This window comes from Caulobacter segnis (assembly GCF_019931575.1).
Taxonomy (GTDB): domain Bacteria; phylum Pseudomonadota; class Alphaproteobacteria; order Caulobacterales; family Caulobacteraceae; genus Caulobacter; species Caulobacter segnis_C.
The window spans coordinates 1-453985 of record NZ_CP082923.1; the positions used below are offsets into that span (position 1 = coordinate 1).

Sequence of the window (453985 nt, forward strand, 5' to 3'; positions counted from 1 at the left end):
CTGAGCGGTTGGCTTTACTATTCCCTTGCGGGGCGAGGGGCTCTCGCGAGTCAACAGAAATATCCGCGATCGGACGCAAGTTTTCCGTTTGACCGGCCCCCTGCGCTGGCTAGTTTAAGCGTCTCAGCGCTTCTCCAGTCTTGGAAAAAACAAGGCGGCGGCGGACCGAACGTGTTCGCCGGGTAAGAACCTGTGTGCGTTGAGAAGACCGGCCGTACGCCATGGGGGGCGGGCGGCTGAGAATGGTTGCGGCGGTTGTTTTTGTGCGAGGCGGTGGACGAATGACGATGAAGGGTGGGGTGGCCAGCCAGGACTTCTCGGCGGCGATCGCGACGGCTTGCGAGCCGGCGGCGGGCGTGTGGTCGAAGGTGACCGTGGCCCTGAAACGCGAATTGGGCGACGCGGCGTTCGGCTCCTGGATCGCCCCGGCGATGCTGCGCGAGGCCGCGACCGGCGATGTCGTGCTGGTCACGCCGACGGGCATCGCCCGCGACTGGATCCGTCGCAGCGCCTGGCGCCGCATCGGCGAGCTGTGGGCCGCCAACGACGCCACCGGTCGCCGTATCGACCTGAAGTCGCGCCTGGAATTCGAGGCTTCGGCCGGCGCCTATGTCGAGGCCGCCCCGAAGGCCGTGTCGGCCGAGCCGATCGAGATCGTCCTGCCCGTGTCGACCGACGCGCCGGCCGTCGTGGCCCCGAGCGCGAAGTCGCCCCGCACCCAAGGGCTGCAGGAACGCTTCACCTTCGAGACCTTCGTCCCGGGTCCGGCCAACGAGTTCGCCCACGCCGTGGCGCGCCGGATCGCCAACTGGGCCGACGGCCACTTCAATCCCGTGCTGTTCCACGGCCCCTACGGTTTCGGCAAGACGCACCTGCTGAACGCCCTGGCCTGGGAAGCCATGCGCAACGCGCCGGAAAAGCGCGTGGTCTACCTGACCGCCGAGCGCTTCCTGTCGACCTTCGTGCGCGCCCTGATGGATCGCCAGACGGCGGCCTTCAAGGAAGAGCTGCGCGCGGCCGACCTCTTGATCATCGACGACGTCCACTTCATCGCGGGCAAGCAGTCGACCCAGGAAGAGCTGTTCCACACCCTGACCGCCCTCGTGGGCGAAGGCGGCCGCGTGGTGTTCTCGGCGGACCGTCCGCCGTCGGCCATGACCGAGATGGACCCGCACCTGCGCTCGCACCTGTCGGCGGGCCTGGTCTGCGGCCTGGAGCCGGCCGACCGCTCGCTGCGCTTGGGCATCCTGGAGCGCAAGATCCAGACCCTGTCGGGCGCCCAGGGCTTCGACCCGACCATGCGTCCGGACGTTCTGCAGTTCCTGGCCGACCGCTTCACCGACAGCGTCCGCGAGCTGGAAGGCGCGCTGAACACCCTGTCGGCCCGCGCCGGCGAGGGCCTGTCGCGCCTGACTCTGGACGAGGTGCAGGCGATCCTGCGCCCGCACCTGCGGACGGGCGAGAAGCGCATCACCATCGACGACATCCAGAAGGCCACCGCCGACCACTACGGCATGAAACAGGCCGACCTGCTCAGCGAGCGCCGCAACCGCGCCATCGCCCGTCCGCGCCAGGCCGCCATGTGGCTGGCCAAGCAGCTGACCACCCGGTCGCTGCCGGATATCGGCCGTCGCTTCGGGGGCCGCGACCACACCACCGTCTTGCACGCCGTGCGCCGCATCGAGGCCCTGCGCGCCGAGGACAACGCCCTGAGCCACGACCTGGAGACCATCACGCGCAAGCTGCGCGGCTGATCCGGGCGGGACCGGGACACCGGTTTCCTCAAGGCTTCAAGAAGAAGGGCCGTTCCGGAAGGGGCGGCCCTTTTTCATTGGACGGTCATGAGCCGTTTCCGGCCCTCAGCCGGGCTAAACCGCAAGATCGGTCGAGCGCGACCCGGCGGCGAGCGCCTAACTGGGCCCCGCCACGGAAAAGGGTGACGATGAAGGCGGCGCTTCCCAACTACCAGGCCCGGATGCAGCGGGTGCTGGACTATGTCGACCAGCATCTGGACGGTGACCTGGACCTGGAAACGGTGAGCCGCGTGGCCGCCTTCTCCAAGTTCCATTTCCACCGCCAGTTCGCGGCGACCTTCGGGCTGTCCGTGCATCGCTATGTCCAGCTGTCCCGCCTGAAGCGCGCGTCGCAGCGGCTGGCTTCCAAGGACGCCCAGAGCGTCACGGAGATCGCGATGGAGGCCGGTTATGACGCGCCGGACGCCTTCGCCCGCGCCTTTCGGCGCCGGTTCGGACAGTCGCCTTCGTCTTTCCGGAAATCGCCCGACTGGGCGCCGTGGCTCGCGGCCTTCGGGCCTCTCGACAATGCGAGGAGCAAGCTGATGCGCATAACCTACGAACCCGCCGACGTGACGATCCGTGACGTCCCCCCGACGCCGGTGGCGATCATGGAGCACCGGGGCGACCGGGCGACCCTGCCCGCCACGATCGAGCGGTTCATCGCCTGGCGCAAGGCCGCCGGCCTGTCGCCCGAGACGAGTTCGACCTTCAACATCTTCCGGTCGGAGCGGATGCCCGAAGACCCGGCCGACTACAGCATGGACCTGTGCGTCGGGACCGACCGGCCGATCGCGCCCGATGACGAGCGGATGAAGGCCGGCGTGATCCCTGGCGGCCGTTGCGCGGTGCTGCGTGTCGTCCACGACACCCACAATCTGGAGCCGGCCGCGCTCTACCTCTACCGCGACTGGCTTCCCGCCAGCGGCGAGGAGGCGCGGGACTTCCCGATCTACTGCCAGCGGCGCTTTTCGGCGCCCCCGGCCGCGCCGGTCCACCCGGTGGTCGTCGAGCTGTTCCTGCCGCTCAAATAGGGGCGTCAGGCGCCGGCCGCGCGCGCCGCAGCGTCAGATTGATCCGCCCGCCGTCCGGGACCAGGCTCGAAGAGCCCGGCAGGATCCGGTCCACGCCGTGGAAGGCCAGCCGGGCCGGCCCGGACAGGCGACACACATCTCCGGAGCTCAGTTTCAGGCTGCGCGTCGGGTCCTTGCGCGAGGTCCCGCCGATGCGGAACACCGCCGTGTCGCCCAGCGAGATCGACAGCACCGGAAAGCGCGGGTCGGCCTCGTCGCGGTCCTGGTGCAGGCCCATGCGGGCGCCGTCGCGATAGAGGTTGACCAGACACGAGTCCGGCGGCGTCTCCGCGTCGCCCAGCCGGGTCCACAGGTTCAGCAGCGCCGAGGGCATGGCGGGCCAGATCTGGTCCGTGCCCGGATGACGTTCGGCGTAGCGGTATCCCGCCGCGTCGCTGGTCCAGCCCAGCGGGCCGAACGCGGTCATCGCTACGCTCATCGGCTTACCATAAGCCGCCTCGTACTGGGCGAAGGGCGCGCTCTCGGCGGCCGCCATCACCGCCGCGATCAGATCCCGCTGGGCGGCGAGGTCCAGCAGGCCCGGCCAAAGGTCGAAACCCGGAATGACGGTCAGGGGCTGAAACATTACTGAAACTTAACGCGCGCCTTAGGAGCGGAAGGTGTTGGTTTGCGCCGCCGGCTGAGGGGGCCGGATGAATTTTCCATACTAGGGTCGAACATGCGTCGTCTTATGTCCTCTGCGGCCGTGGCCGTGATGTTGTTCGCCGCCGGGAGCGTTTCCGCCGCCCCGGCCGCCAAGGCCAAACCGAAGCCCGTTGCGGCGGCGGCTTCGGCGGGCTCCAAGGGCGCGACCTTCGCGACCGTGACGACCCAGCTGCCCCGCAACGTCCGTCCCTCGCACTATGATGTGGCCTTCACGCCGGACGCCGACAAGCTGACCTTCGACGCCAAGGTCAAGATCGCCATCGAGGTGGTCGAGCCGACCGCCACGGTGACCCTGCAGGCCGCCGACCTGACGTTCTCGAAGGCGGAGATCGCCGGGATCGGCGCGGCCAGCATCAAGGTCGACGACGAGGCCCAGACCGCCGCCTTCACGTTCGGCAAGGTGCTGCCGAAGGGCAAGTACGTCCTGTCGATCGACTACGCCGGCAAGATCTACAAGCAGGCCGCCGGCCTGTTCGCCCTCGACTACGAGACCGAGGCGGGCAAGAAGCGGGCGATCTACACCCAGTTCGAGAACTCCGACGCCCGCCGCTTCATCCCCTCGTGGGACGAGCCGTTCTACAAGGCCACCTACAGCGTCGAGGCGACGATCCCGACCGGCCAGATGGCCCTGGGCAACATGCCGATCGCCTCGTCCAAGGACCTGGGGAACGGCAAGACCCTGGTGAAGTTCGCCACTTCGCCGAAGATGTCGACCTACCTGCTGTTCTTCGGCCTGGGCGAGTTCGACCGCGCCTCGGTCAAGTCGGCCGGCGCCGACGTCGGCGTGGTCACCAAGAAGGGCGACACCGCCAAGGCCGATTTCGCCCTGAAGGCGGCCGCCGACATCCTGCCCTGGTACAACGACTATTTCGGCACGCCCTATCCGCTGCCGGTTCTGGACAACATCGCCGCCCCGGGCCGCAGCCAGTTCTTCAGCGCCATGGAGAACTGGGGCGCGATCTTCTATTTCGAATACGCCCTGCTGCTGGACCCGAAGATCTCGACCGAGACCGACAAGCAGAACGTCTTCACGACCGTGGCCCACGAGATGGCCCACCAGTGGTTCGGCGACCTGGTCACCATGGCCTGGTGGGACGACCTGTGGCTGAACGAGGGCTTCGCCTCATGGATGGAGGGCCGGGCGACCGAGCACTTCCACCCCGAGTGGAACGCGGCGCTCAACGCCGTGGGCGGCCGTGAATACGCGATGAGCCTGGACGCGCTCTCGACCACGCACCCCGTGGTGCAGCACGTCGAGACCGTGGAACAGGCCAGCCAGGCCTTCGACGCCATCACCTATCAGAAGGGCGAGGCCGTGATCCGCATGCTGGAAAGCTATGTCGGCCACGACGCCTGGCGCGACGGCGTGCGCGCCTACATGAAGCAGCACGCCCACGGCAACACGGTTAGCGACGACCTGTGGAGCGCCGTCGAGACGGCGGCGGGCAAGCCGATCAAGGCCATCGCCCACGACTTCACCCTGCAGCCGGGCGTGCCGCTGATCACGGTCGACAGCGCGACCTGCGCGGCCGGCAAGACCACCCTGGCCTTGACCCAGACCGAGTTCAGCAAGGACGCGCCGGGCAAGACGCCGCTGACCTGGCGCACGCCCGTCACCGTCCAGGCCCTGGGCGGCGGGACGGCCAAGACCCTGGTTACGGGCGGCAAGGGTTCGGTCACGGTCGACGGCTGCGGTCCGGTCGTGGTCAACGCCGGCCAGAACGGCTATTTCCGCGTCCAGTATGGTCCCGAGCGCTTCGCGGGCGTCGTCCAGAACTTCGCCAAGCTGCCGGCCATCGACCAGCTGGGCGTGATCAGCGACGCCTGGTCTATGGGTCTGGCCGGCTACCAGCCCGCCACCGACTTCCTCGAGCTGGCCAAGGCCACGCCCGCCGACACCGATCCGCAGGTGCTGTCGAAGGTGGCCAGCACCTTCTCGGCCATCGACGGCTACTACGAAGGCATGCCGACCGAGCGCGCCGCGTTCCGCAAGCTGGCGATCGCCCAGCTGCGGCCGCTGCTGGCCAAGGTGGGCTGGACCGCCAAGCCGGGCGAGGCCGACAATGTCGCCATCCTGCGCGCCGACCTGATCGGGGCCCTGGGCGGCCTGGGCGACGCCGAGGTCGTGGCCGAGGCCACGCGCCGGTTCGCCGCCGACAAGACCGACCCGTCGGCCATCCCCGGCCCGCTGCGCAAGACCGTCCTGGGCGTCGTGGCCAAGCACGCCGACCAGGCGACCTGGGACGCCATCCACGCCCAGGCCCAGGCCGAGAAGACCCCGCTGGTCCGCAACCAGCTCTACACCCTGCTGGCGGGAGCCGAAGACGAGGCCCTGGCCCGCAAGGCCCTGGCCCTGGCCCTGACCCCCGAGCCGGGCGAGACCCTGTCCAGCACCATGATCTCCAGGGTCGCCGGACTGCATCCGGACCTGACCTTCGACTGGGCCGTGGCCAACAAGGACGCGGTCAACGACAAGGTCGACTCCAGCTCGCGCACCCGGTTCATCCCGGGCCTGGGCCAGGCCTCGTCGAACCCGGCCACGGCCGAGAAGATCAAGGCCTACGCCGCGGCCAATCTGGCCGAAGGGTCGCGCAAGGAAGCCGACAAGGCCGCCGCCGCCGTGCTGAACCGCGCCCAGATCCGCCAGCAGCGCCTCCCGGCGATCACGGCCTGGGTGGCCAAGGCCGGCTAGTTCTCAAATAGTCCAGTCCTTTCAATGGCCGCGCTCCCAGGGGGTGCGGCCATTTTTCTGGGTCGCGACGCCAGATTCCCCCTTCCTCCGAGGGGTTATGGCCTTGCGCCCAGATCGCTATCCCCCATATCCGGCTTCGAAGCGGGGTTGACGGGCTCGTCAACTTCGCACAACGCATTTTGCCCGCTCGACTTTCGTCGGCGGAACAGGATGTGGAACGTAAACCCGAGAGAGTGCGAACCACGGGGACGGTACGAGAAAAACCGGGGCGCTTCCGAGAAGGCCCTTGTCACCGCCGTCCGCCTAAAGGAGCGACAGGTACGAAGATGAGCAAGATTATCGGCATCGACCTTGGCACCACGAATTCGTGCGTGGCCATCATGGACGGCAAGAACCCGAAGGTGATCGAGAACGCCGAGGGCGCTCGGACCACGCCATCGGTCGTGGCCTTCCTGGAAGACGGCGAGCGCCTGGTCGGCCAACCCGCCAAGCGTCAGGCCGTGACCAACCCGACCAACACCCTCTTCGCGATCAAGCGCCTGATCGGCCGCAACGCGAGCGATCCGGTGGTCGAGAAGGACAAGGGCATGGTGCCCTACGAGATCGTCAAGGGCCCGACCGGCGACGCCTGGGTCAAGGCCCACGGCAAGGACTACAGCCCGCAGGAAGTCTCGGCCTTCATCCTGCAGAAGATGAAGGAAGCCGCCGAAGCCCACCTGGGCGAGCCCGTGACCAAGGCGGTCATCACCGTTCCGGCCTACTTCAACGACGCCCAGCGTCAGGCGACCAAGGACGCCGGCAAGATCGCCGGCCTGGAAGTCCTGCGCATCATCAACGAGCCGACCGCGGCGGCCCTGGCCTACGGCCTGGACAAGAACGACGGCAAGAAGATCGCGGTCTATGACCTGGGCGGCGGCACGTTCGACGTCTCGATCCTGGAAATCGGCGACGGCGTCTTCGAGGTGAAGTCGACCAACGGCGACACCTTCCTGGGCGGCGAGGACTTCGACCTTCGGATCGTCGACTACCTGGCCGACGAGTTCAAGAAGGAGCAGGGCGTCGACCTGCGCAAGGACAAGCTGGCCCTGCAGCGCCTTCGTGAAGAGGCCGAAAAGGCCAAGAAGGAACTGTCGAGCACGGCCCAGTACGAAGTGAACCTGCCGTTCATCAGCATGAACGCCTCGGGTCCGCTGCACCTGAACATCAAGCTGTCGCGCGCCAAGCTGGAAGCCCTGGTCGACGACCTGATCGCCCGCACCATCGGTCCGTGCGAACAGGCCCTCAAGGACGCCGGCCTGAAGAAGAGCGACATCGACGAAGTGATCCTGGTCGGCGGCATGAGCCGCATGCCCAAGGTCCAGCAGGCGGTGCAGGACTTCTTCGGTCGCGAGCCCCACAAGGGCGTGAACCCCGATGAAGTCGTGGCGCTGGGCGCGGCTGTCCAGGCCGGCGTGCTGCAAGGCGACGTCAAGGACGTGCTGCTGCTGGACGTGACCCCGCTGACCCTGGGCATCGAGACCCTGGGCGGTGTGTTCACCCCGCTGATCGAACGCAACACCACCATCCCGACCAAGCGCTCGCAGACCTTCTCGACCGCCGACGACAACCAGTCGGCCGTGACGATCCGCGTGTTCCAGGGCGAACGCCCGATGGCGGTCGACAACAAGATCCTGGGTCAGTTCGACCTGGTCGGCATCCCGCCGGCGCCGCGCGGCGTGCCGCAGATCGAGGTCACCTTCGACATCGACGCCAACGGCATCGTCCAGGTCCACGCCAAGGACAAGGCGACCAACAAGGAGCACTCGATCCGCATCCAGGCCAATGGCGGCCTTTCGGACAGCGACATTGAGCGCATGGTCAAGGAAGCCGAGGCCAACAAGGCCGCGGACGAGAAGAAGAAGCAGCTGGTCGAGGCCAAGAACCAGGGCGAGGCGATCCTGCACTCGACCGAGAAGGCCCTGGCCGAGCACGGCGACAAGGTCGGCGCGGCCGAGAAGGGCGCGATCGAAACCGGGATCACCGAGCTGAAGACCGCCCTGGAAGGCGAGGACGTCGAGGCTATCCAGGCCAAGACCCAAGCCCTGATCCAGGCTTCGATGAAGCTGGGCGAGGCCATGTACGCCGCTCAGCAAGGCTCGGCCGAAGGCGCTGACGGCGCCGAGGCCGCGGACGACGGCGTCGTCGACGCCGAGTTCGAAGAAGTCGACGACAACAAGCCGGCGGCCTAAGCACCGCCATGCGCGCGCCGCGGAACCTTCGCCATAAGATCGTTCCGCGGCCGCGACCTCTTGTCTCGCCGCCCGAGGACGCCTTGCGCCGGGCCGCGTGCTATCCCACCTCTTCTCCTATCAACGCCACTTTCGTGGGCCTTTTGGGCGCCAGACGCTGACGATGCGCGACTATTACGAAATTCTCGGCGTGACCCGGACCATCGACGAGGCTGGTCTGAAGTCCGCGTTCCGCAAACTGGCGATGGAACACCACCCCGACCGCAACGGCGGCTGCGAGAACGCGACCGGTCGGTTCAAGGAAATCAACGAGGCCTATTCGGTCCTCTCCGATCCGCAGAAGCGCGCGGCCTATGACCGTTTCGGTCACGCGGGCGTCAACGGTCCGCAAGGCGGCGCCGGCGGCTTCGGCGGCCAGGGCTTCGACGCCAGCGACATCTTCAACGACGTCTTTGGCGACGTGTTCGGGGAAATGTTCGGCGGCGGTCGTCGCCAGTCGAACGGCCCCCAACGCGGCCAGGACCTGCGCTACGACCTGGAGATCTCCCTCGAGCAGGCCTATGCGGGCGCCGAGGTCGAGATCAAGGTGCCGGCCGCCATGACCTGCGAGGTCTGCGAGGGCTCGGGCGCCAAGCCGGGCACCAGCCCCACCGTCTGCGGCACCTGCGGCGGCGCCGGCCGGGTCCGCGCCACGCAAGGCTTCTTCGCGGTCGAGCGCGGCTGCCCGCGCTGCGGCGGCTCGGGCCGTCTGGTCCTCGATCCCTGCCAGAACTGCAACGGCCACGGCCAGGTGCGCCGCGAGCGCATCCTGTCGGTGCGCATCCCGGCCGGCGTCGACGACGGCGCCCGCATCCGCCTGGCGGGCGAGGGCGACGCGGGCGCGCGCGGCGGTCCGCGCGGCGACCTCTACATCTTCCTGTCGGTGACCCCGCACGAGCTGTTCGAGCGCGACGGTCTGGACCTGCTCTGCACCGTGCCGGTGCCGATGACCACCGCCGCCCTGGGCGGCGAAATCGAGGCCCCCTGCCTGCTGGGCGGCGAGAACTGCGACGGCAACTGCAAGATCAGCGTCTCGGTGCCCGAAGGCGCTCAGACCGGCAAGACCGTCCGCCTCAAGGGCAAGGGCATGCCGTCCCTGCGCAGCCGCCAGCGCGGCGACCTGGTGGTCGAGCTGTTCGTCGAAACCCCGACCCACCTGTCCGCCCGTCAGAAGGAACTGATGCGCGAACTGGCCGGCCTGTGCGGCGAAAAGCAGAACCCCAAGTCCGCCAACTTCGTCGGCAAGGCCAAGCGCTTCTGGGAAGAGGTCACGGGGAACTAGGGTTCCCGTGACCATCGCTGGGCGGTCAGTCGATAGCGACCCGCCACCATGAGCACGAAAACGAGCAGCAGGCCCCCTCCGACGGCGAGCCTGACACCCAAATTCGCCAGGATTCTGAGCTCGCGCTCGGTTTCGGGTTGAAGGCTCGTCGCCCGATGGGCGGACGCCTTGAACACCAGAGGCACGACCACCTTGGCGGGCCGCGCATTCGGGTCGTCGGGCGGGATCATCCGAAATTTCGGCGCGATCCTGAGGGCCGCTTGCCCGAAGCCCTCGCCGGCCGGCGTCTCGTCCCTGATTTCGCAGCGGTCGAGGCGGCCGTCCGCCCTTACGTCGCAGGCCATCATCGCCCGACCGGAGATGTCGTGGCGCGCGGCGTGGTCGGGATAGTACCGGGACATATCCTCGACCGTCGGCTTCTCCAGCCAGTCCGGCCTGTAGGGCCCCATGACGGCGGGGCGAGGCGTTGGCGTCTGGTCGGCGGCCGTGGTCATGCCGCTAGCTCGACTCTGGCGCGAGCGGGCGTCAAGGGGGCCGAGGTCCGTTCATCCCCGGAATTCCTTAACGCCGCCCCTTAACGCAACCCGCGACGCTCTGTAGTTTCGGGCGTCATGAACGCGCACACGACGCCCACGCCCGCAGCCCAGCTCGACCCCACCGGCGCGACGCCGGTGATGCAGCAGTTCTTCGAGATGAAGGCGCGGCAGCCCGATGCGTTGATCTTCTTCCGCATGGGCGACTTCTACGAGCTGTTCTTCGAGGATGCGTACAAGGCCGCCGCCGCCTTAGGCATCAGCCAGACCTTCCGGGGCACGCATGCGGGCCAGCCGATCCCGATGGCGGGCGTGCCGCAGCACGCGGCGGAAGCCTATCTCTCCAAGCTGATCCGCATGGGCTTCAAGGTCGCCGTCTGCGAGCAGATGGAAGACCCGGCCGAGGCCAAGAAGCGCGGCTCCAAGTCGGTGGTCCGCCGCGACATCGTCCGGGTGGTCACGCCCGGCACCCTGACCGAGGACGGCCTGCTGGATGCGCGCGGGGCCAACCGCCTGGCGGCCGTGGCCATCCGCGCCGGACAGGCCGCCGTGGCCTCGGTCGAGCTCTCCACCGGCGAGGTCGAGGTCTTCGCCCTGGCCAAGGAGGCCGTAGCGCCGATCCTGGCCGCCCTGGCGCCGTCCGAGACCCTGGTCGCCGATCGCCTGCTGTCGGACGAGAGCCTGTCCCAGACCCTGAAGATCTGCGGCGGCCTGGTGCAGCCCATGCCCTCGGCCCTGTCCGAGCCTCAGGCCTCGGAAGCGCGGGTCAAGCGCCTCTACGGTGTCGAGACCCTGGACGGCTTCGGCGGGCTGACGCCGGCCGAGATCGGGGCCCTGGGCCTGATCGCCGCCCACCTGGAGATGACCCAGGCCGGCAAGCTGCCGGCGCTGCGCGCGCCCCGACGGGCGGCGGACGCCGACGTCATGGCCATCGACCCGGCCACGCGCGGCAGCCTGGAGATCGACCGCACCCAGACTGGCGACCGCAACGGCTCGCTCCTCGCCACCATCGACCGCACGGTGACCGCCGGCGGCGCCCGGATGCTGGCCTCGCGCCTGGCCCGGCCGCTGCTGGACGTCGCCGCCATCGACCAGCGCCTGGACGCGGTCGAGTGGTTCGTCGAGCACCGCCAGCTGCGCCAGCGCCTGCGCGAAGTGCTCAAGGGGGCCGGCGACATGGCCCGCGCGCTGTCTCGTCTCGCCCTCGGCCGGGGCGGACCGCGCGACCTGGGCTGCCTGCGCGACACCCTGAAGGTGGGCGAACGCCTGGCCGGCATGGCGGGCGGTTCGCCCGATCCGCTGTCGCCGCCGCCGTTCGAGCTGGAGCACGCCTTCAAGGCCCTGACCCCGTCGCTGCACGAGGGCCTGTCTCAGTTCCTCAACGTGCTGGAACAGGGCCTGGGCCCCGACCTGCCGGCCCTGGCCCGCGACGGCGGCTTCGTCGCCGCCGGCGTCCGGCCGGAGCTGGACCAGGCCCGCGGCCTGCGCGACGACAGCCGCAAGGTCATCATCGCCCTGGAAGCCCAGCTGATGGCGGAAAGCGGCGTGCCGCTGAAGATCCGCCACAACGGCGTGCTCGGCTATTTCGTCGAGTCCACGGCCGGCAAGGCCGATCCGCTGTTCCAGCCGCCGCTGAACGCCACCTTCATCCACCGTCAGACCCTGGCCAACCAGGTGCGCTTCACCACGGTGGAGCTGGCCGACCTGGACGCCCGCATCGCCCAGGCCGCCGAGCGCGCCCTGGCCATGGAGGTCGCCGCCTTCGAGGACTGGCGCGAGCAGGCCCGGATGCTGGCCGACGCCATCCAGATCGCCGCCGAGGCCCTGGCCCGCCTGGACGTCGCCTCCGCCCTGGCCGAATGGGCCGAGGACGCCGGCGCGGTGCGCCCGATCGTCGACACCTCCTACGCCTTCGACGCCAAGGGCGCCCGCCACCCGGTGGTCGAGGCGGCTGTCAAGCGCGCCGGCGACCCCTATACGCCCAACGACTGTTGCCTGGACGCCTCGGGCGAGACCGGGGCCCGGCTGTCGATCGTCACCGGTCCGAACATGGCGGGTAAGTCGACCTTCCTGCGCCAGAACGCCCTGCTGGCGATCCTGGCCCAGTCGGGCTGCTACGTGCCGGCCGCCTCGTTCCGCCTGGGTGTCGTCGACCGCCTGTTCAGCCGCGTCGGGGCCGGCGACGACCTGGCCCGGGGCCGCTCGACCTTCATGATGGAGATGGTCGAGACCGCCGCCATCCTGACCCAGGCCGGCCCGCGCAGCCTGGTGATCCTGGACGAGATCGGCCGGGGCACGGCCACCTATGACGGCCTGGCCATCGCCTGGGCCTGCGCCGAGGCCCTGCACGACACCAACAAGAGCCGCGCTCTGTTCGCCACGCACTATCATGAGCTGGCGACGCTGGAGGAGCGGATGGCCCACGTCTCCAACCTCAGCCTGCGGGCCAAGGAGTGGAACGGCGACCTCGTCTTCCTGCACGAGGCCGCGCCCGGCCCGGCCGACCGCTCGTACGGCGTGCAGGTGGCCAAGCTGGCCGGCGTGCCCGGTCCGGTGGTCGTCCGCGCCCGCGAGGTGCTGGACCGCCTGGAAAGCAAGGACCAGTCGCCGGCCAAGCTGGACGACCTGCCGCTGTTCGCCGTCAGCCAGGCGGCGGTCCAGGCCCAGGCGCCCGCCAAAGCGGCGCCCAGCGCGGTGGAGCACACCCTGGCCGACCTCGACGTTGACGGCATGAGCCCGCGCGAGGCCTTGGAAGCCCTCTATCGTCTTAAGGGTCTGCTGAAGACCTAGAGTCCTTAGTGTCAGCGTGACGGTCGCCAAAACCGGCTTCCACTTTTCGCTGTCACGCTGTGGTACCCATATACTCAACATGCCCCGTCGCCTTCGCCCCACCCGCCTGGAACATGTCGTCGACGGTCACGCCCTGCGCGCCCGCCTTTCGGCCGCCGCCCTCGATTCCATCGGCAACGAGGCCGAGCAGCGCGCGCGCGCCATCGAGATCCTCAAGCAAGCGCTGTTTCGCGGCCGGATGATCGCCAAGGAGCGACTGGAGAACGGGGCCAGCGGCGTCGAGACCGCCCGGCTGATCAGCGGCGTCACCGACGAGGTGATCACCGCCCTCTACGACTTCACGACGGTGCACGTGTTCCGGGCCCGCAACCCGACCGAGGGCGAGCGCCTGTGCCTGCTGGCCGTCGGCGGCTACGGGCGCGGCACCCTGGCGCCCTTCTCGGACATCGATCTGCTGTTCCTGCGGCCCTACAAGCAGACGCCGCACGCCGAAAGCGTGATCGAGTTCATGCTCTATGCGCTGTGGGATCTGGGCTTCAAGGTCGGCCACGCCTCGCGGACCATCGAGGAGTGCGTGCGCCTCTCGAAGGAGGATTTCACGATCCGCACCTCGATCCTGGAGGCCCGCCGCCTGACCGGCGACGAGCGCCTGGCCGAGGACCTGAAGAAGCGCTTCCGCGACGACGTCATGAAGGGCACCGGCGCCCAATTCGTCGCCGCCAAGCTGAAGGAGCGCGACGACCGCCAAGCCCGGGCCGGGACCAGCCGCTACATGGTCGAGCCCAACGTCAAGGAAGGCAAGGGCGGCCTGCGCGACCTCCACACCCTGATGTGGATCGCCGAGTACCTGCACCCGGTCGATCGGCCCGAGGACGTCTTCAAGATGGAGGTGTTCTCCAGCCGCGAGACCAAGGCCTTCATCCGCGCCTTCGACTTCCTGCACGCCGTGCGGGCCCACCTGCACTTCACGACCGGCCGGCCCGAGGAGCGGCTGACCTTCGACCTGCAGCCCGAGATCGCCCGCCGCATGGGCTATGGCGACCGGGGCGACGCGCCGGCGGTCGAGCGGTTCATGCGCCGCTACTTCCTGATCGCCAAGGAGGTCGGGGCCCTGACCCGCGCCTTCTCGGCCAAGCTGGAAGCCGAGCACTTCAAGAACGAGCCCAAGGGCATCTCGCGGTTCCTGCAGGGCGGCCGGCCCAAGCGCAAGGCGCTGGACGTCGAGGGCTTCTACGAGGACGGGGGGCGCCTGAACATCGAGGGCCAGGCGGTCTTCGAGGCCGATCCAGTCAACCTGATCCGCCTTTTCAAGATCGCCGACGAACGCGACCTCGACCTGCACCCGGACGCCTTCACGGCGGTGACCCGGTCGCTTTCCTTGATCACCTCGCGCGTGCGCCGTGACCCCGACGCCTGCCGGACCTTCCTGGACTTGCTGGCCCGCGGCAAGCGCAGCTACCGCACCCTGACCCTGATGAACGACGCCGGGGTGCTGGGCCGCTTCGTGCCGGAGTTCGGCCGGGTCGTGGCCCAAATGCAGTTCAACATGTACCACTCGTACACGGTGGACGAGCACACCCTGCGGGCCGTCGGCGTGATCGGCGACATGGCCGCCGGCCGCCTGAGCGACGACCACCCGCTGGCGGTCTCGATCATGCCGCTGATCGAGGACCGCGAGGCCCTGTTCCTGGCCATGCTGCTGCACGACACCGGCAAGGGCGGGGTGGGCGGTCAGGAGAAGGCCGGAGCCCGCAGCGCCCGCAGCGCCTGCGAGCGCCTGGGCCTGGAGCGCACCAAGGTCGAGCTGGTCGCCTGGCTGGTCGAGAACCATCTCGTCATGAGCGACTTCGCCCAGAAGCGCGACGTCTCCGATCCCGGCACGGTGGCCGCCTTCGCGCGGATCGTCGAGAACCCCGAGCGCCTGCGCCTCCTGCTGGTCATCACCGTCGCCGACATCCGCGCCGTCGGCCCCGGCGTCTGGAACGGCTGGAAGGGCCAGCTGCTGCGTGAGCTCTACAACGCCACCGAGGCGGTGTTCCGGGGCGGGCGCGGCAGCGACGCCGCCGCCAATGTCCTGCGCCACCAGGAGAGCGCCGCCGAGGCCGCCCGCGCGGCGCTGCTGGAGACCGATCCGGCCGCCATGGGCTGGGCCACGGCGATGGAGAACGCCTATTTCAGCGCCTTCAGCCAGGAAGACCTGTTCGAGCACGCCGCCCTGGCGCGCCGGGCGGCCATCCAGGGCGGGGCGGCCGCCGAGGGCCGCGTGCGCTCGGGCCAGAACGCCGCCGAGATCGTGGTCGCCGCCAAGGACCGGCGCGGCCTGTTCGCCGACCTGGCCCTGGCCATCTCGTCGCTGGGCGGCAACGTCGTCGGGGCGCGGGTCTTCACCTCGCGCCAAGGCCAGGCCCTGGACGTCTTCTATGTGCAGGACGTGACCGGCGCGCCTTTGGGCTGCGAGAACCCGCGCGCCCTCCGCCGCCTGGCCGACGCCCTGGAGGCCGCCGGCCGGGGCGAGACCCTGGCGGTCGAGCCGCGCCGGGGCGCCGAGCAGTCGCGCGCCGCCGCCTTCGCGATCGCGCCGACCGTGGTGGTCGACAACGACGCCTCCAACGACGCCACGGTGGTCGAAGCCTCGGGCCGCGACCGTCCGGGCCTGCTGCACGCCCTGGCCAAGACCCTGGCCGAGAGCGGCCTTTCCATCCAGTCGGCCCACATCGACGGCTATGGCGAGCGGGCGGTCGACGCCTTCTACGTCCAGACGTCGCAGGGCGAGAAGGTCACCGACACCCGCAAGGTCAACGCCCTCAAGGCCGACCTGCTGGCCGCCCTGGAGCAGAACGAGGCGACGGCCCCGGCGGCCCGCGCGGGCTTGCGCCGGGCGCGGGCCAGCGTGGCGCGATAGGGGTCTTCGTCACAGTTCCGGTTCAGCCGTCGAGGAAGAAGACATGAAGCCGCCGATCAAGCGCCTGGCCGACCTCAAGCCCGCCGCCGCCAGCGCCACGGCCTATGCGCGGCCCACCCCGAAAGTGGCGCGCCGCAAGACCGCCAAGGTGCTGACCGACGAAGAACGCGCGGCGTTCCTGGCCTCCCGCCCGGACCTCGCGCCCAAATAGCGCGGGCCGAGGCGCTCGGAAGCGAGTGGGCTGAGCGTCTGAGAAGGGTGGGGAGCGGGCCTCTGGCATTAGCCAATCGGCCGACGCCGCAGGCCCCCACCTGACCGCTTCGCGGTCGTCCGCCCCCAGCGGGGGCGGAAGGCGCCCGGCTCCCTTCTTCCCCCTCCGGGGGAGGAGCGCCGCAGGCGCGGAGGGGGCAAGTACGGGTCGAAGCCCGACCTTCTGGGTCGGTGCGATCCTTACTCGCCGTGAGATGTAAGGAAGGCTCCTTCTCCGAGGGAGAGGAATGGCGAACCAATCCGTGTCATCCCGGACGCGCCGAAGGCGTGATCCGGGACCCAGGGGTGCGGTGGCGGCGTGTCGCTTCACCGCCCTTGACGCCCTCCCGCCAAACGCCCAGAAGCCGCGCGTGACCGACGCCGTTCCTCCCGCTTCCGCCGACCAGCCCGCGCCGCCCGCCAAGAAGGGCGGGGGGCTGCTCAAGTCGTCGATGATCTATTCCGGCCTGACCCTGGTCAGCCGGTTCATGGGGTTCGCGCGGGACCTGGCGGTCTCGTACCGGATGGGGGCCAGCGCCACGCCGGCCGCCGACGCCTACAACGCGGCCCTGGCCTTCCCGAACCTGTTCCGCCGGTTCTTCGCCGAGGGCGCCTTCGCCGCGGCCTTCGTGCCGGCCTACGCCAAGTCGCTGCAGCGCGACGGCGAGGAGAAGGCCGACATCCTGGCCGCCGACGCCATGGCGACCCTGGCGGCCTCGACCATCCTGATCACCGTCGTCTGCCAGCTGGCCATGCCCTGGCTGATGATGCTGATCAGCCCAGGCTTCGGCTGGGGCACCGAGAAGTACAAGCTGGCGGTGCTGCTGACCCAGATCACCATGCCGTACCTGCCGTGCATGGCCATCGTCGCGCACCTGTCGGGCGTCTTGAACGCCCGCGACCGCTTCATCCTGTCGGCGGGCGCGCCGATCCTGCTGAACATCTTCACCCTGGCCTTCATCCTGCCCCAGACCAGCGCCGTCGGCGCGGCCACCTGGGGCTCGATCGGCGTGGTGGTCGCGGGCGTCGCCCAGGCGGCCCTGCTGACCTGGGGCGTCAACAAGTCGGGGGCCAAGGTCCACTGGCGGCTGCCGCGCCTGACGCCGGAGGTGCGCGAGCTGATCGGCAAGGCCATCCCCGGCGCCCTGGCGGCCAGCGCCACCCAGGTCAACATCTTCATCTCGGGCAACCTGGCCAGCCACGTTCCGGGCGGCCGCACCTGGCTGGCCACCGCCGACCGCCTCTACCAGCTGCCGCTGGGCCTGGTGGGCGTGGCCATCGGCGTCGCCTTGCTGCCGCGCCTGTCGCGCGCCGTGCACTCGGGCGACCGTGACGACGCTCAGAGCGCCATGGACCAGGGCGTGACCCTGGCCATGGCCCTGACCCTGCCGGCCGCCGCTGCCCTGGTCGCCATGCCGGGCTTCCTGTCGGACGGCCTCTACACGCGCGGCCAGTTCACCGCCTTCGACGCCAGCCAGACGGCGGCGGCGCTGTTCTTCTACGGCCTGGGCACCCCGGCCTTCGTGCTGCAGCAGCTCTACTCGCGGGCCTTCTTCGCGCGCGGCGACACCAAGAGCCCGATGCGCTTTGCTTTGATCTCTGTGGCGGTGAACATCGCCTTCGGCGTGGCCCTGTTCCAGCTGGTGGGGGTCAAGGGCATCGCGGCGGCCACGGCGATCGCCTCGTGGATCAATGTCGGCCAGATGGCCTGGGGCCTGTCGGCCAAGAAGGACTACAGCCCGTCGCTGCAGACCTGGTCGCGCCTGGCCCGGATCCTGGTCGCCAGCCTGGGCATGGGCCTCCTGATGGCCGCCGCCTCGCACTGGCGCGACCTGATCGAGGCCCCGCTGCGCGGCCTCGGCCTGACGGGCCACGCGATCGGGGCCAAGGAGTTCGCCCTGGCGCTCACCTGCCTGGCCGGCGTCGCGGTCTATCCGCCGCTGCTGTTCCTGTTCGGCGGGGTCAAGCCGGCCGAGCTGAAGGCGGCGCTGCGCCGGGGCAAGGCTTGATCCGTGGCGGCGGGGAGGCTAACCAGCGGGCCATGGCTCCGATCGGTCTCCTCGCGCCGCGATGGCGCGGCTCTTTCTGACTTCGATCATCGCGTCTCGACGCGATGGGCGCTTCCGTACGCCCGCCACCAGTCCAAAATTCGACAGCAAGGCTTAAGGCCATGACCGACCAAGCTCCCGTCCCCTATGCGGGCCCCGCCCGCGTGCTCTCGGGCGTCCAGCCCTCGGGCGCCCTGCACCTGGGCAACTATCTCGGCGCGCTGGTGAAGTTCGCCCGCCTGCAGCACGAGATCGACACCTTCATCTTCGTGGCCGACCTTCACGCCATCACCGTCTGGCAGGACCCGGCGGCCCTGGCCCAGCAGACCCGCGAGATCGCGGCGGCCTACATCGCCTCGGGCCTGGACCCGGACAAGGCGACGATCTTTCCGCAATCGGCGGTGCGCGAGCACGCCGAGCTGGCCTGGATCTTCCAGTGCGTCGCCCGCTTGGGCTGGCTGGACCGCATGACCCAGTTCAAGGAGAAGAGCGGCAAGCACAAGGAGCGCAGCTCGGTGGGCCTCTACACCTACCCGGTGCTGCAGGCGGCCGACATCCTGGTCTACAAGGCCACCCACGTGCCGGTCGGTGAGGACCAGAAGCAGCACCTGGAGCTGACCCGCGACATCGCTGGCAAGTTCAACCACGACTTCGGGGTCCAGGGCTTCTTCCCGCAGCCCGAGCCGCTGATCCAGGGGCCGGGCGCGCGGGTCATGTCCCTGCGCGACGGCGCGGCCAAGATGAGCAAGTCCGATCCGTCCGACTATTCGCGCATCAACCTGACCGACACGGCCGATGACATCGCCGCCAAGGTCCGCAAGGCCCGCACCGACCCGGAGCCGCTGCCGGAAACCCTCGAGGAGCTGGCCGGCCGCGCCGAGGCCGACAACCTGGTGGGCATCTTCGCGGCCCTGTCGGGCCGGACCAAGGCCGAGGTGCTGGCCGAGTACGCTGGCAAGGGCTTTGGAACCTTCAAGCCGGCCCTGGCCGAGCTGGCGGTCGAGAAGCTGGCCCCGGTGGGCGAGCGCATGCGCGGCCTGCTGGGCGACCCGGCGGTGCTGGACGCCATCCTGGCCAAGGGCGCGGAAAAGGCCCGCGAGGCCGCCGCCCCGACCCTGGCCGAGGTCAAGAAGCTGGTCGGCTTCTGGGGGGCCTAGAAACGAGGCTTGAGGTTCAGGCTGAAGCGGCGTCATCTCGCGCGATGACCGACGCCGCTTCAACCGCCGCCTCGCAAAGCCGCCGCAAGTTCCTGGTCGTCGCCGACGACACGCCGGAATTCTCGGCGGCGCTCAAATACGCCTGCCGACGGGCCCGCTCGACCGGCGGCCACGTGGCCATGCTGAAGGTGATCTCGCCCGCCGAGTTCGAGCACTGGAGCGGCGTGCGCGAGGAGATCGAGCGCCAGGAGCGCGAGGAGGCCGAGGTCCTGCTGCAGAGCCTGGCCGCCCAGGTCGTGGCCGAGACCGGCCTGCCGCCCGAGTTCATCATCAAGCACGCCGACAGCGTCCGCACGGCCCTGAAGGCGGTGGTCGCCGCCGATCCCAGCATCAAGATCCTGATCCTGGCGACCTCCACGGCGGGGCGGGGCCCGGGCCCCCTGATCTCGGCCATCGCCAAGGAGGGCGTCGGGTTCAGCGGCCGCAAGTTGCCCGTCACCGTGGTGCCGGGCGACCTGACGGATACCGAGATCGAGGAGTTGGCGTAAGGTTCAGCATCTCCCCCCACCTGACCCGCTTCGCGGGTCGTCCGCCCCCAAAGGCGGGCGGAAGGAGATCGCCGTCCTTCTTCCCCCTCCGGGGGAGGAGCGCGAAGCGCGGAGGGGGCGAGTGAGCGTCAGACCCGCTCCGGAATCCGCACCATCATCCGCTCGTAGCCCTTCACGAAGGTCGAGAAGACGCGCTTGGGCTCTTCCAGGACCTCGATCTTCGGGAAGCGCTTGAGCACCTCTTCCCAGACGATCTTCAGCTGCATCTCGGCCAGGCGGTTGCCCACGCAGCGGTGGATGCCGAAGCCGAACGACAGGTGGCGGCGGGCATTGGGCCGGTCGATGATGAAGGCGTCTGCGTCCTCGATCACCGTGTCGTCGCGGTTGCCCGAGACGTACCACATGACGACCTTGTCGCCCTTCTTGATCGTCTTGCCGCCCAGCTCGAAGTCCTCCAGCGCCGTGCGGCGCATGTGGGCCAGCGGGGTCTGCCAGCGGATGATCTCCGAGACCATGTTCGGGATCAGGCTGGGGTCGGCGCGCAGCTTGGCTTCTTCGGCCGGGTTCTTGCTCAGGGCGTAGAGGCCGCCGGTGATCGAGTTGCGTGTCGTGTCGTTGCCGCCGACGATCAGCAGGATGACGTTGCCCAGATACTCCATCGGCGGCATGTCGCGGGTGGCCTCGCCATGGGCCAGCATCGAGATCAGGTCGTTGCCCGGCTCGGTCTGGTTCACCCGCTCGTTCCACAGATTGGTGAAATAGCCCAGGCACTCCAGGAGCTCCGCGCGGCGGGCGTCTTCGCTCTCGACGATGCCGCTCTCCGGAGACGCCGTCGCCACGTCGGACCAGCGGGTCAGCTTGCGGCGCTCCTCCCAGGGGAAGTCGAACAGGGTGGCCAGCATCTGGGTGGTCAGCTCGATCGAGACCTTGTCGACCCAGTCGAACGGCTCGCCGATCGGCAGGGCGTCGAGGATCTCGCAGACCCGTCCGCGGATGACGCCCTCCAACTTGGCCAGGTTCGGCGGCGAGACGATCGGGCTGACCGTCTTGCGCTGGATGTCGTGCTTGGGCGGGTCCATGGCGATGAACATCGGCAGGACGAAGTCCTCGTCGAAGTCGCGGATGGTGATGCCGCCGAGGTGCGCATCCGACGAGAAGACCTGGTGGGTCGTGTCGACGGTCATGATGTCGTTGTAGCGGGTGATCGACCAGTACGGCCCGATCTCCTCGTCGCCCTTCGACCAGTGGACAGGCTCTTCCTTCCGCAGGCGCTCGAAATAGGGCCACATCGCGTCGGCCTGGAACAGGGCCGGGTCGGCGACGTGATAGTCATCGAGAGGGATGGAATAGGCCTTCGCGCGCGCCGCGTCCTTCAGGTCCACCGAACCGTCGCTCATCTTGGATCCTCCCGCGGATCGTTGTTCTGCGACCATACCGCCAGAAAATGACGCCTGTGTCACTTTCAAAATGCGCCAAATGGTCTTTGCACGAGAGCGCCGGCCGGTCTTGCGTCACGGCTTCGCGAGGTCCATTTCAGACGCATGTTCATTCAGACCGAAACCACTCCGAACCCCGAGGTCCTGAAGTTCCTGCCCGGCCGTGAAGTGCTGGGAGAGGGCGCGCGGGAATTCCGTACGTCCGAGGAAGGCGACGCCTCGCCGCTGGCCCGGGCGTTGTTCGATCTGGGCGACGTGACACGGGTGTTCTTCGGTCCCGACTTCCTGACCGTCACCAAGGGCGAGGACGCCCAGTGGCCGCACCTGAAGGCGCCGATCCTGGCGGCCATCATGGACCACTTCACCAGTGGTCGCCCGCTGCTGCTGGACGCGACGCAGGATGGCGGCCACGACGAGGACGGCGTCTATGACGAGGAAGCCAGCCAGATCGTCGCCGAGATCAAGGAACTGCTGGACACCCGCATCCGCCCGGCCGTGGCCCAGGATGGCGGCGACATCGTCTTCTCGCGCTTCGAACCGAAGACGGGCGTCGTGTGGCTGCACATGCGCGGCGCCTGCTCGGGCTGCCCCTCGTCGTCGGCGACCCTGAAGTCCGGCGTCGAGAACATGCTCAAGCACTACGTGCCCGAAGTGACCCGGGTCGAGCAGACGCTCTGATTTTCCGCGATCCGGCCCGCGCGGGTGTTGCCCGTCGCGGTCACGCGGCTATACTGTAACCACAAGAGTTGCGAATAGCCCTTATAAGGATCGCCCATGGCCAAGCTCGAAGACGACACGCTCGCCCAGCTGTTCACCGAAGCCCGCACCCGCAACGGCTGGGATCCGACGCCGCTGCCGGAGAGCGTGCTGCGCGAGCTCTATGACCTGACCAAGTTCGGCCCCACGGCGGCCAATTCGACGCCGGCCCGCTTCTATTTCCTGACCTCGCCGGAGGCCAAGGAGCGCCTGGCCAAGCTGTCGTCGGGCTCGAACGGCGTGAAGATTCGCCAGGCGCCGGTGACGGTGATCGTCGGCTACGACCTGGATTTCCCGCAAACCCTGCCCAAGCTGTTCCCGCACGCTCCGGGCGCCAAGGACTGGTTCCCCGATCCGGTGGCCAAGGAGTGGGGCGCGCTGCGCAACAGCTCGCTGCAGGGCGGCTATTTCATCCTCGCCGCCCGGGCCCTGGGCCTGGACGTCGGCCCGATGTCGGGCTTCGACAACGCCGGCGTCGACGCCGAGTTCTTCGCGGGCACCAACATCAAGAGCAACTTCATCGTCTCGATCGGCCATGGCACCGACGAAGGGCTGTTCCCTCGCAACCCGCGCCTGGACTTCGACGAGGCCGCGAAGATTCTCTGACCCGGTGACGGCGGAGGGGCGTCGGGATACAAAGCGCCCATGACCCTCCGCCATACCCTCATCGCCCTGCCGCTCGTGCTGCTGGCCGCCTGCGGGCCCGCCAAGAAGGCCGAGGCCCCGCCCGAGGCCGCGAGCAAGGGCCCGGTCACCGTCGCCATCGCGCCCTATGCCGGCGGGCCGCTGAAGATCGGCAAGGACGGCGTCGGGCCGATCAACGCCTCGACCGCCTTCGACCTGGCCACGCTGAAGGCCCTGTTCCCCAAGGCCAAGGTCGACAGCGCCTTCCTGCACTTCAGCGAGGGTCCGGCCCAGCCGATCATCACGATCGAGCAGGACAGCGTCCCGCTGGCCGAGATCGGCAAGACCGACGAAGGTGAGATCGCCTATGTCCGCGTCGCCGCCGGCGATGCGCGCGGTCCCAAGGACGAGCGGCTGCTGGCCAAGTGGGCTGACCTCGGCTTCACCGTCGACCAGTGCCGCGCCGGTGAGGGCCGCGAGGTCAACGCCGTGGTCTGCGTGCGTCCCGAGGCGCCGACCGTCTCCTACGTGTTCGGCGTTCCCGGCTGGACCCAGGGCGGCGTGCCGCCCGAGGCGACGCTGAAGGCCAAGGGCCAGCTGAACGAGCTGATCTGGCGCCCCGCCGAGGGCGCGGCGGTCGGTTCGGCCTGAAACCTATGATCCTGTCGATCGACACCTGTCTCGGCGCCAGTTCGGTCGCCGTGCTGGACGGCGAGCGCGTGCTGGCCGCCAGGAGCGAGCCCATGACCCGCGGCCACCAGGAGCGCATCGGCGTCCTGGCCCGCGAGGCAGCCGCCGAGGCGGGCGTGGCCTTCGCCGACCTCACGCGGATCGGCGTCACGGTCGGGCCGGGCTCGTTCACCGGCCTGCGCGTGGGCCTGGCCTTCGCCAAGGGTCTGGCCACGGCGCTGTCGATCCCCTGCGTGGGCGTCAACACGCTGGAGAGCCTGGCGTTCGGCCACAAGGGCTTCGTCGCCGCCGTCATCGATGCGCGGATGAGCCAGGTCTATATCCAGGTCTTCGCCGACGGGGTGTCGCTGATGGCCCCCGACGCCCTGGACCTGGGCGAGGCCGCCGCGCGGCTGGCCGAGCTCTATTCGGGCGGTCCGGCGACCCTGGTCGGCTCGGGCGCGCCGCTGCTGGCCGAGGCGCTGCCGGGCGCGAGCGTCCTGACCCCGGCCGCGCCCGATCCCGTCGCCGTCGCGCGCCTGGCCGCCGCCCGGCCCGCTCCGGCCCATTCGCCCCGGCCGCTGTATCTGCGCGCGCCCTACGCCACCCTGCCCGCCGCCTAGTCCGCCATGAACCTGCGTCCCGTTGGGCCCGAGGCCGCCTTCGATCTCGCCGACATCCACGACAAGGCCTTCGACCGGCCCTGGACGGCGCTGGAATTCGACGACCTGCTGAAATCCCCCGGCGCCTTCGCGATCCTGGGCGAGGCGGGCGAACCCGTTCAGGCCAAGGGCTTCGTCCTGTGCCGCTCGATCGCCGGCGAGGCCGAGATCCTGACCATCGCCGTCGACCCCGCCGCCCGCCGTCGCGGCTGGGGCGCGGCCCTGGTCGAGGTCGCCGCCGGGATCGCCGCCGAGACCGGTTCCGAGGCCCTGTTCCTGGAGGTCGCCGTCGACAATCTGGCGGCCATCGGGCTCTACCAGGCGACCGGTTTCGCCAAGGTCGGCCTGCGCAAGGGCTATTATCCCCATCCGGATGGCGCCAAGGACGCGCTTGTCATGCGCCGGGCGCTTAACACTTAGGGAGCGACCGCCTATCTTGCGGCGACTCAGACGGAGGTTCCGCCGTGGATCGACTCGAAAAGGCCTGTATCGAAAAGGGCATGCGCATGACGGACCAGCGCCGCGTGATCGCGCGCGTGCTGTCGTCGGCCGATGACCATCCGGACGTGGAAGAGCTGCATCGCCGCGCCCACGCCATCGACCCGCATATCTCGATCGCCACGGTCTACCGCACCGTCCGCCTGTTCGAGGAAAGCGGCATCATCGAGCGCCACGACTTCCGCGACGGCCGTTCGCGCTACGAAGAGACGCCTGACCACCACCACGACCACCTGATCGACATGAAGACCGGCAAGGTCGTCGAGTTCGTGGACGAGGAGATCGAGGCCCTGCAGAACGCCATCGCGCGCAAGCTGGGCTACAAGCTGGTGGACCACCGGCTGGAGCTCTACGGGGTGCCGCTGGAGGAGTAGGGGCGGGGGCTGCGACCCCGCCGCCCTTGCGGAATGGGCCTCTCGACCCCATAACCTCGCCGGATGAGCGAGACCCCGCAAAAGCGCCTCTTTATCAAGACCTACGGCTGTCAGATGAACGTCTATGACAGCGAGCGCATGGCCGATGTCCTGCGCCCGCTGGGCTATGGGATGGTCGATGATCCGGAGGGCGCGGACCTGGTGGTGCTGAACACCTGCCACATCCGCGAGAAGGCGACCGAGAAGGTCTATTCCGAGCTCGGCTACATCAAGCAGATGAAGGATCGGAAGGCGCAGGCCGGCGGTCGCATGACCATCGCCGTGGCCGGCTGCGTGGCCCAGGCCGAGGGCAAGGAGATCATGAACCGCCAGAAGGCGGTCGATCTGGTCGTCGGTCCGCAGGCCTATCACCAGCTGCCCGAGCTGATCGCCCGCGCCCACCGGGCCAGCGGCGAGCGCCTGGCCGCCGACTTCGCCGCCGACGAGAAGTTCGACGCCCTGCCGGCCGAGCGCCACGTGACCGGAGTCACCGCGTTCCTGACCGTGCAGGAGGGCTGCGACAAGTTCTGCACCTTCTGCGTGGTGCCCTATACCCGCGGCGGCGAGTGGTCGCGGCCGGTGAATGACATCGTGGAAGAGGCCAAGCGCCTGGCCGACCAGGGCGTGCGCGAGGTCACCCTGCTGGGCCAGAACGTCAACGCCTATGACGGCGACGGCTCCACACTGGCCAAGCTGGTCCGCCAGCTGGCCAGGATCGATGGCCTGGACCGCATCCGCTACACGACCAGTCACCCGCGCGACATGGGCGAGGACCTGATCGAGGCCCATGGCGAGCTGCCCGAGCTGATGCCCTACCTCCACCTGCCGGTGCAGGCGGGGTCGGACAAGATCCTCAAGGCCATGAACCGCGACCACACGGCCGAGAGCTATGTGAAGCTGATCGAGAAGATCCGCGCCGCGCGGCCCGACATCGCCATGAGCGGCGACTTCATCGTCGGCTTCCCCGGCGAGCGCGACGGCGACTTCGAGAAGACCCTGGACCTGGTCCGCGAGGTCGGTTTCGCCTCCGCCTTCTCGTTCAAATACTCGCGGCGTCCTGGGACGCCGGCCTCGGCCATGCCCGGCCAGGTCGACGAGGCGGTCAAGGCCGAGCGCCTGGAGCGCCTGAACCAGCTGCTGGACGACCAGCAGCGCGCCTTCAACGCCAGCCAGGTCGGCAAGGTGCTGCCGGTGCTGTTCGAGAAGGCCGGCCGCCACCCTGGCCAGGTCGTGGGGCGCAGCCCATATCTGCAGGCCGTCCACGCCGAGGGCGGGGAGCATCTGATCGGGAAGATCGTTCCCGTCCGTATAGAGAGCGCCGCCAAGATGAGCCTGGCGGGCGTGCTCGAACCTGTTCTGGAGACCGCTTGAGCCGCACCCCTGAGTTCCTGCCGCTGTCCGACGACGCGGTCCACGCCGTTTCCGGTCCGTCCGGCCGTCACGCCGCGCTGATCGAGGACGCCTTCAAGGTGCTGATCGAGACGCCCGGCGGCGGCGTCACCATCACCGGCGACGCGCGCGGCCGGACCAACGCCAAGCGCGCCCTGAACGCCCTGGCCGCCCGCGCCGACGCCGGCGAGGAGGTGGTCGAGGCCGACGTGCGCATCGCCATCGGCGGCGCCCACGAGACGGGCGGCCAGGCCTCGCCCCGCGCGGTGCGCAAGGGCAGCGTCTCGCCCAAGACCAAGGGCCAGGCGCGCTACATGGAGGCCATGGCCACCCATCCCCTGAGCTTCGGCCTGGGTCCGGCCGGCACCGGCAAGACCTTCCTGGCCGTGGCCCACGGGGCTGGAATGCTCTTGCGTGGCGAGGTCGACCGCCTGATCGTCACCCGTCCCGCCGTCGAGGCCGGCGAGAAGTTGGGCTTCCTGCCGGGCGACCTGAACGAGAAGGTCGATCCCTACATGGCCCCGGTCTGGGAAGCCCTGACCGACATCATGGGCGCCGACCAGCTGCGTCGCCGTCGCGAGAAGCTGGAGATCGAGGTCGCCCCGATCGCCTTCATGCGCGGCCGCACCCTGAGCCACGCCTTCGTCATCGTCGACGAGGCCCAGAACTGCTCGCGCCTGCAGATGAAGATGGTCCTGACCCGCATCGGCGAGGGCGCTCGCATGGTCGTCACCGGCGACCCGACCCAGGTCGATTTGCTCAATCCGCGCGACTCGGGCCTGGCTCATGCCGTCTCGATCCTGGAAGGGGTCGAGGGGGTGGCGGTCTCGCGCTTCACCTCGGCCGACGTCGTGCGCCATCCGCTGGTCGAGCGGATCGTGAAGGCCTATGACGCGGACGCGGCCCAAAGCACGCCCCGCTAAATGAGTACTCCGCGTTAAATGACCATCACCGTAGACATCGAGATCGAGGACGAGGCCTGGACCACGGCGGCCGAGGACGCCGAGGCCCTGGTCTGGCGCGCGGCCCAGGCCGTGCTGGACGCCCATGAGGACATCGAGGGCCAGGGGATCGTGATCCTGCTGACCGACGACGACAGCGTCCAGGCCCTCAATCGCGACTTCCGCCAGAAGGACTACGCGACCAACGTCCTGTCCTTTCCCTCGCCGCAAAATCCCGAGGCGAACCCGGAGGGCCAGATCGGCGACATCGCCCTGGCCTACGGCGTCTGCGCCCGCGAGGCGGCCGAGCAGGGCAAGCCGCTCGCCCACCATCTGCAACATCTGGTGGCGCACGGCGTGCTTCATCTCCTAGGATACGACCACGAGAGCGACGACGAGGCGGAAGCCATGGAGGCGCTCGAACGCGAAATCCTGGCGGGTCTGGACGTTCCCGACCCATACGCCGGCGATCAAGAGGGGCGCTGACACGGGCCATGCCCAGCGACGAGCCTAGTCAACAGCCCGCCGTTCCGGTCCGAAGAAGCCGGGGCGTGCGGGCGTTCCTCCGACGCATGCGCAGGCAGCTGACCGGCGGCGGCGAGGCCGCGCGGCCGCCCGAGCCGCCGCCCGCGACCGGCGCGGTCGACATCGTCGACCAGGCCGAAGCCTTCCAGACCCTGCGGGTCGCCGACGTGATGACCCCGCGCGCCGACATCGTGGCCGTCGAACTTTCCGCGCCGTTCGAGGCGGTGGTGGCCCAGTTCACCGAGGCCGAGCACTCGCGGATGCCGATCTATCGCGAGACGCTGGATGACCCGGTCGGCGTCGTCCACGTCAAGGACATCTTCCGCCTGCTGTCCGACGACGCCAGGCGACCGGCGCCGGGCGACCCGGTGCTGCACAAGCTGCGCCGCGACGCCCTGTACGTACCCGCCTCGATGAAGGCCGCCGACCTCCTGCTGCGCATGCGCACCAGCCGCATCCACATGGCCCTGGTCATCGACGAGTTCGGCGGCACCGACGGCCTGGTCTCGATGGAGGACCTGATCGAGGCGGTGGTCGGCGAGATCGACGACGAGCATGACGACGCCGCCGCCGCCGCCATCGTGGCCCGGCCCGGCGGCGTCTACGACGCCGACGCTCGCGCGCCGCTGGAGGAGCTGGAAGCGGTTCTCGGGCGCGAACTGGCCCCCTCCGACATGGAAGAGGACATCGACACGGTCGCCGGCCTGGTGGTCGCCCTGGCCGGTCGCGTGCCGCAGCGGGGCGAGGTGATCGCCCATCCCGACGGCTACGAGTTCGAGGTGGTCGAGGCCGATCCCCGCCGGGTCCGCCGGGTGCGGGTGCGCGGCGGCCCGTCGCGCGCCGCCTCGCCCGAGGCCGTTCCGCAGGACGCCGCCGCCTCGTGACCGCCTGGACGCGTTTCCGCGAGAAGGTCTGGAGCGGGCCGCTGCTGGCGTTGCTGGCCGGCCTCGCGGCCGCCCTGGCCCATCCGCCATTCGGCGTGCTGCCGGGCCTGCTGGGCTATGCGGGCCTGCTTTTCCTTCTGGACGACGCGAACGCCGAGAAGCCGCTGCGCTCGGCCTTCTGGCGCGGCTGGCTGGCCGGCCTGGGCTATTTCGGTCTCGGCACCTGGTGGATCGGCGAGGCCTTCATGGTCGACGCGGCCAACCAGGGCTGGATGGCCCCGTTCGCCGTGGCCGCCATGGCCGGGGGGCTGGCGCTGTTCTGGGGCCTGGCGGGGCTGCTCTACCGTCTCGCCCGTCCGAGAACGGCCTGGCGCGTGCTGACCTTCGCCGGCGTCTTTGCGGCCCTGGAGTGGGCGCGGGGCCATGTGCTGACCGGCTTTCCCTGGAACCTGCCGGGCGAGACCTGGCGGGCCGGCTCGTGGCCCTCGCAGGCCGCCGCCCTGGTCGGCGCCTACGGCCTGACCTGGATCACCCTGGCCATCGCCGCCGCGCCGGCCGTCTGGCGCGAAGGGAAGGGCGGCCGGATCGCCGTGGGCGCGGCTTGCGCGGGCCTCGTGGCGCTGTACGGCCATGGCGCGCTGGTCCAGTCGCGCCCGCTGGCCAAGGGACCGCCGACCACTGTGCGCATCGTCCAGGCCGACATCCAGCAGGACGCCAAGTGGGACGCCGCCCGCTTCGCCCAGATCGTCCAGGCCTATGTCTCGCTGACCGCCCGGCCCTATGCCGACCGGCCCGCCGACCTGGTGATCTGGCCCGAGGGCGCCCTGCCGGCGGCGATCGACGACTATCTCGCGCCCGGGACCTGGGTGCGACAGGCGATCCTCGACAGCGTCCGGCCCGGCCAGACCCTGCTGATCGGCGGCTATCGCTACGAGGGCCCGATCGACAAGCCGACCTACTACAACAGCCTGATCGCCCTGAAGCGCACCGCGACCGATCTCGAGGTGGTCGGCGTCTACGACAAGCATCGGCTGGTGCCGTTCGGCGAATACCTGCCGGCCGAGAAATTCCTGACCGCGATCGGCTTCAAGAGCCTGGCGCACCTGGGCGACGGCTTCGCCACCGGTCCGCGTCCGGCGCCGCTGCGGGTCGCGCCCGACCTGCTGACCCAGCCGCTGATCTGCTACGAGAGCCTGTTTCCGGGCCTGGCCCGCCGCGACAGGAACGTCCGGATCCTGATCAATGTCTCGAACGACGCCTGGTTCGGCGTCACCTCGGGGCCGCTGCAGCACCTGAACCTGGCCAGCTACCGCGCCATCGAGAGCGCCAAGCCGATCCTACGCGCCACGCCCACCGGTGTCAGCGCTGTCATTGACGCCCGTGGTCGAGTGGTCCCTGGAACGCGTCTGGATCTAGGAAAAAGCGGAGTGATCGATGCGGCTATACCAGGAATGGGTGAGGTTACACCCTTCGACGACTTCGGTGACCTGGCGTTTCTCGCCCTTCTATTGATATCTGCGGTTGCGTCAGCTCGCCCGTTGGCGGGTAAAATCTAATCCTCTATTGCGCGCTTGAAAGACTTGGGCTGAATTAAAACCGCAATTTCAGCTATCAAGCGTTGGCATGAGCGAGTCGTCGGACGCCGAGCGTCACCCCAATCCCGTCGACCTACATGTGGGCGCCCGCATCCGCATGCGTCGCAAGATCCTGGGCGTCAGCCAGGAACGTCTGGCCGAGGACCTGGGCCTGACCTTCCAGCAGATCCAGAAGTACGAGCGTGGCGCCAATCGCGTCAGCGCCAGCAAGCTCTACGAGATCGCCAAGAGCCTGCAGTCGTCGGTGGCCTATTTCTTCGAGGGCCTGGCCGACACCACCCGCGAAGGCGTGGCCGAGGGCGGCGAGCCGTTCGTCCACGACTTCCTGATGACCTCCGAGGGGCTGGAGCTGGCGGCGCTGTTCCCCAGGATCACCCGTCCCAAGGTTCGTCGCCGGATCCTGGAGCTGGTCCGGTCGATGGCCGAGGAAGAGGCGGCCGAGACCGACTAGGCCGCTTTCCGCCCTGCTAAAAGTCGTCGCAGGTTCTCTCGCCTTGCTCGCATAAACATATCTTTATATGGTCCTGGTCTAACTGGACGCCGAACCGGGCGCATGCCCGCCCGCGCGCATCCTCAAGGCCGGAGCTGTCTCTTGAACCGTTCGTCCTACATTTTCACCAGCGAGAGCGTCTCCGAGGGCCATCCCGACAAGGTCGCCGACCGCATCAGCGACACCGTCGTCGACGCCTTCCTGTCGGTCGATCCCGAGGCGCGCGTCGCCTGCGAGACCCTGGTCACGACCAACCGCGTCGTGCTGGCCGGCGAGGTTCGCGCCGGCAAGCCGGACGGCGACAAGAAGGCCAACAAGCAGCTCACCAAGGACATCATCGCCTCGCTGGAGCCCAAGGTTCGCGCGGCGATCAAGGACATCGGCTACGAGCAGAAGGGCTTCCACTGGCAGAAGGCGAAGTACTCGAACTACCTGCACGGCCAGTCGGCGCACATCGCCCAGGGTGTGGACGCCACCGACAAGAAGGACGAGGGCGCCGGCGACCAGGGCATCATGTTCGGCTACGCCAGCACCGAGACCCCGGAACTGATGCCGGCCACCCTGCAGTACAGCCACAACGTCCTGAAGCGCCTGGCCGAGCTGCGCCATTCGGGCGAGCTGTCCGAGCTGGAGCCCGACGCCAAGAGCCAGGTGACCCTGGAATACGACGGTAACGGCCGTCCGGTCCGCGTCGTCTCGATCGTCGTGAGCCACCAGCACAAGAAGAAGATCGACGGCAAGGCCGCGACTTCCAAGCGCGTGCTGGACCTGATCAAGCCGCACATCCTGCCGGTGTTCCCGGACGGCCTGATCACCAAGAAGACCCAGTGGCTGGTCAACCCGACCGGCCGCTTCGAGATCGGCGGCCCGGACGGCGACGCCGGCGTGACCGGCCGCAAGATCATCGTCGACACCTATGGCGGCGCTTCGCCGCACGGCGGCGGCGCGTTCTCGGGCAAGGATCCGACCAAGGTCGACCGCTCGGCCGCCTATGCCTGCCGCTACCTGGCCAAGAACGTCGTGGCCGCGGGCTTGGCCGACCGCTGCACCATCCAGATCGCCTACGCCATCGGCGTGGCCCAGCCGGTCTCGTTCCACGTCGACCTGCACCGTACGGGCAAGGTCGATCCGGCCGTGCTGGAAAAGATCCTGCCGCAGCTGATCGGCGGCGCCACCCCGCGCTCGATCCGCGAGCACCTGCAGCTGAACCGCCCGATCTACGCCCGCACCGCCGCCTACGGCCACTTCGGCCGCACGCCGGACAACGAGGGCGGCTTCTCGTGGGAAAAGACCGACCTGGTCAGCGAGCTGAAGGGCCTGGCGTAAGCTTCACGCCCCGAACTTCGAGGCGGGCTCCGATCCTTGCGGGTCGGAGCCCGTTTTCATTTCCTGCTCGACGCTCTAAGACGCCGCCCCATGACCAACCCGCAACAACCTCACGGGCCGCTGCGCTCGTTCGGCCGTCTGAAGTCGCGCCCGGTGAAGCCGCGCCAGCAGGCCCTGCTCGACACCCTGCTGCCCGAGATCGCGGTTCCCAACGGCCCGTTCCAGCCGCTGGACCTGATGCCCGGGGCCAAGGCCGTGTGGCTGGAGATCGGTTTCGGCGGCGGCGAGCACATGGCCGCCCAGGCTGGCCGCGCGCCCGAGACGTTGGTGATCGGCGCCGAGCCGTTCGTGAACGGCGTCGCCAGCGCCGTCCGCCATGTCGAGGAGCAGGCGCTGAAGAACGTCCGCATCCACGAGGGCGACGCCCGTGACGTCGTCGACTGGCTGCCCGACGCGTGCCTGGACCGGGTGTTCATCATGTTCCCCGACCCCTGGCACAAGGCCCGCCACAACAAGCGACGCCTGATCCAGCCGGTGTTCGTCGCCAGGCTGGCCCGGGTCATGAAGCCGGGCGCGGCCCTGCGCTTCGCCACCGACTGGGCCGACTACGCCGAGTGGACGACCGAGCGGGTGCTGGCCGACCCGAACTTCCGCTTCGCCGACGCGGCCGCCGACCGCAACGCGATCCCGGCCGACCACGTCACCACACGCTATGAGGAAAAGAAGCTGGGCGACTGCGCCCCGGTGTTCCTGGATTTCGTCAGGGCGTAGGCGCGCTGGCGGGCGCCGGGCGCGCCATGGCCGCCAGATGGGGCGCGATGAAGTCGATGAAGGCCCGGATGCGCGGCGTGTTGCGCAGCTCGGCCGTCGTCATCACCCAGACGCCGCCGTTGTGCGGGATCGGCAGGCAGTAGCGCAGTTCGGGATAGCGGCCGCCCAGGGCGTTGGGCAGCGCCGCGACGCCCAGATCGGCCAGGACGGCGCTCAGCACGTTGTGCAGCGTGCTGCACCGGATGGCCGGGGCCGCGTCGGGCCCGGCCTTTTCCCGGAGCCAGGCGGTGGGCGGCAGGTTCTCCATGGCGCCCTCGCTTCCGATGATCGCGTGGCGGCTCAGGTCGCTCTCCCGCGTGGGCGCGCCGTGCGCCTGGGCGTAGGCGTGGCTGCAGTACAGCGCCCAGCTTTCCTCGCGGATCTTGCGGGCGATCAGGTTCGATGACGGCAGGGCGAACGACGCCCGTATCGCCACGTCGGCCTCGCCCTTCTCGAGGTCGAGGAAGGCGTCGGCCAGGGCCAGCTCCACGCGGATCTCCGGATAGAGCCGGCGGAAATCGCCCATGGCAGGGATCACGCCGATCGTGGCCATCAGCTCCGAGCAGGTCAGCCGCACCACGCCCGCCATGCCGCGGTGATGGGCGTTCAGCCGATGCTCCAGGCTTTCCGCGGCCTTCTCCATGGCCTCGGCGTGGGGCAGCAGGTCGGCGCCGAGGGCGGTCAGGCTCGCGCCGTTGCGATCGCGCTCGAACAGCTTGGCCCCGCAGGCCGCCTCCAGGGCGTCGAGCCTCCGGGCCACGGTGCTCTGATTGACGCCCAGGCCGCGCGAGGCGCCCAGCGTGCTGCCGGCTCGAGCCGTGGCCAGGAAATGGCGCAGATCGTTCCAGTCGAACATCCGGCCATTATGCGGTTTCGCATAGCGGCGTTGCAAGAACGCTGATTGCCGAGTTCACGCCCCAGGCTCTATCCGGACGCCCCGTTGCGCGCCGTGATCGGCGTTTCATCAGGCAATCATCGGTTCGGCGTCCTGTCCGTCGGTCGGGCGCGCTGCGATCCAGGCCGCCCATCAACCCCGCCGTCGACGCTCTCAGGCGAGCGCCGAAAGGAGATCCCATGTCTTCCGCTCCGTTCCTCAACCCGGTCGCCGCCCACGACCTGCGGGACCCGGTCTACCGGGACCTGCGCGACGCCCTTTCGCGGCTGATGGCGGGGCATGGCCTGGCGGACGTCGCCCATCAGCGGGGCCTGGCGATCCTGCTGGCCGACCTGCGCGCCCCGATGATCCTGACCCTGGCCCCCGCGGACCTCGCGCCCGGCCGCGACGATGACCTCGACGGCATCTGGGTCGCCAGCCGCCACGGCCAGGTGCGGGTGGCGCTGAACGAGATCGACTGGATCGAGGCGGACCGGGACTATGTCCTGCTGCACACGGCCACGCGCCGACACATCCACCGGGTCACCATGAATGCGCTGGAGCGGGAGCTGAATCCCCGCCGGATGCTGCGCGTGCACCGCTCGGCCTTCGTCAATCCCGACCGGGTCGAGGCGGTCAATCGTCCGGGCCGGGGACTGATCTCGCTGGTGCTGCGCGACGGCGTCGCGGTGCCGGTGGGGCCCAGCTACGTGAAGGCGGTGCAGGCGCGGCTCAGCCTGGGGGCGCGCGACGCGGCTCCGGCCTGCCCGGGCGTCATCGCGGCGTGACGCGGGTCGGCCAGGACGATCCGAAGCGTCGGATCGATCCTGGCCATGAGCGTCGTCTAGTACGTCTCGTTGTAGCGCTTGATCGCCGTACGGATGATGTCGGCGGTCTCCTCGATGTCGGCCCAGCCGCTGATCTTGGTCGACTTGCCCTTTTCCAGGTCCTTGTAGTGCTGGAAGAAGTGGGCGATCTGCTCGGTCAGGATGGTCGGCAGGTCGCGCCAGCTGGACACGCCCGTGTAGAACGGGTGCAGCTTGTCGACCGGCACGGCCAGGATCTTCTCGTCCGAGCCGGCCTCGTCGACCATCATCAGGGTGCCGATCGGGCGGCAGCGGATGATCGCGCCCGGCACCACCGGGGTCGGGCCCACGACCATGATGTCGGCCGGGTCGCCATCGTCGGCCAGGGTGTGCGGGATGAAGCCGTAGTTGGCCGGATAGAACATCGCCGTGTGCAGGAAGCGATCGACCATCAGGGCGCCGCTTTCCTTGTCGATCTCGTATTTCACCGGCTCACCGCCCTGCGGGATCTCGATGATGGCGTTCAGATCGTAGGGCGGGTTCAGGCCGGTCGGGATCTTTGAGAGGTCCATTGTGACTCTTCATCTTATGAGGTCCGCGGGGAGGCGGCCTGCGCGGGCTGGCTTATAGGCCAAAATTGCTGCGGCGCGGAAGCAGGACTTGGGAGATTTCCCGAGTTCGAGTCGACAACCATGGTCCATTCGCCTATAAACCATCCCACATCGTCCGTTAGCGCTAGATGGCGCTTTCGAGCGGCGGCCCGAAAGGCTGCCGCTTTTTGTTTGGCCGAACGGGGAGTCGCCCTGGCTGGCCGCATCGAGTTGAGAAGCACGTGCGCGGTAAGACGCAGGAAGACCGAGACCTGATCGAGATGCTCGATCCCGTCGCCGAGGCCCTCGGCTACGAGATCGTCCGCCTGCGCCTGATGGGCGGCGCCGAGCAGCGTCGCCTGCAGATCATGGCCGAGCATCCGCTGCAGGAAGACGGCAGCGGCGGCGACATGAACGTCGAGGACTGCGCCCGTTTGTCGCGCGGCGTGTCCGAGATCCTGGACGCCGCCGACCCGATCACCGGCGAGTACACGCTGGAAGTCTCCAGCCCCGGCATCGACCGTCCGCTGACCCGCCTGAAGGACTTCGAGGACTATGCGGGTCTCGAGGCCCGCATCGAGCTGGACCGCGTGGCCGAGGGCCGCAAGCGTTTCAAGGGCGAGCTGGCCGGGGTCGAGGACGACCAGGTGGGCCTGAACATCGAGGGCGAGGACGACGTCACCGTCTACTTCCCCTTCGCCTGGATCATCGACGCCAAGCTCGTCATGACCGACACCCTGATGAAGCGGGGCGCCGAACAGCGCGCCGCCCGCATCAAATCCGACAACGAAGACCTGTCCGAAAGTGAAGAGGACTGACCATGGCCATCGGCATCGCCGCCAACCGGCTTGAACTCCTGCAGATCGCCGACGCGGTCGCCCGTGAAAAGGGCATCGAGAAGGAAGTCGTCATCGAGGCCATCGAGGACGCGCTGCAGAAGGCCGCCCGCGCCCGCTACGGCGCCGAGCACGACATTCGCGTCAAGATCGACCCGCGCACCGGCGAGACGACGCAGAAGCGCGTGATCGAGGTCGTTTCGGACGACGCCGAACTGGAAGGCGAGATCGGCAAGGTCCAGCTTTCGATCGCCAAGCGCAGCTGGCGCGACGCCGAGGTCGGCAAGGTCTACGAAGAGGCCCTGCCGCCGTTCGAGATCGGCCGCGTCCAGACCCAGATGGCCCGCCAGGTCGTCATGCATAAGGTCCGCGAGGCCGAGCGCGAGCGTCAGTACGACGAGTACAAGGATCGCGTCGGCGAGATCGTCAACGGCAGCGTCAAGCGCGTCGAATACGGCAACGTCATCGTCGATCTGGGCCGCGGCGAAGGCATCATGCGCCGCGACCAGTCGATCCCGCGCGAGAACTTCAACGTCGGCGACCGCATCCGCGGCTACATCTACGACGTCCGTCGCGAGACCAAGGGCCCGCAGATCATGCTGAGCCGCGCGCACGGCGGCTTCATGGCCAAGCTGTTCGCCCAGGAAGTGCCGGAAGTCTACGACGGCGTCATCGAGATCCGCGCCGTGGCCCGCGACCCGGGTTCGCGCGCCAAGATGGCCGTTATCTCGAACGACAGCTCGATCGATCCCGTCGGCGCCTGCGTCGGCATGCGCGGCTCGCGCGTGCAGGCGGTCGTGGCCGAGCTGCAGGGCGAGAAGATCGACATCATCCAGTGGTCGGAAGACGAAGCCACCTTCATCGTCAACGCCCTGGCCCCGGCCGAAGTCTCCAAGGTCGTCATGGACGAGGAAGACGAGCGCGTCGAAGTCGTGGTGCCGGACGAGCAGCTGTCGCTGGCCATCGGCCGTCGCGGCCAGAACGTCCGCCTGGCCTCGCAGCTGACCGGCTGGCAGATCGACATCATGACCGAAAGCCAGGAGAGCGAGCGCCGTCAGCGCGAGTTCGCCGAGCGCACCACCCTGTTCCAGGAAGCCCTGGACGTCGACGAGGTCATCGCCCAGCTGCTGGTCACCGAAGGCTTCGCCGCGGTGGAAGACGTCGCTTTCGTCGAGCCGCACGAGATCGCCTCGATCGAGGGCTTCGACGAGGAAACCGCCGAGGAACTGCAGGCCCGGGCCCGCGAATTCCTCGACAAGGAAGCCGCCGCCCTGGACGCCAAGCGTCTGGAACTGGGCGTCCAGGACGAAGTCCTCGCCATCGAGGGCGTGACCCTGCCCATGGCCGTCGCCCTGGGCGAAGGCGATGTGAAGACGGTCGAGGACCTGGCCGGTCTGGTGCCCGACGACATGCGCGGCTGGTTCGAGACCAAGAACGGCGAGCGCGTGCGCGAGCCGGGCATCCTGGAAAGCTTCAACCTGTCGCCGGAAGACGCCGAGGCGCTGATCATGCGCGCCCGTGTCGCCATGGGCTGGGTCGAGGCTCCGCCGGAGCCGGAATACGAGCCGGAGGCCGAGTACGAGGCCGAAGGCGAATACGAGGGTGAAGTCGAGGGCGAGACCGAAGGCGAAGTCGTCGCCGACGAGAACGTCCAGGACGAAGCCGCCTCGGAAGAAGAAGCCTAAGGGCCTCTGAGCGACGCGTGACGGCCTCGCGGAGCGATCCGCGGGGCCGTTCGTTCGACTAGACCCAAGCCGAAGAGTTGATGACCGAACCCGCCGAGCCCAAGACCCACGCCGAAGCCAATCGCCTGCGCAAGGACATCGTCCTGGGCGAGGCGATGGACGAGGCGCGCCTGATACGCTTCGTGGCGGGGCCGGACGGGTCGGTGGTTCCGGACCTGGCGCGCAAGCTGCCGGGGCGGGGGATCTGGGTTGGCGCCGATCGGGACTCGGTCGTGACGGCCTCCAAGAAGGGCCTGTTCTCGCGGGCGGCCAAGACCAAGCTGACCGCGCCGCCGGACCTGGCCGACCAGGTCGAGATCCTGCTGGCGCGGCGGGTTCTGGACAGCCTGGGCCTTGCGCGGAAGGCCGGGAGCATTATCTCGGGATACGAAAAGGTGGTCGCCGCCCTGGGGACGGGCAAGGTCGCCTGGCTGATCGAGGCGTCCGATGGCGCCGAGGATGGTCGCCGCAAGATTTTAGCCGCCGCCCGAAAGGCCCCGACAGCGCCCCGTTTGCTGGGCGCATTCAATTCGGACGAATTGGGTTTGGCCTTGGGCGGGGAGAATGTGATACACACCGCTCTCCTCGCCGGGCGCGGCATCGATCGCTGGACACAGGATGTCGAGCGTTTGTCAGGCTTTCGCCCGCTTTTGCCTCCCGAATGGTCGGCGAACGGACGTGAGGAGAGCTAGGGCTTTTGCATCCCACTGGATCCGCTTCAGTGCGATGGAAAAGCTCTAGAATCTTTGAGGTCGGGCGCGGCTATTCGGGTCGCGCTCGTGAGTGAAGGGTCGGGAAACGCGCTTCCTTTTTGGAGGTACGTCCAGGCCCCTTTCTCACATGGAACGACGGTTTTTTAGCCAGGTACCGCCTGGCGGAAGTACAAGCGAGCGCATGAGCGACGAGAACGAAAACGGCCGACCCGGCGGACGAGCTCCGATCACCCTGAAGCCCCGTCAAGGCTCGGTGAGCGCGGGGGTCGTGAAGCAGAGCTTCAGCCACGGCCGGACCAAGACGGTGGTGGTCGAAACCAAGCGCACGCGTCCGCATGCGCCCGCGACCGGCAATCTCGCCGCGCCGTCCTCGGCCGAGCGTCGTCACGACGCCCCGGCGCCCCGTCCGTCGCAGCCGCAAGGCGGCGCGCCGACGGGTGGCGGCGGTTCGGCCGGCGGTCTCTCGCAGGAAGAGCTGCGCGCTCGCCAACGCGTCGTCGACGCCGCGCGCGAAGCCCAGGCTCGCCAGCAGGCCGACCAGGCCGCCGCCGAGTCCCGCGCCCGCGCCGCCCAGGAAGCCGCTCAACGCGACGCGGCCGCCAAGGCCGCCGCCGAGCGCGCCGCCCAGGCGCCGGCCCCCGCGCCGACGCCGGCCGCGCCGGTGACTCCGCCGCCGCCGCCCGTCGCCGCCGCTCCGGTCCAGCCCGTGGCCCAGGCTCCGGTCGCTCCCCGCGTCGAGGCTCCGCGCCACGACGCGCGTCAGGACGCGCCCCGCCAGGACGCCTCGCGCGCCGCGCCGAGCGCGGGCCAGACCCGCACCTACGAGCCCAGCCGCGAGCGCCGCGACGATCGTCCGACCACGACGACCTATCGCCCGGCTCCGCAGGGGGATCGCCCGTTCAACCAGCGTTCGCCGCGTCCCGACGCCGGCGCGAATTTCGGCCAGCGCGCGCCGCGACCGGAAGGCGACCGCCCGCGCGGCCCGCGTCCCGATGGCGACCGTCCGCAGGGCGACCGCGGCGGCTATCGTGGCGACCGTCCGCAGGGTGATCGTCCGCAAGGCGACCGCCCGCAGCAGACCGTCCGCTACTCGGCCCTGGCCCCGCGCCCGGCGCCCGGCGGCCCGCGTGGTCCCGGCGGTCCGCCGCGCGGCCCGCGTCCCGGTGTCCCGGCTTCGGCTCCGGCCACGCCCGAAATCCAGCGCGCCATGCGTTCGGCGCCGCGTCCCGGCGGCGAAGTCAGCCGCCGTCCGGACGAGGACGACGATCGCCGCAAGGCCGCCGCCCCCAACAAGGCCGTGTCGCGCGTCAAGGGCGCGCCGCAACGCCGCGAAGGGCGCCTGACCATCCAGGCCGTGGCCGGCGACGGGGATTCCGCCGACCGCATGCGCTCGCTCGCCTCGGTCCGCCGGGCTCGCGAACGCGAAAAGGAAAAGCGCCGCGGCGGCGTGGCCGAACAGGCCCGTGTCGCACGTGAAGTGGTCATCCCCGACGTCATCACCGTGCAGGAGCTGTCCAACCGGATGGCCGTGCGTGGCGTGGACATCATCAAGTTCCTGATGCGTCAGGGCGTGATGCTGAAGATCAACGACGTCATCGACAACGACACCGCCGAGCTGGTGGCCACCGAGTTCGGCCACACCGTCAAGCGCGTGTCGGAAGCCGACGTCGAAGAAGGCTTCATCGGCGCCGAGGACATCGACGATCACATGGAGCCGCGACCCCCGGTCGTGACGATCATGGGTCACGTCGACCACGGCAAGACCAGCCTGCTCGACGCCCTGCGCTCCACCGACGTGGCGGCGGGCGAAGCCGGCGGCATCACTCAGCACATCGGCGCCTATCAGGTTCGCCTGAAGGACGGCCAGCGCGTGACGTTCCTCGACACGCCCGGCCACGCCGCGTTCTCGTCGATGCGCGCCCGCGGCGCCAACATCACTGACATCGTGGTGCTGGTCGTGGCCGGCGACGACGGCGTGATGCCCCAGACGATCGAGGCGATCAAACACGCCAAGGCCGCCGAGGTGCCGATCATCGTCGCCGTCAACAAGATGGACAAGCCGGGCTCGGACTCGACCCGCGTGGTCAACGAGCTGCTGCAGCACGAGATCGTCGTCGAGAGCCTGGGTGGCGACACCCAGCTGATTGAGGTCTCGGCCAAGGCCCGCACGGGCCTGGACGACCTGCTGGAAGCCATCCTGCTGCAGGCCGAAGTGCTCGACCTGAAGGCCAACCCCGACCGCACCGCCGACGGCGTGGTGATCGAGGCCAAGCTGGACAAGGGTCGCGGCGCCGTCTCGACGGTGCTGGTCAACCGCGGCACGCTGAAGCGCGGCGACATCGTCGTGGCCGGCAGCCAGTGGGGCAAGGTCCGCGCTCTGCTCAATGAGCGAAACGAGCAGCTGACCGAAGCCGGTCCGGCCACCCCGGTCGAGATCCTCGGCCTGGACGGCGTACCCTCGCCGGGCGACGCGATCGCCGTGGTCGAGAGCGAGGCCCGCGCCCGCGAGCTGACCGAGTACCGCATCCGCCTGAAGCGCGAGAAGACGCTGGCCCCGGTGGGCGCCGGCGCTTCGATGGCCGACATGATGGCCAAGCTGCAGGACAAGAAGCTGAAAGAACTGCCGCTGGTCATCAAGGCCGACGTGCAGGGTTCGGCCGAGGCGATCATCGGTTCGCTGGACAAGATGTCGACCGACGAGGTCCGCGCGCGGATCATCCTGTCGGGCGCCGGCGCGATCAGCGAAAGCGACGTCATGCTGGCCAAGGGCGCCGGCGCGCCGGTCATCGGCTTCAACGTCCGGGCCTCGGCCCAGGCGCGAGCCCTGGCCGAACGCGAAGGGGTCGAGATCCGCTACTACGCGATCATCTACGACCTGCTGGACGACATCAAAGGCGTGCTCTCGGGCATGCTGGCCCCGATCCAGCGCGAAACCTTCCTCGGCAACGCCGAGGTCCTGCAGGCCTTCGACATCTCGAAGATCGGCAAGGTCGCCGGCTGTAAGGTCACCGAAGGCGTGGTCCGCAAGGGCGCCAAGGTCCGGATCGTCCGTCAGGACATCGTGGTCCTGGAACTGGGCACCCTGCAGACGCTCAAGCGCTTCAAGGACGAGGTCAACGAAGTCCCTGTCGGCCAGGAATGCGGCATGCTGTTCGCCGGCTTCCAGGACATCAAGGTCGGCGACGTGATCGAGTGCTTCACCGTCGAAGAGATCAAGCGTCAGCTCGACTAAGGGCTGACCTCGCGATCGAAAATGCCAGGGGCGCGGATCGAAAGGTCCGCGCCCTTTGTCTTTCGCGTTACACGACCAGACTGGAAATCGCCCCAATCCGGGGCTACCCATTCGCCATGCGTATCAAGGCCCTTCTCGCTCTGACCGCCGTCGCCGCCAGCTTGAGCGCCTGCGCGACCGCGACCCGCTATGACGCCGCCGGCGACGTGCACGACCTGCTGGTCGCCATCCGCGACAACGACCGGGCGCGGTTCGACGCCCATGTCGACCGTCGGGCGCTGAAGGCGCAGATCGAGGCGCGGCTCGTGGACGAAGCCCGCCAGCGCGGCGGGCAGAACAGTGGCCTCTCGGCCCTGGCCGCCATCGCGGCCGGCCCGATCGCCGATGTCGCGGGAGAGGCCCTGATCCGGCCCGAGACCTTCCACGCCGCCGCCAACTACTACGGCTACACGCCCGACCGGCCGATCCCGGGCCGGGTGGCGATCGCCTCGACCCTGCGGCCCGTGGGCGACGGCCGGGTCTGCGCGGCCAGGAAGGACGGGCCGTGCATGCTGACCTTCACGCAGGAAGGCTCGACCTGGCGCCTGTCGGGCTTCGACCCGCAAGCCGCGAACCTGCACTTCAAGCGATGAAGACGGCCATTGTCGGGGGCGCGGCCCTGGCCCTGCTGGCGGCGAACACCGCCGGGGCCGAGACGCGGATGTTCTCGTACGACCCGATCTCGCCGGACGCCAAGCGGCTGACCGGCGCGGGCGTGACCATCCTGTTCAACCAGGGCATGCTGGGCGCGGGCCGGCCGATCAAGGTGCTGGCCACCGGCGTGCCGGCCGAAGCGCGGCTGATGGACGGCCGCCAGAAGGATCTCGGGCCCGGCGGTCTGGGCGCCATGCAGGGCGTTGACGCCGACGCCATGCTGTTCGAGGTCGACGCCAAGGCCGCCCAGGGCAAGATCTACGCGCGCGCCTTCTGCCCCGGTTCGACGCGCCTGTGGCTGTCGTTCAGCACCATCGTCATCCGCCGCGACCTGCGCATCCAGGCGTTCGGCGACGACCCGAAGAGCGCTGGGAAGGCGCGGCTCTGCGGCACGCTGGACTTTTCGTATCGCGGCGAGTGGCGGCTGCCCAAGAACCGCGCGCCCGACCCGATGGTCGACTGGACCGACAGTCCGCAGCACCCCGACACCTCCAACTGACGCCCTCGTCAGCGGCGCGGGTCCGGTCTAGCGTTGTCGAAACGAGGGGGGCGACCATGGCCGACGGCGACGTTCTGGCGGGGTTTGAGCGTTTCGAATTCGACGACGGGCGCTGGACGCGGGAGGTGTTCCGCATCGGGTCCGGTCCGGCGGTGATCGTCATCCACGAGGTCCCGGGCCTGCATCCAGGCGTCCTGGCCTTCGCCCGCGATCTGGCGGACGCCGGTATGACCGCCTTTTGCCCCAGCCTGTTCGGCCAGCCGGGCAAGCCGGTCGGGCGCGGCTACGCGATCGGCGAGATCTTCAAGAACGTCTGCGTGCGGCGGGAGTTCGTCGCCCTGAAGGACGGCCGTTCCAGCCCGATCGTCGACTGGTTGCGGGCCCTGGCCCGCCAGGCTCACGCCGAGTGCGGCGGCAAGGGCGTGGGGGCGGTGGGCATGTGCTTCACCGGCGGCTTCGCCTTGGCGATGATGACCGAGCCGGCCGTGGTGGCCCCGGTGCTGTCCCAACCCTCGCTGCCGCTGAACAGGCCCGGCGGCCTGGACTGCTCGGCCTCGGAACTGGCCTGCGCCCAGCGGCGGTTCAAGGACGAGGACCTGTCGCTGCTGGCCCTGCGCTTTTCCTCCGACAAGCTGGTGCCCGACGCCCGCATCGCGCGCCTCAAGGCCGAGTTCGGCGACAAGGTCGAGGTGGTGGAACTGGCCGACGAAGACGCCGCCCCGGGCCAGCCGATGGCCCCGCACTCGGTGCTGACCCTGCACCTGCACCGCTCGATCCCCGACAGCGGCAGCATGAGGGCGCGCGACAAGGTGATCGCGTTCTTCAAGGCGAGGGTGGGGGCCTGAGGCTGGACTTCCGCCTCCGACAGGCCTAGAGACCCCGCCTTCCGATTTTCCCCGCGCACCGGCGTTCGATCCGCCGGCCGGGCCGCAAGGACGACCGCGCCATGAAGCGCCATACCGACAACAAGAAGGGCGCCCCGGCGGGCCCCTCGCAACGCCAGCTCCGCGCCGGCGAACTGATCCGCCACGCCCTGGTCGAGATCCTCCGCGAGGAGGAGCTGGCCGACGAAGCGCTGCACAACGTCTCGGTCACGGTCTCCGAGGTGCGGATGAGCCCCGACCTGAAGCACGCCATCTGCTTCGTCGAGCCGCTGGGCGCGGGGCTGACGGGCCAGGACACGACGGACATCATCAAGGGCCTGAACCGGGTCTCGAAGTTCCTGCGCGGCCGTCTGGGACGCTCGATCGACATGAAGTTCACGCCGGACCTGAAGTTCATCCACGACGAGAGCTTCGGGACCGCCGCCTATATGGACAAGCTGTTCCTGGATCCGAAGGTTCAGCAGGACACCCGCCGGCTGTCCGACGTTCTCGACGAAGAAGACGAGGACTAGGCCATGGCCCGCCGCAAGAAGGGCGACGCGGTTTCGGGCTGGCTGTGCCTGGACAAGCCCTACGATCTGACCTCGACCACGGCGGTCTCCCGGGTGCGCCGGGCGTTCAACGCCCAGAAGGGCGGCCATGCCGGCACGCTGGACCCGCTGGCGACCGGGATCCTGCCGATCGCCCTGGGCGAGGCGACCAAGACCGTTCCGTTCCTGATGGACGCCGACAAGGCCTATCGCTTCACCATCGCCTGGGGCCGTGACACCACCACCCTGGACCGCGAGGGCGAGACGACCGGAACCTCGGACGTGCGGCCGACCCGCGAGCAGGTCGAGGCGGCCTTGCCCGCCTTCATCGGCGAGGTCGATCAGGTCCCGCCGAACTTCTCGGCCATCAAGGTCGATGGTGAACGCGCCTATGACCTGGCCCGCGACGGGGTCGAGTTCGAGCTGCCGACCCGCAAGGTCGTCATCCACGACCTGAAGGTCGTGGCGCAGGCCGACGCCGACCACGTCACCCTCGAGATGGAATGCGGCAAGGGCACCTATGTCCGGGCCGTGGTCCGCGACCTGGCCAAGGCGCTGGGAACCTGCGGCCACGTCGCCGAGCTGCGCCGGACGCGGGTGGGCGGGTTTACCGAGGCGACCTCGATATCGCTGGAAACTCTCGAGAATTTGAGCTATGAGGCCCGGCTGTCGGAGGCATTGCTTCCGGTCGAGACCGCGCTGGACGACATCCCGGCGTTGGCCGTGACCGATGAAGACGCCTTCCGGCTTGCACAGGGACGCGCCATCGTCCTGCTTCCGCGTCAGGTGGAAACGTTGAAAGCCGAGCTTCCGCCCGGCGATCGCACCGTTTCCGCCATGTCCGGCGACAGGTTGGTGGCCCTGTGCGAGATGCGCGCCGGGCGGCTCAATCCGGTGCGGGTCTTCCAACTCACCTGAGCGGAGACAACCCGATGTCGATCACCATCGAGCGCAAGGCCGCGCTCATCGCCGAACACGCCCGCACCACTGGCGACACCGGCAGCGCTGAAGTCCAGGTCGCGATCCTCTCGGAACGCATTTCGAACCTGACCGAGCACTTCAAGACGCACAAGAAGGACAACCACAGCCGTCGTGGCCTGCTGAAGCTGGTTTCCCAGCGTCGCCGGCTCCTCGACCACCTGAAGAAGTCCGACGCCGGCCGCTATCAGTCCCTGATCGAAAAGCTGGGTCTGCGTCGCTAAGGCACAATTCGGCCGCCCCGCTTCGGTAGGGCGGCCGAACGTTTTTCCAACCTTCGTTTCGAGACAGGCCGAAACGCGAGGTTGTCGCGGATCCGCTCTAAGCGTGATCCGGACACGTAAGCCGGAGATCACGATCTTCGGGCGCCTGTCGAACTGGATGAGGAAATCTCGGGACCGCCCTTCGGCCGCCCGCCCCTGTCCGTCCTGAAGGAAATGGGTCCTTCGGAACCGAAAGAAGCAAAAATGTTCGATATCAAGCGCAAGACGATCGAGTGGGGCGGCAAGACGCTGGTCCTCGAGACCGGTCGCATCGCCCGTCAAGCCGACGGCGCCGTTCTGGCCACCATGGGCGAAACCGTCGTCCTGGCCACCGCCGTGTTCGCCAAGTCCCAGAAGCCGGGCCAGGACTTCTTCCCGCTGACGGTCAACTATCAGGAAAAGACCTTCGCGGCCGGCAAGATCCCCGGCGGCTTCTTCAAGCGTGAAGGCCGTCCGTCGGAAAAGGAGACCCTGGTCTCCCGCCTGATCGACCGTCCGATCCGCCCGCTATTCGTCAAGGGCTTCAAGAACGAAGTCCAGGTCGTCGTCACCGTGCTGCAGCACGACCTCGAGAACGATCCCGACATCCTGGGCATGGTCGCCGCCTCGGCCGCCCTGACCCTGTCGGGCGCCCCCTTCATGGGCCCCATCGGCGCCGCCCGCGTGGGCTGGGTCGACGGCGCCTACGTGCTGAACCCGACGCTCGACGAGCTGAAGGAAAGCAAGATGGACCTCGTCGTGGCCGGCACCGCCGACGCCGTGATGATGGTTGAATCGGAAATCCAGGAGCTCTCGGAAGAGATCGTGCTGGGCGGCGTCAACTTCGCCCACAAGGAAATGCAGGCCGTGATCGACGCGATCATCGACCTGGCCGAGCACGCCGCCAAGGAGCCCTTCGCGTTCGAGCCGGAAGACACCGACGCGATCAAGGCCGAGATGAAGGGCCTGGTCGGCGCCGACATCGCCGCTGGCTACAAGATCACCAAGAAGCAGGATCGCTACGAAGCGATCGGCGCCGCCAAGAAGAAGGCCATCGCGGCCCTCGGCCTGTCGGACACCAACCCGGCCGGTTACGACCCGCTGAAGCTGGGCGCGATCTTCAAGGAACTGGAAGCCGACGTCGTGCGTCGCGGCATCCTGGACACCGGCCTGCGCATCGACGGCCGCGACGTTCGCACCGTGCGTCCGATCCTGGGTGAAGTCGGCATCCTGCCGCGCACCCACGGCTCGGCCCTGTTCACCCGCGGCGAGACCCAGGCGATCGTGGTCGCCACCCTGGGCACCGGCGACGACGAGCAGTTCATCGACGCCCTGGAAGGCACCTACAAGGAATCCTTCCTGCTGCACTACAACTTCCCTCCCTACAGCGTCGGTGAAACCGGCCGTATGGGCAGCCCGGGCCGCCGCGAAATCGGCCACGGCAAGCTGGCCTGGCGCGCCCTGCGCCCGATGCTGCCGGCCAAGGAAGACTTCCCCTACACGATCCGCCTGGTCTCCGAGATCACCGAGTCGAACGGCTCGTCCTCGATGGCCACGGTCTGCGGTTCGTCGCTGGCCATGATGGACGCCGGCGTGCCGCTGGTCCGTCCGGTCTCGGGCATCGCCATGGGCCTGATCCTGGAAAAGGACGGCTTCGCGGTTCTGTCGGACATCCTGGGTGACGAAGATCACCTGGGCGACATGGACTTCAAGGTCGCCGGCACCAGCGAAGGCCTGACCTCGCTGCAGATGGACATCAAGATCGCCGGCATCACGCCCGCGATCATGGAGCAGGCCCTCGCTCAGGCGAAGGAAGGCCGCGCTCACATCCTCGGCGAAATGAACAAGGCCATGGACGCCCCGCGTGAAGACGTCGGCGACTACGCCCCGAAGATCGAGACCATCACCATCCCGACCGACAAGATCCGCGAAGTGATCGGTTCGGGCGGCAAGGTGATCCGTGAGATCGTCGCCACCACCGGCGCCAAGGTCGACATCAACGACGAAGGCACCGTGAAGGTCTCGGCCTCGGACGGCGCCAAGATCAAGGCCGCGATCGACTGGATCAAGTCGATCACCGACGAAGCCGAAGTGGGCAAGATCTACGACGGCAAGGTCGTGAAGGTCGTCGATTTCGGCGCCTTCGTGAACTTCTTCGGCGCCAAGGACGGCCTCGTCCACGTCAGCCAGATCAGCAACGAACGCGTCGCCAAGCCGTCGGACGTGCTGAAGGAAGGCCAGATCGTCAAGGTGAAGCTCCTGGGCTTCGACGATCGCGGCAAGACCAAGCTGTCGATGAAGGTCGTCGACCAAGAGACCGGCGAAGACCTGTCGAAGAAGGCCGAACTGGCTCCGGAAGACGCCGTCAACACCTGAGGGTGACCGGCTCTCCGAAGTGAGAGGTTAGCGAGCGGGCGGTTCCGAAAGGGACCGCCCGCTTTGCGTTTGCGGAGCCTGCCGCCGCGCCGTCTCAAGGGCAATATTGGAAACAATAGGTTTCAATCATTTCCATATCCGCGACGATCGGTCGCGGGCATCTTCTGGTCATCGGAACAACGGGACGGGCCAGACGGCCTTCCGAACAGGGAATGACGGACATGAGCAGCGGCTTCTTCACCACCAACGACGGCGCCCAGATCTTCTTCAAGGACTGGGGTCCCAAGGACGCTCAGCCGATCGTCTTCCACCATGGCTGGCCGTTGTCGTCGGACGACTGGGACGCCCAGATGATGTTCTTCCTGGGCCGGGGCTATCGCGTCATCGCCCATGACCGTCGTGGCCATGGGCGCTCGAGCCAGACCGACACCGGCAACGAGATGGACACCTACGCCGCCGACGTGATCGCCCTGGCGCGTCACCTGGACCTGAAGAACGCCATCCACATCGGTCACTCGACCGGCGGCGGCGAGGTCGCCCACTACGTGGCCCGCGCCGAGCCCGGCCGCGTCGCCAAGGCCGTGCTGGTCGGCGCCGTGACGCCGCTGATGCTGAAGACCGACGCCAATCCGGGCGGCCTGCCGCTGGAGGTGTTCGACGGCTTCCGCAACGGCACGGCCTTCGACCGGGCCCAGTTCTTCCGCGACGTCGCCGCCGGGCCGTTCTACGGCTTCAACCGCGACGGCGCCAAGGTCAGCCAGGGCGTGATCGACAACTGGTGGCGCCAGGGCATGATGGCCGGCGTCAAGGCGCTCTACGACTGTGTCGCGGCCTTCTCGGAGACCGATTTCACGCAGGACCTGAAGACGATCGACGTCCCCGTGCTGGTGCTGCACGGCGAGGACGACCAGGTCGTGCCGATCGACGCCTCGGCCCGCCAGGCGATCAAGCTGCTGAAGAACGGCAAGCTGATCACCTATCCGGGCTTCCCGCACGGCATGGCCACGACGCAAGCCGAGACGATCAACAAGGACCTGCTGGCCTTCATCGAGGGCTGAGGCTGAACGGGCCGCGTCTCTCGGGACGCGGCCCTAGCTCTTTGGCGTCACCCGCACCACCGCCGCGTCCGGCGCGCCATTCCCGCCGCGGCACGCCGCGGACTTGAACTTCAGGTCCATGCAGACCCAGACCTCGGTCAGCCGGCCATCCTTGACGCGGACGTTCAGGCCCTCGGCCCGGAGGTCGCGATTGCGCTTCAGGAACGCCTGGCGGATCTCGCCGGCCGTCATCGTCTGGTCAGGACCGGGATCCAGGTCGGGGACGTTCAGGCCTTTGCGGATCTTCTGGGCCTTCTTGAAATAGGCCTCGGGCGTGGCCCAGTTACAGGTCCCGTGCGCCTGCCATTCGTGCTGCAGCAGCCAGGGCGAGGGCGTCATGCACAGATTGGCCTTCACCGTCGCCGGGCTCATCGGCGGGCTGGGTCGGCAGTAGCGGGGATGGACCTTGTCCGGACCGTTGGGCCACAGGCCATGTACCGTGAAACCGAAGCTGTTGTTCTGGCACTGGATGACCTTGTCCGACTCCGGGATGCCGGCGCGGCAGGCCTCGGGCGACCAGAACAGGGCCAGCAGATAGGCCGCGATCGGCACGTCGGCGTGGATCTCGCTCACCGGCGGAATCTCGGCCGGGGCCGGGGTGACCACCGGCGGGACCGCGCAGGCCTTCAGGCTGGAGGCCTGGGCGCCGGTCGTCCCGAGACCAAGGGCGGCGAGGGCGGCGAGGGCGGCGAAAGCGGCGGCGCGGGCGGTTTTCATCTCTGGCTCCAGACTGCGGCGCGGATAGGGACCCGCGCCGCGTCCGGCGTCAAGCGAGCCTCAGCGGCGCGCCTCGGTGGCCATGCGCACGGCCAGGCCGCCCAGGACCGTGGCCATCAGCCAGCGCTGGACGATGGCGAAGCTGGGCCGCGTGGCCAGGAAGGTCGCGATCCCGCCGGCCATGAAGCAGATGGTCCCGTTGACGCTCAGCGAGACGGCGATCTGGCTCAGGCCCAGGGCCAGGGACTGGGTGAAAACCCCGCCATGCTCGGGCCTGATGAACTGCGGCAGCAGCGACAGGTACAGCATCGCGGCCTTGGGGTTCAGGATGTTGGTCACGAAGCCCATGGTGATCAGCTTGGCGGGACTGTCCTTGGGCAGTTCGCGCACCTGGAACGGCGAGGCGCCGCCGGGCCGGATCGCCTGCCAGGCCAGCCAGGCCAGGTAGAGAGCCCCGCCGAAGCGCAGGACGTCATAGGCGATCGGGGCGGCCATCAGCAGGGCGGTGATGCCCAGCGCCGCGCATAGCAGGTAGACGACGAAGCCGGCGGCCGTGCCGATCAGCGACACGATCCCGGCCCAGCGGCCCTGGCAGATCGAGCGACTGACCAGGTACAGCATGTTCGGGCCGGGGGTCAGGGCCATCCCCAGGCAGACGAGCGTGAAGGCGATCCAGGTCTTGGCGTCGGGCATGGGCGCGGTCTCCGTCTTCGAAGGTTCAAGCGCCCAGGCGAACGGCATGCATGAGGCCCGCGCTTCCCGAGGGTCGCTTCCCTCCGAACGCCAGTCGCGCGAACGGGTGAAGCTTTAGCATGAGGAAGCCGGAGCGGCGATTGAATCCCTCTCTCTAAGAGAGAGGGGATACACGGCGCTCTATCCTCGGAATTCGCAAGATCGAGTCCCGCGAAATCAATGGCTTGTCGATTTTAGACGCCGCTGAATGATCCGCGTTCAGAACCGCCCCCATACTGCTTCTCACCTGATGGCGCGGAAGGGACGTCCGGCCGGCGATCGTGACGGCTGTCAGGGGTGGTCGAGCGGGAAGCGCTCGCCGGTCTTCCTTCGGGAAGGCGTCTTCGCGACGGCTCCAGCACGGGCTCCCTGAAACATCGGGACGAAAGGCTGGCGGCGAGGATTTCGGCGGCGCGACAGGTCCGGGCTGAAATCGCCCGGGCGTTCCGGGACCGGGGTCGTCGCCCCGGCCCGCCCGTCGGGGGCCTCTCGTGAGAGCGGGTTAAGACCCCGCGCCTCGTGGGCTCATCGGATAACGCGCCACGCGGAGCGTCCTGGCTTCGTCGAAACGGTATCAAACTGCTCATCCTCCGGGCGAGACCCGGCGCTCCGCGTCCCTTTCCATCCCTTCAGCGGTCTCCGCGTGAAGCGGCTCTGCCGCGCCTTTCCGCAACAAAGCGTCGCCTTTTCGCCCCATAAGCCGCGATTGCGAGCGATTATCATTGCGAGTGCATTGCAACAGCGATAAGACGCCCGCGAATTCGAGACGGCGCGCCCTCGACGGCGCCCCTGGGGACAGGACCGACAATGCGTAATCCGAACTCCGCCGCCGCCAACGCGGCCGGCGTCGTCAGCCGGCCTCGCCGCGCGCTGAGCGCCTCCGGCGTCGCCGGCCTGGCCGGCCTGGGCCTGGCCCACGTCGCCGTGGCGGCGGAAGCCGACGCCGCCGCGCCCGTCGCCACCGCGCCCGCGACCGCCGAGACCAACGAGGTCGCCGGCGTCAGCATCAATGCCAAGCGCGTGGCCGATCCGTCGTCGAGCAAGTTCACCGCCCCGCTGGTCGACACGCCCAAGTCGGTGACGGTCATCCCGTCCAAGATCATCGAGCAGACCGCCGCCACCTCGCTGACGGACATCCTGCGCACCTCGCCGGGCATCACCTTCGGCGCCGGCGAAGGCGGCCAGCCGCTGGCCGACCGTCCGTTCATCCGCGGCTCCAGCTCGGGCAACAACATCTTCGTCGACGGCGTCCGCGACAGCGGCGGCCAGACCCGCGAGATCTTCAACCTCGAGCAGGTCGAGGTCGTGAAGGGCCCCGACAGCGCCTACAGCGGCCGCGGCTCGGGCGGCGGCAGCATCAACCTGTCGTCCAAGACCCCGAAGGCCGAGAGCTTCGCGCGCGGCTCGGTGGGGGTGGGCACGGACGAATACATCCGCGCGACGGCCGACCTGAACCACGCCTTCAACGACAATGTCGCGGTGCGGGTGAACGTGCTGGGCACGCAGGGCAATACGCCGGGCCGCAAGGCCGTCGACTTCAGCCGCTGGGGCGTGGCCCCGTCGCTGGCCGTGGGCCTGAACGGCGACACCCAGCTGACGCTCAGCTACTACCATCTCGACACCGACCAGACGCCCGACTACGGCATCCCGCTGACGACCAAGACGACCCAGCCGCGCACCGCCTCGGGCATCCTGGCCGTCGACCGCCGCAGCTTCTACGGCATCGAGTCGCGCGACTACCAGAAGACCAAGTCGGACATCGCCACCTTCGCCATCGACCACGCGATCAGCGACGACCTGAACGTTCGCCAGGTGGTCCGCTATTCGAAATCGCTGAACGACTACATCGTCACCAATCCGGGCGACGGCGGCGCGGCCCAGTTCGTCCAGGGCCAATGGTGGATGAAGCGCGGCACCAAGACCCGCTGGAACCCGACCAAGACCATCGCCGCGGTGTCCGACATCCACGGCAAGAAGACGTTCCTCGGCCTGGAAAACAGCTTCGACGTCGGCATCGAGCTGAGCCGCGAGGAAAACCTCAACGCCACCTACTCGACCTTCACCACCTCGGGCTCGGCCTGCCCGACGGGCTTCACGATCGCCGCCGCGACCCTGACCAGCCTGGGCGCCGGCGACTGCACCCTAGTCTACGCCCCGAACGACAAGGACGCCTGGACGGGCGTCATCAACCGCAGCCCGGCCGCCCGCAACGTGGCCAAGACGGCGGCGATCTACGGCTTCGACACCATCAAGTTCAGCGACAAGCTGCTGCTGAACCTGGGCCTGCGCCACGACAGCTACGACAGCGCGGGCGTCGACGTCGCCACCACCCAGGCCAACGGCGTCTTCACCTCGGTGACCTACACGCCGCGCAAGGGCTCGTGGGAGTTCACCAACTACCAGGCCGGCCTGGTCTACAAGCCGACCGAGAGCTCCAGCCTGTACGTCTCGTACGGCACGTCCTCGACCCCGCCGGGCATCTCGGGCGGCGACCAGAACAGCAACACCTCGACCGGCACGGGCAACCTCGCCACGAGCCAGCTGATCCCCGAGGACAGCGAGAGCTTCGAGGCCGGCGCCAAGGCCAATGTCTTCAACAACACGCTGGCCCTGTCGGGCGCGGTGTTCAAAACCACCCGCCAGAACGCCCAGATCCTGGTCGGCCCGGGCGCCAACGACTACGCCCAGGTCGGCGAGGTCGAGGTGAAGGGCTTCGAGCTCGGCTTCTCGGGCAACCTCACCCCGAAGTGGCAGGTGTTCGGCGGCTACACCTACATGGACAGCGAACTGGTCCGCGGCGCCATCACCATCTCGAACGGGACGGTGGTCGCCAACGTCAACCAGGGCGACCCGCTGGCCAATACGCCCAAGCACAGCTTCTCCAGCTTCTCGACCTATCGCGTCACCCGGGCGATCTCGCTGGGCGGCGGCGCCTACTATGTGTCGAAGAGCTTCGGCGGCAACCAGGGCGGCGCCGGCGGCGGCGCCAACAAGATCTACGCCCCGTCCTACTGGCGCTATGACGCCTTCGCCTCGTGGACCATCAGCCCCAAGGTCGACCTGCAACTGAACGTCCAGAACCTGACGGACGAGCGCTACATCGCCCGGACCAACGGGGTGCACCACGCCGATCCGGCGCCGGGTCGCCAGGCGATCCTGACGTTCAATGTGAAGTACTGATCCGGATCAAGGGCGGAGGCGGCTCGTCGCGCTAAGAGCGAGTCGCAACAAGGAGCGGTCCCGATGATGCTGCAGATCCCGGAAGTGCTGACCAAGGCCCAGGTGGCTGAGTGCCGGGCGATCCTGGACGCCGGCCCCTGGGTCGACGGCAACATCACCTCGGGCTTCCAGGCGGCGCGGGCCAAGACCAACCAGCAGCTGCCGCAGGAGAGCGAGGCGGCCCGCGCGGTCGGGGCGGCGATCCTCAAGGCGCTGGAGGGTAATCCGCTGTTCGTCTCGGCGGCCCTGCCCAACTTCATCCTGCCGCCGATGTTCAACCGCTACGGCGAGGGCATGGGCTTTCGGGACCATGTCGACAACGCCATCCGCCGCGATCCGGTCAGCGGCCGCACCCTGCGCACCGACCTGTCGGCGACCCTCTTCCTGGAGGAGCCCGAGGACTACGACGGCGGGGAGCTGGTCGTGAACGACCTCTATGGCGACCATGTCGTCAAGCTGGCGGCGGGGGACATGATCCTCTACCCCAGCACCAGCCTGCACCACGTCACTCCGGTGACCCGGGGCATGCGCACGGCCAGCTTCTTCTGGATCCAGAGCCTGATCCGCGACGACGCCAAGCGCACCATCCTGCTGGACATGGATGTCGCCATCCAGCACCTGGCCCGCAAGCTGGAGCCGGACGAGCAGGGGATCCTGTCGCTCACGGGCGTCTATCACAACCTGCTGCGGCAATGGTCCGAGGTGTGACGGATTCGGATAGCGCGTTCACGGAACGTCGCTCGCCTGGAACCATAAGTTTACGGTTGTGTCCCACGATCCGCCCAACTTAGCGGAGACCGGATGTCCAAGGCGTCGATCCCCGATGCGACCTCTGACGCGCCCAAGCCGTTCGGCGGGGCCGAGGCGGCGCAATGGTTCTTCGACAACGCCTGCGACCTCTTCGTGGTCGTCTCGGCCAAGGGTCGGTTCGTCACGGTCAACGCCGCCTGGACGGCCGTCACCGGCTGGACGCCCGAGGACCTGGTGGGGCAGGCGACGATCAAGTTCGTCCATCCCGACAGCCAAGCCGAGCTGATCGACATTCCCCGACGTCTCAACGAGACGGGCGCAGCGGCGAGCGAACTCAAGATCCTTCGCAAGGACGGGCACTGGGTCTGGCTGCAGGGCCGGGGACGCCTGGGTCCCAATGGCGAGCTGGTCGGCGTGTTGCACGACGTCTCGGCCGAGGTCGAGGCCCGCGCCGAGCTGGAAGGGGCCCGCCGCACCCGCGAGCTGCTGGCCGAGGCGGCCGGCGTCGGGGTCTGGAGCTACGAGCCCGAGGGCGAGCGCATCGACTGGTCGCCGGACGCGCTGGCGCTGCTGGGCCTGTCGCCGGCCGATGTCGACAGCGGCGCGAAGTTCCTGGCCCGGCTGCCGGACGAGCAACGGCAGAAGGTGAACGACGCCTTCGTCCAGGCCAGCCGGACGGGCGAGGGCGGCACGGTCGAGTTCCGGCTGCGCGCCGACGACGGCCGCTGGCTGACGTTCCGCAGCACCTATCGCGCCGAGGCGCGGCCGGGTCAGCTGTTCGCGCTGAAAGGCATCTCGCAGAACATCACCGAGGTGGCCCGCAGCCGCGACAAGGCCATCTGGAGCGAGCGCCGGGCCCGCCGCCTGATCGAGGACGCGCCGTTCGCCGTGGCGGTCTACGACCTGGACATGCGGCTGCGGCTGGTCAGTCCGCGCTTCCTGGAGATCTTCCGGTCCACCGAGGTCCAGGTGATCGGCAAGACCCTCTCCGAACTGACCCATGGCGGCCGTCGCCGCTTCGTGGCCGCCGTCAGCCGGGCGCTGACGGGCGAGGTCGTCGCCCGCCGCGAGGACCGTCTTCAGGACGCCGACGGCGTCGAACGCTCGTACCGCTGGGAGGCCCGCCCCTGGCGCGACGTCTCCGGCCAGATCGTCGGCGTCATCACCTACATGGACGACGTCACCGCCCTGGCGAAGGCGCGGCGCGAGGCGCGGATCAACGCCCGCCGGCTGAAGGTCGCCCTGGGGGCGGCGCGGGCCGGGGTCTACGAGATCGACCACGAGGGCCAGAGCTTCTGGGGCTCGCCCGAGCTGCACCGGATGCTGGGCCGTCGGGTCGGCTACGAGGACGTCCGCGAGGCCGTCTGGCCCATGATCCACCCCGAGGATCGCGACCAGCTCTACGCCGCCGCCGCCGAATGGCGGGAGACGGGCGAGTGGGGCGCGCATGAATGCGACGTCCGGGTGCTGTCGCCCAGCGGCGAGGCGCGCTGGGTGCGGGTGTTCCACGACGTGCGCCGCGACGCCGCCGGCCGGGCCCGCAAGGCGTTCGGCCTGGTGCTGGACATCGACGAGAAGAAGAAGGCCGAGCTGGCCCTGGTCGCCGCCGAGCGCGCGGCCCAGGCGGCCAACGAGGCCAAGGCCCAGTTCCTGGCCAATATGAGCCACGAGATCCGCACGCCGATGAACGGGGTGCTGGGCGTGATGCACGTGCTCAAGCGTGAGCTGCCCGCCGGCGACAGCGCCGACCTCTTGGGAGAGGCCCTGGCCGCTGGCCAGATGCTGTCGACCCTGCTGGACGACGTCATCGACATCTCGCGCATCGAGGCCGGGCGGCTGGACCTGAACCGCGAGGCCGTCGATCCGCGCGACCTCGTCAGGGGCGTCGCCCGCCTGCTGGCCGGCCAGGCCACGCACAAGGGCTTGCGCCTGGAGCTGGACCTGGCCGACGACCTGGGCTGGATCCAGACCGACCCGACCCGCGTCCGCCAGGCGCTGTTCAACCTGATCGGCAACGCGGTGAAGTTCACCCTGAAGGGCTCGGTGACCGTTAGGCTCCGCAAGGAGCCTGGCGCCCGGAAGCCCCGCCTGGTCTTCGACGTCGTCGACACCGGCGTGGGCGTGCCGCTGGAGGCCCAGGACAAGCTGTTCGAGCGCTTCCAGCAGGCCGACGCCAGCACCACGCGGCGCTTCGGCGGCTCGGGCCTGGGCCTGGCCATCACCCGCAAGCTGGCCCAGATGCTGGGCGGCGAGGTCTCGTTCACCTCGACGCCGGGCCAGGGCTCGACCTTCACCCTGACGATCGCCGCGCCGCCGGCGGCGGCCCCGGACGCGGCGCCGACCCACGCCGAGGATCTGCTGGACGGCCTCAAGGTGCTGGTCGTCGAGGACAATCCCACCAACCAGCTGGTCGCCCGCCGGATCCTGGAGCAGTTGGGCGCGGCCGTCAGCGTGGCCGACGACGGCGTCTCGGGCGTGGCCGCCGCCCGCGACGGGGCCTTCGACCTCATCCTGATGGACGTGCAGATGCCCGGCATGGACGGCCTGGAGGCGGCCCGCCGCATCCGCGCCCTGCCGGGTCCCGCCGCCCGCGCCCCGATCATTGCCCTGACCGCCAACGTCATGGCCCACCAGCGGGCCTCGTATCGCGCCGCCGGCATGGACGGCGTGGCCGCCAAGCCGATTTCCCCGGCCGCCCTGGTCGCCGAGATCGTCCGCCTGTCGCAGGCCGGGCCGGACACGCGCGGCGCCGTCGCCTAACCCCGTTCCAAGAGCCCTCCCCTTGGCTCCTGAACCACGCTAAGCAGGGCTCAAGAACGGGGGAGAAACATGGCCGGCGAACGTCAGCAGAGCGCCTCGATGCGCACCGTGGTCGCGGCCTCGTCGGCCGGCACGGCCTTCGAATGGTACGACTTCTTCATTTTCGGCAGCCTGGCCCAGGTCATCTCCAAGACCTTCTTCACCGGCCTGCCCGACGCCGCCGGCTACATCGCCGCCCTGGCCCTGTTCGGGGTCGGCTTCGCCTTCCGGCCGCTGGGCGCGTTGGTGTTCGGCAAGATCGGCGACCAGGCGGGGCGCAAGGGCGCGTTCCTGGCCACGGTGCTGCTGATGGGCGGGGCGACCTTCGCCATCGCCTTCCTGCCCACCTACCAGCAGGCCGGGATCATCTCGCCGATCCTGCTGATCGTCATGCGCTGCGTGCAGGGCTTCGCCCTGGGCGGCGAGTACGGCGGGGCGGCGATCTATGTCGCCGAGCACTCGCCGGCGAACCGGCGCGGCTGGTCGACCTCGTGGGTGCAGACCTCGGCCGCCTTCGGCCTGTTCGGAGCGCTCATGGTCATCCTGATCACCCGCGCCGCCGTCGGGATCGAGGCCTTCGACGCCTGGGGCTGGCGCATTCCGTTCGCGGTCTCCATCGGCCTCCTGGGCGTCTCGGTCTGGATGCGGATGAAGCTGACCGAGAGTCCCGCCTTCGCCGCCATGAAGGAAGAGGGCCAGGCCTCCAAGGCGCCCTATGCCGAGGCGTTCGGCCAATGGAAGAACCTGAAGCTGGTGATCCTGGCCTTCCTGTCCATGATGTGCGCCCAGGGGGCGGTCTGGTACACGACCTTCTTCTACGTCCAGACCTTCATGGAGAAGTTCCTGAAGGTCGATCCGGTCACCATCAACGAACTCATGATGACCGCGACGGCGATCAGCGCCGTCTTCTACGTCGTCTTCGGCTGGCTGTCGGACCGCATCGGCCGCAAGCCGGTGATGCTGGGCGGCATGACCCTGGCGCTGCTGTTCTACTTCCCCGGCTTCCATCTGCTGGAGAAGGCGGCCAACCCCGCCCTCGCCGAGGCCTCGGCCAAGGCGCCCGTCGTGGTCGTCGCCGATCCCAAGGACTGCTCGCTGCAGTTCGACCCCGTCGGCAAGGCCGCGTTCGTCACCTCGTGCGACATCGTCAAGAGCGCCCTGGCCAACGCCGGCGTCTCCTACGCCAACCAGACGGCGCCGGCCGGGGCGACGGCGGTGATGAAGCTGGGCGGCGTCGAGGTCGTCTCTCGGAGCGCCACCGGCCTGCCCAAGGCCGAGGTCAAGGCCGTGAAGACCGCCGTCGAAGGCGAGATCAAGGCCGCCCTCACCAAGGCCGGCTATCCGGCCAAGGCCGATCCGGCGCGGATGAACAAGCCGCTGATCCTGGGCGTGCTGCTGGTCTTCGTGATCGCCGCGACGGCCCTGTTCGGACCCTTGGCCGCCTGCTTGGTCGAGCTGTTCCCGACCCGGGTGCGCTACACGGCCCTGTCGCTGCCCTATCACATCGGCACGGGCTGGGTGGGCGGCTTCGTGCCGTTCTTCGCCTTCGCCATCGTGACGGCGGTCGGCGATATCTATGCCGGCCTCTGGTACCCGGTGGCCTTCACCCTGATCAGCGTGCTGACCACGGCCTTCCTGCTGCCCGAGACCAAGAACCGGTCGCTGACCTAGCGGGCGATCGGCAAGATCTCGACGGCCACCTGGGCCTCGTTCAGGGCGTCGATCAGGGCCGGGTCCGCTGCTTCCGTGATCAGCCGGACGATCTGGCGGCCCTCGCGAGCCAGCTGGACCAGGCGGTCGGCGTCGATCTGGCCGGCGTCGACATGCTCGACGTCGCGGCGGGCCATCCTCACGACTTCCGGATCGGCGTCGCCGTCCAGGACCAGAACGTCCGCCGCGCCCAGGGCCCGGACGGCGCGCAGGGTCAGCAGGTCGACCGGTCCCTGGCCGGCGACGAAGCGCACGCCCCCCTTGCGGGCCGAGCCCCGGGATAAAGCCTCACGGAACAGCTGGGCGGCGCGGTCCATGTCGCCGGCGCGGGCGGCCTCGGCGGCCTCGCCCGTCACCGCGTCCCGCAGGAAGGCGCGGCGCTCGTGCAGGATCGGCAGGGTCTCGCGCACCTCCGCCTGGAACTTGCGCAGCAGGGCGGCGACGCGACCCGTGCCCTCGGGCACCTGGGCCTCGATGTCGTTGCGCAGCATGGTCGCCAGCACCGGGGCCGAGCCGCCGGTGCCGACGGCCGCCACCACCTCGCCGCGGTCGATCACGGCCGGGGTGTTGAAGTCGCAGAACTCGGGCCGGTCGACGACATTGACCAGCACCCGCGCCGCCCGCGCCGCGCTGGCGGCGGCCCGGACGAAGGTCTCGTCGGGGCTGGCGATGAAGGCCAGGATCGCGCCGGCATAGGCGCTGGGCAGATGGGCCTCGGTGCCGTCCAGCCGGATCACCGTGGCGGGCGAGCCCTGGAACAGACGGGCCTTGGCCTCGGCGGCGTCGCCCGAGCCGGCGATGACCACGACGCGGCCGGTCAGGGGGAAGTAGGCGGGAAAGGAATCCAACGCGTCGTCCTCGAGGCTTACTGTGATCGGCAATCGGCGTAGGGGCCGCCGGGGAAGCCCTTGAGCGTGGCGTCCGCGCCCTTGCTCCAGATCTCGGCGTCGCCGGCCGTGTAGCGGGCCCCGGAGGCCGAGCGGGCCAGCTTCAGCGTGCGTGTCGCCCCGCCGGCGCTGACCACGACGCGCTTGCCGTGCAGGGCGTAGGCGGCGGTGAACCGCTTGCCGGCCTTGCAGGCGTAGCGGATCGGCGCGTCCGTGGAATCCATCGGGGCGACGGTGGCGCAGCCGGCGACGGTCACGGCCAGGACGGCGAGAGGGACGAGGAGGCGGCGCAAGGCGAGGTCTCCGAAGCGATGGCGAATGCAGCATAGCGGGTTTCGCGGACGGCGCCCGCCCCCGCTCGAAATCCTCTGGTCAAGGCCAGTGTGAACGGTGTTAGGTTCGAATATCGGCGGGGCGCGACGCGCCCCTTCTTTCGTTGGGAGGCGAGGGCGCATGGCCGTGACCCTGGACATCAATGGCAAACCGACCTCGGTTCAAGCCGCGCCGGAGACGCCCTTGCTGTGGGTGCTGCGCGACGAGCTGGGCCTGACCGGCACCAAGTTCGGCTGCGGCGTCGCCCAGTGCGGGGCCTGCACGGTCCACCTGGACGGCCAGCCTATCCGCTCGTGCGTCACGCCGATCCAGGCGGTCGGAACCGCCAAGATCACCACCATCGAGGGGCTGGGCGGCCAGCATCCGGTGCAGCAGGCCTGGGTGCGCCATGACGTGCCCCAGTGCGGCTACTGCCAGTCGGGCCAGATCATGTCGGCCTGCGCCCTGCTGGCCCAGAAGGCCAAGCCCTCGGACGAGGACATCGACAGCGCCATGTCCGGAAACATCTGCCGCTGCGGTGCCTATCAGCGCATCCGCGCGGCGATCAAGGAGGCGGCCGAGACCGGTCCGCCTCAGGGTGCGCCGCACGCCGACATCGACGAGGCCATCGTCGCCGCCTCGGGCGCGACGCATCGGGGAGCCGGCCGATGAACGCCCCCTTCAAGCCCGTGGAAGGGCCCAGCCGCCGCGACGTGGTCGTCGCCTCCGCCTTGGTCGGCGGCGCGTTGCTGGTCGGCTGCTCGCCGGCCGACCTGATGAGCGCCGGCTCCAAGGTCGAGGTCGGGGCCTTCGGACCCTTCATCAAGATCGCGCCGGACGGCGCCGTCACAGTGATCTCCAAGCACATCGAGTTCGGCCAGGGCAATCACGCCGGCCTCGCCGCCATCGTCGCCGAGGAGCTGGACGCCGACTGGACCAGGGTCCGGGTCGAGCAGGCCCCGGCCAACGCCAAGCTCTACGCCAATGGCGCGCTGGGCGCGCAGCTGACCGGCGGCTCGTCGGCGATCGCCAACTCGTGGGAGCAGTTGCGCAAGGCCGGCGCCGGGGCGCGCGCCATGTTCGTGCAGACCGCCGCCAACCGGTGGAACGTCCCGGTGGGCGAGATCACGGTCAAGGACAGCGTCCTGACCCATGCGTCCGGCAAGACGGCGACCTTCGGCGAACTGTTGGCCGACGCGGCCAAGGTCCCGCCGCCGACCGACGTCAAGCTGAAGGACCCCAAGACCTTCACCCTGATCGGCACCGACCGGGTGCGTCGCAAGGACGCCCAGGCCAAGAGCGACGGCACGGCCCGCTACACCCAGGACGTCCGCCTGCCCGACATGCTGACGGCGGTGGTCGCCCACCCGCCGCTGTTCGGCGCCAAGGTGAAGAGTTTCGACGCGGCCGAGGCCAAGAAGGTCCCCGGCGTGGTCGACGTCTTCGAGATTCCGACCGGCGTGGCGGTGGTGGCGCAGAATACCTACGCCGCCCGCATGGGCCGAGAGGCGCTGAAGATCGAGTGGAACGAGGACAAGGCCGAGAAACGCGGTTCGGCGGCCATCGCCCAGCTGTTCAAGGACGTCGCCGCCGGCAAGACCACCGAGCCCAAGTGGGAGCCGTTCGACCAGCGCGGCGACGCCACGTCGCTCAACTCGGCCAAGGGCGAGCGCGTGTTCGAGACCACCTACGAGTTCCCCTATCTGGCCCACGCCGCCATGGAGCCGATGAACTGCGTGGCGTCCGTGGACGGCAACAAGGTCAGGATGGTGTTCGGCTCGCAGGGCCAGACCCTGGACCAGCTGAACGCGGCCAAGATCGTCGGTTGCCTGCCGGGTTCGGTCGAGATCGAGACCCTGTTCGCCGGCGGCTCGTTCGGCCGGCGCGCCAACTTCCAGTCGGACTACGCCGCCGAGTGCGTCCACATCGCCAAGAAGGTCGGCAAGGGCCGGCCGGTGAAGCTGGTCTGGACCCGCGAGGACGACATGCGGGCCGGCTATTTCCGGCCGATCGTGATCCACGCCGTGAAGGTCCAGCTGGACAAGGACGGCTATCCGGCCGGCTGGCGCCACCGCATCGTCACCCAGTCGATCATGAAGGGCTCGCCCATGCCGATGGGCAAGGGGCCGGATCAGACGGCGATCGAGGGCGCGGCCGGCTCGCCGTACCTCAAGGCGACGCCGATCGTCGACGCCCAGGTGGCCCTGCCCGACGTCGGGGTTCCGGTCCTGTGGTGGCGCTCGGTGGGCGCGACCCACACCGCCTTCGTTATGGAGCACACGATCGACCAGCTGGCGGCCAAGGCCGGCAAGGATCCCGTCGACTATCGTCGCGCGCTCTACGCCAAGGCCGGCGCCGATCGGCATCTGGCGGCCTTGAACCTGGCCGTCGAGAAGGCCGGGCCCACGGTGACGGCCGGCTGGACGCGCGGCGTGGCGGTGCACGAGAGCTTCGGCTCGGTCGTCGCCCAGGTCGCCGAGGTCAAGCTGGAGAACGGGATCCCGCGCGTCGGCCGGGTGGTCACGGCCGTGGACTGCGGCGTCGCCATCTCGCCTGACCAGATCGCCGCCCAGATGGAAGGCGGGACCTGCTTTGGCTTGTCGGGCGTGTTGTTCGGCGAGGTGACCCTGACCGACGGCAAGGTCGACCAGAGCAACTTCGACCGCTACCGCGTGCTGCGGATCAACGAGGCGCCGAGCGTGGAGACCAACATCGTCCCGTCCGGCAATCCGCCTAGCGGCGTCGGCGAACCCGGCACGCCGGTGATCGGTCCGGCCGTCGCCAACGCCCTGTTCGCCCTGAACAAGACGCCGACCACGCGCCTGCCGTTCGTCCGCTCCGAAACCTGATCGTCAAAAGTTCCGTCCTGCTCGCTAGACGGGAACAAGTTCGCCGATCATCTTAGCGGCATGGTGCAGAGCGTCAGTGCCGCTTTCGACAAGCTTACGCCCCGGGAACGGGAAATCCTCCGGCTGATCGCCGCGCATCTCCAGTCCAAGGAGATCGCGCGGGCCCTGGGCCTGTCGCCCAAGACCGTCGAGATGCACGTGCTCAGCGCGCGCCGCCGCCTGTCCGGCATGAGCCGCCGTGACGCCGCCCTGGCCTTCGTGGCCTGGGAGGGCGAGGACCCCGGTAATGACTACCGTAGGCGACCAGACGGGATGGCGACGCTTGCTGGCCCGTCGCTTCCTGATCGGGAGATTGGAGGCGGCGATGAACGAGCAGCACCCGACTTATCTGGCGGTCCCGCTTCCGCCAGGCATGGCCAAGCCGGTCAGTGGCAAGCCGCACTTCAGGACCTCATCGGGCCGGGTGAGCCGCCGGCCGCCGGCCGGGACTGGCGTCATGACATGAGCAACTTGCAGTGGCTTGGCCTCGTGGCCGGCGTCACGGCGCTGACCGCCATGCTCCTGGCCGTTACCGTGATCGCGGTCCACACATTCATTCTGGCGATCCAGCGGATAACCGGTCTCTGACGGCCCTCGGGGCCGTCGCCATCATCACCAAGATCGTAGCGTCTGGAACGGGCGGCATGCGCCGCGCGATAGGATTTCCTTTGCATGAAACGAGCGTGCGTTAAATCGTCGGGATGGGGCGCGTCTCGACGCATGTCGAGCATGCGATTGTTCTTGTTGGAACCCGGGCTTGGGCGAACTCTTCTCCATCCAGCTGATTGCTTACGCCGCCTATCTGATCGCCATGGCCATCTGCGGCATGGCGATCTGGAAAGGAGATCGACCGGCAAGGTTGGCGGCCCTTGTCCTGATCGCCGGCTGGACGCTGTCGGCGCTGACCGGCCATCGCGACAAGTACGGCATGAACTACCCGGTGACGATCATCGACACCAACTGCGCGCTGGCCTTCGTCTGGATTTCCGTTCGGTGGCGACGGATATGGTGCGCGGTGCTTGCGGCCTTGACGATCGTCGAGGTCATTATTCCGCTGGTGGCCTTCTTCGACCGCGACATCCATCGCTACAATCAGATGGCGTCCAACAACATCGTGGCCGTTCTGCAGCTCATGGTCATGGTCGTGGCCATCCAGCGGGCCTTCCGCGCCCGGAGACGGGCCGATGAAGGAGCTCTTCAGCCCTGACCTCGACGCGATCGCCGACGAGGAGGACATCGCCGAGTTCCGACGCGCTTTCGCGACGATCGGCGAGGATCACCGCCGGATCCTGACGATCCTGCTGCCCAAGCTGGCGGCGCTGCAGGAGCGTGGCGATTCCGCCGCCGCCCTGCGGCTGATCGCCGAGATCAAGCAGGTCATTTTGAAGGAGCACGTACCCCCGCACTGAACACGATCGGCTGGGTGAAGGCCGTCGCCGGGTCCGCCCGGGGCGGGAGGGCTAGGGCTCTTAGCGGCCTTCGACGGCGCGGACGAGATCCTCGGGACGATCCACATCAAGATGGATCCCGGGATCCTCGACGGGAATCCGCGTCAGCTGGGCGCCCGCGCTCTCCAGGAGGGCGCGGGCGCCTTCGTCTCCAGAGAGCTGGCGCAACGCCGGAAACCAGGTCGCGCCGAACAGGACGGGGTGGCCGCGTCGGCCCAGATAGGTCGGGGCGATGAGGTCGAGGGGGCCTCTGAAGGCCAGGGTCAGCCGTTGGAGCGTCGCGGGGTCGATGGCCGGCATGTCGCCCAGCAGCACGAAGACGCCGGCCGCGTCGTTCGGCAGGGCCTGGGCGGCGGTCCGCAGCGAGGCGCCCATGCCCTCGGCCGGGTCCTCGACATGGACCAGGGTCAGGCGATCGGCAGCGGCGATCCGTGAGGCGGTGGCCTCGACCGCCTTGCGCACGGCGGGATCCGGCCCGATCGCCACGAAGACCCGCCGCGCCGGCGACAGGAACGCGGTCAGCAGGGCGCCGGCCACCAGCGGCGCGCCGTTCAGCGGAGCCGTCAGCTTGCCGCCGCCGAAGCGCGCGCCCCGACCGGCGGCCAGGACGATGGCGTCCAGTGACGTCGTATCCCTTTGCGTCATGGGCTCCAGCGCCTATTCTAACAGACGGACATGACGCCCTACGATGACAGCCCCGCGCAAGCGGTCCTTGCCCCGACCCGTCTGATCGACGGTTTCGGACGCGCCGTCACCTATCTGCGTGTCTCCGTCACCGACCGCTGCGACCTGCGCTGCCTCTACTGCATGTCCGAGCACATGACCTTCCTGCCGAAGGCCGAGGTGCTGACGCTGGAGGAACTGGACCGCCTGGCTTCGACCTTCGTGGGCCTGGGCGTGCGCAAGCTGCGGCTGACCGGCGGCGAGCCGCTGGTGCGCAAGGGCTTCATGGACCTGGTCGCCAGCCTGTCGCGCCACCTGCGCTCGGGCGCGTTGGACGAGCTGACCCTGACCACCAACGGCACCCAGCTGGAGCGCTACGCCGCCGACCTGGCCCGGCACGGCGTGCGGCGGATCAACGTCTCGCTCGACACGCTTAAGCCCGATCTCTTCCGCACCCTGACGCGTGGCGGCGATCTGGCGCGCGTGATCGCCGGGATCGACGCGGCCCTGGCGGCGGGGATCCAGGTGAAGATCAACGCCGTGGCCCTGAAGACCGACAACGCCGCCGAACTGCCCGAGCTGATCCAGTGGGCCCACGCGCGCGGCTGCGACATCACCCTGATCGAGACCATGCCCCTGGGCGAGGTCGACCAGGACCGCACGGACCAGTATCTGTCGCTGAAGGACGTCCGCCGCGACCTCGCCTCGTTCTGGACGCTGGAAGACAGCCACTACGCCACCGGCGGCCCGGCGCGTTACACGCGGGTGGTTGAGACGGGCGGGCGGCTGGGATTCATCACCCCGCTGAGCAACCACTTCTGCGACACCTGCAACCGGGTGCGTCTGACCTGCACCGGAACGCTGCACACCTGCCTGGGCCGCGACGACGCCAGCGACCTGCGGGCGGTGATCCGAGGCGGGGCGACCGATATCCAGCTGCACCAGGCGATCTTCGCGGCGATCGGGGCCAAGCCCCAGGGCCACGACTTCCAGATCGCCGCCCCCCGCCCGGCTGTCGCCCGCCACATGTCGACGACAGGCGGATGATGGGGGTCAGCTGAGATGGCCAGGGTGCTGCTGTTCGGACGCTTGGCCGACCAGGCCGGCTGGCGTGATCGCCGAATCGAGGCCGGCGACCTCTCGGCCCTGCGCGCGGCGTTGGCCGCCGACGATCCGGACCTGGGCGAGGCCCTGGCCGGGCCGGGCGTCCAGGTCGCCATCGACAAGGCCATCGTCCGGGGCGAGGCGGCGCTGACCGCCGCGACCGAAGTGGCCTTCCTGCCGCCCATGAGCGGCGGATGACCGTCACGCCCACGGTGACCTTGACCGACCAGCCGTTCGAGCCGGGCGCGCTCGTCACGGCCTTCTGCGCGGGGCGCGAGGAGACGGGCGCGGTGGCGACCTTCGTGGGCCTGGCGCGGGCCGAAAGAGGCGCGGCCGCCGCGCTGGAGCTCGAGGCCTATCCGGGCTTCACCGACACGGCGATCGGCGAGATCGCCCGTGATGCGATCGGCCGGTTCAAGCTGCAGGACGTCCATATCGTCCACCGGACGGGCCGCATCGCGCCGGGCGAGGCGATCGTCTTCGTGGCCACGGCCGCCGGGCATCGCCGCGAGGCGTTCGAGGCCTGCGACTTCCTGATGGACTATCTGAAGAGCCGCGCGCCCTTCTGGAAGAAAGAGCACGGGCCGGACGGCGCGCGCTGGATCGAGCCGACGGACCGCGATAGGACCGACGCCGAACGCTGGGACTGAGGAGAGCGCCATGTCGGAAACGGGCCTGAAGCCGGGCGGCGGGATCAAGTTGGAGCTGCCGTTCAAGCCGGTGCGCATCGCGATCCTCACCGTCTCCGACACCCGTGACGAAAGCACCGACACCTCGGGCCAGCTGCTGATCGACCGTGTCCGCGACGCCGGCCACGAGCTGGCCGGTCGCGCCGTGATCCGTGATGACGTCGAGAAGATCCGCCAACAGGTCCGCGACTGGATCGACAGCAAGGCCGTCGACGCAATCGTCACCACCGGCGGCACCGGTCTGACCGGCCGCGACGTCACGGTCGAGGCGCTGGAGCCGCTGTTCGACAAGAAGATCGACGGCTTCTCGGTGGTCTTCCACTTGGTCTCCTACGCCTCGGTGGGTCTCTCGACCCTGCAGTCGCGGGCGACGGCGGGACTGATCGACGGCGTCTTCGTCTTCTGCCTGCCGGGCAGCAACGGGGCGGTGAAGGATGGCTGGGACAAGGTGATCGCCGCCCAGCTCGACAGCCGCCACAAGCCCTGCAACATGGTCGAGCTGATGCCGAGGCTTCTGGAACGGTGAGCAAGCTCACGCACATCGACGACGAGGGCCGGGCCCGTATGGTCGACGTCTCGGACAAGCCGGCGACGGCCCGCGAGGCGGTCGCCACGGGCTTCGTGCGGATGAGCCCCGACACCCTGGCCCTGGCCGTATCGGGCTCGGGCCGCAAGGGCGACGTCCGCGCCGTGGCGGAACTGGCCGGCGTCATGGCCGCCAAGAAGACGTCCGACCTGATCCCGCTATGCCACCCGCTGGCGCTGTCCAAGGTGGTCGTCGAGGTCGAGCCGGCCGAGGGCGGCCTCGCGGTCACCGCGCGGGTCAAGACAACAGGTCCGACCGGGGTCGAGATGGAGGCGCTGACCGCCGCCTCGGTGGCCTGCCTGACGATCTACGACATGCTCAAGGCCGCCGAGAAGGGCATGGTCATCGAGGCCGTCCGGCTCCTGGAGAAGACCGGCGGCAAGTCGGGGGACTGGAAGGCTTAAGCCGCTCGGCGCTGGGCCTCGCCGCCGATCCGCAGCTCGCCCATCCGCTGGGCCAGGCGCGTGGCCTCCTGGGCCAGGGCGTGGCTGGCGGCGGTGGTCTCCTCGACCATGGCGGCGTTGCGCTGGGTGACCTGATCCATCTGGTTCATGGTCGTGTTGACCTCGGCCAGGCCGCGCGCCTGTTCCTGGGTCGAGGCGGCCATCTCGCCGACCAGGCCGTCGATCTGGTCGACCTCGCTGGCGATGGCGCGCAGGGCCTCGCCGGCCTTGCCGACATATTCGACGCCCTGTCCGACCTCGACCGTGCTGGTGCTGATCAGGGTCTTGATCTCGCGGGCGGCCTCGGCCGAGCGCTGGGCCAGGGCGCGGACTTCCTGGGCGACGACCGCGAAGCCGCGACCCGCTTCACCGGCCCGAGCCGCCTCGACGCCCGCATTAAGAGCCAGGAGGTTGGTCTGGAAGGCGATCTCGTCGATGACGCCGATGATCTGGCCGATCTGGGCCGAGGACTTCTCGATGGCGCCCATGGCCTCGACGGCCTGACTGACGATCGAGCCCGAGGCGTTGGCGGCGCTGCGTGCGCGCTCGACGACCTGGCGGGCGCGGCTGGCGCCCTCGGCGGTGACGCGCACGGTGCTGGTGATCTCGTCGAGGGCGGCCACGGCCTCTTCCAGGCTGGCGGCCTGGCGTTCGGTGCGGCCCGACAGGTCGTCGGCGGCATCGGTGATCTCGGCCGTGCCGCCGTGGATCGCCTTCACGGCCTCCAGCGAGGCGGCGATGACGCCGGACAGCTTCTCGACCGCGACATTGAAGTCGACTCGCAGCTTCTCGTAGCCGGCCGGGAAGGGGCGTTCCAGCCGGTGGGAGAGGTCGCCCTCGGACATCGACTTCAGGGCCTGGGCCAGGCTGTCGACGACGGCCTTCTGGGTGGCCTCGGCCTCGTCGCGGCGCGTCTCGGCCTCGCGGCGTTCGATCTCCAGGGCGTCGCGGACGTCGGCGGCCTCCAGCTCCTTGCGGCGCGCTTCGACCGTCTCATGGAAGGTCCGCAGGGCGTCGGTCATCTGGCCGATCTCGTCCTCGCCGCGCTTCTTGGGCAGCACGACCGAGAGGTCACCGGCCGACAGGCGGCGCAGGGCGCGGGTGATCTCGACCAACGGCGCGACCAGGCCCTTCTGGGCGGCGAACATCAGCACGGCGGCGAAGGCGGCGGCGGTCAGCAGCAGGGCGCCCATCAACACCTGGCCCAGGAGGCCCAGCGACTTGGCGGTGTTGGCGTCGCGGGTGGCGGCGGCCTCGATCTTGACCGAGGCGCCCTCCATCCTGTCCTCGAGCGCCGAGAACTGCTTGGCGAAGTCCGGCAGTTTGCCGCGGGCCCCGGCCGGGTCGGTGTCGGCGATCGCGCCGATATGGCCGGCGGCCGCGATATAGGTGGTCAGCGGCGCTTCGACCTCGGCGAGGGCGGACTTGACCGAGGGGTCTTCGGCCAGCTTGCCGCTGGAGGCGATGTCGTCCTTGAAGGCCTGGGTGTGTTCGGCGAGGTCCGCGCGCACGGTCTTCAGATCGACGCCAAGGGAGGGGTCGGCGGACATGATCGCGCCCATGACGTCGGCGCGCAGGGCGTCGTGCATCATGTCGGCGTGCATGTGCAGGCGAAGGATCTTGGCCGAATCCTCGGCGCGGGTCAGGGCGTTGTCGAGGCTCACCGCCACCCACAAGCCCGTGCCGGCCGTGGCCGCGCACAGCAGCGCCGCGCCAGCGGCCGCTCCCATGACCTTCTGACCCAAGGACGCCATGTCGATCTCTCCCCGCGCGGCCCGCCGCAAATCTCGGGGGGAAGGATGCCGGGGGAGGTGTCTAACGGCTCTTAACCGTGACCGCGTCAGCCGGGCGACATAACGTCGCGCGCCGCCCGGGCCGAGGCTCTAGGCGACGACGATCTGGCCGTCGCGGACCTCGACGGGCCAGGGGAACAGCTTGTCGCCGGGACAGGGGCCGGCGACGCAGGCTCCGTCCTCGATCTTGAACAGGGCCGCGTGGCCGGCGCACAGGATCAGGTCGTTCTCGCGGGTCAGGTAGCGGCCGGCGAACCCGGCCAGCGGCCAGCCGGCGTGCGGGCAGCTGTCCAGATAGCCGACCACCAGTTCGTCCTTGCGGACCACGAACCCGGCGAACATCGCGTCGCCCTCGCGCCAGCGGAAACCCTTCGAGCCGGGCGAGGGGACCTCGTCCAGCGCGCAGAGCACCGTCCCGGGCGCGGGGCGGGCGGGGTTGTCCGGGTCCGTGCGCACGATGCAGCCTTGAGCTCAGCCGTTGATCGAGCCGACGCCGACGCGCCAGCCCTGGATCTCGACGCTCTCGAACAGGCCGGCCAGGGTGTAGGGATCGTTGTCGGCCAGGGCCTGGACGGCGGCCTTGTCCTCGGCCTCGATGATCAGCAGCGAGCCGATCGGGCTTCCGGCCTCGTCCAACAGGGGGCCGGCGGCCTTCACCAGGCCCGAGGCGTTCAGATAGTCCAGGTGAACCGGGCGGGTGGCCAGGCGGGTCTCGAGCGCGCCGGGCTTGTCCTTGCAGACGATGACGAAGAGGGCCATGCGGGGTCCTTGCTGGCTGACTTTCAAACTTCGGACTTCAGGGGGCGCGACAGCAGCCTGGCGATGGCGGCGTCGACCTCGACCTCGCCGGCCAGGATGGCGGCGACGGCCTCGCTGATCGGCGCCTCGACGCCCACCTTGCGGGCCAGGGCGCGGACAGCGGGGGCTGAGGCGACGCCTTCGGCCACCGAGACCTTGCCGGCCAGGGCCTGCTCCAGGGTCAGGCCCTGGCCCAAGGCCAGGCCGACGCTCATGTTGCGCGACTGCGGGCTGGAGCAGGTCAGCACCAGATCGCCGAGGCCGCACAGGCCGACAACGGTCTCGGGCTTGGCGCCCAGGGCGACGGCCAGGCGGGTCAGTTCGGCGAAGCCGCGGGTGATCACCGTGGCGTGGGCGTTGCGGCCCAGGCCCTTGCCCTCGACGATGCCGCAGGCGATGGCCAGGACGTTCTTAACCGCCCCGCCGGCCTCGGCCCCGATCAGGTCGCTGGCCGTGTAGGGCCGGAAGGTCGGGATGGCGATGGCCTCGGCGATGGCGCGGCCCAGGGCCTCGTCCGCGCAGGCCAGGGTGACGGCGGCGGGCAGGTTGCGGGCCACTTCGCCGGCGAAGCTGGGTCCCGACAGCACCGCGATCGGCGCGCCCGGCAGGCTCTCGGCCGCCACCTCGGTCATCAGCTTCAACGAGCCCTGCTCGACGCCTTTCGAGCACAGCACGATCGGCGCGCCGGCCTTGTGGTGCGGGGCGAAGGCGGTCAGGGCCGCCCGCAGGTGCTGGGCCGGGGCGACGGCCAGGATCAGGTCGCAGTCGGCCAGGCCGGCCAGATCCGGAACCGCCTTGATCCCAGGCTCCAGGGCGACGCCGGGCAGGAACAGCGTATTCTCGTGGCCGTCGTTGACCGAGGCCACGACCTCGGGCTCGCGGGCCTGGAGGGTGACCTGGAGACCGGCCCGGGCGCAGACCTGGGCCAGGGCCGTGCCCCAAGCGCCCCCGCCGATCACGCCTGCGTGCTGAAAGCTCATGCCTTGGCTCCCTTGCGGCCGTATGCGTTGGCGGGGTTGGCCAGCGCCGCGGCTTCGTCCAGCGGCCAGCGCGGACGGGCGACGGCGTCGAGGTCGTCGGAAATCCCCAGGGCCAGCCGCTCGGCCCCGGCCAGGGCGATCATGGCGGCGTTGTCGGTGCAATAGGCCAGCGGCGGGGCGGCGAAGGAAAAACCGTTCTTCTCGCAGTCGGCCAGCAGGGCTGCCCGCACCGCGCCATTGGCGGCCACGCCGCCGGCGACGACGAAGCGCAGATCGTCCGAGGCGTGGCTTTCCTTGTAGAGCTTCATCGCCCGATCGACCCGCTCGGAGAGCTGGCGCGCGATGGCGGCCTGGACTCCGGCGGCCAGGTCGCGGCGCTCGTCGTCGGTGGTCAGGGTCTCGGCGATCCGCGCGGCGGCGGTCTTCAGGCCTGAGAACGAGAAGTCGCAGTCCTTGCGGCCTAGGAGGGCGCGCGGCAGCGTGTAGCGGCTCGCGTCGCCGCCGACCGCCAGCTTCTCGAGGGCCGGGCCGCCCGGATAGGGCAGGCCCAGGGACTTGGCGATCTTGTCGAAGGCCTCGCCGGCCGCATCGTCGATCGTGGTGCCCAGGCGCTTGCAGGCGCCGACTCCGGCCACTTCCAGCAACTGGCAATGACCGCCGGAGACCAGCAGCAGCAGGAAGGGATAGGCGATGTCGGCGCCCAGGCGGGCCGAGACCGCGTGGCCTTCCAGATGGTTCACCGCCACTAGCGGCACGCCGCGGGCCAGCGACACGGCCTTGCCGAACGCCAGGCCGACCATCACCCCGCCGACCAGGCCAGGGCCGGCCGTGGCGGCCACGCCATCCAGGCCGTCGAAGCCGACGCCCGAGGCGCGGATGGCTTCGGCGGCGATGGCGTCGATGGATTCCACATGGGCGCGGGCGGCGATCTCGGGCACCACGCCGCCGAACGGGGCATGCTGCTCGAACTGGGTGCCGATGACCGAGGACAGCACCGTGACCGTTCCGTCCCGGTCGCGGCGCACGACCGATGCCGCGGTCTCGTCGCAGCTGGTCTCCAGGCCGAGGACCACCAGGGCGGATTGCGTAGGGCCAAAATACGTAGGGACGGTCATTCGGTTGCGGGCTTCCCGCCGCTCCTGTAGCAGCGAAGACGGAATTTCATCACCGCAGGTAACGTTCCGACCGTGTCCCGGCAACCTCCCATCCGCATTGGCGCGCGCGGCTCCAAGCTCTCCCTGGCGCAATCGGGCCTTATGCAGGCCCGTATCGCCGCCGCCCTGGGGGTTCCGGTCGGGGCCAGCAGGGAAGAAATCGAGGCCGCCGCGCCCCTGATCCCGATCGTCACCAGCGGCGACCGCATCCAGGACCGCCGCCTGATGGAGATCGGCGGCAAGGGCCTCTTCACCAAGGAGATCGAGGAAGCCCTGCTGGACGGCCGCATCGATTGCGCCGTCCACTCGCTGAAGGACATGCCGGCCGAACTGCCGCCGGGCCTGGTGCTGGCCGCCACGCCCGAGCGCGAGGATCCGCGCGACGCCTTCATCAGCCATGTGTGCGAGCGGCTGGAGGACCTGCCCAAGGGCGCGCGCCTGGGCACCGCCAGCCTGCGTCGCCAGGCCCAGGCTCTCCATGTGCGGCCCGACCTCGAGATCGTCATGCTGCGCGGCAATGTCGACACCCGGCTGGCCAAGCTGGAGCGCGGCGAGGCAGACGCCATCCTGCTGGCTCAGTCGGGCCTGAACCGCCTGGGCCTGGGTCATCTGACCAGAAGCTGGCTGGATCCCGACGCTGCGCCGCCGGCGCCAGGTCAGGGCGCGCTGGTCATCGAAACCCGCGCCGAGGACGTGAACGCTCCGTGGCTGGACGCCGTCCGCTGCCGCGAGACCACCATCGCCGTGGCCGCCGAGCGCGGGGCTCTGTTCGCCCTGGAAGGTTCGTGCCGCACGGCCATCGGCGCCCGCGCGGTGCTGGACGGCGCGCGGCTCTCCATGATCGTTGAGGCCCTGACCCCGAACGGTGCGCAGCGCTTCCGCCGTCAGGGCGAGGTGACGCTGACCGGCGCCGACGACGTGACCGAGGCCCGGGCCCTGGGCTTGAAGCTCGGCGCCGAGGTGCGGGCCGAGGGCGGCGACGCGATCCTGTTGCCGGAATAGGGTCATGGACGAGGGCGCGCCGGTCTGGATCACCCGCGCCCGCCCCGGCGCCCTGGCCACGGCCGAGCGCGTCGCGGCCCTGGGCTTCACGCCGATCATCGAGCCGCTGCTGGCGGTCGCGTTCCTGGACGCCGAACTCGACCTCTCCCACGTCGCGGCCCTGGCCTTCACCAGCGCCAATGGCGTCGAGGCCTTCGTGCGACTGTCGGCCGAGCGGAGCCCGCCGGTCTTCGCCGTGGGACGGGCGACGGCCAAGGCGGCCCAGGACGCCGGCTTCGTCAGCGTCTCCAGCGCCGACGGCGACGTCGAGGACCTGTGCGACCTGATCGCCGCCGGAGCCCCGGGGCCGGTGCTCTGGGCCGGGGCCAGGGAGCCTGCGGGCGACCTCGTCGGCATGCTGCGCGGTCGTGGCGTGATGGCGAGGGGCGTGAGCGTCTACGAGACGATCGAGCGGCTCCCTTCGGCCGAGATGCTGGCGCGCCTCGGCGCTCCGCTCACGGTGCTTCTCCACTCGCCGCGCGCCGGCCGAGCCCTGGCGAAGCTCCTGGATGGCAGAAGCACGCCAGGCCTGCGCGTTCTGTGCCTATCCGAGGCGGTCGCCTCGCCCCTGGCCGGTTTCGTCGAACCCGGGTCTGTGGCCTGCGCGCCGCGTCCGGACGAATCCGCGCTGCTGGATCTGCTCAACGGCTAAGCACGGCGTTGCGAAGCGCGGCGGCGTGGGGCACGAATGGACCATGAACGCCGCTCCCGATCCCGCTGAAATCGTCGCGCCCAGCGATCCGGCGCTCTACGCCCGCCGACGAGTGATGGGACCGGGCGTCTGGATCTGGCTGTTGCTCTGCGTGCTGTGCATCGGCCTGGGGGCCGCCGTCGCCCACTACGGCCCGACCCTTTTCGCGCCGAAGGCCCGTCCCGTCGCAGGCGCGATCTCGGCCACGCCCAGCCCGCGTTCGGTCGCCGACCGCGTCGCCACGGGCTCGGCTCTGCCGGTCGAGCGCGGCGAGACCGCCGAAGCCCCGCCGGCCGCCGATGTCGAGCGCCTGGACGGCCGAATCAGCGCGCTGGAAAGCAGCCAGAAGGGCGTGACGGACGCCGCCACCGCCGCCCTGGCCGTGTCGGCCCTGGCCGAGACCGCAGACACCTCGCGTCCGTTCGACCAGGAACTGGCGGGTCTGCAACGCGTCCTGCCGCCCTCGCCGGACCTGCGGGCGCTGGAGACCCTGTCCCAGCGCGGGGCGCCGACGCGAGCGGGCCTGGCCGTGCAGTTCGTCAACCTGGCCGGCCGCGCGGCCAGCGCCGCGCGTGATCCGGGGCCGGAAGCCGACCTGTTTTCGCGAATCCGCTACGCCCTCTCCAGGATCGTCTCGATCCGCCACGTCGGCTCGACTACGGGCTCGACGCCCGACGCCATGCTGGCCCGCGCCCAGGCCCTGCTGGACGACGGCGACGTCGAGGGCGCGGTCCAGGCGCTGGATTCGCTGCCCGACACCGCGCGCGAGGTCCTGGCGCCCTGGTTCAACGCCGCGAACCGGCGCATCGAGATCGACCGCCACGTCGCCGCCATCCGCGCCGACGCCCTGGCCGGCCTGTCGCGCGTCTCGCGCACCGCGCCCCAGGTGGTCGCGCCCCAGGTCGCGCCATGACCCGCGTCGCCTTCGCCCTCTTTCTGGTCGCGGCCGTCGCCGTCAGCGTCCTGGCCCTGACGGGCGAGCCCGGTCGCGCCGCTTTGGAATGGATGGGCTGGCGCATCGAGATGACGGCCGCCGCCGCCGCCCTGCTGACCCTGTTCTCGGCCCTGCTGTTCACCCTGGTCTGGCGGGGCGTGATCTGGATCGTCGAGGCCCCGCGCCGCGCCGCCCGCGCGCGGGCCGAGGCCAAGCGCAAGCAGGCGATCGAGGCCCTGTCGCGCGGCTTCCTGGCGGTCGCCGCCGGCGACGGCTCCGAGGCTCGCCGCCTGGCCCAGAAGTCGGCGGAGCTGGCCGAGGACGCGCCGGCCCTGGTCCGGGTGCTCGCCGCCCAGGCCGCCGAGGCCGCCGGCGATCGGGGCGCGGCTAAGAGCGCCTACAACGCCATGCTGGGCTTTCCGGAGATGCGTCTGGCTGGTCTGCGCGGCCTGATGCAGGCGGCCCAGGCTGAGGGTGACAAGCTCACGGCCGTCCGCCACGCCGAGACCGCCTACGGCCTGGCTCGCACCGCCCGCTGGGCCTGGCGGGCCCTGCTGGAGGCGCGGCTGGAGGTCGGGGACTGGGCCGCCGCCCTGGATCTCGTCCAAGGCGCCCTGGAGCGCAAGATCGTCTCGCCGGTCGTGGCCGAGCGCAGCCGCGCGGCCCTGCTGGCCGCCTCCGCCGCCAGCCTGGAAGAGTCGGCCGATCCCAAGGCCCGCGCCCAGGCGCTGGACTTCGCCACCCAGTCGGTGAAGCTGAAGCCCGACTTCGCCCCCGGCGTAGCCATGGCCGCCCGCCTGCTGGCCGACGACGGCAAGGCCGCCAAGGCCGGTCAGTTGATCGAGAGCGCCTGGAAGGCCGAGCCGCATCCGGCCCTGTGGCTGGCCTATCGCGACCTGAAGACCAACGAGCTGCCCAAGGCCCGCGCTCAGCGCCTGGCCGCCCTGGCCGCGCTGAAGCCCGAGGCGCGGGAGAGCCGCATGCTGCGGGTCGAGAGCGCCCTGATCGGCGGCGACCCCATCGCCGCCCGCGCCGCCGCCCGCCTGCTGGACCAGGACGCCCCGACCGCCCGCTTCGCCGGCCTGATGGCCCGCGTCGCGGCGGCCAATGGCGAGGCCGACGAGGCTCGCGCCTGGATCGCCAGAGGCATCGACGCCCCGCAGGAGCCCGACTGGTCCGATCTCGACCCCGAGGGCCGCGCCTTCGCCTATCAGCGCGAGGACTGGGCCCGGCTGGTGGGCAGCTACGGCGAGACCGGCCAGCTGATCCATCCGCGCCACGAGCGCCGCGAGCGGACGATGAACGACCTGCCCGAGCTGCCCTCGGCCTATTCGGACTATGCGGAGTCGACCCCGTTCATCCGCGCGGCCGAGACCGGCGGCGCCATGATGCCCATTCCGGACGACCCCGGCGTGTTCGACGCGCCGCCGATTCCGGACCCGCCGGAAGGCGGTCCAGCGCCCCGTCGCAATTCAGGTGCAAGACGGCGCTTGGCAAGTGGCTCGCGCGCCGCTAAATAGGCGCTCCCTTCGCCCCGAGGAACTGCTTCGGGGTCCGTGGGCCGCCTTAGCTCAGCCGGTAGAGCGGCGCATTCGTAATGCGTAGGTCAGGTGTTCGAGTCACCTAGGCGGCACCACTTCTCTTCTCTTTCTGAATTCGGAACTTGAAGCGCCAGGGCTCCGTTCGGATCTCGCATGTCTGATCACGCGCCCAGGTCCGTCGACAATGACACCGCCCTCGAGGAGGTCATGACCTTCCTCGACTCGCCGCCCGAGCCGGGCAGCGCTGATGACGATCGGTTCGGGGAGCGGCTGCGACAGGTCATCGCCGCGTCGATCCCGCTGGACGAGGGCGAGGATCCCGAGGACGGGCCGACCTTGCGGCTGGACGATACGTTCCGGCATCGCCTGGAGGCGGTGGTCCGTGATCGGGGCGGCTCCTATTTCGGCGACCATCCCGACGGGATCGGCCCGACCCTGGGCATGAACGTCGGCAAGTCCTAGGGCGAGCGACTAGTCGTCCCAGCCCTTGCGCTTCTTCTTCTTGCCCAGGGCGAAGATGCCCGGATAGGGGCCCTTGCCGACGCGGTAGAGGCACCACTCGTCGTCCTTGGCGCAGTCGCCGTCGAAGAAGGCCTTCTTGTCCGGATCGATGGCCGCGTACATCGGCGCGGTGCGCGAGCGCTGGCCGTCGGCCTCGGCGCAGGCGGCCTTCTGATCGCGGTTCAGGCCCGCCACCTTCTCGTGCCGGCAGCCCAGGCTCTCGCGCAGGCTGTCGCGGGTCTGGTCGCTCTGCTCGACCAGCTTGCGGGCGGTGAAACCGGGCGGGACCACGATGGCTGGCGGGCCCGAAGGCTTGGCGACCGCCGGGGCCGGGATGCTGGCGAGTGGCGGCGAGGGGGCCGCCATGCTGGGGCGGACATGGGTCGGCGTGATCGGCGCGGGCGTCGGCGTGTCGGCGGGGGGCGAAGGCGCGTCCAGAAGCTCGGCCTCAATGACCGGCGGCTCGACCAGCTGGGGCGTCCAGTGCGCGCCCGAGATCAGGCCCAGCAGCACTAGGGCGTGGGCGGCGAGCGCCAGCGCCAGGATCACGAGGTTGCGCCGCAGATCCCGCCGTGAGGTCGGCCGTCGCCAGGTTCCGATGGCGATCGCCGTGCTCATGGTCTCTCCAGGCGCTGCGGCGCCGGACAGGGTTAGGCCGGCGATACGGCGCGAGCGTGGCCGTATGAGACGACAAAAAGGCCCGGCGTCGCCGCCGGGCCTTTCCGTGTTTCAGCGATGAAGGGCGACCGTTAGGCCGCCGCCTTCGCCTTGACGCCGAAGCGGCCGTAGAAGGTCTCACCCTTTTCGGCCATCTCGCGCAGCAGGGCCGGCGGCGCGAAGCGCTTGCCGTACTGCTGGGCCAGGCGGTCGCAGGTCTCGACGAAGGCCTTGGCGCCGACGCCGTCGATCAGGCTGATCGGGCCACCGGTCCAGGGCGCGAAACCCCAGCCCAGGATGGCGCCGACATCGGCCTCGCGCGGGTCGACGATGACGCCTTCCTCGAAGCAGCGGGCGGCTTCGACGGCCTGGCGGTACAGCAGCCGGGTGCGGATCTCCTGGATCAGCGCCTGGTCGGCCTCGGCGATCTTCACCGGGGCCAGGTCCGAGAGGCCCTTCCACAGGGTCTTGGGACCATTCTCCGGATAGTCATAGAAGCCCTTGCCGTTCTTGCGGCCGAAGCGCTGCAGTTCGACCACCATCTTCTCGATGATCGGGGCGAACGGACGGTCCTCGAACTTGTCGCCGAGGTCCTTCTTGGTCTGCTGGGTGACCTTGTAGCCAAGGTCCAGGGCGACGTCGTCGTTCATCTCCAGCGGACCGCGCGGCATGCCGGTGGCGCGACCAACATTGTCGATGATGGCCGGCGCGATGCCGTCGGCCAGCATCTCCAGGCCTTCCTGCACGAAGGTGCCGAAGCAGCGCGAGGTGTAGAAGCCGCGGCTGTCGTTGACGACGATCGGCGTCTTCTTGATCTTCAGGACATAGTCGATCGACTTGGCCAGGGCTTCCTGGCTGGTCTCCGCGCCCATGATGATCTCGACCAGGCCCATCTTGTCGACCGGCGAGAAGAAGTGGATGCCGATGAAGTTCTTCGGACGCACCGAGGCCTTGGCCAGGCCGGTGATCGGCAGGGTCGAGGTATTGGAGCCGAAGATGGCGTCCTCGGCCAGCTGGGCCTCGGCCAGCTTGGTCACGCCGGCCTTGACCTCACGGTTCTCGAACACGGCCTCGATGACGAGGTCGCTGCCCTTGACCTGATCGTAGTCGGCGGTCGGGTGGATGAGCGCCAGGATGGCCTCGCCCTTCTCGGCCGTCAGCTTGCCGCGCGAGACGGCCTTCTTGACCAGGCCTTCGGCATAGCCCTTGCCCTTGTCGGCGGCTTCCTGGGTCTGGTCGATCAGGACGGTCTCGATGCCGGCCATGGCTTGGACGTAGGCGATGCCCGCGCCCATCATGCCGGCGCCCAGCACGGCGACCTTCTTGGCTTCCGACGGCGGCACGTTGGCCGGACGGCCCGAGCCCTTGCCCAGCTCTTGCAAGCTGAGGAACAGGGTGCGGATCATGCCCTTGGCCTGGGGCGACATCATCGTCTTCAGGAAGTAGCGGGTCTCGATGCGGATGGCCGCGTCGAGCGGCACCTGCAGGCCTTCATAGACCGCCTTCAGGATGTTCAGCTGGGCGGGATAGTTGCCGTAGGTCTGCTTGCGCAGCATGGCGTTGCCCATGATGAAGACCTGGCTGCCGGTCGGGCTGTAGGGACCGCCGCCGGGGAGCTTGAAGTCCTTCTTGTCCCAAGGCGCGACCGGGTCGCCCTTGGTCTTGACCCAGGTCTTGGCGGCCTCGACTTCGGTCCCGGCCGGGACGACCTCGTGCACGACCTTGTTGGCCAGGGCCTCGGCCGGCTTCATCGACTTGCCTTCCAGCAGGTACGGCGCGGCGGCCATCACGCCCATCAGGCGCGGCAGGCGCTGGGTGCCGCCGGCCCCCGGCAGCAGGCCGACCTTGGCTTCCGGCAGGGCCAGCTGGATCTTCGGATTGTCAGCGACCACGCGATAGTGGCAGGCCAGGGTGATCTCGAGACCACCGCCCATGGCCAGGCCATTGATCGCGGCGGCGACCGGCTTGCCGCAGGTTTCCAGGGCGCGGAAGGCCTTGTTCAGGGCGAAGCCGGCGTCGAAGGCGGCCTTCAGGCCCGCTTCACCGCCCGCCGCGCCGCCGGCGAGACCGCCGCTGCCGCCCAGTTCGCCCAGGTCGGCGCCGGCGCAGAAGCCGGTCGTCTTGCCCGAGGTGATGACCGCGCCCTTGATGGCCGCGTCCGACTTGATGGTCTCGACCACCTCGCCGATTTCCTTGATGACCGAAGCGGTCAGGGTGTTCATCGAGCGGCCGGGCACGTCGAAGGTGACCAGGGCCACGCCGTCGGAATCGACCTCGATCTTGAAGTTTTCCATAGGAGTCAGGTCCTTAGTCTTAGACGCGTTCGATGACGGTGGCGGTGCCCATGCCGGCGCCGACGCACAGGGTGATCAGGGCGGTTTCCTTGTCCGAGCGCTCCAGCTCGTCGACCATGGTGCCCAGGATCATGGCGCCGGTGGCGCCCAGCGGGTGGCCCATGGCGATGGCGCCGCCGTTCACGTTCATCTTGTCGTGCGGGATATCCAGCGCCTGCATCATGCGCAGGACGACGGCGGCGAAGGCTTCGTTCAGCTCGTAGAGGTCGATGTCGGAGACCTCCATCTTCAACTTCTTGAGCAGCTTCTCGGTGACCAGCGAGGGGCCGGTCAGCATGATCGAGGGCTCCGAGCCGATCGAGGCCGCGCCCTTGATGCGAGCGCGGGCCTTCAGGCCCAGGGCCTCGCCCATTTCCTTGGTGCCGATCAGCACGCCGGCGGCGCCGTCGACGATGCCCGAGCTGTTGCCGGCGTGGTGGACGTGGTTGACCTTCTCCACCTGCGGATAGCGCTGGGTGACGACCGCGTCGAAGGCCATCTCGCCCATGCCCGTGAACGAGGGGTTCAGCGAGGCCAGGGTCTGCATGGTGGTCGAGCCGCGGACGGTCTCGTCGTGGTCGAGGATGGTCAGGCCCAACTGGTCCTTGACGCCCACGACCGACTTCTTGAAGCGACCGTCAGCCCAGGCGGCCGCGGCGCGCTTCTGGCTCTCGACGGCATAGGCGTCGACGTCGTCGCGGCTGAAGCCGTACAGCGAGGCGATCAGGTCGGCCGAGACGCCTTGCGGGGCGAAATAGGTCTTGAAGGCCGAGGACGGGTCGGTGGGCCAGGCGCCGCCGTCGCTGCCCATCGGCACGCGGCTCATGCTCTCGACGCCGCCGCCGATGGCGAGGTTGGCTTCGCCCGAGGCGACCTTGGCGGCGGCCATGTTCACGGCTTCCAGGCCCGAGGCGCAGAAGCGATTGATCTGCACGCCGGCGACGCTCTCGGCGTAGTCGGCGGTCAGGACGGCGGTGCGGGCGATGTCGCTGCCCTGCTCGCCGACGGGGGCGACGCAGCCCAGGACGACGTCGTCGACCTTGGAGGTGTCGAGGTTGTTACGGTCGCGGATGGCTTCCAGGACCTGAGTGGCCAGCGACAGGGCGGTGATCTCGTGCAGAGACCCGTCCTTCTTGCCCTTGCCGCGCGGCGTGCGCACGGCGTCGAAGATGTAAGCGTCAGCCATGGAATGGCTCCTTCCTGCGAAGCGGTGTTCGTGTTGTCGGACGCGCCGTTGGGGTCGGCGGTCGTTATGGTTTCCAGTTGCCGATCGGGTATGTGCCGATCGGTTCGCACGACAGGCCTCGAGCCGAGGCCTTGGCGCGGTAGTAGACGCGCTTGCCGAACTGCGGCGGCGGCAGCGAGCAGGCGGTGAAGCCCGAGGTCGTCACCTCCAGCTTCCACTCGGCGATCTTGGAGCGCAGCAGGGTCTGGCAGATGTCCTTGCCCGCGGGCTGCAGCGGCAGCTTGAAGGCGCCCGGCTGGGGCCGCTTGCCGACCAGCTCGCCGGAATAGGTGAGGGGGCGCGGGCCCTGGACGGCGCGCACGCAGACGACGGCTGAGCGGGCGTCCGCGGGCTGGGCGGCGGCGGGGCCGGCCAGAAGCGCGATGAGCGGCAGGATGATCACAACGTCCTCGCGATCAGGAGTTTCATGATCTCGTTGGTGCCGCCATAGATGCGCTGGATGCGGCTGTCCTTGTACATGCGCGCGATCGGGTACTCGTTCATGAAGCCATAGCCGCCAAACAGCTGCAGGCAGCGGTCGACGATCTTGTTCTCCAGATCCGAGACCCAGTACTTGGCCATCGAGGCGGTGGCCGCATCGAGCTTGCCCTCCAGGTGCTGGCCGATGCAGTGGTTGACGAAGACCTTGGCCACGGTCGCCTCGGTCTTGCACTCGGCCAGGACGAACTGGGTGTTCTGGAAGTCGATGATCGCCTTGCCGAACGCCTTGCGGTCCTTGACGTAGGCGATGGTCAGCTCCAGCGCCCGTTCGATGGTCGCCATGCCCTGCACCGCGATGTTCAGCCGCTCCTGCGGCAGTTGGCCCATCAGCTGGAAGAAGCCCTGGCCCTCGTCGGTCCCCAGCAGGTTCTCGGTCGGGATCTTCACGTCGTTGAAGAACAGCTCGGACGTGTCCTGGGCCTCATGGCCCAGCTTGTCGAGGTTGCGGCCGCGCTCGAAGCCCTCGGCGCCGTCGGTCTCGACGATCATCAGCGACGTGCCGCGGGCGCCGCCCGCTGGGTCGGTCTTGGCGACGACGATGATCAGGTTGGCCGTCTGGCCATTGGTGATGAAGGTCTTCGAGCCGTTGATGACGTAGCCGTTGCCGGCCTTCTTGGCGGTGGTCTTGATGCCTTGCAGGTCGGAACCGGCGCCGGGCTCGGTCATGGCGATGGCGCCGACCAGCTCGCCGGTGGCCAGGCGCGGCAGCCAGCGCTGTTTCTGCTCTTCGGTGCCGTAGTGGAAGATGTACGGCATGACGATGGCGTTGTGCAGGCTGGCGCCGAAGCCGTCGACGCCCTTCAGGCCCAGCTGTTCCATCAGCACGACCTCGTGGCGATAGTCGCCGCCGGCCCCGCCGTACTGGTCGGGCGTTGAGAGGCCGAGCAAGCCGGCCGCTCCCGCCTTGGTCCACATGTCGCGATCGACGCAGTGGTTCTTGCGCCATTTCGCGACGGTCGCCTCGGGGGCGTGCTCGTCGAAGAACTTGCCCACCGCGTCCTCGAAGATCGCGATGTCCTCTTCGGCCATGAAGGCGGGTTTTTCGACGGCGAGCACGCTCATGATCAGAAAGCCTCCGCGGGCAGCGCCATCAGGGTCGCTGAACCGGTCTTGAGCTTGGCCAGATGTGCCCCGGCGTCAGGCAAGATGCGCTCGATGAAATAGCGGCCGGTGGTCAGCTTGGTCGTGAAGAACGGGTCGGACGAGCCGGCCGCGATCTTGGCGTTGGCGGCCTTGGCCATCAGCGCCCACATGTACGCCAGGCCGGTCAGGCCGAAGAGGTGCATGTAGTCGGTCGAGGCCGCGCCGGCGTTGTCGGGGTTCTGCAAGCCGTTCTGCATCAGCCACATGGTGCCGTCCTGCAGCTGGGCCTTCACGCCGGCCAGGGCCTCGATGAACGGCTTCAGCTCGGCGTCGGCGTCGTTCTCGCCGATGAACTGGTCGACTTCCTGGAAGAAGGTCATGACCGCGCGGCCGCCCTTGGCCGCCAGCTTGCGGCCGACCAGGTCCAGAGCCTGCACGCCGTTGGTGCCCTCGTAGATTAGGGCGATACGGCAGTCGCGCATGAACTGGCTAACCGGGAAGTGCTCGGTGAAGCCGCTGCCGCCGTGGACCTGCACCGCGTTCGAGCAGACCTCGAAGCCCTTGTCGGTGAGGTAGCCCTTCAGCACCGGGGTCATCAGGCCCATGTAGTCCGCCGACTTCTCGCGGACCGCGGCGTCCGGGTGGACGTGCGACAGGTCGCCGTGCAGGGCGGTCCAGAACAGGAAGGCGCGGCCGCCTTCGATCAGGGCCTTGCTTTCCAGCAGCATGCGGCGGACGTCCGGATGGACGATGATCGGGTCGGCCGGCCCCTCGGCGTTCTTGGGGCCGGTGAGCGAGCGGCCTTGCAGACGATCCTTGGCGAAGGCGACGGCGGCCTGGTAGGCGGCCTCGCCCTGGGCCACGCCCTGCATGCCGACGCCCAGGCGGGCTTCGTTCATCATGACGAACATGATCTTTAGGCCGGCGTTCTCCTCGCCGATCAGATAGCCCTCGGCGTCGTCGTACTGCATGACGCAGGTGGCGTTGCCGTGGATGCCCATCTTCTCTTCCAGGCCCACGCACTTGACGCCCTGGTTACGCTCGCCGACCGAGCCGTCTGCCTTGGGGAAGAACTTCGGCACGATGAACAGGCTGATGCCCTTCACGCCGGCCGGGGCGCCCTCGATGCGGGCCAGCACCAGGTGGACGATATTATCCGACATGTCGTGCTCGCCGGCCGAGATCCAGATCTTCTGGCCGGTGATGCGGTAGCTGCCGTCGGCCTGCGGGACCGCCTTGGTGCGCAGCAGGCCCAGGTCCGTGCCGCAGTGCGGCTCGGTCAGGTTCATGGTGCCGGTCCATTCGCCGGTGACCATCTTGGGCAGGTAGGTCTGTTTCTGCTCGTCGGTGCCGCCGGTGTGGATAGCCGAATAGGCGCCGTGGGCCAGGCCCGGATACATCGAGAAGGCCATGTTGGCCGAACTCGACATCTCGCTGAAGGCCAGGTTGACGACATGCGGCAGGCCCTGGCCGCCATAGGTCGGGTCCGAACCCAGGCCGGTCCAGCCGCCTTCGCACAGCTGCTTGTAGGCGTCCTTGAAGCCCGGCGGGGTGGTGACGACGTTGGTGACCGGATCCAGCTTGCAGCCGTTCTTGTCGCCGACCGTGTTCAGCGGGGCCAGCACCTCGCCGGTGAACTGGGCGGCGGCGTCCAGGATCTGTTCGACCACGTCGAACGGCGCGTCCGAGAAGCCGGGCAGATCCCCGTGCTGATCGATGTTGAGCACGTCGCGCAGGATGAAAGCGTGATCGCGAACGGGCGGCTGGTAGGTCATGAAACGGTCCTGCCAAGGAAACTAAGAAGAGGGATCGGAGAGGGAACGGATAGGCGAACGCCGTCCCGAGCGTCTTCGGCCCGGGATCGGCGTCGCGAAAGGTCTTACTTGCCCAGCATCGCTTCGGCGTGACCGTCGAGGCGGGCGCGCAGCACCTGCTCGTAGTCGGCCGCGCGCGGCAGCAGGTCGGGACGGATCTCGGCGAGGCGCTTTTCGAGGCGGTTGCAGGCCTCGCGCAGCTCGATCAGGGCGTTGTCGATGTCGTCGCGCTGCTGCTCGAGGGCGGTGGCGCGTTCACGGAACTTCTTCAGCGAGCGGGCCATCTGCGCCGCGCCCTCGTCGTTCTCGTCATAGAGGTCCAGCAGCTCGCGGATCTCCGAGAGCGACAGGCCCACGCGCTTGCCGCGCAGGATCAGCTGCAGGCGGACGCGGTCCTTGTGGGAATAGACGCGGTTCAGGCCCTCGCGGGCCGGATTGAGCAGGCCCTTGTCCTCGTAGAAGCGCAGGGCGCGCGGCGTGGCTTTGAATTCGTTGCAGAGCTGGCGGATCGTGAAGGTCCGCTCTGGGCGTCGCAGGTCGGCCATGGGTTGAAACCTCCCGGAAATTGGGCCCGGCTACTGCGGCCGGGCCGCTTGGTTATCGTCGATCACCCTAAACCCGATATCGGCCGACCGTCAACGCTTACGTAAACGTCAACTTAGCAGTGGTCGATAGGTTTACTTTCCTAGGGCGGGAGGCGTATTTTCATCGATGAAGGCCAGACGCTCAGGAGACGCCGGCATGGCGACGCTTTCTCACGGCGAAATCTGGCGGGCGATCGACGCCCTGGCCGAACGTTTCGACATGACGCCGTCGGCCATGGCCAGGATGGCCGGGCTGGATCCCACCAGCTTCAACCGCTCCAAGCGCGGCTCGACCCAGGCCGACAGCCGCCCACGCTGGCCCTCGACCGAGAGTCTGGCCAAGTTGCTGGAGGCGACGGGGGTCAATTTCTCGGAGTTCGCGGCCTTGACCGAACAGGCGCCGGTGCGCGCGCCGGGGCGGCCGAGCGCGCCGCTGCTGGGTCTGGCCCAGGCAGCGCAGGACGGCTTCTTCGACGAGGCGGGCATGCCGGTCGGAAAGGGCTGGGACGAGGCGCCCGCGCCTGATCTCGGCGAGGGGCTGTTTGCCCTGGAGGTGTCGGGGGACGGGCTGGCGCCGGTCTATCGCGACGGTGACCGCCTGCTGGTCTCGCCCACGGTCGAGCCGCGCAAGGGCGATCGAGTGGTGGCGCGAACGGCGGCCGGCGAGGTGCTGGTGCGCGAAATGGGCCGCGTGACGGCCCGGACCATCGAACTGCTGCCGCTGGACCGATCCGGCGACGATCGTCTGCTGTCGCGGGACGAGGTCGCCTGGATCGCGCGGATCGTCTGGGTCAGCCAGTAGGCCGACCCGGAAGCGGCGCTACGTGCGCGGGCAGTTGGCGTGGGTGTCGAGCAGCCAGGCGATCAGCGGACCGGCCGACGGATCCTCGCACGACACGTCGAGACGGTACGAGCTCCAGGTGTCGTTGTGCGCGGCCTCGACATGAGCGTCGGGGAACTGTTGGACGATGCCGCCCAGCAGGGAATCGAATTCCTGGCGGTCGGTAGGGCGGAGTGTGAACGAAGCCATTGGACTAACCTTGATGACTACTCTGGGTTCTGATGGTCCGACTCTAGACTCCGAAATGTGGTCAGACCCTTAATAGCGAATTCAGGCTTCGTTCATTTGTGGAGACATGGTGTCGCAGGCCGCGAGAACCCGTCCTCGACGGCCGATCGGCGCCGGAAGTGTTCCGCAGACGTGGGAAGGGCCATCGTCATCCCGCGCCCGCGCGGGATGACAGGATCGTCAGGCCAGCTTCTCTTCGATCAGGGCGATCGTGCGGTCGATGCCGAAGATGGCCGCGAACGAGCCGAAGCGCGGGCCTTGGCTCTGGCCCAGCAGGACCTCGTACAGCGCCTGGAACCAGGCGCGCAGCGGGTCGAAGCCATGCGTCTTGCCGACCTCGAACACCTCGTTCTGGATCAGCTCGGCGTCCTGGGTCCCGGCCGGCATCGCCTTCAGCTTGGCCAGCAGGTCCAGCATCGCCGCGCGTTCCTGGTCGGTCGGCGCGCGGAAGGTCTTCGTCGGTTTGACGAAGTCCTCGTAGTAGTTGATCGCGTAGCCGGCCAGGCGGTCCAGCAGCGGCTGGGTCTCGGCGCTGGCGCCGGGGATGTAGCGCGACAGGAAGCCCCAGAGGATCTCCTTGGTCGAGGCGTCGGCGGCCGAGACCAGGTTCAGCATCAGGCTGAAGGACACCGGTGAGCCGTATTGCGGCGGGCGGCCCGAGTGGATGTGCCAGACTGGATTGTCCAGCTGTTTGGCCGGCTCCTGGCGCTGATAGGCGTCCAGCTGCTGCAGATACTCGTCCGTCGCCTTGGGGATGACGTCGAAATAGAGCTTCTTGGCCGACTTTGGGCTCTGGAACATGTAGTACGACAGGCTCTCGGGCGCGCCGTACCGCAGCCAATCCTCCATCGACAGGCCGTTGCCCTTGGACTTGGAGATCTTCTGGTTGTTCTCGTCCAGGAAGAGTTCGTAGTTGAAGCCTTCCGGCGGGACCCCGCCCAGAGCCTTGCAGATCGCGCCCGAGGCCTTGACCGAGTCGATCAGGTCCTTGCCCGACATCTCGTAGTCGACGCCCAGCGCCGTCCAGCGCATGGCCCAGTCGGGCTTCCACTGCATCTTCACGTGGCCGCCGGTGACCGGGACCTCGACCTTCGAGCCGTCCTCGTCCTCGAAGACGATCGTGCCCTTCTCGACGTTGCGCTCCAGGGTCGGGACCTGCAGCACCTTGCCCGTGGTCGGGCTGACCGGCAGGAACGGCGAATAGGTGGCGCGGCGTTCCTCGCCCAGGGTCGGCAGCATGACCTTCTGGATGGCGTCGAAGCGCTCGAGCGCGGTCAGCAGGGTCGCGTCGAACAGGCCGCCCTTGTAGCAGTCGGTCGACGAGACGAACTCGTACTCGAAGCCGAAGCCGTCCAGGAACGCGCGCAGGCGGGCGTTGTTGTGGGCGCCGAAGCTGTCATGGGTGCCGAACGGGTCGCGGACGACCGTCAGCGGCTTACCCAGGTCTTCGATCAGCGGCTGCTTGTTCTCGATGTTGTCGGGAACCTTCCGCAGGCCGTCCATGTCGTCGCTGAAGGCGATCAGGCGGGTCGGGATGGCGTCATCCGTGAGCGCGCGGAAGGCCTGGCGCACCATGGTCGTGCGCGCCACCTCGCCGAAGGTGCCCAGGTGCGGCAGGCCCGACGGGCCATAGCCCGTCTCGAAGATTACGGCCTTGGACAGGGCCGGATAGGCTTTCACCGCCTCGCCCGATTTGCCGGCGTCGATCAGGGCCTTGGCGGCTTCCTGGTCGGCGCGGTCGGGAAGACGCACGCGCAGGACGCGGGCGATGGTGGCGCGCGCCTGCTCGAACGGCCAGGAGCGGGCTTCGCGGGCGAGGGGGGAGAGGCCTTCAAACATGGCGCGGCGTATAGACGCTGTAGCGCCAGAGGGCTAGGGCGCGGCGGCCCTATCCGTCGGTTCGAGGGCCGCCTGTGGCCTCAGGACGCCAGCGCGCCGGCCACGACCTCGCGCGCCTCGGCCTGGACCTGCTTGAGGTGGTCGGGGCCCAGGAACGATTCCGCATAGACCTTGTAGACGTCCTCGGTGCCGGACGGACGCGCGGCGAACCAGGCGTTCTGGGTGCAGACCTTCAGCCCGCCGATCGCCTCGCCGTTGCCTGGGGCGTTGGTCAGGATGTCGGTGATCGGCTCGCCGGCCAGGGTCTTGGCGCTGACGTCGCTGGGGCTGAGCTTGGAGAGGCGGGCCTTCTCCTCGCGGCTGGCCGGGGCGTCGACCCGGGCGTAGGCCGGCGCGTCGTACTGGACGGTCAGGTCGGCATAGAGCTGGCTGGCGCTCTTGCCGGTGCGGCCCTGGATCTCGGCGGCCAGCAGAGCCAGCTGGATGCCGTCCTTGTCGGTGGTCCAGACGCTTCCATCGTGGCGCAGGAAGGCCGCGCCGGCCGATTCCTCGCCGCCGAAGCCGACCGAGCCGTCCAGCAGGCCGGGCACGAAGTACTTGAAGCCGACGGGCACCTCCAGCAGGCGGCGGCCCAGGCCCGCCACCACGCGATCGATCATCGACGACGAGACGAGGGTCTTGCCGACCGCGACGTCCGCGCTCCAGTTCGGGCGGTGGGTAAACAGGTACGAGATGGCCGCGGCCAGGTAGTGGTTCGGGTTCATCAGCCCGCCATCGGGCGTGACGATGCCGTGGCGATCGGCGTCGGCGTCATTGCCGGTGGCCACGTCATAGGCCGCGCCGCCCTTCATGATCTGGATCAGGTTGGCCATGGCCGAGGCGGACGAGCAGTCCATGCGGATCTTGCCGTCGGTATCGAGCGGCATGAACGCCCAGCGCGGGTCGACGGCCTCGTTGACCACGGTCAGGTTCAGCTTGTGGCGCTCGGCGATCGCGCCCCAGTAGGCGACGGCCGCGCCGCCTAGCGGATCGGCGCCGATGCGCACGCCGGCCGCGCGGATGGTCTCCAGGTCGATGACGCTGGGCAGATCGTCGACATAGCGGCCCAGGAAGTCGTAGCGGCCGGCCGCCTTCAAGGCCTCGTCGAAGCCCACGCGCTTCACCCCGGCCAGGTTCTGCGCCAGCAGTTCGTTGGCGCGGGCGGCGATCGCCGAGGTCGCGCCGCCGTCGGCGGGACCGCCGCTGGGCGGATTGTACTTGATGCCGCCGTCGCGCGGCGGATTGTGCGAGGGCGTCAGCAGCAGGCCGTCGGCTTGCGCGGCGTTCTGGCGGTTGTGGCTCAGGATCGCGTGCGAGACCGCCGGAGTCGGGGTGTAGCCGTCCTGGGCGTCGATCAGCGCCTGGACGCCGTTGCCGGCCAGGACCTCAAGCACCGAACGCCAGGCCGGCTCCGAAAGGCCGTGGGTGTCGCGGCCGATGAAGATCGGGCCGGTCACGCCCTGGGCGGCGCGATGCTCCACGACGGCCTGGGTGATGGCCAAGATGTGCTTTTCGTTGAAGCCGCCGTCCAGGCTGGACCCGCGGTGTCCCGAGGTGCCGAACACGACCTTCTGGGCCGGGTTCGAAACGTCGGGAGAGATCTCGTAATAGGCTCCGACCAGCGCATCCAGGTCGATCAGATCTTCGGGAAGAGCGCGAAGGCCGGCACGGCTATGCATCAAGACACCTGGTGAATGTTCGTCGTCGGGAGCGGAATGGGTCACTTCCCTAGTCAGGTTCCGTGTCGATTTCACTAAGTATCTTCGGATCGAGAGCAAGATGCGGACGCCGCCGTTTTCTAGGGCGAGTTTTCGGCGGAACGCGCCCGGTCCGAAATCGAGAATTTTTTGTCGCCCGGGGTGCGGCTGAAGCGCGCGGGTGACGTCTAGTCGACAGTACAACGTGGAATATTCGCCGAGAGATTGTAACCTGAAGGCGAATCTCGGCTGTCGACCGGACGCGAAAGGCGAACGCGAAGTGACCTACGAGACGACCGAAGGACGCCGCACGAGCGCCGTCGACACGCATGTCGGTGGGCGGGTCCGTATGAGGCGCAAGCTGCTCGGCGTCAGCCAGGATCAACTGGCCGACAGCCTGGGCCTGACGTTTCAGCAGGTCCAGAAGTACGAGCGCGGCGCCAACCGGATCAGCGCCAGCAAGCTGTTCCGGATCGCCGAGATCCTGGCCGTCGACGTTTCTTATTTTTTCGATGGCTTGCCTGATCCGATAGAAGGCGGGGCTCCCGACGGCGCGACATCGCATGTCCACCAGGTGATGCAGGCGTTCCTGCAGACCTCGGAGGGCGTGGAGTTGGCCGAGATCTTCCCGCGCATCGCCAGCGGCCGCGTGCGCCGACAGATCCTGGATCTGGTGCGGACGATGGCGGCCGAGGAAAAATAGGCGTGTGATCACCGGCGCTTGGTCGCGACGCGATCGCCACCGCTGATTGTCCGGATCGCCCCCTTATCCGGAAGAACGTTGTTCGGCAGGTTCCCGCCCCCGATAGAGGTGGAGAGAACCCCGTGAAGAAGTATGTGATCGAGCGCGAGATCCCCGGCGTCGACCAACTGGACGCCGAGCAGCTGAAGGGCGCGGCGGCGACGTCCAACGCCGCCCTGGCCAAGCTGGCCCCGCGCGTCCAGTGGGTGGAGTCCTTCGTGACCAAGGACAAGACCTTCTGCGTCTATCTGGCCGAGGACGAGGCGGTGATCCGCGAGCATGCCGATCTCAGCGGCTTTCCGGCGTCGCGCATCACCGAGGTGGCCGGCGTCATCAGCCCGGTGACCGCCAGCTGAGCCGGAGGCGGGGCCTTGGCGAACGAGGCCCCGCCCTCCAGTCTGGACCTCTCGGAGGAGACCGCGATGCTCGATGCGACCGTTGTGGTGCTGGATGACGGTCTGTCGTCGACCGCGATCATGCCGATGGAAATCTTCCACTCCGCCGGCGTGCTATGGAACGACCTGCTGGGCGAGACCGCCCGGCCGGCGTTCCAGGTCCGCACCGTCTCGCCGACGGGACGTCCGGTCCGCAGCCCCTACGGCCTGACCCTGGGGCCGCAGGACTCGATCGACGCCGTCGAGCGCACCGACATCATCATCGTGCCGACCTCGGGGCTCGATCTTGATCTGAAGATGGTCGAGAACAGCGCGCTGCTGCCCTGGCTGCGTCGACATTACGAGCAGGGCGCGCATATCGCCGGCGTCTGCATGGGCGCCGCCTACCTGGCCGAGGCCGGCCTGCTGGATGGCCGGGTGGCGACGTCGCACTGGGCGGTCTGCGACAAGCTGGCCGCGCGCTATCCGAAGGTTCGATGGCGGCCCGAGCTGTTCGTCACCGAGGACAGCCGGCTCCTGTGCAGCGGGGGCGTCTGCGCGTCGATGGACATCAGCCTGTACCTCGTCGAGAAGTTCTGCGGCCGCGAGGTGGCCCTGCAGTGCGCCAAGGCTCTGCTGCTGCCGATGCCGCGCGTTCACCAATCCGGCTATGCGATGCTGCCGGTCTCCCAGGCGCACGCCGACGAGCGCATCCGGGGCGTCGAGGGTTTTCTCCAGGCGAACTTCCGCCACGACCTTTCGGTCAAGGTCCTGGCCGACCAGGCGGGCCTCAGCGACCGGACCTTCGTGCGACGGTTCAAGGCGGCGACGGGCCGGCTGCCCGCCGATTATCTGCGGGCCCTGCGCATCGAGGCGGCCAAGGCGATGCTGGAGCGCGACACCGGACCGGTGCAGTCGATCAGCATGGCGGTCGGCTACGACGACGTCGCCTTCTTCCGCCGGCTGTTCAAGCGCGGCACCGGCATGACGCCCACCGCCTATCGCGCCCACTTCGCGCCGATGTCGGTGCGCGGATACTGAAGCGTGGCGGCGAAGACTAGAAGGCTTCGCTGACGATCGTTCCGTCGAGCAGCAGGGCGGCGCGTTTCAGGCCGCTCGAGGCGAACGGCATGGCGACATGGCCATCGCGATCCACCGACACCAGGCCGCCGTGGCCGCCGAGATCGGCGACGCCCTGGATCGCCGCGCGGGCGGCCTCCTCCAGCGTCTGGCCGCCGAACCGCACCCGGTGGGCGATCTGGGCGGCGACGGCGGTGCGGATGAAGTACTCGCCCTGGCCCGTGCACGAGACCGCCGCATGGCCGTCGGCCCAGGCGCCGGCGCCGATGATTGGCGAATCCCCGACCCGGCCCGGCCGCTTGCCGAACACCCCGGCCGTCGAGGTGGCGGCGGCCAGGCGGCCCTGCGCGTCGCGCACCACGCAGCCGACCGTGCCGGTGGGCAGGGTGTCCGGCGGATGATTGTCCTCGAAGGCGCCCGCGTGGGTGAACCAAGTCCGCGGATCCTCGACCGTCTCCAGGCCCAGTTCGCGCGCGAAATCGATCGCGCCCTGGCCGGCCAGCATCACATGCGGGGTCTGCTCCATCACGGCGCGGGCTGCCAGGATCGGGCTCTTGAAACCCTGCAGCGCCGCGACGGAGCCGGCGCGGAGCGTCGCGCCGTCCATCAGGCTGGCGTCCAGCTCGTACTCGCCCTCGGCGTTGGGCGAGGCGCCCTTGCCGGCGATGTAGAGGCCGCTAGCCTCCAAGCCGACCACGGTCTCGACGGCGACGTCCAGGGCGCTGGCCCCGGCGGCCAGCCGATCGCGGGCCGCTTCGACCAGGCCGCGCATGTGGGCGATCTCGACGGTATAGTCGTGGCCGCGCTTGGCTCCGGCGCCGCCGTGTAGGGCGAGACTAAAACATGTGTTTGACATTCGGCTTTCCCCGCTCCAGCGTCCGCGGCTCATAAAGACAAATCCCGGGAGAGGCGAGATGAAGGCGGTGCTCAGCAAGGAAGTCGGCGGTCCCGAGACCCTGGTGCTGGAGGAGCTGCCCGATCCCGTCGCCGGGCCCGGCCAGGTGCTGATCGACGTCAGGGCCTGCGGTGTGAACTATCCCGACGTCCTGATCATCGAGGACAAGTACCAGTTCAAGCCGCCGCGTCCGTTCGCGCCGGGCGGCGAGGTGTCGGGCGTGATCTCGGCTGTGGGCGAGGGCGTCACCCGCTTCAAGGTCGGCGACCGCGTCCTGGCCTCGACCGGCTGGGGCGGCTACGCCGAGAAGCTGGCTCTGGAAGAGCAGCGCTGCACGCCCATTCCCGACAACATGCCCTTCGACGAGGCGGCCGCCTTCGTCCTGACCTATGGCACCTCGTACTACGCCCTGAAGGATCGCGGCGGCTTGAAGGCCGGCGAGACCTTGCTCGTCCTGGGCGCCGCCGGCGGGGTCGGCCTGGCCGCCGTCGAACTGGGCAAGGCCGCGGGCGCGCGCGTCATCGCCGCCGCCTCGAGCCAGGAGAAGGTCGACCTGGCCATCAAGCACGGCGCCGACAGTGGCGTGGTCTATCCGCGCGGACCATTCGACAAGGAGGGCCAGAAGGCGCTGGCCGACCTGATCAAGGGCGCCTGCGGCCCGAACGGCTGGGATGTGGCCTATGACGCGGTGGGCGGCGACTATTCGGAGGCGACGATCCGCGCGGCGGGCTGGAACGGCCGCTTCCTGGTCATCGGCTTCCCGTCGGGGATTCCGAAGATCCCCTTGAACCTCACGCTGCTCAAGTCCTGCGACATCGTCGGAGTGTTCTGGGGCGCGGCCGTGGCGCGCGATCCCAAGGGGCACGCGCAGAACCTCCGCGAGCTGATGGACCTCTACGCCGCCGGCAAGATTCGGCCATATGTGTCCGAGCGCTTCCCGCTGGCCCGCGCCGGCGAGGCGATCGCCCATCTCTCCAGCCGCAAGGCGATGGGCAAGGTCGTGATCACGGTCGACTAGACTGGCGTCCCGCGTGGTTAAGTCCCGCTAGTCATCCTTCTTAGCAAAGGGAACAGGACCTTCCCCCAGAGTGCCGCCTCATCGGGACGTGACAAGGGCGCTGTCACCCCCGTGGGGGCCGCGTGCGGCGGGGTCGCGAGGTTCGCGATCCGAAACTGGGGCTCGGGACCGACAGGTCCGACGATCGGAGGTTGGCCAGGGACGAAAGCCCCTAGCCAACCTCCGTTTGCTTCGCGAATATGATCATTGATCACTGACCCGCGAGAGGTCGGAGACGCGGAGGAAAATCGATGGTCGGACGTCTGGACGGCAAGGTCGCCGTCGTCACCGGAGGCTGCTCGGGCATCGGGCTGGGCGCGGTCGAACTGTTCGTGGCCGAGGGGGCGTGCGTCGTCGCCGCCGACCTGCAGGCCGAGAAGGGCGAAATGCTGGAGAGGCGTTTCCCCGACAAGGTCCGGTTCTCCCGCTGCGACGTCACTTCGGAAGACGATCTGGCCAAGACCATGGCCTTGGCGCAGAGCGCGTTCGGCGGCCTGGACATCCTGTTCAACAACGCCGGCCACGGCGGCACGCCGGCGGCGGTGTCTGAGCTCACCGTCGAGGGCTGGGACAAGACCTTCGCCCTCTTGGTGCGCGGCCCGGCCGTCGGCATGAAGCACGCCCTGCCGCTGATGCTGAAGCGGGGCGGCGGCTCGATCATCAACACCGCCTCGATCGCCGGCCTGCAGGCGGGCTTCGGCCCCCTGGCCTATTCGGCGGCCAAGTCGGCGGTGATCCACATGAGCCGGTGCGCGGCGGCCGAGCTGTCGCCGCTGAAGATCCGGGTCAACGCCATCTGCCCCGGCCTGATCGCTACCTCGATCTTCGGCGCCTCGATGGGCTTGCCACGCGAGGTCGCCGATCAGATGGCCGCGCAGATCGCTTCGATCGGCCCCAAGATCCAGCCGATCCCCAAGTCCGGCCTGCCCGAGGACATCGCCGCCGCCGCCCTCTACCTGGCCAGCGACGACTCGCGGTTCGTGACCGGCACGCACATCGTCGTCGATGGCGGCATCACGGTTGGCCCGCGCAGCGCCTGGGACAAGAATACGCCCTCGCCGATCCTGGCGGCCATGGGCATCACACCCGAACAGGCCGAGCAGATGCGCGCGCAGCTGGTCGCCGCCGGCGCGGCGGGGTGACCCTCACGCCGAACCTGCGCGGCGCGCTGTGGATGCTGGCCTCGGCAGTCGGGTTCACGGCGATGACCACCCTGATCAAGTTTCTGGGGCCGGGCTATCCGGCCGCCCTGCAGACCTTCTACCGCCAGCTGGCGGGGGTGATCGTGCTCCTGCCGCTGATGGCGCGCGACTGGCGCGGGGCGTTCCGGACGACGCGGCCGGGCATCCTGATCTTCCGCTCCAGCGCGGGAGTCCTGGCGCTGATCATGGGCTTCTACGCCTATCAGAAGCTGCCCCTGGCCGACGCCAACGCCCTGTCGTTCACCCGGACCCTGTGGCTGGTCCCCCTGGCCGCCTTCGTGCTGCGCGAACCGATCGGACCTCTAAGGATCGGCGCGGCCCTCGTCGGCTTTGTCGGCGTGCTGATCATGCTGCGGCCCGGCGCCGGCGGTGTCGGCGCCTGGATCGGCTGGCCCCAGGCCTGCGCCCTGATCTCGGCCTTCCTGTTCGCTCTGACTATCACCGGTATGAAGGTGATGACGCGCGACCACAGCCCGTTCGTCCTGCTGGTCTACGCGGCCGTGCTGGGCCTGGTCTTCGCTATTCCCCCGGCGCTGTTCGTCTGGCGCTGGCCGACCTGGCCGGATCTGGGTCTGCTGGCGGCCATGGGCGTGATCGGCACCTTTACCCAAGGGGCCTACATCAAGGGCATGCAGGCCGGGGAGGCGGCGGTCATGGCGCCGATCGATTACACGCGGCTGGTGTTCGCCGTGGGCGCGGGCTTCCTGCTGTTCCACGAGGTTCCCAAGCCAGCGGTCCTGATCGGCGCGGCGATCGTCGTGGTCTCGACCCTGTTCATTTCTTGGCGCGAGCATCAGGTGGCCCGCCAGGCGGCGGTTCAGCCCGCGTAGCCCCGCCGCCACGCGACAAAGCGCTGCAGGCCCTCAGCCAGTTTGACCTTGGGCTTGTAGCCGCAGAGGGCCTTGAGCTTGTCGATATTGGCGAAGGTGGCGGTGACGTCGCCGGGCTGCATGGGCCGGAAGACCTTGCTCGCCTCAATCCCCAGCGCGGCTTCGAGGGTGGTGATCATGTCCATCAGGCCGACCGGATCGTTGTCGCCGATGTTGTAGACCTCGTGTCCGCCCTGGGCCGGCGGATTGTCGAGCACGCCCAGGACGCCATCGACGATGTCGTCGATATAGGTGAAGTCGCGGGCCATCCTGCCCTCGCCATAGACCTCGATCGTCTCGCCCTTCAGCATCTTCTCGGTGAAGCCGTAATAGGCCATGTCCGGTCGGCCCCAGGGGCCGTAGACGGTGAAGAACCGCAGGCCCGACTGCGGGAAGCCGTAGAGCTTGGCGTAGCTCTGGCTCAAGAGCTCGCACGAGCGCTTGGTGGCGGCGTAGAGCGACACCGGGCTCTCGGCCGGGTCGCTCTCCTTGAAGCCGTCGCCGTTCAGCGGCCGGTCACCGTAGACGCTGGACGAGGAGGCGTAGACCAGGTGCTCGACGCCGGCGTGGCGGCAGGCCTCCAGCACCGACAGGTGGCCGGCCAGGTTGCTGCGCTCATAGGCGAAGGGGTTCTCGATCGAGTAGCGCACGCCCGCCTGGGCGGCCAGGTGGATCACCCGCCTGGCGCCCGAGGTCTTCACCAAGTCGGCGAGGGCCTCGTGGTCAGCGATGTCCATCCGGACCATGCGGAAACCCTCGCGACCCTGCAGTCGTGCCGCGCGAGCTTCCTTTAGGGCCGGATCGTAGTAGGCATTGAAGACGTCAACGCCTACCACCGCCTCGCCACGCTCGAGCAAACGCTCGACCACGTGCATGCCGATGAAGCCCGCCGCCCCGGTGACAATGACCGGAGACGCCATGTCTCAACCCCGACCGATAGAGGCGTAGGTGAAGCCGTGGCGGACCATCTCGGCGGCCTTGTAGACGTTGCGCAGGTCGACCACGACGGGAGCCTTGAGCAGACCCTTGATCCGACCAAGGTCCAGGGCCCGGAACTGGTCCCACTCGGTCAGGATGACCAGGGCGTCGGCGCCCTCGGCCGCCTCGTAGGCCCCGGCCTTGAAGTCGACGCCGGCGAGCATGTGGGCGGCTTCCTTGGCGCCTTCCGGGTCGAAGGCCTGGACCTTGGCGCCCATGGCCTGCAGGGCCGGCAGGATGTCCAGGCTCGGGGCGTCGCGCATGTCGTCGGTGTTGGGCTTGAAGGTCACGCCCAGCACCCCGATCGTCTTGCCCGACAGGTCACTGGAGCCGATGGCGTCGGCCACCTTCTCGGCCATGGCCTTCTTGCGGGTGGTGTTGACCTCGACCGTCGTCTCGATCAGCCGGGTCGGCGCGCCGTACTGCTGGGCCGTGCGCACCAGGGCGATGGTGTCCTTGGGGAAGCAGCTGCCGCCGTAGCCGGGGCCGGCGTTGAGGAACTTCGACCCGATGCGCTTGTCCAGGCCGATGCCCTTGGCCACCTGCTGGACGTCCGCCCCGACCTTTTCGCACAGGTCGGCCATCTCGTTGATGAAGGTGATCTTCATCGCCAGGAAGGCGTTGGCCGCGTACTTGATCAGCTCGCTGGTGCGGCGGCCGGTGAAGATGATCGGCGTCTCGTTCAGGCTCAGCGGACGATAGAGGTCGCGCATCACCGCCTGGGCGCGCTCGTCCTCGGCGCCGACCACCACGCGGTCGGGGCGCTTGAAGTCCTCGATCGCCGCCCCCTCGCGCAGGAACTCGGGGTTGGACACGACCGCGAACTGGGCGTCGGGGCGGACCTTCTTGATGATCGCCTCGACCTCGTCGCCGGTGCCCACCGGCACGGTCGACTTGGTGACCACCACCGTGAAGCCGTCGATCAGGCCGGCGATCTCCTCGGCCGCGGCGTAGACGTACGACAGGTCGGCGTGACCGTCGCCGCGACGCGTCGGCGTGCCCACCGCGATGAACACCGCGTCGGCCTCCTTGATCGCCTGGGCGCCGTCCAGGGTGAAGAACAGCCGCCCCTCGCGCACGTTGCGCGCCACCAGGTCGTCCAGCCCCGGCTCGAAGATCGGGATCTCACCCTTCTCCAGCCGCTCGATCTTGCTCGGGTCCTTGTCGATGCACGTCACCACATGACCGAAGTCGGCGAAACACGCCCCCGACACCAGACCCACATAACCCGTGCCAATCATCGCTACGCGCATCGAAAGATCCTGATCCGGCTGATCGTCAAATCAAAGGGCGCGCCTTGTGCGGCGCTCTGCGCGTCTTCCAGCAATCGCGACGCCGAGGCAAGCCGCGCTCCAAGAAAACGCCAAGAGCTAAACCGCAAAAGGGGGTAAAAGACCAAGAGTCGCGTCAGGCGGTGACCGTGACTTTCAAGCGGCGGTCAGACTCGCTAGCCAGTGGCGGTTTTCGCGCGGGGATCTCGAATGCAGACGGTTCTGGTGACCGGCGGCGCCGGCTATGTCGGTTCGCATACTTGCCTGGCGCTGGCCGAGGCGGGGTTTCGGCCGGTGGTGTTCGACGACCTGTCCAACGGCCATCGCGAGCACGTCCGGTGGGGGCCGCTGGAGGTCGGTGACATCCGCGACGCCGCCCGCCTGGACGTGGTGTTCGCCGCGCACCGCCCCGTGGCCGTGGCGCACTTCGCTGCGCGGATCGAGGTCGGTGAATCGGTCAAGGATCCCGGCGCCTTCTTCGACATCAATGTCGGCGGAACGATCACCCTGATCGAGGCGGCCCGTCGGGCGGGCGTCGACAAGCTGGTCTTCTCCTCGACCTGCGCCACCTTCGGCGAGCCGGTGCAGCTGCCGATGAACGAGCGCCACCCACAGGCGCCGCTGAACCCATACGGCCGCACCAAGCTGATGGTCGAGCAGGCTCTGGCCGATTACGACCGCCATGTCGGCTTCAGAAGCATGGTGATGCGCTATTTCAACGCCGCCGGCGCTGACCCCGAGGGGCGTATCGGCGAGTGGCACGAGCCCGAGACCCACGCCATTCCGCTGGCGATCCAGGCGGCCCTGGGCCAGCGGCCGGCGTTCACGATCTTCGGCGACGACTACGACACCCGAGATGGCACGGCCGAGCGCGACTATGTCCACGTGCTGGACTTGGCCGACGCCCATGTTTCGGCCCTGCGGCGGCTCATCGCCGGCGGGACGTCGGAATCCTACAATTTCGGGGCCGGGGCGGGCACGACGGTGCGCGAGTTGGTCGACGGGGTCGGTCGCGTGGCGGGCGCGCCGATACCAGTCCGGATGGCGCCGCGCCGGCCGGGCGATGCGCCGGCGCTGGTCAGCGACAGCGCCAAGGCCCGCGAGCAACTGGGCTGGAGGCCGAAGCGCGATCTCGACGCCATCCTCTCCAGCGCCTGGCGTTGGCACCAAGCGCTCGCCGATCGAGGGTCGTGAAGGGAAGAATATTCCCGTGAAGGTGGGCGCGGCCGGGCGTTATGTCGCGATCGCGAGCAGTGAAACGGATTATTTGCAACTCTCGCTGTAGCTCCGAGGGGATGTGACCCTTGGGGGCGTGCGTGCTCAAGTTTCTGACCTGCCTGACGACGCAGCATGATCTGCGCCTGGTGCTTGTTGCTGGTCTGGTCTGTATCGCGGGGTGCTTCACCACGTTCCGCCTGTATTCGCGGATGCGCGGCGCCCGGGGCGTCGTGCGCTCCGCCTGGCTGCTGCTGACCGGCCTTGTCGCCGGCTCCAGCGTCTGGGCTACCCACTTCATCGCCATGGTCGCCTACACCCCCGGCCTGAAGACCGGCTACAGCCCGACCGGCACCCTGCTGTCGCTGATGATCGCCGCGCTGTTCATGGCCAGCGGCTTCGCCGTCGCCTCGGCCCAGCGCTCGACCACCAATGACTTCGCCGGCGGCGTGCTTCTGGGCCTGGGCGTGGCGGCCATGCACTACACCGGCATGTCGGCCTTCGTGACCCAGGGCCAGCTGGTCTGGGAGCACGCCACGGTCGGCCTCTCGGCGATCCTCGGCGTCGCCGGCGCCACCGCGGCCCTGGTCGTGGCGGGCTCGGCCCGCACGATGCGCCGGCAGGCGCTGGGCGGCGGTCTGCTGTGCCTGGGCATCGTGGCTCTGCACTTCACCGGCATGTCGGCGATCACCATCGTGCCCGACGCCACCATCGCCGTGCCCGACCAACTGCTGTCGGGCGCCATGCTGACCCTGGCGGTGGTGTCGATCACCGGCATGATCATCCTGGGCGGCCTGGGCGCAGTCGCGATCGAATCCCAGACCTCCCGCTCGGCCCTCGAGCGCATCCGTCGCCTGGCCAACGCCGCCTACGAGGGCCTGGTCGTCGTCCAGTCCGGCAAGATCAACGACGCCAACGCCGCCTTCTGCGAGCTGGCGGGCGCGCCCTTGGCGGAGCTGGTCGGCCGTCCGCTGCTGGGCGCGATCCTGACCTTCGACGACACCAATCCCAATCGCGAGGGCGTCCGTCGCGAGGGCAAGCTGCAGCCGGTCGCTGGAGGCCGCGAGATCCCGGTCGAGGTGTTCTCGCGCCTGATGGACGACGGCGCGCGCATCGAGACCACGGGCCTGACCGTCCTGGCCATCCGCGACCTGCGCGAACGCCGCGCGGCCGAGGAGAAGATCCGCTATCTCGCGGAACACGACGGCCTGACCGGCCTGCCCAACCGCAACTCGCTGCAGTCGCGCCTGGTCGCCGCCGTGGAGCGCGTCGAGGCCTCGGGCGAGAGCCTGTCGGTGATCTGCATCGACCTGGACCACTTCAAGGAAGCCAATGATCAGCACGGCCACCAGGCCGGCGACGCGCTCCTGGTCGAGACGGCCCGTCGCCTGCAGTCGGTGGTCCAGGCTCCGTCCTTCGCCGCGCGCCTGGGCGGCGACGAATTCATCGTCGTGCAGGTGGCCGGCGGCGACCAGCCGACCGCGGCCGCCGAGCTGGCGGGCCGCCTGATCGAGATGCTGTCGGTTCCGGTCCCGTTCGACGGCCAGGAACTGAGCCTCGGCTCCAGCCTCGGCGTCAGCCTCTATCCGGACGATGGACGCACCGCCGAGGCCCTGATGGCCAATGCCGACATGGCGCTGTACCGCGCCAAGGAAAGCGGCCGAGGCGTTTATCGCTTCTTCAAGCGCGAGATGGACGACACCATCCGCGAGCGTCGCAACCTGGCCCGCGACCTGCGCCAGGGCATCGCCGACGGGGAGCTGGTGGTGCACTACCAGCCGCTGGCCCGCGCCACCGACGGCGAGGTCTGCGGCTTCGAGGCCCTGGTCCGCTGGAAGCACCCGACGCGCGGCATGATCCCGCCGCTGGAGTTCATTCCGGTGGCCGAGGAGAACGGCCTGATCGGCGCGCTGGGCGACTGGGTCCTGCGCCGCGCCTGCGCTGACGCCGTCTCGTGGGAGAGGCCGCTGCGCATCGCGGTGAACCTCTCGCCCATCCAGCTGCACAATCCGGCCCTGCCCAGCCTGGTGCACGAGGTGCTGATCACCTCCGGCCTGTCGCCCTCGCGCCTGGAGCTGGAGATCACCGAGAGCGCCCTGTTCAAGGACTATCAGCGCGCGCTGGACAACCTGCGGCGCCTGAAGGCCCTGGGCGTGCGGATCGCCATGGACGACTTCGGCACCGGCTTCTCGTCGCTGTCGACCCTGCAGTCGTTCCCGTTCGACAAGATCAAGATCGACAAGAGCTTCGTCGAGAACATCCATCGTCACGATCGCGCCACCGTCATCGTGCGCGCCGTGCTGGGTCTGGGCCGCAGCCTGGAAATCCCGGTCGTGGCCGAGGGCGTCGAGACCGACGAGCAGATCCTGTTCCTGCGGGGCGAGAACTGCACCGAGCTGCAAGGCTACGCCATCGGCCGCCCGGCGCCGGTGGACGCGCTCGATTCCTGGACCATGACCAACGCCGTTTCGGCGTTCACCGAGGCGCCGAGCCAGTCTCGTCGCAAGGCCAAACGCCCCGCATGACCCCGATCCCGCGCGGGACGGATTGCGTGGGGCTGGAACTCCGTATTGCATGACACGTTAGGCGGAGGCCGAGCGGAGCCATAAGGCTCCGCGGCGTGTCGGTAGGGCGGGGACGTAACGAGCGTGCTGGGACGGACGGCGATCAGGTTCGTAACGGCGGCCGATCGGCGCGAGCTGCGTTACGGGCTGGCGCTGCTGGCCGTCCTCGTGGCCTTGGCCGCGCGCATCGCCGCGGTGCTGGTCACCGACGTGCCGCTGAATTTCCCCACCTTCTTCGTCGCCGTGCTGGTCGCGGCCATGGTCGGCGGCCTAGGGCCGGGATTCCTGGCCCTGGGGCTCAGCGCCGGCATCGCCTGGCGGTTCTGGATGTCGGCCGACGGTTCCTGGCTGCTGCACACGCGCGAGAGCGTGCAGCTGGGCATGTTCGTGCTGTGCGGCGGGCTGATCGTCGTTCTGGTCGAGGCCATGCGGATCGCCGTTCGATCGGGCCTGGCCGCCGAGGAGCGCTTTCGTTCGGCCCAGGAAGTGTCGCTGGACGCCTTCGTGATCCTGGAGCCCGTGCGCGAGGCGGGCGAGGTCATCGACTTCCGCTGGACCTACGCCAACCCGATGGCCGACACGATGCGGCCGCTGGGGACGTCCAGCCTGGTGGGGCGGCGGGTGATGGACGTGTTTCCCGACGAGACGGGCCGGGACATGGTCCAGCGCATGGTGCGTCTGCTCGAGACCGGCGGTCCCGACGACATCGATGTGCGGCGGGTGATCGACGGCGAGGAGCGGTTGATCCGTTCCAGCGGCGTGCGACTGGGCGGCGACCTGGCGGTGACGTTCCGGGACGTGACCCAGGAGCGTCGCGCGGCGGCGGCCTTGCGCAGCAGCGAGGAGCTGTTCCGGGGCGTGGCCAATTCGGCGCCGGTGCTGATCTGGGCGACGTCGGCGCGCGGCCAGGCGGACTGGTTCAACCAGGCCTGGCTCGACTTCCGGGGCCGCACACTGGAGCAGGAGCTGGGCGAGGGCTGGCTCAGCGGCGTGCATCCCGAGGATCGCGAAAGCGGCCTGGAGGCGGCCGATGGAGCCGCGGCCAGGCGCGAGCCTTTCAACGTCGCCTTCCGGCTTCGGCGCGCGGACGGGGCCTGGCGATGGATCAACAGCGTCGGCGCGCCGCGTTTCGACGAGTCCGGGGACTATCGCGGCTATATCGGCAGCTGCTTCGACTTCACCGAGACGGTCGAGGCCCGCAAGGACCTCGAGGATCGGGTCGCCGAGCGCACCGCCGCCCTGCAGGCCAGCATGGCCGAGACCGCCCGCGCCCAGGCGGCGCTGGCCCAGGCCCAGCGGCTGGAGACGGTCGGCCGGCTGACCGGCGGGGTGGCGCACGACTTCAACAATCTGCTGACGGTCATCGTCGGGGGGCTCGACATGATCCTGCGGCGGCCGGACGACACGGCGCGGGTGAAGCGCCTGGCCGAGGCGGCCTTGGCGGCCGGCCAGCGGGGCGAGCGGCTGACCCGCCAGTTGCTGGCCTTCTCGCGAAACCAGGAGCTCAAGCTGGAGGTCGTCGACGTCGGCGCCCTGTTGGACCAGGCCGAGCCGCTGCTGCGGCGCGCGGCCGGCGAGGCCATGACCCTGGCGATCCGGCGCGGAGACGCCGGGGTGCGCTCGCGCGTCGACGCGGCTCAGTTCGAGGCGGCGCTGCTGAACCTGGTGGTCAACGCCAGCGACGCCACCGCCACCGGCGGCGAGATCAGCATCGTGGTCGAGCCGGTGACCCTGGCCGCCGGTCAGGTCCTGGACACCGCGCCGGGCGACTATGTCCGCGTCGCGGTCAGCGACACCGGCGCGGGCATGCCGCCCGAGGTGCTGGCCCGGGTGTTCGAGCCGTTCTTCACGACCAAGGAGGTCGGCAAGGGCACGGGGCTGGGCCTGGCCCAGGTCTACGGCTTTTTGCGTCAGTGCGGCGGCGGGGTCAGCATCGACAGCGTCGAGGGACGCGGCACCTCGGTCGCCCTCTATCTGCCCGCCACCGACGCGCCGGCCACCGTCGTTGCGGCGAACGGCGCCGTCACGCCGCCGCCGGGCCGTCTGGACGGCGTGCGCGTGCTGCTGGTCGAGGACGACGCGGCGGTGCGCGAGATCGCCGGCGGCCTGCTCCGCGACCTCGGTTGCGCGGTGACCACCGCCGAGAACGGCGTCTCCGCCCTCGAGACGCTGGAGCAGGGCGTGGCGTTCGACCTGCTGATGTCGGACATCGTCATGCCCGGCGGCGTCAGTGGGGTGGACCTGGCGCGGTCCGCCTCGGCGCACCGGCCCGACATGGCCGTCCTGCTGACCACCGGCTATGCCGGCGAGCGGATGGACGTCGCGCCGGCCGACCTGCCCTGGCCGGTGCTGCGCAAGCCGTTCCAGGTGGACCAGCTGGCCGAGGTGGCCTCGGCGCTGCTGACTGAACGCGAAGCGGTCGCGCGCGGTCGGCGAGGGGTCAGCGTCGCCGCCGACCGGTGAGGCCCCCCAGCAGGCCGCGCATCAATTCGCGTCCGGCGGTGGAGGCCACCGTGCGGACCAGGGTGACGGCGAAGGCCTCGGTCATGGTCTGGCGGTTGGACGCGCGGGGTCGGGCCTCGCGCGCCGCCTCGCGCTCACGGATCTTGGCCTCTGCGGCCTCCCGCTTGTCCTCCTCGGCCTGTTCGCGGGCCTCGTCGGCCTGGCGTTGGGCCTGCTGGGCCCGGCCCTGCAGGATCTCATAGGCGGAGTCGCGATCCTTGAGCTGGTCGTACTGGCCGGCGACCGGGCTCTTGGCCTGCAGCGCCGCGCGCTCCTCGGGGGTGACGGGGCCCAGGCGCGAGGCCGGCGGGCGGATCAGGGTCTTCTGCACTACGCGAGGCGCGCCCTTTTCGTCGAGAGTCGAGACCAGGGCCTCGCCCACGCCCAGGGCCTGGATGGTCTCGGCGGTGTCGAAGCTGGGATTGACCCGGAAGGACTGGGCGGCCGCCTTCAGGCCCTTCTGGTCGGCGGGGGTGTAGGCGCGCAGGGCGTGCTGCACCCGGGCGCCCAGCTGGCCCAGCACCGCGTCGGGAATGTCGGCCGGGTTCTGGGTGACGAAGTAGACGCCCACGCCCTTGGAGCGGATCAGGCGCACGACCTGCTCGATCTTCTCCAGCAACGCCTTGGGCGCATCGTTGAAGAGCAGGTGGGCCTCGTCGAAGAAGAAGACCAGCTTCGGCTTCTCGGGATCGCCCACCTCGGGCAGCTCCTCGAACAGCTCGGACAGCAGCCAGAGCAGGAAGGTCGAATACAGCTTGGGCGACTGGATCAGGCGGTCGGCGGCCAGCAGGTTGACGTAGCCGCGCCCCGCCGCGTCGGTGCGCATCAGGTCGGCGAGGTCCAGAGCCGGTTCGCCGAAGAAGTGCTCGGCGCCCTGGGTTTGCAGGGTCAGCAGCTTGCGCTGGATCGCGCCGACCGTGGCGGGGGCGACGTTGCCGTATTGCGTGCCGATCTCGTCGGCGTGGTCGGCCACGTATTTCAGCGCCGCCTGCAGATCCTTCAGGTCCAGCAGCAGCAGGCCGTCCTGGTCGGCGACGTGGAAGGCGATGGTCAGCACGCCCTCCTGCACGTCGTTCAGCTCCAGCAGGCGCGACAGCAGCAGCGGGCCCATCTCGGAGATGGTGGTGCGGATCGGGTGGCCCTTCTGGCCGAACAGGTCCCAGAACACCACCGGCGGCGCGGCCGGCGTCAGGGTGATCTGCATCGAATCGGCGCGGGCCAGCATCTTCTCGTTCGGCGTCCCGGGCATGGCGACGCCCGACAGGTCGCCCTTCACGTCGGCGGCGAAGACGGGGACGCCGGCGTCCGAGAAGGCCTGGGCCAGCACCTGCAGGGTCACGGTCTTGCCAGTGCCGGTTGCGCCGGCCACCACGCCGTGGCGGTTGGAGCGGTCGAGCCGCTGCGTCACGGGGCCTTCGCCCAGACCCACTAGGATCTCGTTCTCGCCAATCGACAGCGGCATGGCACAAACTCCGTCAAAGCTCGTTCGACCCTAACCGGGGCCTTGCGTCGCGCCAATCGGCGCGGTCAATGTCGGGTGCGTTTCTGGCGCGCTTCTGGAGAAGTCTTACAAATGCCGGCCCCCGCCCCGCCCCCCATCACCACCCGCAACGCGGTGGTGTTCTTGGCCGTCATCGCGGGGGGCGCGGCGCTCTACTGGGCGCAGGACATCCTGACGCCGCTGGCCCTGGCGGTGTTCCTGGCGGTGATGGTCGACAGCTTCGCCCGGGTGCTGCTGCTGCGCGTGCCGGGCTTTCCCAAGCGCGCGGCCCTGCCGGCGGCGGTGGTGCTCTCGATCCTCCTGTTCGGCATCTCCTTCTGGGTGGTGATCGACAACGGCCGGGGGTTCTTCGACCAGCTGAAGGACTACGCCCCGCGCCTGAACGGGATCATCGCCAAGGTGGCGCACGCGGTCGGCATCAGGATCGCCCCGACGCTGGACGGGCTGATCAACCAGCTCAATCCCAAGGCCTTCATCGGCCAGGCGGCGCAGTCGTTCGGCAACTTCGCCTCCAGCGCTGTCCTGGTGCTGATCTATTTCGGCTTCATCATCGCGTCGCGGCGGGGGTTCGCGCGCAAGATCGTCGCGTTGTTCCCCCATCATCCTGAGCGCGAGCAGAACATGAAGCTGTTCCAGCGCATCCGCGACGGGGTGGAGCAGTATCTGTGGATCCAGACGGTCACTGGCCTGATGATCGCCGCCGCCGCCTGGGTGGTGATGATGCTGGTGCGGCTGGACAACGCCTTCTTCTGGGCCTTCCTGATCTTCCTGGCGGCCTACATCCCGATCCTGGGCGGCGCGATCGGCTGCTTCCTGCCGCCGCTGTTCGCCCTGGTGCAGTTCCCCGACAGCCTGTGGCCCGCGATCATCCTGTTCGCGGCCCTGCAGGGGATCTTCTTCGTGGTCGGCAACGTCATCCTGCCGCGCATGCAGGGCGACAGCCTGAACATGGACCCGACGGTGGTGCTGCTGTCGCTGGCGGTGTGGGGCGCGCTGTGGGGCGTGCCGGGCATGTTCCTGTCCACGCCCCTGACGGTGGCGGTCATGCTGATCCTGGCCCAGTTCGAGGGCTCGCGCTGGATCGCCATCCTGCTGTCCGAGGACGGCGATCCGCAGGGCGAGCGGATGCTCCCCGGCAAGGGCGGCCACGGGCCCGCGCCCGACGAATCTCCGGCGCGAAAGAAGTAGGCGCGAAAGAAATGCAGGCGCCCCTTAAACCGCCGATCTTGGTCCCTATCTATGCTCTGTCCGGCTTCCCCCACCCGGACAAACCGCCGATCCCGGAAGGCCTGGCCGCCGTGATCGAAGCGGAAGACGCCCGCCTTACCCCAAGCGGGCCCGCGCCGCCGGCTCCCCCCCCAGCCGGCGGCGTTTCCGTCTCGCGCGCGTGGTTCGGAGACGGCACGAATTCTTTCAGATTTCCGAGTTAGCGGTTGAAGTAGCGCCCGATGGGGCTAGGTTGCGGCCAAAAATTCGCGAGGAACTCCCATGATCGGTGAAAAAAACGACCTCAAGTCGATTGAGGCTCCGATCGGCCCGTTGGTCGGCGCCTTCGCCCAGGCTCTGGGGATGTCCGTCGAGGCGCTGTCGCCGGCCGCGCGCGGCTTCGCCGCCCAGGCCCAGGACGACTGGTCCGCCGAGGAGCTGCCCGGCCTGGACGTCGCCGACGTGGCCCGCGCCCTGGCCGACTTCTGGCGTTTCGGCGAGAGCGCCAAGGACCTGTCCGAACCCGCCATCCGCGTGCGTCGCGCCGAGGGCGGCGAAACCCCTTCCGACCTCCTCGAGATCGTCCAGCCCGACCGTCCGTTCCTGGTCGACAGCATCATGGGCGAGGTGTCCGAGGCCGGCTTCTCGGTCCGGGCCATGTTCCACCCCGTGGCCGACTGCGGCGGCGTGCGCCGTTCGATGATCCAGATCTGGCTGGCCCCGGTGGGCGAGGACCGCGAGACGGCCCTGGTGACGGGCGTCCGCGAAGCGCTCTCCGACGTGGCCCTGGCCGTGCAGGACTTCGAGCCCATGCGCGCCCTGATGCGCCGCACGATCAGTGAGCTGCAGGCCGCGACGACCCCGGTCTCGACCGAGGAGAAGGCCGAGGACCTCGACTTCCTCGACTGGCTCGAGAGCGACCACTTCGTGTTCCTGGGCGCCCGCGTATACGAATATCCCCGCACCGCCGACGGCGGCTACGCGGCCGAGGAGCCGCTGTATCAGCCCGAGGGCAGCCTGGGCGTGCTGCGCGACCAGGCCCGCACCGTGCTGCGCCGGGGCAGCGAGCCGGCCATTCTGTCGGCGCAGATCCGCACCCACATCGACATCGGCGACCCGATCGTGGTGGCCAAGTCCAACCTGCGCTCGCGCGTCCACCGTCGCGGCTACATGGACTATGTCGGGGTGCGCCGGTACGGCGCCGACGGCAAGGCCTCGGGCGAGGTCCGTTTCGTGGGCCTGTTCACCGCCGAGGCCTACGAAACCCCCGCCCACGAGGTGCCGCTGGTTCGCCGCAAGGTCGTGCACATCCTGGAGCGCGCGGGCAAGGATCCGAACAGCCACAACGGCAAGCGTCTGCGCAACATCCTCGAGACCTGGCCGCGCGACGAGCTGTTCCAGACCGACGAGGCCGAACTGCTGACCACGGCCCTGGGCGTGCTGCATCTCTATGACCGTCCGCGCGTCAAGCTGTTCACCCGCCGCGACCCGTTCGACCGCTTCATCTCGGTGCTGCTGTTCGTGCCGCGCGACCGCTACGACTCGGGCGTCCGGGCCCGGGCCGGCGCTATCCTGGCGCAGGCCTTCCGGGGCCGGGTGTCGGCCTACTATCCCAGCTTCTCCGACGCGCCGCTGGCGCGCGTGCACTACATCTTGGGCGTCACGCCCGGCGATCACGGCGAGCCGGACCTGGCCGCCGTCGAGGCCGCCATCGCCGAGACCGCCCGCACCTGGGACGACCGCTTCGAGGCCGCCGTCCGCGAAGGGCAGACAGGCCGTGTCGTCCAGATCCTGAACCGCTACGCCGGCGCCTTCCCGCCCGGCTATCGCGACCAGTACGACGCCGAAGAAGCCCTGGCCGACATCCAGGTGATCGACGACCTGGCGCAGGGCGAGGCCGTCCGGGTCCGCGCCTTCCGCCGTCCCGGCGACAGCGCCGTGACCTTCCGCTTCAAGCTCTATCGCCCGGGCGCCGCCGCCCCCCTGGCCGACGTGCTGCCGATCCTGGAGCACATGGGCCTGAAGGCCCTGATCGAGGATGGCTTCAAGGTCTCGCCCGACGGGAAGCCGATCTGGGTGCACGAGTTCGTGCTGCGCGACGAGGCCGGCGAGCACCTGGTCTTCGCCGACATCAAGCAGGCCTTCGAGGCCGCCTTCGTCGCCATCTGGACGGGCCGGGCCGAGAGCGACGGCTTCAACCGCATGGTTCTGGAACTGGGCATCGGCTGGCGCGAGGCCGCGCTGATCCGCGCCCTGGCCCGCTATCGCCAGCAGTCGGGCCTGGATCCCAGCCAGGGCGTTCAGGAGCAGGCGCTGGCGGACCATCCGGGCGTCACCCGTCTGATCCTGGATCTGTTCCAGACCAAGTTCGACCCGGCCGTCCGCGCCGACCTCGCCGGCCGCCAGGCCCAGGCCAAGGCCGTCGAGACCAAGATCGTCGAGGCCCTGCAGGCGGTGGAAAGCCTGGACGCCGACCGCGTCCTGCGTCGCCTGGCCGCGCTGGTCGGCGCGATCCAGCGGACCAACTTCTACCAGCCGGCCGCCGACGGCGGGCCCAAGCCCTACATCAGCTTCAAGATCGCCTCGCGCGAGCTGGAAGACCTGCCGGCCCCCAAGCCCTTCCGCGAGATCTACGTCTCGGCCCCGCACGTCGAGGGCGTGCACCTGCGCTTTGGCCCGGTCGCCCGGGGCGGCTTGCGCTGGTCCGACCGCCGCGACGACTTCCGCACCGAGGTGCTGGGCCTGGTGAAGGCGCAGCAGGTCAAGAACGCCGTCATCGTGCCGGTCGGCAGCAAGGGCGGCTTCTATCCCAAGCAGCTGCCGCGCGGCGGCGATCGTGACGCCATCCAGACGGAGGCGATCCGCGCCTACAAGACCTTCCTGTCGGGCCTGTTGGACCTGACCGACAATCTCGACGCCGAGAACAATGTCGTGCCGCCGGCCTCGGTCGTCGTGCATGACGGCGAGGATCCCTATCTGGTCGTCGCCGCCGACAAGGGCACGGCGACCTTCTCCGACATCGCCAACGGCGTGGCCGAGGACTACGGCTTCTGGCTGGGCGACGCCTTCGCCTCCGGCGGCTCGGTCGGCTACGATCACAAGGTCATGGGCATCACCGCCCGCGGCGCCTGGGAAGCGGTCAAGCGTCACTTCCGCGAGCTGGGCAAGGACATCCAGACCGAGACCTTCACCGCCGTCGGCGTGGGCGACATGTCGGGTGACGTGTTCGGCAACGGCATGCTGCTGTCCAAGCAGACCAAGCTCTTGGCCGCCTTCGACCACCGCCACATCTTCCTCGACCCGAACCCGGATCCGGCCGTGTCGTGGGCCGAGCGCGACCGGATGTTCAAGCTGCCGCGTTCGTCTTGGGACGATTACGACAAGACCAAGATCTCGCAGGGCGGCGGCGTCTTCGCCCGCAGCCTGAAGAGCATCCCGCTGTCGCCGGAAGTCCGGACCCTGTTCGAGATCAAGGCCGAGGCCGTCTCGCCGGCCGAGCTGATGACCGCGATCCTGAAATCCAAGGCCGAGCTGCTCTATCTCGGCGGCATCGGCACCTATGTGAAGGCTCGGGGCGAGAGCAACGCCGACGCTGGCGACAAGGCCAACGACGCCATCCGCATCAACGGCGCGGACCTGCGGGTCAAGGTCGTGGGCGAGGGCGCGAACCTGGGTCTGACTCAGGCGGGCCGGATCGAGTTCGCCCAAATGGGCTCGGGAGGGGCGGGCGGTCATCTGAACACCGACGCCATCGACAACTCGGCCGGCGTCGACAGCTCCGACCACGAGGTGAACATCAAGATCCTGACCGGGATCCTGGAGCGTGGCGGCGAGCTGACCCGGCCCGACCGCAACCAGCTGCTGGCCTCGATGACCGACGACGTGGCCCACCATGTGCTGGAGCACAATTACGACCAGACCCTGGCCCTGACCCTGCTGGAGAGCGACGCGGTCTCGGAGGTCGACGCCCAGATCCGCTACATGGTCGACCTGGAACAGCGCGGCCGTCTGGATCGGCGCGTCGAGGGCCTGCCGACCAATACGGCGCTGCTGGAGCGCAAGGCCGCCGGCAAGGGCCTGACCCGTCCGGAGCTGGCGGTGCTGCTGGCCTACGGCAAGCTGGATCTGTTCGACGAGATCGTCGCCAGCCAGGCGCCGGACGATCCGTGGTTCGAGGCCACCCTGCGCGGCTACTTCCCCAAGGGCCTGGGCCGCTACGCCGACGCCATGCAGAAGCACCGGCTGAAGCGCGAGATCATCGCCACGGTGGTCGGCAACCAGATGGTCAACATGTGCGGCCCGACCTTCGCCAGCCGCCTGAAGGCCGCCGCCGGTTCGGACATCGGCGCGGTGGTGGTGGGCTTCACCGCCGCCCGCGAGATCCTCGGGATCGACGGGCTGTGGGACCAGGTGGGAGCGCTCGACAACAAGGCCTCGGCCGATGGTCAGACCGCGCTCTACAAGGCCCTGGCCTACGCCCTGCGCAGCCTCAGCTTCTGGCTGGCCCGCCGGGCCCATCGTGACAAGTCGACGGTCAGGCAGCTGGTCGAGGCCTACGGTCCTTCGGTGAAGACGCTGACCGGCATGGCGCCGGCCATCCTGTCTCCGTTCGAGCAGAAGACCGTCGCCAAGCGGGTGAAGGCCTATGTCGCCGATGGCGCGCCGGAAGCCCTGGCCCAGGCCGTCGCGGCCCTGCAGCCGCTGACCACGGCGGCCGACCTGGTCGACCTGGCCAGCGCCTCCAGCTGGAGCGTCGAGAACGTCGCCCGCCTGTACCATCAGGTCGGCGCGGCCTTCGGCTTCGACCGCCTGCGCGGCGCGGCCGGCTCCTTCGTCGGCGGCGACGGCTTCGAGCGCCTGGCGGTGCGCCGCCTGATCGAGGACATGCTGACCGAGCAGACCGCGATCACCGAGGCGGTGCTCAAATTCGCCGCCAACGCCCAGGCCGGCGAGGACGAGGCCGCGGCCAAGTCCGCCATCTCGTCCTGGGCCGCCCTGCGCGGCGATCGTCCCCGAACGGTCAAGCGCACGATCGAGGACATCGAGCAGGCTGGCGGCGGCTGGACCTTCGCCAAACTGACCATCGCCAACGCGGCGCTGCGCGAGCTCTCGACGGCGGCTTAAAGGCTGGCTCCTTCGCCTCCGCTCCCTTAGGGGTGGAGGCGAAGAGGGAGCGTGAGCGCATGGATCAGGGTGATCGCCGACGCGCGGCTTGGGCGCTCTACGAATGGGCGCAGCAGCCGTACTGGGCGCTGATCGCGACCTTCATCTTCACGCCCTATTTCGCCGCCGGCTTCGTCGGCGACGCGGCCCGGGGGCAGACCCTGCTGGGCTATGCCGGGGCCGTGTCCGGCCTGGCCATCGCGGTTCTATCGCCCCTGGTCGGGGCCAGCGTCGACGCGCGGCGCAATCCCCGAGCCTGGCTGGTCGGCCTGGCCTTTCCGTTCGTGATCGCCAGCGCCGCGCTCTGGCTGGCGGTTCCGGGCGAGACGGGCCGCATCCCGCTGATCCTGGGCTGCCTGGTCGTGGCTGGCGTCGTGACCGAGCTGGGGGGCACGGTGATGAACGCCCTGCTGCCGGTGGTGGCCAAGCCGGGCCAGGTGGGACGCCTGTCCGGCAGCGCTTGGGCGCTAGCGTATGTCGGCGCCCTGTTGACCCTGTTCATCGTCCTCTTCTGCTTCTCGCTGCCCAAGGTCCCGATGCTGGGCCTGTCCAAGGCGCTGCACGAACCGGACCGCATCGTCGGCCCGATGGTGGCCCTATGGTTCCTGGCCTTCGCCTGGCCACTGATGCTGATCGCGCCCCGGCCGCCCGAGAGCGGCGACAAGAGGCCGCTGGCCCAGCTGTGGGAGACGATCCAAGGCCTGCCCAGCCGCCCGCACATGGCGCGCTTCCTGATCGGCCGCATGCTGCTGGGCGATGGCATCTCCAGCTTCATCGCCTTTGGCGGGGTGCTGGCGGCGGGCCTGTTCGGGTGGACGACGACGCAGCTGGGGCTGTACGCGATCCTGCTGTCGGTGGCCGCCGGGATCGGGACCTTCATCGGCGGACGGGTCGACCAGAGGATTGGCTCGAAGGCCACGGTGCTGGTCGCCACGGCCGTCATCCTGTTCGGCGCGGTCGGGGTGGGGCTGGTCGGTAGGGACACGATCTTCTTCCTGATCCCCGTCGATCCCGCCCGGCCCGGCGGGGCGCTGTTCTCGAGCACGCCCGAGCGGATGTTCCTGTTCTTCAGCCTGTTCGTCGGCCTGACCTTCGGGCCGGCCCAGTCGTCGCTGCGCGCCTGGATGGCCGAGCTGGCCCCGGCGGGCGAGACGGGGCGGTGGTTCGGGCTCTACGCCCTGTCGGGCAAGGCCACGGCCTTCATGGCCCCGCTGGTCATCGCCGTCGGCACCCGCCTGGTCGGCGACCAGCGCATCGCCGTGGTCGTCTCGGCCGCCTTCATGGCCCTGGGCGCCCTGGTCCTGACCCGGGCCCCGCGCAAGGCGCCCTAGGCGCAGGCCTTGAGGGCTCCGGCGAAATAGGTCCTGACGCTCTCGAACAGGTCGGGCCGGTAGCGGGCCCGGGGATCGTTGGCCTTGTTGTCGTCGAAGGCGTGGGTGGCGTCGGGATAGAAGACCCGGTCGACCTTCAGCCCGTCGCGGCTCAGCCGGTCCAGGGCCTTGGCCGGCAGCTTGTGGCCGACCACCTGGTCCTTGCCGCCCAGCACCGACCAGACCGGCGGCGCCCACTCTCCCCAGCCCCGGGCCGAGGTCAGGGAGGGGTAGCCGGCATAGGGGTAGACCAGCAGCGCGCCCTTGACCCGCTCGCGCAGCTTGACCGGGTCGGCGTCGGCCACGCCCGTGGCCCGCGCCGCGTTCACGCCCACCGCGTAGCCGTCCATGATCGTCCAGCCCCCGTGGCTCCAGCCGGCCAAGAAGACCTTGCCCGGGTCGGCCCAGCTCTGGCCCTCCAGCCACGCCAGCATGGCGAAGAGGTCGGCCGAGCGCTTCAGCCCGCCCAGGGCCACGCCCGTGCAGACGAACAGCTTGGCGTCCAGGGTCGACATGCCGCGGGGTTTGAGCGAGTCGACCACCACGGCCGCCCAGCCGGCCGCGACGGCCGTCCGGGCGTAGTCCTCGAGGAACGGGGTCTTGCCGCCGCAGCCGTGCAGGATCAGCGCCACCGGGAAAGGCCCCAGGCCCGCCGGCTTGAACACCCGGGAGTGTCGGGCGACCTGTTCGCCCCAGGCGGCGCTGTCCATGGATACCTCTTAAGCGCGACTAGTGCCGGAACACTCGCACGCCGGTGAAGGCCATTGTAAGGCCGAGCTTGTCGGCCGCCTCGATGACCTCCGGATCGCGCATCGAGCCGCCCGGCTGGATGATCGCCGTCGCCCCCGCCTCCGCCGCCTGGATCAGGCCGTCCGCGAACGGGAAGAAGGCTTCCGAGGCGCAGGCGCAGCCCTTGAGGTCCAGGCCGAAGTCGGCGGCGCGCAGCGCCGCGATGCGGGCCGAGTCCTTGCGGTTCATCTGGCCGGCCCCGACGCCGAGGGTCTGGCCGGCGCGGGCATAGACGATGGCGTTGGACTTGACGTGCTTGCCCACCGTGAAGGCGAACAGCATGTCGCGGACTTCCTCGTCGGTCGGCTGGCGCTTGGTGACGATCTTCAGGTCCGAGGCCTTGATACGCGCGTCATCACGGGATTGAACCAGGAAGCCGCCGGCCACGCTCTTGAAGGTGTCGCCGGTCGACAGCGGGTCGGGCAGGCCGCCCGTCACCAGCAGGCGCAGGTTCTTCTTGGCCGCGAATACGGCGACGGCGTCGTCGTCGGCCTCGGGGGCGATGACCACCTCGGTGAAGATCTCGACCATGGCTTCGGCCGCCTCGCGGGTCAGGCGCGAGTTCACCGCCACGATGCCGCCGAAGGCCGAGGTCGGGTCGCAGGCCAGGGCCCGCTCATAGGCCTCGCGCTGGCTGGCGCCGACGGCCACGCCGCACGGGTTGGCGTGCTTGATGATCGCCACGGCCGGGCCGGCCGCGGGGTCGAACTCGGCGATCAGCTCGAAGGCCGCGTCGGTGTCGTTGATGTTGTTGTAGCTGAGCTCCTTGCCCTGCAGCTGGGTGGCCGTGGCCACCCCGGTGCGCGGGTTGGGGAAGGTGTAGAAGGCCGCCTTCTGGTGCGGGTTCTCGCCGTAGCGCATGGTCTGGCGCAGCGCGCCGGCGATCGACTTGCGGGCCGGGAAGTCCTGGCCCAGGGCCTGGGCGAACCAGGCCGAGATGGCGGCGTCATAGGCCGCCGTGCGGGCATAGGCGCGGGCCGCCAGCTGCTGGCGCAAAGCGAGGGTCGTCCCGCCGGCCTTCAGGGCCTCCAGCACTTCGGCGACGTCCGACGGATCGGTGCAGACGGCGACATAGCCGTGGTTCTTGGCCGCGGAGCGGATCATGGCCGGGCCGCCGATGTCGATGTTCTCGACGCACTCGGCGTAGGACCCGCCCTTCGCGACGGTCGCCTCGAACGGATAGAGGTTCACATACAGGATATCGATGCCGCCGATGCCGTGGTCGGCCATGGCTTGCGCATGTTCGGGAGCATCCCGAACGCCGAGAAGCCCGCCGTGCACCACCGGGTGCAGGGTCTTGACCCGGCCGTCCATCATCTCGGGGAAGCCCGTCAGGTCCGAGACGTCCTTGACCGGGATGCCGGCGGCGGCGATCGCGGCCTTGGTGCCGCCGGTCGAGACCAGCTCGACGCCGGCGGCGTGCAGGACCTGGGCGGCTTCGACCAGGCCGGTCTTGTCGGAGACCGACAGCAGGGCGCGCTTGGGAGCGACGAGATCGGGGGCGGACGGATAGTCGGGGGCGGCGGGCACGGCGGACTCCAGGTTTCGTGTTCGGAAAGGAGCCCAGGCGCGCGGCTTATGCGTATCGAGCTCCCCGGTGGTTTCCCACCTTCAACGCCAGTCACTCGAACGGGCCGGAAAATACGGGGGCGAGCGGGGGAGTCAATGCGGCGCGGGCATGCCACCGCCGCTTCACGCGGAGACCGCTGAAGGGATGGAAAGGGACGCGGAGCGCCGGGTCTCGCCCGGAGGATGAGCAGTTTGATACCGTTTCGACGAAGCCAGGACGCTCCGCGTGGCGCGTTATCCGATGAGCCCACGAGGCGCGGGGTCTTAACCCGCTCTCACGAGAGGCCCCCGACGGGCGGGCCGGGGCGACGACCCCGGTCCCGGAACGCCCGGGCGATTTCAGCCCGGACCTGTCGCGCCGCCGAAATCCTCGCCGCCAGCCTTTCGTCCCGATGTTTCAGGGAGCCCGTGCTGGATCCGTCGCGAAGACGCCTTCCCGAAGAAAGACCGGCGAGCGCTACCCGCTCGACCACCCCTGACAGCCGTCTCGATCGCCGGCCGGACGTCCCTTCCGCGCCATCAGGTGCAGTTAGTATGGGGGCGGGATTCAACGCGGATCATTCAGCGGCGCCTAAAATCGACAAGCGATTGATTTTGCGGGAGTCGATCTCGCGAATTCCGAGGACAGAGCGCGCTCAATCCCCGTGAATCCCTCTCTCTTAGAGAGGGGGAGGGGCCCAAGCGAAGCTTGGGAGGGTGAGTGGTTACACCCTCAACCGGCGTGCCGGCACATCGTCCCCAACCGCGCCAAGGTCGTCCAGGGGCTTCGCCTACCCTCTCACCCTCCCACCGCTACGCGGCGGGCCCCTCCCTCTCTCCATGAGAGAGGGATTCAAAGCCCCTGCCCAATCCCCGCGCATCTCGCCGCCGCGCACGCCGCGGGCCCGCTTTTCCCTCCGCGCCGCCACCGGCCGGCTTCATAACAAAGGCCGAACACCACCACGGGGGCGGGGCATGATCGATCGGCGCGGTTTCCTGAACCTGACGGCCGGCGGGGCGGCGACCCTGGCCGCGTCCGCCGCCGGCGCCCAGCCCAAGCCCGGCGCCCCCGACGTCGCCGTGGTCGGGGCGGGGGTGTTCGGGGCGTTCACGGCCCTGTCCCTGCGCGAACGCGGCCTGTCGGTGCTGTCGCTGGACCAGTACGGCCCGGTCAGCCCGCGCGCCTCGTCCTCGGGCGAGACCCGCTCGATCCGGGCCGGCTATGGCGACCAGGGCTTCTATTCGGCGTGGGCGATGAAGGCCCTGGCGATGTGGAAGGCGCGCGAGGCCGAATATGGCCGCACCCTGCTCTATCCCAACGCCCGCATCGAGCTGGCCGACCGCTGGACGCCGGGCCTAACGGCCCAGAAGGCGATCTTCGAGGCCCTCAAGCTGCCCTACGAGGTCGCGCCCCAGGCCGAGCTCAAGCGCCGCTATCCGCAGATGGCCTTCGACGACGTCGACTTCGCCTTCGTCGAGACGACGGCCAGCGCGGCGGTGATCAAGGCGCGCGAGGCGGTGCTGGCGACCATGGAAGCCTTCGCCAAAAAGGGCGGAGCCTTCCGCTTCGCCCGCGCGGTTCCGGGCCAGGCCCAGGGACGGCGCCTGCTGTCGCTGACCCTGGACGGCGGCGAGGCCGTGGCGGCGGGCCAGTTCGTGTTCGCCTGCGGGCCGTGGGCGTCCAAGCTGTTCCCGGCCCTGGCCGCCCCGCGCGTCTCGGTCTGGCGCAGCGAGTACTTCTATTTCGGCACGCCGGCCGGCGACGACCGCTTCTCGTGGCCCAAACAGCCGGCCTGGCACGACCACATCGCCGGCGGCTACGGCTTCGGCAGCCTGGAGCGCGGCCTGAAATACTCGCCCGAGGCGGGCGGCCGCGTCACCCAGGACCCGGACACGGCCGAGCGCCTGCCGACCGACTACCTGCTGAAGAAGGGCCGCGACTACATGGGCCGCCGCTTCCCGCCGATGCGCGACGCGCCGGTGATGGAGGCGCGGGTCTGCCAGGTGGACAATACCGCAAACAGCCACTTCGTGATCGACCGTCACCCCGACTTCGACAACGTCTGGCTGGCCTTCGGCGGCGGCGGGCACGGCTTCAAGCACGGGCCGATGGTCGGCGAGTACGTGGCCGATCGCCTGCTGGGCAAGGCGGGGGACGCCGAGACGGCGCGGCTGTTCAGCCTGGCGGGGCATCCGGCGGCGTAATCCCTCTCCCAGAGGGAGAGGGTGGCCCGCGAAGCGGGTCGGGTGAGGGGTTTCACCGCCGGCCGGCGTGCCGGCACGCCGTCAAACCTCGTAACCACTCACCCTCCCACCGCTTCGCGGCGGGCCCCTCCCTCTCTCTATGAGAGAGGGGTTTGGTACGCTCAGCGCTTCATGACCTTGATGAGACTGGTCAGGGCGACGATCAGCAAAATGACGGGAACGGCGGTGATGAGGTCGGCCATGCGCAGGCCCTTCTGTAACGACCGCAAAAACGCGGCCGTCGCCTAAAAAGACCTATGGCAAGCCCCTGCCTACCATCATTTCGTTGTGTCCAGTGGAAGTCACAACATCCCTTCCGCCCCGGAAGGGAGACACCCCCTTCATCTCACGGCGAGACGATCGCTGGGCTGCCCGGGTTGCTCAAGGACCGCCCGCAGGGCGACCGCGCGGCGGCGGCGCGGAGCGCCGTCCTTGACCAACCCGGTCAGCCCAGCACGCTCCAGCCTTCGAGAGATGTAAGGACGGCTCCGCCAGGATGAGAGAGTTTAGTTTATGCAGAAATTGCTGCAATATTTAAGAATGTAGATAGGAATTTTTCTTCGAATTCTTTGGGATATATCGTTGATTTGTCAATGGTATCGCAGATCATTCTGCAAAGTTCCATTTTTTTATATGATATAGTTCCGCATCTAACATAATCTCCATCAATTGTGATACTTGATGAGTTGATGGAGGTGGTTTTAAAAACCTCTCTAATAGAGGATTCCGGATACATGTACTCTATACCATTTCCGGACCACTTTATTTTATTATTGTCGGGTAGTCCGAGGCGGTTGCAGATTCTATCTAGACCTGCTTGTTCAACTTTGTCGTATATCGCAAATGTGCGTTCCCTATACGGGCTAGTTTGAATATCCCCAATTGATTGAGCCCAGTAATTCAATCTCTGGGCGATATCTCCGCCACAGTCTTGTACTACTGCCCGTGTTTTTGGGAATAAAATTCTGATGACCTTTTCAAGGTACATTTTATCAGTTTCCCCCTCAACAAATATTACCGCGTGAGGAAGAAATAAATCTCCAAGATCATTTCCCAAAAGTCTTAATTGAATATCGTGAAGCTCTGAAAAATCTATACACCGCCGAGCTGATATATTGTTATTTTCTCTGGATACAATCCAATTATTGCTAGGATTTATCTTATCAAGAAATAGATGTGAATGTGTACTTATGATGATATTCGGATTGTGGGGGAAAAGATTTGATGAATATCTTGGTCCCATAATGACTTCAGAAAGTCTGCGCTGCAATATTGGTGATAACCCAAGTTCCGGCTCATCAATGGCGATCGTGCTAAATCTTTCATCCATTATCGCCGCGAGAATTCCTAGAAATAACCTCGTTCCGCTCGACGTTACGCTTAAGCTATCTCCATCAACTGACACGTATCTGTTTGAGAACTCATTATTTGGGTCTTCTGCTTTCACCTCTATTTCGTGACCAAACAATTCTTTGAAGGTTTTAAACAAGGCCTTTCGTCTATGATTGGTAAGTCTTGTTAACGCTGTTGCAGCATTGAAGAACGCGCCTTCGAAATTTTGAAATGGCTGCCGCTTGGTGTGAAACATACTATTGTAAAAATCATCCAATTCATTGTTGTTGCCATTGTAAAATTGAAGATGATGGAATGAGTAAAATCTATTTACACCAATATAAAGCTTATCCTTATTGTCTATAGTTTGTTTTAAGTAGGCGGACTTTCCAGAATTATTCATTCCGGTGAGTATATTTATTGATCCTGTTGTTCCGGGTGGAACAATGCCATCGATGGTTGGGTTAAATATAAGATCGGAGAAATTGGTAGCCACGGCGTATCAACCATGTTGACGGGTGAGGATTAATCGCAGCATGAAAAGGTTGAATCGTGCAAGCCGTAGCTAAGCTTTGCGCTCCAAAACGCTCACCGCTTCCCAACCCTCTCCCGCACCCCCCGAAACACCATCGCCATCTCGATATGCGTGTGCACGTACCCGCGCTCGAACAGGTAGGTCAGCATCCGGTCGTAGGCGTCGTCATAGTCCGCCATCGGCACGCTGCCCGGCTCGCGCGCCTGGCGTTCCAGCACAGCCAGCAGGTCCGGCGCGTCCGCCGTCAGGGCGGCGACGACCTCGGAGATCTCCTCGTCCGTGTACTCGGGAACGTGTCGCGCCCGGCCTGGGTCGATCGGCGGCCTGCGGGTGAAGCCCATGGCCCTACCCCTCCGCCCGCGTCAGCTTCCAGCGGATCTTCGCCCCCACCTCGGGCCGGACCTGGCTCTTGAGCACGATCTGGCCGGCCTTGCGGGCCTGGCCGTGGTCGAAGTGGGCGCTGGGGGCGATCTCGACATCGACGGCGTCGTTGCGCAGCCACCAGCCGATGGTGTTGGGGCCTCGGATCAGCACGCTCTTGCCGTCGCGGGCGATCGAGGCGCGGGCCTCGGGGTGCAGGTGGAAGCGGACGGCGAAGGGCAGGTAGCGCCGGGGACCTTCCGCCGCGCCGGGCTCGGCGGCGATCGGGGTCAGGCTGTCCTCGCCGCGCAGCTCGTCGGCGACGGCGTCCAGGAAGAGGCGGCGGGAATGGGTCAGGCCGACATGGCGCCAGCCGTCGTGGACGATGTCCAGCCAGGTGCCGCCGACGTCGTCGTGGCGCTGGGCCTCCACCTTGGTCGCGCCGTCGACCAGCCAGGGGCCCAGGGCCTTGGCGCGGAAGCCCGACAGGGGGCGGCCGGCCGAGCCGTCGCCGACCGAGACGGTCGAGGCGGCGGCGGACAGGCGGAAGGCGTGGGCGCCGGCGGCCTCGGGGCTCCAGCCGCAGCTGGTGATCAGGCGGTCCTTGGCGCAGACGATCTCGACGGCGGCCGGCTGGGCGCAGGCGTGGACGCTGAGCGGGCCCAGCGGCGGGCGGCCGCAGTCGGCGATCACCTCCAGGCTGCCGCCGGCCATCTTCTGGTAGCCGCTGTGCGGGGCGGCGCTTAAGGGGCGCGGGCCGGCGTCGTCATGGGCCAGGGCGGCGGCGACGCGCTTGGGGCCGATGGCCTCGCCGCCGTGGAAGGCCGCCAGGTGCCCGTCGTCCAGGGTGAAGAACCGCGCGGCGGTCGACAGGCGGTCGATGGCGCGCGAGAGGGCCTCGGGGCTGGGCCGGCCGCGCTGGCCCAGGGCGTCGTCCAGGGTTAAGAGGTCGAACAAGAGCTCGACCCCGGCCTCGGGCGAGCGGGTGGCGTGGCCGCCGTCGGCCAGGACCATGCGGTCGATGTGGCGGGCGACCGCCTTGAGGCCTCGGTCGATCAGCCGCTCGCCGGGCTTGCCGGCCAGGGCGCAGCCGGCGACCGTGGCGGCGGCGGCGCGCTCCAGGACGCGCTCGGGGGCGCGCTTGATCTCCAGCAGGTGGCGGGCCTGGCGGGCCAGGTCGCGGGTCAGGTCGGCGATCTCGGCGTCGCTGGCCTCGGCGGCCAGGGTCTTGGCGACGCAGGCCAGGTGGAAGACCCGGCGCTCGACGCATTCGGGGCTCCAGGAGAAGGCGTTCCACTTGCCGAACACCCGCCGCCAGTCGTCCAGCAGCCGCAGGGCCCGGCGGGCGCCCTCAGGGCCGGCGGCGACCAGGTCGGGCAGCCAGTCGAAGCGGTGCAGGCTGACGGCGAAGCGGCGCGAGGGGCTGGCCGTGTCGAACGGGTCGCCGTCGGGACCCAGCCGCAGGGACCCGCCGTCCAGGGCCAGGGCGCCGGCCAGGATCTTCTTGCCGTGGGCGGGGGCGGTGGGGCGCGGGTCGTGGGGACGGGCGGCCAGGCCCTCGGGCCGGGGCAGGGCCAGCAGCAGGCGGTGGGGGCCCGAGCCGAACCACTCGCGCTCGGCGTGGGCGGCAAGCTCTGCCTTAAGCGCTTTCCATAGGACGCCGCCGCGCGGTCGCGCGGGAAACTTGAAGCCGTTGGCGGAACGCTTGACGGCTGGGCTCAAGGATCAGCCGCCCTTCAGCGCGCGGATGTTGTCGGCATAGGCCGCGGGGCCGCCCTTGAACACCGCCGAGCCGGCCACGAGGGCGGTGGCGCCGGCGTCCACGCACTGCGGGGCGGTGACCGGGGTGACGCCGCCGTCGACCTCGATGATGACGTCGAGGCCCGCCTTGTCGACCAGCTTCCTCAGCGCCTCGACCTTGCGCAGCTGGCCGGGGATGAAGCTCTGGCCGCCGAAGCCGGGATTGACCGACATCACCAGCAGGAGGTCGACGTCCTCCAGGATCCACTCGACGTGGTCGAGGCCGGTCGAAGGGTTGAACACCACGCCGGCCTTGGCCCCCAGCTCGCGGATCCGCTTCAGCGAGCGATGCAGGTGCGGGCCAGCCTCGGGATGGATGCTGATGATGTCCGCGCCCGCGGCGCGGAAGGCTTCGAGGTAGGGGTCCGCCGGGCTGATCATCAGGTGCACGTCGAACGGGATGCTGGCGTGCGGCCGGATGGCTTTGACGATGTCGGGGCCGAGCGTGATGTTGGGAACGAAATGGCCGTCCATCACGTCGACATGCACCCAGTCGGCGCCGGCCGCCTCGATGGCGGCGACCTCCTCGCCCAGGCGGGCGAAGTCGGAGGCGAGGATGGACGGGGCGATGATCGGCGCGGTCATGGTCCTGGGATAACCGCGTCGCGCCCCGCTGTCAGCCCTTTAGCAGCCTGTCCGTTTTCGATGGAACATCGGAAGCGGATAAACAGGCTCGCCCTCTAAACCTTGCGGAATCGGGCCGCGAAGAAGCCGTCCTGGCCGCCGTCGCGGTGATGCGGCAGCAGGCGCAGGGTCCCGCGCGGGGTCAGGCTGGCCTCGGGGAACCCCGCCGACCCGCCTTCGCCGGCCGCGATCGGGTCCAGCGCCATGTCCGCGCGGCGGGCGAGGAAGGCCTCGACCTGGGCCTCGCCCTCCTCGGGCTCCAGCGAGCAGACGCAATAGACCAGCTGGCCGCCGGGCTTCAGGCGGTCGGCGGCGCTGTCGAGGATGCGGGCCTGGACGGTCGCCAGGCTGGCGACGTCGCCGGGGCGGGCGGCCCACAGCACGTCCGGATGGCGGCGGAAGGTGCCGGTGGCGCTGCACGGGGCGTCCAGCAGGATGGCGTCGAAGGTCCGGTCGTCCTCCCAGACGGCGGCGTCGGCGGCGACGATCTCGGCCTCGAGATGGGTGCGGGCCAGGTTCTCGGTCACGCGCTTGAGGCGGGCGGCCGAGCGGTCCAGGGCCACGACCTCGACGCCGGTCGCGGCCAGCTGCAGGGTCTTGCCGCCCGGCGCGGCGCACAGGTCCAGGACCTTGTCGCCGGGCTTGATGGCCAGCAGGCGGGCGGGGACGGCGGCGGCGGCGTCCTGCACCCACCAGGTCCCGTCCTCGAAGCCGGGCCAGGCGGCCACGTCGCCCTTGCGGCGCAGGCGCAAGGATCCGCCGTCCAGGGCCTCGGCCTCGAGCGCCTCGGCCAGGGCGGCGACGTCGGCGCCGGGCTTCAGCGAGAGGTCGGTGGCCGGCTCGATGGCGATCTGGCCGGCGATCTCGCGGGCCGTGGCCTCGCCGAACGCGGCCACCCAGCGGGCGTAGAGCCAGGGCGGGGCCAGCAGGGTCGGGTCGTCACTGGGCGGGCCGTCGCGCAGCAGGCCGCGCAGCACGGCGTTGACCAGGCCCTTGAACGGGCGGCTGGCCTTGTTGGCGCCGGCCAGCTCCACCGAGGTCGCCACGGCGGCGAAGGCCGGGACCTCCAGGTGGAAGGCTTGCGCGGCGCCCAGACGCAGCAGGTGCATCACCCGGTCGGGCGGGGCCTTCTGCAGCTTGGCGGCCAGGGCGCGGTCGATGGGGCCCAGGTGGCGCAGCACGGCCATGGCCAGGGCGCGGGCGAACGCGCGCTCACGCGGCTCCAGGAAGCGGAAACCGTTGGCGGAGGCGGCTTCGTCGATGCCGCCGCGACGCGACAGGGCCGCGTCGATCAGGGTCAAGGCGGCCTCCCGAGCGGGGAGGCCGTCGTTCAATTCTTGAGTCACCGCCTCGCCGTGCCCAAAGGCGACGGCGAGCGCAAGCGATTTGAACGAAATCCGGCGCCGAGATCACACGCCGAAGGTCAGATAGGGGCGACGGGGCCGCGCACGGCCGTGGTGACCGCCGTCAGGCCGAACACGAAGAAGCCAGCGATGACCGAAAGCCCGCCAACGGCCAGCAGCGGGCCGTAGACGGCGGGCGAGCCGGTCTGGCCCAGATACATGAAAAGGCCGCTGATCATGCAGACGACGCCGACGTTCGACAGCACGAAGTTGGTCAGCTTCACCCAGTTGGCGACCCGCTGGCCCAGCAGGGCGTAGAAGGTTCCCATCAGGGCCAGGCTGACCCATCCCAGTAGATTGAGATGCGCGTGCGCCGAATAGGTCTCGTGGTGCTTGCTGATGCTCATGGCCAGGCCCCAGGATACCCCGACCATGGCGTAGAAGGCGGCCATGCCGAAGAAGGCGTACGGCCAACGACTGGTGTTCATGTCTATATCTCCCCGATCGACGAACGCCGATATTCGAAGCCGGGGGTTCAACACTGACACGGTGGCGCGCGCAAGCGCGATGATGTTAAACCTTATTCATGTCGCAGGATCAGCCGTCTTCGTCGCAATCTTCGTCGCAAACCGAGGGGGACGCCTCCCTGGGCGCCCCTTTGGGCGCCGCCCCCGGCAAGGACCTGACCCCCGCCGCCCGGCGCGCGCTGGAAGAGGCCGCCGCCCGCCGCGCGGTCGAGCAGGCCGCGGCCCTGCCGCCCGAAAAGGGCGGCCGCGACGGCCCCGAGCCGACCCGCTTCGGCGACTGGGAGAAGAAGGGCGTCGCCGTCGACTTCTGACGCACGACATTGTTGCTAACTCAAAAATAACAACCCATACTTGAAGTCTCTGTTGGAGGGGGCTTCAATGAAGAGGATCGGGCTGGGGCTATTGCCGGCGGCCGTGTTGCTGGCGGGTTGCATGCACACCGTGCCGGGCTTGCCCGCGCTCGGCGCGAAGACGGGGGCGGACGACACGTCTCCGAGCGTCGACGATGTCCTGAAGCACATCTCCTGCGAGATCAGGCGCGCCTATGACGCCAACCCAGGCGCGCTGGCGAAGAGCGACTATCTGATCGGCGTTGGCGTCGTGTTCGAGATCGAGGACGCCTTCAGCCTCACGCCGTCCGTCGCCTATACCGAACCTTTGAAGCTGGCCGACACGAAGCTGGTGACGAGCTTGTCGGGCGAGATCGCTCGTCAGAGGCGGCGCAACTTCACCTCCGACTATGTCCTGAGCGCCCGGGCGCTTACCGGAACGCCGCCAGGAATTGGCGGCGAGCCGCCGACTCCTCCGGCCATCAGCAATGAGGTCTGCGCGACGGTGAACGCGAACCTGGACGGCGCGCCAAAGGAACGGCCCTATGCGCTGACCGGCAACCTCAGGATCGGAGAGATCGTGGCGAGGGGCCTCGAGGCCGGCGCTCGCGAGGCCGTGGTCAGGGACGACGAGACCCAGCCTTCCTTTGGGAGCGTCGTGGAGTTCATCGTGACCCGCGAGATCGGCGGCGGGCCGTCCTGGACGCTGAAATATTGGGCGCTGCCCTCGGGTTCGGACGGTCTGGCGAGGGTCAAGGACGTCCATACCAACACGATCACGCTCACCTTCACGCCGGCGAAGCCGGAAAAGCCGAAGGCGCCTGACAGGACGGCGAACGTCGAGGCTCAGTTGGTCTCGCTCAACGAGAAGCTCGAACGTCTGATCGGAGAGCAGCGGGCGGCGAGAGAAAAGCTGAAGAGCGGCGCGCCGAAAAGCGCCCAGGGTCTTCTGGAGTTTCAGCTGCAATCCCTCGACGTGAGCCGGGAAATCGGTGAGCTGCAGGGCGAGATCAAGGATGTCGGGCGGAAACTCGACGTCGCGCGCGCGGAAGATCGGAGCGCGGCCGCGGCGGACGCCGTATCGAACGCCGCCGCGGTGCAAAGGCTGCGGACCCTGCAGACCAACCTTCTGCTGCAGAATCTGACTCCGAAGCGCTAGCGCCTGTTCGCTGGGATCGGGCAGGGGGGGCGACTTTCGGCGCCAAACGGGCGACGCTCTTCTCAAACAAAGGGAGGAGCGTGATGGAAAGTCTCGCCGAACGCCGCATGCAGGTGGTGCGTGACCACATGGCCCTGGAGTGCGTGCATGACTGGGACGCGGTGATCGCCACCTTCGACCACCCCCGTTATGAGATGTACGGGAGCGGCGCGGTGTTCGACGGCGAGGCGGCGGTGCGCGGCTACTTCGCCGCCTCGCGCACGCCATTCCCCGACCAGGGCAACGAGATCATCGCCATCGCCCACGCGGGCGACACGGTTCTGGTCGAGTTCTGGCTGACGGGCACGCACCTGGGTCCGCTGAGGCTGGGCGAGCGAACGGTCGAACCGACCGGCAAGCCGTTCCGCATCCGCATGGCCGCCAGCTTCGAGTTCCCGCCCGGCGGCGACCGGATCATCTGCGAGCGACCCTATTACGACCAGTTCGCGGTGCTGCGGGCGCTGGAGCTGGCGTAGACGAACCATCCTCGAAATGCGCCTCAAGTCGGCAGGCCCTGCCGTTCGACGTGAGTTCCGCGCAATAACGACCGCGTAGAGTAGAGTCACGCGGCAAAAGGTGTTGTGCGCCCGACACACCATCATTGCTTTTTCGTCATATAACAGAAGATATCGGCCAGCGGCAATTTCTGAGACAAATCCAACCAGTTCAACCGAACCCTTCGGGATCAACTTGCCGATATGAGCGCCATATAGGGTAATATTGCCCGATATTTCGGTTCATTACGCAAGCGGACCTCGAGACAGCGAAATGTCACACGAGGGGTTCAATGCATTTCTCTCTTTCCCACCGCGCCCTGCGCGGTCGGCTCCTGGCTTCGAGCCTGTTGGCCGGTGTCGCCGCCTTTTCCGCGGGCGCGGCCCTGACGCCGACGGTGGCCTCGGCCCAGGACTTCAGCTCGGGGGCCCTGGTCGGCCGGGTCGTCTCCAGCGCCGGGGCTCCGGTCGGCGGCGCCAAGGTGGTCGTCAAGTCGCTGGCCCAAGGCTTCGAACGGACGCTGACCACGGATACGGACGGGCAGTTCCGCGCCCAGGCCGTGCCGATCGGCGCCTATGCCGTGACTATCACCAAGGACGGCTATCAGCCGGGCGGCGACCAGAACGTCCGCGTCGCCCTGGGCGGGACCAGCAACTACGCCTTCACGCTCTCGGCCGAGGGCGAGGTCGCCGAGCTGGTGGTCACCGCGACCGCCAATCCGCAGCTCGACTTCTCGCAGACCACCAAGGGCCTGACCGTCGATCTGGAAGACCTGGTCAAGCAGGTCCCGGTCGGCCGTGACATCACCTCGGTGGTGTTGCTGACGCCGGGCGCGGTGGCCGGTGACACGGCCTTTGGCAACCAGCCGTCGGTCTCCGGCTCGGGGGTCTCGGAAAACAGCTTCTACATCAACGGCCTGAACGTCACGAACTTCGCGACGGGCATCGGCGGCTCGACGATCCCGTTCGACTTCTACAAGACCGTCGAGGTCAAGACCGGCGGCATCCCGGCCGAGTACGGCCGCGCCACCGGCGGCGTGATCAACGCGGTCACCAAGTCGGGCTCGAACCAGTTCAAGTTCGCCGTCCACCAGAACTTCACGCCGGCGGGCCTGCGCAGCACGTCGCCGGACACCTTCCAGTACGAGAACAGCAAGTACGCCGAGGAGACCAACAGCACGACGTTCGAGGTCAGCGGCCCGATCATCGAGGATCGCTTGTTCTTCTACGTGATGAACCAGCAGCAGCAGAAGACCTCGACCACCTACTCGCTGGTCAACAGCGCCCGCTACAAGGAAAAGCAGAACGATCCGTTCTGGGGCGTGAAGCTTGACGGCTACATCACCGACCGCCAGCGCCTGGAGTTCACCTGGTTCGACACCACGCGAGTCGTCGACCGTACGACGCTGGGCTACAGCAACGGCGTCCTGGGCTCTACGCCGACCCGCACGCGCTACGAGTACGGCGGCGTCAGCTGGGTGGGCAAGTACACCAACACCCTGACCGACTGGCTGACGATCTCGGCGGCCTACGGCAAGAACAGCGACCGCAACTCGATCCTGCCCAGCAACAGCACCACGCCCTACATCTACGACTACAAGACGCTGGGTACGACCAACCAGCGCGTGGGCGCCCAGACCACCGGCAGCGTGACCTATCCCGTGCAGATGGACCGCGAGTTCTGGCGGGCCGACGCCGACGTCTTCTTCAGCCTGCTGGGCGACCACCACGTGCGCCTGGGCTACGAGGACGAGAAGCTCACCTACACCAAGTACTCGCGCCGCACGGGCGGGCACTCGTACTACTACCGCACCGCCGGGGCGACCAACACGCTGGGTCTGGCCACCGGGACCCAGTACGTCCAGGTCCTGACCTACAATTCGGGTGGCATGTTCGAGGGCCGCAACAAGGCCGCCTACATCCAGGACTCGTGGGACGTCACGCCCCGCCTGAACCTGCAACTGGGCGTGCGCTGGGACAACATGGCCCAGAGCAACGGCTCGGGTGACACCTTCGCCCAGTTCGACAAGGAGATCGGTCCGCGCTTCGGCTTCAACTGGGACCCGTTCGGCAACCGCCAGGACAAGCTGTTCGGCTCGTACGGCCGCTACTACCAGCCGATTGCGGCCAACACCGCCTACCGCATGTCGGCGGCCGAGACCTACTTCTCGGAATACTACCTGTTCAACGGCTACAACGCCTCGAGCTACCTGCCGAACCTGTCGACCCAGATCACCACCACGACCAATCCGACGGCGGTGCTGAAGGCCTGTCCGGCCGGCGGCCTGACGGCGGCGGGCACGGTGGGCTGCGCGGTCAGCGCGGACGGCGTCGCCCCGACCTCGGACAACATCGCGGCCCAGAACCTGAAGTCGACCTACGAGGACGAGTTCGTGCTGGGCTACGAGCACCGGTTCAACACCCTGTGGACCGCCAGCGCGGTGCTGACCTACCGCAACCTGGGCCGCACGGCCGAGGACGCCTATCTGGACGACGCGGTGGTCAACTGGTGCAATCGCAACGGCTATTCCGGCTGCGCCAGCCTGTGGCCGGGCGACACCTACTACCTACTGGTCAATCCGGGCAGCTCGGCGGTGGTCAAGCTGAACCAGGCCCTGCCGGGCGAGACCACGGCGCGGACCATCACCCTGACCAGCGAGGATCTGGCCCTGCCCAAGGCCAAGCGCGAGTATATCGGCCTGGAGCTGGCCTTCGAGCGCGCCTTCGACGGCAAGTGGGGCCTGCAGGGCTCGTACGTGGTGTCAGAATCCAAGGGCAACTACGAGGGCGGGGTGAAGTCCGACATCGGCCAGTCCGACACCGGCATCACCCAGGACTACGACTTCGCCTCGGTCATGGAAGGCGCCTATGGCCTGCTGCCTAACCACCACGGGCATCAGTTCAAGCTGACGGGCTCCTACCAGGTGAACGAGCAGCTGCTGATCGGCACGAACATGTCGCTGATCTCGCCGCGTCACTACGGCTGCATCGGCCTGCACCCGACGGACACGCTGCTGAACGCCGACTACGGCGCGGCCGCCTGGTACTGCGGCGGGGACCTGACCGCGCGCGGGACCCAGTTCAAGACCGACTGGACCAAGAAGATCGACGTGTCGTTCCGCTACACGGTTCCGTATACGCGGATCCCGGGCGAGCTGGTGCTGCGCGCCGACATCTTCAACGTCTTCAACTTCAAGGGCGTGAGCGAGGCCTACGAGTACGGCGAGACCGACTCGGGCGAGGTCGACACCGACTACGGCAAGGCGACGGCCTATCAGGCCCCGCGTTCCGTGCGTCTGGGCTTCGACTGGAGCTTCTAGAGGCGTCCATCGGATCGGCCCGGGCGAAAGCTCGGGCCGGACTCCCCTCGGGCGATGGCGCGCTCTAACGTGGCCGTGTCATCGCTCGGAGGACTTTTCTCTTGCGCCTGCTCACCCGGATCGCCGCGAGCCTGTCGGCCGCCCTGCTGCTGGCCGTCCCGCCGGTCCTGGCCGCCCCCGCCAAGTCCAAGGCCGCCGCCGTCCGCGCCCTTGACGCCGGGGCCGTGGCCTCGCCCGACCGCTATGGGGCGCTGGCGGCGCGTGAGATCCTGAAGGCGGGCGGCAACGCGGTCGACGCGGCGGTGGCGACGGGCTTCGCCCTGGCCGTCACCTATCCCGAGGCGGGCAATCTGGGCGGCGGCGGGTTCATGACCCTGTATGTCGACGGCAAGCCCTACTTCCTCGACTACCGCGAGACCGCGCCGGCGGCGGCCACGGCGGACATGTATCTGGGTCCCGACGGCGAGCCCGTCGCCGCGCTCAGCCAGTACGGCAATCTGGCGGTCGGCGTGCCGGGGACGGTGCGCGGCCTGGCCATGGCCCACAAGCGCTTCGGCAAGCTGCCCTGGGCGCGGGTGCTGGCGCCGGCGATCCGCTACGCCCGCGACGGCTTCCTGGTGACGCCGCAGCTGATCGGCATCCTGGACGGCAGCCGCGCGCCGTTCGCCCAAACCAATTTCGAGGCGCATTTCGGCGGGCTGAAGGCCGGAGCGATGTTCCGGCAGCCGGAGCTGGCCGCGACCCTGGAGCGGATCGCCCAGGGCGGCGACAAGGCGTTCTACGAGGGCAGGACCGCCGAGCTTCTGGTCGCCCAGATGGCGCGCGGACCGGTCAAGGGGCTGATCACCAAGGCCGACCTCGCCGGCTACAAGGCCGTGTGGCGCGAACCGCTGAAGGCGACCTGGCGCGGCCACGACGTGATCACCGCCCCGCCGCCCAGCTCGGGCGGGATCGCGCTGATGCAGCTGCTGCTGATGAAGCAGGACCTGGCGCCCCGCTTCCGGGGCGTCGCCCTGAACGACCCGCGGTACGTCCATCTGGTCTCGGAGATCGAAAAGCGGGTGTTCGCCGACCGGGCCGAGTACCTGGGCGATCCGGACTTCTGGAAGGTCCCGGTCTCGGCCCTGATCGATCCGGCCTATGTGGCCCGGCGGGCCAGGGCGGTGGACCCCGACAAACCCTCGCCGACCAAGGCCGTGGTCCCAGGCCTGGAGAAGCCGCAGACCACCCACTTCTCTGTGGTGGATCGGTGGGGCAACGCGGTCTCCAATACCTACACCCTGAACGGCTGGTTCGGCTCGGGCGTGGTGGTCGAGGGGGCTGGCTTCCTGCTGAACGACGAGATGGACGACTTCTCGGCCAAGCCGGGGGCGCCCAACATGTTCGGTGTCGTAGGCGGGGCGGCCAACGCCATCGCGCCGGGCAAGCGGCCGTTGTCCTCGATGACCCCGACCATCCTGGTCAAGGACGGGCGGGCGGCGATGGTGATCGGCACGCCGGGCGGTTCGCGGATCTTCACCTCGGTGTTCCAGGTGCTGGCCGACGTCTACGACTTCGGCCTCAGCCTGCCGGCCGCCCAGAAGGCCCCGCGCTTTCACCACCAGCTGCTGCCCGAGAACACGATCTTCTACGAGCCCTACGCCCCGCCGTCCGACGCCCTGAAGGCGGCCCTGGCGGCGCGCGGCTACAGGACCGTGACCCAGGACTACAACGGCGACATCGAGGCCATCCAGGTGGTCGGCAGGACGCCGGTCCCGGTGGCCGATCCCCGGGCGCGGGGCGTGGCGCTGGTGGTGAAGCCCTAGAGCCCCGCGATCTCGGCCGCCACCTTCAGCGCCGCCTCGCGGGGGTCGTTGGCGGCGGTGATCGGGCGGCCGCAGACGAGGTGGCTGGCGCCGGCGCGAATGGCGGCCTCGGGGGTGGCGGCGCGGGCCTGGTCGTTCTTGGCCGACCAGAAGGGGCGCACGCCGGGGGTGACGATCAGGAAGTCGGGGCGCGCGGCCTCCTTGGCGATCTCGCGGGCCAGGGCGGCCTCGTGCGGGCTGGAGACGATGCCGTCGACGCCGCATTCGATGGCCTGACGCACGCGGCGCTCGACCAGGTCGCGGGCCCCGAAGGCGTAGCCCATCTCCAACAGGTCCGCGTCGGTCAGGCTGGTCAGCACGGTGACGGCCAGGATCTTCAGGCCAGAATCCTTCAGGGACGAGTCGCCGCGCGCCTTCACCGCGGCCCGCATCACCTGCGGCTCGGCGTGGACGGTCAGCAGGTCGCAGCCGCTGGTCGCCAGGACGCGGGCCGAGCGCTCCACGGTCGCGCCGATGTCGTGCAGCTTCCAATCCAGGAAGATCGACTTGCCGCTGGCCTTCAGCTCTCGGGCCAGGGTCATGCCGTCGCTGGCCAAGAGCTCCAGGCCGATCTTGTAGAACGACACCGCGTCGCCCAGGCGCTCGACCATGTCGCGGGCGTCGTCGACGGTGGGCAGGTCCAGCGGCACGATCAGGCGCGGGTCGGCGGTCATGTCTTCCCCCAGGGGTTGGCGCGCGACGTCGTAGCCCCTAGGACATGGGGCGCAGGTTCAGGCGCATCGAAAAGGTAAGGACGTCGAATGACCGAGGCCAAACTCGCCGTCAACTTCTTCGTCGCCCTGTTCGCCCTGATCGACCCGATCGGCAACGTGCCGCTGTTCGCCGCCGCCACCCTGGGCGCGGCCGCGGCGGGGCGGCGGATGGTGGCCGTCTATATCGGCCTGTTCATGACCGCGTTCCTGATCTTCTTCTACTTCACGGGCGTGGGTCTGCTGGCCTTCTTCGGCATCTCGATGCAGGCCTTCCGCATCGCCGGCGGCATCATCCTGTTCATTCTCGGCCTGGACATGGTGCGCGACGACTTCACCACCATGTTCGCCGACGCCGCCGAGGGCGTGGAGGATCAGTCGCCGCGCGCCTATGCCCGCCAGCGGTTCGAGCGGCTGATCGTGCCGTTCGCCATGCCGCTGCTGATTGGGCCGGGGGCGATCTCGACCGTGATCATCTACGCCGCCGAGGCCAAGCCCCTGGGCCTGGCGGGGGCGGGGATCGGGGTGGCGGTGATCGCCGCCGTCTCGGCCGTGGTCGTGGCCGCCTTCTGGGCCGCGCCGCTGATCAGCAAGGTGCTGGGCCGGATCGGCATGAGCATCGTCGTGCGGGTGTTGGGCCTGATCCTGTGCGCCCTGGCGGTGCAGTTCGTGCTGATGGGCGTGGGCGACGCCACGCGCGGCCTGATCCGCAAGGACGCCCAGGCCCCTTACGCGGAATCCAAGTAGCTTCGGCTCTGGACACCGAGCGGCGGCGAGGCCCATATCCGGGCCATGCGCGCACCCGCCTCCACGCACGCCCCCACGTACGGCCACGACGCGGACGTGATCATCGCCGGCGCCGGCATGGCCGGTTCGACGCTGGCCCTGGCCCTCGCCTCGGGCGGTCTCCGGCCGCTCCTGGTCGATCCGCAGCCGTTCGAGGCCCAGCTGGCCCCGACCTTCGACGGCCGCAGCTCGGCCATCGCCTATTCCAGCTTCCGCCAGTGGCGGGCGATCGGCGCGGGCGAGGCCTTGGCCCCGCACGCCCAGCGCATCGAGCAGATCCTGGTCACCGACGGCCGCACGCCCGGCGCGGCGGCCCGCAAGCCCCTCCCGGCCTTCCTGCGCTTCGACTCCAGCGAGATCTCGGGCCGCATCGAGGGCGAGCCCCTCGGCTATCTGGTCGAGAACCGCCAGATCCGCGCGGCGCTCTCCAAGGCGGTGATCGACAAGCAGATCCCGGTCATCGCCCCGATGGCGGCGAAGGCTCTCGAGGTCGATGGCGGCGGCGCCCGGCTGACCCTCTCCGACGGCCGCGTGCTGTCGGCCCCGCTGGCGGTCAGCGCCGAGGGGCGCGGCTCGGTCCTGCGCCGGGCGGCGGGTATCGGCGACATCGGCTGGAGCTACGGCCAGAGCGGCGTGGTGGCGACCGTGCGCCTGCAGCGTCCGCACGAGGGCGTGGCCCACGAATATTTCCTGCCCAGCGGCCCGTTCGCCATCCTGCCGCTGACCGACAATCGCGCCAGCCTAGTCTGGACCGAGAGCACCGCGCGCGGCGAGGCCCTGCGCGACGCCAGCCCGGAGGCCTTCCACGCCCACCTGATGCGCCGGTTCGGCGACTTCCTGGGCGCGGTCTCGATCGAGGGCCCGACCTTCGTCTATCCGCTGTCGCTGTCCCTGGCCGAACGCATGGTCGCGCCGCGCCTGGCCCTGATCGGCGACGCCGCCCACGGGGTGCACCCGATCGCCGGGCAAGGGCTGAACCTGGGCCTCAAGGACGCCGCCGCCCTGGCCGAGGTGCTGGTCGAGGCGTTACGCAACGGCGAGGACATCGGCGCCGAGGCGGTGCTGGAGCGCTACGCCCGCTGGCGGCGGTTCGACACGGTCAGCAACGCCCTGGCCTTCGACGCCTTCGTGCGGATCTTCTCGAACGACAACCCGCTGCTGCGCCTGGCGCGCGGCGCCGGCCTGGCGGTGGTCAACCGCATCGCCCCGGCAAGAAGGTTCTTCATGCACGAGGCCGGCGGCGGCGTGGGGGATCTGCCGAAATTGTTGAGGGGTGTGAACCTGTAAGCGTTTCTCTCTCCTCCCCTTTGGGGGAGGGGGACCGCCGAACGGCGGTGGAGGGGGCTTTGGGGCGAGGCATGCTCGGAACCGCTTGCGCGGACCCCCTCCGTCTCGATGCGTATCCGCATCGATTCACCTCCCCCTCATGGGGAGGAGGGATGGAGTGCTACCCGTCCAGTTCCCGCGCCTCTTCCGGCAGCATGATCGGCACGCCGTCGCGGATCGGGTAGGCCAGCTTGGCCGCGCGGCTGATCAGTTCGCCCTTGGCGCGGTCGTATTCCAGCGGACCCCGGGTCACGGGGCACACCAGTACTTCCAGCAGGCGCGGATCGACATCGACGGGGGGCGGAACGGTTTGCGTCATGGGCCCTCTCTACTGGGCCTCTTTCCTATTGGATAGAGGTCGGTTCGTCATCGTCGCTGGCGGCCGCGTCGATCTCCAGCAGCGCCGTGAGGGTCGCCTTGCGCTCGAAGATCGTCTCGGCCTCCAGCAGGGCCTGCTTTTCAAGGGGATCGAACGGCAGGGCCATGGCCAGGCTGTTGATCAGGGCGTCGGACGGAGCGCTCTCGGCGTCGCCCCAGTCGATGGCCAGGCCCCGATGATCGAGGTAGCGGCGCAGGGCGGCCAGCAGGCGGTCGATGTCGGCGGCGGTGCGTTCGCTGGACCCGTCCTCGCGCAGGTCGGGCTCGAACGGCGTGAAGTCGGCGCGGACCTGGCGATAGGGCGTGCGCACCGGCAGCTCCTCGCCCGCCCGGAAGCGGCAGACCCCGGTCAGGGTGATCAGATAGCGGCCGTCGCTGGTCTCAGCGAAGCTGGTCACCCGCCCCGCGCACCCGACTGGGGCCAGGGCCGGGCGCTGGGTATCGGGGTTCTGGTGCGGCCGGGTCTGGATCATGCCGATGATCCGCTCGCCCGACATCGCGTCGTCCAGCATGTTCAGGTAGCGCGGCTCGAAGATGTTCAACGGCAGCTGGCCGCCGGGCAGCAGCAAGGCCCCGTCGAGCGGAAACACCGGGATCACCAGCGGCAGGTCGCCAAGCTTGCGATAGGTTCCCTGCATCCGTTGCTCCCGTGTTTCGGCCTGTTTGAAGTGGCCTAGCTGAAGAGGATGGTCGACAGCTTTCGCCGGCCCTGCTTGGCCACTTCCGAGGTCGGGCCAGCCGCCTCGAACACCGTCAGCAGCTGCTTGCGGGCGGCCTCGTCGTTCCACGCACGGTCGCGTGCGATGATGGTCAGAAGATGGTCGGCGGCCTCTTGCAGGCGGCCCATGCCGGCGAAGGCCTTCGCCAGTTCGAAGCGGGCCTCGTGGTCGTCGGCGTCGGCGGCCAGGCGCTTTTCGAAGGCGGCGGTCTCGGACGGCGCGTCCTCGGCCAGCGCCAGGGCGGCGCGGGCGGCGTCCAGGTCAGGATCCTTGGCGTCGGCCGGGGCCATGGCCACGACCTCGGCCGCGCCTTCCAGGTCGCCGCCCATCAGATAGGCGCGGGCCATGCCGCCCAGGGCCTTGATGTTGGTCGGGTCGGTCTGCAGGGCCTGGGCGAAGGCCTGGGCCGCGCCGCCGACGTCGCCGATCTCCAGCGATTCCTTGCCGAGCGCGATCAGGTCGTCGATGGCGCTGGGGCCGGCCGGACCGGTCAGCTTCTCGACAAAGGCCTTGACCTGGCTTTCGGGCAGGGCGCCCTGGAACGCGTCCACCGGGCGTCCGTCGACGAAGGCGTAGACGGTCGGGATCGACTGCACGCGCAGCTGGCCGGCGAAGCCGGGATTGGCGTCGACGTCGATCTTGACCAGCTTCACCGCGCCGTTGGCCGCGCCAACGACCTTCTCGAGCGCCGGAGTCAGCTGGCGGCACGGGCCGCACCAGGTGGCCCAGAAATCGACGATGACCGGCTGGGTCTTCGAGGCCTCGATGACGTCCGCCATGAAGCTGGCGTCCGTGCCGTCCTTGATGTGCTCGCTTTTGGTCGGGGCCGCGGGCTTTTCGCCGATCAGGGACATCGGGTCTCTCGTGTACTCAAGGCAGGGAACGCGTCAGGCGCAAGATGGTCTTTCGTGCGGCCACGCGCAACTTTCTGTTCGCGCCGGAGGGGAGGGTCAGCCCACCACTTCCATCGCCGCGAAGTCGACGATCATCGGCTCCACGCCCAGCGCGGCGAGGAACTTGCGGAAATCGGCCTGCGACACCGCCGTCGTGGCGTCGTTGCCCAGCGGGTGAAAGTTGACCGGGTCGCTGTCCGCCAGGGCCTTGTCCAGCACGAAGCGGATCCGCCCTTCAGTGTCGTTGATCAGCCCGAACGCCGTCACCGAACCCGGCGTCACGCCCAGGGTCTCGACCATCATCGCCTCGGGCCCGAACGACAGCCGGCCGGAACCGATCACGGTGTGCAGCTTCTTCAGGTCGATCGTGGTCTCGCCCAGGGCCGAGATCAGCCACAGCTGGCCCTTGGCGTCCTTGAGGAACAGGTTCTTGGTGTGGCCGCCGGGCAGGGCCTTCTTGATTTCGAGGCCTTCCTCGACGCGGAACACCGGCGGGTGGTCGAGGGTCGAGGCTTGAATTCCGTGGGCCTCGAAAAAGGCGAACAGGTCGGCTCTGGTCTTCATGAGGCTCTACTAGACGGGGCGAGGGCGCGAGCGCTAGACCTGAACAACAAGGGCAGGAAGACCAAGCAAAGGACCGGCATGGAACTGGAGTGCTATCCCACCGAGAACCGGCCGCCGGAAATCGTGCCCGGCCGGCCGCAGCGCGCCTGGATGGACCGGTTCGCCGAGCGCCATCCCTATCGCTGCCTGCCGCTGACCATGGCCAACACCACCGGCTGGGACATCATCTGCCCGGTCGGCTTCTCAATGACCTGGGACGGCGGCGCGCACCAGGAGTGCATCAAGTTCCAGCCCGACCACCCGTATCCGGGCTTCACCGACTTCGTGAAGTCGCACTTCACGCGCGGGGTGGTGACGTTCCACACCGGCTATCTCTTCCGCACGCCGCCGGGCTGGTCGCTGATGGCCATGGGGCCGCCCAACCACGTCAAGGACGGCATCCAGCCGCTGGCGGGCGTGATCGAAACCGACTGGCTGCCATTCCCCTTCACGATGAACTGGATGTTCACGCGGCCCGGCACGGTGCGGTTCGAGAAGGGCGAGACCTTCTGCTTCATCATGCCGATCCAGGACAAGCCGATGGAGGCCTTCCAGCCGGTGATCCGCTCGATGAACTCCAACCCGGACCTGCGCCGCCAGTACGACGTCTGGGCCGAGAAGCGCAGCGAGTTCAACGCCCTGATCTTCAAGCGCGACCCCGAGGCCACCAAGGAGGCCTGGCAGCGCTTCTACTTCAAGGGCGAGTACCCGGAAGAGATCAAGGCCGAGGCCCCCAGCCACCACGTCAACAAGCGGCGGATGAAGTCGCCGAAGCTGGGGGTGTGATCCCAGCCCGCGCCCTACCGTGTCATCCCGGCCGAAGCGCATCGTAGAGCCGGGACCCAGGGGGTGACGAAACGCCGTGAACGCCGCCCCTGGGTCCCGGATAGCCTCTGCGAGGCTTCCGGGATGACACTCAACTTCATCGAACGCGGATCACTCTGCTTGACAGAGTTCGCCCATATCGCTTAACTCTGAATCACAGAGTTCTCTGAGCATGGAGGCTGTGATGACGAGCGTATCCAAGTCCGAGGCGCGAAGCGCGCTTTCCGAGATCGACAGCGTCACCCGCCGGGGCATGGCGCTGAAGGGCTACCGGCACGCCGGGCCGTTCCTGATGCTGTGGGGCGTGGTCTGGGGGCTGGGCTATCTGGGCATGGCCAGGCTGGCGCCGGACTACTGGGGCTGGCTGTGGCTGGTGCTGGACACCGCCGGCGCGATCGGGTCGGTGATCCTGGCGCCGAAGGGCGCCAAGGACGGCCTGGCGGTCGTGAAGGCCTGGCGGATGGTCGCGGGCATGGCCGCCTGCGTGGCGTTCATCCTGGCCATCGTGGCGGTGTTCCCCAAGACCGAGCTCCTGCCCTACATCGCCCTGCCGGGCCTGTTCGTCGGTTTCCTCTATACGGTGCTGGGCGTGGTGAACGCCTCGCCGCGCTATGTCTGGATCGGGGCGACGGTGTTCGTGGCCACCCTGGCCGGCTACTACCTGTGGCCCCAGCATCTGGCCGAATGGCTGGCCCTGGTCGGCGGAGGCGGACTGTTCCTCGGCGGCCTGTGGCTGCGGAGCGCGTAAAAATGGCCGAGCTCGACGACCTGATCCACCAGCCGCTGCGGCTGAAGATCATGGCGGCCCTGGCCGCCGAGAAGGGCCAGCCGCTGGACTTCCCACGCCTGAAGACGATCACCCAGGCCACCGATGGCAACCTGGGCAGCCACCTGGCGACGCTGGAGAAGGCCGGCTACGTGGCCATCGAGAAGGACTTCGTCGGCAAGCGCCCGAGGACCCAGGCCAGGCTCACGCCGGAAGGCCGCAAGGCCTTCCGGGCGCATGTCGAGTATCTGCGGAGCGTCGTTGAAGCTCTGGATGAGCTCTAGAGCGCGATAGCCGAAAGTGGATGCCGGTTTCGGCGGCCATCGCGCTCCAGGAAAGAGCTAGAGTACGGCGTGAAACGCCGGGCTCTAGCCGCCCAGCATATTGCCGTAGCCGATCACCACGGTGGCGCCGACCAGCAGGGCCACGCCGCTCCAGACCATGTTGCGCACGGCCGGACGGGCGTCCTTCCACTCCTTGAAGGCGAAGCCCCACAGGGTGCCGAAGATGATGATCGAGGCCATGTGCAGGGTCCAGCTGGAGAAGCCGAACTTGCCCATCTGGCTCTCGCCCATGGTGTAGAAGAAGAACTGGAAGTACCAGGCCGTGCCGGCCAGGGCGCACAGCAGCCAGTTGGCCAGCAGCGGCGGCCTGAGGTCCGCGTCGTCCGTTTGGCCCAGCTCCCCTTGGCCCAGCCATTGGCCGGCGGTGCGGTTCTTGACGATCAGATAGCCGCACCAGATCCCGTTGGTGATCAGGCCGCCGAACATCACCAGGCACAGGGCCGGCAAGCCGGTCCACAGCGGGCCGGTGCCGGCCGCGGCCGACAGGGCCTTGATCGGCTCGCCCGCCGCCAAGCCGAAGGCGAAGCAGGCCGACATGATCCCCGAGAAGACCGCCACGGCGATCCCCTTCTTGAAGTCGAACTCGGCGACGGCCTCGGCTTTCTGGTCGGGCGACAGGTCGGCGTCCTTCCTGGCGCCGGCCAGGGCCACCACGACGATGCCGGCCAAGGTCATCAGAAGGCCCAGCAGGATGATCTTGCCCGAGGTCGAGCCCAGCAGGGTCTGGGCGAAGGTCCCGCGCACGAGGGGCGGGATCAGGGTGCCGAACACCGTGCACAGGCCCAGCACCACGGCCATGCCCAGCGACAGGCCCAGATAGCGCATGGTCAGGCCGTAGGTCAGGCCACCGAAGCCCCACAGGACGCCGAACAGCACGCACAGGCCGACGACGTTCGACGGCACCTGGGCCATGACGCCCAGGAGGTCGTGGGTGCGGATCGAGGCGAACAGCCACGGGGCCAGCAGCCAGGAGAAGATCCCCCCGGTCAGCCAGTAGATCTCCCACGACCAGCGCTTCACGCCGCGATAGGGAACGTAGAAGCTGGCGGAGGCCAGGCCGCCCAGCCAGTGGAAGAGGACGCCCAGAAGCGGATTGGCGATCATCGGCGCGCCTCGCCGCGCGTCATGCCTGCGACCATCTCGGTTTCCTCCGTCACGCGCGTCTCAAAATGTGAGACGGTTTTCTACATGATGGAGTCTTTTCGGAGGAAAGGCAAAGCCCTGAATGGCGAGGGGCGGAGGCGGCCTCAGACCGCCTTCACCGCCGAGACGATCGACTTGACCACCTTCTTGACCAAGGCGGGATCGTCGCCCTCGGCCATGATGCGGATCAGCGGCTCGGTGCCCGAGGCGCGGACCACGATGCGGCCGGCGCCGTTCAACTGGCTCTCGCCGTCGGCGATGGCTTCCTTGACGGTCTTGGCCTCCAGCGGCTTGCCGCCGGCGAAGCGGACGTTTTCCAGGAGCTGCGGCACGGGTTCGAACTGGCGGCCCAGGGCGCTCATCGGCTGGCCGGTCTCGATCATCACCGCCAGCACCTGCAGGGCGGCGATCAGGCCGTCGCCCGTGGTCGAGAAGTCCGACAGGATCAGGTGGCCAGACTGCTCGCCGCCGACATTGAAGCCGCCTTCGCGCATGCGCTGCATGACGTAGCGGTCGCCCACGGCGGTGCGCTCGAGCTTGAGGCCTAGGCCGTGGAGCTGGCGTTCGAGGCCCAGGTTCGACATCACGGTGGCGACGACGCCGCCGCCCTTCAACGCCCCGGCCTTGGCGAAGGCGGCGGCGATGATGGCCATGATCTGGTCGCCGTCGACGACCACGCCCTTCTCGTCGCAGATCACCAGGCGGTCGGCGTCGCCGTCCAGGGCGATGCCGATGTCGGCGCGGTACTCGCGGACCATCTTGGCCATGGCCTCGGGATGGGTCGAGCCGCACTCCTCGTTGATGTTGGTGCCGTCCGGCGTATCGCCCAGGGCGATGACCTCGGCGCCCAGCTCGTAGAGGGCGGTCGGGGCGACCTTGTAGGCCGCACCGTTGGCGCAATCGATGACGATGCGCAGGCCCGACAGGTTGCGATGACGCGGGAAGGTCGCCTTGACGATCTCGACATAGCGGGCCTGGGCGTCGTCGATGCGCTTGACGCGCCCGAGGCCGCGCGGCGGCGCCAGGCCTTCCTGCAGGCCCTCGTCCATCAGGGCCTCGATCTTCAGCTCCTGCTCGTCGGAGAGCTTGTAGCCATCGGGGCCGAACAGCTTGATGCCGTTGTCGGCGAAGTCGTTGTGGCTGGCGCTGATCATCACGCCCAGGTCGGCGCGCATCGAGCGGGTCATCATGGCCACGGCCGGCGTGGGGAGGGGGCCGAACAGGCGCACGTCCATGCCGACGCTGGTGAAGCCGGCGACCAGGGCGGGCTCGATCATGTAGCCCGACAGGCGGGTGTCCTTGCCGATCACCACCAGGTGGCGGCGGTCGTCCTGCGAGCGGAACAGCTTGCCGGCGGCCAGGCCGACGCGCAGGGCCACCTCGGCCGTCATCGGATGCTTGTTGGCCTGGCCCCGGATGCCGTCGGTGCCGAAATAGGCGCGCTTGCTCATGTCTTCGTCTGGTCTCTTTAGGGCCGTGCTTCGGACGCGAAACGATCCGAAATGCAGATTTATGAGAGGCGTCCTTGAGCGAGTGCTAAAGGCCGACCTCGAAATCCTCGCGCGGCTAGGGATAATCCTGTCGGCGCGTTCTACAAGGGATCATGGCCCATGTGCGGCATTATCGGCATCGTCGGCAAGCAACCCGTCGCCGACCGTCTGATCGAGAGCCTCAAGCGCCTGGAGTACCGGGGCTATGATTCCGCCGGGATCGCGGGCGTGGTCGGAGACAGGGTCGAGCGCCGACGGGCCCAGGGCAAGATCAAGGCCCTGGAGGCCGTGGTCGCCGAGCAGCCATTGAACGCCACCACCGGCATTGGCCACACCCGCTGGGCCACTCACGGCGCGCCCAACGTCCAGAACGCCCACCCGCACACCGCTGGCCGCGTCACCCTGGTCCATAACGGCATCATCGAGAACTTCGCCGAGCTGAAGGCCGAGCTGGCCGCCGCCGGCCGCACCTTCTCCAGCGACACCGACACCGAGGTGATCGCCCACCTGATCGACGCCGAGCTGGCCACGGGCCTGGCCCCGCTCGAGGCCTTCAAGGCGACTCTGGACCGCCTGACTGGCGCCTACGCCCTGGCCGTGCTGATCGAGGGTGAGAACGACCTGATCCTGGGCGCCCGGCGCGGCAGCCCGCTGGTCGTAGGCGAGGGCCAGGGCGAGATGTTCCTGGGCTCGGACGCCCTGGCCGTCGGCCCCTTCACCAACCGGGTCGTCTATCTGGACGAGGGCGACTACGTGGCCCTGGACCACGACAGCTACCGGATCTTCGACGCCTCCGGCGCGGCCGTGACCCGTCCCGTGCGGGTGGTCCCGACCTCGGCGGTGATGCTGGAGAAGGGCAACTACCGGCACTTCATGGAAAAGGAGATCCATGACCAGCCCGAGGGCTGCCAGCGGACCATCGCGGCCTATGTCGACACCCTGACCTCGAAGGCCTCGGTCCCCGGCGACATCGACTTCGCCAGGCTCGAGCGCATCCAGATCGTGGCCTGCGGCACCTCCTACATCGCCGGCATGGTCGGCAAGTACCTGATCGAGCAGCTGGCCGACCTGCCGGTCGACGTCGAGATCGCCTCGGAGTTCCGCTACCGCCAGCCGGCCCTGCGGCCGGGCTCGCTGGTCGTGGCCATGTCGCAGTCGGGCGAGACCGCCGACACCCTGGCGGCCCTGCGCTACTGCAAGGCCAAGGGCATGAAGAGCGCGGTGGTCGTCAACGCCACCGAGTCGACCATGGCCCGCGAGGTCGACGTGGTCTGGCCGATCCACTGCGGCCCCGAGATCGGCGTGGCCTCGACCAAGGCCTTCACCGCCCAGGTCAGCGTGATGATCGCCCTGGCCATCGCCGCGGCCAAGGCGCGCGGGACGATCGACGCCGCCGAGGAGCAACGCCTGGTCAAGGTGCTGCTGGAGGCTCCGCGCCTGATCGCCGAGGCCATCGGCCTGGAAGACGCCATCAAGGAGATCGCCACCGACGTCGCCAAGGCGCGGGACGTGCTTTACCTCGGCCGCGGCCCGATGTCGGCCCTGGCCCTGGAAGGCGCGTTGAAGCTGAAGGAGATCAGCTACATCCACGCCGAGGGCTACGCCGCCGGCGAGCTGAAGCACGGCCCGATCGCCCTCGTGGACGACAAGACCCCGATCGTCATCCTGGCCCCGCACGACAGCTATTTCGAGAAATCGGCCTCGAACATGAGCGAGGTCATGGCCCGTGGCGGCCAGGTGATCTTCATCACCGACACCGAGGGCGTGAAGCACGCGCCGGCGGGAGCGAAAGTGGTGGTCACGGCCCCGGCTAGCGACCCGCTGGTCTCGACCCTGGTGATGTCGGCCCCGATCCAGCTCCTGGCCTACCACGTCGCCGTGGTGAAGGGCGCGGACGTCGATCAGCCGCGCAACCTGGCGAAGTCGGTGACGGTGGAGTGATCCACCCTCTCACCAAACAATCGGTGTCATCCCGGCCGCAGCGAAGCGGAGAGCCGGGACGACAAGTGTCTCTATGCGGGTGAATTGAGCCGCGAGTGCTTGCGCGAATACCCGAAATACACTGCGCACGCCCCCGCCACCCAGACCGCGAACAGCAGCCAGGTGTCCAGCGGCAGCCCTACGATCAGGTAGCCACAGAACGCCACGCTGAGCGCCGGCACGACCGGATAGAGCGGGACCCGATAGCCGCGCGGCAGGTCGGGTTGGCTTCGGCGCAGGATGATCACGCCCAGCGAGACGATGGCGAAGGCGATCAGCGTGCCCATGCTGGTCAGGTTGACCAGCACGTCCAGCGGCACGAAGGCCGCCAGCACGCCGATGAAGGCCGCGACGATATAGGTGTTGAGGTCGGGGCTGCGGGTCTTGGGATCCAGGCGCTGGAACAGCTTGGGCAGCAGGCCGTCGCGGCTCATGGCGTAGAGGATCCGCGTCTGGCCGTACATGACCACCAGGGTGATCGAGAAGATCGAGACGATCGCCCCGATGCACAGGATCAGCGACGTCCAGGCCTGGCCGGTCAGGTTGCGCAGGATCACCGCCAGCCCCGCCTCCTGGCCCTTGAAGGCAGTCCAGGGCTGGGCCCCGACGGCGGCGAGGGCGACCAGGATGTAGATGGCCGTGACGATCAGCAGCGAGAGCACGATGCCCAGCGGCAGGGTGCGGCGCGGGTCCTTGACCTCTTCCCCCGCCGTCGAGACCGCGTCGATGCCGATGTACGAGAAGAAGATCGACGAGGCCGCCGCCCCCACGCCCGCCACGCCCATCGGCATGAAGGGCTTGAGGTTGCCGGCGTGGAAGCCGCTGAAGGCTATGACCACGAAGAACAGCAGGACCAGCAGCTTCAGCACCACCAGCACGGCGTTGACCGTGGTCGACTCCTTCACCCCGCGCAGCAGCAGGATCATGCAGGCCCCGACCAGCACCACGGCCGGCAGGTTGAACACGCCGCCGGCGCCGGGGGCCTTGGCGATGGCGTCGGGCATCTTCCAGCCGACCAGGTCGACCAGCATCTCGTTCAGGTACTGGCCCCAGCCCACGGCGATGGCCGAGGCCGAGACGGCGTATTCCAGCAGCAGGCACGCCCCCACGATGAAGGCGACGAACTCACCCAGGGTGGCGTAGGCGTAGGAATAGGACGAGCCTGACACCGGGATGGTCGAGGCCAGCTCGGCGTAGCACAGGGCCGTCAGGGCCGCCGTGATCCCGGCCAGCACGAACGAGACGATCACCGCCGGGCCAGCGGCCGGCACGGCGGTGGTCAGGGCCACGAAGATGCCGGTGCCGATCGTCGCGCCCACGCCCAGCATGGTCAGCTGGAAGAGACCGATCGTGCGGGGCAGGTGCTCGGGCGGATGCTCGCCTTCCACCTGGGCGACGGGCTTGCGGCGCAGGAGGTCGGCCGCGCGGAACGGGGCCATGGCGGCTCCTTCGCGAAAGATCAGGCGGCGCCTATGGACGCCGCCGACCGCTCCGTCAACCGGCCGCCTTCAGCAGGTAGTCGCGCGTCAGTGGAACCGCGTCGCGCTTCTTGGCCAGCTGGATCTGGAAGACCATGTGGCCGCCATGGCGGAAGCCCAGCTCGGCCCCGGCCAGGTAGAATTCCCACATCCGCCGGAAGCGGCCGTCGAACATGGTCGGAATGTCCGGATCGGCCATGAACCGCTCGCGCCAGATGCGGCAGGTCTCGGCATAGTGCAGCCGCAGGATCTCGACGTCGGTGATCCACAGGCCGGCCTGCTCGATCGCCGTGACGATCTCCGACAGGCCCGGGATGTAGCCGCCGGGGAAAATGTACTTCTGGGTGAAGGCGTTGGTCGCGCCCGGTCCGTGCATCTTGCCGATCGAGTGGACCAGGGCCACGCCGTCCTCGTCCAGCAGCCGGGCGATGGTCTCGAAATAGGTCCGGAAGTTCGGCGCGCCGACATGCTCCAGCATGCCGACCGAGACGATGCGGTCGAAGGTCTCGTTCAGGTCGCGATAGTCGGTCAGGCGGAAGTCGGTCCTGTCGGCCAGGCCCGCCTTGGCGGCGCGTTCCTTGGCCAGGGCCAGCTGCTCGGTCGACAGGGTGACCCCGGTCATCCGGGCCCCGAAGTCCTTGGCCAGGGTCATGGAGAGGCCGCCCCAGCCCGAGCCGATGTCCAGGGTCTTCATGCCTGGCTGGATCAGCAGCTTGCGGCCGATCAGGGCCTTCTTGGCTTTCTGGGCCTCTTCCAGCGTCATGTCCGGACGCTCGAAATAGGCGCAAGAGTACTGCATGTCCTCATCGAGGAACCGGCGGTAGAGGTCGTTGGACAGGTCGTAGTGGTGGGCGACGTTGCGGCGCGAGGCCACGCGGCCGTTAACCTGCTGGATGCGCCGCTTCAGCGCCTTGCGGAAGCGGGTCAGGGCCGAGCCGCGCTTGGGCTTGCGCCCGCCGCTCTCGCCGACGATCGCCAGCAGCTGGGGCAGGGTCCCCTGCTCGAAGACGATGTCCTCGTCCATATAGGCCTCGCCCAGGCCCAGGCTGGGATTGGCCAGGCGGCGAAGGCCCCGGCTGTTGACCCGGATCACCACGGGCGGTCCCGTGCCGTCTCCGGCCTTGACGACGCGACCTCCGGGCAGATGCGCCGTGAGGTCGCCGGTCTTGATCATTTTGCTGAGCAGGGCTTCGATCATCCGACCAACTTAAGCGCAAGTTCGGCCGCGACAACCTGTCGCACACGGAGAGTTTTTCGATGTCGATCGACGGCCTCGTCGTCAGCCGCGCCCGCGCCGAGGAGGCGCCGATCATCGGCAACCTGATGCAGTTCTACATCCACGACTTCTCGGCGCTGTGGTTCGACCGCGCCGAAGCCGAGCTGGAAGCCGACGGGCGCTTCTCGGACTATCCGGGGCTGGAGACCTATTGGAGCGATCCGTCGCGCCAGCCGTGGCTGTTCCGGATCGACGGACGGCCCGTGGGCTTCGCCCTTGTCAACGATGTCGCCCACGCCCCGACCCCGGTCGACCGGGCGGTGGCCGAGTTCTTCGTCGTCCGCAAGCACCGCCGGCGCGGCGTGGGCCTCGCCGCCGCCCACGCCCTGTTCGGCTCGACCTGGGGCGTCTGGGAGGCCGCCGTGGTCCGCCGCAACGCCGGAGCGCTCGCGTTCTGGCGCCAGGCCGCCGAGAGCTATCCGGGCGTTCGCGACTTGGTCGAGGAGGACCGCCGCGACGCCCAGTGGGACGGGGCGGTGCTGCGGTTCCGGGTCGGCTAGAGCTTCCTCAGTTCCTCGCAGGCGGTCGGTTCGGCCGTCCAGCTGATGCTGGCGATCTTCCAGGCGCCGTCCTGTTTCGCGAGGGTGAAGACGTCGATCCCGCAGTGCAGGGTCTTGCCGTCGCGGCTGATCTCGTAGGGCGCGGTGACCGTGGCCAGGCCGCCGCGGCGGATGATGACCGGCGACCACATCCACTCCTTGAGGCCGGGATCCACGCGCTTGCCATAGCTGTCCTCGAAGGCGATGCGCCGGACCGTCACGCTTCCGTCGGGCTGGGCGCGGACCCCCATGAACTGGGCGCCGGGCAGGACGGCGGCGCGCATCGCCTCGGTGTCGGCGGCGGCCATGCCGTCGAAGAAGGCCTGGGCCGCGGCCAGCACGGCCTTGTCCTCGGGGTCGGCCGCCGGCGGCGGGGCGGGGACCTGGCCGGCGAGGGCGGCGGCGATCAGCAGGGGCAGCATGGCGGTCTCCGGGTCATCAGCTCAGCATGCCGTGGGTGATGCCGGCCTGGCCGCCCCAGTAGAGGAACCAGACGGCCCACGCGGTCAGGCGCGGCGAGCCAAGCAGCTTGGCGTTCTTGAAGAGGTCGAACGAGAGGATGGCGTCCGAGGCCATGAAGGCCAGGGCTCCAGCGGTGGTCGGCCAGGCGCGAGCCGGCAGCAGCAGGCTGGTGACGACCATGCCGACGATGGCCAGGACGTAGACGACGACGGGGATCCGCAGCTTGCCCAGCGATCCCCACAGCGCTCGCAGCATCAGGCCGGCGGCCGCGCCGACGGCGGCGGCGACCGGCCAGAACCACGCCGGCGGCGCGCCCTCGCGCTCCAGGAACAGCGGGATGTAGACCAGGTGCCCGACCAGGAAGGCGGCCAGGCCGAACGGCAGCCACCGCTTGGGGTCCTGGGCCAGGAAGGCGTCGCCCAGGGCGCAGAAGGTCAGGGCGATGGCCAGCAGCGCCGAGCCGCCGTCCAGATAGGCCAGCACGACCAGGGCGGCGACCGCGCAGGTCTTGACGCCCGTCCGGAGGACGGACACCGGCGACTCAACAAAGAGCAGGCCATAGGCGAGGGCGCTGCCGGCCGCGATCGCCCAGAGCAGCGCCTCAGGCGTCATCGATCCTAGGCCTCGTCGGAGAGGCGTCGCAGGAAGGCCTGGGCGGCCTCCTTGTGGCGCGGCTTGACGGTCTTGCCCAGGATCGCCATCAGCGCCGCGATCACGGCCGCGTCGTCGGTGAAGCCGATCACCGGCAGGATGTCGGGCAGGGCGTCGGTCGGCAGGACGAAATAGGCCAGGGCCGCCAGCATCATGCCCTTGGCCGCCGTCGGGGTCTCGGGATCGCGGGCGCACCACCAGACCGACAGGGCGTCGGCGGCGAACGGCACCTTGGCGGCGACCTTGCGGATCTTGGGCAGGAAGCCCTCGCGCACCCGCTCCTCGTTGACCTGCACGGTGACCGGAGTCAGGGCCTTTTTCGGGTCCAGCACCTCGTTGACGTTGACGTCGGGGGACGGTTTGGCGTCGCGGCTCATCGGTTTACACCCTTGCTCAAAGCCGATCCTAAACGCTGAAAATGCGAACCCAAGGGGAAACGTCCATGAAACTCGACAACACCGTCGCCGCCGTCGTTACCGGGGGCGCCTCGGGCCTCGGCGAGGCCACGGCCCGCGCCCTGGCCGCCCAGGGCGTCAAGGTCGCCCTGTTCGACATGAACGAGGAGCGCGGCCAGCAGGTCGCCAAGGAGATCGGCGGGGTGTTCTGCAAGGTCAATGTGACCAGCGACGCCGACGTCGACGCCGGCTTTACGAAGGCCCGCGCGGCTCATGGCCAGGAGCGGATCCTGGTCAACTGCGCCGGCACCGGCAACGCCGCCAAGACCGCCAGCCGCGACAAGCAGACGGGCGAGACCAAGCACTTCCCGCTCGACGCCTTCGACCGCATCATCCAGATCAACCTGGTCGGCACCTTCCGCTGCATCGCCAAGTCGGCCAAGGGCATGCTGGACCTGGAGCCGCTGGAAGACGGCGAGCGTGGCGCAATCGTCAACACCGCCAGCGTCGCCGCCGAGGACGGCCAGATGGGCCAGGCAGCCTATTCGGCGTCCAAGGGCGGCGTGGTCGGCATGACCCTGCCGATCGCTCGCGACCTGATGGGCGAGGGCATCCGCGTCAACACCATCCTGCCGGGCATCTTCAACACCCCGCTGATGAACGGCGCGCCGGAAGCCGTGAAGGCCGGCCTGGCCGCCTCGGTGCCGTTCCCCAAGCGCCTGGGCAATCCGGAAGAGTATGCCCAACTGGCGATCACCATGATCACCTGCGGCTACTTCAACGGCGAGGACGTACGCCTGGACGGCGGCATCCGCATGGCCCCGCGCTAACCGCGGGGGAAGGCGGCAAAAGGAAAGGGGCCCCGGTCGGGGCCCCTTTTTTGTCGTCTCTACTTCGCCACCGGCCGCTGGATCGTGCTGGCCAGGTTGCTCATGATCTCGCGGGCGTCGTAGGCGCGCGGGTCGCCTTCCGGCTTCTTGCCCTTGTGCATCACGATCTCGGCGCCGGCCTCGAACTTCTCGATCGTGCGGATCTGGGCGCGGTCGGCGAAGAAGGGGTCACCCCAGAACGGGTCCCAGGTGCGCCAGCCATAGCCGCCGCCGAAATAGCGCCAGGACGGGCGCCAGTAGCCATAGGGATAGCCGTAGCCGAAGCCCGGACGGGCGAACGGATCGGGCTCGACATAAGAACGGGCGGTGCGGTCGGTGCGGTGGTCGGCGGTCTCGAACCAGTCGTAGCCCTGCTGCACGGTCAGCTCAGCCGACCGGTAGAGCAGGTAGCGCTCGACGGTCTCGCGCGAGGTCAGGCTGTTGCCGGCGAAGCTGATCCGATAGCGGTCGCCTTCCAGCTTCTGCTCGGAGAACCCGCCAGTGACGGAGCCCGAGGTGACCTTCGGCTGGTAAGGGGTCGGTGTCGCGCAGGCCGATAAGGTCGCGGCGAGCGCCAATGTCGCGGCGATGGCGACCTTCTTCATGGACATGACTTGCTCCTTCAAGCGGAGTCCTCGGTGTTTGGAGTCAACTCTGGCGAGGCTTTGTGGTTTCGCCAAGGCGCAGTTTGCAACGACGCTGCAATCAATCATCTTCGCGACACGATCAATACGGCGGCCGTGATCAGAAGGACGCCGACCAGGATCGCGAAGCCGCGCCGAAAACCCGGCTCGTTCATGCGGGTCGAAAGCGTCGCCCCGCCCAGGCCGTAGCTGGACATGCTGATCAGGTCCATGCCGATGGTGGCGCAGGCGAACATCACCAGCTGCGGGGCCAGCGGCCGCTCGACGTCCAGGAACGGGGGCAGCACGGCCGAGAAGAACAGCAGGATCTTCGGATTGGCGATCTGGACCATGAAACCGTCGAAGAAGGCCGATTTCCCGGCCCGCACGGTGGCCGAGGCGTGGCTCTCGACGTTCCGGACCCCCGCCCACAGCGACTTCAGCCCCAGCCAGACCAGATAGGCCGCGCCGGCCAAGGCCAGGAGGTGGAAGGCCTTGGGGAAGGCCAGGATCAGCGCGCCCAGGCCTAGGGCCGAGCCGCTGAACCAGACCAGGGTGGCGGTGTTCATGCCGACCACGCTGATCAGGGCCGCCCCCTTGCCGCGCTCCATGCCGGTGGCGATGGCGAACAGGTTGGCTGGTCCCGGCGTAATGGCCATCACGAACATGGCGACCAGGAAGGCGCCGTAGCGGGCGGGATCGACGGGCAGGTGGTCCATGGCGCGGATATAAGCCTCCGCGCCATGCGCTCAAAGGTGAAGCTAGTTTCCGATGACGACGAGGACGTAGATCGCCCGGCCCAGGGCGCCGAGCAGCAGGGCGGCGGTGGCCAGGGCCTGGATGACGAAGCCCAGCTCGCGCTTCTTGGGATCGGCGGCGTAGCCCACGGCGTAGATGATCCGGCCGATCATCCAGACCACGCCCAGGGCGGCGGCCACCAGGTCGTTCCAGTAGACGGCGAAGAGCCACAGCGAGGGCAGGTAGATGACCAGCCACTCGACGGTGTTCGCCTGGATGCGCAGATGGCGCTCCAGCTCCGGATGGCCGGTCATGGCCGGGGCGTCGATGCCGGTCCGGTGGCGCGCGCCGCCGATCCGCGCGATCATCCAGACATAGACCAGCAGCGACACCAGGGTGACGATGGCCACGAGCGCGTGGGACTGATGCATCTTTCGTGTTCCTCCCGCGGACTTCAGCCGCTTTGCGGCGAACCCTAGCCGTATTCGCCCGGAATATGCACGCGCGGCGAAAGGCCATACGAGAAAGGCGTTCGCGGCTCTCGGAACGAGCGCCGCCTTGGGAACCGCCGGGGCGCTCGTTCGCTCCTAGGACTGAACGATCCCTTTTGCGGAGGCTTCGTAAAGCCATGCATGTGGAATCCACGGCGATCCGAGAGATCGACTACACCCCCGAACACGGCAAGCTCTTCGTCACGTTCCACGACGGTGACGAGTACGTTTATGTCGGCGTGCCCGAACGCGTCGGCATGGCGTTCTTCCGGGCCCCATCCAAGGGCCGGTTCTTCCAGCGGATGATCCGGGATCGCTATCCGTACAACCGGGTGTGATGGGCGGACCCGAAACGAAAAACGCCCCGACCGTCGGCCGGGGCGCTCTCGTTCGGCGATGCTTGGCGCCTAGCCGCGCTTGTCGCGCTTGGCCAGGACGCGCAGGCGCAGGGCGTTCAGCTTGATGAAGCCGCCGGCGTCGCGGTGATCATAGGCGACCTTGCCTTCCTCGAAGGTGACCAGGTCCTGGTCGTACAGCGAGTAGGGGCTGGTGCGGCCGATGACCGTGACATTGCCCTTGTAGAGCTTCACCCGCACCTGGCCGCTGACCTTGGTCTGGCTGTAGTCGATGGCCGCCTGCAGCATCTCGCGCTCGGGCGAGAACCAGAAGCCATTGTAGACCAGCGATGCGTACTTCGGCATCAGCTCGTCCTTCAGGTGCATGGCGCCGCGATCCAGCGTGATGCTCTCGATGCCGCGGTGGGCGGCCAGCAGGATCGTGCCGCCGGGGGTCTCGTAGACGCCGCGCGACTTCATGCCGACGAAGCGGTTCTCGACCAGGTCCAGGCGACCGATACCATTGTCGCGGCCCAGCTCGTTCAGCTTGGTCAGCAGGGCGGCGGGCGACAGCTTCACGCCGTCGATGGCGACGGGGTCGCCCTTCTCGAAGTCGATGGTGATGATGGTCGGCTTGTCGGGGGCGTCTTCCGGCGCGATCGTACGCATGTGGACGAACTCGGGGGCCTCGACCGCCGGGTCCTCCAGGACCTTACCTTCCGACGAGCTGTGCAGCAGGTTGGCGTCGACGCTGAACGGGGCCTCGCCGCGCTTGTCCTTGGTGATCTGGATCTGGTGCTTCTCGGCGAAGTCCAGCAGGGCCTCGCGGGACTTGAAGTCCCACTCGCGCCAGGGCGCGATCACGGTGATGTCGGGCTCGAGGCCGTAATAGCCCAGCTCGAAGCGGACCTGGTCGTTGCCCTTGCCGGTCGCGCCGTGGCTGACGGCGTCGGCGCCCATCTTGCGGGCGATCTCGATCTGCTTCTTGGCGATCAGCGGACGGGCGATCGAGGTGCCCAGCAGGTACTGGCCCTCATAGACGGTGTTGGCGCGGAACATCGGGAACACGTAGTCGCGGACGAACTCCTCGCGCACGTCCTCGATGAAGATGTTCTCGGGCTTGACGCCGGCGGCCAGCGCTTTGGCGCGCGCCGGTTCGATCTCTTCGCCCTGGCCCAGGTCGGCCGTGAAGGTGATGACCTCAGCGCCGTACTCGGTCTGCAGCCACTTGAGGATGATCGAGGTGTCGAGGCCGCCGGAATAGGCGAGCACGACCTTCTTCACGGACTTGTCGGCCATGAGGGAGTCCTTCCGGAGAGAAACACAAAGTCGCGCGCCTTCAACGGGATCAGGGCGCGCGGGTCAAGCGGTTTAAGCGACCGCTAGAGCTGACCCTCGTCCTGCAACGTCCTGATGACGAACCGCAGGTGGAAAAGCTGGCTCAGCGCCAGGCTGGCGGCGATGGTGGCGCGGACCAGGAAGATGATGGTCGCCCGCATCGGATCGTCGGTGAAGGTCGCCTGGGTCAGGGTGAATGACAGCAGCACGATGATCGACAGGACGGGAATGGTCAGCAGGCCCAGCGCCTTGGGCGCGCGCCAGGTCGGCCTGCCGTCGAAGCCCCACTGCATGGGGATGGCCACGCCCTTGGGGATCCGCTTCCAGGCGCCCTGGGCGGTGGTGGCGATGATGGCCAGGGCGGCGATCGACAGACCGTCGCCCAGCACGCGCAGGGTCGTTTCCATGTGTGGAGCCTAACCCCTAAACCGTCACTTGGGCGCCCAGCTCGACCACGCGGCCAGGCGGGATCTTGAAGAAGTCGGTCGGGTTGGCCGCGTTCTTCATCAGGTAGATGAACAGGCGGTCCTGCCACAGCGGCATGCCCGAATTGGCCGACGGCACGATCGAGCGTCTTCCGAGGAAGAAGCTGGTGGCCATGATGTCGAACTTCAGCCCCTGCTTGCGGCACACGGCCAGCGCCTTGGGGATGTTCGGGCTTTCCATGAAGCCGTAGTTGACGATGACCTTCTTGAAGTCGTCGTTGACCTTCTCGATCTTGACCCGGTCCTCCTCGTTGACGCGCGGCGTCTCGGTGGTGCGGACCGTCAGGATGACGTTGCGCTCGTGCAGAACCTTGTTGTGCTTGAGGTTGTGCATCAGGGCGACCGGGGTCATGTCCGGGTCGGAGGTCAGGAAGATCGCCGTGCCGGGCGCGCGGTGCGGGGCGCGGGCGCGGAGGATCTCCATCAGGTCGACCAGGGGCACGCTGTCGCGGCGGGTCTTGGCGGTCAGGATGTTGGCCCCGCGGGTCCAGGTCCACATGATCAGCACCAGCACCGCGCCGAACACCAGCGGCAGCCAGGCGCCGTCGGGGATCTTCAACATGTTCGAGGCGATGAACACCATGTCCAGCGCCGCGAGCGGAACCAGCAGCAGGGCGGTCTGGCCCAGATTCCACTTCCACACGCGGCGGATGACGACATAGGCCAGCAGGGTGTCGACGAACATCGCGCCGGTGACGGCGATGCCGTAGGCCGAGGCCAGCTTGTGCGAGCTGCGGAACGCGAACAGCAGCACCAGCACGCCGATCAGCAGGAACTGGTTCACGGCCGGCACGAAGATCTGGCCGGCCTGGGTCTCGGACGTGCGCTTGATCTCGATGCGGGGCAGGAGGCCCAGCTGCACGGCCTGCTGGGTCATCGAGAAGGCGCCGGTGATCACGGCCTGGCTGGCGATGACCGTGGCCACGGTGGCCATCAGCAGCACCGGCCAGTAGGCGAAGCCGGGCACCATCTCCCAGAACGGGTTGTGGCGGGCGGCCGGGTGGTCCAGCACCAGGGCGCCCTGGCCCAGATAGTTCAGCGCCAGGCAGGGGAACACCAGGCACAGCCACGAGGCCTGGATCGGGCGCTTCCCGAAGTGGCCCATGTCGGCGTAGAGCGCCTCGGCCCCGGTCACGACCAGGAACACGCTGCCCAGGATCACGAAGCCCAGGAACCCGTTCTCGAACAGGAAGCGGATGCCGTACCAGGGATTGAAGGCGCGGAAGATCGACAGGTCGTCGGCCAGGTGGAAGGCGCCCAGGGCGCCCAGGATCAGGAACCAGACGGCGGTGAACGGCCCGAACAGCGAGGCCATCCGGTGGGTGCCCTTGGCCTGGACGGCGAACAGCAGGATCAGGATGCCGGCCGAGATGGGCAGGATGTAGGGCGTGAAGACGTGGCCCACGCCCGGCGCGTCCTTCAGGCCCTCGACGGCCGAGAGCACCGAGATGGCCGGGGTGATGATCCCGTCGCCGTAGAACAGGGCCGCGCCCACCACGCCGAGGAAGAACACCGCGACCGAGCGCTTGCGGCCGATGCCGCCCAGGGCCTTCTGGGCCAGGGCCATCAGGGCCAGGGTGCCGCCCTCGCCCTTGTTGTCGGCGCGCATGAAGAAGATGACGTACTTGATCGTCACGAACAGCGTCATGGTCCACAGGACCAGCGAGACGACGCCCAGCACCGCGTGCTCGGTCGCCGTCGTGCTGCGCGAATGGGCCAGGGCCTCGCGCAGGGCGTACAGCGGACTGGTGCCGATATCGCCGAAGACGACGCCGATCGAGCCAAGGGCCAGGGCGAAAAAGCCATGACCCTTCGCGTCGCCGTGGCCGTGGCCATTGCCGTTGGAGGGGGCGCCCTCCTGCTGCGGAATGTCGGAAGACGCGGGCGCGCAGTCGTTGCCGGCGGCGCTTGAGGCTTCGGAAGCCATTCAATCCCTCCGGGCCGCCCTCGCAAAATGCTGTCGGCCGACCCATATCGATCAAGCGCGGCGCGATACACCCAATCCGCGACGGGTTCAATCATCCCCCGACGTCGGCCTCGTCTCTTGGAGTGGAGAAAGGCCACCGTTGCGAAGATGAAACAGTTTTCAGTTGAACGCGCGGGCGACAACCTTACGTTCCCAGGCGAGATGTCCGACAGTCAGAAATTCCCCGTAGCGGCCCATGCCCTGGCCTATCTGGCGCACAAGGAGGCGTTTTCCGCCGACCGCGCCGTGGCCAGCGCCGAGCTCGCCGCCTCGGTCCCGACCAATCCGGTCGTGGTGCGCCGGGTCACCGCCATGCTGGGCAAGGCGGGGCTGATCGGCGCGCGCGCCGGCGCCAACGGCGGCGCCTGGCTGCTCAAGCCGGCCGATTCGATCACGCTCGACGTCGTGCTGAAGGCCGTGAACGGCTGCGCCCACCTGGGCGTCGCGCCCAAGGGCGTGAAGGGCTGCCCGGTGGGCGAGAAGATCCCGGACGCCGTGCGCTCGGCCATCCACGCCGCCGACCGCGCCGCCGCCGAGCGGCTGGCTCAGATCACCGTCGCCGACCTGCTGAACGGCGCGCACGCCAGCGTCGAGGGCTGCTGAGGCCTTAGAGCCTATTCGGCCGGCGCCAGCGCCAGGCGCTGCTGACGCGAGTCGATCGCCGCCACCACCCAGATCGCGAAGCCGCCCAGGGCCAGGGCCACGCCGACCCAGCCGGTCGAGGCCCAGCCGTAGCCGGCCGCGATGGCCAGGCCGCCCAGCCAGGGGCCCAGGGCGTTGGCGGTGTTGAAGGCCGAATGGTTCAGGGCCGCGGCCAGGGTCTGGGCCTCGCCGGCCACGTCCATCAACCGGGTCTGCAGCACAGCGCCCAGGCCGCCGCCGCAGCCGATCAGGAAGACGACCGGCATCAGGGTCCACAGCTCGCCGATGGCCAGCGGGTACAGGGCCAGGGCCCCGGCGCTCCACAGCAGGATCGCGCCGATGGCCGGCATCAGGGCGCGGTCGGCCGCCCAGGCGCAGACCAGGGTGCCGACGGTCATGCCGGCGCCGAACACCGCCAGCACCACCGGCAGGGCGGCGGGCGAGGCGTGGGTGACGGCCAGCATGGTGTCGGCGAGGTACGTGTAGACGCAGAACATGCCGCCGAAGCCAATGGCCCCGATCGCCAGGGTCAGCCACACCCGGCCCTTGGCCAGGGCCGACAGCTCGCGCAGCGGGCTGGCCTTGGCGTCGGCCGAGACGCGCGGGGCGTACAGCCAGACCGAGACGGCGGTCAGGCTGGCCAGGGCGGCGACGATCACGAAGCCCCAGCGCCAGCCGATCCATTGGCCCACGACATTGGCCATCGGCACGCCGACGATGGTGGCGATGGTCAGGCCGATCATCACCATGGCCACCGCCCGCGCGCGCTTCTCGGGCGGCGAGACGCTGGCGGCGACCAGGGCCGCGACCCCGAAATAGGCGCCGTGCGGCAGGCCCGAGAAGAAGCGGAAGGCGATCATCCAGCCGAAGCTGGGGGCCAGGGCCGAGAGCAGGTTGCCGACCGCGAACACGGCCATCAGCATCGTCAGGATCACCCGGCGCGGCAGCCGCGCGGCGGCCACGGCGATCACCGGCGCCCCGACCACCACACCCATGGCATAGGCGCTGATCGCATGACCGGCCGTGGGGGCGTCGATCCCCAGGTCCTTGGCGAAATAGGGCAGCAGGCTCATCGAGGCGAACTCGGTCGTGCCGATCGCGAAGCCGCCCAGGGCCAGGGCCAGGAGGACGAGACCCGGATGGATCTTCGGGGTGTCGGTCTTTAGAGCGTCAGGGGTCATGTCGGCGCCTCACACACACAGAGTGGCGCAACACGGACGCGGCCCGCCGGGGGAGCGGCGAGTCCGGGGCGTCATGCTGCATTGCAGAAGTCCCTTATCTATAAGGAATTGACAACGTTGTCGCAAGATGGCGGCGGCATTTCGCCGTTCGCCGAGCCGGCGCTTTGAGCGCCGCTGAAACCGGCCCGCAGAAAAATTGCACTCGATCTTGTTGCTGATCCCCTGGCGGCGCCGCTTCGGCGCATTACGTAATCGCTACCGTTTCAGTTTCGAATTCGAGGGAATTCCAGATGACCACTGTCGCTATCGCCTACCACTCCGGCTACGGCCACACCGAAGTCCTGGCCCAGAAGGTCGCCGAGGGCGTCCGTGACGCTGGCCAGACCCCCGTGCTGCTGAAGATCGAGAGCGCGACCCAGGACTTCGCCCCGTTCATCGAGGAGATCACCAAGGCCGACGCCGTGATCTTCGGCGCGCCCACCTACATGGGCGACGTCTCGGGCGTGTTCAAAGTGTTCGCCGACGCCACCGCCTCGGTGTTCTTCACCAGCGCCTGGAAGGACAAGCTGGCCGCCGGCTTCACCAACTCGCACAGCTTCGCGGGCGACAAGCTGCACGCCCTGAACAGCCTGGCGATCCTCGCGGCCCAGCACGGCATGAACTGGGTGAACCTCGGCATCGCCCCTCCCGGCGTCACGGCCGCCGAGCGTGGCCCGGACACCATCAACCGCGTCGGCTCGTTCATCGGCCTCTCCGCCCAGTCGGACAACGCCTCGCCGGAGATCACCCCGCCGGCCGGCGACCGCGAGACCGCCCGCCTGCTGGGCGAGCGCGTGGCCAAGGCCGCCGTCCGCTGGAGCGTCGGCGCGAGCGCGGCGGCCGGTCTCGGCAAGGCCGCCTAACTAGTCCCCAAGGTCGCGGCGGTCTCCCTCCCAGCCGCGACCCGGAAGGGGCGCGCGTTCCGTACCTGGCGCGCCCCTTCCGCCCCCTTTCTCTCGAGGGTGCTGCTTGAACCGAAGCGCGGGCCGTGCTCGTCTCCGGCGAAGTTTCGTCTTCTTCCGGATCACCCCAGCATGGCCCGCCGCCTCGCCCTGATCACCGGCGCCTCCGCCGGCATCGGGGCCGCTTCCGCCCGCATCTACGCCAGCCACGGCTACGACGTGGTCCTGACCGCGCGCCGGGCCGACCGTCTCGAGGGCCTGGCCGCCGAGATCAAGCTGCGCTCGGGTGTCGAGGCCTACGCCATCCCCGCCGACCTCGCCGATCCCGCCGGCGTCGACGCGGTGCTGGCCGCGATCGCCGATCAGGGCCGCGTCGTCGACGCCCTGGTCAACAACGCCGGCTACGGCCTGCCCGGGACCTATGCGTCGACCAGCTGGGCCGACCAGGCGATGTTCCTGCAGGTGATGCTGACCAGCGTCTGCGAGATGACGCACAAGGTCCTGCCGGGCATGGTCGAGCGCCGGTTCGGCCGCATCGTCAACGTCGCCTCGCTGGCGGGCCTGGTTCCCGGCGCCGCCGGCCACACCCTGTACGCGGCGACCAAGGGCTTTCTCGTGAAGTTCTCCCAGAGCCTGCACCTGGAGAACCAGCAGACCGGCGTCCATGTGTCCGCCCTGTGTCCGGGGTTCACCTATTCGGAGTTCCACGACGTCAACGGCACCCGCGCCCAGGTCAGCCAGGGCGTGCCCGAATGGCTGTGGCTGGGCGCCGACGAGGTGGCCGCCGCCGGCTACGAGGCGGCCGAGGCCAACCGCTCGATCTGCGTGCCGGGCGCTCCGAACAAGGCCATCGCCGCCATCGCCAAGGTCGTGCCGGACGATTGGGCGCTCGCGCTCATGGCCAGCCAGGGAAGCCGCTTCCGGAAGGTGTGACGTCCCGTCCGCCCCGGTCCTTTTGGAAAACCGCCCCGGACCTGCTATATGTCCGCCTCGACCCCGAAGAGCCGGACACCCCCTTGAGCGTCACCCTCGACCTGTCGCGCGTCTCCACCGACGCCGCGCCCGCCCCCGCCGTTCCCAAGCCTCTGATCAACCTGTCGGGCCTCACGCGCCCGCAGCTGGTCGCGGCCCTGGTCGAGAGCGGCGTGGTCGAGCACGGCAAGGCCAAGATGCGCGCCACCCAGATCTTCCGCTGGATGCACCATCGCGGCGTCACCGACTTCGCCAATATGAGCGACGTCGCCAAGGAGACCCGCGCCCGCCTGGCCGAGGTCTTCACGATCGCCCGTCCGGAGATCGTCGAGCGCCAGGTCAGCAAGGACGGCACCCGCAAGTGGCTGATCCGCATGGGGCCGGGCATCGAGGTCGAGAGCGTCTACATCCCCGGCGTGGGTCGCGCTGGCGCCCTGTGCGTCTCCAGCCAGGTCGGCTGCACCCTGAACTGCAGCTTCTGCCACACCGGCACCCAGCCCCTGGTCCGCAACCTGACCGCGGCCGAGATCGTCGCCCAGGTGCAGGTGGCCAAGGACGACCTGGCCGAATGGCCGTCGGACAAGGAAGACCGCGTGCTCTCGAACATCGTGTTCATGGGCATGGGCGAGCCGCTGTACAATCTGGGCCAGGTGGCCGACGCCATCGAGATCATCAGCGACAACGAGGGCATCGGCATCTCGCGTCGCCGGATCACGGTCTCGACCTCGGGCGTCGTGCCGATGCTGGAAAAGCTGGGCGACACGACCCAGGCCATGCTGGCGATCAGCCTGCACGCCACCAACGACGCCCTGCGCGACGTGCTGGTGCCGCTGAACAAGAAGTACCCGATCGCCGAGCTGATGGCCGGTATCCGCGCCTATCCGGGCCTCTCCAACGCCCGTCGCGTGACCTTCGAGTACGTGATGCTGAAGGGCGTCAACGACAGCCCCGACGAGGCCCGCGCCCTGGTCAAGCTGATCAAGGGCATCCCGGCCAAGGTCAACCTGATCCCGTTCAATCCCTGGCCGGGCAGCGACTACCAATGCTCGGACTGGTCGACGATCGAGGCCTTCGCCGCGATCCTCAACAAGGCCGGCTACTCCTCGCCGATCCGCACCCCGCGCGGCCGCGACATCCTCGCCGCCTGCGGCCAGCTGAAGAGCGAGAGCGAGAAGGTCCGGGCGAGCGCGCTGCGCAAGCTGTCGCTGGCGGCGATGGCGGGCGTGCTGTCCGAGGATGACGACGAGGCGGCCTAGGCCTCCGCCTCCACCGCCTTCTTCAGCCGGCTGAGCATCCCCGCCGCATAGGCCGCGTAGGGGCCGATCCAGCGTTCGTGGATGGCGTGCACCGGCAGGGCGTCCAGGTGGTTCCACCGTTCGCGCCCGCGCCGCTCGGCCACGACCAGGCCAGCCTCTTCCAGCACGCCCAGGTGCTGCATCACGGTGCAGCGATCCAGCTCGGCGAACCGCGCGCACAGCATGCCGGTCGTCAGCGACTCGGCCTTCAGCAGATCCAGGATGTGGCGCCGCACCCGGTGACCCAGGGCCTTGAAGATCAGGTCGGCTTCGTCCTCGCTTGACATGTTATAAGAATATAACACATGGTCGCGGCCATCAAGGCCAAACCCGATCAGGGAGATGATCCATGTCCCATGAATTCACCGTCAGTGGTCGCATCGCCAAGCCCGTGGCCGAGGTCTTCGAGGCCGTGGCCGACCCGAAGAAACTATCGGGCTACTTCACGACCGGCGGGGCCCAGGGGCGACTGGAGACTGGCGCGACCGTCACCTGGGACTTCCACGACTTCCCGGGCGCTTTCCCGGTCGAGGTGGTCGAGGTCGTCCGCAACGAGAAGATCGTCCTGCGCTGGGGCTCGGCCGAGCCGGGCGCGACCAACAAGACCACGGTGACCATGACCTTCGCCGACACCGGCGACGGCCGCACCCTCGTTCGGATCCACGAGGCCGGCTGGAGCGACACCCCGGCGGGGGAGAAGGCCGCCTTCGGCAACTGCGAGGGCTGGACCGGCATGCTGTGCGCGATGAAGGTCTTCGTCGAGCACGGCCTGAACCTGCGCCAGGGTTTCTACAAATAGGCGGCATCCACAAGCCGGCGCCGGCGCGGGCGCCCCTACGCAAGACTCATGGACCCGTGTTAGTCAGGGGGCAGCAAGTCTATCGGGGTCATCCGCGTCCATGCCGTCCCAGCTCCAGTCGCCCGAGGTCCAGGCCTTCGCCACCGGCTTCCCGGTCACCCTGCTGCACGCCGGCGTGACCCTGGTGATGCTGATCCTGGGCACGGCGCTGTACGCCCTACTGACCCCGCACAAGGAAATCACCCTGATCCGCGAGGGCAATTCGGCCGCGGCCCTGTCGCTGGGCGGGGTGATGGTCGGCCTGGCCATTCCGCTGGCCGTCTCGCTGACGGCCTCGACCTCGGTGGTCGAGATCATGATCTGGGGCGCGGCGACCATCGCGGTGCAGCTGCTGGTGTTCCGGATCACCGACATGGTGCTGAAGGGCCTGCCCGAACGGATCCACGAGGGCGAGATCTCGGCCGCCGCCCTGCTGGTCGGGGCCAAGCTGGCCACCGCCCTGATCCTCGCCGCCGCCGTGGCGGGCTGATCGGGCGGGGGTCGGGGACGTACCGGTGCATTTCCCCAAGCTTCCCGACTGGCTGGTCTATGCCGCGGCGGTCAGCGCCCTGGTGATCGTCGCCGTCGGCCGGCAGGAGCGCTCGGACGCGCCGCCGCCGCCGCCGCCGGTGCCCGGCGAGGAGGGGCTGCCGCTGGGGCCGTCCTCGCCGTTCGACCCCTCGATCGTGGTCCAGGTGCCCGACCGCCCCGAGCCGGGCTCGGGCACGGCCTTCTCGATCGGCGACGACGGCGCCTGGCTGACCGCGCGCCACGTGGTCGACGGCTGCAAGTCGGCGGCGATCGTCGTGGCCGACGGGCGCGGGGTCGCCGCGAAGATCCATGTCGACCCGACCGCCGACGCGGCCATCCTGACCACCGAGGGCGGGGCGCCGGCCGTGCCGCTGGGCCTGGACCAGCCGCTGCGCCGGGGCGCGCGCGCCTATCATCCGGGCTTCCCGCAAGGCCATCCGGGCGAGGCCGCCTCGCGTCTGCTGGGCCGCGAGAACCTGGTCGTCCACGGCCGCGGCGCCCGCACCGAGCCGGTGCTGGTCTGGGCCGAGGTCGGCCGCACCGACACCCTGAAGGGCACGCTGTCGGGCCTGTCGGGCGCGCCGGCCTTGGACGCCGCCGGACGGGTGATCGGAGTGACCGTCGCCGAGGCTCCGCGTCGCGGCCGCATCTACACGACCGCCCCCGAGACCCTGAAGACCCTGCTGGGCCCGCGCCGCCGGCCCAGCCCTTCGGAATTCGCGCCCGCCGAGCCGATCACGACCGAGAACTACGGCCGCGTGGCCGACGGGCTGCGGCGGGACCTGCGCGTGGCGCAGGTGGTGTGCCTGGCGGTCTAGGCGGCGGCGTCTTCGGTCGGCTTCTGCCGCGCCGCGACCAGGAACGACAGCACGATCGCCACCACGCCGATCAGCGCCGTGTAGATGAAGAACGCCGTGTAGCCGGCGGCCATGGCCTGGGCGCTGACGCCCAGCTTGGCGCCGGCGGCCGTGAAGCTCTCGGGCGGCAGGCGGACGAACAGGTCCTTGAGCAGGCCGATCGGTCCGCCGTGCTCGGCGGCCTGGGCCGAGGCCTCGACGATGCGGCCCGACTGCGAGGCGATGAGCTTGCCGGGCAGGGCGTACAGCGACGAGAACAGGGCGTATTGCGTGGCGGTGAAGCCGGCCGAGGTCAGGCTGGACATGTAGGCGATCAGCGCCGTGCCGGCGATGCCGCCGGCCACATTGTCCAGGCAGATCGACGCGAACAGCATCGGGATGCTGTGGCCGCTCATGGCGAGCAGGGCGAACATCAGGTTGCTGATCGGCTGGGCGAAGGCGCCGATGACCAGGGCCTTCATCAGGCCCAGGCGGGCCACCACGACGCCGCCCAGGAACACGCCGATCATCGAGGCGATGATCCCGAACACCTTCCGGATCTCGGCGATCTCGGTGAGGGAAAAGCCCATGTCCCGGTAGAACGGGTTCATGATGTTCAGCACGAAGTCAGAGACGCGATAGACGCAGATCGCCGCCAGGATCAGGCCGGCCACGCCCTGGAAGCGGGTGAGGAATTCGCCCAGCGGCTCGCCGAACGCCTTGGACATGTAGACGCCGGGCTTGGTGCGAACCTTGGGGATAGGCCAGGCGGCGATGACGACGATGGCCAGGCCCGTGATCACGCCCAGCAGCTGCAGCCAGATTCCGTTGGGCTTGGCGGTCCAGGCGTCGGCCAGGGCTTCGCCGCCGACCAGCTTGGAGAGCAGGGTGGCGTCGCCCGCCAGGCCCGACCCCAGCACCAGAGCGCCCATGACCAGGACGGCCAAGCGCGCCAGCCACTCCAGGACTTCCAGGGCCTTGGGCTGGGCGACGTCGTCGGTCGGGATCGGCCGGATGCTGTGCTCGGCCTCGCGCGGGGCCCACAGGGTGGCCAGGATCCCGATCCCGACGACCACCCCCATCGCCGCGTAGGAGATGTTCCAGCCATAGTGTTCGGCCAGGAGCAGCGGCACGGCGCCGGCCGCGATCATGGCGACCCGGAAGCCCCACTGATAGGCCACAACCATCGGGCCTTGCTCTTCCTTGTCGGCGACCTCGATGCGCCAGGCGTCGATGACGATGTCGTGCGAGGCGGTGGCGAAGCCGACCGCTACGGCCGTCGCCGCCAGGACGCCCAGCTGGTGGGCGGGATTCATGGTCGAGATGGCCCACAGGCCCAGGACCATCGCGCTCTGGAACACTAGCATCCACGCGCGGCGATGTCCGAGCAGAGTGTGCAGGACCGGGACCTTGGCCCGGTCGATCAGCGGGGCCCACAGGAACTTGAACGAGAACGACAGGGTGGCCAGGCTGAAGAAGCCGATCACCGCCAGCGACAGGCCCGCGTCGCGCAGCCACAGCGACAGGGTGTCGAAGATCAGCATGTAGGGCAGGCCCGACGCGAAGCCGAGGCCCAGCATGACCAGGCTGCGCCGCTCGCCGAAGAAGGCCAGGGTCTGGAGAAGGGTCTTCTTCTCCGGCGGCTGGGCGGTGTCGGTCATGGCGATTCCCCTGTCCGGGGACCGCCCGGATTCAGCCGGCGACCTTGGCTCGCGTCGCGGGTTTCGTCCAGCGGCTGGGCATGCCGCCGCCGGCGCTTCCCGACGTCCAGCGCTTGAGGGCGTCGCGCAGGGCTTCCTGCGTCAGGGGTTTCACCAGGAAGTCGTCCATGCCGGCGGCCAGGCAGGCGCGCTTGTCCTCGTCGAAGGCGTCGGCGGTCAGGGCGGTGATCGGGGCGGTGACGCCCTTGGCCCGCAGCGCCCGGGCGGCGTCGACGCCGGACAGGCCGGGCATGCGCACGTCCATCAGGATCAGGTCGTAGGCTCCGGCGACGGCGGCGGCGACCGCCTGCTCGCCGTCAGCGACGCGGTCGACCTTGCAGCCTTCGCGCTCCAGCAGGGTGCGGGCCAGCAAGGCGTTGATCGGATTGTCCTCGGCCAGCAGCACGCGCACGCCATGGGCCACGGCCCCGGCGATGCGGTCGTCATGGGCGGAGGCGTCGGCGGCCGCGCAGCCGTCCTCGCCCTGGGCCGCCTCGGCCTGCAGCACCTGGGCGACCAGAGAGGCCGCGCGCAGCGGCTTGATCAGATAGCCCGAGAAGCCGGCGGCCTTCAGGGGGGCGATGTGGTCGCGCTGCTCGGGGGTCAGCAGCACCACGGCCTTGCGGCCGGGCGGCAGCTTCAGGGCGCCGCGCGGACCGGACAGGGTCTTGTCGATCAGCAGCACGGCGTCGGCCGGCGCGCCCGACAGGGCCGAGGCGATGTCGACGGCGACGAAGGCGCGGCCGCCGGCGGTCTCGATCTGGCGCGCGGTGGCGGCGCGGACGATGGCGTTGGGCGAGGCGATAGCGACGTTGCGACCCGCCAGCGGGGTCTCGCGGACGGGCGGGGCGACGGTCTCGAACGGGGCCTCGAACCAGAACTCGGCGCCCTGGCCCAGCTCGCCGCCGACCCCGACCTCGCCGCCCATGGCGGCGGACAGCCGCGCGACGATGGCCAGACCCAGGCCCGCGCCGCCCAGCTGGGTGGCGTGGGTGATGTCGGTCTGCACGAAGGCCTCGAAGATGCGGACGCGGGCCTCGGGCGCGACGCCCGGCCCGGTGTCGGCCACCGAGAAGCGGATGCGGCCGCCTTCCGTGGCGGTGGCCGTCAGCATGACGCCGCCGGCCTCGGTGAACTTCACGGCGTTGCCGGCGAAGTTCAGCAGGATCTGGCGCAGGCGGCCCTCGTCGGCGCGGATGACGGGCAGGGGCGAGGGCGCGGTCCAGGCGATCTCGACGCCCTTCTCGTGGGCGCGCGGGCTCATCAGCTCGGCGACCTGGCGCAGCAGGCCCTCGACATCCACGGGGGCGAGGCTCAGCTCGATCGAGGCCGCGCCCAGGCGGGCGAAATGCAGCACGTCGTTGACCAGCGACAGCAGGTGGTCGCCGCTCTCGCGCAGGGCGGTGACATAGGACCGCTGCTCGGCCGTCAGCTTGGTGTTCTCGAGCAGCCGCGCCATGCCCAGCACGCCGTTCAGCGGGGTGCGGAACTCGTGGCTCAGGGTGGCCAGCTGCTCGGGCGTGACGCCAGGTTTTTGGTCGCTCATGACCGAAGAGCTTAGCCGACGCGCCTTAACGGGGGGTCAAGCGCCGGACAGTCAGGCGAACGTTGTTTCCTCACCGTGGGTCGGGGTCCGCCGATAGGCCAGGGCCTCGGCGACGTGGACGCGCTGGACGCCGCTCGCGCCTTCAAGGTCGGCGATGGTGCGGGCCAGGCGCAGGGTCCGGGTCCAGCCCCGGGCGCTAAGCCGGCCGGCCTCGGCGGCCTGGGCCAACAGGGCGCGGCCGCGATCGTCCAGGGCGGTGATCGTCTCCAGGAAGGCGCCCTCCGCGCGGCCGTTCAGGCCGTCCGCCGCGCCGTGCTCTTCGGCGCGGCCCAGCTGCAGCGCTCGGGCCCTGGCCACGCGCGCGGCGACCTCGGCCGAGCCCTCGGCCGGCGGCGGCAGGGAGAGGTCGGCGGCGGTGACGGCGGGCATGTCCACGGCCAGGTCGATGCGGTCCATCAGCGGGCCCGACACCCGGCCCTGGTAGTCCTTCTGGCAGCGCGGGGCCTTGCCGCACGCGCCGCGCCCGGCCCCGCCGTGGCCGCAGCGACAGGGGTTCATGGCCGCCACCAACTGCACCCGGGCCGGATAGCGGATGTGGAAGTTGGCGCGGGCCACCATCACCTCGCCGGTCTCCAGCGGCGCGCGGAGGCTGTCCAGCGCCTGGACCCCGAATTCGGGCAGCTCGTCCAGGAACAGGACGCCGTTGTGGGCCAGCGAGACCTCGCCCGGCTTGGCCTTCAGTCCGCCGCCGGTCAGCGCGGCCATGCTGGCGCTGTGATGCGGGCTGCGGAAGGGCCGCGCGCGGGTCAGGGCGCCGCGCGCGATGAGCCCGGCCACCGAATGGACCATCGAGGTCTCGAGGAGCTCCGTCGAGGTCAGGGGCGGCAGCAGGCCCGGCAGCCGCTGGGCCAGCATCGACTTGCCCGAGCCGGGCGGGCCGACGAACAGCAGGTTGTGGCCGCCGGCGGCGGCGATCTCCAGGGCGCGCTTGGCGTGCTCCTGGCCCTTCACGTCGCGCAGGTCCTTGTGGGCCTCGCCCTCGACGATCGGACCGGGTGTCGGGGCCGACAGGATCTGGGCGCCTCGGAAGTGGTTGATCAGCGAGACCAGCGAGCGCGGGGCTAGGATCCGCGTGCCGCCGGCCCAGGCCGCCTCGGGGCCGGAGGCCTCGGGACAGATCAGGCCGAGATCGAGGGCGCCCGCCGCCATCGCCGCCGGCAACGCCCCGGCGGCCGGGACGATGCGGCCGTCCAGGGATAGCTCGCCCATGGCCGCCCAGCCGTCCAGGGCGTCCAGCGGGATGACGCCCAGCGCCGCCATCACCGCCAGGGCGATCGGCAGGTCGAAGTGGGTCCCTTCCTTGGGCATGTCGGCCGGGGCCAGGTTGGCGACGATGCGCTTGCCTGGCAGCGACAGGCCCAGGCCCGCGAAGGCGCCGCGCACCCGCTCGCGGCTCTCGGCCACCGCCTTGTCGGCCAGGCCGACGATGACGAAGGCCGCGTGTCCGGTGGTCAGCTGCACCTCGACGTCGACGCGCCGAGCCTCGACGCCCTCGAACGCGACGGTGACCACCCTGGCGGCCATCGCAAACCCCCGTGGATAATGGATTTTATCCACAACTCACAGCATAGCTTGCGAAATGGAGCAAGAACAAAAAACGAACGTTTTAGGAAATTGGCGTCATTCCGCAGAGTTACCCACCGTTGCGGCGAATGTCCTCGATATGATCCCAGAGTACGGCCGCGGCGTTGACGCCGGTGAAACGCTTGAGCTGTTGCGCGCCCGTTGGCGACGTAACGTTGATTTCCGTAAGATACTCGCCAATGACGTCGATGCCGACAAAGATCAGTCCACGACGCTTTAGTTCGGGCCCGATGATCTTGCACAGTTCCAGGTCGCGGGCCGTCAGGGCGACGGCTTCGGCGCGGCCGCCGACCCGCAGGTTCGAGCGCACCTGACCGTCGGCCGGCACGCGGTTGATGGCCCCGACGGGCTCGCCGCCGACCAGCAGGACGCGCTTGTCGCCCTTGCTGACGGCCGGGACGAACCTCTGGGCGATGACCTGCTCGCGGCCGATCATGGCGTGTAGTTCCAGCAGGGCGTCGAGGTTCGGATCGTCGGCTAGCAGCCGCGCCACGCCCGAGCCGCCGCCGCCGTAGAGGGGCTTCAGCACGATGTCGCCGTGGCGGGCGCGGAAGTCGTAGATCGCCTCGTGGTCCGAGGTGATCAGGGTCGGCGGCTGCACGCCGGGGAAGTCGGTGACGAACAGCTTCTCGGGCGCGTTGCGCACCTCGGCCGGGTTGTTCACCACCAGGGTGTGCGGGTGGATCTTTTCCAGGAAGTGGGTGGCCGTGATGTAGGCCATGTCGAACGGCGGATCCTGGCGCATCAGCACGACGTCGATGTCGTCCTTCATGTCCAGCAGGACCGTCTCGCCCAGCTTGGCGTGCGCGCCCTTCTCGGCGAACACCTCCAGCGGTTGGGCCCGGGCGAACACCCGGCCGTCCTCCAGCGACAGCTTGTCGGGCGTGTAGAACCACAGCTTGTGACCGCGTTCCTGCGCTTCCATCATCATCAGGAAGGTCGTGTCGGTGTCGATGTTGATCCCCAGCACGGGGTCCATCTGGACGGCGACTCGCAGCGACATGGGGGCTCCTGGGCTTTGTCTTCCTGGGCGTCTGGGCGCGACTGCCTAGTTAAGGCGATTTCCAGGGATTGCGAGGGGAAGGTTGTCGCGTGATGTCGCTGCTGGCACGGTCGCGGCATGATCGGCTGGCGGGTCTCCACAATCCTTGTCGCCACGACGCTGGCAGGATGCGCGAGCGCGCCGCCAATCGCCCCTGCCGTCGAGCGCATCGCTTTCGCGCCGACGCCACCGCCCTTCTGTGGGCGCTGCGAGACGGTGAAGTTCGTCGCCAGCGCCGATGGCGTGCTGCGGGTCGAGGCGGGCTACTGGGCGGGGAACTACAGAGACTGGCGGCGTCGGCGCGAGGTTCGCCAGATCACGCCCGAGCAGTTCGCCGACTTCAAGGCTAGGCTCGCGCCCTATAGAGGTCAGCGCGACATCGCCGGTGGTGAGGCCGGGTGCCAAAGCTATCATACCGACGACGCGGGCCTGCGTGTGGAATGGGTGTCAGATTCCGGTCGCCGCGTGCGCGTCTTCGACTTCGGCTGTGAGGACGATCCGGCGATGAACAGAATCGTGTCGGCGGCGCCGACCGCTTTGGGTCTCAAGCCACTCTACTAGTTCAGCCTCAGCCGCATCCGCTCCCGCGCGGCCCGGGCCGCGATGGCCGCGCCGCCGTCCAGGATCTGGGCGCGCGACAGGGCCTGCAGCGCGCCGGCCAGGGCGCCCTGGCCTTCGCGGGCGGCGGCGACGTCCAGCCAGGGGCGGTGGTCGGCCGGGTTGAGCAGGGCGCGGCGCAGGGCCGAGCGCTCGGCGCGGGGCCAGTCCTTGGCCTGCTGGGCGCGGGCGAAGATGTTGTTCTGCAGGCGGATCAGGACGGCGCGGTCCGAGATCGGGGCCATCAGCAGCTCCAGCCGCGAGGCCACGTCAGGCATCAGGCCGGTGCGCAGGGCCCGGCGCGACAGCTCGGACGGCAGCACCACCCGACCCTCGCTGAACGGATCCAGGGCCAGGGGGCCTTCCTCGGTCTCGATGCGCAGCAGGAAGTGGCCGGGGAAGTCGACGCCGTAGAGCTCCAGCCCGACCTGGCGGGCGGCGTGCAGGTAGAAGACGCCCAGCGCCACCGGCAGGCCCTTGCGGCGATCGGCGATGGCGATGACGTCGGCGTTGTCGGGGTGGTCGTAGGTCAGAACGTCGCCGGTCAGCCGCAGGTCGCCGGCCAGGGTCTCGGCCACGGCCTCCTCGGGCGACTCGCTCTCGGCGCGGCGGCGCAGGCGGTCGACGGCGTCGCGGGCCAGGTCGATGGCCGGCGTGGTGTCGCGGCCGGGATCGTCATGGATGGCGCAGGCCAGGGCCGCCTCGAACAGCGGGAAGGTCTCGTCGGGCCCTTCGCCGGCCCGGGTCAGGATCGCCTCGGCCTCTTCGCGCGTCACGTCGGCCCCCCCATCCTCAGGCCGCCCGGCCCGAAGTCCGTTGGCCAGGCGTCGGGCAGGTGGCGCGGCGCGCGGCCGGGCGCCAGGGCGATCAGGTCCAGGCGCACGAAAAGGTCGCGCAACCCGGCGCGGTGCGCGGAAAGGTGGGCGGCGGCGCGACGCAGGCGGTCACGCTGGGTCGGCGTCACGGCGTCCAGGGCGTCCTCGATCGTGGTCCGTTGCTTGACCTCCACAACGGCCAGCACCTTGCCGCGTTGCGCCAGCAGGTCGATTTCGCCCAGCGGCGTCGCCAGGCGGAAGCCCAGGATCCGATAGCCCTTGGCCATCAGCCACAGCGCCGCCAGCACCTCAGCCCGCCGTCCCAGCTTGCGCGCCGCCGCGCCCCGATCCTTGCGAATACGAGCTTGGCGGACACCGGCGACCATCAGGCCTGCTCCTTGGCGTCTTGGTCTTTCAGCGCCAAGGCCTGGCGGTAGAGGTCCTTGCGCGACAGGCCCAGGGCCTTGGCCACCTCGGAGGCGGCCTCGCCCAGCGGCAGGCGGGCCATGGCCTCGCGCAGGGCGGCCTCGGCGTCGTCGGCCGAAGCGACCTTCTCCACGCCCGGACCCACGAGGATGACGATCTCGCCCTTCGGCGCCGTGAAGCGCGGGTCGGCGGCGAGTTCGTCGAGCGGACCGCGCACGCAGGTCTCGTAGAGCTTGGTCAGCTCGCGGCACACGGCCGCCTGGCGCGTCCCGCCGAACACGACGGCCATGTCGGCCAGGCAGTCGGCGACCCGCGAGGCGCCTTCGTAGAAGATCAGGGTGGCGCGGGTGTTGGCGAACTCTTCCAGGAAGGTCCGCCGCGCGGCGCTCTTGGGCGGCGGGAAGCCGGCGAACAGGAAGCGGTCGGTCGGCAGGCCGGCCAGGGTCAGGGCCGCCAGGGCGGCCGAGGCGCCGGGGATCGGGATCACCGGATGGCCGGCCGCGATCGCCTCGCGAGCCAGGCGATAGCCGGGGTCGGAGACCATCGGCGTGCCGGCGTCCGAGACCAGGGCCACGCGCTCGCCGGCCTCCAGCCGGTCCAGGATGCCCGGGATCGCCCGCTCGGCCACGTGCTCGTCGTGACGCTCCAGCCGGGTGCGGATCCCGTAGGCCGCCAGCAGCTTGCCGGTGACGCGGGTGTCCTCGGCCAGCAGGACGTCGCAGCCAGCCAGAATGTCCAGCGCCCGCAGGGTGATGTCGCGCAGGTTGCCGATCGGCGTCGCCACCAGATAGAGGCCCGGCGCCAGCGGCGCGTCGGACAGGGCTGGCGGGGGAAGCTGGCGGCTCAACGTATGGATGTCCCTTATGCTCGCGAAGAAGGCATATCAGGTCGCGAGCGTCCCTGTCAGCCGGTCTAGAACCAGGCGTCCCGCCCGAGTGGCGCGCAATCGATTGGCGTCGTCGGCCAGCAGGCCGGCCGCCACCAGATCGCGGACCTTGGGCAGGTCCGGCGAGAGGCTCAGGGGCGCCATTTCGTCGAAACCGACTCCGTCGTCGATTCGCAGGCCAAGGACCAGGCGCTCCTCGGCGGCCTCCTCGGGCGTGAGGAGCTCGCGCTCGAAGCCGACGCCGGTCTCGGCGACGGCGGCGACATAGTCCTTGATGGCGCGATGGGCGGTGGTCGCCGCGCGGCCCCCTAAACCAGGATTGGCGGGCAGGGTCAGACGCCCGTGCGCGCCGGGGCCGACGCCGACATAGTCGCGGCCGCGCCAGTAGACGAGGTTATGCCGCGAGCGGGCGGCGTCGCCCCGGGCGTGGTTGGAGACCTCGTAGGCGTCGAAGCCGGCGGCCTCCAGGACCTCCTGCGTCGTCTCGAACAGGGTCGCGGCCAGGTCCTCGTCGGGGACGACCAGCGTCCCGCGCCCGACCGCGCGGTCGAAGGCGGTGCCGTGCTCGATGGTCAGTTGGTAGGGCGAGACGTGCTCGGGACCCAGGGCGATGGCTTCGGACAGCTCGGCGCGCCAGGCGGCGTCCGTCTGGCCGGGGCGGGCGTAGATCAGGTCGATGGAAAGGCGCGGAAAGGCCCGCGTCGCCGCCGCTATGGCCCGCCGCGCGGCGCCAGCGTCGTGGTTGCGGCCCAAGGCCTTCAGCGAGGCGTCGTCCAGGGCCTGGACGCCCAGCGACAGGCGCTGGACCCCGGCCTCGGCCAGGGCGGCGAAGCGATCGGCCTCGGCGTCGGTGGGATTGGCCTCCAGGCTGATCTCGAGATCGTCGGCCGGTCGCCACAGGGCCTTGGCGGCGTCGATCACCCGGGCGACCTGGGCCGGGTCCATCAGCGAGGGCGTGCCGCCGCCGAAGAAGATCGACAGCAGGGGCTGGTCGCCGGTCAGGTCGCGCTGGGCGACCAGGTCGGCGACGATGGCGTCGGCCAGGGCCTTCTGCTCGTCGGTCCGGCCCCGGTCGCGGACGACGTTGAAGTCGCAATAGGGGCAGATGCGCGCGCAGTAGGGCCAGTGGACGTAGACGCCCAGGCCCCCGTCCCGTCGCTCAGGGCCACGCGCGCGGTCGGGATCAGTCAAACAGCGCCGCCTTCAGCTTGGCGAAGGCGCGGGCGCGGTGGCTCATGGCGTCCTTGGCGGCGGGTTCCATCTCGCCGAAGGTCAGGTCGTGGCCCGCGGGCACGAAGATCGGGTCATAGCCGAACCCGCGCGCGCCTCGGCCGGGGAACACCAGGGTCCCGTCGACGCGGCCCTCGACCACCACGGCCGGACCGTTCGGCCAGGCCACGGCCAGGGCCGAGGTGAACCAGGCCGAGAGGTCTTCCGAACCGGTCTCCTCGATGCGCTCGGCGACCTTGTCCATGGCCATGGCGAAGTCCTTGCCGGGGCCGGCCCAACGGGCCGAGTAGATCCCCGGCGCGCTGTCCAGCGCCTTGACCGACAGGCCGGAGTCGTCGGCCAGGGCCGGCAGGCCCGAGAGGTCGGCGGCGTGGCGGGCCTTGAGCAGGGCGTTGCCGGCGAAGGTCGTCTCGGTCTCGTCCGGCTCGGGCAGGCCCAGCTGGCCGGCGGTGACGATCTCGAAGCGGCCGTCCAGCAGGGCGGCGATCTCGGGGACCTTGCCCGGATTGTGGGTCGCGGCCACGAGCTTCGCGCCCTTTTCAAGCGTCAGCGGCATCGTTCACTCCGTTGGCAATGCGTGCGTCGAGGCTCCTTTAACGCGATGCGCGGCGTTTGGCGCGAAGCGATCCCGAACAGGCGGTGTGACCTTACGGCAACTGTCGTTTGTCCACAGGCATCATTACCGTAGTTTAATATCGTTTTTCGATAATCGAGATTGGCGGAACGCAAACCGGCCCCTATTTGTTGATCCATGGCGAGGGTCGAATGGCTCGGTCCCCGGCCATGTCTCTCAAACTGGAAAACAAGATGTCCTCCGCCCGCCTGTTCCGCATCGCCGACAAAGTCGTCATGACCGTGATCACCGCCGCGCTCATCGTGGCCGTGCCGGTGTCGGCCGTGGCGTTCGTGGTGCAGACGCTCTAGGCGCGGCAAGGGTTTCCGGGGTCTAAGAGACCGCTGTTTTGACGCCTCCCGCGACGCGGGGCATGTTTGCTAGCGTCGCTGTTGGGGAGCAGCCATGCGCGCCTTGGGGCCCGGCTCCGTTTCGAGTTTCCTGAAGATCATCCTCGACGTGATCTACGTCGGGCTGTGGATCTTCGTCAGCCTGTTGTCGCTGTTCACGCTGGTCGCCCTGCTGTTCAGCTTCAATCCGGAACTGCTGGCCTCGATGTTGCCGATTAGCGACGCCGTCGAGGCCGTCAGCCGCAACGGCGCGCTGTTCGCCGGGGCCCTGGCCGCCTGGGCGCTGCTGCTGGGCGGCTGGATGGTGATCGTCGAGCGCCTGCGCAAGATCTTCGCCACCCTGACCGCCGGCGACCCCTTCCATCCCGACAACGTCGTGCGCCTGCGCCTGATCGGCCTGGTCCTCGCCGGGCTGGAGGTCGGCCGCTACGTCTTCTCGGGGATGGCCCGCTGGCTGGCCCCGAAGGCCAAGGTCATCGACGACAGCTTCACCCTGACCGCCTGGTTCTCGGTGCTGGTCGTCTTCGTCCTGGCCGAGGTCTTCCGCGAGGGCGCGCGCCTTCGCCGCGAAGCCGAACTCACGATCTGACCCGGAGCGACGCCGCATGCCCGTCCGCGTGAACCTCGACCGCGTGCTGCTGGAACGGCGCATGTCGCTGACCGAGCTGTCCGACCGCGTCGGCGTGACCATCGCCAACCTCTCGATCCTCAAGACCGGCAAGGCCCGCGCCGTGCGGTTCTCGACCCTGGACGCCCTGTGCCGCGAACTGCAGTGCCAGCCCGGCGACCTGCTGACCTTCGAATACGGCCCGGCCGACGCCGACGACGAGGAGGACTAGGCCTCGTCCTAGTTCAGCCGCCGCTTCTTCAGCAGGCTGGCGCGGTCCATCGAGCGGACCTCGACCTCGAAGGCGTCACCTTCGCGCAGCACCTTCAGCGGCACGCTGACGCCGGCGTCGCCCAGGCTCCACATCTTCTCGTAGAATTCGGCCAGGTCCGAGACCGGCTCGCCGTCGACGGCCAGGATCAGGTCGCCGGCCTTCAGCTCGGCCCGGGCGGCTGGGCCCTTGGGCGAGATGCCGACGATGACGACGTGGTTCTCCATCTCCTGGGCGAAGACGCCCAGCCACGGACGCGGCGGGTGCGGGGCCTGGCCGCGCGCCAGGTCGTGCAGGATCGGCGGCAGGAGCTCGGCCGGCACGAACATGTTGATCGGCCGGGCGTCGCCGTTCTGGTCGCGGCCTTCCAGGGTCAGGGATCCCAGGCCGACGAGATCGCCCTTGGGGCCGATCAGGGCCGCGCCGCTCCAGTGCGGGTGGGCGGGGCCAGTGATGATCGCGTCGTCCAGCAGGTATTCCCAGTAGCCGGCGAACGGCATGCGGGCCAGGACCTTGCCGGCCACGGCGTGGGCGCGGCCGCCGGCGCCGGCGGCGATCACCGGTGACCCGGCCTCCAGGTCCCTGGCGCTGCCAATGGTCATGACCGGCAGGTCCAGCGGCTCCAGCGCCTGGACGAGACCGAGGCCCGAGCGGACGTCCAGCCCCAGCACGTGGGCCGGCACGCGGCGGCCGTCGTTGCGGGTCAGCACGACCTCTTCGGCCTCGGTGATCAGATAGGCCATGGTCAGGACCAGGCCGCCGGGGCCGACGACCACGCCGTTGCCGACGCGCTCGGTCCCCAGGATGCCGGCCGTATAGGCGTCGGCGGGGACCTGGGCCTCCAGCGCGACCATCGAGGCCAGCGCCTGGTCCAGGTCGAAGCGGTAGGCTTCGGCCGACGGGCGCAGGCGGGCTTCGACTTCATGGCCTTCGAACGGGGTGGGCACGCGAGACTCCTAATCTTCAGACTAGGAATCTGGGACCGTAACCCCGTTCCGGCAAGGGTCGCGGCTGGGTTAGCCGCCGATCGCCGCGCGCTGCATCGCGAACAGCTCGTTGATGCCCTTTTCGGCCAGGCCGAACAGCGACTCGAATTCGGCGCGGGTGAAGCCGCGCTTTTCGCCCGTGGCCTGGATCTCGACGATGTCGCCCACGCCGGTCAGCACGAAGTTGCTGTCGGCCTCGGCGCTGGAGTCTTCCTCGTAGTCGAGGTCGAGGACCGGAACGTTGTTGAAGACGCCGCATGAGACGGCCGCCACCTGGCCCAGGATCGGATCGGTCTTCAGCACGCCTTCGTCCAGCAGGTACTGGGTGGCCAGGCGCAGGGCGACCCAGGCGCCGGTGATGGCGGCGGTGCGGGTGCCGCCGTCGGCCTGGACGACGTCGCAGTCCAGGGTGATCTGGCGTTCGCCCAGGGCCTTGAGGTCGACGACGGCGCGCAGGGAGCGGCCGATCAGGCGCTGGATCTCCTGGGTGCGGCCAGTCTGCTTGCCGGCGGCGGCCTCGCGGCGGCCGCGGGTGTGGGTGGCGCGGGGCAGCATGCCGTACTCGGCCGTGACCCAGCCCTGGCCCTTATTGCGCAGCCAGCCGGGGACGTTCTCCTCGACCGTGGCCGTGACCAGCACCTTGGTGTGGCCGAACGCGATCAGGCAGGAGCCCTCGGCGTAGCGATTGACGCCGGTTTCCAGCGTGACGGCGCGCAGCTGGTCGGGGGCGCGTTCGGACGGACGCATGCGGAAACTCCGGGACATTTGAATACGTGTGACGGGCCGCTTATCCTATTGAGAGCCGAACTTGAATGAGGCCGCCTGCTTTTGTTCGTCGACCGGGTCCCAAACGACACGCCCTCGCGGGCGCTCCCCACGGCCGAGATGGCCAGGGTCGAGATGGCATGACCCATCTCTTCCCGGGCCCGATCGTGCGCACGCCGGGCCTGACCGAGCTGGACGGCCGCGCCCGCGACATCTTCCGTCGCGTCGTCGAGTCGTATCTGGAGACGGGCGAGCCGGTCGGATCGCGCACCATCTCCAAGGGCGGCCTGGCTTTGTCGCCGGCCTCGATCCGCAACACCATGCAGGACCTGGCGCAGCTGGGCCTGCTGGACGCGCCGCACACCAGCGCCGGCCGCATGCCGACCCATGCGGGCCTGCGCATGTTCGTCGACGGCCTGCTGGAGGTCGGCGACGTGGCCGAGGCCGACAAGCAGGCCATCGAGGCGCGGCTGGCGGTGAGGGGCCGCTCGTTCGAGGAAGCCCTGGCCGAAGCCTCGTCGATCCTCTCCGGCCTGGCCGGCGGGGCCGGCATCGTCGTCACGCCCGTCCGCGAGGGTGGGGTCAAGCACGTGGAGTTCGTGCCGCTGGGCGGCGGCCAGGTGCTGGCGGTCATGGTGTTCGAGGACGGCCAGGTCGAGAACCGGCTGATGCGCCAGGCGCCCGGCGTCACCCCCTCGGCCCTGCAGGAGGCCGGCAACTTCCTCAACGCCCGCCTGCGCGGCCGCACCCTGTCGGAGGCCCGCAGCGAGATGGGCGTCGAGCTGGACGCCGCGCGTCGGCAGCTGGACGAGACCGCCGCCCGCCTGGTCGAGGATGGCCTGGCGGCCTGGAGCGGCGGGGAGGGCGACGCCCGCTCGCTGATCGTGCGCGGCCAGGCCAACCTGCTGGCCGACGCCCGGGCCCGCGAGGACATCGACCGCGTCCGCCAGTTGTTCGACGACCTGGAGCAGAAGGGCCAGTTGATCGGGCTGCTGGATGACGTGCGCGACGCCGAGGGCGTTCGCATCTATATCGGGGCCGAGACGCGTCTGTTTTCGCTTTCGGGTTCCTCCGTGATCGCGGCGCCCTATATGACGGGCCGTCAGAAGGTGTTGGGCGCGATCGGCGTGATCGGTCCGGCGCGATTGAACTACGCCCGAGTCATCCCGTTGGTGGACTACACCGCCCGGGTGCTCGGACGGATGATGGATGGATAAGGACTTTACGAGATGACCGACGAGCAAACGCCGGCGGAAGATGTCGCTTTCGAAGCCGACGACGCCGCGCAGGAGATCGAGGCGCTGAAGCTCGAGGTGGCCCAGTTGAAGGAGCAGGCGCTCCGCTACGCCGCCGAGGCCGAGAACACCAAGCGCCGCGCCGAGCGCGAGATGAACGACGCGCGCGCCTACGCGATCCAGAAGTTCGGCCGCGACCTGCTGGGCGTCGCCGACAACCTGGCGCGCGCCACCGCCCACAGCCCGCGCGAATCGACCGACGCGGCGGTGAAGAACTTCATCATCGGCGTCGAGATGACCGAGAAGGAGCTGCAGAGCGCCTTCGAGCGCAACGGCCTGAAGAAGATCGACCCGGCCCAGGGCGAGAAATTCGATCCGCACCTGCACCAGGCGGTGACCGAACAGCCCTCGACCGAGGTCGCCGCCGGCGGCGTGGTCGCCGTGCTGCAGGCCGGTTACGAGCTGATGGGGCGGCTGGTGCGACCGGCCATGGTCGCCGTCGCGGCCAAGGGCTCGACGGGGCCCCAAGGGGGCGCGTCGACCGGCGAGCAGGCCGGCGCGTCCGCCAACCCCTACGCCGGGGCCGGGGCGGACGAGGACAGCTCGGGCGGCTCGTTCGACACGAAAGCCTGACTTTAGGCTCGCGGGGCGCGGAAATGACCGCCGCGCCCCCTTTCCCCCTTCGCGCTTTGCGATAATGTCGGCGGTCCCTTCACCACGGGAGGGCGGGGCGATTCCGAGGATTCTTTCGCACGCCCCCGCTCCCGCGTTCTGGACCGGATTATGAAGCTTACGATCGAACGGGCGGCGCTGCTCAAGGCGCTGGGGCATGTGCAGAGCGTTGTCGAACGGCGCAACACCATTCCGATCCTGTCGAACATCCTGCTGTCGGCCGACGGCGACCGCCTGTCGTTCTCGGCCACCGACCTGGACATGGAGATCATCGACGAGGGCTTCGCCCAGATCGACGTCCCCGGCCAGATCACCGCGCCCGCCCACACCCTGTACGAGATCGTCCGCAAGCTGCCCGACGGCGCCGACGTCTCGCTGACCTTCAGCGGCGACGATCCCCGCCTGGTCATCCAGGCCGGTCGTTCGCGCTTCAACCTGCCGGTGCTGCCGGCCGGCGATTTCCCGGTGATGAGCTCGGACGGCCTGTCGAACCGCATCGCGGTCGACACCAACGAGCTGATCCGCCTGATCGACAAGACCCGCTTCGCGATCTCGACCGAAGAGACCCGCTACTACCTGAACGGCCTCTATCTCCACACGGTCAACGAGGGCGGCGAGACCAAGCTGCGCGCCGTGGCCACCGACGGCCACCGCCTGGCCCTGGCCGAGATGCCGGCGCCCGAGGGCGCGGTCGGCCTGCCGGGCGTGATCGTGCCGCGCAAGACCATCGCGGAGGCCCGCCGCCTGATGGAATCGGCCGGAGAGACGGTCGACGTCCAGCTGTCGCCGCAGAAGGTCCGCTTCGAGTTCGGCCAGGCCGCCCTGACCTCCAAGGTCATCGACGGCGCCTTCCCGGACTATCTGCGCGTCATTCCGCGCGACAACGCCAAGATCCTGACCCTGGACAACGACCTGTTCGCCAAGGCCGTCGACCGCGTCGCCACCATCTCGGCCGAGAAGAGCCGTTCGGTGAAGCTGGCCATCGAGCCGGGCCGCATCACCCTGACCGTCCGCAACATGGAAGCCGGCCAGGCCGTGGAAGAGGTCGAGGTCGACTACGACGGCGAGCCCTTCGAGATCGGCTTCAACGCCCGCTACCTGCTGGACGTCTGTGGTCAGATCGCCGGCCCGCAGGCCGAGTTCCGCTTCGCCGACCCGGCCAGCCCGACCCTGGTGGTCGATCCGGTCGATCCGGGCGTGAAGTATGTGCTGATGCCGCTGCGGGTCTGATCCCGCGCGCTGGTTTCTGAGATCAAATGGGCCGGCGCTTGGAGCGCGATAGCCGAAAGTGTGGGCGGTTTCGGCGGCCATCGCGCTCTAATACTTAGAGATGGAGCCTGCTTAGGCAGGCTCCAGGCGCCCGTTCTGCTTTCGGGGTTCTGTCATGAAGAAGCTGCTCGCCGCCTCGGCCGCCGTCCTGGCCCTCGCCGCCGCCGTTCCCGGACTCGCCCAGCAGGTCGAGCGCCGCGAGATCGGCAATCAGATCCTCGAGAACGTGCCGGTCGCGGCGCCGGCGATCCGCGAGGGCCTGGCAAAGTACCAGAACGCCCGCTCGGCCTATTTCGACGACTGGGCGGCGAATGGCGGCATGGTCGTCACCACGCGCTTCGGCAACACCAATCAGCTGCACCTGGTGGCCGGCCCGGGCGCCGACCGTAGCCAGATCACCTTCTATGACGAGCCCGTCGGCGTGGCCCACACCCTGCCGAACGGCCAGATCCTGTTCTCCAAGGACACCGGCGGCGACGAGTGGTTCCAGCTCTTTCTGCGCGACGCCGACGGCAAGACGGTCCAGCTGACCGAGGCGGGCACGCGCAACCAGTCGCCGGCCTGGTCAAAGGACGGTTCGGTGCTGGTCTGGTCGCGGGCGACCAAGGGCTCGGCCGACTACGACGTGCTGATGCGCGACCCGTCGGGCGCGACCAAGGTGATCTACAAGGGCCAGGGTCAGGTCTCGCCGATCGCGGTGTCGCCCGACGGCAAGACGGTGCTGCTGGGTCGCTACTTCTCGATCAACGAGTCCAAGCGCTGGCTGCTGGACGTGGCGACCGGCGCGCTGACCGAGCTGAACCCGAGCAAGGCCAAGATCGCTTACGACGGCGGCAAGTTCACACCGGACGGCAAGTCAGTGCTGCTGCTGTCGGACGAGGGCTCGGACTTCCTGCGCCTGACGCAGATCGACCTGGCCACGGGCGCGAAGGTCAATGTCTCGGGCGAGCGTCCCTGGGACATCGAGGACTTCGCCCTGTCCGACGACGGCCGGATCCTGGCCTATGTCGTCAACGAGGACGGCTATTCGAAGCTGGTCGTGCGGGACTTCCGCACCCGTCGCGCGCTGCCGCAGCCCGAGCTGCCGGCTGGCGTCGTCTCCGGCATCGCCTTCTCGCCCGACGCCTCGAAGCTGGGCTTCAGCCTGGCCGCGCCGACCGCCGCCAGCGACGCCTGGAGCTGGGGCGTGACCGACGCCAAGCTGGAACGCTGGACGGCCTCGGAGCTGGGCGGGCTGGACGCCAAGGCGCTGGCGACCCCGGAGCTGGTCCGCTACCCCTCGTTCGACAAGCGCTCGATCCCGGCATTTGTCTATCGGCCCAAGCTGGCCGCTGGCCAGCGAGCGCCGGTGATCATCGACATCCATGGCGGGCCGGAGGGCCAGTCGCGCCCGACCTTCAACGCCTTCCACCAGCACACGGTGGCCGAGCTGGGCGCGGCGGTGATCGTCACCAACGTCCGCGGCTCGACCGGCTACGGCAAGACCTACCTGAACCTCGACAACGCCGAGAAGCGCGAGGACTCGGTCAAGGACATCGGCGCGCTGCTGGACTGGATCAAGACGCAGCCAGACCTCGATCCCAACCGGGTGGTGGTCTACGGCCAGTCGTACGGCGGCTACATGTCGCTGGCCGTGATGACCCACTATTCCGACCGCCTGGCCGGCGGGATCGAGCGCTACGGGATCAGCAACTTCGTCTCGTTCCTGCAGAACACCGAGGCCTACCGCCGCGACCTGCGCCGGGCCGAGTACGGCGATGAGCGCGACCCGAAGATGCTGAAGGCCTTCGAGACGATTTCGCCGATGAACAACGTCTCCAGGATCACCAAGCCGATGCTGGTCATGCAGGGCTGGAACGATCCGCGCGTGCCCAAGTCCGAATCCGACCAGGTGGTCGCCAAGTTGCGCGAGAAGGGGATCGAGACCTGGTACGTCCAGTTCAAGGACGAGGGCCACGGCTTCCTGAAGAAGGCCAACAACGACCGCCGCCGCGAGGTGGAAACCCAGTTCCTGCAGAAGGTGCTGGGCGTTTCTCCGGCCCAGTAGGGCTGGACGCCGCATGGACAAGCCCGCCGGAGCGCTCGACGAGGTCTTCCAGGCGCTGGCCGACCCGACCCGGCGGGCGATCCTCGATCGTCTCGCCCAGGGGGCGGCCAGCGTCGGCGAACTGGCCGCGCCGTTCGACATGGCCCTGACCTCGTTCATGAAGCACCTGAAGATTCTGGAGCGGGCCGGCTGGATCGCCACCCGCAAGTCGGGCCGCGTGAGGACCTGCGCCATCGTCACCGACCGCTTCGCCGACGTCGGCGCCTGGGTCTATGGCCACCGCGCGCTCTGGGAGAACCGTCAAGGCTGACGCAAGGGTCATATTGCGCCCGCTCATAAGGGCGCTAAGGTCCGTTTCATATCAAAACGGGAGGCGGCCCATGGCCAAGGTAAACTATGTGACGGTGGGCTCGAACGACCTGGAGAAGGCCAAGACCTTCTACGATGGACTCCTGGGCTCAATCGGCTTCAAGCCGTTGTTCGAGCATCCGTCCGGCGGCCGCCTTTATCGTGGCGACGGCTGCATGTTCGGGGTGCTGGGCCCGTTCGACGGCAACCCGGCCTGCATCGGCAACGGGATGATGGGCGGCTTCGCCTTCGACACCGTCGAGGAGGTCGACGCCTTCCACGCCAAGGCCCTGGAGCTGGGCGGCAAGGACGAGGGCGCGCCCGGCGCGCGGATGCCCAAGGCCTATTTCGCCTATTTCCGCGACCTCGATGGCAACAAGCTCTGCGGCTACAAGATCGGCTAGGTTTCACGGGTCCAACTTTCGCCCCGATCCGGGCCGCTTGCGGTCTCTATCGGGGCGCATCCACGTCGCTCCCGATGTGGAGATGAGCATGCGTATCGCCTGGGAGCGTGTCGGCGCGGTGATGGTGAGCATCGGCCTCTGGACCGTGCTGCTTGTCTTCGGACGGCACGCCCTGCATCTGGCGCGTGGCGAGGTCCACACCCTGGCCCACCTGGCGCTGAGAGGGCGCAGCCGACTGGTCTGAAGTCCGGGGGCTGCGCATCGCCGCCGAAATGCTATTAGGCGCTCATGGCGTCGGCCGCTCTGCTTTCCCTGACCCTGACGGATTTCCGCTCGTACGAGCGCGCCCGCCTCGAGACCGAGGGGCGCAGCGTCTATCTGTTCGGCGCCAACGGGGCCGGAAAGACCAATCTTCTCGAGGCCATCAGCCTTCTGACCCCCGGCAAGGGGCTGCGCGGCGCCAGCATGGCCGAGGTCGGCCGCCGCCTGCCCGGCGAGGCCGTGGGGCGCGCCTGGGCCGTGGCCGCCGAGGTCGAGAGCGGTGAGGACGCGCCCGTCCGCATCGGCACCGGGGTGGAGCAGGGCGGGGCGGCCCGCCGCGCCGTGCGGATCGAGGGCGAAACCGTCTCGCCCGGCCGCCTGGCCGACCATGTCCGCCCGATCTGGCTGACGCCCGCCCAGGACCGCCTGTTCCTGGAGGCCGCCTCCGAACGGCGGCGGTTCTTCGACCGCCTGGTCTTCGCGGGGGAGCCGGCCCACGCGGCCAACGCCAACGCCTATGACAAGGCCCAGCGTGAGCGCATGCGCCTGCTGACCGACGCCGCCGAGGCCGGCGCGCCGCCCGACGCGACCTGGCTGAACGCGCTGGAGGCCCGGCTGGCCGAGTCCGGGGCCCTGATGTCCCAGGCGCGCGCCCGCACGCTGCTGGCCCTGCAGGCTGAGATCGACGGTCGCGGCGACAGGCCCTTTCCACAGGCCCGCCTGACCCTGACCGGCGAGTGGGAGAAGATGGCGCTGGACGGCGTTCCGTTCGCCGAGATCGAAGAGCGGCTGGCCTCCGCCCTGGCGGCGGCGCGGCCGCGCGACGGGGCTGCCGGGCGGGCCCTGACCGGTCCGCATCGCGGCGATCTGGCCATCTTCCACGTCGAGAAGGACCGTCCGGCGGCGGAGTGCTCGACCGGCGAGCAGAAAGCCCTGATTCTGAACCTCGTTCTGGCCCAGGCAGCGCGACTTTCGCGTGCGGAATCCGCGCCGAATCCTGTAATACTACTCGACGAAGTCGCCGCGCATCTCGATCTTACCCGACGAGCCGCGTTGGCTGACGAACTCACGGCGCTCAAGCTCCAGGCCTTCCTCACCGGCACGGACGAGTCGCTGTTCGACCATCTCAAGGGTCGGGCATTAGGCGTTCGCGTGGGCGAGGCCGGCCTGACCGTTCTGGAAGACGAATGACCGAGAACACCGAAGACCAAGTTCCCGAAATGACGACCGAGGAAGCCGCCGCCCAGTATGGCGCCGACTCGATCAAGGTGCTGAAGGGCCTCGACGCGGTCCGCAAGCGTCCGGGCATGTACATCGGCGACACCGACGACGGCTCGGGCCTGCACCACATGGTCTACGAGGTGGTCGATAACGCCATCGACGAGGCCCTCGCCGGGCACGCCACCAAGGTCCAGGTCATCCTCAACGCCGACGGTTCGGTGACGGTCACCGACGACGGCCGCGGCATCCCGGTCGACATGCACGAGGGCGAAGGCGTCTCGGCGGCCGAGGTCATCATGACCCAGCTGCACGCCGGCGGTAAGTTCGACCAGAACAGCTACAAGGTCTCGGGCGGCCTGCACGGCGTCGGCGTCTCGGTCGTCAACGCCCTGTCGGACTGGCTCGAGCTGCTGATCCACCGCAATGGCAAGGTCCACCAGATGCGCTTCGAGCGCGGGGATGCGGTGACCTCGCTGAAGGTCACGGGCGACTCGCCGTTGCGTACGGAAGGCCCCAAGGCCGGCGAGACCCTCTCCGGCACGGAAGTGACCTTCTTCCCGTCGCGCGACACCTTCGCGTTCATCGAGTTCGACCGGAAGACCCTGGAGCACCGCCTGCGCGAGCTGGCGTTCCTGAACTCGGGCGTGACGATCTGGTTCAAGGACAATCGCGACGCCGAGCCGTGGGAAGAAAAGCTGCACTATGACGGCGGCATCGAGGCCTTCGTTCGCCACCTCGACAAGGTCAAGACGCCGCTGCTGAAGGCCCCGATCTCGGTTCGCGGCGTCAAGGACAAGGTCGAGGTCGACCTCGCCCTGTGGTGGAACGACAGCTACCACGAGCAGATGCTGTGCTTCACCAACAACATCCCGCAGCGGGATGGCGGCACGCACCTTTCGGCGTTCCGCGCCGCGCTGACGCGGATCATCACCGGCTACGCCGAGAGTTCGGGCATCCTGAAGAAGGAAAAGGTTTCGTTGGGCGGCGAGGACGCCCGCGAAGGCCTGACGTGCGTGCTGTCGGTCAAGGTTCCGGACCCGAAGTTCAGCTCGCAGACCAAGGACAAGCTGGTCTCGTCCGAAGTGCGCCCGGCCGTCGAAGGTCTGGTGCAGGAAGGCTTGGCGACCTGGTTCGAGGAGCACCCGAACGAGGCCAAGCAGATCGTTTCAAAGATCGCCGAGGCCGCCGCGGCCCGCGAGGCCGCCCGCAAGGCGCGCGAACTGACCCGCCGCAAGAGCGCGCTCGACATCACGAGCCTGCCCGGCAAGCTGGCCGACTGCTCCGAGCGCGATCCGGCCAAGTCCGAGATCTTCATCGTCGAGGGCGACAGCGCCGGCGGCTCGGCCAAGCAGGCCCGCAACCGCGACAACCAGGCCGTCCTGCCCCTGCGCGGCAAGATCCTGAACGTCGAACGGGCGCGGTTCGACAAGATGTTGTCGTCGGATCAGATCGGCACGCTGATCACGGCCTTGGGGGCCGGCATCGGCCGCGACGACTTCAATCCGGACAAGGTGCGCTACCACAAGATCGTGTTGATGACCGACGCCGACGTCGACGGCGCCCACATCCGCACCCTGCTGCTGACCTTCTTCTATCGGCAGATGCCGGAGCTGATCGAGCGCGGCTACATCTACATCGCCCAGCCGCCGCTCTACAAAGCCGCCAAGGGTAAGTCCTCGCGCTATCTGAAGGACGACAGCGAGATGGACGCCTTCTTGATCGACGAGGGTGTCGACGGGGCCGAACTGGACCTGCCGTCGGGCGAACGTCGCACCAGCCAGGACCTGCTGGCTTTGGTGCAGCTGTGCCGCCAGGCCAAGGGCAATATCGATCGCCTGGCCGCCCGCGCGCCATCGTTCGCCATCGAGCAGTCGGCCCTGGCTGGCCTGCTGGGCGAAACGCCCGACATCGCGGCCGCCGCGGCCCGCCTGGACCTCTATGCCGAGGAAGGCGATGGCCCGTGGACGGGCGATCGTGGCGACACGGGCTATGTTTTCAAGCGTGTCCGTCGTGGCGTCACCGAGACCGTGGTGCTGGATGACGGCCTTCTGCATGCCGCCGACGCCCGTCGCCTGGCCGAGCGGGCAGGGGCCCTGGCCGAGATCTTCTCGGGCCGGGCGGTGTTCCGCCGCAAGGACAAGTCGACCACCGTCCGGGGGCCGATGGACCTCGTGGCCGCCGTGATGGACGCCGGCCGCAAGGGCCTTACCATCCAGCGCTACAAGGGGCTGGGTGAGATGAATCCCGACCAGCTGTGGGAGACGACGCTGGACGTCGAGGCTCGCACCCTGCTGCAGGTGCGGGTGAACCATGCCGACGACGCCGACGACATGTTCAGCCGCCTGATGGGCGACCTGGTCGAACCGCGTCGCGAGTTCATTCAGGAAAACGCCCTGGATGCCGAGGTGGACGTCTAGAACGTCGTTCTAAGTGCTTGTCTTCTAAGCGTCGGGCGCCCGCTTCGCGGGCGTTCCGGCGCTTTTTCGCGTTGTGCGGGCCTTCAGGCTTGGGGTGTGACCTTCCGCGTCATCGCGCCGCGATGACGAGGGCGTCATCTTGCGTGGATCGAGTTGATTCGCTCGAAAGTGTTTCGCGTGGGGGCGCACGGATGGAACAAGACGCAAGTCTCCGTCCAGAACGGATTCTTGACCTCTCGGAGCGTCTGTCCAGCGTGGCGGGCGAAAAGATCGGCGAGATCGCCAGGGTCAATCGCGCGGCCAAGATGCTGGCCATCAACGCGCTGATCGTCGCGGCGCGGGCGGGCGAGGCCGGCAAGGGCTTCGCGATCGTCGCCGAGGAATTCAAGAAGATCTCGACCGAGATCGACGCCGTGGCCGCCGCGCTGGACAGTCAGGTGCGCGCCGATCTGGACGAGCTGTCGGCCATCGGCGGGGCGATCCTGGGCCACATGCGCGGTCAGCGCCTGGCCGACCTTGCTCTCAACGCCATCGAGATCGTGGACCGCAACCTCTACGAACGCACCTGCGACGTGCGCTGGTGGGCCACGGACTCGGCGGTGGTGGCGTGCCTGGCCGAAAGCGACGATACCGCCGCGCGCCGCTACGCTAGCGAGCGTCTGGGCGTGATCCTGGACGCCTACACCGTCTATCTCGACCTCTGGATCTGCGACGCCAAGGGGCGGGTGGTCGCCAATGGCCGGCCGGGCCGCTACCCGAACGTCATCGGCCGTTCGGTGGCCGAGGCGCGCTGGTTCCAGGACGGGATGAGCACGGCCAGCGGCGACGACTTCGTGGCCTGCGACATCGAGCGGTCCCACGCGCTGGGCGACGCGCCGGTGGCCACCTACGCCACGGCGATCCGCGCCGGCGGCCAGTCCAAGGGCGAGGTTCTGGGCGTGCTGGGCGTGCATTTCGACTGGCGGCCCCAGGCCCAGGCCGTCGTGGACGGCGTGCGCCTGACGCCCGAGGAGCGTGAACGCTCGCGGGTGATGCTGCTGGATCAAAAGGGACGAGTATTGGCCTCGTCCGACAACCAGGGTGTTCTCAGCGAAGTCTTTCCGCTGGATGTCTCGGCCGGTCCGATGGGAAGCTACGCCGACGGGGAGATCACCGTCGGCTATGCATTGACGCCCGGCTACGAGACTTACGCGGGTCTTGGCTGGTACGGCTGCCTTGTTCAGCGACAACAGGTTCAAACAGCAGCGGTTGCAGCCGCTTAGTTTTAACCAAACTCGCTGCGAACTATTCGAACTATTTGGTCGCCTAAAACGCGCAATCGATCAGATTCGCGGCATTTACCATGGATTCTGCATGTGCGGCGTTGCCATGCGCGGCCGTACATGATTTTTTAGGCCTAACCAAACCGCCGAAAAAACTCTGCGTATCTGCCATGGCGGGGCAAACACGTCACATTCATAGTCTTAAGGTCCGTAAGCGTTCTCTTTCGCGTGAAGATTGCGCCCGTGTGTGATCTTCCGGAGACGGTGTCTCCGAGAAATCGACGAAAAAGTGCATTCCGGGCTAGAGCATTGGTTTACGTTGTCCTAAAGGGACCCCGTTCAATTGGAGGGAGCAATGGCTTCTCATCGCGTTCGCGCTATCGCCATTAGCCTGGCCGTCGCGCTGGCGCCCATCGGCGCTGGCGCCGTCTGGGCCCAAAACACGCCGGCCCCGACGGCCGCCTCGCTGCAGGCGACCATCGCCGCCGCGGCTCAATCGGCCGCGCAACAACCGGGCTTCGCTCAGCGCACCCCGGCGCAAAAGCTCGCCGCCATCCAGGCAGCGATCTCGGCCGCCCTGGCCGCCAGCGGCGCTTCGCCGACGGTGATCGCCGCCGCTCTGATCCAAGCCGTGTCGAGCGGCACGGTCAGCGCCGGCGTCGCCATCCAGGTCGCCGCCGCGGTGGCTCCGGAAATGGCGCAGCAAGTGGCCTCGGCTCCGGCCGTGACCCAACAACTGGCGGCGACCGGCCAATCGGCCACCGTCACTCAAACGGCCGCGACTGACGCCGGTGGCGCGCCTAGCGTGCTGGTCAGCCTGGCCGGCGTTGCTTCGACCTCGACCGGCGGCGACGCCGCGACGGGCGCTGGCGGCGGCACGACGACGGTCACTCCGGCGCCGTACGATCCGTGCGCGGGCGTGATCGCCGCCTACTGCGGCAGCTAAGTTAAGAAACCTCGGGGTGGACCGGCGCGTCACGACGCGCGCCGGCCGCCTCTTACTGGTGGGGATAAGATATGCGAATTCTGACGTGCTCGGCCGCTATGGCCTGTATCGCGTTCACCGCGCCGCAAATTGCTCAGGCGCAAGACCAAACCATTGCCTCCAACTTCAAGCGCGACAAGAACGTCTCCGTTCGTCAGCGCCCGCGCCCGGACTATGAGGCGACCGGTCAAAAGACCGGCGGCTTTACGGTCTATCCGCGCGTGACCGTGGATGTCGAGCATAACGACAACATCTACGCCGTCGCGACGGGCAAGACCGACGACACCATCTGGCGCGTGAAGCCGGAAGTGGCGATCCGTTCGGACTGGTCGCGTCACGCGCTGGGCTTCTTCGCCGGCGCCAACGTGATCCGCTATACCGACAACGACACCGAGAACGCCGAGGAATACACCCTGGCGGGCAACGGCCGGATCGACATCGACCGCGGCTCCAACGTCGCCCTCTCGGCCCAGGCTCAGAAGCTGATCGAACCGCGCACCTCGCCGACCGCTCCCACGGCTTCGGGCGAGCCGGTCGAATACGATCTGAACCAAGGTTCGATCGTGCTGACCAAGGAGTTCAATCGCCTGCGCGTCACCGGTCGCGTGGACGACAAGGACTTCAACTATAAAGACGTTCGCAACATCGCCGGCACCGGCGTCGTTGATCAGGACTTCCGCGACCGCAACGAAATCTACTACGGCGCCAAGGCCGAGTACGCGGTCAGCCCGGACACGGCGGTCTATCTGTCGGCCCTGGGCAACAAGAAGGACTACGACACGAACATCGTCGCTTCCGACCGCTCGTCGGACGGCTATGTCGTCGGCGTTGGCGCCAACTTCGACGTCTCCGAGCTCGTGCGCGGTGACGTCCAAGTGGGCTACATGAAGCAGTCCTACGACAACCCGGCCTTCTCGAAGATCGATGGCTTCAACGCGGCTGGCCGCGTTGAGTGGTTCCCGACCCAACTGACGACCATTGCTCTGAATGGCTCGCGCACCATCGAGGAATCGACGGCCTTGGGTTCGCAAGGCTATATCTCGAACAACATCGGCGCCTCGATCGATCACGAACTCCTGCGGAACGTCCTGGTTTCGGCCGCCTATACCCACGGCAAGGACAACTACAAGGGCGTCGATCGCGACGACAAGCGCGACAACTTCTCGGCGACAGCGACCTATCTGCTGAACCGCCGCGTCGGTCTGTTCCTGACCTATAATTACCTGAAGCAAGACTCGAGCGGCGCGCAGAGCGGCGCCTCGTTCAAGGACAACAAGGTGATCGCCTCGGTCGCCCTGCAGTTCTAAGCCACGCTTCTTAGAACGTCCACAAAACGGCAAGGTTTGCCGATTACTGAGAGTAGTTATGGACGGCTCCGGTTTTGAAACTTCGAACGCTCCGGTGAATGACACCGGAGCGTTGTCTTTTGACCTGAACATCGTGATCGCGACGTTCAGGCGACGCTTCCGGCTCTTCGCGGCCGTGGCGGTGGTGGTGTTCGCGGCGGTGGTGCTGTTCACCCTGCAACAGACGCCCAAATATACGGCGACGGCCCAGGTCATGCTGGACGTGCGCAAGGAACAGGTCACCGACATGAACGCGGTGCTCTCGGGGCTGCCGGCGGATTCGTCCGTCGTCGACACCGAGGTCGAGGTGCTGAAGTCGCGTTCTCTGGCTAGCCGGGTCGTCAAGGACCTGAAACTCGAGCAGGACCCGTATTTCAATCCTTACCTGCCGGACGCCAAGGGCGCGACGGCTTGGCTGTCTTCGCTGAAGAAGGCCGCGGCGCCGACCGCGACCACGGATCCCCTGGAGCTGCAGCGCCAGCGTGAGCGGATCGTCGACAACGTGCTGGACGGCCTGAAGGTTCGTCGCGCGGGTCTGACCTATCTGATCTCGATCGAATACACGCATGTCGATCCTAAGCGAGCCGCCGATCTGGCCAACGCCTTCGCCAACCTCTACCTGACCGAACAGCTCGAGGCGAAGTTCGACGCGACGGCGAAGGCCAACGAGTGGCTGGACACCCGGGTCGCCGAACTGCGCGACCAGGTCCAGCAGGCCGACGCCGCGGTCCAGCAATACAAGATCGCCAACAACCTGCTCAGCGCCGAGGGGGCGACCCTGACCGAGCAGGAAATCTCCGGCTTGAACCAGCAGCTGGCCCTGAGCCGCGCCTCGCAGGCCGAGACGGACGCCCGTCTCTCGATCGCGCGGCAGCAACTGGCGCGCGGCAGCACCGGTGAAGATGTCGGTGAGTCGCTGAACTCGCCGGTCGTGCAGCAGCTGCGCAGCCAGCGCGCCGCCAAGAGCGCTCAGGTCGCCGACCTGGCTGGTCGTTACGGTGATCGCCACCCCGACCTGCTGAAGGCGCGTCGCGAACTGGCCGACATCGACGGTCAGATCCAGGCGGAAATCCGACGCATCATCTCGAGCCTGGAAGCCCAGGCTCAGGTGGCTCGCCAGCGCACCGGTTCGGTGGCGGCCAGCGTCTCGCAATCGAAGGGCACGCTCGCTGGCAACAACCGGGCCGCCATCGGCCTGGCCGAGCTGGAGCGCAAGTCCCAGTCGGTCAAGACGTTGTACGAGACCCTGCTGGCCCGCTTCAAGCAGACCACCACCCAGGACGGCATCGAACAGGCCGACGCCCGCGTGGTGTCGCCCGCCAAGATTCCGACGGGGCCCAGCTATCCCAAGCCTTCGCTGAACTTCGCCCTGGGCCTAGTGCTCGCCCTGGGCGCGGGCGTCGCCGCGGTGGTGCTGGCCGAAATCCTGATGGCCGGCCTGTTCACCGAGGACGAGGTCGAGCGTCGCCTGGGCCTGCCCTATCTGGGCGCGGTGCCGAGCCTCGGCACCACGGTCGACGACGCCAAGACCCTGAAGGGCCTGACGCCGCCGGACTATCTGTTGGCCAAGCCGCTTTCCAGCTTCGCCGAAAGCCTGCGCAAGCTGCGTGCGTCGATCCTGTTCTCCAAGGTCGGCGAGACGGTGAAGGTCATCGCGGTCACCTCGTCCCTGCCGGGCGAAGGCAAGACCACGACCACCTTCTCGCTGGCGCGCACCCTGGCCAGCTCGGGCGCCAAGGTCGTGGTCGTCGACTGCGACCTGCGCCAGAGCGCCATCAGCCAGTTCCTGAAGGAGCCGGCTCCGGTCGGCCTGCTGGAGGTGCTGAACGGCGTGGCCACCCTGGACCAGGCGCTGATCGACGACGAGAGCGGCGCTCAGATCCTGCCGCTGGCCAAGTCGGCCTATACGCCGCGTGACGTGCTCGGCTCGCCGGCCATGCATCGCCTGCTGCAGGAGCTGCGCAACCGCTACGAAATCGTTCTTCTGGACACGGCGCCGCTGCTGGCGATCGCCGACACCCGCATCCTGGCGCCGCACGCCGACGCCGTGGTCATGCTGGTGCGTTGGAAGAAGACGCCGGTGAAGGCGGTGCAGTCGGCCCTGGCCCTGCTGCAAGGCACGCGGGCGTTCATCGCCGGCGTCGCCCTGACCCAGATGGACCTCAAGGCCCAGTCCCGCTACGGCTACGGCGACTCCTACTATTACTACGCCAACTATCGAAAGTACTATGCGGACTAGGACGCGATCGGGCGGGGGCGCGCCGTCGCCCGGAGCTTCCAAGAGTCGAAAACTGCAAGTTTCCGAGAGCGTCGCGATCGGCGCTCTCGTTAGCTTGATCCTGGCCGAGATTATCGCGTTCGGCTCTAGCGATGTGGCCGTGGCCGCGGTGTTTGGCGTCCTCCAGGCCGCGTTCCTGCTGGGCCTGCTGCTTTCCTGCGGATGGGCGCGCAAGGTCTCCAGCGGGCTGACCTCTGTCTGGCCCGGCCTGATGTTCGTGGCCCTGCTGGTCGCCGTCGCCTGGGGCCTGACGCCGTTTGGCCCCGGCGGGGCGCATCCCGTCTGGCGCTATCTGGGCCCGGAAGGCGGGTCGATCACGGTCGATCGCTCATCCCTCGTCATAAACATTCTGCGTCTACTGGGCCTGGCCTGCCTGTTCGTGGCCAGCCAGATCATCGGCGCGTCCGAGACGCGGCGCAGGGCGCTCATCTGGTATTTGCTGCTGGCGCTGGGCGCGTTCGCCGCCCTGGCGATCATGAACCATGTCGGTGTCCGCGCCAGGTCGCGCCTGACGGCCACGCTGCTCAGTCCCAATAGCGCCGCCACGCTGATGGGCGTCGGCGTCATCTTCGCGGTGGCCTTCTTCTCCCAGGCCATCCAGCGCGCCGGCGGCTCGCTTCGGCTCGACAAGCTGGGCCTGGACGCCAGCCTGAGCCTGGGTGTGGCGGCCGTGTTCGGCGTGGCCCTGGCCTTGACGGCTTCGAGGGGCGGCACGTTCGCGACCGTCGTCGGTCTGGCGGTCCTGCTGACGTGGCAAGTCATCGCCCAAGGGCGGAAGGTCCGCGCGGTGGCGATCATCGGCGGCGCCGCGGCGCTGCTGGTCGTGGTCGGCTTGGCCATGCGCAGCGCCGACCTGACGGCCGCGCGCCTGGAGAACCTGGAAGGCGACGCCGCCGCGCGTCAGGCGATCTTCGCCGCTCACTGGGAGGCGTTCAAGTCTTCGCCCTGGTTCGGCTTTGGCCTGGGCTCGTTCCCCGTGGTCAACCAACTGGTCGAGACCACCGAAAATCTCAGCGTGATGTACGACGTCCGCGCCACCCACAACCTCTATCTTCAATGGCTGGAGGAAGGTGGGGTCGTCGGCAGCCTGTTCATGCTGGCCTGGCTGCTGGTCGCGCTGTGGCGCGCGGGCGGCGAGGCGATCAAGCCGGGCATGGCCGGAACGCTGGCGCGGGCGACCCTCGCCGCGACCCTGGTCGTGCTGCTGCATGGCCTTTCCGACTTCGCCGTCCAGGTTCCGGCCCTGCAGGCCCTGTTCGCGGTCGGCCTGGGCGCCGTGACGGCGTCCGCGCCCGCGCCGCGCCGTCGCAATACTCAAGTCGTCACGCCTCGGGGGCCGATCGCCTTCGCGGGCGTGGTGATGGTCGCCTCGCTGCTGGTGGCGATCCCGCTGGCCGCCTCCCGCTTTGGCGGCGACCTTTCGGCCATGCCCACAGCCCCTGCGGAGGTCTTGGCGACCAGCATCGAGGCGGGTCTCGCGCGAAATGCGCCCGACGCGAAGGCCAAGGCCCGTCTGGAAGCCTTGAGCCGTCGTGAGGTGGCGATGCGGCCCGGATCCGGCGCCGCCTGGCTGCGTAAGTCGGCGTTGGATTTCCGGCGCGGAGACGTCGCGGCGGCCAATGCGGCGCTGGAGCATTCCTTGGCCGTGGCGCCGCTGCAGACCAGCCTGTTCGTCAGCAGGACGCGCCTGGCCTATGAGAACTGGCCGTTGCTGAGCCCGGCCGCGCGGCAGCAGGTCATGTATCAGGCGCGGGTCGAATATGGCCGGTCTAACGGCGAACGCCGCCTGAAGGACCTGGCCAACAGTATCCAGAATCCGTCCGGCCGTATCGGCCTGGCCTTCCTGATCGTCGCCGAACGCGCCGCCAAGGCCGAAGCCAAGCTGCCTTAGTCAGTAGGCGTTCTCGGCGACCAACAGGCTGGGGATGGTCAGGAGGACGATCTTGGCGTCCTTCAGGATCGACCAAGTCTGGATATAGTCGATATCCGCCTCGACCCGCCGGCGCATGGCCTCGACCGTGTCCGTGCCGCCGCGCAGGCCCTTGACCTGGGCCCAGCCCGTCAGACCCGGTCGCGCCTGGTAGCGGGCGTAATATTCCGGGATCCGCATGCCGTAATAATCGTCGTGGGCGGCGGCGTGCGGGCGCGGCCCGACCAGGGACATGTCGCCCCGCAGGACGTTCAGCAGCTGCGGCAGTTCGTCGATGCTGGTGGCCCGCAGGATCCGACCGGTCCGGGTGACGCGGTTGTCGCGACGCTGTGCCTGAACGAGCTCGGGCCCGTCCTCGCGGCAGTGCATGGTGCGCAGTTTCAGGATCTGGAAACGCGCGCCGCCCAGGCCGCCACGCGTCTGGCGGAAGAGAGCGGGCCCGGGCGATTCCAGCTTGATTAGCAAGGCGGCCAGCAGGAGCAGGGGCGCGAACAACATAAGCAGCAGGGCGGAGGCGGCGATGTCGAGCGCACGTTTACGCAAGTCCACCGCGACACGCGGGAGCGGCCCGCTCAATCCTGGCGCGAGAAATTCGCTATACGATCCCCCGTCCACCAGATGACCCTCTAACTTCCTCGCCCTATCTCGGACTGTTTTCCAGTTCCGACGTTCACACGCTAGCGCAATTGACTCACAGCGTCGCGGGGAAAAATCCACAACTCGTCGTGCGTATGCTTAACGCGCAATAGACTCTGTTTATTCAGACGTCCTTATTCGTGGTGGAGCTACATCGGTCAGCATCAGGAGTGCTGATCGATGATCGACGCCAAAATGTCATTCGCCCAAGTTGACGCCGCCCAAGTGGACGTGTCGGGGGCCGCGCGCGGCAAGCGCTTGCCGCCGCTGGTGGGGCTGGGTCTTGGCGCCATGGTCTCCCTGGGCCTTTGGGTCGGTCTGGCCCTGACGGTCTCGCACCTGCTCTAGATCGCGCTCTGGACGGCCGGACGGTTCGCCCGCCGGCCGTCTCGAAACGACAGCTTTTCGCGCCCGCTCCGGTTCTCCGGGGCGGGCGCGAACGCATTCCGGACGACCCTCTTCCGGTGGATCGGGCTCGAGGCGGGGCCAAGAAAAAGCCCCGGGCCGGAGGCGCGGGGCTTACTTCGTCAACCGTGTCGGTCGATCAGACGGCGGTGGTCCACAGGGCGGTGCCCGGAACCTGACGCTGGACCCAGTGGTAGTTCAGGTCTTCCCAGGGCGTGGCCCACGGGGTCAGGTTGTCCAGAACCACGTCGCCGCTCTTCAGCGAGATCATCAGCACGGCGTGGCCTTCGCCGCGAGCGGTGACGGCGACGGCCAGCGACAGGGCGCTTTCCGGAACGCCGGCGGCGATCAGGCGGCGGCGCTTTTCAAGGGCGTAGTCCTCGCAGTCGCCGTACAGCTTGCCGTCGATCAGGCGCGGCAGCGACCAGTATTCCGGCATGCCGTAGATATCCAGGTCGCTGGCCTTCTTGACCTCGCGATTGACCGACTGGTTGATCTGGTTCAGCAGCTTCAGCTGGTCGCGCTCGCCGCGCGCCCCCCAGGCCGAGACGGCCGGTTCGGTGACGGCGGCGACGATGGTGGCGGCGACCGGAACCGCCGCGGACAGGGCCTCGCGGGGCTGGCCAGCGTCTTCGACGGCGACGGCCGACGAGGCCTCGACGGGGGTCGGCCGGGCGTCTTCGGCGGCGGTCTTCGGATCGACTTCACGGTGATATTGCGACGCGCCGCCGACCGACGAGGTCGGGACGAGGCTGACGTTGGGGCCGACGCCCAGCAGGGCCAGCTGGCTGTTCGGCAGGCCGCACGTCTCGGTGTCGCGACGGCACAGATCGGCGAAGCCCATCGGGGCGCTGACGCCCTCGCCGCGCGGCATGAACGGCATCGAGCCGGCCTGGGCGCTGGCGCCCGTCATCATCGCGACGGTGGCGGCAATTCCGATAACAGTGTTGCGCGTGTTGAACATGCTGACCCCGCTGTGTTCGTGGGGTCAGTATTCATTCGCGCTCCCAATTCGAGCTGAATTTAGATGGTTTAATTCAAATATAGGCCTGTAGTTATTTTGAAATTAACTACAATAATATCAAAATTTACTCAGTAAATTGGACGTGAATAATTGTCCTAAATTATAGATTAACGCGTCCAAGCCCCGTTGAACCGCGCCGCTGGCTGGGGCAAAATCGGCAAGTAAAGTTCCGGCGGCCTGTCGCCGACCTGGCGAGTGCGATGTTCAAATCCCTGTTCCGTCCCAAGCAGCAGCCCCGCCGCGCCTCCTCCACGGACGGGCGCGTGGTTTACGCCGTGGGCGACGTTCATGGGCGGCTCGACCTGCTGGACGGCCTGGTCGACTTGATGACCCAGGACTACCGGGCCATGGAGCGGCAGGATCCGCCGGTGCTGGTCATGCTGGGCGACTATGTCGACAGGGGCGCTCAGTCGGCGGCGGTGATCGATCGGCTGATCGACTTGAAGCACCAGGCGGTCGCCGAGGGGCGCTTCGAATTCCGCGCCCTGATGGGCAACCACGAGGAGACGCTGTTGCACTTCCTCGACGACTCCCAGGCGGGGCCGTCCTGGGTCGAGTACGGCGGGGGCGAGACCATGGCGTCCTACGGCGTGCAACGACCCGTGGGACGGGCTGACCCGGAAGTCTGGGAGCAGGCCCGGCAGGCCTTTCGCGCGGCTTTTCCGGTGGCGCACGCGACCTTTCTTCGCCAGCTGGAGCTGATGGTGGTCTATGGCGACTACGTCTTCGTCCATGCGGGCGTGCGGCCTGGCCTGCCGCTGGAGCGCCAGGTGGCCGCCGATCTTCTGTGGATCCGCAACGAATTTCTCGACAATCCGCACGGCCTGGGGGCCACCGTCGTTCACGGCCATACGCCAGTGGAGGAGGTGTTCGTCGGCCGCCAGCGGATCAATGTCGACACGGGCGCCTACGCCACTGGCGTACTGACCGCCGTTAGACTTGATGGCGGCGAACCGAAGATCATTCAGTTCAGTAAAGCGCGCGCGGCCTGAGACTTCGCCTTGTTCATCTCGCGGTCACGTGCGATGTGGCATTTCAACCTCCAGACTCGACTAGTTTCCAAGGTGAGAAGCTTCGCCATGATCGATGTTTCGAAACTCTCGCGCGCGCTCGCGATGCTGGCGCTGGCCGTCTGCATGACGTTCGGCGCCCTGGGCGGACCCGCTCATGCCCAGCAGCCGGCGATCGGCGGTACGCCCGTGTCGGCGGCGGCCCAGTCGTTGGACTACCTGCTCGGTCCGGGCGACAAGGTCCGGGTGACCGTCTACGGCGAGGAGTCGCTGTCGGGCGAGTTCTTCGTCACCGGCAGCGGCCTGATGTCCCTGCCGCTGATCGGCGAGCTCAAGGCGGGTGGGCTGACCGTCGGCCAGTTCCAGCAGACCGTGCAGCGGGCGCTCAGCGACGGCTATCTGAAGGACCCGCGCGTCAGCGCCGAGGTCCTGACCTTCCGCCCGTTCTACATCCTGGGTGAAGTCGACAAGCCGGGCACCTATCCCTACACCTCGGGCCTGACCGTGCTGAACGCCGTGGCCACCGCCGGCGGCTTCACCTATCGCGCCGACAAGCGCACCGTCTGGATCAAGCACAACGGCGAAACCGCCGAAGAGAAGAACGAACTGACGCCGTCGACGACGGTGGCGCCGGGCGACACGATCCGCATCGGCGAGCGCTTCTTCTGATCCGCTGACGCGGCGATGCGTGAAAGGGGCCCGGCGGGAAACCGCCGGGCCTTCTTCGTTTCCGGCGACTACTCGGGGGCTTTTCCGCGAACGGCGTCGAGGATGGCGTCGGTGGTCCGGGCCGACGGCTCGGGCGTGGCCTCGCCAGCCGCCGCCAGCAGGTCGACCGCGGCGTCCGACTGGGCCAGCAGCGCTATGGCGGCGTCCCGGTCGGGCCAGGCGTGGATGTCAGGCCCCAGCATTGAGAGGCGTCGCCGGAATTCGGAAAGATCCATGACCACGGAGGCTCTTCTGCCTTTGGATGAGGGTCCGTAAGCTCTGCTTGCCCCGCTTGAGGAGCGAGCGCACGGCCTGTTCGGTGGTGTCCAGGACGCACGCTATTCTAGCGACGTCCAGGTCCTCGAAATAGAACATTGTCAGCGCCTGGCGCTGGCTGTCGGGCAGCTGGGCCAGGCAGTCGCGTAGGGACAGGGCGCTCTCGCGGCGTTCCAGGGCCTGGTGCTGGTTCTCGACCTCGGCGGCTGGCGCGGCCTCGGCCAGGCGGGTGATCGCCTCGTGCGGCTCGGGCGTGGCCCGGCGCGACCGATAGCGGTCGATAGCCTTGTTGACCGCGATCCGGTGCAGCCAGGTGGTGAAGCGCGCCTCGGGCGTCCAGCCTTCCCGCGCCCGCCAGGCGGCGACGAAGGCCTCCTGCGCCACGTCCTCGGCCTCGTGCGCGTCGCCCAGGATGTTGAGCGCCAGTCGTCGGACGACGCCCGCGTGGCGGTCGACGAGGACGCGGAAGGCGCGTTCATCGCCATCGCGCGAGGCCCCGAACAGGGCCTCGTCCGACAAGACCGTCAGGGCCTGAGGTGCGGGCGAGATGCGATCGTTCGAGAGGTGCTTCGACATGAGAGTTTCCGCAGTTCTGTGCGGAACAATCAAAGCAATGCTTGTGCCAGAAATATGTATTCATTGAAGATTTAACTTACAATCTATCGTTATATTTTGAATCTTATCCCTGCGGTGTTTTGTGAAATTCTTTGCAAAGTGGCTGAAGCAATTGGATGGCCAACTCATACGAGTTGGGTACATTTCCTCCTCGATCGCCACCATTCATCAGGTTCAGCAACCTTTGATAGAAGGCGCGGAGCGTGGTTCCGTTTCGGCCGACTGCGGAAAAATTCAAAGTCGCAACAAGGACGGTAAGTATCCGTACAGAGCGTGCGACGTGTTCGCACATGACATCGAGCTTTTTTTGCTCGTGGGCATCTTTTGCCGAGACGATGGCGCGATACAGTTCGGCGTGAACATTCGCCAAAATGTCGCGAGGATTCTGATTCAATTGCTGCGAGGCTTTGTAGGCTCGCAGGGCGCTATTCATCGTCATCGCTTGAGCTCCCGAGGATGGCTTTGATCTGCTGTTGCAGCACCTGGGCGGCGTACAGCTCCTGCTCCATGGCGGAGTATTTCTGGACCAGCTTGGTGCGGTAGGTTTCGGCGTCGTCACGGATCTGGTCGGACTTGTCCGAGAGGGCCGCGTTGGTCTCGTTCAGGCTCTGGATCTGCTTCTGGATCACGCCGGTCGAACTGTCGGCGTAGCTGTTGAGCAGCGTGGTCACCAAGTCGGCGAAGCCCTGCTGGAGACTGACGTCGATCGAGGTGCTCTGGGTGGCGACCAGGGCGAAAGACAGGCCCTCGTAGATCGTGCCGCTGGCGCCGACGATGCGGTTGCCCGAGACGGTGAACAGGCCGCTTTCCCCACCCACGGTGACGTCGGTGATCGCGCCGTCGGTCACCGAGACGTCCAGGGTGAACGACAGCGAGGCCGAGGTGTCGTTCTTCAGCAGCTTCAGGGCGCTGTCGCTGGTGGTGAACTTGGTCTCGAAGAAGCCCTGGAGGCTGTCCAGGTTCTCCAGCAGCAGGTTGTCCAGCGTGGTCTCGTCCGAGAGCTCAAGCTGGTTGTCGGCGTTCAACGTAATGCCCAGCGAGGCCAGCGTGCTGACGGTGTCGTCGGCCGCGGCGACCGACTGGCCCAGAACGCCGGACAGCTGCTTGGTCACGCCGCGCAGGATGGAGTCGGCGAACAGCACCGCGTCGTCGGCCACCGTGCCGTCCGAACCCACCGTCTGGTTGGTGTCGATGAAATCGCGCAGGGCGTTGTAGGCGTCGATGAAGTCGGTGATCGCCGTCTTCACGTCCTCGTAGTTCGGCTCGATGTCGAGAGTGATGGTCTGGCCGGTGGTGGCCTGCAGCAGCGAGATCGACAGGCCCGGAATGGTGTCGGTCAGCTGGTTGCTCGCGCTGGTGACCTCCAGGCCGTCGATGGTGACGATGGCGGGCTGGGCCGCCTGCAGCACGTTGGCGAAGGCGCCGTCGGTGTCCGTCAGGCCGATGGCCTGGGCCGCGCCGCTGTTGTCGGTGACCTGGATGTCGACATCGGTGTCGCTGGCCGACAGCACCAGGCGATAATCGCCGTCGTCGACCTTCAGCAGGGTGGCGTTGACGCCCGTGGTTCCGCTCTGGGCGTTGATCGCCGCCGCCAGGCTGGTGAGCGTCATGTCGCTGGTAATGGCGATCGTCGCGCTGGTCCCGGCCTCGACGCCGATCGTGAAGTCGCCGCTGACACCCAGGGCGGCCGAGGCGTCCTGGGCGGTGGAGGCGACCTTCATCGCCTTGGCCAGCTGGGTGATCGTGATCGCGTAGGAGGCGGCGGTCGCGTCGTCGTCGGCGCTGACGGCGATGACGTCGGTGGCGTCCGAGCCGTCGGACGCCGTCAGATAGGCCGACTTCTCGTCGAACGCGTTGCCGCTGGTCGACAGGCTGCTGTAGGCGACCGACTTCAGCGCCGATAGCGAGTCGGTGATGTCGGTGAGCAGCGACTGCAGCGACTGATAGGCGCTGATCTTGGTGGTGTTGGCCGTGACCTTGGCGTCCAGCGTGTCGGCGCGCGCGGTCTTCTGGGCCACCGCCGCCTCGATCAGCGAGTCGGTGTCCAGGCCCGAGATCGTGCCGGTCAGATAGCTGGTCGACCCGCTGGTCGAGACGGTGCTGGTGGTGGTCATAGGATCGCCGAAGAGACGGCGGGAGGACGCCTGAGCCCTCCCGCCAGAGGTGCCGGGCCGACTACTGCAGCAGCTTCAGAAGCGACTGGCTCATCGAGTTGGCCTGCGAGAGGGCCGAAATCGCGGCGCTGGTCAGCGTCTGATAGTTGGTGAAGTTGGTCTGCTCGGTCGCGATGTCGACGTCCGAAATCGCCGACTCAGCCGACTGCAGGTTCTCCAGCGAGGTGCTGATCACGTCGCCCCGGAACTCGAAACGCGACAGGGTCGCGCCGACATTGGCTCGCATCTCGGACACCTGGGTGATGGCGGTCGAGATGAGGTCCATGTTCGCCGCGGCCGAGGCCGCGTCCGTGATCGAGGTGCCGCTGATCAGCAGGTCCGCCGTGGTGGCGCCGTCCAGCTGCACCGTGATGGTGTCGGTGCTGGCGGTGCCGACCAGGAAGTCCACGCCGGTCGAGTAGTCGCTGGCGCCATCCAACAGAGCCACGCCGTTGAAGTTCGTGGTCGTGGTGATGTCGTCGATTTCCTCGAGCAGCTGCTGATACTCGGCGTCGATGTAGCTGAGGTCGTCGGCGCTGGAGCTGCCCGACTGGGCCTGGGCCGTCAGCGAGTTCATGCGCTGAAGGATGTCGGCCACGTTGGACAGCGCGCCGTCAGCCGTGTTCAGCACCGAGGTGCCGCTGGTGACGTTGGTGGCGGCTTGGTTGAGCACGGTGATGTCGGCGTTCATGGACGTGGCGATGGCGAGGCCGGAGGCGTCGTCCTTCGCGCTCACGATCCGCGAGCCGCTCGACAGCTTGGCCAGGGATTCGCTCTGCGCCGCCGAATTGTTGTTCAGGTAGCGCAGGGCGGTGTTGGCCGCCGTGTTGGTCGAGATAACAGGCATCTTCTAATCCGCTTCTCTTCGGAAGCCGGGCGGGGAGAGTCCCGACCGGGAAGCATCGCCCGCGGTTCTTCGCGGACGGACTTCAGGATCTTGAACGGAGCGCCCCGGGCGGATGGGGCGGTCTTTTTTCAGCGGAATTTTTCGCGAATTTTTTGCGCCCCATCAGGCGGGGAGCCTCCGTTCAACAGGTCATCGGCGCCGGCAAGGCGTCGCGCCTCTCGAACCCCCGAGGTTTCCGATGACCACCGTCACCTCCGCGACCAGCGCCGCGACGACGACCAGCACGACGTCGTCCTCGTCGAGCTCGCTGAAGCTGGGCACGACCGATTTCCTGCAACTGCTGATGACCCAGCTGACCAACCAGAACCCGCTGGATCCGACCGATCCCACCGAGTTCACCAGCCAGCTGGCGACCTATTCCGGGCTCGAGCAGCAGATCAACATGAACGACACGCTGACGACGATGTCGGACACGATGTCGGACCTGCTGACGCAAGTCTCCCTGCTGGCCTCGGGGAGCTAGCGCTCATGTCGCTCTCCGCCGCCCTCTCCACCGCCGTCTCGGGCCTGACCGCCCAGAGCCGCGCGCTCTCTGCCATTTCCGAGAACATCGCCAACTCCTCGACCACGGCCTACAAGACCACGGACGTCTACTTCCAGACCCTGGTCAGCGGCTCCAAGGGCTCTGCGACGTCGACCAGCGCGGTCACGGCCAAATCGTCCCAGGGCATGAGCGTCCAGGGCACGATCTCCTCGACCAGCACCGCCACCAACATCGCCATCCAGGACGCCGGCTTCTTCGTGGTCACCGCCAACCCGAACGGCGCGGCTTCCGAGGACATGTACACCCGCAACGGCAGCTTCGAGAAAGACGCCGACGGCTATCTGGTCAACACCGAGGGTTTCTACCTGATGGGGTGGCCGACCGACGCCGACGGCAACGTCCTGGCGTCGAACACCAACGACCTGACCGGCCTCTCGGCGATCAACCTGTCCTCGATCGGGGGCACGGCCAAGGCCACGTCCACGATCGAGATGACCGCCAACGTCCCCGCCGACGCGGCGACGGGCGCGTCCTACACGACCAGCATGCAGCTGATCGACTCGCTGGGCGTCAGCCACACGGTCGGCCAGACCTGGACCAAGACCGCCACCAACACCTGGGAGCTGACCCTGTCGGACCCGGTGCTGACCTCGGACGGCACGACGACCTCGGGCACCCTGACCGGCGGGCCCTACACGGTGACCTTCAACACCGACGGCTCGTTGGGCTCGGTCACGCCGGCCCTGGACTTCACCGTCACCGGCTTCAACAGCGGCGCGGCCGACAGCACGATCGCGCTCGACATCGGCGACATCGGCGGCACAGACGGGGTCACCCAGTACGCCTCGACCTCGTCGACCCTGGGCCTGGAGAACGTCTCCACCGAGCAGGACGGCGCGCTCTATGGCGAGCTGTCGGGCATCACCATCGACTCCGACGGCCTGGTCACCGCCAATTTCGACAACGGCATCAGCCTGGCGATCTTCCAGATCCCGATCGCCACCTTCAGCAATCCGAACGGCCTGACCCTGGTCTCGGGCACCACCTATGACGAGAACACCGCCGCCGGCCAGGTGCACCTGAACCTGCCGGGCGAGGGCGGGGCGGGCTCGCTGGTGGCTAGCGCGCTGGAAGGCTCCACCACCGATATCGCCAGCGAATTCAACAAGATGATCATCGCTCAGCAGGCCTATTCGGCGGCCTCGCAGGTGGTCAGCACGGCTGGCGACATGTTCGACACCCTGATGCAGGCCGTGCGTTGACCATGGCGACCGTCGAGAAACTCTCCGCCAAGGCTCAGGTCTCGCGACTGGCCCAGGGCGAGGCCCCGATCGTCGAGACGGTGGCGGACGCCATCGCTCTGGCCCGGGCGGTGTCCCAGCGCCTGGAGGGCCTCACCGGCGACGACCGCCTGCTGATGCTGTCGAACCTGGACGAGGTCCGCCGCGCCCTGGACGGCCGCATGGCCCGGCTCGAGACCGACATGGCCGAGCAGAGACAGCGGCTGACCGCCGTCAACAAGGGCCTGCGCGCGGTCGACGGCTACGGCGGTCGCGGGAGGCGCTGACGGCCATGTCCCTGACCTCCATCCTGACCTCGGCCAGCGCCGGCCTGACGACCGCGCAGTACCAGATGGCGGTCTCGCAGACGAACGTCGCCAACGCCGACACCGCCGGCTACAGCCGCAAGACCGTCGCCACGACGGCGACGACCGCGACCCTGGCGGCGTCCACGGCCACCGTCACCCGGGCGGCCGACACCTACCTGGCCAAGACCGTCGACAAGACCGCCGCCGCCAACGGGCGCGACGCGATCATCGACACCTACCTGCAGTCCTACGACGCCAGCCTCGGCTCTGTGGACGGCGGCGACGACGTCTCCAGCCTGCTCACGGCGTTCCAGACCGCCCTGACGAACCTGGCCTCGTCCAGCACCGCCTCGACCAAGGCCGCGGCGGTCTCGGCCGCCTCCAGCCTGGCCTCGTCGATCCGCTCGCTGTCGGGCGAGATCCAGTCGCTGCGCACCCAGGCCAACAGCGAGATCGACGAGACCGTCGACACGATCAATTCGACGCTCTCGACCCTGAAGACGCTGAACGACCAGATCGTGTCCACGCAAGCCTCGGGCGGGGATACGAGCGACTTGGAGGACCAGCGCGCGGCGGCGGTCACCACCCTGTCGTCGCTGATCGGGGTGACGACCTACACGACCTCGGACAACCGGGTGATGGTCTACACCACGGGCGGCCAGCAACTGCTGGGCACGGCGGCGGCCACCCTGTCCTACGACGCCTCCAGCGCCCTGTCGGCCAGCGCGACCTATCCGGGCTCGATCTCGGGCGTCACCGTCAACGGCCAGGACATCACCACCTCGATCACCACCGGCAAGCTGGGCGGGCTGATCACCCTGCGCGACGACACCCTGGTGGGCGAGCAGGCGGCGCTGGACCAACTGGCCGCCAGCCTGATCGAGCAGGTCAACGCCGCAGCCAACACCGGCTCCAGCAGTCCCGCCGCCGCCAGCCTGACCAGCGCGTCGGCAGTGTCGGCGACGGACAGTTTCAGCGCCACCGGCTCGCTGCGCGTGGCGGTCACCGACGCCAATGGCGCGGTCGTCTCGACCCAGGACCTGAACCTCTCGGCCTACGCCACGGTCGGCGACCTGATCGCCGGCCTGAACAGCATCAGCGGCGTCAGCGCCTCGATCACCGACGGCAAGCTGGTGATCGCCGCCGCCGACTCCGCCAACGGCGTGGCCCTCGGGAACATCGACGCCTCAATCGGAGGGCAGGGCTTCTCGGACTATTTCGGCTTCAACGATATCTTCAGCGGGACCTCGGCCAGCGACATCGCCCTGTCGACCAAGCTGGCGGCCGACTCCTCGGTCCTGGCGACCGCCGCCCTGGACGTCTCCGGGACGCTGGCCGTCGGCGCCGTCGCCATCGCCTCGGGCGCCTCGGCGACGGCGGACAAGATCTCGGCGGCGCTGTCGGCCGAGGTCTCGTTCGCCGCGGTCGGCGAGATGGCGGCGGGCAAGTCCAGCCTGGTGAACCGCGCCGCCGGCTTCGTCTCCGCCGCCGCCACCCTGGTCTCGGACGCCGCCACCCAGGCGGACACCTCCAGCGACGCCTACGACGCGGCGACAACCCGGCTGGCCAACCTGACGGCGGTCAATCTCGACGAGGAACTGGCCCAACTGGAGCTGTACCAGCAGGCCTACCAGGCCAACGCCCAGCTGGTGTCCATGGTCCGCGACCTGTTCGACACCCTGGTGAGCATGGTGAACTAGATGATCACCCGCATCGGCTCCTTCGCCCATTCCAGCGCCCTGATCGCCGCCAGCCTGCGCACCCAGGCCAAGCTGGCCGATCAGCAGACCCAGGAGGCGACGGGCCTGAAGTCGTCCTCGTTCGGGGGACTCGGGGCCGACACGGCTTCGCTGCTGCGCCTGTCCAGCCAGTCCACGCGCCTGACCGCCGACAACACCGCCGCCGGCGTCGCGGCCAGCTACGTCCAGTCGGCCTATTCGGCGGTGGGCGACATCGCCGACCTGGCCTCGACCATCAAGACCCAGCTGGCCGCCCAGATCAGCGGCTCGAACCTCGACGCCGCCAGCCTGGCGACCTACGCGCAAGGCTGGCTGGACGACCTGCAGACCCAGCTCAACAGCCAGGTGGGCGGTGTCTACGTGTTCGGCGGCGAGGCCGTCGACACCGCGCCGGTCGACTTCACCGATGCCGACTACGATCCGACGACGGCTGGCGACACGGGCTATTATCAGGGGGCGTCGGCAGGCCGGACCTTCACCAGCGTCGACGGGACCAAGATCGCCCTGTCGACGACCGCCCAGTCCCCCGGCTTCGAGGAACTGGCGCGGGCCCTGTCGATGATCATCGCCAATCCCAGCGACACCACGACCCTGTCCTCGGCCTTCGACCTGGTCGGCGAGGCGGTCACCGACATCGGTACGACCCAGGCGGCCCTGGGCGTCCAGGCCGACCAGCTGTCCAGCCTGATCACGCGCAACGAGACCAAGATCGGCACGCTGGACGACCTGGCCTCGCAGCTTAAGGACGCCGACCTGGCCCAGGCCGCGGTGCTGGTCACCAACTACCAGACCCAGCTGGAGGCCCTGTACTCGACGATCAGCTCGCTGTCGTCGGTCAGCCTGCTGCAGTACTTGCGCTAGGCTCGGCCGCCACCGACGTGGTGGCGGCCAGCCGGGCCGATCAGAACGGGGCGTCGATGTCGACGACGTTGATCAGCTTGTGATTGACGAACTCCTTGATCCCCAGGCCCAGCAGTTCGCGCCCATAGCCCGAGCGGCGGACGCCGCCGAACGGCAGGTCGGCCTTGACCATCGTCGGGTGGTTCACGAACACCATGCCCGTCGAGATCCGGGCGGCCACCTCGGCTCCATGCCGGGTGTCGGCGGTGAAGACCGAGCCGCCCAGGCCGAAGGGGGAGTCGTTGGCGATGCGCACCGCGTCATCCTCGTCCTTGGCGCGGAACAGCATCGAGACGGGACCGAAGAACTCCCAATAGCGCGCGGGGTTGTCCTCGGCGATGTCGGTCAGGATGGTCGGCCGCACGAAGGCGCCGGCGTTGGGCGGCTCGGGGCCGACCTCCTGCGCCTTGGCCCCGAATTCGACCGCTTGCCGGATCTTGTCCTTGAGCTCGTCGGCGGCCTTCTGCGACGAGAGCGGCGCGAGGGTGGTGTCCGGATCCAGCGGGTCGCCCTGACGCAGGCCCGCGACGCCGGCGGCGTAGCCTTCGAGGAACCGGTCATAGACCGCGTCGACGATGATCATCCGCTTGGACGATACGCACACCTGGCCGCCGTTCCAGTGTCGGCCGAACACCGCCCAGCGGATGGTCTTCTCCAGGTCCGCGTCGGCCAAGACGACGAAGGCGTCCGCGCCGCCCAGCTCCATGGTCGACTTCTTCAGCGCCTTGCCGGCCTGGCTGGCCACGATCGCGCCGGCGTCCTCCGAGCCGGTCAGGGCCACGCCGTGGACGCGCGGATCGTTGAGGATCCGTTCGACCTGGCTTCGCGTCGCGTAGAGGTTCTGGAAGGCCCCCTCCGGCAGGCCGGCCTGGCGCATCAGGACCTCGAAGGCGGCCGCGCTCTGGGGCACGTTCGAGGCGTGCTTGAGCAGCATGGTGTTCCCGGCCGACAGCTGCGGGGCGATGATCCGGGCGATCTGATAGTAGGGGAAGTTCCAGGGCTCGATGGCCAGCAGGACCCCGAGCGGCTCGTGCACCAGCCGGGCCTCGCCTTCGGCCGGCGATTTGACCGGTAGCGTCTGCGGCGCGAGCAGGTCTTCGGCGTTGTCGGCGTAGTATTCGAAGATCTCGGCCGACAGCTCGACTTCCGCCTTGGCCTCGGAGAGCAGCTTGCCCATCTCCAGCGTGACGGTCCTGGCGTAGGCCTCGCTCTCGCGCCGCAGGATCGCGGCCGCCGCGCGCATCACCCGGGCGCGTTCGGCGAAGCTGGTCGTTCTCCAGGCCTGGAACGCCGCGTCGGCTGTCTCGATGGCCCTGGCCACCTCCGCGTCGGTGGCGTCGGGAAAGGTCTTCAGGACCTCGCCCGTATAGGGATTGGTGGTCGCGTAGGCCATGGAACGTCCTCCTTGGCGATGCGGCGCCGCTTGGCCGCCCCCAGGCCGACGGGCCCGAGCGCGAGCAAGGTCGCGCCGCGCGCCGGACCTTTCCTTGACCAGGCTCAAAGCGGGACGAGAACATGGCGTCGACCCCGCGCGTGCCGGGGGTCTTCACGTGATGATCAGGAGAAATGGCGCACCCGACACGATTCGAACGTGTGACCTTTGCCTTCGGAGGGCAACGCTCTATCCAGCTGAGCTACGGGTGCGTGTCGCCCTGGCGGACCGGGGCGGAAGCGGGTCTTAGCCGAAAGGCGGCGCCAGGGCAAATGGCTTCGCGAGCCGTCCGGCGCCGTCCCCCGGGTATCAGGCCGCGCCCCCCTTAGGCCGCGCCCATGTAGATGAAGCGGGCGACGAACAGGGCGGCCAGGACGAACAGCAGCCAGTCGCCGGGCTTGGCCTGGCCGCGCAGCAGCTTCAGGCCGGCGAAGGCGGTGATGCCGAACGCCAGGCCATTGGCGATCGAGAAGGTCAGCGGGATGGCGATCACCGTCAGGAAGGCGGGAATGGCCACGCCCGGATCGTCCCAGTCGACGTCGGCCAGGGCGCCGACCATCATCGAGCCGACGATGATCAGGGCCGGGGCCGTGGCGGCGGCCGGGATCGCCTGGACCCAGGGCGCGAAGAACAGGGTGACCAGGAACAGCAGGCCCACGACGACGGCGGTCAGGCCCGTGCGGCCGCCGGCCGCGACGCCCGAGGCGCTCTCGATATAGCTGACGACCGTGGAGGTGCCGGCCAGCGAGCCGCCGATGGTGGCGATGGAGTCGGCCGTGAGGATCCGGTTCAGGCGCGGGATCGTGCCGTCGGGCTGGACCAGGCCCGCCTTCTTGGTCACCGCGACCAGGGTGCCGACATTGTCGAACAGGTCGACGAACAGAAAGACGAAGATCACCTCGGCGATGGCCATGCCGGCCCCGCCGTTCAGGTGCAGGGCGGCCGGGATATCGAGCTTGAAGGCGGTGGCGGTCAGGGCGGAGAGGCCCGACTCCCCAGGGGTGATCTTGGCCAGGCCCAGGGCCCAGCCGGCGACGGCGGCGACCAGGATGCCGATCAGGATCGCGCCTTTCACGCGCCAGACCATAAGCCCGCCCATGATCAGCAGGCCGAGGATGGCCAGGGCGGCGTTCGGCTTGGTCAGGTCGCCCAGGGCCACGGTTGTGGCGGGATCGGCGACGATGATGCCGGCTTCCTTCAGGCCGATGAAGGCGATGAACAGGCCCACGCCCGCGGCGACCGCCGAGAACAGCGGACGCGGAATGGCCCCCACGATCAGCTGGCGGACTCCGGCGACGGTCAGGACCAGGAAGGCCACGCCCGACAGGAAGACGCAGCCCAGGGCGGTCTCCCACGGCAGGCCCATGCCCTTGACGACGGTAAAGGTGAAATAGGCGTTCAGGCCCATGCCCGGCGCCAGGGCGATCGGATAGTTGGCGATCAGCCCCATCAGAATGCTGCCGAACCCGGCCGCCAGGCAGGTGGCGGCGGCGACGGCCGCGATCGGCATGCCGGCCTGGCCCAGGATCGTCGGATTGACGATCACGATATAGGCCATGGTCAGGAAGGTGGTGAAACCGGCCAGCACCTCGGTGCGCACCGAGGTTCCCTGGGCCTTGAGCTTGAAGAACGTCTCGATCATTTCGCCGCCTCCCCCTTGGGCGCGTTGGTCTCGTACCGATCCCAGTGGCCGGCCAGTTCGCGCACCACAACCGAGCCCACACGATAGGCCGAGTCGAAGGCCGCCATCGCCCCCTCGCCGTGGAAGGCGCGGGGGAAGGCCGGAGCCCCCAGCGGCGGACGCGAATAGTTGCTGGCCGTGCGAAGGACGAGGACCCTCTGGAAGTCGACCTTGCCGGCCTTGGCGTAGAGGTCGAGCACGTCGAGGATCCCCTGGTCCTCGCAGTCGGTCATGGTGAAGGTTCCCGCGCCGTCGGTCCAGAGCTTCACCCAGTCCTCCGCCCACTGGGTGCGCTTCTCGCCATGCCAGAAGCGGGTCGCGCCCAGGGCCTCGCCCTTGAGCACGAAGGGCGGCTTCAGGGCGTTGGGCTCGCCGACATAGGCCGCGCGCAGGGCGGCGAGGCCAGTATTGTCGGGGATCGGGGTCCTGGCGGTCAGGCCGTAGGCCCAGTCGACCAACTGCGGGTTCAGGGCCCAGACCATGCCGGAGGAGCCCTTGGCCGAGCCCTTCACGTTCGGGCGGTCGGTGTCCAGCGCATAGAGTCCATAGGGCCAGTCCGCCGGGATCTCGCGATCGTCGACCTCATAGATCGGGTCGGCGTCGACGACGTAGCGGGCCCAGGCGGCGCTGCCCAGCGAGGCGACCTTGGGATCGGCGCCGGCGATGCCGGCCACCAGCCAATAGGTCTTGGAGAAGTCGAACCGCTTGTCGAGGATCAGGGCGGCGACGCTCTCGCGGGCCCGGGCGCGCATGTCGGTCATCACGCCCAGCACGCCGGTCTCGGGCGACCAGCGGGCGGCGTGGCGCAGGCCGGGGACCTCGATGCTCTCCTTCAGCGGCAAGCCCTCGACCCAGGGCTGGAACTCGCCGGGGCGGTCGCCGGTGACTTCGCCGATCTCGAAGGTGGCCAGGACCACGACCTTGACCGGGATCGGCTTGGCGTCCGCCCGGGCTATGGGAGCGAGGCCCAGGCACAAAGCCAGGACCAGCCCCAGAAACCGCATCGTCATCACGCCCCTCCGCGCCGAAAATCGCGGCGAAGCTGGCGTGGCTCGCGGAGGCTGGCAAGCGCCCTTCGTTCCGGATGGCCGAAGGTTCGCGCGGTGATCAGTCCTTGGTCGGATCGGCCGCGTTCGGGTCGCCGTAGGTCAGGGCCAGGAAGACGTCCTCCAGATCCGGGTCTTCTGTGGCGATGTCCTTGATGTGGACGCCGCTGGCGCGCACCGCCGCCAGCACCTGCTCGACGCTGGACTGGCCGGTGCGGTAGCTGACCTGGAAGGCGCCGTTGGCGCGCAGCTTGGTGTCGAAGCCGGCCAGGGCCGGGGCGGTGGTCACCGGGTCATCGGGGGTGACCACGACGTTGCGGCTGTCCATCCGGCGCAGCAGGGTCGCGGTCGGCTCGCAGGCGACGACCTCGCCGCGGTTGACGATGGCGATCTCGTCGCACAGCTCCTGGGCCTCTTCCAGGTAGTGGGTGGTCAGCACGATGGTGACGCCCAGTTCGTTCAGGCCCTTCACATAGTGCCAGAGCTGGCGGCGCAGCTCGACATCGACCCCGGCGGTCGGCTCGTCCAGGATCAGCACCGGCGGCTGGTGGACCATGGCCTTGGCGACCATCAGGCGGCGCTTCATGCCGCCCGACAGCTGGCGGACATAGGCGTTAGCCTTGTCGCCCAGGCCCAGGGCGTTGAGCAGCTCGTCGGTGCGGCGCTCGTTCTTGGGCACGCCGTAGAAGCCGGCCTGCACCTCCAGCGACTCGCGCGGGGTGAAGAAGACGTCGGCGGCTAGCTCCTGCGGCACCACGCCGATCGCGGCGCGGGCGTCGCGCGGGCGCTGGTCGATGTCGCGATCCCAGATCCGCACCGTGCCCGAGGTCTTGCGAACCAGACCCGCCAGGATGTTGATGAAGGTCGACTTGCCCGCGCCGTTGGGACCCAACAGGCCGAAGATCGAGCCGCGCGGGATCCTCAGGTCGATGCCGTTCAGCGCCCGCTTCTCCGGAGAGGTCTTGGTGGCGGCGTAGGTCTTGTACAGGCCTTCGGCTTCGATGGCGTAGGCGGGCAGGTCCATGAATCGTCCAGATAGCAACACGGCCTCATCCATTTGAGGCCGAAACGCCAGATGAGGCGCGCGTTCATTGACGGCGCCTTCCAGCGTCGCATAGGTATGCCTCGTTCGCGGTCGCGCCAAGGCCACGTTCAGATTTCAAGGACTCGCCCGATGGCCAAGACCCCTTCCACCGCCCCGACGGCCATGGATCCCGCCGCGATCGCCGGCCCCGCGCCCGAGACGATCACGGTCCGCTCACACCGCATCGCCTGCGATGGCGTCGGCGGAGCGCTGGGCCATCCGCGCGTGTGGCTGGAGATGGGCGCGGCCGGTTTCGTCGACTGCTCGTACTGCGACCGCCGCTTCGTGGCGTCGACCGGCGAGGGCGACGAGGACGAGCGCCTGGCCCCGGGCGTCTACGAAGGCGCTGGCGGCCACTAGGTGTCCGACGTTCCGACGGCCCAGCGGGCCGAGACCCTCGCCAAGGCCTGGGAAAAGGCCGAGTGGCCACATGAGGCGCCGGTGCTGCGCGCCATCGCCATGCCCTCCGACACCAACCCCGAAGGCGACATCTTCGGCGGCTGGCTGCTGTCGCAGATGGACCTGGCGGCCGCCTCGATCGCCTTTCACCGCGCGGCCGGCCGCTGCGCCACCATCGCCATCGACGGCATGACCTTCATCAGCCCGGTGTTCGTCGGCGACGAGGTCAGCCTGTTCGCCAAGGTCGTCCACACCGGCCGCACCTCGATCAAGGTCGCCGTCGAGGCCTGGCGTCGCCGCCGTGACGGCGAGCAGGCTCACAAGGTCACCGAAGGCGTCTTCACCTTCGTGGCCATCGGCGAGGACCGTAAGCCCAGGCCGCTGCCGGTCTAGGGGCCCATCCGTTCGGCCTTCACGAAGTCCACGAACGCCCGCAGGGGCGCGGGCATGTGTCGACGGCTGGGATAGTACAGATACGGCCCGCTGAACGGCGGCAGCCAGTCCTGCAGCACCGCCTCCAGCCGTCCCGCCGCGATCGACTCCGTCACGAAGTCCTCGAAGGTGGCCAGGAGGCCCACGCCCGCCTCGCAGGCCGCCAGTTCCAGGTCGAGATTGGTCGAGGTCAGGCGGGCCGGCGGATCCAGGCGGATCGTCTGGCCGTCCTTCTCGAACTCCCAGGCATAGGTGACGCCGCTGGGAAAGCGGTGGCGGATGCTGGCGTGGTCCAGCACCTCGCGCGGGTGCGTTGGCCGGCCATGGGCGGCGAAATAGGCCGGCGAGCCGACCAGCATGAACCGCTGCGGACCCGACAGCGGCACGGCGATCATGTCCTTCTCCAGCCGCTCGTCGTAGCGCACCCCGGCGTCGTAGCCGGCGGCCAGCACGTCGATGAAGCTGTCCTCGGCGATGATCTCGACGGCGACGCCGGGATGCTGGGCCAGGAACCTGGGGATCAGCCGCGGCATCACGACCTTGGAGACCACCAGCGGCACGTTGAGGCGCAGGGTGCCGGTCGGGCTGTCGCGGAAGGCGTTGACCTCGTCCAGGGCCAGGGCGACGTCGGCCAGGGCGGGAGACAAGCGCTCCAGCAGCTTCTGGCCGGCCTCGGTCGGGGTGACGCTGCGGGTGGTGCGGTTCAGCAGGCGCACGCCCAGCCGCGCCTCCAGCCGGCGGACCGCCTCGCTCAGCGATGAGGCCGAGACATTGCGCAACGCCGCCGCCGCCCGGAAGCCCCGAGCGTTGGCCACGGCGGTGAAGGCGTCGAGATCGGCGAAGTCGGCGTGCTGCATTGTGCGAAAATCCGAACGGCCCGTGCGGACCTTATTGGATTATCGCACGGCCTCAGGCGGCGCATAACCCTCCTCGCTTCTCAAGGAGAGACCCCCATGAAAACCCGCCAATTGGGCAAGACCGGCCCCGTCGTTTCCGCCTTCGGCCTTGGCTGCATGGGCATGTCGGACATGTACGGCCCCAGCGACCGGGCCGAGAGCCTGGCCACCTTCGACGCCGCCGTGGAGGCCGGGATCACCCTGATCGACACCGGCGACTTCTACGGCATGGGCCACAACGAGATGCTGATCGGCGAGGCGCTGAAGAACCACAAGCGCGACAAGCTGGTGCTCAGCGTCAAGACCGGCGCCCTGCGCGACCCCAACGGCCAGTTCCTCGGCTTCGACAGCCGCCCGGCGGCGATCAAGAACTTCCTGGCCTACAGCCTCAAGCGTCTGGGCGTCGACCATATCGACATCTACCGGCCCTCGCGCCTGGATCCATCCGTGCCGATCGAAGACACTATCGGCGCCATCGCCGAGATGGTCCAGGCCGGCTATGTCCGCCACATCGGCCTGTCGGAGATGGGCTCGGAGACGATCCGCCGGGCCGCCAAGGTCGCGCCGATCGTCGACCTGCAGATCGAATACTCGCTGGTCTCGCGCGGCGTCGAGAAGGACATCCTGCCGACCTTGCGCGAACTGGGCATCGGCATGACCGCCTACGGCGTGCTGTCGCGCGGCCTGATCAGCGGCCACTGGACCAAGGACACCGGCAAGAACGGCAGCGACTTCCGGGCCCACAGCCCGCGCTTCCAGGGCGAGAACCTGGACGCCAACCTGAAGCTGGCCGAGGCCCTGCGCGCGGTGGCCGAGGATAAGGGCGTGACCACGGCCCAGGCCGCCATCGCCTGGGTCGCCTCGCGTGGTGACGATGTCGTGCCGCTGATCGGGGCGCGCCGCCGTGATCGCCTGGCCGAGGCCCTGGGGGCGCTGGAGGTCAGCTTCACGCCCGGGGATCTCGCCGCCATCGAGGCCGCCGTGCCGACCGAGGCGGTGGCGGGTGCGCGCTACGCCGAACAGATGATGCGGTTCCTCGACAGCGAGCGCTGACCTCTTGCATCCGGTCGTGAGACGGGCGTCAGATGTGATCATGAGCACGCCCGTCTTCGATCTCGACCTGTTGCCGTTCGCCGCCCTGATGGGCGTCACGGTGACCAACGCCGCCCCCGACCGTGTCGAGGGGCGGCTCGTCGTGCGGCCCGACCTGTGCACCGCCGGCGGCATCCTGCACGGCGGGGCGGCCATGGCCCTGGCCGACACCCTGGGGGCCATCGGCGCCTTCCTGTCGACGCCCGAGGGCAAGCGCACCACGACCCTGGAGAGCAAGACCAACTTCATCGGCCCGGCCAAGGTCGGGGCGACCGTGGTCGCGACCGCGACGCCGCTGCACATCGGCAAGCGCTCCAGCGTCTGGACCACGCGTATCGAGACCGACGAAGGCAAGCTCGTGGCGGTGGTCACCCAGACCCAGATGACGGTGGAGTAGCGCCCATGTTCGAGTCCCGGCACATCAGCATCCGGATCCACAAGCCGGCGGCGGAGGTCTATGCCTTCACGCGCGCGCCGGAGAGCTTCACGAAGTGGGCGGCGGGCTTGGCCTCGGGCCTCACCCGCGATGGCGACCCCAATGGACTGCAGTGGATCGCCCATGGGCCCGGCGGCGACGTGAAGGTGCGGTTCTCGCCCGAGAATTCCCTCGGCGTGCTGGACCACTGGGTGACCCTGCCGGACGGGACCGAGCTCTATATGCCGCTGCGGGTGGTGGCCAATGGAGAGGGCGCCGAGGTGGGGCTGACCCTCTTTCGACCGGCCACCATGTACGATGACGCCGCTTTCGACCGCGACGCGGCGGCGGTGGCCCGCGACCTGGCCAAGCTGAAGGCGCTGGTCGAGGCCCAGGGGAAGGCATGACGGTCACCCTGCGTCCTACCGGCCCGGGCGACCTGGGCTGGATCATCCAGCGGCATGGCCAGCTCTACGCGGCCGAGGAAGGCTGGGATCATCGCTTCGAGGGCGTGGTGGCCGGCGTGGTGGCTGACTACGTCAAAACCCATGATCCCGCCCGTGAGGCCTGCTGGATCGCCGAGCACGAGGGGCGTCCCGTCGGTTCGATCATGCTGGCCAAGGAGACCGACACGGTGGGTCGCCTGCGCCTGCTATTGGTCGAGCCCTCCGCGCGCGGCCTGGGCGTCGGCGAGGCGCTGGTCGCGGCCTGCCTGGCGCGGGCCCGCGAGGCCGGCTACGCCGAGGTGGTGCTCTGGACCCAGGCCAACCTGCTGCCGGCCCGTCGCCTCTACGCCCGGTTCGGGTTCGAACTGGAGAAGAGCTGGGACTATGACGGCTTCGCCGAGGGGCTGGTGTCGGAGAGCTGGCGGCTGAAGTTCTAGCCGCCCAGGTGGCCCTTCCACGCCTCGCGCAGCACCTTCTTGTCGATCTTGCCGGTCGCGGTCAGGGGCACCGAGGCGAAGACCACGTCGTCGGGCGTCCACCACTTGACGATCCGGGGGGCCAGATAGGCCAGCACCTCGGCCTTGCCGACGACCGAGCCTTCGTGAACCTCGATGACCAGCAGCGGGCGCTCCTCCCACTTGGGATGCGGCACGCCGACCACGGCGGCGATCTTCACGCCCGGGCAGCCGACGGCGACGTTCTCCAAGTCGATCGAGCTGATCCATTCGCCGCCGGACTTGATGACGTCCTTCTGGCGGTCGGTGATGCGCATGAAGCCGTTGGCGTCGAGGGTGGCGATGTCGCCGGTGTCGAACCAGCCGTCGGGGCGGGCGGCGTCGGCCTCCTTGCGGAAGTAGCGGCGCACCACCCAGGGGCCGCGCACCAGCAGGGCGCCGGAGGTCTCGCCGTCCCAGGGCGCGTCCTGGCCGTCCTCGGTCTCGACCCGCAGCTCGATGCCGAATTGCAGGCGGCCCTGGCGAGTCCAGATCGCCTCGTCCATGGCGTCCTCGCCGAGCGCCGCGAGGGCGGGCGTGGGGGTGGCGACGACGCCGATCGGGCAGGTCTCGGTCATGCCCCAGATCTGCAGGGTTTGGACGCCGTAGCGGCGCTTGAAGGTCTCGGCCATGGCGCGCGGCACGGCGCTGCCGCCGATGACGACGCGCTCGAGGCTGTCCGGCCGCTGGCCGGTCTTGTCCAGCCAGTCCAGATACATGGTCCAGATTGTCGGCACCCCGCCGGTGAAGGTGACGCCCTCGCCCTGGATCAGCTCGTGCAGGCTGGCGCCGTCCATCCTGTCGGCGGGCAGCACGATCTTGGCCCCGCACATCGGTGCGCTGAACGGCAGGCCCCAGGCGGTGGCGTGGTAGAGGCTGGAACAGGGCAGGACCACGTCGAAGGCGGTGAAGCCGAACGCGCTGTTCAGGCCGCCGGCCATGGCGTGCAGCACCACGGCCCGGTGCGAATACAGCACGCCCTTGGGATCGCCCGTCGTGCCTGAGGTGTAGCAGAGGAAGGCCCCGGCGTTCTCGTCGAAGACCGGCCAATCGAAGGTCTCGGGCTCGCCGGCGATCAGGGTCTCGTAGCTGATCGCCCCGACCGCGCCGGGGATCGTCCGCTCGGCGTCCGACAGCATGACGAAGGTCTTCACGGTGGTCAGATGCGGTGCGATCCGCTCGACCAGGGCTGCGAAGTTTCGCTCGAAGAACAGGATCGCGCTTTCGGCGTGATTGATCGTGTAGACGATCTGCTCGTCGAACAGGCGCGGATTGGCCGTGTGCAGCACCGCGCCGATGCCGGGGACGGCGTAGAACAGCTCGAGATGCCGGTGGGTGTTCCAGGCCAGGGACGTGACCCGGTCGCCGGACGTGATCCCGAGACGCTTCAGCGCGTGGGCCGCCTGGGCGGCGCGGCGGGACAGGCCGGCATAGTCGTAGCGCCACAGCGGCTCGTCGATCAGGCGCGAGACGATCTCGCGCCCGGCGTGGGCCTGGGCCGCGTAGTTCAGGATGCCGCTGATCATCAGCGGCGTCGTCTGCATGAGCCCAGGGATCATGCGCTCCTCCCAACCTTATCGTTGGGAGGAACCTAGAACGTGATCGCTGTTCAGTGAAAGGTGTTAGGCGGCCCGCGAGCGCTGATGCGCGTCAACCTGCGCCCCGTCGACCTGGAAACGGCCGACCAGAACGGCCAGCTCGCCGGCCTCGCCCTTCAGCGAGTGGGTGGCGGCGGTGGCTTCCTCGACCATGGCGGCGTTCTGCTGGACGACCTGGTCCATCTGGTTCACCGCGACATTGACCTGGTGCAGGCCGGTCGACTGTTCCTGGGCCGAGGCGGCGATCTCCTTGACCAGGGCGTCGATCGAGGCGACCTGGCCGACGATGGCGCGCAGGGCTTCGCCGGTCTGGGCGACCAGGTCGACACCCGCGCCGACCTGCTGGGTCGAGGTCGAGATCAGGGCCTTGATCTCCTTGGCGGCTTCGGCCGAGCGTTGCGCCAGAGCGCGGACTTCCTGGGCGACGACGGCGAAGCCCTTGCCCGCGTCGCCGGCGCGAGCAGCTTCCACCCCGGCGTTCAGGGCCAGCAGGTTGGTCTGGAAGGCGATCTCGTCAATGACCGAGATGATCTGGTTGACCTGGCTGGACGACGTTTCGATCTCGCTCATCGCCGAGACGGCCTGATCGACGATGGCGCCCGAGCGTTCGGCCCCGGCGCGCGCCTGGGCCACCAGGCTGGAGACCTCCATCGCGCCGGCGGCGGTCTTGCGGACCGTGGCGGTGATCTCGTCCAGGGCGGCGGCGGTTTCTTCCAGGCTGGCGGCCTGCTGCTCGGTGCGGCGCGACAGGTCGTCAGAGGCCTGGGCGATCTCTTCGGAGCCGGCGCTGATGCCGCCGGTGGCGCCGTTGATGCCGCGCAGGGCGTCCTGCAGGCGGCCGGCGGCGGCGTTGAAGTCGTTCTTCAGCTGAGCGGTCTTGGGCGCCAGCTGGGCGTTGATGCGGTAGGTCAGGTCGCCGGAAGCCAGGCGATCCAGGGCTTGGCCCAGGGCGTCCATGGCGAAGGCGTCGGCCTCGGCCTCGGCGGCCTTTTCCCTTTCGCGCTCGCCGCGCTCGGCCTCGGCGGCGCTGCGCTGGGCGACGGCCTCGGCCTCCACCCGCAGCTTCTCGATGGCGGCGTCCTTGAAGACGGCGACCGCGTCGGCCATCTCGCCGACCTCGTCCTTGCGGCCGATGGCGGGGATCTCGACGCCGTTGTCGCCCGAGGCGAGGCGGCGCATGACCGTGGTGATCAGGTTGACGGGCGCGCCGATGGTGGCCGACAGCAGCCAGCCCATCAGGCCCGCGATGGCCAGGGAGACCAGGCCGCCCACGATCATCGACGTCTTGGCCATGAAGAGGGCGCTGGCCTGTTCCTTGGTCCGGACCGACACGCGAGCCACGGCGGCCGCGCGCATGTCTTCCTGCAGCGCGCGCAGCTTGGTCAGGGACGGCTTGCCGACGATGCCCGCCGCCTGCTCCCTGCCGGCCGGGTCGTTCATGGCGGCGAGCGTGGGCGCGCCGACGTCACGGCGCCAATCGCTCATGGCGGCGCGAATCGCTTGCGCGCGCTTCTTCTGGGCCGCTTGAGTCGTCTTGGCTTCGAACGCATCCAGGGCGTCGTCGAACTTCTTGCCGACGGCTTCGTAGGTCTGCTTGTGGTTGGGGTCGCCGGCGAGCACGTAGCCGCGCAGGGCGTTCTGCTGCTCTTCGGCGAGGGTCGCCATGGCCTCGGCCTGGGCCGCCAGGACCAGCGAACGCTGGCTGGAGGTCGAGGCCTCCTGGATCTGGTTGAGGCTGATCAGGACGACGACGGCCGACGCCACGAAGGCCAGAATCAAGGTGCCGAAAGCGACCGCCAACTTGGCGGAGATCTTAAGATTCTGGAAGTTCATGCCGGGCCCCAAACGCCTTTGCGATGGGTTCAAGCGTCTAGAGGCCAGGCGTTAAACTTAAGTTTTCCGGGGGGCGGAGCGCCCCCCGTTTTGTGTTCTAGAGGTGCGACAGAACGACGCTGCCCATTTCGGCGGTGGTCAGGGCGCCGCCGAGGTCGCGCGTGCGGGCGCCGCCATCCAGCGCGGCCTTGACCGCCGCCAGCAGTGCGTCGGCGGCCTCGACCTGCTTCAGCGACCAGCGCAGGGCCATCTCGAACGACAGGATGGCGGCCAGCGGATTGGCCAGGCCCTTGCCCGCGATGTCGGGGGCCGAACCGTGGATCGGCTCGTACAGGCCCGGCTTGCCCGGCGCGCCCAGGGCGGCCGAGGGCAGCATGCCCAGCGAGCCGGTCAGCATGGCCGCCGCGTCCGACAGGATGTCGCCGAACAGGTTGTCGGTGACGATGACGTCGAACTGCTTGGGCGCGCGCACCAGCTGCATGGCGCAGTTGTCGGCCAGGATGTGCTCCAGCTGGACGTCCGGATATTCGCGGGCGTGCAGCTCGGTGATCACCTGCTTCCACAGCAGGCCCGATTCCATGACGTTCGACTTCTCGGCCGAGTGGACCTTGTTGGTCCGGCCACGCGCGAGTTCGAAGGCCACGCGGCCGACGCGCTCGATCTCGCTGGTCGTGTAGACGGCGGTGTCGTAGCCCTTCTTCTGGCCGTCCGGCAGGGTGTCGATGCCGCGCGGCTGGCCGAAATAGACGCCGCCGACCAGTTCGCGCACGAACATGATGTCCAGGCCCGAGACCAGCTCGGTCTTCAGGCTGGAGGCGCTGGCCAGGGCCTCGAAGCAGTAGGCCGGGCGCAGGTTGGCATAGACATCCATCGCCTGGCGCAGGTTCAGAAGCCCGGCCTCCGGGCGCAGGTGACGCGGGGCGTTGGCCCACTGCGGGCCGCCGACGGCGCCCATCAGCACCGCGTCGCTGGCGATGGCCTGGTCGCGCACTTCGTCCAGCAGCGGCGTGCCGTGGGCGTCGTAGCTGGAGCCGCCATAGGGCGCTTCCTCGACCTTCAGGTCCGGGGTGAGGGCGGCCGCCACGCGGCGCACTTCCGCGCAGACTTCCGGGCCGATGCCGTCGCCGGGCAGGAGCAGCAGGGTGGACATGAAGGGCTCTCTCTAGATCTTTGCGCTTAGATTTGGCGGTAGGCGGAAACGTCGAAGGACTTCAGGTCGCGGCCGTGGACGCCCAGCTCGGCGCATGCGGCGCGCCACGCGGCCATGTGCGGCGTGGCGCGATGGAATTCCAGCGCCGCCTCGCTCTCGAAGTGCTCGTAGACCCGGATCAGGCCGGGATCCAGCGGGTCCTCAGTCAGGGCGTAGTCCAGGCAGCCTGGCTCGGCGCGGGTGCCCTCGACCTGGGCCCGCAGATGCGGCCGCAGGTCGGCCAGGCGTTCGGGCGCGATGCGGATCGTGCCGGCGAGGATGAGGGTCATGGGTGCTCCTCTCCCCCTCCATCCATCCAAGCGGAGGGGAGGCGGTCTACGCCTCCAGCCAGGGCTGGCTGATCGCGCGCTTGCTTTCATAGACGTCGATGTCGCCGCCGTGCTGCAGGGTCTCGCCGATGGCGTCGAGGCCCTTGAGCATCTTCTCCTTGCGGACGGGGTCGATCTCGAACCTGAAGGTCTTGCCCGACGGCGAGACCACGGTCTGGGTCTCGAGGTCGACGCTGACCATGTGGTTGCCGCCCTTGGCCTCGTCCATCAGGACCGAGAGCTCTTCGGGCTTCACCACCACGGGCAGCAGGCCGTTGTTGAAGCAGTTGTTGTTGAAGATGTCGGCGAAGCTGGTCGAGATCACGCACATGATCCCGAAGTCCATCAGGGCCCAAGGGGCGTGCTCGCGCGAGCTGCCGCAGCCGAAGTTGTCGCCAGCGATCAGTACGGACGCGTTCTTGTACTCCGGCCGGTTCAGCACGAAGTCCTTGATCTCGTTCCCGTCGCCGTCGAAGCGGAAGTCGTAGAACAGGCCCTTGGCCAGCCCCTCGCGCTCCACGGTCTTGAGGAACTGCTTGGGGATGATCTGGTCGGTGTCGATATTGGCCAGCTCCAGCGGAGCCGCGCGGCCGTCGAGGCGGGTGAAGGCCTTCATTGGGCGGTCTCCGTCAGCAGGGTGCGCACGTCGACGAGATGCCCGGCGATCGCCGCCGCCGCCGCCATGGCCGGCGAGACCAGGTGCGTGCGGCCGGCGCGGCCCTGGCGGCCTTCGAAGTTGCGGTTGCTGGTCGAGGCGCAGCGCTCCTGCGGGGCCAGTTTGTCGGGGTTCATGGCCAGGCACATCGAGCAGCCGGGCTCGCGCCAGTCGAAGCCGGCGGCCTTGAAGATGGCGTCCAGGCCCTCTTCCTCGGCCTGTTCCTTCACGAGGCCCGAGCCGGGGACGACCATCGCCTTGACGTGTGGGGCCACCAGGCGGCCGTGCAGGAAGGCTTCCTGCACCACGGCGGCGGCGGCGCGCATGTCCTCGATCCGGCTGTTGGTGCACGAGCCGATGAAGACGCGGTCGATCCTCGCTTCCGAGATCGGCTGGCCGGCGGTCAGGCCCATATAGTCGAGCGCCCGGTGGGCGGCCGCGCGCTTGTCGGGCGTGGCGAAGCTTTCCGGATCCGGGACGTTGCCGGTGACGGGGATCACGTCCTCGGGGCTGGTGCCCCAGGTGACCATCGGGACCAGGGCCGAACCATCGATGACCACGGTGCGGTCGAAGACGGCGTCCTCGTCGGTGAAGAAGGTCTTCCAGTGCGACAGGGCCATGTCCCAGGCGGCGCCCTTGGGGGCGGCGGGCTTGCCCTGGATGTAGGCGAAGGTCTTCTCGTCCGGAGCCACCAGGCCGGCCTTGGCGCCGCCCTCGATGGTCAGGTTGCAGAGGGTCATGCGGCCCTCCATCGACAGCTCGCGCACGGCCTGGCCGGCGAACTCGATGACGTAGCCGGTGCCGCCGGCGGTGCCGATCTCGCCGATCACGGCCAGGGCGATGTCCTTGCCGGTCACGCCGGGGCCCAGCTGGCCGTCGACGCGGACCAGCATGTTCTTGGCCTTCTTCTGGCGCAGGGTCTGGGTGGCCAGGACGTGCTCGACCTCGGACGTGCCGATGCCGTGCGCCAGGGCCCCGAAGGCGCCGTGGGTCGAGGTGTGGCTGTCGCCGCAGACGATGGTCATGCCCGGCTGGGTGCGGCCCTGCTCGGGGCCGACCACGTGGACGATGCCGTTGCGGATGTCGCCCATCGGGAAGAACTGGATGCCGTTGTCGGCGACGTTACGGGCAAGGGTCTTGAGCTGGAGACGCGCTTCCTCGTCCTGCACCGCATCGACGCCCAGGGCCTGGCCCTCGGTCGGGATGTTGTGGTCCGCCACGGCGAGCGTGCGGTCGGGACGGCGCACCTTGCGACCGGCCGCGCGAAGGCCGGCGAAGGCCTGCGGGGTGGTCACCTCGTGGATCAGGTGCAGGTCGATGTAGAGGATCGCTTCGCCGTCCTGTTCGTTGACGACGTGAGCGTCCCAGATCTTGTCGTAGAGCGTCTTGGATGTGCGGGTCATAGCGCCCCGCATCTAGGCCTTCCGAGGGGGCGCGTAAAGCGAGGAAACGCCGAGAATCCTTTGTTCGATCGCCCCGTGGCGGCCGTTCGTGCCCCACCGAGGCGTCGTAAGACTGGTGCTGCGCATGTTTTTTGCCCCGACGGCGCAACTGAACGACGATGAACGTGAACGTGGTCTGCGACACCTGGTCCTGGAGGCCGGATTTTCCAATGCGTGCACCGCCGTCACCAGCGGGGTGATCCTGACCGCCTTCGCTTTGCACCTGGGCGCGTCCAACACCACGATCGGCCTGCTGGCGGCCGTGACCTTCTGGGTGCAGCTGCTGCAGGCGCCCGGCGTGCTGCTGGTCGAGAAGCTCAGGACCCGCAAGCGGATCGCCATCCTGGCCAGCCTGGTCAGTCGTTGCGCCCTGGCCGGCATGGCGTTCCTGGCCATCGCGCCGCGCGCCGGGGCGGCGACCCTGGCCTTGCTGGTCGTCTTGCAGGTCTTCTATTGCGGCATAGCCACCTTCGGCGGCTGCGCCTGGAACGCCTGGGTGCGTGACCTCGCGCCCGAGCAAAGGCTGGGCCAGATCTTCGCCAAGCGGACGATCAACGCCACCGTCGTCGCCCTGGTCGCGAGCCTGGCCGCCGCCTTCGCCCTGGACCGCGCCCCCGAGGGCTCGACCTGGCGGCCGATGGCCTTCGCGGGGCTCTATCTGTTCGGCTTCGTCATGGGCCTGCTCAGCTGTCGCGAGCTGGCCCTGACCCCCGAGCCGCGCATGCCCGCGCCGACCGAGACCATCCGCCTGCTGCCCTTGCTGAAGGCGCCGTTGAAGGACCAGAATTTCCGCCGGCTGATCCTGTTCCTGGCCAGCTGGCAGTTCGCGGTGAACCTGGCCACGCCCTTCTTCACGGTGTTCTTCGTCAAGCAGCTGGGCCTGGACATCACCTTCGTCGTCATTCTGGGCGTGGTCAGCCAGGCGACCAACGTGCTGGCCCTGCGCTCATGGGGCCTGCTGTCGGACCGCTTCGCCAACAAGTCGGTGCTGGCCGTGGCCGCGCCGCTGTTCATCCTGTGCATCGCCGCCATGGTCGGGGCCTCGCAGATCCAGGAGCGGGCCTGGGTGATGGCCTATCTGGTCGGGCTGCACGCCCTGATGGGCCTGGCCACGGCCGGGGTGACCCTGTCGTCGGGCAATATCGCCATGAAGTTGTCGCCGCGCGGCTCGGCCACGGCCTATATCGCCGCCAACGCCCTGATCAGCTCGGCGGCGGCGGGCCTGGCGCCGGTGCTGGGCGGGATCTTCGCCGACTTCTTCGCCGCCCGTCGGCTGGAGATCCTGCTGCGCTGGACCAGTCCCGGCGACGTGCTGACCCTGATGCCGCTGAAGATCTCCAGCTGGGACTTCTATTTCCTGATCGCCTTCGTGCTGGGCCTCTACGCCCTCCACCGCCTGGCCCTGGTCAAGGAGGAGGGCGAGGTCGACAGCAAGGCGATGGTGGGCGAGGTGATCGCCCAGGCCCGTCGCGACGTGCGCAACCTGTCGCCGATCGCGGGCCTCAAGCTGCTGACCGACGTGCCCGCCGCCCTGATCCGCGACGCCCGCGTGCAGCGCCGCCTGCGCCGGGCGCGGGACCGCGCGGCGGAGCGCGAGCGCGAACGAAAGGCGCAGCCGCGACGGAAGCGAAGCGCTTGAAGCGCGGACCTGAAACGACATAGGGCGCGCCATGGGTTTCGGCGCGCCCTAGCATCATTTTCAGCCTTCGGGGGCCGATGGCTCCGCCCGAAGAGGGCCGTCCACTAGAAAGGAGACGGTCTGGAAGCCCGACATTGTCGGGGGTGTCTGACCATCTCATGGAACGAGGTTTTGTCAAGGTGTGTGCGATCACACCTAAGCTTGACCTTTATGGCTGGGACCGGGTCAGCGGCGAGGCGGTGGGCGCCCGCAACGGCGGCATGGCGGCATAGTGGGCGATCAGCGGATCGGCGGCGGCCTGGGCCAGCACCCAGTCGCGGAAGGCGGCGATCTTGCGCACCCGGGCCCGATCGCTGGGATAGGCCAGCCAATAGCCGCCGGTGTAGCGGGCCACCACCTCGAACGGCATGATCAGGCGGCCCTCGGCCAACTCGCGGGCGAAGAAGATCGGCGAGCCCAGGGCCGCGCCGTGGCTGGCCAGGGCGCTGGCCACCTCCAGCGCCTGGGCGTCCGAGGCTAGGCGCGGATCCAGCTTCTGGGGGCTGGCCGTCACCCCTGCGGCCTGGAACCACTCGTCCCACTCGCGGGCGATGCCGATGCGCTGGACCTCCAGCAGGTCTTCCGGCTTCGAAAGGCCGCCGATCCGGGCCAGGAACTCGGGCGAGACCAGCGGCGTCTGCACGGCCGGAATGAGGAAGTGCGCCGTCATGCCCGGCCATTTGCCGTGGCCGCCGCGCAGGGCCATGTCGACCCCCTCGCGCGTGAGATCAATGACCCGGCTGGAGGCCTCCAGCCGCACGGCGATCCGGGGATGGGCGATCTGGAAGCCGCCCAGGCGTGGGGCCAGCCACTGGCCGCCCAGACTCTGGACCGTGGTGATCGACAGCACGCCTTCCTCGGTCTCGACCAGGTCCGAGACCGCCGCCCGCAGCAGCGACATCGCTTCGGTCGCCGCCCGTGACAGGCGCTCGCCGGCCGGGGTCAGGGTCACCTCGCGCGGCAGGCGGTTGAACAGGGGCTGGTCCAGCCGCTGCTCCAGCGCCTTAACCTGCCAGCTGACGGCGGCCTGGGTCACGCCCAGAGCGTCGGCGGCGCGGGTGAAGCTCTTCAGGCGAGCGGCCGCCTCGAAGACGCGGATGGCGCTGAGCGGCAAGCGGGCGAGGACATCAGACACAAAGGAGCTCTGGCATAAGTCAGCCTTATGCATAGCCAAGGAGGCCGCGTTTGTCACCCGGCCGCCGAACAGCGATTTTCCACCTGTCGAGCAGCCAAGGAAGGCGACGATGATGGAAGAAGCGCTCAAGACTCATAAGGAAACCACGTTCGGCTGGGTGCTGGCCGTGCAGCAGCTGTGGGCGCTCCTGCGCGCCCCGAGCCCGCCTCGCAAGCAGCCGCGCGTCCTGGCGCCGCGCTAGGCCGGGCGGCCTATCGACTCCGCCCAGGCCTTGGTGGCCTGGCAGGTATTCATGGCCCGCTTGTAGGCGTCGCGTCCGGTCGTCCGGTCGATATACGCCCATTCCGCCTCGCCGAGGGCGTAGCCGACCGTCCGGTGGGCGAACTCCAGGGCGTAGGTGACCGAGATGTCGGCCGCCGTGAAGGCCTCGCCCGCCATGTAGGGCGCGCGGGCCAGTTGGCGGGTCACCAGGCCCAGCCGGCCCGTGAACATCGCCCGACCCTTGCGGGCGCCCCAGTTGTCGCGCTCAGCCTCGGGCGCGAGGATCTGGCTGACGACGGTGAAGAACATGGGTGTGGCCAGCCCCGCCTCGCCCAGATGCAGGAACTGCTGATAGGCCGCGAAGACGGGATCGCGCGGGTCCGGCGCCAGCGGCGTCGGCCCGTAGCGGCCCATCAGGTACTCCATGATAGCGATGGACTCGACCATGATGTCGTCGCCGTCCTGGATCGCCGGGATGAAGCCGGCGGGGTTGATGGCCAGGAACTCGGGATCGTTCTCGACCCCCGCCAGCATGTCCACCGGCCGCAACCGGTAGGGAAGGCCCATCTCCTCGAGCAGCCAGACGACCCGAAAGCCGCGCCCTTCGCCGAAGACGGTGATCATGTTCGCGGCCTCCCTTTGCGCATCCATTCAATCACGCGACGGGCTCGCCTTCGCAACGGACAAAGAAAAAGGCCCCGGCGTTTCCGCCGGGGCCTCGTTCATTTCGCTGTCGACGAAGATTACTCTTCGGTCGCCGCCGCGGCCTTCGGGCTGCCAGCGCGTTCGGCGATACGGGCCGACTTACCGCGACGGTCGCGCAGGTAGTACAGCTTGGCGCGACGGACGACGCCGCGACGCTTGACTTCGATGCTTTCGATGCTCGGCGAGAGCAGCGGGAACAGACGTTCCACGCCTTCGCCGAACGAGATCTTGCGGACCGTGAAGCTCTCGTGGACGCCCGTGCCGGCGCGGGCGATGCAGACGCCTTCGTAGGCCTGAACGCGCTCGCGCTCGCCTTCCTTGATCTTCACGTTGACGCGCAGGGTGTCGCCGGGACGGAATTCCGGGATCGCGCGGGCGGCCAGCAGACGGGCCGATTCTTCTTGCTCGAGCTGAGCGATGATGTTGATCGCCATGATCATTTCTCCTTGGGCTTACCCGTTTTCGGGCCGCCTTTTGCCTGTTGATTGGCGAGATGCGCTTCCCAGAGATCTGGACGCCGCTCGCGAGTAGTCTCTTCACGCATACTGCGCCGCCATTGGTCGATCCGCTTGTGATCGCCCGACAGCAGCACCTCGGGGATATCCAGTCCTTCGAACGTCCGCGGTCGCGTGTACTGCGGATGCTCGAGGAGACCGTCCTCGAAGCTTTCTTCCAGCGTGCTCTCGATGTTCCCCAGCACACCCGGGGCCAGTCGAACGCACGCCTCGATCACGACCATCGCCGCCGCCTCGCCACCGGCGAGAACCGCGTCTCCGACCGAGACCTCCTCGAACCCGCGGGCGTCGAGCACCCGCTGGTCCACCCCCTCGAAGCGGCCGCACAGCACCACGATACCGGGCGCCTTGGACCACTCTCTTACGCGCGCCTGGGTCAGGGGCCTGCCCCGGGCGCTCATGTACAAAAGCGGCCGACCATCGAGGTCCACGCTGTCCAGCGCAGAGGCGATGACGTCCGCTTTGAGCACGGCTCCCGCGCCGCCACCCGCGGGGGTGTCGTCGAGGAAGCCGCGCTTATCCTTGGAAAAGGCCCGAATGTCCAGCGTTTCCAGACGCCACAGGTCCTGCTCCTTCCAGGCGGTCCCGATCATCGAGACGCCGAGCGGGCCGGGGAAGGCCTCGGGGAACATGGTCAGGACGGTGGCGGTGAACGGCATGGGCGCTCTTTAGCCGCACCCGGCGCGAGAGTCGAAGGGGCCATTCACCAGAGGTGTTTTCGCCTTGTTCACCCTCGTGGGGGAAAGGTCTGGCGCAGAAGTCTCGCCTGGACACGCCCATGCCTACCCTGAGCCGCATCCTCCGACGCCTGGGCGAAGGCGCCGCCCGGCTGCGGCGGGATCAGAGCGGGGCGATCGCGGTCCAGTTCGCGCTTCTGGTCATCCCGCTGGCGGTGATCGTGTTCGCCCTGGTGGACCTGGGCCGCATCAGTCTGCAGCGCCGCCAGATGCAGGACGCCCTGGACGCGGCCACGCTGATCGCGGCGCGCTCGACCGCCACGACCGACGCCGAAATGGAAGCCATCGGCGATCCCGCCTTCCTGGCCGAGGTCTCCAGCCTGAACCTGGGCCTGACCGCCGCGAACGCCACGTTCAAGGCCGGGACCGACAACCATATCATCGGCACGGCCACGGCGACGTTGAAGCCGGTCATCGCCAACCTCTGGACCAGCGCCGACTTTACGGTCAAGGCGACCTCGGACGTGCTGCGGTCGTCCAAGAACCTGGAAGTCGCCCTGGTGCTGGACATCACCGGCTCGATGAAGGGGACGCGGATCGCCGACCTGAAGACCGCCGCCTCCGACCTCGTGGATATCATCGTCAAGGACAACCAGGCGCCGTTCTACTCCAAGGTGGCGCTGGTGCCCTACGCGGCCGGCGTCAACGTGGGAACCTATGCCGACGCCGCGCGCGGCCCCGTACCGGTGCGCGGGGTCAGCGGCGCGGCCTGGCTGGCCTCGGCCAAGTCGATCACGGGGATCAGCAAGGCCAACCCGGCGGTCGTCACCGTGACCGGCCACGGCCTCGCGACCGGCGACAAGGTCTATATTTCTGGGATCAGCGGCAACATGAGCTCGCTGAACAGCAAGACCTACACGATCACCAAGGTGAATGCGGACAGCTTCTCGCTGCAGAACACCAACACCGGCGCCTTCGGCAACTACAGCAACGGCGGCGGGACGGTGCGCAAGTGCCTGACCGGCGCCTGCTCGATCGTGGTCACCACCTCGACCGCGCACGGCTTCATCACCGACGACCAGATCAGCTTCGCTGGCCTGTCGGGCCTGACCACGCTGAACGGCACGACCCGGACGATCACGAATCTGACCGCGACAACCTTCGACACCGGCGTGGTCGGCAACTCGAGCACGGGAACCTATACGAGCGGCGGCGCGGCCACCTGTGAACAGAGCACCAATCCCGGCTGCAACAAGCTAGCCTACACCAGCGCCTCGTGGACGTCGGAGGTCCGCAATCGCAGCACCTGCGTCAGCGAGCGGACGGGGGCGGAGGCCTATACCGACGCCGCGCCCAGCACGGCCTTCGTGGGGACCAACTATCCGAGCACGTCGGCGGACACGAGCTCGCCGAATCCTTGTCCCAGCGCGACGATCACGCCGCTGTCCAGCGACCGGGTGACCCTGAAGAACCAGATCGGCGCCCTGACCGCCGACGGCTCGACGGCCGGCCAGATCGGCCTGGCCTGGGGCTGGTACATGATCGCGCCGAACTTCGGCTACCTGTGGCCCGACCCCGCGCAGAGGCCGGCCCCCTACAAGTCCAAGGATCTTCTGAAGTTCGTCATCCTGATGACAGACGGCGCGTTCAACACGCCCTACTGCAAGGGGGTGATCGCCTCGGACGCCGGCAGCGGCAGCGGCAGTTCCAGCGACCACATCAACTGCGCGGCGACCAACGGCGCCCCCTTCGTCCAGAGTCGGGCGCTGTGCGACGCGATCAAGGCCACGACCACCGGCGTCGTCGTCTACACCGTCGGCTTCGACGTCGGGTCCGATGCGACGGCCAAGTCGTTCCTGACCGCCTGCGCCAGCGACAGCAGCAAGGCCTTCTTCCCCGCCAACGGCTCGGAGCTGAAGACGGCGTTCAAGGCGATCGCCCAGGAGATCTCGGAACTGCGGATCGCCAAATAGCAAAAGGGGGCGGCGGCTCGCGCCGTCGCCCTCTTCGTACTCTTCGATCCAGGCCGTCCTAGGCCAGCTTGATCTCGCGCAGCCGCTGCTGGAGGAACTCGTCCGCCGTGATCGGTTCCGGATAGCGGTCCGGATTGTCGGGCGTGATGCAGTTCGGCAGCGTCTTGATCTCATAGTCCGACGCGAAGTGCAGGAAGAACGGCGTGGAATAGCGCGGGATGTGGCGGCGCTCGGGCGGCGGGTTCTGCACGCGGTGGATGGTCGAGGGCAGGACGTGGTTGGTCAGGCGCTCCAGCATGTCGCCGATGTTGATGACGATGCAGCCAGGCGGCGGGTTGATCGGCAGCCAGTCGCCGTTGCGGTCCAGCAGCTCCAGCCCGCCTTCCTCGGCGCCCATCAGCAGGGTGATGGTGTTGATGTCGCCGTGGGCGCCGGCGCGGACGCCGGTCGCGTCCTGCGGGATCGGCGGATAGTGCAGCAGGCGCAGCACGCTGTTGCCGTTCTCGACGGTCGGCTTGAAGAAGTCGCGGTCCAGCTTCAGGTAGGTGGCGATCGCCTCCAGGACCTTGCCGCCCATGTCGTCGAGCGCGTTGTAGAACCAGCTGACGTCGTGCTTGAAGGCCGGGATTTCGGCCGGCCAGACGTTGTCGGCCATGGTGGCGCGGAAGCGGTGGCCGGGCGGCAGGTCGCGGCCCATGTGCCAGAATTCCTTCAGGTCGTGATGGGTGGCGCCCTTGGCGGTCTCGACGCCGAAGGGGATGTAGCCGCGCGCGCCGCCCTTCACGCCGGCGTACTGCTTCTTGGTTTCCTCGGGCAGGGCGAAGAAGGCCTTGGTGTCGGCGAGGGCCGCGTCGATGCGGTCCTGCGGAATGTCGTACTCGGACAGCACGGCGAAGCCGTAGCGCTCGAACGAGGCGCCCAGCTCCTGGGCGAAGCGCGGGAAGTCCTTGCTGTAGAGAGAGAACGAAACCGGTTCGATGGCTGAGGTGGACACGTCTGCGAGCCTTGGAATGCGAGCCTGGGGAATGAGTAAGTTCCCTCTTACTACACCGAGCGCCGGGCGAAACGAAGGCCGTTCATCGCGGGCGTGGGCGTGAGAATGGAACTTGACCATAAGCCGGGCGTTTGCCCGTCGGACTTTGATCTAACGCAAAACGACGAGGGATGCGATGACGCGCAAGTTCGCTTTGGCCGCCGTCCTGCTGGGCGCCGGCGCCTTGGTCGCCTGCACGACCACCGACCCCTATACCGGCATGCCGGTGCGCAACAACACCGGCACGGGCGCGCTGACTGGCGCTGGGGTCGGCGCGGTGCTGGGCTATCTGACCAACACCAACAAGGGCGAGCAGGGCCGCAAGAACGCCCTGATCGGGGCCGGGATCGGCGCGCTCGCGGGCGGCGCCATCGGCAACTACATGGATCGCCAGCAGGCCGACTTCCGCCGCAGCCTGGAAGGCTCGGGCGTGATGATCCGGCGCAACGGCGACCAGATCGTGCTGGTCATGCCCAGCGACGTGACCTTCGCCGTCGACAAGTCGGACGTCCAGCCGCAGTTCACCCGCGTCCTCGACGACGTGGCCCGCACGCTGAACGCCTATCCGCAGACCACGATCGACGTGGTCGGTCACGCCGACAGCAGTGGTCCGGACGACTACAACCAGACCCTGTCGGAGCGCCGGGCCAGCGCCGTGGCCGGCTACCTGACCGGTCCGGGCCGGGTGCTGCAGGACCGCGTCTTCGTGGCCGGCATGGGCGAGCGCCAGCCGATCGCGGACAATTCCACCCCGGACGGACGCGCCCAGAACCGCCGGGTCGAGATCATCCTGCGGCCGTTGACCTAAATCCGCTTAAGGGCGCGGAATCGTCGCGCCCTTGATCCAAGTTGTTGCTTTTCCCTCGCGCCGTCGCCAATTCGTCACTCTTGTGCGGATCGGTGGGCGGCGTGAGGTGGACGTGAACAAGTTGGCGAGCGAAGGCGTCAGTCTGACCAAGCAGGCCTATGCCCTGGCCGGCGACCTGATGACGCCGAACGCGACGATCTACTGGATCGATCTCGTGATCTCGGCCGCCCTGATGTGGGGCGGCTTCCTCGTGGCGGCGACGACCGCCAGCCTGGCGATCGGCCTGGTCGCGGGTCTGGTCAGCGTGCTGGCCCTCTATCGCGCCCTCTCCTTCATCCACGAGCTGACCCACATCCGCGACGACGAGGCCCCGGGCTTCCGCGTCGGCTGGAACGTTCTGGTCGGCGTGCCGCTGATGACGCCGTCGCTGATGTACGAGGGCGTGCACAACATCCACCACATCAAGGACCGCTTCGGCACGGCGCTGGATCCGGAATACCTGCCGCTGTCGCGCTTCACGCCGCTGAAGCTGGCCGGCTTCCTGTTCGTGGCGCTGCTGGCCCCGCTGGGCGTGGTCATCCGCTCGGCGATCCTGATCCCGCTGTCGTTCGGGATCCCGCCGCTGCGCCGCTACCTGAAGACCAAGCTGTCGGCCCTGATCATCAATCCCGATTTCGTGCGCGAGGACCTGAACCGCTGGCGCCCCGAATGGGTCGTCCAGGACGTGGCCTGCTGGCTGTGGTCGTGGGCGGTGATCGCCGCCACCGTCGCCGGCGTCCTGCCGGTCCGCTTCGTGCTGACGGGTCTGGCGATCTTCTCGGTCGCCACCTTCGTCAATCAGGCCCGCACTCTGGTCGCCCACCACTGGGACAACGACGGCGGCAAGATGACGCTGGACGAGCAGTTCCTGGACTCGGTCAACGTCCCGCCGCCGAACCTGGCGTCCGAGCTCTGGGCGCCGGTGGGCCTGCGCTACCACGCCCTGCACCACCTGCTGCCGCGCCTGCCGTATCACAACCTCGGCAAGGCCCACGCCCGCCTGGCCCAGGCCCTGGGCGCGGACTCGATCTATCACCGCGCCTCGGAGAAGGGTCTGTTCGAGGCCCTGACCGACCTGTTCGTCCGCGTCGGCCGGAAGAAGCTCGCCGCCGAATAAAGAAGCGGCGCGGACCCGGCGGGAGCCCGCGCCGCGGAGGCTATGGAAGTCTTCACGCGGCGGGTCCGGACCATCCAAAAGTTCCCCACCCTGGACAGGCCGGACCGGACCGCTCGGCGCGTGGCCACCGTCCAGGACTGGAAGCGACGACCGCTCGCCGGCCGCTCCGTACGGCCGTGTCGTGGGCGGAGCAACGGGGACCCGAGGGTTTGAGACGGCGGGTCATGAATCTGAGACGCGGCGCCCGAAGCCATTGACGCCGATCGCCTTTCGGGGTCTGGCTCGAAAGGTCGCGTAGCGTTCGTTCGAGTTGCTCATGTCGTCAGAGTCGACGCTTCCCCACTTCCAGGCAGGCACCCGGGTGACGCCCGGCCGCCTCGGCGCCGAGGCCTATGCCGAGGCCATAGCGCCGGTCTTCGACGTCGGACTGCGCGACGTCGGCGACGCCGGGCCGGACCTGGGGATCAACAGCTTCAACATCGGTCCGCTGCTGCTGGGCCAGGCGCATATGAGCCAGGCCGCCTTCACCTACGGCCGCGACGTCCGGAAGATCGCGGCCACGGGGCTCGAACTGATCCTGGTGCAGATCATCGTCGACGGCGAGGACGTGAGGCGCGCCGGACGAGACGAGATCACGGCGCGTCCGGGCGACGTCTGCCTGCTGGACCTGACCCGGACCTTCCAGTCCCAGACGGCGCGCTGCACCAACATCAACCTGGCCCTGCCGCGCGACGCCTTCGACGCCCGCGACATCGACCTGGATCCGCTGCATGGCCTGGTCCTGCGGCGCGACAGCGCCGGGGCCCAGCTTTTGAAGGCGCACGCCGAGAGCCTGATGCGCGTGGCCCCGGATCTGCGTCCCGAGGAGGCCTATGGCGTGGGGCGCGCCACCACCGACCTCCTGGCCGGCTTGACCCTGGGTCAGCGCGGTGACGCAGCGCGACGGGCGGCGGCCGAGACCCAGCGCGCCCGGATGCGCCGGTTCATTGATGCTCATCTGAACGATCCGGACCTGGGCGCCGAGAGGCTGTGCCGCCAGTTCGGGGTGTCGCGCGCCTCGCTCTATCGCCTGTTCGCGCCCTTGGGCGGGGTCAGCGAGCACATCCGCAACCGTCGCCTGCGCCGGGTGTTCGACGCCCTGTCCGATCCCGCCCAGACCCTGGCCATGACCCAGGTCGCCGAGCGCTACGGCTTCACGGTGTGGTCCAGCTTCAGCCGGGCCTTCAAGGCGCGGTTCGGCATGACGCCCGGCGAGGCTCGGGGGCTGGGCGTGGCCGCGGCGGCGCGGGCCAGCGTGCTGCAGGCGGCGAACGGCGGGCTGCCGGATTGGTTGAAGGCGCTGGACGCCGCCTAGTTCGTCCCTTCCTGCTGGGCCCGCTCGCGCAGTTCCTCGTCCAGGCTGGCCGTGTCCCAGGCGCCGCCGGCGTCGCCCGGACGCATGCGGTGCAGGTCGGCGTCCAGCAGGCGGTCCATGGTCTGGGCCGCGTCGCGCGAGGCCAGGATATAGGCTTCCTCCTGGCCCCACATCGGGCGCAGCTCCTCGAACATCCGCCGGTCGTGGCGGCGGAAGAAGGCCGCGGCGCGATGGGCCCGATGAGCGCGGAAGCCCAGCTTCTGCAGCGCCGTGGCGCCTAGCGCCAGGGCCGACTCGAAGGTCTCGCGCTCGACCGCGTCGGCGCCGTTGGACAGCAGGTCGTAGGCGTGGCGACGGTCCCAGGCGCGGGCCAGGATCACCAGGTTCGGGAAGGCCTCGCGGGCGGTCTCGACCAGTTCGACGGCCTTCTCGCGGTCGTCCAGGGCGACGATCAGCATGCGGGCCCGCTCCGCGCCGGCGGCGCGCAGGAGGTCCAGACGCGTGGCGTCGCCATAGTGCACCCGGCGGCCGAAGCGGCGCAGCAGCTCGATCTGCTCGATGTCGCTGTCCAGGATCGTCGACTTGAAGCCGTTGGCCGTCAGCATGCGGCCGGCGATCTGCCCGAAACGTCCGAACCCGGCGATGATGATGTCGGGCTCGCCTTCGTCGAAGTCGCCGGTTTCCGGCACCACGTCGGGGATGGCTGCGTCCATCAGGGCCGCGATGCGCTCGTACAGGATCATGGCCACCGGCGTCAGCGCCATGGAGACGGCGACGGCGGCGGTCAGCAGGGCCGCCAGCTGCACGCCGATCACGCCGGCCCCGACCGTGAAGCTCAGCAACACGAAGGCGAACTCGCCGCCTTGGGCCAGGGCTGTGGCCACCGCCATGGCCCCGCGCTTCTGGGCGCCGAACAGGCGGGCGATGCCGTACATGACCAGGAACTTCAGGACCATCAGGCCGATGACGATCCCGGCCAGGGTCAGGGGCTGGCTGGCCACCAGCGGCAGGTTCACGCCGGCGCCGACGGTGATGAAGAACAGGCCCAGCAACAGGCCGCGGAACGGCTCGATGTCGCTTTCCAGTTCGCGGCGGAACTCGCTTTCGGCCAGCACCACCCCGGCCAGGAACGCGCCGAGGGCGGGCGACAGGCCGACGATCTGCATCAGACTGGCCACGGCCACGACGATCAACAGGGCCGCGGCGACGAAGATCTCGCGCAGGCGGGCCTTGGCGATGAAGCGGAACACCGGGCGCACCAGATAACGGCCGCCGCCGATCACGCCCGCCACGGCCGCGAACACCGACAGGGTCTGGGCCCAGATCGGCAGGTGGGCGACCAGACTGCCGCCGCCATGGCCGCCGCCCGCCTCGGCGTGACCGGGCGCGCCCGTGGCCAGCAAGGGCAGCAGGGCGAACATCGGGATCACCGCCAGGTCCTGCAGCAGCAGCACCCCGAACGCGGCCCGCCCGACGGGACCTTGCCTGAGGCCCTTCTCGTCGAGGGTCTGCAGGACGATGGCGGTCGATGACATGGCCAGCACCAGGCCCACGGCCAGGGCGGTCTGCCAGGGCAGGCCCAGGGCCAGCGACGCGCCGGCGATGGCGCCGGCCGTGCCCAGCACCTGGGCGCCGCCCAGGCCGAAGATCGCCTTGCGCATGTCCCACAGCATCGAGGGCTGCACCTCGAGGCCGATCAGAAACAGCAGGATGACCACGCCGAACTCGGCGAACTTCATGACGTCGGCCTGCTCGCCGACCAGGCCCAGGGCGAACGGGCCGATGACGACGCCGGCAATCAAGTAGCCCAGCACCGAGCCGAGCCCCAGCCGCTTGGCGATCGGCACCGAGATGACGGCCGCGCCCAGATAGACCAGGGTCTGGGTGAGGAAGTTCTCCAACTCTCAAGCCTCCGTGCGGACGATAGGGGAAGGCAGCAGCGAGGCCACGCGCGCCTTGTAGCGCTCGGCCTCGGCCTTCAGGGCCGCGTCGTCTTTCACCGAAGCGCCATGCACCACGAACGGCGTCTCCCATTCCATGCCGCACAGGTGCGCGGTCTGCTCCAGCGGCCGCAGGAACTCGTCCATCGAGAACCGGTTGTAGCCGTGGGCGTGATAGGCCTTGGCGCTGGCGCCGGTGGTGCAGGCCACGAACAGGCGCTTGCCCTTCAGGGCCTCGCCACCCTCGCCATAGGCGAAACCGTGCAGCCAGACCAGGTCCAGCCACTCCTTCATCAGGGCTGGGGTCGCGTACCAGAACAGTGGGAACTGCAAGGCGACGACGTCGTGCGCCACGAGGGTCGCCTGCTCGGTCTCGATGTCGACGACGAAGTCCGGATAGGTCTCGTACAGGTCCTTGAAGGTGACGCCGGAAAGACCTTTCGCCGCCTTGGCCAGGGCTCGATTGGCGCGCGAGCGTTCAAGAGCCGGGTGGGCCAGGACCAGCAGCACACCCGGGGTGGCGGGTGTCACAGAGCCGGTGTTAGCGTCGTTCATCACTGGACCCCTCCGCGTGGCGGAAAAATATTCATCAAGGGTTGAATTCTTTTGCGGCTCGGGCGACACGGTTCGCCGAGAGCCGGACGAAAGCTGACAGGCAGGCTTTTCATCCGTCTTGGATAAAAAGATCCGGCCAGTTCGCGATAGCCCGCGAGTTCGGAATAGGGAGACACCATGGTCGACAAGGTGAAGGCAGACGCCGTCGAGGCCCTGGCCGGGCTGCTGTTCGACGGCATGACCATCATGGCCGGCGGCTTCGGCCTCTGCGGCATTCCGGAGAACCTGATCGCGGCGATCCGAGAGGCGGGGACGAAGGACCTCACGGTCATCTCCAACAATTGCGGCGTCGATGGCTTCGGCCTGGGGATCCTGCTGGAGAACCGCCAGATCAAGAAGATGGTCTCGTCCTATGTGGGCGAGAACAAGCTGTTCGAACAGCTCTACCTCAGCGGTGAACTGGAACTGGAGTTCAATCCGCAGGGCACCCTGGCCGAACGCATCCGTGCGGGCGGCGCGGGCATCCCGGCCTTCTTCACGCGCACCGGTTACGGCACCCTGGTGGCCGAGGGCAAGGAAGTCCGCGAGTTCGACGGCGAGATGTACGTGATGGAGCGCGGCCTGACCGCCGACCTCGCGATCGTTAAGGCCTGGAAGGCCGACGCCGAGGGCAACCTGATCTACCGAAAGACCGCCCGGAACTTCAATCCGATGATGGCCACCGCGGGTCGCAAGACCGTTGTCGAGGTCGAGGAACTGGTCGCGATCGGCGCCCTGGACAAGGACGCCATCCACACCCCCGGCATCTATGTCGACCACCTGATCAAGGGCGCCAAGTTCGAGAAGCGCATCGAGCGGGTCACGACCCGCCAGAAGGAGCAAGCGTGATGGCCTGGACGCGCGACGAGATGGCGGCCCGCGCCGCCAAGGAGCTGCGGGACGGCTTCTACGTGAACCTGGGCATCGGCATCCCGACCCTGGTGGCCAACTACATCCCCGAAGGCATGCACGTGACGCTGCAGAGCGAGAACGGCATGCTGGGCATGGGCCCCTTCCCCTACGAGGGCGAGGAGGACGCCGACCTGATCAACGCCGGCAAGCAGACGATCACCGAGCTGGAGTCCAGCTCGTACTTCTCGTCGGCCGACAGCTTCGCGATGATCCGGGGCGGGCATATCGCCCTGTCGATCCTGGGTGGCATGCAGGTGGCGCAGAACGGCGACCTGGCCAACTGGATGGTGCCCGGCAAGATGGTCAAGGGCATGGGCGGGGCCATGGACCTGGTCGCCGGCGTCAAGCGCGTGGTGGTGGTCATGGACCACTGCGAGAAGTCCGGCGCGCCGAAGCTGCTGAAGGCATGCTCCCTACCGCTGACCGGCGCCGGGGTGGTGGACCTGTTGATCACCGAACTGGGCGTCTTCGAGATCAATCGCGGCAAGACGCCGGTGAAGCTGATCGAACTGGCCCCCGGCGTGACGGTCGACGAGGTCAAGGCCAAGACCGAGGCGGCGTTCGAGGTCGCGCTCTAGAAACGCGCTTCGTGGAAAGACGAAGGGCGGCGGCCCTCGAGGCCGCCGCCCTTTCTCATGGGCGCCTGGGACGCGGCGGCAGGCCGGTGATCGGGTCGCGGGGCAGGGGCGCGAAGCCCTCGGCGACGAACAGGTCGATCCGGCGCGAGCGTTTCCTGTCCAGGCGCACGCGGGCGATCTGCAGGCCGGAATGGGCTTTGAAGTCCTGCTCGATCTCGGGGCGATAGCCGCCTTCCAGGCTGACGATCAGGGCGCGGCGGCCGTAGTGGGCGTCCAGCGGCGCCGAGGTCTCGGCCTGGTTCTGCGGATGGGCCTCGTGCACCCACATGCGCAGCGGCGGCGCGCCGGGCTGGCCGAAATAGTCGCGGCCGTAGTAGGCGGCGGCGTTGTAGACGAAGCGGTCGTCCATGGCGACGGCGCTGAGCTCGCCGCGCAGGGCCTGCTCCTCGCGGGACCGCTCGATGATGGCCTGGACGGTCTGGTCCCAGCCGCGAACGCGCTTGAAGCCGTTCGACAGGCCCGTCGCATCCGCCACCTTGGGGCTGATCATGCAGGCGACGAAGAAGAGGGCGAACAGGGCCTGGAAGGCCAGGCCGCCGATCAGCCAGCGGCGGGCGTTCCAGCGTAGCAGCCAGCCTGCGGCCAGCACCGAGCCGGCCACGAAGGCCGCGCCGGCCCAGTTGGCGTTGGCGCGCGAGACGAAGGCCTCGCCGGCCACGATGATCAGCGGCGGCGCGGCGAAGCACAGCAGCAAGAGGTCGGGCGAGGCCAGCTTCCGCTTCACGCCCAGCCAGATCGACCCGCCCAGCAGCACCGCGAACGGCACGGGGCCGAACACGCCGAACTGCGAGCCGACGAACTCGATCAGCTCACGGAAGTTGAACAGGGTGTGCGCGCCCCAGTTGGCGTTCGAAGCCGTGTGCTTGACCGTCGAGAACTGGTGGCTGGCGTTCCAGGCGAAGTTCGGGGCCAGGGTCAAAACGAAGGCCGTGATGAACAGCACGATGGCGGCGGGGCACCAGCGCTTGCGGGCCTCCTTCGAGATCAGCGCGTGCAGAACGATGCTGCCCAGGGCGTAGATCGCCGCATACTTCGACAGGAAGGCCAAGCCCAGGGCCACGCCCATGCCCAGGGCGACGAAGTAGCGGCGCGGCGCGTACGCGGTGGCCAGGTCGACATAGGCCCAGATCGTCAGGGCCAGGAAGAACAGCAGCGGCGCGTCGGTGGCGACCAGGCCCGACGACAGCACCACGCCCGGCATCAGGCTGTAGATCGCCGCCGCCACCAGTCCGCTCCAGCCGCCGTAGAGGGTTCGGGCGATGCGGTGAATCACCAGGGCCGCGCCGGCGTGCAGGATCAGGGCGGACAGGCGCACCCACGGCTCGGCGTCGCCGCCGATCTTGGTGGTCAGCCAGATCAGCCAGGCGATCATCGGCGGCTTGGAGAAGTAGCCGAACGCCAGCTCGCGCGACCACAGCCAGTACTGCGCCTCGTCCGGGTACAGCTCCAGGGGCGTCGTGAACAGGGCGATCAGCCGTATGATCGTCAGTCCCGCGACCATCAGCAGCGTCAGCCGCCAGGCGCGTTCCTCGACCGAATATTTCAGAGATTCGTGAGCGGCTTGCATGACGCCTAATTAGCCAAGTAAGAAAAAACTGACCAATTGTTCCGCGTTAACGGGCCTTTATGACAGTTTGCGGGCGGGCGTGGCCTTTCCGTCACCAAACCTTCTAAAACTTTCGTTAAACGGCCCCAACGACGCGGAACCATGCCGGTCATACGGCGGGCGTGTCGAAAAAATGAGGGGATCCTTCGAATGCGTATGAGAAATTTCGCCCTGGCTACGACCGCGCTGGTCGGTAGCCTGGTCGCCAGCAGCGCGGCCATGGCCCAATCGTCGGGCACCACCGAAGTCGATAGGGTCGTCGTCACCGCGACCGGCCAGAAGTCGATCGACGGCGCCGTGGTCGCCGAGACCGCGCCGAAGTCGCGCTCGACCATCACCCAGGAATACATCGGCCGTCAGGCCGCCGGTCAGACGATCGTTCAGACGCTGAACAACGTCCCGGGCCTGAACTTCACCAACAACGACCCGTACGGCAACAGCGGCGGCAACATCCGTCTGCGTGGCTTCGACGGTAACCGCATCTCGCTGACCTTCGACGGCATCCCGACGAACGACACCGGCAACTACGCTCTGTATTCGAACCAGCAGCTGGATCCGGAACTGATCGAGCGCGCCAACGTCACCACCGGCCAGACCGACGTCGACACCCCGACCATCTCGGCCACCGGCGGCGTGATCAACTACACCACCCTGAAGCCGACCCAGGACTTCGGCGTGACCGCCGACGCCTCGTACGGCAGCTTCAACTACCGTCGCTTCTTTGGTCTGATCCAGAGCGGCGAATTCGGCCCCTGGGGCACCAAGGCCTGGGCTTCGGCTTCGTACACCAAGTACGACAAGTTCAAGGGCGAGGGCGACCTCGAGAAGAAGCAGTTCAACGCCCGCATCTGGCAGGACATCGGCTCGAAGGGCGACTACATCGCCCTGTCGGCGCACTGGAACCTGAACCGCAACTTCAACTACAACTACGCCCAGCTGGGCACCGCTGACGGCACGATCCTGCCGGAAACCGCGCAGTACGGCTGGGACTGGGACTACCGCAACAACACCACGGCCACGACCGGCATCTACGACTGGATCAAGCCGACCGCCGTCGCCGGCTCGCGTGACGTCGACGCCAATGGCAGCAACTGGTGGGGCGGCCGCATCAACCCGTCGAACACCGGCAACATCCGCCTGAAGTCGCGGTTCACGCTGACCGACAGCCTGATCTTCACGTTCGACCCGTCGTTCCAGTACGTGATGGCCAACGGCGGCACCCAGCAGGTGTCGATCAACGAATACGACGCCAAGCTGGTCGGCACGGCCACCACGTTCGCCAGCTGTAAGGTCGGCACGATCTCGGCCACGAACCGCGGCGTCGACCTGAACGGCGACGGCGACTGCATGGACTCGGTCCGTTACATGTCGCCCTCGAACACCAACACCCGTCGCTACGGCCTGAACACCTCGCTGATCTGGCGCCTGAACGACGACAACACCTTCCGCCTGGCCTACACCTTCGACCGCGGCCGTCACCGTCAGACCTCGGAAGCCGGTTATGTCGATCAGTCGACCGGCTTCATGAAGAACTGGTTCGGCGGCAAGGAAACCTGGGGCGGTGATCGCATCGTCGGCGCCGATGGCGCCCTGCTGCGCTTCCGCGACCGCTTCTCGATCGCCGAGCTGCAGCAGATCGCCGTCGAGTACCGCGGCCGCTTCATGGACGACAAGCTGAACGTCACGATCGGCGTGCAGCACAAGGAGTTCAGCCGCGAGCTGAACCAGTACTGCTACACCTCGAACGGCACCAGCACCGTGCTCTGCACCACCCAGGCGCCGAACGCTCCGCTGGCCAACGGCAACGTGACCTTCGGCACGTCGACGACCCAGTACATCGCGCCGTTCGCCTACAACGCCAAGGTCAAGAAGACCCTGCCGAACGTGGGCGTGTCGTATAACCTCGACAGCCACAACTCGTTCTACGGCAGCTACTCGGAGCAGATCTCGGCTCTGCGTACGGACAGCTACTACACCGTCCAGCGCCAGGCCGACGGCTCGATCGCCTCGCTGAGCGCCAAGCCGGAAGCCACCAAGACCGGTGAAGTGGGCTGGCGCTTCAACGCCCAAGGCTACTACGCCACGGTCAGCGCCTATAAGACGCAGTTCAAGAACCGCGTCGTCAGCACCTATGACCCCGACAGCGACACCTACCGCGAACGCAACGTGGGTTCGGTCGATATCAAGGGTCTGGAAGGTCAAGTCGGCGGCCGCATCACGCCGGAACTGTCGGTGGCCGCCTCGGCGACCTACACCGACGCCAAGTACCAAGACCCGCTCCTGGTCGTGAAGCCGAACGTCTACGCGCCGATCAACGGCAAGCAGCTGGTCGAAACCCCGAAGGTCATGTTCGGCGGCCGGATCAACTACGAAGAAGGTCCGTTCTCGATCGGCATCCAGGGCAAGTACACCGGCAAGCGCTACGCCACCGACATGAACGACCTGGCCGTCGACGGCTACGCCCTGTTCGACCTGGACATGCGCTACAAGCTCGACGCCGTCCTGAAGAACTCCTACGTCCAGCTGAACGTCTGGAACATCTTCGACAAGGAATACTACGGCAGCCTGGGCACCCAGGTGACGGCCGCCTCGGCCGCCACCAAGACCCTGTACGGCATCACCAACCAGCCCTACGGCTACATTGGTGCGCCGCGCACGGCTCAGGTGACGTTCCGCGTCGACTTCTAAGCCACGCAAGCTTCCCGTCAGGGAGAGAGGGGGCGGTCCGGTTTCGGGCCGCCCTTTTTCTTTGTCATTTTCGTTTGCTAACTAGGCGGCGCTTGACCTCGCGCCACCGAGGGGCCATCTGCGCCCCCTTCGTTTTCATTGGGCCTCCAAATGACCGTGATCGTCCCCGCCGAGTGGGCTCCGCACCGCGCCATGTGGGTGGGTTTCCCCAGCCATGCCGAGCTTTGGCAGGAAGACCTGGAGCAGGCGCAAGCTGAAGTGGCCGCCCTGGCCCGCGCCCTGGCTGGCCCGGGCGGCGAGCGTGTGCGTCTGATGGTGGTCGGCGATGAGGCCGAGGCCGCCGCCCGCGCGCTGCTGTCCGACACGAGCGTCGAGATCGTCCGGGGCCAGTTCGGCGACATCTGGCTGCGCGACACCGGCCCGATCTTCGTCGACGCCGACGGGGCCGCCAGCGCCGCTGGTTTCCAGTTCAATGGCTGGGGCGGCAAGTACAGCCTGGAAGGCGATGACATCGTCGCCGAGCAGATCGCCGCCGCCTCGGGCGCGCCGCTGGTCCGCAACGGCTTCATCCTGGAGGGCGGCGCCCTGGACCACGACGGCCTGGGTACGATCCTGACCACCCGCCAGTGCCTGCTGAACGCCAACCGCAACGCCGGCTGGGACGAGGCCTCGGCCACGTCCGCCCTCGCTGACGCCCTGGGCGCCAGGAAGGTGCTGTGGCTGGGCGATGGCTTGCTCAACGACCATACCGATGGCCACGTCGACAACCTGGCCCGCTTCGTCGCGCCGGGCGTCGTCGCCTGCCCGATGGCCTATGGCGCCGACGATCCGAATGCGGAGGTCTACGCTGAGACCGCCAAGCTGCTGGCCGGCATGACCGACGCGCGCGGTTCGCCGCTGCAGGTCGCCCGCATTCCCTCGCCGGGCAAGATCCTGGACGAGGACGGCGAGCCGATCCCGGCCTCGCACATGAACTTCCTGATCGCCAACGAGGCGGTCATCGTGCCGATCTACGCCGAGGAGTCGGGCGCCTTCGCCGTCGAGGTGATCAAGGGTCTGTTCCCCGAGCGCCAGGTCATCGGCCTGCCGTCCACCGCCATCCTGACCGGCGGCGGTTCGTTCCACTGCATCAGCCAGCAAGAGCCGGAGACCGCCTGATGGCCCGCACGCTCAGCGTCGCCGCGATCCAGACCTCGTACGGCATGGATCTGCAGGCCAACATCAAGAAGACCGAGGGCTTCATCCGCGAGGCCGCGTCCAAGGGCGCCCAGGTCATCCTGCCGTCCGAGCTGTTCCAGGGGCCGTACTTCTGCGTCGCCCAGGAGGAGCGCTGGTTCGCCGAGGCCCATCCGTGGCGCGAGCATCCGGTGGTCAAGGCCATCGCGCCGCTGGCCGGCGAACTGGGCGTGGTGATCCCGATCTCGATCTTCGAGCGCGAGGGCCCGCACTACTTCAACAGCCTGGTGATGGCCGACGCCGACGGTTCGCTGCTGGGGCTCTATCGCAAGAGCCACATCCCCGATGGTCCCGGCTACATGGAGAAGTACTACTTCCGGCCCGGCGACACCGGCTTCAAGGTCTGGGACACGCGCTTTGGCCGCCTCGGCGTTGGCATCTGCTGGGACCAGTGGTACCCGGAGGCCGCCCGCGCCATGGCGCTGATGGGCGCCGAGGCGCTGTTCTACCCGACCGCCATCGGCAGCGAGCCGCACGACCCCAGCCTCGACACCGCCCTGCCGTGGCGGCGGGCCATGCAGGGCCACGCCGTCTCGAACGTCATTCCGGTGATCGGCGCCAACCGCATCGGCTTCGAGCCGTGGGACGGCTATCCGAACGGCGGCCAGACCTTCTATGGCTCGAGCTTCATCGCCGACCATCGCGGCGACCTGGTCAGCGAGCTGGGCCGCGCCGACGAGGGTCTGGTCAACGCGACCTTCGACCTGGACTTCCTGACGACGCACCGCGCCGCCTGGGGCTTCTTCCGCGATCGCCGGCCGGAGTTCTACCAGGCCCTGGCCAGCGGCCGGCCTGCATGATCGGAACTGACCGCCTGGTGCTGCGACCGGCGGTCGACGCCGATCGGGACGCCATTGCCCAGCTCAACGCCCATCCCGAGGTGGGCGCCTGGCTGGGCGGCGTGCGAAGCCGCGCCGAGAGCGACGCCTTCGTCGACCGCGTGCAGGCGCACGACCTGGAGCACGGCTTCGGGTTCTGGGTGGTCGAGCGCCAGGCCGACAACCGGGTGATCGGCATGACCGGCGTCTGGTGGGTTCCGCCCGAGATGGACATGCCGAACACGGTCGAGATCGGCTGGCGCTTCCATCCCGACGCCTGGGGCCAGGGCTACGCCACCGAGGCGGCCAAGGCGGCGCTGGCCTACGGCTTCGAGACGCTGAAGCTGCCGGAGATCATCGCCTTCACGGCGCGCACGAACCTGGCCTCGCAGGCGGTGATGCGACGGATCGGCATGGCGCACGAGCCCGCCCGCGATTTCGATCATCCGGGCCTGGCGCAGGATCATCCGCTGCGCCAGCACGTGGTGTTCGTGGCGCGGCCCGCCTAGGCGCCGCAGCCCTCCGGCGCGCCCTTGGCCTTCGAAGCCGCCACCTCCGCCCGCGCCTTGGCCAGATCGCTCAGGAAGCCCGGATCGTCGTGCAGCCGGGTGACCAGGGCCGAGCCCAGATAGCGGCCGGCCTCGACGTCGCTCTGGAAGTGGACGCCGCAGACGATGCGGCTGTCGCCGAACGCCTTGCCGCGCGCCAGGATGGGGCTGGCCTTGTCGGGGACCAGCTCGGCGATCACCGAGGCCCAGGCCCAGCCGATCAGGCCGTGGCCGGACGGGTAGGAGCCGTCGGTGTTGATCCAGTCCTCGCGGGGCACGCAGATCGGCGCGGTGTTGCCGACCGGGGGGCGGGGACGCTGGAAGGCGGCCTTGGCCGGCTGGTAGATCTTGGCCGCGTCGTCGGTCATGCGCAGCAGCATGTTGGCCAGGGTCGGGGTCGCCTCGGCGCTGAGGGTCACGCCGGCCGCGCACGAGAAGCTCTTCAGGCCGTTCTTGCCCGAGAGGTCGGCGTCGGCGATCGCCCGGCTCCAGGCCTCGGTGTTCGCCAGCTTGCGGGTCTCGTCGAACTGGGCGCGCTCGGCCTTGCCCCGCGGCGAGTCCGGGGCGGGCGGCGGGCCGATGATGGTCGTGGCGACGATGCCGCCGTCGCCGCCCAGATAGCCCGGCGGCGGCTTCACCCAGCCGGCCGATGGCGCGGTGGTGGCCACGGCCGCCGGCTTGGCCGGCGGCGCGCGCAGGCCATCGGCCGAGCAGCCGACGAGGACCAGGCCGGAGACAGCGGCGATGAGCACGAAACGGGTCATGGAATGCGTCCCTGAGGTCATCCGCCCACAGAGAGCGGGGAAGTTCATGCGTCAAGAGAAAGCGGATTGACGAATGGATATGTTATTTCATAACACTCCATCACGACCGCTCCCCCGGTCAAGTTTCATCGGTTCCAGAGACCCCCATGCTTCGTCGCGTCGCCTTCTCCGCCGCGAGCCTCCTCGCGCTCGCCGCCGCCGTTTCCGCCCATGCCGCTGACGCGCCCGCCCCGGCGGCGCCCGCGCCGGACAGCGATACGGAAGTCTCCAAGGTCGTCATCACCGCCGCGCCGTACGCGGTGTCGCTGGACACCGTGACCAGCAGCGTCAACGTCATCACCCGTGACCAGCTGGACGTGGCGCCGCCGGCCGGCCTGGGCGACACCCTGAATGGCCAGCCAGGCCTGCGCTCGACCTTCTACGGTCCCGGCGCCAGCCGCCCGGTGATCCGCGGCCTGTCGGGTCCGCGCGTCATGGTGCTGGAGAACGGCGTCGGCCAGGTCGACGCCTCGTCGCTGTCGCCCGACCACGCGGTGGCCTCGGACCCTGGCGAAGCCACGCGCGTCGAGGTGCTGCGCGGTCCCTCGACCCTGGCCTATGGCGGCTCGGGCATCGGCGGGGTGGTCAACATCATCGACGAGCGCGTGCCCTCCAGCCCCGCCGCGAACGGCTTCGAGGGCCGGGTGGCCGGCTCGGTCTCGTCGGTCGACGACGGCAAGGCGATCAACGGCTCGGCCAAGTTCGGCAAGGGCCCGCTGGTCTTCGCCATCGACGCCGATCACCGCGAGAGCAGCGACTACGACGTCCCGACCGCCCCGGTCTCCTCGCGCCTGGCGCGCCGCGATGGCCTGACGCCGGATCCGGACAAGACCGTCAAGAACACCGACGTCGAGATGGACGCCTACGGCGCCGGCGTCAGCTACGTGCATGACAGCGGCTTCTTCGGGGTGTCGGTCAAGAAGACCGACACCACCTACGGCGTCCCCTACCTGCAGGTCCTGGCTCCGATCGACCCGGACGCCGAGGGCCCGGTCTCGATCCACCTGCAGCAGACCCGCTACGACCTGCGCGGCGAGCAGGACGTCGATCTGGGTCCGTTCGCCAAGATCCGCCTGTCGGCGGGCCACGCCAAGTACGAGCATGCTGAGGTCTCGGTCGACAGCGGCGAGGTCGGCACCCGCTTCTTGTCGGACGGCACCGAGGGGCGCCTGGAGCTGGTCCAGAAGGAGCGCGACGGCTGGCAGGGCGCGGTGGGCTTCCAGGCCCTGGAGCGCCATTTCTCGGCCATCGGCGACGAGGCCTTCGTGCCCTCGACCGACATCAAGGAATACGGTGTCTTCACCTTGCAGCGTCTGGACAAGGGCGTGTGGGGCCTGGACGCGGGCCTGCGCTTCGACAGCCGCGAGCTGAAGACCGACTTCACCAAGAAGTCGTTCGACAACGTCTCGGCTTCGCTGGGCCTGTTCTACAAGCCGGCCGACCACCAGTTCGTGGCCCTGACCCTGTCGCGCAACGGCCGCGCCCCGACCGAGTTCGAGCTGTTCGCCGACGGCCCGCACCCGGGCACCGGCGGCTACGAGGTCGGCGACGCGGACCTGAAGTCCGAGAAGGTCACCTCGCTTGAGGCGACCTACCGCTACACCGGCGAGCGCCTGCGGGTGGAGGGCCACCTGTGGGGCGCCCAGTACGACGGCTTCATCGAGGAGGCCCCGACCGGCGCGGTCCAGGACGATCTGCCGGTGTTCCAGTACTTCCAGACCGACGCCAAGTTCCACGGCGCCGAGCTGGAGACCTCGTACGTCGCCTGGCGCGGCGGCGAGAACACCCTGAAACTGGAAGGCGTCTACGACTATGTGCGGGGCAAGACCGACCTGGGCGTGCCCGCCCGCGTGCCCCCGTGGGGTCTGACCGGCCGCGTGGTTTGGAGCGGCCCGCGCCTGGACGTGCAGACCGAGGTGCGCCGCGTGGGCAGCCAGAACCGGGTGGCGGACTTCGAGCTGCCGACCGACGGCTATACCCAGGTCAACGCCATGGTCACCTTCAAACCCGTGGCGGACTCGGCGCTTCGCCTGTTCGTCGACGGCCGCAACCTGACCAACGAGACGATCCGCGAGCACGCCTCGTTCCTGAAGGACTTCGCGCCCTCGCCGGGCCGCTCGGTCCGCGCCGGTTTCGCCTGGCGCTTCTAGCGTCGGACGAGAGCGCGGGACCCCAGCAGCCCCCGGGGTCCCGTCCCGCGCCGGGGCCTGGACGTCCTCCCCCCTTCCAGGCCCCGGACTGCTCGCCCGCCGAGGGCGGCAAGCAAGCTTACCGTTTCGCGTCGGAGATGAATCCGAGACCCGTGGTCTCGCGACGACAGCGGCCCAGATTGCTCGGTCTCGAAGGATCGGCTAGAACGCCGAGCCTTTGCGGTCGTCTTGAAGCGTTCGAGCGTCCGTTTTCTAATTCTGTCGTAGAGCTCTTCATGACCACGTCCCAGTCCGCCGGCGAGATCTCCGGCAACGTCCTGTTCTACAACTCGCCGGAGCCGCTGAACCGCGAGCAGCACGCCAAGCTGGCCCTGGTCCACAAGGACAAGCCGTACGGCTTCGCCGCCGCCGGCACCGCCGTGCCGCTGACGGTCTCGGAATTCGCGCCGGCCGCCCTGACCTTCCCGGTGATCTTCGCCGGCGAGGACAAGGTTCCGCTGGCCGTGATGGGCCTGAACCAGCAGGAAAACCTGTTCATCAACGCCGACGGCTCGGTCGAGGCGAACGTCTACATCCCGGCCTACATCCGCCGCTATCCGTTCGTCCTGGCCAACGATGAGACGCAAGACCGTCTGATCGTCTGCATCGACACCGGTTCCGACCTGCTGACCGAGCAGGGCCAGACCCCGCTGTTCGACGCCAAGGGCGAGCCGACCGAATACACCCAGAACTGCATCAAGTTCTGCGACGACTTCGAGATCGAGCGCCGCCGCACCGACTCGTTCGTCCAGCTCCTGAAGGACCTGGACCTGTTCGAGCTGAAGAAGGCGATCTTCCAGCCGCAGGACGAAACCGGCGCTCCGGCCGGCGAACCGGTCACCGTCGCCGAGTACTTCGGCGTCTCGGAAGAGAAGCTGAACGGCCTGTCGGCCGCCAAGCTGAAGGAACTGCAGGAAAACGGCGCCCTGGCCCAGATCTACGCGCACCTGGTGTCGCTGCTGGGTTGGGACCGCCTGATCAACAAGACCATGCTGAAGCAGGCCGAGGCCGCGAACCTGAACTAGGGTTCGACGTCAGCTGAAGACGAGAGGGCGGCGGGGCTTCGGCTCCGCCGCCTTTTTCTTGGGCCAGGCTATCGGGCGAAGATGCTGCGGGTCAGGCACGAGAAGACCAGGCGGCCGGCCTCGTCCAGGAGGTCGTGCTGGGCGATGACGATGCCCTTGCCCTCGCCGACCGGGTCCTTGCCCATCACCGTCATCCGGCCGCGCAGCAGCTCGCCAACGGGCGGATTGCGCATCCAGCGCAGGGCGTCGACGCCCAGGCGCTTGGTCTGCGGCCAGGCGGCGCTGGCCTCGGCGTCCAGCCGGGTCCAGATGGCGAAGACCATGCCGTCGGGCGCGCCGTTCTCGATCGGCCAGCCCGGCGCGAAGGCGGCGATGAAGGTCTCCAGCGCCTTGCCGTCGACGGCGCGCGTGCCCAGCGAAACGACCTGACCGATCTCGATGTCGTCGAACGCGGCGGGCATGGGCGGCTCCGGATGATTCTGTAATCGACTGTCCGTCGCGACTTGAGCATTGTCGAGAGCAGGCTGGCGGGCCATGTGTTCGTCCGCGTTCTTTTTCCGCCGAGCCCGCCGCCGATGTTCCTGAAGAAAGCCGTCCTCGCCCTGCAAGCCTTGCTGGCGGCGACTCTCCTGGCCGGCGCGGCCATGGCCGCGCCCGTGGTCAATTCCGGGCACATCGAGTCCGAACTGGTCGCCCAGGAGGCGGGGATCGCGCCGGGCGGCACGGTCTATGTCGCCCTGCGCCAGAAGATCATTCCCGGCTGGCACACCTATTGGCGCAACCCGGGCGACGCGGGCGAGGCGACCAAGATCGCCTGGACCCTGCCGGCCGGCTGGAGCGCCGGCGACATGGTCTGGCCGACGCCGCAAAAGGCCAAGCTGGGTCCGCTGCTGGACTATGCCTACGAGGGCGAGGTCTTCATCCCGGTGCCGATCAGCGCCCCGGCCAACGCCCAGGTCGGGACGACGATCAGCCTGAACGCCGACGTCGCCTATCTGGTCTGCGAACAGGTCTGCGTGCCCGAGGACGCCAAGCTGACCCTGCTACTGCCGGTCGTGGCCGGCGCGCCGTCGGCGGATCCGAAATGGGGTCCGGTCGTCGCCGACGTCCTGGCCAAGGCCCCCAAGCCGGCCGGGCTGAAGGCCGTGTTCAAGCTGGACGGCCAGACCCTGAAGCTGGCCGTCATCGGCGGGCCGCTGAAGGGCGCGGACATGGCCGGGGCCTATTTCTTCCCCTATTCGTCCAAGGTCATCGAGCACGCCGCCGAGCAGGTCATCGAGCGCGGCCCCGAGGGCCTGACCTTGTCGCTGAAGCCGGGCTACGATTTCGTCGGCGGCGGGACGCCGCCGGCCGAGCTGCAAGGCGTGCTGGCCACCAAGGCCGGAGCCTGGGAGGTCACCGCCACGGCCGGAGAGCCGCCCGCGACCGCCAGCGGCCTGGGCGCGCCGCCGGCCGAGACCGCGCCCGCCGAGGGCGGCGCCGTTCGGGGCGGCCTGGTCGGGGCCCTGGTCTTCGCCTTCCTGGGCGGGCTGATCCTGAACCTGATGCCGTGCGTCTTCCCCGTGCTGTCGATGAAGGCCGCCAGCCTGGCCGGCCACGCCCACGATGGCGGCAAGGCCCGCCTGCAGGGCCTGGTCTTCCTGTCGGGGGTCGTGACCACCTTCCTGGTCCTGGCCGGCTTGCTGCTGGCCGTGCGGGCCGGCGGCGCGGCGGTGGGCTGGGGCTTCCAGCTGCAGTCGCCGCTGGTCATCGCGGGCCTGGCCCTGCTGATGCTGCTGGTCGCGCTGAACATGTCGGGCGTCTTCGAGATCGGGACCTCGGTGCAGAACGTCGGCTCGGGCGCCTCGGCCCAGGGCGGGGCGAGCGGGGCCTTCTTCACCGGCGCCCTGGCGGTGGTGGTCGCCGCCCCGTGCACCGCGCCGTTCATGGCCGGCGCCCTGGGCTACGCCCTGACCCAGCCGGCCATCGTGGCCCTGGCGGTGTTCCTGGCCCTGGCCCTGGGCTTCGCCGCGCCCTTCGTGGCCGTGGCCTTCATCCCCGGCCTGCTGAAGCTTCTGCCGCGCCCCGGCGCCTGGATGGACGTGCTGAAGAAGGGCCTGGCCTTCCCGATGTACGGCGCGGCCCTGTGGCTGACCTGGGTGTTCGCCCAGCAGGCCGGTCCGATCGCCCTGGGCCAGGTGCTGGGCGCGGGCGTGCTGGCCGCCTTCGGGGCCTGGCTTTACGGCCTGGCCCAGAACCGCCGCGCGGCGGGCGAGGGCTCGACTGTCTCGCTGGTCGTCGGGCTGCTGGCCGTGGTCGCCGCTATCGCCCTGGCCGCCTCGGCCGCCCTCGCGGCCAAGCCGCCGACGACGCCGACGACGTCGGCCGAGGCTCCGGCTGGTCCGGGCCTGGTCGCCGAGACCTGGTCGCCGGAGAAGGTCGCCGAGCTGCGGGCCGCCGGCCGTCCGATCCTGGTCGACTTCACCGCAGCCTGGTGCGTGACCTGCCAGGTCAATGAGAAGGTCGCCCTGTCCGGCGCCAAGGTCGCCGAGGCCTTCAAGGCCAAGGACGCGGTCTATCTGAAGGCCGACTGGACCAATCGCGACCCGGTCATCGCCAAGGCGCTGGCGCAGTTCAACCGCGTCGGCGTGCCGCTGTACGTGGTCTATCCGAAGAACGGCGGGCCGCCGGTCATCCTGCCCCAGCTCCTGACCGAGGGCATGGTCATCGAGGCGATCGAGAAGGCCGGCGCCTAGGGCCTACTTCTTCTTGTCGCCGAACGGCAGCTTGGCCTTCACCTGGTCCAGAGGCGTCTTGGTCACGACCACCGGCGGCGGGGCCACGATCGGGGCGACCTTGACAGGATAGGCGCGCCAGCCGGTCTGGATCAGGGCGCCGAAGCCCTGGCACTTGGGCAGGTAGCGGACCATGCCGGCGCGCGGCTTGGCGAACGGGGCGGGCTGGACGATGTCCTGGCGCTTGGGATCGACGAACCGCCAGTCGGTCGGCAGGCCGTAGCCCTTCTCGCCGCCCAGCCGCACGGCCTGGTAGGCGAGGTTGGCCTGGAAGGGCGTGACCCCGTATTTCAGCATCGCCCGCAGGAAGATCTGGTCGGCCTCTTCGCGCTTGCCCGGCTCGCCGATCGTGTAGAGCCAGTCGTGGACGATGGCCGCCCGCGCCGTCGGGCCCTGCGGGTCGACGAAGCCCTGACCGTACCAGGGCACGCTGGCGAAGTCGGTGACGTACCAGCGCGGCACGACGATCACCTTGCCCGTCTCGACGTCGCAATAGGGGAACTCGGCGTCCAGGGTGAACAGCTTGCGGCCGTCCTTGGTCTGGTTGAACAGCATGATCGGCTGCGGCGTCAGCGAGCTGGGCGGCGTCGGGGCCACGACCGGCACGAAGACGGTGGTGTTGGTCTCGGTGGCGCAGGCCGCCAGGAGCAGGCCGGAACCGACGAGGGCGGCGAAGGACTTGGTGCGGGACATCGAGCGAGAGAGCAGCAGGGGAGGACGAAGGGTCTTCTGGGCGCGAGGGCCCTTTGGATCAAGCAAGAATGGCGAAGTTTCGGCCGTCGTCTCGATTGGCCCTGCGACCGTTTCGCAAATCCGCGATCCGTGAGAAGGTCTTCGGCGGGGGCGCTTTCTGGTCTGGAGAACCGACATGTCGATCACTCGCCGTCTCGTCGCCAGTTTTCCGTTTTGGGCCGGTCTGCCGTTGACCGCGCTTGTCCCGACCTTGGCGCAGGCCAAGCCGGCGCCCGACTTCACCGCCGTCGACGCCGACGGCAAGACCCGCTCGCTGTCGGAATTCCGCGGCAAGACCGTGGTGCTGGAGTGGGTCAACGAGGGCTGCCCCTATGTCCGCAAGCACTATTCGGGGAACATGCAGGGCCTGCAGCAAGCCGCCCGCGCCGACGGGGTGGTGTGGCTGACCATCGCCTCGTCCGCGCCGGGCAAGCAGGGCTACTTCCCGGACGGCGCGGCCGCCAAGACTTGGATGGACGCCAAGGGCGCCAAGCCGACGGCCCTGCTGCTCGATCCCGACAACAAGGTCGCCACGACCTACAAGGCCAAGACCACGCCGCACATGTTCGTCATCGATAAGGCCGGCCAGGTCGTCTACGAGGGCGCCATCGACGACATCCCGACCAGCAAGGTCGAGGACCTGCCCAAGGCCAGAAACCTGGTTGCCGCGGCCCTGGCCGACGTCAAGGCGGGCCGCAAGGTCGCCACGCCGTTCGCGCCGCCCTACGGCTGTTCGGTGAAATACAAGGACGCCTGAGGCGAGGCGCGTCCGGGCCTGCCGAGATCTGCCTCGGCGCGGGGGACATCGGTGGTTTCCGCAAAAAACGTCATTGGTCTGCCATGACGCGGCGGCGCCTGTTTGGTAAGGCCCGTTGCACAAACACCGATTTTCCAAAGGACGTCCCGCATGGCCGATCTCGACACCGCCTGGAACCGCCTGGAAGCCGCCGCCAAGGCCGCGGGCGACAAGCGCATTGTCGAGTTCTTCGATGCGGAGCCGGGGCGCCTGGACGCCCTGACCCTGGACGTCGCCGGCCTGCACCTGGACCTCTCCAAGCAGGCCTGGGACGAGGCTGGCCTCGAGGCCGCCCTGGACCTGGCCCACGCGGCCGGCGTCGAGGCCGCCCGGGCCCGGATGTTCGGCGGCGAGGCGATCAATTCGTCCGAGGGCCGCGCCGTCCTGCACACCGCCCTGCGCGCGCCGGCCGGCGCTGATTTCAAGGCCCAGGGCCAGCCGGTCATGGCCGAGGTCGAGAGCGTCCGCCAGCGGATGAAGGCCTTCGCCGAGGCCGTCCGCTCCGGCGCGATTCTGGGCGCGACCGGCAAGCCGTTCAAGGCCATCCTGCACATCGGCATCGGCGGCAGCGACCTGGGCCCCCGCCTGCTGTGGGACGCCCTGCGCCCAGTGAAGACCCAGATCGACCTGCGCTTCGTGGCCAATGTCGACGGCGCCGAGTTCGCCCTGACCACGGCCGACATGGACCCGGAAGAGACCCTGGTCATCGTCGTCTCCAAGACCTTCACCACCCAGGAGACCCTGGCCAACGCCAACGCCGCCCGCGCCTGGCTGGTCGAAGCCCTGGGCGAGCAGGGCGCCAACCAGCACCTGGCCGCCATCTCGACCGCCCTGGACAAGACCGCCGCCTTCGGCGTGCCGGACGACCGCGTGTTCGGCTTCTGGGACTGGGTCGGCGGCCGCTATTCGCTGTGGTCGTCGGTCAGCCTGTCCGTCGCCGTCGCGGCCGGCTGGGACGCCTTCCAGGGCTTCCTGGACGGCGGCGCGGCCATGGACGAGCACTTCAAGACCGCTTCGCTGGAGAAGAACGCTCCGGTGCTGGTCGCCCTGGCCCAGATCTTCAACCGCAACGGCCTGGACCGCCGGGCCCGCTCGGTCGTGCCCTATTCGCACCGCCTGCGCCGCCTGGCCTCGTTCCTCCAGCAGCTGGAGATGGAGAGCAACGGCAAGTCGGTCGGTCCGGACGGCAAGCCCGCCCAGCGCGGCACCGCCACGGTGGTGTTCGGCGACGAGGGCACCAACGTCCAGCACGCCTATTTCCAGTGCATGCACCAGGGCACGGACATCACGCCGATGGAGCTGATCGGCGTCGCCAAGTCGGACGAGGGCCCGGCCGGCATGCACGAGAAGCTGCTGTCGAACCTGCTGGCCCAGGCCGAGGCCTTCATGGTCGGCCGCACCACCGAGGACGTGGTCGCCGAACTGCAGGCCAAGGGCGTCTCGGAGGCCGAGATCGCCACCCTGGCCCCGCAGCGCACCTTCGCCGGCAACCGCCCGTCGACCCTGGTGGTGCTGGAGCGCCTGACGCCCCGGACCTTCGGCGCCCTGATCGCCCTCTATGAGCACAAGACCTTCGTCGAGGGCGTGATCTGGGGGATCAATTCCTTCGACCAGTGGGGCGTCGAGCTGGGCAAGGTGATGGCGGGCCGCATCCTGCCCGAGCTGGAGAGCGGCGCGGCCGGCCAGCACGACCCGTCGACCACGGCCCTGATCCAGCGGCTGAAGAAATAGGCCCTTCGTCCCGGCTGGACCTCAGTAGCGCCAGCTCTTGAGGTCCGCGCCGGGCGGGGCCGTGTCCTCGATCCGCTTGAGGATCTTGGGCAGGTAGATGGTGTTGTAGCGCAGCCGGCTGATGGCGTTGGGCAGGTCCTTGGCGCCGTTCCAGCAGTGCTCGTCCTTGTCGCCATAGGCGACCTCGCCGCCGTAGGGCGGGTCCTTCAGGCCGTTGAAGACCTCCTCGGCGACGTAGACGGAATTGTTCAGGAAGTAGTTGTCGCCGCGGCCGACATAGACGTGGATCTTGCCCTGGAGCTTCGGCCACAGGGTCTTCCAGTCGCGCTGGATGATGTGGGTCAGGTCGTAGTGTTCGCGCCAGTAGTCGGCGACCGAGCGGTCGATCTGGCCGGTGACCTTGTCGAAGATCGGCTTGGGGTAGCCGTCCGGCCCCTGGGGTCCGTAGACCGCCTGCCAGATGTCGTACTGCTCGCCCGAGCGGCCCCTGTCGCCCAGGGCCAGTTCGTAGGTGTTGACGTCGCGCTGGGTGGCGAAGACCTCGCCCAGATAGTTGCGATAGCCGGCCCGTTCGATCGAGCGGTTGGCGCCCTTCAGGACATAGGCGTTGTCGTCCCTGTAGAGGTCGATCGTCGTGTACTGACGGAAGCTGATCGGGTCGGGGCAGGCGGCGAAGGCGCCGTTGTACATGTCCGGATAGAAGACCTGGGTCGCCAGGGCCTCCCAGCCGCCGGTCGAGCCGCCGTAGGTGAAGCGCGCCCAGCCCTGGCCGATGCCCCGGAACTGCTTCTCGATCGCCGGGATCAGCTCCTTGTTGATGGCGTCGCCATAGGGGCCGAGATTGGCCGAGTTCACCGCGTAGCTGTCGTCGTAATAGGGATTGGCGTGCTCGATCTCGATGGCCAGGAAGCGCGGGAAGTTCGGGCCGGTCCACTGGCGATAGAAGTCGTAGGCCTCCTGCTGCTGGATCCGGTTGTAGCCGGCCAGGTGGAAGCGGTCCGAATAGTCCGGCTTCAGGTCCGGATCGGGCGGGGTGGTGCGGAAGCCGCCGAAGTCGTCCGGATAGTGGCCGTGGAAGACCATGAGCGGATAGCGGGCATTGGGGTGGGTCTCGAAGCCCTCGGGGATCAGCACGTGGGCCCCGAGATACATCGGTCGGCCCCAGAACTTGCTGAGCAGCTCGCTCTTGATGCGGACGTGCTTGATGTAGGGCGTGTCGGCCGGGCGGGCGATCTCGGGGATCTTCTGGTCCAGGCTGACGGCGACCTTGGCTGCGCCGACGAACTCGCCGTTCGCGCCGATCTCGACCTCGACCGGGGTCGAGTAGAGGTTGCCCGGCTTGGTGTTCCAGTGCTGGCCCTCGCCCTGGTCGGGCGGCAGGCTGACCACCGAGCCGTCGCTGCGTTTGAAGGTCTCGTAGCGGTTCAGCACGACCTGCAGCCGGTACTTGCCCGGCTTGACGCCCGAGAGGCTCTTCACCGGCCAGCCGAAGGCCTTGTCGTCGACGGTGACGGCCGCTCCCGGGGCCAGGCCCTGGACGTTCTGGCCGAAGACCATCTGGGTCTTGAGGTCGAACCAGATCTGGGTGCGCGGCTCGGCCGACGGGTCGTTGGACAGCAGCAGCAGCAGCCGGCCGTCCAGCGGCGCGGCGCTCATCGCCTTGGGAAACGAGACCTCGACGGTCGGCGCGGCCAGGGCGGCCAGAGGCAGGACGAGCGCGCCGGCCAGGGCGGTGGCGGCGGTGAGCAGACGACGCATGCGGAAGGGCCCCTCGAAAGAACCCGCCGACCGTGCCGCGCCGCCGCCCTTCCCGCAACCTCTAGAACGTCTTGCGCACCCGCAGCGAGACGAAGGTGCGCGGGTTGATCGCGCGGTCCTCGACGAAGGCCACCGCCCGGTTCGGGGCGCGGTCGGCGAAGACCGTGCGGCGGATGGTGAAGTCGTCCCACAGGTTCAGCTGGGCGCGGATCGCCAGGGTCGGGGTCGGCTTGTATTCGGCGAAGGCCTCGTAATAGCCCGAGCCGCGCCAGACATTGGTCTGGTCGACGTCGTAGGTGCCCTGGCCCAGCAGCGGCAGCCAGTTGACGCCCCACTGGGTCTTCCAGCGCGTCAGGTCCTGCTGGAAGCCGATATTGGCCTGGGTCGGACGAACGCCCGAGATCGGCCGGTCGCGGCCCGTGGTCGGGTCGGTGACGTGGGTCTCGTTCCAGTCGTTCTTGAAGGTGAAGCGGCCGCCCTTGATCCCGAACTTGTCGGTCGGCACCACGATGTTCAGCGACAGCCGGTCCAGGGTGGCGTCGCCGATATTGCCGGTCGCCGACAGGCCGCCCGGCAGGGGCAGGCGGTCGATCACGCCGATGATCTCGTCGTGGCGATAGCCGATCGAGACGATGCCCTCGCCCCAGAAGCGGCGCTCGTAGCTGATCTCGCTGATCCAGCGCTGCTCGGGCTTGAGGTCGACATTGCCGCCATAGACGGTGCTGTCGTCCAGGTCCGACGAGGCGGCGAAGTCCTCGAAGTCCAGCTGGCCCAGCTCGCGCTCGAAGCGGAGGCGGACCTGATTGTTGGCCTTGGGCGTCCAGGTCGCCAGGAACCGGGGCTTGGCGTAGAAGAAGCTCTCCTTGTTCGACGCGTCGCCCGACTGCTTGATCGTCGAGGTCTCCAGCCGCAGGCCGCCCTCCAGGGTCAGCTTCGGGTTCACCCGCCAGGTGGCCTTGGTGAAGGCCTCGCCGCGCAGCTCCTCGACCTTGACCGACGCCGAGGGCAGGGGCACGCCCACGCCGCCGACGCTGTAGGCCTGATGCACGTCCAGCATGTTGTAGGCGAACTCGCCCCCGGCCTCGAGGGTCAGGGCCTTGGAGACCTCGCCGCGCACCAGGCCGCGCAGGATCGACTCCGAGCTGTCGCCGTCGGCCGCGAAGCGCTGTTGGGCGTCCTTGACCCCCGACAGGGTCTGGTCGCCGGTCGAGACGTTGTCGAAGTCCTCGAAGCTGTGGATGGCGCGGGTCTCCAGCTTCCAGCGCGCGCTCAGCGGCCGCGTCCAGGTCAGGCCCAGCTCGCCCGAATGGCTCTCCTCGGCGTAATCGCTGCGGCGGAAGGCGACGTCCGAGCTCAGCTCCTGCCATTCCTTCCAGTCGTTGACGCCGTAGCGGGCCGTGGCCTCCAGCTTGCCGCCGGCGACCGGGCCGTTGAAGTTGCCCCGGATCGAGCGCCCGCCGCCCCAGCCGTCGTTGATGAAGGCCTCGTCGCGGATCAGCTTGCCCGTCCCGTCGTGGCGGACGTTGCGGCCCTTGCCGTTGCTGTCGCTGGACGAGGTGCCGTCGCTGAGCGTCACGCCCCAGCTGCGGTCGCCGTTGGTGGCGGTGAACTGGTAGCTGCCGCCCCAGACGTCGTGGCCGCCGTCGAAGAGCTGGTTGTTCCAGGTCAGCACCGACTGGTGGCTGACGCCCTTCTTGAGCACCACGTTCACGACCACGGCGTAGCCCTGCATGTCGACGCCCGGCGCCCCGCCGCGGATCAGCTCGATGCGCTCGACGCGGTTGGCGGGGGTGCGGGAGAGGACGTTGGAGCCGGTGTCGTTCTTGGAGGCCGGGCGGCTGCCGTTGATCAGGATGTTGCCGACCGCGCCCTCGAAGCCCCGGGCCCCCGAGCCGTCGTCGATGTCGAAGCCGGGCACCCGGTCGACCATGTCCAGGGCCGTGTTCGGGCGCTGGGCGGCGAAGAAGTCGGGCTGGAAGACCAGCACGCCGGTCGGGGCGTTGGCCGGATCCAGCGCCAGCGGCGGCGCGGTGGTCGGCGGCGGCGTTTGGCCCGAAGCGTCTTGGCCTTGGGCGGCCTCGCCGGCGTAAGCCGCGCTGGCGAAGGCCCCATTGGCCAGCAGAAGCGTGGCCGCGGTGGCCAGCCAGATGGTCTTGGTCATACTGTTCCCCTCAGTGAGGAGAGGTCTGACCGCCGCGCCCGCTGATCTCAAGTTACAAGACCGAAAGGTGGGTTACTTCGTCGTCATATTACACGGGGTTCATGTTTCTATACGGCCAGAAATACCGGGAGGCTTGTGGATAAGTCTGGCCTGACTCGGCGAATGACTTAACAATTCGTGTATAGGGCGGTGAAGGTCAGAGGTCGTCCAGCGGATCTTCGAACGACGCGGGCGCCGGCGGCAGCGCGTCCAGCTCGGCCCGCAGCGCCTGGTGGCGCTCCCAGGCGCTTCGCCGCATGATTTCCAGCTGGAGCCGGACGTTCTCTCGAAGGATGTCGAGGGCGGAGCTGTCGGCGGTGATAGGGCGAGCGGTGGCAGGGCCGGCCTTAGCCTTTGGATTGCGCCTGGGCATCGATGTTTCCTTCCGGGTTTGAGGCGTGAGGCGACGGTCTTCCGCCGGGAAAGCCGGCGGGCTGGGGAGGCGGCGGAGCGTCCGGGCCGCGCCCGGAGGTTTGGATGGGAGATACCGTTTCGACGTGACACGGGCGCTCCGCGCGATCGTCGGTGCGGAAGCCCTCGGGGCGCGGGGTATTGATCCGCTCCCGATGAGAGGCCTCCGGCGGGCGGGAGGGAAGCGACCCTCCCGGAACGCGCGGGGGATTTCAGCCCGCGCCTGGCGCGCCGTCGAAGCCGTCGCCGCCAGCCTTTCGTCCCGATGTTTCAGGGAGCCCGTGCTGGATCCGTCGCGACGGCGCCTCTCCCAAGGAAGAGGCCGACGAGCGCTACCCGCTCGACCGCCCCGCACCGCCCGTCAGGTCGCCAGCTGGACGGCCTCCCCTGCGGTGGGGCGAGGACAAGTATGGGGGGCGGTTTGAACGCGGATCATTCAGCGGGGCGTAAAATCGACAAGCCGTTGATTTCGCGGGAGTCGATCTCGCGAATTCCGAGGATAGAGCGCGCTGAACGCCCGTGCTGGCCCCGTGCGGAGCGCCCGTGACTGCCCAGGGCGCGCCGTCCGGGCCTAGGGCGCCTTGACCTGGGGCAGGCCCTGCGCGCGGCGGCAGGCGTTGCGCATGTCGTATTCCTCGGCCACCGACTGCGACAGCGGCTTGCTCCCCTTGGGCTTGCCCAGGCTGGCCAGGGCCCGGTCGGCGAACTTGCCGCCGAAGCAGTCGCAATAGGCGGCCAGCTGCGGCGCGTCCTTGATGTCCGACTCCCCGGCCGGACCCAGCACGTTGACGCCGCCCTGCCGGCACATCTGGCTGTAGGTCTTGACCATCTGCGACCGCGCGTCGGCCGGAACCTGGGCCAGGACCGGCGCGGCTCCCGCCAGCGACAGGACCAGGGCGAGGGGTGTCGCGAACTTCATGCGGATCTCCGGCGGCGATGACGGCGGCGACGCTGGCGCGCGAAGCCGACCAGGATGTGGCCGCTGGGTAACGAAGTGTAATCGCGGGGACGGGGCGGGGCGGGAAAGGCGGTGCGGAAAGGGGCAGGGCGCCTCCTCTCTCCTCCCCCGCATCGCGGGGGAGGTGGCCCAGAGGGCCGGAGGGGGCGCTCGCCGCGCCAAGCCGCTTGCCCCCGTCGCCGCCCGACCGCCCCGGTCGGGCCGAGCCTTACATCTCTTGGAGGCTGCAGCGTGCAGGGCTGATCAGGTCAGTCAAGGACGGCTTCGCCGCCGCGGAGCGGCCGCCCGGAGGGCGGTCCTTGAGTGACCTGATCAGCCCTGCGATCGTCTCGCCGTGAGATTTAAGGGGCCCGGAATGTGTTGTTGGGTCAGATTTGAGTTTCAAGCTCAAATTCTAGAGTGTGCACACTGCGCCAAGGCTTCCATCTGGAAGCTCCTTTGCGAAGCGATACATCCCGTTCTCAACGAAAACTTTCATGGCTTCGCCTGGGCCTAGAGTAATGCCTCTCTCTGTTTCCCAGTTGATTTTGCCTCTTGAGAATTTACGGGCGACAGCGATCGTCTCGAGAGAGCCTACTAGGCCTTCCCATTTTGTCAGCCTCAAGAATTCGACGTGTTCCAGCTCTAGGTGGCTATCAGCAAGGCGAGGCTTAACTGCGACGTTGTCCGCATTGCAGCCCATCGCCATCGTTGGATAGAGCAACCCATAGCCGAACCCACCGTCTAGTTTCATGGTTCGGATAATGGATGCGATAAATGATGAGCATTTATGATTTTCATCATTTGAGTCAGCGCCGAACACTTCAGCGAGCATCTGCTCGCCGATGCGATAGGCATTTTCTTGACTCCATGGTCCTTGGAAGCTGAGGGGAGGGAAGCGCTGCGAGCCATTTCTGGCGAAGATTGATTGATGATGGGCGACTACAATCGCGGTGAGCTTACGTCTAAGCTTCCAGTGGCCCAAAGCGAACGTTTGTCCCTCTTGGATTCTTATTTCGAAAGGAACAGCCGCCCGAGCCGTAGCTGCATAGAAGATGCTCTCACCTTCTTGATTGACGCGTCCCAACTTACAGCGCGAAGGAGGAGGGGCGGATATCTCGCTGATGAGGCTAGGCCTCTGCTCCATTATTCGCCCACGGAAGAAAGTCGCGCCAGCGTCGAAGCGATATGCGCTCTGCACCAGTCCTTTGGATAGGTCTCGAAAAGCCATTTCCAGACTGTGTTTCTCGCTTTCTGGGTTGCGGCGAAATGCTTCGAGCGCAGCGCGGAAGCGCTCGGTCATCTCTATCGTCATTCGCTCATAAGGACCGTTGGGATTGAGTTTTGACAGCGACGAAACCTCGGCGTTCATGGTGTTAAGCCTTTGGAGTGTAACTATTTTCTCCAAAGAAGCTGTCGCAAGGACATACCAACTTTAGCACGATTCTAGATCCTCCCCTTCCCCCACCGCCCCACATCCGCTACACCCCCGCCCGATGACCCGCGCGCCGCACCATCACGGCCACCACCACCATCCGACCTCGCCTCGCGGGATCGGCCGGGTTCGCTCGCTCTAACGCAAGCTCCCAGCCAGAGCCCCGCCTAGCGGATGGGGCTTGGCTAAAGCGCCATCCGTCGAAGCCTTGAAGACTAAGGACCGACGATGACTACCCCCGCAGACGACACCACGCCCCAAGACTTCCGCCCCGAGGCGCGCAGCCCCAGGGGCTTCGCCGACAAGCGCGCCCGCGACCTGCGGGCCGAGCGGGCGATCCTGGAGGCGGTGTCGGCGGTCTATGAGCGCTACGGCTTCGAGGCGCTGGACACCGGGGCGTTCGAATACGCCGACGCCCTGGGCAAGTTCCTGCCCGACAGCGACCGGCCCAACGAGGGCGTCTTCGCGCTGCAGGACGACGACGACCAGTGGATGGCGCTGCGCTACGACCTGACCGCGCCGCTGGCGCGGTTCGCGGCGCAGAACTGGGAGACCCTGCCCAAGCCGTTCCGCCGCTACGCCTTCGGGCCGGTGTGGCGCAACGAGAAGCCGGGGCCGGGGCGCTTCCGCCAGTTCATCCAGTGCGACGCCGACACGGTCGGCTCGGCCCGTCCGGAGGCCGACGCCGAGATCATCGCCATGGCGGTCGAGGGGCTGGAGGCGGCCGGCCTGCCGCGCGGCGCGGCGGTGCTGAAGATCAACAATAGGAAGCTGCTGAACGGCCTGCTGACGGCGGCGGGCGCCGACAGCGCCGGCCAGAAGCTGGCCGTGCTGCGCGCGGTCGACAAGCTGGACCGCCTGGGCGTGGACGGCGTGCGGCTGCTGCTGGGCGAGGGCCGCCTGGACGAGAGCGGCGACTTCACCAAGGGCGCGGGCCTGAAGGGCAAGGCGATCGACTCGGTGCTGGACTTTGTCCAGGCCGGGGCGGGCGGCCGTTCGGCGACCTTGGACAACATCGCCAAGGTGGTGGCCGGCTCGGCCGAGGGCGACGAGGGCCTGCTGGAGCTGTCGCGGATCGACGCGGCCCTGACCAGCCTGGGCATCGCCGACGACCAGGCCTTCATCGACCCGTCGATCGTCCGGGGGCTGGAATACTACACCGGCGCGGTGTTCGAGGCCGAGCTGCTGCTGACGACCACGGACGAGAAGGGGAACAAGGTCTCGTTCGGCTCGATCGGCGGCGGCGGGCGCTATGACGACCTGGTGGCGCGGTTCACCGGCAATGTCACCCCGGCCACGGGCTTCTCGTTCGGGGTGTCGCGCCTGGCGGCGGCGCTGCGGGCGGCCGGACGCGAGCCGGGTGGGACGGCGCGCGGGCCGGTGGTGGTGATCACCTTCGACCAGGCGCACATGCCGGAATACTTCTCCGTGGTCGGACAGCTGCGCGCGGCGGGCATCCCGGCCGAGGTCTATCTGGGGACCTCGGGCATGAAGCCGCAGATGAAATACGCCGACCGCCGGGGCGCGCCGGCCGTGGTCATGCTGGGCGGGGACGAGATCGCCGCCGGCACGGTGACGATCAAGGACCTGGACGCCGGCCGCATGGCCGCCGAGGGCTTGGCCGACAACGCCGCCTGGAAGGCCGAGCGTCCCGGCCAGCAGACCATCCCGCGCGACCAGCTGGTCGCCGCGGTTCGCAAGATCATCGGGGGCTAATAGGGTGAGGCTCGAGCGTTCCATTCCGGCGGAGGCGCTCGACGCCATCCGCGCGCCCCTGCTGGCGGCCGGCGCCGTGGCGACCGACGCGCCCGTGCTGCAGCCCCTGGGCCTGCTGCTGGACCTGACCGGCGAGGCCATGCGCGCCCGGCTGTTCGTCGTCTCCGGCGACGGCGGCGAGGAGGCGGCCCTGCGCCCCGACTTCACCGTGGCCGTGGCCCGGCAGCACTTTTCCGCCAGAAGCGAAAATGGGGGCGGCGGGGCGGGCCGCTACCGCTACGAGGGCAAGGCGTTCCGCGTCGCGCCACGTGGCTCGGACCGGGCCGAGGAGTTCCTGCAGATCGGGATCGAGGCCTTCGAAGCCGGCGACCCCGTGGCCGCCGACGCCGAGATCGCCGCCCTGGCCTGGGCGGCCTCGGCCGCCGGCGGGCGGGACGACCTCAGCCTGATCCTGGGCGACGTCTCGCTGTTCGCCGCCTTCGTCGACAGCCTGGATCTGGCCGCGCCCCTGGCCGCCCGGCTCAAGCGCGCCTTCGCCAAGCCGCGCCAGCTGAAGGCCGAGCTGGACGGCGACGTGGAGCAGCCGACCGGCGAGGAGAGCCGCATCGCCTCGCTGCTGGCCGGCCTGCCGGAGGCCGAGGCCTCGGCGGTGCTGCAGGAGCTGTGGTCCCTGGCCGGCATCGAGCCCGTCGGCGGCCGCCGCCCGGCCGAGATCGCCCACAGGCTGGTCGAGCGCGCCGAGGCCGCCAAGGCCGGCCGTCTGGACGCCGAGCAGGCCGCCAAGGTCCGCGCCTTCCTGGCCGTCTCGGATCGTCCGGACGCGGCGCTGGACGCCATCGCGGCCCTGGCGGGTCCGAACGGCGCGGCGCTGAAGGCCGCCGTCGCCGGCTGGCGGTCGCGCCTGTCGGGCCTGGCCGCGCGCGGGGTTCCGCTGGACCGCGTGACCCTGGCCGCCGCCTTCGGCCGGGCCTTCGGCTATTACGACGGCTATCTGTTCGAGGTCCGCTCTTCCGCCCTGGGCGACGAGCGGCCGCTGGCTGCGGGCGGCCGCTATGACGGCCTGCCCGGCAAGCTGGGCGCCGAGACCAACACCGGCGCGGTGGGCTTCATGGTCCGTCCGGCGCGCGCCTATGCGGGAGGCGGCGAATGACGGCTGCACCTATGATCTTCGCCATCCCCTCCAAGGGCCGCCTGAAGGACCAAGTCGAGGCCTGGCTGGCCGAGTGCGGCTTCAAGCTGGAAATGACCGGCGGCGCGCGCGGCTATTCGGCCGAGCTGGCCGGCCTGCCGGGCGTCTCGGTGCGGCTGCTGTCGGCCGGCGACATCGCCGCGGGGCTGGACAGCGGCGACCTGCACCTGGGCGTCACGGGCGAAGACCTGCTGCGCGAGCGCGGCGACGACATGGACAGCCGGGTCATGCTGCTGCGGGCCCTGGGCTTCGGCCGCGCCGACCTGGTGGTGACCGCGCCCAAGAGCTGGCTGGACGTCGACACCATGGCCGATGTCGACGAGGTTGGGCACGCGCACCTGGCCCGCACCGGCCGCCGCCTGCGGGTGGCGACCAAGTACGTCACCCAGACCCGGGCCTTCTTCGCCCGCCACGGCGTCGCCGACTACCGCATCGTCGAGAGCAGCGGCGCGACTGAAGGCGCGCCCGCCGCCGGCGCGGCGGAACTGGTCGTCGACATCACCACCACCGGCGCGACCCTGGCCGCCAACGGCCTGAAGATCCTGTCGGACGGCGTGATCCTGAAGAGCCAGGCCCAGCTGACCGCCTCGCTGATCGCCAGCTGGACGGCCGAGCAGCTGGACAGCCTGAAGCGGCTGCTGTCGGTGGTCGAGGCCAAGGGCCGGGCGGGCAAGCTGGCGACCCTGGTCTGGCCGGCCGAGCAGGACGCGGCGGCCCAGGCGGCCGTGGCGGCCTTCGTCGCCAAGGGCGGCTCGCGCCGGGCCAACGGCGCCCTGCTGGCGACCGGCGACCTGTTCGACGCCGCCGCCGCCCTGGCGGCCGCCGGAGTCGAGCCGGTGACCGTCTCGCGCCCGGACTACGTGTTCGAGTCGCGGTCGGCGGTGCTGGATCGCTTCACCGAGGTTCTGCGAAAGTAAGTTTTGACATATCTGTCAAATATGGACGCGGAATCCGGGGGTATCTTCGACTTTCGCGTCCAAACTACGCCTTCCGCGTCAAAAATCTGGCGAACCCGTTGCGAAAAAGGGTTTTGATGCGTTGACACCGTCATGAATTTGACGTTTCTAGACACTGCAAGAGCGAAACGAGCCCAACAGAGAGCTCCCGTTCTTCGGCGTTTCGGGGAGGAAACGCCCGCCTAGATCGAATGATCGAGAAAATAGCCAGCCCGTCGCGATTATCCCCCGCGGCGGGTTTGGTGTATCTGGGCTATAGCCAAGCTTTTTGACGTTATGGTCAAAATTGACCGGAGCGGTTTTCGAGCGCCCACGCGGCGTATCGCGCCGCCGCGTCGCGACGTGCTCAGAGGGTCTTCACGGAACGTGGATGGGAGGCTCGGCTCAGGCCGAGATGTTGAGCAGCACGCCGGTCAGTTCGCCGGTGGTCTGGCCCATGGCCGCGCCGGCCGCCGCCGCCATTTTCACATTGGTCTGCGCCACGGCCAGCTGGGTCAGGTCGACGGCCGGGGCCGGGGCCTCTTGCGAGGCGGCGGGGCGCGGCGCGGCGTAACGGGCGGCGTTGGTGGCGGAAACCTGCACGGCGATTCCTCAAGGGATGCGCCGGTAGTCTGGTCCGCAAGCCTTAAGCCGGACTGACCAAGCAAGGTTAAGGCGGCGCGCTTGCCTGGCCCCGGGCCGGTGGATGGCTCGGCTCGCGGCATGACTTCGCCCGCCCCAGGCGGATGACAAAAACCCCGCCGGTCTTTCGACCGACGGGGCTTTCGCCGTGGGCGCGTTCGGGGCCGCCGAAGGGGGGCGGCCTCGTGGCGGTGTGGTCGGGAGGGGGTGTCCCGACCTCTTTCGTCAGAACGTGTACCGCAGCGTCGCCGAGGCCGTGCGGCCGAGGTAGGCGCGGCCGAGCACGACGCCGCTGGCCGGGATCGTGGCCTGTTCGGAGTCGCTCAGGGCCAGCTTATTGAACAGGTTGTTGACGTTCAGCATCAGCTGCACCCGCTCGGTCGGGCGGACCTGCACGAAGGCGTTGACCAGCTTGTAGCCGGGCAGCTTCAGCTGGTTGGTGTCCTGCGCGTAGGCGCTGGTGGTGCCGATCACATTCGCGCCGAAGGTCACGTACTTCAGCTCGACCTGCGGGGTCACCGAGTAGATGAAGTCGGCCTGGTGGCGCGGCGTGTTGCCGACCAGCTCCGGACGCTGGGCGTCCTTGGAGATCTTGGCGTCCGTATAGGTGGCGCCGGCGGTCACGCTGAACGGGCCCTTGCGAACAGCCGCTTCCAGCTCGACGCCCTTGGCCTTGTAGCTGCGAACGATGTTGTAAATCTGAGTTGAGCCATCAGCGCCGCTGCTGACCTGGGTGTTGCGCTCGCCTGTCTTCGCCGAGAAGCCCGTGACGTTGAAGGTCACGCCCGAGACCCGGTACTTCAGGCCCAATTCGGCCTGTTTCACGGTGTCGTAGGCGCTCTGGTCGTCCACCAGCTTGCCGGTGTTGTAGTTGACCGCTGGCGTGAACAGGATCTTGTCGCCCGAGGCGCGTCCGCCGCGGCTGTAGCGGCCGAAGACGGCCAGTTGCTCGGCGACGCGGTAGTTCACGCCCGTCGAGTAGCTGAGGTAGTTGTAGTCGTAGTGGACATCGCCCGGTTGGCCCAGCGGCAGGACCGACACCTTCGTCTCCGCCGTCGAGACCGTACCGTCACGGTTGATGTCGAAGGACGCCGTGCCCTGCCGCCCGCCGCCCAGCTCGGCGCCGAGAAGCGTGCCGCGGACCTTGCCCATGTCGTAGCGCAGGCTGCCGCCGACGGCGATCTTGCCGATGTGGTAATTGACCGACGCGTAGGGCGCGTTGACGCCGTAGTTCATGTCGTAGTTGCGGCGGAAGGTGTTGCCGAGACCGTAGGAGACGTAACCGTCCTGCGTGAACGGCACGCCGGCCGCCGTCTTGGTGTTGATCAGCGTCGACTGGCCGTTGCCCGCCACGCCGAGCAGGACGTTGGGGAACACCATATCGGCCGCGTAGTCCTGGGACGAGGCGTAGAACCCGGCGGTGGTGGTCAGGTCCCCGCCGTTGATGTCCCAGACGCGGCTGGCGCGCAGGTCGTTGGTGACGTTGTTCAAGCTCTTGATCTTGGTGGTGAGCTGCAATGCCGAGGTCAGCAGGCCATTGCCGTTCAGCGTCGCCGGGCTGGTGATGGCCTGACCCGCTCGCGGGCCCGTGGCGTAGCTGAGCGTGTTGCCAACGCCGCCATAGGCCACCGACAGGACGGACGCCTGGTTCACGGCGATCGGGCGAATGGTCAGGTTGCTCCCGCCCACGTCCGAGAAGCGGAACTTCTCGCTGATGGTCCAGCCCTTCACCTCATACTGGGCGTCCAGGCCCACGGACTTGACCACGGCGTGTTGGCCGCCGCGCAGATCGTCTTGAGTGAGGTTGTTGTTCTCGTCCAGCCGGATGACGTTGCTGACGTAGCGCGACAGCAGCGAGTCGGTCTTCACGTTGAAGTTGGCCGGGCTGGTGAAGGTCGGATCGGCGTTCGTGCCCGAGACCTTGATGGGAACGAACTGGTAGTTGGGCGTGTGGTCGTTCAGATACTTGCCGTAGACGCGGACATAGCCGTTGTCGAACGTCTTGGTGATGTTGGCCTTGATCTGCCCGCCCTTGTAGGCCGTGTAGCCGACGTCGCGCGGCCCTTCGCCCTGGCGATAGAAGCCGCCGACATGGAAGCGCAGCGTGTCGCTGATCTTGCCGCCGTACTCGCCATCGACGCGCTTTTCGCCGTAGCCCAGGCCGTACGTGGCCTGAACGGCGCCGCCTTCGGTGTCGCCGGTCTTCGAGATCAGGTTGATCACGCCGCCGGGCGAGTTCGAGGCGAAGGTCGAGGCCGAGCCGCCGCGGATGGTCTCGATCTGCGAGACGTTGAGATCGGCGCGCATGAACATGTCCGTGCCGAACTGGTACATGTCGCCGAATTCCAGGACCGGCAGGCCGTCTTCCTGGAGCTGCACGTATTTCGAGCCCGTGCCCGACAGCGGCAGACCGCGGATCGAGTAGTTGGCGTTGCCTTCCCCGATCGCGTACTCGGCGCGGATCCCAGGGATGTTGCGCAGCACTTCACCCAAGGAGTGGGCGCCGTAGGTCTCGAATTCGGAAGCGCGTAGGGCGCTGGTCGAGGTGGCGCTGTCGAGGCGGTCGCGCCCCTTGGCGACGCCGGTCGAGAAGACGGCCTCGCCGTGAGCCTTGCCGCCAGCACTTTGAATGACCTTGTCGGCGGGTTTCGCCGCCTCGGCGCTCTGAGCGGCCGCCGGCATGATCAGCAGGAAGGGCGCGATCGCCGCGGACACGTACAGATGCTTCATTGGATTTCCCCAGTCCCATTTGGAATAGTTTTGTTTCCTGGGGTCCGTAATGGCGCAGTTTTCGTAACTTATATGTAAATAGAAGTTCCGCTGTGGCCGGTTAAGCCTGCGACATTTTGTACATGCAGCTGCGACATATTGCACTATATCATGTAGTGATGTGCGAATATCTCGCACTCTACTTGAAAGTACATTTGATACTGATTGTCGGATATTGCTCGAAGCCCGCGCTGGCATGCGGCTTCGGGAATGGGCCGTGCGGGCTGGGGGCGGTCGCGCCGCTCGGATCGCTCCGCCAGCGGCCGTCCGGACCCCGCCGTTCCTCCTCGTCGCGCCCGTCTTCATGGGCGCGACCCTCCTAGGCGGCCGCCGCCGGGCGAGCGCCCCGCCCCGTCGCGCCCGACGCGCTGGAGCCGGTCTCGGTCGAGCGCAGCCGGAAGCGGGCGACCAGCGTGGTGAGCTCATCGGCCTCCGCCGCCAGGCTGCGGGCGGCCGCGGTCGCTTCCTTGACCATCGCCGCGTTCTGCTGGGTCATGCTGTCCATGCTGGCGACGGCGCTGCTGACCTGCTTCAGGTTGTCGGCCTGGGTTTCGGTGCTTTGCGCGATCTCGTTGATGAGGGCGTTGGTGTCACCGATCTTCGCGCCGATCTGCGTCAGCATCTGACCGGTGTCGCCGACCCGGCCCACGCCGCTGGCGACCTGGACCGAGGACGTGTGGATCAGCGTCTTGATGTCCCGCGCGGCGTCGGCGGAGCGCTGGGCCAGCGCGCGGACTTCCTGCGCGACGACCGCGAAGCCACGGCCGGCTTCACCGGCGCGCGCAGCTTCGACGCCCGCGTTCAGCGCCAGCAGGTTGGTCTGGAAGGTGATGGCGTCGATCAGGTTGATGATCTGGCTGATCTCTTCCGAGCTCGTCTGGATGGCGTCCATCGCCGAGATCGCCTCGTTCACGATGGCGCCGCCTTCCATGGCGTTGCCGTTCGCGACCTGGATCGCCGTCCGGGCGTCCAAGGCGCGCTGAGCGGTCTCGCCCACCATCACGGTCACCTGTTTGGTCGCCATGCTGGTTTCTTGCAGGCGCGTGGCCTGCTGTTGCGTCTGGCGCGACAGGTCCTCGGAGGCCGAGTAGATCTCGGCCGCGCCCAGGTGGACGCTTTGCGCGGACCGCGCGACGCCCGAGATGCTCTGCTCGAGGCCTTCCACGGCGCTGTTGAACGACTGGCGCAGGCGCTCGTATTCGGCTTCGAACGGGCTCGTGATGACGTGGGTCAGGTCGCCGGAAGCGAGCGCGGCCAGGGCCGTGTCCAGCGTTTCCACGACGCGCCGCTGGGCGGCCTCGGCGCCGATCTTGGCCTGGTCGGCCTCGGCCTTGGCCCGCTCGGCGCGGGCTTTGGCCTGGTCGGCCTCGGCCTTGGCCAGGGCCGCGTCGCGAAAGACGAGCACGGCGCGGGCCATGTCTCCCAGTTCGTCGGCGCGGTCGGCGTCGACGGAGATGTCGTTGTCGCCTTCGGCGAGTTGGGTCATCGCGTGGGTGAGGGTCGTGATGGGGCGCGCGATCGTGCGGCTCAGCATCCGCGAGAGCGTCATCGCGATCGCGATCAGGGCGACGCCGCCCACGCCCAGGGCCGCCAAGGCCGTGACGATGGCGGTCTTTTGGCGCGCGCCGGCCTCGGCGATGTGCTTGGCCTCGGCGTCGCGGATGTCGCGCAAGGGCAGCACCGCCGCGCTGACCAGAACCTTCTTGCCGGCGTCGCGCACCATCTGTTGCGCCTCGTCACGCTGTCCGGCCTGGACGACCTCGATCATCCGGTCGCCCCAGTTCTTCCGCCACGTGAGCGTCGCGACGCGCGAGTCGTCGATGGCCTTCAGCATGACCGGGTCGGTGAGCGTCGACTTCAGCTTCTCCGAGACGCGGTCATATTCGTCGCGCCCTTCGTAGTAGGACTTCAGATAGCTCTTGTCCCCGGTGACGAGGAAGCCGCGGAACTGGCTGTTCTGCCTGAGAATGGCCGTCTCGAGCGCCAGGGCGTCCGCGTGAATCGACTGGCTGCGATTGTTGGTCTCGGTCGAGGCGCGGACCATCATGATGGTCGCGAGAAAGACGACCATCATGATCGCCGCCGACACGCAGATGAAAACGAACGACAGGCTGAGCTTCTTCGGGATGTTCATCTTGGATGTCATCGTTCCACTAATAGCCGGCCGGCTATCCCCTTGATCCCGGCGCTTATCGAACCGTTCTTGCGAACACTTTCGCCGCGGATTCCTGCCTCGACATTGATGACAACAGCTAGGCAATAGTTATTTCCTGGTCATTAAAAACGACCTCATGTCCCCGATTTGGGTCTGCGACATAAAGTCTCGCCAAGGATTGCGGGGCATTTATGTCGCCTTAACAGGCGCTGCTGTTCATTGGTTTCTACCGTACTGACAATACTAGATTTCAATTCTACACGCAGGCGTTGTTTCAGCTTGGTCGGCGTGAGCCGTTTTACCTTAAATTGCGTGGGGCGTGTTGCTCGTGTGGATTGTGACCCTATGAAAACGCTCACGAGGGCTGGCGCCGCGCACGCGTTCGTGGAGCAGGCTGAAAGCTGCCGCTCGACGGGCTCGGCCTTCCTCGCCGCCGTGCTCGAGGCGGTCGATCGCCAGCTGCCGCTCGCGCCGATCAGCAACCGCATGATCCAGGGCTGGCCGGGCGATCCGGCCGCCGCCGCCGTCGCGCTTCGCGTCAATGGGGCCCTTCACGCGCTCGCGCGCCGCGGGACGCCCCGATATCTCGCCGACCTTTATAACGGCGAGCACGAGGACTTCGACGGCGCGATCGCCGAGGCGTTGACGCGGGAAGACCAGTTCATCGCCGATTGGATGCGCTATCCGACCCAGACAAACGAGGTGGCCCGGGGGGCGGCGATCATGTCCGCGCTGATGGCGGTCGCCGCGGAACGGCCTATGCCGTTCCAGATCCTGGAACTCGGCTCGAGCTGCGGCCTGAACCTCAATCTCGCCCTATACGCCTACAGGCTGGGCGCGGTCTCCGCGGGGGATCCGGCCTCCGCCGTTCGCATCGCGCCGCAATGGCGTGGCGCGGATCCGCCGACCGCCCCGGTGTCGATCGCCTCGGCCCAGGGCGTCGACCTGAGCCCGCTGAACGCCCTGGACCCGGCCGATCGCGAACGGCTGCTGTCCTTCACCTGGGCCGATCAGCCCATGCGATCGCAACGCCTCGAGGCGGCGTTGCAGATCGCCGTCGCGCATCCGCCTCGGGTCCACCGGGGCGACGCCAAGCTTTGGCTCGCGCAACGCCTGGCCGAGCGCCAGCCGGAGGGGCTGTGCCGCGCCGTCGTGCACACGATGTTCCTGCAGTACCTGAGCGATCGGGACCGGCGCGAGGTCGCGGCCATGATGAACGCCGCCGGCGCCGGGGCGACGGCCGAGCGGCCGCTCGTCGAGATCGGCCTCGAATGGACCGCCGACCGCCGCGAGGTCCAGCTGCGCTGCACCCGCTGGCCGGACGGCGAAAGCAAGGTGCTGGCCATCTGCCATCCCTACGGGGATTGGGTGGAATGGTTCGGGATGGGCGAGTGAGGAGCGAAGGCCGCCGGCCAACCGCGCCGTCATCGCCTGTCGCGCGCTACCCCGTCGACTGAACGCCTTCGGTCGGCGTCGGCGCTTCCGAGGGCTCGCCCTCTTCCGGCCCGAGGGTCGGCAGGGGCATCGGCCTTTCGATGCGGGCGCGGATCTCGGGGTCCTTCAGCAGCGCCACGCGCATCACCTCGCGCGCTCTCGGCGCGGCGGCGCTGGAGCCGAACATGCCGCCGTGCTCGACCAGCACCGACATCGCGTAGCGCGGCTGGTCGTAGGGCGCGAAGGCGATGAACAGGTTGTGGTCCTTCAGCCGCCAGGGCACCCCCTGGTTGCTGCGCGAGCCGGTCTGGGAATACTGGCGGACCTGGGCCGTGCCGGTCTTGCCCGCCATCAGGACGTCGCCGAGGCCCAGCTGGCTCTGCTTGTAGGCGCCGCCGGTCGGGTCGTTGGCCACCGCCGCCATGCCGGCCCGGACGATCTCGACATGCTCCTGCGGGAACGGCAGGTCGCCCACCGCGTCGCCGTGGGGCTGGTCGACCCCGCCGATCGACTGGACCAGCCGAGGGTTCAGCGCCCGCTTGCCGTTGGCCAGGCGCGCGCACATCACCGCCAGCTGCAGGGCGTTGACGTTGATATAGCCCTGGCCGATCCCGTACGGCACGGAGTCGCCGGGATGCCAGACCGGATCGCGCTTGAAGGCCTTCTTCTTCCACTCGCGCGAGCCGACCAGGCCCTTGCGCTGGCCGGGGATCCCCAGGTCGAAGGTCTGGCCGAAGCCCAGGGCGGTGGCGGTCGCGTGGATCGGGTCCGGGCCGATGCGCAGCGCCATCTGGTAGAAATAGACGTCGCAGGAGTTCTTGATGGCGTCGTGCATGGACTGCACGCCATGCCCGCCCTTCTTGTGGCAGTGCCAGGTGCGGCCGCCGAAGTACCATCCGCCGGTGCAGACCACCCGTTCGGTCGGGTCGATCCCCGCGCTCAGCGCCGCCAGGGCCACGGTCGGCTTGAAGGTGGAGCCCGGCGGGTAGACGCCGGTCATGGTCTTGTCCAGCAGCGGCTTGCGTTCGTACTGCGCCAGGGCCCGGTACTCGGCGCCCGACAGACCCTTGACCAGCCGGTTGGCGTCGAAGCTGGGGGTCGAGGCCATGCACAGCAGGTCGCCGGTCCGGCAGTCGACCATCACGATCGCGCCGCTCTCCTCGCCCATCACCTCGAGGGCGCGGTTCTGGATGTCGGCGTCGAGGGTGAGGCGGATCTCCTTGCCGGCGGTCGCGGCGATGTCGCCGGCCGGATCCAGCCGCACGACGCGGCCCTGGGCGTCGACCTCGGCCTTGGTGGCGCCGGCCTGGCCGCGCAGGTCCCGGTCGAAAGCCTTCTCGACGCCCTGCTTGCCGATCCGGAAGCCCGGATTGTGCAGCAGCGCCTGGTCCTGGGTGGCGTCGTCCCTGGCGGCCTCCAGATCCCGGTCCGAGGCCTTGGCGACATAGCCGATGACGTGGGCGAAGGCGCCGCCGAACGGGTAGACCCGCACCTCGCCCATGTCGGCCGTGACGTTGGGCAGCTCCGGCTCACGGATGTTGATGCGCGAGAACTCTTCCCACGACAGGTCCTCCATCACCACGACCGGGGCCTTGCGCGGGGCGCGGGCCAGGTCCTTGAGGACGCGAGCGCGGCGCGTTCCGTCGATCGGGACCAGCTTGGCTAGGTCGTCCATGACGGCCTCGGCGTCCAGGTCCTTGTCCTTGTTGATCATCAGCCGGAAGTTCGGCCGGTTGGAGGCCAGGGACACGCCGTTGCGGTCCAGGATCAGACCGCGCGGCGGCGGCGCCAGGCGGTAGTTGAACTGGTTGCCGGCCGAAAGCGTCTGGTAGCGCCGGGCCTCGACCAGCTGCAGCTGGGCCAGACGGCCGCCCAGGGCCAGCAGGCCCAGGCCCGTGAAGCCGCCCAGCAGGAACGCGCGCCGGTGGAAGGCGCCCTGGCGCTCATTGACCTCCGAGAAGAAGATGGAGGGTTCGCTCATCCCGTGGCCGACTCAACCGTTGCTTGTCGCGACAAAATCATGCCGGCGAGTCGCGTCAAAGGCCCTTTTCACGTCGTGTCAGAAGAAGTTTTTCGCGGGCCCCGAACCGGTCGCTAGTCCGCCCGCGTCGTCTTCCCCTTCGACAGGAACGCCTGGACGAAGAACACCACGAACGCCCCGACCCCGACGGCGAAGACCACGTCGCCGGGCACGCGGGCCCAGACCAGCGCCTCCATCAGCGGATGGTGCATCATCTCGGCGGAGCGGGCCGCCGCGTAGTGGTCGCTGAACGAGACGTAGGTCTGCCACAGGCCCTGGGGCAGCAGCGACAGGAAGGTCATCATCGCCAGGCCGATGTTCAGGCCCCAGAAGGCGATCGACAGCGCCTTCTGGTTCCATCGGCTGGGGTCGGTCAGGCCCCGCAGGCAGTAGAGGATGAGGCCCAGGCCCAGCATGCCGTAGACGCCGAACAGCGCCGTGTGGCCGTGGGCCGCCGTCGTGTTCAGGCCCTGCATGTAGTAGAGCGCGATCGGCGAGTTGATCAGGAAGCCCAGCAGGCCCGCGCCGATCAGGTTCCAGAACAGCACGGCGGCGAAGAACCGGAACGGCCAGCGATAGACGTGCTCCCAGGCCTGCTGGCCTTCCAGCTTGGAGCGGTTGAAGGCCTCGAAGCCGACCACGACCAGCGGCACGACCTCCAGCGCCGAGAACACCGAGCCCAGGGCGATGACCCCGATCGGCGTGCCGCTGAAATAGAGGTGGTGGAAGGTGCCCAGCACCCCGCCGCCGAGGAAGACGATGGTGGCGAACAGCACCGAGGTGGCCGCCACCGAGGCGCGGACCAGACCCATGCGCACCAGCAGGGCCGAGACGATGGCGGTGGCGAAGACCTCGAACACGCCCTCGACCCACAGGTGGACGACCCACCAGCGCCAGTACTCCATGATCGAGATGTGGGTCTTCTCGCCCCACATCAGGCTGGCCCCGAACAGCAGGCCGATCGAGACCGCCGAGACCGCGACCAGCAGCACCAGAGACACGCCGCCCTGGCCGCGCAGCGCCGGCCACAGCGATCGCAGCACCAGCACGACCCAGAGCAGAAGGCCGATGAACAGGTAGATCTGCCAGAAGCGGCCGAAGTCGGTGTACTCGTAGCCCTGATGGCCGAACCAGAAGTTGGCGGTCAGGTCGTGGAAGAAGCCGTTGACCGCCGCCCACTGGCCGGCGAAGGCGCCGACGACGATGACCAGCAGGCTGCCAAACAGGAAGTTGACGCCCCAGACCTGGAATCTCGGCTCGTGGCCGGTCAGCAGCGGCGCGACATAGAGGCCCGTGGCCAGCCAGGCCGTGGCGATCCACAGCACCGCCAGCTGGGTGTGCCAGGTGCGGGTGATGGCGTAGGGCAGCATGTCCGAGAACGGCAGGCCGTAAAGGCCCTGGCCCTCGACCTGGTAGTGGGCGGTGATGACGCCCAGCAGCACCTGGGCGCTGAACAGCGCCATGACCACCCAGAAGTACTTGCGGACGGCCAGCATGGACGGGGTCACGGTGACGCGGTCCATGAAGTCTACGCCTGCGAAGCCGCCGTCGGGCTCGCTGTCGGCGCGCCAGGCGTCGAACTCGCGGGCGTAGTAGGCGACGATGGCCCCGACGCCGGCCAGCAGGACGATGATCGAGATCATCGACCACAGGAAGACCGCCCCCGTCGGGGTGTTGCCGACCAGCGGCTCGTGCGGCCAGTTGCTGGTGTAGGTGATGGTCTTGCCAGGTCGCTCGGTGGTGGCCGACCAGGCGGTCCAGAAATAGAAGGCCGACAGGGCGCGGGCGTCCGCGTCGCTCAGCCGGGTGTGGGTGGGGAAGGCGTACTTGACCCGCAGCGCGCGGGCCTCCGGCGTCCGCGCTTGGTAGAGGTCGCGATAGTGCGCCTGCACCAGCGCGACGGCCGCGGCGCGGTCGGGCGAGATGCGGATCACCTCGGTGGCGGGATCATAGGTGTTGCGGCGCATGTCGACGCGCAGGACGGCCTGCTCGGCGGCCTGTCGCCGCGCGTCCAGCGCTGCGAACGTGGCCGCGCCGTCGGCCTTGGCCCGCGCGTCCAGTTGGGCGACCGCTTCCCGGTGCAGCCAGTCGGCGCTCCAGTCCGGCGCCAGATAGCCGCCATGGCCCCAGATCGAGCCCTGCTGCATGCCGCCCATGGCCTGCCACACGGCCTGGCCGCGCTGGATGTCCTCGCGGGTATAGACCGTCGTTCCCGTGGTGGTCTGGACCGCCGCCGGAATGGGCGGGGCGGCGTGATAGATCTCGCGCCCGAAGAATAGCAGTACAGAGAACATCGCGACGACGCCGAGCGTCAAAATTAGCCAAAGGCGTCGCAAGGTGAACAGATGCGCGTAACTAGCCATGATAATAGCCTCCGCAACCTGATTTAGCCTTAGCTTGCATGGATCACGGCGGGCAGGAAGTATTATTTCAGGAAAGACCTGAGCGAGTCTGTGACGATAGTGCGTAAACGCTTATGCGGTCGGGCTTTGCGGGCTCAATCTTGACGCGCGCCGCCCCGCGCCCGCAGCCTGCGGGAAATCCATAGGGGGAGGGCGCCTTGGCGAACCCGCACGATTTCCACGTTCCGCAGGACCACTACACGAAGGCGGACCTGCTGAAGTCCGGCCTGGGCGGCTATTTCGGGCCGGGCAACGCGCAGCTGCCGGCCCCGCCGATGCTGATGATGGACCGGATCACCGACATCACCCTGGACGGCGGCGACTTCGGCAAGGGCTTCGTGGCGGCCGAGCTGGATATCACCCCGGATCTCTGGTTCTTCGACTGCCACTTCATCGGCGACCCGGTGATGCCGGGCTGCCTGGGGCTGGACGCCATGTGGCAGGTGATCGGCTACTGGCTGGGCTGGTCGGGCTCGCCGGGCAAGGGGCGGGCCATCGGGGTGGGCGAGGTGAAGTTCCGCGGCCACGTCACGCCCGAGGTGAAGCTGGTGCGGTACGAGATCAGCCTGCGCCAGGTCCGGCGCGGCAGGCTGGCCCTCGGCCTGGCGAACGGCCGCCTGCTGGCCGACGGCGAATGCGTCTACACCGCCAGCGACCTCAAGGTCGGCATGATCGCGGGTCCCGAATAGGGCGAGTTCATCGCGCCGGCGTCACCTCTGGTCGAATTCGGCGCCGCGCTCGTCGCACGAGAATCCCATCCGCTCGGTTCGCATGGCTTTGCGAGGAGACGGCGGTCCCCCACCGCCATTTCCTTCCCCCAAGACCATGAGGCTAAAGTGGCGGTTTTCACGGGCGGCGACGCCGACGACATCTATACGGGCGGCGACGCCGGCGACCAGATCAACGGCGGCAAGGGTAACGACACCCTGTCGGGCCAGGGCGGCGCGGACCAGATCTGGGGCGCCGACGGCGCCGACACCCTGAACGGCGACGACGGCGACGACTATCTGTACGCTGGCGGCACGAACGATTCCGACGGCTATTCGGATCGCCTGAACGGCGGCGCCGGCTTCGACCGTCTGTACGGCGGCGTCGGCGACCACTTCGACGGCGGGGCCAACGGCGCCCAGGGCGACTTCGCCTATCTGAACCTGACGCAGTCGGTCGTGTCGGTGATCCTCGACATGAACAGCACGGCGCTGCAGTCGATCGCCGGCGGCGGCAGTATCGCCAATGTCGAGCAGGTCGAGATCTGGACTGGCGCGGCCTCGGACCGCGTCAAGGGCGGCGCGGCCGACGACAAGATCCACGGCGGCGACGGCCATGACGCCCTCTATGGCGGCGACGGCGGCGACTACATATACGGCATGGCCGACAACGACACCCTGCGCGGCCAGGGCGGCAGCGACAGCCTGCGCGGCGACGGCGGCCACGACCGCCTGATCGGCGGCGACGGCGCTGACACCCTGTCGGGCGACCAGGACGCGGCCCTGAACACCGATGGCCAGGACCAGCTGGATGGCGGGGCCGGCGCCGACTTTCTGTACGGCAACGGCGGCAATGACATCCTGATCGGCGGCGCGGGCGACGACCAGCTCTACGGCGGGACCGGGGCGGACCGCTTCGCCTTCTCGGGCGTCGGCCAGGGCAACGACCTGGTGCGCGACTTCTCCATCGCCGACGGGGATCGCTTCGACCTGGATGGCAAGCAATTCACCGCCGCGGCCAGCGACGGCGCGGGCGGCACGACCCTGACCTGGGACGGGGGCACGATCCGCGTGGAGAAGGTCACGGCGACCCTGGCGGAGTTCAACGCCTTGACGGCGACGGGCGCCAACACCCTGGTCCGCCTGACCAACGCCTTCGACAACATCTTGCGCTACGCCCCGGCCAACGACGCCGACCGGGCTTACGTCCAGGGGCTGGCCGACAAGGTCGTCGCGGGCCAGCTGACCGAGGCCTCGGCCCTGAAGGCGATCATCAACCTGGCCGACGCCTCCTCGGCGGTGGCGACGGTGTCGTACGCCTTCTTCACCGGCCATGCGCCGAGCGAGGGCGGCATGGACTATCTGCTGTCGCCGATCGGCCCCAACGGCAACAACCTCAACAGCGCCTACTACCAGTCGTTCAACGCCGAGAACCGCTACATCAACTTCGCGGTGAACCTGGGCCGCGACGGCGAGGGCAAGGCCGCGTTCGAGGCCGAGTACGGCGGCAAGAGCTTCTTCGAAGCCACCCGCAGCGCCTATGCCAAGATCTTCGGGGCCACGCCCGACGACGCCAAGGTCCACGCCCTGATCGACACCCGCACCGACTATTTCACCGCCTACGGAAAGACCGACATCGGCGCCAAGGCGGCCATGGTCGGCTGGCTGCTGGCCGAAGCCATGAAGGCGGACGTCGGCATGTTCGCCGGGGCCAACAACGCCTATTTCGCCGACCTCGCCGACGGGGCGGCCTTCAACGTCGATCTGGTCGGCCAGTACGGCAAGCCCGAGTACAATCTCTGACCTGACGGTCGCCTGCGGACCCACCTGCTCTGGCGGCCCCATCCGCCAGAGAAAAGGGCCGCCGGTCTGTCCGGCGGCCCTTCTTTTTATCCACCTGGTCGGCGCTGTGGCCTACCAGATCTTCACGCGGTCTTCCGGCGCGACGTACAGCTTGTCGCCCGGCTTGACGTCGAAGGCCGCGTACCAGCCGGGCTGGTTCCGGATCGTGCCGTTGACGCGATAGTAGGCCGGCGAGTGCGGGTCGCTGGCGATCTGCTGCTTGAGGGCGTCGTCGCGCGACTTCTGGCGCCACACCTGGGCCCAGCCCAGATAGACGCGCTGGTCGCCGGTGAAGCCGTCCAGCACCGGCGAGGGCTTGCCCTGCAGCGAGACGTGGTAGGCGTCCAGGGCGAAGCCGAGGCCGGCCATGTCGCCGATGTTCTCGCCCATGGTCAGGTCGCCGTTGACGTGCATGCCCGGGAAGGGCTCGAAGGCCGAGTACTGCTTGCCCAGCTTGACCTTCTGGACCTCGAACTTGGCGGCGTCTTCCGCCGTCCACCAGTCGCGCAGCACGCCGTCGCCGTCGGACTTGCGGCCCTGGTCGTCGAAGCCGTGGCCGATCTCGTGGCCGATCACGCCGCCGATGCCGCCGTAGTTGACGGCCGGGTCGGCGTCCGGATGGAAGAACGGCGCCTGCAGGATGGCGGCCGGGAACACGATCTCGTTGTTGACCGAGTTGTAGTAGGCGTTGACCGTCTGCGGGGTCATGCCCCACTCGGTCTTGTCCACCGGCTGGTTCAGGCGCTCGACGTCGTGGCGATAGTCCCAGGCCCCCTCGCGGATGGCGTTGCCGTAGGCGTCGCCTTCCTTGATCTCCAGCTTGGAATAGTCGCGCCACTTGTCGGGATAGCCGATCTTGACGGTGAACTTGGCCAGCTTGTCCTGGGCCTTGGCCTTGGTCTCCGGACCCATCCAGTCGGAGCCGTCGATGCGGGTCTTCAGGACCGTGCGGATGTCGCCGACCAGGGCGACCATCTTGGCCTTGGAGTCCGGCGGGAAGTAGGCCGCGACATATTCCTTGCCGACCGCCTCGCCCAGCAGGCCGTTGACCTGGGCCACGCCGCGCTTCCAGCGGGGCTTCTGCTCGGGCTGGCCGGCCAGGGTCTTGTTGCGGAACTCGAAGCTGGCGTCGGCGAAACGCTTGGACAGCATCGGCGCGCCGCCATCGATCACCTTGAACGCCTGCCAGGCCTTGAGGGTCTCCAGCGGGGTGTCGGCGTAGATCTTGGCGTACTTGGGGAACGAGGTGTTGGTGGTGACGATGAAGCGGTCGAGCTTGGGCAGCTCGGTCCCGACCAGATAGCGGTTCCAGTCGTAGCCCGGCGTCAGGGCCTGCAGCTCGGCCAGGGTGGCGGGGTTGTAGGTCTTGTCGCGGTTGCGGCGCTCGACGCGGGTCCACGAGGCCTCGGCCAGCTTGGTCTCGAAGTCGACGATGGCCTTGGCGTTCTCGGCCGGCTTCTCCCAGCCGCCCAGGGTCAGCATCTTCTCGACATAGGCCAGATAGGCCGTCTTCTTGTCGGCGAACTTGGCGTCCAGATAGTAGTCGCGGTCGGGCAGGCTGAGGCCGCCGGTCTGGGCGTAGACGGCGTAGCGCTGCGGGCTCTTGGCGTCGGTCGAGACGCCCAGGCCGATCAGGGTCGAGTAGGGCGTGACCGAGCTCTTGCCCATCAGGGCGGTGAACTCTTCCTTGGTCTTGACCTTCTTGACGCCGTCCAGCCACGGCTGGATCGGCTTGGCGTCCAGCTTCTCGACGCCGGCCTCGTCCATGAAGGCGCGGTAGGCGGCGCCGATCTTGGCCTTCTCGCCCGTCGCGGTCTTGTCGGCGGCGGCGCCTTCGATGATCGCCTTGGTGCGGGCTTCGGACAGCTCGGCCAGCTTGTCGAAATTGCCGTAGCGGACGCGGTCCGACGGGATCTCGGTCTTGGCGTCCCAGGCGCCGTTGGCGAACTTGTAGAAGTCGTCGCCCGGCTTCACGGAGGTGTCCATGCCGGTGAGGTCGAAGCCCCAGGTCCCGTAGCGCGGCGACTCCAGCGAGGTGACGTCGCCGGCGACGCCCTCCGCCAGGGTCGGCATCAGCGACTGCACGGTGCAGGCCTCGTCGATGCAGGCGTGTTGTTCGTGGGCCTGGGCCCCGAAGGCGCAGATCGACAGGGCCGCCGCGGCGGCGGCGCCGAACCAAACTCTTTTCATGGAAAGTCGTATCCGTTGGAGTGAGCTGGGCGGCAATCTGCACGGACGCGGAATATTTGCTCCCTTAAAAAAAGTTCATGTTCCGCGTTTCGGGCAGGATCAGTGGTGGTGCTCGCCCATGGGCGAAGCCTGCCCGCCGGGCGGCGGAGCCAGTTGCACGGTCAGCTCGACCTGGGCCTTGCGACCGTTATCGAAGATCAGCGTTACCGGAACTTTTTGCCCCACGCCTTGGGCCGCCTTCAGGGACAGCAGCATCAGGTGATAGCCGCCGGGCGCGAAGGCGACCTGGCCGCCGGCCGGGACGACGACGCCGGCGTCCTGGCGGCGCATGGTCATGACGCCATTGGCCATGGCCGACTGGTGGATCTCGACCTTGGCGGCGGCCGGGCTCTCGACGCGCTGCAGCGTCACCGGCGTCTTGCCGGCGTTGACCACGGTGAAGAAGCCGACCCCGTTCATCCCCGCCTGGGCCGGGCGGCTCCAGGGCTGGCGGACGGTCAGGGCGCCCAGCTTGTAGTCGCCGGCGTGGGCCAGCGGAGCGGCGAGGGCGGCGAGGGCGAAGGCGGCGGCGAACAGGCGCGACATGGGCGCTCCTTCTCAGTGCTGGTGGGCGGCGGGCGCCGCGCCATTGGGGATCAGGGTGACGACCGGGGCGGGACGGGTCAGCTTCTCGTCCAGAGCGTCGGGGCTGGCGAACTCCGTCCACTGGCTCTCGCCCTTCTCGCAGGTCTGGACGACCGGGAAGATGAGGCGGTCTCCGGTCGCGGGCAGCTTCATCAGGATGGCGAAGTCGTCGAAGGCCTCGTCGGGCAGGCGGCCTTCGAAGGTGATAGCGGTGGGGGCGGCCTTCGGGTCCGTTCCGCGCTCGAGGACGTAGGTCCAGCCGGGCTTGACCTGCGGCCGGGCCGAGGCGACGCCCTCGGGGATCTCGATGCGGACCTTCAAGGTCACGTCGCCCGCCGCGCAGGCGTGGCCGACGCGGAAGGCGATGGCGGAATACGAGCCGGCCTTGGCGGTGTCGGGGACCGCCACCACGTGGGCGGCGGCCTCCGTGGCCAGGAGGGGGCTGGCGAGGAGCGCCAGGAGGGCGATCAGCGGGGCTTTCATGATGTCGTCCTCCCTTTAGAAGCTCAGCGTAACGCCGCCGAACACCGACCGGCCATCGCCGGGCCAGAGCGTGGCGGTCGCGGCGGTCCAGGCGACGGCGGCCTGGGTGTTGGATACATAGGCCTTGTCCGTCAGGTTCCGGGCGTCGAGGAACAGCGAGACCGCCGGGGTGACCTTCCAGCCGGCGTTCAGGTTCAGGATGGCATAGCCTGGCGCGGTCTGGGTGTTCTTGTAGTCGATCCACTGGTCGCTGGCCGACCACTCGACCGACGGGGCCAGGAACCAGCCGCGCGGGTCGTCGTAGCGGACCTCCGAGCGGTAGAAGTGCCGGGGCACGATCGGCAGGCGGTTGTCGCCGAACTGGACGTCGTCCTTGAAGCGGAAGTCCGAATACGTCCAGGTCTGGCGGACGCGCCAGTGCTTGGCCGGGGCCCAGTCCAGCGCCGCCTCGATCCCCTGGTGGACGGTCTTGTCGGCGTTGAAGGTGGCGGCCGGGATCGACGAGGTCACCGCGTACTGCAGCATCTCGTCCTTCAGCTTGGCGCGATAGAGCGTCAGGTCGTAGGTGAACGGGCCCTTGTGGCCGCGCGCGCCGACCTCGCCGGTCCAGGCCTTCTGGGCGCGGACCGGGGTGAAGCCGGTGTTGGTCGGGGTCATGGCGCTGAAGTTCGGCGGCTCGACCGAGCGGGTCAGGTTGGCGAACAGCTGGTTCCCCGTCTCGTCTTGCCACAGCAGGCCCACGCGCGGCGAGATCCAGTCATAGGTCTTGTCGGCCTTGAGATTGAAGGTCGTGGCGACGCCCGGCACGGCGAAGCTGGCGTAGTCGCGCCTGGCCTGACCCCAGGTCGCGCCGGCCACCACGGCGACGCGGTCGGTGACGAAGACGCGCCCCTCGCCGAACAGGTCGATCGCCTTGGCGTTCTGCTGCGTCCGCGAGGTCGGCGCGCCGCGCGCCCCGCGATTGTTGACGTAGAAGTTGGAGTCCATGTCGCCGGTCCGGTACCAGGCGCCGAAGAAGGCGTCGGCGCGTTTGCCGCCGATTTCGCCGTCCCAGTCGAAGCGGCCGAAGGCGCCGTAGTTACGGCTTTGCTGGTCGATGACCTGGAAGATCGGGTGGTCCAGGTCCTTCCACACCGCGTAGACCGCGCCCTCGAAGACCAGCTGGTCGGAGAGCCGCCAGGTCGTGCGCAGCGAGCCGCGCAGGCCGCGCTGGTTGCGGCCCTGGTCGCTGGCCAGGTTGGCGGCCGCGGTCTGATGCGGATCGGCCTGGAACTGGGCCAGGGTCAGGGCGCCGGGGATCTCCTGGTTGACGTTCGAGCCGTTGACGATGAACCGGACCTCGCGGTCCTCGCCGAACGACCGGCCGATGTTGAGCGATCCGAACTGGATGTTCTGCTGGCTCTGCGAGCGCCAGCCCTGGCCGGTCTGGTTGGTCAGCGCGGCATAGACGTCCCAGTCGCCCGACTGTCGCGCGATGGCGACATGCTCGCGCAGCAGGCCCCACGAGCCGCCGTCGAGGCGGACCTCGTTGTCGAAGCCGGCGTCCTTGCCCGTGGGGGTGACCATGTTGATCGCCCCGCCCAGCAAGGCGCCGCCGAAGCGCAGGGCGTTGCCGCCGCGATAGACCTCGGCGTAGCGGGTGTTCAGCGGGTCGGCGACCTGGCTGTCGCCATAGCCGTCGGCCTCGTTCAGCGGCACGCCGTCCTGGGCCAGCAGCAGGCCGCGGTTGTGGCTGGCGTTGCCGATGCCCGACCCGCGGATCGAGATGCGGATGTCGCCGCCCCACTTGCGCTGGGCGTAGACGCCGGGAGCGTCGCGCAGCATGTCGTCGAGGGCCAGGGCCTCGCGGTTGATGTAGCTCTCCTGCGAGATCACCGACACCGCGCCGGGCGTTTCGGACAGTCGCTTGCGGGCGGCGGCGACGACCGGCGGATCCTCGGGATTGAGGCGGGCGGTGACGATGACCGACGAGACCTCGGCGCCGTCGGAGGGCGGGGCGGGATCGGGCGCGGCGTGCGCGTCGGAAGCGAGGCAGGCCCCGGAAAGACAGGCGAAGGCGGCGGCGCCCGTGAGGGCGTGGCGATAGGTCGACATGGAACGCGAAGTCCTGAAAGCGTGACGAGGCGCGCGGCGTCACGGACGCGGCGCGGCGAGGTAGGGTCAGGCGTTCAGGTTGGCGGGCGGGCCCTGGCTGGGCGGACGCGGGGGCGCGCGAGCATGGCCGCGCACGCCCAGGACGCGCTGGACCGGCGTCGGGGCGAACTCGGCGTATTGGACGGGCGCGATGGCCGGGACCGGCGTGTCCAGGGTGACCGCCAGGGTCGGGCCCACGCAATCCGAGCACTTCAGGCCCATGAAGCCCTTGGCCGGCGCGGTGCGGACCGAACCGTCCTCGCTCAGGATCACGACCTTGGAGCCTTCGGCCGAACAGATGACGATCGCCGAGCCGCTTTCGCGCAGGTCGTGGGCCATGGCCGCGGCGGGCGTCATCACCTGGACGAACACGGCCAGCATCGCCGCGAGCGCGGCGAGCAAGGCTCGGAACTGTCCGGAACGGGCGATCATGGTCCCGGCTGAGTAGGGCGCGGCGGCGGGCGGGTCAATCAGGCGCGCGTGAGGCAGATGCGCGCGCGAACGCTTAAGGGACGCGAGTTCTCGTTCATGCGCGCTCGCCTAGAGGGAGAGGACGCGGCATGTATCCTCTCGGCTATCGTGCGCCTGACCGGAGCGGAACCATGACGACGCCTCGACTCTGGATCGCCGTCGCGCTGGTCGTGTTCGTCGGCGCGCGGGCGGACGCCGGGCAGTCGGGATCTAGCGACCCGGCCTGCCGCAAGTCGACGGCGAGCGCTAGCCGTATGACCAGCTCGGGGCGCCTCATCCACGTTGACACCTTTCCGGCAGGCGTCGAGATCCAGGCGCGCTACCTGCCCTACTTCGACGACGATAAGGACGGCAGGATAGACGGTGGGGACGTGCGCTTCCGAGACAGCATCGGCTTTCGCGATCGCGACGACCCTCGGGCGCCCGTTCGGACGCCGCGCGAGTCCAGGATCAAGCGGGTCTATCTTTCGGCGCGTGGCGCGAGCCTGGACCGGTGGGGCCGGCGGCCGGTGAAGGTCTATGCCCTGCGCTGTTTTGGCATGGCGCAACCGGTCGAGCCGCGCGACCGATAGAGGCGCGCCCGGAACCGGCGCCAAGCTGATCAATCGCGCGGCGCTGGGGCGAGAGCGCTGGGAGTCGCGGAGGAACGACTTTGACACGCCGCCCGGATGGCGGTCGTGTCGCCGCGAGACGTCGGTAGGGCGACGTCTCTCTGTCAGTTGGGGAAATCGGAACATGCGTAAGTTGACCCTCGCCGCGCGCACGGCGTTGCTGCGCGTCACGCTGGCGAGCGTGCTCGTCGTCTCGAACCTGTCGTTCGCGCCGGCCTTCGCTCAGGACGAGGCAACCGCGCCGGCGATCGCCAGGACCGGCGGCGACTTGATCGGTTACGGCTCGATCCACCATCCGGTGGTCGGGCGCGGGGGCATGGTCGTGGCCCAGAACAAGATCGGCGCCCGGATCGGCGCGGACATCCTGGCCAAGGGCGGCAACGCGGTCGATGCGGCCGTGGCCGTGGGGATCGCCGAGGCCCTGACCCTGCCGCGCGCCGGCAATCTGGGCGGCGGCGGCTACATGCTGGTCTATGACGCCGCCTCGAAGAAGACGGTCGCCATCGAGTACTACGGCCAGGCGCCGCTGGAGGTGACGCCGGACTTCCTGCTGGGCGACAACGGCCGGGTCGATCCGGCCAAGGTGGAGTCGTTCAAGGGCGTGACCGTGCCCGGCACTGTGGCCGGCCTGTGGGAGGCCCACAAGCGCTTCGGCAAGCTGCCCTGGGCGACCCTGATCCAGCCGACCATCGACCTGGCGACCCAGGGCGTGGTGATGAGCGACGACGAGTCCCAGGCCCTGGCCCAGCGCAAGAAGGCGATGTCGAAGGATCCGGGCGGCGCGCTCAAGGTGTTCTTCAAGCCGGACGGTTCGGCCTACGCGCCGGGCGAGGTGTTCAAGAACCCGGACCTGGCCTGGACGCTGAAGCAGATCCAGGCGCGCGGCGCCGACGGCTTCTACAAGGGGCCGGTGGCCGAGAAGATGGTCGCCGGGATCAAGGCCGGCGGCGGCATTATCACGCTGAAGGACCTGGCGGCCTACAAGGCCAATGTCCTGGAGCCGATCTGGTCCAGCTATCGCGGCTACCCGATCGCCTACATGCCGCCGACCTCGGCCGCGTCCAGCGTCGCCGAGGTGATGAACATCCTCGAGCAGTTCCCGATGGACAAGTTCGGCCAGGGCAACGTCGCCTCGATGCACGTGATGGCCGAGGCCCTGAAGATCGCCACCATGGATCGCCGCTATTCCGGCGGCGGACCGCAGTGGAAGACGCCCGCGAAGGGCATCGCCAGCAAGGAATTCGCCGCCGAGCGCGCCAAGCTGATCTCGATGGACAGGTCGCTGGACTCCAAGACCCTGACGGCGCTGGACCCGCACAATTTCGAGGGGCCGGACACCACCCACTTCTCGATCGCCGACAAGGACGGCAACGTGGTCTCCAACACCTACACCCTGACCGCCTCGTTCGGGGCGCACGTGGTGGCGCCGGGCACCGGCTTCCTGCTCAACAACTCGCTGGGCAATTTCGACTGGAGCCAGCGGGCGACCAGCCTTGGCAACAGGATCGAGCCGGGCAAGCGGGCCCAGTCGACCATCTCGCCGATCATCGTCTTCAAGGACGGCAAGCCCTGGGTGGCCACCGGCACGCCGGGCGGCGGCACGATCATCGGCACCATGGCCCAGATGCTGTCGAACCTGATCGACTACCAGCTCAACGTCGCCGAGGCGGCCCAGCGTCCGCGCGTCTACCAGTCGGGCATCGACGGCCCGCTGCAGCTGGAGGAGTCGATCCCGCAGGACCTGGTGGCCGGGCTGGAGGCCAAGGGCCACAAGGTCGAGCGCTCTCAGATCATCGGCAGCACCCAGTCGATCATGATCGGCCCGGACGGCGTCTTCTACGGCGCGGCCGACACCCGTCGCCCGGACTCGGCGGCGATCGGCGTGAAGCAGTATTGAGGAGGGCGGGGGATCGATACGCCGCCCACGATCCTTCGATCCCCAAACACCGCTCATCCCCGCGAAAGCGGGGACCCAAGCCGATTCTCAGTTGGTGGCGTGGGCGGCGGATGAATCTTCGCGCGCCGCTTGGGTCCCCGCTTTCGCGGGGATGAGCGAACGTTGGGGGCGAGATCTGAGCCTAGTAGCGCCCTACCCCCGCCAGCCGGCCTCCTTCAGCACAGGGGCGTAGGTGCGGCTGACCGGGGCTACGAGCCCCCCGGCCAGGCGGGCCTCGCCGGTCCCGCGCCGCCAGCGCACGGCCTCGACCGCCTCGGCCGCGACCCACCACGAGCGGTGGATGCGCCAGCCGTGGGCCTTGTCCAGCTCGGCCAGGGCGTCGGCGAAGCGCAGGGTAATCAACTCCTCGCCGGCGTCGGTGTGGACCTTCAGATAGTGGTCGTGGGCCTCGACGGCGATCAGCCGGGCGCCGCGGCGTCTAGCCGAGAGGCGCTTGCGGAAGGCCGTCTCGGCCTCGGGCGTGGGCGGGGCCACGACCGTGCGGGTCTCGATCCGGGTGGGACGCGGCCGCCAGACCAGGGCCCGGACCAGCATCACCGCCAGCGAGATTGGCAGCACCTGGATCAGCAGCGGCGCGTAGTCCCGCCAGTCGAAGCCGTCGCCCAGCAGGACCGCCTCGCTGGTCCGCACCCACAGCGTGACCGGCGGCGTCATCAGGACCGAGACCAGGAGCGCGCGCCGCCACGGATGGGGCAGTCGCGTCTCGAGCAGGCGATCCAGCACGAAGCCGATCCCCCCGCCGACGACCATGCAGCTCATCCAGTAGGCGTAGCGATAGGGGGCCGGGATCTGGTCGGAGCCGAAGGGGCCCAGGAAACCCATCAGGAGGCCGATGGCGACCAGCACCGCCAGGTCGACAACCCATCGTCGCGCGCTCGCCCTGTCTGCCTCGCCCATCACGGTCCCGTTCGCGCAGCCCTGGCGCCGTTCACGAAGCAAGGCCTAGCGAGACGCCGCGCGCGCCGCAATCCATCGGGCGACATCGCCATCGCCGAGGACCGTTCCGACCATGACCGCGCTCGCCCAGACCCGTCTCCAGGCCCGATGGCCGCCCCGGGTCTTCTGGATCCTGGCGGCGCTGCTCAGCGTCGCCATCGCCGCCTATTCGGCCCGCTACCTGCTGCATCCGCCGCGCACGCCGGCCGAGGCCCTGGGCAATCCGCTGGGCGTTCCCTGGCTGGTCGTCCATGTCGGCGGCGCGGTGACGGCGCTGGTGCTGGGCTCGCTGCAGTTCGCGCCCGGGCTGCGCCGGGTCGGGGCCCATCGCTGGATCGGCCGGACCTATGTGCTGGGCTGCCTGGTCGGTGGCGCGGCGGGGCTGGTTCTGGCCCCCGGCTCCTCCGCCGGCCCGATCGCCTCGGCCGGGTTCGGAAGCCTGGCGGTGGTCTGGATCGCCGTGAACCTGCTGGGCTGGCGCGCGGCGCTGGACCGGCGCTTCGAGGATCATCGCCGCTGGATGATCCGCTCGTGGGCCCTGACCCTGGCGGCGGTCACCCTGCGGCTCTACCTGCCCCTGGTCGGCGTGCTGGATCTGCCGTTCCTGCCCTGGTACCGGGCCATCGCCTTCCTGTGCTGGGTCCCCAACCTGATCGTCGCCGAGCTCTACCTTCGGCGCCGCGCCTAACCCAGATCGACGGGCTCGCAGACCATCGAGGTCCGCTCGGCCAGGTCGCCGATCCGGGCCAGATAGGCCTTGAAGTGCGGGGTCTCGCGGTGGGCGGCGACGGCGGCGTTGTCGACATACAGCTCGTCCAGCACGAAGCGGTCGGCGTTGGCCTGGTCACGCCAGACGTCCCAGCGCAGGTTGCCCGGCTCGGCTCGGCAGGCGGGGGCCATGCCCAGCAGCAGGGCCTGGAGTTCGTCGGTCTTGCCGGGACGAGCGGTCAGGATCGCGGTGATCTTGGCGAGGGTAGGGGCTGGGGTCGGCATCGGGGTCCTCTCGTGGCGTCGCGCGACAGATAGGGTCCCGGACGGCCCGTCCCAGGTCTTGAAGCGTTCAGTCCTTGGCGGGACGGCGGCGGCGCGGCACGCGGACCACGGCCTCGCCGTCCATGATCAGGTCCTCGCCGACCAGGCCCTCGCAGCGCAGGGTAACGCGGGCGCTCTCGGGATCGATGGCGGCGACGGTGACGCGGGCGGTGACCACGTCGCCGATCCGCACCGGCCGGTGGAAGGCCAGGGTCTGGGACAGATAGATCGAGCCGGCTCCCGGCAGGATGGTGCCGACCACCGCCGACCCGAAAGAGGCCGACAGCAGGCCGTGGGCGATGCGGCCGCGATAGGCCGTCTTGGCCGCGTAGGCCTCGTCCATGTGGACCGGATTGAAGTCGTCCGACGCCTCGGCGAACAGGCGGATGCGCTCCTCGCTGATGGGGACGTGCTTTTCGGCCGTCATGCCGACGGAGAGCTCTTCGAGGATGTAGCCGCCCGAGGCGTGAGGCTGGATCATCAGGCGCGGTTAGCGCTCATGTGCGGTTAAGGCCAGCGAAAATGCCGTTGTCGGCGCGAAACCTCGTCCGGATGACCGGCGTCAGTGATGGGCCTGGGCGGGCGGCTTCTTGCGTGGCGCGCGGGCCAGCATGCCCTTGGCGATCTCCTCCTCGCCGATCAGGGCGTGGGTGGCGCCCATCTGCTTGAGCAGGGTGACGTCGGCGTCGGTATAGGCGCGGGCGACGATCTCGCACTGGGGATTGGCCGCGCGGGCCTGCTCGATGATCCGGGCGGCCTCGAACGGGTTGGGCACGGCGACGAACAGGTGGGTGGCCTTGTCTAGGCCCGCCTTCAGCAGCACCTCGGGCTTGACCGCGTTGCCGCCGATCGTCTCGAAGCCGGCCTTGCGCAGCTCGTCGGCGCGCTCGACGTCGTCCTCGATCACCACCAGGGGCATCTTCTTGCTCTTGAGTCCCTCGGCCACGGCCTTGCCGACCCGGCCGTAGCCGATCAGCAGGGCGTGGGGCTGGGCGGCGGCGGTCATGGCGGGCTCCTCGCCCGCCGCCCCTGTGGCGTTTTGAGCCTCCTTGGCGATCATCCCGGGCAGGATCCTGTCCAGCCAGGCGAACAGCAGCGGGTTGAGCAGGATCGACAGGATCGCGCCGGCCAGGACCAGGTCGCGGCCGTCGTCGGGCAGCAGCTTCAGCGACACGCCCAGGCCGGCCAGGATGAACGAGAACTCGCCGATCTGGGCCAGACTGACCGAGATGGTCAGGGCCGTGCTCATCGGGCGGCGGAAGGCCAGGACGATGACCAGGGCGGCGATCGACTTGCCGACGACGATGATCGCCAGGGTGGCCAGCACCGCGACCGGCTCGCGGATCAGCACCATCGGGTCGAACAGCATGCCGATCGAGACGAAGAACAGCACCGCGAAGGCGTCGCGCAGCGGCAGGGTGTCGTTGGCGGCCTGCTGCGACAGCTCGCTCTCGGCCATGATCATGCCGGCGAAGAAGGCGCCCAGGGCGAAGGACACGCCGAACAGGGCGGCTGAACCAAAAGCCACGCCCAGGGCGATGGCCAGCACGGCCAGGCGGAAGAGCTCGCGCGAGCCGGTGTGGGCGATGCGGTGCAGGATCCACGGGATCACCCGCCGCCCGACGATCAGCATGAAGGCGACGAACGCCACGACCTTGCCGATGGTGATGGCGAAGGCGGCCATCACGCCACCGCCCAGGAAGGCGTGCGCTCCGCCCTGGGCGGTGGGCGCCTCGCCGCCCATCACGCCCGACAGGGCCGGCAGCAGGACGAGGGCCAGCACCATGGCCAGGTCCTCGACGATCAGCCAGCCGACCGCGATCTTGCCGCGCCCGGTCTCGATCAGCCGCCGCTCCTGCAGGGCCCGCAGCAGCACCACGGTCGAGGCGACCGACAGGGCCAGGCCGAACACCACCCCCGCGCCGACGCCCCAGCCCAGGGCCATCGCCAGGCCCAGGCCCATCACCGTCGCCGCGCCGATCTGCACGACCGCGCCGGGAATGGCGATGTTCTTCACCGCCATCAGATCCTTCAGCGAGAAGTGCAGGCCGACGCCGAACATCAGCAGGATCACGCCGATCTCGGCCAGCTGCGGAGCCAGCTCCTGGTCGGCGACGTAGCCGGGGGTGAACGGCCCGACCAGTACGCCCGCCAGCAGGTAGCCGACCAGAACCGGCAGCTTCAGCCGGTTGGCGATGGCGCCGAAGACGAAGGCCAGGCCCAGGCCCGCGACGATGGTGGCGATCAGCGAGGTATGGTGCAAAGGTCCTCCTTGACGGTCATCTTTTTCGGGCGTACTCAACCAATATGGGTGACAAAACCCAGGTACGCTAGATGCCACACGCAAAAATTCTCCTCCCGGCGCAATGCCGGGCCGCCCGCGGGCTGATCAACTGGTCCCAGGGCGAGCTCGCCGATCGGGCGGGCGTGTCGCGCAGCACGGTCAAGGATTTCGAGACCGAGCGCCACGCCCTGCACCATAGCACCGAACGCCTGCTGATCGACGCGATCGAGGCCGGCGGGGTGTCGCTGATCAAGCCCGACCAGGCTGGCGGCGACGAGGCGGGACCGGGCGTGCGGCTGAAGCGACCGATCTGACGGGCAGCATCCAGGAGGGGCAGTGGCGCACGACGTTTCACCAGAGAGCTACAAGGACCTCGTCCTGTTCCTGGCGACCGCCGGCATCGTCGCGCCGCTGTTCAAGCGCCTGAAGATCAATCCCATCCTAGGCTACCTGCTGGCCGGGGTGATCCTGGGGCCGTTCGGCCTGGGCCGGTTCATTGGCGTCGCGCCCTGGCTGGACTACGTCACCGTCGACAATCCCGATGAAATCGCCCAGCTGGCCGAGTTCGGGGTGGTCTTCCTGCTGTTCATGATCGGGCTGGAGCTCTCGTGGGAGCGCCTGCGCCTGATGCGCAAGTGGGTGTTCGGCCTGGGCGCCGTGCAGGTGATCGGCTGCTCGCTGGTGCTGGGCGGCGGCGCCATGCTGCTGGGCCAGAGCCCGGTGGCGGCCCTGACCATCGGCGCGGCCCTGACCCTGTCTTCGACCGCCATCGCCGTGCCGGTGCTGGCCGAGCGGCGGCGGCTGCACTCGGAGGCCGGGCGGGCGACCTTCTCGGTGCTGCTGTTCCAGGACCTGGCCGTCGCCCCGATCCTGATCACCCTGGCGATCCTGGGGCGCGGCCACGGCGCCTTCCAGATGGCCGACCTCCTGGCCCTGGCGCCGGCGGCCCTGGGCCTGGGCCTGATCGTGCTGGTCGGCCGCCTGGCCCTGCGCCCGATGCTGAAGTCGGTCGCCAAGGCCAAGAGCGAAGAGATGTTCATGGCCGCCTGCCTGCTGGTGATCATCGGCGCGGGCCTGGTCAGCCAGATGTCGGGCCTGTCGATGGCTCTCGGGGCGTTCGTGGCCGGCATCCTGCTGGCCGAGACCGAGTACCGCCACGAGGTCGAGGTCAAGATCGAGCCGTTCAAGGGCCTGCTGCTCAGCCTGTTCTTCGTCTCGCTGGGCATCCGCCTGGACCTGTCCCTGTTGGCCGCCCAGCCGGCCGCGATCCTGGCCACGGCGGTGGGCCTGCTGGTGCTGAAGACCGTGGTGGTGTTCGGCAGCGGCCTGCTGATGGGCCTGAACCGGCGCGCGGCGATCGAGGCGGCCCTGATCCTGGCGGCCGGCGGCGAGTTCGCCTTCGTGCTGCTGGACAACGCCATCGGGGCCGAGGTGGTGTCGCCCGCCATTGGCCAGGCGGTGCTGGTCTCGGCCACCCTGACCATGTTCCTGATCCCGGCCCTCGCGGCGCTGGGCGGCTATCTGGGCCGCAAGAGCGCGCCGCTGCCGGTCAGCGAGGCCCCGCCGTCCACGGCCAGCGAGCCGGACCGCGTCGGCCCCGAGCCCGCCGGCCAGGTGCTGGTCATCGGCTATGGCCGGGTCGGCAAGCTGGTCGGCGACATGCTGGGCCGCCACGACCTGCCCTGGATCGCCATCGACCGCGAGGCGCGTCTGGTCGAGCAGGGGCGGCGCGAGGCCCATCGCATCTATTACGGCGACGCCTCGCGGCTGGAGCTGCTGGAGCGCTGCGGCCTGGCCACGGCCCGGGCGGTGGTCGTGACCATGGACGCCTTCGAGGTGGCCGAGGCGGTGGTCGCCGCCGCGCGCGGAGCCCGGCCGGACGTGCCGATCGTGGTCCGCGCCCGCGACGCCCGCCACGCCGCCCGCCTCTACGAGCTGGGGGCCACCGACGCCGTGCCCGAGACCATCGAGGCGTCCCTGCAGCTGTCCGAGGCCGTGCTGGTCGACATCGGCGTGCCGATGGGTCTGGTCATCGCTTCGATCCACGAGCGCCGCGACGAATATCGCAAGGTCCTGAACCGTCCCGACGCCCTGGGCGGGCGGCGACGGCGACTGCGGGACGCCAGCCTGCGTTAGGCTTGACGCCGATCAAGGCGGTGGAAACGGCGCGGCGTCGTATGGTCGCCTCAGCGGGAGACGGGAATGGCCGAGCCTGACGCGCACGACGCCCACCACCACCATCACCACCATGGCGCCCACGCGCCGGCGCCGCCGGTCGCCCCGGCCGTGGCGGGGACGATCTACACCTGCCCGATGCATCCGCAGATCCGGCTGCCCGCGCCGGGGGCGTGCCCGATCTGCGGCATGGCCCTGGAGCCGCTGACGGTCACGCTCGACGACGACGGGCCCAGCGCCGAGCTGCGCGACATGACCCGGCGGTTCTGGGTCGCCTTGGTCCTGGCCCTGCCGGTGTTCGTCCTCGAGATGGGCGGACACCTGGGCCTGCCGCTGCATCTGCACGGGCCGACCAGCGCCTGGATCCAGTTCGCCCTGGCCACGCCGGTGGTGCTGTGGTGCGGCTGGCCGTTCTTCGAACGGGGCGTGCGTTCGCTGGTCACCCGCCATCTCAACATGTTCACCCTGATCGCCATGGGCATCGGGGTGGCCTGGCTCTACAGCGTCGCGGCGGTCCTGACGCCGGGCCTGTTTCCGCCGGCCTTCCGGGGCATGGACGGGACGCCGCCCGTCTATTTCGAGGCCGCCGCCGTGATCACCGTGCTGGTGCTGCTGGGCCAGGTGCTGGAGCTGCGGGCCCGCGAGCGGACCTCGGGGGCGATCCGCGCCCTGCTGGACCTGGCGCCCCGCACCGCCCGCCGCCTCGTCGACGGCCAGGACGTCGAGGTCGCCGTTGAGGCGATCGAGGCCGGCTTCGACCTGCGGGTCCGGCCCGGCGAGAAGGTCCCCGTCGACGGCCGGGTCGTGGACGGCGTCGCCTCGGTCGACGAGTCGATGGTCACCGGCGAGTCCATGCCGGTGTCCAAGCATCCGGGCGACCCGGTGATCGGCGGCAGTCTCAACCGCACCGGCTCGTTCGTGATGCGGGCCGAGAAGGTCGGGGCCGACACCCTGCTGTCCCAGATCGTCGGCATGGTGGCCGCTGCCCAGCGCAGCCGCGCGCCGATCCAGCGCATGGCCGACCAGGTGTCGGGCTGGTTCGTGCCGGCCGTGATCGCCGTCGCCGTCCTGGCCTTCGCGGCCTGGGCGCTGGTCGGGCCCAGCCCGCGTCTGGCCTGGGCCCTGCTGGCGGCGGTGTCGGTGCTGATCATCGCCTGTCCCTGCGCCCTGGGCCTGGCCACGCCGATCTCGATCATGGTCGGGGTCGGGCGCGGCGCGCGGGCCGGCGTGCTGATCAAGAACGCCGAGGCCCTGGAGCGGCTGGAGACGATCGACACCCTGGTGGTCGACAAGACCGGCACCCTGACCGAGGGCCGGCCGGCCCTGATCGAGATCCTGACCGTCGACGGCTTTCCGGCCGACGAGGCCCTGCGTCTGGCCGCCAGCCTGGAACGGGGCAGCGAGCATCCGCTGGCCGCCGCCATCCTGCGCGCCGCCGCCGAGCGGAACCTCGCTCTGGCCGAGGCCAGCGGCTTCGACTCGCCGGTCGGGCGCGGCGTGTTGGGCGTGGTCGAGGGCCATGACCTGCTGATCGGCTCGACGCGCTTCCTGGCCGAGGCGGGGGTCGAGGCCGGCGACCTGCCGGCGCGGGCCGAGGGCCTGGCGCGGTCCGGCGCCACGGTGATCCTGCTGGCCGTCGACAAGCGGGCGGTCGCGGCCCTGGCCATCGCCGACCCGATCAAGCCGACGACCAGGGACGCCGTCGCCGCGCTCCAGGCCGAGGGCGTGCGGATCGTCATGCTGACCGGCGACAACCGCGCCACCGCCCAGGCGGTCGGCGCGCGCCTGGGCATCACCGAGATCGAGGCCGAGGTGCTGCCCGGCGACAAGGCCGCCGTGGTCCAGCGGCTGCGGGCCGAGGGCCGCCGCGTGGCCATGGCCGGCGACGGGGTCAACGACGCTCCGGCCCTGGCCGCCGCCGAGGTCGGGATCGCCATGGGCGCGGGGGCTGACGTCGCCATCGAAAGCGCCGGGGTCACCCTGCTGCAGGGCGACCTGCGCGGCATCGTCTCGGCGCGCCGGCTGTCGCGGGCGGTGATGCGCAACATCCGCCAGAACCTGTTCTTCGCCTTCGCCTACAATGTCGCCGGCGTGCCGATCGCGGCGGGCGCGCTGTATCCGGTGTTCGGCTGGACCCTGTCGCCGGCCATCGCCGCGGCGGCCATGGCCCTGTCGTCGGTCAGTGTGGTCGGCAACGCCCTGCGGCTGCGGTCGGTGAAACTGGACGCGGCTTGAACCGGGGCGCGCCACCGCCGACATCAGCCTCTGGCGAAAAGAGGAGAGGCGTGATGAGCGACACCGTTCTGGAGAAGGACATGTCGGCCTACTGGGACCGGGCCGGCAAGGTCTGGGTCGAGCAGCAGGCCTTGCTGGACCGCCTCTACGCGCCGATCGCCAAGGCGGTGGTCGATCGCGCCGATCTGCGGGCCGGCGAGCGCGTGCTGGACGTTGGCTGCGGCGCGGGCGCGACCACCTTCGAGGCCGCCTGGCGGGTCGGGCCGCAGGGCCAGGCCGTCGGGGCCGACATCTCCGGGGCCCTGGTCGAGTTGGCGCGCCGCCGGGCGGGCGAGGCGGGGCTGGAGGGCGTCGACTTCGTCCTGGCGGACGCCCAGACCCACGCCTTCGCGCCGCGCTTCGACGCCGTCGTCTCGCGGTTCGGGGTGATGTTCTTCCCCGATCCCGTCGCGGCCTTCGCCAACCTGCGGCGCGCCGTGACGCCGGGCGGGCGGCTGGTCTTCGCCAGCTGGCGCGGACCCGAGGACAACGCCATCTCGCTGGTCCCGCTGCAAGCCGCCGCGCCGTTCCTGCCGGCGGTCCCGGCGTTCGAGAAGGACGCGCCGGGCCGCTTCGGCCTGGCCGATCCTGACCGCACGCGAACCATTCTGGAGGCCGCCGGCTGGCATGATGTCCGCATCGATCGGCTGGACGATCCGACCCCGGTCAGCTTCGACGAGCTCCTGACCATGAGCCTGCGCGTCGGCCCGCTGAACCCGGCCCTGGCGAACCAGGACGAGACCGTGCGCGAAAAGGTCCGCGAAGCCGTGACGCGGGCGCTGGAGCCCCATGTGAAGGACGGCGTCGCTCACATGAACTCGGCCTGCTGGCTGGTTTCGGCGGAGGGGTAGCGCCCCTAACATCCGCTCTTCCCGGCGAAAGCGGAAAGGCGGAGCGCCTTGAGTTTTCCACAGGTCCATATATAACCGACCAGTCAGTTATATATGGACTCGAGAAAATGCAGGCCCGTTCCCCCAAATGGCGGCGGCGCAGCGAGGCGCGGCCGGGCGAGATCGTCCAGGCGGCGCTCGAGGTGTTCGCGGAGAAGGGCTTCGCCGCCGCGAAGCTGGACGAGATCGCCGCACGGGCTGGGATCTCGAAGGGGGCCCTCTATCTCTATTTCGAGACCAAGGAGGACATCTTCCGCGCGGTGGTGCGCGAGGCGGTGGCCCCCAATCTGGACATGGTCGAGGGCCTGCTGGCCCAGGCGACCCTGCCGTTTCCGGACCTGCTGCGCCTGGTGATCGGCCGCATCGTCAAGGTCATCGGGACCACGCGCCTGGGGGCGGTGGCCAAGCTGGTCATCGGCGAGTCGCGCAACTTCCCGGAGCTGGCCCGCGTCTGGCACGACGAGGTGGTCAGCCGCGCGCTCGGCGCGATGACCGGCGCGCTGGCCAAGGCCCAGGACCGGGGCGAGATCCGCCCGGGCGATCCGCGCCTGCAGGCCTTCAGCATCGTCGGCCCGGTCCTGATGGGGGTGATCTGGCAGGAAACGTTCACCCCGGTGGGGGCGTCGGCCCTCGACCTGGAGGCCCTGGCCCTGCAGCACTGCGAGACCGTGCTGACGGGCCTGGCCTCGCGCGTGGTCATGCTGCCATGAGGCCCGCGGTTCGGATCATCGCCGTCACGGCCGTGGTCGGCGTCGCCGGTTTCCTGGGCTGGAAGCTGCTGGGACCCGACGCCCATCGGCCGCACCGCCTGTCGGGCTATGTCGAGGGCGAGACGCTGTATGTCGGGGCCTCGAACGCGGGCCTGGTCAGTGTTGTGGCCGTCCAGCGCGGCGACCAGGTGAAGGCGGGTCAGCCGCTGTTCGCCCTGGACGCGGCCCAGCTGACCGCCGCCCGCGACCAGGCCGCCGCCCAGGCAGCCATCGCCTCGGCCCAGCTGCGTGACGCCGAGAAGGGCCAGCGCCCGCAGGAGCTGGCGGTCTACGACGCCGAGCGCGCCGCGGCCCAGGCCCAGGTCCGCCAGGCCCAGGCCGACTACGACCGTTTCGCCCCACTGGTGCGCAAGGGCGTCTACGCCCCCGCCAAGCTGGACCAGGTCAAGGCCGCCCTGGACACCGCCCGCGCCAACGCCGCCGCCGTGGCCCGCCGCAAGGACGTCGGGACCCTGGGGGCGCGGCCGGACGCGGTGAGCGCGGCCCGGTCCGCGGTCGCCTCGGCCCGCGAGGCCCTGGCCGCCGCCCAGGACCGCCTGGACCAGATCAGCCCGCGCGCCCCGGCGGCGGCGCGGGTGCAGGACGTCTTCTACCAGCCCGGCGAATGGGCCGCCGCCAACCAGCCGGTCGTGGCCCTGCTGTCCGACAGCCGCGTGCGCGTGCGCTTCTTCGTGCCCGAGGCCGAGGTGGCGCGCTACCGGCCGGGCATGACCGTCCGTTTCTCGTGCGACGGCTGCGGGGCCGAGCGCGCGGCGCGGATCAACTATGTCTCGCCGCGTTCGGAGTTCACCCCGCCGGTGATCTACAGCCGCGAGGCCCGCCAGCGGCTGGTGTTCCTGGTCGAGGCCAAGCCCGAAGCGAGCCCCGATCCGGGCGCGCCCCTGGCGGTCGGCCAGCCGGTCGACATCGTTCCGCTGGAGGACGAGAAGTGAGCGATCTGGCCGTCGACGTCCGGGGGCTGAACAAGAGCTTCGGCCCGCGCCACGTGGTGCAGGACGTCTCGATCCAGGTGGGCAAGGGGCGGATCACCGGCTTCCTCGGCCCCAACGGCTCGGGCAAGACCACCACCCTGCGGATGCTGTGCGGCCTGCTGACGCCCGACAGTGGCGAGGGGGCGGTGCTGGGCCTGGACTTCCGCAAGGACGCCGAGGCCGTCAAGCGCCAGACCGGCTACATGACCCAGAAGTTCTCGCTCTACGAGGACCTGTCGATCGAGGAGAACCTCGACTTCGTCGCCCGGGTCCACGAACTGGACCGGCGGCGCGAGCGGGTGAAGGAGAGCCTGGACCGACTGGGCCTGACCGCCCGCAAGAAGCAGCTGGCCGGCAGCCTGTCGGGCGGCTGGAAGCAGCGCCTGGCCCTGGCCGCCAGCGTCATGCACCAGCCCAAGCTGCTCCTGCTGGACGAGCCCACGGCGGGCGTCGATCCGAAGGCGCGGCGCGAGTTCTGGGACGAGATCCACGCCCTGTCCGGCGAGGGGCTGACCGTCATGGTCTCGACCCACTACATGGACGAGGCCGAGCGCTGTCACGACATCGCCTATATCGCCTATGGGCGGCTGATGGCGCGGGGCACGGCGGACGAGGTGATCGCCGCCAGCGGTCTCGTCACCTTCCGCGCCGAAGGGCAGACCGCCGACGGCATGGGGGCGGACCGGCTGGCGCGCGCGCTGGCCGACAAGCCCGGCGTGGTCATGGCCGCTCCATTCGGCGCGGCCCTGCACGTCAGCGGCACGGACCGCGCCGCGCTGGAGGCCGCCATCGCCCCCTATCGCCAGGCGCCCCTGGAATGGACCGAGGTCCAGCCGACCCTGGAGGACGTCTTCATCCGCCTGATGGATCAGTCCTCGGACAACTTCCAATGAGCGCGACCCGAGAGAGAAGGCGAGGCCTCTCCGGCGCCCGCATACTGGCGGTGCTGATCAAGGAGTTCATCCAGCTCACCCGCGACCGGCTGACCTACGCCATGATCCTGGTCATGCCGATCGTGCAGCTCCTGCTGTTCGGCTACGCCATCAACAACGATCCTCGCGACCTGCCGACGGCGGTGCTGGTCCAGGACCAGGGGCCGATGGCCCGCTCGACCCTCTCGGCCCTGGTCAACAGCGGCTATTTCGAGATCGTCCGCGTGGCGGGATCGCCTCGCGAGCTGGACGAGGCGGTGGCGCGGGGCGAGGTGCAGTTCGCCCTGACCATCCCGGCTGACTTCACCCGCCGCGTGGTGCGTGGCGACGCGGCCCAGATCCTGGTCGAGGCCGACGCCTCGGACCCCGCCGCCACCGGCGGGGCGATCGCGGCTCTCGCCAGCCTGCCCCGCGTGGCCCTGTCGCGCGACCTGGTCGGCGCCGTGGCCAAATCCGGGAGCGATCCGTTCGAGGTGGTGATCCACCGCCGCTACAACCCCGAGGCCATCACCGCGTACAATATCGTGCCGGGTCTCTTGGGCGTGATCCTGTCGATGACCCTGGTGATGATGACCTCGCTGGGCGTCACCCGAGAATACGAGCGCGGGACCATGGAGAGCCTGCTGGCCACCCCCGCCAGGCCGATCGAGGTGATGATCGGCAAGCTGGCCCCCTATGTGGCCGTGGGTCTGATCCAGACGGCGGTGATCCTGATGCTGGCCCGGGCGTTGTTCGGCATCCCCATGGCCGGCGGCTGGGCGGCGCTGTCGCTGGGCGTCCTGTTGTTCATCGTCGGCTCGCTGTGCCTGGGCTTCCTGATCTCGACCGTGGCGCGCACCCAGCTGCAGGCGATGCAGATGTCGTTCTTCTACATCTTCCCGTCGATCCTGCTGTCGGGCTTCATGTTCCCGTTCCGGGGCATGCCCGGCTGGGCCCAGACCCTGGGCAGCGTGATCCCGGTGACGCATTTCCTGAGGGTGGTGCGCGGCGCCTTGCTCAAGGGGCTGGACATGGCTCAGCTATGGCCAAGTCTCGCGGCCCTCGGACTGTTCGTGCTGGTGGTCTCGGGGCTGGCGATGGCGCGCTATCGCACCACGCTGGACTAGGTCACGTTTCGTTAAGAGTCCGTCGAGGACCTGACGAAGTCCGCCAAAAGGTGAGGATTTTCGGCGACGCTCCGCGAATGCTTGGCCATTTCCTGGCTTGGAGCCCTTGCGTGCAAACGGTTCACGTGCGAACCCAACACAGCTGACGCTTATCTCTCGTGGATGTCGGCGGACACGCTCGGAAGACGATTCTGAGGGGCGGTCTTGTTTAGCTTTCCTGAGCAAAGAGCAGGGGGCGAAACCTGACGAGTGTGTCCCTGCTGACACTTTCCCGTGGCGTTCGCCTTGGTATAACAGTGCTCGGTCGGTCTCCGGCCTGGGCAGGGCAATAGAGGGCTCTTCAACGATGAAACTCAACCTCCTGGCGGGAGCTGCTCTGGCCGCGGTGTTCGCCGCGTCGGGCGTTTCGGCCCAAGAGACCGGCTGGTACGGCGCGGTCGACCTTGGCTACCACTGGCCGCAGAGCATCAAGTCCGAGTCGGACCAGAACGCTTCGGACGGCGCGCACTATCACTGGTCGTGGAAGTCCGAGAAGGACTGGACCGGTTTCGTCCGCCTCGGCTATCAGTTCAACCCGCACTGGCGCGCTGAAGTCGAGGGCGGCTATCGCCCCGGCGACCTGAAGAGCGTTCACGGCAACGCCGTCCGCGCCCAGCCCGTCGGCCTCTGCACCCCGGGCGTGACCCGCACCGCCGCCGCTCCGACCTGCGGCTCGCCGGACGGTTCGATCGAGTCGTGGAGCCTGATGGCGAACGTCATCTATGACTTCGCTCCGGACTCCTGGCTGAACCCGTTCCTGGGCGCCGGCGTCGGCATCAACCGTCTGGACGTCAAGGCCCTGGGCCAGTTCAGCGGCGTTGGCGCGATCACGACCACGAACCCCGCCATCCAGAACCTGACCGTCGACGACAACGACCTGGCCGTCGCTTGGCAGGCCATCGCTGGCGCTTCGATCAAGGCGACGGACAAGCTGAAGATCGACTTCACCTACCGCTACATCACGGGCGCGGATCACACCTGGCAGACCACGGGCTCCAGCGCGATCCAGCCGGGCGCCTTCGAAGGCCAGTACAAGGACCAGTCGGTGACCGTGGGTCTCCGCTACTCGTTCGCGTCGCCGCCGCCTCCGCCGCCCCCGCCCCCTCCGCCGCCGCCTCCGCCGCCGCCCCCTCCGCCGCCTCCCCCGCCGCCGCCGCCTCCGCCGCCGCCGCAGTATGAGGCCCGCGAGTTCATCGTGTACTTCCCGTTCGACCAATCGGTCCTGACGCCGGAAGCGCAATCGGTGGTCACGGAAGCCGCGAAGTACGCCAACGACGGTCACGCGACCAAGATCGTTGTCGTCGGCCACACCGACACCTCGGGTTCGCCGAAGTACAACGTGAAGCTCTCGGAACGCCGCGCTAAGGCCGTCGCTGACGCCCTGGCCTCGCAAGGCGTCCCGACGTCGGCCCTGGCCGTCGACTGGAAGGGTGAAAGCGCTCCGGCCGTCGCCACCGGCGATGGCGTGAAGGAACCGCTGAACCGTCGCTCGACGATCTCGATCAACTTCTAAGATCGAATCGACTGAAGACTCGGGAGGGCCCGGCGGAAACGCCGGGCCCTTTCTCTTTGTCCGGACTCCAACGCCGAATCTCGGGGCGGCGACGCTTGGCGGCCGGGTCCATCGATCCCACATTTGATCCGAAGGCCCGGTTTCCGGGGCTTTCGTCGAGGTGGTCCCCGGCGACATCCGAAGGGGCGCTGTCCACCGTCGACCACTATCCCTTGTGGTCAGCTTGTTGACGAACGGCGTTGTCCGGGGGCGGATGTCCAGGGGGCTCTTGCGGCGTACCGCGGCGGCTGAAAAAAGTTCGCTCAGGCAACCCCTTGTCCCGCCTAGGCAAGTTGCGGCCGTTCACAGCTTGTTAACGAAAAACTCAGCCCAGGGGCGTTGACGAGTCGTTCACCACTGTGGCCCCATATCTGGGTTGAGGGGGCTCCTCAGCCACAAGATATAGCGGCTGACCGGGGTTATTCCCTTCTCCGGAACACGCTGATTGAGCAATGGAATTTGGTCATGAACGGCAGTGAAGCGGCGAAGACGAGCGTTCGGAAAGAAGCCCGGCTGGCGGCGATCAAGCCGAGCAAGCGGCCCCAGCTGGCGCTGGTGCGGAAGGTGGAGGTCGATCGCTCGCGCGACGCCCTGCTGACCGACTTCGGCAAGACCACCCTGGAAGATCGCTATCTGCTGCCGGGCGAGTCCTACCAGGACATGTTCGCGCGCGTGTCGACGGCCTTCGCCGACGACGCCGACCACGCCCAGCGCGTCTATGACTATATGAGCCGCCTGTGGTTCATGCCGGCCACGCCGGTGCTGTCGAACGGCGGCGCCGACCGCGGCCTGCCGATCAGCTGCTTCCTCAACGCCGTCAACGACAGCCTGGACGGCATCCTGGGCGTCTGGAACGAGAACGTCTGGCTGGCCGCCAATGGCGGCGGCATCGGCACCTACTGGGGCGGCGTCCGCTCCATCGGCGAGAAGGTCAAGGGCCAGGGCCAGACCTCGGGCATCATCCCCTTCATCCGCGTGATGGACTCGCTGACCCTGGCCATCTCGCAAGGCTCGCTGCGTCGCGGCTCGGCCGCCGTCTATCTCGACATCCACCACCCGGAAATCGAAGAGTTCCTCGAGATCCGCAAGCCGTCGGGCGACTTCAACCGCAAGTCCCTGAACCTGCACCACGGTCTCAGCATCACCGACGAGTTCATGCACGCCGTGCGTGACGGGACCAAGTTCGGCCTGCGCTCGCCCAAGACCAACGAGGTCCTGCGCGAGGTCGACGCCCGCGCCCTGTGGCAGAAGGTTTTGGAACTGCGCCTGCAGACCGGCGAGCCCTACCTGATCTTCTCCGACACGGTGAACCGCGCCATGCCCTCGTTCCAGCGTGAGCTGGGCCTGAAGGTGCGCCAGTCGAACCTGTGCAGCGAGATCATGCTGCACACCGGCACCGATCACCTGGACCAGGAGCGCACCGCCGTCTGCTGCCTGTCGTCGGTCAACGCCGAGACCTATCTGGAATGGCGCGACCACCCGACGTTCATCGAGGACGTCATGCGCTTCCTCGACAACGTCCTGCAGGACTTCATCGACCGCGCGCCCGACGCGGCCTCGACCGCCGCCTACGCCGCCATGCGCGAGCGTTCGGTGGGCCTGGGCCTGATGGGCTTCCACAGCTTCCTGCAGAGCCAGAACGTCCCGTTCGAGAGCGCCCTGGCCAAGAGCTGGAACATGCGGATGTTCAAGCACCTGCGCCGCGAGGCCGACAAGGCCTCGATCGCGCTGGGCGAGGAGAAGGGCCCGTGCCCGGACGCCGCCGATCGCGGCTCCAAGGAGCGCTTCGCCCACAAGCTGGCCATCGCCCCGACCGCGTCGATCTCGATCATCTGCGGCGGCACCTCGGCGGGCATCGAGCCGATCCCGGCCAACATCTACACCCACAAGACCCTGTCGGGCTCGTTCGCGGTCAAGAACCCCTATCTGGAGAAGCTGCTCGAGGAGAAGGGCCAGAACACCGACGCGGTGTGGGGCTCGATCCTGGAGCACGAGGGCTCGGTCCAGCACCTCGACTTCCTGAACCAGGACGAGAAGGACGTCTACAAGACCGCCTTCGAGCTGGATCAGCGCTGGGTGATCGAGCTGGCCGCCGACCGCACGCCGGAAATCTGCCAGAGCCAGTCGGTCAACGTCTTCCTGCCGGGCGACGTCGACAAGTGGGACCTGCACATGCTGCACTGGATGGCCTGGGAGCGCGGCGTGAAGTCGCTGTACTACCTGCGCTCCAAGTCGGTGCAGCGCGCGGCCTACGCCGGCGCCGAGGACAAGGCCGAAGCGGTCGCCAGCGGCTTCGACGTTCCGGAAAAGACCGACTACGACGAGTGCCTCGCCTGCCAATAAAGGCGTCACGAGCGTATGATATCCGGGCGGCGGCGCGAGCGATCGGCGCCGCCGTTTCGCGTTTCGGCTCCGTGGGGGAACCCGAGACGTTGATGGCGGTTCACCATGTGCGCATTCGTCACCGTGGACAGGCGGCGAGAAGCGCGTAGGCTGGACGTCCATTGGGATTGGGGAATCCGAGATGCGGGTCGCTGGGGAGCGTACCGTCTTCTGCTTGATGGCCTTGGTGGCGACCATGGCCAGCGCGTACGCGGGCGGCGCCTGCGCGGCCCAACTGGCCGGCAAGCAGGCTGGCAAGCCCGCCAAGGCGGCCAAGGCCCCTGTGACGCCCGCTCCCGCCCAGATGTCCTTCCAGCTGAAGCCCGAGACCCTGCGCCCCCTGGATCCGGCGAAGATGGACTCCGCCGGCATGACCGGCTTCGCCGCGCGCGACGTCGCCGCGCCGGAGGCTGAGCTGGATGGCGGCTTCGCCCTCTCGCCCGCCGCCGTGGCCGGCGACGCCCGCCTCCTCGACGCCGACCGCTACTATGACGGCGCGGGCCCGGTGACCTGGCGCTCGAACGCCTTCACCCGCCAGGCCCAGGCCGGCGGCCCGATCGACAGCGTCCGCGTCTCGATGGCCGGCGTGGCCAAGACCGCCGCCGTCGCGCCCCTGACCCTGGTCCGTCCCGATAGCGACGCCTACGACGTCCAGGACGTCGACGTCACCGTCACGCGGGGCTGGCCCTCGGCCGTCTCGCTGAAGGGCCGCAAGTTCGCCCTGGACGTCACGCCGCACGCCGGGATCGGCTATGGCGGGGCCGGCGGCTCGGCCGAGGCCGGCGCCACCGTGCGCCTGGGCAAGAAGAAGAACATGGGCGACCGGGTGAACGACGCCCTGGGCGTGCGTGAGGGCGACGAGGCTTTCGGCGACCGGGGGCGCTGGTACATCTTCGCCGCCGCCAGCGGCCGGGCCGTGGGCCTGAACATGCTGCGCGGCCAGAACGGCGACTGGAGCCGCGCGGGCCTGACCCAGGACGTCACCAGCCGCCTGATCGGCGACAGCCAGGCCGGCGTCGCCTGGCGGCGCGGGCCGATGCAGGCTTCGCTGGGCTATATCCACCGAGAGATCCGGGCCAAGGAAGGCATCATGGGTCTGGCGACCCAGAAGGATGACGTGGTCGCCCTGTCATTCAGCCTGAAGCCGCACTGGTAGGGGCTCTTTTCCCCTATTAAGCTTGTGTTTCCGGCCGCTATCATGCAGCAAGCGCCGTCCCGTCCACTGCCGCCAGCGAGATCATGAGCGAGAGCGAGCCCCCGCGCCGCAAGACCTTGAGCCTGAAGAGCCCGGTCGCCGCCCCCGGCGGGCCGCCGCCGCTCGAACGCATGGTCAAGCCGTCGGCCCGCACCACCGTGTTCACGGGGTCCCAGGCCGCGCCGCCGCCCCCGCCGCCCCCCGCGCCGACGGGCGACTGGAAGTGCAAGCCCTGTGGCGCCCGTTTCGACCCGCCGGCCGAGCTGGCCGACGAGGACCATGTCCGCTGCCCCTCGTGCAACGCCCGCCTGGGCCTGGCCTCGGACTTCCGCGCCGACCCGCCGAACGTCGCCAAGCTGCGCGCCCGCTGGCTGAAGAAGGCCTGACGCGCCGGCGGGCTCAGCCGCCGAACGCGCGCCGCTTGGCCAGATCGACGGCGTCCTCGCCGGCCGGGAAATGGATCCGACCCGTGGTGTCGTTCGCCGCCGCCCAGACTGCCTGGGCGACGTCGATCTCCTTCGTCGTCATCGCGGGCGTGGCGAAGGCCGTGAAGATCGGCGCGGCGAAGCCCTCGTAGGGCTTGGGGATCAGGTCCAGCGGATTGATCGACGTGTTCTGGGTGAACCGGGTGGTGGGGGCGTAGCCGGGCTCGACCAGCTTCACGCGGACGTCGAAATAGCCAAGCTCCAGGGCCAGGGATTCCGAGAAACCCTCGATCGCCTGCTTGCTGGCCTTGTACGCCGCGGCGAGCGGGAAGGCGGCCAGGGTGACGCTGGACGTCACATTGACGATGACGCCTGCACGGCGGCTCCGCATTCGCGGGATGACGGCCTGGCACATGGCCATGACGCCGAAGGTGTTGGTCTCGAACACCTTGCGGATATGCGCCATCGGCGTGGCCTCGAAGGCGCCGACCACGCCGATGCCGGCATTGTTGACCAGGACGTCGATCGGCCCGACGGCCTCGACACAGTCGGCGATGCTGCGCGGGTCGGTGACGTCGAGCGGCGCGATCCGCAGGGCCTCCGAGCGCGGCAGGATGGCGGGGTCGGGCCGGCGCATGGTGGCGACGACGTTCCAGCCCTTGGCCAGGAAATGGCGGGCCGTCTCGAGGCCGTAGCCGGAGGACGCGCCGGTGATCAGGATGGTGGGCATGAAGGACCTCCAAGGATGGGACGATCGCTTCACTACGGGCAAAGGCTGGGACGGACGATAATCAAAGATCCATAATTCGTTTCCAACTATCCATATCCGGGACGCGATGATAGGACGGCGCGCAGGGCCATCGGCCCCACGGGAAGAGGAGAGCGGAATGCGGACGCGGCCGATCGATGCGGTTCTCCTGGACATGGACGGAACGATCCTGACCTCGATCAAGGCGGCCGAGCGCGTCTGGGCCGCCTGGGCGGTGGGGCGCGGTCTCGACGTCGAGGCCTTCCTGCCGACGATCCATGGCGTCCAGTCGGTCGAGACCATTCGGCGTCTGGGCCTGCCCGGCGTCGATCCAGAACAAGAGGCCGCGGCGATCACGCGGGCCGAGATCGCGGACGTCGTCGGGATCGAGGCGATCGCCGGCGCCGCCGCCTTCCTGGCCGCGCTCGCGGTGGATCGCTGGGCCATCGTCACCTCGGCCCCGCGCGCCCTGGCCCTGCGGCGGATCGAGGCGGCCGGCCTGCCCGTCCCGCCGCTGCTGATCGCCGCCGAGGACGTGGCGCGCGGCAAGCCGGCCCCCGACTGCTTCCAGCTGGCGGCCCAGCGGCTGGGGACCACGGCGGACCGCTGCCTGGTCGTCGAGGACTCCGTGGCCGGCGTCGCCGCCGCCGAAAGCGCCGGCGCGATGGTGCTGGTCGTGACCGCCACCCATCACGCGCCGATGGACTTCCCGCATCCGGCGATCCTGGACTATCGCGAGCTGACGCTCGAGCCGTCCGATGGCGCGCTCGCCATCCGCCACGCCGCGCGGACCTGGGCGCTGCGCGGAGCCTAGGCGGGGACCGCGCCGCCCGCCCGCGCGAACCGGCCGGGAGAGCAGCCCAGCCGCTTGCGGAAGGCGGTGCTGAAGGCGCTGGCCGACTCGTAGCCGATCTCGTCGGCGATCCGGTCCAGGGTCTTGGCCCCGCCGATCAGCGCGTCCTTGGCCAGGGCCATGCGCCAGCGCGCCAGATATTCGATCGGGCCGCAGCCCAGCACCTCGCCGAAGCGCGCGGCGAAGGCCGACCGCGAGAGGCCCGCGACCCGGGCCAGGCCGGCGACCGTCCAGTGGGCCCGCACGTCCGCGTGCATGGCGCGCAGCACCCGCGCCAGGGCCGGGTCGCGCAGGCCGTGAAGCAGGCCGGCCCGGGCGTCGTCCCGCGCCACGCCGCGCCAGCGCAGGGCCTCGACCAGCAGCACTTCCAGCAGGCGCTGCAGGATCATGTCGCGGCCCGGATCCTCGCCGGCGCATTCGTCCATGATCAGCGCGATCACGGCGCCCAGCCGGGCGGTCCGTCCCTCCGCAGCCGGGATGTGGATCATGCCCGGCAGCAGGGCCAGCAGCAGCGGCGCGTTGACCGTCTCGATCCGGAAGGCGCCGCCCAGGGACTCGAACTCGGCCTCGCCCGTCTGGTCGCCGTGCCGCACGGGCGCGTCGCCGGGATCGCGGAGCGCGCCGTCGTCGTCCGGGTCGCTGCCCAGGACGAAGGCCGGGGTGGACGGCAGCAGCAGGAAGTCGCCGGTCTCCAGCTTCAGCGGCGCCTGGCCCTGGAAGGTGATCCAGCACCGGCCCTTCAGGACGATCGTGTAGCCGGGCGCGTCATGGGCGGCGTAGCGCACGCCCCAACGGCCTCGCCCGGTGATCGGCTTGGCGACGACGGAGTTCGGCCGGAGCAGCGCGATGACGTCGCTGAGAGGATCCATGTGGACGATCAGAAATCAAATGTCGGTATTTGATGATCGATCATCCGTGAAGCTCTGTCCAGCCGACGGTCACCACCCACCGTAGCGCGGCGAGAAGCGGGCTCTCAGGTCGTCGACCTCGCGCTCGGCGTCGCGGATCGCCGCGTCGGCCCGGCGGCCATCCTCGATGGCGTCCCGGCGCTCGCGGCGCAGACGGTTCAAGCGGTCGCGCAGCTCGCGGGTCTGCTCGTCGGTGAGCTTGGGATTGCGCAGCTCGTCCTCGACCCCGTCGGCCTGGCGGGCCCGCTTCTCGGCCCGGGCGTCGGCCGCGCTGAGATCCGACCGCGCCGACTCCAGGCGCTGCGTCGCCGCGTGGACCCGTTCGCCGTCCGCGTAGCCGCCCAGGAACTCGGCCTCGGCCGGGGGCGGACACACCCCGGCATAGGTCTGGCCCTCGCGGCCGACCCGGAAGCCGTTCGGCTCGGTGCAATAGCGCTTCAGCCCCTCGGCGCGCGCCGCGAAATAGGGGACGGGCTCCGGCGTCACCCCGACCTTGGCGCAGGCCTTGGCGTGGTCGTCGAGCCGGCTCATCGGGCGGCCGTCCAGCCCATCGTCATAGCCGACCGCGCCCCAGTCGCCGCGCATACACTGCTCCTTGCTGATGGTCGCGCAACTGGCGGTGATCAGCGCGCCGACGGCGACCAGCGTCCCGACGACCAGGCTCCGCATCGATGGGCTCGGCATTCAAAAAGCTCCCCTTATGTCGGAAGAGCTTAGAGCTTGGCCGTGTGAACCGTGGCTGAACGGTGTTCGCCGCTCGCCCCTAGGGCTCCAGCGGCGCCTCGATGCCCACGGGGCCGGGGGCGTCGCGGATCATCACGCCGGTGCCGGCGGCCGCCGAGGCCGACAGCGGCTTCTTGAACAGGCCGCGCCACAGGCTCTGCTCCTCGACCGCGCTGGTCCACACCGAGCCCTGCATCGCCTGCTCGACCCCGGCGTCATAGATGCGGCGCATCAGGTCGGTCTCGAACTTCAGGAGGTTCATGCCCTCGAAGCTGTTGGGGATCGAGGCCACGCTGAGCGGAAGGTTGTGGCGCGAGCAGAAGCCGGCGGCCAGGCTCAGGGCCTGGCGATACGAGAACCGAAGCATGGTGTCGAAGCTGCGGGCCATGATCGAGGCCACGCCCGGCGGGGTCGACTGGGTCGAGGGATCCAGCACCGTGTTGACGATCACGTGCACCCGGCCGCGCCGGAAGCGGGGGCCGAGGTTGCGCCAGTGCAGCAGGGCGTCGGGCATCAGGAACAGCGGCGCGGCGACGCCGCCGTCGACGTGCATCTCCTGATAGGTCTGGCCGTCGGTCTCGACCTCGACCAGCTTGGGCGGGAAGATGCCGGGCACCGAGGACGAGGCCACCAGCAGGGTGCGGAACAGCTTCAGGGCCTCCTCGCCGCCGCGGGTGGCGATCTCGCCCATGTCCCAGACCACGGCCCGCTGGCTGTCGAGATTGGTGGTGGCGATCAGCAGGCGCCGGCCCCGGGCGTGCTCGACGGCGACGGCCTCGACCATCTCCATGTCGACGAAGGTCTCGACCAGGGCGTCCAGCGACTCGCCCTTGAAGATGCTGGGACCCAGGGCGGGCCCCAGGCGGCGCAGGCTGAGCAGCTCGGTGGCGTGGCCGCCGACATAGGCGTCGGTCAGGCGGTCGTCCCAGGCCGGGCCGAGGAAGGCCAAGGGCGCGATCAGGGCGCCGGTGCTGACCCCGGTGACGATGGCGAAGTCGGGCCGGCGGCCGGCCTTGCTGAGGCCCGCGAGAACACCAGCCCCGTAGGCGCCGCCGGACGCGCCGCCGGACAGGGCCAGGATGTTGAACTCGTCGCGGCCGATCAGCGAGCGCAACGGCGCCAGGCGGTCGGCGGCCTGCCGCAGGGCGTCGTCGGCCTGGTCGACGCTCAGGCGCACGCCCGGAAAGCCGACGGCCTGGACCGGGCGGTCCGAGGGCGGGGCGGGCAGGCGCTTGCCGCGCAGCGGATCGCCGGATTTCCAGTCCTTGAAGAAGCCCTGAAGGCTGATCTTGCCGGTGGGATCCCGATCCAAGCTGAACTCTCCGAAGGCCTTCCTAGCGGGCGCTGGACAGGACCACGCCCACCAGGACGGCCGCGTAGTGCAGGCCGGCGCCGCCGATCACGTGGCCGTGCCAGATGGCGCGGCGGAACTTCAGGCGACGCATCAGGTAGAAGATGGTTCCGGTGGAATAGACGACGCCGCCGATCGCCAGCAGCAGCAGGGCCACCCACGACAGGCCGTCGATCATCGGCTTGATGGCGACCAGGACCAGCCAGCCCAGCGCCAGGTAAAGGCCGACCCAGAAGCGCTTGTCCAGGCCGGGCAGGAACAGCTTGGCCGCCACGCCGATCCCCGCCACGGTCCACACCGCCGTGGTCATGCCAATGGCCCACCAGCCGTGCAGGTTCTGGGTGGTGAAGGGTGTGTACGATGCCGCGATCATCACGAAGATGCCGGCGTGGTCGAAGCGGCGCAGCAGCGGCCGCCAGCGGGCCTTGGCGAAGTTGTAGGCTGTCGACAGCGACAGCATCAGGATCAGGCCCACGGTGTAGACGCTGACCGCCGCCACCTGCTTGAGGTCGCCCAGACCGAACGCCAGGCCCAGCAGGATGCCGCCGCCCAGCAGGGCGCAGGCTAGGCCCGCCAGATGCACCACCAGGTCGGCGCACTTGGCGCCCGCCGTGGGGTAGTGCGTCGCGACCGGTTGCTCGGTGACGACGATGTCGGTCGTGTTGGTGGTCGCAGTCATGGCCCCGCCCAATCCGATGGGAGTACGTGCGAACGGTAGGTTCGTTCCGTGACATATAAGCGTCGATCATCGTGGCCGCGAAAGGGCGTCCGCGACACGATGTGGCGGAAATCGACCGCTAGAAGAACAACCCTCGCGCCCCGTCGAAGGCCAGCTTGCCGCCGACCGCCACCAGCAGCACGTAGATCACCTTGTAGAAGCCCTCGGCCGGCACGCGGCGGACCAGCCAGACGCCGGCCCAGGTCGAGACGATGGCCAGCGGCAGCAGCACCCCGGCGGTGGCCAGCACCTTGGGCGTGAACTGGCCGAGCGCGACATAGGCCGGCACCTTCATCCAGTTCACGATCGCGAAGAAGATGGCGCTGGTGCCGATGAAGGTGTCGCGCGCCAAGCGGCGCGGCAGCACATAGATCTGGAAGGGCGGACCGCCGGCGTGGGCGATCTGGCTGGTGAAGCCGGCTATCCCGCCGCACAGCACGCCCAGCCAGGGCCGGGCCGGGCCGGCCTCGATCTGTTCGGCGGCCTTGATGGCGCGCTCGGCCCACAGGCGCTGCAGGGCGAAGACCACCGAGATCACGCCCACGGTGAGCTCGACGGCGGCCTCCTTGACGAAGGCGGCCAGGGCCCAGCCCAGGAAGATCCCGACCGCGGAGGCCGGCAGCATCAGGATCAGGAGGCCCTTGTCCCAGCTCTTCCGGAAGGCCCAGACGCTGACCACGTCCTGGACCAGCAGGATCGGCAGGACGATCGAGGCGGCCATGACCGGCGGGACCGCCAGGGCCATCAGCGGCACGGCCATCACCCCGATGCCCGCGAAGCCGCCCTTGGTCATGCCCAGCAGGATCACGGCGGGAATGGCCACGGCGTAGAAGAACGGATCGGTCAGCATGGCCGAGGCTTAGCAGTATTCCGCCATTTGGCGAGATCGTTCGGCCGTTCTTTGCGGAACTGCAACGTTCGGTAACGCATCCGCCGATTTGCCCGCCTAGCCTGACCGCGCTCACCCCCACGAAGTCGCCCCGCATGGCTCCGCCCGGACGGCTGTCCGAAATCCACGAGATCGACGCCGAGACCTTCGCGCGTGACCTGACGCCGCTGTACCAGCCGACCGTGCTGCGCGGGATCGCCCGCGACTGGCCGGCGGTGAGGGCCGCGCGGATCTCGCCCCACGCCCTGGCCGACTATCTGAAGGGCTTCGATCGCGGCGCGACCGTCGAGGCCATGCTGGGCGCGCCGGCCATCGGCGGGCGGTTCTTCTATGACGAGACCGGCCAGGGGCTGAACTTCGACCGCCGCCCGGTTCCGCTGGGCAAGGCGCTGGACGAGCTGTTGCGCCTGGCCGACCATCCCGAGCCGCCGGCGATCTATGTGGGCTCGACCCCCGTGGCCCAGGCGCTGCCGGGCTTCGAGGCGGCCAACGCCCTGGACCTGCTGGACGAGGGGATCGCGCCGCGCCTGTGGATCGGCAACGCCTCGATCATCCAGACCCACCACGACATGTCCGACAACATCGCCGTGGTGGTGGGCGGCCGGCGGCGCTTCACGCTGTTTCCACCCGACCAGGTGGGCAACCTCTATGTCGGGCCGCTGGACTTCACCCCGGCCGGGCGGCCGATCAGCCTGGCGCCGCTGGACCCGCCCGATCTCGAGCGCTTCCCCAGGTTCGCCGACGCCCTGGAGGCGGCCCTGGTCGCCGAACTGGAGCCGGGCGACGCGATCTACATCCCGACCCTGTGGTGGCATCACGTCCAGGCGACCGGGCCGCTGAACATGCTGGTCAACTACTGGTGGGAGCCGGCCGACATGCTGGCCAATGGGATCGGCGGCCAGCCGTTCGACGCCTTCGTCCACGCCCTGCGCAATGTCCGTCGGCTGCCCGCCAAGCAGCGCAACGCGTGGCGGGCCTTCTTCGAGCACTACGTCTTCCACGCCAACGGCGACCCGGCCGCGCACATTCCCGAAGGCCGGCGCGGCGTGCTGGAGGCCAAGCCCGACGCCAGGCGCGAGGCCGAGATGACCGCCTTCCTGCGCCGGGTGCTGGGCGGTCCGGGCAAGCCCTAGACCCGCGGCGGGTTCAGCGCCCGGAACCCGCCTTCGCGCCAGTACGGATAGTAGGGGTAGGCCGGGGTCACGGCGCTGGCGGCGTCCAGGCGCGCGACCTGCTGGGCCGTCAGGCTCCAGCCGACCGCGCCCAGGTTCTGGCGCAGCTGCTCTTCGGTGCGGGCGCCGATGATCACGCTGGACACCGTGGGGCGCCGTAGCAGCCAGTTGATGGCGACCTGGGGCGTGGTCTTCTCCGTCTCGGCGGCGATCGCGTCCAGGGCGTCGACCACGCGGTAGAGGCGCTCGTCGTCCACCGGCGGGCCGGCGTCGGCGGTCTGGTGCAGGCGGCTCTGTTCCGGCAGCGGCTGGCCGCGCCGGATCTTGCCGGTCAGGCGGCCCCAGCCCAGCGGGCTCCAGACCATCGCCCCGACGCCCTGGTCGGCTCCCAGCGGCATCAGCTCCCACTCGTAGTCGCGGCCGATCAGCGAGTAGTAGGCCTGGTGGGCCACGTAGCGCGGCAGCCCGAGCCGGTCGGCGGCGGCCAGGGACTTCATCAGCTCCCAGCCGGCGAAGTTCGAGGCGCCGACATAGAGAACCTTGCCCGCCCGGACGAGATCGTCGAGGGCGGAGAGGGTCTCCTCGACCGGCGTCGTCCCGTCGAAGGCGTGCAACTGCAGGAGGTCGATGCGGTCGGTCCTCAGGCGCTTCAGGGCGGCCTCGACGCCCGGGATCAGGCGCTGGCGCGAGGTTCCACCGTTCAGCCCCAGCTTGGTCGAGATCAGGGCCTGGTCGCGGCGGCCCTCCAGGGCGGCGCCCAGGATCTCCTCGGACGCGCCGTTCGAATAGACGTCGGCGCTGTCGAACAGGGTCATGCCGGCCTCGAGGGCGATGTCGACGATGCGGCGGGCCCCGGCGACGTCGGTGTCGCCCCAGGCCGAGAACAGCGGCCCCTGGCCGCCGAACGTGCCGGCCCCGAAGCTCAGGGCGGGAACCTTCAGGCCGGAGCGGCCCAGCGTGCGGTATTCCATCGCGATGTCTCCTAGGCGAGGGCGGGGCGGGCGCGGCGTTCGAGGCCGAGGCTGAAGACGGCCAGGGCCAGGGCCGACAGCGGCACGGCGGCGGCGATCAGGGGCACGGCCGAGAGGCCCGGACCGTGGGCGATGACCGCTCCGCCCAGCCAGGCGCCGAAGGCGTTGCCCAGGTTGAAGGCGGCGATGTTCAGGCTGGAGGCCAGGCCTTGGCCCGCGCCGCCGGCCTGGCTCAGCACCCGCATCTGCAGCGGCGCGACGGTGGCGAAGGCGGCCGCGCCCAGCCCGAAGGCGGCGACGACGGCGCCGACCTGGCTGTGGAACGCCAGGGCCGAGCCGCCCATGACCAGGGTCAGCAGGACCAGGGTCCCGACCAGGGCCGCGTTCAGCCCCTTGTCGGCCCAGCGGCCGCCGAAGAGGTTGCCGGCCACCAGGCCCGCGCCGAACACCAGCAGGATCGGCGACACCGCTTCCTTCGAGAAGCCGGCCAGCTGCGTCAGGATCGGCTGGATGTAGGTGAAGACCGCGAACACGCCGCCGAAGCCGAGGACGGTCATGGCCAGGCCCAGTTGCACCTGCGGGCGGGCCAGGACGGCGAACTCCTCGCGCAGCGGGGCGGGCTCGACCGTCTCCTGGGCCTTGGGGACCAGGGCGGCCAGGACGACGAAGGCCAGGGCGCCGACGCCGGCCACGGCCCAGAAGGCCATCCGCCAGCCGAAGGCCAGGCCCAGCCAGGCGCCGAACGGCACGCCCAGCAGGGTGGCGATGGTCAGGCCTGTGAACATGATCGAGATGGCCGAGGCCTTGCGCTCGGGCGGCACGAGGCTGACGGCCACCAGCGCGCCGACGCCGAAGAAGGTCCCGTGGGCCAGGGCCGTGACCAGCCGCGCGCCCATCAGGACGCCGTAGCTTGGGGCGATGGCGGCCAGGGCGTTGCCCAGGGTGAAGATCGCCATCAGCACCAGCAGGGTGGTCTTGCGCGGCAGGCGGCGGGTCAGGAGGGTCAGGATCGGCGCGCCGACGAAGACGCCCAGGGCGTAGCCGGTCATCAGCAGGCCGGCGGCCGGGATCGACACGCCGAGATCGGCGGAGACCTGGATCAGCAGGCCCATGATAATGAATTCGGTGACGCCGATGCCGAAGGCGCCGACGGTCAGGGCATAGAGGGCGAGGGGCATGGCGCCGGCTCCGTGGTGGCTCTGGGCCAGGAGATAGCGTGTCGCTGTTCGATGAATTAGATTGCGGCCAGGAACTTCACCTGTGACTTGAGGGAACAATGGCCCGCCAGGAGATCAACCGCTCCGGAGAGATGGAGGTCTTCGCCCGGGTGGTGGAGGAGGGCGGCTTCACCGCCGCGGCCAAGGCGCTGTCGATGACCCCGTCGGCGGTCAGCAAGCTGGTGGCGCGGCTGGAGGCCCGCCTGGGCTCGCGCCTGGTCGTCCGTTCGACCCGCAAGCTGCAGCTGACCGCCGAGGGCCTGACCTTCCACGAACGGTCCCTGCGGGTGCTGGCCGACTTGGACGAGGCCGAGCGTTCGGTGGCGTCCTGCGCCGTGCCCAAGGGGCGGCTGCGGATCAATTCCAACGTGCCGTTCGGGATCCACCACCTGCTGCCGCTGATCCCGAGGTTCTCGGCCCTGCATCCCGAGGTGCAGATCGACGTCACCCTGACCGACCAGGTGATCGACCTGCTGGACGAACGCGCCGAGCTGGCGATCCGGGTCGGGCCGCTGAAGCCGTCGCAGCTGGTGGCCAAGAAGCTGGGCGACAGCCGCATGGTGCTGGTCGCCTCGCCGGACTATCTGGCCCGGCGCGGGACGCCGAAGCATCCCGACGACCTGGCGGCGCACGACCTGATCACCTTCAACTTCTCGCGCCATCGCGACGAGTGGCCGGTTCTGGTCGATGGCGAGCGGGCGTGGCGGACCGCGCACGGCCGGGCCATGGTCGGCGACGGCGAGAGCGCCGGGCGCCTGGCCCTGGCCGGGCAGGGGATCACGCGGCTTTCCATGTTCCACATCGCCCACGACATCGCCGCCGGTCGGCTGGTCCCGGTGCTGGAGGCCTTCAATCCCGGCGACGTCGAGACGATCAGCGCCGTCTATGTCGGCCACGCCGGCCCGCTGCCGGCGCGGGTGCGGGCGTTCATCGACTTCCTGGCGGCGGAGGTCGATGTCGACTGGCCGGTGGGGCGGACGCCGTAGCGCCCGCCCTTCCAGGTCCTATGCGTCCAGCATCACCTCGGCGATCTGCACCGCGTTCAGGGCCGCGCCCTTGCGCAGGTTGTCGCCGACCACGAACAGGGCCAGGCCGTGCGCGACGGTCGGATCGGGCCGCAGGCGGCCGACGAACACCGGGTCCTGGCCGGTGGCGGCCAGCGGGTTCGGCACGGCTTCGACCACCACGCCCGGCGCGGCGCTCAACAGGGCCGTGGCTTCGGCGACCGGCAGCGGGCGCTCGAACTCGGCGTTGATCGACAGCGAGTGGCCGGTGAAGACCGGCACGCGCACGCAGGTGCCCGAGACCGGCAGGCCGGGGATTTCCAAGATCTTGCGGCTCTCGTCGCGCAGCTTCAGCTCTTCCTCGGTATAGCCGTCCTCGCCCAGCACGTAGTTCAGCGGCACGACGTTGTAGGCCAGGGGCACGGCCCACTTGCGCGGGGCGGGCAGGGGCGCGGCGTTCGGCGACTGGGCCAGGCCGTCCAGGTCGCCGGCGGAGCCAGCGCGCAGCTGCTCGGACAGCACCTGGATGCCCTCGACCCCGCCGCCCGAGGCGGCCTGGTAGGTGCTGACGGTCAGGCGCTTCAGGCCGGCCTTCTCGTGCAGGGGCTTCAGCACCGGCATGGCGGCCATGGTGGTGCAGTTGGGGTTGGCGACGATGCCCTTGGGGATGTTCGCCAGCGCGTGCGGATTGACCTCGGCGACCACCAGCGGGACGTCCGGATCCGAGCGCCAGGCCGAGCTGTTGTCGATCACCACGGCTCCGGCCGCGGCGGCCTTCGGCGCCAGCTCGCGCGAGGTGCTCCCGCCGGCCGAGAAGAACACGATGTCCAGGCCCGCGAAGTCGGCGGTCCCGGCGTCCTCGACGACGATCTCCTGGCCCTTGAAGTCGATCTTGCTCCCGGCCGAGCGGGCCGAGGCGAACAGGCGCAGGCCGGCCAGCGGGAAGTCCCGCTCGGCCAGCAGCTCGCGCATCATGCCGCCCACGAGGCCGGTGGCGCCGACGACGCCGACGCGGGGGGGATTGGCTCGGGAAAACTTGAAGCTCATGACAGTGCGTACTCCTGGTGTGGGGAGCGCGGGGAGCTGTCAGGTCTCGTGCAGTGAGAGCCGCCCCGCGCCGTTCGGCGGGGCTGGTTCGAGGATGCCGCTTAGATCGCGCGCATACCCGCCGCCCCACCGAAGTGGGTCGTTTTGCGGGTAATAATTGGGGTCACGGCGAATTGCATCGGCGCGGTTGATAGCGGGGAAGCGTGGCCGCGTAAAGGGCGGGGCGGGGAATAATGATGCGGCGCGGGCGCGCAGGGGTTGGCCCTTGGGCAAAATATGCTTCGCTCGCGCCCCTATTCCGCTCATCCCCGCGAAAGCGGGGACCCAAGCCGAGTCAGCGAATTGAGCTCCGTCCGTGCGACATCCCGACAATCCGCTTGGGTCCCCGCTTTCGCGGGGATGAGCGGTGATGGGGTGGCTGAGGCTTCTTCTCTCCGGAGAAGGAGCCCTGCACGCTCCAGCCTGCAAGAGATTAAGGACCGCACCGACCTGGGGAGGTCGGGCATCCAAACCCCTCTCTCATAGAGAGAGGGAGGGGTTAGGAGGCCTGCTGCCCCAACCGCTCCCACCCGTCAAAGAACGGGAACCTCTCCGCCCAAAACCCCGCCAGCCGCGGATCCGCGTCCACCCGCTTCACCACCTCCGCCATCCTCGGCGCCGCCTCGTAGAACCGTACCCGCCGTGGCCCCCAGCGGCTGACGACCGTCACGTACAGGTCCAGCACCGTAAGCTCGTCCCCCAGCAGATACCGCCCCGGGCTCACCTGGCTCTCCATCATCCGCCAGCAGTCCAGGATCCGTTCGGCCGTCGCCGCCTTGATCCGCGCCTGGACCTCTGGATCGGGCCCGCCCAGGCGTGACGGGTCGTCGCGCACCCAGAACAGCGAATAGATCGAGGCCGGGATGAAGGTCATCCAGCGCAGGAACTGGGCGCGGGTTGGGTCGTCGATCGCGGGGCCCAGCCGGGCCTCCGGAAAGCGGTCGGCCAGCCAGATCAGGATGGCGGCGCTTTCGGTGATGGTCTCGCCCTCGGGGGTGACCAGGGCCGGGATCTGCTTCAGCGGATTGACCGTCGCGACCTTGGCCTGCTCGGCCTCGCCCTCCCAGGTCGGCGCCTCGACGATCTCATAGGGCAGGCCGATCAAGGACATAGCCGCCTCGACCGGCACGCCGCCCGATCCGAGGGCGCTGAACAGACGATAGGCGGTCATGGGCGACTCCGGCTTATCCACAGGCTGCTCACAACATCTTGTGTGGGTGCGACGTCGACACCACTAGATGAACGCGGCCGCTTTGATAGGGTTATGAAGCTTACCGCTCTTCGTCGATTCTGCCCCGAGGCCCTGTCATGTCCGCTCCGTCGTCGCTGATCCTGCCCGGCCTGATGACCCCTTCGGGCGGCTACAAGCCGTTCCGCTATCCGTGGGCCTACGACTTCTGGAAGAAGCAGCAGCAGGTCCACTGGATGCCGGAAGAGGTGCCGCTGGGCGAGGACCTCAAGGACTGGGCCGTCAAGCTGAACGACAAGGAACGGAACCTGCTGACGCAGATCTTCCGCTTCTTCACCCAGTCCGACGTCGAGGTGCAGGACAACTACATGGAGCGCTACGGTCGGGTGTTCAAACCGACCGAAGTGAAGATGATGCTGGCCTCGTTCGCGAACATGGAGACGATCCATATCGCGGCCTACGCCCTGCTGCTCGAGACCATTGGCATGCCCGAGACCGAGTTCTCGGCGTTCATGGAATACGAGGCCATGAAGGCCAAGCATGACTACATGCAGACCTTCGGCGTCGACTCGAACGCCGACATCTGCCGGACGCTCGCCATGTTCGGCGGCTTCACCGAAGGCCTGCAGCTGTTCGCCTCGTTCGCGATGCTGATGAACTTCCCGCGCTTCAACAAGATGAAGGGCATGGGCCAGATCGTCTCGTGGTCGATCCGCGACGAGAGCCTGCACTGCGACGGCATCATCAAGCTGTACCACGCCTTCAACAAGGAGACGGGCGCGGTGACCAAGGCCGTGGCCGACGACATCGTCGACTGCTGCAAGACCGTGGTGAAGATGGAGGACGCCTTCATCGACCTGGCCTTCGAGGCCGGCGACATCCAGGGCATGACCCCCGACGATATCAAGTCGTACATCCGCTTCATCGCCGACTGGCGCCTGCGCCAGCTGCAGCTGCCGGAAGTGTACGGCGTGAAGGAAAACCCGCTGCCCTGGCTGCAGTCGCTGCTGTCGGGCGTCGAGCACGCCAACTTCTTCGAGGCCCGGGCGACCGAGTACTCCAAGGCCGCGACCAAGGGCCAGTGGCACGGTTCGGACGGCGTGTGGACCAGCTTCGACGAGATGATGAAGAAGCGCTCGGACCTGACGCCGGCGGAATAATCGCTTCAAGAGGGGCGGAGGAAGGGCGGGATCGGCGAGAGCCGGTTCCGCCCTTCTTCGTTCTCGCCGCCCGCCGACCTTGACCGTTTCCGCCTTGGTGCGGCCCCGCTTCCGACACAACCGAAGGGTGCTATCGCGGCCTCGGCTTGGGGGCGGGGATGAAGGTTTTCCGACGGCGGCGGCTGGTCTTCATCGCGGCGTTCTCGCTGGCGCTGCACGCGTTGGTGCTGGTCTGGCTGGCCTGGCCCACGTCGCCGAACCTGCTGGCCGCGGGGCCCGACCTGTCGCTGATGTCCGTCGAGCTGATGAAGCCGCCCTCGTCGTCGCCCTCGCCGAAGCGCGCGCGGAAGCCGGCCGCCACGCGCCCGGCCGCGGCCTCCGCCCGGCCGACGGTCGCCCGACCGGCTCAGGCCGAGGCGATGGTCTCGCCGCCGCCCGGCGTCGTGGCTGTCCCGGCGCCCGCGTCGACGGGGCAGGCCGTTCCGGACGCCCTGCGCGCCGCGCTCCGGACAGGCGGCGGCGGCTGTACGCGGCCGATGTCGCGTGAGGCGCGCGAGGCCTGCGAGGAGAAGCTGGGCCGGCTGCGCGCCGGGGCGCCCAGCTATGACGCGCCGATGGATCCGGGCAAGCGGGCCTATTACGACGCCGTCGTCGCGGCAGGGCCGTCGGGCGGGACCTATGGCGATCCGAAGCCTGGCGCCGCGACGCCCGACGCCGACTATTTCCGCGTCCTCAATTGCTCGATCAAGTTCGGCGCGGGCAAGAAGTCGAAGGGCCGCCAGGGCGAGGTGCGTCTGGGGCGCACGCCCTGCTCCATTCCCTTGCAGGGCAGCGTCTTCACGCCCGAGGCCGGCGTCCGCAAGCGCTAGAAGTGCGTGACCCCGTCGCGAACGCGCTCTAGGACGGGCCGACCTCAGTCGGAGCCTGCCCATGACCACCATCGCCCTGATCGGACCCGGCGCCATCGGCGGAACCCTGGCCGCGTGGCTGGCCCAGCGGAGCGACCTGGACCTGACCGTCTGCGTGCGCACGCCGTTCGAGCGGCTAGTGCTGGAGACGCCCGACGGCGAGGTGACCGCTTCGCCGCGCCTGGCGACCTCGCCGGAAGGCCTCTCGCCGGTCGACTGGGTGCTGGTGGCGACCAAGGCCTATGACGACGCGGCCGCCGCGCCGTGGCTGAAGACCCTGGTGGGGCCCAACACCAAGGTGGCGGTGATCCGCAACGGGGTCGAGCACCGCGAGGCCTTCGCCGGCCGCGTGGCCGACGAGAACCTGGTTCCAGTGATCGTCGACTTCCCGGCCGAGCGGCCCGGGCCGGGGGTGTTCCGCCAGCGGCGCTACGGCTGGATCCGGGTTCCGGCGGGGGCGAACGGCGAGGCCTTCGCGGCGCTGTTCGCTGACTGTCCGATCGACGTGGCGACGACCGACGACTTCATCTCGGTGGCTTGGCGCAAGCTGGCCTTGAACGCGGCCGGAGCGGTCAACGCCATGACCCTGAAGCCTTCCGGCGTCGCGCGCGATCGGGGCGCGGCCCAGGTGATGAAGACCCTGGTCGCCGAATGCGTGGCGGTGGGCCGGGCCGAGGGCGCGACCCTCTCCGACGACATCGGCGAGCAGGTGGTCGAGGGCTACCGCGCCGGGCCGCCGGACATGGTCAATTCGCTGCTGGCCGATCGCGCCGCCGGCCGGCCGATGGAGCTGGACGCCCGCAACGGCGTCATCGTCCGCAAGGGCGCGGCGCATGGCATCGCCACCCCCGCCAACGCCATGATCGTGGCCCTGCTGAACGCGGCGGCGGGGTAGGGGCGAGGTTTCGAACCCAGCCTACGGCTGGTACTTCTTCGGGATCGCCTTGACCTGTTCGGGGGTCAGCTTGGTGATCGTCTTGGCGCGGATGGGCGTCGAGAAGCCCATGCCGTCCGAGACCCGCAGGTCCAGGTCCAGCGGGTTGCAGATGCTGTCGCTGCCGCGGACGATCGAGACCAGGTGGGTGCCCGGCCAGGTCAGCTGGTTGGAGCCCCACGACAGGTCGACGCGATAGACGTCGCGCCCCCGCACCTTCATGTACAGGGTGTCCTTGTCCGGGGCGGTCCAGCCGCGCCAGTCGGAGAGGTAGAAGCACTGGCGGGCGGGCTTCGCGGGCTTGGCCTGAACGTCGCCCTGAGCCGCCGAAGCGGCCGTCGCGCTCAGGCCAGCGGCGATGGCGAGCCCGATCAGCGCGGGGCGCGTGACGTGGGTGAGCTTGCTCATGGCGTGGTCGTCCTAAAGGTCCCTCGGATCAAGAGATTGGGCCTCTCCCGGGCCTTGTCAAGTTTTTACTGTACATTTGAAACTGTACACGAAAACGGCCCGCGCTCGGGGAGGGCGGGCCGTCTCGAAAAGTCTTGTCGTAAAGGGCTCAGGCCTTGGCGGGCTCGACGTCCGGCTCGATGTCGTCCAGCTCGCCCTCCCACTTGGCGACCACGGCGGCGGCGACGCTGTTGCCGACGACGTTGGTGGCGCTGCGGCCCATGTCCAGCAGGTGGTCGACGCCGAGCACCAGGGCGATCCAGGCGTCGGGCATGCCGAAGTGGGTCAGGGTGGCCATGATCACCACCAGGGAGGCGCGCGGGATGCCGGCGATGCCCTTGGACGTCACCATCAGCAGCGCCAGCATGAAGATCTGCTGCTGAATCGACAGGTGCACGCCGTGCGCCTGCAGGATGAACATGGTGGCGAAGGTGCAGTACAGCATCGAGCCGTCGAGGTTGAACGAGTAGCCCAGCGGCAGCACGAACGAGACGATGCGGCGGCGCACGCCGATCTTGGGCAGGCCGTCCAGGATGCGCGGATAGGCCGCTTCCGACGAGGCGGTCGAGAAGGCCAGCAGGGCCGGGTCGCGGATCACGCCGAACAGCGGGAAGACCCGCTTGCCGATCACCAGGAAGGCGGCGACGAACAGCAGGGCCCACAGCACGCCCATGGTCGCGTAGAAGCCCAGGACGAACTTGCCGTAGACCAGCAGCATCGAGATGCCCTGGGTGGCGATGGACGCGGCCAGGGCGCAGAAGATCGCCAGCGGAGCCAGCTTCATCACGAAGCTGGTGACCTTCAGCATGATCTGGGCGCCCTGCTCGGCCAGTTCCATGATCTGCGGGGCCTTGTTGTCCAGCGAGGCGACGGCCGTGCCGACGAACAGCGAGAAGACGACGATCTGCAGGATCTCGTTCTTGGCCATGGCGTCGAAGATCGAGGTCGGCACCAGGTGGGTGATGAAGGTCTGCAGGGTGAAGCCTTCGGTCGAGGCCGCCGGCGGCGCCGCGCCGCCCGAGACCGCGTCGGTCAGGGCGAGGCCCGCGCCCGGCTGCAGCAGGTGGACCATCAGGAGGCCCAGCAGCAGCGACACGGCCGAGGCGCTGATGAACCAGCCCATGGTCTTGACGCCGATCCGGCCGACCGAGGCGGCGTCCTCCATGTGGGCGATGCCCGCCACCAGGGTGGTGAAGACCAGCGGCGCGATGATCATCTTGATCAGGCGCAGGAACAGGTCGGTGCCCAGCTTGAACCACTTGGCCGCCTCGGCCGCGTGCGCGGGATCGAGGAACTGGTTGCAGGCCCAGCCCACGGTTACGCCCAGCACCATGGCCGCGACGATCAGAATGGCGAAGCGTTTGTTCATTCAGTCCCCCTGACGCTCCACGTGAGCGTCGACGGCGTATTCTGGTTTATGGAAGGAACGACGCGCGAGAACGCCCGCGCCGCCATTCGCTCCTTCCTTGAGCATTTCCGCCCTTGTGGCCGACCCGGGCGGGTTCGTCCATGCTCTTGAGGCGGTCCGGTCTGGGTAGTTTCGAGGCAAGCCGCATAAACAGGCTCAGTCTGTAGAGACGGAAGGCCATCGGGCTTCCTCATCTCGTCTAAGTAAGAAATCATTCCCCGGGGCGGGGCCGATGTCTCGCCAATGTCGCGAAACGTCGCTATAAGGACCCATGTCAAACCAAGAAAAAGCAATCGCCGTCGTCGAACGGCTGAATGACGAATACGAACGCGCCGTCGACGCTCTCCGGACCGCCCTGCGCGCCTATCTCGAAAACGGAACCCGCCCGGACCCGCAGACGCGGTTCGACGGCACGTTCGCCTATCCCGAGCTGCGCCTGACCTACGATCCCGAGGCCCTGCCGCCCAAGCTGGCCCGCTCGTACGCCCGCGTCAGCCGTCCCGGCGTCTATTCGACCACGATCACCAAGCCGGCCCAGTTCAAGGACTATCTGGTCGAGCAGCTGACCCTGCTGATGGATGACTTCGAGGTCGAGATCGAGGTCGAGCGCTCGCGCCAGGAGATCCCCTATCCCTACGTGCTGGACGCCTCGATCGACCTGAACCAGGCCGACGTGCGCAGCGAGGACATCGCCCGCTTCTTCCCGACCACGGACCTGGCCTTCATCGGCGACGAGATCGCCGACGGCGTCTGGAACCCGGCCCTGGAGGAGACGCGGCCCCTGTCGCTGTTCGACGGCCTGCGCACCGACTTCTCGCTGGCCCGCCTGCGGCACTACACCGGCGCGCCGGCCGAGGACGTGCAGCAGTTCATCCTGTTCACGAACTACCATCGCTATGTCGACGAGTTCGTGCGCTGGGGCATCGAGCAGCTGAAGGCACCCGACAGCCCCTACACGGCCCTGTCATGCTCGGGCGGGCTGACCATCACCGCCAACACGGCCAATCCGGAACTGGCGGTGGCGGAATCGACCTGGCGCAAGCACCAGATGCCGGCCTACCACCTGATGGCCCCGGGCGGTTCGGGCGTGACCCTGGTCAACATCGGCGTCGGCCCGTCCAACGCCAAGACCATCTGCGACCACCTGGCCGTCCTTCGTCCCCAGGCCTGGCTGATGATCGGCCACTGCGGCGGCCTGCGCGACACCCAGACCATCGGCGACTACGTCCTGGCCCACGCCTATCTGCGCGACGACCACGTGCTGGACGCCGTCCTGCCGCCGGAGATCCCGGTGCCCTCGATCGCCGAGGTCCAGCGGGCCCTCTACGACTCGGCCAAGGCGATCAGCGGCGACAGCGGCGACCAGCTGAAGAAACGCCTGCGCACGGGCACCGTCGTCACCACCGACGACCGCAACTGGGAACTGCGCCACAGCCTCTCGGCCCTGCGCTTCAACCAGAGCCGGGCCGTGGCCATCGACATGGAGAGCGCCACGATCTCGGCCCAGGGCTATCGCTTCCGGGTGCCGTACGGGACGCTGCTGTGCGTGTCGGACAAGCCGCTGCACGGCGAGATCAAGCTGCCCGGCCAGGCCAACGCCTTCTACGAGCGGGCGATCAGCCAGCACCTGCAGATCGGCATCATGGCCTGCAAGCTGCTGCACGCCGAGGGCCCGAACCTGCACTCGCGCAAACTGCGGGCGTTCGACGAGCCGCCGTTCCGGTAAGGCGGCCGGCTCGGCAGGCCCCCACCTGATCGCTACGCGATCGTCCGCCCCCCCGGTGGGGGCGGAGGGCCGCAGGCCCAGAGGGGGCAAGTAGCCCGCCTATTCTTCCGCCCAGGCCTTGATCAGCTGGTGCGCGATGGCCAGGGGCGGCGGGGCGAACAGCCCCTCGATCTCGCCCTTGATCAGCTGGACGGCTTCTTCCTTGCTGAACCAGCGCACGGCCTCCAGTTCGGTCTGGTCCGGGGCGGCGTCGGCGTTCTCGACCTCGGCGATCAGGCCCATCATCAGCGATGAGGGCCAGGGCCAGGGCTGGCTGGAGTGGTAGCGGACGGTCGTGGCCTTCAGGCCGGCCTCCTCGTGCAACTCGCGGGCGCAGGCCTCCTCGATGGTCTCGCCGGGCTCGATGAAGCCGGCCAGGGCCGAGAACATGCCGGGCGGCCACGCGGCCTGGCGGCCCAGCAGGCACTTGCCGTCGTGGATGGCCAGCATGATCGCCACCGGGTCGGTGCGCGGGAAATGCTCGGCGTCGCACGAGGGGCAGATGCGCTTCCAGCCGCTGTCGGCGACCTCGGTCTTCTGGCCGCAGGCGCTGCACCAGCGGTGGCGGCGGCGCCATTCGAACATCGACTTGGCCGTGGCCAGGATGCCGGCGTCGGCCAGCGGCATGGTCGCCGCCGCGCCGCGCAGCTCCTCGAACCGCCCCAGGCCCTGCAGCGGGCCCTCGGCCGGGTCCGACGCCGTGTCGATATCGACCGCGAAGACGGCGATGTCCTTCCACAGGCCCAGATAAAGCAGCTTCTCGGCGCCGCCCGCCAGGTCCTGGGCCATGTCGGCCCGCAGATAGGCGATCTGGACGCCGGTCGGCTTGCCCTCCTCGCCGAGGATGTCCTCGACGAGCGGCTTGCCGTTCCACAGCGCCACGGCCAGCGACTCGGCGTCGGCCAGCTTTTCCGCGATCCAGGCCTCGTCGCCGCGTCGCTCGCTGTCGCGGTTCAGGGGGTTGCCGGCGAAGGTGTTGGTGATGATCGAGAGAGGCATTTCGACTCTCTAGCGCGAGCGTGAACGCTCGTCACGACGTCGCAGATGTGTGATGCGCCTTGCATCCGCCGCGATGAGTCGCGATATAGGCCTCGGAGATCGGCGCGGACGGAAGCCTCGCCAACCTGGTCAGGGCCGAGAGGCAGCAGCCACAACGAGATCACCTCTGGGTCGCTGTCCGGTCTCCACCTTCCCTCAAAATCAGCGAAATCTGTCAGCAGATGGCCAGTCCGCCCGGACCGGGTCTTTTGCCGCGCCCTTCGCCCCACTACACTCAGCCCATGGCCGACCACGACGACCTCACGCCTGATTCCGCGCCGCCGTGGGACGAGGCTCCCCCCGGCGAAGATTTGGCCGAGCGGGACGAGAACACCGCCGACATCTTCGGCGAGGCGCCCAAGCCGGCCGCCGCGGCCGAAGAGGCGCGCCCCGTGGTCCAGGATCCGCCGCCCGAGACCGGCGACGCCTATACGGTGCTGGCGCGCAAGTATCGCCCGCGCACCTTCGAGGACCTGATCGGCCAGGAGGCCATGGTCCGCACACTGGCCAACGCCTTCTCCACGGGCCGCATCGCCCACGCCTTCATGCTCACCGGCGTGCGAGGCGTCGGCAAGACCACGACCGCGCGCCTGCTGGCTCGGGCGCTCAACTACGAGACCGACACCGTCAAGGGCCCCTCGGTCGACCTGACCACCGAAGGCTATCACTGCCGCGCCATCATCGAGGGCCGGCACATGGACGTGCTGGAGCTGGATGCCGCCAGCCGCACTAAGGTCGACGAGATGCGCGAGCTGCTGGACGGGGTGCGCTATGCGCCCGTCGAGGCGCGCTACAAGGTCTACATCATTGACGAAGTGCACATGCTGTCGACGGCGGCGTTCAACGCGCTGCTGAAGACGCTGGAAGAGCCGCCGCCGCACGCCAAGTTCATCTTCGCCACCACCGAGATCCGCAAGGTGCCGGTGACGATCCTGTCGCGGACCCAGCGCTTCGACCTGCGCCGGGTCGAGCCGGACGTACTGGTCAAGCACTTCGACCGCATCTCGGCCAAGGAGGGGGCGCGGATCGAGATGGACGCCCTGGCCCTGATCGCCCGCGCGGCCGAGGGTTCGGTGCGCGACGGCCTGTCGCTGCTGGACCAGGCCATCGTCCAGACCGATCGCGGGGCGACGGTCACCGCCGCTGTCGTGCGCGACATGCTGGGCCTGGCCGATCGCGGCCAGACCATCGCTCTGTTCGAGAACGTCATGGCCGGCAAGACCAAGGACGCCCTGGAGGGCTTCCGGGCCCTGTGGGGCTTCGGGGCCGATCCGGCGGTGGTGATGCTGGACGTGCTGGACCATTGCCACGCCTCGGCGGTGTCCAAGGCCCTGGGGCCGGACGCCCTGTCGCTGCCCAAGGAGCAGGCCGCGCGCCTGGCGGCCATCGGAGCCCATACCTCGGCCGGCACGCTCTCGCGCCTGTGGCAGATGCTGCTGAAGGCCCATGACGAGGTGCGCCGCGCGCCCGACGCCATGGCCGCGGCCGAGATGGCCCTGATCCGCCTGTGCTACGCCGCCGACCTGCCCGGTCCGGAAGAGGCGCTGAAGGCCCTGCGCGACGGCGCGCCGATCGGCGGCGGTGGTCCGGGTGGCGGCGTCGCCGTGGGCGGTGGCGCGGCTGGCGGCGCGGTCTCGGCCGCCCATGCGCCGATGACCATGGCCGCGCCGGGCGCCCAGGCCATGCCGGTGGTGGCCTCGTTCGACGACGTCATGGCCCTGATCGCGGCCAAGCGCGACATCGGTCTGCGCCTGGACGCCGAGCAGTATATCCGCCCGATCAGCTTCCGGCCCGGCGCCATCACCTTCGAGGCCGGTCCCGGCGCGCCCGGCAACCTGGCCGGCCGCCTGGTCCGCTTCCTGAAGGAGCATACCGGCCAGCCCTGGCTGGTCGCCGCCGAGGGCGGCGGCGGGGCCGAGAGCCTGATGGAGCGCCAGAAGCGCGAGGAGCGCGAGGCGCTGGACGAGATCAAGAAGGATCCCTTTGTCTCGTCGGTGCTGTCGGCCTTCCCCGGCGCCGAGATCGTCGAGATCCGCAAGCTCCTCACCCCCGAGACGCCTCCGCTGGAGCCGGACGAGGAAGAGGGATAGGCCCTTCCCCCTCGAGGGGCGGGGAATTCGAAAGTTGGAGACGTGAGATGAAAGACCTCGGCGGCCTGATGAAGCAGGCCCAGGCCATGCAGCAGAAACTCGCCGACGCCCAGGCGCGCCTGGCCGAAAGCACCGTCGAGGGGACCTCGGGCGGCGGCATGGTCACGGTCGTGCTGAGGGGTACGGGCGAGCTGGCCAAGGTGACGCTGGACGAGAGCCTGATCGAGCCGGGCGAGGGCGAGGTCATCGCCGACCTGATCGTCGCCGCCCACGCCGACGCCAAGAAGAAGCTGGACGCCAAGCAGGCCCAGATGATGCAGGAAGCCGCAGGGCCCATGGCGGGCCTGATGGGCGGCATGCCCGGGATGAAGTTCTAGGCCGCCCTTTCCGTCGGGAAGGGATGAAAGGAAAAGCGTGGGAGCCTCCGCCGGACCCGAGATCGAGCGCCTGATCGCCCTGTTGTCCAAGCTGCCGGGGCTGGGTCCGCGCTCAGGCCGGCGGGCGGCCCTGGCCCTGCTCAAGAAGCGCGACACCCTGCTGGCGCCGCTGGCCGCCGCCATGGCCGAGGCGCAGGCCAAGGTCCGGACCTGCTCGACGTGCGGCTCGCTGGACGTCACCGATCCCTGCTCGATCTGCGCCGACGGCTCGCGCGACCAGCGCCTGCTGTGCGTGGTCGAGGAGGTCGGCTCGGTCTGGGCGATGGAGCGCGGCGGCTCGTTCCGGGGCCGCTATCACGTGCTGGGCGGCCTGCTGTCGGCCCTGGACGGCGTGGGTCCCGAGGCCCTGCGGATCGGCGAGTTGGCCGCCCGGGTCGGCGAGGGCGAGGTCGCCGAGGTGATCCTGGCCCTGCCGGCCACGGTCGATGGCCAGACGACCGCCCACTACATCGCCGACCGGCTGGCGCGGACCAACGTGCCGGTCACCATGCTGGCGCGCGGCGTGCCGGTCGGCGGCGATCTCGACTGGCTCGACGACGGCACCATCGCCCAGGCGCTGCGCGCCCGGCGACCGGCTTGACGGAAAATCTCCAGGTCGAAGCAATCACGCCCTGACAAGACCGCGAAGGCGGTGGCAAGCTCAGCCTCGCCACGCCGGCGATCGTCGCCGTGCGAGCGGAGAGACTTTCCGATGAGCACTCCTGAAGACGAGACCCCCGAAGTCGAAACCGAAGCCCCGCACCCGGCCAAGGTCGGCGTGGTCGACAGGGGCCACAATGTCACCGGCTTCGGCGGTGAACCGATCAGCGGCATGATCGCCGACCTCGCCGACGGCGACGACTGATCAAAGCGGCGGCGGCCTTTAAGCCGCCGCCGACTCCCGGTAAGAACGGAGCATGAACTTTTCTGACCCGTTCCTGATCCTGGCCGTCGTCTTCGCCCTGGCGGCCATTGCCTGCGCCCTGTGGGCGGTCGCCAGCCAGCGTAGGGCCGCCAAGGCCGAGGCCCAGGCCTGGATGCTGAACGAGCGCGTCGCCCAGGCCGAGGAGCGCCATCGCCTCCTCGAAGACCAGAGCGCCACCCAGATCGAGCTGATCAAGGCCCAGGCCGCCCAGAGCGCCAACGCCATCGCCGAGCAACTGATCAAGCGCGCCGACGAGAACGCCAAGAGCCGCGATAACCTGACCCAGGCCCGCCTCGAGGCCCAGCTGAAGCCGGTGGCCGAGACCCTGGCCAAGTTCGAGGCCCAGGTCACCGCCGTCGAGAAGGCCCGCGCCGAGGAGACCGGCGGCCTCAAGGCCCAGATCGCCGCCCTGCTGGAAGCTTCCACCGCCACCCAGGCCGAGGCCCGCAAGCTGTCGGCCGCCCTGCGCCGCGGAGCCGGGGTCCAGGGCCGCTGGGGCGAGCAGATGCTCCGCAACGTGCTGGAGATGGCCGGCTTGAAGCATGGCGTGGACTTCACCGAGCAGGTTCAGTTGGACTCCGGCCGGTTGCGCCCCGACGTCGTCGTGCGCATGCCGAGGAACGCCGCCTTCGTGATCGACGCCAAGTGCTCGCTCACCGCCTATCTGGAGGCCCAGGACGCCGGCGACGAGATCGTGCGGGAGGCGGCATATGTCCGTCATGCCGCCAGCCTGCGCACCCACGTTCAGCAGCTGTCGGCCAAGGCCTATTGGGACGCCCTGGAGGTCTCGCCCGACTTCGTGACCATGTTCGTTCCCGGCGACGGCATCCTGACCGCCGCGCTCGAGCGCGCGCCCGAGCTGATGACCGAGGCGATGGACAAGCGGGTGATCATCGTCACGCCCTCGACCCTGTTCGCGCTGTGCAAGGCTGTCGCCTATGGCTGGCGGGTCGAGGAGCAGGCCAAGAACGCCGTCGAGGTCGCCGCCCTGGGGCGCGAACTCTACAAGCGCATCGCGGACATGGGCGGCCACGTCGCGGGCGTGGGCCGTTCGCTGTCGGCGGCGGTCGACAAGTACAACGCCTTTGTCGGGTCGCTGGAGAGCCGTGTCCTGCCCAAGGCCCGCGAGTTCGAGAAGCTGAAGGTCGACCATGGCGGCAAGCCGATGGACGAGGTGCCCGCCATCGAGACGGCCGTCCGGCCCGTCACCAAGCTGGACGTGGGGCAATCCCCCACCTTGACGCTCGGAAATGAGACGCCTACCTGACATTCATCATGGCTATCCGTCGCATCCTCACCGTCGATAACGCTGCCGACCTGGCGGTTCTGAAGAAGATCTCCACCCCGGTGGAGACCGTCACCGACGAGTTGCGCGCGCTGATGGACGACATGCTGGAGACCATGTACGACGCCCCCGGCATCGGCCTGGCCGCCGTGCAGGTCGGCGAGCCGGTCCGCGTCATCACCATGGACCTGGCCCGCGAGGGCGAGGAGCCGGCCCCGCGCTACTTCGTCAATCCCGAGATCCTGTCGAGCTCGGAAGAGACCCTCGGCTACGAGGAAGGCTGCCTGTCGGTGCCGGAATATTTCGACGAGGTCGAGCGCCCGTCGAAGGTCACCATCCGCTACCTGAACTACCAGGGCGAGACGATCGTCGAGGAGGCCGAGGGCCTGTTCGCCGTCTGCATCCAGCACGAGATGGACCACCTGGAAGGCGTCCTGTTCATCGACCACCTCTCACGCCTGCGCCGCGACCGGGCCATCGCCAAGGTCAAGAAGTCGCGCCGCGCGGCGTAACCCGCCCGCTCAGGTCTTCGGGCACAGGCCCTTGGGCGTCCAGTCGGATGTCAGGGTCGTCGGCGGACTGCCGTCCTGGTGCAGGATCAGGGCGAAGCCCTGCCGCGTCTCCGAGCCGATGGCCATCAGCAGCATCGGCGGGCCGCGTCGCACCATCAGCGAATGGCCCGCGCCACGCGCCACCTGGGCCCCGTCCGGCGTTTCCAGGCAGCTGCCGCCGCTGACCGCGTAGAAGGCCTCGGGCCCTGAATGGACGTGCACCGGCGCGGTCATGCCGGGTGTGAAGGTCGATTTCAGATATTCCACGCTGAAGGCGCCGGCGGCGCCCTCGTCCAGGGGGAGGGGCCCGATGTCCGCCAGGTGACGGCCGCCCGGTAGAACCTTGCCCTTGTCGCCCACGGCGAACAGCCAGACCTGGCCGAAGGCCTGCACCACTGCGCCATGCGGCGGCTTGGCCCGCGTGGCGGTCTCGACATCGGGAAAGGCGTCGATCGTCCAATAGAGGGGACCGGCGGGCAGGGCGCCGAGCTCCTCGTGCGCCACCAGACAGGCCGGACCGGGCGTCTCGCCAGCCTGCCCCGAACAGAGACGCGAGGTCGCCTGGGCCTGGGCGGCGGCCGGCGCCAAGGCGGGCAGGGCCACGGCGACGGACAGCGCCGCCAGGGCGCGAGAAAATCTCTGGATCATGGCGTGCTCCTGGACCGCAACCTCAAGGTGACCCAACGCGCGCGACTTGGCCAGCTTGGCCGCTAACGTTTCCGTCCCTCGTCGGTCTCGTACGGCGTCCCGTCCCGATGACGGTAGATCTCCTCGCCATCGCGCAGGACGAGGTCGATGTCCGGATAGTCGCAACCGTCTTCCGCCGGCTTGCGCGAGCCGATCTCCAGCAGCAGGACGTCCTTGTCCGAACGGTTCTGGAAGTGGTGGCCGTTGGCGACGCCGGCCTTGAAGCCGGCGCAGTCGCCGGCCCGGAGCGCCGTCTCGCCGTCGTTGTCGACCAGCACGACCTCGCCCTCGACCACCCAGGTGAACTCGTCCTCGGCCGTGTGCCAGTGGCGTTGGCTGGACCAGGCGCCGGGCGGCAGGCGCAGCAGATTGACGCCGAACTGGTCCAGCCCGACGGCGTCGCCCAGCTTGGTGCGATGGCGCAGCAGGCAGGGCCGGTTGAACGGCGCGGGATAGGCCGTGCCGACGCGGGTCGGGGCCGTGGCGATATCGATCTTGGGCATGGTCGACCTGAGCGGGGTTTGCGTCCGAGGGGAGGGAAGCCTAAAGGCAGGATCATGACCAGCCCCGCGCCCGCTTCCGTCAGCATCGACCCGGTCGAGCTCGCCCAGGCCCTGATCCGTCGTCCGTCGGTGACCCCGGCCGACGCGGGCGCGATGGACACCTTGCAGCGCCAGCTGGAGAGCCTCGGCTTCAACTGCCGCCGGATGAAGTTCGGCGAGATCGAGAACCTCTACGCCCGGCGCGGGACGGCGCGGCCGAACCTCTGCTTCGCCGGCCATACCGACGTGGTGCCGGTCGGGGACGACGCGGCCTGGACCGCCGGGCCGTTCGAGGCCGAGATCAAGGACGGGGTGCTGTACGGCCGCGGCGCGGTCGACATGAAGTCGGCCATCGCCGCCTTCGTCGCCGCCGTGGCCAAGATCCCCGAGCACGCCGGCTCGATCAGCTTCCTGATCACCGGCGACGAGGAGGGCGTGGCCGAGGACGGCACCGTCAAGGTCGTCGAGACCCTGTCCGCCGAGGGCGAGATTATCGACCACTGCATCGTCGGCGAGCCGACCAGCGCCAACCTGCTGGGCGACATGGTCAAGATCGGCCGGCGCGGAAGCATCAACGCCTGGATCGCGGTGGACGGCAAGCAAGGCCACGTGGCCTATCCGCATCGGGCGGCCAACCCGATTCCGGTGATGGTCGACATCCTCTCGCGCCTGCAGAGCCGGGTGCTGGACGAGGGCTATACCGGCTTCCAGCCGTCGAACCTGGAGGTCACCACGGTCGACGTCGGCAACACCGCCACCAATGTCATCCCCGCCAGCGCCAAGGCCCGGATCAACATCCGCTTTAACCCGGCCCACAAGGGCAAGGACCTGGCCGCCTGGATCGAAAGCGAGTGCCGCGAAGCGGCCGAGGGCTTCTCGGGCCGCGTCGAGGCGCTGTGCAAGGTCAGCGGCGAGGCCTTCCTGACCGAGCCAGGGACCTTCACCGACGTGATCGTGGCCGCCGTCGGCGACGCCACGGGCCGCGTGCCGGAGCTGTCGACGACCGGCGGCACCAGCGACGCCCGCTTCATCCGCAACCTCTGCCCGGTGGTCGAGTTCGGCCTGGTCGGCTCGACCATGCACCAGGTCGACGAGCGGGTTCCGGTCGAGGAGGTCCGCCAACTGGCGGGCGCCTACGAGGCGCTGATCAACCGCTACTTCGCGGCGTTCGCTTAAAGGGCGCGGCGTCGGCGATGAAGGCGCTCTCGATCCCCGACGTGCTGGCCGAGGTGGCGGTGCTGGTCAAGCCGCACTTCGGCAAGGGCCGGACCGCCGACTACATTCCCGAACTGGCCGATGTGCCGGGCGGCAAGTTCGGCATGGCCGTGCGCACGGTCGACGGCGGCGAGCACGTGATCGGCGACGCCGACGAGGGCTTCTCGGTCCAGAGCATCACCAAGGTCTTCGCCCTGGGCCTGGCGCTCAACCGCCTGGGCGACGAGACCTGGACGCGGGTCGGCAAGGAGCCGTCGGGCACGCCGTTCAACCACCTCTCCCTGCTCGAGGCCGAGCAGGGCGTGCCGCGCAACCCATTCATCAACGCCGGGGCGCTGGCGGTCACCGACGTGCTGATGGACGTCACCAGGGATCCTGCGGCGCTGGTCCGCGACTTCGCCGGCTTCCTCGCCGACGAGCGCCTGGAAATCGACCCCACGGTGGCCGCGTCCGAACTGGCCAACGCCTGGCAGAACCGAGCCATCGCCAGCCTTATGCGTGGCAAGGGCACGCTGAACCACGATCCCGAGAGCGTGGTGGCCGCCTATTGCCGCCAGTGCGCCCTGACCATGAGCTGTCGCCAGCTGGCGCGGGCCTTCCTGCCCTTGGCGGCCGGCGGCTTCTCGCCGGTGGCGCAGGAGACGGTGTTCCCCGAGCGCCTGACCCGCCGGCTGAACGCCCTGCTGCTGACCTGCGGGATCTATGACAGCGTCGGCAACTTCGCCTACCGCGTCGGCCTGCCCGCCAAGAGCGGCGTCGGCGGCGGCATCGTGGCGGTGATCCCCGGCAAGGCGACGGTGGCGGTATGGTCGCCGGAGCTGGACCGGTTCGGGACAAGTGTGGTCGGCGCGGCGGCGCTGGAAGCGTTCAGCCAGATCACCAACTGCTCGGTGCTGTAGGCGGCCACTAGCCCCCTCTGGGCTTTCAGCCCTCCTCCCTCCTCCCCCGGAGGGGGAAGAAGGATCTCGGATCACCTTCCGCCCGCCTTTGGGGGCGGACGACTGCGAAGCGGTCAGGTGGGGGGAGTGTCCCCGTACCCGACCCCCACGAGATACAGCCCATCGGCCGGCGCCACCGGCCCACACTCGCGGCGGTCCTTGGCCTCAAGCGCCGCCTTGACGTCGTCGGGCGTCCAGCGGCCAGCGCCGACCTCGACCAGTGTCCCGGTCATCGAGCGAACCTGCCTATGCAGGAAAGACCGGGCCTCGAAGTCCAGATGGATCTCCTCGCCGACCCGGCGCACGCGGGCGACGTCCAGGGTTTTAACCGGGCTCTTGGACTGGCAGTGCATGTCGCGGAAGGTCGTGAAGTCGTGCAGGCCCAACAGATGCTGGGCGGCGGCGTGCATGGCCTCGTGGTCCAGCTCCTTCTTCATGTGCCAGACCCGGCCCTTGTCTAGCGCCGGCGGAGCGCGACGGTTGAGGATCCGGTACAAGTAGCGCCGCTCGTTGGCCGAGAAGCGGGCGTGCCAGCCTTCCTCGGCGATCTCGGCGGACAGGATCGACACCGCCTCGCGCGTCAGGTGGGCGTTGAGGGCGTTGAACACCGTCTGGGCCGGCCAGTCCTTGTCGAGGTCGACGTGCACCACCTGGCCGGTGGCGTGGACGCCGGTGTCGGTGCGGCCGGCGGCGGCGATGCGCACATCCTGGCCGCTGAACGCCTTCACCGCCGCCTCGATCGCGCCCTGCACCGACGGCAGCACGGCCTGGGCCTGGAAGCCGGCATAGGGGCGGCCGTCATACTCGACGAGGAGGCGGTAGCGGGGCATCAGGCCAGCACGGTCCCGGCGGAAATCGGAAAGCCGCGCGTGAAGGTCTCGGCGTCCTGGACGCCCTTTCCCTCGCGCTGGGCCTTCAGCAGGCGGACGGAGCCTTCGCCGCAGGCGATCAGCAGGCTGTCGTCCAGCGCCGTTCCGGGCGCGCCTGAAGTGGTCTCGACGCGCGACAGCAGGGCCTTCACGCGGACGGGACCCTTATCCGATGGCGCCTCGAACCAGGCGCCGGGGAAGGGCGACAGGCCGCGGATGTGACGGTCGACCTCGACGGCGGGGCGGGTCCAGTCGATGCGGGCCTCGGCCGACTTGATCTTCTTGGCGTAGGTGATGCCCTCTTCGGCTTGCGGCGTCTCGCGGACGACGCCGCGCTCGATAGCGGCCAGGGCGACGGGCAGCAGGCGCGCGCCGGTGGCGGCCAGCTTGTCGTGCAGGCTGGCGACGGTGTCGTCGTCGGCGATGGCGACCTGTTGCGACATCAGGATCGGACCCTCGTCCAGGCCCTCGCTCATCCGCATGACCTGGACGCCGGTGACCGGGTCGCCGGCCATGATCGCCCGCTGGATCGGCGCGGCGCCGCGCCAACGCGGCAGCAGGCTGGCGTGCAGGTTGAAGCAGCCGTAGCGGGGCGCGTCGAGCACGGCCTTGACCAGGATCTGGCCGAACGCGACCACGACGGCGGCGTCCAGGTCCAGGGCCTGGAAGGCCTCGATCTCTTCCGGGGTCTTCATCGAGACCGGCGTGCGGACCGGCAGGCCCAGGCCCTCGGCGAAGGCGTGGACCGGCGAGGGCTTAAGCTCGTGGCCGCGCCCGCGCGGGGCCGGCGGCTGGGAATAGACAGCGACGATCTCGTGGCCCGAGGCGACGAGCTCGGCCAGGCAGGTGACGGCGAAATCGGGGGTGCCGAGGAAGGCGATGCGCATGGCGGGGGTTTAGACGTCCAAAGCCGCCGGGGAAAGCCGGAGTCGGAACCTCGACCGTGGGGCTTCGTTATCCAGCCGACACACCAGAAGCAATTCTAGGGAGCACGACCATGCGTTCCATCCTGTTCGTCGCCGGCTGCGCCGTGGCCCTGACGCTGACCGCCTGCTCGCAGGAGCACGCCACCGAGGTAAAGGAAGGCGCGAAGGCCGCCGCCTCCGACATCAAGGACGCCGCCCACACCATCGCCAACGACCCCGACGTCAAGGAGGCCGGCACGGCGATCAAGGAGAGCACCAAGGAGACGGCCGGCGAGGTCGCCGACCAGGCCAAGGAACTGGGCGCGAAGGCCGGCCAGGAAGCCAAGGAAGCCGGCTCCGCCCTGAAGAAGGACGCCAAGGAAGGCGCGGCCGACAGCAAGAAGCAGCTGAACGAGGCGACGCACTAGGGTCAGCGCGCGGTTTCGACCTTGAAGAAATCGCCGGGCCGCAGATCAGACGGCGAGGGGCCAAAGCGATTGGCTCCTCGCACGCCGCGTAGGAATCCAATCTCGATCCACGCCCACGCGCCGAGCGCGAGGCCGCCAAGCGCCAGCAGAAGCGCGCCCAAGATCAGAAGCGGGTTGGCGCCATGCTCCAGCGTGCGCGCTGGGGCGACAAGCGCCCAAGGGCCGACAATGAAGAGGATCGCCCACAAGGCGCCTTTACCCCTGTCATGAAGACGCCGGACAGTGATCGATAAACTGGTGAGCAGCAGGGGCGGTATAAAGGCGAGCGGCACCGCGCCAAGCCAGCCCCCCACGATCGTTCCGAATGACGCCAGGATCACGAGCGCGGCTCCCACCGCGGTCAGCATCACCTGGAGGCGCCAGTATGTCAGGCGCGTGGCGCGACCTTCAAACCCGAACAGCAGCTTCGCGTAGTCCAAGGCTGTCTCCCCCCACGTGAGGAGACAACCTTAGGGTGGCCAGGTTTGGGCGACTAGTCCCGCAGCAGGTCGTTGATCGAGGTCTTCGAGCGCGTCTGGGCGTCGACGGTCTTGACGATCACGGCGCAGTACAGGCTGGGGCCGCCGTTCGGGTCGGGCAGGCTGCCGGGGACGACGACGCTGTAGGGCGGGACCTTGCCGATGTGGACGGCGCCGGTCTTGCGGTCGACGATCTTGGTCGAGGCGCTGATGAACACGCCCATCGACAGGACCGAGCCCTCGCCGACGACCACGCCCTCGACGACTTCCGAGCGGGCGCCGATGAAGCAGTTGTCCTCGATGATGGTCGGGTTGGCCTGCAGGGGCTCCAGAACCCCGCCGATGCCGACGCCGCCCGACAGGTGGACGTTCTTGCCGATCTGGGCGCACGAGCCGACCGTCACCCAGGTGTCGACCATCGTGCCTTCATCGACATAGCCGCCGATGTTCACGAACGACGGCATCAGGATGACGTTCTTGCCGATGTGGGCGCCGCGGCGGACGATCGCGCCCGGAACCGCGCGGAAGCCGCCGGCCTCGAACTGCGGGGCGTCCCAGCCGTCGAACTTGTTCGGGACCTTGTCCCACCAGGGGCCGACGCCGCCGCCCAGCGAGCCGGCGCGCATCACGGTGTTGGGGTTCAGGCGGAACGACAGCAGCACGGCCTTCTTCAGCCACTGGTGGGTGATCCACTCGCCGTCGACCTTCTCCGAGACACGGGCCTTGCCGCTGTCGAGCAGCAGCAGCGATTCCTCGACGGCGGTGCGGACGGGGCCGGTGGTGGCGGCCGAGACGTCGGCGCGGGCTTCCCAGGCGGCTTCGATCTCGGTTTGCAGATCCGAGAGGCTCACGGAGGCGGTCATTGCGGGCTTCCTTGCAGGCGCGCCGAGCTGAGGAACTCGGCGAGGTCGTTGGTGCGGAAATGGACGTGTTCGGAGGTCGAGTCCGCCGCGTGCGGCCCGACCAGGACGGTGGTCATGCCCAGCCGCGAGGCCGGCACGAGGTTCTTCTCGCTGTCCTCGAAGAAGGCGGTCATCGGCGGATCGATGGCGTGCAGCTTGGTGATCCGGTCGAAGGTCGCCAGCGAGGGCTTGGGCACGTAGTCGGCCGTCTCGATGGCGAAGATCTCGGAGAACAGGTCGCGCAGCTCCAGATGGGCCAGCACCCGCTCGGCGTGGCCCAGCGAGCCATTGGTGAAGATCAGCCGGCGGCCGGGCAGGCGGTCGATCGCCGCGCGCAGCGCAGGATCGGGCGTCAGCCGGTCCATCGAGACGTCGTGCACCTCGTCCAGGAAGGCCTTGGGCTCGATGCCGTGATTGGTCATCAGCCCGGCCAGGGTGGTGCCGTGCTCCTTGAAGTAGCCGTGCTGCAGCGCGCGGGCCTCGTCGCGCGGCAGGCCCGTCTCGCGCGCCACGAAGTCGGTCATCTTGGCCTCGATCAGACCCATGAACTCGCTTTCCAGCGGGTACAGGGTGTTGTCGAGGTCGAACAGCCAGGTGTCGACGTGCGAGAGGTCGGCGCTCATCGGGAGATGAGCGTGCCCGCGCCGTGTTCGCTGAACAGCTCGACCAGCATGGCGTGCGGCCGGCGGCCGTCCAGGATGACCACGGCCTCGACGCCCGACTCCACGGCGTGGATGGCGTTTTCCAGCTTGGGGATCATGCCGCCGGTGGCCACGCCGGTGTCGATCAGCGCGCGAGCCTCTTCCAGCGTCATCTGGCGGATCAGTTCGCCATTGGCGTCCAGCACGCCCTTGATGTCGGTCAGCATCAGCATCCGCTTGGCCTTCAGCGCGCCCGCCAGGGCGCCGGCCACGGTGTCGGCGTTGATGTTGAAGGTCTCGCCGGCGTCCGAGACGCCGATCGGCGCGATGACCGGGATGTAGTCGGTTTCCGAGGTCAGCAGGGCCTGGATGATGTGCGGGTCGATCTTGGTTGGTTCGCCCACGAAGCCCAGGTCGACGACCTGCTCGATGTTGCTGTCCGGATCCTTCTTGGTCCGGGTCACCTTCTCGGCGGTGATCAGGCGGGCGTCCTTGCCCGACAGGCCCACGCCGCGCACGTCGGCCTCGGCGCCGGCCTGGGTGATCCAGTTGGCGATTTCCTTGTTGATGGCGCCCGACAGGACCATCTCGGCCACTTCCATGGTGGCTTCGTCGGTGACGCGCAGGCCGTCGACGAAGGTCGACTTGACGCCGGCCTTGTCCAGCATGCGGCTGATCTGCGGACCGCCGCCGTGCACGACTACCGGATGGACGCCCAGCAGCTTCAGCAGCACCGCGTCGGCGGCGAACACCTTGGCCACCTCTTCCTGGCCCATGGCGTGGCCGCCGTATTTGATCACGACCGTTTCGCGGTCGTAGATCTGGATATAGGGCAGGGCCTCGGCCAGGGTCTTGGCTGTGGCCCAGCCGGCTTCCTCGGCGGCATCGGTCAAGGCGTCGGTCCCTCAAGCAAAAATGGGGATACGGAAATAGGCGGCGCCTCGATAGCGGACCCCGCCCCCCCTGTCACCAAAAAGGGGGCTCAGGCCCGGCGGTCGAACCGCCACTTCATGGCCAGCACCGCGCCCGACATCAGCAGGCAGGCGATGTTCGAGGCGATCACCGGCCAGGCGCGGATCAGGATCCCGTAGACGATCCAGCAGGAAAAGCCGGTGACCGTGACCACATAGGTGCGCAGCGAGACGGACGAGGCGTCCTTCTCCTTCCAGATCTTGACGATCTGCGGCGCGAAGCTGGTGATCGAAAGCAGGGCGGCGGCCGTGCCGACCCCGGCGGCGACCGGCGGGACGGCCATCAGGCCGTCCGTTGCATGACGTCGTCGAGGCCCCACAGCGCGGCATAGGCCGGGGCCAGGGTCAGGCCGACCGGGACGGGGCCGGGCGCGTGGCCCTCGGTCAGGCAATAGCTGAGATAGCCGAGGGCGGTCTTCACCCCGTGCTCGGAATAGGGCTTGCCGATCACGCCGCAGGCGCCGGCGAAGTCGTCGGGCAGGCGCTTGACGTTAGCGGTCATGAACAGGGCCACGCCCCCACAGTCCTGCGAGATTTTCCGAGCCACGTCGACGCCGGTCGGGCCGTCGCTGAGGTGGACGTCCACGAGAGCGAGGTCGGGATGCAGCTTTTCGGCCAGGTCAACCGCCTCGTCCGAGCTCATCGCGCAGCCGAGCGAGTGGCAACCCACCTCTTCGACCAGATGTTCCAGCTCGATCGCGAGAAGCATTTCATCCTCGACAATCAGCACCTCGAGCGTTCGGCCGCTCATAACGAAAGTCCTCGATCAATGCGCGCCGTTCACCGGCAGCAGAATAATCACGCGAACACCAGGTTCCGCGTCGGTGGTCTCGCACTTCGCCTTCAGTTGCTGGCACAGCAGCTGGACGATGGTGAGGCCGAAGCCCGACGGCTTGCTGTCCTTGTCGAGTCCAACGCCGTCATCGGTGATTTCGATCCGGAATTCCCCTTCCTGGCGAGTCACGCCGACGAAGATTCGGCCGCCGCGGCCCTCCGGAAAGCCATGGCGAAGGGCGTTAGTCAGCAGCTCGTTGACCACCAGGGCGAACGGCGCGGCCTTGGAGGCGGGGATCTCGACCCGCTCCAGGTCCAGCTCCATGCGGATGTCGTCGCGCATGGCCGAGCCCATCAGGTCGGCGACCATGTCGCGGATGAAGGCCGAGACGTCGAAGCGCTCGACATCCTCGCTCTGGAACAGGCGGCGGTGGACGGTGGCGATGGCGTTGACCCGGCCCAGCATGCCCTTCAGCGAGGCCTTCAGCGCCGGATCGGCCACACGCCGGTTCTGCAGCAGCAGCAGACTGGAGATGAGCTGCAGATTGTTCTTCACCCGATGGTCCACCTCGTGGAGCAGGGCGGTCTTCTGCTCCAGGGCGTCGGTCAGCTCGCGGGTGCGGTCGTCGACGATCTGCTGCAGGCCGTCGCTGTGGTCGCGGGCTTGGAACTCGACGGCCTTCTTGTCGGTGGTGTCCAGCTGCGAGCCGAAGAAGTAGACGATCCGGCCGCTGTCGTTGCGCACCGGCGATAGGTAGAGGGCGTTCCAGAAGGTGGCGCCGTCCTTGCGGTAGTTCAGCACGTCGACGGCGATGTCCTCGCCGGCCGCGATCGCCGCGCGCAGGGCCTCGACGGCCTTGGGATCGGTGTCCGGGCCCTGCAGGAATCGGCAGTTGCGGCCGATGACCTCGTCGCGTTCGTAGCCGGTCAGCTTGAGGAAGGCGTCGTTGGCGAAGATGATCGGATTGTCGTCCTGGGTCGCGTCCGTGACGATCATCGCCATGCGGGTGGCCCGGATCGCGGCGGCGAAAGGGTCGTCGACCCCATGACCGGCGGCCAGTCGGTCCCCGGCGCGTCGCGATTCCGAATAGTCATTCATGCTTGCGGTCAAGCTCCCACCACCCCGTGGACGCTGAACGTACCCGATCCTGTCGGGTTCCCAACATAGCTTCGATCGCGCGACGAAAACGGCGGGAGTCCAGGAGCACTCCCGCCGCGCTGTCCGAGGGTCCGTCCGCGCTTCCCGGAACGGGCGGACCCTGGGGAAGGCGTCACTTCGGCTGGTAGATCCTGTCGAACACGCCGCCGTCGGCGAAGTGCGTGGTCTGGGCCTTCTTCCAGCCGCCGAAGGTGTCGTCGATGGTGACGAGCGGGATCTTCTTGAAGCGGTTGGCGTACTTGGCCGCCACGTCGGCGTTGCGCGGGCGGTAGTAGTTCTTGGCGATCAGCTCCTGGGCCAGCGGGCTGTACAGGAAGTTCAGATAGCCCTCGGCGATGGTGCGGGTCTTGTGGCGATCGACGTTCTTGTCGACCACGGCGACCGGCGGCTCGGCCAGGATCGACAGCGACGGATAGACGATGTCGAACTTGCCGGGCAGTTCGTCCTGGGCGAGGTAGGCCTCGTTCTCCCAGGCCAGCAGCACGTCGCCCAGGCCGCGCTGGGTGAAGCTGGTGGTGGCGCCGCGGGCGCCGGTGTCCAGCACGGGCACGTGCTCGAACAGGGTCTTCACGAAGGCTTCGGCCTTGGCGGGGTTGCCGCCCGGCTGCTTCAGGGCCCAGGCCCAGGCGGCCAGGTAGTTCCAGCGGGCCCCGCCCGAGGTCTTCGGGTTCGGCGTGATCACGTCGATGCCCGGCTTCACCAGGTCGCCCCAGTCCTTGATCTTCCAAGGATTGCCCTTGCGGACCAGGAACACGATGGTCGAGGTGTAGGGGGTCGAGTTCTGCGGCAGGCGCGACTGCCAGTTGGCCGGCAGCAGCTTGGCCTTGGCGGCGATCTCGTCGATGTCGTAGGCGAGGGCGAGCGTGACGACGTCGGCCTGCAGGCCGTCGATCACCGAGCGGGCCTGCTTGCCCGAGCCGCCGTGGCTCTGGTTGATCACCAGGGTCTGGCCGACCCGGTCCTTCCAGTACTTGGCGTAGGCGGCGTTGATGTCCTTGTAGAGCTCGCGCGTCGGGTCGTAGCTGACGTTGAGCAGGGTGATGGTCTTGCCCGCCTGGGCCTGCGCCAGGCTGGGGAGCGCGCCCGCGGCCAAACCCGTGGAGAGCGCCGCGGCGCCCGCGCCGGCGCCGGCCAGCAGGCCGCGGCGGGTCGGAGCCTTGATGATGTCACTCATGGGACGGTCCTTTCTGGAGTCTTTTCGAGGCGGCGCGGTCTGGCGCGGCGAGGCTTGACGAAGAGGTGGCCCGCCCGCCCCGCGGCATCAACCGGCGGGGCGGACGACGCCTGGAGACTAGAACGCGAACTGGCTGCGGAAGTTGACCGCCTGGTAGCTCTGGCTCAGCGGCAGCAGGCCGCCGGCCGGGTCCTGGCGATCGACGTCGACGTCCAGGTAGTCGACCGAGAACTTGGTCACCGAGTTCGGGAACCAGTTCAGGCCGACCGTCCAGATGGTCTGTTCGCCGCCGCGCACGCGGTCGCCGGCCAGGGTCGCGTTCTCGTGGTGGTTCAGGTCCAGCACCGAGTAGCGGCCGGCCAGCTCCCAGGCGCCCCACTTGTGGGCCTTGGGATCGAACGGGTTATTGATGGCCGGGGCGTCGAAGGCGAAGTTGTTGGCGTTGTACCGGCGGGCCTCGCCCGTCAGCACCCAGCCGCCTTCCACGTACCAGCCCTTGAACTTGGGATCGCTGACGCCGGCGGCCGGATTGCGACGGTCGATCTTGTAGTCGAAGTACTCGCTCTGGATCAGGAAGTTCTGCTTCTGGGCGGCCAGTTCAAGGCCGTAGTGGCGGGCGCCCTTGGCGTCGATGGCGCCGGTGGTGACCAGCTGCTGGCCGTCGACGCGCAGTTCCGGGCGGTCCTGGATGGTGACGGCGTAGGCGCCGGTCAGGGCCGTGCTCTGGGCCGGGGTGGCCACGACGCTGGCGTTGACGCCGGCGTGGACCAGCCAGTCATAGCCCTTCAGCGGGATGAAGGCGAAGCGCCCCAGGTAGCCGATCTGCTCGTCGAAGGTCTGGCCGTCGCCGGCCTTGGCGCCGGTGACCGCGCCCGACAGGATCCAGCGCTCCTGGACCACCTGGCCCTGCAGGGCGATGCGGCGGTCCGCGCCGGCCAGGCCACGGGCGGCTTCGGCCGAGGACGGGCGTTCCGGGAACAGCGAGCCGTTGGTCGAGGCCGCGTCCTCCAGGCCCAGGTTCGGGGCGTAGGCGCCGACCCGGATCTTGAACGGAGCGTAGTTGTACTGGACATACAGTTCCTGCAGCTGGCCGGCGCCGTCGGTGCCCGCGCCGCCGAAGTCCAGCAGGATCGAGTAGTCGAAGTTCTTGGCGAACTTGCCGTCGACGCCCAGGCGGGCGCGGCGGAAGTTGGTGCCGTTGTTCAGGTCGCGGGCGTTGCCGAGCACGGCCGGCAGGCCCTTGTCCTGATAGTACTGGGCGGCGTCCAGCTGCATCACGCCGTGCAGCGTGGCGCTGTAGGCGCCGTCGCCGGACGCGATCGTCGGCTTGGCGCCGGCGATGCTGACGGTGGTGGCGCTCTGGACCGTGCGAACGTCCTTGAAGCTGGCGGCCGTGGCGGCCTTGAGATCGGCGACCTGCTGCTGCAGCGCCGAGAGCTGGGCCTCCAGCGCGGCGATGCGGGCGGCGGCCTCGTCTGGCGATGCGGGCGGAGCGGTCTGGGCCGACGCGACGCCGGCCGTGGCCAGAAGCGACACGCCGGCGATCAACGCGGCGCGAAATGCGGTTTTTGTGTTGCTCATGTGTAGTCCCCTCTCGGCGCCGCTGGGCGGGGCCGACCTGCCGAGCTAGGGAAGACGATTATTCCTAGCTCTGAAATCGAGATTAGGAAAAGCGGCCTTGAGTTTTTCTAGAGACACGGTTGAGCACCGTGGTTTCAGCCGCGAATCCTTCACGGAATCAGACGCTTGAGCTGTTAAAGATCCGTAGACGGAAAAAGCCGCCCCGGTCTCCCGAGGCGGCTTTGCAACATTAACAACGCTAATATAGGGGCGCTCGGCCCCCTAGAACATCGCCCGCCCGGCCAGCCGCAGGTTGTAGCGCTTCTGCTTCTTGGTGGCTTCGACGCCGCCTTCCAGAGCCAGATAGGACATCGGCGTGCCGGCCCGCAGGGCGAAGCCGGCGGTCAGGGCGCCGTCCTTGTCGTCGAGCGCGGCCAGGGTGAACGGGTTGCCGCCCTTGAAGCGGGCGACCGTGTCGCCGACCGAGCCGGCCAGGGTCTGGCGATAGCCGACCCGCACTTCCGGACGCCACCAGACGTTCTTGCCGAAGTCGGCGCCGAACACCACGCCCAGCTCGCCGCTGAGGTTGCTGGAGTTGCGCTTGTCGACCGTCAGGTCGAAGCCGTCGCCGCCGCCCGCTTCGGTGCGCTTGCCTTCGCGCAGGGTGACATAGTCCAGACGGCCTTCGGGACGGGCGAAGAAGCGGCCGAACTTCTGTTCGTAGGCGACGCCCGCATAGGCGTTGGCGGTCAGGCCGTTCCAGTCGGCGGTGTTCTTCAAGACCAGGTCGGCGACGCCGTCGGCGTTGCTGTCCGGGGCGATGAAGCGACGGTCGCCCTGGAAGAAGCCGTAGCCCAGGCCGCCACCGGCGTTGAAGCGCCAGCCGCCGACCGAACGACGCCAGTAGGCGCCGGTCTGGACGAACGAGGCCGTGGTCTGCTCGCCGACCTTGGCGACGGTGTCGTGTTCCTCGACGCTGACATAGGCCAGGGTCAGGCCCAGGGCGCCGCCCGCGTCGCCCATGGCCTCGTAGCCGGCCACGAAGCCGAAGGCCTGGGTGTCCGAACCGAGGGTCTGGTCGGTGTCGCGGCGGGTCAGCGAGTTGATCTCCTGCACCCAGATGCTGTCGGGACCGTAGCGGTCGCCCGGATCCGGCCGGAACATGGTGGCGGCCGAGATCTGCTGGCTAACCGACTGCAGGGCCGAGAACATGCCCAGCCCCTGGTCGGGCAGCATCTGGTCGTAGAGGTCGCGGAAGCCGTCGCGGGTGTTCTGGCCCAGGAACTGGGTGGCCAGGGTGGAGTCGGTTCCCAGCGCCGCGAACACGGCGTCATAGGCCGAGGTCTCGCTCTTGTTGAAGCCGATCTCGGCGGCGGTGCGGCGGCGGACGTCGATATAGACGTTGTTGGTGTCGGCCCGGCTGGTGGCCACGTACAGATAGGGCGACTCGGCCAGCAGGCCGCCGCCGATCGTGCCGACATTGACGTTGCTGCCCTGGATCACCGTGAAGGTGGTCGGCTGCTTGACCAGGTTGGTCAGGCGGATGCCCAGCTCGGCCCCGCTGGCGATGTTGGTCGCGCCCGACACGACCAGCTTGGTATTGGTCCCGGCGGCGGCGTCGGCCGAGAACAGCAGCTTGGCCTTGCTGCCCAGGGTCACGCTGCTGACATTGATCGTGTCGGTGTTGACGATGCCCAGGCTGCCGTTGGCCACGGCGATATCCAGGCGGCCGTCGCTGTCGGTCAGCTTGCCCAGGGCCACGGCGCCGCCGTCGATCGACAGCCGATCCTGGCCCGCGCCGAAGGACATGTTGCCCAGCAGCGTGCCGCTCCACAGGTTCAGGGTGTCGTTCCCGCCGCCGAACAGGACGTCGCCGATCGTGCTGGGCGCGCCCGTGGTCGTGGTGGCGTCGGTGCTGGTCGTGGTGTCGGTGCTGGGATAGGTCGTGGTCGAGGTGAAGTCGACCGGGCCCGACTGGGTGAAGGTCACGCCGGAATTGTTGGCCCGAAGGTCGAGGGCGATCGCCTGGCCGCCGGCCGTCACGGTCGCCGTCGTGCCATCGGCCTTGAAGCTCGGCGCGGCGATGGCGGCGCGGATCGCGCCCGTGTTGGTGATCGTCTTCAGCGTGCCGGCCTGGTCGAGGATGGCGATCGCGTCCCCGGTCTCGCCGACGCGCGAGGCGCTGATCGTCCCGGTGTTGCGCAGGCTGGTCGAGGTCGAGCCGGCGGCCAGCACCACGCCGCGCGCGGAAGCGGTGACGCCCGAGGCGGCGTAGGACGACGAACTGGCCGAGATGGCGCCGCGGTTCAGGATCTCGTTGGCGGTGGCGCCGGCGTTCAGGGTCAGGCCCGTCGCGTTGGCCTCGTAGCTGGTGGCCGAGATCTGGCCGTCGTTGCGGACGCCGCCGGTGACGGTGGTCGCGCGGCCGCCGCCGGCGCCGATCGAGACGGCCGTCGCGGCGACGCCGTTGTAGACGCCCGCCGCGCCGATCGAGCCCTTGGCGACCAGGCCATAGGCGTTGTCGCCGGTTCCGACCGCGCCCAGGGTGACGTCCTGGCTGGCCGAGCCGATCTGCAGGGCCGGGGCGCCGCCATAGACGCTGATGCTGGACGTGCCGGTGGTGCTGGAGGTGATCGTCGTGGTGACGGTGTTGCCGTCCGTACCGACCTTGGTCGAATAGTTCACGCCTTGCAGCAGCAAGCCGCCGGTCACGTCGCCGGCGACGCGGACGGCCGGACCGCCCTGCAGCAGGTCGTCGGCGTCCAGCTTGTTCAGCGCGTCCACCGTGGTCGGGCGCGAGGTGTACCGGTAGCCGGTGGCGCTGGTCGCGCCTTGCAGCACCAGCGCGCCGGTGATGTTCGAATCGATGGCCTGGGCGACCGCGCCGGAGCCCTGGACGTTGATCGAACCGCCCAAGGTCACCTTGCCGGTGACCGGCGCGGCGATCCGCACGCCGTAGGCGTTGTCGCCGACGACGCTGATCGTGCCCAGGTTGGTGATGTTGCCGACCACCGCGCCTTCCAGCAGCATGCCGGCCGAGTTGTTGCCCTCGATGCTGATCGTACCGGCCGCGTCGTTGATGATGTCGCCGGTGAAGGTTCCGGCGTTGGTCAGGCGCACGCCGAACCGGTTCGAGCCCTGGGCGAAGACGCCGTCCAGGTCGCCGTCGGAATCGCTGTCGGTGGGCGTATAGTCCTCGAGCAGCGAGATGGTGGCCGAGTTGGTCAGCGAGCCAGTTCTGCCGCCGATGATCAGCACGCCCACGCCGTCATTGACGCCGGTGGTCCCGATGGTCCCCAGATTGGTGACCTTATTGTTGCTGTCGATCGTGACGATCGCGCCCGAGGTCGTCGGCTTGACCGAACCATCGGCGGTGATGCGGATGTCGTCGGCCGCCGTGCCCGTCGCCGTGCTGGTCGCGATCGGCGTCGTCCGCGCGGTGGAGACCGAGGTTTCCGCCAAAGCGGCGAAACCCATGGCCAAAAGAGGAGCGGCCGCGACCGTCGCGACCAGGACCTTGCGCTGCATTACGAACGACACCTCGACAGAAACCGGCGCACCTAATTCGGGTCACGTTGCGGCGAAATTGCGGTGAGTCTCGCGCGTGACACGTACAGAAGCGCCAACCGTCTATCGCATGGCTTGGCGGGGCGCCATATCTGGATCGACGAATCGTTTCCCGCTTGAAATCGGTGGACCTGCCCCATGCCGCTGGCGAACACGCCCCCGGACGGATCCGAACGCCGCTGGGCGAGCGCATTCTGGCCGTCGATGATCGGGCCAGGCGTGATCCTGGGCCTGGGCGTCGTGGGCCTGGCCCAGCCGGGACCGGCCGTGGTCGCCGCCCTGGCGACCGGCGGGGCCGGCTGGTGGTTCTCGCGCCGCGTGGCCGCGCCGCCCGAGTCGCCGGTCTCCGGCCGCCTGGTCCCCGCGGCGGCCGTCGAGGAGGTCCCGCCCTTCGCGGCGATTCTCGACCGCCTGCCCGATCCGCTGATGGTGATCGCCGCCGAGGAGGCCGACGACCTCACCGGTCGCCGCTTCCTGTTCGCCAACGCCGCCGCGCGCGAGCTGTTCAAGATCCAGCACCAGGGCGCGCTGCTGGTCACCGCCGTCCGCAATCCTCGGGTGCTGGAGGCCGTGGACGAGGCGCTGTTCGGCGGCGTCGAGGGCACGGTCGAGTTCGAGACCGGCGGCGCCCAGGGCCGGTCCTGGCTGGCCTACGCCCGGCCGCTGGAGGAGGGGGCGGGGCGCTCGCGCCTGGCCTTGCTGGCCCTGCGTGACGAGACCGACGCCCGTCGCAGCGAGCGGACCCGCGCCGACTTCCTGGCCAACGCCAGCCACGAACTGCGCACGCCGCTGGCCTCGCTGTCGGGCTTCATCGAGACCCTGCGCGGCCACGCCAAGGACGATCCGGGGGCCCGCGACCGGTTCCTGGCGATCATGCTGGCCCAGGCCGAGCGGATGTCGCGGCTGATCGACGACCTGATGAGCCTGTCGCGGATCGAGCTGAACGAACACATCGCGCCGCTGGGCCGGGTCGACCTGGCGATGGCCGCGATCGACGTGATCGACGCCCTGGGGCCCCAGGCGCGCGACAAGGCGGTCGGCTTCGATCCCGTGCTGCCGCCGCGCGGCGGGGCGGTGGTCGACGGCGACCGCGACCAGATCATCCAGGTGATCCAGAACCTGATCGACAACGCCATCAAGTACACGCCGAAGGGCGGGGTGGTGCGGGTCGAGATTTTCCCGGGTCTGGCCGCCGAGGCCGCCGCCGCCGGCCGCGACCCGGCCGCCGCGCGGATGTCGCTGCTGACGCCCGACCACGATCCGTCCGAGCGCTACGCGGTGCTGCGGGTCACCGACCGGGGGCCGGGCCTGGCGCGCGAGCACCTGCCGCGCCTGACCGAGCGCTTCTATCGCGTCGAGGGACAGAAGAGCGGCGAGCGTTCGGGCACGGGCCTGGGCCTGGCCATCGTCAAGCACATCATGAACCGCCATCGCGGCGGCCTGACGGTGGAAAGCGTCCAGGGCGAAGGCGCGACCTTCGGGGTCTATCTGCCGATGGCCAAGGCCGGCGCGGAGACCGCGCCGCCGCCGGCCACCGCCGAGGCCTAGCGCTCCAGATCTAGAACTCGGTCCACTCGTCGTGCTTCACCGCCACGGCGGCCGAGCCCGGTCGGTGCATCGGCGCGCGGGCGGGACGGGGAGCGGGGCGGCTGGCGACCGGCGAGGGCGCGCGCCTGGCCGAGGCGCTGGTCGAGAAGCGGCCGACCATGGCGGTCAACTCGGCGGATTCCTGCTTCAGGCTGGCGGAGGCGGCATTGGCCTCCTCGACCATGGCCGCGTTGCTCTGGGTGACCTCGTCCATCCGGTTGACGGCGGTGTTCACTTCCGAGAGGCCGACGGCCTGTTCGCGCGAGGACTCGGCGATCTCGGAGATCAGGCCGTCGATCTCGCTGACCTTGTCGACGATCGTCGACAGGGCCTCGCCCGTGTCGCCCACCAGCCGCACGCCGCGCGCGACCTGGGCCGTGCTGCTGGCGATCAGGGTCTTGATCTCCTTGGCCGCCTCGGCCGAGCGCTGGGCCAGGGCCCGGACTTCCTGGGCGACGACCGCGAAGCCGCGACCCGCCTCACCCGCCCGCGCGGCCTCGACCCCGGCGTTCAGGGCCAGCAGGTTGGTCTGGAAGGCGATCTCGTCGATGACGCCGATGATGCTGGTGATCTGGCCGGAGGACTTCTCGATCTCGCCCATGGCGGCCACCGCGTCGCCGACGATCTCGCCCGAACGGGCGGCGTCGGCGCGGGCGGCGGTCGCGGCCTGCGAGGCCTGCTTGGCCCCGTCGGCGCTGCGGCTGACCGTGGCGGTGATCTCGTCCAGCGCCGCGGCGGTCTTCTCCAGGTTGGCGGCCTGCTGCTCGGTGCGCTGCGCCAGGTCCTCGGAAGCGGTCGAGATCTGCTGGGCGCCGGCGCCGACGCTCAGGGTGGCGTGGGCGACCACGCCCATGGCGTCGTCCAGAACCGACATGGCGGTGTTGAAGTCGTTGCGGACCTTGCTGAACTGCGGATCGACCTCGTTCGCGATGCGATAGGTCAGGTCGTTCTTGGCCAGGTGCTCCAGGCCGGTGGCGATCTCTTTGACCGCGTGGACGCGGCCGGTGACCACGGTGGCGAACTTCACCACCTTGGTGATGCGGCGCATGTGATCGAAGATCGGGTTGTAGGACGCCTGGATCCAGACCTCCTTGCCGCCCTTGCCCACGCGCCTGAACTCGGCGGCCACGAACTCGCCGGCGTTCAGCTTGCGCCAGAACTCGACATATTCGGGCGAGCCGGCTTCCGCCGGGTCGACGAACATCCGGTGGTGCTTGCCCTGGATCTCGTTGAGCGAATAGCCCAGCACGCCCAGGAAGTTGTCGTTGGCGGTGATGATCTGGCCGTCCGGCGTGAACTCGATCACCGCCTGGGCGCGGCCGATGGCTTCCATCTTGCCGCGTTCCTCGGCGCTCTGGCGCTTCTCCTCGGTGATCACCGTGGCGATCTTGACGATGCGCGAGACGCGGCCGCGGCCATCACGGATGGGATTGTAGGACGCCTGGATCCAGACCTCGACGCCGCCCTTGCCCATGCGCAGATATTCGCGGGCGTCGAACTCGCCGCGACCCAGCTTCTGCCAGAAGGCCGCGTATTCGGGGCTGGCCGCGTAGGTCGGCTCGACGAACAGGCTGTGGTGCTGGCCGACGATCTCGTCCAGCGCGTAACCCATGGCGGCGCAGAAGTTGGCGTTGGCCGAGAGGATCTTGCCGCTGAGATCGAACTCGATCGTCGCCAGGGAGCGGTCCAGCGCGGCGAGGGTCTCGACCGCATGGGCTTGGGAACGCTTGAACATGATGGTCGTCTTCTGTCCTTGAGAGCGCGGGATGGCCCACACTGGCGGCGAAGCTGGTCAACAAGTTCTGAACACGACACGGCGCATGAAGACGCAGGTTGGTCGATTTTGGACGATATTATCGTTCGCGATCGTTATGCCCGGCATAGCGCCTTGAAATAGCGTCGAAATTCCCCGCCCCGATTTGGGTTGCGTCACGCTCGCCAAGCGGTGCGGCATATCGCCCAACACGGTTATGCGACACGTATCCGTCCGCGATCGGAAGGTGGGCCGGCCACTGTCGTCAAACTGTCATGCAACTGTCGCATAAGCACAGCGCCGGGCCGGCATAGATCGGGCCGGGGGAAGGCCCGCGATCCTGCGAGGCCTTCGACAACTCGCGCAAGATTAGCCTCACGCATGCTGACCTGGCTCTCGCTCCTTGTCCTGGCGCTGTTCTCCGGCGTGGCCTTCGCGGCCGGCCGCCGTCGCGCCGTGGCCGCCACCGGAGGCCGCGCCCGCGTCCTCCACTCCCTGCCGGACTACTACGGGACCTACGCGGCCCTGTGGGCTGGCGTGCCGGCCGCGCTGCTGTTGCTGCTGGGCGCAGCCTTCGGCGGCCGCGTCGAGGACGCGATGCTGCAGTCCACCCGCCCCGCCGCCGTCCAGGCGCTGGAGCCGGACCGCCAGGCCGTCTTCTACAGCGACGCCCACGCGATCGCCGCCAAGCAGGCGCCGTCCGAGGTGGCCTACGAAGGCGAGCTGAAGGTCGCCCTGGACGCCAAGGTGGCCGAGGCCAAGCGCATCGAGACGGTGCTGAACATCGGCATGCTGACCGGCGCCGGCGTGCTGGCCCTGGCCGGCTTCCTGCTGGCCTTCCCGCGCATCTCCACCGAATTCCGCGCCCGCAACCGGGTCGAAGGCTGGGTCGGCGTCCTGCTGATCGGCTGCTCGGTCGCGGCCGTGCTGACCACCCTGGGCATCGTGCTCTCGCTGGTCTGGGAAAGCTGGCGCTTCTTCCAGAGCGTCAACCCGCTGTCGTTCCTGTTCGGCACCGAGTGGAGCCCGCAGATCGCCATGCGCGCCGACCAGGTCGCCTCGGCGGGCGCCTTCGGGGCCGTGCCGCTGTTCGCCGGCACCTTCCTGATCATGTTGATTGCCATGCTGGTGGCCGCGCCCGTCGGCCTGTACTCGGCGATCTATCTCTCGGAATACGCCAGCCGCACCGTGCGCGGCGTGGTCAAGCCGCTGCTCGAGATCCTGGCCGGCGTGCCGACCGTGGTCTACGGCTTCTTCGCCGCCCTGACCGTGGGCCCGCTGTTCCGGGCCGGCTTCAACGCCATCGGCGCGGCCCTGCCGCCGGGCCCGATCGCCCAGTACCTGATGGAAGTCCAGAACCAGATGGCCCTGGTGGCCGGGGTGGTGATGGGGATCATGCTGATCCCGTTCGTCTCGTCGCTGTCGGACGACATCATCAACGCCGTGCCGCAAAGCCTGCGCGACGGCAGCTACGCCATGGGCGCCACCAAGTCCGAGACGGTCAAGAAGGTCGTCCTGCCGGCCGCCCTGCCGGGCATCATGGCCGCCATGCTGCTGGCCGTGTCCCGCGCCGTCGGCGAGACCATGATCGTCACCATGGCCGCCGGCCTGCAGGCCAAGATGACCGTCAACCCGCTCGACACCGTGACCACGGTCACCGTCCAGATCGTCACGCTGCTCACCGGCGACCAGGAGTTCGACAGCCCCAAGACCCTGTCGGCCTTCGGCCTGGGCCTCACCCTGTTCGTGGTGACCCTGACCCTGAACATCGTCGCCCTGCGCATCGTCCAGAAGTACCGGGAACAATATGACTGACGCGACCCTCGGCGCGGCCGCCCCGCGCTCCGCCGCCTCGACAGCCATGGAAGCCCGGCTGAAGAAGCGTCACGCCGCCGAACGGATGTTCAAGGCCCAGGGCCTGGCCGCGATCATCGTGGCCCTGATCTTCCTGGTCGTCCTGGTCGGCCGCATCGTGGCCCAGGGCTACACGACGTTCGAGACCCACACCCTGAGCGTGCCGGTCTATCTGAACCCGGACCGCATCGACACGTCCGACCTCAGCGGCGTCAACTACGACTATATCGTCGCCGAGGCGGTGATGAAGAAGCTGGGCGTGCAGGACGACGACCTGGGCACGGTCTCGACCAAGGTCCAGGACCTAGTGTCGCGCGACTTCGGCTTCCAGATCCTGAACAAGCTGAAGGCCGATCCGAAGCTGATCGGCCAGACGATCACCCTCTCGGGCCCGCTGAAGGCCGACGCCGACCTCTACTTCAAGGGCGAGATCAAGCGCACGACGGCCGAGGGCGATCGCAAGCTGGACAACCAGCAGCTGGCCTGGCTGGACCAGCTGGAAAAGGCCGGCGTGATCAAGTCGGGCTTCAACTTCGCCTTCTTCACCAACTCCGACTCGACCGAGCCCGAGCAGGCCGGCGTGCTGGGCGCGGTGGTCGGCTCGGCCATGATGCTGATCATCACGGCCCTGATCGCGGTGCCGGTCGGGGTGCTGGCGGCGACCTACCTCGAGGAGTTCGCCCCCAAGAACCGCTGGACCGATATCATCGAGGTGAACATCAACAACCTCGCGGCCGTGCCGTCGATCGTCTACGGCCTGCTGGGCCTGGCGCTGTTCATCAACTGGCTGAACGTGCCCCGGTCCTCGCCGCTAGTCGGCGGCCTGGTGCTGGCCCTGATGGCCCTGCCGACCGTGATCATCGCCACTCGCTCGGCCCTGAAGGCCGTGCCGCCGTCGATCCGCGAGGCCGCCCTGGGCGTCGGCGCGTCCAAGACCCAGACGGTCTTCCACCACGTGCTGCCGCTGGCCATGCCCGGTGTGATGACCGGCGCCATCCTGTCGCTGGCCCACGCCCTGGGCGAGACCGCCCCGCTGCTGATGATCGGCATGGTCTCGTTCGTGCCCGGCGTGCCGGAAGGCTTCACCGGCGCCGCGACCGTCCTGCCGGTCCAGGTGTTCATCTGGGAGAACGCGTCCGAACGCGCCTTCCACGAGCGCACCGCCGCGGCCATCATCGTCCTTCTCGTCTTCATGATCGTCATGAACGCCGCGGCCGTGATCCTGCGTCGCCGCTTCGAACGCCGCTGGTAGGTTTCACATGACCCCGATCCTGAACCCTCTCGCTTCGCCCCTTCTCAAGGGACACGCCATGACCGTCCAAAGCCCCGACGACACCGCCCACACGCCGGTGATCCACACCACCGTCCCGCACGCCAACGCCACCGCCGCGGTCGGCGAGGCCAAGATCAAGGCGCGCGACGTCAAGGTGTTCTACGGCGAGAAGCAGGCGCTGTTCGACGTCAACCTGGACATCCCCGCCAAGTCGGTGACCGCCTTCATCGGCCCATCGGGCTGCGGCAAGTCGACCTTCCTGCGCTGCATCAACCGCATGAACGACACGATCCCCTCGGCCCGCGTCGAGGGTTCGATCGAGATCGACGGCAATGACGTCAATCTGAAGAGCGTCGACCCTGTGGTCCTGCGTTCGCGCGTCGGCATGGTGTTCCAGAAGCCGAACCCCTTCCCGAAGACCATCTTCGAGAACGTCGCCTACGGCCCGCGCATCCACGGCCTGGCCTCGCGCAAGGACGAGCTGGAAGCCATCGTCGAGAGCAGCCTGAAGAAGGCCGGCCTCTGGAACGAGGTCGCCGACCGCCTGCATCAACCTGGCACCGGCTTGTCGGGCGGCCAGCAGCAGCGTCTGGTGATCGCCCGCGCCATCGCCGTGTCGCCGGAAGTGATCCTGATGGACGAGCCCTGCTCGGCCCTGGACCCGATCGCCACGGCCAAGATCGAGGAGCTGATCGACGAGCTGCGGACCCAGTTCTGCATCGTCATTGTCACCCACTCGATGGCCCAGGCCGCCCGCGTCTCGCAGCGCACGGCCTTCTTCCACCTGGGCAAGCTGGTCGAGAGCGGTCCGACCGAGGAGATGTTCACCAATCCTCGCGACAGCCGCACCCAGGACTACATCACCGGCCGCTTCGGCTGATCTGGCGGGAAGAGACACGTAAGATGACCGAACATACCGTCAAGTCGTACGGCGAAGAGCTGGCCCACCTCACGGCCGAAGTCACCCGCATGGGCGGCATCGCCGAGAGCCAGGTCGCCGACTGCATCGCCGCCATCGCTCGCCGCGACGGCCCGCTCGCCCAGGCCGTGGTGGCCGGTGACGAGCGCCTGGACGCCCTGCAGGGTGAGATCGAGCGCAAGGCCTTCCGCCTGATCGCCCTGCGCCAGCCGATGGCCGTGGACCTGCGCCACGCCGTCGCCGCCCTGAAGATCTCGATGAGCCTGGAACGCTGCGGCGACATGGCCAAGAACATCGGCAAGCGCGCGCTGATCCTGACCGAGGCCGATCCGATGACCGCCCTGACCCGGTCGATCGAGCGCATGGGCAAGCTGGTGCAGAGCCGCCTGAAGGACGTCCTGGACGCCTACACCACCTCGGACCTGCAGCGCGCCATCGGCGTGTGGAGCCGCGACGAGGAGGTCGACGAGCACTACAACTCGATCTTCCGCGAGCTGCTGACCTACATGATGGGCGACCCGCGCACGATCAACGCCTGCGCTCATCTGCTGTTCGTGGCCAAGAACCTGGAACGCATCGGCGACCACGCCACCAACATCGCGGAAATCATCCACTTCGAGCTGACCGGTGAAGAGCTGGTGTCGCAGCGTCCGAAGCTGGACGTGGTTTCGCAGTAAGCCAGGAGGCGATCAGAAGTGACTCCCTACGTTCTGGTGGTCGAAGACGAAGACGCCCTGGCCACCCTGCTGCACTACAACCTCGACAAGGAAGGCTACCGCGTCGGCGTGGCCGGCGACGGCGAGGAAGCCCTGATCATGGCCAACGAGCGGGCCCCGGACCTGGTTATCCTCGACTGGATGCTGCCCAAGGTCTCGGGCATCGAGGTCTGCCGCCGCCTGCGCGGCCGGGCCGAGACCCGCAACGTGCCGATCATCATGCTGACGGCGCGCGGCGAGGAAACGGATCGGATCCGCGGCCTGGACACCGGCGCCGACGACTATGTCGTGAAGCCGTTCTCGATGGTCGAGCTGACCGCCCGCGTCCGCGCGGTGCTGCGCCGCATCCGCCCGGGCCTGGCCGACGACCGCATCACGGTCGGCGACATCATCATCGATCGGGTCGCCCATCGCGTGAAGCGCGACGGCAAGGAGATCCACCTGGGTCCGACCGAGTTCCGCCTGCTGGACTATCTGATGCAGCACCCGGGCCGGGTGTTCAGCCGCGAACAGCTGCTGGACGCCGTCTGGGGCTCGGACGTCTATGTCGAGGCCCGCACGGTCGACGTCCATATCGGCCGCCTGCGCAAGGCGCTGAACGGCAGCTCGGACGGCGACCCCATCCGCACGGTCCGCTCGGCCGGCTACTCGCTGGACCTGGACGCGGCCTGAGATTCCCCGGCCTCGCCCGCCTGGGCGGCGAGGTCGGCGGCCGCGGCGATGCTCTCGAACAGCGCCGTGACGGTGATCGGCTTGGCCAGGTGAAGGTCGGCGCCGGCCTCCAGGCACGCCTCGACCTGATGCGGCATGGCGTTGGCGGTCAGCGAGATGATCGGGATGCGGCCGCCGCCCGCGGCCTGCTCGCGGGTCCGGATGGCGCGGATCGCCGTCAACCCGTCCATCACCGGCATCTGGGTGTCCATCAGCACCACATCGAAGGGCTGGCTGCCGAAGGCTTCCAGCGCGGCGGCGCCGTTCTCGGCCACCACCAGGTCGGCGGTCTCGCCCAGCATCAGCTCGACGACGCGCTGGTTGGTCGGGTGATCCTCGGCCAGCAGGACGCGCAGCCGCTCGGCCGACGGCGCGGGCGCGGCGCGACGGACGGGCGCAGGAGCCTCGCTCAGGGCGGGCGCCAGGCGGGCCGTGAAGCGGAAGGTCGCGCCCTGGCCCGGCGTCGACTCGCAGGTGATGTCGCCGTCCATCAGCTTGGCGAAGCGCAGGGCGATGTTCAGCCCCAGGCCCGAGCCGCCGAACCGGCGGGTGATCGAGCCGTCGCCCTGGACGAAGCGCTCGAACAGGCTGGCCTGGACCTCGGGGGTGAAGCCCTCGCCGCTGTCCTGGACCTCGACCGACAGCGCGATCGCGCCGCCATCGACGGGGCGCGTGGCGGCCCGGACCGCGACGGCGCCCTCGCTGGTGAACTTCACCGCGTTGCTGATCAGGTTGTTGACGATCTGACCCAGCTTCAGGGCGTCGCCGGTGACCCGGTCCTGGAAGTCGGGCGCGAAGTCGAGCGAGAAGGTCAGGCCCTTCTGGTGGGCCAGCCCCTCGAAGGTGGCCGCCGCCGCGATCAGGCCGCCGCGCAGGTTGAAGGGCGCGGTCTCCAGCCCGACCTCGCCGGCCTCGACCTTGGCCAGGTCCAGGATGTCGCTCAGCAGGGCGTTCAGCACCCGGCCCGAACCGAGGATCACGTCCATCATCTCGCGCTGGCGGGCGGTCAGCTCGGTCTGGGCCAGCACCTGGGCCATGCCCAGCACGCCGTTCAGCGGGGTGCGGATCTCGTGGCTCATATTGGCCAGGAACTCGGTCTTGGCGATGCTGGCGGCCTGGGCGCTCTGCAGGGCCGCCTCCAGCGCCGCCGCCGAGGCCTTCCGCTCGGTGATGTCCTCGCTGATGATCAGCAGCAGCTTCTCGTCGCCCTCGCCGGGAATGGCGATCTTCTTGGTCTGCAGCCAGCGGTCGCCGTTGTGCGGGGTCTTCAGCGGTTCCTCGTCGATGACCCAGACCCGGTCGCTGTCCAGCACCTTACGGTCCATCTCGGCGAAGGCGGCGGCCTGGTCGGCGGGAAAGAAGTCAGCGTCGTTGCGGCCGATCAGGGCCTCGCGCGGCACGCCCAGCAGCGCCTCGCCGGCGCGGTTGACCAGCACGAAGCGGCCGTCCTTGCCGTTCTTGACCACCAGCATCGCCGGCACGCTCTCGACCACCGCGTCGAGGAAGGCGCGCGAGTGCAGGGCCTTCGTCGGATGCGAGGCGTCGGCGGCGACCGCCGGATCGCGACCCGGCGGGGCGTGTTCGTCTGAAGCCATGCGCGGCGTTCGCTCCCCTCCCGCGCATCCGACCCTAAGGCGTTGAATGGACGCGCGAACTCAATATGGCATAGAGCCGTCGAGCGGTGGAGCTGACAAGCTTGACCTGGATCAATTTCCCCCGGACGAGACGATAGGACGCACCGCGCGCGGACTAGCGTCCCAGCCGCTTGAGCACCTCTTCGCGGTAGGTGCGGCTGGTCACCACCTCGGCCCCGCTGGCCAGGGTCAGCCGCCACGAGCCGTCCGACAGCGGCTGGGCCTCGCGCACATGGGCCAGGTTGATCAGGGCCGAGCGGTGGGCGCGAGCGAACAGGCGGGGGTCGAGGCGCGCCTCCAGGCTTTGCAACGTGGCGCGCAGCAGGCCCTCGCGACTGTCGCCCCAGTGGACGACGACATAGTTGTCGGCGGCGCCGAACCACTCGACCGCCGAGGTCTCGACCGGGACGCGGCGCGCGCCGGTCATCACCATCAGCCGTTCGGGTTCGGATGGGGCGGCCACGGCGCGAGCCTGCGCCAAGGCCGCTTCCAGCAGGGCGTTGCGGGCGCGCGCCTCGGCGGCCTTGCGGTGATGGGCGGCGGCCAGGCCCACGGCGACGATGGCGGTGTAGAGCAGGATGCAGACCGGAACCCGTCCCAGCACCCGACCGGCCAGGTCGGTCCCGCCGATGAAGGCCTGGTCGATCAGCGAGGAGGCCAGGGCCTCCAGCGGGACGGCCATGAGGCCAGCGACGAGGCTGGCGGCCAGACCGCGCGCGCCGGCCCCGAACCAGCGCAGGACCCACCAGACCAGGCCCGCCGCCGGCAGCCAGGCGGCGTAGATGGCGCCCTGCCACAGCAGCGAGGTCGGAACGTCCAGGACGATCCCGCGCTGGGTCGCGAACCGTCGGGCGAACCAGGCGGCGCTGACCGTGGTCATCAGCCAGCTATAGGCCGTGAACGCCCAGACCCAGGCGGAGGTCGGCGCGGTCCTCAGGCGGGTGACCAGGCGTGTCGCCGGCGCGCCGCCAGCACCGCGATCCAGATCACGGCCATCGGTTGGAACAGCAGGGTCGGCCAGAGCTGGCTCCATGGCGTCGGCAGGAAGGTCAGGAAGTTGCCCGAGAAGGCGCTGATCACCGCGCCGTAAGCGCTCAGCATCTTCACAAGGTGCTCGTAGGTCCAGAGGTTCGGCGAGAACGGCCAGGCGGTGGGGCGGATAAATCGCCAGAGGTCCCAGGCGCCGTAGGTGAAACAGGCATAGACGAGGGCGGCGCTGACGGCGGCCTTGTTCCCGGTCCGGCCCTGGACCACCAGGACCAGCACCCAGGCGCCGATCGTCAGCACGCCCAGGGTGACGACCCAGTCCAGCGCCGTGGCCCGCTGGCGAGGATCCAGGTCCGGACGCTTGCGCTTCAGCACCCGCGCGCCGGAGAAGACGGTCATGGTCGCCGTCGCCGACAGGGCCGCGAAATAGGCGTTGAAATGCAGCGCCGTCATCACCCAGGCGGCGGCCAGCAGCACGCTCATCAGCCCGACGAAGACGCGGCCCGACGTACGGTGCAGGCGCGAGCCCTTGCGGCTGAGGATCGGAGCCAAGCCGACGGCGACCAGGATAAAGCCGCAGCCGATGTGCAGGGCCAAAGCGGGGGAGAAGAAGAGCTTGTCCATGGCCGCCAGGTGTCCCGGTCGGGCGGGTCTGGCCAGCGCGATGGGGCGGATGACGGCGGGTGGGGGCGAGAGCATGGCTTGACCCGGCGGCGCCCGCGCGTCACACCCCGCGCTCATGGAAAAGCTGACCATCCTCCTCGTCGGGTCCGGCGGGCGCGAGCACGCCCTGGCCTGGAAGATCGCCCAGTCGCCGCTGTGCGGCCGCCTCGTCGCCGCCCCGGGCAATCCCGGCATTGCGGCCGTCGCCGAGCTGCGCGCCGTCAAGGCGACCGACGCCGACGGCCTGGTGGCCCTGGCCCAGGAGATCGGCGCGGACCTCGTCGTGGTCGGCCCGGAATCGGCGCTGGAAGTGGGCCTGGCCGACAAGCTGGCCGAGGCGGGCGTCCCCTGCTTTGGCGGCAGCCAGCGCGCCGCCCAGCTGGAAACGTCGAAGGCCTTCACCAAGGACTTCTGCCAGCGCCACGGCCTGCCGACGGCGGCCTATGGGGTGTTCGAGAACGCGGCCGCCGCGAGCGCCTTCCTCGACACGCTGGACGCGCCGTTCGTGATCAAGGCCGACGGCCTGGCGGCGGGCAAGGGCGTGGTCATCGCCGCGACCCGGGCCGAGGCCGACGCGGCGGTGCTGGACATGCTGGGCGGCCGCTTCGGCTCGGCCGGCGCCCGCGTGGTGATCGAGGAGTTCATGCACGGCGAGGAGGCCTCGCTGTTCGCGATCTCCGACGGCAAGACGGCGGTGCTGTTCGGCGCGGCCCAGGACCACAAGCGCGCCTATGACGGCGACAAGGGTCCCAACACCGGCGGCATGGGCACCTATTCGCCGCCGCCCGTCCTGACCGACGCCCTGATCGACCAGGCCTGGCGCGAGCTGATCGTCCCGACCGTCGAGGGCATGGCCGCCGAGGGCAACCCGTATGTCGGCGTGCTCTATGCCGGTCTGATGCTGACCCCCACGGGGCCAAAGCTGGTCGAGTACAACGCCCGCTTCGGCGACCCCGAGTGCCAGACCCTGATGCTGCGCCTGGAAAGTGACCTCGTCCCGATCCTGCTGGCGGCCGCCAAGGGCGAACTGGCCTCGGCCGCGCCGCCGAAGTGGCGCGACGAGGCGGCGATCTGCGTGGTCCTGGCCGCCGAGGGCTATCCCGACGCGCCCAAGACCGGCGGCCGGATCCAGGGCGCCGACGCCGACTTCGGCGACGAGGCGGTGGTCTTCCACGCCGGTACGACCCGCGAGTTCCAGGGGCGTCTTGTCGCCTCGGGTGGGCGGGTGCTGAACGTCTGCGCCCTGGGCGCGACCCTGCACGAGGCCCGTGACGTGGCCTACGCCGCGCTGGGGACGATCAGCCTGGAAGGCGGCTTCTATCGCACCGACATCGGCTGGCGGGCGCTGAAGGGGTGAGATCCTCCTCCGCTGGGGAAGGATCAAGAGCTTGCCTAAGCGCTCGCGCCCTCTAAACTCCCTTTCAAACAAGCGTTGGGGAGAAGCGCGCCATGGCCGAAGCCGCCGAACAGTCCGCCCAGGACCTGAACTCGGGCACCAAGCCGGTCGACCCGCGCCACGCGATCGACGAAGGCAAGCTGGCCGTCTGGCTGGAGGCCAATGTCGAGGGTTATGCCGGCCCGCTGGAGGTGCGCCAGTTCAAGGGCGGCCAGTCCAACCCGACCTATCAGCTGGTCACGCCGACCAAGAAATACGTCCTGCGCCGTAAGCCGCCGGGCAAGCTGCTGCCCAGCGCCCATGCCGTCGACCGCGAGTTCAAGGTGATCTCCGGCCTGAACAAGGCCCACTTCCCCGTCGCCAAGGCCTATGCCCTGTGCATGGACGAGGACGTCATCGGCACGATCTTCTACGTCATGGACAATGTCGAAGGCCGGATCCTGTGGGACGGGACCCTGCCGGACTACCAGCCGGCCGAGCGCCGGGCGATCTACGAGGCCGAGATCGACACGCTGGCGGCCCTGCACAATGTCGACTACGCCGCCGTGGGCCTGGCCGACTACGGCAAGCCCGGCAACTATTTCGCCCGCCAGATCGACCGCTGGACCAAGCAGTACCGGGCGTCGGAGACCAAGACGATCGACGAGATGGACCGGCTGATCGAATGGCTGCCGCAGAGCTGCCCGGTCGACGACAAGACTTCGATCGTTCATGGCGACTATCGCCTCGACAACATGATCCTGCACGCCACGGAGCCGCGCGTGGTGGCGGTGCTGGACTGGGAGCTGTCGACCCTGGGCAACCCGCTGGCCGACTTCAGCTACTTCCTGATGAACTGGGTGATGCCGTCCGACCAGCGCGGCGGCCTGGCGGAGATCTCCGACCTGGAGGCCTATGGCGTACCGACCATCCCGCAGGCGGTGGCGCGCTACTGCAAGGCCACCGGCCGCGACGGCCTGCCGGAACTCGACTGGTATTTCAGCTACAACCTCTTCAGACTGGCCGGCATCTGCCAGGGCATCGTCGGCCGCGTCCGCGACGGCACCGCCGCCAGCGCCCATGCGCAGCTGATGGAGGCGCGCGTGCCGGTCCTGGCCAAGGGCGCCTGGGCCTTCGCGCAGAAGGCGGGGGCGTAAGAAGCTACATGCGGAAACTGCTATCGGGCGTTGCCGCCCTGGCTCTGGCCGGGACGCTGAGCAGCGTCGTGCATGCCGAGACGGTGTTCGTTCAGGCCGGCCGCCTGCTGGCCGATCCGGCGACGGGCAAGGTCGAGACGGCCAAGACCCTGGTGCTGGAGAACGGCAAGGTCGCCCGCATCGTCGACGGCTATGTCGCCGAGCCGGGCGGCAAGGTCGTGGACCTGAAGGACAGCTTCGTCCTGCCGGGCCTGATCGACAGCCACGTCCACCTGACCGGCCAGCAGGGGCCGACCTCGCGGCTGGACAACGTCACCCAGTCGGCGGCCGACGAGGCGATGGTCGGGGCCGGCTACGCCCGCAAGACCCTGATGGCCGGCTTCACCACCGTGGCCGACCTGGGCGCCACCAACCAGGCGATCTTCGCCCTGCGTGACGGTATCAAGCGCGGCGACGTGCCGGGGCCGCGCATCATCGCCGCCGGCTCGGCCGTCTCGGTTCATGGCGGCCACGGCGATATCAACGGCTATAGCGACGAGGTCATGCACGTGCTGCGGCCGACCTCGGTGTGCTCGGGCTCCGACGACTGCCGCCGGGCGGTGCGCGAACAGGTCTGGCTGGGCGCCGACATCATCAAGATCACCGCCACCGGCGGGGTGCTGTCCAACACCGCCGCAGGCCTGAACCAGCAGTTCTCGGACGACGAGCTGAAGGCCATCGTGGAGAGCGCCCACCGCATGGGCCGCAAGGTCACCGCCCACGCCCACGGCGTCGACGGCATCAACAGCTTCCTGAAGGCCGGCGGCGACTCGATCGAGCACGGCACCTATCTGGACGCCGACAGCATCGCCTTGTTCAAGAAGAACGGCGCCTATCTGGTCCCGACCCTGATGGCGGGCGATTTCGTCTACCGGATCGCCTCGGGGCCGAACAACTTCCTGACGCCCGCCCAGACCGCCAAGGCCCTGGACGCTGGTCCCAAGATGCTGGCCATGGCCCGCCGCGCCCACGAGGGCGGGGTCAAGATAGCGTTCGGCACCGACACCGGCGTCTCGGCCCACGGCGACAACGCCGGCGAGTTCGCCCTACTGGTCAAGGCGGGCCTGACCCCGCTGGAAGCCATCCAAGCCGCGACGGTCAACGCCGCCGACCACTTCTCGCTGTCGGCCGAGATCGGCAGCCTGTCGCCCGGCAAGGCGGCCGACCTGATCGCGGTGAAGGGCGACCCGCTGAAGGAGGTCACCGAGCTGCAGCGCGTGACGTCGGTGATCAAGGGCGGGGTGGTTTACAAGTAGCTAGAGGCCGATCTTCGCCAACAGCTCCTCGAGCGCCTCCGGGTCGTCGAACCGCGCCCTGACCGGCCACGGCGTCACCTTCTCGCGCCACTTGGCGGGCAGGCGGACCCAGTCCTTCTCGGTGGTGACTAGGCCGGCGTCATAGACCTTGGCGCGGTCGGCCAGCATCTTCAGCGTCGCCTCGTCGTATTCGCCGTGGTCGGGGAACGGGGCGAAGTCGACCAGCTGGCAGCCGGCGGCGGTCAGGGCCTTCTCGACCTTCCAGGGCTTGCCGATGCCGGCGAAGCCGACCTGCGGGCCAGTGGGAACCGGAGCGGCGGCTTCCAGGCGGGCGACCAACACCGGCATGTCGCCGAACTGGACCAGCAGGTCGAAGTCGGGCTGCTCCATGTCGACCGGCAGCAGCACGATCACCGCGTCGGCGCGGGACAGGCCCACCTTGAGCGGTTCGCGCATCGGGCCGGCGGGAAAGACGCGACCGTCGCCGAACGGCCACTCGCCGCCGCGCGTCTCGCCGTCGACGACGACCAGGGACAGGGCCTTGCGGATGGTCGGGTTCTGGTGGCCGTCGTCCATGACGATCGCCTCGGCGCCCCAGCGCGCGGCGGCCTTGGCGCCCGCCACGCGGTCGACCGAGACCCACATCGGGAAATCCTGGGCCAGCATCAGCGGCTCGTCGCCGACGTCCTTGGCGGTGTGGCGCGTGGTGTCGACCCGCACCGGCCCCTTCAGCCGGCCGCCATAGCCGCGCGACAGGCCGTGGGCGGCGACGCCGCGCTGGGTCAAGGTCAGCAGCAGCTCGCGCACGATCGGGGTCTTGCCGGCGCCGCCCATGGTGACGTTGCCCACGCAGATCACCGGCGCGCCGACGATGGCCGGGGTGGTGCGGGCGATGCGCCGGCGGGTGGCGTCGGCCCAGATCCACGACAGCGGGGTCAGCAGGGCGCGGGTCAGCGGGGCGGGGCCGCCGCTCTTCACGTACCACCAGCGGGGCGTGCCGAGTTTCATGTGACTATCTCGGGAACCAGCTCGAGGATGCGGGAGAGGCCGGCCCGGGCCTCGGCGTCGCGGGCGTCGACATAGGCGCGCGCGCGCGCGGCGCGCGCCTTCGCGGCGGTGGGATCGGCGAGGTCGACGGCTAGCGCGTCGCGCAGGCCGGCCGGCGAGGTCATGACCACGCCGTCGGCCGCCTCGAGTCCCGCGAAGGCCGAGGCCCAGTTCTCGACGAACGGACCGCTGATCGCCGGGCAGTCCAGGCGGGCGGCCTCCAGCGGATTATGGCCGCCGATGGCCGGGACCAGGCTGCCGGCGATGATCGAGGTCCCGGCCAGCCGGAACCACAGGCCCATCTCGCCCAGGGTGTCGGCGACGATCACGTCGGCGCTCGCGTCCGGCGCCTGGCCGCGCAGGGCGGCGGAGAGACCTCGGGCCTTGGCCAGGGCGACGATGGCGGGGCCGCGTTCGACATGGCGCGGGGCCAGGACGATGGGCGGGCGGTCCGGGAGGGTGAAGACGGCGTCCAGGGCGATCTCGTCCTCGCCCGGATGGGTGCTGGCGATCAGCAGGGGCGGACGCGGGAAGCGCGCGCGCTGCTTCGCCAGCTCGGCCTCGTCGACCGGCAACGGCGCGGCGCCGAACTTCAGGTCGGCCTCGCCGGCGACCTGGCCACCCAGCGCCTCGAAACGCGCGTGGGCGCGGGCGTCCTGGGCCAGGATCAAATCAAAGCCGGATAGCAACTGGCGGGCGGCGTCGGGGCGCTGGCGCCAGCGCGCGAAGCTGCGGTCCGACAGCTTGGCCGAGACCAGGGCCAGGCGCGTCCCGGCGGCCTTGGCCTCCAGCAGCAGGTTGGGCCACAGTTCGCTCTCGACGAAGACGGCGAGGGACGGCTTCCAGCGGGCGATGAAGCGCCGCGCCGCGCCGGGGGCGTCGATCGGGACGTACTGATGGATCGCGCCCGGCGGCAGGCGCTTGGCCAGCAGGGCGGCCGAGGTGGTGGTGCCGGAGGTGACCAGCACCGTAACCTCGGGGCGTTCGGCCCGCAGCCGCTCGACCAAGGGCAGGATCGACAGGCTCTCGCCGACGCTGGCGCCGTGCAGCCAGACCAGCGGGCCGTCGGGCCGCGCCGTCGGGGCCTTGGCCAGGCGTTCGGCCAGGCGCGCCGGGTCCTCCTTGCCCTTGCGGGCGCGGTCGGCCAGCAGCGCGGGGGCGATGGGTTCCAGCAGGCCCGTGGCGGCCCGGTAGAGGCCCAGGGACAGGGTCACCCTAGACCACGTCGTGGGGCGCCAGGCGGCAGGCGTGCGCGCCGTGGCTGGTCTCGACCTGGATGGTCACGTGGCCGATCTTGAATCTACTCGCCAGCTCGGCGCAGGCGTCGTGCAGGAACTGGTCGTGGTCGGCGTCCAGCGGGCGGACGACGTGGGCGGTCATGGCCGTCTCGGTCGTGCTCATCGCCCAGATGTGCAGGTCATGCACCTCGCTGACGCCAGGGCGACCGGTCAGCCAGTCGCGGACCTTCTCGGAATCGATCCCGCGCGGCGTGGCGTCCAGGGCCATGTCCAGCGAGTCGCGCAGCAGGCCCCAGGTGCCCAGCACGATGACGGCGACGATGGCCAGGCTGACCACCGGATCCAGCCACAGCCAGCCGGTGAAGGCCATCGCCAGGGCCGCGACCACCACGCCGGCCGAGACGGCGGCGTCGGCGGCCATGTGCAGGAAGGCCCCGCGGACGTTCAGGTCGTCCTTGCCGCCCTTCATGAACATCAGGGCCGTGGCGGTGTTGATGACGATGCCGATGGCGGCGACGATCATCACCGGGCCGGTCTGGATAGGCTCGGGCGCACCGAAGCGGCGGACGGCCTCCCAGCCGATGGCGCCGACGGCCAGCAGCAGCAGGGCGGCGTTGCCCAGCGAGGCCAGGATGGTGCCCTTGCGCAGGCCGTAGGTGCGGCGGGCGCTGGGCGCGCGCTTGGCCAGCACGGCCGCGCCCCAGGCCAGCAGCAGGCCCAGAACGTCCGACAGGTTGTGGCCGGCGTCGGCCAGCAGGGCCAGCGAATGGGTCAGCAGGCCCGCGCCGGCCTCGACGACCACGAAGCCCAGGTTCAGCGCGGTGCCGATCGCGAAGGCGCGACCGAAGTCCTTGGGGGCGTGGCTATGGCCGTGGTGGCCATGGCCGTGATGATGGTGACCGTGGTCGTGCGCATGATCGCGGTGATCATGGTCGTGCCCATGCTTGTGGTCGTGAGCGTGGTCGTGAGCGTCGTGCGGCATGGCCCTACATCCCATCAAGGGCGGGTCGGATCAATCTTCGACCAGGTCTTCGGCCCGTCGGGTGACGGCCGAGAGGCGATCGGCCCAATCTTCCGCCAGTTGCTCGACGTCATCTCCGCGTCCGGCGCCGGTCGGGCCGTCCCAGACCATGGCGGCCTTGGCGAAGGGCAGGGGGATCATGGTGTTGTCCCACGAGCCCAGGCGAATGCAGGGCCGGGCGGCCAGGCCCACGAAGATCACCGGGGCGCCGGTGACGCGGGCCAGGGAGGGCGTACCCTTCTCCATGTGCTCGGCCGGGCCGCGCGGGCCGTCCGGGGTGATGGCGACGCCGCCGCCGTCCTTGACCCACTTGACCATGTCGCGGAAGGCCTGCTCGCCGTGCTTGTTCTTGGCCAGGTCCGTCTTCTTGGCCGACGAGCCCCGGATCGCCGGAAAGCCCAGCTTCTCGACCGTGCGGGCGATGAACTCGCCGTCATTGGAGCGCGAGATCAGGGCGCGCATGTCCTGGCGGCGCGCGAGGTCCTGCGGCCAGCTGAGCGGCGACATCGGGATGCGCGAGTGCCAGAAGCACAGGATCGCCCCGGCGCCGGTCTCGCGGCCCTGGGCCCAGACGGCCTCGGCCTGCTCGGCGCCCTCGACGGTCATGCGCAGGGTCTTGAAGACGAGCTTTGAGTAGCCGGCGAAGATCGAGGACAAGAGCCAGATCACGAACGGCGAACGCAGAGGTCTCAAGCACTGGCCTCCGGAACGTGATCCAGGTCCTGGGCCTTGGCCAGGCGCGCGTAGAGGCCCCCGGCGCGGACCAGCTCAGGATGGGGCCCGGTCTCGACCACGCGGCCCTTCTCGATCACGTAGATGCGGTCGGCGTTCTTCACGGTCGACAGGCGGTGGGCGATCAGGATCGTGGTGCGGCCGGCCATCAGCCGCTCCAGCGCCGCCTGGACCTGGGCCTCGCTCTCGGTGTCGAGCGCGCTGGTGGCTTCGTCCAGCAGCAGGATCGGGGCGTCCTTCAGGAAGGCGCGGGCGATGGCGATGCGCTGACGCTGGCCGCCCGACAGGCGCGCGCCGGCCTCGCCGACGGCGGTGTCGTAGCCTTCGGGCAGCTCCAGGATGAAGTCGTGGGCGGCGGCCTGGCGGGCGGCGGCCTCGATCTCCAGCTGGCTGGCGCCGGGGCGGGCATAGGCGATGTTGGCGCGGATGCTGTCGTCGAACAGGAAGGGCTCCTGGGTGACCAGGGCGATGCGGTCGCGCAGGGAGGCCAGGGTCACCGACCGCACGTCGTGGCCGTCGATGGTCACCGCCCCGGCCGTCACGTCGTAGAAGCGCGGGATCAGGTTCAGGATCGAGCTCTTGCCGCCGCCGGAGGGGCCGACCAGGGCCACGGTCTCGCCCTTGCGCGCCTGGATCGAGACGTCCGACAGGGCCGCAATCTCGGCGCCATACGAGAAGGTGACGTGGTCCAGGGCGATCGTGCTGTCGCCGGCCGGCAAGGCCTTGGCGTCGGCGGGATCGACGATGGTCGGGGCGATGTCCAGGGCCTCGAACAGCCGGCGGGCGGCCGTCAGGCCCTCGCTGAACACCGTCTGCAGGTTGGCGACCTGGCGCAGGGATTGGGCGGCCAGGGCCAGGGTCAGGACGAATGCAAGAAAGCCGCCGGCGGTGATCGGTGGCAGGGTGAACGGGCCCAGCACCAGCGCGCCGGTCAGGGCGCGCCAGCCGGCGTAGGCGAAGATCAGGGCGATGACCAGCTGGGTGAACAGCTCGGTCGAGGGCGCGGCCATGGCCTTGGCGTTGCTGCCCTTGATCAGGTGGCGCTGGCGGCGGTCGACGACGGCGGCGACGCGGCCTTCCTCGTAGGCCTCGCGGTTCTCCATCTTGACGATCTTGACCCCGTCCAGGCTTTCCATCACGGCGGTGGAGAGGTTGGAGGTCTCGCTCATGGCGCCCCGGGCCGCCTTGGTCGTGCGCCTGGAGAAGTTGCGGATGATCGCCCCGACGGCCGGCACCACGACCAGCACGCCGATGGCCAGGATCGGGTCGCCGTGCAGCAGGGTCCACAGGGCGTAGAGGACGGTCAGGCCTTCGCGGACATAGTTGACGACGCCGGTGGTCGCCGCCTCGCGGATCAGGCCCGCGTCGTACAGCACCGACGAGACGTAGGAGCCGGAGTGCGCCCCGCGCAGCCGGGCCAGGTCGGCGCGGATCAGGCGGCCGAACAGGCGCTTTTGCATGTCGCCGACCACGCCGTTGCCGATGCGGTTGATCAAGGTCGCCTGCAGCACCTGGAAGATCCCGCGCATCACGGCCAGGCCCGCGATGGTCAGCGGAATCAGCAGCAGGGCGTTCGGCTGCGGATGGGTGATCAGGCGGTCGACGGCCGGGCCGACCATGGTGGTCAGCTTGACGCTCAGGCCGGCGACGGCGGTGGCGCTGAGGATCGAGACCAGCAGCCCCTTCCAGCGCGGGGCCAGGAACTCGCGCCACATCCGGCCCATCAGGGCGCGGTTCGAGGGCTGGCTGTCGGGCGAGGTCATGCGGGAGGGGTCGGATTTCGGGGCGGGACTGTCAATGACTTGGGAGACGCACTGCCCATGAAAAGCGACGCCATGAGGGCGCGTTTTGCCTTTCGGGCGGCTTGCCCCTACTTAGGCGGCTGACTTCCGAAGGATCGCGCCCGCTTGGCCAAGTTCGACCTCACAACGCCCTGGGGCCGGTTCAAGACCTATCTCCACTACCTGTGGAACGACCACGCCTATCTGCGCCTGGGCTTTTCCAACGCTCACTGGATCAGCCCCGAAATGGTCCGCGCCAACCAGCCCTGGCCGTTCCAGCTGGCCTGGTGGAAGAAGCAGGGGATCAAGACGATCGTGAACCTGCGCGGCGGTTTCGACGGCAGCTTCTACGCGCTGGAGAAGGACGCCTGCGAGCGGCTCGGTTTGAACTTCGTCGACTTCACCATCACCTCGCGCGAGGTCCCGATCCGCGAGCGGGTCCGGGGCGCCAAGGAACTGTTCGAAACGATCGAGTATCCGGCCCTGATGCACTGCAAGTCGGGCGCGGACCGGGCGGGGATCATGAGCGTCTTCTACGCCCACTATCGCCTGGGCCTGCCGATCCGCGAGGCCATGCGGCAGCTGGGTCCGCGCTACCTGCACATCAAGCATGGCAACACCGGCGTGCTGGACTACGTGTTCGAGCAGTATCTGGAGGTCGGCGAACCCAAGGGGCTGACGTTCAGCGAATGGGTCGAGAGCGACGACTACGATCCCGTCGCGATGAAGAAGACCTTCCGGGCGGGGATGCTGGGGAAGGTGCTGACGGACAAGATCCTGCGGCGGGAGTAGATCCTTCTCCCCTTGCGGGAGAAGGTGGCCGCGAAGCGGTCGGATGAGGGGTTGAACGCCCTATCCTGACCGGCTTGCGCGACCCCTCATCCGTCATCCTGCGGATGACACCTTCTCCCGCAAGGGGAGAAGGGAGCCGTCATCACCCCTCGGTGCTCGGATCCAGCAGCTTGTGGGCATGGATGATGAAGTAGCGCGCGTGGGCGTTGTCGACGGTCGCCTGGGCCTTGGCCTTCCAGGCCTTGTGGGCGGCTTCGTAGTTCGGGAAGGCGCCGACGAACTCGACCTTGTCGAGGTCGCGGAATTCGGTGCCGGCGACGTCCTTCAGTTCACCACCAACGACGATATGAAGAAGCTGCTTGTCAGCCATTTGGAGCAAGTTCCTGCGAGGAATTGGTTTTATGGCAGCTCGATATGCCCGACGCGTGACAGGATCAATGGATGAAGCGTCTTATTGGCGCAAACTAGGCTCGGAACCAGCGGAACAGGCCGATTATAGGCGAATTCCCGGCCCTTGTGGTCGCTGAGCGCGGCCCCGGCCCGGCGGCAGATCAGGTCGGCGGCGGCCAGGTCCCACTCGCTCTTGGGTGACAGGGCGACGGCCGCGTCGAAGGTCCCGGCGGCGACCAGGCACATGCGGTAGGCGATGGAGTTGCGGCTCTCGATCCGCATCTCCGGCCAGGGTTCGCGCCAGGCGGGGTGGGCGAACATCTTGGCGTCGCCCAGCATGGCCGCGCCGAACAGCTGGTCGGTCGCGCTGGGGGCGATCGGGGCTCCGTTCAGGATGGCCGGGCCGTCCAGCGTGGCGGCGTAGGTCTCGTCCAGCGCCGGGGCGTGGACGACGCCGGCGACCGGCCGGCCGTCCTCGACGATGGCGATCGAGACCGCGAACCACGGCTTGCTCTTCATGAAGGCCACCGTGCCGTCGATCGGGTCGACCACGAACTGGCGGGGGGTGGACAGCCGCGCCGGATCGTCGGCGGTCTCCTCCGACAGCCAGCCATAGTCGGGCCGCGCGGCCCGCAACTGCGTCCTCAGCAGGGTGTCGACGGCCAGGTCGGCGTCGGTGACGGGCGAGCCGCCCGCCTTGGACCAGATCTTCAGGCCGCTCTCGCGGGCCGAGAGCGCCAGCTCTCCGGCTTCCTTGGCGGCCTCGAGGATCAGGTCCAGGTCGTTCATTTGCCCGCGATCGCCAGGGCGTCGACCAGGATAGACGGGCTGTTGCTGGCGCCCCGGAACTCCAGGTCCGAACCGGGGACGAGACGGGCGTAGATGTCGATCAGGTTGCCGGCCACGGTGATCTCGGTGACCGGGCCGGTGCTTTCGCCGTTCTCGAACCATACGCCCGAGCAGCCGACCGACCAGTCGCCGGTGTTGCCGTTCAACGAGGGGCCGAACATCGAGGTGACCAGAAGACCGGTCCCGGCGTCCTTCATCAGGCCTTCAAGGTCCTTCTCGCCCGGCTGGAGCGTCAGGTTGTGGGTCGAGACGCCGGAGGGACCGGCCAGCCCGCGCGAGGCGTGGCCGGTGGTGACCAAGCCCAGCTGCCTGGCCGAGCTGGTGTTCAACAGCCAGGTGGTCAGCACGCCGTCGTCGATCAGGGCGCGGGCCTCGGTGGCCACGCCCTCATCGTCGAACGGGGCCGAGCCCAGGCCGCGCACCCGGTGCGGGTCTTCCGACAAGCGGACGCCGCGGGCGAAGACCGGCTGGCCCAGCTTGTCCTTCAGGAACGAGGTGCCGCGGGCGATCGAGGGACCCGAGATCGCGCCCAGCAGCGGGCCGATCAGGCTCATGGCCAGGCGGTTCTCGAAGATCACCGGGGCGGTGGTCGAGGCGATCTTGCGCGGGTTCAGGCGCGCCACCGCCTGGCGGCCGGCCTCCATGCCGATGTCGCCGGCGGCCGGCAGATCGCCGAAGTGGCGGGTCGAGCGGCCCTCGCCGCCACGCTCCATGCCCGCGCCCTCGCCGGCGATGGCCGAGGCCGAGATCGAGTGGCCGGTGGCCGCGTGGGTCCCGTGGAAGCCGTCGCTGGTCGCCAGCGCCCAGGTCGACGAACTCCAGCTGGCCGAGCCGCCGTCGGAGTTGGTCACGCCCTTGACCGCGCGGGCGTGCTCCTCGGCCAGGCGGGCCTGGGTCTCCAGGGCCTCGGCCGAGGGCTCGTAGGGGTCGATCAGGTCGAGCTCGGGGAATGGCCCCCGGGCCAGACGATCCTGCGGGGCGAGGCTGGCATAGGGATCTTCCGGCGCCAGGCGGGCCATGGCCACGGCGCGCTCGATCAGCTTGGCGCGGGCCTCGGCCGAGATGTCCGAACCGGAGACCGTGGCGCTGCGATTGCCGATGAAGACGCGCAGGCCCAGGTCGCGAGCCTCCTCGCGCTCGACCTCTTCCAGCTCGCCCAGGCGAACCGAGACCGAGAGGGATTGGCGCTCGGCGAAAACAGCCTCGGCGGCGTCCGCCCCGGCCTTGCGTGCGGCGGCGACCACGTCATGCAGCAGATTATCGTCCATGCGGTCTTATGGACGACGGGTGCGGCCGGGAGCAAGCGGCGGCGCCCCAGTTTCCTCTCTCCTGCCTCTCTGTCTCGGCGCGTATTCGCGCCGATCCACCTCCCTCAATGGGGAGGAGAGTGCGTTCTAGCCGATCGCCGACAGCAGCAGGGCCACGCCCGCGAAGATGTAGGCCAGCCAGGTGGCGACCATGCCGATGGCGCGCGGGATCGAGGCGCCGCCGCTGTTGGAGAGGCCGACCGCGTGGATCACCCGGCCGGCGAACAGCACGATGCCGACGACGTGGATGGCCAGCGGCGAGGCGCCGGCCACGGCCAGCACCGCCAGGGCGCCGATCCCGGCAGGGATGTATTCCGAGGCGTTGCCGAAGGCGCGGATGGCGCGGGCCAGTTCCGGGATGCCTTCGTCGCCCAGCGCCACCTTGTGCTTCTGGCGCAGACGCACGACCAGCAGCGACAGGATCAGCAGCAGGAAAAGGTGCAGGCCGGCCCACAGCGCCGCCGCGTGGCCGGAAACGATCGTGTCCATCACTCAAACCCTAGTACGCACACGCCCGCCCCCGAGCGCCGCCGTATATGAGACTGTCAGCGCTCGCTCGGCAACCCGAGCCGCTTATCGCGCGATTTCGCGGGCGATCGGGTACAGCAGATAGTGGTCGTCGTAGAAGGGCGTGCGTTCGTAGAACCAGGCCAGGCGCGCGTCCGGATCGGCGGCGAACTTGGGCTCGGCGGCCAGCTTGGCCTCGAACGCCGCCTTCAGCTTCGGGTCCGCCGCCATCATCTTCTCGGCCAGCGGGGCGATGGCGTAGGGCTCGATATATTCCACGCGGCTCAGCACCTCGGGGACCATGCCCCAGGCGAAGAAGCTCTCGCTGGACTGCGGCTCCAGCAGCAGCACGACGAGGTCGCCCAGCGGCTGGTCGGTCGGCACGCGGATCGAGCCCTTGGGGAAGACCCAGTCGCGGGTCTCGGCCGTGACCTTGTCGACGCTGATCTGGACGTGACCCTCGTTGGCGCGGGTCGCCAGCTTGGGATCGACCAGCCGGATCATCTCGACCTTGACGGTCTTGTCCGCCGGCAGGGTCTCCAGCGTCACGCCGTGCAGCTTCAGCCGCTCGATCAGGTCGGCGCGGTAGCTGGGCACGTAGTAGGCGACGGGACGCTTCAGGCTCAGCGTCGAGTGCGAGCCGTAGAACGGCACCTTCCAGAGTTCCGGGTCGGCCTCGCCCAGCCAGCGCACTTCCTTCCGGCCCGAGGCCGGGCTGTCATAGGTCTCGTACTTGATGCCCTTGAAGTCGCGGATGTAGGCCGGCTTGTCGTCATTGACGAAGTTGGCTGGCACCTCGGTCGGGCGCAGGGCGCTGTCGGACGCGATGGCGGTGCGCAGGTCGCCGCCCTTGTCGGCCAGGAGTTTCAGGGCCGTCTCGATGAAGACATAGGTCCCCAGCACGCGCTGGGCGTGGGGCTTGAGGCTATGGTTCTCGATCAGGATGGTCGGGACGTGGGCGGCCGCGCCCCAGCCGTTCGAGAAGCGCTCGCCCAGGCCGCCATCGGACAGGCCCTTCTTCGGGTCATGCTCGTCGATCCCGAACACCAGCTCGCCCGGGATGTGGCCCTCGGCCTCCAGGCCCTGGTTGATGACCGGCTTGAGGACGCCGTCCAGCCACTTGGCGATGGCCGGCGAGCGGTTCCAGACGCCGTTCTCGCCGTTGAAGCCGTAGGTGACGTCGTACTGGTAGTCCATGCCGTCGGTCACGTGGACGTCGACATAGAGGTCAGGCCGGTACTTGGCCTGCAGACGCTTCAGCGCCTGCATCTCCGGCTGGTCCAGCTTCATGAAGTCGCGGTTGAGGTTCTGGTTGGTCGCGGTGTTGCGCCAGCCCTGGATGCGCGGCCCGCGCTGGTTGGGGCGGGAATAGGGGCCCGAGCGCTCGTGGCCGTCGACCGACAGGATCGGGATCAGGACCAGGTTGACCTTGTCCAGCAGTCCGTCCTTGCCGTGAAAAGCCATGTCCCGCAGCAGCATCATGCCGGCGTCCTTGCCGTCGATCTCGCCGGGGTGGATGCCGGCCTGGACCAGGAGCAGCGGCTTCTTGGGATCCAGCTTGTCGCCATCCTTGCTGGCGATGACGGCGAAGATCGACCGGCCCTGCGGCGAGACGCCGAAGTCCTCGACGCGGATCAGCTTGCTGGCCTTGTCCAGCCGATCGAACCAGGCGCGGGTGTCGACATAGGTCGGCGAGAAGTCGTGGCCGGCGTCGGCCTCGAACGGCGTCACCCACGGATCGGCCTTGTCGCGGATCAGCGCCTGGCTGGCGCCCTGCCAGTGCGGGGCGGGCGGCAGGAAGGCTTCGTCCCAGGGGGCTTTCGTGGTCTGGGCCATGCTCGTGCTCGCTGTCAGGGCGGCGGCCAGGGCCGCCAGGGTCAGGATCCGCATCTTAGGGCTTCTTCCAGATCGGCTCACCCGCTCCTGGCAACCCCAGCCGCGACCACTTCTCGGTGACCGCGTCGACCACGGCCTGGTCCATGCGGATCTCCTGGCCCCATTCGCGCTTGGTCTCGGGCGGCCATTTGTCAGTGGCGTCGAGGCCGATCTTGGAGCCGAGGCCGCTTTCCGGGCTGGCGAAGTCCAGATAGTCGATCGGGGTGTGCTCGATCACCGTGATGTCCCGGGCGGGATCCATCTTGGTGCTGATCGCCCACATCACGTCCTTCCAGTCGCGGGCGTTGATGTCGTGGTCCACGACGATCACCCACTTGGTGTACATGAACTGGCGCAGGTAGCTCCAGACGCCCAGCATCACGCGCTTGGCGTGGCCGGGATAGGCCTTCTTCATCGACACCACGGCGATGCGGTAGCTGCAGCCCTCGGGCGGCAGCCAGAAGTCGACGATCTCGGGGAATTGCTGGCGGATCAGCGGGATGAACACCTCGTTCAGCGCCTCGCCCAGCACGCTGGGCTCGTCCGGCGGCCGGCCGGTGAAGGTGGTCAGATAGATCGGGTCCTTCCTCATGGTGATCGCCGTCACCTGGAAGACCGGGAACTTCTCGACGCTGTTGTAGTAGCCGGTGTGGTCGCCGTACGGACCCTCGTCGGCGAACTCGTCCAGCAGGACGTGGCCTTCGATGACGATCTCGGCGTGGGCCGGGACCATCAGCGGCACGGTCTTGGCCGGCACGAGGTCGACCTTGGCCCCGCGCAGCAGGCCGGCGAACTGGTATTCCGACAGGGTGTCGGGCACCGGCGTCACGGCCGCCAGGATGGTGCCGGGATCCGCGCCCAGCACAGCGCAGGCGGGCAGGGGGTCCTTGTTCCCCGCCTTCTTGTGGCGGGCGTAGTGCTGAGCGCCGCCGCGATGGGCCAGCCAGCGCATGATGCACTTGTCTTTCCCGAGCACCTGCATGCGGTAGATGCCGAGGTTGAAGTCGTCCTCGCGGTCCTTGCCCGGGCCCTTGGTGACGACCAGCGGCCAGGTGATCAACGGCGCGGGCTCGCCCGGCCAGCAGGTCTGAACCGGCAGCTTGGTGAGGTCGATCTGGTCGCCGGTCAGGACGACCTCCTGCACCGGGGCCTTCTTCACCGTCCCGGGGCGCATGCTCATGACCGTCTTGGCCAGGGGCAGCATGTCGAGGGCGTCCTTCAGGCCCTTGGGCGGCTGGGGCTGGCGCAGGAAGGCCAGCAGCTCGCCGACCTCGCGCAGCTCGCCGGCCGTCTCGCGCGGCTCGCCGCCCAGGGTGACGCCCATGGCCACGCGCTTGACCGTGCCGAACAGGTTGGCCAGGGCCGGCATCTCCGAGCGGCTGCCGTCGGGCAGCAGGACATGCTCGAACAGCACCGCCGGGCCGCCGGTGGCCAGCAGGCGGGTCTGGATCTCGGTCATTTCCAGCACGCTGGACACCGGCTCCTTGACCCTGACCAGCTCGCCCTTGGCCTCCAGGACGTCGATGAATTCGCGGAGGGAACGGTAGGCCATGGGGAGTACTCGTTAGTTCGCGACGGCCAGGTCGTCGGCGTGGATCATCGGGCCTTCGGTGAAGCCCAGCTCGGCCTCGATGGCGTCGGAGCGCAGGCCGGCGATACGCTGGGCGTCGGCGCTGTCGTAGCGGACGATGCCGCGCGCGACCTCGCGGCCGGTCTCGTCGCGGACCCGCACGGCGTCGCCCTTCTCGAACGGACCCTCGATGGCGCGGACGCCGGCCGACAGCAGGCTCTTGCCCGAGGTCAGGGCCTTGGCGGCGCCGGCGTCGATCGTCACCCAGCCCTGCGGGGCCAGCGAACCGGCGATCCAGGCCTTGTAGGCGGCGGCGGGGCTGGCGCCAGCCTCGATCAGCGTAGCCTTCTCGCCGTCGGCGATGGCGGCCAGCGGATGCGGGCGCGAGCCCAGGGTGATCAGGGTGGCGCAGCCGGCGGCGCGGGCGATGCGGGCGGCGGCGATCTTGGTGGCCATGCCGCCGGTGCCGACGCCGGCGGCGGCGTTGGCGCCCTCGGCCATGCCGGCGATCTCGGGCGTGATCTCCGAGACCAGCGGGATGTGCTGGGCCTTGGGGTTCTTGCGCGGGTCGGCGGTGTAGAGGCCGTCGATGTCCGACAGCAGCACCAGCAGGTCGGCGCCGGCCATCTGGGCCACGCGGGCGGCCAGGCGGTCGTTGTCGCCGTAGCGGATTTCCTCGGTGACGACCGTATCGTTCTCGTTGACCACCGGCACCACGCCCAGGCCCATCAGGGTCTCGGTGGTGGCGCGAGCGTTCAGCCAGCGACGGCGAGTCTCGGTGTCGTCGCGGGTTAGCAGGATCTGGGCGACGCCGATGTCGTGCGGCGCGAAAGCCTGCTCCCAGGCGTGCATCAGCAGGCTCTGGCCGGCGGCGGCGGCGGCCTGCTTTTCCGGCAGGGTGGCCTTGCGGCCGGTGAGGCCCAGCCGCCGACGGCCCAGGGCGACCGCGCCGGACGAGACCACCAGCACCTGCTTGCCGGCGGCGCGCAGGGCGGCGGCGTCGGCGCAGAAGGCGTCCAGCCAGGCGCGGTTGGCCGCGCCCGTCTCGGCGTCGACCAGCAGGGCCGAGCCGACCTTGAACACGATGCGGCGGGCGGCCTTGAAGGCGTCCCGGGATCCGTTGGTCACGGCGTCCAGCCCCCGGGGGTCTCGTCGACGTGGTCCTCGTCTTCCTCGATCTCGTCCTCGAGGTCGCCGCGACGGATGCGCACCTGCCGGTAGGCGGCGCGCAGCAGTTCGGTGACGCCCTGGCCAGAGACGCCGGACACCAGGCGCGGCTTGATCCCGGAGACGGCTTCCAGCTCGGCGATCTTCTCGGCGAGGGTCTCCTCGTCGAGGGCGTCGATCTTGTTCAGGGCCAGGATCTCGGCCTTGTCGGCCAGCTCGTCGCCATAAGCTTCCAGCTCGCCGCGGATCGTCTGGTAGGCGCCGGCGACGTCGTCCTGGGTAGCGTCGATCAGGTGGATCAGGGTGGCCGAGCGCTCGACGTGACCCAGGAACCGGGTGCCCAGGCCCGCGCCTTCCGACGCGCCCTCGATCAGGCCGGGGATGTCGGCCAGCACGAAGCGCTCGCTGGATGACAGGTCCACGACGCCCAGGTTCGGGGTCAGGGTGGTGAACGGATAGTCGGCGATTTTGGGCTTGGCGGCGCTGGCGGCGGCCAGGAAGGTCGACTTGCCCGCGTTGGGCAGGCCGACCAGGCCGACGTCGGCGATCAGCTTCAGCCGCAGCCAGATCCAGCGTTCCTCGCCTTCCTGGCCGGGGTTGGCGTATTTGGGGGCCTGGTTGACCGGACCCTTGAAGTGCAGATTGCCCCAGCCGCCGTTGCCGCCCTTGGCCAGCAGCAGGCGCGCGCCCGCGTGGTCGAGGTCGGCGATCAGGGTCTCCTTGTCCTCCTCCAGCACCTCGGTGCCGACAGGAACCTTCAGGAGGACATCCTCGCCAGCCGCGCCGTGGCGGGCGCGACCCATGCCGTGCACGCCCGTGCCGGCCTTGAAGTGCTGCTGGTAGCGGTAGTCGATCAGGGTGTTGAGGCCTTCGACGGCCTCGATCCACACGTCGCCGCCGCGACCGCCGTCGCCGCCATCCGGGCCGCCGTACTCGATGTACTTCTCGCGGCGGAACGACACCGATCCGCCGCCGCCGTTACCGGAGCGGATGTAGATCTTGCATTGGTCCAAGAATTTCATGGGGCTCTTTTGTCCCAAGGCGTCCCGCGCGTCGAGCCAAAAGGCCGATTCGGCGCGGCCTGTCTGTGACGCTTGGCCACGGTGGTTAACGCGAGAAAAGCGTGACCGGTGTTCCTCGTCGTGACGAAATGTTAAAACACCCAGTGCGACAAAGTGTCTTGGCAGCAAAACCGTCGTTTCATCTTCGACGGACTGGGAGGCTGACCTTGGCGACGGAAGAAGACGGAAAGGCGGTGCTGGCGGTGGATCTACGTGATCTGTCGACGCAAGAACTGCACCGTAAGTATAGCGCCGAGGCTTCGACGCACCGCAATATCTTGATCGGCCGGGGCACCGGTGTCGCGCCGCAGTGGCGCGAGTTCAAGACGTTCCTCGCCGAGGTGGGGACCAAGCCGTCGACTGATCACAGCCTGGTCCTGCTGAATCGCTACGAGCGGACCTACGGACCGGGCCGCGCCCGCTGGATGACGGCCGAGGAGCAGGCCGCCCACGAAGCCGAATTCGACCGCCTGCGCGCCGAGAAGCAGCGCGAAGAACAACTCCTTCTGCACAAGACCGCCGCCACCAAGCGGGCCAGCACGCCGGGCGCGCCGTCGTTCGGCCAGTGGACGCCGATGGCCGGCAAGCAGGTCGCCTATACCGACGTCGCCAAGAAGCTGGCCATTCCGGTCGCGGCCCTGTCCAAGACCATGCCGGCCGGCACCAGCGCCGACGAACTGGTCAAGCGGTCAGGCGTGGTCAATGAGCTGATCAACGAGAACGCCACCTGGCTGCCGCCGGACCCGGCCCGCAAGGCCGGCTTCTTCGAGGCCTACCGCATCTGGCACCTGCAGGTGCAGCCGCAGTTCGGCCGCGCCGCCACCCCGACGTTCCTGTTCCTCTACATCGCCCTGCCGGTCATGAAGCAGTGCCGCGACGAGCTGATGGACCTGGATCTGTGGAATCCGCTGGGCCAGCGGGCCATGGCGGCTCGTGACAGCCACGTGTCCTGGAAGAAATACACGGAGTTCATGCCGCGGGCCCAGGTGGCGCTGATGGAAATTCCCATCTACGCGACCTACTCGTTGCTGTCGGATCTCGACGCCCTGTGCGAGCGGATTACCGTCGCCGAGAAGCGCTTCCGCGAAGGTCCGCAGAAGGTGATCCACACCCACCGGGCGGCTTAGGGCCTCACGCCAGCCACACCATCATCCGCGTCGCCGCCAGGCCGCCGCGCGCGATCGAGGGCTTGTGCTCGACGACGCCGGTGTAGAGGAAGCCGGCCTTGACCAGCACCCGGCCCGAGGCGTCGTTGTCGGCGAAGTGGCCGGCGGTGACCCAGCGCTTGTTCCAGGCGTTGCGCGCCCAGTCCAAGGCGCCCTTGGTCGCTTCGGTCGCGTAGCCGCGGCCCCAGTAGGGGCGACCGATCCAGTAGCCCATCTCGACCTGGCCCTCGGCCGTGGTGAACAGACCGACCACGCCGATCAGGCCCTCGCCCACCAGCTCGATGGCGAAGGTGTTGTCGCGCGCGCGGTCCTGGGTCCCGCAGCGGGCGACGAAGTCCTCGGCGTGGCCCCGGGTGTAGGGCGAGGGCATGCGCGTGGTCATGCGCGCGACGTCGTGATCGACGCAGAAGGCCGCCACGCGCTCGACATCGGCCTTGGCCGGGACGCGCAGCGTCAGCCGCTGGGTCTCGATGACGGGTCTTTCTTCGATGACGCACATCGGCGCCTCCCAGAGTTCCTCCGGTCCTCATTGATCTGGGACCGTGACGCCGCCATGGCGAAGTTTATTTCAGACTTCGATTTCCATGGGGGCGAGACAAAACAAAAGCGGGGAGCCCGGCGTTCCGGACTCCCCGCTAGAGATCGTCTGTCCGGATCGTCTTCTTCAGTGAGAAGCACGATCCGAAGAAACTCTGGTTCGTGCTTACTCGGCCGGTTGAGCGGCCGGCGTCACCGTCACGTAGGTGCGGTTGTGCTTCTTGGTCACGAAGCCAACGGCGCCTTGGACGAGCGCGAAGAGGGTGTGGTCCTTACCGATGCCGACATTCGTGCCCGGATAGAACTTGGTGCCGCGCTGACGCACGAGGATGTTGCCGGCGAGAACCTTCTCGCCGCCGAACTTCTTCACGCCAAGGCGCTTCGATTCTGAGTCGCGACCGTTGCTCGACGAGCCGCCAGATTTCTTGTGAGCCATTGTGCTCTCCTACCTTTAGAAGGCGTCGCCCTTAGGCTTCGCCTTCCTCCGTCTTGGCGGCGGCCTTCTTAGGGGCGGCCTTCTTCTTCGGGGCTTCGGCGACCGCATCGGCGTGTTCGACGACGGCGGCTTCGACCTTCGGGCTGGCCTTCGAGGCCTTCTTCACGACCGGGGTCGCTTCGATGGCGGCCGGGACCGAGAACGGCACGGCGGCGTCGCCGAGGCCACGGGCGCGGGCGTCCAGGATGACCTTCGGGGTCAGGTCGATCGACCCTTCCCACTTGGCTTCCTTGCCGGCGCCGGCGACCGACGTGACGCGCACGACGGACTCGAGCTGGCGGTGACCGCGGGTGCGGCGGTAGCCCTGACGGCGGATCTTCTTGAAGATCTTCACCTTCTCACCCTTGCGGGTTTCGATCAGGGTGCCGGAGACGACAGCGCCGTCCACGGTGGGGGCGCCGACCGTCACGGCCTCGCCTTCGCCAAGCATCAGGACTTCACCGAAGACCACGGCAGCGCCGGGTTCACCTTCGAGCTTTTCGACAACCAGCAGGTCGCCGGCTTGAACCCGGTACTGCTTGCCGCCGGTTTTGATCACCGCGTACATAGGTTTAGCGCCTTAAAAACGTGCGTTCGCAAAATAGGGATCGCCCGCTCGGGAACCCGGCGGGCGAAGAGGGCGCGACTTATACAGCCGAGAGCCCGAGAGTCAACGCCGTGAAGGCGGATTCCGATGATCGACGCCCTTAAGCGCGAATAGACTCGATGAAGCCTCTGGTGTGTTACTTTATAACACGCTATATGCCCTCTCGTGAACTCGACCTTCTTCGCCTCCATCGCCGTCACGGGCTTCGCCGTGGCCTTCCTGCACGCGGCCTTGCCGACGCACTGGCTGCCGTTCGTGCTGGTCGGTCGCGCGCAGAAATGGTCCACGGGCCGCACCCTGGGCGTGACCCTGCTGGCGGGCCTGGGCCATGTGGGCCTGACCATAGCCCTGGGCCTTGGCCTGGTGGTCGCCGGCCTGGCGCTGGAGCCCCGGCTGGGCGGCCTGTTCCACTGGGTCGTCGGCGGCCTGATGATCGCCGTCGGTCTCTTCTATATAGCGCGCGGCCGGCACAACCACGCGGTCCCCGAGGCGGGACGGCGGAGCTATGGCTCGGATCGGGCGGCGATCATCGCCCTGGTCACCCTGCTGACCCTGTCGCCGTGCGAGGCGTTCCTGCCCTACTACCTGGCCGGCATGCAGCATGGCTGGCAGGCCTTCCTGGTGCTGAGCGCGGTGCTGATGGCCGCCACCTCGGCCGGCATGCTGATCTTCACCAGCCTCTCCTTGGCCGGTTTCAAGCGCCTGGGCCTGCAATGGGTCGAGCGCTACGAGGAGACCATCCTGGGCGCGGCGCTGATCGTGGTCGGCTTGGCGGTGACGTTCTTCAAGACCTGAGCGGGCTTCCGGGACTCAAGCCGCTTTCGCTCCGGCCCGCGGGCGCCTAAATAGCGGCCATGACCCAGACCGCTCCCGCCGCTTCCGGCAAGATCCCCGTCACCGTGCTGACCGGCTATCTCGGCGCCGGCAAGACCACGCTGCTCAACCGCATCCTCACCGAGGAGCACGGCAAGCGCTACGCCGTGATCGTCAACGAGTTCGGCGAGGTCGGCATCGACAACGACCTGGTGGTCGGCGCGGACGAGGAAGTGTTCGAGATGAACAACGGCTGCGTCTGCTGCACGGTGCGCGGCGACCTGATCCGCGTCCTGCAGGGCCTGATGAAGCGCAAGGGCGGCTTCGACGCCATCATCGTCGAGACCACGGGCCTGGCCGATCCGGGCCCGGTGGCCCAGACCTTCTTCGTCGACGATGACGTCAAGGCCCGCACGGCCCTCGATTCGGTCACCGCCGTCGTGGACGCCAAGCACATCCTGCTGCGGCTTTCCGATTCCAAGGAAGCGGTCGAGCAGATCGCCTTCGCCGACCAGATCGTTCTGAACAAGACCGACCTCGTGTCGGAAGACGACCTGCGCCACGTCGAGGCCCGCATCCGCCGGATCAACCCGCTGGCCCCGATCCACCGCGCCCAGCGCTCGAACGTCCCGCTGGACGCCATCATCGGCAAGCACAGCTTCGACCTGGAGCGGATCACCGAACTGGAGCCGGAGTTCCTGAACCCCGCCCACGGCGAGCCCGGCCACGTACATGACGAGCACTGCGGCCACGATCATGGCCATGGGCATCACCACCATCATCACGACCACGACCATGTGCACGACGAGCATTGCGGTCACGATCATGGCCATGACCATGGGCACGCCAGCGCCATCCACGACGACGGCGTGAAGGGGATCTCCCTGACCCTGGACAGGCCCGTCGACGGCCAGAAGATCACCGCCTGGCTCAACGACCTGCTGGCCAAGCGCGGTCCGGACATCCTGCGCGCCAAGGGCATCATCGACGTGAAGGGCGAGAACAAGCGTCTCGTTTTCCAGGCCGTGCACATGATCCTGGAAGGCGACTTCCAGCGCGAGTGGACCGACAAGGACAAGCGCTACAGCCGCATGGTGTTCATCGGCCGCGATCTCGACGAAGCCGAACTGCGCAAGGGCTTCGAGGCGACGGCGGCTTAGTCACCAATCTATCCCTCTCCCCTTGCGGGAGAGGGTGGCCCGCGAAGTGGGGCGGGTGAGGGGTTGAAGGTAGAATCCGCCGCGATGGGCCTCACCGCCGTCGCGGCGGTTTTCGTTTGCACGACCCCTCATCCGTCGACTGCGTCGACACCTTCTCGCGCAAGGGGGGAAGAGCGCACGAAAAAGCCCCGGAACTTTCGTTCCGGGGCTTTCGTGTTCTTGGCTGTCGCCGAGGACGATCCCTAGTGGATGTCTTCGTTGATCAGGCCGACCTTGAACCAGCCCGAAGTCTGCAGCTGGTTCAGCACGCCCATGAAGTCGGCGTACAGCACGTCGGCGTCGGCGCGGATCATGACGCGCTGATCGTCCTTCGGACCGGCTTGGCCGGTCGCGGCGAACTTGGCGTTCAGGTCGGCTTCCAGGCCGTCGAGGCTGGTTTGCTTGTCGGCGATGAAGATCGCGCCCGACTTCTGGATCGAGATGAAGACCGGTTCCTTCGGCTTCTCCTGAGTCGGGTTCGGCACCGCCGGAGGCAGGTCGATCTTGATCGAGGTCACGGCCATCGGCACGGCGACCATGAAGATGATCAGCAGAACCAGCAGGATGTCCACGAAGGGCGTGACGTTGATTTCGGAATTCTGGCCCAGCGAATAACGGCCACCGCCGCCGCCAGCAAGTTTAGCCGCCATAGCCTGACTGTCTCCCAGAAGGCCGCGCCGCTTGGGGCGCGCCTGAAATGTCGTTACCTCGCCACGTCTGGCGCAGACGGGCGCGGAAGTAAAGCCCGACGACGCGCCGCAATGGCAACCCCCTTTTCGACTCTTTTTTCCGAACGCCGTTCGAATGGGCAGTTCGCGCCGCCTGGTCTCGCCCTGGGCGCCGGACGCGCCGACGAGGCGGGCTTTCTGAAAGAGTCTGGTCGTCGGGCTCCTCCTGTCCTATCTCGCGCGCATGATCTTTTCCTTCGACGCCTTCGTCACCGACGCCCTGTTCGACCGCTCCGGCCGCGCCATGTTCGCCCTGGGCGACGGCACCGTCCGCCTGCAAACCGAGGATGGATTCGTCACGGTCGATGCCCATGGCGGTCCGATGGGCGGGGCCGTGCTGGCTGCGGCCGTCCATCCCAGCGGGGTCGGCGTCGTCACCGGCGGCGACGACGGCAAGGTGGTCTGGAGCCGAATCGAGGGCGGTGAGGTCGTCGCCTCGCTTGTCGCCGAGGTGAAGAACAGGTGGATCGAACATGTGGCCACCAGCGCCGCCTCGGGCTTGATCGCCTTCACGGCCGGCAAGGAGGTCCATGTCCGCGACGCCGCCGACCCGGCCTTCGCACGGGTGTTCGCGCACGAGAAGACGGTGTCGGGCCTGGCCTTCGAGCCCAAGGGCCGGCGCCTGGCCTCGGCCAGCTACGGCGGATGCTATCTCTGGTACGCCCGGATCGCCGACCAGAAGCCGACCCTGATGAAGTGGGCGGGCAGCCACATCGCCGCGACCTTCAGCCCGGACGGCAAGTTCCTGATCTCGTCGATGCAGGAAAACCAGCTGCACGGCTGGCGGCTGTCCGACGGCAAGGACATGCGGATGGGCGGCTATCCCTCCAAGATCAAGAGCGTGGCCTTCTTCGATAAAGGGAATCTGCTGGTCACGGCCGGCGCCTCGGGCGCGGTCATCTGGCCGTTCGCCGGCGCCAACGGCCCGATGGGCAAGGAAGCCGCCGAGATCGGCTTCTCGCGCGATTCGATGGTCGTCCGGGTGGCGGGGATCGATACGCACCCGGTCTGCCTGGCCGCCCAGGACAACGGCAAGATCTGGGCCGCGCACATGCGCAATGGCCGGATCGAGACCGTGAAGGCCGAAAAGGGCGCCCCGATCAGCGCCCTGTCGGTCAGCGCCGACGGTAGGCTCTTCGCCTGGGGCGACGAGAGCGGCGAGGCCGGGGTGCTCGAGATCCCCGACATCAGCGGCCCCCGCCAGTTCGCGGGCTAAGGTTCGCGGGCTAGAACCCCTTCAGCTCCGCCCACTCCTCGAACGGGGCGCGGCGCGAGCGGAAATTGTTCACCGGGGCGGCCTCGTCGCGGTAGCCCAAGGCCATGCCGGAGAACAGCATGCAGCCCTCTGGCAGGCCGACATGGTCGTCGACGATCTTGTTGTAGTGCGACCAGAACTCCTGCGGGCAGGTGTCCAGGCCCCGCTCGACGGCCAGCAGCATGAAGGTCTGCATCAGCATGCCGACGTCGCTCCATTGCGGCGGGCCGCAGCGGCGGTCGATCGAGAAGAACAGCTGCACCGGCGCCCCGAAGCCCTGGCCGTTGGTCGAGAACCACTGCAGGCGCTGCAGCTTGTCCTCGCGCGGGATGCCCAGCGCGCCGTACATGTCCTCGCCGACCTGGAAACGGCGCGTGCGCAGCGGCTCCCACAGGTTGGGCGGATAGACGTCGTATTCGGTCGGGTCGGGCGAGGCCACGCGGGCCAGCATCGTGGCCTTCAGCGCCTCCAGCGGCGCGCCGGCCACCACCTGCACCCGCCACGGCTGGAGGTTGCCGCCGGACGGGGCGCGGGCGGCCGCTTCCAGGAGCTCGCGGATCAGGGCCGGATCGACCGGATCAGGCTTGAAGGCGCGCACCGACATGCGGCGGTTGACGGCGTCGATCACGTCCATCGAAAGCTCCCTTGAACCCGGTGCGCATATGCACCGCGACAGCGGCGGTTCGTCTGGTTAGCATCCGTCCGCTGCGTCAAGACAAGTAGACTTCTGGGGGCGTTACGTGCGGCGGCTTCTGCGGAATATCGCGCTGGCTTTGTTCATCGTGCTGGTGGCCGGGCCGGTGGCGACGGTCATTCTCTATCGCTTCATCCCGCCGCCGGTGACGCCGCTGATGGTGATCCGCGCCGTCGAGGGCCGCGGGCTGGATCACCGCTGGCGGCCGATCGACGAGGTCTCGCCGGCCCTGCCGCGCGCCCTGATCGCGGCCGAGGACGCCAAGTTCTGCGACCATCGCGGCTTCGACTTCGACGCGCTCTACAAGGCCTACGAGAACAACGAATCGGGCCGCAAGATCCGCGGCGGCTCGACCATCAGCCAGCAGACCGCCAAGAACGTCTTCCTGTGGCCGGGCCGCAGCTATGTCCGCAAGGGCCTGGAGGCCTGGTTCACTGTGCTGATCGAGACCTTCTGGGGCAAGAAGCGGATCATGGAGGTCTATCTGAACTCCATCGAGTACGGCTCGGGCATCTATGGCGCGGAGTCCGCGTCGCAGCGCTACTTCGGGGTCGGGGCCGACAAGCTGACCCAGGCCCAGGCCTCGCGCCTGGCGGCCATCCTGCCCAGCCCCCTGAAGTGGAAGGTGATCAAGCCGGGCAAGTATGTCGCCAAGCGCAGCAAGAAGATCGGCAAGGCCTCGGGCGCGGTGCGCCGCGACGGCCTGGCGGACTGCGTGTCCTAGCCAAGAAGGAGCCAGACCATGCCCGTCGCGCCCGGCCCCACGCTGGAGACTCCGCGCCTGATTCTGCGTCCGCCGGCCGACGCCGATCTGGACGGCTGGGCCGCGCTGATGGCCGATCCGGCGGGCGCGCGGTTCATCGGCGGCGTCCAACCCCGCGCGGTGGCCTGGCGCGGCATGGCGGCCATGGCCGGATCCTGGGCCCTGAACGGCTTCAGCATGTTCTCGGTGATCGAGAGGGCCAGCGGCGCCTGGATCGGCCGCATCGGTCCCTGGCGGCCCGAGGGTTGGCCCGGCGACGAGGTCGGTTGGGGCCTTCTCCCGTCGGCCTGGGGCAAGGGTTACGCGGTCGAGGCGGCGGCGGCGACCATGGACTGGGCCTTCGACCATCTGGGTTGGACCGACATCATCCACTGCATCGACCCGGAGAACACGCCGTCCCAGAAGGTCGCCCAACGCCTCGGCGCGACCAATCGCGGACCGGGAAAGCTGCCGCCGCCTCACGAGGCCAGCAAGGTCGAGCTGTGGGGGCAGACGGTCGAGCAGTGGCGAGCGCGGACTCGTCTCTAGGCCGTCGGCCTTCGTCGAAATTCACGAGCGTCGGCCAGGATCCGGGGGTCTGGTCGCGTGGCGCGGCTTCGGCCCGCGACGAGAGGACGCCGCCATGACCCTATCCCGGATCCCCGGCCTGACCGCCCGGATCATCAGCGCCTATGTCTCGGCCAACACCGTGGCCGGCGACGACCTGCCGGTCCTGATCCGCCAGGTCGGCGAGGCGCTGGACAGCGTCGAGCGTCCGATCGAGGTCCCAGAAGCGCCGCCCAGGCCCACGCCGGGCGCGATCCGCCGCAGCGTGCGCCACGACGCCCTGGTCAGCTTCCTGGATGGCCGCGCCTACAAGACCCTGCGCCGGCACCTGAACCGCCACGGCCTGACCGAGGCCGACTATCGCGCGCGCTTTGGCCTGCCCAGCGACTATCCGATGACCGCCACGGAATACCGCGAGCGGCGTAGCGCCATGGCCAAGGCCGCCGGCCTGGGCCACGGTCGCCAGCGTCCGGCGTCCTAGCCGCGCATCCCGAGGAAGGCGAAGAAGCCGCCCTGCGGGTCCTGGGCGTTGACCACGAAGGCGCCGCCGGGGACCTCGGCGGGGCCCATCAGGATCTGGCCGCCATGGGCCTTCACGCGTTCGACCGCCGAGTCGACGCCATCGACGCCGAAGTAATAGAGCCAGTAGGGCCCGGGCGCGGGCTGGTGATTGCTGAACATGCCGCCGAACGCCTGGGACAGGCCGAAGGTCTGGTAGACGCCCATCTCGCCCATCGGCACGACGTCGTGCTTCACCCAGCCGAACAGGCCGGAATAGAAGGCGAAGGCCGCCTCCCAGTCGGCCGCGTGCAGCTCCGACCAGCCCAGCGAGCCGGGCGACATCGGCGCGGGTTGGAGCGGGGGCGTGGCCGGCGCGCCCTTGAACAGCACGAAGACCGCGCCCTGCGGATCGGCGACCACGGCGAAGCGGCCGACGCCGGGAATGTCTTGCGGGGCCTTGTGGATCTGGCCGCCGGCGGCCTGGACCTTGCCGGCGAAGGCGTCGACGTCGTCGACCGCGACATAGCCCAGCCAGGCCGGCGGCATGTCCTTCATTTCCAGCATGCCGCCGACGGGGATTCCGTCGGCCGTCTTGAAGATCGTGTACGGCCCGGACGGGCCGGACGACATCTCGGAGGTCCAGCCGATCACGGCCTCGTAGAAGGCGCCGGCGGCGGCCGTGTCGGTCGTGACGAGCTCGAACCAGCAGAAGTCGTTGGCCATCGGGGGCTCCATTGGCGCGAGGGAGGGCAGCACCTCGATGAGGGCGCTCCAGGATCGGATCATCAGGCGGCGCTGCAGCAGCCGGCCTTGGGCGCGGTCTCGTACTCGTCGTGGCGACGGATGAAGTCCATGTCGCCCTCCTCGTTGCGGCCCAGCGGAGCGCGGTCGAGGATCATCATCGTGCCCAGCAGCTCCTCGGCCCCGCGGGCATAGGTGGAATAGGTATGGAACACCTGGCCGGCCTCGTCGCGCGCGAAGGCCGAGAGGCCCGGCAGCTCGTCATTGGCCTGGCTGGGCGGCATGTCGACATAGCCATAGTTCACCGTCTCGCCGGCCAGCTCCTCCGGCGTGAACGAGACGTGGAAGTCGTGGTTGAAGTCGCTCTCGAACGCCGACACCCAGGGAAAGCGCCAGCCCATGCGGCGCTTGTAGGCCTGGATCTTGTCCAGCGGCGCGCGCGAGACGGCGATCAGGGTGACGTCGTGATGGTTGAGGTGCGGCAACGTCCCGTCCAGATGATCGGCCAGGAACGAGCAGCCGGGGCACCCCGCGTCCCACTCCGGCCCGAACATGAAGTGGTAGACCATCAGCTGGCCGCGGCCGTCGAACAGCTGGGCCAGGGTCTTCTTCCCGGTCTCGGTGTCGAAGACGTAGTCCTTGTCCAGCTTGACCCACGGCAGGGCCAGGCGCTCGCGGTTCAGGGCGTCCAGCGCGCGGGTGTGAGCCTTCTCCTTGGCCAGCAGGGCGCGGCGCGCTTCCAGCCACGCTTCGCGGGAAACCACGGCGTGAGACATCACGTCCTCCGTAAGCTGAGCAATGTGGGCTTGACTAATAACGTTGATATCAACATAAATTCGACATGTCAAAGCCGGTGGTGATTCCCCCGAGTTCCGTCCCTTACGAGACGACGCTCCACGTCCGGGACACGTGCCTGTGCCTGCACGTCCAGCGCGCCGCCCGGGCCCTGGCCCGCCGCTTCGACGAGGCCCTGCGGCCGGTGGGGCTGACCAACGGCCAGTTCTCGCTCCTGATGTCGCTGAACCGGCCCGAGTCGGCGGGCCTGGGCGGGGTCGCCAACTTGCTGGCCATGGACCGCACCACCCTGACGGCGGCGCTGAAGCCGCTGGAGCGGCGGGGCCTGCTGACCGTGGCGGCCGATCCCAAGGACCGCCGCGCCCGGGTGCTGGGCCTGACGGACGCGGGCCGCGCCGCGCTGACCCAGGCCCTGCCGATCTGGACGCGGGAGCACGCGGCGCTGGACGCGGACCTGGCCGGTGGCGGCGATGCGCTGCGCGCCGGCCTGAAGGCGATCGCCTAGAGCCCGACCCTGGCCAGATAGGCCTCGACCGCCGCCACGTCGCCGGCCTGGCCGATCGTGGCGACATAGCCATCGGGACGCACCAGCGCGAAGCCGCCCGGCGGCAGGCCATAGGCGTCGGCGAACCAGCCGTCGGCGTCGACCAGGTCTGCGACGACCAGGCCCGGCCGGGGCGCGATGGCCAGCGCGGCGCCGAGCAGGGTCCAGTGCGGTCCGGCCAGAACCTCGAACAGGCGCACGGACTTGCCGTCGCGGTCTCGGCAGGGGGCGTCCGGGGCGCGGTCGCCCGGCGCGACCTTGGCGGCGACGCCCAGATCCAGCGACAGCGGCGAGCCGTGATAGCCGAGGTCCAATTGCCGGGCCTCGCGGCCGCGCTTCATGCCCTGGCGCGTCATGGCCTTGGCCAGCAGGTCGGTGGACAGGCCAAGCACGCCGGCGGCGATCGGACGACGCTCGGCCTCGTAGGTGTCGATCAGCGTCTCCGGCGCGCCGTCCAGCACGGCGGCCAGCTTCCAGCCCAGATTGTAGGCGTCCTGGATGCTGGTGTTCAGGCCTTGCCCGCCCGTGGGCGGATGAATGTGGGCCGCGTCGCCGGCCAGTAGCACGCGGCCGACCCGGTAACGGTCGGCGAGACGGGCGTTGAGGCCGTAGACCGAGGCCCAGAACACCTCGTGGACCACGATGTCGTCATGACCCGTCCGCTCACGGATCAAGGCGTTCAAGCCCTCGGTCGTGAGGCCCGCCTCGCCGGCCTCCGGCGCATGGCCCTGGATCTGGAAGAGGTCGGTCCCGGCCAGCGGGCAGAACGAGACCTGGGCCGTGTCGCGGGTTCCGAACACGTGCCAGGCCTCGCGCGTCAGGCCCGTCACGCGGGTGTCGGCGACCATGGCCAGGCCCGGCATGGTCTTGCCGGGAAAGCCGATGTCCAGCGCGCGGCGCACGAAGCTGCGGCCGCCATCGGCCCCGACCAGCCAGCGGGCGCGGACCGTCCGGCCGTCGGCCAGGGTCGCGGTCACGCCCTCGGCGTCCTGGTCGATCCCGGCCAGTTCGGCGCCGTAATCCGGCGTGTGGCCAAGGTCGGCGAGGCGCTGGCGCAGGATCCCTTCAGTCAGGAACTGCGGCAGCATCAGCGGTGTGGCGTAGGGCTCGGCCGGGGATGGCGTCGCGCCCTCGCCGATAGCCGTTTCCTCGAAGCCGCCGTCGGCTGAGTAGTTCCGCACCGGCGGATAGGGGCCGCCCGAGGCCAGCATCGGCGCCAGGACGCCCAGATCCTCGAACACCTCAAGGCTGCGCGGCTGCAGGCCCTTGCCGCGCGAACCCTGGAAAGGGCGCTCGGCCTTGTCGATCAGGCGGAAGGCGACGCCTCGGCGGGCCAGGTCGATGGCCAGGGTCAGGCCGGCCGGACCGGCGCCGGCGATCAGCACGTCGGTCGTCAGGGACGGGGTCATGAAGTTCTCCTATCGTGTGCATGATGCACATAAATAGTGTGCAAAAGGCACATAAATCCGAGACTGGACGACGTCAATCAAAAATGTGCAAAATGCACGGATGAAATCCGAGCTTCGCGACATTCACGCGGCGATGATGGACCTCGCCGGCTTCCTCAATCGGCCCCAGGCCGACGACCTGCTGCTGCGCGAGGCCGGCGTGTCGCTGGACCGGGCGCTGTTCCCCCTGCTGGGGCGAATCGGGAAGAAGGGGCCGATCGGCGTGGTCGAGTTGGCCGACCTGGCCGGCCGCGACCACTCGGTGGTCAGCCGTCAGGTCGCCAAGCTGGAGAGCCTGGGCCTGGTCGAGCGCCGCCCCGGCGCGGCCGACAAGCGGGTGCGCGAGGCGGTGGTGACGGAGAAGGGCGCCGAGCTGGTCGACCGGCTGGACGCCGCGCGTCAACGGCTGGTCGGGCCGATGATGGCGGCGTGGAGCGACCAGGAGCTCAAGGACCTGGCGCGGCTGCTGCGCAAGTTCGTCGACGGCGCGAACGCGGCGCTGAAGGGCTAGTGGGCCCTCAATCCACGGCCAGAATGACGTCGGACGCGGCGATCCGCGCCTCGACCTTCGCGCCGACTGGCAAGGCCCAGGCCGCGTCCTCGGGCTTCAGGGTCGCCGTCAGGGTCTTGCCCGCCGAAAGCGCGATGGTGACCTCGGCCGAGGTCTCGCCGGCCTCGCGGTCGACGATCTCGCCGGGGAGGCGGTTGTCGCCATCACCATCCTCGACCCGCACGAAGCTGGACTTGATCAGGGCGATGGCCGGCCGGCCGGGGGCGAGGTCCAGGTCCTCGACGCTGCGGCGGGTGATCGAGGCGCGCAGGGACAGGCTCTCGCCCAGCGACAGGGTCACGGTCGCGGTGACGCCGTCGCCTTCCACGCTTGTGACGACGCCGCGCAGCGCGTTGCGGGCGCTGGTGCGCAGGCCCAGGCTCCAGAGCAGTTCGGCGTCGCCGGAAAGGTCCGCCTCCAGCCGGGCGAAGGCCGCGCCGACTTCACGCTCGGCGGCGCGGAAGGCGCGGATCACCGCCTGGCCGCGCGGGGTGACCTGGGCCGCGCCGCCGCTCTTGCCGCCGGGTGCGGCGCTGACCAGGGGCGCGTCGAACAGGTTGTTCAGCGCCTGAACCCCGTCCCAGGCGCCCTTGTACGACAGGCCGGCCTGCTTGGCGGCGGCGCTGATCGAGCCCAGGCGGGCGACGGCCTCCAGCAGGGCGATGCGCTCCAGCCCCACGCGGGCCAGGCCGCCGCGCTTGAGGATCAGGGAAGCGCTGAAGTCCGTTTCGCTGCTCACTGGTCGGCTTTCGATTTCGTCGTTATGTAGTTGAGCTGCATAACCGCAGTCCTGAGTAGGATTACCAGATGATCGCCCGTCGTCCGATGCTGATCGCCGCGCTTTCCGGCGCCCTGTCGCTGATGCTGGGCGGGGCCGCCCTGGCCGGCGAGACCAAGGTGGCCGTGGCGGCCAATTTCACCGACGCCGCCAGGGAGATCGCCGCCAGGTTCAAGGCCAGGACCGGCCATGACGCGACCCTGAGCTTCGGCTCGTCGGGCCAGTTCTACACGCAGATCGCCAACGGCGCGCCGTTCGAGGTGTTCCTGTCGGCCGACGTCGAGCGGCCGCGGAAGGCCGAGGCCGAGGGTCTGGCGGTTCCGGGCTCGCGCTTCACCTACGCCACCGGCCGCCTGGTGCTGTACAGCAAGACGCCTGGCCTGGTGGATGGCAAGGGTAAGGTGCTCACCACCGGCAAGTTCGAGAAGCTGTCGATCGCCGATCCCAAGGCCGCGCCGTACGGCCAGGCGGCGGTCGAGACCCTGACCAAGCTGAACCTCTACGACGCCCTAAAGCCGAAGATCGTCCAGGGGGCGTCGATCACCCAGGCCTTCCAGTACGTCCAGACCGGCGCGGCCGAGCTGGGCTTCGTGGCCCTGTCGCAGGTGGTGGGCGAGCAGGGCGGCTCGCGCTGGGTCGTGCCGGCCAGCAACCACACCCCGATCGAGCAGCAGGCCGTGCTGCTGAAGACCGGCCAGAACAGCGAGGCGGCCAAGGCCTTCGTGACGTTCCTGAAGAGCGGCGAGGCCAAGGCGATCATCAAGCGCTACGGCTACGAGGTCCGCTGATCATGACGGAGGTCCTGTGGCTGACGGGCAAGCTGGCGGGGATCACCACGATCCTGCTGCTGGTCCTGGCCACGCCGCTGTCCTGGTGGCTGGCGCGGGGGCGGTCAGCCGCGCGTACGCCGGTGACAGCCCTGGTGGCCCTGCCGATCGTGCTGCCGCCGACGGTGCTGGGCTTCTACCTGCTGATCGCCCTGGGGCCCAAGAGCCCGCTGATGCTTCTGTTGCAGCCCTTCGGGATCCGGACCCTGGCCTTCACCTTCGAGGGGCTGGTGATCGGCTCCCTGATCTATTCGCTGCCGTTCGCCGTGCAGCCACTGCGCAACGCCTTTCTGGCCATTGGCGACGAGCCGCTGGAGGCCGCCGCCACCCTGGGCGCCTCGCGCTGGGCCAGCTTCTGGCGGGTGGCCCTGCCGCTGTCGATCCCCGGCTATGTCGCCGCCGCCATCCTGGTCTTCGCCCATACGGTGGGCGAGTTCGGGGTGGTGATGATGCTGGGCGGGAACATTCCCGGCGAGACCACCGTGCTGTCGACCGAGATATACCGCCTGGTGGAGGGGCTGGAGTGGGGCGAGGCCCATCGCCTGTCGCTGATCCTGCTGGTCTTTGCCTTCGCGGTCCTGTTCACCCTGCTGGCCCTGGAGGCCCGCTCGAAGATCCTGCTGCGGACGCGGACGTAAAAAGAAGCGCGACGTTTGGGGGGCGCCGCGCTCCAGGGACCGAGATCGGGAAGGTGCTTAGAACTTCCAGGTGAGGCTGGCGCCATAGGTGGTGGGCTTGCCGGGGAAGCGGACCACCACGTTGGCGTTGCTGCTGACCGCGCTCCAATAATACTCGTTGGTGATGTTGCGGCCCCAGATCGACAGGTCCCAGCCCTTGTCGGGCGCGCCGATGCCGATGCTGGCGTTCAGCAGGCCGTAGCCGTCGATCACGAACAGCGGATTGCCCTCGAGGTCGGCGTAGGACTTGTCCTGCCAGCGACCGTTCAGGGCCGCGTTCAACTCCAGGCCGTCGCCCACCGGATGGTGGAACAGCGCCGTCAGGCCGCCCTGGAACTTGGGGCTGTACAGGAACGGCCGGCCGTCGAAGCTCTGCGGCTTGCCGGCGGCGTTGATGCCCGTATAGCCCTTCACCTCGGTATGCAGCAGCGTCGCCGAGGCGATCAGGGTCAGCGAGCGGCTGGCGCGCCAGGTGATGTCGCCGTCGAGGCCGTAGGCCTCGCCGTTCGGCACGTTGGCCAGGCGCGAGAGGGCCGTGTAGATCGGGTCGGCGAAGTACACCGACAGCTGCTTGTCGGTGTAGTCGTAGTAGAAGGCGCTGACATTGGCCTGGACGCGGCGCTGGAACAGGCCCGCCTTCACGCCCACCTCGTAGGCGGTCAGCAGTTCCTGCGTGGCCGGCGCGTTCTGGGTCGAGATGTTGGCCGCGTTGATCGGCGTGGCGCCGGCCTTGGCCCCTCGCGAGATCGAGCCGAACACCAGCACGTCCTCGGCCGCCTGCCAGTCCAGGGCCGCGCGCCAGGCGATGTTGTCCTCGTCCAGCTTGGACTTCACGAAGCCGAAGCTCTTGGTCGCCGGATCGAAGGTGTTGCAGCCGCCCTGGGTGATCGGGGCGACCAGGCCGTAGGCGGCGGCGAACAGCGCTCGGTTGACGACGTTGACATTGACCAGCATCGAGCCGCCGACGTCGCGCGAGCAGCCGACATAGTCCTGCTTGTCCTGGCTGTAGCGGACGCCCAGGGTCAGCTTCAGATTATCGGTCAGGCGGTGGTCGGCGTTGGCGAACACGCTCCAGGTATTGGTCTCGATATTGCCGACGTCCTCGTAGGTGCGGAACGCCTGGCTCATCTGCAGGGCCGTGTAGCCGAAGCTGTTGAACGGCGTGGCCAGCAGGGTCGAGCCGACATAGCGGATCGTGCCGACATTGGCGTTCTGGCCCAGCAGGGTGCGGTTGCTGTCGTAGATCTTGTCATGGGCGACATAGCCGCCGACCAGCCACGAGCCCTTGTCGGTGACGCCTTCCAGATGCAGCTCCTCGGCGGCCGACTTGATGTCGCCGTGGGCCTTCTGGATCAGGACCTCGTAGGGCGCGCCGCTCCAGTCGAACACGGCCTTGCGGCTTAGGCGGTTCAGGCTGGACAGCGAGACCAGGGTGACATTGTCGCTGAGGTTCCAGGCGACCTTCAGCTTGCCGGCATGGAACTGGTCGTTCTCGCGCAGCGGGTCCTTGATGCCCAGGCCGACGCCGATGTCGACGCCGCGGGTGCTAAGCGGCGCCCAGTCGGCCTGGCTGGCCTTGGTCGGCGTATTGGCGCCGATGTAGCTGACCAGGCCCGGCGCGTTGAACGGGCTCGCGGCGGTCGCCGGCGTGAAGCCGATGCCCTGGGCGGCCACCGTGTCGGACTTGTTGCGCCAGCCGGAATAGGAGGCCTCGATCTCGACCGTGTCGGTCGGCTGCATGGCCAGGGACAGGCGCCAGCCGTCGCGGTCGACCTTGCCCAGACGCTCGCCGCGGCTGTTGCTGACCTGCCAGCCCTTGTCGCTGTTCTCGCTGCGGAAGGCCGCGCGGCCCTGGACGCGGGGCCCGAAGGCCCCGCTGACATAACCCTCGAGATTGTAGGTCTTGTAGTTGCCGGCCTCGGCGGTCAGCGAACCTTCGAACTCCTCGGTCGGCTTGTTGGTCACGAAGTCGATCAGGCCGGCGGTGGTGTTGCGGCCGTAGAGCGTGCCTTGCGGACCCTTCAGCACCTCGACCCGCTCCAGGTCGAAGACCGGGCCGGTGTTCATGAACGGATAGGCGTAGGCGACCTCGTCCCAGTAGGTGCCGACGGTCGAGGTGGCCGACAGGTTGATGGTGTTGAAGCCGATGCCGCGCAGCGTATAGGTCGGCACGCCCTGGTAGCTCTGGCTGACCGTGAAGCTGGGCGCGACGGTAGACAGGTCCTTGGGATCGGTGACCCGGAGCTGCTGCAGGGCCTCGCCGCTGAACGCCTGGATCGGCATGCCGACGCTGTTGGCGGTCTCCTCGCGGCGCTGGGCCGTCACCACCAGGGTGTCGATCGTCAGGCTCTCTTCGGGCTTGGGCGGCTGTTGCGCTTGGGCTTGGGCCCCCTGGTTTTGGGCCATGGCGGGGACCGCCATCAGCAGGGCGAGCGCCGACACGCTCAAGGTCAGGCGCGTGGGTCCTGGCATCCGTTTCTACCTCCCTCTGGCCGCGCCTGCATCGGGCGCGAACTCTAACGGGAGCGTGCGGTTGGGCCTCTCGCGTAACAAGCTATCGGAATCGATAGGTGAGGCGCCGCTGCAACCGCCGCTACAGGCCCAGGACCAGCTTGGCGATGATGTCGCGCTGGATCTCGTTGGAGCCGCCATAGATCGAGGCGGCGCGGTTGTTCAGATAGCGGGCCATGGTCGTCAGGCCGTGCTCGGGACCGACGGGGGTCTCGTTCGAGCCGGCCTCGCGCGCCTTGGGCTGGTGCGGGGCGACGTAGGACCCCAGGGCGTCGATCCCCAGCTCGTCCAGGCGCTGCAGCTGCTCCGAGCCCTGGACCTTGAGGATCGAGGAGGCCGGACCGGGCTTTCCGCCGGTGGCCAGGGCGCTCAGCACCCGGCGCTCGGTGATGTCGATGGCCAGGGCCCCGATCTCGGCCTCGGCCAGGCGGCGGCGATAGTGGGGGTCGTCGAGGACGTCCTCCGCCTCGGCCATGTCCCGCAGACGCGCCAGCCCGGCGTCGAGGCCGGCCGCGTAGCCGCCGCCGCGTTCGAATTCCAGGAGGTGCTTGGCCACCGTCCAGCCCTGGTTCTCCGCGCCCAGGCGATCGGCCTTGGGCGTGCGGACATCGTCGAAGAACACCTGGTTGACCTCGTGTTCGCCGGCCAGGGTGATGATCGGGTCGACCTTGATCCCCGGCCGGTCCATCTCGATCAGCAGGAAGGTGATCCCGGCCTGCGGCTTGCCCTCGGTCGACGTGCGGACCAGGCAGAACATGTGGCTCGCCCACTGGGCGTGAGTGGTCCAGATCTTCGAGCCGTTCAGGACGTAGTCGTCGCCGTCGGCCACCGCGCTCATCCGCAGGCTGGCGAGGTCCGAGCCCGAGCCCGGTTCGGAATAGCCCTGACACCAGTAGTCCTCGCCTGACAGGATGCGCGGCAGGTAGCGGGCCTTCTGCTCGGGTGTCCCGAACGCCATGATCGCCGGGGCCACCATCCGCAGGCCCATCGGGGCCAGGTTGGGCGCGCCGGCGCGGGCGCACTCGGCGTGGAAGACATGGCGCTGGATCTCGCTCCAGCCGGGGCCGCCATATTCGACCGGCCAGCTGGGCGCGACCCAGCCTTCGGCGTGCAGGATCTTCTGCCAGGCCAGGCTGTGGACCTTGTCGCAGAAGACGCTGGTCATCCGCCGGCCGGCCTCGCGCAGGTCTGGCGTCAGGTTCGCGTCGAGAAAGGCGCGCACCGTGTCGCGAAAGGCCAGGTCATCGGTCGACAGCTCCAGATCCACGCGCGGATTCCTCCCCTTTGCGTCGTCGGGGAAACTTGCGAAGCCGCGGGACGGGGGCGCAAGCTATCGGAACCGATAGGGAAGGCGGTCTCCATGTTGACCAAGGTCGATGACGGCGAGCGCCTGGCGCGGGTCACGGCCCTGGCCGAACGCGTGCGCGACCTGGGTCGTGAGATCGGCCTGCCCTATGTCGCGGCCAGCGAGGACATCTCCAGTCCCGAGCCGATGCTGGGCGCCGACGGCAAGCCCTTGGCCGAGACGACCTTCGAATGGCTGGACAGCTCGCTGCGCTACTGGCGCGACCGGGCCTTCGCCCTGCGGGCCCCGTTCATCCTGGCCGCCCGCTACACGGCCGAGCCGTTCTTCTTCCATCAGGGTCGGTTCTCCAGCTGGCGGCCGCTGCCGAGGCTGGAGACGATCGAGGTCGCCGTGGCGGCGGAGAGCTTCGGCGTGCAGTCGGCGATCATTGCTCCGACCTATCTGACCGGCGGCGTTATCGGCGCTGTGGTTTGGGCCTCGTCCGAGTCGTTGGCGGGCTTGCCGGCGATCTATGAAAAGCGCGCGGACGAGCTGCATGGGGCGGCGCTGCGGCTGGTCTCGGCCTATCGCGATGGCCGCGACGACGACGCCCCGCCAGTGCGACTGACCAAGCGCGAGATCCAGTGCCTGAAGTGGGCGGCGGCGGGCAAGACCGACGCCGACATCGCCCAGATCATCGGCATCGCCGGGCCGACCGTCCGCTTCCACGTCCAGAACGCGGCGCTGAAGCTGCGGGTGGCCGGCCGGGCCCAGGCGATCCATCGGGCGACGGGCCTGGGCTATATCGGCGGGGCGCCTTAGCCCTCAGCACCCGTCCAGGTGAAACTTGATCAGCGCCCTGGCTGAGCGCGCCACCGCGCGGACCGGCCCGCCGGCGCCCAGGGTCACGCGTGAGCCCGACGCGCCTTCCATCAACAGCATCAGGGCGTCGGCCAGGTCGTCGTCCTTGGCGCCGGCGGCGCGGGTCAGGGCGTTGATCCGGCGGTACAGCTCTTTCTTGTAGTTGACCGAGACCACCTGGGCCGGGTGGTTCTCCTCGTGCAGCTCGATGGCGGCGTTCGACAGCGGGCAGCCCAGGACGTCGGCGTTGCAGGCCTTGGTCTCGAAGGCGTCGAAGATCGCTTCCAGCTGGGCGCGGGGTTCGGAGCAGCAGCAGGCCGTCACGCTTTCCCACCAAGCCCAGTACTCGCGCTCCTGCTCACGCAGGACCTCGGCCACCAGCTCGTCCTTGGACGGGAAGTTCCGATAGAGCGTCATCTTGGTGGCGTCGGCCTCGGCGGCGATGGTCTCGACGCCGACGGCCCGGATGCCATGCTGATAGAACAGCTCGCGGGCGGTCTCGAAGATCCGGTCACGCGCCGGACGCTTGGACGCGGGCGCGCACGCCGCTGCTTCCGCATCGCCCAGAACCCCGTCCCCAGAATTTCTTGTCGCCATTTTGGCAGGCCTCTCCTTGACGTGGGAGTTACCGGTCAGTATCTCTCCGCCGTAGCGATGATACCGAACGGTCTCGTCACATCACTAAATCGTCCTTCCGGTCGCCCGGGTCAAGTAACAGCCCCTGCGACATTTCTTCTTCTTTAACCCCAAAAAAGGAGCGCGCGCCAATGCCCCCGCAAACAAACGTTTACGACGCGACCTCCCAGGCCAAGCCGGCCAAGGGGTTGCTGGGTTTCTTCAAGTCCAGGGCCGAGCCCGTTCGCGACTGGACCACCGTCCGCACCCTCGGCCACACGCCCACCCGACGCGCCGCCCGGCGGCCCGTCTGGGAATGACAAGCCACTCGATGAGCCGCTCGGCGGCGCATCGGGAAACGACAAGAACAACCTTTTCCTCCTCCCCGCTTCACCGTCCGACAGGGCTTTCCCCCATGCGTATTCAACCCGTCATCACGTCCTTCGCCGGCCTCGCCGCCGTCGCCGTGCTGGCCGCCTGCACGGCCCAGGCCAAGCAGGAAGCCGCCGCCGCGCCGCCGGTCCAGGTCACCGTCGCCGACGTCGCCTTCAAGTCGCTCCGCCAATGGGACGACTTCACCGGCCGCCTTGAGCCGGTCGACACCGTAGAGATCCGCCCGCGCGTCAGCGGCTACATTGACGGCGCGCAATTCGCGGAAGGCGCGCGCGTCTCCAAGGGCCAGGTGCTCTTCCAGATCGACCCGCGCCCCTACAAGGCCGAGGCCGATCGCGCCGCCGCCGAGGTGGCCCGCGCCAAGGCCCAGCTGGACCTGGCCAGCATCAACCGCCAGCGCGGCGAGCGCCTGCTGGAACAGAACGCCCTGGCTCGCAGCGAATTCGACCGTCTGGCGTCGGAAGAGCGCGCCGCCCAGGCCAATGTCTCGGCGGCCCAAGCGGCCTACCAGACCGCTCGCCTGAACCTGGACTGGACCCGCGTGACCTCGCCGATCGACGGCCGGGTCTCCAAGACCATCATCACGCGCGGCAACCTGGTCACCCAGGCCAGCCTGCTGACGACCGTGGTGTCCGACACCCCGATCTACGCCGAGTTCAACGCCGACGAGCAGACCTTCCTGAAGTACGCCGCCGCCGAACGCGGCAAGAACGGGCCGGTCTACATGGGCCTGATGACCGAGGACGGTTATCCGCACGTCGGCAAGCTGTCCTTTATCGACAACGCCCTGGACGCCAAGAGCGGCACGATCAACGGCCGGGCGATCTTCGCCAACGCCGACGGCCGCTTCACGCCGGGCCTGTTCGCCCGCATCCGTCTGGTCAGCGCCGAGACCCAGACCGTGGCCCTGGCCCCCGACCGCGCCATCGCGACCGACCTGGGCAAGCGCTACGTCGTGGTGGTGAACGGCTCGAACAAGGCCGAGTACCGTCCGGTCGAGGTCGGTCCGCTGGCCGGCAATCTGCGCATCATCCGCCAGGGCCTCAAGCCGGGCGACCGCGTGGTCGTCGGCGGCCTGCAGAAGGTCAAGCCGGGCGACACCGTCGCGCCGGTCAAGGTCAAGACCGACCTGGCCGGGCTCTCGCAGCTGGAGGCCGGCGGCCTGCCGTTCGTCCAACCCGCCCGGTCGTCAGGCCAGAACTAACTGAAGCGTGCGCCCGGCTCGCCTGTTCGAGCCGGGCGTCTTTTTCGGGTTTCGGAGGTCCCTGTCGCCCGCCGTCTGGCGGGGGAGGGGCCGACCGCGCCCGGTGCGTACGCGTATCCGCTCCTCCCCCAAGTTCGCCCGCTGAAGGCGCTCCGCCATGAATTTCTCGAAGTTCTTCGTGAACCGACCGCGCTTCGCGGCCGTGCTCTCCATCATCATCTTCATCGCCGGCCTGGTCTCGTTGCCGAACCTGCCGATCAGCGAATATCCCGAGGTCGTGCCGCCCACCGTCGTGGTGCGCGCGGCCTATCCCGGCGCCAACCCGTCCGTCATCGGCGAGACGGTGGCCGCGCCGTTGGAGCAAGCCATCAACGGCGTCGAGGGGATGATCTACCAGTCGTCCCAGTCGGCGTCCGACGGGGCGATGATCCTGACCGTCACCTTCGCGCTCGGCACCGACCTGGATAAGGCCCAGGTCCAGGTGCAGAACCGGGTGGCCCAGGCCCTGCCCAAGCTGCCGCAGGAGGTCCAGCGCATCGGCGTGACGACCAACAAGGCCTCGCCCGACCTGACCCTGGTCGTGCACATGATCTCGCCGAACAACCGCTACGACATGCTCTATCTGAGCAACTACGCTCAGCTCAACGTGCGTGACCGGCTGAAGCGGATCGACGGCGTCGGCGACGTGCAGATCTTCGGCGCGGGCGCCTACTCGATGCGCGTGTGGCTGGATCCGGAAAAGCTGGCCGCCCTGTCGATGACCGCGGGCGATGTGGTCAACGCCCTGCGCGAGCAGAACGTCCAGGTCGCCGCCGGCCAGCTGGGCGCCCCGCCCAACGCCGGCTCGGGCGCCGAATTCCAGCTGTCGGTCAATGCGCCCGGCCGCCTGACGGACGAGGAGCAGTTCCGCAACGTGATCGTCCGCTCGGGCGAGGACGGCCAGATCACCCGCCTGGGCGACGTGGCCCGCGTGGAGCTGGGCGCCGACAACTACGCCCTGCGCAGCCTGCTCGACAACAAGTCGGCCGTCGCCATGCCGGTGTTCCAGCGCCCGGGCTCCAACGCCCTGGAGATGGCCGCCGAGGTCAAGAAGACCATGAAGGAACTCAAGAAGGAGTTCCCCGAGGGCGTCGACTACGAGATCATCTACGACACCACGGCCTTCGTGCAGGAAAGCATCGACTCGGTGGTCCACACCCTGATCGAGGCGATCATCCTGGTCGTGCTGGTGGTGGTGCTGTTCCTGCAGGGCTGGCGCGCCTCGATCATCCCGCTGATCGCCGTGCCCGTCTCGCTGGTCGGCACCTTCGCGATCCTCCTGATGCTGGGCTTTGGCCTCAACGCTCTGACGTTGTTCGGCCTGGTGCTGGCCATCGGCATCGTCGTCGACGACGCCATCGTCGTGGTCGAGAACGTCGAGCGCAACATCACCAACGGCCTCGAGCCAGCCGCCGCTACCCGCAAGGCCATGACCGAGGTCACGGGGCCGATCATCTCCACGGCCCTGGTGCTGTGCGCGGTGTTCATCCCGACCGCCTTCATCAGCGGCCTGTCGGGCCAGTTCTACCGCCAGTTCGCGCTGACCATCGCCATCTCGACGGTGATCTCGGCCATCAACTCCCTGACCCTGTCGCCGGCCCTGGCCGCGGTGCTCCTGAAGTCGCATGACGCGCCCAAGGACCGCTTCCAGAAGCTGATCGACGCCGCGCTGAGCTGGCTGTTCAACCCGTTCAACCGCTTCTTCGCCAAGGCCTCGAACGGCTATGTCGCCGGCGTCGCCAAGACCCTGGGCCGCTCCTCGGCGGCCCTGGCCCTCTACGGCGGCCTGCTGATCCTGACGGTGTTCGCCTTCTCGCGCACGCCGGGCGGCTTCGTGCCGCAGCAGGACAAGGCCTATGTCGTGGCCGTCGTCCAGCTGCCCGACGCGGCCTCGCTGGACCGGACCGAGGCGGTGATCCGCCAGATGGGCGACATCGCCATGAAGACCCCGGGCATCAAGCACTCGGTGGCCTTCCCCGGCCTGTCGGCCAACGGCTTCATCAACAGCCCCAACTCCGGCGCGGTGTTCTTCCCGCTGGACGACTTCAAGAACCGGCGCGGCCATGAGCTGTCCGCCAACGCCATCGTCGGGGAGCTGAACCAGAAGTTCGGGGCCATCGCCGACGCGCAGATCGCGGTCTTCCCGCCGCCGTCCGTGCAGGGCCTGGGCACCATCGGCGGCTTCCGGATGCAGATCGTCGACAAGGCCGGCATGGGCTCGGAAGAGCTGTACAAGGCCACCCAGAACGTCATCGCCAAGGCCCAGAAGGACCCGGCCCTGGCGGGGATCTTCTCCAGCTATCAAGTGAGCGTGCCGAAGATCCAGGCCGACATCGATCGTGAGAAGGCGCGGGCCCAGGGCGTGTCCCTGACCGACCTCTTCGAGACGATGCAGGTCTATCTGGGCTCGCTGTACGTCAACGACTTCAACCGCTTCGGCCACACCTACCAGGTCAACGTCCAGGCCGATCAGAGCTTCCGCCTGCAACCCGAGCAGATGCTGCGCCTGCAGACCCGCAACGGCCAGGGGCAGATGATCCCGCTGGGCGCCTTCGTCTCCTTCAAGGAGGCCACGGGTCCCGACCGCGAGAGCCACTACAACGGTTACCTGACCGCCGAGATCAACGGCGGCCCGGCGCCCGGCTTCTCGACCGGCCAGGCCCAGAAGGCTCTTGAGGATATCGTCAAGTCCGAGCTGCCCAACGGCATGGGCTACGAGTGGACCGAGCTGACCTACCAGCAGATCCTGGCGGGCAACACGGCGATCTTCATCTTCCCGCTCTGCGTGCTGCTGGCCTTCCTGGTGCTGGTCGCCCAGTACGAGAGCTGGAGCCTGCCGCTGGTCGTCATCCTGATCGTCCCGATGACCCTGCTGTCGGCCCTGGCCGGCGTCTGGATCAGCCATGGCGACAACAACATCTTCACCCAGATCGGCCTGATCGTGCTGGTGGGGCTGGCGTGCAAGAACGCCATCCTGATCGTGGAGTTCGCCAAGGAGCGCGAGGAGCACGGCGACAGCCCGCTCCAGGCGGTCCTGGAGGCCTGCCGCCTGCGCCTGCGTCCGATCCTGATGACCTCGATCGCCTTCATCATGGGGGTCTACCCCCTGGTGGTGTCGCACGGGGCCGGGGCCGAGATGCGCAAGGCCATGGGCGTGGCGGTGTTCTCGGGGATGCTGGGCGTGACCCTGTTCGGCCTGATCCTGACCCCTGTCTTCTACTACGTCATCCGCCGCTCCACGGCCCGCAAGGCCGCGAAGAAGGCGGAGCTGACCTCGCCCGTGGAGGCGCACTAAATGTCTGTCCTCGCTAACACCCTACGCGCCGCGCTGATCGCCGGCGTCTCCCTGACGGCCGCCGCCTGCGCGGTGGGCCCGAACTACAAGGCGCCGGCGACCCCGCCGGCGGCCTTCCAGAACGCCGACCCGGCCGTCTTCACCGCCGCCAATCCCGAGGCGGAGTGGTGGAAGGCGTTCGGCGATCCGGTCCTCGACCAGCTGGTCGGCCAGGCCCTGTCGGCGAACCTCGACCTGAAGATCGCCGTCGCTCGCGTCGGCGAGGCCCGGGCCCTGTTCACCGAACAGAAGCTGGACCTGCTGCCGCACGTCACGGCGGACGGGACCTACGCCAAGAGCAAGCAGCAGCAGCCGGGCGTCACGACCGAGCGCGTCGAGGGCCAGAGCTACCAGGCCGGCTTCGACGCCGGCTGGGAGATCGACCTCTTCGGTCGCGTCCGTCGCGGCGTCGAGGCGGCCGGGGCGGAAGCCGGCGCGGCCCAGGCCGAGCTGCGCGACGCCCAGGTCACGGTCGCGGCCGAGGTGGCGCGCAACTATCTGGAACTGCGCGGCGCCCAGGCCCGCCTCAAGGTCGCCACCCGCAACCTCGAGACCCAGCGCGAGACCCTGCGCCTGACCAAGGTGCGGTTCGACGCCGGGGCCGGCAGCCCGATCGACGTGGCGTCCGCCCAAGCCCGCCTCAACGCCACCGAGGCGGCGATCCCGGGCCTGATCACGGCCGAGAAGCGCGCCAACCATCGTCTGGCGGTGCTGACCGGCCAGCGGCCCGGCGCGCTGGACGCGCTCCTGGTTCAGCGCGAGGCGGACGTCCGTCCGTTGGTCACCGCCCTGCCGATCGGCGAGGCCGGCGATCTGCTGCGCCGCCGTCCGGACGTGCAGGCGGCCGAGCGTCGCCTGGCGGCCTCGACCGCTCGGGTGGGGGTGGCCACGGCCGACCTCTTCCCGCGCGTGTCGGTGACCGGCTTCGTCGGCTTCCTGTCAGGGACCTCGGCGGGCTTCGGCAACGCCGCCAGCCAGGCCTGGTCGGTGGCCCCCACCGTCAGCTGGCCGGCTCTGGACCTGGGCAGCGCCCATGCCCGCCTGCGGGCGGCCAAGGCCCGCGACGACGCCGCGCTGGCCAACTACGACCAGACGGTGCTGCGCGCGCTGGAGGACCTGGAGAACGCGCTCGTCTCCTATCGCCAGCAGCAGGCCCAGCTGAAGAGCCTGACCGACCAGGCGGCGGCCTCGCGCCGCGCGGCCGAGCTGGCCCGCATCCAGTACAAGGAAGGCGGCATCGACTTCCTGGTGCTGCTGGACGCCGAACGCACCCTGCTGGCCGCGGAGGACGCGCTCAGCGTCGCCGAGACCGGCGTCAACACCGACGTCGTGGCGATCTACAAGGCGCTGGGCGGCGGCTGGAAGGCTTGAGCCCTCAGAACCAGCCCGCCTCGCGCAACGCCTTGGCGTAGGCGCGGCTGACTGGCGCCTCGACGCTCCCCTTGAGCGTCAGGGTCGCCCGGCCGTCGCCGCGCTTGGCGTCCTCGACCGCCGCCCTGGCGACCCACCAGGAGCGGTGGGTCTGGGCGCCCTCGATGCCTTCCAGCTCTGCGATGGCGTCGGACAGGCGCATCAGGATCAGGTCCTGGCCGCGCGAGGTGTGCAGGCGCAGATAGTGGTCCTCGGCCTCGACGGCGAACAGCTCGGCGCCCCGCAGCCTGGGGGGCAGGCGATCCAGGAAGCGCGGGGCCGGCGCGCCGGCCGGGGCCGCGTGGGTCTCGGGCGGCCGCCGCTGGACCAGAAAGTTCAGGCCCGTCATCGCGGCGGTGACGATGAACACGGGTCCCAGATAGACGGGCAGGGCGGCCAGGCGCGGCGCCCCGTGGAACGCCAGCTCGCTGACCAGCCAGACCACCACCGTGAAGGGTAGGGTGACGCCCACCACCGTCAGGGAGCCGTAGAGCCAAGGGCGCTCGTCCGCGCGGCCCTCGCGGCCGATCAGCTGGCTGACAATCGTGCCGACGACGGTCCCCGCCAGGCACAGGCCCACCCAGTAGGCCAGCCGCACGATGATCGGCCCCTCGCCGCTGCCGAACGCGCCGATCAGCGCCAGGAACACGCCCGCCACCGCCGACACCAGAAATCCGCGCAGCGCTTCGCGCGAGGTGATGGCCGTTCGCGAAGCGTGAACGGCGCCGGCCAGCCGTTTGCGAAACGAAGCCGGCGACTGGCGCAACGACGATTGAGACACGGACCCGCCCACTCCACTCAGGTTCTCGACGGCGAGGCGATCGGACGCCCCGCCACGACCGGGAGTGCAGACAATGGCCGCGTACGGCAAGTCAATTTCGCAAGGCGCCGCTGACCGTGGGACCGGCGTTCGCAACGCCGCCCTGGGCGTGGGCACCGCCGTCGTCATCGGCGCCGTGGCCGCGGCCAAGCCGCACGCCCCCAACCTGTCGCTGATCGCCGCCGCCCCGACGGTCGTCCAAGTCCACCTGACCGCCGCCCTGACGGCCCTGGTCATCGGCTCCGTGCTGATGCTGCGGGTCAAGGGCACGACCCTGCACAAGCTGCTGGGCTGGACCTGGGTGCTGGCCATGGGGACCACGGCGGTCAGCTCGCTGTTCATCCAGGTGATCAATCCCGGCCACTTCAGCTTCATCCACCTGCTGTCGGGCTGGACGATCGTGGGCCTGCCCGGCGCGGTCTACGCGATCAAGCGCGGCAAGGTCGCCGCTCATCGCCGGGCCATGACCGGCATGTTCGTCGGCGGCCTGCTGATCGCCGGCGCCTTCACCTTCCTTCCCGGCCGCCTGCTCTGGACCGTGTTCCTGGGCTGAGCCGTCGCCCGCTACCCACCCCCAATCATCAAGGAAGAAGACCATGACCTCGCTGAAGACCCTGACCGCCGCCCTGGCCCTCGCCGCCCCGCTCGCTCTTGGCGTCATCGCGCCGGCCGCTCATGCCCAGGAGGCGCTCGGCGACCTGACCCTCACCTTCCCCCACCTCAAGGCCAAGACCGGCCAGGTGATGATCGCCGTCTACGACAGTGCTCAGGCGTGGGCCTCGGGCAAGCCGGTCCGCGCCGCCAGCGCCTCGGCCGCCGCCCCGACCGTCAAGATCGTGGCCCTGCCGGCGGGGACCTACGCCGTCCGCGCGTTCCAGGACGTCGATGACGACGGCAAGATGGGCAAGAACCCCTTCGGCATGCCGACCGAACCGTTCGGCTTTTCTAACGACGCGCCGGTGATGATGGGTCCGCCTTCGTTCGACGCGGCCGCCTTCGCGGTGAAGGCCGGCGCCAACGCTCAAGCCATCCATCTGAACTAGGGGAGGCAAGCCATGAACCGGCGCGACATCCTGAAGAGCGCGGCCCTGCTGGGCGGGGCCTCCCTGCTGACCCCCGAGGCGGTGTGGGCCGCCGCGGCCAACGACTGGATTCTGGGCGTGGCCGACGTCGAGAACGACATCGCCCCGACCGGCCTGACCCGTCTGCACGGCCGCGCGCCGGCCGAGCTGACGGGGACGCTGTTCCGCAACGGTCCGGCCAAGTTCCGCCGTCCGGGCGGCGCGGTTGGCCACTGGTTCGACGGCGACGGCATGGTCCGCAAGTTTCAGATCGCCGACGGCCAGGCGCGGATGTCGGCCCGCTTCGTCGACACGGTGAAGCGCCGCCAGGACACGGCCGCCGACGCGGTGATCACCCCCGGCTACGGCACAGCCGCCGGTCCCGGCGCGCGGCTCTCCAGCCCCGACGACGCGAACGCCGCCAACACCTCTGTGATGATGGCCGGCGGCGAGCTGTGGGCCCTGTGGGAGGGCGGCTCGCCCACCGTGCTGGACCCCGTCACCCTGGAGACGCGCGGCTTCAAGACCCTGCGCCCGGACCTGAAGGGCATGCCGTTCCTGGCCCATCCGCGCGTCCAGCCGGACGGGACGGTCTGGAACCTGGGCCTGGCCGGCAAGCAGGCGGTGGTCTGGACCCTGGCGCCCGACGGCGCGCTGCGGAACGCCCAGGTCATCCCGCTGCCGCGCGGCAGCTACATGCATGACTTCACGGCCACGGCCCGCCACCTGGTCGTCGTGCTGCAGCCCTGGGTGCAGGAGCGGCTGTCGATGCCCTACACCACCTCGATGGTCTGGAAGCCCGAGCTGGGGACCCAGGTGCTGGTGCTGGACAAGAGCGACCTGACCAAGCGCCGGGTGTTCGAACTGCCGCCGTTCTTCTTCTTCCACCTGGGCGACGCCTGGGAGGAGACCGACGGGACCATCCGTTTCGACGCCTGCGTCGACGAGGATCCGTCCGGCACGGCCGCCAACGGCGGGGCGCTGGTGCGCGGTGAAGTCGTGCGCGCCGCGCCGCCGCGCCGGGCCCTGGTCACGCTGCGCGCCGACGGCCGCGCCGACCTGGTTCGCGAGGCCGTCAGCGCCGAGTTCCCGCGCGGCGACGCCCGCTTCGCCGGCGAGGTTCGGCGCTATTCCGTCCACGTCACCAACGAACGGCCGGACCGTCCCCTCTTCCAGGGTGTCGCGGTGCGCGACTGGAGGAAGGACGTCGAACAGGTCTTCGACTTCGGCCCGCGCCATCTGGTGGAGGAGACGGTGTTCGTTCCGCGCCCCGGTTCGCGCGAGGAGCTGGACGGTTGGCTGGTCGGCACGACGGTCAATCTGGACGCCAAGGCGACCGAGCTGCACGTGTTCGACGCCCGCCGCGTCCAGCAGGGTCCGATCGCCGCCTGGCGGGCGCCCGTGGCCCTGCCGGTGACCTTCCACGGCGTCTTCGTGAACGCTTGACGTAACGGTGATCCTTGCCAGGCCCGCCGGGTTGCGCCTATCCGAGGACGGAGCGCAACCACGGCGGGCCCGATTTCCATGACCGCAGCCAAGCCCCCATCCCGCTCTGGGGCCCGCGCCGGCGGGCGGGGCCGACCATCCAAGGCCAAGGGCCTGGACCTGAAGGAAACCATCCTCGACGCGGCCGAGGGCCTGTTCGCGCGCCATGGCTTCTACGGCGTGACGACCCGCCAGGTGGCGGCCGAGGCCGGCGTCGACACGGCGCTGATCCACTACTATTTCGGGGCCAAGCGCGAGCTGTTCGACGCGGTGTTCCTGCGCCGGGCCGAGATCCTGAACCAGGCCCGCGAGGCCTCGATGGACGCGTACGTGAAGGCTCACGACGGCGCGATGACCGTCGAGGGGGTCATCGAGGCCTTCATCGATCCGCTGCTGCGCATCTCGCAGGACGGCGGTCCGGGCTGGAAGAGCTACTTCGCCCTGGTGGCCCAGGTGAACAACACGCCCGCCTGGGGCGGTGAGACCATGACCCGGTTCTTCGACCCCGTGGTCCACCGCCTTGTCGAGACCCTGAAGACGGTGCGTCCACAGGCCGAGTACCGCGACCTCTACTGGTGCTACCAGTTCCTGACCGGATCGATGATGCTGGCCCTGTCCGAGACCGGACGGATCGACTCGCTGTCGGAAGGCGAGTGCCATTCCAGCGACCTGGAGGCGGTTCGCCAGCGCCTGTTCTCGTACTGCGCGGCCGGATTCGAGGCCGTCGTCGACAAGGCTGGCAAGGCCTAGCTCCCCACCCGGAAGATCCGCCCCCGGCCCTTTTTCATCACCTGATGAAAAAGTACTGGCGTCAAATGCCGGTTCGGGTGATGGTGATCACAATTCGCTGTTCGATGAATTGGCGAAACTCCCGAGCACGCGTCCGCGAAAAGACGGATCCGGGCCGGGAAGGGCGGAACGCAAGGGAGGGGAAACCCCATGACTTCGATGTGGAAAGCCGCGCTGCTGGCTGGCGCGGCGTGGAGCACGATCGCGGGCGTCGCGTCGGCGCAGCAAGCTCCGGCTGGTGACAACACGGCCGTCGGCGTCGAGCAGGTGGTCGTCACCGCCCGCCGTCGCGAGGAAAACCTCAAGGACGTTCCGGTCGCCGTCTCGGCCTTCTCGGCCGATCGGCTGGAGCGCGCGGGCGGCGCGGACATCACCGTCCTGCAGCAGACCACCCCCAACATCACCGTGCAGACCGCCCGGGGCTCGAACTCGACCCTGATCAGCTACATCCGCGGCGTGGGCCAGCAGGATCCGCTGTGGGGCTACGAGCCCGGCGTCGGCCTCTATGTCGACGACGTCTACATCTATCGTCCGCAGGGCGCGGTGCTGGACATCTTCGACATCGACCGCATCGAAGTGCTGCGCGGCCCGCAGGGCACGCTGTACGGCCGCAACACCATCGGCGGCGCCATCAAGTACGTGACCAAGCGCCTGGGCGACGAGGCCGGCGGCAAGATCCGCGGCACGTACGGCAGCTACAACCAGACCGACCTGCTGGTCTCGGCCCAGACCCCGATCGCCGACACCGGCCTGTCGATTGGCGGCGCCTACGCCCTCTACAAGCGCGACGGCTACGGCAAGAACCTGACCACGGGCGCCGAACAGTACGACAAGGACGTCGAGGCCTGGCGCCTGAGCGCCGAGTGGAAGCCGACCGAGGACCTGTTCTTCCGCCTGGCCTACGACCGGGTCGAGGACGACTCCAACCCCCGCCACGGCCACCGCGAGACCCTGCCGACGGTCGGCGCCTATCCGATCCTGGGCGTCTACGACACCCAGGCGGGCCTGGGCGACAAGAACCACGTCGTCACCAAGGGCCTGTCGCTGACCGGCGAGTGGAACGTCACCGACGCTGTGACGCTGAAGTCGATCACCGCCCATCGCAAGGGCCACACCCAGACCCTGATCGACTTCGACGGCACCCCGCTGCCGACCCTGGATGTGCCGGCGACCTATGACGACGGCTCGTTCTCGCAGGAGCTGCAGGCGGTCTACGCGGACGACAACGTCCAGGGCGTGTTCGGCCTCTACTATATGAACAGCCAGGCCTCGGGCGAGTTCGACACCATCGCCGGCAACCTGGGCGTCTCGATCGCCGACGGCGGCAAGGTCAACACCCAGAGCTTCGCGGCCTTCTTCGACTTCAGCGCCAACCTGACCGACCGGTTCAAGGTCTCGCTGGGCGCCCGCGCCACGCGTGACTCCAAGCGCGCCAACGTCTTCCGCTTCTTCTACCTGGGCGCCACGCCCTCGCCGTACCAGGGCGGGGCCCAGCGCCCGATCCTGCAGGTGCGCACCAACTACAGCGCCGAGAAGACCTTCTCGCAGTTCACTCCGCGCATCTCGGCCTCGTACGAGATCAACGACGACCTGACGACCTACGCCTCGTTCTCGAAGGGCTACAAGTCGGGCGGCTGGGACATGCGCGGCGACGCCTTCATCACCCCGCAGACGGTCAACGGCTACAAACCCGAGGTCGTGAAGACCTACGAGGCCGGCCTGAAGGGCTATGCGCTGGAGCGCCGGGTCTCGTTCTCGTCGGCCATCTTCCTGTCCAAGTACACCGACCAGCAGGTCACGACCCAGGTCGTGGTGCCCTCGGGCATCGCCAGCTCGGTCGACAACGCCGGCGCGTCCACCCTGTACGGCGCCGAGTTCGAAGCCAACGCCAAGCTCAGCCAGAGCCTCTCGGCCAATGTCGCCCTGGGCTACATCCACGCCAAGTACGACACCTTCAACCGCTTCGTCCCGGCCGGCGCGCCCAACCCGCTGAACCCGTCGACGACCTTGGCGACCGGCCAGGTGATCAACGTCGCCGACCTCTACGGCTTCCAGAACACGCCGGAATGGACGGGCAATGTCAGCCTGACCTGGCGCGGCGAGCTGGCCGGCGGCGGCCTGGCCATCACCCCGATGGTCAGCTACCGCGACAGCTACCAGCAGTTCGAGCAGCCTCTGCCGGCCCTCGACCAGAAGGCCTTCACCCTGGTGGACCTGACGGCGATCTGGACGGCGCCGGGCGGCAAGTACAAGTTGGCCCTGACCGGCAAGAACCTGACCAACGAGAAGTACCGCACCGGCGGCTACAACTTCGGGGCGCCGACCTACAACAACTCGGTGATCGGCTTCTACGGTCCGCCGCGCACGGTGGCCGCCTCGGTCGAACTGGCGTTCTAACAATCTAGGCGATGAGCTGGGGCGGGACTTGTGATGACGGGTCCCGCCCTTTCTTTATGTAAGCCGTGGCGTAGCGGGGCGAGGGCATGAGCGAGAACGAAAACCAGGCTTCGGTGAAGCCGTCGGGCTATCGCTACGTGGTCCTGGCCATGCTGGTCCTGGCCTACACCTTCAACTTTCTGGACCGGCAGATTCTCGGCATCCTGGCCAAGCCGATCAAGGACGAGTTCGGCCTGACCGACGCCCAGTTCGGCCTGATGGGCGGCCTGGCCTTCGCGCTGCTCTACACCACTCTGGCCATCCCGATCGCGTGGCTGGCCGACCGCTTCAGCCGCGTCTGGATCATGACCGCCGCCCTGACCCTGTGGAGCGGCTTCACGGCCCTGTGCGGCGTGGTCGGCAGCTTTTCCCACCTGTTCCTGGCCCGAATGGGCGTGGGCATCGGCGAGGCCGGCGGGGTGGCTCCGGCCTATTCGCTGATCGCCGACTATTTCCCCAAGCATCAGCGCGCCCGGGCGCTGGCGGCCTACGCCTTCGGCATCCCGCTGGGCACGGCGGCCGGTACGCTGGTCGGCGGGCTGCTGGCTGTCCACTACGGCTGGCGCACGGCCTTCATCGTGGTCGGGGCGCTGGGCGTGCTGCTGGCTCCGCTGTTCCGCCTGGTCGTGCGCGATCCGCCGCGCGGCGGCGCCGACCGCGCGCCGGGCGCGCCGCCGGTCGCCCCCGCGCCGGCCGCGCCGCTTTCCCAGGTGGCCCGGCTGCTGGCGGCCAAGCCCAGCTTCTGGCTGCTCTCGCTGGGCGCGGCCTCGTCGTCGGTCTGCGGCTACGGCGTCGCGGCCTGGCTGCCGTCGTTCTTCATGCGCAGCCTGGGCCTGACCCTGGCCCAGACGGCCTGGTACTATTCGGGCATCGCCTTCCTGGGCGGCGCCGTCGGCATCTGGCTGGGCGGGGTGATGGCCGACCGGCTGGGCGCCAAGTCCAAGGCCGGCTATCCGCTGACCCCGGCGGTGGCCTTCCTGATCTCGGTCCCCTGCTTCCTGCTGGCGATGAACAGCGGGGCGATGGTTGGCGGACTGGGTCCGCAAGCCGCGCTCGCCATCGCCTTCGCCATCTTCCTGATCCCCACCGGCCTGAACCTGACCTGGCTGGGCCCGATCACGGCGGCCGTGCAGCACCTGGCGCCGGCCCCGATGCGGACCACGGCCTCGGCCCTGTTCCTGCTGATCAACAACCTGCTGGGCATCGCCGTCGGGCTCTACTATTTCGGCAAGGTCTCGGACCTGCTGAAGCCGGTGTTCGGGGCGGAATCCCTGCGCTGGGCCATCTATACCGGCATGGGCTTCTACCTGCTGGCGGCCCTGCTGTTCTTCCTGGCCTCGCGCCGCCTGGACCGCGACTGGGTGGACTAGCCGGCGGCGGCCGCAGCGACGGAATGCCGCAAGGTTTCAAGCGCCACGGTTCGGTCAAGATCGGGGATCATCTGCCGCGCAAATCGCGAGCGCTGCCATGACTCCTGACGACCGCCACATCTTTCACGACCCCACGGGCAAGCGTGAGCGGCGGGCCAAGCTGGTTCTGGGGATCGTCATCTCGGCGATCGCCGCCATCGTGGCCGGCTTCGTGGCCACCCTGGCCTTCGCCCCCCGCCTGCCTGACGCGCCGCTGAAGGACCCGCACGTCCTGACGTCGCTGCACCAGGAGACGGCCCACAAGCTCAAGCCGTCCGCCAAGACCTGGCGCCGGGTGCCGCGGCCCAAGGCGGGAGCATCCGGCGACGCCGCCGCGCGGCCGCTGTCGGTCGGCTTCTACGTCAACTGGGACGAGGACAGCCGCGAGTCCCTGCGCCGCAACATCGACAAGCTGGACGTGGTCTCGCCGCAGTGGGTGGCGATCCGCGGCGCCAAGGGCGACATCGACGTCACCGACGATCCGGAAGGGACCGCGCGGATCGCCGCCGCCGCCAACCATCCGGCCGTGCTGCCGCTGGTCCACAACTCGGCCAACGCCGCCTTCGACGGGCCGATGGCCGACGCCCTGCTGGCCGATCCGCTGGCCCGCCGCAAGCTGATCGACAACCTGACGACCCTGGCCGCCCAGCGCGGCTATGGCGGCTATGTCTTCGACTTCGAAGCGCTGTCGCCCAAGGGGCTGGCGGCCTATCCGAAGTTCCTGGACGAGACCCGCGCGGCCCTGAAGGACGCCGGCCGCGAGGTCTGGGTCACCGCCCCGTTCGACGAGGAGGGCTGGCCGCTCAAGCGCCTGCAGCAGAGCGCCGACACCCTGGTGCTGATGGCCTACGACCAGCACTACGCCCTGGGCGATCCAGGCCCCAACGCCGGCCAGGACTGGTACGAGGACGGGCTGGCGAAGCGCTTCGCCCACCTGGATCCGGCCCGCACCGTTCTGGCCCTGGGCGCGTACGGCTACGACTGGACGCTGGACAAGAATGGCAAGCACGTCTCGGGCGCGCCCGCCACCTTCCATGAGGCCATGCGCAACGCCCAGGACGCCGGGGCGACGATCCGCATGGACGACGACGCGCTGAACCCGACCTACACCTACACCGACGACAACGGCGACGACCACGTCGTCTGGTTCATGGACGCGGTGACCCTGTTCAACCAGGTCAAGGTCTCCGACCCGTGGAAGCCGCGCGGCTACGCCCTGTGGCGGATGGGCATGGAGGATCCGGGCGTCTGGTCGCTGCTGGGCAAGCCCTACGGCCAGGTCTCGACGGCCGGCCTGACGACGCTGGCCAACGGCCAGGGCGTCGACTTCGACGGCGGCGGCGAGGTGCTGCGGATCGCGGCCCTGCCCACGCCCGGCAAGCGGTCGCTGGAGTTCGATCCCGACACGGGCCTGGTCTCGGGCGAGACCTACGACGTCATTCCCTCCAGCTACGTCATCGAGCGCTACGGCCAGAAGAAGGGCTTGGTGGCCCTGACCTTCGACGACGGTCCCGACGCCCGCTGGACGCCCAAGATCCTGGACATCCTCAAGGCCAAGAAGGCCCCGGCCACCTTCTTCGTCATCGGCCAGAACATGCAGCGCCGGCCCGATCTGGTGCAGCGCGAGGTCGACGAGGGCCACGACGTCGGCGGCCACAGCTGGACCCACCCCAACATCGCCGAGACGCCATTGGCCCAGGTGCAGGTCGAGCTGAACGCCACCCAGCGCCTGTTCGAGGTGATCACCGGCCGCTCGATGCGCCTGTTCCGCCCGCCGTTCTTCGGCGACGCCGAGCCCTCGACCCCGCACGAGGTGGCCCCGCTCGTGATCGCCCAGACCCTGGGCTACATGACCGTGGGTCTGCGCATCGACCCCGACGACTGGCAGAAGCCCAGCAAGCAGCAGATCATCGACCGCGTCCTGGACCGCCTCGACAACCCGGGGAACAACCCCGGCCAGGTGGTGTTGCTGCACGACGCCGGCGGCGACCGCAGCCGCACCGTCGCGGCCCTGCCCGAGCTGATCGACCAGATCCGGGCGCGTGGCTATCGCCTGGTCACGGTCGGCGAGCTTGCAGGCATGACCCCGCAGCAGGTGATGCCGCCGACCTCGCGCGACGCCTTCGACCTGGCCGTCGACCGGATCGGCTTCGACTTCTTCCGCTGGACGCAAGGCGCAATGACCTTCCTGTTCGTGGCGGCGATCTTCCTGGGCGTGGCGCGGCTGGTGTTCCTGGCCAGCCTGGCCCTGGTCCACCGCTTCTGGACCCACGAGGAGCCCGCCGACCTCGACAGCGACAATGGTCCGCTGGTCTCGGTGCTGATCCCCTGCTTCAACGAGGAGAAGGTGATCGCCGCCTCGATCGCGCGGATCCTGGAGAGTGACTGGAAGAACCTGGAGGTGCTGGTCCTGGACGACGGCTCAAAGGACCGCACGGCCGACGAGGTCCGCGACCACTTCGCGAACGACCCGCGCGTGACGTTGCTGAGCTTCGAGAACGGCGGCAAGGCGCGGGCCGTGAACCGGGGCCTGGCCGTGGCCAAGGGCGAGTTCGTCGTGGCCCTGGACGCCGACACCCTGTTCCCGCCCGAGACCATCGGCCGGCTGGCCCGCTGGTTCCAGGACCCGGACATCGGCGCGGTGGCCGGCAACGCCATTGTCGGCAACCGGCTGAACATCGTCACCCGCTGGCAGGCCCTGGAATATGTCACCGCCCAGAACCTTGAGCGGCGGGCGCTGTCGGCCCTGGGCGCGGTCACCGTGGTTCCGGGCGCGGTCGGCGCGTGGCGCAAGAGCGTGCTGGACGCCCTGGGCGGCTATCCGGCCGACACCCTGGCCGAGGACCAGGACCTGACCATCGCCTGCCAGCGCGCCGGCTGGAAGGTGGCCTTCGACCCCGAGGCCCGCGCCTATACCGAGGCGCCTGACACGGTCGGCGGCCTCTTGAAGCAGCGCTTCCGCTGGTCTTTCGGCACGCTGCAGTGTGTTTGGAAGCACCGCCAGGCGATGTTCAATCCCAAGACCCCGGTGCTGGGATTCGTGGCCCTGCCGCAGATCTGGCTGTTCCAGATCATTCTGGCCGTGGCCGCGCCGCTGGTCGACCTGGCGGTGGTCTGGAGCCTGGTCGCCGGCCTCTACGGCGCGGTGGCCCACCCGGTGGAGTGGCGGCCCGACGACATGCTGCTGGGCCTGGCCTACTGGGCGATCTTCATCGCCGTGGACCTGTCGGCGGGCGCCCTGGGCATGGCCCTGGAGAAGCGCGCGCCCTGGGCCGACCTGCCGTTCCTGCCAGTCCAGCGGTTCGGCTATCGCCAGCTGATGTACTACGTCGTGGTCAAGTCGGTGGTCATGGCCATCCGCGGCGGCCGGGTCGGCTGGGGCAAGCTGGAGCGACGGGCGACGGCCTCGGTTGGGCCGAAGGGGTGAGTGGGGCCCAAAGCGGGGATCGTCACGCGGTTGCGATGTCGTTCCCGGTCCGGAGCGTTCCGGGCGCCCTCGTATGACAACGTTGACATTCCGGCGTTATCGTCTTGAGCGGCTCTGACACCGGTGGACAACGGTTGATGAAGTGGAAAAGTGTGACCGGTAACAGTTCCGCAGCGGCAAGGGTTTCCCTTGCCACGGGCGCGCAAACGGGCGGCGCGGGCGTCCTATCCGATAAGATAAGCGCGCAAGCCTTCACCTTATCGTCCGCGCGCGGTTGCGCCTGCGAAATAGCGCTCCTATAACCCGGCCACATTTCAGAAAGCCGTCGTCGAGACCGGGCCCTCATGAACATCCACGAACATCAAGCCAAAGCCGTACTCGCCGAGTTCGGCGCTCCCGTGCCGCGCGGCTTCGCCGCCTTCACGCCTGACGAAGCCGCCGCCGCCGCCGAAAAGCTGGGCACGCCGGTCTTCGTCGTGAAGAGCCAGATCCACGCCGGTGGCCGTGGCAAGGGCAAGTTCGAGGGCCTGGGCCCCGACGCCAAGGGCGGCGTCCGCGTCGTCAAGTCGGTCGAAGAGGTCCGCCTGAACGCCGAGGAAATGCTCGGCCGCGTGCTGGTGACCCACCAGACGGGCCCCAAGGGCAAGCAGGTCAACCGCCTCTACATCGAAGAAGGCGCGGCGATCGCCAAGGAATTCTACCTGTCGCTTCTCGTCGACCGCGCCTCGAGCAAGGTCTCGGTGGTCGCCTCGACCGAAGGCGGCATGGACATCGAAGAGGTCGCCCACGCGACCCCCGAGAAGATCCACACCTTCACCATCGATCCGGCGACCGGCGTGTGGCCTACCCACGCCCGCGCCCTGGCCAAGGCCCTTGGCCTGACCGGCGGTCTGGCCAAGGAAGCCGCCTCGCTGCTGAACCAGCTCTATACCGCGTTCATGGCCAAGGACATGGCCATGCTGGAGATCAACCCGCTGATCGTGACGGCGGATGATCACCTGCGCGTCCTGGACGCCAAGCTGTCGTTCGACGGCAACTCGCTGTTCCGCCACCCGGACATCAAGGCGCTGCGCGACGAGAGCGAAGAAGACCCCAAGGAAATCGAAGCCTCGAAGTACGACCTGGCCTACATCGCCCTCGACGGCGAAATCGGCTGCATGGTCAACGGCGCGGGCCTGGCCATGGCCACCATGGACATCATCAAGCTGTACGGCGCCGAGCCGGCCAACTTCCTGGATGTCGGCGGCGGCGCTTCGAAGGAGAAGGTCACCGCGGCCTTCAAGATCATCACCGCCGATCCGGCCGTGAAGGGCATCCTGGTCAACATCTTCGGCGGCATCATGCGCTGCGACATCATCGCGGAAGGCGTCATCGCCGCCGTGAAGGAAGTCGGTCTCCAGGTTCCGCTGGTCGTCCGCCTGGAAGGCACCAACGTCGAACTTGGCAAGAAAATCATCTCGGAAAGCGGCCTGAACGTCATCGCCGCCAACGATCTGTCTGACGGCGCCGAGAAGATCGTCGCCGCTGTGAAGGGCGCCCGCTAAATGTCGGTTCTGATCGGTTCGCAAACCAAGGTCATCTGCCAGGGCATCACCGGCGCTCAAGGCACGTTCCACACCGAGCAGGCCATCGCCTATGGCACCAAGATGGTCGGCGGCGTCACCCCGGGTAAGGGCGGCCAGACCCACATCGGCCTGCCGGTGTTCGACACCGTCGCCGAAGCCAAGGACCGCACCGGCGCCGACGCCTCGGTGATCTACGTCCCGCCGCCCTTCGCGGCCGACTCGATCCTGGAAGCCATCGAAGCCGAGATCCCGCTGATCATCTGCATCACCGAGGGCATCCCGGTGCTGGACATGGTCAAGGTCAAGAAGGCCCTGCAAGGTTCGCGTTCGCGCCTGATCGGCCCGAACTGCCCGGGCGTCCTGACGCCCAACCAGTGCAAGATCGGCATCATGCCGGGCTCGATCTTCTCGGAAGGCTCGGTCGGCGTCGTGTCGCGTTCGGGCACCCTGACCTACGAAGCCGTGTTCCAGACCACCAACGCCGGTCTCGGTCAGACGACCGCCGTCGGCATCGGCGGCGACCCGGTCAAGGGCACCGAGTTCATCGACGTGCTGGAACTGTTCCTGGCCGACGAAGCCACCAAGTCGATCGTCATGATCGGTGAAATCGGCGGCTCGGCCGAAGAAGAAGCGGCCCAGTTCCTGAAGGACGAAGCCAAGCGCGGCCGCAAGAAGCCCATGGTCGGCTTCATCGCCGGCCGCACGGCCCCTCCCGGCCGTCACATGGGCCACGCCGGCGCGATCGTGTCGGGCGGCAAGGGCGGCGCCGAGGACAAGATCGCGGCGATGGAAGAGGCGGGCATCCGCGTCTCGCCGTCGCCGGCCAAGCTGGGTGAAACCCTGCTTGAGGTCCTGAAGGGCTAACTAAATACCGAAACCCCGCCCCGCGCGGGGCCCAGGTTTTTTGCGACCGCCAGTCGACGATCCGAAAAAATCACCTGGGCCCCGCCGACAGACGGGCGCCCGGGTGATTGAGAGACTATATTTACGGGCTTGTTGTAGCGCTCCCGTAAAGCAGCGGATCTAAGGCGAAGAACGATGGCGGACGACGCAGGCATCATCAACCAGGTCTTGACCGAGACCAGCTTCCTCTACGGCGCCAACGCGGCGTTCGTGGAAGACCTCTACGCCCAGTGGGCGGAGAACCCCGGATCGGTCGAACCCTCGTGGAACGCCTTCTTCTCCAGCCTCGCCGAGCAGGCCGACCAGGTTAAGCGCGCCGCGCAGGACCCGGCCTGGACGCCCAAGAAGGTGGCGAGCGTCCGTCCGGACTGGCTGTCGGCCCTGGACGGCCAATGGGCCAGCGTCGCGCCGGCCGTCGAGGCCAAGGTCGCCAAGGCGATCGAAGGCAAGGCTCCGGGCTCCTCCGCCGAAGCCGTCCGCGCCGCCACGCTGGACAGCCTGCGCGCCATCATGATGATCCGGGCCTACCGGATGCGTGGCCACCTGGCCGCCAACCTCGACCCGCTGGGCCTGGATCCGCCGAAGGACGCCAGCGAGCTGGATCCGGCCACCTACGGCTTCGCCGAGGCCGACTACGACCGTCCGATCTTCCTCGACTACGTGCTGGGCCTGGAGACCGCGACGGTCCGCGAGATCCTGGCGATCGTCCGCCGCACCTACTGCGGCAATGTCGGCGTGCAGTACATGCACATCTCCGACCCGGCCGAGAAGGCCTGGCTGCAGGAGCGCATCGAGGGCCGCGACAAGGAGATCGTGTTCTCCAAGGAGGGCAAGGTCGCCATCCTGAAGAAGCTGATCGAGGCCGAGGGCTTCGAGCGCTTCCTGCACAAGCGTTTCCCCGGCACCAAGCGCTTCGGCCTGGACGGCGGCGAAGCCATGGTCCCGGCCATGGAGCAGATCATCAAGCGCGGCGGCGCCCTGGGCGTGAAGGACATCGTCCTGGGCATGCCGCACCGCGGTCGCCTGAACGTGCTGGCCGCCGTGATGGGCAAGCCCTACCACGTCATCTTCCACGAGTTCCAAGGCGGCTCGTCGGTCCCCTCGGACGTCGAGGGCTCGGGCGACGTGAAGTACCATATGGGCGCCTCGTCGGACCGTGAGTTCGACGACAACAAGGTCCACCTGTCGCTGACGGCCAACCCGTCGCACCTGGAAATCGTCAACCCGGTCGTGATCGGCAAGGCCCGCGCCAAGCAGGCGTTCCTGCTGCGCGAGACGCCGGACGCCGGCCGCGGCCACGTGCTGCCGCTGCTGCTGCACGGCGACGCGGCCTTCGCCGGCCAGGGCGTGGTGGCCGAGTGCTTCACCCTGTCGGGCCTGAAGGGCTACCGCACGGGCGGCACCATCCACTTCATCGTCAACAACCAGATCGGCTTCACGACCAGCCCGCGCTACTCGCGCTCGTCGCCCTATCCCAGCGACATGGCCCTGATGGTCGAAGCCCCGATCTTCCACGTGAACGGCGACGATCCGGAAGCCGTCGTCTTCGCCGCCAAGGTCGCGACCGAGTACCGCCAGAAGTTCGGCAAGGACGTGGTCATCGACATGGTCTGCTACCGTCGCTTCGGTCACAACGAAGGCGACGACCCGACCATGACGTCGCCGATCATGTACGCCAAGATCAAAGGCCACCCGCCGACCCGCGAGATCTACGCCAACCGCCTGATCGGCGAGGGCGTGATCACTCAGGCCGAGGGCGACGGCTGGGTGGGCGAGTTCGAGAAGTTCCTCGACGCCGAGTTCGACGCCGGCAAGGCGTACAAGGCCAACAAGGCCGACTGGCTGGACGGCAAGTGGGCCGGCCTGACCCTGCCGGGCGACGAGGATCGTCGCGGCAAGACGGCCTTCCCGAAGACCCGCCTGCTGGAGATCGGCCGCCAGATCACCACGATCCCCGACCGCATCGACGCCCACAAGACCGTGCGCCGCGCCATCGAGAACCGCCGCGAGGCGATCGAGAAGGGCGAGGGCATCGACTGGGGCACGGCCGAGCACCTGGCGTTCGCCACCCTGCTCGACGAGGGCCTGCCGGTCCGCCTGTCGGGTCAGGACTCGGTGCGCGGCACCTTCACCCAGCGCCATTCGGACATCATCGACCAGAAGACCGAAGAGCACTACACGCCGCTGAACAACATCCGCGCCGGCCAGGCCCACTACGAAGTGATCGACTCGGCCCTGTCGGAAGAGGCGGTGCTGGGCTTCGAATACGGCTTCTCGCTGGCCGACCCGAACACCCTGACCCTGTGGGAAGGCCAGTTCGGCGACTTCGTGAACGGCGCCCAGGTGGTGATCGACCAGTTCATCAGCTCGGGCGAGCGCAAGTGGCTGCGGATGAGCGGCCTGGTGATGCTGCTGCCGCACGGCTACGAAGGCCAGGGCCCCGAGCACAGCTCGGCGCGCCTCGAGCGCTTCCTGCAGTCGTGCGCGGAAGACAACATGCAGGTCGTCAACTGCACGACGCCGGCGAACTACTTCCACGCCCTGCGTCGCCAGATGCACCGCGAGTTCCGCAAGCCGCTGATCGTGATGGCCCCCAAGAGCCTGCTGCGCCACAAGCGCGCCGTCTCGAACCTGGCCGACTTCACCGAAGGCTCGACCTTCCACCGCGTGATGGTGGACGGCGCCGAGGCCGGTTGCGACGTCGGCGGGATCACGCTGAAGAGCGACGATCAGATCAAGCGCGTCGTCATCTGCTCGGGCAAGGTCTATTTCGACCTGGTCGACCAGCGCGCCAAGAACGGTCGTGACGACGTCTACCTGCTGCGTCTGGAGCAGTTCTATCCGTGGCCGATGAAGTCGCTGATGAACGTGCTCTCGCGCTTCAAGAACGCCGATCTGGTGTGGTGTCAGGAAGAGCCCAAGAACATGGGCGGCTGGACCTTCGTCGATCCCTGGCTGGAACTGACGCTGGACAAGCTGGACATCAAGGCCAAGCGCGCCCGCTATGTCGGTCGTCCCGCCTCGGCCTCGACGGCCGCTGGCCTGATGAGCCGCCACCTGAAAGAACTCGAGACCTTCCTCAATGAGGCCTTCGCGTAAAGCGTCGGACTTCAGACTAAAAAAGGAGTGCGGTGACGGATCCCGTCGTCGCACTCTCCAGAACCCCGCCGGACCAAACAAGAGAACTCGGAAAGCCCCATGGCCGACATCATGACCCCCGCCCTCGGCGAATCCGTCACGGAAGCGACGGTCGCCCGCTGGACCAAGAAGGCCGGGGAGGCCGTGAAGAAGGACGAGATCCTCGTCGAGCTGGAGACCGACAAGGTCAGCCTCGAAGTGGCCTCGCCCGCCGACGGCGTGCTGTCGGCCATCGGCGCCGAAGAAGGCGCGACCGTCGTTCCGGGCACGGTCCTGGGCGTGGTGACCGAAGGCGCCAGCGCCTCGGCCGCTCCGGCCGCCGCGCCCGCGCCGAAGGTCGAAGCGCCGAAGCCGGCTCCGGCGCCCGCCGCCGCGCCCGCTCCGGCCCCGGCCGCCGCTGCTCCGGCCGCCGCGCCGGTCAGCCCGGCCCCGGCCCGCATCGCCGCGGAGTCGGGCCTCGACCTGTCGAAGGTCGCCGGCACCGGCAAGGACGGCCGCGTGACCAAGGGCGACGCCCTGGCCGCCCTGGAGGCTCGCGCCGCCGCCCCGGCTCCGGCCGCCGCTCCGGCCGCGCCGCGCGCCCTGCACGAGCGTGAGGAACGCGTGAAGATGACGCGCCTGCGTCAGACGATCGCCCGCCGCCTGAAGGAAGCTCAGAACACCGCCGCCATGCTGACGACCTTCAACGAGGTCGACATGACGGCGGTCATGGCTCTGCGCGCCCAGTACAAGGACGTCTTCGAAAAGCGTCACGGCGTGAAGCTGGGCTTCATGTCCTTCTTCACCAAGGCCGTCGTCGCCGCCCTGAAGTCGGTTCCGGACGTCAACGCCGAGATTGACGGCACGGACATCGTCTACAAGAACCACTACGACATCGGCGTCGCCGTCGGCACCGACAAGGGCCTGGTGGTTCCGGTCGTTCGTGACGCCGACGTCCTGAACCTGGCCGAGATCGAAAAGGCCATCGGCGGTCTGGGCAAGAAGGCCCGCGACGGCCAGCTGTCCATCGAGGACATGCAGGGCGGCACCTTCACGATCACCAACGGCGGCATCTACGGTTCGCTGATGTCGACCCCGATCCTGAACGCGCCGCAGTCGGGCATCCTGGGCATGCACGCCATCAAGGAACGTCCGATGGTCGTGAACGGCAAGATCGAGATCCGGCCGATGATGTACCTGGCCCTGTCCTACGACCACCGTGTCGTCGATGGCGCCGGCGCCGTGACCTTCCTGGTCAAGGTCAAGGAAGCCCTGGAAGACCCGCAGCGCCTGCTGCTGGACCTCTAGAAGATCCCGAGAAGCCCGCCCTCACCGGCGGGCTTCTTCGCTTTTACGGCCCCGCGCGGTAGGCGTTGGGGCCGTTCTGCTTTTCGGGAGGCCGCCATGGCCAAGGACACGCTCTACCTGCTGCCGATGGGCTTTTCGAAGGACGGCGCGCAAAGGTTCTGCCCGGACTGCGCGATGATGGAAGGCTACCTCGCCGCCTATCCGCAGTTGCGCGACCGTCTGGACATCGTCCGTGTCGACTACGCCCGCCCGCGCCCGTCCCTGGTCGAGCGCCTGGGCGAGGACCACCAGAACGCCCCGACCCTGATCCTGGTCGAGGCGGCGCCGGACGCGGGTCCATACGGCGAGATCCAGTCGGCCAACGGCCTGTCGTTCCTCACCGACGCGCGGCCGATCACCCGCTGGCTGGCGGACCGTTACGGCCTAGCCGCGCCGCTCTAGCGGCTGGCCCGCAGCACCGCCTCGCTCAGGGCGGCGTAGTCGCCGTTGAAGTGGTGGCCGCCGGGCAGGCGGACCTTGGCGACCTCGGCGTCGGGCAGGTCGGGGCAGATGTCGGCGCGTTCTTTGTCGCCATAGACGCAGGTGATCTTCACGGCCTTCATCTCCGTGTCCTTGAGCGCGGCGATGGCCGGGCGGACGGGGAAGGAGTCGTGGCTGGCCAGGTTCAGCCAGCTGGCCGGATGGAAGCGCAGGTCGCCGTGCGGGCCGGTCCCGATCAGCACCACATGGCTGACCTGGGCGCGCAGGTCGGCCGGCAGGCGCGGAATGATGGCCGGCAGGGCGTCGGCGCCGAACGAATAGCCGATCAGGGTCACGTTCTTGCGGCCCCACAGCGCCTCGTACTGGCGCAGGTCCGTCGCCAGGTCGCCGGCCACGCCGTCCGGTGAGCGCCGGGCGCTGAAATAGGCCAGGGAGTTGATCCCAACGGTCGGCACGCCGTCGTCGGCCAGGCGCGAGGCGACCTTCTGGTCCAGCGGGCCCCAGCCGCCATCGCCCGAATAGAACACCGCCAGGGTGTCGCCCGGCTTGGCGCTGGGCGCCAGCACCACGGGCTTGGCCGGCGCGGGCGCGGCGGCGGCCCCGGTCATGGCGAGGACGGACAAGGCGGCGGCGAGGCGAAGGCGCGGGCTCATGTCGACATGACGCCACGGCCCCGTGGCGCTCTCCAGGCGCTCTCTTGTCACGCTTGTGGCGGTCCGGCCCGAAAGAGGGCGCCGACATGGCCGCCCAAATAGCCAATCTCCTTGATTTTCAAGGGCGCGGACGTCGAAAGCGGGTTCCGTTTTCGGCCCGTTGCCTCTAAGGAACACGCGCCTCCAGAGGTCTGACACTAGGGCCGGCGAGGCCCCATATATTGTCCGGCGCCGCTCACGGCGCGTCCTCAAGGCGGTAGACCCATGGCTCAGTATGACGTCGTCATCATCGGTGGCGGTCCCGGTGGCTACAACGCGGCGACCCGCGCCGGCCAGCTGGGTCTGAAGACCGCGATCGTCGAAGGCCGCGGCAAGCTGGGCGGCACCTGCCTGAACGTCGGCTGCATGCCCTCGAAGGCCCTGCTGCACGCCTCGGAAATGTACGCGGCCGCGACCGGTCCTGAGTTCGCCAAGCTGGGCATCGAGGTGAAGCCGAAGCTGAACCTCGTCCAGATGATGGCCCAGAAGGCCGAGAGCGTCGAAGCCCTGACCAAGGGCGTCGAGTTCCTGATGAAGAAGAACAAGGTCGACTACCTGAAGGGCTGGGGCCGCATCGACGGACCCGGCAAGGTGGTCGTGAAGGCCGAGGACGGTTCGGAAACCGTGCTCGAAACCAAGAACATCGTGATCGCCACCGGCTCGGAGCCGACCCCGCTGCCGGGCGTGATGATCGACAACAAGCGCATCATCGACTCGACCGGCGCCCTATCGCTGCCGGAAGTGCCCAAGTCGCTGGTCGTGGTCGGCGCCGGCGTCATCGGCCTGGAGCTGGGCTCGGTCTGGAAGCGCCTGGGCGCTGAGGTCACCGTGGTCGAGTTCCTTGACCGCATCCTGCCGGGCACCGACGCTGAAGTCGCCACCGCCTTCCAGAAGATCCTGACCAAGCAGGGCTTCAAGTTCTCGCTCGGCGCCAAGGTCACCGGCGCCGAAGCCGGCGCCAAGGGCGTCAAGCTGACCCACGAGCCGGTCGCCGGCGGCGAGGCCACGACGATCGAGGCCGACTACGTGCTGGTCGCCATCGGCCGTCGTCCGTACACCCAAGGCCTGGGCCTGGAGACGGTCGGCATCACGCCGGACAAGCGCGGCATGATCGCCAACGACCACTACAAGACCGGCGTCGACGGGATCTGGGTGATCGGCGACGTGACCTCGGGTCCGATGCTGGCCCACAAGGCCGAGGACGAGGCCGTGGCCTGCATCGAGCTGATCGCGGGCAAGGCCGGCCACGTGAACTACGACATCATCCCCGGCGTCATCTACACCAGCCCCGAGGTCGCCACGGTCGGTAAGACCGAGGAGGACCTGAAGGCCGCGGGCGTCGCCTACAAGGTCGGCAAGTTCCCGTTCCTGGCCAACAGCCGCGCCAAGATCAACCACGAGACCGACGGCTTCGTGAAGGTGCTGGCCGACGCCAAGACCGACCGCATCCTGGGCGCCCACGCCGTGGGTCCCAACGTCGGTGACATGATCGCCGAGATCTGCGTGGCCATGGAATTCGGCGGCGCCTCGGAAGACGTGGCCCGCACTTGCCACCCGCACCCGACCCGCTCGGAAGCCTTCCGCCAGGCGGCGATGGGCGTCGAGGGCTGGACGATGCAAGCCTAGCGATGGGGCAGGCCTAAGGGCCAGCCGGGCGGGCGACCTGTCCGAAAGTTAATGTTGGCGTTCGCGCAATCGAACGTAGAGTGGCGGGGTTTCGGAGACGGAGCCCCGCCATGTTTCTGTCCGCCCTGGCCCTGGCCGCCGCCCTTCAGGCCGCGCCGTTGGTCGAAATGCCCGCCGCACCGCCCGTCCAGTTGCCGCCTCCGCGGACCGCCACGGAAACGCGGGGCGCCAAGCAGCTTAAGGCCTGGCAGGCCAAGCCGCTTGAGACTTGGCAGGCGCGGATGGAGCAGATCGCCAAGTGCCGAGGCTACCGTGTTGAGCGCGCTCGGGGCGCGGCGGCCGAACCTCCAGTCTCGACCAAGATCCTGGCCCACCGCTCGCCTGGCCTGGCCAAGCGGATGGGCGAGCTGCCGCCGGCGCACGGCGAGCGCGCGGTTTTGCGCACGGTCGATGGCTGCGCCGTCTCGACCCCGATCGTGGCCCGGATGGACGCCCCTCAGCCCTGAGCCAGCGTCCTGAACGTCACCGAATAGCGCCGCGCCTCCAGCGGCGGGATGCTGTGCTCCCAGTCCGTCCGTGACGCGCCGCTGAGCAGATAGGCCGAGCGCGGCGCTGCCTCGAACGCCCGCCGCTCCCAGCCTTGGCCGTTCGCGCGACGGAAGCGGAACCGGCAGGGCGCCAGCAGCGACACCCCCGCCACTTGGCCGAACTCCGGCCGGTCGCGATGCCAGCCGATCGCCGCGCCCGGCTCGTACAGCGAGATCAGCGCCTGCGCGAGGGCCTCGGGCGCGTGGCCGGTGAAGGCGGCGACCGTTTCGCGCAGCGGCAGCAGGAAGTCCGGGATCGGCGTGGCGGCGTCCAGGCTGCGGCGACCGAAGTCGTAGCGCCAGCCGAACGAGACCACCTGGCGGTGGCCAGTGTAGCCCCGGAACTCGAACGGCTTGAACGGCAGGGTCTCGAACCGGGCGGCGAGGTCGCGCTCTTCCGCGGACGAGATCAGCTCCGGGCGATAGCGCAGGCCTTCGGGCAGGCCGGGCGGCGGCTGGGGCGCGAAGAGGTCGGCTTGCAAGCTCATGGACGCCTGAGATAGGCGCGCCCCGCCCACGAAAAAGGCCCCGCCTAGAGGGGAGGCGGGGCCTAAGTCGCTTGAGGGGAGAAACGCCCCGAAACGCGGGCGGTACGCGTACTAAAGCCTAGAACTCTTCCCAGTCGTCGCTGGAGGCCTGGGGCGAGGCGCCCACGGCCTTGGCCAGCTTGGCCTGGGCGGCGGCGACCGGGTTGGCGCCGGGACGGCTGGTCTGGGTGGCCAGGGCCGGACCCTTGCTGGACGCCGGCGCGGCCGGGCGCGGGGCGGGGGCCGCCGGACGCGGAGCCGAGCGGCTGGTCGAAGCGCTGACCGCGACGCTGGCCGCGCCCGAGGCGCCGCCGACGCGGAACTTCGAGATCATCTGCACCAGGTTGCCGGCCTCGCTCTTCAGCGAGTGCGCCGCGGCGGTCGACTGCTCGACCATGGCGGCGTTCTGCTGGACGGTCTGGTCCATCTGGTTGACGGCGGCGTTGACCTGGTTGAGGCCGGTGGCCTGCTCCTGGCCCGACGACGCGATCTCGCCGACCAGGGCGTCGATTTCGCCGACCTTGACGACGATGGCCTGAAGGGCCTCGCCCGTCTGGCCGACCATGCTGACGCCTTGGTTGACCTGCTGCGACGAGGTCGAGATCAGGGTCTTGATCTCCTTGGCGGCGTCGGCCGAGCGCTGGGCCAGGGCCCGCACTTCCTGGGCGACGACCGCGAAGCCGCGGCCGGCTTCGCCCGCCCGCGCCGCCTCGACGCCGGCGTTCAGGGCCAGCAGATTGGTCTGGAAGGCGATCTCGTCGATCACGCCGATGATCTGGCTGATCGACTGCGACGACTTCTCGATCTCGTTCATCGCGTTGACGGCGTTGCTGACCACGACGCTGGAGCGCTCGGCGTCGCCGCGGGCCGAGCCCACGACCTTGCTGGCTTCCAGGGCGCCGGCCGACGAGCGACGCACCGTGGCGGTGATCTCGTCCAGGGCGGCGGCGGTTTCTTCCAGGCTGGCGGCCTGCTGCTCGGTGCGGCGCGACAGGTCGTCGGAGGCCGAGGCGATTTCGTCCGAGCCGGCGCCGATGCCCCTGGCGGAGTTGACGATGGTGCGCATCGCTTCTTCCAGCTGCACGATGGCGCCGTTGAAGTCGGTTTGCAGGCGCTGGTAGGCCTCGGGAAATTCCTGATCGAGACGGTAGGTCAGGTCGCCATCGGCCAGATGGTTCAGGGCGGAGGCGATGACCTCCATGACCATGGCCTGCTCCTTGGCGGCGGCCTCGGCGATTTCCTGGTTACGGCGGCGCTCGGCTTCGGTCTCGGCGTTGGCGCGGGCCTGGGCGGCCTCGGCGGTGCGCAGGGCCACGGCGTTGTCCTTGAACACCTGGACCGAGCGGGCCATGGCGCCGACCTCGTCCTTGCGCTCGGCGCCCTTGACCTCGACATCGACCGAGCCGTTGGCCAGGACTTCCATGGTCTTGGCGGTGGCGGCCAGCGGGGCGGCGATCTTGGAGCGACCGATCCACAGGGCCAGCACCAGGGCGGCGCTGGCGGCGATCAGGCCGAACAGGATCGAGAAGATCTGCCCCGCGGCGGCCTCCTTGGAGGCCTTCTCGACCATCCGCGCCGTCTCGGCGGTGTGGGTGTTGGTGTAGGCGTTGACGTCCGCGGTCAGCTTGGTGATTTGCGGATCGATCTCGACCATCACCATCTTGGCCGCGTCGTTCATGTTCTGCTGGCCGAGGTCCGCGCCGCTGCGGGCGCTGGCGTAGATTTTGTCGAGACGCGTCTTGAACTCGTTCACGGTCTTGGTCGTGTCAGGCTCGGACTTCTTTACGCCGGCCAGCAGGGTGGTGGCTTCCTTGTAGGCGATGTCCAGATCCTCGCTGGCGTCCTTGCCCTCGGCCGAGGCGCCGTCATAGGCGATCGTCCGGTAGGCGGCGTAGCCCATCGTCGCGACGCGGCGGCTGAACCGCGCGATGTTCAGCTCGGCGGGGGCGCGCTGTTCCACCAGAATCTTGGTGTTGGCCTCGACCTTGCGCGCCTGCACGACGCCGAGGCCCACGATCACCAGGGCGATCAGGGTCAGGATGACGGCGGGCAGGGCCACCTTGGTGGAGATCTTCAGATCGTCGAACTTCATCGGAGCCTCGTGCGGCGGCGCGCTCGCGGAGAACGTGCGTTTTCACGTCTAGAAGACCGGCAGGCCCGTAAAATCGCGGTTAATGCCCCGCTCCAATTGGGTTTTCGCGACGTTCCGCCGCACCCATCGCGGGTATTCAGGCCTTGGGATGCGCCGCCTGGTAGGCCGCCAGCAGGCCGGCCGCGTCGACCTGGGTGTAGCGCTGGGTCGTCGAAAGCGAGGCGTGGCCCAGGAGATCCTGGATCGCCCGGAGGTCCGCGCCGGCCCCCAGCAGGTGGGTGGCGAAGGCGTGGCGGAAGGCGTGCGGCGTGACGCGGTCGGAAAGGCCCAGGCGCCCGCGCAAGGTCTGGACCAGCCCCTGGACGTGGCGTGGCGACAGCGGCCCGCCGCGCTTGGCGCGGAACAGCGGCTCGTCGGGACCCAGCACGAAAGGCAGCTCGTCGACATAGGTGGCGACGGCGTCGCGCACGGCGTCCAGCACCGGGACGATGCGGGTCTTGCCGCCCTTGCCCGTGATGCGCAGGGCCTGCCCCAGCGGCGCGTCGGCCCAGGTCAGTGACAGGGCCTCGCTGATCCGCAGGCCGCAGCCCCACAGCAGGGTCAGGACCGCCTCGTCGCGGGCGGTCTCCCAGGGCTCGCGCTCGGTGTCCTCGGCCGCCTCGGTGATCAGGCCGCGCGCCTGATCCTCGGAGACGGGACGGGGCAGGCCGACCTTCAGGCGCGGGCCGCGCACCAGCTCGACGGCGGCGTTGGCCACGCCGTGACGCTGGTCCAGATAGCGGTGGAAGGCGCGGATCGACGACAGGGCCTGGGCGATCGAGCGCGGGGCCAGGGCGTCCTCGCCCTGTCTGCGGAAGGCCAGGTAGCCGCGCAGGTCGGCGGTCGAGATTTCGCCCATGGCGGAAAGGCTCACGGCCTCGCCCCGATGCCGCTCCAGGAAGTTCAGATAGGCCAGGACGTTGTCGCCATAGGCCCGCACCGTGCGCGGCGAGGCCCGGCGCTCCAGCGTCAGGTAGTCCAGCCAGGCGGCGTAGGCCTGGCGCCCAGACCTGACGCCTGGCGTCATAGGACGGGCCAGCGCTCGGCCGTGCGCTCGACGACGCGGGCCAGGAAGTTGACCAGCTCGGCGCCCATGTCCGGTGTGAAGCCTTCGGGATCCTTGGAGCCGAAGGCGATGAGGGCCTCGCGACGCGGCTCCCAGATGGCCATGCGGACCAGGGCCATGCTGCGGATGGTCTCAGCGCGGTCGCCGAACAGCGGCAGGGCCGGGGCGAAGAAGCCCATGCGGGCGATCGGCGCCTCGCCCACGATCATGTCGACCTGGCCCTCGGCCAGGGCGAACCAGCCGGCCGGGACGCGGCTGGGACCTTCCAGGGCGACGATGCCGGCAGTCAGGCCGAAGCGCAGCATCGCCATTTCGTCGACGCGACGGGCGAGGTCGGCGTGATTGCGGGCGTCGAGCATGTCGATCACCGCGGCGTGGGTCTGCGCCTGGGCCGAATAGTTGGCGCGGGCGTTGGCCTCGATCGCCTGGCGGACGCTGGCCTCGCGCTGGTGGGCGGCGGCGGCGCGGGCCAGGGCGGCGGGGCCGAAATCGATGACGTTGGCCGCGTCGACCCGCAGGCCCAGCTCGCCCAGCAGGTTCTCGTCCTGGCGCAGGAATTCCGGCTGGACGCGCAGGAAGTCGCGCACGCTTTCCGCGTCGACGGGTTTCCTGTTGGCGTTCGTCGCGTCGCTCATCGTCATCCCCACCGGCAAAAAGACTCTCCGTCCCGATGAAGCGCCAAGACGGTTAATGTCCGCTTGATGATGATGCGCGCGCCGCTCTCGACCTGGGGACGGTTTGGCGGCAAAAGCATCCGGCCATGTCCCGTATCGCTTCCGTCCTTCTGCCGATGCCGTTGCCGGAGGCCTTCGACTACGCCGAGCCGGAGGGACTCGATCTGAGCATCGGCGACCACGTCGCCGTGCCGCTGGGCCCGCGCGTGATTCGCGGCGTGGTCACCGCCCTGCGCGACGGGACGGGTGGCAACCGGCCGCTGAAGGTCGTGCAGGGCCGCGTCGACGATCCGCCGCTGCCGCCGGGCGTGCTGGCCTTCGTCGAGTGGGCCGCGCGCTATTCGGTGGACCTGCCCGGCTGGCCGCTGGCCATGGCCCTGCGCGGCCTGCGCCATCCGCCGCCCAAGCCCGACAAGGTGCTGGTCCTGACCGGCGCCCAGCCCGCTCGCATGACCCCGGCCCGCCTGAAGGTGCTGGCCGCCGCCGAGGGGGTGAAGCTTTCCGGCGCGGCCCTGGCCTCGACCGCCGGCGTCTCGGCCGGGGTGGTCAAGGGCCTGGTCGACGAGGGCGTCCTGGCGGTCGACTTCGTGGAGCCCGAGCGCGGCCTGCCGCAGCCCGACCTCTCCTTGCCGCCACGCGACCTGAACCCCGGCCAGGCCGCCTGCGTCGAGGTGTTGACGCAGATGCTGGACGCCGGCGGCTTCCAGGCGGCGCTGCTGGACGGGGTGACGGGGTCGGGCAAGACCGAGGTCTATCTGGAGACCGTCGCCGCCGCCCTGAAGGATCCGGACGCCCAGGTCCTGGTGCTGCTGCCCGAGATCGCCCTGACCCAGGCGGTCCTGGCCCGCTTCGAGCAGCGGTTCGGCGCGCTCCCGGCCGAGTGGCACTCGGGCGTCTCGCCGCCGCGCCGCCGGCAGGTGTGGGAGGCGGTGGCCAGCGGCGACGCGCGGATCGTGGTCGGGGCCCGCTCGGCCCTGTTCCTGCCGTTCAAGAAACTGCGCCTGGTCGTGGTCGACGAGGAGCACGACAGCTCGTTCAAGCAGGAAGAGGGCTTCATCTACCAGGCCCGCGACCTGGCCGTGGCCCGCGCCAAGATCGAGGGCGCGACCGTGCTGCTGGCCTCGGCGACGCCGTCGCTGGAGAGCCTCTACAACGCCCAGATCGGCCGCTACCGCTGGCTGCGCCTGTCGGCCCGCCATGGCGCGGCCCAGCTGCCCGACATCGGCCTGATCGACATGCGCCGGACGCCGCCGGAGCCCGGCCGCTGGCTGTCGCCGCCGCTGATCAAGGCCATGGCCGTGACCTTGCAACGCGGCGAGCAGGCCATGCTGTTCCTGAACCGCCGGGGCTATGCGCCGCTCGTTCTGTGCAAGGCCTGCGGCGAGAAGATGAAGTCGCCCGACACCGACAGCTGGCTGGTCGAGCACCGCTATACCGGACGGCTGGTCTGCCACCTGACGGGCTTTTCGATGAAGAAGCCCGAGGCCTGTCCGCACTGCGGGGCCAAGGACTCTCTCGTTTCGATCGGCCCCGGCGTGGAGCGGGTGGAGGAGGAGGCGCGACACATCTTCCCCGACGCGCGGGTGGCGGTCTTCTCGTCCGACACGGTGATGGACGCCGAGGCGGCCAAGACCCTGGTGGCGACCATGGCGGCGGGCGAGATCGACATCCTGGTCGCCACCCAGGCGGCGGCCAAGGGTCACAACTTTCCGAACCTGACCCTGGTGGGCGTGGTCGATGCCGACCTCTCCTTGAGGGGCGGGGACCTGCGGGCCGGCGAAAGGACCTTCCAGCTGCTGGCCCAGGCCGCCGGCCGGGCGGGACGCCACGAGAAGCCGGGCCGGGCCCTGCTGCAGACCTATTCGCCCGACCACGCGGTGATGCAGGCCCTGGCCGCCCAGGACCGCGACGCCTTCGTCGAGGCCGAGATGGGCATGCGCCAGGACGCCGGCCTGCCGCCGTTCGGCCGTCTGGCGGCGGTGATCGCCTCGGGCCCGGACGGCGCGGCCCTGGACGCCTATGTCGAGGCCCTGGCGGCCGTGATCCCCAACGCCGAGGGGGTCGAGGTGTTCGGCCCGGCCGACGCGCCGCTGGCCATCGTGCGCGGCCGCCGGCGCAAGCGCTTCCTGGTCCGGGCCGAGCGCAATGTCGACCTGCAGGGCTTCATGGCCGCCTGGCGGGCGCGGGCCAAGGTCCCGAACTCGGTCCGCGTGGTGATCGACGTGGACCCGTACAGCTTCCTCTAGACCTTCCTCCTAGCGGGGGAGGATTTCAGTTCGTCGGCTCGGCCTTTTCCAGGACCGGCGCGTCGCCCACCGGCTGGCGGGCGCGCAAGGGCACGGCGGGGATCATCAGGATGGCCGCCAGGCCCGCGGCGACCACGAACAGGGCCGCGACCATCACGCCGCTCACCGCATGGACCAGGGCGGCCTGCAGCACCGGATCGGCGTGGGCGGCCTCGCCCTTGGCCGCGGCCTGCACCGCCATGCCTTCCAGTTTGCCCAGATCCAGCCCGCCACCTGGCAGGTTGGCCAGGCGCGCGGTCAGCAGCGTCCCGGCCAGGGCCGCGCCGACGGTCGAGCCGATCTGGCGGAAGAACTGGTTGGAGCTGGTGGCCACGCCCAGATCGCGCGGGTCGACGGCGTTTTGGGTGGCGATGTTGAACAGGCTCTGGCCCGGTCCCAGGCCCAGGCCCACGAAGGCCAGCAGCAGGCACAGCAGCGGCAGGCTGGTGATCTTGGACAGGTCGTGCAGCAGGAACACCGCGACCAGCAGGGTCGAGGCCCCGGCGATCATGAACGGCTTGTACTTGCCGGTCTTGGTGACCAGCTGGCCGGCGATGGTGCTGCCCACGATCAGGCCGGCCATCAGCGGCAGCATGGTCATGCCGCTGACCGTGGCCGGCACGCCCCGGCCCAGCTGCAGGAACAGCGGCAGGAACATCACCACGCCCATGAAGGCCATGGAGATCAGGAAGCCGGCGGTGTTGGCGGTGGTGAACACCTTGTTCTGGAACAGGTGCATCGGCAGGATCGGGTTACTCACCCGGGTCTCGACGAAGACGAAGGCGGCCAGCGACACGGCGGCCAGGGCGAACAGGCCAAGGCTCCGCGGCGAGCCCCAGGCGAAGTTGTGCCCGCCCAGGCTCAGCACCAGCAGCAGGGGCACGAAGGCGCAGATCAGGAGGGCCGCGCCCAGGAAGTCGATCTTGCCCGCGCGGCGATGCTCCAGCGGCGGCATCTTCACGATGACCATGAACAGCGAGAGCAGGCTGAGCGGCAGGTTGACGTAGAACACCCAGCGCCAGCCGGCGACCGTGTGGGTCCCGACCTGCACCGTGCCGTGGTCGGTGAAGTAGCCGCCGATGATGGGGCCCAGCACGCTGGCCAGGCCGAAGACCGAGCCGAAGATCCCGGCGAACTTGCCCCGCTCGCGCGGCGGATAGAGGTCGGCGATGATGGCGAAGGCGGTGGTGAACAGCGCCCCGCCGCCGATCCCCTGCAGGGCGCGGAAGACGATCAGCTGGACCATGCCCGGCACGCCCAGGATGGTCCCGAACTCGCCCGAGATCCCCGACAGCCACGAACCGGCCAGGAAGATGCTGATGCCGGTGATCAACACGGGCTTGCGGCCGAAGATGTCGCCCAGCTTGCCCCAGATCGGCACCATGACCGTCGAGGTCAGCAGGTAGGCGGTGGTCACCCACGAATAGAGATTGAGGCCGTTCAGCTCGGAGATGATCCGCGGCATGGCCGTCGAGACGATCGTCTGGTCCAGGGCGCTGAGCAGGAAGACGATCATCAGCGCCGCCAGGGTGGTGCGGCGCTCGGTGTCGGTGAAGGTCTGGGAGGTCATCGAAGCCCTAGGGAGCGTGATAGCCGGGGCCGCCGACCTATCACGCTCCCAGGGTCCGAAGTAGAGCCTTGTTCGCCTAGTGCTCCTTCTTGGTCCCGCGCTTGCGGGCCAGCATGTTCAGGCCCTCGACGCCGGCCGAGAAGGCCATGGCCGTGTAGATGTAGCCCTTGGGCACATGGGCGCCGAAGCCCTCGGCGATCAGCACGGTGCCGATCATCAGCAGGAAGCCCAGGGCCAGCATGACCACGGTCGGGTTGTTGTTGATGAAGTTGGCCAGCGGGTCGGCGGCCAGCAGCATCACGGTGACGGCGGCGATCACGGCGATGATCATGATCGGCAGGTGATCGGTCATGCCGACGGCGGTCAGGATCGAGTCGATCGAGAACACCAGGTCCAGCAGGATGATCTGGAAGATCGCCGAGCCGACGTTGGAGATGACCTGGGTGGCCTTGTCCTTCTCCAGCACGTCGTCGCTCTTGCCGGGGTCGACCGTGTGGTGGATCTCCTTGGTCGCCTTCCAGATAAGGAAGGCGCCGCCGGCGATCAGGATCAGGTCACGCCACGAGAAGGCGGTCTCGAAGCCCGGCTCGCCGTGCGAACCGACGGGGCCGTTGATGCCCAGGTCGAAGACCGGGGCGGTCAAGCCGACGATGAAGGCGATGGTCGATAGCAGGACCAGGCGCATGATCAGCGCCAGCGAGATGCCGATGCGGCGGACCCTGGTCCGGTGCTCGGGCGGCAGCTTGTTGGACAGGATCGAAATGAAGACCAGGTTGTCGATCCCCAGAACCACTTCCATCACCACCAGGGTCACCAAGGCGGCCCAGGCGGCCGGGTCGGTGACGAGGCCAAGGAGTTCTGTCATCGGGTCTCTCTAAGGTTTGTCGGGAGGAAGATCGTTCGCGTACGCATACATGTAACACAGGCCAGATAGGCGGGTAACGCCGATCTTTCCACCCTCGGGGTCGAAAACGCATCGCGAGGGTCTGGGCGTCGCCGCCATGAAGCCCTCGGACGTCGCGCGGCGTCCAGGTCGATTCCCCGCCCGGCTCGGCGTTTACGGCGCCGCTTTATTGGGCATGGCCACGCTTGGCGGCGTGCAATCGGTTGCCTCGAAAGTGGCCGTCGGCATGGTTTTCTGGGGATAAGTTCGCGGGCCGGAAAGCCTCTTCGCGAGGGGTTTCGACTTTGCTGGACAACAGCTCTTTCGCCGCCTCCGACAGATCACCTTTCGGACCCCAGTGATCTGCTTTTCGTGCAAGGTCTCGGCGGATAATTCCCTGCGTGAGGTCTTCAATATCCAGGGTGACAAGTCGTCGCGTCTGCTCTGAGCCGCGATTGCCGCCAACCTGCTCTGATCGTCCGGAGCCCCCGTCATGTCATAGAAAACCCGTGCCGCGCGCCCATGAAGACCTGGGTTTTCAGACGGAAATGGCGCCGTTTGACGTTCGCAAGTGCGGCATAAAGACTCTTTTCACGTCTTCCTGAGAGGGTTAAGCCTTAGCCCAGTGACGCGGGGGAGTACCCACAGCATGACGAAACGGACGAGGACCCTTCTGGGTTCCCTGGCCGCTGCCGCCATGATCAGCCTCGTGCCGATGTCCGGCGCGAATGCTGACGGCTACTGGCAGTGCGTTCCGTTCGCGCGTCTGATGTCGGGCATCCAGATCTTCGGTGACGCCCGCACGTGGTGGACCCAAGCCGCCGGCAAGTACGACACGGGCTCGGTCCCGAAGATCGGCTCGGTGCTCTCGTTCAAGCCTACCGCCCGCATGAACCTCGGCCACGTGGCGTTCGTCAGCCAGGTGCTCACCGACCGGGTCATCCAGGTCACCCACGCCAACTGGTCGATCATCGAGGGCGATCGCGGCCAGATAGAAAAGGACGTCACCGTCGTCGACGTCTCGCCCAACGGCGACTGGACCGAGGTCAAGGTCTGGTACGACCCGATCCGTGATCTCGGCACCACGGTCTATCCGACCAACGGCTTCATCTATCAGGACGCCCAGGCGACCAAGATCGCCATGGCCACCAGCAAGATCGCCATGGCCCAGAACGCCGTGGTCTCGGCCGCCAAGCAGGCCGCCAACCAAGTGGCTTCGTCGGTCCGAGCCTCGCCGCTGGACATCATCGGCCAGGCCGCCGACTCGACCGATCGTATCGCCGCCCTGATCGAGGCCGCCGCTGGTGGCGGTTCGTCCTCGAACGACAATAGCAACAAGCCGAACGCTCCCCGTTAAGGCGCGAGCGCGTTGACCTTGAGCACGGGCCGGGGCACACCCGACCCGCAGCAGGGACGGCGTCATGCTTAGAATCCTACGTCACGGCGCTCCGGGCTTCGAATCCGGCGGCCTGTCGCCCGACTGGCGGGTGCCGGCCGACGCCGTCTGGATCGAGCTGGTCGATCCCACCCGCGCCGAGGAAGTCGCCGTCGAGCAGTCGATCGGCCTGCTGTTGCCCACCCGTGAAGAGATGGCCGAGATCGAGGCCTCCTCGCGCCTCTACCAGGAGGACGGCGGCACGTTCATGACCGCCACGGTGCTGGTCAACGCCGACGGCGACCTGCCGACCGCCGCGCCGGTCACCTTCGTCCTGGCCGGGGCGCGCCTGGTCACCATCCGCTATGTCGAACCGCGCGCTTTCTCAGTGTTCGCCGCCCAGGCCGAGCGCCAGCCCAGCCTGTGTCCGAACGGCCTGCAGACGTTCCTGGGCCTGCTGGACGCCATCGTCGACCGCACCGCCGACATCCTCGAGCGCACGGCCGCCGAGGTCGAGGTGCAGTCGCGCGCCATCTTCAGCCGCCCGCGCGGCGCGGCGTTCGAGCAGATCCTGAACCGCCTGGGCCGGGCCCAGAACATCAATTCCAAGGCGCGCGACAGCCTGGTCAGCCTGGCCCGCCTGCTCAGCTTCGCGGCCCTGGCCGAACAGTTCGACGGCTCCAAGGAGCTGCGCGACCACCTCAAGTCGCTGCAGCGCGACGTCCAGTCGATCACCGACCATTCCAGCTACCTGGCCGGCAACATCACCTTCCTGCTCGACGCGGCCCTGGGGCTGATCAACATCGAGCAGAACTCGATCTTCAAGGTGTTCTCGGTCTTCTCGGTGATCTTCCTGCCGCCGACCCTGATCGCCGGGATCTACGGCATGAACTTCGAGCACATGCCCGAGCTGCGCTGGATCGAGGGCTATCCGATCGCCATTGGCCTGATGTTCCTGGCCGCCGGCGCGCCGCTGCTGTGGTTCAAGCGCAAGGGCTGGCTGTAGGGACGGAGCTGCGACTTTCTGTCGCGGTCTGAACCATTGCTTAAAGCTGATCTGGCACGGTGAACGCTGTTTCCGCGTTTTCCTCGCCCTTCCGAGCGCTCCTAGACCGCACGATGTCCGATGCCGCGTCTCCGCGACCGAGCCTGATCCGAACCCTGCACGCCTCCGTGGTGCGCGAGGCGGTCGAGGCGCACGTCCGCTACCTGAAGGGCCTGCCCAAGGGGCGGCGCGCGGTGCTGCAGTACGTCAATCTCAACAACTACGAGCTGGACGGCGTCGACCTGTCGGAAGCCGACCTGACCGGGGCGCTGCTGGGCGGGGCCTCGCTGCGCGGCGCCAAGCTGACGCGGGCCACCCTCTACGGGACCGACCTGCGCGATTCCGACCTGCGTGACGCCGACCTCTCGCGCTGCGACATGCGCGGGGCCTGCCTGCGGGGCGCGAACCTGGGCGGGGCGAACCTGGCCAACTGCGACCTGCGCGAGGGCGTCACCGCCGTGCAGGACGACGAGAAGGGCCTGCGGATCCTGGAGCACTCCAAGCGGCCGGGCGAGCTGGACTACGCCATGCTGCAGGGGGCCAACCTGGCCGGGGCCCAGATGTCGGGCGCCTTCGCGCGCCAGGCCGATTTCACCGACGCCGACCTCTCGAACGTCACCCTGCAGGGCGCCAGGCTGACCAAGGCCTGCATGGACGGGGCGAACCTGTCCGGCGCCAACCTGCACAACGCCGAGATGAACCAGGTCTCGCTGCGCCGCGCGGTGATGGTGGGCGTCGACATCAGCGGCGCGGATTTGCGCGACGCCGACCTGAGCGAGGTGCTGCGCGCCCCGCCGCCGATCATCTATGTCGACGACGAGCCCTTGCATGAGGTGCTGGAGGCGCACGAGCTGTTCTGCAAGTCCGACGGCCGCGAGGGCAGGGTCGGCAAGCTGGCGGACGTCGACTTCCGTCCGTTGAAGCGCCTCAAGGACCGCCGTCTCAGCGGCCTCAACGCGCCCAAGGCGGTGTTTTTCGGCATGGACCTGGACGGCGTCCAGCTGCAGGGCGCCAACCTCGCCGGCGCGGACCTGCGCGGGACCAAGCTGCGCGGGGCCGACCTGCGCGGGGCCCGCCTGGTCGACGCCCAACTGGCGCGCGCGGATCTCACCGGCGCCAAGCTGGGTCCGCTGAAGATCGCCGAGGAGCGGGTGATCCGCACCGACCTGACCCGCGCCGTGCTGCGCGGGGCCAATCTGGAGGGCGCCAGCGCCCCGCGCGCCCGGCTGATCGAGGCCGACCTGACCCGCGCCAAGCTGGACGGGGCCGACCTGACGGGCGCCGAAATGCCGGCCGGCTTCAGCGTCTGAATCCCCGTCTCCAACGTAAAGGACGTAGGGTTCGTGACTGACATGATCCCGACAACGGACGTGGCCATCCTGCCCGCGCGGCAGGGGCCGCCCGAACGCGGAGCCGCCGGAACCATGATCCACGCCATCACGCCGATCACGCTGCTGTGCGTGGTCGCCGCCCTGACCCTGCCCACGGCGGTTCGCGCCCAGGAAAGCCAGAACCGCGCCGTCGTCGGCCTGGCCGGGATCTACGCGCCCGCCTACCAGGGCGCGGACGACTATCGCCTGCTGCCGTTCCCGGTGATCGACTTGAAGTATGGTCGCTTCTTCGCCAACGCGCGCCGGGGCGTGGGCGCCGACCTGGTGGACGGCGACACCGTGGATGTCGGGGCCGGGCTCACCTACGTGCCGGGCTATCGCCGCCGCGACGCGCCCGCCGGCATCGGACGGCTGTCGGGCGGCGCGGGGGCGCGGATCTCCGCCGACGCGCGCGCCGGCATGGTGATGGCCAGCGTCAGCGCCACCAAGGTGCTGTCGGGCGACGTAGATGGGGCCCTGGTCGATGCGAGCCTGGCCCTGCCGCTCCGGGCGTCCCCGCGCCTGACCCTGATCCCCAGCGTCTCGGCCACCTGGGCGGATGGGGCCTATACCCGAGCCTATTTCGGCGTCAGCGCGGCCCAGGCTGCCGCCTCGGGCCTGCCCGCCTACCGGCCGGGCGGCGGGGTCAAGGACGTCTCGGCCTCGCTCAGCGTCAACTATCGCCTGAACGACAAGGTCAGCCTGGGCGCGACCGGCGTGATCACCAAGCTGACCGGCGACGCCAAGGACAGCCCGATCGTCATCGACGCCACCCAGCCGGCCGCCTTCGTCTCGATGTCGTATCGCTTCTAGCGGGCCACGCATTGAGCCTTGCGGCGCGTCTCAACCTCGGTGTTGATGCGCGACTGAACCGTGGGGAGTTTCCGATGTCGCGCTTGTCCTGGATCGCCGCCGCCGGCGTGCTGACCCTCCTGTCGCTGGGCGGCGCCGCGCAGGCGGCCGCGCCTCGGTTCGAGAAGACGGTCTGCGGGGCCGACTTCAAGGACGTCGACCTGAAGGTCCAGTGCGGAAACCTGGTGGTCGATGAGACGCGGGGCGATCCCAGGAGCCGGCGCATCAAGGTGGCCGTCGCCATCGTCAAGGCGGCCCAGCCCAAGGCCGGCCTGCCGCCGGTGGTCTATCTGCATGGCGGTCCGGGCGGCTCGGCGCTGAAGGGCCTGCCGCGCATGCTCAAGAGCAAGACCTCGCGCGAGTTCGTCGCCATCGACCAGGACTGGATCTTCATCGACCAGCGCGGCGGCGGCCTGTCCGATCCGAACCTGGACTGCCCGGGCACAAACCTGACCGACGCCGGGCCGCCCTCGGACAAGGACGCGCAAGGCATCGTCGCCTGCCTGAAGGCCTTCCAGGCCAAGGGCGTGAACCTGTCGCGCTACAACGCCGTCGAGGTGGCCAAGGACGTCCAGGACCTGCGCCAGGTCCTGAAGCTTCCGCTGATCGACCTGTTCGGCGGCTCGTACGGCACCCGTATCGAGGCGGCGATCCAGACCCACGCGGCCCAGGGCGTGCGAGCGGTGGTCCAGGACTCGCCCTGGCCGCCCGAGGCCGACTGGACGGTCGGCGGCCCGGCCATGGTCTCCAGCTCGATCGACATCGTCATGGCCAAGTGCGCGGTCGTCGCCGAATGCGCCAAGCGCTATCCGGACCTGAAGGCCAAGCTGGCCACGGTCGCCGAGCGCTGGCTGGCCGGACCCCAGACCATCGGCGGCAAGACCTACACGGCTGACGACCTGGGCGGCTATCTGATGGACGCCAGCTACTTCACCGCCGGGGTGCTGCCGCGCGACCTCTGGAAGATCATCCAGGGCGATGTCTCGCCGGTCGCCGAGTTCGTCGAGAGCCGCGACTACTACAGCGAGGGCCAGTTCATGACCCACCTGTGCAAGGAGGAGATCCCGTTCGAAGCCCGTGCGGACGTCGCCAAGGGGACCGAGAACGACGCCGTCGCCCGCCTGATGGTGGTGTCGATGCAGCGCATCCACGACGTCTGCAAGGCCATCGACGTGGGCCCGATCTCGCCAGTCGAGCAGCAGCCGGTGAAGACCGCGATCCCGACCCTGTTCCTGGCCGCCGAGATCGATCCGGGCTGCCCGCCGGAACTGACCAAGGCCGCGTCCAAGGGCTACCAGGGCTCGCAGGTGGTGATCGTCACCAACGCCACCCACGGCGTCAGCCGGGGCAATCCGTGCGCTCGCAAGATGATCCGGTCGTTCTTCCAGGACCCGACCAAGCCCGTCGATCGCAGCTGCCTGCCGGCCGCCGACACGCCGATGGCGTTCACCTACGAGTAGGTTGCCGGCAAGAGAACTGAACCATTTTCGCCATGAATCCCTTTTAGCAGCGCCGGATTCGTTTCAACGCGCTGTGAGGATTCTTGACGACGCTTGATCGTCGCGCCGCCTTGGTTCTGCTCGCTGGCGCCGCGATGGCGCCGGGCCAGGCCCTCGCCGCGGCCTTTTCGTTCGACCAGGTGAAGGCGCGGGCTCGGGCGCTGTCCAAGCGCGCCTATGTGCCGCCGCCCCCGCCGCCGCCGCAGGTGGCGGCCATGGACTACGACGCGGCCCAGGGCGTCGGCTTCTATCGTAAGAAGATCCCGCTGTGGGGCGGCGACTGGGGCGTCGAGCTGTTCCCGCTGAGCCGCGGCGTCTCCAAGGCCGTGGCCATCAATCTGGTCGAGAACGGCGTCGCCCGGCCGCTGAGATACGACCGGAGCATGTTCTCCTCGCGGGCCGACAGCCCGTTCCGCAAGCTGCCCGCCAAGGCCGGTTTCGCGGGGTTCCGCGCCATGAGCCGCGACGACCGGGGCGAGTGGCTGGTCTTTCACGGCGCGTCCTACTTCCGCTCGCCGGCCCCGTTCGGCCAGTACGGTCTGTCGGCCCGCGCCATCGCCGCCGACACCTACGCCGTCCAGCCCGAGGAGTTTCCCGACTGGCGCGAGGTCTGGCTGGAGAAGGACGTCCAGGGGCGCCTCGTCATCCACGCCCTGATGGAGAGCCCGGGCATCGTCGGGGCCTATCGCTTCGTCAACGACCGCGAGGGCCTGGGCCTGACCCAGACCGTCGAGGCCGCCGTCTTCTTCCGTCGCGCCTTCGACCAGATGGGCTTCGCGCCGCTGACCAGCATGTTCTGGTTCGGCGAGGATCGCGGCGGCGCCGGCCCGGACTGGCGGCCCGAGGTCCATGACAGCGACGGCCTGGCGATGTGGACCGGGGCGGGCGAGCGCATCTGGCGGCCGCTGTCCAATCCCTCGCGCGTGGTGACCAGCACCTTCAGCGACGAGAACCCCCGGGGCTTCGGCCTGATCCAGCGCGACCGCGACTTCGACCACTATCACGACGACCAGGCCAACGCCGAGCGCCGCCCCAGCGTCTGGGTCGAGCCGATCGGGACCTGGGGCAAGGGCACCGTCCGCCTGGTCGAGATCCCGACCAACAATGAGACCAACGACAACATCGTCGCCTTCTGGACGCCGGACGCGCCCGTCGTGGCGGGCGGCGCGGTCGAGCTGAGCTATCGCCTGTCTTGGACCGGCGACGTGCCCGCGCCGCCGGGCGACGACCTGGCGCGCGTCGTGGCCACCCGCACGGGCCAGCCGGGCGAACCGGGCAAGGATCTGGACGCCCGGGGCCGCAAGGTCGCGATCGAGTTCCGGGGCGCGAACCTCCAGGCGCTGCGCGAGGCGATCGACATCGAGGCCGACGTCACCGCCAACAACGGCGAGATCCGCCTGCTGTCGCACTATCCCGCCGCCCGGCGCGAGGACGAGTCGGGTGGCCTGTGGCGTGTGGTCTTCGATGTCGTCCCCAATGGCGCGGAACCGGCCGATGTCCGCGCCGTGCTGCGGCAAAAAGGTCGACCTTTGAGCGAAACATGGACCGCGTTGGTTTTTCCGGCCCCGGCCGGGAACTAAACGCGTCGTGAAACCTTTCGGCCTCGCTTCCGCCTTGTTGCTTGCGCGGCGGCCGGGGCCGGGGGGCTTCGAGTAGGGCGTGCTGTCGATGCGATCACTTTCCTGGCCGGCCGACGCGGTTCCGTCGGAATCGCCGCTGGCCATGCCCATTCAGAGCCTGAGCGCCGAGCCGGATCGCCGCCCGATCCTGGCGGACAGCCTGACGCGTCGTCGGGCGTGGCTGGTGGCCTTCACCCTCGTGCTCAGCCTGGCCGCCAGCGTGGCGATGATCCGCGCCTTCGCGGCCGACCGTTTCACGGCGCTGGAGATGATCGCCCTGCCGCTGTTCGCCAGCCTGTTCGCCTGGACGGCCTTCTCGTGCGCCTCGGCGGCGGCGGGGTTCCTGGCCCTGTGGCGCGAGAGCCCGGCCCGTGAGGGCGGCCCCCTGCCAGCGGTGTCCAGCCGCAACGCGGTCCTGCTGCCGGTCTATAACGAGACGCCCGGTCCGGTGTTCGCGCGCCTGGCCGCGATGCTGGAATCGCTGCGCACGGCCCAGGCGCTCGACCGCTTCGACGTCTTCATCCTCAGCGACACCCGCGAGCAGGCCGTCGCGATCGAGGAGCGCGAGGCCTATGACCGCCTGTGCGCCCGCTTCGAGGGCCAGGCTTGCGTCTACTATCGCCGCCGGGCGGAGAACACCGACCGCAAGGCTGGCAACATCGCCGAGTGGGTCCGCCGCTTCGGCGGCGCCTACGACCACATGGTGGTGCTGGACGCCGACAGCCTGATGACCGGCGACACCCTGGTGCGCCTGGCCGCCGCCATGGAGGCCGCGCCCGGCGCGGGCCTGATCCAGACCGTGCCGATGATCATCAACGCCCGCACCCTGTTCGCCCGCCTCGAGCAGTTCGCCAGCCGTCTCTACGGCCCGATGTTCGCGCGCGGCCTGGAGTGGTGGAGCGGGGCGGAGTCCAGCTACTGGGGCCACAACGCCATCATCCGCGTGAAGGCCTTCGCCGAGCAGGCCGGCCTGCCGCATCTGCGCGGGCCCCAGCCGTTCGGCGGCGCGATCATGAGCCATGACTTCGTCGAGGCCGCTCTGCTGCGGCGGGCCGGCTGGGAGGTCCGCCTGGCCTCGCAGATGGGCGGCAGCTACGAGGAGAGCCCGCCCAGCCTGATCGACCAGATCATCCGCGATCGCCGCTGGTGCCAGGGCAACCTGCAGCACATCGCCGTCATCGCCGCGCGCGGCCTGCACCCCCTGAGCCGCTTCCACCTGCTGCGCGGCTTCTCGACCTATCTGACCGCGCCGCTGTGGCTGGGCCTGCTGAGCGTGGGCCTGCTGCTGGCCGCTTTCCCGGGCCTGGCGGGGGTAGGCCAGGACGATCCGGCGCCGGTCACCCGGCCGGAGATGCTGTCGGTGCTGTGCGTATCCCTGGCCATGCTGCTGGCGCCCAAGCTGATGGCCTGGATCGTGCTGGTGCGGCGCGGCCGCGCCGGCGGCTTCGGCGGCGCCCGCCGGGCCCTGGCCGGCGTCGGGATCGAGACCCTAGTGTCCAGCCTGGTGGCGCCCATCGTGTTGTTCGCCCAGACCCGCGCCCTGTTCGAGATCCTGACCGGTCGCGATTGCGGCTGGGCCACCCAGCGCCGCGACGCCGAGACCCTGACCCTGCGCGACACTCTGCGCGTCCACCGGGGCGAGACCATCTTCGGCGTGATCCTGGTCGGGCTGGGCCTGATCTTCGCGCCCGACGCCTTCATCTGGATCGCCCTGCCGGCCCTGGCCCTGACCTTCGCCTTCGTGATCTCGGCCTGGACCGCCGAGAACGTCGACGACCTGTCCCTGCTGGAGACGCCGGAGACGCTGCGGCCGCCGCGCCTGCTGGACCGGGCCGTCAAGCTGCGCTCGGCCGCCGCCGTGGCCAGCCTGGCGGCCTCCAACGAGCCGCCGATCCTGCTGCCGCTGCCGGCCGGCCTGGGCTACGAGACGGCCTGACCGCTACATCTTCTTCTTGAGGGGCAGCAGGTCCGGATAGCTGGCGTCCCGCTTCTGGGCCTTGGCGGTGAAGGCCTCGGCCATGTGGGCGCCCGAGAACATGCCCGTCTGCCAGGTGGCGATGTAGTCCAGGCCGTCGGCGATGGTGTGGTCGCGGGCGTAGTTGATCATCACCTTGCTGCCGGCCACGGCCAGGGGCGACTTCTCGGCGATCTCGCGGGCGGTAGCCAGGGCGTGCGCTACCAGGGCCTCGTGCGTGTCGAACACCTCGTTGACCAGGCCGATCTCCTTGGCGCGCTGGGCCGGCAGGCGACGGCCGGTATAGGCCAGCTCGCGCACCCAGCCCTCGGGGATCAGCTTGCACAGGCGTGGAAAGGTGCCGACGTCGGCGGTCATGCCGATGTTGATCTCCTGGATCGAGAAGAAGGCGTCGGCGCTGGCGTAGCGGATGTCGCAGGCGCTGACGAAGTCGACCGCCCCGCCGATGCAACCGCCCTGGATGGCGACGATCACCGGCATGCGGGCCTTGTCCAGGCAGCTGAAGGTGTCCTGCAGGTGATGCACGAACCGGCGGAAGCTTTCGCCGGCCACGTGACGGTCGGCGTCCTGGCGGGCGGTGACGCCCTCGTCGTCGGTGAACACCGAAAGGTCCATGCCGGCGCTGAAGTGCTTGCCGGTCGACGAGATGACGATGCAGCGGGCCAGGGCGTTGTCGTCGATGTCGCGGACGATCGCGGGAAGCTCGTTCCAGAACGGCCGGGTCATGGTGTTCATGGCCTCGGGCCGCTTCAACTGGATGTGCGCGACGCCAGCCTCGATCTCGACCTTGAAACAGCTATAGTCCGCCTGATCGTGGTTGCTCATGCCGGCCTCCCTTTTTGTCGATGGTCCTTGGCTTTGCCCGGCGACTATCGGCCGGGGCGCAAGCGGCGACAACCTTGACCCGACGGAAGAGGATTCCAGCCATGACGACCCGCAAGATCTCCACCGCCCTGGCCCTGGCCGCCACGGTCGGCGGCCTGGCCGCCGCGCCGGCCCCGGCGCTGGCCCAGTCCCGAGGGCTGGGCGGACTGTTCGCGTGCGAGGGCTCGGGCAAGAAGCAGGAAGGCGGCGCCCTGATCGGCGCGGCCGCCGGCGCCCTGCTGGGCCGCAACCTGGCCAAGAACGAGAAGACCCTGGGCACGCTGGTCGGCGCAGCCGCCGGCGCGGCGGCAGGCGGCTATATCGGCTGCCGCATGCAGTCGACCGACGCGGCCCTGGCCGAGCAGGCCACCAAGAAGGCCCTGGAGACGGGCGTGGCCCAGACCTGGACCAACAAGCGCACCGGCAATTCGGGTCGCATCGCGGTGGTCTCGTCCAGCTACGGCCCGCCGATCGACGGCCGCAACGTCCGCTACGCCTCGGGCGTCCAGAGCCTGCCCAGCTACGAGGCCGCCGGCGGCGCCTACGTGGCCAATTCGACGGCCAACCTGCGCGCCGGTCCGTCGACCAGGACGGCGGTGGTCGGCAAGGTCGGCGCGGGCGAGAGCTTCGACGCCCTAGGCCTCGCGCCGGCCGGCGGCTGGGTGCTGGTCGGCCGGAACGGCCTGGGCGTGGGCTACGCGTCCGCCTCGCTGGTGCGCCCGTACGGCCAGCAGGTCGCCAGCTGCCGGGTGATTGACGCCTCGGTCTCGGGCGGCGGCCAGCGGGCCACCAGCCAGCGCTATAGCGCCTGCCGCGACGATCGCGGCGAGTGGCAGGTGACGCAGGCCTAGAGGTTCACCACCTCGCACTTCAGCCGCTCGCGGATGCGATTGGCGACGATCGTGCGGTGGCAGCAATTGGGGTCGTCCTCGTAGCACAGGAGGGCGACCCTTTTCGTTTTCGCCAGCTCGGTCGCCTGGGCCAGGGCCAGCACGGCCTCCGGCTCCTCCAGGTGGGCGTCGAAGACGCGGCGCATCTCGTCGATCCGTCCCGCGCGCGCGGCCTCGCGCCCCGGCTTGGGCGTGCCCAGCGGCCGCAGGTGCAGGTAGTCGATGCCCTGGTCCTTCAGGCTGGCGTCCAGCAGGCTCTTGGAGAACCCGGCCTTGCGCGAGCTGGCCACGGCGCGGACGTCGACGACCAGTTCGACGTCGGCCGCCTTCAGGCGATCGATCATGCCGGCCTGAGTGTCGGTCTCGTAGCCGATGGTGGCGAGCCTGTTCATCCCATCCCTCCATGGACGCAGGGGATCTACGCGCCTACCTTAAGCCCGATAACTCTCAGGGAGCCACGCCGATGGACGCGGCCGTCTTTCGCGAACCTCGCAAGCGCGTCGTGGCCGTGCCCGGCGGCGAGATCGCGGCCCTGGAGTTCGGCCCGCAGGACCGGCCGATCGACGTCGTCTTCGTCCACGCCAACGGCTTCAACGCCCAGACCTATCGCGTGCTGCTCTCGCCCCTGGCGGCGGGCCTGCGCATCCTGGCCATCGACCAGCGAGGCCACGGCGAGACGACCCTGCCGGCGGATCCGGACGGTCGCCGCTCGTGGCGCGACCTGCGCGACGACCTGATCGGCCTGCTGGACGCCCTGGACGGGCCGCCGGTCGTCCTGGCCGGCCACTCGATGGGCGGCACCGTCAGCCTGCTGACCGCCGCCGAGCGGCCGGAGCGGGTCAAGGGCCTCGTCCTGCTCGACCCGGTGATCATGCCCTGGCTGGCCACCCTCTACGCCCGGGCGCCATGGACCTCGGGACGCTTGTGGAGGCGCATGCCGCTGGTCCAGTCGGCCCTGCGCCGGCGGGCGGTGTTCGACAGCCGCGAGGCGGTGTTCGCCGGCTACAAGGGTCGCGGCGCCTTCAAGACCTGGCCCGAGACCATGCTGGCCGACTATGTCGCCGGCGGCTTCGTCGAGCGGAAGGACGGCAAGGTCGAGCTGGCCTGCGCGCCGGCCTGGGAGGCCTCCAACTACGCCGCCCAGGCCCACGACCCCTGGAAGGCCGTGCGCCAGGTGAAGGTCCCGGTGCGGATCCTCAAGGCCGAGAAACACTCCACCTGCCACGCCGGCGACGGCTTCGCGCGGCGCGGCCGCGACGTGCGGATCGAGACGGTGGCGGGAACCAGCCACTTCCTGCCGATGGAGCGTCCCGACGTGGTGCGGGACACGCTGTTCGACATGGCGACGGCTTAGGACGGGTCCGGGATCAGGTGGGCCAGCTCGTTCGGAATGCAGATGAAGTCGTCCGATAGGGCGTAGAGCTTGTAGTTCTTGGCGGTGATCTGATCGGCCAGGCGCTGGCTGTCGGACTTCAGGTGCTCGACCAGCATCAGCGGCCGATGGGCGTCGATCAGCGCGTCGGCGCCGCGCAGCACCTGCGGCTCCATCCCTTCGACATCGACCTTCAGGATGTCGACCTTGGGAAAGCCGAAGCTGTCGAGCGTGCGCATGGGCACGAACTCCTGCTTGTCGGGATCGTGGCCGCGCTCCTGGGACAGGCGCTCCCGCTGCTGCTCGCCGAACTCGACGCTGCCGAAGTTCATGGCCTGGTTGTAGTCGAACTGCGGGATCTCGATCGCGCCAGCCTCTTCGCCCACGGCGATGTGGTGGCAGAAGATGTTGGTGTAGCCGTTCAGCGCCACCGAGCCGGCGATCATGTTGAACAGGATCCGCTGGGCCTCGAAACAGTGATAGACGCCGCGCCCGTCCAGAAGGCTGGCCAGGCCCAGCGAGAACAGGCCGAAATTGGCCCCGACATCCAGGACGAACGGCTCGGGGCCCTTCAGCACCGACAGCTTCGAGATCATGTCGATGCTGTCGTGCCCGTGGGCGCGGCCGGTCTTCAGGAGGTGGTTGGTCTGGTTGATGTCATGGCGATTGACGATCACCGGCCCGTAGATGGTCGGCATCATCAGCCCGTAGGGCACACGATCTAGCGGCACGGGCCCTCCAGGCGGATCGATTCTTCATCATGGTGACAGGAAACGCCGGCGTGTGGCTAGAGCGCCAGCCCCGCGACCTCGTTCGCGGCCAGCGCCGTCCGCGCCGCGTCGCTGACCGGCACGACCTTGCGCGCGTCGAGGTCGAAGGTGATCGCCACCGCTTCGGAGGTCCCCCAGGGCTCGCCGGTGGCCGGATCCAGCATCCAGTGGGCCACCCGCATGGTCCGCGCGTCGGTCCCGACCAGGCCCGAGCGGAGCTCGACGCGGTCGCCGGCGCGGGGCCAGGCCAGGTAGGCGATGCGGTATTCCAGGACCGCGCCGCCGGTGCGGATCGGCTTGTGCTCGGCGTGCTCGACCACCACGTCGCGGAACGGGTGGATGAAGGCGCCGATGCCGTCCGAGACCCGACCGATGAATTGCTCGACCCGCATCCGTCCAAACACGTCGCAATCCGACGGCAGCAGGCCGCCCAGGCCGATGCGGGTCAGGCCCAGGGCCTCGGCGCGGGCCAGGCTGGCGGTCGGCTCGAATGGCGACAGGTCGATGCTGCGCGCTCGCGCCTTCTCGGGGATCGCGACCTTGAGG

At 68.8% G+C, this 453985-nt stretch carries 412 protein-coding genes, 2 tRNA genes, 1 other RNA gene, 2 pseudogenes and 2 riboswitches (1 of these 419 cut by a window edge); of the genes and pseudogenes, 232 read left to right on the top strand and 185 right to left on the bottom strand.

Annotated elements, in window-relative coordinates; all coding sequences use genetic code 11:
* Nucleotides 1-281 precede the first annotated feature (281 nt).
* Together dnaA and K8940_RS00010 are read left to right on the top strand one after the other, a co-directional pair.
* Nucleotides 282-1754 carry a chromosomal replication initiator protein DnaA gene (dnaA, locus tag K8940_RS00005; RefSeq protein WP_223392502.1) on the top strand — a complete coding sequence of 491 codons (1473 nt, stop codon included), beginning with the start codon at nt 282-284 and terminating at the stop codon, nt 1752-1754.
* Nucleotides 1755-1942: 188 nt separating this feature from the next.
* Nucleotides 1943-2827, top strand: coding sequence for a GyrI-like domain-containing protein (locus K8940_RS00010; RefSeq protein WP_223392503.1), 885 nt, complete (start codon nt 1943-1945; stop codon nt 2825-2827).
* Here the strand turns inward: K8940_RS00010 and K8940_RS00015 are convergent.
* On the bottom strand, nt 2820-3452 hold the full coding sequence (locus tag K8940_RS00015; RefSeq protein WP_223392504.1) for an alpha-ketoglutarate-dependent dioxygenase AlkB: 633 nt from the start codon (nt 3450-3452) through the stop codon (nt 2820-2822). The two genes, K8940_RS00010 and K8940_RS00015, sit on opposite strands and share 8 nt — an antisense overlap.
* 93 nt (nt 3453-3545) lie before the next feature.
* Here K8940_RS00015 and K8940_RS00020 point away from each other — a divergent pair, with 93 nt between their 5' ends.
* The 3 genes from K8940_RS00020 to dnaJ all read left to right on the top strand — a co-directional run bounded on the left by K8940_RS00020 (nt 3546) and on the right by dnaJ (nt 9773).
* A complete protein-coding gene (locus tag K8940_RS00020) occupies nt 3546-6224 on the top strand; it encodes a M1 family metallopeptidase (RefSeq protein WP_223392505.1) in 2679 nt (892 codons plus the stop codon).
* Nucleotides 6225-6550: 326 nt separating this feature from the next.
* Nucleotides 6551-8452 (top strand): molecular chaperone DnaK, encoded by a 1902-nt coding sequence (gene dnaK, locus K8940_RS00025; RefSeq protein ID WP_223392506.1) that lies wholly within the window; start codon nt 6551-6553, stop codon nt 8450-8452.
* Between the two features lie 163 nt (nt 8453-8615).
* On the top strand, nt 8616-9773 hold the full coding sequence (dnaJ, locus tag K8940_RS00030) for a molecular chaperone DnaJ (RefSeq protein ID WP_223392507.1): 1158 nt from the start codon (nt 8616-8618) through the stop codon (nt 9771-9773).
* Here dnaJ and K8940_RS00035 read toward each other — a convergent pair.
* Complete coding sequence (locus K8940_RS00035; protein ID WP_223392508.1) at nt 9770-10267, bottom strand: TonB family protein; 498 nt, start codon at nt 10265-10267, stop codon at nt 9770-9772. The two genes, dnaJ and K8940_RS00035, sit on opposite strands and share 4 nt — an antisense overlap.
* A 117-nt stretch (nt 10268-10384) precedes the next feature.
* On the opposite strand from K8940_RS00035, the gene mutS reads away from it, so the two are divergent.
* The 8 genes and pseudogenes from mutS to K8940_RS00075 all read left to right on the top strand — a co-directional run.
* Complete coding sequence (gene mutS, locus K8940_RS00040; RefSeq protein WP_223392509.1) at nt 10385-13096, top strand: DNA mismatch repair protein MutS; 2712 nt, start codon at nt 10385-10387, stop codon at nt 13094-13096.
* 79 nt (nt 13097-13175) lie between these two features.
* Nucleotides 13176-15998: a [protein-PII] uridylyltransferase gene (locus tag K8940_RS00045; protein WP_223392510.1), complete on the top strand. Its 2823-nt coding sequence runs from the start codon at nt 13176-13178 to the stop codon at nt 15996-15998.
* A 43-nt stretch (nt 15999-16041) separates the two neighbouring features.
* The gene (locus K8940_RS00050; protein ID WP_223392511.1) at nt 16042-16209 is read left to right on the top strand and encodes a hypothetical protein; all 168 of its coding nucleotides are present in this window, start codon (nt 16042-16044) and stop codon (nt 16207-16209) included.
* A 409-nt stretch (nt 16210-16618) separates the two neighbouring features.
* On the top strand, nt 16619-18256 hold the full coding sequence (murJ, locus tag K8940_RS00055; RefSeq protein WP_223392512.1) for a murein biosynthesis integral membrane protein MurJ: 1638 nt from the start codon (nt 16619-16621) through the stop codon (nt 18254-18256).
* A gap of 32 nt (nt 18257-18288) precedes the next feature.
* Complete coding sequence (locus K8940_RS00060) at nt 18289-18336, top strand: hypothetical protein (RefSeq protein ID WP_199170743.1); 48 nt, start codon at nt 18289-18291, stop codon at nt 18334-18336.
* An 81-nt stretch (nt 18337-18417) separates the two neighbouring features.
* Nucleotides 18418-19452, top strand: a complete 1035-nt coding sequence (gene trpS / locus K8940_RS00065) for a tryptophan--tRNA ligase (protein WP_223392513.1) — start codon at nt 18418-18420, stop codon at nt 19450-19452.
* A gap of 44 nt (nt 19453-19496) precedes the next feature.
* Nucleotides 19497-20000, top strand: a complete 504-nt coding sequence (locus tag K8940_RS00070; protein ID WP_223392514.1) for a universal stress protein — start codon at nt 19497-19499, stop codon at nt 19998-20000.
* A 24-nt stretch (nt 20001-20024) separates the two neighbouring features.
* Nucleotides 20025-20118, top strand: a pseudogene (locus K8940_RS00075) (hypothetical protein); the annotation flags it as partial.
* A 10-nt stretch (nt 20119-20128) separates the two neighbouring features.
* Here K8940_RS00075 and K8940_RS00080 read toward each other — a convergent pair.
* Entirely contained in the window at nt 20129-21397 is a 1269-nt protein-coding gene (locus tag K8940_RS00080) for a cytochrome P450 (protein ID WP_223392515.1), read from the bottom strand.
* 144 nt (nt 21398-21541) lie between these two features.
* Between K8940_RS00080 and K8940_RS00085 the strand changes: the two genes are divergently transcribed.
* The 14 genes from K8940_RS00085 to trmB all read left to right on the top strand — a co-directional run bounded on the left by K8940_RS00085 (nt 21542) and on the right by trmB (nt 32979).
* The gene (locus K8940_RS00085) at nt 21542-22114 is read left to right on the top strand and encodes a NifU family protein (protein WP_223392516.1); all 573 of its coding nucleotides are present in this window, start codon (nt 21542-21544) and stop codon (nt 22112-22114) included.
* 96 nt (nt 22115-22210) lie between these two features.
* Nucleotides 22211-22798 (top strand): malonic semialdehyde reductase, encoded by a 588-nt coding sequence (locus tag K8940_RS00090; RefSeq protein WP_223392517.1) that lies wholly within the window; start codon nt 22211-22213, stop codon nt 22796-22798.
* A 39-nt stretch (nt 22799-22837) separates the two neighbouring features.
* The gene (locus tag K8940_RS00095) at nt 22838-23467 is read left to right on the top strand and encodes a DUF1131 family protein (RefSeq protein ID WP_223392518.1); all 630 of its coding nucleotides are present in this window, start codon (nt 22838-22840) and stop codon (nt 23465-23467) included.
* Nucleotides 23468-23472: 5 nt separating this feature from the next.
* Nucleotides 23473-24108, top strand: a complete 636-nt coding sequence (tsaB, locus tag K8940_RS00100) for a tRNA (adenosine(37)-N6)-threonylcarbamoyltransferase complex dimerization subunit type 1 TsaB (protein ID WP_223392519.1) — start codon at nt 23473-23475, stop codon at nt 24106-24108.
* 6 nt (nt 24109-24114) lie between these two features.
* On the top strand, nt 24115-24567 hold the full coding sequence (rimI, locus tag K8940_RS00105) for a ribosomal protein S18-alanine N-acetyltransferase (protein ID WP_223392520.1): 453 nt from the start codon (nt 24115-24117) through the stop codon (nt 24565-24567).
* Nucleotides 24568-24611: 44 nt separating this feature from the next.
* The gene (locus tag K8940_RS00110) at nt 24612-25019 is read left to right on the top strand and encodes a Fur family transcriptional regulator (protein ID WP_223392521.1); all 408 of its coding nucleotides are present in this window, start codon (nt 24612-24614) and stop codon (nt 25017-25019) included.
* Between the two features lie 63 nt (nt 25020-25082).
* Nucleotides 25083-26429, top strand: coding sequence for a tRNA (N6-isopentenyl adenosine(37)-C2)-methylthiotransferase MiaB (gene miaB / locus K8940_RS00115; RefSeq protein ID WP_223392522.1), 1347 nt, complete (start codon nt 25083-25085; stop codon nt 26427-26429).
* The gene (locus K8940_RS00120) at nt 26426-27370 is read left to right on the top strand and encodes a PhoH family protein (RefSeq protein ID WP_223392523.1); all 945 of its coding nucleotides are present in this window, start codon (nt 26426-26428) and stop codon (nt 27368-27370) included. Before miaB ends, K8940_RS00120 begins: the two co-directional genes overlap by 4 nt.
* Before the next feature lie 36 nt (nt 27371-27406).
* Nucleotides 27407-27874 carry an rRNA maturation RNase YbeY gene (gene ybeY, locus K8940_RS00125; protein WP_223395979.1) on the top strand — a complete coding sequence of 156 codons (468 nt, stop codon included), beginning with the start codon at nt 27407-27409 and terminating at the stop codon, nt 27872-27874.
* An 8-nt stretch (nt 27875-27882) separates the two neighbouring features.
* Nucleotides 27883-28797 (top strand): transporter associated domain-containing protein, encoded by a 915-nt coding sequence (locus tag K8940_RS00130; RefSeq protein ID WP_223392524.1) that lies wholly within the window; start codon nt 27883-27885, stop codon nt 28795-28797.
* Nucleotides 28794-30353 carry an apolipoprotein N-acyltransferase gene (gene lnt, locus K8940_RS00135; protein ID WP_223392525.1) on the top strand — a complete coding sequence of 520 codons (1560 nt, stop codon included), beginning with the start codon at nt 28794-28796 and terminating at the stop codon, nt 30351-30353. Before K8940_RS00130 ends, lnt begins: the two co-directional genes overlap by 4 nt.
* Before the next feature lie 67 nt (nt 30354-30420).
* Nucleotides 30421-30843 carry a helix-turn-helix domain-containing protein gene (locus K8940_RS00140; RefSeq protein WP_223392526.1) on the top strand — a complete coding sequence of 141 codons (423 nt, stop codon included), beginning with the start codon at nt 30421-30423 and terminating at the stop codon, nt 30841-30843.
* Between the two features lie 141 nt (nt 30844-30984).
* On the top strand, nt 30985-32208 hold the full coding sequence (gene metK / locus K8940_RS00145) for a methionine adenosyltransferase (RefSeq protein ID WP_223392527.1): 1224 nt from the start codon (nt 30985-30987) through the stop codon (nt 32206-32208).
* Nucleotides 32209-32298: 90 nt separating this feature from the next.
* Complete coding sequence (trmB, locus tag K8940_RS00150) at nt 32299-32979, top strand: tRNA (guanosine(46)-N7)-methyltransferase TrmB (RefSeq protein ID WP_223392528.1); 681 nt, start codon at nt 32299-32301, stop codon at nt 32977-32979.
* Here trmB and K8940_RS00155 read toward each other — a convergent pair.
* Nucleotides 32969-33874: a LysR family transcriptional regulator gene (locus K8940_RS00155; protein ID WP_223392529.1), complete on the bottom strand. Its 906-nt coding sequence runs from the start codon at nt 33872-33874 to the stop codon at nt 32969-32971. The two genes, trmB and K8940_RS00155, sit on opposite strands and share 11 nt — an antisense overlap.
* A 218-nt stretch (nt 33875-34092) precedes the next feature.
* On the opposite strand from K8940_RS00155, the gene K8940_RS00160 reads away from it, so the two are divergent.
* A complete protein-coding gene (locus tag K8940_RS00160) occupies nt 34093-34680 on the top strand; it encodes a LytTR family DNA-binding domain-containing protein (RefSeq protein ID WP_223392530.1) in 588 nt (195 codons plus the stop codon).
* Nucleotides 34681-34736: 56 nt separating this feature from the next.
* Here K8940_RS00160 and ppa read toward each other — a convergent pair whose 3' ends face one another.
* A complete protein-coding gene (gene ppa / locus K8940_RS00165) occupies nt 34737-35270 on the bottom strand; it encodes an inorganic diphosphatase (RefSeq protein WP_223392531.1) in 534 nt (177 codons plus the stop codon).
* Between the two features lie 260 nt (nt 35271-35530).
* On the opposite strand from ppa, the gene rimP reads away from it, so the two are divergent.
* The 12 genes from rimP to K8940_RS00225 all read left to right on the top strand — a co-directional run bounded on the left by rimP (nt 35531) and on the right by K8940_RS00225 (nt 49053).
* A complete protein-coding gene (gene rimP / locus K8940_RS00170; protein WP_223392532.1) occupies nt 35531-36106 on the top strand; it encodes a ribosome maturation factor RimP in 576 nt (191 codons plus the stop codon).
* A gap of 2 nt (nt 36107-36108) precedes the next feature.
* Nucleotides 36109-37809, top strand: coding sequence for a transcription termination factor NusA (nusA, locus tag K8940_RS00175; protein ID WP_223392533.1), 1701 nt, complete (start codon nt 36109-36111; stop codon nt 37807-37809).
* Nucleotides 37810-37889: 80 nt separating this feature from the next.
* Nucleotides 37890-38540, top strand: coding sequence for an RNA-binding protein (locus K8940_RS00180; RefSeq protein WP_223392534.1), 651 nt, complete (start codon nt 37890-37892; stop codon nt 38538-38540).
* Between the two features lie 202 nt (nt 38541-38742).
* Nucleotides 38743-41793: a translation initiation factor IF-2 gene (gene infB, locus K8940_RS00185; protein WP_223392535.1), complete on the top strand. Its 3051-nt coding sequence runs from the start codon at nt 38743-38745 to the stop codon at nt 41791-41793.
* 116 nt (nt 41794-41909) lie between these two features.
* Nucleotides 41910-42425, top strand: coding sequence for a DUF2939 domain-containing protein (locus tag K8940_RS00190; protein ID WP_223392536.1), 516 nt, complete (start codon nt 41910-41912; stop codon nt 42423-42425).
* Nucleotides 42422-42985, top strand: a complete 564-nt coding sequence (locus K8940_RS00195; RefSeq protein ID WP_223392537.1) for a hypothetical protein — start codon at nt 42422-42424, stop codon at nt 42983-42985. Before K8940_RS00190 ends, K8940_RS00195 begins: the two co-directional genes overlap by 4 nt.
* Before the next feature lie 56 nt (nt 42986-43041).
* Nucleotides 43042-43830 (top strand): dienelactone hydrolase family protein, encoded by a 789-nt coding sequence (locus K8940_RS00200; RefSeq protein ID WP_223392538.1) that lies wholly within the window; start codon nt 43042-43044, stop codon nt 43828-43830.
* 101 nt (nt 43831-43931) lie between these two features.
* Nucleotides 43932-44381 (top strand): 30S ribosome-binding factor RbfA, encoded by a 450-nt coding sequence (rbfA, locus tag K8940_RS00205; RefSeq protein WP_223392539.1) that lies wholly within the window; start codon nt 43932-43934, stop codon nt 44379-44381.
* Nucleotides 44382-44384: 3 nt separating this feature from the next.
* Nucleotides 44385-45317: a tRNA pseudouridine(55) synthase TruB gene (gene truB / locus K8940_RS00210; RefSeq protein WP_223392540.1), complete on the top strand. Its 933-nt coding sequence runs from the start codon at nt 44385-44387 to the stop codon at nt 45315-45317.
* Nucleotides 45318-45331: 14 nt separating this feature from the next.
* Nucleotides 45332-45601 (top strand): 30S ribosomal protein S15, encoded by a 270-nt coding sequence (gene rpsO, locus K8940_RS00215; protein ID WP_096052942.1) that lies wholly within the window; start codon nt 45332-45334, stop codon nt 45599-45601.
* 243 nt (nt 45602-45844) lie between these two features.
* Nucleotides 45845-47995, top strand: coding sequence for a polyribonucleotide nucleotidyltransferase (gene pnp / locus K8940_RS00220; protein ID WP_223392541.1), 2151 nt, complete (start codon nt 45845-45847; stop codon nt 47993-47995).
* Nucleotides 47996-48216: 221 nt separating this feature from the next.
* Nucleotides 48217-49053: an alpha/beta fold hydrolase gene (locus K8940_RS00225; protein ID WP_223392542.1), complete on the top strand. Its 837-nt coding sequence runs from the start codon at nt 48217-48219 to the stop codon at nt 49051-49053.
* Between the two features lie 33 nt (nt 49054-49086).
* Here the strand turns inward: K8940_RS00225 and K8940_RS00230 are convergent, their stop codons facing one another.
* Complete coding sequence (locus tag K8940_RS00230; RefSeq protein ID WP_411675608.1) at nt 49087-49821, bottom strand: ribonuclease T2; 735 nt, start codon at nt 49819-49821, stop codon at nt 49087-49089.
* A gap of 48 nt (nt 49822-49869) precedes the next feature.
* Nucleotides 49870-50502: a LysE family translocator gene (locus tag K8940_RS00235; protein WP_223392544.1), complete on the bottom strand. Its 633-nt coding sequence runs from the start codon at nt 50500-50502 to the stop codon at nt 49870-49872.
* A 24-nt stretch (nt 50503-50526) separates the two neighbouring features.
* Nucleotides 50527-50610: riboswitch (ZMP/ZTP riboswitch) on the bottom strand.
* 738 nt (nt 50611-51348) lie between these two features.
* Here K8940_RS00235 and K8940_RS00240 point away from each other — a divergent pair.
* The 4 genes from K8940_RS00240 (at nt 51349) to K8940_RS00255 (ending at nt 58980) form a co-directional block, all read left to right on the top strand.
* Nucleotides 51349-53721 carry a TonB-dependent receptor gene (locus tag K8940_RS00240; protein ID WP_223392545.1) on the top strand — a complete coding sequence of 791 codons (2373 nt, stop codon included), beginning with the start codon at nt 51349-51351 and terminating at the stop codon, nt 53719-53721.
* A gap of 63 nt (nt 53722-53784) precedes the next feature.
* The gene (locus K8940_RS00245; RefSeq protein ID WP_223392546.1) at nt 53785-54468 is read left to right on the top strand and encodes a Fe2+-dependent dioxygenase; all 684 of its coding nucleotides are present in this window, start codon (nt 53785-53787) and stop codon (nt 54466-54468) included.
* Between the two features lie 93 nt (nt 54469-54561).
* A complete protein-coding gene (locus K8940_RS00250; RefSeq protein ID WP_223392547.1) occupies nt 54562-57270 on the top strand; it encodes a PAS domain S-box protein in 2709 nt (902 codons plus the stop codon).
* A 69-nt stretch (nt 57271-57339) separates the two neighbouring features.
* A complete protein-coding gene (locus K8940_RS00255) occupies nt 57340-58980 on the top strand; it encodes an MFS transporter (protein ID WP_223392548.1) in 1641 nt (546 codons plus the stop codon).
* On the opposite strand, the gene K8940_RS00260 is transcribed toward K8940_RS00255, so the two are convergent.
* A complete protein-coding gene (locus K8940_RS00260) occupies nt 58977-59867 on the bottom strand; it encodes an NAD(P)-dependent oxidoreductase (protein ID WP_223392549.1) in 891 nt (296 codons plus the stop codon). The two genes, K8940_RS00255 and K8940_RS00260, sit on opposite strands and share 4 nt — an antisense overlap.
* 17 nt (nt 59868-59884) lie before the next feature.
* Nucleotides 59885-60199, bottom strand: a complete 315-nt coding sequence (locus K8940_RS00265) for an MliC family protein (RefSeq protein ID WP_223392550.1) — start codon at nt 60197-60199, stop codon at nt 59885-59887.
* A 160-nt stretch (nt 60200-60359) separates the two neighbouring features.
* On the opposite strand from K8940_RS00265, the gene K8940_RS00270 reads away from it, so the two are divergent.
* The 5 genes from K8940_RS00270 (at nt 60360) to K8940_RS00290 (ending at nt 64515) form a co-directional block, all read left to right on the top strand.
* Entirely contained in the window at nt 60360-60890 is a 531-nt protein-coding gene (locus tag K8940_RS00270) for a (2Fe-2S)-binding protein (protein WP_223392551.1), read from the top strand.
* On the top strand, nt 60887-63067 hold the full coding sequence (locus K8940_RS00275) for a xanthine dehydrogenase family protein molybdopterin-binding subunit (RefSeq protein WP_223392552.1): 2181 nt from the start codon (nt 60887-60889) through the stop codon (nt 63065-63067). Before K8940_RS00270 ends, K8940_RS00275 begins: the two co-directional genes overlap by 4 nt.
* A gap of 60 nt (nt 63068-63127) precedes the next feature.
* Nucleotides 63128-63694 carry a helix-turn-helix domain-containing protein gene (locus K8940_RS00280; protein WP_223392553.1) on the top strand — a complete coding sequence of 189 codons (567 nt, stop codon included), beginning with the start codon at nt 63128-63130 and terminating at the stop codon, nt 63692-63694.
* A gap of 169 nt (nt 63695-63863) precedes the next feature.
* A complete protein-coding gene (locus tag K8940_RS00285; protein WP_223392554.1) occupies nt 63864-64313 on the top strand; it encodes a hypothetical protein in 450 nt (149 codons plus the stop codon).
* Complete coding sequence (locus tag K8940_RS00290) at nt 64291-64515, top strand: hypothetical protein (RefSeq protein WP_223392555.1); 225 nt, start codon at nt 64291-64293, stop codon at nt 64513-64515. The genes K8940_RS00285 and K8940_RS00290 overlap by 23 nt, the downstream gene beginning before the upstream one ends.
* A 60-nt stretch (nt 64516-64575) precedes the next feature.
* On the opposite strand, the gene K8940_RS00295 is transcribed toward K8940_RS00290, so the two are convergent.
* The gene (locus K8940_RS00295) at nt 64576-65199 is read right to left on the bottom strand and encodes an NTP transferase domain-containing protein (RefSeq protein WP_223392556.1); all 624 of its coding nucleotides are present in this window, start codon (nt 65197-65199) and stop codon (nt 64576-64578) included.
* 30 nt (nt 65200-65229) lie between these two features.
* Between K8940_RS00295 and moaA the strand changes: the two genes are divergently transcribed.
* From moaA to moaC, 5 genes are read left to right on the top strand one after another with little or no spacing between them, the layout of a single operon-like run.
* Nucleotides 65230-66264 carry a GTP 3',8-cyclase MoaA gene (gene moaA, locus K8940_RS00300; RefSeq protein WP_223392557.1) on the top strand — a complete coding sequence of 345 codons (1035 nt, stop codon included), beginning with the start codon at nt 65230-65232 and terminating at the stop codon, nt 66262-66264.
* A gap of 15 nt (nt 66265-66279) precedes the next feature.
* Nucleotides 66280-66519, top strand: a complete 240-nt coding sequence (locus tag K8940_RS00305; RefSeq protein ID WP_223392558.1) for a MoaD/ThiS family protein — start codon at nt 66280-66282, stop codon at nt 66517-66519.
* The gene (locus tag K8940_RS00310) at nt 66516-66971 is read left to right on the top strand and encodes a molybdenum cofactor biosynthesis protein MoaE (protein ID WP_223392559.1); all 456 of its coding nucleotides are present in this window, start codon (nt 66516-66518) and stop codon (nt 66969-66971) included. Before K8940_RS00305 ends, K8940_RS00310 begins: the two co-directional genes overlap by 4 nt.
* Before the next feature lie 10 nt (nt 66972-66981).
* Nucleotides 66982-67536 carry a molybdenum cofactor biosynthesis protein B gene (gene moaB, locus K8940_RS00315; protein ID WP_223392560.1) on the top strand — a complete coding sequence of 185 codons (555 nt, stop codon included), beginning with the start codon at nt 66982-66984 and terminating at the stop codon, nt 67534-67536.
* Nucleotides 67533-68000, top strand: a complete 468-nt coding sequence (moaC, locus tag K8940_RS00320) for a cyclic pyranopterin monophosphate synthase MoaC (protein ID WP_223392561.1) — start codon at nt 67533-67535, stop codon at nt 67998-68000. The genes moaB and moaC overlap by 4 nt, the downstream gene beginning before the upstream one ends.
* Here moaC and K8940_RS00325 read toward each other — a convergent pair.
* The 5 genes from K8940_RS00325 to tsaD all read right to left on the bottom strand — a co-directional run bounded on the left by K8940_RS00325 (nt 67997) and on the right by tsaD (nt 72725).
* Nucleotides 67997-69793, bottom strand: a complete 1797-nt coding sequence (locus tag K8940_RS00325; RefSeq protein ID WP_223392562.1) for a methyl-accepting chemotaxis protein — start codon at nt 69791-69793, stop codon at nt 67997-67999. The two genes, moaC and K8940_RS00325, sit on opposite strands and share 4 nt — an antisense overlap.
* 129 nt (nt 69794-69922) lie before the next feature.
* Nucleotides 69923-70288: a Rieske (2Fe-2S) protein gene (locus K8940_RS00330; protein WP_223392563.1), complete on the bottom strand. Its 366-nt coding sequence runs from the start codon at nt 70286-70288 to the stop codon at nt 69923-69925.
* A gap of 15 nt (nt 70289-70303) precedes the next feature.
* Nucleotides 70304-70591, bottom strand: coding sequence for a YciI family protein (locus tag K8940_RS00335; protein ID WP_223392564.1), 288 nt, complete (start codon nt 70589-70591; stop codon nt 70304-70306).
* 23 nt (nt 70592-70614) lie between these two features.
* Entirely contained in the window at nt 70615-71610 is a 996-nt protein-coding gene (locus K8940_RS00340; RefSeq protein WP_223392565.1) for an NAD(P)H-dependent glycerol-3-phosphate dehydrogenase, read from the bottom strand.
* Complete coding sequence (gene tsaD, locus K8940_RS00345) at nt 71607-72725, bottom strand: tRNA (adenosine(37)-N6)-threonylcarbamoyltransferase complex transferase subunit TsaD (protein WP_223392566.1); 1119 nt, start codon at nt 72723-72725, stop codon at nt 71607-71609. The genes K8940_RS00340 and tsaD overlap by 4 nt, the downstream gene beginning before the upstream one ends.
* 72 nt (nt 72726-72797) lie before the next feature.
* Between tsaD and hemC the strand changes: the two genes are divergently transcribed.
* The 6 genes from hemC to K8940_RS00375 all read left to right on the top strand — a co-directional run bounded on the left by hemC (nt 72798) and on the right by K8940_RS00375 (nt 77433).
* On the top strand, nt 72798-73766 hold the full coding sequence (gene hemC / locus K8940_RS00350) for a hydroxymethylbilane synthase (RefSeq protein ID WP_223392567.1): 969 nt from the start codon (nt 72798-72800) through the stop codon (nt 73764-73766).
* Nucleotides 73767-73770: 4 nt separating this feature from the next.
* Nucleotides 73771-74457: a uroporphyrinogen-III synthase gene (locus K8940_RS00355; protein WP_223392568.1), complete on the top strand. Its 687-nt coding sequence runs from the start codon at nt 73771-73773 to the stop codon at nt 74455-74457.
* A gap of 43 nt (nt 74458-74500) precedes the next feature.
* Nucleotides 74501-75409, top strand: coding sequence for a COG4223 family protein (locus K8940_RS00360; protein ID WP_223392569.1), 909 nt, complete (start codon nt 74501-74503; stop codon nt 75407-75409).
* The gene (locus K8940_RS00365) at nt 75406-76950 is read left to right on the top strand and encodes a heme biosynthesis protein HemY (protein WP_223392570.1); all 1545 of its coding nucleotides are present in this window, start codon (nt 75406-75408) and stop codon (nt 76948-76950) included. Before K8940_RS00360 ends, K8940_RS00365 begins: the two co-directional genes overlap by 4 nt.
* A 40-nt stretch (nt 76951-76990) precedes the next feature.
* A tRNA-Thr gene (locus K8940_RS00370) sits at nt 76991-77066 on the top strand.
* Between the two features lie 58 nt (nt 77067-77124).
* Nucleotides 77125-77433 (top strand): hypothetical protein, encoded by a 309-nt coding sequence (locus tag K8940_RS00375; protein ID WP_223392571.1) that lies wholly within the window; start codon nt 77125-77127, stop codon nt 77431-77433.
* A 9-nt stretch (nt 77434-77442) separates the two neighbouring features.
* On the opposite strand, the gene K8940_RS00380 is transcribed toward K8940_RS00375, so the two are convergent.
* The 7 genes from K8940_RS00380 to K8940_RS00410 all read right to left on the bottom strand — a co-directional run bounded on the left by K8940_RS00380 (nt 77443) and on the right by K8940_RS00410 (nt 85630).
* Complete coding sequence (locus K8940_RS00380) at nt 77443-78090, bottom strand: hypothetical protein (RefSeq protein ID WP_223392572.1); 648 nt, start codon at nt 78088-78090, stop codon at nt 77443-77445.
* A gap of 131 nt (nt 78091-78221) precedes the next feature.
* On the bottom strand, nt 78222-80423 hold the full coding sequence (locus tag K8940_RS00385; protein WP_223392573.1) for a 3-hydroxyacyl-CoA dehydrogenase NAD-binding domain-containing protein: 2202 nt from the start codon (nt 80421-80423) through the stop codon (nt 78222-78224).
* A 19-nt stretch (nt 80424-80442) separates the two neighbouring features.
* On the bottom strand, nt 80443-81648 hold the full coding sequence (locus K8940_RS00390; RefSeq protein WP_223392574.1) for an acetyl-CoA C-acetyltransferase: 1206 nt from the start codon (nt 81646-81648) through the stop codon (nt 80443-80445).
* 64 nt (nt 81649-81712) lie between these two features.
* Complete coding sequence (locus K8940_RS00395; RefSeq protein ID WP_223392575.1) at nt 81713-82090, bottom strand: hypothetical protein; 378 nt, start codon at nt 82088-82090, stop codon at nt 81713-81715.
* A complete protein-coding gene (locus K8940_RS00400) occupies nt 82087-83250 on the bottom strand; it encodes an acyl-CoA dehydrogenase family protein (protein WP_223392576.1) in 1164 nt (387 codons plus the stop codon). The genes K8940_RS00395 and K8940_RS00400 overlap by 4 nt, the downstream gene beginning before the upstream one ends.
* 2 nt (nt 83251-83252) lie before the next feature.
* Entirely contained in the window at nt 83253-85046 is a 1794-nt protein-coding gene (locus tag K8940_RS00405) for an acyl-CoA dehydrogenase C-terminal domain-containing protein (RefSeq protein WP_223392577.1), read from the bottom strand.
* Nucleotides 85047-85150: 104 nt separating this feature from the next.
* A complete protein-coding gene (locus K8940_RS00410; protein ID WP_223392578.1) occupies nt 85151-85630 on the bottom strand; it encodes a MerR family transcriptional regulator in 480 nt (159 codons plus the stop codon).
* Nucleotides 85631-85826: 196 nt separating this feature from the next.
* Here K8940_RS00410 and K8940_RS00415 point away from each other — a divergent pair, with 196 nt between their 5' ends.
* Nucleotides 85827-86471, top strand: coding sequence for a S24 family peptidase (locus K8940_RS00415; protein ID WP_223392579.1), 645 nt, complete (start codon nt 85827-85829; stop codon nt 86469-86471).
* Between the two features lie 18 nt (nt 86472-86489).
* Here K8940_RS00415 and K8940_RS00420 read toward each other — a convergent pair whose 3' ends face one another.
* The 3 genes from K8940_RS00420 to pgm all read right to left on the bottom strand — a co-directional run bounded on the left by K8940_RS00420 (nt 86490) and on the right by pgm (nt 90298).
* Nucleotides 86490-86699, bottom strand: a complete 210-nt coding sequence (locus K8940_RS00420; RefSeq protein ID WP_223392580.1) for a hypothetical protein — start codon at nt 86697-86699, stop codon at nt 86490-86492.
* Nucleotides 86700-86918: 219 nt separating this feature from the next.
* A complete protein-coding gene (locus K8940_RS00425; RefSeq protein ID WP_223392581.1) occupies nt 86919-88577 on the bottom strand; it encodes a lysine--tRNA ligase in 1659 nt (552 codons plus the stop codon).
* Between the two features lie 80 nt (nt 88578-88657).
* The gene (gene pgm / locus K8940_RS00430; RefSeq protein WP_223392582.1) at nt 88658-90298 is read right to left on the bottom strand and encodes a phosphoglucomutase (alpha-D-glucose-1,6-bisphosphate-dependent); all 1641 of its coding nucleotides are present in this window, start codon (nt 90296-90298) and stop codon (nt 88658-88660) included.
* Nucleotides 90299-90593: 295 nt separating this feature from the next.
* Here pgm and K8940_RS00435 point away from each other — a divergent pair, with 295 nt between their 5' ends.
* The 3 genes from K8940_RS00435 to K8940_RS00445 all read left to right on the top strand — a co-directional run bounded on the left by K8940_RS00435 (nt 90594) and on the right by K8940_RS00445 (nt 92470).
* Nucleotides 90594-91016 (top strand): helix-turn-helix domain-containing protein, encoded by a 423-nt coding sequence (locus tag K8940_RS00435; protein WP_223392583.1) that lies wholly within the window; start codon nt 90594-90596, stop codon nt 91014-91016.
* Between the two features lie 122 nt (nt 91017-91138).
* The gene (locus K8940_RS00440) at nt 91139-91411 is read left to right on the top strand and encodes a DUF4242 domain-containing protein (protein ID WP_223392584.1); all 273 of its coding nucleotides are present in this window, start codon (nt 91139-91141) and stop codon (nt 91409-91411) included.
* A gap of 66 nt (nt 91412-91477) precedes the next feature.
* Nucleotides 91478-92470 (top strand): GlxA family transcriptional regulator, encoded by a 993-nt coding sequence (locus K8940_RS00445; RefSeq protein ID WP_223392585.1) that lies wholly within the window; start codon nt 91478-91480, stop codon nt 92468-92470.
* A gap of 16 nt (nt 92471-92486) precedes the next feature.
* On the opposite strand, the gene K8940_RS00450 is transcribed toward K8940_RS00445, so the two are convergent.
* Nucleotides 92487-93365: an isoaspartyl peptidase/L-asparaginase family protein gene (locus K8940_RS00450; protein WP_223392586.1), complete on the bottom strand. Its 879-nt coding sequence runs from the start codon at nt 93363-93365 to the stop codon at nt 92487-92489.
* Between the two features lie 58 nt (nt 93366-93423).
* Here K8940_RS00450 and K8940_RS00455 point away from each other — a divergent pair, with 58 nt between their 5' ends.
* From K8940_RS00455 to K8940_RS00465, 3 genes are all read left to right on the top strand, one after another.
* The gene (locus K8940_RS00455) at nt 93424-94422 is read left to right on the top strand and encodes an NADPH:quinone oxidoreductase family protein (RefSeq protein WP_223392587.1); all 999 of its coding nucleotides are present in this window, start codon (nt 93424-93426) and stop codon (nt 94420-94422) included.
* A 290-nt stretch (nt 94423-94712) separates the two neighbouring features.
* Complete coding sequence (locus K8940_RS00460) at nt 94713-95603, top strand: SDR family NAD(P)-dependent oxidoreductase (RefSeq protein ID WP_223392588.1); 891 nt, start codon at nt 94713-94715, stop codon at nt 95601-95603.
* A complete protein-coding gene (locus K8940_RS00465) occupies nt 95600-96493 on the top strand; it encodes a DMT family transporter (RefSeq protein ID WP_223392589.1) in 894 nt (297 codons plus the stop codon). Before K8940_RS00460 ends, K8940_RS00465 begins: the two co-directional genes overlap by 4 nt.
* Here K8940_RS00465 and K8940_RS00470 read toward each other — a convergent pair.
* The gene (locus tag K8940_RS00470; protein ID WP_223392590.1) at nt 96481-97452 is read right to left on the bottom strand and encodes an SDR family NAD(P)-dependent oxidoreductase; all 972 of its coding nucleotides are present in this window, start codon (nt 97450-97452) and stop codon (nt 96481-96483) included. The genes K8940_RS00465 and K8940_RS00470 overlap by 13 nt on opposite strands.
* 3 nt (nt 97453-97455) lie before the next feature.
* Nucleotides 97456-98763: a UDP-glucose dehydrogenase family protein gene (locus K8940_RS00475; RefSeq protein WP_223390588.1), complete on the bottom strand. Its 1308-nt coding sequence runs from the start codon at nt 98761-98763 to the stop codon at nt 97456-97458.
* A 228-nt stretch (nt 98764-98991) separates the two neighbouring features.
* On the opposite strand from K8940_RS00475, the gene galE reads away from it, so the two are divergent.
* The 3 genes from galE to K8940_RS00490 all read left to right on the top strand — a co-directional run bounded on the left by galE (nt 98992) and on the right by K8940_RS00490 (nt 105023).
* Complete coding sequence (galE, locus tag K8940_RS00480; protein WP_223392591.1) at nt 98992-99975, top strand: UDP-glucose 4-epimerase GalE; 984 nt, start codon at nt 98992-98994, stop codon at nt 99973-99975.
* A 110-nt stretch (nt 99976-100085) separates the two neighbouring features.
* Nucleotides 100086-102521 carry an EAL domain-containing protein gene (locus K8940_RS00485; RefSeq protein ID WP_223392592.1) on the top strand — a complete coding sequence of 812 codons (2436 nt, stop codon included), beginning with the start codon at nt 100086-100088 and terminating at the stop codon, nt 102519-102521.
* 123 nt (nt 102522-102644) lie between these two features.
* The gene (locus K8940_RS00490; RefSeq protein WP_223392593.1) at nt 102645-105023 is read left to right on the top strand and encodes an ATP-binding protein; all 2379 of its coding nucleotides are present in this window, start codon (nt 102645-102647) and stop codon (nt 105021-105023) included.
* Here the strand turns inward: K8940_RS00490 and K8940_RS00495 are convergent.
* Entirely contained in the window at nt 105001-106524 is a 1524-nt protein-coding gene (locus K8940_RS00495; protein ID WP_223392594.1) for a helicase HerA-like C-terminal domain-containing protein, read from the bottom strand. The two genes, K8940_RS00490 and K8940_RS00495, sit on opposite strands and share 23 nt — an antisense overlap.
* Nucleotides 106525-106635: 111 nt before the next feature.
* Here K8940_RS00495 and K8940_RS00500 point away from each other — a divergent pair, with 111 nt between their 5' ends.
* The 3 genes from K8940_RS00500 (at nt 106636) to K8940_RS00510 (ending at nt 114263) form a co-directional block, all read left to right on the top strand.
* On the top strand, nt 106636-107751 hold the full coding sequence (locus K8940_RS00500; RefSeq protein WP_223392595.1) for an AI-2E family transporter: 1116 nt from the start codon (nt 106636-106638) through the stop codon (nt 107749-107751).
* A gap of 300 nt (nt 107752-108051) precedes the next feature.
* A complete protein-coding gene (locus K8940_RS00505) occupies nt 108052-112893 on the top strand; it encodes an NAD-glutamate dehydrogenase (RefSeq protein WP_223392596.1) in 4842 nt (1613 codons plus the stop codon).
* Between the two features lie 59 nt (nt 112894-112952).
* Entirely contained in the window at nt 112953-114263 is a 1311-nt protein-coding gene (locus tag K8940_RS00510) for an MFS transporter (RefSeq protein WP_223392597.1), read from the top strand.
* Here K8940_RS00510 and K8940_RS00515 read toward each other — a convergent pair.
* Nucleotides 114260-115012, bottom strand: coding sequence for a dienelactone hydrolase family protein (locus tag K8940_RS00515; protein ID WP_223392598.1), 753 nt, complete (start codon nt 115010-115012; stop codon nt 114260-114262). The two genes, K8940_RS00510 and K8940_RS00515, sit on opposite strands and share 4 nt — an antisense overlap.
* Nucleotides 115013-115031: 19 nt before the next feature.
* Complete coding sequence (gene purH / locus K8940_RS00520; protein WP_223392599.1) at nt 115032-116621, bottom strand: bifunctional phosphoribosylaminoimidazolecarboxamide formyltransferase/IMP cyclohydrolase; 1590 nt, start codon at nt 116619-116621, stop codon at nt 115032-115034.
* Between the two features lie 24 nt (nt 116622-116645).
* Nucleotides 116646-116726, bottom strand: a riboswitch (ZMP/ZTP riboswitch).
* A gap of 888 nt (nt 116727-117614) precedes the next feature.
* On the opposite strand from purH, the gene K8940_RS00525 reads away from it, so the two are divergent.
* Entirely contained in the window at nt 117615-118844 is a 1230-nt protein-coding gene (locus K8940_RS00525; protein ID WP_223392600.1) for an NAD(P)/FAD-dependent oxidoreductase, read from the top strand.
* Between the two features lie 420 nt (nt 118845-119264).
* Here the strand turns inward: K8940_RS00525 and K8940_RS23915 are convergent.
* From K8940_RS23915 to K8940_RS00560, 7 genes and pseudogenes are all read right to left on the bottom strand, one after another.
* Nucleotides 119265-119359 (bottom strand): annotated as a pseudogene (locus K8940_RS23915) (hypothetical protein).
* A 35-nt stretch (nt 119360-119394) separates the two neighbouring features.
* Nucleotides 119395-120711 (bottom strand): ATP-dependent nuclease, encoded by a 1317-nt coding sequence (locus K8940_RS00535; protein ID WP_223392601.1) that lies wholly within the window; start codon nt 120709-120711, stop codon nt 119395-119397.
* A 92-nt stretch (nt 120712-120803) separates the two neighbouring features.
* Nucleotides 120804-121091: a hypothetical protein gene (locus K8940_RS00540; RefSeq protein WP_223392602.1), complete on the bottom strand. Its 288-nt coding sequence runs from the start codon at nt 121089-121091 to the stop codon at nt 120804-120806.
* A 4-nt stretch (nt 121092-121095) separates the two neighbouring features.
* The gene (locus K8940_RS00545) at nt 121096-122832 is read right to left on the bottom strand and encodes a heparinase II/III family protein (RefSeq protein ID WP_223392603.1); all 1737 of its coding nucleotides are present in this window, start codon (nt 122830-122832) and stop codon (nt 121096-121098) included.
* A 3-nt stretch (nt 122833-122835) separates the two neighbouring features.
* Nucleotides 122836-123495: a ribulose-phosphate 3-epimerase gene (gene rpe, locus K8940_RS00550; protein ID WP_223392604.1), complete on the bottom strand. Its 660-nt coding sequence runs from the start codon at nt 123493-123495 to the stop codon at nt 122836-122838.
* 95 nt (nt 123496-123590) lie between these two features.
* Nucleotides 123591-124880, bottom strand: coding sequence for an RsmB/NOP family class I SAM-dependent RNA methyltransferase (locus tag K8940_RS00555; protein ID WP_223392605.1), 1290 nt, complete (start codon nt 124878-124880; stop codon nt 123591-123593).
* Nucleotides 124881-124957: 77 nt separating this feature from the next.
* Nucleotides 124958-125365, bottom strand: coding sequence for a hypothetical protein (locus K8940_RS00560; RefSeq protein WP_223392606.1), 408 nt, complete (start codon nt 125363-125365; stop codon nt 124958-124960).
* A gap of 158 nt (nt 125366-125523) precedes the next feature.
* Here K8940_RS00560 and K8940_RS00565 point away from each other — a divergent pair, with 158 nt between their 5' ends.
* The 5 genes from K8940_RS00565 to ggt (K8940_RS00585) all read left to right on the top strand — a co-directional run bounded on the left by K8940_RS00565 (nt 125524) and on the right by ggt (K8940_RS00585) (nt 132550).
* Nucleotides 125524-125715, top strand: coding sequence for a DUF1674 domain-containing protein (locus tag K8940_RS00565; RefSeq protein WP_223395982.1), 192 nt, complete (start codon nt 125524-125526; stop codon nt 125713-125715).
* A 67-nt stretch (nt 125716-125782) separates the two neighbouring features.
* Entirely contained in the window at nt 125783-126892 is a 1110-nt protein-coding gene (locus tag K8940_RS00570) for a hypothetical protein (protein WP_223392607.1), read from the top strand.
* 83 nt (nt 126893-126975) lie between these two features.
* Nucleotides 126976-127407 carry an ester cyclase gene (locus K8940_RS00575; RefSeq protein ID WP_223392608.1) on the top strand — a complete coding sequence of 144 codons (432 nt, stop codon included), beginning with the start codon at nt 126976-126978 and terminating at the stop codon, nt 127405-127407.
* A 311-nt stretch (nt 127408-127718) separates the two neighbouring features.
* Entirely contained in the window at nt 127719-130745 is a 3027-nt protein-coding gene (locus K8940_RS00580; protein ID WP_223392609.1) for a TonB-dependent receptor, read from the top strand.
* A gap of 101 nt (nt 130746-130846) precedes the next feature.
* Nucleotides 130847-132550, top strand: a complete 1704-nt coding sequence (gene ggt, locus K8940_RS00585) for a gamma-glutamyltransferase (RefSeq protein WP_223392610.1) — start codon at nt 130847-130849, stop codon at nt 132548-132550.
* On the opposite strand, the gene pyrF is transcribed toward ggt (K8940_RS00585), so the two are convergent.
* Nucleotides 132547-133263 (bottom strand): orotidine-5'-phosphate decarboxylase, encoded by a 717-nt coding sequence (gene pyrF, locus K8940_RS00590; RefSeq protein ID WP_223392611.1) that lies wholly within the window; start codon nt 133261-133263, stop codon nt 132547-132549. The two genes, ggt (K8940_RS00585) and pyrF, sit on opposite strands and share 4 nt — an antisense overlap.
* Nucleotides 133264-133350: 87 nt before the next feature.
* Here pyrF and K8940_RS00595 point away from each other — a divergent pair, with 87 nt between their 5' ends.
* Both K8940_RS00595 and K8940_RS00600 read left to right on the top strand, forming a co-directional pair.
* Nucleotides 133351-134046: a MarC family protein gene (locus tag K8940_RS00595; protein ID WP_223392612.1), complete on the top strand. Its 696-nt coding sequence runs from the start codon at nt 133351-133353 to the stop codon at nt 134044-134046.
* 45 nt (nt 134047-134091) lie between these two features.
* The gene (locus K8940_RS00600) at nt 134092-135372 is read left to right on the top strand and encodes a UbiH/UbiF/VisC/COQ6 family ubiquinone biosynthesis hydroxylase (RefSeq protein ID WP_223392613.1); all 1281 of its coding nucleotides are present in this window, start codon (nt 134092-134094) and stop codon (nt 135370-135372) included.
* 160 nt (nt 135373-135532) lie between these two features.
* Here the strand turns inward: K8940_RS00600 and K8940_RS00605 are convergent, their stop codons facing one another.
* From K8940_RS00605 to K8940_RS00620, 4 genes are all read right to left on the bottom strand, one after another.
* Complete coding sequence (locus K8940_RS00605) at nt 135533-135730, bottom strand: Trm112 family protein (RefSeq protein WP_223392614.1); 198 nt, start codon at nt 135728-135730, stop codon at nt 135533-135535.
* Nucleotides 135731-135755: 25 nt separating this feature from the next.
* Nucleotides 135756-136427: an LON peptidase substrate-binding domain-containing protein gene (locus K8940_RS00610; RefSeq protein WP_223392615.1), complete on the bottom strand. Its 672-nt coding sequence runs from the start codon at nt 136425-136427 to the stop codon at nt 135756-135758.
* Between the two features lie 35 nt (nt 136428-136462).
* A complete protein-coding gene (locus K8940_RS00615) occupies nt 136463-137362 on the bottom strand; it encodes a thioredoxin family protein (RefSeq protein WP_223392616.1) in 900 nt (299 codons plus the stop codon).
* Between the two features lie 96 nt (nt 137363-137458).
* Nucleotides 137459-137965 carry a prolyl-tRNA synthetase associated domain-containing protein gene (locus tag K8940_RS00620; protein WP_223392617.1) on the bottom strand — a complete coding sequence of 169 codons (507 nt, stop codon included), beginning with the start codon at nt 137963-137965 and terminating at the stop codon, nt 137459-137461.
* A 78-nt stretch (nt 137966-138043) separates the two neighbouring features.
* Between K8940_RS00620 and K8940_RS00625 the strand changes: the two genes are divergently transcribed.
* The 3 genes from K8940_RS00625 (at nt 138044) to K8940_RS00635 (ending at nt 139879) form a co-directional block, all read left to right on the top strand.
* Complete coding sequence (locus tag K8940_RS00625; RefSeq protein ID WP_223392618.1) at nt 138044-138790, top strand: DUF6065 family protein; 747 nt, start codon at nt 138044-138046, stop codon at nt 138788-138790.
* A gap of 223 nt (nt 138791-139013) precedes the next feature.
* Nucleotides 139014-139577, top strand: a complete 564-nt coding sequence (locus K8940_RS00630) for a hypothetical protein (RefSeq protein ID WP_223392619.1) — start codon at nt 139014-139016, stop codon at nt 139575-139577.
* Between the two features lie 2 nt (nt 139578-139579).
* Complete coding sequence (locus tag K8940_RS00635; RefSeq protein WP_223392620.1) at nt 139580-139879, top strand: winged helix-turn-helix domain-containing protein; 300 nt, start codon at nt 139580-139582, stop codon at nt 139877-139879.
* A gap of 84 nt (nt 139880-139963) precedes the next feature.
* Here the strand turns inward: K8940_RS00635 and rhaT are convergent, their stop codons facing one another.
* Both rhaT and glmM read right to left on the bottom strand, forming a co-directional pair.
* The gene (gene rhaT, locus K8940_RS00640) at nt 139964-141043 is read right to left on the bottom strand and encodes an L-rhamnose/proton symporter RhaT (protein WP_223392621.1); all 1080 of its coding nucleotides are present in this window, start codon (nt 141041-141043) and stop codon (nt 139964-139966) included.
* Between the two features lie 143 nt (nt 141044-141186).
* Nucleotides 141187-142533, bottom strand: a complete 1347-nt coding sequence (gene glmM / locus K8940_RS00645; RefSeq protein WP_223392622.1) for a phosphoglucosamine mutase — start codon at nt 142531-142533, stop codon at nt 141187-141189.
* A gap of 159 nt (nt 142534-142692) precedes the next feature.
* On the opposite strand from glmM, the gene glmS reads away from it, so the two are divergent.
* Nucleotides 142693-144513, top strand: coding sequence for a glutamine--fructose-6-phosphate transaminase (isomerizing) (gene glmS / locus K8940_RS00650; protein WP_223392623.1), 1821 nt, complete (start codon nt 142693-142695; stop codon nt 144511-144513).
* A gap of 71 nt (nt 144514-144584) precedes the next feature.
* Here glmS and K8940_RS00655 read toward each other — a convergent pair whose 3' ends face one another.
* Nucleotides 144585-145991, bottom strand: a complete 1407-nt coding sequence (locus tag K8940_RS00655) for an amino acid permease (protein ID WP_223392624.1) — start codon at nt 145989-145991, stop codon at nt 144585-144587.
* Between the two features lie 55 nt (nt 145992-146046).
* Nucleotides 146047-147228: an SAM-dependent methyltransferase gene (locus tag K8940_RS00660; protein ID WP_223392625.1), complete on the bottom strand. Its 1182-nt coding sequence runs from the start codon at nt 147226-147228 to the stop codon at nt 146047-146049.
* 59 nt (nt 147229-147287) lie between these two features.
* Between K8940_RS00660 and K8940_RS00665 the strand changes: the two genes are divergently transcribed.
* On the top strand, nt 147288-147806 hold the full coding sequence (locus K8940_RS00665; RefSeq protein WP_223392626.1) for a GNAT family N-acetyltransferase: 519 nt from the start codon (nt 147288-147290) through the stop codon (nt 147804-147806).
* On the opposite strand, the gene K8940_RS00670 is transcribed toward K8940_RS00665, so the two are convergent.
* The 3 genes from K8940_RS00670 to K8940_RS00680 are packed head-to-tail and all read right to left on the bottom strand — an operon-like array spanning nt 147803 to nt 149335.
* Complete coding sequence (locus K8940_RS00670; RefSeq protein ID WP_223392627.1) at nt 147803-148267, bottom strand: nuclear transport factor 2 family protein; 465 nt, start codon at nt 148265-148267, stop codon at nt 147803-147805. The two genes, K8940_RS00665 and K8940_RS00670, sit on opposite strands and share 4 nt — an antisense overlap.
* 16 nt (nt 148268-148283) lie before the next feature.
* The gene (locus K8940_RS00675) at nt 148284-148919 is read right to left on the bottom strand and encodes a lysoplasmalogenase (RefSeq protein ID WP_223392628.1); all 636 of its coding nucleotides are present in this window, start codon (nt 148917-148919) and stop codon (nt 148284-148286) included.
* A 5-nt stretch (nt 148920-148924) separates the two neighbouring features.
* On the bottom strand, nt 148925-149335 hold the full coding sequence (locus K8940_RS00680) for a YkvA family protein (protein WP_223392629.1): 411 nt from the start codon (nt 149333-149335) through the stop codon (nt 148925-148927).
* A 65-nt stretch (nt 149336-149400) separates the two neighbouring features.
* On the opposite strand from K8940_RS00680, the gene K8940_RS00685 reads away from it, so the two are divergent.
* Nucleotides 149401-150183 carry an SDR family NAD(P)-dependent oxidoreductase gene (locus K8940_RS00685; RefSeq protein ID WP_223392630.1) on the top strand — a complete coding sequence of 261 codons (783 nt, stop codon included), beginning with the start codon at nt 149401-149403 and terminating at the stop codon, nt 150181-150183.
* Nucleotides 150184-150242: 59 nt separating this feature from the next.
* On the opposite strand, the gene K8940_RS00690 is transcribed toward K8940_RS00685, so the two are convergent.
* The 3 genes from K8940_RS00690 to K8940_RS00700 form a co-directional block, all read right to left on the bottom strand.
* The gene (locus K8940_RS00690) at nt 150243-150833 is read right to left on the bottom strand and encodes a CC0125/CC1285 family lipoprotein (RefSeq protein WP_223392631.1); all 591 of its coding nucleotides are present in this window, start codon (nt 150831-150833) and stop codon (nt 150243-150245) included.
* Between the two features lie 98 nt (nt 150834-150931).
* Entirely contained in the window at nt 150932-151564 is a 633-nt protein-coding gene (locus K8940_RS00695; RefSeq protein WP_223392632.1) for a LysE family translocator, read from the bottom strand.
* A gap of 42 nt (nt 151565-151606) precedes the next feature.
* Complete coding sequence (locus K8940_RS00700; protein WP_223392633.1) at nt 151607-152014, bottom strand: MAPEG family protein; 408 nt, start codon at nt 152012-152014, stop codon at nt 151607-151609.
* Nucleotides 152015-152211: 197 nt separating this feature from the next.
* Here K8940_RS00700 and K8940_RS00705 point away from each other — a divergent pair, with 197 nt between their 5' ends.
* The gene (locus tag K8940_RS00705) at nt 152212-152412 is read left to right on the top strand and encodes a KTSC domain-containing protein (RefSeq protein WP_223392634.1); all 201 of its coding nucleotides are present in this window, start codon (nt 152212-152214) and stop codon (nt 152410-152412) included.
* Nucleotides 152413-152481: 69 nt separating this feature from the next.
* On the opposite strand, the gene K8940_RS00710 is transcribed toward K8940_RS00705, so the two are convergent.
* The 3 genes from K8940_RS00710 to K8940_RS00720 form a co-directional block, all read right to left on the bottom strand.
* Nucleotides 152482-153708: an argininosuccinate synthase gene (locus K8940_RS00710; RefSeq protein ID WP_223392635.1), complete on the bottom strand. Its 1227-nt coding sequence runs from the start codon at nt 153706-153708 to the stop codon at nt 152482-152484.
* Nucleotides 153709-153791: 83 nt separating this feature from the next.
* Complete coding sequence (locus K8940_RS00715; RefSeq protein WP_223392636.1) at nt 153792-154154, bottom strand: hypothetical protein; 363 nt, start codon at nt 154152-154154, stop codon at nt 153792-153794.
* Between the two features lie 16 nt (nt 154155-154170).
* Nucleotides 154171-156159, bottom strand: coding sequence for a potassium transporter Kup (locus K8940_RS00720; protein WP_223392637.1), 1989 nt, complete (start codon nt 156157-156159; stop codon nt 154171-154173).
* Nucleotides 156160-156360: 201 nt separating this feature from the next.
* Here K8940_RS00720 and K8940_RS00725 point away from each other — a divergent pair, with 201 nt between their 5' ends.
* Nucleotides 156361-156801, top strand: coding sequence for an Rrf2 family transcriptional regulator (locus tag K8940_RS00725; RefSeq protein ID WP_223392638.1), 441 nt, complete (start codon nt 156361-156363; stop codon nt 156799-156801).
* 11 nt (nt 156802-156812) lie between these two features.
* On the opposite strand, the gene K8940_RS00730 is transcribed toward K8940_RS00725, so the two are convergent.
* Entirely contained in the window at nt 156813-158021 is a 1209-nt protein-coding gene (locus tag K8940_RS00730) for an MFS transporter (protein WP_223392639.1), read from the bottom strand.
* A 290-nt stretch (nt 158022-158311) separates the two neighbouring features.
* Between K8940_RS00730 and K8940_RS00735 the strand changes: the two genes are divergently transcribed.
* From K8940_RS00735 to rlmN, 3 genes are all read left to right on the top strand, one after another.
* The gene (locus K8940_RS00735) at nt 158312-158923 is read left to right on the top strand and encodes a flavodoxin family protein (protein WP_223392640.1); all 612 of its coding nucleotides are present in this window, start codon (nt 158312-158314) and stop codon (nt 158921-158923) included.
* Nucleotides 158924-159094: 171 nt separating this feature from the next.
* Nucleotides 159095-159895, top strand: coding sequence for an SDR family NAD(P)-dependent oxidoreductase (locus K8940_RS00740; protein ID WP_223392641.1), 801 nt, complete (start codon nt 159095-159097; stop codon nt 159893-159895).
* An 83-nt stretch (nt 159896-159978) separates the two neighbouring features.
* Nucleotides 159979-161190, top strand: coding sequence for a 23S rRNA (adenine(2503)-C(2))-methyltransferase RlmN (gene rlmN / locus K8940_RS00745; RefSeq protein WP_223392642.1), 1212 nt, complete (start codon nt 159979-159981; stop codon nt 161188-161190).
* Here the strand turns inward: rlmN and K8940_RS00750 are convergent.
* The gene (locus K8940_RS00750; RefSeq protein WP_223392643.1) at nt 161187-161516 is read right to left on the bottom strand and encodes an ArsR/SmtB family transcription factor; all 330 of its coding nucleotides are present in this window, start codon (nt 161514-161516) and stop codon (nt 161187-161189) included. The genes rlmN and K8940_RS00750 overlap by 4 nt on opposite strands.
* A 62-nt stretch (nt 161517-161578) precedes the next feature.
* Here K8940_RS00750 and K8940_RS00755 point away from each other — a divergent pair, with 62 nt between their 5' ends.
* From K8940_RS00755 to K8940_RS00765, 3 genes are all read left to right on the top strand, one after another.
* Nucleotides 161579-162028: an SRPBCC domain-containing protein gene (locus K8940_RS00755; RefSeq protein ID WP_223392644.1), complete on the top strand. Its 450-nt coding sequence runs from the start codon at nt 161579-161581 to the stop codon at nt 162026-162028.
* A gap of 100 nt (nt 162029-162128) precedes the next feature.
* Nucleotides 162129-162557, top strand: a complete 429-nt coding sequence (locus tag K8940_RS00760) for a DUF350 domain-containing protein (protein ID WP_223392645.1) — start codon at nt 162129-162131, stop codon at nt 162555-162557.
* 25 nt (nt 162558-162582) lie between these two features.
* A complete protein-coding gene (locus K8940_RS00765; RefSeq protein ID WP_223392646.1) occupies nt 162583-163416 on the top strand; it encodes a serine protease in 834 nt (277 codons plus the stop codon).
* On the opposite strand, the gene K8940_RS00770 is transcribed toward K8940_RS00765, so the two are convergent.
* The 4 genes from K8940_RS00770 to gshB all read right to left on the bottom strand — a co-directional run bounded on the left by K8940_RS00770 (nt 163413) and on the right by gshB (nt 169327).
* Nucleotides 163413-165095 carry an AmpG family muropeptide MFS transporter gene (locus K8940_RS00770; protein ID WP_223392647.1) on the bottom strand — a complete coding sequence of 561 codons (1683 nt, stop codon included), beginning with the start codon at nt 165093-165095 and terminating at the stop codon, nt 163413-163415. The two genes, K8940_RS00765 and K8940_RS00770, sit on opposite strands and share 4 nt — an antisense overlap.
* A 31-nt stretch (nt 165096-165126) precedes the next feature.
* Entirely contained in the window at nt 165127-166680 is a 1554-nt protein-coding gene (locus K8940_RS00775; protein ID WP_223392648.1) for a response regulator, read from the bottom strand.
* A 51-nt stretch (nt 166681-166731) separates the two neighbouring features.
* Complete coding sequence (locus K8940_RS00780) at nt 166732-168264, bottom strand: YifB family Mg chelatase-like AAA ATPase (protein WP_223392649.1); 1533 nt, start codon at nt 168262-168264, stop codon at nt 166732-166734.
* A gap of 109 nt (nt 168265-168373) precedes the next feature.
* On the bottom strand, nt 168374-169327 hold the full coding sequence (gshB, locus tag K8940_RS00785) for a glutathione synthase (RefSeq protein ID WP_223392650.1): 954 nt from the start codon (nt 169325-169327) through the stop codon (nt 168374-168376).
* A 117-nt stretch (nt 169328-169444) separates the two neighbouring features.
* On the opposite strand from gshB, the gene K8940_RS00790 reads away from it, so the two are divergent.
* Entirely contained in the window at nt 169445-169927 is a 483-nt protein-coding gene (locus K8940_RS00790) for a hypothetical protein (RefSeq protein ID WP_223392651.1), read from the top strand.
* Here K8940_RS00790 and K8940_RS00795 read toward each other — a convergent pair.
* Genes K8940_RS00795 through rdgB form a run of 5 tightly spaced genes read right to left on the bottom strand, consistent with a single transcriptional unit; the run spans nt 169924 to nt 173876 of the window.
* Nucleotides 169924-170739 (bottom strand): SirB1 family protein, encoded by an 816-nt coding sequence (locus tag K8940_RS00795; RefSeq protein ID WP_223392652.1) that lies wholly within the window; start codon nt 170737-170739, stop codon nt 169924-169926. The two genes, K8940_RS00790 and K8940_RS00795, sit on opposite strands and share 4 nt — an antisense overlap.
* Nucleotides 170736-171164: a YraN family protein gene (locus K8940_RS00800; protein WP_223392653.1), complete on the bottom strand. Its 429-nt coding sequence runs from the start codon at nt 171162-171164 to the stop codon at nt 170736-170738. The genes K8940_RS00795 and K8940_RS00800 overlap by 4 nt, the downstream gene beginning before the upstream one ends.
* Nucleotides 171164-172051: a 16S rRNA (cytidine(1402)-2'-O)-methyltransferase gene (gene rsmI / locus K8940_RS00805; RefSeq protein ID WP_223392654.1), complete on the bottom strand. Its 888-nt coding sequence runs from the start codon at nt 172049-172051 to the stop codon at nt 171164-171166. Before rsmI ends, K8940_RS00800 begins: the two co-directional genes overlap by 1 nt.
* A gap of 36 nt (nt 172052-172087) precedes the next feature.
* Nucleotides 172088-173233, bottom strand: a complete 1146-nt coding sequence (gene hemW, locus K8940_RS00810; protein WP_223395983.1) for a radical SAM family heme chaperone HemW — start codon at nt 173231-173233, stop codon at nt 172088-172090.
* A gap of 40 nt (nt 173234-173273) precedes the next feature.
* Nucleotides 173274-173876 carry an RdgB/HAM1 family non-canonical purine NTP pyrophosphatase gene (rdgB, locus tag K8940_RS00815; protein ID WP_223392655.1) on the bottom strand — a complete coding sequence of 201 codons (603 nt, stop codon included), beginning with the start codon at nt 173874-173876 and terminating at the stop codon, nt 173274-173276.
* Between the two features lie 251 nt (nt 173877-174127).
* Between rdgB and K8940_RS00820 the strand changes: the two genes are divergently transcribed.
* The 3 genes from K8940_RS00820 (at nt 174128) to K8940_RS00830 (ending at nt 175122) form a co-directional block, all read left to right on the top strand.
* Nucleotides 174128-174244, top strand: coding sequence for a hypothetical protein (locus tag K8940_RS00820; protein ID WP_223392656.1), 117 nt, complete (start codon nt 174128-174130; stop codon nt 174242-174244).
* Nucleotides 174245-174338: 94 nt separating this feature from the next.
* A complete protein-coding gene (locus tag K8940_RS00825) occupies nt 174339-174872 on the top strand; it encodes a DUF2975 domain-containing protein (RefSeq protein WP_223392657.1) in 534 nt (177 codons plus the stop codon).
* Between the two features lie 16 nt (nt 174873-174888).
* The gene (locus K8940_RS00830) at nt 174889-175122 is read left to right on the top strand and encodes a helix-turn-helix domain-containing protein (protein WP_223392658.1); all 234 of its coding nucleotides are present in this window, start codon (nt 174889-174891) and stop codon (nt 175120-175122) included.
* Nucleotides 175123-175130: 8 nt separating this feature from the next.
* Here the strand turns inward: K8940_RS00830 and K8940_RS00835 are convergent, their stop codons facing one another.
* Nucleotides 175131-176108, bottom strand: a complete 978-nt coding sequence (locus K8940_RS00835; protein WP_223392659.1) for a S1C family serine protease — start codon at nt 176106-176108, stop codon at nt 175131-175133.
* A gap of 69 nt (nt 176109-176177) precedes the next feature.
* The gene (gene rph / locus K8940_RS00840; RefSeq protein WP_223392660.1) at nt 176178-176894 is read right to left on the bottom strand and encodes a ribonuclease PH; all 717 of its coding nucleotides are present in this window, start codon (nt 176892-176894) and stop codon (nt 176178-176180) included.
* Nucleotides 176895-177052: 158 nt separating this feature from the next.
* On the opposite strand from rph, the gene hrcA reads away from it, so the two are divergent.
* The 14 genes from hrcA to K8940_RS00910 all read left to right on the top strand — a co-directional run bounded on the left by hrcA (nt 177053) and on the right by K8940_RS00910 (nt 194548).
* The gene (hrcA, locus tag K8940_RS00845; protein WP_223392661.1) at nt 177053-178129 is read left to right on the top strand and encodes a heat-inducible transcriptional repressor HrcA; all 1077 of its coding nucleotides are present in this window, start codon (nt 177053-177055) and stop codon (nt 178127-178129) included.
* 12 nt (nt 178130-178141) lie between these two features.
* A complete protein-coding gene (gene grpE, locus K8940_RS00850; protein ID WP_223392662.1) occupies nt 178142-178780 on the top strand; it encodes a nucleotide exchange factor GrpE in 639 nt (212 codons plus the stop codon).
* A gap of 150 nt (nt 178781-178930) precedes the next feature.
* A complete protein-coding gene (gene dnaN / locus K8940_RS00855) occupies nt 178931-180049 on the top strand; it encodes a DNA polymerase III subunit beta (protein ID WP_223392663.1) in 1119 nt (372 codons plus the stop codon).
* A 154-nt stretch (nt 180050-180203) separates the two neighbouring features.
* A complete protein-coding gene (locus K8940_RS00860; RefSeq protein ID WP_223392664.1) occupies nt 180204-182135 on the top strand; it encodes a S9 family peptidase in 1932 nt (643 codons plus the stop codon).
* Between the two features lie 13 nt (nt 182136-182148).
* Nucleotides 182149-182445: an ArsR/SmtB family transcription factor gene (locus tag K8940_RS00865; RefSeq protein ID WP_223392665.1), complete on the top strand. Its 297-nt coding sequence runs from the start codon at nt 182149-182151 to the stop codon at nt 182443-182445.
* A gap of 70 nt (nt 182446-182515) precedes the next feature.
* Nucleotides 182516-182887 (top strand): VOC family protein, encoded by a 372-nt coding sequence (locus K8940_RS00870; protein WP_223392666.1) that lies wholly within the window; start codon nt 182516-182518, stop codon nt 182885-182887.
* A gap of 88 nt (nt 182888-182975) precedes the next feature.
* Nucleotides 182976-183131 (top strand): hypothetical protein, encoded by a 156-nt coding sequence (locus K8940_RS00875; RefSeq protein ID WP_223392667.1) that lies wholly within the window; start codon nt 182976-182978, stop codon nt 183129-183131.
* A gap of 44 nt (nt 183132-183175) precedes the next feature.
* Nucleotides 183176-184339 (top strand): DNA replication/repair protein RecF, encoded by a 1164-nt coding sequence (gene recF / locus K8940_RS00880; protein ID WP_223392668.1) that lies wholly within the window; start codon nt 183176-183178, stop codon nt 184337-184339.
* Nucleotides 184336-186786 (top strand): DNA topoisomerase (ATP-hydrolyzing) subunit B, encoded by a 2451-nt coding sequence (gyrB, locus tag K8940_RS00885; RefSeq protein ID WP_223392669.1) that lies wholly within the window; start codon nt 184336-184338, stop codon nt 186784-186786. Before recF ends, gyrB begins: the two co-directional genes overlap by 4 nt.
* 122 nt (nt 186787-186908) lie before the next feature.
* Entirely contained in the window at nt 186909-188048 is a 1140-nt protein-coding gene (locus K8940_RS00890) for a cache domain-containing protein (protein ID WP_223392670.1), read from the top strand.
* Nucleotides 188049-188403: 355 nt separating this feature from the next.
* Complete coding sequence (locus tag K8940_RS00895; protein WP_223392671.1) at nt 188404-188994, top strand: hypothetical protein; 591 nt, start codon at nt 188404-188406, stop codon at nt 188992-188994.
* A 71-nt stretch (nt 188995-189065) separates the two neighbouring features.
* Entirely contained in the window at nt 189066-190340 is a 1275-nt protein-coding gene (locus K8940_RS00900; RefSeq protein ID WP_223392672.1) for an outer membrane beta-barrel protein, read from the top strand.
* Between the two features lie 58 nt (nt 190341-190398).
* Nucleotides 190399-192618: a GumC family protein gene (locus K8940_RS00905; RefSeq protein ID WP_223392673.1), complete on the top strand. Its 2220-nt coding sequence runs from the start codon at nt 190399-190401 to the stop codon at nt 192616-192618.
* A gap of 139 nt (nt 192619-192757) precedes the next feature.
* Entirely contained in the window at nt 192758-194548 is a 1791-nt protein-coding gene (locus K8940_RS00910) for an O-antigen ligase family protein (protein WP_223392674.1), read from the top strand.
* Here K8940_RS00910 and K8940_RS00915 read toward each other — a convergent pair whose 3' ends face one another.
* Nucleotides 194549-195202, bottom strand: coding sequence for a sugar transferase (locus tag K8940_RS00915; RefSeq protein ID WP_223392675.1), 654 nt, complete (start codon nt 195200-195202; stop codon nt 194549-194551).
* A gap of 201 nt (nt 195203-195403) precedes the next feature.
* Here K8940_RS00915 and K8940_RS00920 point away from each other — a divergent pair, with 201 nt between their 5' ends.
* Complete coding sequence (locus K8940_RS00920; protein ID WP_223392676.1) at nt 195404-195571, top strand: hypothetical protein; 168 nt, start codon at nt 195404-195406, stop codon at nt 195569-195571.
* Between the two features lie 196 nt (nt 195572-195767).
* Here the strand turns inward: K8940_RS00920 and K8940_RS00925 are convergent, their stop codons facing one another.
* The gene (locus K8940_RS00925; RefSeq protein ID WP_223392677.1) at nt 195768-196592 is read right to left on the bottom strand and encodes a transglutaminase-like cysteine peptidase; all 825 of its coding nucleotides are present in this window, start codon (nt 196590-196592) and stop codon (nt 195768-195770) included.
* 260 nt (nt 196593-196852) lie between these two features.
* Between K8940_RS00925 and K8940_RS00930 the strand changes: the two genes are divergently transcribed.
* Together K8940_RS00930 and K8940_RS00935 are read left to right on the top strand one after the other, a co-directional pair.
* The gene (locus tag K8940_RS00930; RefSeq protein WP_223392678.1) at nt 196853-197644 is read left to right on the top strand and encodes a metallophosphoesterase family protein; all 792 of its coding nucleotides are present in this window, start codon (nt 196853-196855) and stop codon (nt 197642-197644) included.
* A gap of 87 nt (nt 197645-197731) precedes the next feature.
* Entirely contained in the window at nt 197732-198331 is a 600-nt protein-coding gene (locus K8940_RS00935) for a polysaccharide biosynthesis/export family protein (RefSeq protein WP_223392679.1), read from the top strand.
* Nucleotides 198332-198399: 68 nt separating this feature from the next.
* On the opposite strand, the gene K8940_RS00940 is transcribed toward K8940_RS00935, so the two are convergent.
* The 5 genes from K8940_RS00940 to K8940_RS00960 all read right to left on the bottom strand — a co-directional run bounded on the left by K8940_RS00940 (nt 198400) and on the right by K8940_RS00960 (nt 202261).
* Entirely contained in the window at nt 198400-198573 is a 174-nt protein-coding gene (locus tag K8940_RS00940) for a hypothetical protein (RefSeq protein WP_223392680.1), read from the bottom strand.
* The gene (locus K8940_RS00945; RefSeq protein WP_223392681.1) at nt 198560-199222 is read right to left on the bottom strand and encodes an RNA polymerase sigma factor; all 663 of its coding nucleotides are present in this window, start codon (nt 199220-199222) and stop codon (nt 198560-198562) included. The genes K8940_RS00940 and K8940_RS00945 overlap by 14 nt, the downstream gene beginning before the upstream one ends.
* Nucleotides 199223-199325: 103 nt before the next feature.
* Nucleotides 199326-199700 (bottom strand): flagellar protein FliS, encoded by a 375-nt coding sequence (locus tag K8940_RS00950; RefSeq protein ID WP_223392682.1) that lies wholly within the window; start codon nt 199698-199700, stop codon nt 199326-199328.
* Nucleotides 199687-201375: a flagellar filament capping protein FliD gene (gene fliD / locus K8940_RS00955; protein ID WP_223392683.1), complete on the bottom strand. Its 1689-nt coding sequence runs from the start codon at nt 201373-201375 to the stop codon at nt 199687-199689. Before fliD ends, K8940_RS00950 begins: the two co-directional genes overlap by 14 nt.
* A gap of 61 nt (nt 201376-201436) precedes the next feature.
* Complete coding sequence (locus K8940_RS00960) at nt 201437-202261, bottom strand: flagellin (protein ID WP_223392684.1); 825 nt, start codon at nt 202259-202261, stop codon at nt 201437-201439.
* A gap of 238 nt (nt 202262-202499) precedes the next feature.
* Here K8940_RS00960 and K8940_RS00965 point away from each other — a divergent pair, with 238 nt between their 5' ends.
* From K8940_RS00965 to K8940_RS00985, 5 genes are read left to right on the top strand one after another with little or no spacing between them, the layout of a single operon-like run.
* Nucleotides 202500-202784 carry a flagellar hook assembly protein FlgD gene (locus K8940_RS00965; RefSeq protein ID WP_223392685.1) on the top strand — a complete coding sequence of 95 codons (285 nt, stop codon included), beginning with the start codon at nt 202500-202502 and terminating at the stop codon, nt 202782-202784.
* Between the two features lie 5 nt (nt 202785-202789).
* Complete coding sequence (flgE, locus tag K8940_RS00970) at nt 202790-204067, top strand: flagellar hook protein FlgE (RefSeq protein ID WP_223392686.1); 1278 nt, start codon at nt 202790-202792, stop codon at nt 204065-204067.
* A gap of 2 nt (nt 204068-204069) precedes the next feature.
* Nucleotides 204070-204372 (top strand): hypothetical protein, encoded by a 303-nt coding sequence (locus K8940_RS00975; RefSeq protein ID WP_223392687.1) that lies wholly within the window; start codon nt 204070-204072, stop codon nt 204370-204372.
* A 5-nt stretch (nt 204373-204377) separates the two neighbouring features.
* Nucleotides 204378-206093 carry a flagellar hook-associated protein FlgK gene (gene flgK, locus K8940_RS00980; protein ID WP_223392688.1) on the top strand — a complete coding sequence of 572 codons (1716 nt, stop codon included), beginning with the start codon at nt 204378-204380 and terminating at the stop codon, nt 206091-206093.
* Nucleotides 206094-206993: a flagellin gene (locus K8940_RS00985; protein WP_223392689.1), complete on the top strand. Its 900-nt coding sequence runs from the start codon at nt 206094-206096 to the stop codon at nt 206991-206993.
* Nucleotides 206994-207033: 40 nt separating this feature from the next.
* Here the strand turns inward: K8940_RS00985 and K8940_RS00990 are convergent, their stop codons facing one another.
* The 5 genes from K8940_RS00990 to K8940_RS01010 all read right to left on the bottom strand — a co-directional run bounded on the left by K8940_RS00990 (nt 207034) and on the right by K8940_RS01010 (nt 212215).
* Nucleotides 207034-208425, bottom strand: a complete 1392-nt coding sequence (locus K8940_RS00990) for an NAD-dependent succinate-semialdehyde dehydrogenase (RefSeq protein ID WP_223392690.1) — start codon at nt 208423-208425, stop codon at nt 207034-207036.
* A gap of 174 nt (nt 208426-208599) precedes the next feature.
* Nucleotides 208600-208676 (bottom strand) — tRNA-Arg (locus K8940_RS00995).
* A gap of 113 nt (nt 208677-208789) precedes the next feature.
* On the bottom strand, nt 208790-210106 hold the full coding sequence (locus K8940_RS01000; protein ID WP_223392691.1) for an NCS2 family permease: 1317 nt from the start codon (nt 210104-210106) through the stop codon (nt 208790-208792).
* Nucleotides 210103-211155: a purine nucleoside permease gene (locus K8940_RS01005; RefSeq protein ID WP_223392692.1), complete on the bottom strand. Its 1053-nt coding sequence runs from the start codon at nt 211153-211155 to the stop codon at nt 210103-210105. The genes K8940_RS01000 and K8940_RS01005 overlap by 4 nt, the downstream gene beginning before the upstream one ends.
* A 97-nt stretch (nt 211156-211252) precedes the next feature.
* Nucleotides 211253-212215: an ABC transporter ATP-binding protein gene (locus tag K8940_RS01010; RefSeq protein WP_223392693.1), complete on the bottom strand. Its 963-nt coding sequence runs from the start codon at nt 212213-212215 to the stop codon at nt 211253-211255.
* Nucleotides 212216-212365: 150 nt separating this feature from the next.
* Between K8940_RS01010 and K8940_RS01015 the strand changes: the two genes are divergently transcribed.
* Entirely contained in the window at nt 212366-212635 is a 270-nt protein-coding gene (locus K8940_RS01015) for a zinc-finger domain-containing protein (protein ID WP_223392694.1), read from the top strand.
* Nucleotides 212636-213067, top strand: coding sequence for an acyl-CoA thioesterase (locus K8940_RS01020; RefSeq protein ID WP_223392695.1), 432 nt, complete (start codon nt 212636-212638; stop codon nt 213065-213067).
* On the opposite strand, the gene K8940_RS01025 is transcribed toward K8940_RS01020, so the two are convergent.
* On the bottom strand, nt 213064-213963 hold the full coding sequence (locus K8940_RS01025; RefSeq protein WP_223392696.1) for a LysR family transcriptional regulator: 900 nt from the start codon (nt 213961-213963) through the stop codon (nt 213064-213066). The two genes, K8940_RS01020 and K8940_RS01025, sit on opposite strands and share 4 nt — an antisense overlap.
* Nucleotides 213964-214059: 96 nt before the next feature.
* Here K8940_RS01025 and K8940_RS01030 point away from each other — a divergent pair, with 96 nt between their 5' ends.
* Genes K8940_RS01030 through K8940_RS01045 form a run of 4 tightly spaced genes read left to right on the top strand, consistent with a single transcriptional unit; the run spans nt 214060 to nt 216392 of the window.
* Nucleotides 214060-215055, top strand: coding sequence for an aldo/keto reductase (locus K8940_RS01030; protein ID WP_223392697.1), 996 nt, complete (start codon nt 214060-214062; stop codon nt 215053-215055).
* 40 nt (nt 215056-215095) lie between these two features.
* Nucleotides 215096-215491 carry a PaaI family thioesterase gene (locus tag K8940_RS01035; RefSeq protein WP_223392698.1) on the top strand — a complete coding sequence of 132 codons (396 nt, stop codon included), beginning with the start codon at nt 215096-215098 and terminating at the stop codon, nt 215489-215491.
* Between the two features lie 5 nt (nt 215492-215496).
* The gene (locus K8940_RS01040; protein WP_223392699.1) at nt 215497-215916 is read left to right on the top strand and encodes an SRPBCC family protein; all 420 of its coding nucleotides are present in this window, start codon (nt 215497-215499) and stop codon (nt 215914-215916) included.
* The gene (locus tag K8940_RS01045; RefSeq protein WP_223392700.1) at nt 215913-216392 is read left to right on the top strand and encodes a GNAT family N-acetyltransferase; all 480 of its coding nucleotides are present in this window, start codon (nt 215913-215915) and stop codon (nt 216390-216392) included. Before K8940_RS01040 ends, K8940_RS01045 begins: the two co-directional genes overlap by 4 nt.
* Here K8940_RS01045 and K8940_RS01050 read toward each other — a convergent pair.
* The 6 genes from K8940_RS01050 to leuC form a co-directional block, all read right to left on the bottom strand.
* A complete protein-coding gene (locus K8940_RS01050; protein ID WP_223392701.1) occupies nt 216389-218008 on the bottom strand; it encodes a long-chain fatty acid--CoA ligase in 1620 nt (539 codons plus the stop codon). The two genes, K8940_RS01045 and K8940_RS01050, sit on opposite strands and share 4 nt — an antisense overlap.
* 63 nt (nt 218009-218071) lie before the next feature.
* Entirely contained in the window at nt 218072-219880 is a 1809-nt protein-coding gene (locus K8940_RS01055; protein WP_223392702.1) for a methyl-accepting chemotaxis protein, read from the bottom strand.
* Nucleotides 219881-219977: 97 nt separating this feature from the next.
* Entirely contained in the window at nt 219978-221030 is a 1053-nt protein-coding gene (gene leuB / locus K8940_RS01060; RefSeq protein ID WP_223392703.1) for a 3-isopropylmalate dehydrogenase, read from the bottom strand.
* A 26-nt stretch (nt 221031-221056) separates the two neighbouring features.
* On the bottom strand, nt 221057-221359 hold the full coding sequence (locus tag K8940_RS01065; RefSeq protein WP_223392704.1) for a putative quinol monooxygenase: 303 nt from the start codon (nt 221357-221359) through the stop codon (nt 221057-221059).
* A 46-nt stretch (nt 221360-221405) separates the two neighbouring features.
* On the bottom strand, nt 221406-222014 hold the full coding sequence (gene leuD, locus K8940_RS01070; protein WP_223392705.1) for a 3-isopropylmalate dehydratase small subunit: 609 nt from the start codon (nt 222012-222014) through the stop codon (nt 221406-221408).
* Nucleotides 222011-223456, bottom strand: a complete 1446-nt coding sequence (leuC, locus tag K8940_RS01075; protein ID WP_223392706.1) for a 3-isopropylmalate dehydratase large subunit — start codon at nt 223454-223456, stop codon at nt 222011-222013. Before leuC ends, leuD begins: the two co-directional genes overlap by 4 nt.
* A 124-nt stretch (nt 223457-223580) precedes the next feature.
* Between leuC and K8940_RS01080 the strand changes: the two genes are divergently transcribed.
* Nucleotides 223581-225134: an MFS transporter gene (locus tag K8940_RS01080; protein ID WP_223392707.1), complete on the top strand. Its 1554-nt coding sequence runs from the start codon at nt 223581-223583 to the stop codon at nt 225132-225134.
* Nucleotides 225135-225342: 208 nt separating this feature from the next.
* Here the strand turns inward: K8940_RS01080 and K8940_RS01085 are convergent, their stop codons facing one another.
* Nucleotides 225343-226308, bottom strand: a complete 966-nt coding sequence (locus K8940_RS01085; RefSeq protein WP_223392708.1) for a LysR substrate-binding domain-containing protein — start codon at nt 226306-226308, stop codon at nt 225343-225345.
* 109 nt (nt 226309-226417) lie between these two features.
* Here K8940_RS01085 and K8940_RS23820 point away from each other — a divergent pair, with 109 nt between their 5' ends.
* A complete protein-coding gene (locus tag K8940_RS23820; RefSeq protein WP_263285786.1) occupies nt 226418-226549 on the top strand; it encodes a hypothetical protein in 132 nt (43 codons plus the stop codon).
* Here the strand turns inward: K8940_RS23820 and K8940_RS01090 are convergent.
* From K8940_RS01090 to trmD, 3 genes are all read right to left on the bottom strand, one after another.
* A complete protein-coding gene (locus tag K8940_RS01090; protein WP_223392709.1) occupies nt 226546-227193 on the bottom strand; it encodes a glutathione S-transferase family protein in 648 nt (215 codons plus the stop codon). The two genes, K8940_RS23820 and K8940_RS01090, sit on opposite strands and share 4 nt — an antisense overlap.
* 119 nt (nt 227194-227312) lie before the next feature.
* Nucleotides 227313-227708, bottom strand: coding sequence for a 50S ribosomal protein L19 (rplS, locus tag K8940_RS01095; protein ID WP_223392710.1), 396 nt, complete (start codon nt 227706-227708; stop codon nt 227313-227315).
* A 2-nt stretch (nt 227709-227710) separates the two neighbouring features.
* Nucleotides 227711-228448: a tRNA (guanosine(37)-N1)-methyltransferase TrmD gene (gene trmD / locus K8940_RS01100; RefSeq protein ID WP_223392711.1), complete on the bottom strand. Its 738-nt coding sequence runs from the start codon at nt 228446-228448 to the stop codon at nt 227711-227713.
* A 119-nt stretch (nt 228449-228567) separates the two neighbouring features.
* Between trmD and K8940_RS01105 the strand changes: the two genes are divergently transcribed.
* Nucleotides 228568-230439: a TadE/TadG family type IV pilus assembly protein gene (locus K8940_RS01105; protein WP_223392712.1), complete on the top strand. Its 1872-nt coding sequence runs from the start codon at nt 228568-228570 to the stop codon at nt 230437-230439.
* A gap of 58 nt (nt 230440-230497) precedes the next feature.
* On the opposite strand, the gene K8940_RS01110 is transcribed toward K8940_RS01105, so the two are convergent.
* Nucleotides 230498-231433 (bottom strand): isopenicillin N synthase family dioxygenase, encoded by a 936-nt coding sequence (locus tag K8940_RS01110; RefSeq protein ID WP_223392713.1) that lies wholly within the window; start codon nt 231431-231433, stop codon nt 230498-230500.
* A gap of 175 nt (nt 231434-231608) precedes the next feature.
* Here K8940_RS01110 and K8940_RS01115 point away from each other — a divergent pair, with 175 nt between their 5' ends.
* The 3 genes from K8940_RS01115 (at nt 231609) to K8940_RS01125 (ending at nt 234790) form a co-directional block, all read left to right on the top strand.
* Nucleotides 231609-232280 carry an OmpA family protein gene (locus K8940_RS01115; protein ID WP_223392714.1) on the top strand — a complete coding sequence of 224 codons (672 nt, stop codon included), beginning with the start codon at nt 231609-231611 and terminating at the stop codon, nt 232278-232280.
* Nucleotides 232281-232392: 112 nt separating this feature from the next.
* Entirely contained in the window at nt 232393-233436 is a 1044-nt protein-coding gene (locus K8940_RS01120; RefSeq protein ID WP_223392715.1) for a fatty acid desaturase family protein, read from the top strand.
* A gap of 316 nt (nt 233437-233752) precedes the next feature.
* Nucleotides 233753-234790 (top strand): helix-turn-helix domain-containing protein, encoded by a 1038-nt coding sequence (locus K8940_RS01125; RefSeq protein WP_223392716.1) that lies wholly within the window; start codon nt 233753-233755, stop codon nt 234788-234790.
* On the opposite strand, the gene K8940_RS01130 is transcribed toward K8940_RS01125, so the two are convergent.
* Together K8940_RS01130 and K8940_RS01135 are read right to left on the bottom strand one after the other, a co-directional pair.
* Complete coding sequence (locus K8940_RS01130; protein ID WP_223392717.1) at nt 234787-236691, bottom strand: monovalent cation:proton antiporter-2 (CPA2) family protein; 1905 nt, start codon at nt 236689-236691, stop codon at nt 234787-234789. The genes K8940_RS01125 and K8940_RS01130 overlap by 4 nt on opposite strands.
* A 3-nt stretch (nt 236692-236694) precedes the next feature.
* Entirely contained in the window at nt 236695-237285 is a 591-nt protein-coding gene (locus K8940_RS01135) for an NAD(P)H-dependent oxidoreductase (RefSeq protein WP_223392718.1), read from the bottom strand.
* A 177-nt stretch (nt 237286-237462) separates the two neighbouring features.
* On the opposite strand from K8940_RS01135, the gene K8940_RS01140 reads away from it, so the two are divergent.
* Together K8940_RS01140 and K8940_RS01145 are read left to right on the top strand one after the other, a co-directional pair.
* Nucleotides 237463-238173: a CoA transferase subunit A gene (locus K8940_RS01140; RefSeq protein WP_223392719.1), complete on the top strand. Its 711-nt coding sequence runs from the start codon at nt 237463-237465 to the stop codon at nt 238171-238173.
* Nucleotides 238173-238814, top strand: a complete 642-nt coding sequence (locus K8940_RS01145; protein WP_223392720.1) for a 3-oxoacid CoA-transferase subunit B — start codon at nt 238173-238175, stop codon at nt 238812-238814. Before K8940_RS01140 ends, K8940_RS01145 begins: the two co-directional genes overlap by 1 nt.
* 55 nt (nt 238815-238869) lie before the next feature.
* Here the strand turns inward: K8940_RS01145 and K8940_RS01150 are convergent, their stop codons facing one another.
* Complete coding sequence (locus tag K8940_RS01150) at nt 238870-240441, bottom strand: ArnT family glycosyltransferase (RefSeq protein ID WP_223392721.1); 1572 nt, start codon at nt 240439-240441, stop codon at nt 238870-238872.
* Between the two features lie 189 nt (nt 240442-240630).
* On the opposite strand from K8940_RS01150, the gene K8940_RS01155 reads away from it, so the two are divergent.
* The 4 genes from K8940_RS01155 to K8940_RS01170 all read left to right on the top strand — a co-directional run bounded on the left by K8940_RS01155 (nt 240631) and on the right by K8940_RS01170 (nt 245731).
* Nucleotides 240631-243168 (top strand): TonB-dependent receptor domain-containing protein, encoded by a 2538-nt coding sequence (locus K8940_RS01155; RefSeq protein WP_223392722.1) that lies wholly within the window; start codon nt 240631-240633, stop codon nt 243166-243168.
* A gap of 150 nt (nt 243169-243318) precedes the next feature.
* Nucleotides 243319-244326 (top strand): agmatine deiminase family protein, encoded by a 1008-nt coding sequence (locus K8940_RS01160; protein ID WP_223392723.1) that lies wholly within the window; start codon nt 243319-243321, stop codon nt 244324-244326.
* Nucleotides 244326-245204, top strand: coding sequence for an N-carbamoylputrescine amidase (aguB, locus tag K8940_RS01165; protein WP_223392724.1), 879 nt, complete (start codon nt 244326-244328; stop codon nt 245202-245204). The genes K8940_RS01160 and aguB overlap by 1 nt, the downstream gene beginning before the upstream one ends.
* The gene (locus K8940_RS01170) at nt 245201-245731 is read left to right on the top strand and encodes a GNAT family N-acetyltransferase (RefSeq protein WP_223392725.1); all 531 of its coding nucleotides are present in this window, start codon (nt 245201-245203) and stop codon (nt 245729-245731) included. The genes aguB and K8940_RS01170 overlap by 4 nt, the downstream gene beginning before the upstream one ends.
* Here K8940_RS01170 and K8940_RS01175 read toward each other — a convergent pair.
* Entirely contained in the window at nt 245728-246534 is an 807-nt protein-coding gene (locus K8940_RS01175) for an acid phosphatase (protein ID WP_223392726.1), read from the bottom strand. The two genes, K8940_RS01170 and K8940_RS01175, sit on opposite strands and share 4 nt — an antisense overlap.
* Nucleotides 246535-246680: 146 nt before the next feature.
* Here K8940_RS01175 and K8940_RS01180 point away from each other — a divergent pair, with 146 nt between their 5' ends.
* Nucleotides 246681-248723, top strand: a complete 2043-nt coding sequence (locus K8940_RS01180; protein ID WP_223392727.1) for a TonB-dependent receptor — start codon at nt 246681-246683, stop codon at nt 248721-248723.
* Nucleotides 248724-248998: 275 nt separating this feature from the next.
* A complete protein-coding gene (locus K8940_RS01185) occupies nt 248999-249787 on the top strand; it encodes a SapC family protein (RefSeq protein ID WP_223392728.1) in 789 nt (262 codons plus the stop codon).
* 68 nt (nt 249788-249855) lie between these two features.
* Here K8940_RS01185 and K8940_RS01190 read toward each other — a convergent pair whose 3' ends face one another.
* Nucleotides 249856-250248: an acyl dehydratase gene (locus K8940_RS01190; RefSeq protein ID WP_223392729.1), complete on the bottom strand. Its 393-nt coding sequence runs from the start codon at nt 250246-250248 to the stop codon at nt 249856-249858.
* A 114-nt stretch (nt 250249-250362) separates the two neighbouring features.
* Here K8940_RS01190 and K8940_RS01195 point away from each other — a divergent pair, with 114 nt between their 5' ends.
* Nucleotides 250363-252522 (top strand): protein-disulfide reductase DsbD family protein, encoded by a 2160-nt coding sequence (locus K8940_RS01195; protein WP_223392730.1) that lies wholly within the window; start codon nt 250363-250365, stop codon nt 252520-252522.
* A 3-nt stretch (nt 252523-252525) separates the two neighbouring features.
* Here K8940_RS01195 and K8940_RS01200 read toward each other — a convergent pair whose 3' ends face one another.
* Nucleotides 252526-253254, bottom strand: coding sequence for a DUF1353 domain-containing protein (locus tag K8940_RS01200; RefSeq protein WP_223392731.1), 729 nt, complete (start codon nt 253252-253254; stop codon nt 252526-252528).
* A gap of 175 nt (nt 253255-253429) precedes the next feature.
* Between K8940_RS01200 and K8940_RS01205 the strand changes: the two genes are divergently transcribed.
* Together K8940_RS01205 and pgi are read left to right on the top strand one after the other, a co-directional pair.
* Complete coding sequence (locus K8940_RS01205; protein ID WP_223392732.1) at nt 253430-254050, top strand: thioredoxin family protein; 621 nt, start codon at nt 253430-253432, stop codon at nt 254048-254050.
* Nucleotides 254051-254200: 150 nt separating this feature from the next.
* The gene (gene pgi, locus K8940_RS01210; RefSeq protein WP_223392733.1) at nt 254201-255820 is read left to right on the top strand and encodes a glucose-6-phosphate isomerase; all 1620 of its coding nucleotides are present in this window, start codon (nt 254201-254203) and stop codon (nt 255818-255820) included.
* Between the two features lie 21 nt (nt 255821-255841).
* On the opposite strand, the gene K8940_RS01215 is transcribed toward pgi, so the two are convergent.
* The 4 genes from K8940_RS01215 to K8940_RS01230 all read right to left on the bottom strand — a co-directional run bounded on the left by K8940_RS01215 (nt 255842) and on the right by K8940_RS01230 (nt 262498).
* Nucleotides 255842-257578, bottom strand: a complete 1737-nt coding sequence (locus K8940_RS01215; RefSeq protein WP_223392734.1) for a hypothetical protein — start codon at nt 257576-257578, stop codon at nt 255842-255844.
* A gap of 61 nt (nt 257579-257639) precedes the next feature.
* Nucleotides 257640-259739 carry a TonB-dependent receptor plug domain-containing protein gene (locus K8940_RS01220; RefSeq protein ID WP_223392735.1) on the bottom strand — a complete coding sequence of 700 codons (2100 nt, stop codon included), beginning with the start codon at nt 259737-259739 and terminating at the stop codon, nt 257640-257642.
* Nucleotides 259740-260760: 1021 nt separating this feature from the next.
* Nucleotides 260761-261108, bottom strand: a complete 348-nt coding sequence (locus K8940_RS01225) for a hypothetical protein (protein ID WP_223392736.1) — start codon at nt 261106-261108, stop codon at nt 260761-260763.
* 433 nt (nt 261109-261541) lie between these two features.
* A complete protein-coding gene (locus K8940_RS01230; RefSeq protein ID WP_223392737.1) occupies nt 261542-262498 on the bottom strand; it encodes a hypothetical protein in 957 nt (318 codons plus the stop codon).
* Nucleotides 262499-262789: 291 nt separating this feature from the next.
* Between K8940_RS01230 and hisS the strand changes: the two genes are divergently transcribed.
* The 3 genes from hisS to hisG are packed head-to-tail and all read left to right on the top strand — an operon-like array spanning nt 262790 to nt 266383.
* Nucleotides 262790-264277, top strand: a complete 1488-nt coding sequence (gene hisS, locus K8940_RS01235) for a histidine--tRNA ligase (protein ID WP_223392738.1) — start codon at nt 262790-262792, stop codon at nt 264275-264277.
* 4 nt (nt 264278-264281) lie between these two features.
* Nucleotides 264282-265427, top strand: a complete 1146-nt coding sequence (locus K8940_RS01240) for an ATP phosphoribosyltransferase regulatory subunit (RefSeq protein WP_223392739.1) — start codon at nt 264282-264284, stop codon at nt 265425-265427.
* Nucleotides 265424-266383, top strand: a complete 960-nt coding sequence (gene hisG / locus K8940_RS01245) for an ATP phosphoribosyltransferase (protein ID WP_223392740.1) — start codon at nt 265424-265426, stop codon at nt 266381-266383. The genes K8940_RS01240 and hisG overlap by 4 nt, the downstream gene beginning before the upstream one ends.
* A 423-nt stretch (nt 266384-266806) precedes the next feature.
* Here hisG and K8940_RS01250 read toward each other — a convergent pair whose 3' ends face one another.
* The 3 genes from K8940_RS01250 to K8940_RS01260 form a co-directional block, all read right to left on the bottom strand.
* Nucleotides 266807-267004, bottom strand: coding sequence for a hypothetical protein (locus K8940_RS01250; protein ID WP_223392741.1), 198 nt, complete (start codon nt 267002-267004; stop codon nt 266807-266809).
* 264 nt (nt 267005-267268) lie between these two features.
* Nucleotides 267269-269773 (bottom strand): TonB-dependent receptor domain-containing protein, encoded by a 2505-nt coding sequence (locus tag K8940_RS01255; protein WP_223392742.1) that lies wholly within the window; start codon nt 269771-269773, stop codon nt 267269-267271.
* 358 nt (nt 269774-270131) lie between these two features.
* Nucleotides 270132-271958 (bottom strand): methyl-accepting chemotaxis protein, encoded by a 1827-nt coding sequence (locus tag K8940_RS01260; RefSeq protein WP_223392743.1) that lies wholly within the window; start codon nt 271956-271958, stop codon nt 270132-270134.
* Between the two features lie 354 nt (nt 271959-272312).
* Here K8940_RS01260 and K8940_RS01265 point away from each other — a divergent pair, with 354 nt between their 5' ends.
* On the top strand, nt 272313-273362 hold the full coding sequence (locus K8940_RS01265) for a DUF2332 domain-containing protein (RefSeq protein ID WP_223392744.1): 1050 nt from the start codon (nt 272313-272315) through the stop codon (nt 273360-273362).
* Nucleotides 273363-273408: 46 nt separating this feature from the next.
* On the opposite strand, the gene mrdA is transcribed toward K8940_RS01265, so the two are convergent.
* The gene (mrdA, locus tag K8940_RS01270) at nt 273409-275382 is read right to left on the bottom strand and encodes a penicillin-binding protein 2 (RefSeq protein ID WP_223392745.1); all 1974 of its coding nucleotides are present in this window, start codon (nt 275380-275382) and stop codon (nt 273409-273411) included.
* A gap of 113 nt (nt 275383-275495) precedes the next feature.
* Entirely contained in the window at nt 275496-277715 is a 2220-nt protein-coding gene (locus tag K8940_RS01275) for a nitric-oxide reductase large subunit (protein WP_223392746.1), read from the bottom strand.
* A 266-nt stretch (nt 277716-277981) separates the two neighbouring features.
* Here K8940_RS01275 and fabA point away from each other — a divergent pair, with 266 nt between their 5' ends.
* A complete protein-coding gene (fabA, locus tag K8940_RS01280; protein WP_223392747.1) occupies nt 277982-278512 on the top strand; it encodes a bifunctional 3-hydroxydecanoyl-ACP dehydratase/trans-2-decenoyl-ACP isomerase in 531 nt (176 codons plus the stop codon).
* Nucleotides 278513-278659: 147 nt separating this feature from the next.
* Nucleotides 278660-280333 (top strand): hypothetical protein, encoded by a 1674-nt coding sequence (locus tag K8940_RS01285; RefSeq protein ID WP_223392748.1) that lies wholly within the window; start codon nt 278660-278662, stop codon nt 280331-280333.
* A gap of 111 nt (nt 280334-280444) precedes the next feature.
* Here K8940_RS01285 and K8940_RS01290 read toward each other — a convergent pair whose 3' ends face one another.
* The 5 genes from K8940_RS01290 to K8940_RS01310 form a co-directional block, all read right to left on the bottom strand.
* On the bottom strand, nt 280445-282562 hold the full coding sequence (locus K8940_RS01290; RefSeq protein ID WP_223392749.1) for a M13 family metallopeptidase: 2118 nt from the start codon (nt 282560-282562) through the stop codon (nt 280445-280447).
* A 99-nt stretch (nt 282563-282661) separates the two neighbouring features.
* On the bottom strand, nt 282662-283147 hold the full coding sequence (locus K8940_RS01295; RefSeq protein ID WP_223392750.1) for a copper chaperone PCu(A)C: 486 nt from the start codon (nt 283145-283147) through the stop codon (nt 282662-282664).
* Nucleotides 283148-283159: 12 nt separating this feature from the next.
* Nucleotides 283160-283669, bottom strand: a complete 510-nt coding sequence (locus K8940_RS01300) for a YcnI family protein (RefSeq protein ID WP_223392751.1) — start codon at nt 283667-283669, stop codon at nt 283160-283162.
* Nucleotides 283670-283684: 15 nt separating this feature from the next.
* Nucleotides 283685-285763, bottom strand: coding sequence for a TonB-dependent receptor family protein (locus tag K8940_RS01305; RefSeq protein ID WP_317847020.1), 2079 nt, complete (start codon nt 285761-285763; stop codon nt 283685-283687).
* Nucleotides 285764-285829: 66 nt separating this feature from the next.
* Nucleotides 285830-286204 carry a DUF2946 family protein gene (locus K8940_RS01310; RefSeq protein WP_223392752.1) on the bottom strand — a complete coding sequence of 125 codons (375 nt, stop codon included), beginning with the start codon at nt 286202-286204 and terminating at the stop codon, nt 285830-285832.
* Nucleotides 286205-286404: 200 nt separating this feature from the next.
* Here K8940_RS01310 and K8940_RS01315 point away from each other — a divergent pair, with 200 nt between their 5' ends.
* Both K8940_RS01315 and ggt (K8940_RS01320) read left to right on the top strand, forming a co-directional pair.
* Entirely contained in the window at nt 286405-286845 is a 441-nt protein-coding gene (locus K8940_RS01315) for a hypothetical protein (RefSeq protein WP_223392753.1), read from the top strand.
* A gap of 163 nt (nt 286846-287008) precedes the next feature.
* A complete protein-coding gene (gene ggt, locus K8940_RS01320; protein WP_223392754.1) occupies nt 287009-288781 on the top strand; it encodes a gamma-glutamyltransferase in 1773 nt (590 codons plus the stop codon).
* Between the two features lie 192 nt (nt 288782-288973).
* Here ggt (K8940_RS01320) and K8940_RS01325 read toward each other — a convergent pair whose 3' ends face one another.
* The gene (locus K8940_RS01325; RefSeq protein WP_223392755.1) at nt 288974-289738 is read right to left on the bottom strand and encodes a LytTR family DNA-binding domain-containing protein; all 765 of its coding nucleotides are present in this window, start codon (nt 289736-289738) and stop codon (nt 288974-288976) included.
* A 112-nt stretch (nt 289739-289850) separates the two neighbouring features.
* Here K8940_RS01325 and K8940_RS01330 point away from each other — a divergent pair, with 112 nt between their 5' ends.
* Entirely contained in the window at nt 289851-290465 is a 615-nt protein-coding gene (locus K8940_RS01330; RefSeq protein ID WP_223392756.1) for a DUF2306 domain-containing protein, read from the top strand.
* Here K8940_RS01330 and K8940_RS01335 read toward each other — a convergent pair.
* The 3 genes from K8940_RS01335 to ybaL all read right to left on the bottom strand — a co-directional run bounded on the left by K8940_RS01335 (nt 290462) and on the right by ybaL (nt 293072).
* Nucleotides 290462-290770 (bottom strand): putative quinol monooxygenase, encoded by a 309-nt coding sequence (locus tag K8940_RS01335; RefSeq protein ID WP_223392757.1) that lies wholly within the window; start codon nt 290768-290770, stop codon nt 290462-290464. The two genes, K8940_RS01330 and K8940_RS01335, sit on opposite strands and share 4 nt — an antisense overlap.
* 67 nt (nt 290771-290837) lie before the next feature.
* Complete coding sequence (locus tag K8940_RS01340; RefSeq protein WP_223392758.1) at nt 290838-291290, bottom strand: MaoC family dehydratase; 453 nt, start codon at nt 291288-291290, stop codon at nt 290838-290840.
* Nucleotides 291291-291371: 81 nt separating this feature from the next.
* A complete protein-coding gene (gene ybaL, locus K8940_RS01345) occupies nt 291372-293072 on the bottom strand; it encodes a YbaL family putative K(+) efflux transporter (RefSeq protein WP_223392759.1) in 1701 nt (566 codons plus the stop codon).
* A gap of 71 nt (nt 293073-293143) precedes the next feature.
* Here ybaL and K8940_RS01350 point away from each other — a divergent pair, with 71 nt between their 5' ends.
* From K8940_RS01350 to K8940_RS01405, 12 genes are all read left to right on the top strand, one after another.
* Entirely contained in the window at nt 293144-293407 is a 264-nt protein-coding gene (locus K8940_RS01350) for a helix-turn-helix domain-containing protein (RefSeq protein ID WP_223392760.1), read from the top strand.
* A gap of 22 nt (nt 293408-293429) precedes the next feature.
* Nucleotides 293430-295229 (top strand): cation:proton antiporter, encoded by a 1800-nt coding sequence (locus tag K8940_RS01355; RefSeq protein WP_223392761.1) that lies wholly within the window; start codon nt 293430-293432, stop codon nt 295227-295229.
* 66 nt (nt 295230-295295) lie between these two features.
* A complete protein-coding gene (locus tag K8940_RS01360) occupies nt 295296-297503 on the top strand; it encodes a copper-transporting P-type ATPase (RefSeq protein ID WP_263285787.1) in 2208 nt (735 codons plus the stop codon).
* A gap of 53 nt (nt 297504-297556) precedes the next feature.
* Nucleotides 297557-298393 (top strand): class I SAM-dependent methyltransferase, encoded by an 837-nt coding sequence (locus K8940_RS01365; RefSeq protein WP_223392762.1) that lies wholly within the window; start codon nt 297557-297559, stop codon nt 298391-298393.
* Between the two features lie 107 nt (nt 298394-298500).
* Entirely contained in the window at nt 298501-299142 is a 642-nt protein-coding gene (locus tag K8940_RS01370) for a TetR/AcrR family transcriptional regulator (RefSeq protein ID WP_223392763.1), read from the top strand.
* Nucleotides 299139-300134 (top strand): HlyD family secretion protein, encoded by a 996-nt coding sequence (locus K8940_RS01375; RefSeq protein ID WP_223392764.1) that lies wholly within the window; start codon nt 299139-299141, stop codon nt 300132-300134. Before K8940_RS01370 ends, K8940_RS01375 begins: the two co-directional genes overlap by 4 nt.
* The gene (locus K8940_RS01380) at nt 300131-301066 is read left to right on the top strand and encodes an ABC transporter ATP-binding protein (protein ID WP_223392765.1); all 936 of its coding nucleotides are present in this window, start codon (nt 300131-300133) and stop codon (nt 301064-301066) included. The genes K8940_RS01375 and K8940_RS01380 overlap by 4 nt, the downstream gene beginning before the upstream one ends.
* Nucleotides 301063-302211, top strand: a complete 1149-nt coding sequence (locus K8940_RS01385; protein WP_223392766.1) for an ABC transporter permease — start codon at nt 301063-301065, stop codon at nt 302209-302211. Before K8940_RS01380 ends, K8940_RS01385 begins: the two co-directional genes overlap by 4 nt.
* A 346-nt stretch (nt 302212-302557) precedes the next feature.
* On the top strand, nt 302558-303763 hold the full coding sequence (locus K8940_RS01390) for an OmpA family protein (protein ID WP_223392767.1): 1206 nt from the start codon (nt 302558-302560) through the stop codon (nt 303761-303763).
* Between the two features lie 498 nt (nt 303764-304261).
* Nucleotides 304262-306145: a ribonucleoside-diphosphate reductase subunit alpha gene (locus tag K8940_RS01395; RefSeq protein WP_223392768.1), complete on the top strand. Its 1884-nt coding sequence runs from the start codon at nt 304262-304264 to the stop codon at nt 306143-306145.
* A gap of 181 nt (nt 306146-306326) precedes the next feature.
* Nucleotides 306327-307340: a lipid A-modifier LpxR family protein gene (locus tag K8940_RS01400; protein WP_411675572.1), complete on the top strand. Its 1014-nt coding sequence runs from the start codon at nt 306327-306329 to the stop codon at nt 307338-307340.
* An 83-nt stretch (nt 307341-307423) separates the two neighbouring features.
* Nucleotides 307424-307765, top strand: coding sequence for a hypothetical protein (locus K8940_RS01405; protein WP_223392770.1), 342 nt, complete (start codon nt 307424-307426; stop codon nt 307763-307765).
* Between the two features lie 13 nt (nt 307766-307778).
* Here K8940_RS01405 and K8940_RS01410 read toward each other — a convergent pair whose 3' ends face one another.
* Nucleotides 307779-308534, bottom strand: coding sequence for an SDR family oxidoreductase (locus K8940_RS01410; RefSeq protein WP_223392771.1), 756 nt, complete (start codon nt 308532-308534; stop codon nt 307779-307781).
* A gap of 157 nt (nt 308535-308691) precedes the next feature.
* Between K8940_RS01410 and K8940_RS01415 the strand changes: the two genes are divergently transcribed.
* Nucleotides 308692-309366 (top strand): HAD-IA family hydrolase, encoded by a 675-nt coding sequence (locus tag K8940_RS01415; protein ID WP_223392772.1) that lies wholly within the window; start codon nt 308692-308694, stop codon nt 309364-309366.
* On the opposite strand, the gene K8940_RS01420 is transcribed toward K8940_RS01415, so the two are convergent.
* The 5 genes from K8940_RS01420 to K8940_RS01440 form a co-directional block, all read right to left on the bottom strand.
* The gene (locus K8940_RS01420) at nt 309363-310274 is read right to left on the bottom strand and encodes an AraC family transcriptional regulator (RefSeq protein ID WP_223392773.1); all 912 of its coding nucleotides are present in this window, start codon (nt 310272-310274) and stop codon (nt 309363-309365) included. The two genes, K8940_RS01415 and K8940_RS01420, sit on opposite strands and share 4 nt — an antisense overlap.
* Before the next feature lie 69 nt (nt 310275-310343).
* A complete protein-coding gene (locus tag K8940_RS01425) occupies nt 310344-310997 on the bottom strand; it encodes a DUF2799 domain-containing protein (protein WP_223392774.1) in 654 nt (217 codons plus the stop codon).
* A gap of 79 nt (nt 310998-311076) precedes the next feature.
* A complete protein-coding gene (locus K8940_RS01430) occupies nt 311077-312348 on the bottom strand; it encodes a patatin-like phospholipase family protein (protein WP_223392775.1) in 1272 nt (423 codons plus the stop codon).
* A 22-nt stretch (nt 312349-312370) separates the two neighbouring features.
* Nucleotides 312371-313066, bottom strand: coding sequence for a PAQR family membrane homeostasis protein TrhA (gene trhA, locus K8940_RS01435; protein WP_223392776.1), 696 nt, complete (start codon nt 313064-313066; stop codon nt 312371-312373).
* A 118-nt stretch (nt 313067-313184) separates the two neighbouring features.
* Entirely contained in the window at nt 313185-313955 is a 771-nt protein-coding gene (locus K8940_RS01440; protein ID WP_223392777.1) for a sulfite exporter TauE/SafE family protein, read from the bottom strand.
* Nucleotides 313956-314089: 134 nt separating this feature from the next.
* On the opposite strand from K8940_RS01440, the gene K8940_RS01445 reads away from it, so the two are divergent.
* Nucleotides 314090-315127 carry a cupin-like domain-containing protein gene (locus tag K8940_RS01445; RefSeq protein ID WP_223392778.1) on the top strand — a complete coding sequence of 346 codons (1038 nt, stop codon included), beginning with the start codon at nt 314090-314092 and terminating at the stop codon, nt 315125-315127.
* On the opposite strand, the gene K8940_RS01450 is transcribed toward K8940_RS01445, so the two are convergent.
* Together K8940_RS01450 and K8940_RS01455 are read right to left on the bottom strand one after the other, a co-directional pair.
* Entirely contained in the window at nt 315124-316137 is a 1014-nt protein-coding gene (locus tag K8940_RS01450) for an aldo/keto reductase (RefSeq protein WP_223392779.1), read from the bottom strand. The two genes, K8940_RS01445 and K8940_RS01450, sit on opposite strands and share 4 nt — an antisense overlap.
* A gap of 11 nt (nt 316138-316148) precedes the next feature.
* Nucleotides 316149-317315 (bottom strand): MFS transporter, encoded by a 1167-nt coding sequence (locus K8940_RS01455; protein WP_223392780.1) that lies wholly within the window; start codon nt 317313-317315, stop codon nt 316149-316151.
* Nucleotides 317316-317413: 98 nt separating this feature from the next.
* On the opposite strand from K8940_RS01455, the gene K8940_RS01460 reads away from it, so the two are divergent.
* The gene (locus K8940_RS01460) at nt 317414-318340 is read left to right on the top strand and encodes a LysR family transcriptional regulator (RefSeq protein WP_223392781.1); all 927 of its coding nucleotides are present in this window, start codon (nt 317414-317416) and stop codon (nt 318338-318340) included.
* 18 nt (nt 318341-318358) lie between these two features.
* Here K8940_RS01460 and K8940_RS01465 read toward each other — a convergent pair whose 3' ends face one another.
* A complete protein-coding gene (locus K8940_RS01465) occupies nt 318359-319405 on the bottom strand; it encodes an aspartate-semialdehyde dehydrogenase (protein WP_223392782.1) in 1047 nt (348 codons plus the stop codon).
* Nucleotides 319406-319943: 538 nt separating this feature from the next.
* The gene (locus K8940_RS01470) at nt 319944-320615 is read right to left on the bottom strand and encodes a glutathione S-transferase family protein (protein ID WP_223392783.1); all 672 of its coding nucleotides are present in this window, start codon (nt 320613-320615) and stop codon (nt 319944-319946) included.
* 137 nt (nt 320616-320752) lie between these two features.
* On the opposite strand from K8940_RS01470, the gene K8940_RS01475 reads away from it, so the two are divergent.
* The 3 genes from K8940_RS01475 (at nt 320753) to K8940_RS01485 (ending at nt 323596) form a co-directional block, all read left to right on the top strand.
* The gene (locus tag K8940_RS01475; RefSeq protein WP_223392784.1) at nt 320753-321793 is read left to right on the top strand and encodes a ribonucleotide-diphosphate reductase subunit beta; all 1041 of its coding nucleotides are present in this window, start codon (nt 320753-320755) and stop codon (nt 321791-321793) included.
* Nucleotides 321794-321951: 158 nt separating this feature from the next.
* Complete coding sequence (locus K8940_RS01480) at nt 321952-322662, top strand: hypothetical protein (RefSeq protein WP_223392785.1); 711 nt, start codon at nt 321952-321954, stop codon at nt 322660-322662.
* Nucleotides 322663-322723: 61 nt separating this feature from the next.
* A complete protein-coding gene (locus K8940_RS01485; protein WP_223392786.1) occupies nt 322724-323596 on the top strand; it encodes a 2-dehydropantoate 2-reductase in 873 nt (290 codons plus the stop codon).
* A 21-nt stretch (nt 323597-323617) separates the two neighbouring features.
* Here the strand turns inward: K8940_RS01485 and K8940_RS01490 are convergent, their stop codons facing one another.
* Nucleotides 323618-324043 (bottom strand): DUF6491 family protein, encoded by a 426-nt coding sequence (locus K8940_RS01490; protein ID WP_223392787.1) that lies wholly within the window; start codon nt 324041-324043, stop codon nt 323618-323620.
* Nucleotides 324044-324191: 148 nt separating this feature from the next.
* Nucleotides 324192-325451, bottom strand: a complete 1260-nt coding sequence (locus K8940_RS01495; protein WP_223392788.1) for a dicarboxylate/amino acid:cation symporter — start codon at nt 325449-325451, stop codon at nt 324192-324194.
* A gap of 310 nt (nt 325452-325761) precedes the next feature.
* Here K8940_RS01495 and K8940_RS01500 point away from each other — a divergent pair, with 310 nt between their 5' ends.
* Nucleotides 325762-327216 (top strand): AMP nucleosidase, encoded by a 1455-nt coding sequence (locus tag K8940_RS01500; protein ID WP_223392789.1) that lies wholly within the window; start codon nt 325762-325764, stop codon nt 327214-327216.
* A 99-nt stretch (nt 327217-327315) separates the two neighbouring features.
* On the opposite strand, the gene nudC is transcribed toward K8940_RS01500, so the two are convergent.
* Nucleotides 327316-328254: an NAD(+) diphosphatase gene (nudC, locus tag K8940_RS01505; RefSeq protein ID WP_223392790.1), complete on the bottom strand. Its 939-nt coding sequence runs from the start codon at nt 328252-328254 to the stop codon at nt 327316-327318.
* Nucleotides 328255-328347: 93 nt separating this feature from the next.
* On the opposite strand from nudC, the gene ffs reads away from it, so the two are divergent.
* The 7 genes from ffs to def all read left to right on the top strand — a co-directional run bounded on the left by ffs (nt 328348) and on the right by def (nt 333521).
* An RNA gene (ffs, locus tag K8940_RS01510) (signal recognition particle sRNA small type) lies at nt 328348-328445 on the top strand.
* A 90-nt stretch (nt 328446-328535) separates the two neighbouring features.
* Nucleotides 328536-330383, top strand: coding sequence for a DNA polymerase III subunit gamma/tau (locus K8940_RS01515; RefSeq protein WP_223392791.1), 1848 nt, complete (start codon nt 328536-328538; stop codon nt 330381-330383).
* 47 nt (nt 330384-330430) lie between these two features.
* The gene (locus K8940_RS01520) at nt 330431-330760 is read left to right on the top strand and encodes a YbaB/EbfC family nucleoid-associated protein (protein WP_223392792.1); all 330 of its coding nucleotides are present in this window, start codon (nt 330431-330433) and stop codon (nt 330758-330760) included.
* Between the two features lie 37 nt (nt 330761-330797).
* Nucleotides 330798-331400, top strand: coding sequence for a recombination mediator RecR (recR, locus tag K8940_RS01525; protein WP_223392793.1), 603 nt, complete (start codon nt 330798-330800; stop codon nt 331398-331400).
* 111 nt (nt 331401-331511) lie between these two features.
* Nucleotides 331512-331664, top strand: coding sequence for a hypothetical protein (locus tag K8940_RS01530; RefSeq protein ID WP_223392794.1), 153 nt, complete (start codon nt 331512-331514; stop codon nt 331662-331664).
* Between the two features lie 52 nt (nt 331665-331716).
* The gene (gene rmuC, locus K8940_RS01535; protein WP_223392795.1) at nt 331717-332991 is read left to right on the top strand and encodes a DNA recombination protein RmuC; all 1275 of its coding nucleotides are present in this window, start codon (nt 331717-331719) and stop codon (nt 332989-332991) included.
* A gap of 8 nt (nt 332992-332999) precedes the next feature.
* Nucleotides 333000-333521, top strand: coding sequence for a peptide deformylase (gene def / locus K8940_RS01540; RefSeq protein WP_223392796.1), 522 nt, complete (start codon nt 333000-333002; stop codon nt 333519-333521).
* Nucleotides 333522-333530: 9 nt separating this feature from the next.
* Here def and K8940_RS01545 read toward each other — a convergent pair whose 3' ends face one another.
* Together K8940_RS01545 and K8940_RS01550 are read right to left on the bottom strand one after the other, a co-directional pair.
* A complete protein-coding gene (locus K8940_RS01545; RefSeq protein ID WP_223392797.1) occupies nt 333531-334208 on the bottom strand; it encodes a hypothetical protein in 678 nt (225 codons plus the stop codon).
* 62 nt (nt 334209-334270) lie between these two features.
* Nucleotides 334271-334750, bottom strand: coding sequence for a cupin domain-containing protein (locus K8940_RS01550; RefSeq protein ID WP_223392798.1), 480 nt, complete (start codon nt 334748-334750; stop codon nt 334271-334273).
* Nucleotides 334751-334804: 54 nt separating this feature from the next.
* Between K8940_RS01550 and dapE the strand changes: the two genes are divergently transcribed.
* Entirely contained in the window at nt 334805-335965 is a 1161-nt protein-coding gene (dapE, locus tag K8940_RS01555; RefSeq protein ID WP_223392799.1) for a succinyl-diaminopimelate desuccinylase, read from the top strand.
* Between the two features lie 17 nt (nt 335966-335982).
* Nucleotides 335983-336903 carry a glutaminase gene (locus K8940_RS01560; RefSeq protein WP_223392800.1) on the top strand — a complete coding sequence of 307 codons (921 nt, stop codon included), beginning with the start codon at nt 335983-335985 and terminating at the stop codon, nt 336901-336903.
* A 113-nt stretch (nt 336904-337016) separates the two neighbouring features.
* Here the strand turns inward: K8940_RS01560 and truA are convergent, their stop codons facing one another.
* Nucleotides 337017-337772 (bottom strand): tRNA pseudouridine(38-40) synthase TruA, encoded by a 756-nt coding sequence (gene truA / locus K8940_RS01565; protein WP_223392801.1) that lies wholly within the window; start codon nt 337770-337772, stop codon nt 337017-337019.
* On the bottom strand, nt 337772-338698 hold the full coding sequence (fmt, locus tag K8940_RS01570) for a methionyl-tRNA formyltransferase (RefSeq protein WP_223392802.1): 927 nt from the start codon (nt 338696-338698) through the stop codon (nt 337772-337774). Before fmt ends, truA begins: the two co-directional genes overlap by 1 nt.
* A gap of 110 nt (nt 338699-338808) precedes the next feature.
* On the opposite strand from fmt, the gene K8940_RS01575 reads away from it, so the two are divergent.
* Nucleotides 338809-339144, top strand: coding sequence for a cell surface protein (locus K8940_RS01575; protein ID WP_223392803.1), 336 nt, complete (start codon nt 338809-338811; stop codon nt 339142-339144).
* 2 nt (nt 339145-339146) lie between these two features.
* On the opposite strand, the gene K8940_RS01580 is transcribed toward K8940_RS01575, so the two are convergent.
* From K8940_RS01580 to K8940_RS01625, 10 genes are all read right to left on the bottom strand, one after another.
* Nucleotides 339147-339623, bottom strand: a complete 477-nt coding sequence (locus K8940_RS01580) for a DUF805 domain-containing protein (protein WP_223392804.1) — start codon at nt 339621-339623, stop codon at nt 339147-339149.
* Between the two features lie 53 nt (nt 339624-339676).
* Nucleotides 339677-340525, bottom strand: a complete 849-nt coding sequence (gene dapD, locus K8940_RS01585) for a 2,3,4,5-tetrahydropyridine-2,6-dicarboxylate N-succinyltransferase (RefSeq protein WP_223392805.1) — start codon at nt 340523-340525, stop codon at nt 339677-339679.
* Nucleotides 340522-341187 (bottom strand): pyrimidine 5'-nucleotidase, encoded by a 666-nt coding sequence (locus tag K8940_RS01590; protein WP_223392806.1) that lies wholly within the window; start codon nt 341185-341187, stop codon nt 340522-340524. The genes dapD and K8940_RS01590 overlap by 4 nt, the downstream gene beginning before the upstream one ends.
* Nucleotides 341184-342098 carry an acetylglutamate kinase gene (argB, locus tag K8940_RS01595; RefSeq protein ID WP_223392807.1) on the bottom strand — a complete coding sequence of 305 codons (915 nt, stop codon included), beginning with the start codon at nt 342096-342098 and terminating at the stop codon, nt 341184-341186. Before argB ends, K8940_RS01590 begins: the two co-directional genes overlap by 4 nt.
* Nucleotides 342099-342187: 89 nt before the next feature.
* Nucleotides 342188-342460 carry a SemiSWEET family sugar transporter gene (locus K8940_RS01600; protein ID WP_223392808.1) on the bottom strand — a complete coding sequence of 91 codons (273 nt, stop codon included), beginning with the start codon at nt 342458-342460 and terminating at the stop codon, nt 342188-342190.
* Nucleotides 342460-342927 carry a response regulator gene (locus K8940_RS01605; RefSeq protein WP_223392809.1) on the bottom strand — a complete coding sequence of 156 codons (468 nt, stop codon included), beginning with the start codon at nt 342925-342927 and terminating at the stop codon, nt 342460-342462. The genes K8940_RS01600 and K8940_RS01605 overlap by 1 nt, the downstream gene beginning before the upstream one ends.
* A 15-nt stretch (nt 342928-342942) precedes the next feature.
* Nucleotides 342943-344049: a PAS domain-containing protein gene (locus tag K8940_RS01610; RefSeq protein ID WP_223395734.1), complete on the bottom strand. Its 1107-nt coding sequence runs from the start codon at nt 344047-344049 to the stop codon at nt 342943-342945.
* A gap of 172 nt (nt 344050-344221) precedes the next feature.
* Complete coding sequence (locus K8940_RS01615) at nt 344222-345283, bottom strand: sulfate ABC transporter substrate-binding protein (RefSeq protein ID WP_223392810.1); 1062 nt, start codon at nt 345281-345283, stop codon at nt 344222-344224.
* A gap of 117 nt (nt 345284-345400) precedes the next feature.
* Nucleotides 345401-346864 (bottom strand): OprO/OprP family phosphate-selective porin, encoded by a 1464-nt coding sequence (locus K8940_RS01620; protein ID WP_223392811.1) that lies wholly within the window; start codon nt 346862-346864, stop codon nt 345401-345403.
* A 261-nt stretch (nt 346865-347125) separates the two neighbouring features.
* The gene (locus K8940_RS01625) at nt 347126-350383 is read right to left on the bottom strand and encodes an autotransporter outer membrane beta-barrel domain-containing protein (RefSeq protein WP_223392812.1); all 3258 of its coding nucleotides are present in this window, start codon (nt 350381-350383) and stop codon (nt 347126-347128) included.
* A 165-nt stretch (nt 350384-350548) separates the two neighbouring features.
* Between K8940_RS01625 and K8940_RS01630 the strand changes: the two genes are divergently transcribed.
* A complete protein-coding gene (locus K8940_RS01630; protein ID WP_223392813.1) occupies nt 350549-351958 on the top strand; it encodes a sensor histidine kinase in 1410 nt (469 codons plus the stop codon).
* A gap of 10 nt (nt 351959-351968) precedes the next feature.
* Here K8940_RS01630 and K8940_RS01635 read toward each other — a convergent pair whose 3' ends face one another.
* The gene (locus K8940_RS01635; protein ID WP_223392814.1) at nt 351969-353732 is read right to left on the bottom strand and encodes a PAS domain-containing methyl-accepting chemotaxis protein; all 1764 of its coding nucleotides are present in this window, start codon (nt 353730-353732) and stop codon (nt 351969-351971) included.
* 399 nt (nt 353733-354131) lie between these two features.
* Between K8940_RS01635 and pstC the strand changes: the two genes are divergently transcribed.
* Genes pstC through phoB form a run of 5 tightly spaced genes read left to right on the top strand, consistent with a single transcriptional unit; the run spans nt 354132 to nt 359184 of the window.
* Complete coding sequence (gene pstC, locus K8940_RS01640) at nt 354132-355565, top strand: phosphate ABC transporter permease subunit PstC (protein WP_223392815.1); 1434 nt, start codon at nt 354132-354134, stop codon at nt 355563-355565.
* Complete coding sequence (gene pstA / locus K8940_RS01645) at nt 355558-356856, top strand: phosphate ABC transporter permease PstA (RefSeq protein ID WP_223392816.1); 1299 nt, start codon at nt 355558-355560, stop codon at nt 356854-356856. The genes pstC and pstA overlap by 8 nt, the downstream gene beginning before the upstream one ends.
* Before the next feature lie 58 nt (nt 356857-356914).
* Entirely contained in the window at nt 356915-357757 is an 843-nt protein-coding gene (pstB, locus tag K8940_RS01650; protein WP_223392817.1) for a phosphate ABC transporter ATP-binding protein PstB, read from the top strand.
* Between the two features lie 23 nt (nt 357758-357780).
* Nucleotides 357781-358473 (top strand): phosphate signaling complex protein PhoU, encoded by a 693-nt coding sequence (phoU, locus tag K8940_RS01655; protein WP_223392818.1) that lies wholly within the window; start codon nt 357781-357783, stop codon nt 358471-358473.
* Nucleotides 358474-358491: 18 nt separating this feature from the next.
* A complete protein-coding gene (gene phoB / locus K8940_RS01660; RefSeq protein ID WP_223392819.1) occupies nt 358492-359184 on the top strand; it encodes a phosphate regulon transcriptional regulator PhoB in 693 nt (230 codons plus the stop codon).
* Here phoB and K8940_RS01665 read toward each other — a convergent pair.
* The 3 genes from K8940_RS01665 to K8940_RS01675 form a co-directional block, all read right to left on the bottom strand.
* Entirely contained in the window at nt 359157-360818 is a 1662-nt protein-coding gene (locus K8940_RS01665) for an ATP-binding protein (protein WP_223392820.1), read from the bottom strand. The two genes, phoB and K8940_RS01665, sit on opposite strands and share 28 nt — an antisense overlap.
* Nucleotides 360819-360972: 154 nt before the next feature.
* Nucleotides 360973-361794, bottom strand: coding sequence for a LytTR family DNA-binding domain-containing protein (locus K8940_RS01670; protein WP_223395735.1), 822 nt, complete (start codon nt 361792-361794; stop codon nt 360973-360975).
* Nucleotides 361791-362468, bottom strand: coding sequence for a hypothetical protein (locus K8940_RS01675; protein WP_411675573.1), 678 nt, complete (start codon nt 362466-362468; stop codon nt 361791-361793). The genes K8940_RS01670 and K8940_RS01675 overlap by 4 nt, the downstream gene beginning before the upstream one ends.
* Before the next feature lie 115 nt (nt 362469-362583).
* Between K8940_RS01675 and purD the strand changes: the two genes are divergently transcribed.
* The 3 genes from purD to K8940_RS01690 all read left to right on the top strand — a co-directional run bounded on the left by purD (nt 362584) and on the right by K8940_RS01690 (nt 366334).
* The gene (purD, locus tag K8940_RS01680; RefSeq protein WP_223392821.1) at nt 362584-363864 is read left to right on the top strand and encodes a phosphoribosylamine--glycine ligase; all 1281 of its coding nucleotides are present in this window, start codon (nt 362584-362586) and stop codon (nt 363862-363864) included.
* 92 nt (nt 363865-363956) lie between these two features.
* Complete coding sequence (locus K8940_RS01685; RefSeq protein WP_223392822.1) at nt 363957-365039, top strand: phosphotransferase family protein; 1083 nt, start codon at nt 363957-363959, stop codon at nt 365037-365039.
* 8 nt (nt 365040-365047) lie between these two features.
* Nucleotides 365048-366334, top strand: coding sequence for a metal-dependent hydrolase family protein (locus K8940_RS01690; RefSeq protein WP_223392823.1), 1287 nt, complete (start codon nt 365048-365050; stop codon nt 366332-366334).
* Here K8940_RS01690 and lpxK read toward each other — a convergent pair whose 3' ends face one another.
* From lpxK to K8940_RS01715, 5 genes are read right to left on the bottom strand one after another with little or no spacing between them, the layout of a single operon-like run.
* Complete coding sequence (gene lpxK / locus K8940_RS01695) at nt 366335-367342, bottom strand: tetraacyldisaccharide 4'-kinase (protein ID WP_223392824.1); 1008 nt, start codon at nt 367340-367342, stop codon at nt 366335-366337. It abuts the gene before it with no gap.
* Complete coding sequence (locus K8940_RS01700; RefSeq protein ID WP_223392825.1) at nt 367339-368595, bottom strand: 3-deoxy-D-manno-octulosonic acid transferase; 1257 nt, start codon at nt 368593-368595, stop codon at nt 367339-367341. Before K8940_RS01700 ends, lpxK begins: the two co-directional genes overlap by 4 nt.
* Before the next feature lies 1 nt (nt 368596).
* Complete coding sequence (locus tag K8940_RS01705) at nt 368597-369601, bottom strand: cation diffusion facilitator family transporter (RefSeq protein WP_223392826.1); 1005 nt, start codon at nt 369599-369601, stop codon at nt 368597-368599.
* A 30-nt stretch (nt 369602-369631) separates the two neighbouring features.
* Complete coding sequence (locus tag K8940_RS01710) at nt 369632-370333, bottom strand: lysophospholipid acyltransferase family protein (protein WP_223392827.1); 702 nt, start codon at nt 370331-370333, stop codon at nt 369632-369634.
* Complete coding sequence (locus tag K8940_RS01715; protein ID WP_223392828.1) at nt 370330-372135, bottom strand: ABC transporter ATP-binding protein; 1806 nt, start codon at nt 372133-372135, stop codon at nt 370330-370332. The genes K8940_RS01710 and K8940_RS01715 overlap by 4 nt, the downstream gene beginning before the upstream one ends.
* A 144-nt stretch (nt 372136-372279) precedes the next feature.
* Here K8940_RS01715 and K8940_RS01720 point away from each other — a divergent pair, with 144 nt between their 5' ends.
* Nucleotides 372280-372945, top strand: a complete 666-nt coding sequence (locus K8940_RS01720; RefSeq protein WP_223392829.1) for a tyrosine-protein phosphatase — start codon at nt 372280-372282, stop codon at nt 372943-372945.
* A 142-nt stretch (nt 372946-373087) separates the two neighbouring features.
* On the opposite strand, the gene K8940_RS01725 is transcribed toward K8940_RS01720, so the two are convergent.
* From K8940_RS01725 to obgE, 8 genes are all read right to left on the bottom strand, one after another.
* Entirely contained in the window at nt 373088-373324 is a 237-nt protein-coding gene (locus K8940_RS01725) for a DUF4170 domain-containing protein (protein WP_223392830.1), read from the bottom strand.
* Between the two features lie 20 nt (nt 373325-373344).
* Nucleotides 373345-374124, bottom strand: a complete 780-nt coding sequence (locus K8940_RS01730) for a 3'(2'),5'-bisphosphate nucleotidase CysQ (protein WP_223392831.1) — start codon at nt 374122-374124, stop codon at nt 373345-373347.
* Nucleotides 374121-375452 carry a TldD/PmbA family protein gene (locus K8940_RS01735; RefSeq protein ID WP_223392832.1) on the bottom strand — a complete coding sequence of 444 codons (1332 nt, stop codon included), beginning with the start codon at nt 375450-375452 and terminating at the stop codon, nt 374121-374123. Before K8940_RS01735 ends, K8940_RS01730 begins: the two co-directional genes overlap by 4 nt.
* A gap of 126 nt (nt 375453-375578) precedes the next feature.
* The gene (locus tag K8940_RS01740) at nt 375579-375980 is read right to left on the bottom strand and encodes an MAPEG family protein (RefSeq protein WP_223392833.1); all 402 of its coding nucleotides are present in this window, start codon (nt 375978-375980) and stop codon (nt 375579-375581) included.
* Between the two features lie 84 nt (nt 375981-376064).
* Nucleotides 376065-377888 carry a M14 family metallopeptidase gene (locus tag K8940_RS01745; RefSeq protein ID WP_223392834.1) on the bottom strand — a complete coding sequence of 608 codons (1824 nt, stop codon included), beginning with the start codon at nt 377886-377888 and terminating at the stop codon, nt 376065-376067.
* A 1-nt stretch (nt 377889) separates the two neighbouring features.
* Nucleotides 377890-379425 (bottom strand): UbiD family decarboxylase, encoded by a 1536-nt coding sequence (locus K8940_RS01750; protein ID WP_223392835.1) that lies wholly within the window; start codon nt 379423-379425, stop codon nt 377890-377892.
* A gap of 12 nt (nt 379426-379437) precedes the next feature.
* Complete coding sequence (gene proB, locus K8940_RS01755) at nt 379438-380571, bottom strand: glutamate 5-kinase (RefSeq protein ID WP_223392836.1); 1134 nt, start codon at nt 380569-380571, stop codon at nt 379438-379440.
* The gene (gene obgE / locus K8940_RS01760) at nt 380568-381632 is read right to left on the bottom strand and encodes a GTPase ObgE (protein WP_223392837.1); all 1065 of its coding nucleotides are present in this window, start codon (nt 381630-381632) and stop codon (nt 380568-380570) included. The genes proB and obgE overlap by 4 nt, the downstream gene beginning before the upstream one ends.
* A gap of 206 nt (nt 381633-381838) precedes the next feature.
* On the opposite strand from obgE, the gene K8940_RS01765 reads away from it, so the two are divergent.
* Nucleotides 381839-382798 carry a hypothetical protein gene (locus K8940_RS01765; protein WP_223392838.1) on the top strand — a complete coding sequence of 320 codons (960 nt, stop codon included), beginning with the start codon at nt 381839-381841 and terminating at the stop codon, nt 382796-382798.
* 4 nt (nt 382799-382802) lie between these two features.
* Here K8940_RS01765 and K8940_RS01770 read toward each other — a convergent pair whose 3' ends face one another.
* The 3 genes from K8940_RS01770 to rplU all read right to left on the bottom strand — a co-directional run bounded on the left by K8940_RS01770 (nt 382803) and on the right by rplU (nt 384417).
* On the bottom strand, nt 382803-383336 hold the full coding sequence (locus K8940_RS01770; RefSeq protein WP_223392839.1) for a GNAT family N-acetyltransferase: 534 nt from the start codon (nt 383334-383336) through the stop codon (nt 382803-382805).
* Between the two features lie 204 nt (nt 383337-383540).
* The gene (gene rpmA / locus K8940_RS01775; RefSeq protein ID WP_096052697.1) at nt 383541-383810 is read right to left on the bottom strand and encodes a 50S ribosomal protein L27; all 270 of its coding nucleotides are present in this window, start codon (nt 383808-383810) and stop codon (nt 383541-383543) included.
* A 31-nt stretch (nt 383811-383841) separates the two neighbouring features.
* Nucleotides 383842-384417 (bottom strand): 50S ribosomal protein L21, encoded by a 576-nt coding sequence (gene rplU, locus K8940_RS01780; RefSeq protein ID WP_223392840.1) that lies wholly within the window; start codon nt 384415-384417, stop codon nt 383842-383844.
* A gap of 204 nt (nt 384418-384621) precedes the next feature.
* Here rplU and K8940_RS01785 point away from each other — a divergent pair, with 204 nt between their 5' ends.
* A complete protein-coding gene (locus tag K8940_RS01785) occupies nt 384622-385251 on the top strand; it encodes a hypothetical protein (RefSeq protein WP_223392841.1) in 630 nt (209 codons plus the stop codon).
* 59 nt (nt 385252-385310) lie between these two features.
* A complete protein-coding gene (locus K8940_RS01790; RefSeq protein WP_223392842.1) occupies nt 385311-386429 on the top strand; it encodes a CobW family GTP-binding protein in 1119 nt (372 codons plus the stop codon).
* A 242-nt stretch (nt 386430-386671) separates the two neighbouring features.
* Here K8940_RS01790 and K8940_RS01795 read toward each other — a convergent pair whose 3' ends face one another.
* Nucleotides 386672-387118 carry a biopolymer transporter ExbD gene (locus K8940_RS01795; RefSeq protein ID WP_223392843.1) on the bottom strand — a complete coding sequence of 149 codons (447 nt, stop codon included), beginning with the start codon at nt 387116-387118 and terminating at the stop codon, nt 386672-386674.
* Nucleotides 387119-387380: 262 nt separating this feature from the next.
* On the opposite strand from K8940_RS01795, the gene K8940_RS01800 reads away from it, so the two are divergent.
* A complete protein-coding gene (locus K8940_RS01800; RefSeq protein WP_223392844.1) occupies nt 387381-388412 on the top strand; it encodes a WD40 repeat domain-containing protein in 1032 nt (343 codons plus the stop codon).
* Nucleotides 388413-388422: 10 nt separating this feature from the next.
* Here the strand turns inward: K8940_RS01800 and K8940_RS01805 are convergent, their stop codons facing one another.
* Nucleotides 388423-389085 (bottom strand): nitroreductase, encoded by a 663-nt coding sequence (locus K8940_RS01805; protein ID WP_223392845.1) that lies wholly within the window; start codon nt 389083-389085, stop codon nt 388423-388425.
* A 106-nt stretch (nt 389086-389191) separates the two neighbouring features.
* Here K8940_RS01805 and mtgA point away from each other — a divergent pair, with 106 nt between their 5' ends.
* The 3 genes from mtgA to K8940_RS01820 all read left to right on the top strand — a co-directional run bounded on the left by mtgA (nt 389192) and on the right by K8940_RS01820 (nt 390935).
* Nucleotides 389192-389869 carry a monofunctional biosynthetic peptidoglycan transglycosylase gene (gene mtgA, locus K8940_RS01810; RefSeq protein ID WP_223392846.1) on the top strand — a complete coding sequence of 226 codons (678 nt, stop codon included), beginning with the start codon at nt 389192-389194 and terminating at the stop codon, nt 389867-389869.
* Between the two features lie 18 nt (nt 389870-389887).
* A complete protein-coding gene (locus K8940_RS01815; protein WP_223392847.1) occupies nt 389888-390436 on the top strand; it encodes a GNAT family N-acetyltransferase in 549 nt (182 codons plus the stop codon).
* Between the two features lie 94 nt (nt 390437-390530).
* On the top strand, nt 390531-390935 hold the full coding sequence (locus K8940_RS01820; RefSeq protein ID WP_223392848.1) for a MucR family transcriptional regulator: 405 nt from the start codon (nt 390531-390533) through the stop codon (nt 390933-390935).
* Here K8940_RS01820 and K8940_RS01825 read toward each other — a convergent pair.
* Together K8940_RS01825 and K8940_RS01830 are read right to left on the bottom strand one after the other, a co-directional pair.
* Nucleotides 390932-391678, bottom strand: coding sequence for a VOC family protein (locus K8940_RS01825; RefSeq protein WP_223392849.1), 747 nt, complete (start codon nt 391676-391678; stop codon nt 390932-390934). The two genes, K8940_RS01820 and K8940_RS01825, sit on opposite strands and share 4 nt — an antisense overlap.
* A gap of 62 nt (nt 391679-391740) precedes the next feature.
* Nucleotides 391741-392472, bottom strand: a complete 732-nt coding sequence (locus tag K8940_RS01830; protein ID WP_223392850.1) for a DUF899 domain-containing protein — start codon at nt 392470-392472, stop codon at nt 391741-391743.
* 80 nt (nt 392473-392552) lie between these two features.
* On the opposite strand from K8940_RS01830, the gene K8940_RS01835 reads away from it, so the two are divergent.
* On the top strand, nt 392553-392996 hold the full coding sequence (locus K8940_RS01835) for a MarR family winged helix-turn-helix transcriptional regulator (RefSeq protein ID WP_223392851.1): 444 nt from the start codon (nt 392553-392555) through the stop codon (nt 392994-392996).
* Here K8940_RS01835 and K8940_RS01840 read toward each other — a convergent pair.
* A complete protein-coding gene (locus K8940_RS01840; RefSeq protein WP_223392852.1) occupies nt 392993-394444 on the bottom strand; it encodes an FAD-dependent oxidoreductase in 1452 nt (483 codons plus the stop codon). The two genes, K8940_RS01835 and K8940_RS01840, sit on opposite strands and share 4 nt — an antisense overlap.
* 100 nt (nt 394445-394544) lie before the next feature.
* On the opposite strand from K8940_RS01840, the gene K8940_RS01845 reads away from it, so the two are divergent.
* A complete protein-coding gene (locus tag K8940_RS01845; protein ID WP_223392853.1) occupies nt 394545-394994 on the top strand; it encodes a MarR family winged helix-turn-helix transcriptional regulator in 450 nt (149 codons plus the stop codon).
* 7 nt (nt 394995-395001) lie between these two features.
* Here K8940_RS01845 and K8940_RS01850 read toward each other — a convergent pair whose 3' ends face one another.
* On the bottom strand, nt 395002-395772 hold the full coding sequence (locus tag K8940_RS01850; RefSeq protein ID WP_223392854.1) for a TOBE domain-containing protein: 771 nt from the start codon (nt 395770-395772) through the stop codon (nt 395002-395004).
* Nucleotides 395773-395840: 68 nt separating this feature from the next.
* On the opposite strand from K8940_RS01850, the gene modA reads away from it, so the two are divergent.
* Together modA and modB are read left to right on the top strand one after the other, a co-directional pair.
* Entirely contained in the window at nt 395841-396599 is a 759-nt protein-coding gene (gene modA, locus K8940_RS01855) for a molybdate ABC transporter substrate-binding protein (protein WP_223392855.1), read from the top strand.
* 2 nt (nt 396600-396601) lie between these two features.
* The gene (modB, locus tag K8940_RS01860) at nt 396602-397276 is read left to right on the top strand and encodes a molybdate ABC transporter permease subunit (RefSeq protein WP_223392856.1); all 675 of its coding nucleotides are present in this window, start codon (nt 396602-396604) and stop codon (nt 397274-397276) included.
* Nucleotides 397277-397333: 57 nt separating this feature from the next.
* Here modB and K8940_RS01865 read toward each other — a convergent pair whose 3' ends face one another.
* Together K8940_RS01865 and K8940_RS01870 are read right to left on the bottom strand one after the other, a co-directional pair.
* Nucleotides 397334-399787: a TonB-dependent receptor gene (locus tag K8940_RS01865; protein WP_223392857.1), complete on the bottom strand. Its 2454-nt coding sequence runs from the start codon at nt 399785-399787 to the stop codon at nt 397334-397336.
* A 121-nt stretch (nt 399788-399908) separates the two neighbouring features.
* Nucleotides 399909-401093, bottom strand: coding sequence for an acyl-CoA dehydrogenase family protein (locus K8940_RS01870; RefSeq protein ID WP_223392858.1), 1185 nt, complete (start codon nt 401091-401093; stop codon nt 399909-399911).
* Between the two features lie 93 nt (nt 401094-401186).
* On the opposite strand from K8940_RS01870, the gene K8940_RS01875 reads away from it, so the two are divergent.
* Nucleotides 401187-401933, top strand: coding sequence for a helix-turn-helix transcriptional regulator (locus K8940_RS01875; protein ID WP_223392859.1), 747 nt, complete (start codon nt 401187-401189; stop codon nt 401931-401933).
* 3 nt (nt 401934-401936) lie between these two features.
* Here the strand turns inward: K8940_RS01875 and K8940_RS01880 are convergent, their stop codons facing one another.
* Nucleotides 401937-402569 (bottom strand): TetR/AcrR family transcriptional regulator, encoded by a 633-nt coding sequence (locus tag K8940_RS01880; protein WP_223392860.1) that lies wholly within the window; start codon nt 402567-402569, stop codon nt 401937-401939.
* A gap of 170 nt (nt 402570-402739) precedes the next feature.
* On the opposite strand from K8940_RS01880, the gene K8940_RS01885 reads away from it, so the two are divergent.
* From K8940_RS01885 to K8940_RS01900, 4 genes are all read left to right on the top strand, one after another.
* Nucleotides 402740-402907: a hypothetical protein gene (locus K8940_RS01885; RefSeq protein ID WP_223392861.1), complete on the top strand. Its 168-nt coding sequence runs from the start codon at nt 402740-402742 to the stop codon at nt 402905-402907.
* Between the two features lie 95 nt (nt 402908-403002).
* Nucleotides 403003-404184, top strand: a complete 1182-nt coding sequence (locus tag K8940_RS01890; RefSeq protein ID WP_223392862.1) for an efflux RND transporter periplasmic adaptor subunit — start codon at nt 403003-403005, stop codon at nt 404182-404184.
* Nucleotides 404185-404341: 157 nt separating this feature from the next.
* The gene (locus K8940_RS01895; RefSeq protein ID WP_223392863.1) at nt 404342-407518 is read left to right on the top strand and encodes an efflux RND transporter permease subunit; all 3177 of its coding nucleotides are present in this window, start codon (nt 404342-404344) and stop codon (nt 407516-407518) included.
* Nucleotides 407519-408928 (top strand): efflux transporter outer membrane subunit, encoded by a 1410-nt coding sequence (locus tag K8940_RS01900; protein ID WP_223392864.1) that lies wholly within the window; start codon nt 407519-407521, stop codon nt 408926-408928.
* A gap of 4 nt (nt 408929-408932) precedes the next feature.
* On the opposite strand, the gene K8940_RS01905 is transcribed toward K8940_RS01900, so the two are convergent.
* The gene (locus tag K8940_RS01905) at nt 408933-409760 is read right to left on the bottom strand and encodes a LytTR family DNA-binding domain-containing protein (protein WP_223392865.1); all 828 of its coding nucleotides are present in this window, start codon (nt 409758-409760) and stop codon (nt 408933-408935) included.
* 61 nt (nt 409761-409821) lie between these two features.
* Here K8940_RS01905 and K8940_RS01910 point away from each other — a divergent pair, with 61 nt between their 5' ends.
* The 12 genes from K8940_RS01910 to K8940_RS01965 all read left to right on the top strand — a co-directional run bounded on the left by K8940_RS01910 (nt 409822) and on the right by K8940_RS01965 (nt 427728).
* Entirely contained in the window at nt 409822-410340 is a 519-nt protein-coding gene (locus K8940_RS01910) for a DUF2306 domain-containing protein (protein WP_223392866.1), read from the top strand.
* 43 nt (nt 410341-410383) lie between these two features.
* A complete protein-coding gene (locus K8940_RS01915; RefSeq protein ID WP_223392867.1) occupies nt 410384-410830 on the top strand; it encodes a DUF2141 domain-containing protein in 447 nt (148 codons plus the stop codon).
* 12 nt (nt 410831-410842) lie between these two features.
* Nucleotides 410843-412294, top strand: coding sequence for a carotenoid oxygenase family protein (locus K8940_RS01920; protein WP_223392868.1), 1452 nt, complete (start codon nt 410843-410845; stop codon nt 412292-412294).
* A gap of 78 nt (nt 412295-412372) precedes the next feature.
* A complete protein-coding gene (locus tag K8940_RS01925) occupies nt 412373-413083 on the top strand; it encodes a TetR/AcrR family transcriptional regulator (RefSeq protein WP_223392869.1) in 711 nt (236 codons plus the stop codon).
* Nucleotides 413084-413272: 189 nt separating this feature from the next.
* Nucleotides 413273-415519: a TonB-dependent receptor gene (locus K8940_RS01930; RefSeq protein ID WP_223392870.1), complete on the top strand. Its 2247-nt coding sequence runs from the start codon at nt 413273-413275 to the stop codon at nt 415517-415519.
* An 86-nt stretch (nt 415520-415605) separates the two neighbouring features.
* A complete protein-coding gene (locus tag K8940_RS01935) occupies nt 415606-416928 on the top strand; it encodes a spinster family MFS transporter (protein ID WP_223392871.1) in 1323 nt (440 codons plus the stop codon).
* A 97-nt stretch (nt 416929-417025) separates the two neighbouring features.
* A complete protein-coding gene (locus tag K8940_RS01940) occupies nt 417026-420394 on the top strand; it encodes a glycosyltransferase (protein WP_223392872.1) in 3369 nt (1122 codons plus the stop codon).
* Between the two features lie 344 nt (nt 420395-420738).
* A complete protein-coding gene (gene sucC / locus K8940_RS01945; protein ID WP_223392873.1) occupies nt 420739-421938 on the top strand; it encodes an ADP-forming succinate--CoA ligase subunit beta in 1200 nt (399 codons plus the stop codon).
* Nucleotides 421939-422823 carry a succinate--CoA ligase subunit alpha gene (sucD, locus tag K8940_RS01950; protein WP_223392874.1) on the top strand — a complete coding sequence of 295 codons (885 nt, stop codon included), beginning with the start codon at nt 421939-421941 and terminating at the stop codon, nt 422821-422823. It abuts the gene before it with no gap.
* 174 nt (nt 422824-422997) lie between these two features.
* Nucleotides 422998-425961, top strand: coding sequence for a 2-oxoglutarate dehydrogenase E1 component (locus tag K8940_RS01955; protein ID WP_223392875.1), 2964 nt, complete (start codon nt 422998-423000; stop codon nt 425959-425961).
* Between the two features lie 99 nt (nt 425962-426060).
* Nucleotides 426061-427287 carry a 2-oxoglutarate dehydrogenase complex dihydrolipoyllysine-residue succinyltransferase gene (gene odhB / locus K8940_RS01960; RefSeq protein ID WP_223392876.1) on the top strand — a complete coding sequence of 409 codons (1227 nt, stop codon included), beginning with the start codon at nt 426061-426063 and terminating at the stop codon, nt 427285-427287.
* A 96-nt stretch (nt 427288-427383) separates the two neighbouring features.
* Entirely contained in the window at nt 427384-427728 is a 345-nt protein-coding gene (locus K8940_RS01965; protein WP_223392877.1) for a DUF3088 family protein, read from the top strand.
* Here K8940_RS01965 and K8940_RS01970 read toward each other — a convergent pair.
* The gene (locus tag K8940_RS01970) at nt 427725-428420 is read right to left on the bottom strand and encodes a virulence factor (RefSeq protein WP_223392878.1); all 696 of its coding nucleotides are present in this window, start codon (nt 428418-428420) and stop codon (nt 427725-427727) included. The genes K8940_RS01965 and K8940_RS01970 overlap by 4 nt on opposite strands.
* Before the next feature lie 264 nt (nt 428421-428684).
* Between K8940_RS01970 and lpdA the strand changes: the two genes are divergently transcribed.
* Both lpdA and K8940_RS01980 read left to right on the top strand, forming a co-directional pair.
* Nucleotides 428685-430085 carry a dihydrolipoyl dehydrogenase gene (gene lpdA / locus K8940_RS01975; RefSeq protein ID WP_223392879.1) on the top strand — a complete coding sequence of 467 codons (1401 nt, stop codon included), beginning with the start codon at nt 428685-428687 and terminating at the stop codon, nt 430083-430085.
* Nucleotides 430086-430195: 110 nt separating this feature from the next.
* Nucleotides 430196-430591, top strand: coding sequence for a hypothetical protein (locus K8940_RS01980; RefSeq protein ID WP_223392880.1), 396 nt, complete (start codon nt 430196-430198; stop codon nt 430589-430591).
* Here K8940_RS01980 and K8940_RS01985 read toward each other — a convergent pair.
* The 4 genes from K8940_RS01985 to K8940_RS02005 form a co-directional block, all read right to left on the bottom strand.
* Complete coding sequence (locus K8940_RS01985; protein WP_223392881.1) at nt 430582-431160, bottom strand: alpha-ketoglutarate-dependent dioxygenase AlkB; 579 nt, start codon at nt 431158-431160, stop codon at nt 430582-430584. The genes K8940_RS01980 and K8940_RS01985 overlap by 10 nt on opposite strands.
* Before the next feature lie 118 nt (nt 431161-431278).
* Entirely contained in the window at nt 431279-433291 is a 2013-nt protein-coding gene (locus tag K8940_RS23825; RefSeq protein WP_263285788.1) for a methyl-accepting chemotaxis protein, read from the bottom strand.
* 136 nt (nt 433292-433427) lie between these two features.
* Nucleotides 433428-434357, bottom strand: coding sequence for a tyrosine recombinase XerC (locus K8940_RS02000; protein WP_223392882.1), 930 nt, complete (start codon nt 434355-434357; stop codon nt 433428-433430).
* Nucleotides 434354-435031, bottom strand: coding sequence for a DUF484 family protein (locus K8940_RS02005; protein ID WP_223392883.1), 678 nt, complete (start codon nt 435029-435031; stop codon nt 434354-434356). Before K8940_RS02005 ends, K8940_RS02000 begins: the two co-directional genes overlap by 4 nt.
* A 125-nt stretch (nt 435032-435156) precedes the next feature.
* On the opposite strand from K8940_RS02005, the gene K8940_RS02010 reads away from it, so the two are divergent.
* Nucleotides 435157-437316 carry a primosomal protein N' gene (locus tag K8940_RS02010; protein WP_223392884.1) on the top strand — a complete coding sequence of 720 codons (2160 nt, stop codon included), beginning with the start codon at nt 435157-435159 and terminating at the stop codon, nt 437314-437316.
* Nucleotides 437317-437341: 25 nt separating this feature from the next.
* On the opposite strand, the gene K8940_RS02015 is transcribed toward K8940_RS02010, so the two are convergent.
* Complete coding sequence (locus K8940_RS02015; RefSeq protein WP_223392885.1) at nt 437342-438925, bottom strand: MDR family MFS transporter; 1584 nt, start codon at nt 438923-438925, stop codon at nt 437342-437344.
* A 76-nt stretch (nt 438926-439001) separates the two neighbouring features.
* Entirely contained in the window at nt 439002-439790 is a 789-nt protein-coding gene (locus K8940_RS02020) for a TerC family protein (RefSeq protein WP_223392886.1), read from the bottom strand.
* Between the two features lie 667 nt (nt 439791-440457).
* Here K8940_RS02020 and K8940_RS02025 point away from each other — a divergent pair.
* The 7 genes from K8940_RS02025 to mdoH all read left to right on the top strand — a co-directional run bounded on the left by K8940_RS02025 (nt 440458) and on the right by mdoH (nt 449504).
* Complete coding sequence (locus tag K8940_RS02025; RefSeq protein ID WP_223392887.1) at nt 440458-441165, top strand: CHAP domain-containing protein; 708 nt, start codon at nt 440458-440460, stop codon at nt 441163-441165.
* A gap of 64 nt (nt 441166-441229) precedes the next feature.
* The gene (locus K8940_RS02030; protein ID WP_223392888.1) at nt 441230-442189 is read left to right on the top strand and encodes a magnesium transporter CorA family protein; all 960 of its coding nucleotides are present in this window, start codon (nt 441230-441232) and stop codon (nt 442187-442189) included.
* Nucleotides 442190-442302: 113 nt separating this feature from the next.
* The gene (locus tag K8940_RS02035; RefSeq protein WP_223392889.1) at nt 442303-443538 is read left to right on the top strand and encodes a pentapeptide repeat-containing protein; all 1236 of its coding nucleotides are present in this window, start codon (nt 442303-442305) and stop codon (nt 443536-443538) included.
* A 114-nt stretch (nt 443539-443652) separates the two neighbouring features.
* Nucleotides 443653-444411 carry a MipA/OmpV family protein gene (locus K8940_RS02040; RefSeq protein WP_411675597.1) on the top strand — a complete coding sequence of 253 codons (759 nt, stop codon included), beginning with the start codon at nt 443653-443655 and terminating at the stop codon, nt 444409-444411.
* Nucleotides 444412-444485: 74 nt separating this feature from the next.
* Nucleotides 444486-445910: an alpha/beta hydrolase gene (locus K8940_RS02045; protein WP_223392890.1), complete on the top strand. Its 1425-nt coding sequence runs from the start codon at nt 444486-444488 to the stop codon at nt 445908-445910.
* A gap of 83 nt (nt 445911-445993) precedes the next feature.
* A complete protein-coding gene (locus tag K8940_RS02050) occupies nt 445994-447529 on the top strand; it encodes a glucan biosynthesis protein (protein ID WP_223392891.1) in 1536 nt (511 codons plus the stop codon).
* Nucleotides 447530-447617: 88 nt separating this feature from the next.
* The gene (gene mdoH, locus K8940_RS02055) at nt 447618-449504 is read left to right on the top strand and encodes a glucans biosynthesis glucosyltransferase MdoH (RefSeq protein WP_223392892.1); all 1887 of its coding nucleotides are present in this window, start codon (nt 447618-447620) and stop codon (nt 449502-449504) included.
* 3 nt (nt 449505-449507) lie between these two features.
* On the opposite strand, the gene K8940_RS02060 is transcribed toward mdoH, so the two are convergent.
* Nucleotides 449508-450368 (bottom strand): crotonase/enoyl-CoA hydratase family protein, encoded by an 861-nt coding sequence (locus tag K8940_RS02060; RefSeq protein ID WP_223392893.1) that lies wholly within the window; start codon nt 450366-450368, stop codon nt 449508-449510.
* 101 nt (nt 450369-450469) lie between these two features.
* Between K8940_RS02060 and K8940_RS02065 the strand changes: the two genes are divergently transcribed.
* Nucleotides 450470-451258 carry an SH3 domain-containing protein gene (locus K8940_RS02065; protein WP_223392894.1) on the top strand — a complete coding sequence of 263 codons (789 nt, stop codon included), beginning with the start codon at nt 450470-450472 and terminating at the stop codon, nt 451256-451258.
* Here the strand turns inward: K8940_RS02065 and K8940_RS02070 are convergent.
* Complete coding sequence (locus tag K8940_RS02070) at nt 451255-451689, bottom strand: DUF488 family protein (RefSeq protein ID WP_223392895.1); 435 nt, start codon at nt 451687-451689, stop codon at nt 451255-451257. The genes K8940_RS02065 and K8940_RS02070 overlap by 4 nt on opposite strands.
* Nucleotides 451690-451760: 71 nt before the next feature.
* On the opposite strand from K8940_RS02070, the gene K8940_RS02075 reads away from it, so the two are divergent.
* A complete protein-coding gene (locus tag K8940_RS02075; RefSeq protein ID WP_223392896.1) occupies nt 451761-452651 on the top strand; it encodes an alpha/beta fold hydrolase in 891 nt (296 codons plus the stop codon).
* On the opposite strand, the gene K8940_RS02080 is transcribed toward K8940_RS02075, so the two are convergent.
* Complete coding sequence (locus tag K8940_RS02080; RefSeq protein WP_223392897.1) at nt 452648-453400, bottom strand: FkbM family methyltransferase; 753 nt, start codon at nt 453398-453400, stop codon at nt 452648-452650. The two genes, K8940_RS02075 and K8940_RS02080, sit on opposite strands and share 4 nt — an antisense overlap.
* A 56-nt stretch (nt 453401-453456) precedes the next feature.
* Nucleotides 453457-453985, bottom strand: the 3' portion of a protein-coding gene (locus K8940_RS02085) for a thioesterase family protein (protein ID WP_223392898.1). 416 nt of this gene lie beyond the right edge of the window; the window shows 529 of its 945 coding nt (coding positions 417-945); the start codon falls outside the window, past its right edge; its stop codon occupies nt 453457-453459.

Bases quoted from the DNA above. Each gene is read 5' to 3' on its own strand.
- dnaA (WP_223392502.1), top strand. From the start codon at position 282: ATGACGATGAAGGGTGGGGTGGCCAGCCAGGACTTCTCGGCGGCGATC.
- K8940_RS00010 (WP_223392503.1), top strand. From the start codon at position 1,943: ATGAAGGCGGCGCTTCCCAACTACCAGGCCCGGATGCAGCGGGTGCTG.
- K8940_RS00015 (WP_223392504.1), bottom strand. From the start codon at position 3,452: ATGTTTCAGCCCCTGACCGTCATTCCGGGTTTCGACCTTTGGCCGGGC.
- K8940_RS00020 (WP_223392505.1), top strand. From the start codon at position 3,546: ATGCGTCGTCTTATGTCCTCTGCGGCCGTGGCCGTGATGTTGTTCGCC.
- dnaK (WP_223392506.1), top strand. From the start codon at position 6,551: ATGAGCAAGATTATCGGCATCGACCTTGGCACCACGAATTCGTGCGTG.
- dnaJ (WP_223392507.1), top strand. From the start codon at position 8,616: ATGCGCGACTATTACGAAATTCTCGGCGTGACCCGGACCATCGACGAG.
- K8940_RS00035 (WP_223392508.1), bottom strand. From the start codon at position 10,267: ATGACCACGGCCGCCGACCAGACGCCAACGCCTCGCCCCGCCGTCATG.
- mutS (WP_223392509.1), top strand. From the start codon at position 10,385: ATGAACGCGCACACGACGCCCACGCCCGCAGCCCAGCTCGACCCCACC.
- K8940_RS00045 (WP_223392510.1), top strand. From the start codon at position 13,176: ATGCCCCGTCGCCTTCGCCCCACCCGCCTGGAACATGTCGTCGACGGT.
- K8940_RS00050 (WP_223392511.1), top strand. From the start codon at position 16,042: ATGAAGCCGCCGATCAAGCGCCTGGCCGACCTCAAGCCCGCCGCCGCC.
- trpS (WP_223392513.1), top strand. From the start codon at position 18,418: ATGACCGACCAAGCTCCCGTCCCCTATGCGGGCCCCGCCCGCGTGCTC.
- K8940_RS00070 (WP_223392514.1), top strand. From the start codon at position 19,497: ATGACCGACGCCGCTTCAACCGCCGCCTCGCAAAGCCGCCGCAAGTTC.
- K8940_RS00080 (WP_223392515.1), bottom strand. From the start codon at position 21,397: ATGAGCGACGGTTCGGTGGACCTGAAGGACGCGGCGCGCGCGAAGGCC.
- K8940_RS00085 (WP_223392516.1), top strand. From the start codon at position 21,542: ATGTTCATTCAGACCGAAACCACTCCGAACCCCGAGGTCCTGAAGTTC.
- K8940_RS00090 (WP_223392517.1), top strand. From the start codon at position 22,211: ATGGCCAAGCTCGAAGACGACACGCTCGCCCAGCTGTTCACCGAAGCC.
- K8940_RS00095 (WP_223392518.1), top strand. From the start codon at position 22,838: ATGACCCTCCGCCATACCCTCATCGCCCTGCCGCTCGTGCTGCTGGCC.
- tsaB (WP_223392519.1), top strand. From the start codon at position 23,473: ATGATCCTGTCGATCGACACCTGTCTCGGCGCCAGTTCGGTCGCCGTG.
- rimI (WP_223392520.1), top strand. From the start codon at position 24,115: ATGAACCTGCGTCCCGTTGGGCCCGAGGCCGCCTTCGATCTCGCCGAC.
- miaB (WP_223392522.1), top strand. From the start codon at position 25,083: ATGAGCGAGACCCCGCAAAAGCGCCTCTTTATCAAGACCTACGGCTGT.
- K8940_RS00130 (WP_223392524.1), top strand. From the start codon at position 27,883: ATGCCCAGCGACGAGCCTAGTCAACAGCCCGCCGTTCCGGTCCGAAGA.
- K8940_RS00140 (WP_223392526.1), top strand. From the start codon at position 30,421: ATGAGCGAGTCGTCGGACGCCGAGCGTCACCCCAATCCCGTCGACCTA.
- trmB (WP_223392528.1), top strand. From the start codon at position 32,299: ATGACCAACCCGCAACAACCTCACGGGCCGCTGCGCTCGTTCGGCCGT.
- K8940_RS00155 (WP_223392529.1), bottom strand. From the start codon at position 33,874: ATGTTCGACTGGAACGATCTGCGCCATTTCCTGGCCACGGCTCGAGCC.
- K8940_RS00160 (WP_223392530.1), top strand. From the start codon at position 34,093: ATGTCTTCCGCTCCGTTCCTCAACCCGGTCGCCGCCCACGACCTGCGG.
- ppa (WP_223392531.1), bottom strand. From the start codon at position 35,270: ATGGACCTCTCAAAGATCCCGACCGGCCTGAACCCGCCCTACGATCTG.
- nusA (WP_223392533.1), top strand. From the start codon at position 36,109: ATGGCCATCGGCATCGCCGCCAACCGGCTTGAACTCCTGCAGATCGCC.
- K8940_RS00180 (WP_223392534.1), top strand. From the start codon at position 37,890: ATGACCGAACCCGCCGAGCCCAAGACCCACGCCGAAGCCAATCGCCTG.
- infB (WP_223392535.1), top strand. From the start codon at position 38,743: ATGAGCGACGAGAACGAAAACGGCCGACCCGGCGGACGAGCTCCGATC.
- K8940_RS00190 (WP_223392536.1), top strand. From the start codon at position 41,910: ATGCGTATCAAGGCCCTTCTCGCTCTGACCGCCGTCGCCGCCAGCTTG.
- K8940_RS00195 (WP_223392537.1), top strand. From the start codon at position 42,422: ATGAAGACGGCCATTGTCGGGGGCGCGGCCCTGGCCCTGCTGGCGGCG.
- K8940_RS00200 (WP_223392538.1), top strand. From the start codon at position 43,042: ATGGCCGACGGCGACGTTCTGGCGGGGTTTGAGCGTTTCGAATTCGAC.
- rbfA (WP_223392539.1), top strand. From the start codon at position 43,932: ATGAAGCGCCATACCGACAACAAGAAGGGCGCCCCGGCGGGCCCCTCG.
- truB (WP_223392540.1), top strand. From the start codon at position 44,385: ATGGCCCGCCGCAAGAAGGGCGACGCGGTTTCGGGCTGGCTGTGCCTG.
- rpsO (WP_096052942.1), top strand. From the start codon at position 45,332: ATGTCGATCACCATCGAGCGCAAGGCCGCGCTCATCGCCGAACACGCC.
- pnp (WP_223392541.1), top strand. From the start codon at position 45,845: ATGTTCGATATCAAGCGCAAGACGATCGAGTGGGGCGGCAAGACGCTG.
- K8940_RS00225 (WP_223392542.1), top strand. From the start codon at position 48,217: ATGAGCAGCGGCTTCTTCACCACCAACGACGGCGCCCAGATCTTCTTC.
- K8940_RS00235 (WP_223392544.1), bottom strand. From the start codon at position 50,502: ATGCCCGACGCCAAGACCTGGATCGCCTTCACGCTCGTCTGCCTGGGG.
- K8940_RS00240 (WP_223392545.1), top strand. From the start codon at position 51,349: ATGCGTAATCCGAACTCCGCCGCCGCCAACGCGGCCGGCGTCGTCAGC.
- K8940_RS00245 (WP_223392546.1), top strand. From the start codon at position 53,785: ATGATGCTGCAGATCCCGGAAGTGCTGACCAAGGCCCAGGTGGCTGAG.
- K8940_RS00250 (WP_223392547.1), top strand. From the start codon at position 54,562: ATGTCCAAGGCGTCGATCCCCGATGCGACCTCTGACGCGCCCAAGCCG.
- K8940_RS00255 (WP_223392548.1), top strand. From the start codon at position 57,340: ATGGCCGGCGAACGTCAGCAGAGCGCCTCGATGCGCACCGTGGTCGCG.
- K8940_RS00270 (WP_223392551.1), top strand. From the start codon at position 60,360: ATGGCCGTGACCCTGGACATCAATGGCAAACCGACCTCGGTTCAAGCC.
- K8940_RS00275 (WP_223392552.1), top strand. From the start codon at position 60,887: ATGAACGCCCCCTTCAAGCCCGTGGAAGGGCCCAGCCGCCGCGACGTG.
- K8940_RS00280 (WP_223392553.1), top strand. From the start codon at position 63,128: ATGGTGCAGAGCGTCAGTGCCGCTTTCGACAAGCTTACGCCCCGGGAA.
- K8940_RS00290 (WP_223392555.1), top strand. From the start codon at position 64,291: ATGAAGGAGCTCTTCAGCCCTGACCTCGACGCGATCGCCGACGAGGAG.
- K8940_RS00295 (WP_223392556.1), bottom strand. From the start codon at position 65,199: ATGACGCAAAGGGATACGACGTCACTGGACGCCATCGTCCTGGCCGCC.
- moaA (WP_223392557.1), top strand. From the start codon at position 65,230: ATGACGCCCTACGATGACAGCCCCGCGCAAGCGGTCCTTGCCCCGACC.
- K8940_RS00305 (WP_223392558.1), top strand. From the start codon at position 66,280: ATGGCCAGGGTGCTGCTGTTCGGACGCTTGGCCGACCAGGCCGGCTGG.
- K8940_RS00310 (WP_223392559.1), top strand. From the start codon at position 66,516: ATGACCGTCACGCCCACGGTGACCTTGACCGACCAGCCGTTCGAGCCG.
- moaB (WP_223392560.1), top strand. From the start codon at position 66,982: ATGTCGGAAACGGGCCTGAAGCCGGGCGGCGGGATCAAGTTGGAGCTG.
- K8940_RS00325 (WP_223392562.1), bottom strand. From the start codon at position 69,793: ATGGCGTCCTTGGGTCAGAAGGTCATGGGAGCGGCCGCTGGCGCGGCG.
- K8940_RS00335 (WP_223392564.1), bottom strand. From the start codon at position 70,591: ATGGCCCTCTTCGTCATCGTCTGCAAGGACAAGCCCGGCGCGCTCGAG.
- K8940_RS00340 (WP_223392565.1), bottom strand. From the start codon at position 71,610: ATGAGCTTTCAGCACGCAGGCGTGATCGGCGGGGGCGCTTGGGGCACG.
- tsaD (WP_223392566.1), bottom strand. From the start codon at position 72,725: ATGACCGTCCCTACGTATTTTGGCCCTACGCAATCCGCCCTGGTGGTC.
- K8940_RS00355 (WP_223392568.1), top strand. From the start codon at position 73,771: ATGGACGAGGGCGCGCCGGTCTGGATCACCCGCGCCCGCCCCGGCGCC.
- K8940_RS00360 (WP_223392569.1), top strand. From the start codon at position 74,501: ATGAACGCCGCTCCCGATCCCGCTGAAATCGTCGCGCCCAGCGATCCG.
- K8940_RS00365 (WP_223392570.1), top strand. From the start codon at position 75,406: ATGACCCGCGTCGCCTTCGCCCTCTTTCTGGTCGCGGCCGTCGCCGTC.
- K8940_RS00375 (WP_223392571.1), top strand. From the start codon at position 77,125: ATGTCTGATCACGCGCCCAGGTCCGTCGACAATGACACCGCCCTCGAG.
- K8940_RS00380 (WP_223392572.1), bottom strand. From the start codon at position 78,090: ATGAGCACGGCGATCGCCATCGGAACCTGGCGACGGCCGACCTCACGG.
- K8940_RS00385 (WP_223392573.1), bottom strand. From the start codon at position 80,423: ATGGAAAACTTCAAGATCGAGGTCGATTCCGACGGCGTGGCCCTGGTC.
- K8940_RS00390 (WP_223392574.1), bottom strand. From the start codon at position 81,648: ATGGCTGACGCTTACATCTTCGACGCCGTGCGCACGCCGCGCGGCAAG.
- K8940_RS00400 (WP_223392576.1), bottom strand. From the start codon at position 83,250: ATGAGCGTGCTCGCCGTCGAAAAACCCGCCTTCATGGCCGAAGAGGAC.
- K8940_RS00405 (WP_223392577.1), bottom strand. From the start codon at position 85,046: ATGACCTACCAGCCGCCCGTTCGCGATCACGCTTTCATCCTGCGCGAC.
- K8940_RS00410 (WP_223392578.1), bottom strand. From the start codon at position 85,630: ATGGCCGACCTGCGACGCCCAGAGCGGACCTTCACGATCCGCCAGCTC.
- K8940_RS00415 (WP_223392579.1), top strand. From the start codon at position 85,827: ATGGCGACGCTTTCTCACGGCGAAATCTGGCGGGCGATCGACGCCCTG.
- K8940_RS00420 (WP_223392580.1), bottom strand. From the start codon at position 86,699: ATGGCTTCGTTCACACTCCGCCCTACCGACCGCCAGGAATTCGATTCC.
- K8940_RS00425 (WP_223392581.1), bottom strand. From the start codon at position 88,577: ATGTTTGAAGGCCTCTCCCCCCTCGCCCGCGAAGCCCGCTCCTGGCCG.
- K8940_RS00445 (WP_223392585.1), top strand. From the start codon at position 91,478: ATGCTCGATGCGACCGTTGTGGTGCTGGATGACGGTCTGTCGTCGACC.
- K8940_RS00450 (WP_223392586.1), bottom strand. From the start codon at position 93,365: ATGTCAAACACATGTTTTAGTCTCGCCCTACACGGCGGCGCCGGAGCC.
- K8940_RS00455 (WP_223392587.1), top strand. From the start codon at position 93,424: ATGAAGGCGGTGCTCAGCAAGGAAGTCGGCGGTCCCGAGACCCTGGTG.
- K8940_RS00460 (WP_223392588.1), top strand. From the start codon at position 94,713: ATGGTCGGACGTCTGGACGGCAAGGTCGCCGTCGTCACCGGAGGCTGC.
- K8940_RS00470 (WP_223392590.1), bottom strand. From the start codon at position 97,452: ATGGCGTCTCCGGTCATTGTCACCGGGGCGGCGGGCTTCATCGGCATG.
- K8940_RS00475 (WP_223390588.1), bottom strand. From the start codon at position 98,763: ATGCGCGTAGCGATGATTGGCACGGGTTATGTGGGTCTGGTGTCGGGG.
- galE (WP_223392591.1), top strand. From the start codon at position 98,992: ATGCAGACGGTTCTGGTGACCGGCGGCGCCGGCTATGTCGGTTCGCAT.
- K8940_RS00495 (WP_223392594.1), bottom strand. From the start codon at position 106,524: ATGCCGCTGTCGATTGGCGAGAACGAGATCCTAGTGGGTCTGGGCGAA.
- K8940_RS00500 (WP_223392595.1), top strand. From the start codon at position 106,636: ATGCCGGCCCCCGCCCCGCCCCCCATCACCACCCGCAACGCGGTGGTG.
- K8940_RS00505 (WP_223392596.1), top strand. From the start codon at position 108,052: ATGATCGGTGAAAAAAACGACCTCAAGTCGATTGAGGCTCCGATCGGC.
- K8940_RS00510 (WP_223392597.1), top strand. From the start codon at position 112,953: ATGGATCAGGGTGATCGCCGACGCGCGGCTTGGGCGCTCTACGAATGG.
- K8940_RS00515 (WP_223392598.1), bottom strand. From the start codon at position 115,012: ATGGACAGCGCCGCCTGGGGCGAACAGGTCGCCCGACACTCCCGGGTG.
- K8940_RS00525 (WP_223392600.1), top strand. From the start codon at position 117,615: ATGATCGATCGGCGCGGTTTCCTGAACCTGACGGCCGGCGGGGCGGCG.
- K8940_RS00540 (WP_223392602.1), bottom strand. From the start codon at position 121,091: ATGGGCTTCACCCGCAGGCCGCCGATCGACCCAGGCCGGGCGCGACAC.
- rpe (WP_223392604.1), bottom strand. From the start codon at position 123,495: ATGACCGCGCCGATCATCGCCCCGTCCATCCTCGCCTCCGACTTCGCC.
- K8940_RS00560 (WP_223392606.1), bottom strand. From the start codon at position 125,365: ATGAACACCAGTCGTTGGCCGTACGCCTTCTTCGGCATGGCCGCCTTC.
- K8940_RS00570 (WP_223392607.1), top strand. From the start codon at position 125,783: ATGAAGAGGATCGGGCTGGGGCTATTGCCGGCGGCCGTGTTGCTGGCG.
- K8940_RS00575 (WP_223392608.1), top strand. From the start codon at position 126,976: ATGGAAAGTCTCGCCGAACGCCGCATGCAGGTGGTGCGTGACCACATG.
- K8940_RS00580 (WP_223392609.1), top strand. From the start codon at position 127,719: ATGCATTTCTCTCTTTCCCACCGCGCCCTGCGCGGTCGGCTCCTGGCT.
- pyrF (WP_223392611.1), bottom strand. From the start codon at position 133,263: ATGACCGCCGACCCGCGCCTGATCGTGCCGCTGGACCTGCCCACCGTC.
- K8940_RS00595 (WP_223392612.1), top strand. From the start codon at position 133,351: ATGACCGAGGCCAAACTCGCCGTCAACTTCTTCGTCGCCCTGTTCGCC.
- K8940_RS00600 (WP_223392613.1), top strand. From the start codon at position 134,092: ATGCGCGCACCCGCCTCCACGCACGCCCCCACGTACGGCCACGACGCG.
- K8940_RS00605 (WP_223392614.1), bottom strand. From the start codon at position 135,730: ATGACGCAAACCGTTCCGCCCCCCGTCGATGTCGATCCGCGCCTGCTG.
- K8940_RS00610 (WP_223392615.1), bottom strand. From the start codon at position 136,427: ATGCAGGGAACCTATCGCAAGCTTGGCGACCTGCCGCTGGTGATCCCG.
- K8940_RS00615 (WP_223392616.1), bottom strand. From the start codon at position 137,362: ATGTCCCTGATCGGCGAAAAGCCCGCGGCCCCGACCAAAAGCGAGCAC.
- K8940_RS00620 (WP_223392617.1), bottom strand. From the start codon at position 137,965: ATGAAGACCAGAGCCGACCTGTTCGCCTTTTTCGAGGCCCACGGAATT.
- K8940_RS00625 (WP_223392618.1), top strand. From the start codon at position 138,044: ATGGAACTGGAGTGCTATCCCACCGAGAACCGGCCGCCGGAAATCGTG.
- K8940_RS00630 (WP_223392619.1), top strand. From the start codon at position 139,014: ATGACGAGCGTATCCAAGTCCGAGGCGCGAAGCGCGCTTTCCGAGATC.
- K8940_RS00635 (WP_223392620.1), top strand. From the start codon at position 139,580: ATGGCCGAGCTCGACGACCTGATCCACCAGCCGCTGCGGCTGAAGATC.
- rhaT (WP_223392621.1), bottom strand. From the start codon at position 141,043: ATGATCGCCAATCCGCTTCTGGGCGTCCTCTTCCACTGGCTGGGCGGC.
- glmM (WP_223392622.1), bottom strand. From the start codon at position 142,533: ATGAGCAAGCGCGCCTATTTCGGCACCGACGGCATCCGGGGCCAGGCC.
- glmS (WP_223392623.1), top strand. From the start codon at position 142,693: ATGTGCGGCATTATCGGCATCGTCGGCAAGCAACCCGTCGCCGACCGT.
- K8940_RS00655 (WP_223392624.1), bottom strand. From the start codon at position 145,991: ATGGCCCCGTTCCGCGCGGCCGACCTCCTGCGCCGCAAGCCCGTCGCC.
- K8940_RS00660 (WP_223392625.1), bottom strand. From the start codon at position 147,228: ATGATCGAAGCCCTGCTCAGCAAAATGATCAAGACCGGCGACCTCACG.
- K8940_RS00665 (WP_223392626.1), top strand. From the start codon at position 147,288: ATGTCGATCGACGGCCTCGTCGTCAGCCGCGCCCGCGCCGAGGAGGCG.
- K8940_RS00670 (WP_223392627.1), bottom strand. From the start codon at position 148,267: ATGCTGCCCCTGCTGATCGCCGCCGCCCTCGCCGGCCAGGTCCCCGCC.
- K8940_RS00675 (WP_223392628.1), bottom strand. From the start codon at position 148,919: ATGACGCCTGAGGCGCTGCTCTGGGCGATCGCGGCCGGCAGCGCCCTC.
- K8940_RS00680 (WP_223392629.1), bottom strand. From the start codon at position 149,335: ATGAGCCGCGACGCCAAACCGTCCCCCGACGTCAACGTCAACGAGGTG.
- K8940_RS00685 (WP_223392630.1), top strand. From the start codon at position 149,401: ATGAAACTCGACAACACCGTCGCCGCCGTCGTTACCGGGGGCGCCTCG.
- K8940_RS00690 (WP_223392631.1), bottom strand. From the start codon at position 150,833: ATGTCCATGAAGAAGGTCGCCATCGCCGCGACATTGGCGCTCGCCGCG.
- K8940_RS00695 (WP_223392632.1), bottom strand. From the start codon at position 151,564: ATGGACCACCTGCCCGTCGATCCCGCCCGCTACGGCGCCTTCCTGGTC.
- K8940_RS00700 (WP_223392633.1), bottom strand. From the start codon at position 152,014: ATGCATCAGTCCCACGCGCTCGTGGCCATCGTCACCCTGGTGTCGCTG.
- K8940_RS00705 (WP_223392634.1), top strand. From the start codon at position 152,212: ATGCATGTGGAATCCACGGCGATCCGAGAGATCGACTACACCCCCGAA.
- K8940_RS00710 (WP_223392635.1), bottom strand. From the start codon at position 153,708: ATGGCCGACAAGTCCGTGAAGAAGGTCGTGCTCGCCTATTCCGGCGGC.
- K8940_RS00715 (WP_223392636.1), bottom strand. From the start codon at position 154,154: ATGGAAACGACCCTGCGCGTGCTGGGCGACGGTCTGTCGATCGCCGCC.
- K8940_RS00720 (WP_223392637.1), bottom strand. From the start codon at position 156,159: ATGGCTTCCGAAGCCTCAAGCGCCGCCGGCAACGACTGCGCGCCCGCG.
- K8940_RS00725 (WP_223392638.1), top strand. From the start codon at position 156,361: ATGTCCGACAGTCAGAAATTCCCCGTAGCGGCCCATGCCCTGGCCTAT.
- K8940_RS00730 (WP_223392639.1), bottom strand. From the start codon at position 158,021: ATGACCCCTGACGCTCTAAAGACCGACACCCCGAAGATCCATCCGGGT.
- K8940_RS00735 (WP_223392640.1), top strand. From the start codon at position 158,312: ATGACCACTGTCGCTATCGCCTACCACTCCGGCTACGGCCACACCGAA.
- K8940_RS00740 (WP_223392641.1), top strand. From the start codon at position 159,095: ATGGCCCGCCGCCTCGCCCTGATCACCGGCGCCTCCGCCGGCATCGGG.
- K8940_RS00750 (WP_223392643.1), bottom strand. From the start codon at position 161,516: ATGTCAAGCGAGGACGAAGCCGACCTGATCTTCAAGGCCCTGGGTCAC.
- K8940_RS00755 (WP_223392644.1), top strand. From the start codon at position 161,579: ATGTCCCATGAATTCACCGTCAGTGGTCGCATCGCCAAGCCCGTGGCC.
- K8940_RS00760 (WP_223392645.1), top strand. From the start codon at position 162,129: ATGCCGTCCCAGCTCCAGTCGCCCGAGGTCCAGGCCTTCGCCACCGGC.
- K8940_RS00770 (WP_223392647.1), bottom strand. From the start codon at position 165,095: ATGACCGACACCGCCCAGCCGCCGGAGAAGAAGACCCTTCTCCAGACC.
- K8940_RS00775 (WP_223392648.1), bottom strand. From the start codon at position 166,680: ATGAGCGACCAAAAACCTGGCGTCACGCCCGAGCAGCTGGCCACCCTG.
- K8940_RS00780 (WP_223392649.1), bottom strand. From the start codon at position 168,264: ATGGCCGCCAGGGTGGTCACCGTCGCGTTCGAGGGCGTCGAGGCTCGG.
- gshB (WP_223392650.1), bottom strand. From the start codon at position 169,327: ATGTCGCTGCGAGTCGCCGTCCAGATGGACCCCGTGCTGGGGATCAAC.
- K8940_RS00790 (WP_223392651.1), top strand. From the start codon at position 169,445: ATGATCGGCTGGCGGGTCTCCACAATCCTTGTCGCCACGACGCTGGCA.
- K8940_RS00800 (WP_223392653.1), bottom strand. From the start codon at position 171,164: ATGGTCGCCGGTGTCCGCCAAGCTCGTATTCGCAAGGATCGGGGCGCG.
- rdgB (WP_223392655.1), bottom strand. From the start codon at position 173,876: ATGCCGCTGACGCTTGAAAAGGGCGCGAAGCTCGTGGCCGCGACCCAC.
- K8940_RS00820 (WP_223392656.1), top strand. From the start codon at position 174,128: ATGTCCTCCGCCCGCCTGTTCCGCATCGCCGACAAAGTCGTCATGACC.
- K8940_RS00825 (WP_223392657.1), top strand. From the start codon at position 174,339: ATGCGCGCCTTGGGGCCCGGCTCCGTTTCGAGTTTCCTGAAGATCATC.
- K8940_RS00830 (WP_223392658.1), top strand. From the start codon at position 174,889: ATGCCCGTCCGCGTGAACCTCGACCGCGTGCTGCTGGAACGGCGCATG.
- rph (WP_223392660.1), bottom strand. From the start codon at position 176,894: ATGCGTCCGTCCGAACGCGCCCCCGACCAGCTGCGCGCCGTCACGCTG.
- hrcA (WP_223392661.1), top strand. From the start codon at position 177,053: ATGACCCATCTCTTCCCGGGCCCGATCGTGCGCACGCCGGGCCTGACC.
- grpE (WP_223392662.1), top strand. From the start codon at position 178,142: ATGACCGACGAGCAAACGCCGGCGGAAGATGTCGCTTTCGAAGCCGAC.
- dnaN (WP_223392663.1), top strand. From the start codon at position 178,931: ATGAAGCTTACGATCGAACGGGCGGCGCTGCTCAAGGCGCTGGGGCAT.
- K8940_RS00860 (WP_223392664.1), top strand. From the start codon at position 180,204: ATGAAGAAGCTGCTCGCCGCCTCGGCCGCCGTCCTGGCCCTCGCCGCC.
- K8940_RS00865 (WP_223392665.1), top strand. From the start codon at position 182,149: ATGGACAAGCCCGCCGGAGCGCTCGACGAGGTCTTCCAGGCGCTGGCC.
- K8940_RS00870 (WP_223392666.1), top strand. From the start codon at position 182,516: ATGGCCAAGGTAAACTATGTGACGGTGGGCTCGAACGACCTGGAGAAG.
- K8940_RS00875 (WP_223392667.1), top strand. From the start codon at position 182,976: ATGCGTATCGCCTGGGAGCGTGTCGGCGCGGTGATGGTGAGCATCGGC.
- recF (WP_223392668.1), top strand. From the start codon at position 183,176: ATGGCGTCGGCCGCTCTGCTTTCCCTGACCCTGACGGATTTCCGCTCG.
- gyrB (WP_223392669.1), top strand. From the start codon at position 184,336: ATGACCGAGAACACCGAAGACCAAGTTCCCGAAATGACGACCGAGGAA.
- K8940_RS00890 (WP_223392670.1), top strand. From the start codon at position 186,909: ATGACGAGGGCGTCATCTTGCGTGGATCGAGTTGATTCGCTCGAAAGT.
- K8940_RS00895 (WP_223392671.1), top strand. From the start codon at position 188,404: ATGGCTTCTCATCGCGTTCGCGCTATCGCCATTAGCCTGGCCGTCGCG.
- K8940_RS00900 (WP_223392672.1), top strand. From the start codon at position 189,066: ATGCGAATTCTGACGTGCTCGGCCGCTATGGCCTGTATCGCGTTCACC.
- K8940_RS00905 (WP_223392673.1), top strand. From the start codon at position 190,399: ATGGACGGCTCCGGTTTTGAAACTTCGAACGCTCCGGTGAATGACACC.
- K8940_RS00920 (WP_223392676.1), top strand. From the start codon at position 195,404: ATGATCGACGCCAAAATGTCATTCGCCCAAGTTGACGCCGCCCAAGTG.
- K8940_RS00925 (WP_223392677.1), bottom strand. From the start codon at position 196,592: ATGTTCAACACGCGCAACACTGTTATCGGAATTGCCGCCACCGTCGCG.
- K8940_RS00930 (WP_223392678.1), top strand. From the start codon at position 196,853: ATGTTCAAATCCCTGTTCCGTCCCAAGCAGCAGCCCCGCCGCGCCTCC.
- K8940_RS00935 (WP_223392679.1), top strand. From the start codon at position 197,732: ATGATCGATGTTTCGAAACTCTCGCGCGCGCTCGCGATGCTGGCGCTG.
- K8940_RS00940 (WP_223392680.1), bottom strand. From the start codon at position 198,573: ATGCTGGGGCCTGACATCCACGCCTGGCCCGACCGGGACGCCGCCATA.
- K8940_RS00945 (WP_223392681.1), bottom strand. From the start codon at position 199,222: ATGTCGAAGCACCTCTCGAACGATCGCATCTCGCCCGCACCTCAGGCC.
- K8940_RS00950 (WP_223392682.1), bottom strand. From the start codon at position 199,700: ATGACGATGAATAGCGCCCTGCGAGCCTACAAAGCCTCGCAGCAATTG.
- fliD (WP_223392683.1), bottom strand. From the start codon at position 201,375: ATGACCACCACCAGCACCGTCTCGACCAGCGGGTCGACCAGCTATCTG.
- K8940_RS00960 (WP_223392684.1), bottom strand. From the start codon at position 202,261: ATGCCTGTTATCTCGACCAACACGGCGGCCAACACCGCCCTGCGCTAC.
- K8940_RS00965 (WP_223392685.1), top strand. From the start codon at position 202,500: ATGACCACCGTCACCTCCGCGACCAGCGCCGCGACGACGACCAGCACG.
- flgE (WP_223392686.1), top strand. From the start codon at position 202,790: ATGTCGCTCTCCGCCGCCCTCTCCACCGCCGTCTCGGGCCTGACCGCC.
- K8940_RS00975 (WP_223392687.1), top strand. From the start codon at position 204,070: ATGGCGACCGTCGAGAAACTCTCCGCCAAGGCTCAGGTCTCGCGACTG.
- flgK (WP_223392688.1), top strand. From the start codon at position 204,378: ATGTCCCTGACCTCCATCCTGACCTCGGCCAGCGCCGGCCTGACGACC.
- K8940_RS00985 (WP_223392689.1), top strand. From the start codon at position 206,094: ATGATCACCCGCATCGGCTCCTTCGCCCATTCCAGCGCCCTGATCGCC.
- K8940_RS00990 (WP_223392690.1), bottom strand. From the start codon at position 208,425: ATGGCCTACGCGACCACCAATCCCTATACGGGCGAGGTCCTGAAGACC.
- K8940_RS01000 (WP_223392691.1), bottom strand. From the start codon at position 210,106: ATGATCGAGACGTTCTTCAAGCTCAAGGCCCAGGGAACCTCGGTGCGC.
- K8940_RS01005 (WP_223392692.1), bottom strand. From the start codon at position 211,155: ATGACGATGCGGTTTCTGGGGCTGGTCCTGGCTTTGTGCCTGGGCCTC.
- K8940_RS01010 (WP_223392693.1), bottom strand. From the start codon at position 212,215: ATGGACCTGCCCGCCTACGCCATCGAAGCCGAAGGCCTGTACAAGACC.
- K8940_RS01015 (WP_223392694.1), top strand. From the start codon at position 212,366: ATGGCCAAGACCCCTTCCACCGCCCCGACGGCCATGGATCCCGCCGCG.
- K8940_RS01025 (WP_223392696.1), bottom strand. From the start codon at position 213,963: ATGCAGCACGCCGACTTCGCCGATCTCGACGCCTTCACCGCCGTGGCC.
- K8940_RS01030 (WP_223392697.1), top strand. From the start codon at position 214,060: ATGAAAACCCGCCAATTGGGCAAGACCGGCCCCGTCGTTTCCGCCTTC.
- K8940_RS01035 (WP_223392698.1), top strand. From the start codon at position 215,096: ATGAGCACGCCCGTCTTCGATCTCGACCTGTTGCCGTTCGCCGCCCTG.
- K8940_RS01040 (WP_223392699.1), top strand. From the start codon at position 215,497: ATGTTCGAGTCCCGGCACATCAGCATCCGGATCCACAAGCCGGCGGCG.
- K8940_RS01045 (WP_223392700.1), top strand. From the start codon at position 215,913: ATGACGGTCACCCTGCGTCCTACCGGCCCGGGCGACCTGGGCTGGATC.
- K8940_RS01050 (WP_223392701.1), bottom strand. From the start codon at position 218,008: ATGATCCCTGGGCTCATGCAGACGACGCCGCTGATGATCAGCGGCATC.
- K8940_RS01055 (WP_223392702.1), bottom strand. From the start codon at position 219,880: ATGAACTTCCAGAATCTTAAGATCTCCGCCAAGTTGGCGGTCGCTTTC.
- leuB (WP_223392703.1), bottom strand. From the start codon at position 221,030: ATGTCCACCCTGCTGCTCCTGCCCGGCGACGGCATCGGCCCGGAAGTC.
- K8940_RS01065 (WP_223392704.1), bottom strand. From the start codon at position 221,359: ATGACCCTCATCCTCGCCGGCACGATCCGCATCGCGCCCGAACGCCTG.
- leuD (WP_223392705.1), bottom strand. From the start codon at position 222,014: ATGAAGGCCTTCACCCGCCTCGACGGCCGCGCGGCTCCGCTGGAGCTG.
- leuC (WP_223392706.1), bottom strand. From the start codon at position 223,456: ATGACCCGCACATCCAAGACGCTCTACGACAAGATCTGGGACGCTCAC.
- K8940_RS01080 (WP_223392707.1), top strand. From the start codon at position 223,581: ATGTTTTTTGCCCCGACGGCGCAACTGAACGACGATGAACGTGAACGT.
- K8940_RS23820 (WP_263285786.1), top strand. From the start codon at position 226,418: ATGATGGAAGAAGCGCTCAAGACTCATAAGGAAACCACGTTCGGCTGG.
- K8940_RS01090 (WP_223392709.1), bottom strand. From the start codon at position 227,193: ATGATCACCGTCTTCGGCGAAGGGCGCGGCTTTCGGGTCGTCTGGCTG.
- rplS (WP_223392710.1), bottom strand. From the start codon at position 227,708: ATGGCGATCAACATCATCGCTCAGCTCGAGCAAGAAGAATCGGCCCGT.
- trmD (WP_223392711.1), bottom strand. From the start codon at position 228,448: ATGCCGTTCACCGCCACCGTCCTGACCATGTTCCCCGAGGCCTTCCCC.
- K8940_RS01105 (WP_223392712.1), top strand. From the start codon at position 228,568: ATGCCTACCCTGAGCCGCATCCTCCGACGCCTGGGCGAAGGCGCCGCC.
- K8940_RS01115 (WP_223392714.1), top strand. From the start codon at position 231,609: ATGACGCGCAAGTTCGCTTTGGCCGCCGTCCTGCTGGGCGCCGGCGCC.
- K8940_RS01125 (WP_223392716.1), top strand. From the start codon at position 233,753: ATGTCGTCAGAGTCGACGCTTCCCCACTTCCAGGCAGGCACCCGGGTG.
- K8940_RS01135 (WP_223392718.1), bottom strand. From the start codon at position 237,285: ATGAACGACGCTAACACCGGCTCTGTGACACCCGCCACCCCGGGTGTG.
- K8940_RS01140 (WP_223392719.1), top strand. From the start codon at position 237,463: ATGGTCGACAAGGTGAAGGCAGACGCCGTCGAGGCCCTGGCCGGGCTG.
- K8940_RS01145 (WP_223392720.1), top strand. From the start codon at position 238,173: ATGGCCTGGACGCGCGACGAGATGGCGGCCCGCGCCGCCAAGGAGCTG.
- K8940_RS01150 (WP_223392721.1), bottom strand. From the start codon at position 240,441: ATGCAAGCCGCTCACGAATCTCTGAAATATTCGGTCGAGGAACGCGCC.
- K8940_RS01155 (WP_223392722.1), top strand. From the start codon at position 240,631: ATGCGTATGAGAAATTTCGCCCTGGCTACGACCGCGCTGGTCGGTAGC.
- K8940_RS01160 (WP_223392723.1), top strand. From the start codon at position 243,319: ATGACCGTGATCGTCCCCGCCGAGTGGGCTCCGCACCGCGCCATGTGG.
- aguB (WP_223392724.1), top strand. From the start codon at position 244,326: ATGGCCCGCACGCTCAGCGTCGCCGCGATCCAGACCTCGTACGGCATG.
- K8940_RS01170 (WP_223392725.1), top strand. From the start codon at position 245,201: ATGATCGGAACTGACCGCCTGGTGCTGCGACCGGCGGTCGACGCCGAT.
- K8940_RS01175 (WP_223392726.1), bottom strand. From the start codon at position 246,534: ATGACCCGTTTCGTGCTCATCGCCGCTGTCTCCGGCCTGGTCCTCGTC.
- K8940_RS01180 (WP_223392727.1), top strand. From the start codon at position 246,681: ATGCTTCGTCGCGTCGCCTTCTCCGCCGCGAGCCTCCTCGCGCTCGCC.
- K8940_RS01185 (WP_223392728.1), top strand. From the start codon at position 248,999: ATGACCACGTCCCAGTCCGCCGGCGAGATCTCCGGCAACGTCCTGTTC.
- K8940_RS01190 (WP_223392729.1), bottom strand. From the start codon at position 250,248: ATGCCCGCCGCGTTCGACGACATCGAGATCGGTCAGGTCGTTTCGCTG.
- K8940_RS01195 (WP_223392730.1), top strand. From the start codon at position 250,363: ATGTTCCTGAAGAAAGCCGTCCTCGCCCTGCAAGCCTTGCTGGCGGCG.
- K8940_RS01200 (WP_223392731.1), bottom strand. From the start codon at position 253,254: ATGTCCCGCACCAAGTCCTTCGCCGCCCTCGTCGGTTCCGGCCTGCTC.
- K8940_RS01205 (WP_223392732.1), top strand. From the start codon at position 253,430: ATGTCGATCACTCGCCGTCTCGTCGCCAGTTTTCCGTTTTGGGCCGGT.
- pgi (WP_223392733.1), top strand. From the start codon at position 254,201: ATGGCCGATCTCGACACCGCCTGGAACCGCCTGGAAGCCGCCGCCAAG.
- K8940_RS01215 (WP_223392734.1), bottom strand. From the start codon at position 257,578: ATGCGTCGTCTGCTCACCGCCGCCACCGCCCTGGCCGGCGCGCTCGTC.
- K8940_RS01220 (WP_223392735.1), bottom strand. From the start codon at position 259,739: ATGACCAAGACCATCTGGCTGGCCACCGCGGCCACGCTTCTGCTGGCC.
- K8940_RS01225 (WP_223392736.1), bottom strand. From the start codon at position 261,108: ATGAAGTTCGCGACACCCCTCGCCCTGGTCCTGTCGCTGGCGGGAGCC.
- K8940_RS01230 (WP_223392737.1), bottom strand. From the start codon at position 262,498: ATGAACGCCGAGGTTTCGTCGCTGTCAAAACTCAATCCCAACGGTCCT.
- hisS (WP_223392738.1), top strand. From the start codon at position 262,790: ATGACTACCCCCGCAGACGACACCACGCCCCAAGACTTCCGCCCCGAG.
- hisG (WP_223392740.1), top strand. From the start codon at position 265,424: ATGACGGCTGCACCTATGATCTTCGCCATCCCCTCCAAGGGCCGCCTG.
- K8940_RS01255 (WP_223392742.1), bottom strand. From the start codon at position 269,773: ATGAAGCATCTGTACGTGTCCGCGGCGATCGCGCCCTTCCTGCTGATC.
- K8940_RS01260 (WP_223392743.1), bottom strand. From the start codon at position 271,958: ATGACATCCAAGATGAACATCCCGAAGAAGCTCAGCCTGTCGTTCGTT.
- K8940_RS01265 (WP_223392744.1), top strand. From the start codon at position 272,313: ATGAAAACGCTCACGAGGGCTGGCGCCGCGCACGCGTTCGTGGAGCAG.
- mrdA (WP_223392745.1), bottom strand. From the start codon at position 275,382: ATGAGCGAACCCTCCATCTTCTTCTCGGAGGTCAATGAGCGCCAGGGC.
- K8940_RS01275 (WP_223392746.1), bottom strand. From the start codon at position 277,715: ATGTTCTCTGTACTGCTATTCTTCGGGCGCGAGATCTATCACGCCGCC.
- K8940_RS01290 (WP_223392749.1), bottom strand. From the start codon at position 282,562: ATGAAAAGAGTTTGGTTCGGCGCCGCCGCCGCGGCGGCCCTGTCGATC.
- K8940_RS01295 (WP_223392750.1), bottom strand. From the start codon at position 283,147: ATGTCGCGCCTGTTCGCCGCCGCCTTCGCCCTCGCCGCCCTCGCCGCT.
- K8940_RS01300 (WP_223392751.1), bottom strand. From the start codon at position 283,669: ATGAAAGCCCCGCTGATCGCCCTCCTGGCGCTCCTCGCCAGCCCCCTC.
- K8940_RS01305 (WP_317847020.1), bottom strand. From the start codon at position 285,763: ATGTCGACCTATCGCCACGCCCTCACGGGCGCCGCCGCCTTCGCCTGT.
- K8940_RS01315 (WP_223392753.1), top strand. From the start codon at position 286,405: ATGACGACGCCTCGACTCTGGATCGCCGTCGCGCTGGTCGTGTTCGTC.
- ggt (WP_223392754.1), top strand. From the start codon at position 287,009: ATGCGTAAGTTGACCCTCGCCGCGCGCACGGCGTTGCTGCGCGTCACG.
- K8940_RS01325 (WP_223392755.1), bottom strand. From the start codon at position 289,738: ATGGGCGAGGCAGACAGGGCGAGCGCGCGACGATGGGTTGTCGACCTG.
- K8940_RS01330 (WP_223392756.1), top strand. From the start codon at position 289,851: ATGACCGCGCTCGCCCAGACCCGTCTCCAGGCCCGATGGCCGCCCCGG.
- K8940_RS01335 (WP_223392757.1), bottom strand. From the start codon at position 290,770: ATGCCGACCCCAGCCCCTACCCTCGCCAAGATCACCGCGATCCTGACC.
- K8940_RS01340 (WP_223392758.1), bottom strand. From the start codon at position 291,290: ATGATCCAGCCTCACGCCTCGGGCGGCTACATCCTCGAAGAGCTCTCC.
- K8940_RS01350 (WP_223392760.1), top strand. From the start codon at position 293,144: ATGCCACACGCAAAAATTCTCCTCCCGGCGCAATGCCGGGCCGCCCGC.
- K8940_RS01360 (WP_263285787.1), top strand. From the start codon at position 295,296: ATGGCCGAGCCTGACGCGCACGACGCCCACCACCACCATCACCACCAT.
- K8940_RS01365 (WP_223392762.1), top strand. From the start codon at position 297,557: ATGAGCGACACCGTTCTGGAGAAGGACATGTCGGCCTACTGGGACCGG.
- K8940_RS01370 (WP_223392763.1), top strand. From the start codon at position 298,501: ATGCAGGCCCGTTCCCCCAAATGGCGGCGGCGCAGCGAGGCGCGGCCG.
- K8940_RS01375 (WP_223392764.1), top strand. From the start codon at position 299,139: ATGAGGCCCGCGGTTCGGATCATCGCCGTCACGGCCGTGGTCGGCGTC.
- K8940_RS01385 (WP_223392766.1), top strand. From the start codon at position 301,063: ATGAGCGCGACCCGAGAGAGAAGGCGAGGCCTCTCCGGCGCCCGCATA.
- K8940_RS01390 (WP_223392767.1), top strand. From the start codon at position 302,558: ATGAAACTCAACCTCCTGGCGGGAGCTGCTCTGGCCGCGGTGTTCGCC.
- K8940_RS01400 (WP_411675572.1), top strand. From the start codon at position 306,327: ATGCGGGTCGCTGGGGAGCGTACCGTCTTCTGCTTGATGGCCTTGGTG.
- K8940_RS01405 (WP_223392770.1), top strand. From the start codon at position 307,424: ATGAGCGAGAGCGAGCCCCCGCGCCGCAAGACCTTGAGCCTGAAGAGC.
- K8940_RS01410 (WP_223392771.1), bottom strand. From the start codon at position 308,534: ATGCCCACCATCCTGATCACCGGCGCGTCCTCCGGCTACGGCCTCGAG.
- K8940_RS01415 (WP_223392772.1), top strand. From the start codon at position 308,692: ATGCGGACGCGGCCGATCGATGCGGTTCTCCTGGACATGGACGGAACG.
- K8940_RS01420 (WP_223392773.1), bottom strand. From the start codon at position 310,274: ATGGATCCTCTCAGCGACGTCATCGCGCTGCTCCGGCCGAACTCCGTC.
- K8940_RS01425 (WP_223392774.1), bottom strand. From the start codon at position 310,997: ATGCCGAGCCCATCGATGCGGAGCCTGGTCGTCGGGACGCTGGTCGCC.
- trhA (WP_223392776.1), bottom strand. From the start codon at position 313,066: ATGACTGCGACCACCAACACGACCGACATCGTCGTCACCGAGCAACCG.
- K8940_RS01440 (WP_223392777.1), bottom strand. From the start codon at position 313,955: ATGCTGACCGATCCGTTCTTCTACGCCGTGGCCATTCCCGCCGTGATC.
- K8940_RS01445 (WP_223392778.1), top strand. From the start codon at position 314,090: ATGGCTCCGCCCGGACGGCTGTCCGAAATCCACGAGATCGACGCCGAG.
- K8940_RS01450 (WP_223392779.1), bottom strand. From the start codon at position 316,137: ATGGAATACCGCACGCTGGGCCGCTCCGGCCTGAAGGTTCCCGCCCTG.
- K8940_RS01455 (WP_223392780.1), bottom strand. From the start codon at position 317,315: ATGCCCCTCGCCCTCTATGCCCTGACCGTCGGCGCCTTCGGCATCGGC.
- K8940_RS01460 (WP_223392781.1), top strand. From the start codon at position 317,414: ATGGCCCGCCAGGAGATCAACCGCTCCGGAGAGATGGAGGTCTTCGCC.
- K8940_RS01465 (WP_223392782.1), bottom strand. From the start codon at position 319,405: ATGAGCTTCAAGTTTTCCCGAGCCAATCCCCCCCGCGTCGGCGTCGTC.
- K8940_RS01470 (WP_223392783.1), bottom strand. From the start codon at position 320,615: ATGACCGCCTATCGTCTGTTCAGCGCCCTCGGATCGGGCGGCGTGCCG.
- K8940_RS01475 (WP_223392784.1), top strand. From the start codon at position 320,753: ATGTCCGCTCCGTCGTCGCTGATCCTGCCCGGCCTGATGACCCCTTCG.
- K8940_RS01480 (WP_223392785.1), top strand. From the start codon at position 321,952: ATGAAGGTTTTCCGACGGCGGCGGCTGGTCTTCATCGCGGCGTTCTCG.
- K8940_RS01485 (WP_223392786.1), top strand. From the start codon at position 322,724: ATGACCACCATCGCCCTGATCGGACCCGGCGCCATCGGCGGAACCCTG.
- K8940_RS01490 (WP_223392787.1), bottom strand. From the start codon at position 324,043: ATGAGCAAGCTCACCCACGTCACGCGCCCCGCGCTGATCGGGCTCGCC.
- K8940_RS01495 (WP_223392788.1), bottom strand. From the start codon at position 325,451: ATGAACAAACGCTTCGCCATTCTGATCGTCGCGGCCATGGTGCTGGGC.
- K8940_RS01500 (WP_223392789.1), top strand. From the start codon at position 325,762: ATGTCAAACCAAGAAAAAGCAATCGCCGTCGTCGAACGGCTGAATGAC.
- nudC (WP_223392790.1), bottom strand. From the start codon at position 328,254: ATGCCTCTCTCGATCATCACCAACACCTTCGCCGGCAACCCCCTGAAC.
- K8940_RS01515 (WP_223392791.1), top strand. From the start codon at position 328,536: ATGGCCGACCACGACGACCTCACGCCTGATTCCGCGCCGCCGTGGGAC.
- K8940_RS01520 (WP_223392792.1), top strand. From the start codon at position 330,431: ATGAAAGACCTCGGCGGCCTGATGAAGCAGGCCCAGGCCATGCAGCAG.
- K8940_RS01530 (WP_223392794.1), top strand. From the start codon at position 331,512: ATGAGCACTCCTGAAGACGAGACCCCCGAAGTCGAAACCGAAGCCCCG.
- rmuC (WP_223392795.1), top strand. From the start codon at position 331,717: ATGAACTTTTCTGACCCGTTCCTGATCCTGGCCGTCGTCTTCGCCCTG.
- def (WP_223392796.1), top strand. From the start codon at position 333,000: ATGGCTATCCGTCGCATCCTCACCGTCGATAACGCTGCCGACCTGGCG.
- K8940_RS01545 (WP_223392797.1), bottom strand. From the start codon at position 334,208: ATGATCCAGAGATTTTCTCGCGCCCTGGCGGCGCTGTCCGTCGCCGTG.
- K8940_RS01550 (WP_223392798.1), bottom strand. From the start codon at position 334,750: ATGCCCAAGATCGATATCGCCACGGCCCCGACCCGCGTCGGCACGGCC.
- dapE (WP_223392799.1), top strand. From the start codon at position 334,805: ATGACCAGCCCCGCGCCCGCTTCCGTCAGCATCGACCCGGTCGAGCTC.
- K8940_RS01560 (WP_223392800.1), top strand. From the start codon at position 335,983: ATGAAGGCGCTCTCGATCCCCGACGTGCTGGCCGAGGTGGCGGTGCTG.
- truA (WP_223392801.1), bottom strand. From the start codon at position 337,772: ATGCCCCGCTACCGCCTCCTCGTCGAGTATGACGGCCGCCCCTATGCC.
- fmt (WP_223392802.1), bottom strand. From the start codon at position 338,698: ATGCGCATCGCCTTCCTCGGCACCCCCGATTTCGCCGTCACCTGCCTG.
- K8940_RS01575 (WP_223392803.1), top strand. From the start codon at position 338,809: ATGCGTTCCATCCTGTTCGTCGCCGGCTGCGCCGTGGCCCTGACGCTG.
- dapD (WP_223392805.1), bottom strand. From the start codon at position 340,525: ATGACCGCCTCCGTGAGCCTCTCGGATCTGCAAACCGAGATCGAAGCC.
- K8940_RS01590 (WP_223392806.1), bottom strand. From the start codon at position 341,187: ATGAGCGCCGACCTCTCGCACGTCGACACCTGGCTGTTCGACCTCGAC.
- K8940_RS01600 (WP_223392808.1), bottom strand. From the start codon at position 342,460: ATGGCCGTCCCGCCGGTCGCCGCCGGGGTCGGCACGGCCGCCGCCCTG.
- K8940_RS01605 (WP_223392809.1), bottom strand. From the start codon at position 342,927: ATGAGCGGCCGAACGCTCGAGGTGCTGATTGTCGAGGATGAAATGCTT.
- K8940_RS01610 (WP_223395734.1), bottom strand. From the start codon at position 344,049: ATGAATGACTATTCGGAATCGCGACGCGCCGGGGACCGACTGGCCGCC.
- K8940_RS01615 (WP_223392810.1), bottom strand. From the start codon at position 345,283: ATGAGTGACATCATCAAGGCTCCGACCCGCCGCGGCCTGCTGGCCGGC.
- K8940_RS01620 (WP_223392811.1), bottom strand. From the start codon at position 346,864: ATGAGCAACACAAAAACCGCATTTCGCGCCGCGTTGATCGCCGGCGTG.
- K8940_RS01630 (WP_223392813.1), top strand. From the start codon at position 350,549: ATGCCGCTGGCGAACACGCCCCCGGACGGATCCGAACGCCGCTGGGCG.
- K8940_RS01635 (WP_223392814.1), bottom strand. From the start codon at position 353,732: ATGTTCAAGCGTTCCCAAGCCCATGCGGTCGAGACCCTCGCCGCGCTG.
- pstC (WP_223392815.1), top strand. From the start codon at position 354,132: ATGCTGACCTGGCTCTCGCTCCTTGTCCTGGCGCTGTTCTCCGGCGTG.
- pstA (WP_223392816.1), top strand. From the start codon at position 355,558: ATGACTGACGCGACCCTCGGCGCGGCCGCCCCGCGCTCCGCCGCCTCG.
- pstB (WP_223392817.1), top strand. From the start codon at position 356,915: ATGACCGTCCAAAGCCCCGACGACACCGCCCACACGCCGGTGATCCAC.
- phoU (WP_223392818.1), top strand. From the start codon at position 357,781: ATGACCGAACATACCGTCAAGTCGTACGGCGAAGAGCTGGCCCACCTC.
- K8940_RS01665 (WP_223392820.1), bottom strand. From the start codon at position 360,818: ATGGCTTCAGACGAACACGCCCCGCCGGGTCGCGATCCGGCGGTCGCC.
- K8940_RS01675 (WP_411675573.1), bottom strand. From the start codon at position 362,468: ATGGACAAGCTCTTCTTCTCCCCCGCTTTGGCCCTGCACATCGGCTGC.
- purD (WP_223392821.1), top strand. From the start codon at position 362,584: ATGGAAAAGCTGACCATCCTCCTCGTCGGGTCCGGCGGGCGCGAGCAC.
- K8940_RS01685 (WP_223392822.1), top strand. From the start codon at position 363,957: ATGGCCGAAGCCGCCGAACAGTCCGCCCAGGACCTGAACTCGGGCACC.
- K8940_RS01690 (WP_223392823.1), top strand. From the start codon at position 365,048: ATGCGGAAACTGCTATCGGGCGTTGCCGCCCTGGCTCTGGCCGGGACG.
- lpxK (WP_223392824.1), bottom strand. From the start codon at position 367,342: ATGAAACTCGGCACGCCCCGCTGGTGGTACGTGAAGAGCGGCGGCCCC.
- K8940_RS01705 (WP_223392826.1), bottom strand. From the start codon at position 369,601: ATGCCGCACGACGCTCACGACCACGCTCACGACCACAAGCATGGGCAC.
- K8940_RS01715 (WP_223392828.1), bottom strand. From the start codon at position 372,135: ATGACCTCGCCCGACAGCCAGCCCTCGAACCGCGCCCTGATGGGCCGG.
- K8940_RS01730 (WP_223392831.1), bottom strand. From the start codon at position 374,124: ATGAACGACCTGGACCTGATCCTCGAGGCCGCCAAGGAAGCCGGAGAG.
- K8940_RS01735 (WP_223392832.1), bottom strand. From the start codon at position 375,452: ATGGACGATAATCTGCTGCATGACGTGGTCGCCGCCGCACGCAAGGCC.
- K8940_RS01740 (WP_223392833.1), bottom strand. From the start codon at position 375,980: ATGGACACGATCGTTTCCGGCCACGCGGCGGCGCTGTGGGCCGGCCTG.
- K8940_RS01745 (WP_223392834.1), bottom strand. From the start codon at position 377,888: ATGCGGATCCTGACCCTGGCGGCCCTGGCCGCCGCCCTGACAGCGAGC.
- K8940_RS01750 (WP_223392835.1), bottom strand. From the start codon at position 379,425: ATGGCCTACCGTTCCCTCCGCGAATTCATCGACGTCCTGGAGGCCAAG.
- obgE (WP_223392837.1), bottom strand. From the start codon at position 381,632: ATGAAATTCTTGGACCAATGCAAGATCTACATCCGCTCCGGTAACGGC.
- K8940_RS01770 (WP_223392839.1), bottom strand. From the start codon at position 383,336: ATGTGCGTCATCGAAGAAAGACCCGTCATCGAGACCCAGCGGCTGACG.
- rpmA (WP_096052697.1), bottom strand. From the start codon at position 383,810: ATGGCTCACAAGAAATCTGGCGGCTCGTCGAGCAACGGTCGCGACTCA.
- rplU (WP_223392840.1), bottom strand. From the start codon at position 384,417: ATGTACGCGGTGATCAAAACCGGCGGCAAGCAGTACCGGGTTCAAGCC.
- K8940_RS01790 (WP_223392842.1), top strand. From the start codon at position 385,311: ATGACCCAGACCGCTCCCGCCGCTTCCGGCAAGATCCCCGTCACCGTG.
- K8940_RS01795 (WP_223392843.1), bottom strand. From the start codon at position 387,118: ATGGCGGCTAAACTTGCTGGCGGCGGCGGTGGCCGTTATTCGCTGGGC.
- K8940_RS01800 (WP_223392844.1), top strand. From the start codon at position 387,381: ATGATCTTTTCCTTCGACGCCTTCGTCACCGACGCCCTGTTCGACCGC.
- K8940_RS01805 (WP_223392845.1), bottom strand. From the start codon at position 389,085: ATGGACGTGATCGACGCCGTCAACCGCCGCATGTCGGTGCGCGCCTTC.
- K8940_RS01815 (WP_223392847.1), top strand. From the start codon at position 389,888: ATGCCCGTCGCGCCCGGCCCCACGCTGGAGACTCCGCGCCTGATTCTG.
- K8940_RS01820 (WP_223392848.1), top strand. From the start codon at position 390,531: ATGACCCTATCCCGGATCCCCGGCCTGACCGCCCGGATCATCAGCGCC.
- K8940_RS01825 (WP_223392849.1), bottom strand. From the start codon at position 391,678: ATGGCCAACGACTTCTGCTGGTTCGAGCTCGTCACGACCGACACGGCC.
- K8940_RS01830 (WP_223392850.1), bottom strand. From the start codon at position 392,472: ATGTCTCACGCCGTGGTTTCCCGCGAAGCGTGGCTGGAAGCGCGCCGC.
- K8940_RS01840 (WP_223392852.1), bottom strand. From the start codon at position 394,444: ATGACCCCGTCCCTGACGACCGACGTGCTGATCGCCGGCGCCGGTCCG.
- K8940_RS01845 (WP_223392853.1), top strand. From the start codon at position 394,545: ATGAAATCCGAGCTTCGCGACATTCACGCGGCGATGATGGACCTCGCC.
- modA (WP_223392855.1), top strand. From the start codon at position 395,841: ATGATCGCCCGTCGTCCGATGCTGATCGCCGCGCTTTCCGGCGCCCTG.
- modB (WP_223392856.1), top strand. From the start codon at position 396,602: ATGACGGAGGTCCTGTGGCTGACGGGCAAGCTGGCGGGGATCACCACG.
- K8940_RS01865 (WP_223392857.1), bottom strand. From the start codon at position 399,787: ATGCCAGGACCCACGCGCCTGACCTTGAGCGTGTCGGCGCTCGCCCTG.
- K8940_RS01875 (WP_223392859.1), top strand. From the start codon at position 401,187: ATGTTGACCAAGGTCGATGACGGCGAGCGCCTGGCGCGGGTCACGGCC.
- K8940_RS01880 (WP_223392860.1), bottom strand. From the start codon at position 402,569: ATGGCGACAAGAAATTCTGGGGACGGGGTTCTGGGCGATGCGGAAGCA.
- K8940_RS01885 (WP_223392861.1), top strand. From the start codon at position 402,740: ATGCCCCCGCAAACAAACGTTTACGACGCGACCTCCCAGGCCAAGCCG.
- K8940_RS01890 (WP_223392862.1), top strand. From the start codon at position 403,003: ATGCGTATTCAACCCGTCATCACGTCCTTCGCCGGCCTCGCCGCCGTC.
- K8940_RS01895 (WP_223392863.1), top strand. From the start codon at position 404,342: ATGAATTTCTCGAAGTTCTTCGTGAACCGACCGCGCTTCGCGGCCGTG.
- K8940_RS01900 (WP_223392864.1), top strand. From the start codon at position 407,519: ATGTCTGTCCTCGCTAACACCCTACGCGCCGCGCTGATCGCCGGCGTC.
- K8940_RS01910 (WP_223392866.1), top strand. From the start codon at position 409,822: ATGGCCGCGTACGGCAAGTCAATTTCGCAAGGCGCCGCTGACCGTGGG.
- K8940_RS01915 (WP_223392867.1), top strand. From the start codon at position 410,384: ATGACCTCGCTGAAGACCCTGACCGCCGCCCTGGCCCTCGCCGCCCCG.
- K8940_RS01920 (WP_223392868.1), top strand. From the start codon at position 410,843: ATGAACCGGCGCGACATCCTGAAGAGCGCGGCCCTGCTGGGCGGGGCC.
- K8940_RS01925 (WP_223392869.1), top strand. From the start codon at position 412,373: ATGACCGCAGCCAAGCCCCCATCCCGCTCTGGGGCCCGCGCCGGCGGG.
- K8940_RS01930 (WP_223392870.1), top strand. From the start codon at position 413,273: ATGACTTCGATGTGGAAAGCCGCGCTGCTGGCTGGCGCGGCGTGGAGC.
- K8940_RS01935 (WP_223392871.1), top strand. From the start codon at position 415,606: ATGAGCGAGAACGAAAACCAGGCTTCGGTGAAGCCGTCGGGCTATCGC.
- K8940_RS01940 (WP_223392872.1), top strand. From the start codon at position 417,026: ATGACTCCTGACGACCGCCACATCTTTCACGACCCCACGGGCAAGCGT.
- sucC (WP_223392873.1), top strand. From the start codon at position 420,739: ATGAACATCCACGAACATCAAGCCAAAGCCGTACTCGCCGAGTTCGGC.
- sucD (WP_223392874.1), top strand. From the start codon at position 421,939: ATGTCGGTTCTGATCGGTTCGCAAACCAAGGTCATCTGCCAGGGCATC.
- K8940_RS01955 (WP_223392875.1), top strand. From the start codon at position 422,998: ATGGCGGACGACGCAGGCATCATCAACCAGGTCTTGACCGAGACCAGC.
- odhB (WP_223392876.1), top strand. From the start codon at position 426,061: ATGGCCGACATCATGACCCCCGCCCTCGGCGAATCCGTCACGGAAGCG.
- K8940_RS01965 (WP_223392877.1), top strand. From the start codon at position 427,384: ATGGCCAAGGACACGCTCTACCTGCTGCCGATGGGCTTTTCGAAGGAC.
- K8940_RS01970 (WP_223392878.1), bottom strand. From the start codon at position 428,420: ATGAGCCCGCGCCTTCGCCTCGCCGCCGCCTTGTCCGTCCTCGCCATG.
- lpdA (WP_223392879.1), top strand. From the start codon at position 428,685: ATGGCTCAGTATGACGTCGTCATCATCGGTGGCGGTCCCGGTGGCTAC.
- K8940_RS01980 (WP_223392880.1), top strand. From the start codon at position 430,196: ATGTTTCTGTCCGCCCTGGCCCTGGCCGCCGCCCTTCAGGCCGCGCCG.
- K8940_RS01985 (WP_223392881.1), bottom strand. From the start codon at position 431,160: ATGAGCTTGCAAGCCGACCTCTTCGCGCCCCAGCCGCCGCCCGGCCTG.
- K8940_RS23825 (WP_263285788.1), bottom strand. From the start codon at position 433,291: ATGAAGTTCGACGATCTGAAGATCTCCACCAAGGTGGCCCTGCCCGCC.
- K8940_RS02000 (WP_223392882.1), bottom strand. From the start codon at position 434,357: ATGACGCCAGGCGTCAGGTCTGGGCGCCAGGCCTACGCCGCCTGGCTG.
- K8940_RS02005 (WP_223392883.1), bottom strand. From the start codon at position 435,031: ATGAGCGACGCGACGAACGCCAACAGGAAACCCGTCGACGCGGAAAGC.
- K8940_RS02010 (WP_223392884.1), top strand. From the start codon at position 435,157: ATGTCCCGTATCGCTTCCGTCCTTCTGCCGATGCCGTTGCCGGAGGCC.
- K8940_RS02015 (WP_223392885.1), bottom strand. From the start codon at position 438,925: ATGACCTCCCAGACCTTCACCGACACCGAGCGCCGCACCACCCTGGCG.
- K8940_RS02020 (WP_223392886.1), bottom strand. From the start codon at position 439,790: ATGACAGAACTCCTTGGCCTCGTCACCGACCCGGCCGCCTGGGCCGCC.
- K8940_RS02025 (WP_223392887.1), top strand. From the start codon at position 440,458: ATGACGAAACGGACGAGGACCCTTCTGGGTTCCCTGGCCGCTGCCGCC.
- K8940_RS02030 (WP_223392888.1), top strand. From the start codon at position 441,230: ATGCTTAGAATCCTACGTCACGGCGCTCCGGGCTTCGAATCCGGCGGC.
- K8940_RS02035 (WP_223392889.1), top strand. From the start codon at position 442,303: ATGTCCGATGCCGCGTCTCCGCGACCGAGCCTGATCCGAACCCTGCAC.
- K8940_RS02040 (WP_411675597.1), top strand. From the start codon at position 443,653: ATGATCCACGCCATCACGCCGATCACGCTGCTGTGCGTGGTCGCCGCC.
- K8940_RS02045 (WP_223392890.1), top strand. From the start codon at position 444,486: ATGTCGCGCTTGTCCTGGATCGCCGCCGCCGGCGTGCTGACCCTCCTG.
- mdoH (WP_223392892.1), top strand. From the start codon at position 447,618: ATGCGATCACTTTCCTGGCCGGCCGACGCGGTTCCGTCGGAATCGCCG.
- K8940_RS02060 (WP_223392893.1), bottom strand. From the start codon at position 450,368: ATGAGCAACCACGATCAGGCGGACTATAGCTGTTTCAAGGTCGAGATC.
- K8940_RS02065 (WP_223392894.1), top strand. From the start codon at position 450,470: ATGACGACCCGCAAGATCTCCACCGCCCTGGCCCTGGCCGCCACGGTC.
- K8940_RS02070 (WP_223392895.1), bottom strand. From the start codon at position 451,689: ATGAACAGGCTCGCCACCATCGGCTACGAGACCGACACTCAGGCCGGC.
- K8940_RS02075 (WP_223392896.1), top strand. From the start codon at position 451,761: ATGGACGCGGCCGTCTTTCGCGAACCTCGCAAGCGCGTCGTGGCCGTG.